At 59.4% G+C, this 461,373-nt stretch carries 394 protein-coding genes, 3 tRNA genes, 3 pseudogenes and 1 riboswitch (2 of these 401 cut by a window edge); of the genes and pseudogenes, 218 read left to right on the top strand and 182 right to left on the bottom strand.

Annotated features, from left to right (window positions below; translation table 11 throughout):
• Window positions 1–663 carry the start of a methyl-accepting chemotaxis protein gene (locus ATU_RS17300; protein ID WP_010973280.1) on the bottom strand. The gene continues 1,647 nt to the left of window position 1, outside the view, so only the first 663 of its 2,310 coding nucleotides appear in the window; its start codon is at window positions 661–663; its stop codon lies beyond the left edge, outside the window.
• A gap of 246 nt (window positions 664–909) precedes the next feature.
• On the opposite strand from ATU_RS17300, the gene ruvC reads away from it, so the two are divergent.
• From ruvC to ATU_RS17180, 24 genes are all read left to right on the top strand, one after another.
• Entirely contained in the window at window positions 910–1,422 is a 513-nt protein-coding gene (gene ruvC / locus ATU_RS17295) for a crossover junction endodeoxyribonuclease RuvC (protein ID WP_004445748.1), read from the top strand.
• 27 nt (window positions 1,423–1,449) lie between these two features.
• Window positions 1,450–2,067, top strand: a complete 618-nt coding sequence (gene ruvA, locus ATU_RS17290; protein WP_010973279.1) for a Holliday junction branch migration protein RuvA — start codon at window positions 1,450–1,452, stop codon at window positions 2,065–2,067.
• Between the two features lie 86 nt (window positions 2,068–2,153).
• Window positions 2,154–3,194 (top strand): Holliday junction branch migration DNA helicase RuvB, encoded by a 1,041-nt coding sequence (gene ruvB / locus ATU_RS17285; protein WP_006314740.1) that lies wholly within the window; start codon window positions 2,154–2,156, stop codon window positions 3,192–3,194.
• 52 nt (window positions 3,195–3,246) lie between these two features.
• Window positions 3,247–3,465: a hypervirulence associated TUDOR domain-containing protein gene (locus ATU_RS17280; protein WP_010973278.1), complete on the top strand. Its 219-nt coding sequence runs from the start codon at window positions 3,247–3,249 to the stop codon at window positions 3,463–3,465.
• A gap of 35 nt (window positions 3,466–3,500) precedes the next feature.
• Complete coding sequence (locus ATU_RS17275) at window positions 3,501–4,079, top strand: DinB family protein (RefSeq protein WP_010973277.1); 579 nt, start codon at window positions 3,501–3,503, stop codon at window positions 4,077–4,079.
• Window positions 4,079–4,606, top strand: a complete 528-nt coding sequence (locus ATU_RS17270) for an NUDIX hydrolase (protein ID WP_010973276.1) — start codon at window positions 4,079–4,081, stop codon at window positions 4,604–4,606. Before ATU_RS17275 ends, ATU_RS17270 begins: the two co-directional genes overlap by 1 nt.
• Window positions 4,603–4,734 (top strand): hypothetical protein, encoded by a 132-nt coding sequence (locus ATU_RS26925; protein ID WP_266020460.1) that lies wholly within the window; start codon window positions 4,603–4,605, stop codon window positions 4,732–4,734. The genes ATU_RS17270 and ATU_RS26925 overlap by 4 nt, the downstream gene beginning before the upstream one ends.
• Entirely contained in the window at window positions 4,731–5,171 is a 441-nt protein-coding gene (gene ybgC, locus ATU_RS17260) for a tol-pal system-associated acyl-CoA thioesterase (RefSeq protein WP_010973275.1), read from the top strand. Before ATU_RS26925 ends, ybgC begins: the two co-directional genes overlap by 4 nt.
• A gap of 261 nt (window positions 5,172–5,432) precedes the next feature.
• Window positions 5,433–6,152: a protein TolQ gene (tolQ, locus tag ATU_RS17255; protein ID WP_006310274.1), complete on the top strand. Its 720-nt coding sequence runs from the start codon at window positions 5,433–5,435 to the stop codon at window positions 6,150–6,152.
• 58 nt (window positions 6,153–6,210) lie between these two features.
• Window positions 6,211–6,669, top strand: coding sequence for a protein TolR (gene tolR, locus ATU_RS17250; protein WP_006310275.1), 459 nt, complete (start codon window positions 6,211–6,213; stop codon window positions 6,667–6,669).
• A gap of 9 nt (window positions 6,670–6,678) precedes the next feature.
• Window positions 6,679–7,833, top strand: coding sequence for a hypothetical protein (locus ATU_RS17245; protein WP_010973274.1), 1,155 nt, complete (start codon window positions 6,679–6,681; stop codon window positions 7,831–7,833).
• 20 nt (window positions 7,834–7,853) lie between these two features.
• The gene (tolB, locus tag ATU_RS17240) at window positions 7,854–9,161 is read left to right on the top strand and encodes a Tol-Pal system beta propeller repeat protein TolB (protein WP_010973273.1); all 1,308 of its coding nucleotides are present in this window, start codon (window positions 7,854–7,856) and stop codon (window positions 9,159–9,161) included.
• A gap of 210 nt (window positions 9,162–9,371) precedes the next feature.
• Window positions 9,372–9,905 (top strand): peptidoglycan-associated lipoprotein Pal, encoded by a 534-nt coding sequence (gene pal, locus ATU_RS17235; RefSeq protein ID WP_006310278.1) that lies wholly within the window; start codon window positions 9,372–9,374, stop codon window positions 9,903–9,905.
• A gap of 158 nt (window positions 9,906–10,063) precedes the next feature.
• Complete coding sequence (gene ybgF, locus ATU_RS17230; RefSeq protein ID WP_035258157.1) at window positions 10,064–11,068, top strand: tol-pal system protein YbgF; 1,005 nt, start codon at window positions 10,064–10,066, stop codon at window positions 11,066–11,068.
• 24 nt (window positions 11,069–11,092) lie between these two features.
• Complete coding sequence (gene tilS / locus ATU_RS17225; RefSeq protein ID WP_010973271.1) at window positions 11,093–12,424, top strand: tRNA lysidine(34) synthetase TilS; 1,332 nt, start codon at window positions 11,093–11,095, stop codon at window positions 12,422–12,424.
• A 154-nt stretch (window positions 12,425–12,578) separates the two neighbouring features.
• Window positions 12,579–14,525: an ATP-dependent zinc metalloprotease FtsH gene (ftsH, locus tag ATU_RS17220; protein WP_006310285.1), complete on the top strand. Its 1,947-nt coding sequence runs from the start codon at window positions 12,579–12,581 to the stop codon at window positions 14,523–14,525.
• 188 nt (window positions 14,526–14,713) lie between these two features.
• Complete coding sequence (gene glmM / locus ATU_RS17215; protein ID WP_010973270.1) at window positions 14,714–16,066, top strand: phosphoglucosamine mutase; 1,353 nt, start codon at window positions 14,714–14,716, stop codon at window positions 16,064–16,066.
• Between the two features lie 188 nt (window positions 16,067–16,254).
• Entirely contained in the window at window positions 16,255–17,100 is an 846-nt protein-coding gene (locus ATU_RS17210; RefSeq protein WP_010973269.1) for an outer membrane protein, read from the top strand.
• A gap of 213 nt (window positions 17,101–17,313) precedes the next feature.
• Window positions 17,314–18,492: a phosphoserine transaminase gene (locus tag ATU_RS17205; protein WP_010973268.1), complete on the top strand. Its 1,179-nt coding sequence runs from the start codon at window positions 17,314–17,316 to the stop codon at window positions 18,490–18,492.
• A gap of 83 nt (window positions 18,493–18,575) precedes the next feature.
• Window positions 18,576–20,171, top strand: coding sequence for a phosphoglycerate dehydrogenase (gene serA, locus ATU_RS17200; protein ID WP_006310291.1), 1,596 nt, complete (start codon window positions 18,576–18,578; stop codon window positions 20,169–20,171).
• Window positions 20,172–20,396: 225 nt separating this feature from the next.
• Window positions 20,397–21,476: a Tim44 domain-containing protein gene (locus tag ATU_RS17195; RefSeq protein WP_035258159.1), complete on the top strand. Its 1,080-nt coding sequence runs from the start codon at window positions 20,397–20,399 to the stop codon at window positions 21,474–21,476.
• 438 nt (window positions 21,477–21,914) lie between these two features.
• Window positions 21,915–23,105, top strand: a complete 1,191-nt coding sequence (locus tag ATU_RS17190) for an OpgC family protein (RefSeq protein WP_010973266.1) — start codon at window positions 21,915–21,917, stop codon at window positions 23,103–23,105.
• Between the two features lie 198 nt (window positions 23,106–23,303).
• Window positions 23,304–24,500 (top strand): tRNA 2-thiouridine(34) synthase MnmA, encoded by a 1,197-nt coding sequence (gene mnmA, locus ATU_RS17185; protein WP_035258161.1) that lies wholly within the window; start codon window positions 23,304–23,306, stop codon window positions 24,498–24,500.
• 136 nt (window positions 24,501–24,636) lie between these two features.
• A tRNA-Met gene (locus tag ATU_RS17180) sits at window positions 24,637–24,713 on the top strand.
• Between the two features lie 286 nt (window positions 24,714–24,999).
• On the opposite strand, the gene ATU_RS17175 is transcribed toward ATU_RS17180, so the two are convergent.
• Together ATU_RS17175 and ATU_RS17170 are read right to left on the bottom strand one after the other, a co-directional pair.
• Window positions 25,000–25,692: a glutathione S-transferase family protein gene (locus ATU_RS17175; protein WP_010973264.1), complete on the bottom strand. Its 693-nt coding sequence runs from the start codon at window positions 25,690–25,692 to the stop codon at window positions 25,000–25,002.
• Between the two features lie 223 nt (window positions 25,693–25,915).
• A tRNA-Gly gene (locus ATU_RS17170) sits at window positions 25,916–25,990 on the bottom strand.
• A 253-nt stretch (window positions 25,991–26,243) separates the two neighbouring features.
• Between ATU_RS17170 and ATU_RS17165 the strand changes: the two genes are divergently transcribed.
• From ATU_RS17165 to pbpC, 6 genes are all read left to right on the top strand, one after another.
• A complete protein-coding gene (locus ATU_RS17165; protein WP_010973263.1) occupies window positions 26,244–26,753 on the top strand; it encodes a prolyl-tRNA synthetase associated domain-containing protein in 510 nt (169 codons plus the stop codon).
• Window positions 26,754–26,806: 53 nt separating this feature from the next.
• Window positions 26,807–27,775 (top strand): thioredoxin, encoded by a 969-nt coding sequence (gene trxA, locus ATU_RS17160; RefSeq protein WP_006310301.1) that lies wholly within the window; start codon window positions 26,807–26,809, stop codon window positions 27,773–27,775.
• A gap of 68 nt (window positions 27,776–27,843) precedes the next feature.
• The gene (locus ATU_RS17155) at window positions 27,844–28,515 is read left to right on the top strand and encodes an LON peptidase substrate-binding domain-containing protein (RefSeq protein ID WP_035258166.1); all 672 of its coding nucleotides are present in this window, start codon (window positions 27,844–27,846) and stop codon (window positions 28,513–28,515) included.
• A 10-nt stretch (window positions 28,516–28,525) separates the two neighbouring features.
• A complete protein-coding gene (locus tag ATU_RS17150; RefSeq protein ID WP_010973261.1) occupies window positions 28,526–28,714 on the top strand; it encodes a Trm112 family protein in 189 nt (62 codons plus the stop codon).
• A 118-nt stretch (window positions 28,715–28,832) separates the two neighbouring features.
• Window positions 28,833–34,289, top strand: coding sequence for an alpha-2-macroglobulin family protein (locus ATU_RS17145; RefSeq protein WP_010973260.1), 5,457 nt, complete (start codon window positions 28,833–28,835; stop codon window positions 34,287–34,289).
• On the top strand, window positions 34,286–36,364 hold the full coding sequence (gene pbpC, locus ATU_RS17140) for a penicillin-binding protein 1C (RefSeq protein ID WP_035258169.1): 2,079 nt from the start codon (window positions 34,286–34,288) through the stop codon (window positions 36,362–36,364). Before ATU_RS17145 ends, pbpC begins: the two co-directional genes overlap by 4 nt.
• A gap of 125 nt (window positions 36,365–36,489) precedes the next feature.
• Here the strand turns inward: pbpC and ATU_RS17135 are convergent, their stop codons facing one another.
• From ATU_RS17135 to ATU_RS17045, 19 genes are all read right to left on the bottom strand, one after another.
• Window positions 36,490–37,461: a FecR family protein gene (locus ATU_RS17135; RefSeq protein WP_010973258.1), complete on the bottom strand. Its 972-nt coding sequence runs from the start codon at window positions 37,459–37,461 to the stop codon at window positions 36,490–36,492.
• Window positions 37,462–37,508: 47 nt separating this feature from the next.
• Window positions 37,509–38,051 carry an RNA polymerase sigma factor gene (locus tag ATU_RS17130; protein ID WP_010973257.1) on the bottom strand — a complete coding sequence of 181 codons (543 nt, stop codon included), beginning with the start codon at window positions 38,049–38,051 and terminating at the stop codon, window positions 37,509–37,511.
• 351 nt (window positions 38,052–38,402) lie between these two features.
• Window positions 38,403–39,206, bottom strand: a complete 804-nt coding sequence (locus ATU_RS17125) for an ABC transporter ATP-binding protein (protein WP_010973256.1) — start codon at window positions 39,204–39,206, stop codon at window positions 38,403–38,405.
• Window positions 39,199–40,173 carry a FecCD family ABC transporter permease gene (locus tag ATU_RS17120; RefSeq protein ID WP_010973255.1) on the bottom strand — a complete coding sequence of 325 codons (975 nt, stop codon included), beginning with the start codon at window positions 40,171–40,173 and terminating at the stop codon, window positions 39,199–39,201. Before ATU_RS17120 ends, ATU_RS17125 begins: the two co-directional genes overlap by 8 nt.
• A complete protein-coding gene (locus tag ATU_RS17115; RefSeq protein ID WP_010973254.1) occupies window positions 40,170–41,219 on the bottom strand; it encodes a FecCD family ABC transporter permease in 1,050 nt (349 codons plus the stop codon). Before ATU_RS17115 ends, ATU_RS17120 begins: the two co-directional genes overlap by 4 nt.
• Window positions 41,216–42,136: an iron-siderophore ABC transporter substrate-binding protein gene (locus ATU_RS17110; RefSeq protein WP_010973253.1), complete on the bottom strand. Its 921-nt coding sequence runs from the start codon at window positions 42,134–42,136 to the stop codon at window positions 41,216–41,218. Before ATU_RS17110 ends, ATU_RS17115 begins: the two co-directional genes overlap by 4 nt.
• 53 nt (window positions 42,137–42,189) lie before the next feature.
• A complete protein-coding gene (locus ATU_RS17105) occupies window positions 42,190–44,628 on the bottom strand; it encodes a TonB-dependent receptor (RefSeq protein WP_010973252.1) in 2,439 nt (812 codons plus the stop codon).
• Between the two features lie 133 nt (window positions 44,629–44,761).
• Window positions 44,762–45,643: a ferric iron reductase gene (locus tag ATU_RS17100; protein WP_162180344.1), complete on the bottom strand. Its 882-nt coding sequence runs from the start codon at window positions 45,641–45,643 to the stop codon at window positions 44,762–44,764.
• A 39-nt stretch (window positions 45,644–45,682) separates the two neighbouring features.
• Complete coding sequence (locus ATU_RS17095) at window positions 45,683–46,429, bottom strand: thioesterase II family protein (protein WP_010973250.1); 747 nt, start codon at window positions 46,427–46,429, stop codon at window positions 45,683–45,685.
• A gap of 14 nt (window positions 46,430–46,443) precedes the next feature.
• A complete protein-coding gene (locus ATU_RS17090; RefSeq protein ID WP_010973249.1) occupies window positions 46,444–48,111 on the bottom strand; it encodes a condensation domain-containing protein in 1,668 nt (555 codons plus the stop codon).
• 4 nt (window positions 48,112–48,115) lie between these two features.
• The gene (locus ATU_RS17085) at window positions 48,116–55,807 is read right to left on the bottom strand and encodes a non-ribosomal peptide synthetase (RefSeq protein ID WP_010973248.1); all 7,692 of its coding nucleotides are present in this window, start codon (window positions 55,805–55,807) and stop codon (window positions 48,116–48,118) included.
• Between the two features lie 11 nt (window positions 55,808–55,818).
• On the bottom strand, window positions 55,819–63,018 hold the full coding sequence (locus ATU_RS17080; protein ID WP_010973247.1) for a non-ribosomal peptide synthetase: 7,200 nt from the start codon (window positions 63,016–63,018) through the stop codon (window positions 55,819–55,821).
• The gene (locus tag ATU_RS17075; RefSeq protein ID WP_010973246.1) at window positions 63,015–67,448 is read right to left on the bottom strand and encodes a type I polyketide synthase; all 4,434 of its coding nucleotides are present in this window, start codon (window positions 67,446–67,448) and stop codon (window positions 63,015–63,017) included. Before ATU_RS17075 ends, ATU_RS17080 begins: the two co-directional genes overlap by 4 nt.
• A gap of 37 nt (window positions 67,449–67,485) precedes the next feature.
• Window positions 67,486–68,049 carry a siderophore biosynthesis protein gene (locus tag ATU_RS17070; RefSeq protein WP_010973245.1) on the bottom strand — a complete coding sequence of 188 codons (564 nt, stop codon included), beginning with the start codon at window positions 68,047–68,049 and terminating at the stop codon, window positions 67,486–67,488.
• Window positions 68,046–68,564, bottom strand: a complete 519-nt coding sequence (locus tag ATU_RS17065) for a siderophore biosynthesis protein (protein ID WP_010973244.1) — start codon at window positions 68,562–68,564, stop codon at window positions 68,046–68,048. Before ATU_RS17065 ends, ATU_RS17070 begins: the two co-directional genes overlap by 4 nt.
• Before the next feature lie 10 nt (window positions 68,565–68,574).
• Entirely contained in the window at window positions 68,575–68,814 is a 240-nt protein-coding gene (locus ATU_RS17060) for an MbtH family protein (protein ID WP_010973243.1), read from the bottom strand.
• A gap of 14 nt (window positions 68,815–68,828) precedes the next feature.
• Entirely contained in the window at window positions 68,829–70,304 is a 1,476-nt protein-coding gene (locus tag ATU_RS17055; protein ID WP_010973242.1) for an aminotransferase class III-fold pyridoxal phosphate-dependent enzyme, read from the bottom strand.
• Window positions 70,301–71,197 (bottom strand): class I SAM-dependent DNA methyltransferase, encoded by an 897-nt coding sequence (locus ATU_RS17050; protein ID WP_010973241.1) that lies wholly within the window; start codon window positions 71,195–71,197, stop codon window positions 70,301–70,303. Before ATU_RS17050 ends, ATU_RS17055 begins: the two co-directional genes overlap by 4 nt.
• Entirely contained in the window at window positions 71,194–75,756 is a 4,563-nt protein-coding gene (locus ATU_RS17045; protein WP_010973240.1) for a non-ribosomal peptide synthetase, read from the bottom strand. The genes ATU_RS17050 and ATU_RS17045 overlap by 4 nt, the downstream gene beginning before the upstream one ends.
• 321 nt (window positions 75,757–76,077) lie before the next feature.
• Here ATU_RS17045 and ATU_RS17040 point away from each other — a divergent pair, with 321 nt between their 5' ends.
• From ATU_RS17040 to ATU_RS17015, 6 genes are all read left to right on the top strand, one after another.
• The gene (locus tag ATU_RS17040; protein ID WP_010973238.1) at window positions 76,078–78,330 is read left to right on the top strand and encodes an AMP-binding protein; all 2,253 of its coding nucleotides are present in this window, start codon (window positions 76,078–76,080) and stop codon (window positions 78,328–78,330) included.
• 41 nt (window positions 78,331–78,371) lie between these two features.
• The gene (locus ATU_RS17035; protein ID WP_010973237.1) at window positions 78,372–82,934 is read left to right on the top strand and encodes a type I polyketide synthase; all 4,563 of its coding nucleotides are present in this window, start codon (window positions 78,372–78,374) and stop codon (window positions 82,932–82,934) included.
• A gap of 39 nt (window positions 82,935–82,973) precedes the next feature.
• Entirely contained in the window at window positions 82,974–84,041 is a 1,068-nt protein-coding gene (locus tag ATU_RS17030; protein ID WP_010973236.1) for an LLM class flavin-dependent oxidoreductase, read from the top strand.
• Between the two features lie 10 nt (window positions 84,042–84,051).
• On the top strand, window positions 84,052–87,438 hold the full coding sequence (locus ATU_RS17025; RefSeq protein ID WP_010973235.1) for a non-ribosomal peptide synthetase: 3,387 nt from the start codon (window positions 84,052–84,054) through the stop codon (window positions 87,436–87,438).
• Between the two features lie 31 nt (window positions 87,439–87,469).
• Window positions 87,470–88,831 carry an MATE family efflux transporter gene (locus ATU_RS17020; RefSeq protein WP_010973234.1) on the top strand — a complete coding sequence of 454 codons (1,362 nt, stop codon included), beginning with the start codon at window positions 87,470–87,472 and terminating at the stop codon, window positions 88,829–88,831.
• 114 nt (window positions 88,832–88,945) lie between these two features.
• Window positions 88,946–89,467, top strand: coding sequence for an Rrf2 family transcriptional regulator (locus ATU_RS17015; protein WP_010973233.1), 522 nt, complete (start codon window positions 88,946–88,948; stop codon window positions 89,465–89,467).
• A 31-nt stretch (window positions 89,468–89,498) separates the two neighbouring features.
• On the opposite strand, the gene ATU_RS17010 is transcribed toward ATU_RS17015, so the two are convergent.
• A complete protein-coding gene (locus ATU_RS17010) occupies window positions 89,499–89,966 on the bottom strand; it encodes an aspartate 1-decarboxylase (RefSeq protein WP_010973232.1) in 468 nt (155 codons plus the stop codon).
• A gap of 54 nt (window positions 89,967–90,020) precedes the next feature.
• Complete coding sequence (locus tag ATU_RS17005; protein ID WP_010973231.1) at window positions 90,021–90,479, bottom strand: Rrf2 family transcriptional regulator; 459 nt, start codon at window positions 90,477–90,479, stop codon at window positions 90,021–90,023.
• 261 nt (window positions 90,480–90,740) lie between these two features.
• On the opposite strand from ATU_RS17005, the gene ATU_RS17000 reads away from it, so the two are divergent.
• Entirely contained in the window at window positions 90,741–91,487 is a 747-nt protein-coding gene (locus ATU_RS17000; RefSeq protein WP_010973229.1) for an SDR family NAD(P)-dependent oxidoreductase, read from the top strand.
• Window positions 91,488–91,759: 272 nt separating this feature from the next.
• Here ATU_RS17000 and ATU_RS16995 read toward each other — a convergent pair whose 3' ends face one another.
• Window positions 91,760–92,731, bottom strand: a complete 972-nt coding sequence (locus ATU_RS16995; RefSeq protein WP_010973228.1) for an alpha/beta fold hydrolase — start codon at window positions 92,729–92,731, stop codon at window positions 91,760–91,762.
• Window positions 92,732–92,905: 174 nt separating this feature from the next.
• Between ATU_RS16995 and ATU_RS16990 the strand changes: the two genes are divergently transcribed.
• Window positions 92,906–93,328, top strand: coding sequence for an Rrf2 family transcriptional regulator (locus ATU_RS16990; RefSeq protein WP_006314131.1), 423 nt, complete (start codon window positions 92,906–92,908; stop codon window positions 93,326–93,328).
• Window positions 93,329–93,554: 226 nt separating this feature from the next.
• Here ATU_RS16990 and ATU_RS16985 read toward each other — a convergent pair whose 3' ends face one another.
• Complete coding sequence (locus ATU_RS16985) at window positions 93,555–95,165, bottom strand: DUF6892 domain-containing protein (RefSeq protein ID WP_010973227.1); 1,611 nt, start codon at window positions 95,163–95,165, stop codon at window positions 93,555–93,557.
• Window positions 95,166–95,716: 551 nt separating this feature from the next.
• Here ATU_RS16985 and ATU_RS16980 point away from each other — a divergent pair.
• Both ATU_RS16980 and ATU_RS16975 read left to right on the top strand, forming a co-directional pair.
• Window positions 95,717–96,439, top strand: a complete 723-nt coding sequence (locus tag ATU_RS16980) for a DUF6892 domain-containing protein (protein WP_051883816.1) — start codon at window positions 95,717–95,719, stop codon at window positions 96,437–96,439.
• A gap of 2 nt (window positions 96,440–96,441) precedes the next feature.
• Complete coding sequence (locus tag ATU_RS16975) at window positions 96,442–96,606, top strand: hypothetical protein (RefSeq protein WP_155276039.1); 165 nt, start codon at window positions 96,442–96,444, stop codon at window positions 96,604–96,606.
• A 341-nt stretch (window positions 96,607–96,947) separates the two neighbouring features.
• Here the strand turns inward: ATU_RS16975 and ATU_RS16970 are convergent, their stop codons facing one another.
• From ATU_RS16970 to ATU_RS16955, 4 genes are all read right to left on the bottom strand, one after another.
• Entirely contained in the window at window positions 96,948–98,033 is a 1,086-nt protein-coding gene (locus tag ATU_RS16970) for a MerR family transcriptional regulator (RefSeq protein ID WP_010973225.1), read from the bottom strand.
• Window positions 98,034–98,295: 262 nt separating this feature from the next.
• Window positions 98,296–98,544 (bottom strand): cupin domain-containing protein, encoded by a 249-nt coding sequence (locus ATU_RS16965; protein WP_010973224.1) that lies wholly within the window; start codon window positions 98,542–98,544, stop codon window positions 98,296–98,298.
• Window positions 98,545–98,812: 268 nt separating this feature from the next.
• Complete coding sequence (locus tag ATU_RS16960) at window positions 98,813–99,199, bottom strand: GNAT family N-acetyltransferase (RefSeq protein WP_010973223.1); 387 nt, start codon at window positions 99,197–99,199, stop codon at window positions 98,813–98,815.
• 180 nt (window positions 99,200–99,379) lie between these two features.
• A complete protein-coding gene (locus ATU_RS16955) occupies window positions 99,380–99,946 on the bottom strand; it encodes a peroxiredoxin (RefSeq protein WP_010973222.1) in 567 nt (188 codons plus the stop codon).
• A 216-nt stretch (window positions 99,947–100,162) separates the two neighbouring features.
• On the opposite strand from ATU_RS16955, the gene ATU_RS16950 reads away from it, so the two are divergent.
• Window positions 100,163–100,798, top strand: coding sequence for a hypothetical protein (locus ATU_RS16950; RefSeq protein WP_035257608.1), 636 nt, complete (start codon window positions 100,163–100,165; stop codon window positions 100,796–100,798).
• 837 nt (window positions 100,799–101,635) lie between these two features.
• On the opposite strand, the gene ATU_RS16945 is transcribed toward ATU_RS16950, so the two are convergent.
• The 4 genes and pseudogenes from ATU_RS16945 to ATU_RS16930 all read right to left on the bottom strand — a co-directional run bounded on the left by ATU_RS16945 (window position 101,636) and on the right by ATU_RS16930 (window position 104,856).
• Window positions 101,636–102,478 (bottom strand): acyl-CoA thioester hydrolase/BAAT C-terminal domain-containing protein, encoded by an 843-nt coding sequence (locus tag ATU_RS16945; RefSeq protein WP_010973219.1) that lies wholly within the window; start codon window positions 102,476–102,478, stop codon window positions 101,636–101,638.
• A 137-nt stretch (window positions 102,479–102,615) separates the two neighbouring features.
• Entirely contained in the window at window positions 102,616–103,482 is an 867-nt protein-coding gene (locus ATU_RS16940; protein WP_010973218.1) for a dienelactone hydrolase family protein, read from the bottom strand.
• Window positions 103,483–103,552: 70 nt separating this feature from the next.
• On the bottom strand, window positions 103,553–104,128 hold the full coding sequence (locus ATU_RS16935; protein ID WP_010973217.1) for a GNAT family N-acetyltransferase: 576 nt from the start codon (window positions 104,126–104,128) through the stop codon (window positions 103,553–103,555).
• Window positions 104,129–104,283: 155 nt separating this feature from the next.
• Window positions 104,284–104,856: pseudogene (locus ATU_RS16930) on the bottom strand (nucleotidyltransferase family protein).
• Window positions 104,857–105,755: 899 nt separating this feature from the next.
• Between ATU_RS16930 and ATU_RS16925 the strand changes: the two are divergent.
• Entirely contained in the window at window positions 105,756–106,049 is a 294-nt protein-coding gene (locus ATU_RS16925; RefSeq protein ID WP_035257612.1) for a hypothetical protein, read from the top strand.
• Between the two features lie 1,205 nt (window positions 106,050–107,254).
• Here ATU_RS16925 and ATU_RS16920 read toward each other — a convergent pair.
• Entirely contained in the window at window positions 107,255–108,190 is a 936-nt protein-coding gene (locus ATU_RS16920; RefSeq protein ID WP_010973211.1) for a hypothetical protein, read from the bottom strand.
• Between the two features lie 129 nt (window positions 108,191–108,319).
• On the opposite strand from ATU_RS16920, the gene tssI reads away from it, so the two are divergent.
• The 7 genes from tssI (at window position 108,320) to ATU_RS16885 (ending at window position 116,239) form a co-directional block, all read left to right on the top strand.
• Window positions 108,320–110,584, top strand: coding sequence for a type VI secretion system tip protein TssI/VgrG (gene tssI / locus ATU_RS16915; protein ID WP_010973210.1), 2,265 nt, complete (start codon window positions 108,320–108,322; stop codon window positions 110,582–110,584).
• Between the two features lie 13 nt (window positions 110,585–110,597).
• On the top strand, window positions 110,598–111,707 hold the full coding sequence (locus ATU_RS16910) for a DUF2169 family type VI secretion system accessory protein (RefSeq protein ID WP_010973209.1): 1,110 nt from the start codon (window positions 110,598–110,600) through the stop codon (window positions 111,705–111,707).
• Window positions 111,704–113,284, top strand: coding sequence for a polymorphic toxin type 15 domain-containing protein (locus ATU_RS16905; RefSeq protein ID WP_010973208.1), 1,581 nt, complete (start codon window positions 111,704–111,706; stop codon window positions 113,282–113,284). The genes ATU_RS16910 and ATU_RS16905 overlap by 4 nt, the downstream gene beginning before the upstream one ends.
• A gap of 2 nt (window positions 113,285–113,286) precedes the next feature.
• Entirely contained in the window at window positions 113,287–114,018 is a 732-nt protein-coding gene (locus ATU_RS16900; protein WP_010973207.1) for a GAD-like domain-containing protein, read from the top strand.
• Window positions 114,019–114,102: 84 nt separating this feature from the next.
• A complete protein-coding gene (locus ATU_RS26640; protein ID WP_197541449.1) occupies window positions 114,103–115,146 on the top strand; it encodes a hypothetical protein in 1,044 nt (347 codons plus the stop codon).
• Window positions 115,147–115,404: 258 nt separating this feature from the next.
• The gene (gene rpsU / locus ATU_RS16890) at window positions 115,405–115,635 is read left to right on the top strand and encodes a 30S ribosomal protein S21 (RefSeq protein WP_010973205.1); all 231 of its coding nucleotides are present in this window, start codon (window positions 115,405–115,407) and stop codon (window positions 115,633–115,635) included.
• A 238-nt stretch (window positions 115,636–115,873) separates the two neighbouring features.
• Window positions 115,874–116,239 carry a hypothetical protein gene (locus tag ATU_RS16885; protein WP_035258555.1) on the top strand — a complete coding sequence of 122 codons (366 nt, stop codon included), beginning with the start codon at window positions 115,874–115,876 and terminating at the stop codon, window positions 116,237–116,239.
• 733 nt (window positions 116,240–116,972) lie between these two features.
• Here ATU_RS16885 and ATU_RS16880 read toward each other — a convergent pair.
• The gene (locus ATU_RS16880; RefSeq protein ID WP_006310345.1) at window positions 116,973–118,136 is read right to left on the bottom strand and encodes a M20 aminoacylase family protein; all 1,164 of its coding nucleotides are present in this window, start codon (window positions 118,134–118,136) and stop codon (window positions 116,973–116,975) included.
• 163 nt (window positions 118,137–118,299) lie between these two features.
• On the opposite strand from ATU_RS16880, the gene ATU_RS16875 reads away from it, so the two are divergent.
• Both ATU_RS16875 and ATU_RS16870 read left to right on the top strand, forming a co-directional pair.
• Window positions 118,300–119,418, top strand: a complete 1,119-nt coding sequence (locus ATU_RS16875; RefSeq protein WP_035214607.1) for a D-alanyl-D-alanine carboxypeptidase family protein — start codon at window positions 118,300–118,302, stop codon at window positions 119,416–119,418.
• A 187-nt stretch (window positions 119,419–119,605) separates the two neighbouring features.
• Window positions 119,606–120,730, top strand: a complete 1,125-nt coding sequence (locus ATU_RS16870) for a CobW family GTP-binding protein (RefSeq protein WP_010973202.1) — start codon at window positions 119,606–119,608, stop codon at window positions 120,728–120,730.
• Window positions 120,731–120,953: 223 nt separating this feature from the next.
• Here ATU_RS16870 and ATU_RS16865 read toward each other — a convergent pair whose 3' ends face one another.
• The 5 genes from ATU_RS16865 to ATU_RS16845 form a co-directional block, all read right to left on the bottom strand.
• Entirely contained in the window at window positions 120,954–121,190 is a 237-nt protein-coding gene (locus ATU_RS16865; RefSeq protein ID WP_010973201.1) for a sulfurtransferase TusA family protein, read from the bottom strand.
• Window positions 121,187–122,485, bottom strand: a complete 1,299-nt coding sequence (locus tag ATU_RS16860) for a L,D-transpeptidase family protein (protein WP_035257276.1) — start codon at window positions 122,483–122,485, stop codon at window positions 121,187–121,189. The genes ATU_RS16865 and ATU_RS16860 overlap by 4 nt, the downstream gene beginning before the upstream one ends.
• A 293-nt stretch (window positions 122,486–122,778) precedes the next feature.
• On the bottom strand, window positions 122,779–123,732 hold the full coding sequence (locus tag ATU_RS16855) for an acetyl-CoA carboxylase carboxyltransferase subunit alpha (RefSeq protein WP_006310357.1): 954 nt from the start codon (window positions 123,730–123,732) through the stop codon (window positions 122,779–122,781).
• Between the two features lie 63 nt (window positions 123,733–123,795).
• Window positions 123,796–124,791: a site-specific tyrosine recombinase XerD gene (locus tag ATU_RS16850; RefSeq protein ID WP_010973199.1), complete on the bottom strand. Its 996-nt coding sequence runs from the start codon at window positions 124,789–124,791 to the stop codon at window positions 123,796–123,798.
• On the bottom strand, window positions 124,788–124,961 hold the full coding sequence (locus tag ATU_RS16845; protein ID WP_006310359.1) for a hypothetical protein: 174 nt from the start codon (window positions 124,959–124,961) through the stop codon (window positions 124,788–124,790). The genes ATU_RS16850 and ATU_RS16845 overlap by 4 nt, the downstream gene beginning before the upstream one ends.
• A 187-nt stretch (window positions 124,962–125,148) precedes the next feature.
• Between ATU_RS16845 and ATU_RS16840 the strand changes: the two genes are divergently transcribed.
• Together ATU_RS16840 and aroB are read left to right on the top strand one after the other, a co-directional pair.
• Window positions 125,149–125,730, top strand: a complete 582-nt coding sequence (locus tag ATU_RS16840; protein ID WP_006310360.1) for a shikimate kinase — start codon at window positions 125,149–125,151, stop codon at window positions 125,728–125,730.
• Between the two features lie 5 nt (window positions 125,731–125,735).
• Complete coding sequence (aroB, locus tag ATU_RS16835; protein ID WP_010973197.1) at window positions 125,736–126,869, top strand: 3-dehydroquinate synthase; 1,134 nt, start codon at window positions 125,736–125,738, stop codon at window positions 126,867–126,869.
• A gap of 19 nt (window positions 126,870–126,888) precedes the next feature.
• Here the strand turns inward: aroB and ATU_RS16830 are convergent, their stop codons facing one another.
• Window positions 126,889–127,170: a BolA family protein gene (locus ATU_RS16830; protein ID WP_010973196.1), complete on the bottom strand. Its 282-nt coding sequence runs from the start codon at window positions 127,168–127,170 to the stop codon at window positions 126,889–126,891.
• 114 nt (window positions 127,171–127,284) lie between these two features.
• Between ATU_RS16830 and ATU_RS16825 the strand changes: the two genes are divergently transcribed.
• The 4 genes from ATU_RS16825 to ATU_RS16810 all read left to right on the top strand — a co-directional run bounded on the left by ATU_RS16825 (window position 127,285) and on the right by ATU_RS16810 (window position 132,009).
• Window positions 127,285–127,920 (top strand): J domain-containing protein, encoded by a 636-nt coding sequence (locus ATU_RS16825; RefSeq protein WP_010973195.1) that lies wholly within the window; start codon window positions 127,285–127,287, stop codon window positions 127,918–127,920.
• Window positions 127,921–127,988: 68 nt separating this feature from the next.
• Window positions 127,989–128,978 (top strand): cobaltochelatase subunit CobS, encoded by a 990-nt coding sequence (gene cobS, locus ATU_RS16820; RefSeq protein WP_003523293.1) that lies wholly within the window; start codon window positions 127,989–127,991, stop codon window positions 128,976–128,978.
• Window positions 128,979–129,089: 111 nt separating this feature from the next.
• Window positions 129,090–130,994 (top strand): cobaltochelatase subunit CobT, encoded by a 1,905-nt coding sequence (gene cobT / locus ATU_RS16815; protein WP_010973194.1) that lies wholly within the window; start codon window positions 129,090–129,092, stop codon window positions 130,992–130,994.
• Window positions 130,984–132,009, top strand: coding sequence for an esterase-like activity of phytase family protein (locus tag ATU_RS16810; RefSeq protein ID WP_010973193.1), 1,026 nt, complete (start codon window positions 130,984–130,986; stop codon window positions 132,007–132,009). The genes cobT and ATU_RS16810 overlap by 11 nt, the downstream gene beginning before the upstream one ends.
• A gap of 3 nt (window positions 132,010–132,012) precedes the next feature.
• On the opposite strand, the gene ATU_RS16805 is transcribed toward ATU_RS16810, so the two are convergent.
• From ATU_RS16805 to rpmB, 3 genes are all read right to left on the bottom strand, one after another.
• Complete coding sequence (locus tag ATU_RS16805) at window positions 132,013–132,348, bottom strand: pentapeptide repeat-containing protein (protein WP_010973192.1); 336 nt, start codon at window positions 132,346–132,348, stop codon at window positions 132,013–132,015.
• 111 nt (window positions 132,349–132,459) lie between these two features.
• Window positions 132,460–133,098 (bottom strand): queuosine precursor transporter, encoded by a 639-nt coding sequence (locus tag ATU_RS16800; protein ID WP_010973191.1) that lies wholly within the window; start codon window positions 133,096–133,098, stop codon window positions 132,460–132,462.
• A gap of 165 nt (window positions 133,099–133,263) precedes the next feature.
• Window positions 133,264–133,554: a 50S ribosomal protein L28 gene (gene rpmB / locus ATU_RS16795; protein WP_003509888.1), complete on the bottom strand. Its 291-nt coding sequence runs from the start codon at window positions 133,552–133,554 to the stop codon at window positions 133,264–133,266.
• 252 nt (window positions 133,555–133,806) lie between these two features.
• Here rpmB and ATU_RS16790 point away from each other — a divergent pair, with 252 nt between their 5' ends.
• Complete coding sequence (locus ATU_RS16790; protein ID WP_010973190.1) at window positions 133,807–134,580, top strand: DUF3108 domain-containing protein; 774 nt, start codon at window positions 133,807–133,809, stop codon at window positions 134,578–134,580.
• Between the two features lie 108 nt (window positions 134,581–134,688).
• Here the strand turns inward: ATU_RS16790 and ATU_RS16785 are convergent, their stop codons facing one another.
• Together ATU_RS16785 and gloB are read right to left on the bottom strand one after the other, a co-directional pair.
• Complete coding sequence (locus ATU_RS16785; protein ID WP_006310369.1) at window positions 134,689–135,129, bottom strand: cupin domain-containing protein; 441 nt, start codon at window positions 135,127–135,129, stop codon at window positions 134,689–134,691.
• Complete coding sequence (gloB, locus tag ATU_RS16780; protein WP_010973188.1) at window positions 135,129–135,899, bottom strand: hydroxyacylglutathione hydrolase; 771 nt, start codon at window positions 135,897–135,899, stop codon at window positions 135,129–135,131. Before gloB ends, ATU_RS16785 begins: the two co-directional genes overlap by 1 nt.
• 119 nt (window positions 135,900–136,018) lie before the next feature.
• Here gloB and ATU_RS16775 point away from each other — a divergent pair, with 119 nt between their 5' ends.
• The 3 genes from ATU_RS16775 (at window position 136,019) to ATU_RS16765 (ending at window position 138,900) form a co-directional block, all read left to right on the top strand.
• Window positions 136,019–136,780: a class I SAM-dependent methyltransferase gene (locus ATU_RS16775; protein WP_010973187.1), complete on the top strand. Its 762-nt coding sequence runs from the start codon at window positions 136,019–136,021 to the stop codon at window positions 136,778–136,780.
• 84 nt (window positions 136,781–136,864) lie between these two features.
• On the top strand, window positions 136,865–137,971 hold the full coding sequence (gene hisC, locus ATU_RS16770) for a histidinol-phosphate transaminase (protein ID WP_010973186.1): 1,107 nt from the start codon (window positions 136,865–136,867) through the stop codon (window positions 137,969–137,971).
• Window positions 137,971–138,900, top strand: coding sequence for a prephenate/arogenate dehydrogenase family protein (locus ATU_RS16765; RefSeq protein WP_010973185.1), 930 nt, complete (start codon window positions 137,971–137,973; stop codon window positions 138,898–138,900). Before hisC ends, ATU_RS16765 begins: the two co-directional genes overlap by 1 nt.
• 171 nt (window positions 138,901–139,071) lie before the next feature.
• On the opposite strand, the gene ATU_RS16760 is transcribed toward ATU_RS16765, so the two are convergent.
• Window positions 139,072–140,073, bottom strand: a complete 1,002-nt coding sequence (locus ATU_RS16760) for a DUF2125 domain-containing protein (RefSeq protein ID WP_010973184.1) — start codon at window positions 140,071–140,073, stop codon at window positions 139,072–139,074.
• 49 nt (window positions 140,074–140,122) lie between these two features.
• On the opposite strand from ATU_RS16760, the gene ATU_RS16755 reads away from it, so the two are divergent.
• On the top strand, window positions 140,123–140,674 hold the full coding sequence (locus tag ATU_RS16755) for a gamma-glutamylcyclotransferase (RefSeq protein WP_010973183.1): 552 nt from the start codon (window positions 140,123–140,125) through the stop codon (window positions 140,672–140,674).
• On the opposite strand, the gene ATU_RS16750 is transcribed toward ATU_RS16755, so the two are convergent.
• From ATU_RS16750 to ftsE, 4 genes are all read right to left on the bottom strand, one after another.
• On the bottom strand, window positions 140,647–141,444 hold the full coding sequence (locus ATU_RS16750; protein ID WP_010973182.1) for a lysophospholipid acyltransferase family protein: 798 nt from the start codon (window positions 141,442–141,444) through the stop codon (window positions 140,647–140,649). The genes ATU_RS16755 and ATU_RS16750 overlap by 28 nt on opposite strands.
• Before the next feature lie 114 nt (window positions 141,445–141,558).
• On the bottom strand, window positions 141,559–142,275 hold the full coding sequence (locus ATU_RS16745) for a YdcF family protein (RefSeq protein WP_006310379.1): 717 nt from the start codon (window positions 142,273–142,275) through the stop codon (window positions 141,559–141,561).
• A 128-nt stretch (window positions 142,276–142,403) separates the two neighbouring features.
• The gene (locus ATU_RS16740) at window positions 142,404–143,411 is read right to left on the bottom strand and encodes a cell division protein FtsX (protein ID WP_010973180.1); all 1,008 of its coding nucleotides are present in this window, start codon (window positions 143,409–143,411) and stop codon (window positions 142,404–142,406) included.
• Window positions 143,404–144,063 (bottom strand): cell division ATP-binding protein FtsE, encoded by a 660-nt coding sequence (gene ftsE / locus ATU_RS16735; RefSeq protein WP_006310381.1) that lies wholly within the window; start codon window positions 144,061–144,063, stop codon window positions 143,404–143,406. Before ftsE ends, ATU_RS16740 begins: the two co-directional genes overlap by 8 nt.
• A gap of 201 nt (window positions 144,064–144,264) precedes the next feature.
• Between ftsE and ATU_RS16730 the strand changes: the two genes are divergently transcribed.
• The 3 genes from ATU_RS16730 to ATU_RS16720 all read left to right on the top strand — a co-directional run bounded on the left by ATU_RS16730 (window position 144,265) and on the right by ATU_RS16720 (window position 146,051).
• Window positions 144,265–144,936 (top strand): hypothetical protein, encoded by a 672-nt coding sequence (locus ATU_RS16730; RefSeq protein WP_010973179.1) that lies wholly within the window; start codon window positions 144,265–144,267, stop codon window positions 144,934–144,936.
• Between the two features lie 70 nt (window positions 144,937–145,006).
• Window positions 145,007–145,549, top strand: a complete 543-nt coding sequence (hpt, locus tag ATU_RS16725) for a hypoxanthine phosphoribosyltransferase (protein ID WP_003497442.1) — start codon at window positions 145,007–145,009, stop codon at window positions 145,547–145,549.
• Between the two features lie 142 nt (window positions 145,550–145,691).
• The gene (locus tag ATU_RS16720) at window positions 145,692–146,051 is read left to right on the top strand and encodes a response regulator (RefSeq protein ID WP_010973178.1); all 360 of its coding nucleotides are present in this window, start codon (window positions 145,692–145,694) and stop codon (window positions 146,049–146,051) included.
• Between the two features lie 508 nt (window positions 146,052–146,559).
• Here the strand turns inward: ATU_RS16720 and ATU_RS16715 are convergent.
• The 4 genes from ATU_RS16715 to argH all read right to left on the bottom strand — a co-directional run bounded on the left by ATU_RS16715 (window position 146,560) and on the right by argH (window position 152,415).
• Window positions 146,560–149,268, bottom strand: a complete 2,709-nt coding sequence (locus ATU_RS16715; RefSeq protein ID WP_010973176.1) for a TIGR02302 family protein — start codon at window positions 149,266–149,268, stop codon at window positions 146,560–146,562.
• A 166-nt stretch (window positions 149,269–149,434) separates the two neighbouring features.
• Window positions 149,435–150,703, bottom strand: a complete 1,269-nt coding sequence (lysA, locus tag ATU_RS16710) for a diaminopimelate decarboxylase (RefSeq protein WP_006316154.1) — start codon at window positions 150,701–150,703, stop codon at window positions 149,435–149,437.
• Window positions 150,704–150,716: 13 nt separating this feature from the next.
• Window positions 150,717–150,920: an LPS translocon maturation chaperone LptM gene (lptM, locus tag ATU_RS16705; RefSeq protein WP_003509930.1), complete on the bottom strand. Its 204-nt coding sequence runs from the start codon at window positions 150,918–150,920 to the stop codon at window positions 150,717–150,719.
• 94 nt (window positions 150,921–151,014) lie between these two features.
• Complete coding sequence (gene argH / locus ATU_RS16700; protein ID WP_006316155.1) at window positions 151,015–152,415, bottom strand: argininosuccinate lyase; 1,401 nt, start codon at window positions 152,413–152,415, stop codon at window positions 151,015–151,017.
• A gap of 22 nt (window positions 152,416–152,437) precedes the next feature.
• Here argH and tlpA point away from each other — a divergent pair, with 22 nt between their 5' ends.
• The gene (tlpA, locus tag ATU_RS16695; protein ID WP_010973174.1) at window positions 152,438–153,106 is read left to right on the top strand and encodes a thiol:disulfide interchange protein TlpA; all 669 of its coding nucleotides are present in this window, start codon (window positions 152,438–152,440) and stop codon (window positions 153,104–153,106) included.
• Window positions 153,107–153,152: 46 nt separating this feature from the next.
• Here the strand turns inward: tlpA and ATU_RS16690 are convergent, their stop codons facing one another.
• The 7 genes from ATU_RS16690 to ATU_RS16660 all read right to left on the bottom strand — a co-directional run bounded on the left by ATU_RS16690 (window position 153,153) and on the right by ATU_RS16660 (window position 158,467).
• Entirely contained in the window at window positions 153,153–154,034 is an 882-nt protein-coding gene (locus tag ATU_RS16690) for a 3-hydroxybutyryl-CoA dehydrogenase (protein ID WP_006316158.1), read from the bottom strand.
• A gap of 114 nt (window positions 154,035–154,148) precedes the next feature.
• Window positions 154,149–155,078 (bottom strand): electron transfer flavoprotein subunit alpha/FixB family protein, encoded by a 930-nt coding sequence (locus ATU_RS16685; protein ID WP_010973173.1) that lies wholly within the window; start codon window positions 155,076–155,078, stop codon window positions 154,149–154,151.
• Between the two features lie 25 nt (window positions 155,079–155,103).
• Window positions 155,104–155,850, bottom strand: coding sequence for an electron transfer flavoprotein subunit beta/FixA family protein (locus ATU_RS16680; protein WP_010973172.1), 747 nt, complete (start codon window positions 155,848–155,850; stop codon window positions 155,104–155,106).
• A gap of 182 nt (window positions 155,851–156,032) precedes the next feature.
• On the bottom strand, window positions 156,033–156,806 hold the full coding sequence (locus tag ATU_RS16675) for a rhomboid family intramembrane serine protease (protein ID WP_010973171.1): 774 nt from the start codon (window positions 156,804–156,806) through the stop codon (window positions 156,033–156,035).
• 32 nt (window positions 156,807–156,838) lie between these two features.
• A complete protein-coding gene (locus ATU_RS16670) occupies window positions 156,839–157,417 on the bottom strand; it encodes a cob(I)yrinic acid a,c-diamide adenosyltransferase (protein ID WP_010973170.1) in 579 nt (192 codons plus the stop codon).
• 1 nt (window position 157,418) lies between these two features.
• Complete coding sequence (locus ATU_RS16665) at window positions 157,419–157,616, bottom strand: twin transmembrane helix small protein (protein WP_006315578.1); 198 nt, start codon at window positions 157,614–157,616, stop codon at window positions 157,419–157,421.
• Between the two features lie 17 nt (window positions 157,617–157,633).
• Window positions 157,634–158,467, bottom strand: a complete 834-nt coding sequence (locus tag ATU_RS16660) for an SDR family oxidoreductase (protein WP_006315579.1) — start codon at window positions 158,465–158,467, stop codon at window positions 157,634–157,636.
• A gap of 176 nt (window positions 158,468–158,643) precedes the next feature.
• Between ATU_RS16660 and ATU_RS16655 the strand changes: the two genes are divergently transcribed.
• A complete protein-coding gene (locus tag ATU_RS16655) occupies window positions 158,644–159,561 on the top strand; it encodes a YihY/virulence factor BrkB family protein (RefSeq protein WP_010973169.1) in 918 nt (305 codons plus the stop codon).
• Here the strand turns inward: ATU_RS16655 and gluQRS are convergent.
• Window positions 159,529–160,428: a tRNA glutamyl-Q(34) synthetase GluQRS gene (gluQRS, locus tag ATU_RS16650; protein WP_010973168.1), complete on the bottom strand. Its 900-nt coding sequence runs from the start codon at window positions 160,426–160,428 to the stop codon at window positions 159,529–159,531. The two genes, ATU_RS16655 and gluQRS, sit on opposite strands and share 33 nt — an antisense overlap.
• 39 nt (window positions 160,429–160,467) lie before the next feature.
• Between gluQRS and ATU_RS16645 the strand changes: the two genes are divergently transcribed.
• A complete protein-coding gene (locus ATU_RS16645; RefSeq protein ID WP_162180328.1) occupies window positions 160,468–161,124 on the top strand; it encodes a DNA-3-methyladenine glycosylase family protein in 657 nt (218 codons plus the stop codon).
• A gap of 9 nt (window positions 161,125–161,133) precedes the next feature.
• Here ATU_RS16645 and ATU_RS16640 read toward each other — a convergent pair whose 3' ends face one another.
• On the bottom strand, window positions 161,134–162,552 hold the full coding sequence (locus ATU_RS16640; protein ID WP_010973166.1) for a helix-turn-helix domain-containing protein: 1,419 nt from the start codon (window positions 162,550–162,552) through the stop codon (window positions 161,134–161,136).
• 118 nt (window positions 162,553–162,670) lie between these two features.
• Between ATU_RS16640 and ATU_RS16635 the strand changes: the two genes are divergently transcribed.
• From ATU_RS16635 to ATU_RS16595, 9 genes are all read left to right on the top strand, one after another.
• Window positions 162,671–164,203, top strand: a complete 1,533-nt coding sequence (locus ATU_RS16635) for an acyl-CoA carboxylase subunit beta (protein WP_010973165.1) — start codon at window positions 162,671–162,673, stop codon at window positions 164,201–164,203.
• A 103-nt stretch (window positions 164,204–164,306) separates the two neighbouring features.
• Entirely contained in the window at window positions 164,307–165,203 is an 897-nt protein-coding gene (gene yghU / locus ATU_RS16630; protein ID WP_010973164.1) for a glutathione-dependent disulfide-bond oxidoreductase, read from the top strand.
• 125 nt (window positions 165,204–165,328) lie between these two features.
• Window positions 165,329–165,706: a hypothetical protein gene (locus ATU_RS16625; RefSeq protein ID WP_010973163.1), complete on the top strand. Its 378-nt coding sequence runs from the start codon at window positions 165,329–165,331 to the stop codon at window positions 165,704–165,706.
• 34 nt (window positions 165,707–165,740) lie between these two features.
• Window positions 165,741–166,301 (top strand): RNA 2'-phosphotransferase, encoded by a 561-nt coding sequence (locus ATU_RS16620; protein ID WP_006315587.1) that lies wholly within the window; start codon window positions 165,741–165,743, stop codon window positions 166,299–166,301.
• Between the two features lie 35 nt (window positions 166,302–166,336).
• Complete coding sequence (locus ATU_RS16615; RefSeq protein WP_046033658.1) at window positions 166,337–166,738, top strand: hypothetical protein; 402 nt, start codon at window positions 166,337–166,339, stop codon at window positions 166,736–166,738.
• A 4-nt stretch (window positions 166,739–166,742) separates the two neighbouring features.
• Window positions 166,743–168,746, top strand: a complete 2,004-nt coding sequence (locus ATU_RS16610) for an acetyl-CoA carboxylase biotin carboxylase subunit (protein WP_010973161.1) — start codon at window positions 166,743–166,745, stop codon at window positions 168,744–168,746.
• A 126-nt stretch (window positions 168,747–168,872) separates the two neighbouring features.
• Window positions 168,873–171,014, top strand: coding sequence for a methylmalonyl-CoA mutase (gene scpA, locus ATU_RS16605; RefSeq protein WP_010973160.1), 2,142 nt, complete (start codon window positions 168,873–168,875; stop codon window positions 171,012–171,014).
• A gap of 13 nt (window positions 171,015–171,027) precedes the next feature.
• Window positions 171,028–171,444 (top strand): methylmalonyl-CoA epimerase, encoded by a 417-nt coding sequence (gene mce, locus ATU_RS16600; RefSeq protein ID WP_010973159.1) that lies wholly within the window; start codon window positions 171,028–171,030, stop codon window positions 171,442–171,444.
• 167 nt (window positions 171,445–171,611) lie between these two features.
• Window positions 171,612–173,159: a glycerol-3-phosphate dehydrogenase gene (locus ATU_RS16595; RefSeq protein ID WP_010973158.1), complete on the top strand. Its 1,548-nt coding sequence runs from the start codon at window positions 171,612–171,614 to the stop codon at window positions 173,157–173,159.
• Window positions 173,160–173,178: 19 nt separating this feature from the next.
• On the opposite strand, the gene ATU_RS16590 is transcribed toward ATU_RS16595, so the two are convergent.
• Window positions 173,179–174,411 carry an ROK family transcriptional regulator gene (locus tag ATU_RS16590; protein ID WP_035257290.1) on the bottom strand — a complete coding sequence of 411 codons (1,233 nt, stop codon included), beginning with the start codon at window positions 174,409–174,411 and terminating at the stop codon, window positions 173,179–173,181.
• 244 nt (window positions 174,412–174,655) lie between these two features.
• On the opposite strand from ATU_RS16590, the gene xylF reads away from it, so the two are divergent.
• The 3 genes from xylF (at window position 174,656) to ATU_RS16575 (ending at window position 177,891) form a co-directional block, all read left to right on the top strand.
• A complete protein-coding gene (gene xylF / locus ATU_RS16585; RefSeq protein ID WP_010973156.1) occupies window positions 174,656–175,696 on the top strand; it encodes a D-xylose ABC transporter substrate-binding protein in 1,041 nt (346 codons plus the stop codon).
• Window positions 175,697–175,776: 80 nt separating this feature from the next.
• A complete protein-coding gene (locus tag ATU_RS16580; RefSeq protein WP_006315596.1) occupies window positions 175,777–177,090 on the top strand; it encodes a sugar ABC transporter permease in 1,314 nt (437 codons plus the stop codon).
• A gap of 18 nt (window positions 177,091–177,108) precedes the next feature.
• On the top strand, window positions 177,109–177,891 hold the full coding sequence (locus tag ATU_RS16575; protein WP_006315597.1) for an ATP-binding cassette domain-containing protein: 783 nt from the start codon (window positions 177,109–177,111) through the stop codon (window positions 177,889–177,891).
• A gap of 202 nt (window positions 177,892–178,093) precedes the next feature.
• Here the strand turns inward: ATU_RS16575 and ATU_RS16570 are convergent, their stop codons facing one another.
• The 7 genes from ATU_RS16570 to ATU_RS16540 all read right to left on the bottom strand — a co-directional run bounded on the left by ATU_RS16570 (window position 178,094) and on the right by ATU_RS16540 (window position 184,470).
• A complete protein-coding gene (locus tag ATU_RS16570; protein ID WP_035257293.1) occupies window positions 178,094–178,327 on the bottom strand; it encodes a hypothetical protein in 234 nt (77 codons plus the stop codon).
• Between the two features lie 94 nt (window positions 178,328–178,421).
• Window positions 178,422–178,859, bottom strand: a complete 438-nt coding sequence (locus ATU_RS16565; protein WP_010973154.1) for a helix-turn-helix domain-containing protein — start codon at window positions 178,857–178,859, stop codon at window positions 178,422–178,424.
• A gap of 126 nt (window positions 178,860–178,985) precedes the next feature.
• Window positions 178,986–180,137, bottom strand: coding sequence for a hypothetical protein (locus tag ATU_RS16560; protein ID WP_010973153.1), 1,152 nt, complete (start codon window positions 180,135–180,137; stop codon window positions 178,986–178,988).
• Window positions 180,134–180,847 carry a TfuA-like protein gene (locus ATU_RS16555; RefSeq protein WP_010973152.1) on the bottom strand — a complete coding sequence of 238 codons (714 nt, stop codon included), beginning with the start codon at window positions 180,845–180,847 and terminating at the stop codon, window positions 180,134–180,136. Before ATU_RS16555 ends, ATU_RS16560 begins: the two co-directional genes overlap by 4 nt.
• Window positions 180,847–182,043 (bottom strand): YcaO-like family protein, encoded by a 1,197-nt coding sequence (locus ATU_RS16550; protein WP_010973151.1) that lies wholly within the window; start codon window positions 182,041–182,043, stop codon window positions 180,847–180,849. Before ATU_RS16550 ends, ATU_RS16555 begins: the two co-directional genes overlap by 1 nt.
• 37 nt (window positions 182,044–182,080) lie before the next feature.
• Entirely contained in the window at window positions 182,081–182,509 is a 429-nt protein-coding gene (locus ATU_RS16545) for a hypothetical protein (protein ID WP_010973150.1), read from the bottom strand.
• 8 nt (window positions 182,510–182,517) lie between these two features.
• Window positions 182,518–184,470 carry a BTAD domain-containing putative transcriptional regulator gene (locus ATU_RS16540; protein WP_035257302.1) on the bottom strand — a complete coding sequence of 651 codons (1,953 nt, stop codon included), beginning with the start codon at window positions 184,468–184,470 and terminating at the stop codon, window positions 182,518–182,520.
• A 172-nt stretch (window positions 184,471–184,642) separates the two neighbouring features.
• On the opposite strand from ATU_RS16540, the gene ATU_RS16535 reads away from it, so the two are divergent.
• The 3 genes from ATU_RS16535 (at window position 184,643) to ATU_RS16525 (ending at window position 187,000) form a co-directional block, all read left to right on the top strand.
• Window positions 184,643–185,134, top strand: a complete 492-nt coding sequence (locus ATU_RS16535; RefSeq protein ID WP_010973148.1) for a hypothetical protein — start codon at window positions 184,643–184,645, stop codon at window positions 185,132–185,134.
• 69 nt (window positions 185,135–185,203) lie between these two features.
• Window positions 185,204–185,626, top strand: coding sequence for a hypothetical protein (locus ATU_RS16530; protein ID WP_010973147.1), 423 nt, complete (start codon window positions 185,204–185,206; stop codon window positions 185,624–185,626).
• A gap of 459 nt (window positions 185,627–186,085) precedes the next feature.
• Window positions 186,086–187,000 (top strand): TIM barrel protein, encoded by a 915-nt coding sequence (locus ATU_RS16525; RefSeq protein ID WP_035257308.1) that lies wholly within the window; start codon window positions 186,086–186,088, stop codon window positions 186,998–187,000.
• A 77-nt stretch (window positions 187,001–187,077) separates the two neighbouring features.
• Here ATU_RS16525 and eglC read toward each other — a convergent pair whose 3' ends face one another.
• Complete coding sequence (gene eglC / locus ATU_RS16520; RefSeq protein ID WP_010973145.1) at window positions 187,078–188,475, bottom strand: endo-1,3-1,4-beta-glycanase EglC; 1,398 nt, start codon at window positions 188,473–188,475, stop codon at window positions 187,078–187,080.
• A 271-nt stretch (window positions 188,476–188,746) separates the two neighbouring features.
• Between eglC and greA the strand changes: the two genes are divergently transcribed.
• Window positions 188,747–189,229 carry a transcription elongation factor GreA gene (greA, locus tag ATU_RS16515; protein ID WP_010973144.1) on the top strand — a complete coding sequence of 161 codons (483 nt, stop codon included), beginning with the start codon at window positions 188,747–188,749 and terminating at the stop codon, window positions 189,227–189,229.
• Between the two features lie 54 nt (window positions 189,230–189,283).
• Here greA and ATU_RS16510 read toward each other — a convergent pair.
• Both ATU_RS16510 and ATU_RS16505 read right to left on the bottom strand, forming a co-directional pair.
• A pseudogene (locus ATU_RS16510) lies at window positions 189,284–189,766 on the bottom strand (O-antigen ligase domain-containing protein); the annotation flags it as partial.
• A complete protein-coding gene (locus ATU_RS16505) occupies window positions 189,685–190,113 on the bottom strand; it encodes a hypothetical protein (RefSeq protein WP_236762347.1) in 429 nt (142 codons plus the stop codon). The pseudogene ATU_RS16510 and the gene ATU_RS16505, both read right to left, overlap by 82 nt.
• Before the next feature lie 411 nt (window positions 190,114–190,524).
• Here ATU_RS16505 and ATU_RS16500 point away from each other — a divergent pair, with 411 nt between their 5' ends.
• Window positions 190,525–191,673, top strand: a complete 1,149-nt coding sequence (locus ATU_RS16500) for a glycosyltransferase family 4 protein (RefSeq protein ID WP_010973141.1) — start codon at window positions 190,525–190,527, stop codon at window positions 191,671–191,673.
• Window positions 191,674–191,725: 52 nt separating this feature from the next.
• A complete protein-coding gene (locus ATU_RS16495; protein WP_010973140.1) occupies window positions 191,726–192,820 on the top strand; it encodes a glycosyltransferase family 4 protein in 1,095 nt (364 codons plus the stop codon).
• 54 nt (window positions 192,821–192,874) lie between these two features.
• Here the strand turns inward: ATU_RS16495 and ATU_RS16490 are convergent, their stop codons facing one another.
• The 7 genes from ATU_RS16490 to ATU_RS16460 form a co-directional block, all read right to left on the bottom strand.
• Window positions 192,875–194,089, bottom strand: coding sequence for a glycosyltransferase family 4 protein (locus ATU_RS16490; RefSeq protein WP_010973139.1), 1,215 nt, complete (start codon window positions 194,087–194,089; stop codon window positions 192,875–192,877).
• A gap of 16 nt (window positions 194,090–194,105) precedes the next feature.
• Window positions 194,106–195,629, bottom strand: coding sequence for an O-antigen ligase family protein (locus tag ATU_RS16485; RefSeq protein WP_035257312.1), 1,524 nt, complete (start codon window positions 195,627–195,629; stop codon window positions 194,106–194,108).
• A 78-nt stretch (window positions 195,630–195,707) separates the two neighbouring features.
• Entirely contained in the window at window positions 195,708–196,385 is a 678-nt protein-coding gene (locus ATU_RS16480) for a hypothetical protein (protein WP_162180329.1), read from the bottom strand.
• Window positions 196,378–198,627: a polysaccharide biosynthesis tyrosine autokinase gene (locus tag ATU_RS16475; RefSeq protein WP_006315642.1), complete on the bottom strand. Its 2,250-nt coding sequence runs from the start codon at window positions 198,625–198,627 to the stop codon at window positions 196,378–196,380. The genes ATU_RS16480 and ATU_RS16475 overlap by 8 nt, the downstream gene beginning before the upstream one ends.
• A 131-nt stretch (window positions 198,628–198,758) precedes the next feature.
• Window positions 198,759–199,685, bottom strand: a complete 927-nt coding sequence (locus ATU_RS16470; RefSeq protein ID WP_010973136.1) for a hypothetical protein — start codon at window positions 199,683–199,685, stop codon at window positions 198,759–198,761.
• 181 nt (window positions 199,686–199,866) lie between these two features.
• Window positions 199,867–200,367: an acyltransferase family protein gene (locus ATU_RS16465; RefSeq protein ID WP_010973135.1), complete on the bottom strand. Its 501-nt coding sequence runs from the start codon at window positions 200,365–200,367 to the stop codon at window positions 199,867–199,869.
• 143 nt (window positions 200,368–200,510) lie between these two features.
• Window positions 200,511–201,839 (bottom strand): hypothetical protein, encoded by a 1,329-nt coding sequence (locus tag ATU_RS16460; RefSeq protein ID WP_010973134.1) that lies wholly within the window; start codon window positions 201,837–201,839, stop codon window positions 200,511–200,513.
• 495 nt (window positions 201,840–202,334) lie between these two features.
• Here ATU_RS16460 and ATU_RS16455 point away from each other — a divergent pair, with 495 nt between their 5' ends.
• The 5 genes from ATU_RS16455 (at window position 202,335) to ATU_RS16435 (ending at window position 208,564) form a co-directional block, all read left to right on the top strand.
• Complete coding sequence (locus tag ATU_RS16455) at window positions 202,335–203,570, top strand: glycosyltransferase family 4 protein (protein WP_010973133.1); 1,236 nt, start codon at window positions 202,335–202,337, stop codon at window positions 203,568–203,570.
• 161 nt (window positions 203,571–203,731) lie between these two features.
• The gene (locus tag ATU_RS16450) at window positions 203,732–205,210 is read left to right on the top strand and encodes a lipopolysaccharide biosynthesis protein (protein WP_010973132.1); all 1,479 of its coding nucleotides are present in this window, start codon (window positions 203,732–203,734) and stop codon (window positions 205,208–205,210) included.
• On the top strand, window positions 205,203–206,540 hold the full coding sequence (locus ATU_RS16445) for a polysaccharide pyruvyl transferase family protein (RefSeq protein WP_010973131.1): 1,338 nt from the start codon (window positions 205,203–205,205) through the stop codon (window positions 206,538–206,540). Before ATU_RS16450 ends, ATU_RS16445 begins: the two co-directional genes overlap by 8 nt.
• Complete coding sequence (locus ATU_RS16440) at window positions 206,537–207,763, top strand: glycosyltransferase family 4 protein (RefSeq protein ID WP_010973130.1); 1,227 nt, start codon at window positions 206,537–206,539, stop codon at window positions 207,761–207,763. The genes ATU_RS16445 and ATU_RS16440 overlap by 4 nt, the downstream gene beginning before the upstream one ends.
• Before the next feature lie 144 nt (window positions 207,764–207,907).
• Window positions 207,908–208,564, top strand: coding sequence for a DUF2161 domain-containing phosphodiesterase (locus tag ATU_RS16435; RefSeq protein ID WP_010973129.1), 657 nt, complete (start codon window positions 207,908–207,910; stop codon window positions 208,562–208,564).
• Window positions 208,565–208,633: 69 nt separating this feature from the next.
• Here ATU_RS16435 and ATU_RS16430 read toward each other — a convergent pair whose 3' ends face one another.
• Window positions 208,634–210,652 carry a hypothetical protein gene (locus tag ATU_RS16430; RefSeq protein WP_010973128.1) on the bottom strand — a complete coding sequence of 673 codons (2,019 nt, stop codon included), beginning with the start codon at window positions 210,650–210,652 and terminating at the stop codon, window positions 208,634–208,636.
• 228 nt (window positions 210,653–210,880) lie between these two features.
• On the opposite strand from ATU_RS16430, the gene ATU_RS16425 reads away from it, so the two are divergent.
• On the top strand, window positions 210,881–211,210 hold the full coding sequence (locus ATU_RS16425; protein WP_010973127.1) for a hypothetical protein: 330 nt from the start codon (window positions 210,881–210,883) through the stop codon (window positions 211,208–211,210).
• 70 nt (window positions 211,211–211,280) lie between these two features.
• Here ATU_RS16425 and ATU_RS16420 read toward each other — a convergent pair whose 3' ends face one another.
• Window positions 211,281–212,534 carry an arsenic transporter gene (locus ATU_RS16420; RefSeq protein ID WP_006315676.1) on the bottom strand — a complete coding sequence of 418 codons (1,254 nt, stop codon included), beginning with the start codon at window positions 212,532–212,534 and terminating at the stop codon, window positions 211,281–211,283.
• Between the two features lie 326 nt (window positions 212,535–212,860).
• Here ATU_RS16420 and ATU_RS16415 point away from each other — a divergent pair, with 326 nt between their 5' ends.
• Window positions 212,861–214,555 carry a dihydroxyacetone kinase family protein gene (locus ATU_RS16415; protein WP_010973126.1) on the top strand — a complete coding sequence of 565 codons (1,695 nt, stop codon included), beginning with the start codon at window positions 212,861–212,863 and terminating at the stop codon, window positions 214,553–214,555.
• Window positions 214,556–214,569: 14 nt separating this feature from the next.
• Here the strand turns inward: ATU_RS16415 and ATU_RS16410 are convergent, their stop codons facing one another.
• From ATU_RS16410 to ATU_RS16400, 3 genes are all read right to left on the bottom strand, one after another.
• Window positions 214,570–215,361: a metallophosphoesterase family protein gene (locus tag ATU_RS16410; RefSeq protein ID WP_006315679.1), complete on the bottom strand. Its 792-nt coding sequence runs from the start codon at window positions 215,359–215,361 to the stop codon at window positions 214,570–214,572.
• A 119-nt stretch (window positions 215,362–215,480) separates the two neighbouring features.
• On the bottom strand, window positions 215,481–216,083 hold the full coding sequence (locus tag ATU_RS16405; RefSeq protein ID WP_006315681.1) for a transglutaminase-like cysteine peptidase: 603 nt from the start codon (window positions 216,081–216,083) through the stop codon (window positions 215,481–215,483).
• A 146-nt stretch (window positions 216,084–216,229) separates the two neighbouring features.
• Complete coding sequence (locus tag ATU_RS16400; protein WP_006315682.1) at window positions 216,230–216,619, bottom strand: hypothetical protein; 390 nt, start codon at window positions 216,617–216,619, stop codon at window positions 216,230–216,232.
• 233 nt (window positions 216,620–216,852) lie between these two features.
• Here ATU_RS16400 and ATU_RS16395 point away from each other — a divergent pair, with 233 nt between their 5' ends.
• Window positions 216,853–217,410: an HNH endonuclease gene (locus ATU_RS16395; protein WP_006315684.1), complete on the top strand. Its 558-nt coding sequence runs from the start codon at window positions 216,853–216,855 to the stop codon at window positions 217,408–217,410.
• A gap of 30 nt (window positions 217,411–217,440) precedes the next feature.
• Here ATU_RS16395 and ATU_RS16390 read toward each other — a convergent pair whose 3' ends face one another.
• The 5 genes from ATU_RS16390 to ATU_RS16370 form a co-directional block, all read right to left on the bottom strand.
• Window positions 217,441–217,956, bottom strand: a complete 516-nt coding sequence (locus tag ATU_RS16390) for a disulfide bond formation protein B (protein ID WP_006315687.1) — start codon at window positions 217,954–217,956, stop codon at window positions 217,441–217,443.
• Window positions 217,957–218,304: 348 nt separating this feature from the next.
• Window positions 218,305–219,846, bottom strand: coding sequence for a sugar ABC transporter ATP-binding protein (locus tag ATU_RS16385; RefSeq protein WP_010973123.1), 1,542 nt, complete (start codon window positions 219,844–219,846; stop codon window positions 218,305–218,307).
• A gap of 4 nt (window positions 219,847–219,850) precedes the next feature.
• On the bottom strand, window positions 219,851–220,828 hold the full coding sequence (locus ATU_RS16380) for an ABC transporter permease (RefSeq protein ID WP_010973122.1): 978 nt from the start codon (window positions 220,826–220,828) through the stop codon (window positions 219,851–219,853).
• Window positions 220,829–220,838: 10 nt separating this feature from the next.
• On the bottom strand, window positions 220,839–221,879 hold the full coding sequence (locus ATU_RS16375) for an ABC transporter permease (protein WP_010973121.1): 1,041 nt from the start codon (window positions 221,877–221,879) through the stop codon (window positions 220,839–220,841).
• A gap of 139 nt (window positions 221,880–222,018) precedes the next feature.
• Complete coding sequence (locus ATU_RS16370; RefSeq protein ID WP_010973120.1) at window positions 222,019–223,059, bottom strand: sugar ABC transporter substrate-binding protein; 1,041 nt, start codon at window positions 223,057–223,059, stop codon at window positions 222,019–222,021.
• A 151-nt stretch (window positions 223,060–223,210) separates the two neighbouring features.
• On the opposite strand from ATU_RS16370, the gene ATU_RS16365 reads away from it, so the two are divergent.
• From ATU_RS16365 to ATU_RS16340, 6 genes are read left to right on the top strand one after another with little or no spacing between them, the layout of a single operon-like run.
• Complete coding sequence (locus tag ATU_RS16365; RefSeq protein ID WP_010973119.1) at window positions 223,211–223,960, top strand: GntR family transcriptional regulator; 750 nt, start codon at window positions 223,211–223,213, stop codon at window positions 223,958–223,960.
• A gap of 22 nt (window positions 223,961–223,982) precedes the next feature.
• Complete coding sequence (locus ATU_RS16360) at window positions 223,983–224,723, top strand: SDR family NAD(P)-dependent oxidoreductase (RefSeq protein WP_010973118.1); 741 nt, start codon at window positions 223,983–223,985, stop codon at window positions 224,721–224,723.
• 17 nt (window positions 224,724–224,740) lie between these two features.
• Window positions 224,741–226,213 carry a mannitol dehydrogenase family protein gene (locus ATU_RS16355; protein WP_010973117.1) on the top strand — a complete coding sequence of 491 codons (1,473 nt, stop codon included), beginning with the start codon at window positions 224,741–224,743 and terminating at the stop codon, window positions 226,211–226,213.
• Window positions 226,214–226,216: 3 nt separating this feature from the next.
• Window positions 226,217–227,410 carry a mannonate dehydratase gene (uxuA, locus tag ATU_RS16350; RefSeq protein ID WP_010973116.1) on the top strand — a complete coding sequence of 398 codons (1,194 nt, stop codon included), beginning with the start codon at window positions 226,217–226,219 and terminating at the stop codon, window positions 227,408–227,410.
• Complete coding sequence (locus tag ATU_RS16345; RefSeq protein ID WP_010973115.1) at window positions 227,407–228,396, top strand: aldo/keto reductase; 990 nt, start codon at window positions 227,407–227,409, stop codon at window positions 228,394–228,396. Before uxuA ends, ATU_RS16345 begins: the two co-directional genes overlap by 4 nt.
• A 25-nt stretch (window positions 228,397–228,421) precedes the next feature.
• Window positions 228,422–229,264, top strand: a complete 843-nt coding sequence (locus ATU_RS16340; protein ID WP_010973114.1) for an amidohydrolase family protein — start codon at window positions 228,422–228,424, stop codon at window positions 229,262–229,264.
• 61 nt (window positions 229,265–229,325) lie between these two features.
• On the opposite strand, the gene ATU_RS16335 is transcribed toward ATU_RS16340, so the two are convergent.
• Window positions 229,326–229,410: transfer RNA gene (locus tag ATU_RS16335), tRNA-Leu, on the bottom strand.
• A 357-nt stretch (window positions 229,411–229,767) separates the two neighbouring features.
• On the opposite strand from ATU_RS16335, the gene uppQ reads away from it, so the two are divergent.
• On the top strand, window positions 229,768–230,430 hold the full coding sequence (uppQ, locus tag ATU_RS16330; RefSeq protein ID WP_010973113.1) for a polysaccharide biosynthesis GNAT family N-acetyltransferase UppQ: 663 nt from the start codon (window positions 229,768–229,770) through the stop codon (window positions 230,428–230,430).
• Between the two features lie 52 nt (window positions 230,431–230,482).
• Here the strand turns inward: uppQ and ATU_RS16325 are convergent, their stop codons facing one another.
• From ATU_RS16325 to secA, 5 genes are all read right to left on the bottom strand, one after another.
• The gene (locus tag ATU_RS16325; RefSeq protein ID WP_010973112.1) at window positions 230,483–231,754 is read right to left on the bottom strand and encodes a GNAT family N-acetyltransferase; all 1,272 of its coding nucleotides are present in this window, start codon (window positions 231,752–231,754) and stop codon (window positions 230,483–230,485) included.
• 8 nt (window positions 231,755–231,762) lie between these two features.
• The gene (gene uppV, locus ATU_RS16320) at window positions 231,763–233,178 is read right to left on the bottom strand and encodes a Wzx-type polysaccharide biosynthesis protein UppV (RefSeq protein WP_010973111.1); all 1,416 of its coding nucleotides are present in this window, start codon (window positions 233,176–233,178) and stop codon (window positions 231,763–231,765) included.
• 56 nt (window positions 233,179–233,234) lie between these two features.
• On the bottom strand, window positions 233,235–234,437 hold the full coding sequence (gene mdoC / locus ATU_RS16315) for a glucans biosynthesis protein MdoC (RefSeq protein WP_010973110.1): 1,203 nt from the start codon (window positions 234,435–234,437) through the stop codon (window positions 233,235–233,237).
• 81 nt (window positions 234,438–234,518) lie between these two features.
• Entirely contained in the window at window positions 234,519–235,412 is an 894-nt protein-coding gene (locus ATU_RS16310; protein WP_010973109.1) for a DMT family transporter, read from the bottom strand.
• 147 nt (window positions 235,413–235,559) lie between these two features.
• Window positions 235,560–238,268 carry a preprotein translocase subunit SecA gene (gene secA, locus ATU_RS16305; RefSeq protein ID WP_010973108.1) on the bottom strand — a complete coding sequence of 903 codons (2,709 nt, stop codon included), beginning with the start codon at window positions 238,266–238,268 and terminating at the stop codon, window positions 235,560–235,562.
• A 242-nt stretch (window positions 238,269–238,510) separates the two neighbouring features.
• Between secA and ATU_RS16300 the strand changes: the two genes are divergently transcribed.
• The 6 genes from ATU_RS16300 to ATU_RS16275 all read left to right on the top strand — a co-directional run bounded on the left by ATU_RS16300 (window position 238,511) and on the right by ATU_RS16275 (window position 242,690).
• A complete protein-coding gene (locus ATU_RS16300; RefSeq protein ID WP_010973107.1) occupies window positions 238,511–239,377 on the top strand; it encodes a peptidylprolyl isomerase in 867 nt (288 codons plus the stop codon).
• 92 nt (window positions 239,378–239,469) lie between these two features.
• Window positions 239,470–240,711 (top strand): bifunctional glutamate N-acetyltransferase/amino-acid acetyltransferase ArgJ, encoded by a 1,242-nt coding sequence (gene argJ / locus ATU_RS16295; RefSeq protein WP_010973106.1) that lies wholly within the window; start codon window positions 239,470–239,472, stop codon window positions 240,709–240,711.
• An 18-nt stretch (window positions 240,712–240,729) separates the two neighbouring features.
• Complete coding sequence (locus tag ATU_RS16290) at window positions 240,730–241,506, top strand: GNAT family N-acetyltransferase (RefSeq protein WP_010973105.1); 777 nt, start codon at window positions 240,730–240,732, stop codon at window positions 241,504–241,506.
• Window positions 241,503–241,916, top strand: a complete 414-nt coding sequence (gene mutT, locus ATU_RS16285) for an 8-oxo-dGTP diphosphatase MutT (protein WP_006315742.1) — start codon at window positions 241,503–241,505, stop codon at window positions 241,914–241,916. Before ATU_RS16290 ends, mutT begins: the two co-directional genes overlap by 4 nt.
• Before the next feature lie 172 nt (window positions 241,917–242,088).
• Entirely contained in the window at window positions 242,089–242,403 is a 315-nt protein-coding gene (locus tag ATU_RS16280; RefSeq protein ID WP_006315743.1) for a hypothetical protein, read from the top strand.
• A gap of 95 nt (window positions 242,404–242,498) precedes the next feature.
• Window positions 242,499–242,690, top strand: coding sequence for a Flp family type IVb pilin (locus tag ATU_RS16275; protein WP_006315744.1), 192 nt, complete (start codon window positions 242,499–242,501; stop codon window positions 242,688–242,690).
• Window positions 242,691–242,707: 17 nt separating this feature from the next.
• Here the strand turns inward: ATU_RS16275 and ATU_RS16270 are convergent, their stop codons facing one another.
• Window positions 242,708–243,589: a methyltransferase domain-containing protein gene (locus ATU_RS16270; RefSeq protein WP_010973103.1), complete on the bottom strand. Its 882-nt coding sequence runs from the start codon at window positions 243,587–243,589 to the stop codon at window positions 242,708–242,710.
• Between the two features lie 142 nt (window positions 243,590–243,731).
• Here ATU_RS16270 and ATU_RS16265 point away from each other — a divergent pair, with 142 nt between their 5' ends.
• The 4 genes from ATU_RS16265 to ATU_RS16250 are packed head-to-tail and all read left to right on the top strand — an operon-like array spanning window position 243,732 to window position 246,148.
• The gene (locus ATU_RS16265; RefSeq protein ID WP_010973102.1) at window positions 243,732–244,523 is read left to right on the top strand and encodes a ComF family protein; all 792 of its coding nucleotides are present in this window, start codon (window positions 243,732–243,734) and stop codon (window positions 244,521–244,523) included.
• Window positions 244,524–244,583: 60 nt separating this feature from the next.
• Entirely contained in the window at window positions 244,584–244,838 is a 255-nt protein-coding gene (gene grxC, locus ATU_RS16260) for a glutaredoxin 3 (RefSeq protein WP_006315748.1), read from the top strand.
• A gap of 24 nt (window positions 244,839–244,862) precedes the next feature.
• A complete protein-coding gene (locus tag ATU_RS16255) occupies window positions 244,863–245,723 on the top strand; it encodes a carbon-nitrogen hydrolase family protein (RefSeq protein WP_010973100.1) in 861 nt (286 codons plus the stop codon).
• Window positions 245,720–246,148 (top strand): DUF1178 family protein, encoded by a 429-nt coding sequence (locus ATU_RS16250; RefSeq protein ID WP_006315750.1) that lies wholly within the window; start codon window positions 245,720–245,722, stop codon window positions 246,146–246,148. Before ATU_RS16255 ends, ATU_RS16250 begins: the two co-directional genes overlap by 4 nt.
• A gap of 85 nt (window positions 246,149–246,233) precedes the next feature.
• On the opposite strand, the gene ubiG is transcribed toward ATU_RS16250, so the two are convergent.
• Window positions 246,234–246,986 (bottom strand): bifunctional 2-polyprenyl-6-hydroxyphenol methylase/3-demethylubiquinol 3-O-methyltransferase UbiG, encoded by a 753-nt coding sequence (gene ubiG, locus ATU_RS16245; RefSeq protein WP_006315751.1) that lies wholly within the window; start codon window positions 246,984–246,986, stop codon window positions 246,234–246,236.
• 258 nt (window positions 246,987–247,244) lie between these two features.
• Between ubiG and ATU_RS16240 the strand changes: the two genes are divergently transcribed.
• Window positions 247,245–248,063 carry an SH3 domain-containing protein gene (locus ATU_RS16240; protein WP_035216456.1) on the top strand — a complete coding sequence of 273 codons (819 nt, stop codon included), beginning with the start codon at window positions 247,245–247,247 and terminating at the stop codon, window positions 248,061–248,063.
• A gap of 69 nt (window positions 248,064–248,132) precedes the next feature.
• Here ATU_RS16240 and ATU_RS16235 read toward each other — a convergent pair whose 3' ends face one another.
• A complete protein-coding gene (locus tag ATU_RS16235; RefSeq protein WP_035257319.1) occupies window positions 248,133–248,390 on the bottom strand; it encodes a DUF2934 domain-containing protein in 258 nt (85 codons plus the stop codon).
• A gap of 261 nt (window positions 248,391–248,651) precedes the next feature.
• Between ATU_RS16235 and ATU_RS16230 the strand changes: the two genes are divergently transcribed.
• The 5 genes from ATU_RS16230 to ATU_RS16210 all read left to right on the top strand — a co-directional run bounded on the left by ATU_RS16230 (window position 248,652) and on the right by ATU_RS16210 (window position 253,716).
• Complete coding sequence (locus ATU_RS16230) at window positions 248,652–249,743, top strand: enoyl-CoA hydratase/isomerase family protein (protein WP_407061427.1); 1,092 nt, start codon at window positions 248,652–248,654, stop codon at window positions 249,741–249,743.
• Between the two features lie 169 nt (window positions 249,744–249,912).
• Complete coding sequence (gene cysP, locus ATU_RS16225) at window positions 249,913–250,899, top strand: thiosulfate ABC transporter substrate-binding protein CysP (RefSeq protein ID WP_010973096.1); 987 nt, start codon at window positions 249,913–249,915, stop codon at window positions 250,897–250,899.
• Window positions 250,900–250,960: 61 nt separating this feature from the next.
• On the top strand, window positions 250,961–251,794 hold the full coding sequence (cysT, locus tag ATU_RS16220; RefSeq protein WP_010973095.1) for a sulfate ABC transporter permease subunit CysT: 834 nt from the start codon (window positions 250,961–250,963) through the stop codon (window positions 251,792–251,794).
• A 3-nt stretch (window positions 251,795–251,797) separates the two neighbouring features.
• Window positions 251,798–252,685 (top strand): sulfate ABC transporter permease subunit CysW, encoded by an 888-nt coding sequence (gene cysW, locus ATU_RS16215; RefSeq protein WP_010973094.1) that lies wholly within the window; start codon window positions 251,798–251,800, stop codon window positions 252,683–252,685.
• Window positions 252,686–252,690: 5 nt separating this feature from the next.
• Window positions 252,691–253,716: a sulfate/molybdate ABC transporter ATP-binding protein gene (locus ATU_RS16210; protein WP_010973093.1), complete on the top strand. Its 1,026-nt coding sequence runs from the start codon at window positions 252,691–252,693 to the stop codon at window positions 253,714–253,716.
• Window positions 253,717–253,731: 15 nt separating this feature from the next.
• Here ATU_RS16210 and ATU_RS16205 read toward each other — a convergent pair.
• Both ATU_RS16205 and ATU_RS16200 read right to left on the bottom strand, forming a co-directional pair.
• A pseudogene (locus tag ATU_RS16205) lies at window positions 253,732–254,828 on the bottom strand (DNA alkylation repair protein).
• A gap of 243 nt (window positions 254,829–255,071) precedes the next feature.
• Window positions 255,072–256,508 carry an NAD-dependent succinate-semialdehyde dehydrogenase gene (locus ATU_RS16200; RefSeq protein WP_006315769.1) on the bottom strand — a complete coding sequence of 479 codons (1,437 nt, stop codon included), beginning with the start codon at window positions 256,506–256,508 and terminating at the stop codon, window positions 255,072–255,074.
• Between the two features lie 597 nt (window positions 256,509–257,105).
• Between ATU_RS16200 and ATU_RS16195 the strand changes: the two genes are divergently transcribed.
• The 4 genes from ATU_RS16195 (at window position 257,106) to ATU_RS16180 (ending at window position 261,567) form a co-directional block, all read left to right on the top strand.
• The gene (locus tag ATU_RS16195; RefSeq protein WP_006315770.1) at window positions 257,106–257,612 is read left to right on the top strand and encodes a putative pterin-binding protein; all 507 of its coding nucleotides are present in this window, start codon (window positions 257,106–257,108) and stop codon (window positions 257,610–257,612) included.
• Window positions 257,613–257,633: 21 nt separating this feature from the next.
• Window positions 257,634–259,556 carry a putative bifunctional diguanylate cyclase/phosphodiesterase gene (locus tag ATU_RS16190; protein WP_230058160.1) on the top strand — a complete coding sequence of 641 codons (1,923 nt, stop codon included), beginning with the start codon at window positions 257,634–257,636 and terminating at the stop codon, window positions 259,554–259,556.
• A gap of 161 nt (window positions 259,557–259,717) precedes the next feature.
• Complete coding sequence (locus ATU_RS16185; protein ID WP_010973090.1) at window positions 259,718–260,413, top strand: FkbM family methyltransferase; 696 nt, start codon at window positions 259,718–259,720, stop codon at window positions 260,411–260,413.
• A gap of 317 nt (window positions 260,414–260,730) precedes the next feature.
• The gene (locus ATU_RS16180; protein ID WP_010973089.1) at window positions 260,731–261,567 is read left to right on the top strand and encodes an alpha/beta fold hydrolase; all 837 of its coding nucleotides are present in this window, start codon (window positions 260,731–260,733) and stop codon (window positions 261,565–261,567) included.
• A gap of 52 nt (window positions 261,568–261,619) precedes the next feature.
• Here the strand turns inward: ATU_RS16180 and ATU_RS16175 are convergent, their stop codons facing one another.
• From ATU_RS16175 to ATU_RS16145, 7 genes are all read right to left on the bottom strand, one after another.
• Window positions 261,620–263,002 (bottom strand): FGGY-family carbohydrate kinase, encoded by a 1,383-nt coding sequence (locus ATU_RS16175; RefSeq protein ID WP_010973088.1) that lies wholly within the window; start codon window positions 263,000–263,002, stop codon window positions 261,620–261,622.
• On the bottom strand, window positions 262,999–263,322 hold the full coding sequence (gene rhaM / locus ATU_RS16170) for an L-rhamnose mutarotase (RefSeq protein WP_010973087.1): 324 nt from the start codon (window positions 263,320–263,322) through the stop codon (window positions 262,999–263,001). The genes ATU_RS16175 and rhaM overlap by 4 nt, the downstream gene beginning before the upstream one ends.
• Window positions 263,323–263,325: 3 nt before the next feature.
• Window positions 263,326–264,336 carry an ABC transporter permease gene (locus tag ATU_RS16165; RefSeq protein ID WP_010973086.1) on the bottom strand — a complete coding sequence of 337 codons (1,011 nt, stop codon included), beginning with the start codon at window positions 264,334–264,336 and terminating at the stop codon, window positions 263,326–263,328.
• Window positions 264,333–265,334: an ABC transporter permease gene (locus tag ATU_RS16160; protein ID WP_010973085.1), complete on the bottom strand. Its 1,002-nt coding sequence runs from the start codon at window positions 265,332–265,334 to the stop codon at window positions 264,333–264,335. The genes ATU_RS16165 and ATU_RS16160 overlap by 4 nt, the downstream gene beginning before the upstream one ends.
• Window positions 265,335–265,348: 14 nt before the next feature.
• A complete protein-coding gene (locus ATU_RS16155) occupies window positions 265,349–266,884 on the bottom strand; it encodes a sugar ABC transporter ATP-binding protein (RefSeq protein ID WP_046033648.1) in 1,536 nt (511 codons plus the stop codon).
• Between the two features lie 223 nt (window positions 266,885–267,107).
• Window positions 267,108–268,118, bottom strand: coding sequence for a rhamnose ABC transporter substrate-binding protein (gene rhaS / locus ATU_RS16150; RefSeq protein ID WP_010973083.1), 1,011 nt, complete (start codon window positions 268,116–268,118; stop codon window positions 267,108–267,110).
• A gap of 47 nt (window positions 268,119–268,165) precedes the next feature.
• Window positions 268,166–268,996 (bottom strand): DeoR/GlpR family DNA-binding transcription regulator, encoded by an 831-nt coding sequence (locus ATU_RS16145; protein ID WP_010973082.1) that lies wholly within the window; start codon window positions 268,994–268,996, stop codon window positions 268,166–268,168.
• Between the two features lie 200 nt (window positions 268,997–269,196).
• On the opposite strand from ATU_RS16145, the gene ATU_RS16140 reads away from it, so the two are divergent.
• Both ATU_RS16140 and rhaI read left to right on the top strand, forming a co-directional pair.
• On the top strand, window positions 269,197–271,293 hold the full coding sequence (locus ATU_RS16140) for a bifunctional rhamnulose-1-phosphate aldolase/short-chain dehydrogenase (protein WP_010973081.1): 2,097 nt from the start codon (window positions 269,197–269,199) through the stop codon (window positions 271,291–271,293).
• Window positions 271,294–271,343: 50 nt separating this feature from the next.
• A complete protein-coding gene (rhaI, locus tag ATU_RS16135) occupies window positions 271,344–272,636 on the top strand; it encodes an L-rhamnose catabolism isomerase (protein ID WP_010973080.1) in 1,293 nt (430 codons plus the stop codon).
• 34 nt (window positions 272,637–272,670) lie between these two features.
• On the opposite strand, the gene panB is transcribed toward rhaI, so the two are convergent.
• The 8 genes from panB to ATU_RS16095 all read right to left on the bottom strand — a co-directional run bounded on the left by panB (window position 272,671) and on the right by ATU_RS16095 (window position 281,554).
• Window positions 272,671–273,510: a 3-methyl-2-oxobutanoate hydroxymethyltransferase gene (gene panB / locus ATU_RS16130; protein WP_010973079.1), complete on the bottom strand. Its 840-nt coding sequence runs from the start codon at window positions 273,508–273,510 to the stop codon at window positions 272,671–272,673.
• The gene (gene panC, locus ATU_RS16125) at window positions 273,507–274,385 is read right to left on the bottom strand and encodes a pantoate--beta-alanine ligase (protein WP_010973078.1); all 879 of its coding nucleotides are present in this window, start codon (window positions 274,383–274,385) and stop codon (window positions 273,507–273,509) included. The genes panB and panC overlap by 4 nt, the downstream gene beginning before the upstream one ends.
• Before the next feature lie 140 nt (window positions 274,386–274,525).
• Window positions 274,526–275,302 carry an enoyl-CoA hydratase-related protein gene (locus ATU_RS16120; RefSeq protein ID WP_010973077.1) on the bottom strand — a complete coding sequence of 259 codons (777 nt, stop codon included), beginning with the start codon at window positions 275,300–275,302 and terminating at the stop codon, window positions 274,526–274,528.
• Window positions 275,292–276,218, bottom strand: a complete 927-nt coding sequence (locus ATU_RS16115) for a hydroxymethylglutaryl-CoA lyase (RefSeq protein ID WP_010973076.1) — start codon at window positions 276,216–276,218, stop codon at window positions 275,292–275,294. Before ATU_RS16115 ends, ATU_RS16120 begins: the two co-directional genes overlap by 11 nt.
• 1 nt (window position 276,219) lies before the next feature.
• Complete coding sequence (locus ATU_RS16110) at window positions 276,220–278,211, bottom strand: acetyl/propionyl/methylcrotonyl-CoA carboxylase subunit alpha (RefSeq protein ID WP_010973075.1); 1,992 nt, start codon at window positions 278,209–278,211, stop codon at window positions 276,220–276,222.
• Window positions 278,212–278,218: 7 nt separating this feature from the next.
• Window positions 278,219–279,820, bottom strand: a complete 1,602-nt coding sequence (locus tag ATU_RS16105) for a carboxyl transferase domain-containing protein (protein ID WP_010973074.1) — start codon at window positions 279,818–279,820, stop codon at window positions 278,219–278,221.
• Between the two features lie 8 nt (window positions 279,821–279,828).
• Window positions 279,829–281,001: an isovaleryl-CoA dehydrogenase gene (locus ATU_RS16100; protein WP_010973073.1), complete on the bottom strand. Its 1,173-nt coding sequence runs from the start codon at window positions 280,999–281,001 to the stop codon at window positions 279,829–279,831.
• 79 nt (window positions 281,002–281,080) lie between these two features.
• On the bottom strand, window positions 281,081–281,554 hold the full coding sequence (locus ATU_RS16095; RefSeq protein WP_010973072.1) for an Lrp/AsnC family transcriptional regulator: 474 nt from the start codon (window positions 281,552–281,554) through the stop codon (window positions 281,081–281,083).
• A gap of 183 nt (window positions 281,555–281,737) precedes the next feature.
• Here ATU_RS16095 and ATU_RS16090 point away from each other — a divergent pair, with 183 nt between their 5' ends.
• From ATU_RS16090 to gpmI, 6 genes are all read left to right on the top strand, one after another.
• A complete protein-coding gene (locus ATU_RS16090) occupies window positions 281,738–282,901 on the top strand; it encodes an acetyl-CoA C-acyltransferase (RefSeq protein WP_162180331.1) in 1,164 nt (387 codons plus the stop codon).
• Window positions 282,902–282,912: 11 nt separating this feature from the next.
• Window positions 282,913–284,040 carry an acyl-CoA dehydrogenase family protein gene (locus ATU_RS16085; RefSeq protein ID WP_010973070.1) on the top strand — a complete coding sequence of 376 codons (1,128 nt, stop codon included), beginning with the start codon at window positions 282,913–282,915 and terminating at the stop codon, window positions 284,038–284,040.
• Window positions 284,041–284,084: 44 nt separating this feature from the next.
• Window positions 284,085–285,323 carry a 3-methyl-2-oxobutanoate dehydrogenase (2-methylpropanoyl-transferring) subunit alpha gene (locus ATU_RS16080; protein WP_010973069.1) on the top strand — a complete coding sequence of 413 codons (1,239 nt, stop codon included), beginning with the start codon at window positions 284,085–284,087 and terminating at the stop codon, window positions 285,321–285,323.
• Window positions 285,324–285,326: 3 nt separating this feature from the next.
• Entirely contained in the window at window positions 285,327–286,340 is a 1,014-nt protein-coding gene (locus ATU_RS16075; RefSeq protein WP_006315045.1) for an alpha-ketoacid dehydrogenase subunit beta, read from the top strand.
• A gap of 2 nt (window positions 286,341–286,342) precedes the next feature.
• A complete protein-coding gene (locus ATU_RS16070) occupies window positions 286,343–287,620 on the top strand; it encodes a dihydrolipoamide acetyltransferase family protein (RefSeq protein WP_010973068.1) in 1,278 nt (425 codons plus the stop codon).
• Window positions 287,621–287,981: 361 nt separating this feature from the next.
• The gene (gene gpmI / locus ATU_RS16065; RefSeq protein ID WP_010973066.1) at window positions 287,982–289,499 is read left to right on the top strand and encodes a 2,3-bisphosphoglycerate-independent phosphoglycerate mutase; all 1,518 of its coding nucleotides are present in this window, start codon (window positions 287,982–287,984) and stop codon (window positions 289,497–289,499) included.
• A 74-nt stretch (window positions 289,500–289,573) separates the two neighbouring features.
• On the opposite strand, the gene ATU_RS16060 is transcribed toward gpmI, so the two are convergent.
• The 7 genes from ATU_RS16060 to ATU_RS16030 all read right to left on the bottom strand — a co-directional run bounded on the left by ATU_RS16060 (window position 289,574) and on the right by ATU_RS16030 (window position 294,461).
• A complete protein-coding gene (locus tag ATU_RS16060) occupies window positions 289,574–290,011 on the bottom strand; it encodes a YeeE/YedE family protein (protein ID WP_010973065.1) in 438 nt (145 codons plus the stop codon).
• A complete protein-coding gene (locus ATU_RS16055; RefSeq protein ID WP_035257334.1) occupies window positions 290,008–290,415 on the bottom strand; it encodes a YeeE/YedE family protein in 408 nt (135 codons plus the stop codon). The genes ATU_RS16060 and ATU_RS16055 overlap by 4 nt, the downstream gene beginning before the upstream one ends.
• Window positions 290,412–290,765 carry a sulfite-sensing transcriptional repressor BigR gene (gene bigR / locus ATU_RS16050; protein ID WP_010973063.1) on the bottom strand — a complete coding sequence of 118 codons (354 nt, stop codon included), beginning with the start codon at window positions 290,763–290,765 and terminating at the stop codon, window positions 290,412–290,414. The genes ATU_RS16055 and bigR overlap by 4 nt, the downstream gene beginning before the upstream one ends.
• On the bottom strand, window positions 290,759–292,054 hold the full coding sequence (blh, locus tag ATU_RS16045; RefSeq protein WP_010973062.1) for a bifunctional sulfur transferase/dioxygenase Blh: 1,296 nt from the start codon (window positions 292,052–292,054) through the stop codon (window positions 290,759–290,761). The genes bigR and blh overlap by 7 nt, the downstream gene beginning before the upstream one ends.
• A 262-nt stretch (window positions 292,055–292,316) precedes the next feature.
• The gene (locus ATU_RS16040) at window positions 292,317–292,802 is read right to left on the bottom strand and encodes a hypothetical protein (RefSeq protein ID WP_006315053.1); all 486 of its coding nucleotides are present in this window, start codon (window positions 292,800–292,802) and stop codon (window positions 292,317–292,319) included.
• Between the two features lie 13 nt (window positions 292,803–292,815).
• On the bottom strand, window positions 292,816–293,607 hold the full coding sequence (locus ATU_RS16035; RefSeq protein ID WP_010973061.1) for an SDR family NAD(P)-dependent oxidoreductase: 792 nt from the start codon (window positions 293,605–293,607) through the stop codon (window positions 292,816–292,818).
• A 26-nt stretch (window positions 293,608–293,633) separates the two neighbouring features.
• Window positions 293,634–294,461 (bottom strand): alpha/beta fold hydrolase, encoded by an 828-nt coding sequence (locus tag ATU_RS16030; protein WP_010973060.1) that lies wholly within the window; start codon window positions 294,459–294,461, stop codon window positions 293,634–293,636.
• Between the two features lie 128 nt (window positions 294,462–294,589).
• On the opposite strand from ATU_RS16030, the gene ATU_RS16025 reads away from it, so the two are divergent.
• Both ATU_RS16025 and ATU_RS16020 read left to right on the top strand, forming a co-directional pair.
• Window positions 294,590–295,573 carry a GlxA family transcriptional regulator gene (locus ATU_RS16025; protein ID WP_006315056.1) on the top strand — a complete coding sequence of 328 codons (984 nt, stop codon included), beginning with the start codon at window positions 294,590–294,592 and terminating at the stop codon, window positions 295,571–295,573.
• A 94-nt stretch (window positions 295,574–295,667) separates the two neighbouring features.
• A complete protein-coding gene (locus ATU_RS16020; RefSeq protein ID WP_010973059.1) occupies window positions 295,668–296,396 on the top strand; it encodes a FadR/GntR family transcriptional regulator in 729 nt (242 codons plus the stop codon).
• Between the two features lie 27 nt (window positions 296,397–296,423).
• On the opposite strand, the gene ATU_RS16015 is transcribed toward ATU_RS16020, so the two are convergent.
• Complete coding sequence (locus ATU_RS16015) at window positions 296,424–297,056, bottom strand: LysE family translocator (RefSeq protein ID WP_010973058.1); 633 nt, start codon at window positions 297,054–297,056, stop codon at window positions 296,424–296,426.
• A gap of 303 nt (window positions 297,057–297,359) precedes the next feature.
• Here ATU_RS16015 and ATU_RS16010 point away from each other — a divergent pair, with 303 nt between their 5' ends.
• The 4 genes from ATU_RS16010 to ATU_RS15995 are packed head-to-tail and all read left to right on the top strand — an operon-like array spanning window position 297,360 to window position 300,868.
• The gene (locus ATU_RS16010) at window positions 297,360–298,382 is read left to right on the top strand and encodes an ABC transporter permease (protein ID WP_006315059.1); all 1,023 of its coding nucleotides are present in this window, start codon (window positions 297,360–297,362) and stop codon (window positions 298,380–298,382) included.
• Window positions 298,382–299,269, top strand: coding sequence for an ABC transporter permease (locus tag ATU_RS16005; RefSeq protein ID WP_006315060.1), 888 nt, complete (start codon window positions 298,382–298,384; stop codon window positions 299,267–299,269). The genes ATU_RS16010 and ATU_RS16005 overlap by 1 nt, the downstream gene beginning before the upstream one ends.
• A gap of 4 nt (window positions 299,270–299,273) precedes the next feature.
• Window positions 299,274–300,110, top strand: coding sequence for an ABC transporter ATP-binding protein (locus ATU_RS16000; RefSeq protein WP_010973057.1), 837 nt, complete (start codon window positions 299,274–299,276; stop codon window positions 300,108–300,110).
• The gene (locus tag ATU_RS15995; protein ID WP_010973056.1) at window positions 300,110–300,868 is read left to right on the top strand and encodes an ABC transporter ATP-binding protein; all 759 of its coding nucleotides are present in this window, start codon (window positions 300,110–300,112) and stop codon (window positions 300,866–300,868) included. The genes ATU_RS16000 and ATU_RS15995 overlap by 1 nt, the downstream gene beginning before the upstream one ends.
• A gap of 217 nt (window positions 300,869–301,085) precedes the next feature.
• Here the strand turns inward: ATU_RS15995 and ATU_RS15990 are convergent, their stop codons facing one another.
• From ATU_RS15990 to ATU_RS15980, 3 genes are all read right to left on the bottom strand, one after another.
• Window positions 301,086–302,684, bottom strand: coding sequence for an ABC transporter substrate-binding protein (locus ATU_RS15990; protein WP_010973055.1), 1,599 nt, complete (start codon window positions 302,682–302,684; stop codon window positions 301,086–301,088).
• An 81-nt stretch (window positions 302,685–302,765) separates the two neighbouring features.
• Window positions 302,766–303,395 carry an SGNH/GDSL hydrolase family protein gene (locus ATU_RS15985; protein ID WP_010973054.1) on the bottom strand — a complete coding sequence of 210 codons (630 nt, stop codon included), beginning with the start codon at window positions 303,393–303,395 and terminating at the stop codon, window positions 302,766–302,768.
• Window positions 303,396–303,401: 6 nt separating this feature from the next.
• Window positions 303,402–304,550, bottom strand: a complete 1,149-nt coding sequence (locus ATU_RS15980; RefSeq protein WP_010973053.1) for a mandelate racemase family protein — start codon at window positions 304,548–304,550, stop codon at window positions 303,402–303,404.
• A 424-nt stretch (window positions 304,551–304,974) separates the two neighbouring features.
• On the opposite strand from ATU_RS15980, the gene ATU_RS15975 reads away from it, so the two are divergent.
• Window positions 304,975–306,003, top strand: a complete 1,029-nt coding sequence (locus ATU_RS15975; protein WP_010973052.1) for an LLM class flavin-dependent oxidoreductase — start codon at window positions 304,975–304,977, stop codon at window positions 306,001–306,003.
• 86 nt (window positions 306,004–306,089) lie between these two features.
• Here the strand turns inward: ATU_RS15975 and ATU_RS15970 are convergent, their stop codons facing one another.
• The gene (locus ATU_RS15970; RefSeq protein WP_010973051.1) at window positions 306,090–307,397 is read right to left on the bottom strand and encodes an NtaA/DmoA family FMN-dependent monooxygenase; all 1,308 of its coding nucleotides are present in this window, start codon (window positions 307,395–307,397) and stop codon (window positions 306,090–306,092) included.
• A gap of 347 nt (window positions 307,398–307,744) precedes the next feature.
• Here ATU_RS15970 and ATU_RS15965 point away from each other — a divergent pair, with 347 nt between their 5' ends.
• The 8 genes from ATU_RS15965 to ATU_RS15930 all read left to right on the top strand — a co-directional run bounded on the left by ATU_RS15965 (window position 307,745) and on the right by ATU_RS15930 (window position 317,493).
• Window positions 307,745–308,797: an ABC transporter substrate-binding protein gene (locus ATU_RS15965; RefSeq protein ID WP_010973050.1), complete on the top strand. Its 1,053-nt coding sequence runs from the start codon at window positions 307,745–307,747 to the stop codon at window positions 308,795–308,797.
• Window positions 308,798–308,804: 7 nt separating this feature from the next.
• Window positions 308,805–309,698 (top strand): NmrA family NAD(P)-binding protein, encoded by an 894-nt coding sequence (locus tag ATU_RS15960; RefSeq protein WP_010973049.1) that lies wholly within the window; start codon window positions 308,805–308,807, stop codon window positions 309,696–309,698.
• Window positions 309,689–310,858 carry an LLM class flavin-dependent oxidoreductase gene (locus tag ATU_RS15955; protein WP_010973048.1) on the top strand — a complete coding sequence of 390 codons (1,170 nt, stop codon included), beginning with the start codon at window positions 309,689–309,691 and terminating at the stop codon, window positions 310,856–310,858. Before ATU_RS15960 ends, ATU_RS15955 begins: the two co-directional genes overlap by 10 nt.
• Window positions 310,859–310,951: 93 nt before the next feature.
• A complete protein-coding gene (locus ATU_RS15950; RefSeq protein ID WP_010973047.1) occupies window positions 310,952–312,151 on the top strand; it encodes a M20 aminoacylase family protein in 1,200 nt (399 codons plus the stop codon).
• A gap of 34 nt (window positions 312,152–312,185) precedes the next feature.
• On the top strand, window positions 312,186–313,775 hold the full coding sequence (locus ATU_RS15945; RefSeq protein ID WP_035257341.1) for an ABC transporter substrate-binding protein: 1,590 nt from the start codon (window positions 312,186–312,188) through the stop codon (window positions 313,773–313,775).
• Window positions 313,776–314,099: 324 nt separating this feature from the next.
• A complete protein-coding gene (locus tag ATU_RS15940; RefSeq protein WP_006315076.1) occupies window positions 314,100–314,450 on the top strand; it encodes a DUF3088 domain-containing protein in 351 nt (116 codons plus the stop codon).
• 39 nt (window positions 314,451–314,489) lie between these two features.
• The gene (locus tag ATU_RS15935; RefSeq protein ID WP_010973044.1) at window positions 314,490–316,085 is read left to right on the top strand and encodes an ABC transporter substrate-binding protein; all 1,596 of its coding nucleotides are present in this window, start codon (window positions 314,490–314,492) and stop codon (window positions 316,083–316,085) included.
• A gap of 55 nt (window positions 316,086–316,140) precedes the next feature.
• The gene (locus tag ATU_RS15930; RefSeq protein WP_010973043.1) at window positions 316,141–317,493 is read left to right on the top strand and encodes an LLM class flavin-dependent oxidoreductase; all 1,353 of its coding nucleotides are present in this window, start codon (window positions 316,141–316,143) and stop codon (window positions 317,491–317,493) included.
• A 16-nt stretch (window positions 317,494–317,509) separates the two neighbouring features.
• Here ATU_RS15930 and ATU_RS15925 read toward each other — a convergent pair whose 3' ends face one another.
• The 7 genes from ATU_RS15925 to ATU_RS15895 form a co-directional block, all read right to left on the bottom strand.
• Window positions 317,510–318,481 (bottom strand): LysR substrate-binding domain-containing protein, encoded by a 972-nt coding sequence (locus ATU_RS15925; protein WP_010973042.1) that lies wholly within the window; start codon window positions 318,479–318,481, stop codon window positions 317,510–317,512.
• A gap of 19 nt (window positions 318,482–318,500) precedes the next feature.
• Window positions 318,501–319,739 carry an acyl-CoA dehydrogenase family protein gene (locus ATU_RS15920; protein ID WP_010973041.1) on the bottom strand — a complete coding sequence of 413 codons (1,239 nt, stop codon included), beginning with the start codon at window positions 319,737–319,739 and terminating at the stop codon, window positions 318,501–318,503.
• 67 nt (window positions 319,740–319,806) lie between these two features.
• The gene (locus ATU_RS15915; protein ID WP_010973040.1) at window positions 319,807–320,862 is read right to left on the bottom strand and encodes an aldo/keto reductase; all 1,056 of its coding nucleotides are present in this window, start codon (window positions 320,860–320,862) and stop codon (window positions 319,807–319,809) included.
• Window positions 320,863–320,880: 18 nt separating this feature from the next.
• A complete protein-coding gene (locus ATU_RS15910) occupies window positions 320,881–321,816 on the bottom strand; it encodes an ABC transporter ATP-binding protein (protein WP_010973039.1) in 936 nt (311 codons plus the stop codon).
• Window positions 321,794–322,792 (bottom strand): ABC transporter ATP-binding protein, encoded by a 999-nt coding sequence (locus ATU_RS15905; protein ID WP_010973038.1) that lies wholly within the window; start codon window positions 322,790–322,792, stop codon window positions 321,794–321,796. The genes ATU_RS15910 and ATU_RS15905 overlap by 23 nt, the downstream gene beginning before the upstream one ends.
• A complete protein-coding gene (locus ATU_RS15900) occupies window positions 322,789–323,784 on the bottom strand; it encodes an ABC transporter permease (RefSeq protein WP_006315087.1) in 996 nt (331 codons plus the stop codon). Before ATU_RS15900 ends, ATU_RS15905 begins: the two co-directional genes overlap by 4 nt.
• Window positions 323,781–324,770, bottom strand: a complete 990-nt coding sequence (locus tag ATU_RS15895) for an ABC transporter permease (RefSeq protein WP_010973037.1) — start codon at window positions 324,768–324,770, stop codon at window positions 323,781–323,783. Before ATU_RS15895 ends, ATU_RS15900 begins: the two co-directional genes overlap by 4 nt.
• A 269-nt stretch (window positions 324,771–325,039) precedes the next feature.
• On the opposite strand from ATU_RS15895, the gene ATU_RS15890 reads away from it, so the two are divergent.
• From ATU_RS15890 to ATU_RS15880, 3 genes are all read left to right on the top strand, one after another.
• Entirely contained in the window at window positions 325,040–326,647 is a 1,608-nt protein-coding gene (locus tag ATU_RS15890; RefSeq protein ID WP_010973036.1) for an ABC transporter substrate-binding protein, read from the top strand.
• Window positions 326,648–326,716: 69 nt separating this feature from the next.
• Window positions 326,717–327,748 carry an ABC transporter substrate-binding protein gene (locus tag ATU_RS15885; RefSeq protein WP_010973035.1) on the top strand — a complete coding sequence of 344 codons (1,032 nt, stop codon included), beginning with the start codon at window positions 326,717–326,719 and terminating at the stop codon, window positions 327,746–327,748.
• Window positions 327,745–328,923, top strand: a complete 1,179-nt coding sequence (locus tag ATU_RS15880; RefSeq protein ID WP_010973034.1) for an acyl-CoA dehydrogenase family protein — start codon at window positions 327,745–327,747, stop codon at window positions 328,921–328,923. Before ATU_RS15885 ends, ATU_RS15880 begins: the two co-directional genes overlap by 4 nt.
• Before the next feature lie 57 nt (window positions 328,924–328,980).
• On the opposite strand, the gene ATU_RS15875 is transcribed toward ATU_RS15880, so the two are convergent.
• Window positions 328,981–330,051 carry an LLM class flavin-dependent oxidoreductase gene (locus ATU_RS15875; protein ID WP_010973033.1) on the bottom strand — a complete coding sequence of 357 codons (1,071 nt, stop codon included), beginning with the start codon at window positions 330,049–330,051 and terminating at the stop codon, window positions 328,981–328,983.
• 386 nt (window positions 330,052–330,437) lie between these two features.
• Here ATU_RS15875 and ATU_RS15870 point away from each other — a divergent pair, with 386 nt between their 5' ends.
• The 5 genes from ATU_RS15870 to ATU_RS15850 all read left to right on the top strand — a co-directional run bounded on the left by ATU_RS15870 (window position 330,438) and on the right by ATU_RS15850 (window position 334,420).
• Complete coding sequence (locus ATU_RS15870; protein ID WP_010973031.1) at window positions 330,438–331,055, top strand: alpha/beta hydrolase; 618 nt, start codon at window positions 330,438–330,440, stop codon at window positions 331,053–331,055.
• Between the two features lie 139 nt (window positions 331,056–331,194).
• Window positions 331,195–331,392 (top strand): hypothetical protein, encoded by a 198-nt coding sequence (locus tag ATU_RS15865; protein ID WP_035257347.1) that lies wholly within the window; start codon window positions 331,195–331,197, stop codon window positions 331,390–331,392.
• A gap of 162 nt (window positions 331,393–331,554) precedes the next feature.
• Window positions 331,555–332,724 (top strand): FMNH2-dependent alkanesulfonate monooxygenase, encoded by a 1,170-nt coding sequence (gene ssuD / locus ATU_RS15860; protein WP_010973029.1) that lies wholly within the window; start codon window positions 331,555–331,557, stop codon window positions 332,722–332,724.
• Between the two features lie 154 nt (window positions 332,725–332,878).
• A complete protein-coding gene (locus ATU_RS15855) occupies window positions 332,879–333,424 on the top strand; it encodes a flavin reductase family protein (RefSeq protein WP_010973028.1) in 546 nt (181 codons plus the stop codon).
• Between the two features lie 51 nt (window positions 333,425–333,475).
• Window positions 333,476–334,420: an acyl-CoA dehydrogenase family protein gene (locus ATU_RS15850; protein ID WP_010973027.1), complete on the top strand. Its 945-nt coding sequence runs from the start codon at window positions 333,476–333,478 to the stop codon at window positions 334,418–334,420.
• A gap of 27 nt (window positions 334,421–334,447) precedes the next feature.
• Here the strand turns inward: ATU_RS15850 and ATU_RS15845 are convergent, their stop codons facing one another.
• The gene (locus ATU_RS15845; RefSeq protein WP_010973026.1) at window positions 334,448–334,897 is read right to left on the bottom strand and encodes an RrF2 family transcriptional regulator; all 450 of its coding nucleotides are present in this window, start codon (window positions 334,895–334,897) and stop codon (window positions 334,448–334,450) included.
• A gap of 302 nt (window positions 334,898–335,199) precedes the next feature.
• On the opposite strand from ATU_RS15845, the gene ATU_RS15840 reads away from it, so the two are divergent.
• From ATU_RS15840 to ATU_RS15810, 7 genes are all read left to right on the top strand, one after another.
• Entirely contained in the window at window positions 335,200–336,201 is a 1,002-nt protein-coding gene (locus ATU_RS15840; protein WP_006315100.1) for an LLM class flavin-dependent oxidoreductase, read from the top strand.
• A gap of 23 nt (window positions 336,202–336,224) precedes the next feature.
• Window positions 336,225–337,565, top strand: a complete 1,341-nt coding sequence (locus ATU_RS15835) for an LLM class flavin-dependent oxidoreductase (RefSeq protein WP_010973025.1) — start codon at window positions 336,225–336,227, stop codon at window positions 337,563–337,565.
• Between the two features lie 83 nt (window positions 337,566–337,648).
• Window positions 337,649–338,836, top strand: coding sequence for a M20 aminoacylase family protein (locus ATU_RS15830; RefSeq protein ID WP_010973024.1), 1,188 nt, complete (start codon window positions 337,649–337,651; stop codon window positions 338,834–338,836).
• A 23-nt stretch (window positions 338,837–338,859) separates the two neighbouring features.
• Window positions 338,860–339,405 carry a GNAT family N-acetyltransferase gene (locus tag ATU_RS15825; protein WP_010973023.1) on the top strand — a complete coding sequence of 182 codons (546 nt, stop codon included), beginning with the start codon at window positions 338,860–338,862 and terminating at the stop codon, window positions 339,403–339,405.
• A gap of 13 nt (window positions 339,406–339,418) precedes the next feature.
• Window positions 339,419–341,230, top strand: a complete 1,812-nt coding sequence (locus ATU_RS26920) for an amino acid ABC transporter permease/ATP-binding protein (RefSeq protein ID WP_006315104.1) — start codon at window positions 339,419–339,421, stop codon at window positions 341,228–341,230.
• Between the two features lie 25 nt (window positions 341,231–341,255).
• Window positions 341,256–342,194 carry an ABC transporter substrate-binding protein gene (locus tag ATU_RS15815; protein WP_010973022.1) on the top strand — a complete coding sequence of 313 codons (939 nt, stop codon included), beginning with the start codon at window positions 341,256–341,258 and terminating at the stop codon, window positions 342,192–342,194.
• A gap of 139 nt (window positions 342,195–342,333) precedes the next feature.
• On the top strand, window positions 342,334–343,269 hold the full coding sequence (locus tag ATU_RS15810) for an ABC transporter substrate-binding protein (RefSeq protein ID WP_010973021.1): 936 nt from the start codon (window positions 342,334–342,336) through the stop codon (window positions 343,267–343,269).
• A 90-nt stretch (window positions 343,270–343,359) separates the two neighbouring features.
• Here the strand turns inward: ATU_RS15810 and ATU_RS15805 are convergent, their stop codons facing one another.
• Window positions 343,360–344,685, bottom strand: coding sequence for an NAD(P)/FAD-dependent oxidoreductase (locus tag ATU_RS15805; RefSeq protein ID WP_010973020.1), 1,326 nt, complete (start codon window positions 344,683–344,685; stop codon window positions 343,360–343,362).
• Window positions 344,686–344,915: 230 nt separating this feature from the next.
• On the opposite strand from ATU_RS15805, the gene ATU_RS15800 reads away from it, so the two are divergent.
• Complete coding sequence (locus tag ATU_RS15800; RefSeq protein WP_004445447.1) at window positions 344,916–345,392, top strand: Lrp/AsnC family transcriptional regulator; 477 nt, start codon at window positions 344,916–344,918, stop codon at window positions 345,390–345,392.
• A 186-nt stretch (window positions 345,393–345,578) separates the two neighbouring features.
• Here the strand turns inward: ATU_RS15800 and ATU_RS15795 are convergent, their stop codons facing one another.
• The 7 genes from ATU_RS15795 to ATU_RS15765 form a co-directional block, all read right to left on the bottom strand.
• The gene (locus ATU_RS15795) at window positions 345,579–347,234 is read right to left on the bottom strand and encodes an ABC transporter ATP-binding protein (RefSeq protein WP_010973019.1); all 1,656 of its coding nucleotides are present in this window, start codon (window positions 347,232–347,234) and stop codon (window positions 345,579–345,581) included.
• Complete coding sequence (locus tag ATU_RS15790; protein WP_010973018.1) at window positions 347,234–348,085, bottom strand: ABC transporter permease; 852 nt, start codon at window positions 348,083–348,085, stop codon at window positions 347,234–347,236. Before ATU_RS15790 ends, ATU_RS15795 begins: the two co-directional genes overlap by 1 nt.
• Entirely contained in the window at window positions 348,085–349,035 is a 951-nt protein-coding gene (locus ATU_RS15785) for an ABC transporter permease (protein WP_010973017.1), read from the bottom strand. The genes ATU_RS15790 and ATU_RS15785 overlap by 1 nt, the downstream gene beginning before the upstream one ends.
• A 92-nt stretch (window positions 349,036–349,127) precedes the next feature.
• A complete protein-coding gene (locus ATU_RS15780) occupies window positions 349,128–350,738 on the bottom strand; it encodes an ABC transporter substrate-binding protein (protein ID WP_010973016.1) in 1,611 nt (536 codons plus the stop codon).
• A 93-nt stretch (window positions 350,739–350,831) separates the two neighbouring features.
• A complete protein-coding gene (locus ATU_RS15775) occupies window positions 350,832–351,545 on the bottom strand; it encodes an HAD-IA family hydrolase (protein ID WP_035257353.1) in 714 nt (237 codons plus the stop codon).
• 256 nt (window positions 351,546–351,801) lie between these two features.
• Complete coding sequence (locus ATU_RS15770; protein WP_010973014.1) at window positions 351,802–353,175, bottom strand: aspartate aminotransferase family protein; 1,374 nt, start codon at window positions 353,173–353,175, stop codon at window positions 351,802–351,804.
• Window positions 353,176–353,189: 14 nt separating this feature from the next.
• Window positions 353,190–354,026 carry a GNAT family N-acetyltransferase gene (locus ATU_RS15765; RefSeq protein ID WP_010973013.1) on the bottom strand — a complete coding sequence of 279 codons (837 nt, stop codon included), beginning with the start codon at window positions 354,024–354,026 and terminating at the stop codon, window positions 353,190–353,192.
• A 323-nt stretch (window positions 354,027–354,349) separates the two neighbouring features.
• Between ATU_RS15765 and ATU_RS15760 the strand changes: the two genes are divergently transcribed.
• A complete protein-coding gene (locus tag ATU_RS15760; protein WP_010973012.1) occupies window positions 354,350–355,018 on the top strand; it encodes a haloacid dehalogenase type II in 669 nt (222 codons plus the stop codon).
• A 15-nt stretch (window positions 355,019–355,033) separates the two neighbouring features.
• Window positions 355,034–356,308, top strand: a complete 1,275-nt coding sequence (locus ATU_RS15755) for an NAD(P)/FAD-dependent oxidoreductase (RefSeq protein WP_010973011.1) — start codon at window positions 355,034–355,036, stop codon at window positions 356,306–356,308.
• 90 nt (window positions 356,309–356,398) lie between these two features.
• Here ATU_RS15755 and ATU_RS15750 read toward each other — a convergent pair whose 3' ends face one another.
• The 6 genes from ATU_RS15750 to argE all read right to left on the bottom strand — a co-directional run bounded on the left by ATU_RS15750 (window position 356,399) and on the right by argE (window position 363,037).
• Entirely contained in the window at window positions 356,399–357,856 is a 1,458-nt protein-coding gene (locus ATU_RS15750; protein WP_010973010.1) for an NAD-dependent succinate-semialdehyde dehydrogenase, read from the bottom strand.
• Between the two features lie 15 nt (window positions 357,857–357,871).
• Complete coding sequence (locus ATU_RS15745) at window positions 357,872–358,915, bottom strand: tartrate dehydrogenase (protein WP_010973009.1); 1,044 nt, start codon at window positions 358,913–358,915, stop codon at window positions 357,872–357,874.
• Window positions 358,916–358,928: 13 nt separating this feature from the next.
• Window positions 358,929–360,392: an aldehyde dehydrogenase family protein gene (locus tag ATU_RS15740; protein ID WP_010973008.1), complete on the bottom strand. Its 1,464-nt coding sequence runs from the start codon at window positions 360,390–360,392 to the stop codon at window positions 358,929–358,931.
• Window positions 360,393–360,581: 189 nt separating this feature from the next.
• Window positions 360,582–360,938, bottom strand: a complete 357-nt coding sequence (locus ATU_RS15735) for a cupin domain-containing protein (protein ID WP_010973007.1) — start codon at window positions 360,936–360,938, stop codon at window positions 360,582–360,584.
• 28 nt (window positions 360,939–360,966) lie between these two features.
• Window positions 360,967–361,890: a 2-hydroxyacid dehydrogenase gene (locus tag ATU_RS15730; protein WP_010973006.1), complete on the bottom strand. Its 924-nt coding sequence runs from the start codon at window positions 361,888–361,890 to the stop codon at window positions 360,967–360,969.
• A gap of 22 nt (window positions 361,891–361,912) precedes the next feature.
• Complete coding sequence (gene argE / locus ATU_RS15725) at window positions 361,913–363,037, bottom strand: acetylornithine deacetylase (RefSeq protein WP_010973005.1); 1,125 nt, start codon at window positions 363,035–363,037, stop codon at window positions 361,913–361,915.
• Window positions 363,038–363,239: 202 nt separating this feature from the next.
• Between argE and ATU_RS15720 the strand changes: the two genes are divergently transcribed.
• From ATU_RS15720 to ATU_RS15700, 5 genes are all read left to right on the top strand, one after another.
• A complete protein-coding gene (locus ATU_RS15720; protein ID WP_010973004.1) occupies window positions 363,240–364,115 on the top strand; it encodes a GNAT family N-acetyltransferase in 876 nt (291 codons plus the stop codon).
• Window positions 364,116–364,165: 50 nt separating this feature from the next.
• A riboswitch (cobalamin riboswitch) is annotated at window positions 364,166–364,400 on the top strand.
• 158 nt (window positions 364,401–364,558) lie between these two features.
• A complete protein-coding gene (locus tag ATU_RS15715; protein ID WP_010973003.1) occupies window positions 364,559–365,590 on the top strand; it encodes an ABC transporter substrate-binding protein in 1,032 nt (343 codons plus the stop codon).
• Window positions 365,587–366,615 carry a FecCD family ABC transporter permease gene (locus ATU_RS15710; protein WP_035257361.1) on the top strand — a complete coding sequence of 343 codons (1,029 nt, stop codon included), beginning with the start codon at window positions 365,587–365,589 and terminating at the stop codon, window positions 366,613–366,615. The genes ATU_RS15715 and ATU_RS15710 overlap by 4 nt, the downstream gene beginning before the upstream one ends.
• The gene (locus ATU_RS15705) at window positions 366,612–367,412 is read left to right on the top strand and encodes an ABC transporter ATP-binding protein (protein WP_010973001.1); all 801 of its coding nucleotides are present in this window, start codon (window positions 366,612–366,614) and stop codon (window positions 367,410–367,412) included. Before ATU_RS15710 ends, ATU_RS15705 begins: the two co-directional genes overlap by 4 nt.
• A complete protein-coding gene (locus ATU_RS15700; protein WP_010973000.1) occupies window positions 367,409–367,849 on the top strand; it encodes a pseudoazurin in 441 nt (146 codons plus the stop codon). Before ATU_RS15705 ends, ATU_RS15700 begins: the two co-directional genes overlap by 4 nt.
• A 176-nt stretch (window positions 367,850–368,025) precedes the next feature.
• On the opposite strand, the gene ATU_RS15695 is transcribed toward ATU_RS15700, so the two are convergent.
• Window positions 368,026–368,850, bottom strand: coding sequence for a class I SAM-dependent methyltransferase (locus tag ATU_RS15695; protein WP_010972999.1), 825 nt, complete (start codon window positions 368,848–368,850; stop codon window positions 368,026–368,028).
• Window positions 368,851–368,963: 113 nt separating this feature from the next.
• On the opposite strand from ATU_RS15695, the gene ATU_RS15690 reads away from it, so the two are divergent.
• From ATU_RS15690 to ATU_RS15595, 20 genes are all read left to right on the top strand, one after another.
• Window positions 368,964–370,097 carry an ABC transporter substrate-binding protein gene (locus ATU_RS15690; protein ID WP_010972998.1) on the top strand — a complete coding sequence of 378 codons (1,134 nt, stop codon included), beginning with the start codon at window positions 368,964–368,966 and terminating at the stop codon, window positions 370,095–370,097.
• Between the two features lie 96 nt (window positions 370,098–370,193).
• On the top strand, window positions 370,194–371,333 hold the full coding sequence (locus ATU_RS15685; protein WP_010972997.1) for an ABC transporter substrate-binding protein: 1,140 nt from the start codon (window positions 370,194–370,196) through the stop codon (window positions 371,331–371,333).
• Entirely contained in the window at window positions 371,330–372,397 is a 1,068-nt protein-coding gene (locus ATU_RS15680; RefSeq protein WP_010972996.1) for a FecCD family ABC transporter permease, read from the top strand. The genes ATU_RS15685 and ATU_RS15680 overlap by 4 nt, the downstream gene beginning before the upstream one ends.
• Window positions 372,391–373,143 carry an ABC transporter ATP-binding protein gene (locus ATU_RS15675; protein ID WP_010972995.1) on the top strand — a complete coding sequence of 251 codons (753 nt, stop codon included), beginning with the start codon at window positions 372,391–372,393 and terminating at the stop codon, window positions 373,141–373,143. Before ATU_RS15680 ends, ATU_RS15675 begins: the two co-directional genes overlap by 7 nt.
• A 211-nt stretch (window positions 373,144–373,354) precedes the next feature.
• The gene (locus ATU_RS15670; RefSeq protein WP_010972994.1) at window positions 373,355–373,855 is read left to right on the top strand and encodes an RNA polymerase sigma factor; all 501 of its coding nucleotides are present in this window, start codon (window positions 373,355–373,357) and stop codon (window positions 373,853–373,855) included.
• A 111-nt stretch (window positions 373,856–373,966) separates the two neighbouring features.
• The gene (locus tag ATU_RS15665; RefSeq protein WP_010972993.1) at window positions 373,967–374,962 is read left to right on the top strand and encodes a FecR family protein; all 996 of its coding nucleotides are present in this window, start codon (window positions 373,967–373,969) and stop codon (window positions 374,960–374,962) included.
• Window positions 374,963–375,111: 149 nt separating this feature from the next.
• Window positions 375,112–377,883 carry a TonB-dependent hemoglobin/transferrin/lactoferrin family receptor gene (locus tag ATU_RS15660; protein ID WP_010972992.1) on the top strand — a complete coding sequence of 924 codons (2,772 nt, stop codon included), beginning with the start codon at window positions 375,112–375,114 and terminating at the stop codon, window positions 377,881–377,883.
• 103 nt (window positions 377,884–377,986) lie between these two features.
• Window positions 377,987–378,742 (top strand): hypothetical protein, encoded by a 756-nt coding sequence (locus ATU_RS15655; protein ID WP_010972991.1) that lies wholly within the window; start codon window positions 377,987–377,989, stop codon window positions 378,740–378,742.
• Between the two features lie 14 nt (window positions 378,743–378,756).
• Complete coding sequence (locus ATU_RS15650) at window positions 378,757–380,604, top strand: type I secretion system permease/ATPase (RefSeq protein WP_010972990.1); 1,848 nt, start codon at window positions 378,757–378,759, stop codon at window positions 380,602–380,604.
• Window positions 380,591–381,904 carry an HlyD family type I secretion periplasmic adaptor subunit gene (locus ATU_RS15645; RefSeq protein WP_010972989.1) on the top strand — a complete coding sequence of 438 codons (1,314 nt, stop codon included), beginning with the start codon at window positions 380,591–380,593 and terminating at the stop codon, window positions 381,902–381,904. Before ATU_RS15650 ends, ATU_RS15645 begins: the two co-directional genes overlap by 14 nt.
• Before the next feature lie 208 nt (window positions 381,905–382,112).
• On the top strand, window positions 382,113–383,018 hold the full coding sequence (locus ATU_RS15640) for a LysR family transcriptional regulator (RefSeq protein ID WP_010972988.1): 906 nt from the start codon (window positions 382,113–382,115) through the stop codon (window positions 383,016–383,018).
• A gap of 180 nt (window positions 383,019–383,198) precedes the next feature.
• On the top strand, window positions 383,199–384,143 hold the full coding sequence (locus ATU_RS15635) for an ABC transporter permease (protein WP_010972987.1): 945 nt from the start codon (window positions 383,199–383,201) through the stop codon (window positions 384,141–384,143).
• Complete coding sequence (locus ATU_RS15630; RefSeq protein WP_010972986.1) at window positions 384,140–384,958, top strand: ABC transporter permease; 819 nt, start codon at window positions 384,140–384,142, stop codon at window positions 384,956–384,958. The genes ATU_RS15635 and ATU_RS15630 overlap by 4 nt, the downstream gene beginning before the upstream one ends.
• Entirely contained in the window at window positions 384,955–386,589 is a 1,635-nt protein-coding gene (locus ATU_RS15625; RefSeq protein WP_010972985.1) for an ABC transporter ATP-binding protein, read from the top strand. The genes ATU_RS15630 and ATU_RS15625 overlap by 4 nt, the downstream gene beginning before the upstream one ends.
• A 13-nt stretch (window positions 386,590–386,602) precedes the next feature.
• Complete coding sequence (locus ATU_RS15620; RefSeq protein WP_006315167.1) at window positions 386,603–387,445, top strand: serine hydrolase; 843 nt, start codon at window positions 386,603–386,605, stop codon at window positions 387,443–387,445.
• Window positions 387,446–387,474: 29 nt separating this feature from the next.
• Window positions 387,475–389,019 carry an ABC transporter substrate-binding protein gene (locus tag ATU_RS15615; protein WP_035257545.1) on the top strand — a complete coding sequence of 515 codons (1,545 nt, stop codon included), beginning with the start codon at window positions 387,475–387,477 and terminating at the stop codon, window positions 389,017–389,019.
• 127 nt (window positions 389,020–389,146) lie between these two features.
• Window positions 389,147–390,589 (top strand): M20 family metallopeptidase, encoded by a 1,443-nt coding sequence (locus tag ATU_RS15610; RefSeq protein ID WP_010972982.1) that lies wholly within the window; start codon window positions 389,147–389,149, stop codon window positions 390,587–390,589.
• Between the two features lie 517 nt (window positions 390,590–391,106).
• The gene (locus ATU_RS15605) at window positions 391,107–392,036 is read left to right on the top strand and encodes a sugar ABC transporter substrate-binding protein (protein ID WP_010972981.1); all 930 of its coding nucleotides are present in this window, start codon (window positions 391,107–391,109) and stop codon (window positions 392,034–392,036) included.
• A 233-nt stretch (window positions 392,037–392,269) separates the two neighbouring features.
• Window positions 392,270–393,811 (top strand): sugar ABC transporter ATP-binding protein, encoded by a 1,542-nt coding sequence (locus ATU_RS15600; protein WP_010972980.1) that lies wholly within the window; start codon window positions 392,270–392,272, stop codon window positions 393,809–393,811.
• 32 nt (window positions 393,812–393,843) lie between these two features.
• A complete protein-coding gene (locus ATU_RS15595) occupies window positions 393,844–394,872 on the top strand; it encodes an ABC transporter permease (RefSeq protein WP_010972979.1) in 1,029 nt (342 codons plus the stop codon).
• Between the two features lie 82 nt (window positions 394,873–394,954).
• Here the strand turns inward: ATU_RS15595 and ATU_RS15590 are convergent, their stop codons facing one another.
• The gene (locus ATU_RS15590; RefSeq protein ID WP_010972978.1) at window positions 394,955–395,710 is read right to left on the bottom strand and encodes a gamma-glutamyl-gamma-aminobutyrate hydrolase family protein; all 756 of its coding nucleotides are present in this window, start codon (window positions 395,708–395,710) and stop codon (window positions 394,955–394,957) included.
• Window positions 395,711–396,014: 304 nt separating this feature from the next.
• Here ATU_RS15590 and ATU_RS15585 point away from each other — a divergent pair, with 304 nt between their 5' ends.
• Window positions 396,015–397,112: a TRAP transporter substrate-binding protein gene (locus ATU_RS15585; RefSeq protein ID WP_006315175.1), complete on the top strand. Its 1,098-nt coding sequence runs from the start codon at window positions 396,015–396,017 to the stop codon at window positions 397,110–397,112.
• Window positions 397,113–397,500: 388 nt separating this feature from the next.
• Here the strand turns inward: ATU_RS15585 and ATU_RS15580 are convergent, their stop codons facing one another.
• Window positions 397,501–398,970, bottom strand: a complete 1,470-nt coding sequence (locus tag ATU_RS15580; protein ID WP_006315176.1) for a TRAP transporter large permease — start codon at window positions 398,968–398,970, stop codon at window positions 397,501–397,503.
• A 32-nt stretch (window positions 398,971–399,002) separates the two neighbouring features.
• Window positions 399,003–399,542 (bottom strand): TRAP transporter small permease subunit, encoded by a 540-nt coding sequence (locus tag ATU_RS15575; RefSeq protein ID WP_006315177.1) that lies wholly within the window; start codon window positions 399,540–399,542, stop codon window positions 399,003–399,005.
• Window positions 399,543–399,957: 415 nt separating this feature from the next.
• Between ATU_RS15575 and ATU_RS15570 the strand changes: the two genes are divergently transcribed.
• Window positions 399,958–400,182, top strand: coding sequence for an aa3-type cytochrome c oxidase subunit IV (locus ATU_RS15570; RefSeq protein WP_035216233.1), 225 nt, complete (start codon window positions 399,958–399,960; stop codon window positions 400,180–400,182).
• A 69-nt stretch (window positions 400,183–400,251) separates the two neighbouring features.
• On the top strand, window positions 400,252–400,785 hold the full coding sequence (locus ATU_RS15565; RefSeq protein ID WP_169539088.1) for a hypothetical protein: 534 nt from the start codon (window positions 400,252–400,254) through the stop codon (window positions 400,783–400,785).
• Window positions 400,786–400,800: 15 nt separating this feature from the next.
• Here ATU_RS15565 and ATU_RS15560 read toward each other — a convergent pair whose 3' ends face one another.
• Entirely contained in the window at window positions 400,801–402,054 is a 1,254-nt protein-coding gene (locus ATU_RS15560; RefSeq protein WP_010972975.1) for an NAD(P)/FAD-dependent oxidoreductase, read from the bottom strand.
• Between the two features lie 314 nt (window positions 402,055–402,368).
• On the opposite strand from ATU_RS15560, the gene ATU_RS15555 reads away from it, so the two are divergent.
• Window positions 402,369–404,105: a methyl-accepting chemotaxis protein gene (locus ATU_RS15555; protein ID WP_010972974.1), complete on the top strand. Its 1,737-nt coding sequence runs from the start codon at window positions 402,369–402,371 to the stop codon at window positions 404,103–404,105.
• A gap of 78 nt (window positions 404,106–404,183) precedes the next feature.
• Here ATU_RS15555 and ATU_RS15550 read toward each other — a convergent pair whose 3' ends face one another.
• The 8 genes from ATU_RS15550 to ATU_RS15515 form a co-directional block, all read right to left on the bottom strand.
• Window positions 404,184–405,494, bottom strand: a complete 1,311-nt coding sequence (locus ATU_RS15550) for an LLM class flavin-dependent oxidoreductase (protein WP_010972973.1) — start codon at window positions 405,492–405,494, stop codon at window positions 404,184–404,186.
• A 26-nt stretch (window positions 405,495–405,520) separates the two neighbouring features.
• Window positions 405,521–406,867, bottom strand: coding sequence for an MmgE/PrpD family protein (locus ATU_RS15545; protein WP_010972972.1), 1,347 nt, complete (start codon window positions 406,865–406,867; stop codon window positions 405,521–405,523).
• 4 nt (window positions 406,868–406,871) lie between these two features.
• Window positions 406,872–407,687, bottom strand: coding sequence for an amino acid ABC transporter ATP-binding protein (locus ATU_RS15540; protein ID WP_010972971.1), 816 nt, complete (start codon window positions 407,685–407,687; stop codon window positions 406,872–406,874).
• Window positions 407,688–407,699: 12 nt separating this feature from the next.
• Entirely contained in the window at window positions 407,700–408,482 is a 783-nt protein-coding gene (locus ATU_RS15535) for an amino acid ABC transporter permease (protein WP_010972970.1), read from the bottom strand.
• Window positions 408,479–409,222 carry an amino acid ABC transporter permease gene (locus ATU_RS15530; protein WP_035257378.1) on the bottom strand — a complete coding sequence of 248 codons (744 nt, stop codon included), beginning with the start codon at window positions 409,220–409,222 and terminating at the stop codon, window positions 408,479–408,481. The genes ATU_RS15535 and ATU_RS15530 overlap by 4 nt, the downstream gene beginning before the upstream one ends.
• A gap of 184 nt (window positions 409,223–409,406) precedes the next feature.
• On the bottom strand, window positions 409,407–410,246 hold the full coding sequence (locus tag ATU_RS15525) for a transporter substrate-binding domain-containing protein (RefSeq protein ID WP_010972968.1): 840 nt from the start codon (window positions 410,244–410,246) through the stop codon (window positions 409,407–409,409).
• 254 nt (window positions 410,247–410,500) lie between these two features.
• Window positions 410,501–412,789: an NADP-dependent malic enzyme gene (locus ATU_RS15520; protein ID WP_010972967.1), complete on the bottom strand. Its 2,289-nt coding sequence runs from the start codon at window positions 412,787–412,789 to the stop codon at window positions 410,501–410,503.
• 160 nt (window positions 412,790–412,949) lie between these two features.
• Window positions 412,950–413,924 (bottom strand): LysR family transcriptional regulator, encoded by a 975-nt coding sequence (locus ATU_RS15515; RefSeq protein ID WP_035257382.1) that lies wholly within the window; start codon window positions 413,922–413,924, stop codon window positions 412,950–412,952.
• A 326-nt stretch (window positions 413,925–414,250) separates the two neighbouring features.
• On the opposite strand from ATU_RS15515, the gene ATU_RS15510 reads away from it, so the two are divergent.
• The 11 genes from ATU_RS15510 to queE all read left to right on the top strand — a co-directional run bounded on the left by ATU_RS15510 (window position 414,251) and on the right by queE (window position 426,942).
• Complete coding sequence (locus ATU_RS15510; RefSeq protein WP_046033636.1) at window positions 414,251–416,680, top strand: glucose/quinate/shikimate family membrane-bound PQQ-dependent dehydrogenase; 2,430 nt, start codon at window positions 414,251–414,253, stop codon at window positions 416,678–416,680.
• Window positions 416,681–416,960: 280 nt separating this feature from the next.
• Window positions 416,961–418,391 (top strand): mannose-1-phosphate guanylyltransferase/mannose-6-phosphate isomerase, encoded by a 1,431-nt coding sequence (locus tag ATU_RS15505; RefSeq protein ID WP_010972964.1) that lies wholly within the window; start codon window positions 416,961–416,963, stop codon window positions 418,389–418,391.
• Between the two features lie 304 nt (window positions 418,392–418,695).
• Window positions 418,696–419,928: an ABC transporter substrate-binding protein gene (locus ATU_RS15500; RefSeq protein WP_010972963.1), complete on the top strand. Its 1,233-nt coding sequence runs from the start codon at window positions 418,696–418,698 to the stop codon at window positions 419,926–419,928.
• A gap of 143 nt (window positions 419,929–420,071) precedes the next feature.
• Complete coding sequence (locus ATU_RS15495) at window positions 420,072–420,974, top strand: carbohydrate ABC transporter permease (protein WP_010972962.1); 903 nt, start codon at window positions 420,072–420,074, stop codon at window positions 420,972–420,974.
• Window positions 420,967–421,908 (top strand): carbohydrate ABC transporter permease, encoded by a 942-nt coding sequence (locus ATU_RS15490; protein WP_010972961.1) that lies wholly within the window; start codon window positions 420,967–420,969, stop codon window positions 421,906–421,908. The genes ATU_RS15495 and ATU_RS15490 overlap by 8 nt, the downstream gene beginning before the upstream one ends.
• A 5-nt stretch (window positions 421,909–421,913) precedes the next feature.
• Complete coding sequence (locus ATU_RS15485; RefSeq protein WP_006315197.1) at window positions 421,914–423,002, top strand: ABC transporter ATP-binding protein; 1,089 nt, start codon at window positions 421,914–421,916, stop codon at window positions 423,000–423,002.
• Window positions 423,003–423,058: 56 nt separating this feature from the next.
• Window positions 423,059–423,823, top strand: coding sequence for a sugar phosphate isomerase/epimerase family protein (locus tag ATU_RS15480; RefSeq protein WP_010972960.1), 765 nt, complete (start codon window positions 423,059–423,061; stop codon window positions 423,821–423,823).
• A 23-nt stretch (window positions 423,824–423,846) separates the two neighbouring features.
• Window positions 423,847–424,980, top strand: a complete 1,134-nt coding sequence (locus ATU_RS15475; RefSeq protein ID WP_010972959.1) for a Gfo/Idh/MocA family protein — start codon at window positions 423,847–423,849, stop codon at window positions 424,978–424,980.
• Between the two features lie 143 nt (window positions 424,981–425,123).
• Window positions 425,124–425,834 carry a 7-cyano-7-deazaguanine synthase QueC gene (gene queC, locus ATU_RS15470; protein ID WP_010972958.1) on the top strand — a complete coding sequence of 237 codons (711 nt, stop codon included), beginning with the start codon at window positions 425,124–425,126 and terminating at the stop codon, window positions 425,832–425,834.
• Window positions 425,834–426,190 (top strand): 6-carboxytetrahydropterin synthase QueD, encoded by a 357-nt coding sequence (gene queD, locus ATU_RS15465; RefSeq protein ID WP_006315201.1) that lies wholly within the window; start codon window positions 425,834–425,836, stop codon window positions 426,188–426,190. Before queC ends, queD begins: the two co-directional genes overlap by 1 nt.
• On the top strand, window positions 426,187–426,942 hold the full coding sequence (gene queE / locus ATU_RS15460) for a 7-carboxy-7-deazaguanine synthase QueE (RefSeq protein WP_006315202.1): 756 nt from the start codon (window positions 426,187–426,189) through the stop codon (window positions 426,940–426,942). The genes queD and queE overlap by 4 nt, the downstream gene beginning before the upstream one ends.
• Window positions 426,943–426,975: 33 nt before the next feature.
• Here queE and ATU_RS15455 read toward each other — a convergent pair whose 3' ends face one another.
• The 6 genes from ATU_RS15455 to ATU_RS15430 all read right to left on the bottom strand — a co-directional run bounded on the left by ATU_RS15455 (window position 426,976) and on the right by ATU_RS15430 (window position 433,047).
• Window positions 426,976–428,025 (bottom strand): Gfo/Idh/MocA family protein, encoded by a 1,050-nt coding sequence (locus tag ATU_RS15455; RefSeq protein ID WP_006315203.1) that lies wholly within the window; start codon window positions 428,023–428,025, stop codon window positions 426,976–426,978.
• 6 nt (window positions 428,026–428,031) lie between these two features.
• A complete protein-coding gene (locus ATU_RS15450; RefSeq protein WP_010972957.1) occupies window positions 428,032–428,817 on the bottom strand; it encodes a ThuA domain-containing protein in 786 nt (261 codons plus the stop codon).
• 57 nt (window positions 428,818–428,874) lie between these two features.
• Entirely contained in the window at window positions 428,875–429,903 is a 1,029-nt protein-coding gene (locus tag ATU_RS15445; RefSeq protein ID WP_010972956.1) for an ABC transporter ATP-binding protein, read from the bottom strand.
• A 10-nt stretch (window positions 429,904–429,913) separates the two neighbouring features.
• Window positions 429,914–430,747 (bottom strand): carbohydrate ABC transporter permease, encoded by an 834-nt coding sequence (locus tag ATU_RS15440; protein ID WP_006315206.1) that lies wholly within the window; start codon window positions 430,745–430,747, stop codon window positions 429,914–429,916.
• On the bottom strand, window positions 430,744–431,718 hold the full coding sequence (locus tag ATU_RS15435; protein WP_006315207.1) for a carbohydrate ABC transporter permease: 975 nt from the start codon (window positions 431,716–431,718) through the stop codon (window positions 430,744–430,746). The genes ATU_RS15440 and ATU_RS15435 overlap by 4 nt, the downstream gene beginning before the upstream one ends.
• A gap of 63 nt (window positions 431,719–431,781) precedes the next feature.
• Window positions 431,782–433,047, bottom strand: coding sequence for an ABC transporter substrate-binding protein (locus ATU_RS15430; RefSeq protein ID WP_010972955.1), 1,266 nt, complete (start codon window positions 433,045–433,047; stop codon window positions 431,782–431,784).
• A 268-nt stretch (window positions 433,048–433,315) separates the two neighbouring features.
• Here ATU_RS15430 and ATU_RS15425 point away from each other — a divergent pair, with 268 nt between their 5' ends.
• From ATU_RS15425 to ATU_RS26575, 3 genes are all read left to right on the top strand, one after another.
• Entirely contained in the window at window positions 433,316–434,329 is a 1,014-nt protein-coding gene (locus tag ATU_RS15425; protein ID WP_010972954.1) for a substrate-binding domain-containing protein, read from the top strand.
• A gap of 174 nt (window positions 434,330–434,503) precedes the next feature.
• On the top strand, window positions 434,504–434,701 hold the full coding sequence (locus ATU_RS15420) for a hypothetical protein (RefSeq protein ID WP_010972953.1): 198 nt from the start codon (window positions 434,504–434,506) through the stop codon (window positions 434,699–434,701).
• A 223-nt stretch (window positions 434,702–434,924) separates the two neighbouring features.
• The gene (locus tag ATU_RS26575; protein ID WP_006315212.1) at window positions 434,925–435,083 is read left to right on the top strand and encodes a hypothetical protein; all 159 of its coding nucleotides are present in this window, start codon (window positions 434,925–434,927) and stop codon (window positions 435,081–435,083) included.
• 41 nt (window positions 435,084–435,124) lie between these two features.
• On the opposite strand, the gene ATU_RS15415 is transcribed toward ATU_RS26575, so the two are convergent.
• Window positions 435,125–435,706, bottom strand: coding sequence for a DNA-3-methyladenine glycosylase (locus ATU_RS15415; RefSeq protein ID WP_010972952.1), 582 nt, complete (start codon window positions 435,704–435,706; stop codon window positions 435,125–435,127).
• A gap of 96 nt (window positions 435,707–435,802) precedes the next feature.
• On the opposite strand from ATU_RS15415, the gene ATU_RS15410 reads away from it, so the two are divergent.
• The 4 genes from ATU_RS15410 (at window position 435,803) to ATU_RS15395 (ending at window position 438,999) form a co-directional block, all read left to right on the top strand.
• The gene (locus ATU_RS15410) at window positions 435,803–436,186 is read left to right on the top strand and encodes a hypothetical protein (protein WP_006315214.1); all 384 of its coding nucleotides are present in this window, start codon (window positions 435,803–435,805) and stop codon (window positions 436,184–436,186) included.
• Window positions 436,183–436,968: an SDR family oxidoreductase gene (locus ATU_RS15405; protein ID WP_010972950.1), complete on the top strand. Its 786-nt coding sequence runs from the start codon at window positions 436,183–436,185 to the stop codon at window positions 436,966–436,968. The genes ATU_RS15410 and ATU_RS15405 overlap by 4 nt, the downstream gene beginning before the upstream one ends.
• A 170-nt stretch (window positions 436,969–437,138) precedes the next feature.
• On the top strand, window positions 437,139–438,194 hold the full coding sequence (locus tag ATU_RS15400; RefSeq protein WP_035257389.1) for a L,D-transpeptidase family protein: 1,056 nt from the start codon (window positions 437,139–437,141) through the stop codon (window positions 438,192–438,194).
• Between the two features lie 19 nt (window positions 438,195–438,213).
• Window positions 438,214–438,999, top strand: coding sequence for a L,D-transpeptidase (locus ATU_RS15395; protein WP_010972948.1), 786 nt, complete (start codon window positions 438,214–438,216; stop codon window positions 438,997–438,999).
• Window positions 439,000–439,137: 138 nt separating this feature from the next.
• Here ATU_RS15395 and ATU_RS15390 read toward each other — a convergent pair whose 3' ends face one another.
• Window positions 439,138–440,955: a methyl-accepting chemotaxis protein gene (locus ATU_RS15390; RefSeq protein ID WP_006315218.1), complete on the bottom strand. Its 1,818-nt coding sequence runs from the start codon at window positions 440,953–440,955 to the stop codon at window positions 439,138–439,140.
• A gap of 144 nt (window positions 440,956–441,099) precedes the next feature.
• On the bottom strand, window positions 441,100–442,434 hold the full coding sequence (aptA, locus tag ATU_RS15385) for an omega-aminotransferase AptA (protein WP_006315222.1): 1,335 nt from the start codon (window positions 442,432–442,434) through the stop codon (window positions 441,100–441,102).
• 146 nt (window positions 442,435–442,580) lie between these two features.
• Here aptA and ATU_RS15380 point away from each other — a divergent pair, with 146 nt between their 5' ends.
• From ATU_RS15380 to ATU_RS15360, 4 genes are all read left to right on the top strand, one after another.
• Window positions 442,581–443,129 (top strand): cupin domain-containing protein, encoded by a 549-nt coding sequence (locus tag ATU_RS15380; RefSeq protein ID WP_010972947.1) that lies wholly within the window; start codon window positions 442,581–442,583, stop codon window positions 443,127–443,129.
• Window positions 443,130–443,748: 619 nt separating this feature from the next.
• The gene (locus ATU_RS15370; RefSeq protein ID WP_006315226.1) at window positions 443,749–444,429 is read left to right on the top strand and encodes a sugar transferase; all 681 of its coding nucleotides are present in this window, start codon (window positions 443,749–443,751) and stop codon (window positions 444,427–444,429) included.
• 193 nt (window positions 444,430–444,622) lie between these two features.
• A complete protein-coding gene (locus ATU_RS15365) occupies window positions 444,623–445,879 on the top strand; it encodes a polysaccharide biosynthesis/export family protein (RefSeq protein WP_010972945.1) in 1,257 nt (418 codons plus the stop codon).
• A 7-nt stretch (window positions 445,880–445,886) separates the two neighbouring features.
• On the top strand, window positions 445,887–447,155 hold the full coding sequence (locus tag ATU_RS15360; protein WP_010972944.1) for an O-antigen ligase family protein: 1,269 nt from the start codon (window positions 445,887–445,889) through the stop codon (window positions 447,153–447,155).
• On the opposite strand, the gene ATU_RS15355 is transcribed toward ATU_RS15360, so the two are convergent.
• From ATU_RS15355 to ATU_RS15335, 5 genes are all read right to left on the bottom strand, one after another.
• Window positions 447,152–447,646: a hypothetical protein gene (locus ATU_RS15355; protein WP_006315230.1), complete on the bottom strand. Its 495-nt coding sequence runs from the start codon at window positions 447,644–447,646 to the stop codon at window positions 447,152–447,154. The genes ATU_RS15360 and ATU_RS15355 overlap by 4 nt on opposite strands.
• A gap of 83 nt (window positions 447,647–447,729) precedes the next feature.
• Window positions 447,730–449,088: an HlyD family type I secretion periplasmic adaptor subunit gene (locus tag ATU_RS15350; RefSeq protein ID WP_006315231.1), complete on the bottom strand. Its 1,359-nt coding sequence runs from the start codon at window positions 449,086–449,088 to the stop codon at window positions 447,730–447,732.
• A gap of 8 nt (window positions 449,089–449,096) precedes the next feature.
• Window positions 449,097–451,304 carry a type I secretion system permease/ATPase gene (locus ATU_RS15345; protein ID WP_006315232.1) on the bottom strand — a complete coding sequence of 736 codons (2,208 nt, stop codon included), beginning with the start codon at window positions 451,302–451,304 and terminating at the stop codon, window positions 449,097–449,099.
• A gap of 68 nt (window positions 451,305–451,372) precedes the next feature.
• The gene (locus ATU_RS15340) at window positions 451,373–453,394 is read right to left on the bottom strand and encodes a hypothetical protein (RefSeq protein WP_010972942.1); all 2,022 of its coding nucleotides are present in this window, start codon (window positions 453,392–453,394) and stop codon (window positions 451,373–451,375) included.
• Window positions 453,395–453,542: 148 nt separating this feature from the next.
• Window positions 453,543–454,508: a fibrinogen-binding protein gene (locus tag ATU_RS15335; protein WP_006315234.1), complete on the bottom strand. Its 966-nt coding sequence runs from the start codon at window positions 454,506–454,508 to the stop codon at window positions 453,543–453,545.
• Window positions 454,509–455,409: 901 nt separating this feature from the next.
• Here ATU_RS15335 and ATU_RS15330 point away from each other — a divergent pair.
• Entirely contained in the window at window positions 455,410–456,180 is a 771-nt protein-coding gene (locus tag ATU_RS15330) for a helix-turn-helix transcriptional regulator (RefSeq protein ID WP_010972940.1), read from the top strand.
• Between the two features lie 59 nt (window positions 456,181–456,239).
• On the opposite strand, the gene ATU_RS15325 is transcribed toward ATU_RS15330, so the two are convergent.
• Window positions 456,240–456,590, bottom strand: a complete 351-nt coding sequence (locus tag ATU_RS15325; RefSeq protein ID WP_010972939.1) for a hypothetical protein — start codon at window positions 456,588–456,590, stop codon at window positions 456,240–456,242.
• Between the two features lie 394 nt (window positions 456,591–456,984).
• On the opposite strand from ATU_RS15325, the gene ATU_RS15320 reads away from it, so the two are divergent.
• The 4 genes in view from ATU_RS15320 to ATU_RS15305 are tightly spaced (at most 14 nt apart) and all read left to right on the top strand, a layout consistent with a single transcriptional unit that may run on beyond the window.
• A complete protein-coding gene (locus ATU_RS15320; RefSeq protein WP_010972938.1) occupies window positions 456,985–458,007 on the top strand; it encodes a UDP-glucuronic acid decarboxylase family protein in 1,023 nt (340 codons plus the stop codon).
• A 1-nt stretch (window position 458,008) separates the two neighbouring features.
• Window positions 458,009–458,992 carry a UDP-glucose 4-epimerase GalE gene (galE, locus tag ATU_RS15315; protein WP_010972937.1) on the top strand — a complete coding sequence of 328 codons (984 nt, stop codon included), beginning with the start codon at window positions 458,009–458,011 and terminating at the stop codon, window positions 458,990–458,992.
• Entirely contained in the window at window positions 458,989–460,926 is a 1,938-nt protein-coding gene (locus ATU_RS15310) for a glycosyltransferase family 2 protein (protein ID WP_010972936.1), read from the top strand. The genes galE and ATU_RS15310 overlap by 4 nt, the downstream gene beginning before the upstream one ends.
• Before the next feature lie 14 nt (window positions 460,927–460,940).
• On the top strand, window positions 460,941–461,373 hold the 5' portion of the coding sequence (locus ATU_RS15305; RefSeq protein ID WP_010972935.1) for a DUF995 domain-containing protein. Its footprint extends 71 nt past the window's final position; the window shows 433 of its 504 coding nt (coding positions 1–433); its start codon is at window positions 460,941–460,943; its stop codon lies off the right edge, out of view.

Raw genomic sequence — 461,373 nt, 5'->3', positions numbered from 1 at the left:
CCCGGCCTCCTTTGTCGCAGCATCGATCCGCAGCCCGGAGAAGCTGGTCTGCGCGACATCGTTGACCGCTTTTTCGGCATTCGCCGCGCCGCGCGCGAAGGCTGCGCCAAGGCCGCTTTCCGTCCAGACGCCAGAGGTTACGGTTTCTCCGAAAGCCGGTCCTTTGAGATAGGAATAATAGACCGCACCGGCGGGATCGATGAAGAGCACGTCGTTGAACGGCGTTCCCTTGAGATAACCGGCGATATCCGTCTGAGTCTTTTCATGGGTGGAATAATAAAAGCCACTGGGGCTTTCCGGCTTGATCAGCTTTTCCCTGTCGCCGAAGGGGTTTTCCTTGATGAAGACGCGCTGCAATTCCGCCTTCGCGTCACCGGAGTTCTTCTGCACCGTGGCCCAGCCGCTGCGCATGGAGACGACAGCCATCTGCAGGGATTCGATCTTGGCAATGGAATCCGCCTGCGTCTTCAGCTGCTCCAGGCGCTCCTGAAGCATGTCACCGCGGAAAACGAGAATGCTCTCCATGGATTTCGACGCCTGCTCCTCGAGAACGCCGCTGCTGCTCTGATAGCCGAGAAGCGTCAGAGCCCCGGTCGAGATCGCCATCAACGCCAGGAAAATGACGAGGACCTTGGTGGATATGGAATGAAAACGGTTTAGCATGGCCGATGCAGCCCTCAATGCCGGATCAGTTCCCACGCCATGCATGAATGGCGCCATCGGACGGCTGATGTGGCGAAACTATTGTGCTGCGGATCATCATGTCCGCAGCTCCCCTTTTTGATTTTGTGGAGAACAATGCGGTAGGCGGTTTAAGCAGAGGTAAATGCTGCACTGCAAATTTGAGCAATGTTGTCGTTTTGTTCACTTATCGCTGGCAGGGTCGCAGCCGGAAAGATAAGGTAACTCATGCAAAAGACGATTCGAATCATCGGCATCGACCCAGGACTGCGGCGCACCGGTTGGGGCGTCATCGACACCCTCGGCAACAGCCTGCGGTTTGTCGCCTCCGGCACGGTGACGTCGGATGGCGATATGGACCTCGCCTCCCGGCTCTGCCAGCTGCATGACGGGCTGGCGGAAATCGTGCACAGCCATCAGCCCGATGAAGCAGCCGTGGAGCAGACCTTCGTGAACAAGGATGCTGTCGCCACGCTGAAACTCGGCCAGGCACGCGGCATCGCCATGCTGGTTCCGGCGCGGGCGGGATTGCCGGTCTTTGAATATGCACCAAATGCGGTCAAAAAGGCCGTCATCGGCGTCGGGCACGGCGAAAAGCAGCAGATTCACATGATGCTGAAAATCCTGATGCCGAAGGCCGAATTCAAGGGTAACGATGCGGCGGACGCGCTCGCCATCGCCATCTGCCACGCCCATAATCGCGGCGGTGACAGGATGCGGCGGCTCCTGGCGGCCGGTTAATTTCATTTTTAGTGAGCGGGCGGCATCATGATCGGAAAACTCAAAGGCAGCATCGAGGAAATCGGCGCGGATTACGTGCTGGTGGATGTGCATGGCGTCTGTTACGTCGCCTATTGTTCGGCGCGCACCTTGTCGAAAATCGGCTCCGTCGGGGAAGCGGTTGTCCTGTTCATCGAAACCTATGTGCGTGAAGACCAGCTGAAGCTGTTCGGCTTTGTCTCGGCGCTGGAGCGGGAATGGTTCAATCTGCTGCAAAGCGTGCAGGGCGTCGGCTCGAAAGTGGCACTTGCCGTTCTTTCCACGCTGTCGCCTTCCGAACTTGCCAATGCAATAGCGCTGCAAGACAAAACCATGATCTCACGCGCGCCGGGTATTGGTCCCAAGGTGGCCGTTCGCCTCGTGACCGAGTTGCGCAACAAGGCGCCAGCCTTTGCGGGAGACGCTTCCGCTTCCATCGGGCTCAAGCAGGAGCTTGGAGAGGGTGTTGCCTCCGCGCCGGTCGCGGATGCTGTCTCAGCGCTCACCAATCTCGGCTATTCTCGCGACCAGGCTGCCAATGCGGTTGCCGCCGCGCTGAAAAATGGCGGGGAGGGCGGCGACAGCGCCAAGCTCATCCGGCTCGGCTTGAAGGAGCTTTCGCGGTAGATTTCGTGACACGCGTTGTCGCGATAGTCATGATATAGCGGCTGCGGTCACCTAATTAACTCAAGCAGAATAATGGAATGCCCTGAATGAGCGATGCGGACAGACTGATTACGCCGGAAAAGCGCGGTGAGGATATCGACACCACGTTGCGTCCGCAGTCGCTGGATGATTTTACCGGCCAGGCGGAAGCCCGCGCCAATCTCAAAGTCTTCATCGAGGCTGCCAAGAACCGTGGCGAAGCGCTGGATCATGTGCTGTTCGTAGGGCCGCCCGGCCTTGGCAAGACGACGCTGGCGCAGATCATGGCTAAGGAACTTGGCGTCAACTTCAAGTCCACGTCCGGGCCGGTCATCGCGAAGGCGGGCGATCTCGCAGCCCTCCTCACCAATCTCGAGGAGCGCGACGTTCTCTTCATCGATGAAATCCACCGCCTCAACCCGGCGGTGGAGGAAATCCTCTATCCTGCCATGGAGGATTTCCAGCTCGATCTGATCATCGGTGAGGGCCCGGCGGCGCGTTCGGTGAAGATCGATCTCTCCAAATTCACGCTTGTGGCCGCCACCACCCGTCTCGGCCTGCTGACGACGCCCCTGCGCGACCGTTTCGGCATTCCCGTCCGGCTGGCGTTCTACACCGTCGACGAACTGGAGCTGATCGTTCGGCGCGGGGCACGGCTGATGGGGCTCAATATGACCGATGGCGGGGCGCGAGAAATCGCCAGGCGCGCACGCGGCACGCCGCGCATTGCCGGGCGGCTTTTGCGCCGGGTGCGGGATTTTGCCGAAGTGGCACGGGCTGAGGCTGTCACCCGCGAGATCGCCGACGAGGCTTTGACGCGGCTTCTGGTCGACAATATGGGCCTCGACCAGCTGGACATGCGGTATCTCACCATGATCGCCGTCAATTTCGGTGGTGGTCCCGTCGGCATCGAAACCATCGCTGCCGGTCTTTCGGAGCCGCGCGATGCCATCGAGGACATTATCGAACCCTATATGATCCAGCAGGGTTTCATCCAGCGCACGCCGCGCGGACGGATTCTTACCGCCACGGCGTGGAAACATCTCGGCCTGCAGCCGCCGAAAGATCTGGAAGCGGCGCAGTTCCGGCTGACGCTGGAGGATGATTGAGGGAACAAGCCTGGCACCTCCGCATTTGATTGTCTTTGATCAGGAGATGATGATGTCCGGATATCGCAAAGGTACGAAGGTTCGCTGGAAATGGGCCAACGGTACCGGCGAGGGAAAAATCGTCGAGACCTTTACCGACGATGTCGCAAAAACGATTTCCGGTTCCAGGATAAAGCGCAAGGCCAGCAAGGACGAGCCCGCCTACCTCATCGAGCAGGATGATGGTGGGAAGGTTCTGAAAAGCAAATCCGAGCTTGAACACGCCGATTGAAAGCCGCCGTTATCAGACGTCATAAAGGGACGCCGATGCCTTACGATACGCTGCGGGTCTTCCGCAAACACGCTCGCAACAACCGGCTGGCCAATCTTCGGCTGCACAGGGCTTGCCTTCAGCTTTCGCAGGAGGCCTTCGTTGCTCGCCGCGTCAGTTTCTTCCCGACCATCAGGGCAACGCTGAACCACATCTATACCGTCGACCGCTTTTATATCGATGCCCTGCAGGGCGGCACACTCGGGTATGCCGCCTTTGCCGAGGAACAGCCTTTCGCCAGCATGGCGGCGCTGCACGGCGCCCAGACGGAACTTGACGAGGTGCTGATAGCCTTTGTTGATGGGCTCGATGAAGACGGTCTCTCTGCGCTCGTCAATATTCACCGCGGCGAGCGCATCCAGCTGGATCGCCGCGATGATATCCTCTCCCATCTCTTCCAGCATCAGACACATCATCGCGGGCAAGTGCATGCGATGTTATCAGGCACTGCGGTAAAACCGCCGCAACTGGATGAATTCATTGTGGGAGATGATGCGCAGGCGAGAAAAGACGAGATGGATGCGTTAGGGTGGAAGGAAGACGATTTGATGTTTCCAGCCCGCAGGCCAGCATAATGACGCATGATAGCAAAACGCAGGACACCCGCATCCGCATGAAATTCAAGCCGAAGCGCATCTTCCAGATGCGTGTTGCGGGGCTTGCTTTCCGTGATGGCCATGTGCTGGTGCACCGGGCGTCGCATGAAAAATTCTGGACCTTTCCGGGCGGCCGCGCCGAAATGGGCGAGCGCTCCGAAGAAACGCTGGCGCGTGAAATGGTCGAGGAACTCGGTGTTGAGGCCAAGGTCGGGCGGCTCCTCTGGGCGGTGGAGAATTTCTTCCATTATGAAGGCAAGGACTGGCACGAACTCGGCTTTTATTACCTGATGGACCTGCCGCAGACGCTGGCCTTTCATCAAAGCGATATCATTCACCGCGTTCGGGACGGCGATAACGAGCTTGAGTTCCGCTGGGTCGCGGCAACCCGGCAGGCATTGACGGAGCTCGATATTCCGCCCTATTTCATCGCCGACGAAATAGAACACCTGCCGCAGACCACAAGACATCTCGTCTGGCACGACGGCGATCTGGACGATAAATGATTTCTGCGCCCGAACGCCACACGATCCGGCTGGACCGGAAACCGCAGCTTTTCAGCATGCGGATAGGGGTGGTGGCTCAGCAGCGCGGCCATTTCGATGCGGCCGATATTCTCAAGGAGACATTATGAGCGAGCTTGTGGTGCCGCTTTCGGGCGAACTCATCGACCATGGCCACCGCCTGACTCAGCGGGTCTATTATGAGGACACGGATTTTTCCGGTCTCGTTTATCACGCCCGTTATCTGCATTTTCTCGAGCGCGGCCGGACAGATTACCTGCGTTGCCTCGGCTGCGAACAGAGCGCGCTTCTGACCGCCGACGAGGAAGGTCTGGTCTTCGTCGTTCATCGCATGGAGATCGATTTCAAGACGCCGGCGCGGATGGATGACGTGTTGACCATCACCACCGTGACCGAGAAGGCGGGCGGCGCCAAAATGGTGCTCAATCAGGAAGTCCGGCGCGGCGAAACGCTGCTTGTCGCCGCCAAGGTCATCATCGCCGTCATCAATGCCAAGGGCCGGCCAAGGCGGCTTCCAGAGACCGTTGCGGAAAAATTCCTGAAGTAATTGCCGGCCCCATCCAGTAAATCCACCCGGCGTGGCCCGGCTGTAACACTCCTTTAACCATAATGGTGTCTTACTTTAGCAACTGGCATTTGTGCGGCGCACGCCTTCCTTTCACCAAATTTATTGGCAAGTAAGGCTTACTGGCAAGTATCGGGGTATGGCAAAGGGGTTAACGGCTACGGCCGTACGACTTCGAGCGTTAACACGCGTTTGAATCGCCCGGTCCCGTACCGGGCGTTTGGATTCGGGGATTGGATATTTATGGAACAGGCAGGTTTGGCAGCGGCGACGCACGATGTAAGTCTCTGGGCGCTGTTTATGCAGGCGGGCTTCATCGTGAAGTTCGTGATGATCGGACTTATCGCCGCCTCGGTCTGGACGTGGGCGATCGTCTTCGACAAATACGTAAGCTTCGGCAAGGCAAAGCGCCAGTTCGATCAGTTCGAACAGGTCTTCTGGTCGGGTCAGTCGCTCGAGGAACTTTACCGCACGCTGGCAGAACGCCAGAATGTCGGTCTTGCGGCAATTTTCGTTTCCGCCATGCGGGAATGGAAGAAATCATTCGAACGCGGTGCGCGTTCTCCCATCGGTCTGCAGATGCGTATCGACCGGGCAATGGACGTGACGATCGCCCGTGAAGGCGAACAATATGAGGCTCGCCTCGGTTCACTCGCGACCATCGGTTCGGCTGGTCCGTTCATCGGTCTTTTCGGCACGGTCGTCGGTATCATGACCTCGTTCCAGGCGATTGCCGGTTCAAAGTCCACCAACCTTGCGGTGGTGGCGCCTGGTATCGCCGAAGCGCTTCTGGCAACGGCCATCGGCCTTGTCGCGGCTATTCCGGCGGTTATTGCCTACAACAAGTTCACGGCCGACGCGCACAAGCTTTCCGCCCGCATGGAGGGTTTCGCCGACGAGTTCTCCGCGATCCTGTCGCGCCAGATCGATGAAAAACTTCAGACGCGGCAAGCCGCCCAATAAGCGGTCACGATGGAATGCCGGGCAGTAATTTGCCGCAAGGCAAAATGGAGTAGATGATATGGGTATGTCAGCAGGTGGCAGCGGCGGTTCCGGTGGACGCCGTGGTGGGCGCGGCGGACGGCGCAGAGGCGGCGCGATCAGCGAGATCAACGTGACGCCGCTCGTCGACGTCATGCTCGTGCTGCTCATCATCTTCATGGTGGCAGCGCCGATGATGACGGTCGGCGTGCCGATCGACCTGCCGCAGACCTCTGCCAACGCTTTGAACTCGGACACGCAGCCGATCACGATTTCCGTCAATGCCAATGGCCAGATCCATTTGCAGGAAACCGAAATCCAGGCGGCTGAAGTGGCCGACAAGCTGCAGGCGATCGCCACCACGGGATATAACGAACGCATCTTCGTGCGGGCGGATTCCGTTGCCGCTTACGGCGTGGTTGCGGACGTGATGGCGCGTATCCAGGCGGCAGGCTTCAAGAACATTGGCCTCGTAACCCAGCAGAAACAGGACAATTGACGTAAAACGATGAAGGGCAGCCTTACCACATCCGCGATCGTGCATGCGTCGCTTCTGGCTTTCGCCCTCGTTTCCCTGGGCTCGCCGGAACCGCTTGACGTGTCGCAGGCTGAGGCTCTGCCGGTGGAGCTGGTGCCAATCGAAGAATTAAGCCAGATCCAGCAGGGCGACAAAAACGCGCCGAAAGCGGAAAAGTCGGCCCCCGTTCCGACGACGCGTCCGGACATCATCCCGAACGCCCAGAATATCGGCAACAATGTAGCCGACATCGAAGCGCCTCCGACCCCGACCACCAAGCCCAACGACAATATTGCTGCAGCCGCTCCGCCCAAGCAGGAGAAGCCGCAGCCGGTCGTCGATACCAAGGCGAACGAGGTGAAGGAAATCGTCAAGGAAGAAACCTCGGCCCCCAAGCCACAGGAAATGGCCGCCTTGCCGCAGACCAAGCCTGAAATAGCGCCGCAGCCGAAGCCGGAACCGCCGCCGCAGGAAACCAAGGCGGAAGAGCCGCCGCCGGCAACGCAGGAGCCGGCCGAAATTCCCGTGCCGCAGAACGTTCCGCGCCCGAATTCCCGCCCCGAACCACCGAAGCAGGCCGAGACCAAGCCAGCCGAGCAGAAGCCAGCCGAAAAACCGGCTGAAAAGAAGCCGGACCAGGCAAAGTCCACCGACAAGCCTTCCGACAAGAAGCCGGGCGAGAAGAAGCAGGAAACTGCGAAATCCGCTTCGTCCAAGGAAAGCGATTTCAACGCCGACGATGTTGCTGCGCTGTTGAACAAGCAAGCCCCTTCCGGTGGCGGGGCGAAGCGATCGACACAGACGGCGTCGCTCGGTGGGAAAAAATCGACCGGTGGCTCGACGCTCAGCCAGACGGAAATGGATGCGCTTCGCGGCGCGATCCAGAAGAACTGGCAGATCATTCCCGGCATGGCGGATGCCGCTGACGTGCGCGTCCGCGTCACCATGAAGCTTGACCGTGATGGAACCATCATCGGTCGGCCCGAGATTGAAGCAACGGGCGGTTCCGAGGGAACGCGCCGTGCTCTTTCCGGCGGAGCTTATCGTGCCATCATGCGTTCTGCTCCGTTCACGAACCTTCCTGCCGACAAATATGATGCATGGAACGAAGTCGTTGTGAACTTCGATCCCAGTGAATTGCTATGAATGCTGAAAGGCCTGGCAACATGAAGATATTTTCGCCGATCCGGCTGGTGCTCGCTATCGCGGCCCTCATGTCGGTTTTCTCCGCACCGGCTTTTGCGCGGGTGGAAATCAACATCAACAAGGGTAACGTCGAGCCCTTGCCCATCGCCATCACCGACTTCATGTCGAGCGATGGCATCGGTGCGCAGGTATCGGCCGTCATCGCCGCCGACCTGCAGCGTTCCGGCCTTTTTGCGCCGGTCAACAAGAACGCCTTCATTGAAAAGATCAGCAATCCGGATCAGCAGCCGCGTTTCGAGGACTGGAAGGTCATCAACGCACAGGCGCTCGTCACCGGCCGAGTGACGCGTGAGAGCGACGGTCGTCTGCGTGCCGAATTCCGCCTGTGGGATACTTTCGCCGGCCAGCAGTTGTCTGGACAGCAATTCTTCACCCAGCCGGAAAACTGGCGTCGTGTCGCCCATATCATCGCCGATGCCATCTATGAGCGCGTCACCGGTGAAAAGGGCTACTTCGACACCCGCGTCGTTTTCGTTTCCGAAAGCGGTCCAAAGACGGCCCGCAAGCGCCAGCTGTCGATCATGGATCAGGACGGTTTCAACGTCCGCAACCTCACCAATTCGAACGACATCGTGCTGACGCCGCGTTTTTCGCCAAACCGTCAGGAAGTCACCTACATGTCCTTCGAAGGCCAGCAGCCGCGCGTTTACCTGCTGCAGCTGGAAACCGGACAGCGTGAAGTGGTGGGTAATTTCCCCGGCATGACGTTCTCACCGCGCTTTTCGCCTGATGGTCAGAAGGTCATCATGAGCCTTCAGCAAGATGGCAACGCCAATATCTACACCATGGACCTTCGCTCGCGCACCACGACGCGCCTGACGAATACGGCGGCGATCGATACCGCGCCTTCCTATTCGCCGGACGGTCAGCGTGTCGCCTTTGAAAGCGACCGCGGTGGCCGCCAACAAATCTACGTCATGAATGCCGACGGCTCCGGCCAGCAGCGTGTCTCCTTCGGTGATGGTTCCTATTCCACGCCGGTATGGTCTCCGCGTGGCGATCTTATTGCCTTCACCAAGCAGTCTGGCGGCAAGTTCTCGATTGGCGTGATGAAGACCGACGGTTCGGGTGAGCGCATCCTGACCAGCGGCTTCCACAATGAAGGCCCCACCTGGGCACCGAACGGCCGCGTGCTGATGTTCTTCCGCCAGAACGCCGGAGCCGGTGGTCCGCAGCTCTATTCGATCGACCTGACGGGCTACAACGAACAGCTCATCAAGACGCCGACCTTCGCTTCGGATCCGGCCTGGTCGCCGCTTCTGGACTGATATGACTGCCATGACGGCGCCGGCATGAACCGGCGCCGTCATGTTTTACTTGATACCACAGGGACGTGCGCCTCTTTCTTGCCGCAAAGTGTTGTGAGGGAGCAAAAAAGCGGGACATTTCCTTTCTGTTAACCATAAGCGTTTGTCGGCTATTAACCGCGATCAGTTAGTGTCCAGCAACGTTATTGAAATCCTAAGGAGAGACCGGCGATGAGCCGTACAAACATTTCGGCACTCAGCCCCATGCAGAAACTGGCCCGTAACCCGGCTGTCATCGCCATGACGCTCGCGCTTGCTCTCGCAGGCTGCGCGAACAAGAAGAACATGCCGAACAGCGCCGGTGAACTCGGCCTTGGTGGCGCTGGCTCCGCAACGCCGGGCTCCCAGCAGGACTTCACGGTCAATGTCGGCGACCGCATCTTCTTCGACACCGACTCCACTTCGATCCGCGCCGACGCCCAGCAGACCCTGCAGCGCCAGGCCCAGTGGCTGTCCCGTTACCCGAACTACGCTATCACCGTCGAAGGCCATGCCGACGAACGCGGTACGCGTGAATACAACCTGGCGCTCGGCGCCCGTCGTGCCGCCGCAACCCGTGACTTCCTGGCTTCCCAGGGCGTTCCGGCCAGCCGCATGAAGACGATCTCCTACGGCAAGGAAAAGCCGGTCGCAGTTTGCGACGACATTTCCTGCTGGTCCCAGAACCGCCGCGCTGTGACGGTTCTCGGTGGCGCGGGCATGTAATTGCCTGACGTGATTGTGAACGAGAATGAAAGGCGGTCTTCGGGCCGCCTTTCGTTTTTTTCATAGTTTGGCCGAAGTTAAGTTGCTTTTTCGGTTGATATGGAAAAAATCCGGCTTGCGCCATTCCGGTGCAAATCAGTTAAGGCAGGACGAATGAGATGAAGAAACTTGTCGTGGCGGGAATGCTGGGGCTTGCAGCCTGCACCGGCTTGAGCGGCACAGCCGTTTCGGGTCCGCTGTTCGGTGCGGGGGGTAGCTTCGGCACGATCAACTCTCAGCAGCCCCCGATTGTGCGGGTTCAGGCCAATGAAGCCTATAAGGTTCAGCAGCTTGAGGAACAGATCCGGCAGCTCAACGGCCGTATCGAAGAAATGAGCTTCCAGCTTCTGCAGATGCAGGAAACGATCCGCAAGGCGCAGGAAGACAACGAGTTCCGCTTCCAGGAACTGGAAGGCGGCAAGGGTGCAAGCCCGACTGCTGCACCGAAAAAGAAGGCGGAAGCCAGTCCGGTCAATCCGGCCACGCCGCCGACCGACGACGTTGCAACGATCATCGAAACGCCACCCCAGGGTGGCGCTTCCGTTTCTCCGCCCCCGTCCTCCAGCGCTTCGACAGCTGCGCCGGGAGAAACGACGCTTGGCTCCATCGAGCTTGATTCCAAGGGCATGCCTGTGGGCGGCACGCTGAACCAGGGCGCCAACAATTCCTCCGGCAGCCTTCCGGGCGTCACCACCGGTAACGGCACCCGCAAGACCGATCCTGTCAACACGGCGGCGCTGACCAGCGAGGGCGATATCTATCAGGCCGCTTATGGCCATGTGCTTTCCGGCGACTACAAGCTGGCAGAACAGGGTTTCCAGCAGTATCTGCAGGGTTATCCCAAGGGCACGAAGGCCGCGGATGCGAGTTTTTGGTTGGGTGAAGCGCAGTACTCCCAGGGCAAGTTCAATGAGGCGGCGAAGACCTTCCTCAACGGTCATCAGACCTATGGTAAATCTCCGAAGGCGCCGGAAATGCTGATGAAGCTCGGTATGTCGCTCGCTGCTCTCGACAATACCGAAACCGCCTGTGCCACGCTGCGCGAGGTGCCGAAGCGTTATCCCAATGCCTCGAAGACCGTGCTGAGCAAGGTTGCCAGCGAACAGAAGCGGTTGAGCTGCTGATTTTTCCTGCGTCGCGGGTGTTCCATGCCGGTTGATGCCCGCACTCCCAATGAAAAGACAGTTGCGCCGCTTGCCGCGGCGAGTGCTTTTGTCGAAAGCCTCCGGAAACCCACCCATATTCTCGTTGCAATCTCAGGCGGCAGCGACTCCACCGGCCTGTTGCTGGCATTACAAGAAGCAAAAGCGGCTGATGACGACGGTTTGAGACTTTCCGCCGTCACGGTTGATCATGCGCTGAGACCAGAATCCGCCGATGAGGCACGTAAGGTTGCGATGCTCTGCGCCGAACTCGGAATTCCCCACACCACACGCCGATGGGATGGGCCCAAACCGGCCTCCGGCCTTTCCGAGGCGTCCCGGCTTGCGCGTTATCGCCTGATTGCCGATGTTGCCCGTGAGATAGGCGCCGATCTTGTTGTGAGCGGACATACGATTGGCGACCAGCGCGAAACCGTGGCGATGCGCGCCGCCCGCAGCGGCGGCAGTGACAATCTCGGCCTTTCCGGCATGGCGGATGCGGTCTTATACGATGCACATCTCTGGATCATGCGGCCATTCCTTGCCTGTGAGAGACAGGTAATCCGCGATTACGTGTCGTCACGCTCGCGGCATTGGCTGGATGATCCGAGCAATGAAAATATCAGATATGAGCGTGTCCGTGTACGCCAGACGCTGCCTCACTCTCCGATCGCGCTTGATGACAGCACTGCCGTCAGAAGGCAGATGCTCTCTGAAAGAACAGCCGTTTTCCTGCGCGAACGTGCGCAGGTTTTTCATGCCGCCCTTGCCAGATTGGCCGACGACGACGTCAATCCCGATCTTCCCGAGTTTCGGCATGGGCTGGCGGCATTGATCGCCGCACTCGGTGGTAGATCCTATTTCCCGGCGGCAAGCAGCATGGAGCGTGTTCTGCGCTTCCTCAAGACAGGTGAAACCGGGCGGATGACGGTTGGCCGGGTTTTGCTCGACCGCCGGCGGGACGGGCTTTATATTTTCCGCGAGCAGCGAAACCTGCCGGAGCTTCAGATCGAATCCTCCGGGCAGGCCGTTTGGGATGATCGTTTCCTGGTTAAAAACGGATCGGACTTTCCAATTAACGTTGCGGCGGGGAGGGTGGGTACCGCTGCCCAGGCCGCAGCGCTTTTTCCGTCCGCGCCCTCCGGGGTGGTGAAACCGGCAATGGCGGGTCTGCCGCAAATTGCCGCAGCGGCCGAAGGATGGGTTTCCACGCCTGAGGTTGCCATCACGCCCAGGCTTGCCCCTTTCGATCTTTTCCTGCCGCGTTTCGACCTTGAGTTGGCGAATGCAATCGCCAATTTATTCGGCCGGCCGGCCTACCCACAGCCCCCGGTTTAAATCCGGCCTCTTTTTCGTGAATTGCCATGGAATAGTTTTTACACCAAAACGCATCAGATAATGCGCTTTGCCTTGGCAACAGCATATGTCGTCCTTATGTTAGGGGCACATAATGGCGGGCAGCAGATATGTCCGTGTGAGTTCGGGGAGTTCAATGAACCCAAATTTCAGAAATTTCGCCTTGTGGGCCGTGATCGCCCTGTTGCTGATCGCGCTGTTCAGCATGTTCCAGACGTCGCCGACGCAAACGGGTTCACGGGAGATTCCGTATTCCCAGTTTATTCGTGACGTGGATTCCGGGCGAGTTCGCGACGTGACCGTCACCGGTAACCGGGTTCTCGGAACCTATACCGAAAACGGCACGGCCTTTCAGACCTATTCCCCCGTCATTGACGACAGCCTGATGGAGCGCTTGCAGAGCAAGAACGTCACCATCGTGGCGCGTCCGGAAAGCGACGGCTCCTCGGGTTTCCTGAGCTATCTCGGCACGCTTCTGCCTATGTTCCTCATCCTCGGCGTCTGGCTGTTCTTCATGCGGCAGATGCAGGGCGGTTCGCGTGGTGCGATGGGCTTTGGCAAATCAAAGGCCAAGCTTCTGACGGAAGCCCACGGCCGCGTGACGTTTGACGACGTCGCAGGCGTGGACGAAGCCAAGCAGGATCTCGAGGAAATCGTGGAATTCCTGCGCGATCCGCAGAAGTTCCAGCGTCTTGGCGGTAAGATTCCGCGCGGCGTGCTGCTGGTCGGGCCTCCGGGCACCGGTAAGACGCTTCTCGCCCGCTCCGTCGCCGGCGAAGCCAACGTGCCGTTCTTCACGATTTCCGGTTCGGACTTCGTTGAAATGTTCGTCGGCGTCGGTGCAAGCCGCGTGCGTGACATGTTCGAGCAAGCCAAGAAGAACGCACCCTGTATCATCTTCATCGACGAAATCGACGCCGTCGGCCGCCATCGTGGCGCCGGTCTTGGTGGCGGTAACGACGAACGCGAACAGACGCTGAACCAGCTGTTGGTCGAGATGGATGGCTTTGAGGCGAATGAAGGCATCATCCTCATCGCCGCTACCAACCGTCCTGATGTTCTTGACCCCGCGCTTCTGCGTCCCGGCCGTTTCGACCGTCAGGTCGTCGTGCCGAACCCGGATATTGTCGGCCGCGAGCGCATCCTCAAGGTTCACGTTCGCAACGTGCCGCTGGCGCCGAATGTCGATCTCAAGATTCTGGCCCGCGGTACGCCCGGCTTTTCGGGTGCGGATCTGATGAACCTCGTCAACGAAGCCGCCCTCATGGCCGCCCGCCGCAACAAGCGCGTGGTCACCATGCAGGAGTTCGAAGACGCCAAGGACAAGATCATGATGGGTGCGGAACGCCGCTCCTCCGCCATGACCGAAGCCGAAAAGAAGCTGACCGCCTATCATGAGGCCGGTCATGCGATTACTGCGCTGAAGGTTGCCGTGGCCGATCCGCTGCACAAGGCGACGATCATTCCGCGCGGCCGTGCACTCGGCATGGTGATGCAGCTGCCGGAAGGCGACCGCTATTCCATGAGCTACAAGTGGATGGTATCGCGCCTTGTGATCATGATGGGTGGACGCGTTGCCGAGGAATTGACCTTCGGCAAGGAGAACATCACGTCTGGCGCGTCTTCTGACATCGAGCAAGCCACCAAGCTTGCCCGCGCCATGGTTACGCAATGGGGCTTCTCCGACGCTCTCGGTCAGGTGGCTTATGGTGAAAACCAGCAGGAAGTGTTCCTTGGTCATTCCGTCTCGCAGTCGAAGAACGTCTCCGAGGCAACGGCCCAGACGATCGATACCGAAGTCCGCCGTCTGATCGACGAGGCTTACACCGAAGCACGGCGTATCCTCACGGACAACCACGATGGCTTTGTCGCAATTGCAGAGGGTCTTCTCGAATATGAGACCCTGACGGGTGAAGAGATCAAGGCGTTGCTGAGGGGCGAAAAGCCCGCTCGTGATCTGGGTGACGATTCGCCCGGCAGCCGTGGTTCGGCTGTGCCGAAAGCTGGCGCCAAGAAGGACGGCCCGAGTGAAGCCAAGGGCGATGGCGAGGCCGAAGGCGGCATGGAGCCGCAGCCGCATTGATCGCCTGCGCGAACGAATGATTGTAAAAGGCCATCCGGGTTTCCGGGTGGCCTTTTCATTTTGGTAACAACATATAAGCCATTTTTGCGCTAATTTACGTGCTGTTTATCGTGGTTTGTGGCATCTAGCCAAAACGCTTCCGGCTATTTTTATCGTTCGCCGGAATGCCCGAGAGATTTGGAGTTCAAATGGCACGCCGTTATTTCGGAACCGATGGTATCCGCGGACAATCGAACGTCTTTCCCATGACACCTGACCTAGCGATGCGCGTAGGTATCGCCGTCGGAACGATTTTCCGCCGCGGCCATCATCGCCATCGTGTCGTGATCGGCAAGGATACGCGCCTTTCCGGTTATATGCTGGAAAACGCGCTGGTTGCCGGTTTCACTGCAGCCGGTCTCGATGTCTTCCTGCTCGGCCCTATCCCAACGCCGGCCGTTGCCATGCTCACCCGCTCGCTGCGCGCGGATATCGGTGTGATGATCTCCGCCTCGCACAACCCATTCTCCGATAACGGGATTAAGCTTTTCGGTCCCGATGGCTATAAGCTCTCCGATGAGCTGGAGCTGGAGATCGAGGATCTTCTCGACAAGGATATTTATGCCCAGCTGGCCAAGCCGGCCGAAATCGGCCGCGCCAAGCGTGTCGATGGCGACATCTACCGGTATATCGAATTCGTCAAACGCACCCTGCCGCGCGATGTGACGCTGAGCGGGTTGAGGATCGCCATCGACTGCGCCAATGGTGCCGCCTACAAGGTGGCACCCGCAGCACTCTGGGAACTGGGTGCTGAAGTCGTCACCATCGGCAATGAGCCGAATGGCATCAATATCAATCTCGAATGTGGCTCCACCCATCCTGAAGCACTGCAGAAAAAGCTGCATGAGGTCCGCGCCGATATCGGCATCGCGCTCGATGGCGATGCGGACCGCGTCATCATCGTTGATGAGCGCGGCGAGATCGTCGATGGCGACCAGTTGATGGCTGTCATCGCCGATAGCTGGGCCGCCGACAACACATTGCGCGGCGGTGGCATCGTGGCGACCGTCATGTCCAATCTCGGTCTGGAACGTTTCCTCGGCGATAAGGGCCTCACCCTTGCCCGCACCAAGGTTGGCGACCGCTATGTCGTCGAGCATATGCGCAACCACAATTTCAACGTCGGCGGTGAGCAGTCCGGCCATATCGTGCTTTCGGATTACGGTACGACGGGAGATGGTCTGGTGGCGGCCTTGCAGGTTCTCGCCAAGGTCAAGCGCTCCGGCCTCACGGTCAGCGAAGTGTGTCGCAAGTTCGAGCCCGTGCCGCAGCTTCTGAAGAATGTGCGTATTTCCGGCGGTAAACCGCTGGAAAATCCCATCGTGCTGCAGGCGATTGCCGATGCGGAAAGCGCGCTGGCCAATAATGGCCGCCTCGTCATCCGCCCTTCCGGCACGGAGCCGCTGATCCGCGTCATGGCGGAGGGCGACGATAGCGCAAAGGTGGAAAAGATCGTCAACGATCTCGTCGGCGTCATCTCCAGTGCCCGCTCGGCCGCGTGAGTTGCCGTGACAGTAACGAAAGACAAAAGCCGGCCGTCGAGCCGGCTTTTTCTTTGAGTATTTGCTAATAAATATAGTGAATCATCGTGGTTAATCGGGACTTAACCATTTTACGTCAATCTCCATGACTGAACAGTTCACTGGCATCTGCTGCCGAAAACGCACGTGCCTCTTCTGGAGTGGAAGTCATGAAAAACGCCCTGGCCGGATTTCTGGCCGTCCTGCTGACCGGCACCAGTGCTATTGCTGCCGATCTTTATCAAGCCGAGCCAGCACCTGCCTATGTCGATGCACCCGAAGTGACCGTCACCCAGGCGAGTGGCTGGTACCTGCGCGGCGACGTCGGTTATTCCTTCAACAAGCTGCGCGGCGCCCATTATTATCAGGGTGGTCCGGGTGGATATCTGCAGGACTTCGATACCGCGACGATCAAGGACAGCTATGTCATCGGCGGTGGTGTCGGTTATCAGTTCAACAACTATTTCCGCAGTGACGTGACCCTCGACTATATGGGTAAATCGGATTTCCGCGGCTCCACGAGCGGCTTCTGCGGTTCTGTTCCCGGTCGCTGCGTCTCGGCTGATCTTAGCTCGCTGAGCGCTTATACGTTGATGGCCAACGCCTATGTTGATCTCGGCACCTATGGCAGTATCACGCCTTATGTTGGTGGTGGTATTGGTGGCTCCTACGTGAAATGGGATAAGCTGCGCAACACATCGTGCAGCGTTAATGGGCTCGGCTGCGACCCGACCACCGAGCACGGCGGCAAGGGCAAGTGGCGCTTCGCTTACGCCCTGATGGCCGGTGCCTCCATCGACGTCACCTGTAACCTGAAGGCCGATATCGGCTATCGTTTCCGCCACATCAACAAGGGCGACATGTTCGCTTATGAGAATGGCGGCGGTCCGGGCCGTGACAAGGGCCTTTATTCGCACGAAGTGCGTGTCGGTGGCCGTTATGTCTTCAATGGCTGCGATACTGCACAATACATGCCGCCTGCCGATATTCCGCTGCAGCCTGCCGTTTATAAATAAACGTCACGCCCAGCTGGTAGTTTCAAACCGTCCGCATCCTCCGGGTGCGGGCGGTTTTCGTTTTGGCGGCATTAATCGCGTCGCATGACGCATATGGACTAAAATTTCCATACGTAGCGACATATTCCGCTTGACGGAGGCCGGCGACAGGAATAGCAACGGCGGCAGGACACCTCTCCCTAACGAGAGGCGCCTATCTGAAAGGGTAGTCAAATGACAGATATAATGAAGCCGGACCTCCGTCCGGGCAATACGCATTTCTCTTCTGGTCCCTGCTCGAAGCGTCCCGGTTGGTCGCTAGATGCTCTCTCCGATGCGCCGCTCGGCCGCTCGCATCGCGCCAAGGTTGGCAAAGCCAAGCTGAAGCAGGCCATCGATCTCACCCGTGAAATTCTCAATGTTCCCGCTGATTATCGCATCGGCATCGTTCCCGCATCCGACACCGGCGCCGTTGAAATGGCGCTCTGGTCGCTGCTCGGTGAACGCGGCGTCGATATGCTCGCCTGGGAAAGCTTCGGTGCCGGCTGGGTCACCGACGTCGTCAAGCAGCTGAAACTGAAGGACGTCCGCAAGTTCGAGGCCGATTATGGCCTGCTGCCGAACCTCGCCGAGGTCGATTTTGACCGTGACGTGGTTTTCACCTGGAACGGCACGACGTCTGGCGTTCGCGTTGCCAATGCCGATTTCATTCCTGCTGACCGCAAGGGCCTGACCATCTGCGACGCCACCTCGGCGGCCTTCGCACAGGATATGGACTTTACGAAACTCGACGTCGTCACCTTCTCCTGGCAGAAGGTTCTGGGCGGTGAGGGTGGCCACGGCGTCATCATTCTGTCGCCGCGTGCCGTTGAGCGCCTGCTGAGCTATTCGCCGGCCTGGCCGCTGCCGAAAATCTTCCGCATGGTCTCCGGCGGCAAGCTGATCGAAGGCATCTTCACCGGCGAAACGATCAATACGCCCTCCATGCTCTGCGTTGAGGACTATATCGACGCCCTGCTGTGGGCGAAGAACCTCGGTGGTCTCAAAGCGCTGATCGGCCGTGCCGATGCCAATGCCAAGGTCATCTACGACTTCATCGAGAAGAACAACTGGATCGCCAATCTGGCCGTCAAGCCGGAAACCCGCTCCAACACCTCCGTCTGCCTGAAGATCGTCGATCCCGAGGTGCAGGCGCTGGACGCAGCCGCGCAGGCCGATTTCGCCAAGGGCATCGTTGCCCTGCTCGAAAAGGAAAATGTCGCCCTCGATATCGGCGCTTACCGTGACGCCCCGTCCGGTCTGCGCATCTGGGCCGGCGCCACCATCGAGACGGCCGATATGGAAGCTGTCATGCCTTGGCTTGCCTGGGCTTACCAGACGCAGAAGGCAGCACTTTCCAAGGCTGCCGCCTGATTTTGATACCGGCCCTGCGCTGATGCAGGGCCGCATATTCCCCGCTTTCAAAACTGCACCGCTTTTCAAGGAGCCCGTAAACCATGGCACCTCGCGTACTCGTATCCGACGAACTGTCGGAAACCGCCGTCCAGATTTTCCGTGATCGTGGCGTCGAAGTCGATTTCCAGCCGAAGCTTGGCAAGGACAAGGACAAACTTGCCGAAATCATCGGCAATTATGATGGTCTGGCCATTCGTTCCGCCACCAAGGCGACCGAAAAGCTGATCGAGGCTGCGACCAATCTGAAGGTCATCGGCCGCGCCGGCATCGGCGTCGACAATGTCGATATTCCGGCTGCCTCGCGTCGCGGCATCATCGTCATGAACACGCCGTTCGGCAACTCCATCACCACTGCCGAACATGCCATCGCCCTGATGTTTGCCGTCGCGCGCCAGCTTCCGGCCGCCGATAGCTCCACGCAGGCCGGCAAGTGGGAAAAGTCGAAATTCATGGGTGTCGAAATCACCGGCAAGACGCTCGGCGTCATCGGTGCCGGCAATATCGGCGGCATCGTCTGCTCGCGCGCTCTTGGCCTCAAGATGCACGTTCTAGCCTACGATCCCTTCCTGTCGCCGGAGCGCGCGCAGGAAATGGGCGTCACCAAGGTTGAGCTGGACGAGCTGCTGGCGCAGGCCGATTTCATCACCCTGCACGTGCCGATGACCGACAAGACCCGCGGCATTCTCAATGCTGAAAATCTGGCCAAGACCAAGAAGGGCGTGCGCATCGTCAACTGCGCCCGTGGTGGTCTGGTGGATGAAGCAGCCCTTGCCGAAGCCATCAAGTCTGGCCATGTCGCCGGCGCCGGTTTCGACGTGTTCGAAGTCGAACCCGCCACCGAAAGCCCGCTTTTCGGTCTGCCAAACGTCGTCTGCACGCCGCATCTTGGCGCTTCGACCACGGAAGCGCAGGAAAATGTTGCCCTGCAGGTTGCCGAGCAGATGTCGGATTACCTCGTCAAGGGTGCCGTTTCCAACGCCATCAACATGCCGTCGATCACGGCTGAAGAAGCGCCGCGCCTGAAGCCCTTCATCCGTCTCGCGGATGTTCTCGGCTCTTTCGTCGGTCAGGTGCAGGAAAGCGCCACCAAGGAAATCGAAATCCTTTATGATGGCGCAACCGCCAACATGAACACCAAGGCATTGACCAGCGCGTTGCTTGCCGGCCTCATCCGCAGCCAGGTTGCCGATGTGAACATGGTTTCCGCACCAGTCATGATCAAGGAAAAGGGTATCATCCTCTCCGAAGTCAAGCGTGACAAGACCGGCGTTTATGACGGCTACATCAAGCTGACGGTGAAGACGGAAAACCAGATCCGCTCGGTTGCCGGCACGGTGTTCTCGGATGGCAAGCCGCGCTTCATCCAGATCAAGAACATCAACATGGATGCCGATGTCGGATCGCACATGATCTACATCACCAACACCGACGTTCCCGGCATGATCGGCTTCATGGGCACCACGCTCGGCGAGGCTGGCGTCAACATCGCCAACTTCCAGCTTGGCCGTGAAAAAGAAGCCGGCGACGCCATCGCGCTTCTTTATGTCGATGGTCCGGTTTCCGAAGAGGTACTCGACAAGCTGCGCGCCAACTCGGCGATCCGCCAGGTCAAGCCGCTGACGTTTAACGTCGACTGATCTTATCGTTCCTCCCAAGGGGACAATAAGGCCCGGTGCAGGGGAAACCCTGTGCCGGGTTTTTTGGTTTTCCGGCCACCAGATTGATAACGAAACAAGCCGGTATCGCGCTTCGGTTGCATATCACAAAAAATTTAAGCCGGGTGGTCTAAAAATGATGATCATGAGTTGCTATATCGCCTGCTGAGATGCTGCTCATGGGAGGGCGGCCAACAGGAGATAGTGATGTTTGCTGCCTTTCGGCGCTTCAAGGGTTTGTTCGCAGTCGCCGCGCTTGGTATCGCGGTATCTTTCGTGGCGGTTGACATGGCAGAGGCACGCCGCGCCAGCGGCGGTTTCGGCAGCCGCGGCACGCGGACCTATTCGGCTCCGCCTTCGACAAGCACTGCGCCCGGCCAGACCGCGCCGATCAACCGCAGCATGACCCCCAATACCAACCAGGCAGCGCCCAATGCTGCCCAGCCGGCTCGTCCGGGTGCGCAGGCAGCGCCCCAGCAGAGCCGTGGCCTCTTCGGCGGCATGATGGGTGGTCTGATGGGCGGCCTGTTGATGGGCGGCCTGTTCGGCATGCTGATGGGCGGCGGTTTTGGCGGCATGGCCGGTTTCTTCGGCATGTTGTTGCAGGGGTTGCTTATCGGCGGTCTCATCATGCTCGCCATGCGTTTCTTCGCATCGCGTCGTCAGGGCCAGCCTGCTTATGGCTCGGCCGGTGGGTCGCAGCGCACGGATCATTCCGGCTCGTCCTTTAATGGGGGTTCGCAGGCCGGTCCTTCCGCATCCTCGTTCAAGATTCCGAAGATCGGCGCGCTTGCCGGTGCTGCGGGTGGTGCAACTGCTGCGGCGGCCGCCACAGCCAAGCCGGCACCGCACGCCAATGCCGTATCGGAAGGCGATGAAATCGGTATCACCCAGGGTGACCTCGAAACCTTCCAGAAGATGCTGCAAGACGTTCAGTCGGCTTATGGTGCCGAGGACTACGGCACGTTGCGCAAGCTGACGACGCCGGAAGCCATGTCCTATCTGGCCGAGGAACTGAGCGACAATGCCACCAGCGGTGTGAAAAACGACGTCCGCGACGTGACGCTGCTGCAGGGCGATGTTGCAGAAGCCTGGCACGAAGAGGGCCAGGATTACGCGACTGTGGCCATGCGTTACTCCGCCATCGACATCATGCGTGATCGCACCTCTGGCAAGGTTATCGAGGGTGACGAGCACAAGCCTTCCGAAGCGGTGGAAATGTGGACCTTCGTTCGCCGCCCCGGCAACGACAACTGGCAGGTCGCCGCCATTCAGGCCGCCGCCTGAGAAATCGTCGTCGCTCTTTTAAAAATATTCGGCCCGGATCTTCATAGCTCCGGGCCTCTTTTATTTCCGCCCGGATTACCGTCTCGGATCGGCGAAAAACGACGGCAAAATTTTACCGACGACATCTCGGCATCTGCCTGCTGCAATTTTTTGCTTCGCATTGCTATGCAAGGCTTTACACTCTCAAAGCCGAGGCATATCAACCGCGCATGGCTGCTTCGCTCCACGGAATCGCCTTTTTTCATTCATCTGTCATTCAGTCCAGGCGTCCTAACCACGGATCGTACACGTCAATGTGACTTTTTGCTCCGGTTCCAAACCGCTCTGGAAAGGGAACCTCAGCCGCAAAACAGCGTTGACAATCCAATTCCCGGCGCCTCGCAGGCCGGGCTGGGTGGCCGGGCAATGCGCGGTCCGCGAGAACGGAGAGCTATCGATATGAAACGCTTCGACCTGATCGACGGGATGCGTGGTTACTTCCTCGTCTTCATGCTGATCAACCATCTGGTGTTTGCCGGCGGCTTCTGGCTGGTGGAAATCAATCACCGGCAGTTTGCCTTTGTCGAGGATGCGCAGGGCTTCGTGTTCCTGTCCGGTCTGCTGATCGGCATGGTTTATGCGCGCAAGATGATGAAGTACGGTTACGATGCCGGCAAGCAGATGATCTGGAACCGGGCGATGGAGCTTTATCGTTATGCGATGGGCCTTGTGATCGCCGTGCTGTTCTTCCGCATGGTCATCCCCCATGCGCCTTACATCTGGTACAACTGGCTTGGCATGACGTCGTTTGACGATCCGCTGCGTCTCGCGGCGATTGCGACATTCCTCTTCCAGCCGACCTTCATGGATATTCTGCCGCAATATATCGTCTACATGCTGTTTGCGCCTGTTCTTGTTAAGCTCTGCCTTGATGGCAAGTGGGCCTATGTCATGGCCGGCTCCCTGCTGGTGTGGATGGCCGGTCAGCTTGGTCTGCAGCAGATCGTCACGACGCCGCTCAACGAACTCGTCAAGGGGGCCGACGAACAGGGCATCCGCGTCAGCTTCAACCTGCTCGGCTGGCAGCTGGTGTTTTATTCGGCACTGGTCATGGGCGCGATGACGGCGCAGAACCGCATTCCGTGGAAGAAGATTTTCTCGCCTGAGCATACCTGGCTGCCGAAGGCTGCCCTTCTGATCTGCCTGTTCTTCATGCCGCTGCGCATCGCAACGGCCTGGGGGCTGATGCCGGAATTCATGATGGGCAAGTTCTCGACCATGGAAATCCGTGCCGATTTCGGCCCGGTCTACCTCATCAACTTCCTTGCCGTTGGTGTCGGCCTGACCTGGCTGGTGATTGCCGGTCCGCAGCACCATCGCCCGATCGTGCGCTCCATCGCCGAAGGCGTGATCTGGGTGCTGTCGCTGAAGTTCCTGCAGTTGCTCGGCCGTCATTCGTTGCAGGTCTATGTCTGGCATGTTGCTATCGTCTATGCCGTCTATTATCTCGATGGCCGCACGGCAGAGCTGTCTCAGCTCAACAAGACCCTGATCGCTTTCACCGCTATCGGACTGTTGGCCTTGCCCGCTCTGTGGCGGGAGCGCGACAAGTGGTTTGGCACCAGTGGCCAGAAGACCGCAGGCGCATAAATACCTGCCGCGATCGGAATCTGAAGACTTTACGGGGCGGTTTTCCGCCCCGTACTTGCGTGTGCGGCCATTCCTTTCTATATGCACCCCTTAAATCCGCAGGCAGGCTGGCCCGAATGAAGGTCACGATCACGCGCGGCGGATGACCGACAGGCGGCGGGGCCTTTACCCCCGTTATGACTGACGATGGGAAAAAACGTGAATACGCTCGATTTTGACAAGAGGCCGGAAGATACCCGGATCGTTGTCGCCATGTCCGGTGGCGTCGATTCTTCCGTGGTGGCCGGTATCCTCAAGCGCGAGGGCTATGATGTCCTCGGCATTACGCTCCAGCTTTACGATCATGGCGCTGCCGTTCACCGCGCCGGCTCCTGTTGCGCCGGTCAGGATATCGATGATGCGCGCCGGGTCTGCGAAACGCTCGGCATTCCGCATTATGTGCTGGACTACGAAGCGCGGTTCCGCGAAACCGTCATCAACCCCTTTGCTGAAGCCTACGCGATGGGCGAAACGCCGATCCCCTGCGTCGCCTGCAACCAGACGGTAAAATTTGCCGATCTGCTCGCCACCGCGCAGGAACTGGGTGCCGATGCACTGGCGACCGGCCATTATATCCGCTCGCGCCCCAATCCTGTTTCCGGACAGCCGGGTCGGCGTGCGCTTTACCGCCCGATCGACAGCGATCGTGACCAGAGCTGGTTCCTGTTCGCGACCACCCAGGAACAGATCGATTACCTGCGGTTTCCGCTCGGCGGCCTCTCCAAGGCCGAAACGCGGGCGCTGGCGGAAGAGATGGGGCTTGTGGTGGCCAAGAAGGCTGACAGCCAGGACATCTGTTTCGTGCCGCAGGGCAAATATACCGATATCATCAACAAGCTGAAGCCGAATGCGGCTCTGGCGGGCGATATCGTGCATCTCGACGGCCGTGTGCTCGGCCGCCACGACGGTATCGTGCATTATACGATCGGCCAGCGCCGCGGCATCGGCGTCGCAACGGGAGAACCGCTTTACGTCGTGCATCTCGACGCACGAGGCCGTCGGGTCATTGTTGGCCCGCGTGAGGCGCTGGAAACCCGCCGCGTCTATCTGCGCGACATGAACTGGCTGGGTGATGGTGCGCTCGCGGCTGATGCCGGGCAGGGTTTTACCTGTTTCGCCAAGGTGCGCTCAACCCGCCCGCCGACGGAAGCGGTGCTGCATGCGGATGAAAATGGCATCTATGTGGATCTGATGACCGGTGAGGCCGGTGTTGCCCCCGGCCAGGCCTGCGTGCTTTATTCCGCGCCGGGTCCGGATGCCCGCGTTTACGGCGGCGGCTTCATCGACCGTTCGGAACGCTCAGTGGATGCCGAGGCATCGCTGAAGGCGCTTCTGGAAAAGCCGGTTGCCGCCTGAAACAATTCGCTTTTTGCAGCGATGCGGAAAGCGAATTTTTTGCGCATCTTGCGCTTGACACTTTGGGGAGCGGCACCTTATAAGCCGCTCATCCTGATGGAGCGAGCCAGTCACATGACTGTCACGTTTCCTCTGTGGCGGGGTAGCTCAGGTGGTTAGAGCAGCGGAATCATAATCCGCGTGTCGGGGGTTCAAGTCCCTCTCCCGCTACCATTTCTCACATAAATATACATCAAATCGACCGACAGCGTAGCGTTTGTGCGTCCCATCACAATGATGGCTGACGCGTATCTGCTGCACGGTATCTGAGGGCTGCCCAAAAAAAGGGAAACCCGCTCACTGTAAAATACAGCCAGCGGGTCTCAACCTTTACCCCCTCCCACAAGGGCGGCTGCACAAAAGCACGTAAAATAAAATATGGCAAGATCATGGCGAGTATATTCTTGCGATGATCGTCGCCTCTGGCTGATTTTAGATCAGAAGTTGAGCAGTGCCTGGGTCAGTTCTTTGAGGCCGCGGTGAAGACCGCCAGTTGGGCGTCAAACGCGCGCTTGAAAGCTGGACGGGCCTTGCCTCGCTCGACATAGGCCAAAAGGTTCCCGTAGTCTTTTAATATGCCTGACGATTCCAGTCGGCGTAAGACGCAGATCATCAGAATATCTGCAGCGCTGAAAGAGCCTTCGAGCCATTCCCGGTCGCCAAGCCATGCGGACAACTCGTCAAGGCGTTTCAGGAGCTGTTCCTTGGTTCGGGCGAGGCGGGCTTCGTGCCACGGCTCGTTGCGCTCAAAGAGCCAGACCGTAGTGAAGTTGAGGATGGATGGTTCGATCGTGTTCAATGCAGCGAACATCCAGGCAACGGTCCGGGCTCGTCGCAACTGGTCCTCCGGCAGCAGGCCACTATGATGTTGCGCGATATGCATCACGATCGCGCCCGACTCGAACAGAATGAGGTCGCCCTGCTCATAGGAGGGTATCTGGCCGAAAGGCTGATAAGCGAGGTGCGAGGCTTCCTTCATCGCTTCGAACGACAGGCGTCGGACATGATAGGGCTGGCCCACTTCCTCGAGCGCCCATCGCACCGGCATATCACGCGCGAGACCGCGGCCGCCATCGGGAGAGCGTTCAAAAACGGTGATCGTCGGGTTCGGCTTCATCTCTATAGAAGCGGGGACTGTTTCGATATTTGACATCCTGTGTCTCCATACGAGGTCCGTATTTCCAGGAGCAACCTCCGCCTTGCGGGGCGTTCAGTCAACGGTGCCGCTGCACAGGCAGTCAGTGTAAATATCGAGAGGGTGATGGAGAGTGGTCTTCGGCAGCATGGAATGAGAACGCCGATCGCTAACCGAACCACGACAAAAATCGCGGAGTTTGAATGACAATCGTCTAAATATCGATTTTCTTGGAGAAATTTGGAGCGGGCGAAGGGATTTGAACCCTCGACCCCAACCTTGGCAAGGTTGTGCTCTACCCCTGAGCTACACCCGCTCAAATCCACCGGTCCGGGGTAGTTCGCTGAACCGTGGGCCACCAAGCGGCGACGGGCGCTATATCGCTCAATCGATTTTGGAATGCAACAGAGAAATGACAAAAACGCGAAAATTTCTTTGAGAAATGCGACAAGCGGCGGAAATGATTGAGAATTTTTCACTTCGCCGGTTTTTCCTGCGTTGCCAAGCGCTGGCCGCCCCCTTAATCAGGAAAGAACGACAACGGAATCGGCGGAGGCGGGCGGCAGGATATGACGGAAAATTCCCGGAAGACGGCAACGGAGCTGTTCGAGTTTCTCGACGGTCTTGGCATTTCGCACACCACGAAACAGCACGAGCCAGTGTTCACCGTCGCAGAATCCCAGTCGCTGCGCGATCTCATTCCCGGCGGTCATACAAAGAACCTCTTTGTGAAGGACAAGAAGGACCAGTATTTTGTTCTGACCGTTGAGGAAAATGCCGTCGTGGACCTGAAAAGCGTCCACAAGACCATCGGTGCAGCAAGCCGCGTTTCTTTCGGCAGGCCGGAAAAAATGCTGGAATATCTGGGCGTCGTGCCGGGCTCCGTCACCGTGTTCGGGGCCATCAATGACACGGCCAGACAGGTCACTTTCGTGCTCGACAGCGATCTCCTGGAAAACGAACTGGTCAATGGCCATCCGCTTTCCAACGACCAGACGACAACGATCGCGTCCAAGGATCTTATTCGCTTTCTCGAGGCAACCGGACATGCACCGCTTGTCTTGAAAGTCAGCGAGTGAGATACGATCTTTGCTTCAACTGAGACATGCGACAGAGATTACGGGAGACCGGCATGAGCGACACGAATAACCCCTACGGCGGTTCTTATGGCGGGCAGATGACCGCAAGCGCGCATCATAATGGCGAGCTGAACGGCGCGGCCTCCGGCCACATCAAGGATACGACGACGGCGGGTTTTTCCAAGGACGTTCTCGAGGAATCGCGCCGCCAGCCGGTTCTGGTGGATTTCTGGGCGCCCTGGTGCGGCCCGTGCAAGCAACTGACGCCGGTGCTCGAAAAGGTCATCAACGAGGCGAATGGCCGCGTTAAGCTCGTGAAGATGAATATTGACGATCATCCGTCCATTCCCGGCCAGCTCGGCATCCAGTCCATTCCCGCCATCGTCGCTTTTGCCGATGGCCGGCCGGTGGATGGCTTTATGGGTGCCGTTCCGGAAAGCCAGATCAGGCAGTTCATCGACAAGATCGCCGGCCCGGATGCCGGTGATCCGAAAGCCGAGATCGAGGCTGCTCTCTCCGAGGCGAAGCAGCTTCTGGCCGATGGCGATTTTAATGGCGCGGCGCAGCTCTTCGGCGCCGTCATGCAGGCCGATCCGGAAAACCCCGCGGCGATTGCCGGTATCGCCGAATGCATGATCGCCGCCGGTCAATATGAGCGGGCCAGCGAATTGCTTTCCTCCCTTCCTGCCGAACTCAATGACGATGCGGGCATTCAGCTCGTCTCGAAAAAGATCGCGCAATATGAAGAAGCCCGTAAAATCGGTGATCCGGTCGCACTCGAGCGAGACCTCGCGCAAAATCCTGATCATCACGAGGCGCGGGTGAAGCTCGCCAAGGTGCTGAATGCGCAGGGGCGGCGTGATGAAGCGGCAGACCATCTGCTTTACGTCATGCGCAAGGACCGGACCTTCGATGATGACGGCGCGCGCCGCCAGCTTCTGGAGTTTTTCGAGTCCTGGGGTTTCAAGGATCCGGCAAGTATTGCCGGCCGCCGGAAGCTTTCGGCGATACTGTTTTCGTAATGCGGGCATATCCCGGCCCTGGCGGCTGAGCCGCCGGCCGGGCAGCAATGAACAGGGGGCTTGATCCCATGCATGTCGGAAATGCGAGATACGTGAAGAACGACGACCTGCCGAAAACCGTGCCGGTCTTTCCATTGCCGGGCGCACTGCTTCTGCCGGAAGGGCATCTTCCGCTGAATATTTTCGAGCCGCGATATCTCGCCATGATCGACACGGCGCTCGCGAGCCACCGTCTCATCGGTATGGTGCAGCCGGCCCTTCATGTCATCGAGGCGGGGATCGAAGGCGGGCCTTTGAGCGCCGTCGGTTGCCTCGGCCGCATCACTTCCTTTTCCGAGACGGGTGATGGCCGTTACGTCATCTCGCTCACCGGTGTCTGCCGCTTCCGCCTGCTGGAGGAGGTTGCCGGCAGCGAGCCCTATCGCAGCTTCCGGCATGCGCCGTTCATCGCTGATCTTTCCGGCGAATATGATGAAGAAGCGGTGGATCGCGAAAACCTGCTCAGGGTATTCCGCGCATTTCTGGATGCCAACCAGCTGGAGGCGGATTGGGAAAGCGTGGAAAGGGCGGGCAATCGTGTTCTCGTCAATTCCCTTTCGATGATGTCTCCTTTCGGTCCGGCCGAAAAACAGGCGCTGCTGGAAGCGCCCGACCTGAAGACGCGGGCGGAAACATTGATCGCCATCACCGAGATCGTTCTTGCCCAAGGCTCGGGCGAGGGCGGCACCGTGCTGCAATAGGACCTCCGCTATGGACGACAGGATGAGTAATGTCGATCCGAAGCTGCTGGAGCTTTTGGTCTGCCCTTTGACGAAGGGCAGGCTTTCCTATGATCGGACCCACAACGAGCTCATCTCCGAAAGCGCGAGGCTCGCCTATCCGATCCGTGACGGCGTGCCGATCATGCTGATTTCAGAAGCGCGCAAAATAGAAGAATAGTCTCCCTTCTTCCGCTCTCCACAGATTGTCATGTCGCGAATTGACGAAGATGCGTTGACAACCATGCGTGGATTTGACCAGAGTCCCGCCCGACATGTCTGTTGCGGGGAGAATACTGATGTCGTTGCGCGCTCTTGTCCGGGTCTCGTTGGTTGCGGTCTCTACCGCCTTCATTTTTCTTCCAGCCACGGCAGCAGAACCTTCGCGGAAGGTGGTAACCACCCAGAACGGCGATTATTTCGGCTTTGATCTCCGGACGGAGCAGAATGTCTCGCTGGAACAATGCGGCGAGATTTGTGTGGGCGACGCAGCCTGCAAGGCCTTCACCTACAATCCCAAGGTGAAATGGTGCTTTCTCAAATCCGATTTCAATCAGCTGAACGCCTTCCCCGGCGCTGTCGCCGGCAAGATCGTGGAAGTGGCGACGGAGGCCGATATCGGCGCACCGCAGCGCCTGTCCTTCGTCACTGACAGCCTGCAGCAGGAAGCGCGCCGGCTGAAATCCGGCCTTGCGGCAAATGACGGTGAGACCGGACAGGGTGTCGAAGCGCTGGTCGAAACGGCGCGGCAGCAAGTGGCTTCCGGCAATATTCCTGACGCGGTCGCGACCTACAAGGCGGCCCTTGCAATCACGCCTGAAGACGGTGCGCTCTGGGCGGAATTGTCGGAAAAGGCAGCGCAGGTCACCGACAATTATTCGATTGCCGGGCAGGCGGCGTCTGCCGCCATCAATGCCTATCAGCTGAGCCGCACGGTCAGCGCCCGCACCGAGGCCCTGAACCGGCTGGCAAAGGCTTTTGAGAGAACCCAAAATTATCGCGCGGCACTCAATGCCTATAAGGAGAGCCTCGCGCTCACCGACGATGCACAGACAAAAGCGGCCTATGCCGATCTACGCACCCGCCAGGGCTTCCGTGTCATCAACAACACGGTGGATACGGATAGTGTCAGCCCGCGCGCCTGCGTGCAGTTTTCCGAACCGCTGGTGAAGAACGGCGTCGATTATTCCTCCTTCATCACGCTCGATGGTGCCGCCCCCAAGGCCATTGAAGCGAAGGGCAGCGAGATATGTGTCGAAGGCCTGACCCATGGCCAGCGTTACAAGATTGCGTTTCGCGCCGGCCTGCCGTCTTCCGTGGAAGAGCCACTGGAAAAGCAGGTCAATCTCGATATTTACGTGCGCGACCGCGCCGCGACTGTGCGCTTCACGGGCGAGAATTTCGTTCTCCCGGGTACTGCTCGCCGTGGTATCCCGATCGTCTCTGTTAATGCCGACAAGGCCGATCTGAAGCTCTATCGCGTCGGCGACCGCAACATCACCTCACTTCTTTCCAACTCGCAGTTCCTGACGCAGATGGACGGCTATAATGCCGACCGTATCGAAAACGAGATCGGCGAACTCGTCTGGCAGGGTTCGATCGAGATCAAGCCCGACCTCAACAAGGATGTGGTGACGAGTTTTCCGGTGGATGAGGCCCTACCAGAGCGCAAACCCGGCATCTATGTGCTGACTGCCGTGCCTCCGGGCGTAGCACCTGAAACATGGGATTCGCGCGCCACGCAATGGTTCCTGGTCTCCGATACCGGCATTACGACCTATGCCGGCACCGACGGGCTCAACGTCTTTGTCCGTGCACTCGGCAGTGCCAAGCCGCTTGCGGATGTGGATTTGCAGCTGCTCGCCAAGAATAACGAGGTGCTGGGCACGGCAAAGACCGACGCGGATGGCCGCGCGGTGTTCTCGGCCGGCCTGATGCGCGGCACCGCTGCGCAGGCGCCTGCAATCCTGACCGCGCGCAATGGCGACAAGGATTACGTCTTCCTCGACATGACCCGCGCCGGCTTCGATCTTTCAGATCGTGGCGTGACGGGACGTGCGGCACCCGGTGCCATCGATGTGTTTAGCTGGACGGAACGCGGTATCTACCGTGCCGGCGAGACCGTACATGCCGCAGCGCTTGCCCGTGATGTCGATGGCAAGGCAATCGAGGATCTGCCGCTTACCTTCATCTTCTCGCGTCCCGATGGCGTGGAAGACCGGCGCTTCGTCAGCGACGGCAAGGCGCTCGGCGGCCATGCGGTCGATCTGCCGTTGCAGGCAAATGCCATGCGCGGCACCTGGACTCTGCGCATCCATACCGATCCGAAGACGGCTGCCATCAGCGAAAAGAGTTTCCTCGTAGACGATTTCGTGCCTGACCGCACCGAGTTCGACCTTTCGAGCAAGGCAAAACAGATCGATCCGGGCGCGGAAACGGCAATCGACGTCGATGGCCGTTATCTCTATGGCGCCCCGGCCGCCGGCTTGACGCTGGAAGGCGAGATCGCAATCAAACCGACGCGTACGACCACGGATTTCGAAGGTTATTTCTTCGGTCTGGCGGATGAGGAAAGCGAAGAGGAAAACCGCACGACGCTTGCCGATCTGCCGGTGCTGGACGAAGAAGGCAAAGCAAGTTTCAACGTTGATCTGACAGATCTGCCCTCCACCACCCAGCTTCTTTCCGCCAACATCACCGTGCGTATGCAAGAGGCGGGTGGACGTGCCGTCGAGCGCTCGTTGACGTTGCCCATCAAGGCGGAAGCACCTGTCATCGGCATCAAGCCGCAATTCTCCGGCGATCTCGCTCAGAATTCCGTTGGTCGTTTCCACATCATTGGCGTCAGCGCCGATGGCGCGAAGCAGGCGATGAACGGTCTCACCTGGAAGCTCATCAAGGTCGAGCGGAATTATCAATGGTATCGTCAGGGCAATTCCTGGCGTTACGAGCCGGTGGAATACACCAAGCAGCAGGAGACCGGCACCCTGTCCGTCGATGCCAATGGCGGCGAGATTTCCGTGCCCGTCACCTGGGGCCGTTACCGGCTGGAAGTGGAAGGTGCCGGCAATGGCGCGCCGGTTTCCAGCGTCGAATTTGATGCCGGTTTCTACGTCGAGGCAAGCTCGACGGAAACGCCGGATGCGCTGGAAATCGCGCTGGACAAACAGAGCTACAAGATTGGCGATACGGCCAAACTCAAGGTGTCCTCGCGTTTTGCCGGTGAGTTGATGGTGACATCAGGTTCGGAGAAGCTGATTTCCGTTCAGAATGCCGAGATCGGCGCGGATGGCGGCGAGATCGGTATTCCGGTCACCGAGGAATGGGGTGCAGGTGCTTACGTCACGGCGACGCTGTTCCGTCCGGGCGATGCGCAGGAAAGCCGCATGCCGATGCGCGCCATCGGCATCAAATGGCTTGCCGTCGATCCGGCCGAGCGCAAGCTTGCCGTCACCCTCGGCGCGCCACAGAAGACGCTGCCGCGCCAGCCGCTTGAAATTCCCATCACCGTTGCGGGCGCTGGCGTCGGCGAAAAAGCCTATGCCATCGTCGCGGCCGTGGATGTCGGCATATTGAACCTCACCCGCTACGAGCCGCCGAAGCCGGATGAATGGTATTTCGGCCAGCGCCGGCTGGGGCTCGAAATCCGCGACCTCTATGGCCGCCTGATCGACGGTTCGCTTGGCGCCACCGGCCGGTTGCGCACCGGCGGCGATGGCGCAGGGGCGGCCCTTCAGGGTAGCCCGCCCACCGAAAAGCTGGTGGCCTTCTTTGCCGGTCCGGTCGAACTCGATCGGGACGGCAAGGCGACAATCAGCTTTGATATTCCGCAGTTTAACGGCACGGCGCGCATCATGGCAGTGGCCTGGACGAAGACGGGTGTTGGTCACGCGGTCTCGGATGCCATCATCCGTGATCCCGTTGTGGTCATCGCCAGCGCGCCGAAATTCCTCGCACCCGGCGATGTCTCGCAATTGCGCCTCGATATCGCCAACACCGATGGCGAGGCCGGCGATTACCGGCTGGATGTGACAAGTAACACGGCCTTGACGGTCGATCAGGGCGAGATGTCGCAGACATTGGCGCTTCAAAAGGGCGGCAAGTCGTCGCTGACAGTGCCTCTGACGGGTGAACAGCCCGGCAATGGAGCGATCACCATCAAGGTCTCCAACGCATCTGGTGTCTCGCTGGAGCAGGTGCTGAATGTTCCGGTGCGCCCGGCCGTTCTGCCGGTCACGACGCGGCGCGAAATCAAAATTGCGCCCAATAGCAGTCTGACCATCAATGGCGATCTGTTGGCCGACAGCATGCTGCTGGGGTCTTCCGTCGCGGTCAACGTCACGCGCTCGCCGGCCTTCGATATTCCGGCGCTGGTGATGATGCTGGATAAATATCCTTACGGCTGCGCCGAACAGACGACGAGCCGGGCGTTGCCGCTGCTCTACGTCTCGGAACTGACCAAGGACAGCGGCATGGCCGAAGATCCTGATACTCGCAAGCGGGTGCAGGAAGCGATCTACCGCGTGCTGTCCTTCCAGTCGAGTTCGGGCAGCTTCGGCCTCTGGTCGCCGGGTTACGGCGATCTGTGGCTCGATGCCTATATCACCGACTTCCTGACCCGCGCCCGCGAACAGAGCTACGATGTTCCCGAAGCGGCCATGGTGCAGGCGCTGAACAACCTGCAAAACGGTCTTTCCTATGACAGCAATGTCAAGGATCGCGGCAACGAGATTGCCTATTCGCTTTATGTGCTGGCGCGCAACCGTAAGGCGGCCATCAACGATCTGCGTTATTATGCGGACACGGCGCTCGCCGATTTCCCGACGCCGCTTGCCAAGGCGCAGGTTGCCGCAGCCCTCTCTCTTTATGGTGATCAGGCCCGGTCGAAGAGCGTGTTTGGGGCTTCGCTCGACATGGCAAGCCGTGCCACCAACGTCAGCCTCGCGCGGGCAGATTATGGCTCTGCGCTGCGCGATGGTGCAGCGACGCTGGCGCTGGCGGCCGAAAGCCGCCCGGTTCCGGCCGTCGTGCCGCAGCTTGCCGGTGCCGTGGCGAAGGAATGGGAAAAGAAGCCCTATACCAGCACTCAGGAACAGGCTTGGATGCTGCTCGCCGCCCGCGCCGTCAAGGGCGAGGACAAGGATATCCGCCTCGATGTAAACGGCGATTTGCAGACCGGCGGTTTCGGCAAGCGAATGAGCGGTGACGAGTTGCTGGCCGCACCCTTGAAGATCGCCAATGCCTCGGCCGATCCGGTCACGGCTGTTGTCACCACAGTGGCACCACCGGCGCAGCCGCTTGCCGCCGGTGGCGAGGGCTTCACCATCACGCGCACCTATTATTCCATGGATGGCGAGGAGGTGAACCCAAGCGAGGTCACGCAGAACGAGCGTTACGTTGTGGTGCTGAATGTGGTGCCGCAGAATAACTGGCAGTCGCGCATTCTGGTGACGGATCTCTTGCCCTCCGGTTTCGAAATCGACAATCCGAGCCTCGTCAATTCCGCCGAACTGTCGAATTTCGACTGGTTGCCGGAAACGGAAGCCGCGCATACCGAATTCCGCTACGACCGTTTCGTCGCGGCCTTCGATCGCTCGGCCGGTGACAGTTCGGAGATCGCGCTCGCATATGTTGTCCGTGCTGTCACGCCGGGCACCTATGATCACCCGGCAGCCTCGGTTGAGGATATGTACCGGCCGCAATTTGCCGCCCGGACGGCAACCGGCCGCATGGAGGTGCGTTCGGCAACCCCATGAGGCGGAAAAAGGCTGTCATCGCCGGCATCATGACGGCCGCGTTGCTTATCGGCGGCGCGGCCTTCGGTCTTGACGCGCTGGACAAGGCCTATCCGCCGCCGCTGGAGGCTGCGCGAGAGCGATCCTTCGAGGTGCTGGACCGCGATGGAAAACTGTTGCGCGCCTTCGCGACACCGGATGGCCGCTGGCGGCTGAAAACCACGGCTGCGGAGGTCGATCCGCAATTCCTGCGCATGCTGGTCGCTTATGAGGATCAGCGCTTTTACGATCACCACGGCGTTGACCCCTGGGCATTGCTGCGCTCCGCCTGGCAACTGGCCAGCAACGGCCGGATCGTCTCCGGCGCCTCGACGTTGTCCATGCAGGTGGCGCGGCTGATCGAGCCGCGCGCCGACCGATCTTTCTCGGCCAAATTCCTGCAGGCTGCGCGCGCGCTCCAGATCGAGAGACGGCTGGATAAGGCCGAGATTCTCGACCTTTATCTGAATATCGCCCCCTATGGCGGCAATCTCGAAGGCGTCAGAGCCGCAAGCCTCGCCTGGTTCGGCAAGGAACCGGGCCGGCTTGATACGGCGGAGGCAGCCCTTATGGTAGCGCTACCGCAATTGCCGGAAAAACGGCGCCCGGACCGTTTTCCGGAGGCGGCGAAGCAGGCACGCGAGCGAGTACTGCAACGGCTTGCCGTGGAGCGCGTGGTGGGTGAAGGAGAGGCGGAGCGGGCGGCATTGGCTGCGGTGCCTGTCAACCGGCGAGACTTGCCGTCCTATGCGCCACATATGGCGGTTGCCGCCCGCGCGAAATTTCAAAATGCCGGAGAGGTGCGTTCGACACTGAGATTGCCGATCCAGCGGGAACTGGAAGGTGTCGCGCGCCATGCGGCGGAAAAGCTTGGTGACAAGGTTTCCGTCGCCATCGTCATGGCTGATGCGCAGACCGGCGATATCCTCGCGGAGGTCGGTTCGGCGGATTATCTCGATACGGCACGGCGCGGTTTCGTGGAGATGAGCCGGGCGGTGCGCTCGCCGGGCTCCACCCTCAAGCCATTCATCTATGGCCTTGCCTTCGAAGATGGTCTTGTCGGGCAGGAAACCATCATCGAGGATCGTCCGGCTGATTTTTCCGGTTACCGGCCACGCAATTTCGACATGCATTATCAGGGTGATGTCAGTATCCGCCAGGCACTGCAACTGTCCCTCAACGTGCCTGCGGTCAAGCTGCTTGATGCCGTCAGCCCCTCGGCGCTGATGGTGCGGTTCCGGCGGGCGGGCGTAAAACTGGTGCTTCCGGCCAATGAGGCACCTGGGCTTGCCATTGCGCTCGGCGGTGCCGGCATTTCCCTGGTTGATCTGGTGCAGCTTTATGCCGGGCTTGCCGGCAGCGGGGATCCCATGCGGCTGGGTGATGGTGTCCGCACTGTCCCCGAACGACTGGAGGGTGATCGGCTGTTTTCCCATGCCGCGATCTGGAACGTCACCGACATACTCTCCGGTGTCCTTCCGCCGCTCGGCATGAAACAGCGCGGCATCGCCTACAAAACCGGCACCAGCTATGGTTATCGCGACGCCTGGTCGGTGGGCTATGACGGGCGGCATGTTATCGGCATCTGGGTCGGCCGCGCCGATAATGGTGCGGTGCCGGGCATTGCCGGTTATGCGACGGCTGCTCCCATCCTGTTCGAGGCTTTCGCAAAATCCGGCGTGGCCGTGACGCCGATGCCTGGCCCACCCTCCGGTGTAGCGCGCGTTGCCGTAACCGACCTTCCCGCCAACCAGCGGCGCTTTACCACGACTGCAAACGGCCTGCTTTCGGCCTCAAGACGGGAAAGCGCCCCACGCATCGTCTACCCGCCGGAGGGCGCGCGGGTGGAACTTTCCAGCCAGTCCGGCATTTCGCCGCTGGTGCTGAAGCTGCAGGGCGGGCGCGCGCCTTTCCGCTGGCTCGCCAACGGCTTGCCTTTGCCGGATGCCTCTCATCGCCGCAATAGCGAATGGCGACCGGAGGGGCAGGGGTTTTCGACGCTCACGGTGATTGACGCCGATGGCCGTGCCTCGAGTGTGCGGATTTTTGTCGAGTAAGGTCTGCCACCGAAACGCCAATGCTTGGCTGACGGATACGCTGGAAAACAGGAACCAGTTCGGCATACCACCTGCTTGGAAGAAAACGATGAGGCCCGGCTAGTCTATCTCCCGTTCTGCCGAAGTCAGGACGTGACGACGATGATGGGACCAATCTTGTATGTCTGGATGTTGAGGGCCGTGCGCAGGAAATTCAGCGCGCTTTCTGTATCGGTCACGAAAAGTGTGCCGCTGACGACCCGCCGTGCGGTCGCTTCGTTTCCTATGACAATGCGCCCGTGAAAATGCCGCTGTATTTCCTCGATCACGTAGGAGAGGGGCATGTTGTCCACGGTAAGCTGGCCCCGGCGCCAAGCCAGCGCCGTGTTGGCATCCGTTTTCCGGATCGTGCTTTTCCCTGTCTCGTTCAAGTGAAGCACTTCTTCGCCTTCCCCGACTTTCACCGGAAGGGCTCCCGGCTCCTTGAAATCGACGCGCACGGAATGTTCCGTCACGGCAATGCGTGTGTCCGTGGCGCTCTGGCGCACATCGAAGGCCGTGCCGAGAGCTGTGACCAGGGTGTCGTCCGCGCTGACGGAGAAAGGCCGCTTCGCATCCGGGCTTACCTGAAAGAATGCCTGCCCTCGCAGGAGCCGGACGGTCCGTCGCTCGCTGGTGAAATCGAGCGCGATTGCAGATGACGCGTTCAATTGAACCCGGGAGCCATCCTCCAGTGTCACTTCAGGCATCTCATCGGTGTCGGACATGATATCCGCACTCATGCGCATCGGGCCATCCAGAGCAATAAACAGTGTTCCGGCGGCGGCGATCGCGACGACCGAGGAGATGATCGCGTTGCGGCCGCGCGATGAGGATGAAACCGGCGCTTCACGAAGCCCGGCATCAGACCTTATCGCAGTTCTCGCTTCACCGAGAATGCGCTTCGCCGCCGTGTAGGCCCGACAGTTCTCCGGATCCAGTTCCATCCAGCGACGAAACTCCGCCAACTCCGTTTCGGGCTGGTCCGGGTCGCGGTTGCGAAACACCCAGTCGGCTGCCTCTCTGTTTCGTTTGCGCTGATCACGCGTCAGACGTCTACGTTGCACGGAACGCTCCAATTATGCTCTTCCATGTGTAGACGAATGAGCTGTGTTGATTAGGATGTTTACTCCATTTCAAAAAGCCGGTCGAGGCAATGGCTGAGCGCGCGCCGGAGGTGCCGGTCGACCATATTGCGTGAAATTTTAAGCTTGGACGCGATCTGGTCCGGCGAAAGATGATGAAGCCTGTGCAGGACGAAGGCCGTGCGCCGTTTTTCTGGCAGGTCGGCGATTGCCTGTTTCAGCACCGTCAGCCGCGCCTCGACAGCCAATCCCTGATCGGGTGCGTTATCCGCCGCAAACACTGCCCTGGCATCTTCATCCGAACCGGAAAAAAGTCTGGATTCTAACTGCTCCCGTCTGATCCGGTCGATCCGCATATTCGAAGCGGCGCGGCACAGGAACGCCTTTATGGATCGTTTGCCGGACAGCGCATCGGGCTGCAAGGCGAGTTTGACGTAGAGATCGTGCACGATTTCCCGCGCGGCCCCGTCTGAGCGACTGCGTCCCCCCACGGCCTTGATGATGTCGCCGTAATGCTCGACGATCGCCCTGTTCAACAGGTCGGTTCCGTCATTTTCATTGAGGCTGGCCGTCGACGTCCGCATTGCTTTCCTGAACCTCCGCAATCTGCAAGGTGTGACAACTGAAGGCGGACACAGAGCACAAACCGGGTGCTCTCCTTAAGGTTTGTCCGAAGCAGGTCATCAGCCGGCATCGAAGTTCTCATCTTCATCGCCGGTGGGCCAATTTCTAGTCACGGGTAAAAAGCGATGCAAGTGCAATGATTTAAGGTCGGAGCCGTAAAAAATCTCCTTGACGTTTAAAAGAGGACAATTTTTATCATGTTTATGTTTGGATTCATTGCATCTTTTGGCCTGCGGGCGAATGCGCGCAAAGGCGGGAGATAAAACTATCTTTTACGAAAAACCCAGGGAATGTTGCGTGGCAGCCACAGGTCACTTGCCTTGGGTCTGTGATGGAATGGGCACGCACATCGGTGTTCCCGAAATCGGATCCGGCATGATGACGGCGTTGACGCCAAAGACATCAAGGACATTTTTCGCCGTGATGACGGCACCTGGGGCGCCAGCGTCGAATATCCTGCCGTCCCTGACAAGAACGATTTCGTCGGCGTAACGGGCCGCCTGGTTGAGATCGTGGAGGACCGCGACGATGGTGCGGCCCTGATCATGCACAAGCTGCCTGATGAGATCGAGTATTTCAATCTGGTGGGCGAGATCGAGGAAAGTCGTCGGTTCATCCAGAAGAAGGATGTCCGTTTCCTGGGCCAGCGTCATCGCGATCCAGGCGCGCTGCCGCTGGCCGCCGGAGAGAGCCTCTACCGGACGGTCCGAAAGCGATGTCATATCGGTCAGGTCGAGAGCATAGGTGCACGCATCTTCGTCACGGCTGGACCAGCGCTCGAACAGTCTGCGATGGGGATAACGCCCTTGCCGGACCAGTTCGGTGACCGACAATCCCTCTGGAGCCTGCGGCCCCTGCGTGAGGACGCCGATGTGTTTTGCTCGTTCCCGCGATGGAATTTTCCGCGTCGATGCGCCGTCCAGAAATATCTCGCCTTTCATGGGGCTGAGAAGTCCGGCGAGTGCACGCAATATCGTGGATTTGCCGCATCCGTTTTTTCCGACGAGAACCGTGAAATGCCCGGATGGAATTTTCAGGTTCAGGTCTTCGACAATGACGGCGCCGTTATATCCAAGGGACAGATTGCGTGTCGCGAGGCGATAAGCTTCATGCATGCCGGCGGCCCTTCAGAAGATAGGCAAAAAACGGAGCCCCCAGCAGGGCTGTTACGATGCCGGCCGGCAGCTGCGCCGGTGCGATGACCGTGCGGCCGATAATATCGGCGACCAACAGCAAAAGGCTGCCTGTCAGAGCGGCAACCGGAATGAGGGCCCGATGGGCAGGGCCAACGATTCGCCGCGCAACATGCGGGGCGATGAGGCCAACAAACCCCACCAGTCCCACCATCGCGACGGTGGCGCCCGATATCAGCGTACAGAGCAATATCAGGAATGCACGCACGAGATTGACCTTCTGTCCAAGTCCGGTCGCCACATCGTCACCGAAACGGATGAGGTCCAGCTGCCGGCAGGAGAACCAGGTGAGAGCCAGCGGAACGGAAAGCCAGAGCAGAAGGCTTTTGACCTTGGTCCAGTCAGCGCCGTAGACGCTGCCCGAAAGCCAGATCATTGCCCGCTGCACATCCATGACATTGCCAAATGCGGTCAGAAAGCTGGTTCCCGCGCCGGCCATGGCGCTGAGGCCTATACCGACGAGGATGATCCGAAGAGAGGACGTGCCACGTTTCCAGGCGAGCGCGTAGACGGTCGCCGCCATTGTGACGGCCCCCGCAAAGCCCGCCCAAGGCAGGATGGTTGGCGAAACATCTGCAAAAAGGATGATAACCACGCTTGCGACGAGCGCCGCCCCTGCATTGATACCCAGAACGCCGGGCTCTGCCAGCGGATTGCGCATGACGGTCTGCGAGATTGTACCCGCAACGGCAAGGCCTGTGCCGGCGAGCAGAGCCAGCATTGCTCGTGAAAGCCGGAATTCGATAACGATCATGTGCAGATCGGCCGGCGCACTGCCGACGAGTGCATTGGCGACATCACGCCAGGCAATCGACTGGTCACCCCAGATCATGGCGGCAATGACGGCCAGAAGGTTGAGAATGATCAGAACAGTTATTGCGCGTGTCACGGCCTGCCTGCCCCCGCGCGATAACGCGCCAGCCAAAGGAAAAATGGCGCTCCGATCAGGGCCATCGTGACGCCGACAGGAAAACTCTGGTTGGCGAGGATGATCCGTCCGGCGAGATCGGCGATAACAACCATGATCGCACCGATGACGGCGCTGAAGGGAATGATCCACCGGTAATCCACGCTGATGGCGAGGCGAACGATATGCGGCACAACGAGGCCGACGAAGCCGACAGGCCCGACAAGTGCAACGGCGCTGCCGGAGAGGAGAATGACGATCACGACCGACAGGCTGCGCCAAAGGGCTGGGTTCTGGCCGAGCGCCGTGGCGACATCCGTGCCAAGGCTGAGTGTCGTCAGATGACGGGCGAGCAGCAGTGAGCCGAGCAAGCCTGCAAGCCAATATGGCACGACGGCGAAGACGTGTTCCATCGTCCGGCCGCTTAAGGAACCGACGGTCCACAAGCGCACGGCATCGAGTGTCGTCTGGTCGAAGATCAGAATTGCCGTGGTCAGGGATGTGAGGAATGTCGCGACCACGGCTCCGGCCAGCACCATGATCAGCGGGGTCGCGCCCACACGGCCGATAGAACCGATGAAGAAAACGCAGAACGCAGCGAAAGCCGCGCCGCCAAAGGCATACCAGACCAGCGCGTCGCCCGAAACGCCCGTGATCGACAGGCTGGCGACGACTGCAAAAGCCGCGCCGGCATTGATGCCGAGGAGCCCCGGCGAAGCCAGAGGGTTTTTTGTCACGGCTTGCATGATTGCGCCTGAAACGGCCAGGCCCGCACCCGCGATCATGGCCGCCGCGACGCGGGGCAAGCGTAGCAACGTCACGACGAGATGGTCACGCGAGCCGTCAAAGCGGAAGATTGCAGAGAGCACGGTCGACGGTGAAAGGGGCGCCGGGCCAGCCATTATTGCCAGCATTGCGGAAACCAGCAGGCCAGCGATGGCGAGCAGAAGCAGGACCGAGCAGAAAAATTCCGCCGGGCGAGGATGTATCGGTCTTTCCGCCTTCGATAGTCCGCGAAACGATGTCACGGCTTGCCCAGCAGATATTGCTCGATGTCATCGAGAACTTTGTTGGCGGAGCCGATGCCGTTGAAGCTCATCCATGTTTCGCGCTTTACCCGGTGGGCGTTCCCGGATGCGACTGCCGGCAACATTTGCCAGAAGGGGTTGCTGGTCGTGCGGTCGGCAAGCGCATCGTCCATGGTCGTATCGTATCTGCCGGCAACGACGTAAAGCAGGATGTCCCCGTCGAGGAGGGCGAGGTCCTCCCATTCGGGCCGTTTGAAGACCGTGTTGTCGTTAGTCGTTTCGTAGGTGCTGCGTTTTACGCCGGCGTCACGAAGAACCGCATAGGGCGCATAGGCGGCCGGACCGTCGAGATAGACATGAAAACCGCTGGGTGTCACCCGCAATACCGATACCGTATGGGAAGCAGTCTTCTCTCTGATGGCGGAAACACGTTTTTCGTAACCGGCCAGCATCTGCGCGGCCTCATCACTTTTTCCCGAAAGGAGCGCCAATGTGCGGAAATGGTCTTTCCAGCTCTTTGCATCGATGAGCGCGGTCGGCGCAATCTTGGCGAAGTTCTGGTAGGACTGGCCGTGCAGGGCTGCGTCCCCGACAATCAGGTCCGGCTTCAGGGCCACTATGCGCTCGAGACTGGGCTGCCGGGCCTCGCCAATATCGGAGACCGTCGCCTTGTCGGCCTTCTCCTTCAGTTCATGGTCCTGAACGGACATAAGCGGTGCGCCGACCAAAGGCAGGCCGAGTTCAAGCGCCATTCCCAGATTATAGAAGGGATCGAGCACGACGATCCTGCGGGGCGTGTCCGGCACGCAGATCGGTGCGCCATATACGCCTGTCGTGAGGGAACGGCCCGAACATTGCGCCGAGGCGCCGGAGGCAAAAAGTCCCATCAGCAAGATGAGAAACGACCGCAGGATCATTCATTACTCCAGAAATGGAAGCCTGCGCGGCATGGAGCCGCGCAGGAAATGGATCAGAATTTGACCTTCATGTTCAGACCGACGCTGCGGCGCTCGCCGAGCGTGGCGGCAATATCATTGTCGTTGTAGACAAAATATTTCTCGTCCAGCAGGTTCTGCGCGAAGGCGTTGATTTCCCACCTTTCGGTCTTGTAGCCCGCCTGCAGGTTCACGATCCAACGGCTCTTGAGATAGTCGTGCGGCAGGCTGCCAAGACGGGCCAGGTAGCTCGAGGTATATTTGGCGTCGGCGCCGACATAGACACCGTTATCGAAGGTGTAGCGGGCACCGAGACCCAGCGACCACTTCGGCGCTTCCGGGAATGGCAGGCCGGACAGATTGCCAAGGTTCAAATCGTTGAAGTCCTTGAATTCGGTATGGACGTAGCCGAGCGATGCGAAGGTTTCGAGGTTGTCAGTGACCTTGAACGACGGCTCGAACTCGAAGCCCCATGCTTCCGAAGACGCGGCGTTGATGATGCGCCGGCTCAGCAGATCCGTTGGATCGAACTGCATCAAAACCTGCTGGTCCGAGTATTTCGTGAGGAAAACGTTTGAATTGATGGTCAGGCGTTCGTCCATGAACGAACCTTTGTAGAAAATCTCGTAGGTCGATGCCTCTTCGGGTTTGTAGTTATAGGCTGTACGCTGATACGCATCGTAACTCGCGCCACCCGTCCGGAAGCCCTGGGAATAGGTAATCCCCACCGTCTGTGTATCCGTCAGCTCTTTCGAAAGGCCGATTTTGGGCACGAAATTGACCTCACTGAAGGAGGCGGCATAGTCCGTCACCACGGTCGTCCTGCCTCCAAGAGGCTGGGTGCGCACCAGATTTTGGGTTATATCCTGATCCGTATAGTCCAGCCGGCCGCCGACGGTGATTTTCCATGTCGGAACGAACTCGTATGTCGCCTCTCCGAACAGGGCGGCATTGAACGATTTCTGCGTATTGTGCTGAACCTGGTTACGCTTGACAGTAGCGGTCAGCGGAATGGTACGATCGTAGAAATTCTTCTCATCTTCATAAGAAAAATAGACGCCGCCGACCCAGTCCCACTTCTCACCTTCGTAGTTGAGACGCACTTCCTGAGAGGCGATCCATTCCTTGTAGTAGCCGTGATAGGTATCAATTTCGCCCGGAGTTCCATAATTGACCGAGAGACGATCGGCATCGGAATAGCTGAAGGCCGAAAGTGACGTCAGCTTCAGCTCGTCTGAAAAGTCATGCGTTACCTCCAGTCCGACGTTATGGACGTCAGTCGGGCGATATTCGATGTAGACCGGAAGCTGATAGTCGCCGCGTTTCTCATCGAAGCTGAAGGGGATGGAGCCTTTGGGGCCGCCAATATCGCGAACGGCGGGGTTGTCATGTGAAAACGAGTAGCTGAGAAGCGCGCGCGTCTCCGGCATTTCCGCCGGTTCAAACAGAACCTTGCCCCGGACCTGGTAATAAAAGTCGTGTGTGAACTCGTTATAGTTCTCATAACGCTCGAAGGTGGGGTAATTGATATCGTTCTTGCTACGCTGAATCTCGCCAGACATGCGAATGGCGATCTGATCGTCCACCAGCGGCGTATTGAACATGAAACCGGTACCGTAGAGATTGCCGGTGGCGATTGTGGTCGAAAGCTCCGCTTCCTTTTCGAAGGTGGGATCCTTGGTCTTTATATAAATCGCACCGGCCATGGCAGCGCGCCCCGACAGGGTGGACTGCGGGCCGCGATAGACCTCGACCTGCTCGACGTCAAACAGCCCGCGTGCCCCGCGACGCGCGCCACGCACCGTTTGCTGAACGCCGTCAATGTAAAGTGTGGCAAGAGGCGCGCCACCGGGAACAAGGCCCTCGGAGCTGACGCCACGAATGATGAAACCGGCATCCGCCCAGTCGCCATCCATGACGTTCGCCATGCGGCGGAAGCTGTCGCGGAAACTCCTTATCTGTCCGTCGGAGATCTGTTCCGCGTTGACGATACCGATGCTCGAGGATGTGCTGGCAAGTGTCGTGGCGTTGCGTGAGCCGTAAATCGTGATGGCCTGCAGCTGGGTTGTACCGTCGGCAGCGACGGCTGCGGCATTGGCAGGTGCCGCCGCAAGGCTGAGGGCGATCTGGTTTTGGCCGGCAAACCGCGACTGGACACCAGTTCCTGCAAGCACCGCGGCGAGCGCCTGAGAGGGTGTGAGATTGCCGCTGGCGCCGCGAGACGTTTTGCCATTGGCAATGGATCCGTCAAAGAGAATCTGCAGGCCGGTTTGCGTGGCAAGCTGATTGAGCGCGGAGGTCAGCGGCCCGGCAGCAATGGAAATCTGCCGAGGCGCGGTGCTGGCCTGAGCGACGGTCTGGGCTGTGGCCGGCACATTCAACGCCAGAGCAGAAACCGAAGTTGTGAGCAGCAGCGCTACCCATCCCGCCAGTCCGGTTCTAGCCGTTCTGCCGTTAATTCCCTTGCATTCCATTGAAGCCCCCGCTCCCGCGCACTTGATAAGCGTTTCAGACAAAAGGCGGCAATATCCGCCCACTCATGCTGAAGACGATCAAAGGCGGCGCTATGGGACTCCCGAGTAAAAAAAATTATTGAAAATAATAATCTTATTTTAGGCAAAAATGGGCGCGCATTTCCTGGAGAAGAATGTTGTCACGCTCTTCATTTGACTTCAGGACGCAGGTGGGGCACTTTTCCGCACCCTCTACGGTATAATACCTGCAGCATCCACCGCGCGCGCGAAACGTGTAGGTGAAGGGTTCTTTTAAGGCGCTGTCATGCAGGGTGAGGTCGAAATAACCCAGCTGGCGGTTGTTCAGCGGCGATCCCTGTACCTTGACGATCGCCATGGCCGAGGCCATCGCATCGGTAAGACAGCCGAAACGTCTTCCGACATCGAGAAATCTGCCGGCTATCGCGTCTCCCACCAGCCGCCATTGCGCATTTTTCGAAAACCCGGTCCTTGTTGCCAATGCTTCCACCAGCGGATGGAAATGTTGCTCAACGCCGATGCGGAACCTTTCACAAAGGCCCGCATGGTCCGTGACCGTCGAAAACGGCCCGGCATCCCGATCCGTAAAGATCTGCGGCGACAACAGCCGGACGTGTGCCCGCCGCACCGTCATCGGTTCCCCGTCATGCTCGCCATGATGGGTATAGAACTGCAATGAAACGGCTTCGGGCGACATATCCGGCACCACGCCGCGGCCCACCAGCAGCGGAACCGTGGCCATGAAAAAAATGTAGCAATAGTCGCTCATCAGGAATGCGGCGCGGCTCTTGAGATCGACGCCGGGATCGAAGGATCCCTCATAGTCCAGGAATTCTTCCAGCGCCGAGGGGCTGGAGAACAGCGCGGCGGACGTTGTCCAGCCGGCAAGCATCGGGCCGGCGCTGCAAGGCACCTCCGGCCACATGGACTGCTGGAGGGCAGTCGCTTCCGTCAGACTATCGGCGGCGGAGACGCCGGCTGTCTCATGATCTCTCATTGTCTGCCGCATCCATCAGTTTGGCGTCGCAAATCAGGCTCATGCAGTTCTGGTTGAAACAGCGCAAGCCTGCACCTGATCGGTTTGCCATAATTGGCCCAGTTTTCCAATGAAGTGTGCGAAGGCCTGTGGCGGGAGCATATGCGACCCTTCGATCCCATGCATCGTGATGTCTTGTCCGATACAGTTTTCCCATGCACCTGCCGCCTTCCAGCTGACGAGATGGTCGGCATCGGCAACGAAGACATGGACTGGGAATGTAACCGGCAGATGCGGGGGGGTGAATTCATAGGTTTCGCAAATGCGAAAATCATTGCGCAGAACCGGCTCGAACAGGGCCATGGCCTCCCTGTCGCGCAATATTTCATCCGGCGTGCCGCCGATCTCGACCAGCGATTGTTGAAAATCCTCGCTCGTCATGCTGTGGATAGGCTCACGTCCTTCAAGGACGCGATCGGGCGCGTTGGAGCCGAGAATGTAGAAGGCGTCGGGGAGCGGCAGGCGCCGGAGTGACAGGTGCCGTAACAGCTCATAGGCCACAACTGCACCCATGGAATAACCGAACAGGGCATAAGGAGCCTGCAGCAGCCCGATGATTTCGTTTGTGACGTGGTCGGCAAGGCTCTGGATATCGCGCGGCAGCGGCTTGGTGAAATGCGCCTCGCGACCCGGCAAGGCGACCGGTACGACGTCAAAGATGCTCTCAGAATTCTGTACCCATGACCGGAACAGGCTCGGGCCGGCGCCAGCCGGCGGAAGGCAGATCAACCGGGGACGAAGTGTCATCGGGGCTCCTCTCATCATATTTCAATCGCATTGTGCTCGTCGACGGGTGCGGCGGTTGCCTTCAGCGCATCGATGAAAGCCGCAAATGCCGCAAGGACCGGACGGTCGAACAGGACTTTTACGGGAAAATTGATCGCAAATTCTCTCCGCACCCGGTTGACGACCCTGGCCGCCAGAAGCGAGTGGCCGCCGAGGTCGAAGAAATTATCGGTGTTGCGCTGGGCGTCAACTTTCAGAACCTCTGCCCAGATACGGGCAATCCTTTTTTCCGTTTCCGTCCAGGCGGTAGCGGGAAGGGGCTGATCACTAGGTGTTTCCGTCCCCGAAGGCAGCGCGGGCTTGGCGAGATTGGCCGTCCTTGCGTCCTCAGCGGAAACGTGTGGAACCATTGCAATGCCGCCGGCCATCTCGCCGATTGTCGCGCCAAGCTCATGTAGAAATGCCTCCGTCTCCTGCTCGGCAATGCGCCGTCTATCGTAGTGGGCAGAAATCGAAATCTTCGCGGCGTCGGCAACGGCAAACAGGGTGAGGGGATAGTGGGTCCATTCATCAACCTCGACGCCGGTCACGGCGAATGTCGCCTCCGCCGTAATATCCCGCGGCACCGGATAGTTTTCAAAGACCAGCAGGCAGTCGAAAAGATCGCCCCGCCCGGCCTGTATTTCGCGTAGCGGAAGATAGTCGTGCTCGGCACAGGCGGACTGGCGTTGCTGCAACCTTTGCAACCACGGGGCAAGAGAGCCATTTTCAACGTCGATGCAGACCGGCAGCGTGTTGATGAACAGGCCGACCATGTTTTCCACACCCTGGAGTTCGGGAGGTCGCCCGGCTGTCGTCGCACCGAAGACGACATGTCTGCTGCCGGTCTTGCGGGCGATGACGATGGCAAGCGCGGCCTGTAGCAGGATATTGGGGGTAATCCCCATGTCTCTGCACAGTTTTGCTGCCTGCGTGGAAACTGCGGGATCGCAGGTGAGGTGATGACTGGAGAAATCGGCCTCGCCGCCGGTGGCGTCGCGGGTCATCCTGCACGGCATCTCGATCTTCGTCGTGTAATCCGTCCAGAACGCACGCGTCGCCTCACGTTTCCTGCTTTTCAGCCAGGCAATATAATCCGCATAGGGCCGTGGTGCGGCCAGTGGCGGACGGGTTGAACCGCATCGTCTCTGATAGGTCCGGAAGGCGTCTTCGACAATGCGGCCCGCCGACCATCCGTCGAGAATGATATGGTGGTACTGAAGCACGAGACGCGAATTTTCGCCGCCGTAATCGATCCATTGCAGGCGGATCAGGGGAGCCGTCTTCAGATCGAAAGCCTGCCGCCGGTTGGTGGACAGAAGCGCGCCGAGGCGTTTTTGCCGCTCTTCCGCGTCGATACCTGACCAATCCAGTTGCGACCAGGCAAGGCCGGCATCGCTGTGGACCACCTGAAACGGTTCGTCCCTTTCTTCCCAGTGGAAGGTGGTGCGCAGAACCGCGTGGCGCGACACCATCTCGCTCCAGCAATCATGCATGATTTGCGGATCGACGGCGCCCCGCAGTTGAAGGACGATCTGCGGCACGTAGACGCCTTCGTCGGGGGTGGCGATGGAGTGGAACAGCAATCCTTCCTGCATGGGTGACAGCGGATAGATGTTTTCGATAGCCGAGCGGCGGCGGCTTTCAAGCGGGCGATTGTCCATTGTGTCAGAAGCTCTTTAGCAGATTGTCGAGTTCGTCCTGACCGAGATCCATCAGCGGGAAATCAGAAGGGCTGAAACCCGCACCTGAACCGGTGAGGCAATGCTGGATCAGCGTTTCAAGATTGTCCCGGAAATGGTCCGCCAGCGTCCTGATAGTGTCTTCGGAATGCAGTTGCGCCCCATAGACCCACTGCAATTGCAACTCACCGCGCACGACCATGGCGTTGATCTCGAGGATCGTATCACGCGGGTTGGCGGCACCGTACATCGGGCCGGATGTGATGCCTGAAGGCGCAAACAGGCTATCTATTGCGAACATGGCATCCATCTGGCCGAGATAGTTGAAGCGGAGCTGCGGTTTGCCATAGTCCAAATGCTCAGCCTTGTTGCGGAGATATTTCAGAACACCGAAACCGACGCCGTTATTGGGAATTCGCCGCAACGTATCCTTGACGTCGAGAAGCAGGCGGTCTGGTGTTGCGTCATCCGGCGTATCGAACAACACGGGATAAAGCGCGGTCAGCCATCCCACCGTTTCGGAAACGTCGATATCCTCGAACAGGTTCAGTCTGCCGTGGCTTTCCATTTCTAGCCGCAGGCGTGGCTGGCCGCTCCACTGCCGCAGCGTCAGATAAAGGGCTGCGACCAGAACCTCGTTCGAGGCGATGCTGAAGCATTCCGGTACATCCCGAAGCAGTTGCCTCGTCGTCTCGGCATCGATCGTCTGTCGGTACGTCACCGCATCCGATTGAGTATTGCTTCCACTCTCGTTGTCGAGCGGCAGCGCCCGGACGTCTTCCTCGCAGACGCCGCGCCAATATTCCTCCTCGCCGTCAAAAAGCGCCGACCGTGAAAGCCGGCTGTTCCAGCTGCCAGCCGCGACTGCGCCGGACCGAATGGTGCTGGCCTCCAGATAATGCCGCTCGATATCCGCAACGATCATTCGCCAGGACACGCCATCGACGATGAGGTGATGGGCTGCGAGGATAAGGCGGCCGGAGCCATCAGGCAATGTCGCCAGGATCGCGCCGAAGAGAGGCCCGGCACCAAGATCGAAACCGGCATGAAGCTTTCTGGCAAAATCTGTGACGTCGTTCTCATCTGTGGCGGCCAGTTGCTGCATCGGCGGCATTGCCGAAAGAGGGGCGAATTTCTGTTGCCATTGCCCATTTTTGCGCAAGAATCGGGCGCGCAGCGACTGATGCTCCTCGAGTAGCCTTGAAATCGCCTTTTCGAGCCGGTCGGGATCGAGAGATCGGGTAAGCTTCAGGATCAATCCCTGGTTCCAGTGGGCAAGATCGGGCAGGTCCTGATCCAGCAGCCAGTGCTGTATCGCCCCGAGCGTAGCTTCATCATCGGCATGACCGGTCCCGACTGTCACAGTGCTTTCCACGTGTGTCACTTCCGCGAGCGATGCGAGCGTGGGATGCAGGAAGACGTCGCGCGGGGTCATCTTCAACCCCTTCTGGCGGGCCTGTGAAACCAGCTGGATGGCAAGGATGGAATCGCCGCCAAGCGAGAAGAAATTGTCGTTTCGCCGGATGTCTCCACAGCCGAGCAAGCCTTGCCATATCTGCGCCAGCACGTCCTCCTGGTCATTGAGCAGACTTGCGGTTTCCGTGGCGCGTTCGCCATAGGCTGCGGGATCCGGCAATGCGGATCGGTCCAGCTTGCCGTTCGGCAGGCGCGGAAGCGCATCGAGCCTGGTTGCAAGGACGGGAATGAAGTGCTCGGGCAAGCGTTGCCTGAGGGTTGCGACAAGTTTGGTGATCTCCAGTGCGGGATCGCCGGCAATCCACATCGCCAGCCGCGGATGATTGGCGGCGTCGCGCCAGAGCCCGGCAACCGCCTCATGTACCCCTTCCTGCTGCAGCAATACGGCCTCAATTTCACCCGGCTCGATGCGAAAACCGTTCAGCTTCAGCTGCCGGTCGGCGCGTCCCATGTAATCGAGACCGCCATCATCGCGCCTGCGCACGATATCACCGGTCTGGTACATGACGCGGTGCTGGCTGCAGTCGGCAAAGGGATTGGGCAGAAAACGCTCGGCGGTCTGGCCGGGCCGGTTCCAGTAGCCGCGCGCCAATCCGCTGCCGGACAGGAACAGTTCGCCGGGCACCCCAACCGGCACCTCGTTCATCTCGCCGTCGAGCACATAGGCGCGGGTATTGGCAATCGGCACGCCGATGCCGAACCATTCGCCCGATGGAGGCACCGGGGCCACCGTCGAATAGGTGGTGTCCTCCGAGGGACCGTAGAGGTTATAGAGGCATTCCACCTGGTCGTTGGCGTAAATCCGCGCGACAAGTTCACGCGGCAGCGGCTCTCCCGCCAGACACACTGTTTTCACGTTCTGCGGCAGAGGGCCGAGTTTGAGCAGTTCCGACATCGGCGTCGGAACGGTGTTCACCAGCGTTACTTCACCTGCAAATGGCGCGCTTGGGAAAGCGAAGAGATCATCGACCATGAAGATGCGCCCGCCCGCTGCAAGCGTCGCAAATATTTCGAAGATCGAAAGATCAAAGCAGATCGAGGTGGAAGCGAGCACGCCGGACAGCTGATCCTTCGTAAAGGCGTGCATGCACCATTGCATGAAAGCAACGGCGTTGCGATGTTCGATGGCCACGCCCTTCGGCCTGCCCGTCGAACCTGATGTGTAGATGAGGTAGGCAAGATCGGCTCCTGACGTCACCGGCGTGGGAACGGCTCCACCTGCCAGATTTTCCACCATACCGGGCGTCATGCAGCGGAAATTCTGTCCGATCGTTGAAATATCATTCTCGGTCGTGACCAGAATGAGCGCGAGATCGGCGTCCGCGGCGATGAATTCTATGCGGTCTGCGGGGTAACGCGGGTCGAGCGGCACATAGGCCGCGCCGGTGCGAAGCACTGCCAATATGGCAACCACCAGCTCCACGCTCCTTTCGAGGCGGATGCCGACTCGCTTTCCCCTGCCTATGCCGGCTGCGACGAGCCCGCTTGCAAGCCGGTCGGCTCTCCAGTCAAGTTCGGCATAGGACAGGCTCCGGTCCTGATCGGTAACGGCTATCGCCTGTGGGCTGGTCTCGGCACTTGCTGTCACAAAGTCGTGCAGGCAGCGCCGCTGCGGCTGAAATTCCGCATCCGTCTCGTTCCATTGCCGCAGCCTTTTCTGATGGTTGCCCGATACCAGTGACTGCCTGTCGAGTGGCAGTTCAGGTCGCTCAACGATTTTTTCGAGCAGGGCGACGAGGGCTTCGCCAAGCGATTCCATAGTTGCCCGGCGGAAAAGATCGCTGCGATATTCGAGGCGGCACGACAGTTCCTCTGCCGTTTCATGGATGAACAATGTCAGGTCCACGCGCGACGACGTGTCGGGAAGCGCCAGTCGGTCCCACTCCATGCCGGCGAGCGAGATGGCGCCGCGCCGGGTTTCGACGGTCGAGACGAGCATGGCTTGGAACAGCGGGTTGTGGCTCCATGTCCGCGGAAGCGACAGCGCATCCACCACTTTCTCAAACGGTGCGGTCTGGTTGGCGAAAGCGCTTAATGCCGTGTCGCGGGCTGCCTTCAGTGCTTCGTTGAAGTTTTCGCCGCCCTGCGTCTGCAACCGGATCGCCAGCGTATTGGCGAACATGCCGATAACGTTTTCCAGATCGGGATGGAACCGCTCGGAGACCGGTGTGCCGATGACGATATCGCGCATGCCGCTCACGCGCTGGAGCAGCGTCGAGAACGCTGTCAGCATTCCCATAAAAAGGGTAGCGCCTTGCTGGTCGCAGAGTTGGCGCAATCTTGCGAGCAAATCCGCATTGAGCGAGAAGCGGATGCTCTCGCCGGAGAAGCCCTGTATGGCGGGCCGCACAAAATCGGTAGGCAATTCCAGCAGTGGCGGAGCGCCGGCAAGCGTCCTGCGCCAGTAATCAACCTCATTCGTCGTGTCCTGTTCCCGTTGCCAGATTGCAAAATCCGAATATTGCAGCGGTAGCGCCCCGTTTGGCGGTGCTTCTTTCTTCGAGAGGGACGCGTAAAACGTCGCAACGTCGTTCAGCAGAATTTCGGCTGAAAGGGCGTCACCGATAATGTGGTGCAATAGGAAAAGCAGGACATGATCCTGCGGACCGGTGCGGAAGGCGTGAATGCGCAGGAGGGGTGCAACGGCAAGATCGAATGGCCGGCGCGCGCAATCGAGCAGGGCAGCCTCGAGTTCCCGGTCGCCGATCTCTTCCGGCACGATCTTGAATATCATCTCCGGGTCGGTCTCGACGAAGGGCTTGCCATCGACGGAGACGAAGCGGCTGCGCAGCGTATCCTGTCTTTGTGCCGTCAGTTCCAGCGCATGCGAGAGGATTTCGAAATCGAGCGCTCCCCTGATCTTCAGGGCAAACGGGATGTTGTAGAGCGGGCTGTCCGGTTCCAGCTGCGCAAGCGCCCATTGTCTGTTTTGTGCATGGGACAGCGGTGTTGGGCCAGTATGCTCGCGCTTGGACAGCGCGGACGAAACCGCTTCCGGCCTGCGTTCGGTCATGGCCACCAGAGCATCGACAGCACCGGCAAAATCCGCAAGCCGGGGTCTCTCAAAAAAGGTGCGCAGCGGCAGGTCGATGGCGAATGACGCCCGCAAACGCGCAAGCATCCGCGTCGCCAGCAGCGAATGGCCGCCCACCGTGAAGAAATTGTCGTCACGGCCGATCTTTTCCGCGCCGAGCAACTCACGCCATATGGCGGCGACAATTTGTTCGGTCCCTTCGAGCGGAGCGGTGTAGGCGGTTGACGATACGATCTGTTTTGGTCGCTCAAGCCGCTTGCGATCGATCTTGCCATTGGCGTTTAACGGAAAGCGGTCCATCCAGACATAGGCGGCGGGAAGCATGTAGGAGGGAAGCTGTGAGGCGAGCGCTGCGCGGAGTGCGTCCTCGTCCACTGGGCTTGTTCCGCGGCGGCAATAGGCGACGAGGGTGCCAGACCCTTCCTCGTCCTGAAAAAGCGCAACCACGGCCTGCTCGATGGATGGCTGTGCGGCAAGGATCGCCTCGATCTCGCTAAGTTCGATGCGGAATCCTCGAAGCTTGACCTGAAAATCGGCGCGACCAACATAAAGAAGGTGCCCGGCGGCGGAACGCCGCATCAGGTCACCGGTTCGGTAGAGTCTCGATCTCTCGCCTCCGCCGTTCGAGCCCGCGGCCGGCCCTTCGACGAATGCACGCGACGTCAGGTCGTCCCGGTTGAAATAGCCGGGGCTCAGACCTTCGCCGCCGATATACAGCTCTCCGACAACGCCTGCCGGCACCGGCATCAGCGCGTCGTCGAGCAGATGAAGCTGCGTATTGGCGATCGGCTCGCCGACCGGCAGGGCGGGAAGCTCCAGATGTTCCGCGCATATGCGGGTGCATGTGGACCAGATGGTTGTTTCGGTCGGGCCGTAGAGGTTCCACAATTCGCCTCCGGCTGCCAGCAGGCGGCGGGCAAGGCCGGGCTCGAGCGCTTCGCCGCCGCAAAGCATCCTGAAACCCGCCGGAGCCTTCCAGTCCGCATCGGCCATCAGCCGCCATGTCGCAGGTGTCGCCTGCATCATCGTCGCGCTGTGGTTCCGGATAAGCTCTGAAAGCGCCATATCGTCATAGATGTCATCGGCTTCGGCAATAATCAGCAGGCCGCCGACCATAAGCGGCATCAGCAGCTCCAGCGTGGCGATATCAAAAGCCGGTGTGGTGACGGCAAGGAAACGATCTTCAGCCGACATGCCCGGCCGCCGCGCCATGCTGGTGAGAAGGTTGACCAGGCTTTTCTGTCTGATCGGGACGCCTTTCGGCCTGCCCGTCGAGCCTGAGGTATAGATGATATAGGCCAGGTCGTCGGGTAGCGTCTCGCGATGCGGGTTACCGAAGGAGCCGGTTGCACGCAGCAGGGGTTCAATCGCCATGCAGCCGCATGGATATGCCGTATCCTCACCCTCGCTGATGAGAATGATGTCTGGCTTGCAGTCCTCGAGAATGAGTGCGCGCCGCTCCGCCGGGTGTCCGGGGTCGAGAGGCACGTAATGGCCGCCCAGTTTGAGCACCGCGAGGATGGCGATGACGAGGTTTTCGGAACGCGGCAGGCAGATGGCGATGCGGGGATGAGGTTTGCTGTTGCCGATGCGATCACGCAAACCGGATGCCACCCGGTTGGCGGCTTCGTTGAGATCGCCGTGGGAATATTGCCGGTCGCCGCAGCGCACGGCCACGGACGAGCCGCGCACCTGTGCCGTCTCTTCCAGCAGCGATGCGAAATCTCTCAATGGAAAGGCAATGGTTGTCCGGTTCGCAGTCGCTATAGCCGCATGCTCCGTCTTGTCCAGCAGGTCGATTTCGGCGATGCGGCCGCCGGGGTTCGATACGAGCCCGCCGAGCAGTCTCAGGAAATAGGCAGAGAAGCGCGACACCGTTTCAGGCAGGAAGAGTTCCGTGTTGAACTCGAAAACCCCACTGAAACCTTCGTTTCCCCGTCCCTCGTGCATGTCGAGGCTGAGATCGAAACGCGAGGCGCCGGAATCGAGCGCGATCGGCGTGACCTTGATGTCGCCGAGATCGAAAGCTGCACCGGACGCATTGTGAAGCACGAAAGTCGATTGGAACAGGGCGTTATGGCCGATGTCACGCTCGACATTCAGTGCATCCACCACCTGCTCAAAGGGAACATCCTGGTTGGACAGCGCCTCAAGGGTCGTATCCCGAACCCTGTCGAGGAGCGTATCGAAGGTGTCATTTGGCTGTAGACGCGTCCGCAAGACGAGATTGTTGACGAACAACCCGATGAGATTGCGGGTCTGCGCCCGGTTCCGGTTCGATGCCGTCGTGCCGATGCAGATATCGTCCGATCTCGAAAGGCGGGCGAGCAGAATTTGATAGGCCGCCAGCAGCACCATGAATGTCGTCAGTTTCCGGCTTTTCGCCAGATCCTTGACGGCGCTGGAGAGGGCCGGCCCAAGGCGGAATTTGTGCCGGGCGCCTTGGAACGACTGCGTCACCGGCCGGGCGAAATCGAACGGGAGTTGAAGCAGCAGCGGTGCGTCACGAAGCTGTTCGCGCCAGTAGTCGATCTGGCCTGAAAGCGCCGCGGTGCCGTTGCGTTGCCATTCGGCATAATCGCGATACTGGATATCGAGTGCCGGCAGCTGGCCGATGGCTGGAGCTTCTGCTGCGCTATAAAGCCTGTAGACCTCATCGATCAGGATCTGCAACGAGGCGTAGTCGGAAATGATATGATGGATCACCATGACGAGAGTATGCTCGTCAGGTGCGACGGAGAACAGGCCGACGCGAAACAGCGGACCCTGCGAGAGATTGAACGGTTCCTGCGCGAAGCGGCCGATGGCGACATCGCGTGCGGCTTCGTCATCGCCCGGTTCATGAAAACTGAAGTCTGCCGTTGTTTGCGAAACGATGACCTGAAACGGCTCGCCGTCCTGAACCTCGAAAACTGTCCGCAGGCTTTCATGGCGCTGCACCACGATATCGAAGCAGATCCTAAGCCTGTCGCGGTCGAGCGGGCCTTCCAGCCTGATGGCCACGGGTATCGAATATGCGCCTGTGCCGGGCTGCATCTGCTCGACGAACCAGATACGTTCCTGGGCATGGCTCAGGCGGAAGTTCTTCTTTTCGGATGCCTGCTGTCCAGCCATCAGGCGCTGCAGAAGCTGCCGCTTTTCCTCCGGGGTCAGTCGGGAAATATCCATTGTGTTCACGTCTACTGGTCCTTTTGGCCGGAGAGCAGCTGCTCCAGCATCTTATCCACGTCATCATCGGAAAGGTCATTCACGGATGTCGGCGCAACGATCGGGGAGATACCGGTTTCCGCTTCGTCCGGCAGGGACGGTGAAAGTGAGCCGAGCAATTCCGACTGGGCTTTGACGGTGGTGGCGCCAAAGAGCTGGGCAAGCGTCAGGTGAACCGAAAATTCCTGCCTGATGCGCGACAGCAGCTGCATGATCGTCAGTGAATCGCCGCCGGCTTCGAAGAAATTGTCCTCCACGCCAGCGCTGTCGCTGGACAGGAGTTCGTGCCAGATCGCCAGAAGTGCGCTCTCGTTTTCGGTTGCCGGGGCAACGGTTTGGCGTGCCCTTCCGCCCGGCGCGGGCAGGGCCTGGCGGTCAACCTTGCCATTGGCGCTGAGAGGCAGTCGCTCCATGATCACGAATTCGCGCGGAACCATATAAGCGGGGAGTTTTCCGGCAAGAAAGGCGCGCAGCCGCTCCGAGAGGGTTTCACCCCGCATTTGCGCGGATGCCTGCCACTGTGTGCTCCAGGCGGGATCGATGGACCCGCCAGCCAGCACATAAAGCGGCTCCTCGTCTTCTTCGGTTGCCAGTGCCGATGCGATGGCGGTCAGATCGACGCCGCCCGCTGCGCAGAGGCCGATATCGAGACGCGGCGCATGCAGCATCATGGTCTGCGCCATATGACCGGCTTCCAGCAGGCAGAAGTCTCTGGACTTTTGCCCGTAGCTGCGCGCCATGGCTGCCGCGTGCCCGGTGAAAAGCACAAGGAAAGCGCATTGCCCGATAATATCGTCGCTCTTGCCGGCGATTGCCGCGATCTGTTCCTGCGAAGTGGCCGCCAGAAACTCCAGCCGATGTTCGGCGGGATGATGACGATACCAGCCGCCAGACAATCCTTCGACCCGGCCGTCTTGGACCAGAATATAAGTCTGAACCGGGTAAAGTCCCCCCGCAGACGGATAGAGGGTCTTTTTCAGCGGCGTTCCTGATATGTCGAAGGCCCGCACGCTGGCCAGGAGATGGCCGATTTTCTGAAGCTCCGTCGGAGCGTTCAAAAACCGGCGATGACTTTGCCGGGTGATCGCTTCGTGGAACAGGCCGTCCGGCGTGGGTAAATCCACGGTCCTTCCGGCATCGCCCAACCCGCCATTGCCTGACCGGCCGGCCTTCGCTTCCAGTTTGCCGATGAGGCTGCCTTTGGTATCCGGAACGATATAGGCGATGAGGGCAGGTGGCTGACCCATTGTCGTCACCACCGCTTCGGCGACATTTTCATTTTGCAGCAGCGCGGTCTCGATTTCTCCGAGCTCGATCCTGAAGCCGTTGACCTTCACCTGGAAATCTTCGCGCCCCAGAAACTCCAGCAATCCCTCCGGCCGCAGTCGTCCGAGATCGCCGGTTTCGTAAAGCAGAAGCGCGCCGTTTCCAGCTTCTTCTTCGTCCGCGAAACTGTCGGGGATGAAGCGTTCGGCGGTCAGTTGCGGCCGTCCCCAGTAACCGCGCGCAACACCGATGCCGCCGATAAACAGCCGGCCCGTGACCCATGGCGGGCAGGGACGCCCCTGATCGTCGAGGACATACCAACGCTGGTTCGCTAGAGGTTGGCCATAGGGGATGCTCGTCCAGTCCCGCAGCGCTTCTCCGATCGGGTGGAAAATCGACCAGATGGAGGCTTCGGTGGCTCCGCCAAGGCTGATCAGGTCAGCATCTGGCAATTGTGCTTTCAAGGCGGGAGGCAGGCTGACGGGAATCCAGTCTCCGCTCATCATGATCATGCGCAGGGGTGGCTTTTCCCGGAGCGCCGGCAGTTCGGCCAGCAGCAATTGCGCAAGGGCCGGCACCGAGTTCCAGACCGTCACCCGATGTTGCAGCAAAAGCTTCATCCAGCGGGCATTGTCCGACACTTCCTCGCGCACGGGAATGACGATGGCGCCGCCAACCGCAAGCGGACCGAATATATCGTAGACCGAAAGATCGAAACTCAGAGACGAGAGCGCGAAAACCCGGTCCTCGGCGGAGACGGCAAAGCGGCGATTGATGTCGAGGATCGTATTCAGCGCACCGCGATGGTCGATCATCACGCCTTTCGGTTTGCCGGTCGAGCCCGAGGTGAAGATGATGTAGGCGAGGTCCGATGGTGTGGTCGACGAGGGCGAAGGTCTTGCTCCGCCTTCTTCGGGAACCGCAATCACCCTTACCCGCTGCGGCCAGTCGCCGCCTTCGGCGATGACGAGATCGGCCGCCGTGTCTTCCACAAGCTCGAAACGCCGTTCCGCAGGCAGTTCGGGGTCAACAGGCACATAGGCTGCACCGCTTGCCAGAATGCCGAGGCAGGCGATCACCTGGTCTGCGCCCTTCGGCAGAGAAACGGCAACCCGGTCGTTCGGGCCGGCACCGGCCTTCTGCAGGCTTGCCGCCAGCGCCAGCGCGCGTTCGGCCACCTGTCCGTAGGTCAATTCGATACCCCCTGCGCAGACGGCGATCTTCTCAGGGCTTTCCGCAGCTCTCTCGAAAAACGCTTCATGCAGGAGCCGCGTGTCGTCAGGAAGCGCGATTTTCGCCCTGTTGTTGAGCGTCTCGAACGCCTGGCAATCAACGATATCAGGCTCGGTCTGCCATGCTGCATCGTCGTTCGCCAGTGCCCGCAGCAAGGTCTCATAGGCGGCAAACATCATGTCCAGCATGGATGGCGGGAAGAGTTCCTCGACCGCATCCCAGTTATAGACCAGCTCACCCTGGTCTTCGGAAACCTGATGGTCGAGATAGACCTGCGGTGTCTGGCTGACGCTATCCACTAGTCGCGTATCGAGACGCGGAGCGCTGTCGTCTCTCGATGCCTGACCCAGAACGCTGGTGAAAACCACGGGCATCAGGGCGCCGCCTGAGCGCCCGTTCTGTTTCGCCAGTTCGCGAAGCACGGAAACGCCGCTGAAAAGCCTGTGTTCCAGATCTTCCATCAGGCGCAGCTGAACCTGACGGGCGCGCGTGGTTAAGTCGGCGCGGGCCGAAAAATCGAGCCCCAGCAGGAGCGATGCCGTGAAGTCGCCGACGATCTTTTCCACATCCTGATGAACCGGTTCGCGATTGAAGACGGTGAGATTGAGGGTGAAATCCTGACGCCTGCTCCAGCGCGCCAGAACCTCCGCAAAGATCGTCATGATCGCGGCTGTCGGGGTCAGGCCGGCGCTCTGGGCCACATCCTTGAAACGCGACCAGTCTGTCGCGGCAAGCCGGCCCCGGCGACGCGTGAACCGCGGATGCTCTATCTGCGATGGATTGCATGCCAGCGGCAGATCCGGTGAGGCTGGCAGGGTAGCCATACGGGCAGACCAGTGCTCCCGTGCCCGCTCATAGGCCGCACTGTTATGCGCGGATTTTTCGAACAGAACGTAATCCCGGAATGTCAGTCCGATTTCGGGAAGCGCGCGTTTCTGCATGAGGGCGGCGAGCTCGGTGCCCATCAGTTTCAGCGACCAGGCGTCGCCGATGAGCACATCGAAACTGACGAACAGCCTCGTCGTCTTCCCATCGAGCCGGGCGGCTTCGATGTGAAACAGCGGCCAGTGATCTGCCTTGAAAATATTGTGCGACAGCCTGTTTCTGATGTCCGTCAAGCGGCTGGCGCGATCGACTGCATCACGCAGATCCGCCACCGGCAATGTATAGTGGGGAACGTCCGCCAGCACACGCTGCCGCCCATCGGTATCGACGATGGCGCGCAGCATGTCGTGGCGTGCGACAAGGGCGTTTATGGCGTTTTCGAGCGCATCGATATCGAGGTCGTCGATATCGAATTCCCGATAGCCATGGGAACCGACGCTGCCGAGTTCGAAGCCCTTGTTGCGACCGATCCAGTAGGCGTGCTGGATATCCGTCAGCGGAAACGGCTCATGGCGATCTTCAGGATCATGGACCACCGCGAGGCCGTCAATGTTAAGGGCTTCCTCAGCCTCATTCTCAAGCCGGTTTGCCAGTCCAGCGATTGTCGGTGTCTCGAAAATTGCCTTCAGCGGCAGTGAAACCCCGAAATCGGCCTTGATGCGGGCAATGATCCTGATGGCGAGAAGAGAATGCCCACCCATCTCGAAGAAGCTGCGCTCGACGTCGATCAGGCTCGTCTGAAGGACGTCCTGCCATATGGCTGCAAGCCGTTCCTCGATATGGTTTCGGGGTGCGGTGCCGCTACCGTCGGGCCCCTTGATTTCCAGTGCGCGCAGGGCGCTCCGGTCGATCTTGCCGTTCGGCAGATGTGGCATTGCCGGCAGGATGGTCCACAAGGCCGGAACGAGGTGGGAGGGCAGCTGCCTTGCAAGTGCGGCGCGGATGTCGTCCACCGTCAGTTGTCGGCCGGCATCCAGCGAAATATAGGCGGCCAGCTGGCGTTCCGGGCTTGCTTCATCGCCGATGACTGCGATGACCGCCTCGTTGACACCATCGATATCCTCGAGCTGGTGCTCGATCTCGCCGATCTCGATCCGCAGGCCCCTGATCTTGACCTGATTGTCGAGACGTCCATGGAATTCCAGCGCGCCATCGGCGCGGCGCCTGACCCGGTCGCCAGTGCGGTAGAGATAGGAGGATGACCGGCCGGAGAAAGCGTCCGGCACGAAACGCTCCGCCGTCTGGCTGGGGCGCCGCAGATATCCGCGCGTGACGCCGGCTCCGCCGAGATAAAGTTCGCCGGCAAGGCCGTCAGGCCGCAGACGCCCGGCCCGGTCGAGGACATAAGCTTGCGTTCCCGGCAGGGGAGCACCGATGGAAACCGTTTTCTCCCCGCTGACGGCGCGAACCATCGCGCCCGTGGAGTAAGTGGTATCTTCCGAAGGCCCGTAGAGATTGTGTATGCGCGCCTGCGGCGCCTTCTTCGCCAGCTCTTCGAGCAGGACCGGCGGCAGGGGCTCTCCGGCAAGATTGACAGCGCTAACGGATGTCGGAAGCGCGTCGTGGCGCAGATATTCGCGCAGCAGACTCGGAACGGTGTTGATGAGGCTGACTTCTACGACATGCTGCAAACGCGGCAAATCGAAGAGTGTGTTGGCCAGCACCACCTGGCCGCCGCAGGAGAGCGTGCCGAAAATCTCGAATATGGAGAGATCGAAGCAGACCGAGGTCGATGCCAGGACGCTCGCAAGCTCGTCACTGGTGAAGTTGTTGGCCGTCCATTGCATACGGGCGGCGGCATTCCCATGCGTGATCGCCACGCCCTTCGGTCGACCCGTCGACCCTGATGTATAGATGATGTAGGCAAGATCGGCCGGATCGCAGGCGTGAGCGGCGGAAAAGACCGCATCGGGCAGTTTACCGACCTCAAGGAGCATCAGATCGACCGTGGCATCGAATGCCAGCCGGTCGCTATCCGTCAACACGACCCTGATGGCCGCATCCTGCGCAATGAAGGCAAGCCTTTCGGACGGGTAGTCCGGATCGAGCGGCACATAGGCAGCGCCGGCTTTTAATACGCCAAACAGGGCAGCGATGAGATCCGGTGTACGCTGCATGCAGACGCCGACGATGGAGCCCCGGCCAAACCCGCTGGCGGCGAGCGCGGCGGCAATCGCATCGCTTCGCTGATCGAGCTCCCGATAGGTGAGCTTGCCATGTTCGCTGGCCACTGCGGATTTTTCCGGCGTGCGTGTCGCCTGCGCCGTCAGCATCTCGTGCAGGCACAGCCCGCTCTGTGTCAGCGCCTGGCCGGCGGACCGGCGGATTTGCTCCTGCTGCTCGTCGTCGCAAAGAAGAGAAAATTCCGACAGCCTGCGGGCGGGGTCCTCAGCGATCGTGCGCAATACATCTTCGAAACGCCGCCAGATCGTGGCGACCGTCTCTTCATTGAAAAGATCGGTTGCATATTCGATCTTGCCGCCGATATCGGGGTCATTGTCCTCGAGGTTGAAACGGATTTCGTTTTTTGCGGCACCGTCTGGCAGACGCAGGGTCTCGATGGCAAGACCGTCGAGTTCGGGCAACCTTGCCAGATTGTGCTGGAGGTCGAATTTGGCCTGAAACAGCGGCGTCATCTCGGACAGGGAGCGCTTCGGATTGAGAGCCTCGACGATCCGCTCATAAGGCACGTCCTGGTTTGCCAGGCCGGTGCGGACGGTCTCACTGACGCGCTGCAGCAGGCCGGAGAAATCCGGATTGCCCGCAAGATCGGTGCGCAGCACCAGCGTATTGACCAGGGGGCCGATCATCGCCTGGGTTTCCGGCCTGTCGCGGTTTGCGACTTCGCTGCCCACCACGATGTCGTCGCTGTCGCAATAGAGATGCAGCACCAGTTTGAAAGCGGAGAGCAGCAGGACGTAAAGGCTGACATTGTGCGCCCGTGCCAGCGCCCTCAGCTCTCCTGAAAGTGCCGGATCGACGGAGACTGCAAACTGCGCGCCGAGGAAACTTGCGATAGCCGGGCGCGGACGGTCGAATGGCAGGTCCAGAACCGGCAGATCCGTGCCGAGCGCCTTTTTCCAGTATGCGAGCTGGTTTTCGAGCACCGGGCCGCGCAGCATCTTTCCCTGCCAGATCGCCCAGTCGGCATATTGAACGCGAATGTCAGGCAGATGGTGTGATTGTCCTGTCCTGTCCTTGTAGAAGCCCGCGAGATCACGGGCGAGAACAGTCATGGACCAGCGGTCGCCGGCGATGTGGTGCAGCCCGACCGCCAGCAGATGATCTTCGGCGGAAAGACGAACCAGCATTACACGCAATTGCGGATGGCTGAGGTCATAGGGCACGGAGAGCCGCTGCAGGACGTGTTGACGGGCCGTGGCTTCGGCATCGCTGTCCTGTCCAAGGTCGAGGAATTCGATTTCCGCGTCGCCAGCCGCCAGAATATCCAGTTCCGGAAAGCCGTCTGCGCCGGGAACGAAGCGCGTTCGCAGCGGCTCATGCCGTTTTACGACATTCGCCAGCGCCTCTTCCAGCGCCGCCCTGTCGAGTTTCCCGCGAAACCGAAGGATGCTGCGCATGTTGTAAGCCGTGTTTTCAGGTTCAAGCTGCTGCATGAACCACAGGCGCTGCTGTGCAAAGGACAGGGGTCGTTCAACATCGCCTTCCTCACGTCCCGGAATGACGGTATCGAGAGCCGACTGATATCCCCGCTCGGCAAGACGCTGCTCTATGAGGCGACGGCGCTCGGGCGAAAGGTTCGCGAGTTTGGCGTAGAATTCGTTCATCGTGCTTCTGCTCCTCCAAGCGCGCTCTGGACTTCACTGTCGGAAAGGCCTTCGATTTCCATCAACAGCGCTGCCATCTCGTCCAGATCGCCTTCATCATGCATATGGGCGGTAATCATGCTGGCCACGCGGGCGACTGTCGGGTTTTCGAAGAGGAGTTCACGCATTTCGATCTTGACCGGGAATGTTTCCCGGAGCTTGGCGACAACACGGATGGCCAGAAGCGAGTGGCCGCCCAGCTCATAAAACCCGTCATCGACGCCGATCCCGCTCACGCCGATCATTTCTTCGAAAATGCCTGCCACCGTGGTTTCGGTGTGGGTGCGCGGGGCGATGAAGGGTGTGGACATCGCCGGCCTTGCACGACCCGAAACCGGTACTTTCGACAGCTGCGCCTTCTTGCCCGCCGTTGGTGCCACGGTGATGTCGCTGCGCGAAAGCATCGTTGTGCCGGTAATGCCGTTCTCGATGATCTTTCTCGTCAGGTCCCAGGCATCATCGGAGGCAACCGCATAGGCGTTGGTATCGAGTGAGGAGCGTTTACCGGCGGCCAGCACATCGATGAGCGGATAACCAATGGCGAACCAGGGCATTCTTGCGCTGCGCGACTGGGCGGCCACAAGCAGCTCCACCGCCTGATATCCCGATGTATAGGCGGCGAGCCCGACGCCGCCGATGACGGTTGCAAGCGATGACTGGATGCAGCAGAAACCTGCCCGCCTTTGCTCCATCGCCTCTATCAGCGCCCGCAGGGGCGCGATGCGGACCGCTTCATTGTAGCTGAGATGCGTCTCGTCCATCATCGAAAGCGGCGCTGCCGCCTGCCGGTTCGCCTGCGGCATGCTCAGAAAAATTCCGTCGATCCGGCCGTGCATCGACACCACCTCATCGAGTGCCGCGCCAAGGGCAGCCGGATCATTGCAGTCGATCTGGCGTGTATCGATAGCTGCGTCTGACTGAATCGCGGTTTCCGCATCCTCGACCGGTTGCAGAACCGACAGGCGTGTGCCGGATATTTTCGCCAGATGATCCAGCCAGACGGTGCCGACACCTTCGGCGATATTGCCGATCACGACATAGACGCCGTTCTTTTTCAGCCGGGCCGACGCCTGTGGTTCAGGCAGATCGAGCGGCGCAAAGCCATGCGACCACCGATGTGGGCCCCTTATGGCAACCACCGCGCCGGTTCCGTTAAATTCCGCCAGAAGGCGATCTGCGATCGCCTGATCCGCCATGTCCTGCGCGACCATGATATCGATGTGCCTGCAGGTCAGGTCTTCATATTCCTGACCGGCAACCTTCAGAATGCCCGGCAGCTGGGACTGCAGGTCGTCGAGGCTCTCCAGCCCGGTAACATCCGCTGCTCCATTGGTCACCAGCGTCAGCTTGCCCTTATGCCCCTGTGCGGTGAGAGCCCGCACCAGATTGAGCAGGGCCTCAATTTCGTCCCGCCGGCCAGGCTTCAGGGGCCACAGATAAAGGATGTCCTGCGGCAGGGCCCCGCGCTCGCTCAGGGTCTCGAGCAGCTGGGCAAAGTCCGCCGCGGTATGTCCGGCAAGGCTGAAGCAGCGGAAATCGCACTCGTCAAACCTGTCACCCGCAATGGCGCGATAGACCTGAGCGCCGGCGCCTTCCAGCCGTGCGGCGAGGGATTTGCCGATGCGTCCTTCATCGAGGATCAGTACACGGCGGTTTCTGCAATCCGCCGGGGTTGCGGGTGAAAGGCGCTGCCATGTCGGACGATAGATTCTGGCGCTGTCGACGGGGGTGGTGATAGGCGCCTGATTTTCTGCCGTCTCAGCGGAAATCCAGTAGCGCTGCCCCTGAAACGGATAGGTGGCGAGCGGCACGCGAGCGCCTTCGGGCGATACGGCCTGCCAGTCGAGCTGCCCGCCGGTCCGCCAGTAATCGCCGAGCGCTGCAAGATACTGGCTCGTCTCGTTTTCCGGTCTGGAACGGCCAAGGCAGGGTATGATCCGGTCGGCCGCGATAGCGTGTTCGCGGATGAGGCCTGACAGTGCCGAGCCCGGTCCTGCCTCGATGAAGACGGCGTTGTCGATGCCGAAAAGGGTTCGCATCCCCTCGTCGAAACGCACGGTCTGTTCCAGATGTGCGGCCCAGTAGTTCGGATCCGTCGCCTGCGAAGGGCTCAGCCAGGTTCCCGTCACGTTGGAAATCATCGCAATGGATGGCGGGGAAAGCCTGACATGTCGCAATTCTTCCAGATAGCGCGCTGCGGCCTGCGCCATCATCGGCGAATGGAACGCATGTCCGGTCTTAAGCCGTCGGGTCGCGTAGCGGGCCTGTTTGAGTTCCGTTTCGAGCCTTGTTATGGCGTCCATGCTGCCTGAAACGACGCTGAGGCCCGGCGCATTGCTGGCCGCAAGGGCAATGTCTGCGCCAAGCCACCGGTCTATCGGTGCATCGGGATGGACCACAGCAAGCATTGCGCCCGGGGCGGCCTGTTGCATCAACCGGCCGCGCGCCACCACAAGCGAAAGTGCCGTATCGAGATCGAAGACGCCCGCCAGGCAGGCGGCCACATATTCGCCGATGCTGTGGCCATGGAGCGCCTGCGGTATCACACCCTGCGCCATCCAAGCCTTTGCAAGGGCATATTCCACGGCAAACAGCGCCGGCTGGGCAAATTCCGTATTCTGGATATCCTCATGTCCGGCAAAGAGATCAGCGCGGAAATCGCGTTGCATGATCTTCGAAAGACGATCCGCGCAGGCATCGAAAGGCGCGCGGAAAAGCTCCAGCCGCTCGTAGAGATCCTTGCCCATTCCGGCATATTGGCTTCCCTGTCCGGGAAACAGGAAAACCGGTGACGGCGTGCTGCCGACAATGGATGGTTTTTGCGCAGCAAGACGGTGCAGTTCCGCCGCGGCTGACGCCACATCATCGGCAACCAGCGACTGGCGATGGCTGAAAGCCTTCCGGCCATGACGAAGCGTGAAGGCAATATCCTCCAGCGCAAGTTCCGGATTTGCCTCGAATGCCTTCGCATGCGCCGCAAGCAGTGCCGAGAGCGCCGTTGCATTGCGCGCTGAAAATACCAGAAGCTGCGGCAATGCCGGTTGCGCCTTGGCGCACGCGCTTGCGCCAGCCGGTGCCTCTTCCAGCACCACATGCGCATTCGTTCCGCCGATACCGAGAGAACTAATGCCGGCTCTCCGGGGGCTTTCCAAGGCTGTCCAGTCCCGCAGTACGGTATTCACCGCAAAGGGGCTCGCCGGGAAGTCGATCTTCGCGTTTGCCTGTCTGAAATGAAGGCTTGCGGGAATTCTGCCGTGCTTGAGGCAAAGCACGGTCTTGATGAAGCCCGCAATGCCTGCGGCCGTATCGAGGTGGCCGATATTGGTTTTCACCGAACCGATGGCGCAATATCCGCTGCGCGGCGTGGTCTTGCGAAAAGCCTGCGTCAGCGCCGCTATCTCGATGGGGTCTCCCAGCGATGTTCCCGTGCCATGCGCCTCGATATAACCGATGGAATCGGCCGATATTCCTGCAGCCGCATGGGCCTCGCTGATGACCAAGGCCTGGCTGTCCACCTGCGGGGCGGTAAAGCTCGCCTTCAGCGCGCCGTCATTGTTGATGGCCGAACCGATGATGACGGCGTCGATCGTATCGCCGTCTGCAAGCGCATCTTCAAGACGCTTGAGCACGACAACGCCGACGCCGCTGCCTGGAACGGTTCCGGCGGCATCGGTATCAAACGCCCGGCAATGCCCGTCAGGAGACAATATTCCGCCTTCGCGCGCCACATATCCATGCGAACGGGAAACGGTGACGCCGCCCGCGAGCGCAATATCGCATTCGCCTGCAATGAGGCTTTGCGCGGCGACATGCACGGCAACCAGCGACGAGGAGCAGGCTGTCTGCACTGTCATGGCCGGACCGCGCAGATTGAGCTTGTAAGCCGTGCGCGTCGCCAAAAAATCCTTGTCGTTGGCCACGAACAGTTCAAACGGGCTGATCGACTGACGCACCGCGGCATTGGCGTGCAGGTTCAGAAGATAGGTATTGAAGCCGCTCGAGGCATAGACGCCGATGGAACCGTCGAAGGTGTCGCCCTGATATCCGGCGCGCTCCAGCGCCGCCCAGGCGCATTCGAGAAACAGGCGCTGCTGCGGGTCGAGAATCTCCGCCTCGCTGGGGCTGTAACCGAAAAATTCGGCGTCGAACTGGTCAGCCCCCTCCAGCGGTGCCGAAGCCCGCACGAAATCCGGATCCGCAAGCTGCTCGGGCGGAACACCCAGCGCGATGAGTTCCTCGTCGGTCCATTGCTTGACCGACTCCCGGCCGTGAACCAGATTATCCCAGAAGCTCTCGATGTCAGAGGCTCCCGGAAAGCGGCCTGCCATACCGATGACGGCGACCCGAAAGGCGTTCCGATCCTGGTTTGAAGCGCTGGTATAGTCGGACATGGGCAGTTCTCGCTGGATTAGAAATTGAACACGCACGTTACTTGTGGAACGGGCAGCCTTTTTTGGGGGGATCGATCATGCCGAGGCGACCGCGTTCAAAGCGCTGGAGCGTATCGATCGCCTTCCGGTCGCCGTATCGCAGGCTGCCGGCATCGGAGCCGACGAAACGTGAGCAGACGCCGACATGCCCTTCCGCCAGATACTTGTAGGCTGCAACGAATTCCGCATGGGCGTCATGGAGTTCGACCGGCAGCGTGGCGAACACGTCCTTCATTTCACGCCAGACCTGGATGAGGACGGCATGATCGAAAGACATCAGCCCGCTGAAATCGTCTGACTCCACTGAAGGCGGCGTCATGGAGACGCGGATGGTATTTTCGTAATCCGCCTTGCTGAAGCTGGCGGCGAGGTCCATGGAGCTGGCTGATGTGCGCAGAAGCACCGCGGCGGCCCGCAATTCCCTGTTTGCTTCGGCAAAGTTGCCCTCATGCACCTGCATGTTGAAACGACGCAGGCACAGAACCAGCCCCTGCACGTTCATGAAAAACGCCCAGTGGAATTCGCGCCAGATCCGGGATGGCGACGGGAGAGCAATAGTCATCTTGCACACTCCACGCCGAAGCACCTTGCAAGAAGCCTTGCATGAACCTCGAAACCGTCAAACTGGGCTTTCGCGGCCTTCTCCGACAGGTGGGGCGCCCGGCAGAAAAGATCTGTAACGGACAGCGCGACCTGCAGGAAGCTGCGCAGCAGAACATGGGCGGGCTCAGCGGTGGTAATGCGGTTCACGCGGAAATACCGGTCATAGTCATTCGCGTGAAAAGACGTCAGCGGAAGGCCGCTGACATCCACGATGCCGGGATCGGACATCGGCTTTTCCATGTTGCCGAGGAGTGCGGCGATGCGCGCGCGGCATTCGGGATAATGCAGCGTGAACGCCTCGAGGGCCTCGCAGAGAATGTATTGCAGACGGGCCTTGTCGTGTTCTTCCGGCGCCATTACCGGTGCCAGCGCCTCCGGCAGGAGCAGATCGAGAACGGCATCCTGCGCAAGCCAGTCCCTGTCCGGTCCGGCATCCGCGCGGGGCGCCGGGCTTGGCCATGGTTGGTCGTCCATGGGTTACGTCCTATTCTTGCGCGCTGGTGATGTTTGCTGCTTCGCCGTCCATCAACCGCCGCAAGCTCAAGGGGCGCATGTCGGTCCACTCCACCTCGATATGATCGAGGCACGCCTGCTTCGATCCGGAAAAGCCGCTCAATCGCCACCCCGCCGGGACGGCCTTGTAGACCGGCCATATCGAGTATCGCTCTTCGTCGCTGATCACGACGTTGTAGTGCAGGTCTTCAGCCGGTGTCTGGGAACTCATGGTGGTCACTCCGATCAATGTCTGTCGAGAAGACGGTGGTCCGCCAGAGCCGTCAGGCTTTGCAGAACAGCGTCGTGAACAAAGGCGATGTCGTCATCGCTATGGGCGGTGGAAAGAAAACCGCCACGATCCCCGGCACGAAGGTGAACGCCGGAGGTCAGAAGAAGGAAGGAAAGCATGGTCACAGCCTGCGGCGAGATGCGGCTGCGGGCAGCGGATATGGCGAAGAACGAACCGAAGCTCATGAACGCCACGGGCAACCCGGCACCCTTCAGCGCACCGTTCAGCCGTTCCACGAATGCCTGGGTCCTGGCGTTGAGGCCCTCTTGCAAGGTTGGGCCGTCTTCCAGCAATCGCGTCGCGACCGCCTTTGCGGCTGCGAGCGCCAGCGGATGGCGGCAATAGGTTCCGGCAAAAAATGTCGGAGCCACCTTCGGGAAGGAGCTGTCGCCGTAAGCCCAGGCTCCGCCGTCGACGAAATCCATGAACCGCCCCTTGCCGGCGATGAGCGACAGCGGCAATCCGCCGCCGGCGATCTTGCCATAGGTGGCAATGTCGGCATCGATGCCGAAATGGGACTGCGCGCCGCCGGGTGCGACGCGGAAGCCAGTGATCATCTCGTCGAATATCAGCGCGCTTCCGGTCTTTTCGGTCACGCTTCGCAACTCATGCAGAAATTCGCGGGGCTGCAGTTCCGGGTTCCGGCTCTGAACGGGTTCGACAAGCACGCCGGCAAGGCTGTCGCCGTGACGCCTGATGTAATCGATGGAGCGGGGATTGCCGTATTCCAGCAGCACGATATCGCGGGCGGAGGAGGGTGCCACGCCTGAAAAACCGGGAACTGCTTTCGTCAGGACCATGCGTTTCAGAAGCGGTTTCAGCGCCACGAGCCATGCCGGATGAGACCGCAGCAACGCGCCCCTGCGGATATATTCCAGTTTGGTCGCCTTGTGCAGGGCCGGGTCGGAATGGCCATGATACGAGCCTGTAAACAGGACGATCTTGTCGCGCCCCGTTGCGGCACGGGCGATCCGCATGGCCGTCTGTACGGCTTCGGTTCCGGTGTTGCTGAATGTGACGCGGTCTTTTCCGGTGATACAGCAAAACAGTTCCGCGGTCTCGCCGGCCAGATCGGATTGCGGCCCGAGCGCAAAACCTTTGGTCAGCTGCGCTTCGATTGCCGTGCGGATGAAGGACGGATTATGGCCGAAGAGATTGGTGCCGAGGCCCATGAGAATATCGACATATCTGTTGTTGTCGACGTCCTGCAAATAAGCCCCTTCGGCATGGGTAGCGACAATGGGATACAGCGCCTCCTTGGTCTGCATCGTGAAGGGAAGGCCGATCGAGCTTTTGTCCGAAAGGAAATCGCGGTTATAGGCGGCGGCGCGCTTCGAACCCGGCGTCTTGAGGTTGAAGCCGGTAACGATGGCGGTGACAGGGTCAGTTGCAGGGTGGGTAGCCGTGCCGGAATTATTGTGAATATTCATTCGACGGCCTCCTTTGTGACTTCCTGTCCCGCGCGGTCGCCGGCAATCTTCGTGCAGAGGAAGTAGACTGCTCGTTCATCGGTCACCGGACCGCCATCGGTGCTTCGCATTTTCACCGAAAAGCCCGAGGCCCGGAGAAGCTCTGTCACGGTATCCAGATCGTGCCCCCACACAGGGTTGGTAACCGAATGGCGCTCCCAGTTATTTCCGGGAATGCCGAAGCGGGCGATGAGAGCAAGCCGCCGGCGATTGGAAAGCAGCCGGGCCGCAAGCCTGTATGCCGCCTCCGCCAGCGAGAAACGCGCCGCTTTCGGCCTCGTATGGATTTCCACCGTGAACGAACCCTCGTTCGATTGTGAATTATAGCGGGGCGTGATCAGCCAGGCGTAATCGTCGGTGAGTTCGCCCTCGGCCGGCACATCGCGCCAGTAGCGTGCCATCTGGCCGGGATGATTGATGTCGAAAGCGAAAATTCCCTCATCCTTCAGGCAGCGGCGGACGCTGGAAAAGACCTTCCGCAGGTCTTCGGTATTCTGGATGTGGTTCAGCGATGCGCTGGTGCAGACCACGCCGTCAAAGGGCTGTTCAAAGGTGAAATCCCGTGCGTCACCCAGAACAAATTCAAGGTCCGGTGCGTTGCCTCGGGCGTGGTTTATCATGTCCTGCGAACCATCCAGCCCGGTGACGGCATATCCGCGGTCAGCCATCAGCTTTGCAAGATGTCCCGTTCCGCAGCAGAGATCGAGAACCGAAGCACCGTTCGGCAGCTGCGAAAGAACCGCCCGCGCCAGGGGTGCGATCTTCTGTTCGCTATAGCGCGGGCCAAGCGTGTGGTTGTAGAGCCAGGCCCAATGGTCGTAATTGCTGGCTTCGCTTGATATAACTGTGCTCATCGTTCACCCTGCTTTCGCGCGTCATCGGACGCCGCGTTCAGAAAGTTGGCCTTGGCAAATGCGCGCAGATATGTTCGCAAAAGCTCGAATGTCAGGGCCGGTTCGCGGAATGGCGCGTCCGACAATGCCGCCTGCGTGAGGTGGCAATCGAAGTTGCGCGTCTGTTTCTCATCGCTCTTGCCAGCGGCGGAAGGGGAGCGCAGCAGTCCCAGCAGCGGATAGAGCGGGTGGTCGGGCGTTCCGCGGGCCACATCGCCCAGCATGTCCTGCCATTCCCGCTGCGAAACCCGTTTCAGTTCGATCCCCTCAAGTTCGCAGGCCTCAAACAGGCGGGCGCTTGAAACGGGGGAGGAATGAATGAGGTGGAAAACCTGTCCTGCCGAAGCCGGTTTGCCGGAGAGATGGACAATCGCCCGGGCCACATGGTCGACCGGCAGCATATCGAGCAGCCTTTCGCCTTCCGGCGCTGTCCCGGTGTAAAGATAGGCCTGCACCAGACGGCACAATATGTCCGAGCCGTTGAAGGCACCGGTAACGCTGTCACCCGAAATGGCGCCCGGCCGATAAATCGTCACCGGCAATCCCCGCCTGCCGGCTTCGTTGACGAGATGTTCCGCGACCCATTTGCTCCGGTTGTAACCGCCAGCGGGCGGGACAAACCCTTCTACGCTTTCCAGTTCGCAGACGGGCCGGGGATCGCCGCCGGAACCGCGGCGCGGCGTGAGCGCACTGAGTGTCGAGATGTAATGAACGTGCCGGCCCTCTCCGGCGCAGGCGAGTTGGAGAATTTCGCGGATTCCAAGCACATTGGTCTCGCGCAGCCGCTCGTATCGATGCAGGTGGTGGACTTCCGCGCCATTGTGAAAAATACAATCGGCATTCCGGACGATATTGTCGTAGTCCGCGGCGGCAAGCCCGAGGCCCGGTTTGGAAAGCTCGCCCGTCACTATCGTCACGCGTTCCGTCAGCACGGACTGCGGCAGGTCATATTGCCGGAAGGCCTGACGCAGGCGGCTCATTCCATCGTCGCCGCGCACGAGGCAGGTGACTTTTCTCTCGGGGTCGCGAAGCAGCTCGTGGAGCAGATAGGTTCCGAGAAAGCCGGTCGCGCCGGTCAGGAAAACGTGGTCGGTGCCGCTTGTGGCTTTTGCCGTCGCGCTTGGGCGAATTGCGTCGTCCAGTTTTATATCGCGCTTCAGCAGCAGGGTTTCATCGTCGCTGCCGCCGGTATCTCTTGTCCGCAGGCGGTTCGCCAGCGCTTCCACCGTGGAGGCGTTGAAAAGATCGATAACGCCGATATCGAGCCCGAATTTGTCCTTTGCGACGGCGCAGAAACGGGTCGCCAGCAGCGAGTGGCCGCCAAGCGTGAAGAAATCGTCGGTTGCAGCAACCTGATCGATGTTCAGAACATGCCCGAACGCGCCGGCTATCCGGCCTTCCATCTCGCCTTCAGGCGCCCGGCCATCGGGGTCCGTTTCGGCGCGGGGAGCGGGGAGCTTTAAGGGATCGATCTTGCCATTCATGGTGAGCGGCAGCGCCTCGAGCCAGTCGAACGTATCGGGCACAAGGAATTTCGGCAGGCGGTTCGCCAGCCATGCGCGGATTTCCGATGGCGTCGGTCTGGTTGCCGCGTCCTGATCTATTTGAGGAACGGCATAGGCGGCGAGCCTTTTGCCGCCGCGTCCGTCGTCACGCACCGCCACCGTCGCCGAAACGATGGCCGGGTGGGCAAGCAGGCGGGCCTCTATTTCCCCGGGCTCGATCCGGTATCCACGGATCTTGACCTGGCTATCGAGCCGTCCCGAAACATGGATCCGGCCATCGGCCAGCAAGACGGCGCGATCGCCCGTGCGGTAGAGCACGCCAGCGCGCCCATCTGTGGCAAATGGATCGGGAACGAAACGTTCCGCAGTCAGTGCCGCCCGGTCGTGATAACCGCGGGCAATGCCGCAGCCGCCGATATGAAGTTCTCCCGGCACGCCGAAGGGCAACAGCTCGAGGTTATCATCCAGCACATAGAGCTGCTTGTTTGCCGCGGGCCTCAGCACCGGCAGGCCGGCACGCCCGCCGCCCATGTCGACCATGCTGGCATTGACGGTGGTTTCGGTCGGACCGTAGGCATTGATGAAACGACGGGTCTTTCCCCATCTTTCGATGAGTTCGGGCATGGGAACCTCTCCCCCGACCAGAACGGTGCGCAGCGACAGCAGGTCGTCAACCGGCAGGGAGAGCAGGGCCGATGGCGTCATGGTCAGGTGCGTCACATGTCGCGCGCGCAGAATGTCGGCCAGTTCGGCGCCGGGAAGGGTCGCATATCGGGGCAGAAGGAGGAGTCTGGCGCCGGCGCCGAGGCTCATCACCAGTTCGGGAATGGAGGCATCAAAACTGAAGCTGAAGAACTGCAGCACACAATCGTCAGCCGTGACGTCGCAGGCGCGGATCTTGTCCCGCGTCAGATTGATTAGCCCGCTATGATCGACAAGGACGCCTTTTGCCTTGCCCGTCGAGCCAGACGTGTAGATCACATAAGCCAGCTGCGACGAATGGGTGACCGTTTCAAGATTGTCGGCGCTTTCGTCGTCAGGGAAGTCCTCATCCAGATTGAGCCGGTTGGCTGTCTTTGGAAGATCGATCGAACTGTGGCTGACGACAAGCCGGGCACCCGCATCCGACAGCATGGCGCCGATGCGCTCTGCAGGGTACTCCGGATCGAGCGGCAGGTAGGCACCGCCTGCTTTCCAGACCGCAAGCCAGGCCACGATCATGTCGAAGCTGCGCGGCAACGAGATTGCGACGACGGTTTCCGCGCTAACGCCCTTACGGCGCAGCAGGCGCGCCAGCCGGTTTGCGCGCGCGTTAAGCTCGCCATATGTCATGATGTCATCGGCATCCGCCTGCGGCATGATGAGCGCCGCGGCCTGCGGCGCGCGTGCCACATGTGCTTCGAACAGTTCATGAAAATATTGTGGGCCCGCGTGTTCCTGCGCCGTGCTGTTGAAGTCGCAAATCCGCTGCCGTTGCTCTTCCTGCGTCAACAGCGCAAGGGTTGCGACTGGCAGGCAGGGGTCGGCGGCGATGGATTTCAGCAGTTGCTGGAAATGGCTGGCGAACAGGCCGATCGTCTCGGCGCGGAACAGCGCGGTCTTGTATTCGATCGTGCCGGAAAGCCCGGCCTCCGTCTCGCGCAGATCGAGGCACAGGTCCAGCCTCGAGACCTTGTCCTGGCGTGCAAGCCGGCGCATTTCGAGGCCGGGAAGCCTGATGCGCTCGCGTGGCGCGGCGTCGAGCTGGAATTTTATCTGGAACAGCGGGTGGCTGTCGGGATCGCGTTGCACACCGACCATATCGACAATGCGCTCGAACGGCATGTCCTGATGGCTGATGACCTGCCGCAGGGTGGCATGTGTTTCCCGCAGGGCCTTCTCAAAATTCCCGAAGGGATCAACGAGCGATCTGACGGGAAGAGGATTGACGAACAGCCCGACCAGATCTTCCGTCTCAATATGGGGACGGCTGGCGACGGGCGTGCCGATCACCAGATCGGTCTGCCCGGTATAGCGGTGGATCAGCAGGTTGAAGGCGGTAAAAAGTGCCGTGAACAGCGTCGTTCCGTGTGCGGCGGCAATCTTGCGCAGCGCATCGGCGGTCTCTTTTTCGATCGTGAAGTCATGCAGTTCACCCGCATGGCCGTGGCCCGCGGTGCGCGCCATGTCCGTCACCAGCTGCGTGGTCTGTCGAGGCTGCGAAAGGTGCTGCTTCCAGAAGGCGTCGAGCGTTCCTGCGATTTCCGTCGCCAGACGCTCGCGCTGCCATGCGGCAAAGTCGCCATATTGTATCGGCAACTCAGCTTCCGGGGTCGCGTTACCGGATACTTCTGCGCTGTAAAACGCACCGAGATCTTTCAGCAGGATTTCAGTGGACCAGCCGTCGGCGCAGATGTGGTGCAGCGTGAAAACGAGGACATGGTGGCCATCGTCGCACTTGGCGACGAGCAGGCGAATGGGTGGTTCGGCGGCAAGATCGAAGGGCCTGCTCGTTTCCGCATGAATGACGTCTTCCATCGCGGCAGCTGCCGGCGAAATCTCTACGACGGAAAACGGTGCGTCACAGGCAGCGGATATGGTCTGTTTCGGTACGCCCTTGTCGCTGTATATGCGGGCGCGAAGCACCGTGTGGCGGCTCATGACGCCGGCGAGTGCCACCTTCAGCGCATCGAGATCGAGGGCGCCACGAACCTCAAGCGCAATGCAGATATGGTGCAATGCCGAGCCCGGATAGATCTGGTCGATCAGCCACAGTCTTTCCTGTGCGAATGACAGCGGTGGGCAAGTCTCATTGCGGGGCGGAATATCATTCTGGCCGGGCGTGGCGGCATCCGCATGCGCCATGTTGAGAAATGCCAGAATGTCGGTTTTTCTGGTCCGGATTTCGCTCATCACCGCGTCGTTCAGGTGACCATCGGGGTCTGAACATTTCAGGCTCCCGGCATCGATCCAGACGCGGATATTGTTCTGATGAAGCCGGGTTATGAGGGTCTCTACTGGCTCGATGTAATTCATAAGCCGCCCCTTGGCTTTGTCAGCTTCACGCGATCCGAAGAATGAATGGTGAGCCCTTCCGGGTTAGTGTCGGGCAGCGTCGTCCGTATCGCTAAAACAACTATCAATTGCATATTCGGCTGCCTGAAACCGGTCTTCAATTTCAATTTCTTATTCTTGACTAAGCGATTCAAGAATTATATGCAAGAGGTAATTGTTGTCATCGAGACGCAGCGGGCAGCGATGCATGCCGCTGGCGATCGAGTGTGAGCAATCAGAACGGTGAGCATCCTATGGTTGCTCGTCGTGAATAGTGATGGCCGGACGTCAGGAGTTTTTCAGATGCAGATCATACCGATGTTCGCTCGAAAGCCATCTGGAGAACGCGATTTTATAACTATAATACATAGGCTTGAGGATGTAGCGGCAGAACGGCCGGCAGACGAGGCGTTCCGTTTTTATCCCGATGACCCGGGAGCGATCGGTGAAAGCCGTAGTGACGGCTGGACATGGGGCGAATTGAACGCTCGCGTTAAGATTGTTTCCAATGAGGTTTCCAAGACGGGTCTCGTCGGGCAGGGCGGCCGGGTTCTCATCGTTTATCCGCCTGGTCTCGCCTTCATCGCAGCCTTCCTTGGATGCCTGCATGCCGGTGCCGTACCGGTGCCTGTCCCGGCGCCGCGGCGAAATGAAGGAATACACCGTTGGTTGCATATTGCGAAAGACGCCGGCATCTCGGGAATCGTTTGCGCTGAGGAATTGAAGGAGCTACTCGAGCCGCTCCAGAGGGCCGTCGGCCACGGATTTTGCCTTGCGCCTTCAGGCGCCGATCCGAATATTCCGCTGCGCGATCTTGCGCCTTCCTCAAGCGCGCCTGCGGTTCTCGACGGAAACCGGATTGCATTTCTGCAATATACGTCCGGTTCGACCAGTGATCCGAAAGGCGTCATGGTCACCCATGCCAATCTGATGGCCAACCTGCGGCAGATCAGCCTTGCGTTTCACTATGGTCCCGAGGATCGGTCCGCGACGTGGTTACCCCATTATCACGATATGGGGCTGATCGACGGCATTCTGTCACCGATCTTCAACGGATTTCCGGTGTCGATCATGGCGCCTGCCAGCTTTCTGCGGCGTCCCCTGCGATTCCTTGAACTGGCGACGCAAAACCGGGCGACCATCATCGGCGGGCCGAATTTCGCCTATGAACATTGCGCCGACCGCTACAGTGCGGAAGGGGCAGCACAGCTTGATCTCTCCGCGGTCCGAATCGCCTATAATGGGGCGGAGCCCGTGCGCCCGCACACGCTGAGACGCTTCAGCGCCCTGTTTGCTGATCACGGCTTCCGGCACGACGCTTTCTATTGCTGCTATGGCCAGGCCGAAGCCACGCTTTTCCTGACTGGAAACGCTCCATCCGATCCGCCGCAATTGCGGTGCTTCGAGCGCGAAACGCTGGCGAAACAGGGAACGGCGCTGCCGCTTCCGGCTGGAGCGGACGAGCATGATGCAATCGAACTGGCGGCCTGCGGACGTCCCGGAGCGGATATCGAGATCGTTGTCATGGAACCCGAGGAAAACCGGCTGCTCGATGATGGGCAGGTCGGCGAATTGTGGATCCGGGGTCCGAATATCACGCCCGGTTACTGGGCAAGGGCAAAAGCAAGCGCGGAAAGCTTCGACCAGAAAATTGCCGGTGAAGGTGGGTGGCGCCGAACGGGCGATCTCGGCTTTCGCCATGAAGGGCAATATTTCATTACCGGCCGTCTCAAGGACCTCATCATCATCAGGGGGCAGAACCATCATCCCGAGGACATAGAGCAGACCGCCTTCTCCTCGCATTCAGCACTTGCGCAGGGGCGAGCGGGCGCTTTCGCGCTTGACGTGGACGGGGAGGAGCAGGTCGGTCTCGTTTGTGAGCTTACGCGTGATGGTTTGCGCAATCTGGATGCCGAAGCCGTGCTGCAAGCCATTCGTGGTTCCATTTCCCGTGTTCACAAGCTCAAGCTTGCCACCATCGTCCTCATCCGCCCCAGCAGCCTGCCGCGCACGCCGAGCGGCAAGGTGCGGCGTTTTGCCTGCCGCCAGGATCTGCTGAATGGCAATCTCAAGGTGGTCGAGCGTTGGGAGGCCGCCCCGCAGGCGAATTTCACGCCCGTTGCCGAGCCGGGTGCGGTTGCGGACTGGGCGCAACAATTGGCGCAGGTTGACCGATCCCGATATCCGGCCCTGCTTCGGCAGTGGATCAGGGAGGAAGTCTCATGGCTTTCCCGTCTTCCTGCCGGAACTCTGCCCGCTGCGAATGCCGGTTTTTTTGATCTCGGACTGGATTCCGTGGCGCTTGTCGGCCTTGCCGGAACGCTGGAGCGCGAACTGGGTGTCAGAACGCAGCCGACGCTGTTTTTCGAGCATTCGACGATCGATGCGCTGGTGGAACATCTCTGCGGCAATCTCCTCACCGCCGATGTAACGGCGCAGTTGGATGAGACGCCGATACAAAATTCCCGTCCGGACGAACCGCAGGAAGAAACCGACCTCTCGTCCGAACTGGCTGCCCTGTCGTCACTTCTGCAGGCCGGAACAGGCCGGAAATAATCTCACGCTTTTCATGCAATCGATGATCGGAGCCATCGCCGATGAACGTAAAACAACAGGCCGGGGCCGGCAGTCAGCCCGATCAGGCGACATTGCTCGGAATATTGCGGGACGCGCGGGAGCGTCTGGAGATTTTCCAGACACGTCAGGATGAGCGCGTCGCGATCATCGGCCTTGCAGGCCGTTTTCCCGGTGCCGATGACATTGATGCTTTTTGGCAGTTGCTTGCCGATGGCGGCTCGGGATTGACGGCGGTCACGGATGCCGATCTTGAAAGCGCCGGTGTCGACCCGCAATTGGCGGGACAGCCCGACTATGTCAGGGTCTGGGGCGGGTTCAGCGACCCGACCGCTTTCGATGCTGGGTTTTTCGGTTATGCCCCAAGGGAAGCGCAGTTGCTCGATCCGCAGCAACGGGTGTTTCTCGAATGCGCCTGGAACGCGCTGGAACATGCCGGTTACGGAAGCGGGAAGAGCCGGGGCCGCACGGGCGTTTATGCGGGCGGTTCGCTGAATTATCACTTCACCCATATCCATTCCGACCCCACCCTGCGCGACAGCGTGGCGCCGCTGCAGGCAGGGCTCGGCAATGTTTCCGGTATGATCGCATCGCGCGTCGCTTACCATCTCGATCTTGATGGCCCGAGTGTGGGCGTCCAGGCAACCTGCGCCACCGGGCTGGTGTCGGTGCATCTCGCCGTCCAGGCATTGCTGTCGGGTGAATGCGAGATGGCGGTGGCCGGCGCGGTTTCCGTCGGCCAGCCAAAACCTGCCGGCTATCTTTATGAGGCGGGTGGCATCGGTGCTCCCGACGGTCAATGCCGGCCATTCGATGCGGCTGCGAACGGCACCATATTCACCAATGGCGTCGGCGCCGTGATCCTGAAGCGCCTCGGCGATGCGAAGGCGGCTGGCGATACGGTCTATGCCGTCATTGCCGGGTCGGCGATCGGTAATGACGGCAGCTCCAAGGTCGGGTTGACGGCTCCAAGCGTCAAAGGTCAGGCTTCGGTTCTCAAGAAGGCACTGGCCAATGCGGGCATCGCGCCTTCGGCGGTGGATTATGTGGAGGCGCACGCGACCGCGACCGCTATTGGCGATCCGATCGAACTGACCGCACTGAACCGTATCTACGGGCCGTCACTTCGTGCCGAAGGCCGGATTTGCCTCATCGGTTCGCTCAAGGGAAATGTCGGGCATATGGATGCCGCGGCCGGCATTGGCGGGCTCATCAAGACCGTCCTTGCGCTGAGACATGAATGCCTGCCCGCAAGCGGCAACTTCACGACGCCCAGCAGCGCCTGCGATTTTGAAAGCGGTCCCTTCCGGGTGGCCGCAGGCAAGTCCGACTGGAAAGCCGATGCCGACAGGCCGCGCCGTGCCGCCATCAGCGCTTTCGGCATGGGGGGCAGCAATGCCCATGTGATCATTGAGGAGGCACCCGCACGACAGCAATCGGCGCAAGGCGAGGCGGGCGCGCTGCTGCTGCCGCTCTCGGCGCGTTCGGCCGCATCGCTCGCCGCAATGCAATCGTCCCTTTCGGATGCGCTCGCGAAAATCGGAGAAAATGAAGGGGTATCCGTTGCCGATGTCGCCCTTACGCTGCAGACAGGGCGCGAGACCTTCAACCACCGTTCCATCACGGTCGCGACGACGCTATCCGATGCATCCGAGAAACTGAAAGCCGCATCCGGACCCGGTTTCGCAACTGGCCAGATCCCGCAGCATGACCCAAGTCTGATATTCATGTTTCCGGGCCAGGGCAGCCAGCATGTGGGAATGGCCCGGTCGCTTTATGAGCGTGAGGAGCACTTCCGGGCCGCGCTGGATGAATGCCTGTCACTGATACCAGACGATCTTGGAATCCGCCCACTGCTTCTTGCAGAGGCAGATGCCTCCGATACCGGGCTGGACCGCACCGACCGCGCCCAGCCCGCTTTGTTCGCCGTTGAATATGCGCTGGCCAGAATGTGGATGCAGAAGGGTTTGCAGCCGCGGGCGATGATCGGCCACAGCGTCGGTGAATATGTCGCGGCCTGCCTGGCCGGGGTTTTCTCCCTCAAAGATGCCATGTTCCTCGTGCTGGCACGGGGGCGGTTAATGCAGGGTTGCGCGCCCGGCGGAATGTTGGCGGTGATGTTGCCCGAGGCTGATCTGCGCGCCAAGCTGGGTGACGGGCTGGAAATAGCTGCGGTGAACGGGCCGGGCAGCTGTGTTGTCGCTGGCGACACGGAGGTTTTGCATCGTTTTGCCGAACGTCTGGAAAAGGACGGGGTCGGGTGCCGGCTGCTCAGGACATCGCATGCGTTTCACAGCGCGGCGATGGAGCCGATTCTCGAGGAGTTTGCGGGCCTGTTCTACGGCATCGCTCTCTCTGCGCCGGCAATCGATGTGATGTCGAATCTTTCCGGAAACTGGCTGCGGGCCGACGAGGCCTGCGATCCACAATACTGGACCCAACATCTTCGCAGGGCGGTAAATTTCAGCGACGGCATAAGACATAGTCTCGAGCTTGCAGCTCCTATCCTGCTTGAGGTCGGGCCCGGCTCCACGCTTTCAAGGCTGGCGCGCCAGCAGGCGAATGATGATTGCCGCATCGTCACGTCGTTGCCGGATGCGGCCGGTGCGGCAGGCGCTGCCGACCATGCGCTGCTGGCCTTCGGACAGCTGTGGCTGGCGGGTATCGATATCAGCTGGGAGGCGCTTCACGACGGATCGCCGCGTCGCCGTGTTGGCTTGCCGGGCTATCATTTCGAGCGTCAGTCATACTGGATCGCGCCGCCCGCAAGCCGGCAGGAAGTAGCCGCTCCTGCAACCCACAGACCGATGGCCGAATGGTTCCATCAGCCGGTGTGGAAGACACGGCCGTTGAAAAACGGGTCAGCGTCAAGCGCTCGAGGCCGCTGGCTTGTTTTCGGTGCGGAGGCTCTTTTCGATATTCCGGACGGGATCGATGCGGTTGTGGTTCGTGAGGGTGCGACATTCAGCGCTTCCGAGAAAGCCTATACGATTGATCCGGCGAAAGCGGAGCATCTTGTTGCCGTGTTCGATGATCTCGCCGAAAAGAACTGGACGCCGGATCAGATCATTAGCGGTTTTGGATTGGCGGAAACGGACCTGCCGGATGCCGCGTGGAATTTCGCGGTTGCTCTTGCCGGAACGCTTGCGGGCGGCAAGCTGCGCCCGGATGTGACATTCATCGGCCGCTCCATGCATGGGATTTTCGCCGCCGACAGCGTCGAGCCCGCAAGAGCCCGGATCAAAGGGCTGGCGCGCATGCTGGGTCAGGAACTGCCGGGATTGTCCTGCCGCAGTATCGATCTTCAGGGGTTGCCGGACGCAAATGCCGCAAAGTATCTTCGGAACATCATCTCGTCACCGTTTGTCGAAGGAGAGCAGATTTATGCTCTCCGCGACGGTATTTTGCTCTCGCTCTCCCATGAGCGTGTCGAACTCAGCGAGGCGGCAGATGGCGCTGTCGCAAAGCGCGGCGAAACCTATCTCGTCATAGGCGAACTTCTGGGAGGACTGGGGCTTGTCTATGCCCGCGCCCTCATCAAAGCCGGGGCGAAAGTCATTCTGGCGGGTCGCGCGGGAATTCCGCTGGTGCCGGACTGGGAGCGCTGGCTTGCATCCCACAGCCCCCGCCATCCGGTCAGCCTTTTCATCCAGACGCTCAGGTCGCTCGGAACGCCCGGAAAGGACTATCTTCTCTTTTCTGGCGATGTCAGCGATGCGTCATGGCTTCGGTCCGCGCTGGAGGAGGGTGAGAAAAACCTTGGTCGGGTGAAAGGTGTTTTCCACACAGCCGCCATGGGCGACCAATATTTCGGCCTGCTCAGCAGTGAAAATTTCGACACGAAAAGCCTTCAGACCGTAAAGTCCGGCGCCATCGATGCCCTTGATCGTGTCGTTGGAACGCGCAGCGATATTTTCGTGCTCGTCCAGTCGTCGCTGTCATCGATCGTTGGTGGCACCGGTCTTGGCCGATACGCTGCGGAAAATTCCTATCTGGATGCTTTCGTTTCCGCAAAACGGCGCGCGTCCGGTCCGGTCTGGAAATCCGTCAATTGGGATGCCTGCGCCTCGGTCCACGCGACGGAGGCTGACCATGCGACCCACAGGGAAATAAACCCGGAGGAGGTCTGGCAGGTCACGGCGCAGGTCCTTTCGGAGGCTTCACCGGCGTCAATTGTGGTCACGCCCTATGATCTCGAAAACCGCCCGGCAGCGGATGTTCAGGATGCCCACGGCGCTGTGGCGACCAGCCAGAAATCATCCCGCAGCGGGGTATCGGCCGCCTATGCCGCGCCGCAGGGGCCGCTTGAAGAAGACGTCGTCGCCATCATGGCGGAGCTTCTCGGGATAAACGGTATCGGCGTTACCGATAATTTCTTCGAACTCGGCGGTCACTCGTTGCTCGCCATCCAGGTCGTCGCGCGGCTTCGAAAACGCTTTGACGTTGAAATTCCGATGCGTGCCCTGCTTTTCGACGCACCGACGGCCGCCGGCCTCGCCAGGGTCATTCAGGAGGGTCTCGACGCCCGCAACCAGGAGGCGGATATGCTCGCCTCGATGCTTGACGACGTCGAGGCCGGTCGTTGACCACGCCGATAACGCTCACACACAATCGGGATCATTCTGATGAAATTCAGCCTTTTTTATTTTGACGGTGACGGATCGCGTCCGGGTCAGGAAAACTACCGTCTGCTGATGGATAGCGCGCAATTTGCGGACAAAAACGACCTCGAGGCCCTGTGGGTGCCGGAACGGCATTTCCACGCATTTGGCGGTCTTTACCCCAATCCTTCGATCGTCAGTGCCGCGCTGGCCATGGTCACGCGCAAGGTGCAGCTGCGAGCCGGCAGCGTTGTTGCCGCCCTGCATCATCCCGCCCGCGTTGCGGAGGAGTGGGCGGTCGTCGATAATCTTTCCGGCGGCAGGGCAGGCATCGCGATTGCGGCCGGCTGGACAAAAGACGAGTTCGTCTTTTCGAAGGAGCCGCACGGCAACCGCCGTAGCACCATGTGGCGCTCCTATGAACAGATCACCCGGCTGCTTGCCGGTGAAGCGGTCTCGTTCGAGGATGCGGACGGCAATATCGTCGAGGCGAAAACCCTGCCACGGCCCGTGCAGTCGCGCATCCCCTTCTGGGTTGCGTGCCAGTCCACGGAAACCTTCATCGAAGCAGGCCGCCGCGGCCTCAACGTACTGACGGCTTTGCTCGGCGAGACGACGGAGTCGCTTGCGCCCAAGATTGCGGCCTACCGCAAATCGCGGGAAAAACATGGGCACGATCCGGCGGCCGGGACGGTCAGTATGATGGTCCACACCTTCCTGGGTGACGATACCGGCAAGGTCAAATCCAATGTTTCCAAGCCGTTCGGAGATTATCTCCGCACGCACTATCACCTGCTCGAAGGCCTTGGGCGGAGCATGGGTGTCGACATAACGCTTGATAATTTCAGCGACGATGATCTCGACAGCCTGATCGAATTCGGCATTGAGGGTTTCATGAAAGGCAGGTCCCTCATCGGTACACCCGAAAGCTGCCAGTCAACGGTGGATACATTGGCGGAGATGGGGGTCGATGAAATCGCCTGCCTGATCGATTTCGTCCAGGATTACGACCTCGTTATGGGCAGCCTGCCATTCCTGCTGAAACTCGTGGAAGCAAACCGGCCGCCAATGCGCGTTGCCAGAGCGGTCTGAAGGATTTGCGATGATGTCGAATGCCGAGACGATCGCTCTATTGCGTAACCGCATCGCAAATCTTGACCCGGAACAGCGGGCCCGGCTGCGCTCGCAGATAGAGGCGCGCGGCATGTCCTGGCACGATGTCGCACCGGAGGGCGACGATGGTGCCGACGGGGCCGGGCGATTGCCGCTGACATCATCGCAGATGCATTTCTGGCTGCAGCAGAAGATTTTCCCTGAGAGCTCGGCCTATATCATTCCATTCCGGTGGCATATCGACGGCGCGCTGGACCACGACGCGATCCTCCGCACGCTTCGGATTATCGTCGCGCGACACGAGCCGCTGCGAACGGCTTTTCCGCTTGAAGAGGGAAGGCCCTGGCAGCAGGTTCACGGTGATATGGAGCCCGAACTTGTGGTTTCCGATTGCCGGTCCATGTCTGCTGCCGATTGCGACGAGACCATAGGCCGGATCGCCCGCACAGCTTTCGATCTGTCCAAAGCGCCGCTGATGCGCACGCATCTTCTGCAGCTTGGACAAAACGAGCATGTTCTCGTGTTCGTTTTTCATCACACGGTTGCCGACGGATGGTCCCGCGGCATTCTGATGCGCGAATTCTCGTTGTGTTACGCCGCGATCGCAAACGGTCAGGAACCGGTCCTCGATCCCTTGCCGCGATCTTATGGCGGCTTTGTCCGCGCCAGGCAGAAATGGTCCGGCACGAAGGACTACGAACGGCAAAAACAATATTGGGTCAACCGGCTGCAAAATCTCGAGCCGCAGGAGTTTCCCGCCGATTATCCCCGCCATGAAACGACTGATATGGCCTGCGAGACGCTGGTGAAGGAGATTTCGCAGGAACTGATGGCGCAGGTGTCGGCTCTGGCCGCCAAACTCGGCACCACGACCTTTGTGGTGTTTGCTGCCGTTTTCCAGCTTTTGCACCACCGTTATACTGGCCGCCGGGATCTAGCGGTGTGCGTGCCGGTTGCCGGGCGGGGTGATCCCGATATGGCAGGTTTGATCGGCCTGTTTACCAATACCATTGTGTTGCGCAACGATCTCAGCCCCGCCATGTCATTTAGGGACTGGGCGAGACGTATACAGGAAGACTTCGCCAATGCTCTGGAGCATCAGGACTATCCCTTTGCGGAGTTGATGGATGTGCTGGGCAGTAACCGCGAAGGGGTGGAAAATTCACCGTTCCAGATTTCCTTTCAGGTCCAGACGCAGGGCTACAGGCAGCAGAATGCGCAGGGCTTCGATCTGGGCAATGCCAGCCTGCGGGTAAGGCAGGAAGCGATACCGGTTGCGGAAGCAAAGCTCGATATGAGCTGGATGATCATGGAGCGTGCGTCGGGTGCGCTCGTCACCGTCGAATACCGGTCCGGCCGGTTCGAGGCGGTGCGCATGGAGCGGCAGCTGGAGCATTTCGAAAACCTGCTGCGCTCGGTCGTTGCTTCCCCCGACGCGCTTCTTCCGACCTTCGACTATATCTCTGCCGGGGAGCGCGAAGCCCTTCTTTCATCGGGCGCGCTCGTTGCGAGGCCTCTCCCGGTCAAGGGCGTGCACGACCTGATAAGCAGCGCGGCGCGTCTCCATCCCGAAAAGATTGCCATCGAACGCGTCGACCGGAGCTGGACTTATAGTCAGCTCGAAGAGGCGTCGAATAATCTCGCACGGGCGCTTCTGACGCTGGAGAGGCCGGTGAAACCGGGAATGCGGGTCGCGGTTTCGTTGCCGGGGCAGGCGAGCGGCATCATATCTTTCCTTGCGATCATAAAGGCTGGCGGGGTCTATGTGCCGATCGATCCGCGCCATCCGGCAGACAGGATCGGTTACGTGCTGGAGGATGCCGCAACGGTTCTGGTGCTGACTGATGATGCTGGGCTTTTCCCTGGCATTACCTGCATCGATCCTGTTCATTATCTTGAGAACCAGCCGGATGCCGTGCTTCCGGCGATGCCTGATAACAGTGACATCTATATCCTCTACACCAGCGGCAGCACCGGGCGACCCAAGGGGGTGCCGATTACGCACCGGGGTCTGCTCAATCAATTCCAGTCAATGGCGCGCCAGCCCGGCATAAGGGCCGGAGACCGGATGCTTTCAGTAACGACGCCGGCATTCGACATTTCCGTTCTGGAAATGCTCTGGCCATTGAGCGTTGGCGCCACGGCCGTCATACGTGAACCGGACCTTCTGCTTCAACCTGAGAAGCTGGGAAGGACGCTGGACGAACATGATATTTCGCATTTCCAGGCGACTCCCGCCACCTGGCGAATGCTGCTGGACAGCGGCTGGCAAGGGAAAAAATCCCTGACCGGCCTTTGCGGCGGCGAGGCTCTCGATGCGCAGCTTGCCGGGCGGCTCATTGATAGGATCGGTTCTCTCTGGAATGTCTACGGTCCGACCGAAACGACGATCTGGGCAGGCGCATTGCTGGTGGAGGAGGCCCATTCCAGAAGCGGCAAAGTGCCGATCGGCGGCCGTCTGGACAACACCTCATTTCTGGTGCTCGATGCCTATATGGATCCCGTTCCGGAAGGCGTGCCTGGCGAGTTGCACATTGGCGGCATAAGCCTGAGCCGCGGCTATTGGGAGCGACCGGCGCTTGCGGCCGAAAAATTCGTTCCCGATCCCTATGACCGGACATCCACGCCGGGTTCGCGCCTCTACAAAACGGGTGATCTCGTCGTGCGCAGGCCGGACGGCAATCTGGAATTCGTCGGACGGACCGACTTCCAGATCAAGCTGCGCGGCTATCGTATCGAGGTCGGAGAAATCGAGAGCCTGCTTCAGGAAGAGAACGGGGTCGATCAGGTTCTGGTTCTGCTTGACGCGAACAAGCAGCAACTGCTGGCCTATGTTCTACTTGAGGACCGTTCCGGCAAGGTCGATAAGGGTGCCACGGGTATCAGGCTCAGCAGGGCGCTTTCGGCCCGGTTGCCGCGTTACATGGTACCTTCGCATTTCATCCTTCTGGAAGAGTTTCCGATGAATGCGAATGGCAAAGTGGATCGCAAACGTCTGCCGCTGCCGGATCGCTCGGAACGGGCGGCTTCCGAAATCACCTCTCCGGCAAACAATGTCGAACAGACCCTCCACGCCCTCTGGCAGAAGATGCTGAAGCGTGCGGATATTGGCGTCAACGACAATTTTTTCGAGCTGGGAGGCGATTCCCTCCTGATCGTCGCCATGCCTGCCAGGGTGCGTGATGCCCTTGGCATCGAGCTGGAAGTCACGGATTTCTTCCGTTTTCCGACATTGGAAACACTGGCCGGCCACATAATCGATCTGCAGCACGGCAAGACTGCGGCGCCAGAGAGTGCGCGTGGGCGAGGCGACACCAGGGGCAAGGGGCGTGAACGGCAATTGCAGCGGCGCATCAGGTCAGGCAATTTCGCCTGACCTGCCTATAAAGTCTGTCAGGATCACCGCCATGGAACAGGGCGCCGCAACCGCCGATAAAGAAGACTTCAATGCGCGTGGCAAGCCCACCCTGTTCCAGTTGAGCTTTCCGCTCCTGCTTCATTCGCTGCTGAGCTTCTTCGTCAATCTGGCCGATACCGCAATCATAAGCGCCTATTCGGCAGAAGCAGCGGCAGCCGTTGCCGTCGCCAAACAGGTGATGATGATCGCTTTCGAATTGTCCGGGCTGGTCGGCATCGGCGCGGTCATCGTCATTTCCCGGCACCTTGGCCGAGGAGAAGTGGAGGCGGCACGGCAGGTGGTGGCGGTGGCGCTCCTGACCAACACGCTTGTTGGTCTGGCACTTGGCCTGTCTTTGATGGTTGCCGGTCCCTTGGTGCTTGAACAGCTCGCGGGATCGACCTCCCTGAATGATGAGGCTGGCCTCTACCTGAACATCGTCGCGGTCGGTATGGTCTTCAACGGCTTCATAGCCGCCGGGCTTGCCTGTCTACGCGCATTCGGCCACAGCAGGTTGATCCTGGCATTCGGGGTGGGCGTGTCGGCTTTTTACCTTCTCGCCGAATGGGTTCTCATTCTGGGGGTCGGGCCTTTGCCGGGCATGGGTGTGAAAGGTGCTGCACTTGGCACCTTCAGTATTCGCGTTATGACGACCGCCATTCTGACGCCGGTTCTCATGTGGAAACTGGGATTGCGTTTCTCATTTTCCGATACGGTCGCGCGGTTTGCGACTGCGCGCCGGATGATCGCAATCGCCTTGCCGAGTGTGACCGATTACATTGCCTACAGTTTTTACCAGATCATTCTTTTGGGGCTGGTTGCCAGATTCGGCGTCGAGGCCGTCCTGGGCCGCACCTATACGATGCTGGCCATGGCATTTCTGATCGTTGTCGTCATGGCAATCAGCCAGAGCAACGAGGTCCTGATCGGTTACCGTTTCGGTGAACGGCGGCTTGAGGCGGCGACCAGCCAGGCGCTCCGGTCCGCAAGCCTTGCCGCTGCCGCGACGACGTCCATCGCTACACTGATCTGGCTCGCCTCGGTTCCTTATATCAGGTTGTTCACCGACAATCCCGCCGTGATAGAATTATGCGGCAGCCTGCTATTTCTGACGATATTCATTCAGCCGGGATTTGCATTCAATACGATCCTCTTTCAATCGCTGCGGGCGGTGGGCGATGTCCGCTGGCCGGTTTTCGTCAGCCTGACCGTGACATGGGGTCTTGGCCTTTCCACGGCCTGGTTCTTCTGCCTGTTCCTCAATCTCGGGGTGACGGGTGTATGGTTGTCGCTGATCATAGAGGAGACCGTAAAGGGCAGTCTGTTCCTGCACCGCTGGCTCTCACGCGGGGTTAGGCACGAGGCGGGCTGATGTGTCCATCATACAGGATGGCCGGCATGGAACAATTGAATGACGCGATGTAACACGATAGTCTCAGCACCGGGTCGGCGATCCCTGCACTCGCCATGAGGACGTTCACAAGCAATGCATCTGAAACGGCAGACTGAAATCGCCTTTGGCATCCTTGCGGTATGCGCGCGGCAGGAGGGCGAAATCATATCGGTGCAAAAGGTCGCGCAGGAAATCGGTGCGACGAAAGACCATACCTATCAGGTTGTCGCGCTGCTCGCGCGAAACGGTCTGCTGCAAAGCGAGCGGGGTCCGGGCGGCGGGCTGAAACTGGCAAGGGACCCGCGATCAGTGAAACTGGCCGAGGTGCTGCGGCTGGTACAACCCGAATTGCTTGGGGAGGGCGCAGACGTACTTTCATCGCCTCAATCGGAAACAGAAGCATTCCTCGGCCGCATCGTCTCGACGACCTCGTCTTTTTTTGCCCGTCTTCTCGACCGCTTCACGGTTGCCGATCTGATCGCTCCTGAAAGCAACCTGCGTGTCAGCTGTCTTGATTGTGGCCTGTTGGCTTCAAGCCAGCAGGCCACGGTCTCCCTGACGGGCGATGTCCGGCCGGAACCTCTGGTCGCCTGGCGGTCTGGCACCCGTAGCTAGGCATCCTCATTGACGGAACACCGGCGCCTTTTCAGGCAATGGCGCGATCTGCAGCGCTACCGTCGTCCACATCGGAGTTTTCTGCGCGCGGCAGGGTTTCGATAAAGAAATCGAAAGGGCGGCGCGCCGTTTCCTTGACGCGATAACGCAGAACGTCCTTCACATCGTTTTTCGGCGTAAACGTCAGCACCATCGGAGCGGTGTCATAAAGCGCCGTTTCCTCAACGTAAGACGACGAGCATATGATGACCTGATCGCCACGCTGGCAGGTACGCGCCGCAGCGCCGTTCAGGATGCAGCATTTCGATCCGGCTTCGCCGAAAATCACATAGGTCGAAATTCTGGCGCCGCTCTGCTTGTTCCAGATGTCGACAAATTCCAGCGGTCTGATCCCGGCGAGGTCACAATGCTCGGGATCCAGCGTGATGGATCCGTGATAATCGAGATCGGCTCCCGTTACGGTGATGCCGTGCAGCTCGGCTCTGACGATGCGTATCAAATGCGACTCTCCTCAACATGATTTCAAATTGTCGCATTCGACCGGCTGACAGCCTCAGTCTCTCCCGGGGACTGGTACTGGTGGCACCAATCGCCGGCTGCGACACTGTGAATTGCCGATCTTTGTCGGAACGACATCGGCAATCTTGCAGGAGTCCGCAAGTTCGATGAAATAGTCGGAGGTTGCTTCCGCCAGCATGTGGAAAACGCCCGTCGTGCCGGAAGGATTGGCATTGCGCGTGCGCGGTCGCCGGACGAGAACCGGCTGCGTTGCCCGCAGGATCATGCCTACGGAAAGACTTTCCGGGTCGACATTGAGAACGACCCCGCCGGTCCGCCCCCGCCTGCTCTGCAACAGACCGTTTCTGACGAGAATGGCAACCACCCTCGCGGCATGATCTTTGGTGACCCCAAGCCGATGAGCGAGCTTCCCGGTCGTATGGGCTTCCTCCGCCTCATGGACAAAGTTGGTCAGAATACCGATTGCGATCTCAGATTCTCTGGTCAGATACATCAGATGTTCTCCTCACACCAAGAAACGGAACGTGCAAATTCCCTCTCGTAGTTTAGACGAGCAGCATCCGTCCTTTGGGACTTCTTCATATAAAAATATTGCGACGGACAGCGACGTCGTAAAGTCGGTTTCCTCCGTCGCGCCGCCATTGGCCTCATCCTGCTGGCCACATCCTTCGCGACGCAAAACCACGCTCGCGATGTTCCCTCACCGTATGCTCCTGAAGCAGTGGTCCACCAGTAAACCTTAAAGGAAACCCCCATGAAAAGACTGGAAGGCAAGGTTGCGATCGTTACCGGGGCTGGCCGCGGAATCGGCCGCGCCACCGCCAAACTCCTCGCCACGGAGGGCGCAAAAGTCGCGGTGCTCTCGCTCACGCCCGCGAATGTTGACGCGGTCGTAGCCGACATAGAAGCTGCGGGCGGTACGGCGTTGGGCATTGCGATCGATGTCAGCGATGCCGACGCGATCAAGCCAGCGATCGACACGGTTGTGGCGACCTGGGGCGGCATCGATATCCTTGTGAACAACGCCTTTGACCCCTCAGTGGTGCAATCGTCTGTTCTCGATCTATCGGTCGAACAACTGCAGCGCAATTTCGATACGGGTCCGATCGCCTTTTTACGGATGATGCAGGCCGCCTATCCTCATCTGAAAACAAGCGGCGAGGGACGTATCATCAATTTCGGTTCGATGGCGGGCGTTACGGGTATGGTGCCATATGCGCCGTACAACATGGCAAAGGAGGCAATCCGTGCCCTGACACGGGTTGCAGCCCGTGAATGGGGTGCTGACAAGATTACCGTCAACAACGTCCTGCCGATTGCCGATACCTGGGGTGCGGCGGCTGCCAATATTCCAGCTCCGGCCAACGCGCTTGCCCGGCATGGCTCTCCCGAAGACGACATCGCTCCCGTGGTGCTGTTCCTTGCCAGCAAAGATGCACAGTTCATCACTGGGTATAGCCTGACGCCTGACGGTGGGATGATCATTGATGCAGGGCGTTAGGTTTCTTTTCCGGAGGTCCACTCTCGTGGAGGTCAGCGAGTAGTCGCTGACCTCCAACGCAACCTCATTAGGACGGCCCTTCCGGCGGCTTGTCCTGGAAATGAGTCGAGGGACTAACTTGCCCGCAGTTCCCAGCGCCGCCCGTGGTTCAAGTCAGCGATAAGCCTCGATCATCGATTTCGTAACGTCTTGCGCGAAACAGATCGTCGTCATGACATCAGTTGGCCCATTGCGGACATCTTATTACCGTCATAGAGCACCAACTTGGTCCCTTAGGCGCTTTCCACAAACCTCAAAATCGCCGTCGAGACCTCTTTTGGCCTCTCTTGCTGAAGCCAATGGCCCGCCCCAGGAATGGTATGCAATCCGCGGAGATCGGGAACAAGCGTCGGCATTTCCGCAATGATCTGATCCATTCCCGGCATGCTGAGACCAGTGTCCCTTTCGCCGATCATAAACAGCGCAGGAACCGTGATCTTCAGGCCAGCGGCGAGACGCTGCAGTTCCCAGTTCCGATCGAGGTTTCGGTAGTAGTTCAAACCGCCTCGGAAGCCTGATGCCTGGAAGTCCCGGACCATGCGGTCGAAGTCGGGGGCGGGCAACCAATCTGGCAGCGCAGCGGGCTCCGGCAGGCTTTCTAACAGCCCCATGGACCGCGAGACCATGCCGAAAGGATTGGGGGTACTGTCACCGGGCAAGCGGGGACCGGCTTCGCCGCTTGCCGCGAAGATCAGCTTGCGTAACGTCAGGGCGACATCCCGGCCGAACTCGGCTTCGGCTCCATCAGGGTCTTGAAAATAAAGCGTGTAGAACAAGCTTTTGTCATCCTGAGGGAATATCCGCGAAGGAGGCATAGGCGGCAGACCCATCATCGGCACGCTCAAGGCAACGACGGCACGGAACCTGTCAGGCCGCATGAGTGCAGCCTGCCACGCCACTGTTGCGCCCCAGTCATGCCCGACCACGACCGCTTGCTGTTCGCCGAGAGCATCGAGAAGTGCCACAAGGTCGCCTACCGTGTGGAAAACGGTGTATTGGTCTGGACGCTCCGGAGCTTCTGTCTTCCCATACCCTCTCATGTCGGGCGCAACGACACGGTAGCCTGCGCGCGCGAATGCCTCGATCTGGTGTCGCCAAGCATATTTGGTTTCAGGAAAGCCGTGGCAGAGCAAGACCAGCGGACCTTGTCCAGCCTCAATGAGGCTTATGCTGATCGTAGCTGTCGAAATGATAGTGTCTTTCATAGGAGCCTCATGACTTAATGCCCGTTTGACGGAACCGTAGACAACGAGTTGCGGTGCCAGGGCGATGAAGGTTCTACGAAGCATACTGACTTGCCTCGTTTTTCGTAACAATATATGTTACGCATTGATTGTGGCGGTCAAGATACCGTAACAAAAATTGTTGCAGAAAGATTGATGATGAAGACCGATGGTCGTCTTGCAAGGATGCTACACGTGCTGGTCCACATGGGGCTGCTAGGAGGCAGGGAGACATCTGAGCGGATTGCGCAGATGCTGAACACAAACCCAGTGGTCGTTCGCCGCACTCTCGGAGCCCTCCGCGAGAGCGGCATCGTAGTATCGGAAGGTGGCCGCGGAGGCGGGTGGAAGCTGATCCGTTCGCTTGATCAGATCACTGTGCTTGATGTTCAGCGTGCTTTGGTCGAAGGTCAAATGCTCCCCGCACCATTGTCGAAAGACCATCCAAATTGCCCCGTCGAACGCGCTTCGAACGCCGTCCTCGAACGTGCGCATTGCTTGGCTGAAGCTGCGTTGAGAACGGCCTACTCGGAAACAACGCTAGCACAGATCGCTGAAACAGCCGTCGCGACGAAGTAAGTAGCGCGGGTCATGACCGCTGTTGGGGCATTGACGTCATGACGGCATCCGGCTCAAAGCAGCCGAAGTTGCTATACAACGCGCGCCAGAATGAGTGCCGCAATTTTTAAATATTCAGAATACTGCGCGCGTCCACCACGTGGGTTCAAAGCGCAACTGGTTCAGCATCACGATAGCAATGTCATCGTTGGTCGAGTGCTCTTACTTCGAGATCCTGCTCAACAGGCTACTCCTCGGTCGAAACCTTGATGTCGCGCGCAGCAAGCGCCTTCAGCAGCTTTGGGGTGGGCTTGCTGTTTTCCAGTCCACTGATCAATTTCAGGTTTGGCAAAAGCTCCAGATCAATAATCGCCTTGTTGCTGACGGGAATGGCTTTATCGCCACTACCGGGGTCCCAGAATGGGTAGAGGTGATAGATAAACTCGGACCCACCGTCCAATCCGCTGGATTGGCGCAGCGTTTCGACCTTGGCCAGCAGCTCGTCCGATATGGGCAGATTTTTGAAGTAGGTCTCGACCTCCGGGATGATCTCGTAGCCGTCAATCTCAACCGAAATTTCCCGCTTCTCATATTCCTTCGCAAACAGGTGGATATCGAATTGCGGCTTGAGCACTTTCTGCCGGTACATAAGCTCTTCGATGACCAACAGCTTCAAGCCAATGTCCTTGAACCGATTTTCGGATGGCTTGTGCGGGGGGTAAAGTTTCGGACGGCTTGAATAGTTTCCGGCCTCTTTGAGAAGCGCGCTAATGCGCTCAGCATAAGGGGCAGGGAGCTTCGTTTCGATAACCTTGAACGCCTTGCGGGTTGTTGCAGAAACGGCAAGCCGCTGCACCGCCTTGTCGCGACGTTTTCTATTCCAGGCGTCGAAATCACTCTGGATCAAGTTGAGGGTTGCGCGATGCGCCTGAAGGGTTTTTTCGTCGCGTTCGCGGTAGGTTTGTGCTGACGTGCCGAGATGACTTTCATATTTATTTTCCCGCAGCAGACGTTCGTAATTGGCGATGGTCGATTGCAGGAGAGCTTCAGCCTCTTGTTGCGAATATGTCTGGATATCCAGAGGCGTAAAAACGACCTGCTCCAGAAACTGTTCGAGTTGTTGTTCCATCCAGGAAGATGGGTCGCTGAGAGCATGTTGCAGAATTGCGGCCGATTGGGCGTGCGCCGGCTTGCCTTTGTCGGAGTGGAACCCGAACATATCGTAAGCAAGGTCCACAAGCAGAGGGGCTTCGTGCTGGCCTTTTTCCAGGATGTAGAACCGGATCAGGTCACCAGCTTCGCGGATTGCATCTGGATGCAGCATCAAGTGGTCGGGCAGGAGAAAACTCTTATGCCCCGGGAACGCCCGGTAGATCTTGGGAACGAGCATGGCTGCTTCGATTCTGAGCGTTTCGTCGTGGTTGCTATAAGGCTTATGCCAATAATAAAGGTCGAGCATCGATGTAACGATATCAGCCCAGGTTCCCGTTTTTGTCCTGCTGAATTTTTCACTGACGACACTATTAGGTCGTTCGATCGCGCGTCGCAGAAGGTCGAGATGTTGGGCGTGCCGCTCATTGAGAATGCGCCACGCTTCTTCTTTGCCGCCATGGCTGGCGACAGTTGTCGTGCCTGAAAATGCAAGAATGAAATTATAAGCTTTCACACCGGTTAGAGCCAAAGCGTCACTCTCACCGAGGAAACTTTTGATCGTCGCAAAGTAGATATCGTAGAGTCGTTCTACGTTGCCACGATCTTCGCTGATCAGTGATTTCCAGTTTTCCTGGGCGGTTTTTAGGGATCGATAATCGTCTGGCTCATAAGAATCGAGAAAATCCAGGCTTTCTTCAAACGTCATATCTGCTCACAATCGATTTCGAACTGATTTGAAAGACATGGCACTGCATCAGGCAGTTCCCCACACAATAAGCGGTCCTATTGGACGCAAACCTACCCCGAAGCGCTTTGAGCCATCAAGAGTAAAGAAGTTGCGAGATCAACGATAGGTCGAGTGTCGGCCAGCGACACCGCATCAGCCTCATGCCTGGATGACGACGTTTCCTTTTGCATACCTTGAACCTCCTCGCCCTATCCTTCCGTTAGACGCGGCCGCTAGTGATCGCGTCGTAGAAGCCTTGGCGAGCCTGCGGAATCACATGGGGTAACCAACCGCTAACCCGCGTAGTGCGAACGATCCACGATCACCATGACTCGCACCGTCTGGTTCGCTTCCTGATCGAGAGCAACCCGCACCATGTCAGCTTTTGGCGCTTCAGGCCCATGACGGCCGTCGGCCCATTCCGGACACCGATCTCGCGCTGAGTCAGTGTAGGCTACTTTCGGTAAACCTGCTATTGAAGCAGGTCAGCGCGGTAAAACGGCTCAATTTCATGGAGATATAGCACATTTATGCTGAAACGACGTGATTTCGTGGCCGCGGGAGGTATTCTCGCAACTCTTGGATGGTCGCGGATGGCTACTGGATCACGCTACCCTGCGCCTGGAGATATCTCGGGTGCGCCGTTCGGTGATCCTAATCTGAAGCTTGCGATCCTATCCAGCCTGATTGACAAACAAATGATCGATCTCGGAACTCCACAACAGCTTGCCGAGCATGTTCTTGGGCGGCCCGTCGATCTTGAGAACGAAGGCTACAAGCCCATTCCCGCAGTTCGAGCCTACCTGGATCGCTACCCTCTCTCGACCGACCTACTGAATCAGATCGACGAGCTTGTTCTGGATGGAGGCAGTTCCATCTATCGATATGTCTGGTTCTTCTGGGATGGAGAGGACGGTATCTTTGACATCAACAGCCTTGCCGGGATCAAGCACTGCCCGAACATCAAGAGTCTTGATTTAACGTCGATGATCGGGACTGTGGACCTTCGTGACCTCCTGCCGCCATTCAAGATCGAGACCATCAATGCAGGGATCGCGTTAGAGAACATCCCGGCTCTGCTCGACATGCCCGGTCTACGAAGCGTCCGTGTCCTCGACGACCAGCTTTACGCAGATGTTACGACGCCGGGGCATCCCAATCGACAGGTAATGGAAGTGTTGAAGGCCAGGGGAATCTCTGTCTGGGTCCATTGGGTATCCAGTTACGATGAGAACCGCGCCGTATACCAATAACTGTGATCGTCGGTGCGCTTTCGAAAATTGACGCCGCCAAACGGACCATCAACAAGGGCATCGAAAGCGACCTCAACAAAAGATTTGGGTTGATGCCTTCTATTTGTGCTGAGCGCGATGATGACTTCTTGGTTTTGGCGGTCATCAATGAACCAGAAATCGATTGACGAATAGAAGCGGCCGCTCGTGATCGCGTCGTAGAAGCCTTGGCGAGCCTGCGGAATCACGTACGGTAACCAGCCGCTATCCCGCGTAGTGCGAACGATCTACGATCACCATGACTCGCACCGTGTGGTTCGCTTCCTGATCGAGAGCAACCCGCACCATGTTAGCTTTTGGCGCATTGCCGCCAAGGCTGCATTTGGCCCATTGGGGACGTACGCCGTCGCAGAACTCGGCCGCGAAACTCTGAGTTTTGCGACCGAGTTCTGCGACAGAAATTCCCTTTTTGATTTCAGCTGCGGCAAATCTGTTGTGAAAGTTCGCATTTCTGCGACGGGGTTCGCCGTTACAGAGCTGGACGCAAATAGAGGTGGCTGACTTTGCCCCGATACGTGACTGCGAAACCCCATTCTATTTTCGCATTTTCAAACCCGACCTCATAAATATCGAGGCCTTGCTGAACGCCTTTAAACGACAGGGCTTTTAAGGAGCCAGCTTTCTCCAGCTCGCTTTGGATAAAGTCTTTTTGCTCGATTGCGAGCGCCGCCAATGCTGGTGCCATACCGTCAAGGTCGGGTTCCCCCCGCGCATGCTCCTCAATCAGGCGGCGCAGGATGTCTTCACTCCCTGGCATTGACTTCTGATCTCGGATTCGCTGCTGAATCTCAACCTCGATACGGAGTATCGGGTCTACGGCAACCTTTCGGGCGTGATCCTCGAACCCGTTCTGATGGTGAACAAGACCATCGATCCTGCCATCGTGGTCGCGGCAGAACTTTATTTGAACCGGCAGAACCTTCATAAAAAATTCGGTTTCGGCCTCTGGAAATATGTCGATGTCGGACTGACCTACAATCCTGTAGGCAAGTTGGCCGCCGTGATTGGTGACAATTGAAAGCGTTCCGTCGGCAGTCGCGTAGGCACCCGAAAAGGTGTCGAGGAGGTCCGCATTGATCGGAACCTCCTCTCTCGGACGCATCTGTTCGTATCGACGCCAGGCTGCGGTATCCTTAGAAGTCTCAGTCATATGAGTTTCCCTTGCCAGATTGGTAAGATCATCAATCGACGGTGTGCCTCCGGATCGAATCTTCGATTGCAGACTTTCGATCACCTGCAACCCTCGTATGGCACGGTCCTTCGAGTTTGCTAAAGCTTCGCGCTGCAATGAAAGTGCTTGCTCCAAATCAGCGACCTGTCCTTCCAGAAGCTTTGCTATATCGCGCAGGCTAAGGCCGAGGGTTTTGAGGGCCAAAATTTCATTCAGGCGAACGATCTCGGTGCTGCCGTATAGTCGCCATTGCTTGGAGGTACGGCGCGGGGAGATCAGGCCATATTGCTCGTAGAGCCGAAGTGCTCGAATGCTAACACCGACCTGCTCTGCACATTCCAACGCGGTCAGTAAAACTTGACCTCTATTTCGGCGATCGTGCATCAAAAACTCCTTCGGGAATTTTCAATACGGTATGACGCTAGGTCCGGCTCAAGCGGAAAATTGAGCTGTCGCGAAAATCCCAATTAAAGCGACACTCGTTTTCCTGACTTTTACGACGTCGCAGAATAGGTAGTTTTGCGGCAATCGCAATGTCCGCAATTGGCGCAAAGCAGCCGATCAAGCATGAAGGCTCTCGGCCAAAAAGCTGCCGTAGTTGCGTCCGATGGAAAAGACCGCAATGGATGTTGGAAGCAGCGGGTAGCTACTCTAAGTCTTCTTGAGCAAATTCATCGGTAACATGAATATCGGTCATCTCTAGACGGCCCGGACCCATGTTTACATATTTGTGCGGTAAGTTGGCCGGTCCAAACACGATCTGACCCTCTCTAACGTCCAACTGCTGCTCGCCAATGGTAAAAAACGCTCGTCCTTGCCGCACTATAAATACTTCATCATAAGGATGTTTGTGTAGTTTGGGGCCGCGGCCGATTTCGTCCGTGGTGTAAAACATGACCGAGACGTTTGCGCCAAATGTGCTCCCTTCAAATTCGCCTTGCCATACGCTCTCTTTTTCGGCCCATTGAGCGCGTTGGAGGAGGACTGCTTTTTTTGCATTGAAATTCCTCTCTTAGTCAGGCCAGCCGTTCGAGCCCAGACTAAACATCAAACGTGCAGCAGTGCAAATGTCGGTAATTGATCGACGGTGACGCTGTACGATCTGGGCGTATGACTACTGTTGGCGCATTGCTGACAACCCGACAGAGAGCGACCGATTTAAATCACTTGAGCTTGATGAGTCCTGCCTTGGTCGGCCGAAATCCGCAACTCTGATAGAATGAACTCAGATGCGGTTCGAAGTCGACATGTAACCAATTCGCTCCGCGCTCTCGCGCTACATTTGTGGCGTCTACCACCATGCGGGCAGCGATACCTCTTCGTCGCATCCGGGGAATAACGCAGGTGTCCAGGATGAAGGCGTGGACACCTCCGTCCCACGCCACATTCACGAAGCCGACGAGGCGATCATCTTCATAAGCCGCAATATGGGCAAGGCTGCGTGACAATATGCCGGAAAAGTCTTTTGGCCCTTCGCTGCCCCAGGCTTCTAACCAAAGCACATTCAGCTCGTCTTGGCGCGGGAACGGATCAATCCGAAGCGTCACCATGTTGCCGCTCTCCAGTTATTGTGCACGCGACGTTTTCGAAGATAGTCATGGTCAGGCAGTTTTGTACACCGCCTCGATCGGGAAGACTATTTCGTCGGAATTCGCTGCGTCGAAGGGTTGCTTGTCCCAACAGACACTGCTTCCTGCCATGAGGGTTGCTGCCGCAATTGGCCAAGACACTCATCCGTGTGCTTTGGAATGGCAGTTTGTTTTTAACCAGACGATCACTGCATCCGCGTTTTTATCAGGCGGGTCTACAGGGTAAAAAACATGCTTGATCCTGCCATCTTCGATGACCATCGTCAGCCTTTTGAGCAAGGTGAGCCCACCCGCTTCAAACATTGGCAGGCTAAGGGACTTCGCCAGAGAAAGTGAATGATCGGAAAGCAATGGAAACGGCAAATGGAGCCGTTCTGCAGCCTCTCTCTGATATTCGCTCGTCTGCGTCGAAAGGCCAAAAAGATTGCTGGCCCCTAATCCCCTCAGCTCAGCGAAATGGTCGCGAAAAGCGCAAGATTGAGGTGTGCAGCCTCTAGCCCCGGGTATTTCCTCCCATCCGTCAATCGCATTGCCACCCGGCGGGCTGGTGCGTGGGTAGGCATATACGACGGACAGACCCGGTCCTCTAAGGTCGACAGTCGTGCCGTCGGTTGCTGCCAATGTAACATCTGGCATTTCCATCCCTGGCAAATGCTTCGCTGCACCGTCGTCATGTGGGATCAATGATGTCACGAAATTGTTTCCCATAGCCACGCCAATGTCCTCTCGGTCGCCAACGCGAGGAAACTAAACGAATTTCACGCCGCTGCAATAACCGGACTGTCCGGCCTGCCTAGCCGTCAACCGCTTCAGGGAGAAGCAACAGCTACGGGCGGTCTGTTCCTGAAACAGGTGCGATGACAAAGTATACCATCAACCGCTATCTTGCCGAATCAACGAAGAGTTTTCGTACCGGAGAACTGCATGGGACATTTCAGACTTGTTTATCAGAAATATCCTCTCGACCTTTCAGTCGAAGAGCCACGCGTCACCTTGCGGGCCTCAAGTGGCTCTTGGCCGGGTCAGGAGCTGGGGGACTACGTCGTGCTGGATTTAGAAGTGAAATCTCCGAAATTTTTCTTCGATCCCAACAATGATCCCGAGGATGACGTCTCTCAGTGGTTGAATCCGGGTCTGGATACACAGTGGCTCAAAATTCCGTTGAAGCACTTTAAGAACCGTGATTTTCGAAGCCTCGAGGAAATTTTGATAGATTTCCAGGGCGAGGGAACTCCAAACGCTTTGACTAGGGAAGATTGGTGGGAAGCCCCCGGTCTCATCACCATTTACAGCGACGAGTTCTTCTCTAGCGCGGAAATCTCCATCCGTCACGATGGTGGCGGCACGTTTTCGGTTCGGCTTTCTGGCACAACCCAGTTCGACACCGCCTTTGACATAGCCTTCAGTGCTCCTCTGACCGTCAAGCTGGTCGGCTATCGCAACTCGGCGACCACAGACGATCTTTTGGGCTGGTTCGACCGCTTTTTGAGAAAAGACGACTTCACTTTCACACCGCTGCAACGAGGTGAAGACCTCTATCTCGATGGTGCGGTCAAGTAACTTTTAGAAGGTCCACGGCATTTTCGCTGCAAGAGGGCGAGGTAGGTTCGGCCTGAAGCAGCCTTTGAGATTATTGACGACGGAAGCTCTTTCGCTCCGCAGTCCTCAAGCAACCATCTCGCGCAGATCACGGATCAGACCGCCAGGACCGTCCTCGGCTTCCGCGCCAACACCAATCTTCGTTAGCCAGCACCACATGCTCACCCGATGAAAAAGGGTGTAGAGCCAGAGTGCCCTTTCAGCATCCGGGTGGTCGACCGAACCGTAGCCTCACGAGATCAGGCTCTAGTTGCTGGACCAGCCGCGAAACCGTTTCAGTGTCTAATTCGAAAGCTATCCGCCGCGTCGGTGCCATTCCTGGAAGGCGTTTCCGGTCATAATGATGAGATCAAATCGCTTGTCTGAGCGGAATGACTGAGCCGTCCTCTCGATCCATTCCACATGAGAACCATAGGGCTTTGCCCTCGCGACGTCCAACATGGCGTGTGCCGGTCAACACCTGTCGAGATCGTAAAGCGCCGCGAGAGCCGGATGTTCGCAATGCAGGCCGGGCATGGGGAGCGTCGTCGGCTTTCATTTTGTGGCTTTTCGTCGAGCGGTCACGGACGGCCAGCTTAGTCTTATCGCAACATTATTCCTGGCATTTGGGGCCTTTTACTGGCTTGTGTCGTATTCCTTGCCTGACCTTTTGCTAGCAAGATCGATTGCCGGATTTGGACTGGGTGTGGTTGTTGCGGGAGTTTTCCGACGGCGCTTTCTGGAAAATCCCGTAGTTCCCCGCGTTCGATAAACACGCATTGTCCTTTTGAAGGACGTGTACATTGCCGGCTGACGCCCTCACAGCAATTCCCTAATCGCTCGCCATGCGTTCTGCCCGAGCTTCGCATCCGCTTCGTCGCTTCCGCCATGGGCATGGAGTTTTGATCGTTGTGTCGTCTCGCCGGGCAGGAGAATGCGATGCCCAGCATCTTTATCGAAGATCAGCGTAGCCTGCCTTCCGTGCGCCTGCCTCGACTGGAGTATCTGCCTCGCAAAATATCCTGATGGCCAAAGCGCGTCGTCTCCACCAGCCACAAGGATCAAGTCGGCAGGGGACGATTCGACCGGAATTCTGGCTCGTTCGTTTAGCTGAACATCGTTTGAGAGGCATTTTTCGAAAAACGACCGATAGGAAACAAGGCCATCCCGGTAGTCTTTCTGCCAGTTGATATCGGCCGGAACGAAGTCTAGTGGGCTACGCTTGAAAGACCAGGATGATCGTTCAGGCCACGATATGCCGTCCACTCCCGCTCCAATGTTGCCCAAGACCACGGAACTTGGACTGATTGCGATGACCACGTTAATGCGATGATCAATGGTTGATGCTAGCAGAGCAGCTTCTGCGCCCTTCGAGGTTCCCACAAAGACTGTTCGATCACACCCTCTCGAAATCAAAAGATCGGTTGCGTCAACGAAAGTTTCGAGAGGTATTTCGCATATCCCCGGCGGTTGATTGGCTCCGCCAAACCACTGCAACGCTAAGGCTCGTGCTCCGGTATTCGCGAATAATCCTGCCCGCGTCGTGTCGACCCTGCCGCTCGACCCGCCAAGAACGATCACTCCCGTCTTGCCTGAGTTGGTACCTTGAAGCAAAGCGCCTCTCACCTTGCCTTCCAGTTGCTCGACGTCGTAGGCGACCATTTTCTGTCTCTTCGTAAGCGGTCTGTGAATGATGAGCGCTACAATCACATGTACGACGCGCCTCTAAGGTTTTGCATCATCAGACTGGGCCGTCCACCTTATGTAGACCCCTTGTCACCGTAGCGAGGACCAGCAGGCTAGTTTCGTAGCTCCTGTCGCAGGAAGCTATCGACGTCCTTGTTCGCTTGCGCCGTGGCGGAGGCGCTGTATTCGAGCCGATGACCGAAGTAGACCGTGCCCGGCTTTGCCGCGGGGACATCGAAGTCATGGAAAGCCCCAGGGTAAACAATGAGCCGAATCTCTGAACCTTTTTCACTCAAGTTGGCCAGCCTCTGTCTGCATTTGGCAGGAGGCCCCCAATCGTCCAGTTCGCCTGCCATTATGAGCGTCGGCACCGTTGCCTCGCCATCAGTCGCAGAACAGGTCGGATAGTACGCTATCGCAGCTTTAAACTTTTTGTCCTGGAGCTGCTCAACGCCACCTGATTTTGTCGCCGTCAATGCAGTTACGCCGCCGGCCGAAAAACCCATCAAGGCCACCCTGCTTGCATCGACGAATGGTTCCTTCGACAAGAAATCCAGCGCGCCGTAAGCATCGTAGACGCGGTCGGATATCGTAAAGACAACGTCCCTCTCTGTAGTCGCGCATGTCGATTTCATTTGTCGCGTTGCGAAGCTGTCGACAACGAGGACCACGTAACCCTGCGAAACCAACCGCCCAGAAACATCATCCTTGAGCCTTGGCCCCAAGCCTCCGCATCCATGTAAAATAACGATAGCCGGAAATGGTCCGTCGCCTTTTGGACGGCTAAGAAACCCTACCAAAGGGACGCCCTGGTACGGCGGCAGCGTTTCCCCCCTTTGCCTCGCAAGCTTCTCGCGGAATGCGCTGGGTTTGCCGGCATCACTGGTAAATCGGACCTCGTTGGCAGCAGATGGAAGGGCGATACTTGTCGTGACGACGGTAACGATGGCGAGCAGGGCCGCGAATGACTTACAGATCATGACGTTCTCCTCCGAGGCTGTGACAAGCTAGCAGAGAAAACGAAATCGACAACGGACGCTACCGGTGGTTTTACGTCACGACGTCTGCCGGTCCTTCGCTGTCGCTGCGCTTCCAGATAAATGACCACCCATCGATTTTTCGGCCGCTCGCTTTCATCGATAAGGCCTGTTCAATCAATTGACCTCGGACAAGGCCCATCTTTTCCAAAACGCGGCAGCTTGCGTTGTGGTCTGCTGCGCACACTGTGCGGACTTCGGATAATGTTGATTGCTCGCGGACCCATTGCATGACCGCCGAGCCAGTCTCGGCTGCGAAGCCATGCCCCCAGAACGCAGGTCCCAATCCGTAATGTATCTCTGCCGTCTCATCATCCGGTATGAACATGAGGAAGATGCCGATCGGTCTGTTGGCACGCCGGTCGATAATGGTCCAGACAAAACGGCTGGTCTTGCCCCAGGTGGTTTCGCCCCACGCACTGATGAGTTTTTCGGTTGTCGATTGCCACGTATGAGGACCCCGTGGCAAAAATTCTGAGGCTTGGACGTTCCCGGCGTATTCAACGAACAGTATCCCGGCATCCTTGGCACGTGCAGCCCGCAGCAAGAGACGCGTTGTTAAAATTCTCGTCGGCGGCGACTTCATCATAACTAACGATCTCTCCGATGGTCGCATTGTCGGGTGTGGGCATGATCCAGTTATCGCACAGACGTCCTGCAAACAAATGTTCAGCGTGTTGACGATGTTGTTGGGAATGATTGAATAGTAAGTAAATCGGCTTGAGCGCGGCCGACCTTTCGCCTTTACCAAGGAATGATTTGAAGGTTTGGCCAGATGGCAGTCCAACGTTCGACCTTCGCTGTGTAAACTGCCTCGGATATTTGCCGCTTGTTGGGGCGAACGATGCCGCTCATCAGGTCGTTGAGGCCAAAAGGTGCATTGATGAGGACTCGACCTCGCTCACGCTTTAAACCGATTGCTGTTGCCGTCGTCGGGAAACTTCCAATTGCATCTATGGAAGAGCTACAGGGCGCTATCTGATGGCCAAATTTTTTCTCGTACCAGATGTGGACCCGAGCCTCATTTTTTATGTCGATTTGGACGGGTAGCCCAGCGAGTGTTGAGCGGATTCACGCTGCGTGTTTTGCTTCGCCGGTTTCCGTGAGATCATGAGGATCGAAGTAAATTGAATCGACATCAATTATGACATGCATGAGCGGCAGGCCGAACCTGTGGTTCCACACCGTTTGCGCGATAATACCCGCCGCGATCCAACTGTCCGGCAAAGCCAAGGTATCCCAAGCGTCGATGATCGGAGCTAACAGAAGACTGGCCAAGGCAATTGATTCCAGTTCTCTTTGAAATTGCAGAGTCATTGATTGTTGCCTTTTGCTCGCTGCGATCATCATCGCATGCAACTGATCGAATGTCCTCAGAGGCTTCCCGATCCTAATCGAGTTTGGCCGATTTTTGATGGGAAATCGCCTACGCGTTTATCCTGAGGGGAGGGTAGGGGGCAGGTACCTCGTGATATCAGGGTGTCAATCGGCTCGGAATGTTGACCCCTTATCGGCGTCCAATATTCCCCCCTGTAGGCGATCAGCGCATTGTCGGGCATTGTAAGGCACAAATTGCTACGCTGGACGATTGGCAATATCCCACTTCAGAACGCTCGTCCGTGGCGAGCAAAGGCACGATTGGGCGAGATTTACCGAGAGAAGTTGACTACTGATGGCAGGAGCCTGAATAGAAAGAGTTTGTAGTTAGTTAGGGAAGGTAAAATGACGTCGAACGGTTCCGCTTGCAACCGCCGGTCATCCCGGTGACCATAGCCCTATGGAAATTCGACTGGCCCGACAGGAGTTCAACATTCGTGAATACAGTGAAGACTAATGCTGGGGATACAGAGACTTCTACTGCCGTGGAAACGGCGGTAACCACGGCAGTGGATACGACCAAGGTAAAGTGAAGGGGAGCGCTTGACCATTGGGATACCAAAAAGATTTCGATCACGTTCCCTCCGTCCCCCCGCGAGGTCTATTGGATCGGGACATTCATCGATTCCCTTGAGCCAGAGTTCACTGGGTATCACCAAGGTATCATCCTGTCCGGGGCGAAGACGCTGCACGACGCAAGTGAACATGTGGTATTTGTTCCAATCACGAGCAATGTGCCTGCGAACTGTACTCGAGGGAAATTACCTCCATACATCCACAAACTTGAGCGCAGCCCGGCGGGTGACGGCCGGAACGCCTGGGCTATCTGTAACCACGTGATGACGGTGCGGCTCAGCCGCTTGGAGCGCTTTCACGGAAGTGACCAGAGCGGCAACTATAGACTTAAAGTCCCGAAGATTTCGACATCGGATTTCAGTGCAGTTCTGGACTGTGTCGCCAACGGGATCGTGGTCTTGCGTGACCGCTTCAAAACTCACCAAGAGCATGCGTTCGCGGAACTGCGCGAGAAGCACGCCACCGAAATGAAGCAAATCAAGGCCGAGCACGTAACAGAAACGCAGGCGGCGATCGAAGCTTACTTGGAGGAGTTGACCAGACCGTCTGCTGCTTAACCTTGACAGGTGCGAGCCGGCATTCTATCTATCGTATGTGGCTGCGGCCCAACAACTCGAAAGAGTTTACTGACTATTCTGGCAGCAATGCCAGAAAGACGTACCATCTGAGGGTGGACAAAAGGCGGCTTATGCCGCCTTTTTATGTTTGGACATGACACTGAGGGTGTACCTGACATAAGAAGTCGCTCACTTCTGTCTGACTCTGACACATTGAATGAGTTCCACGATGACGCACGTTTTGTTTGGGCATCGCCGTGGAAGCGGTATTTCTGAAGTCCGGATAGTAGAACTGGATGACTTTCTCGAAGGCGGTTGGTGTTCTGGTCTTCGAGGATCGCAATCTGCGATCTCAAATCCGCTAACTCGCCCTTCAATTCAACGACATCTGCCGCCACACGCATTACTCCTGAACATCTTCAGGAGATAGCACCAGACCTCATCGGAATCTTGTGGCACTTGCTACATATTGCCGGATTTTTTGCGTCTACTGGAAAACCTGGATGTCGCCGGGATTTCGTTTCAAAAACTATGACAAGAATTGTTTGACGATATTGTAGTTGACGTTTGCCACGTATCGATGCCCCTCTTGCGGTTGACTGTTACCCAGCGCCTTGATCTCGTCGAGACGTGTGACGACCGCATATTTGGGGGAATGTTTTTTGTCACGAGTTGCAGGTTGGGCATTGATCTCCCGAGAATCGCAGTCAAAAAGATAATACTGACATCGATATGTACTAACGGGATGCCGGGTTGGTATTGCCAAGGTGATATCCTGAAGTTTTCCCCCGATCTGTAGATATGCTGGAACGATGTAGATTGGGAACACCTTGTTTTCCCGGAGGCCAGGAGTAATTCATGCTCGGTTTCAGTTAATAGCCTGCGGAACAACAGGATAGTTTGATCCCTTGCCGACAACCCAAATAGACTGGTTACGTTTTCGTATCCAGCAGCCAGATCGTTGACGTTGAATGACATATCAACCCCATTAGTGTTACTTGTTCAGCTCAAGTATGGTGGTCTCTAGCGGAAGCTGCAATTCCCAAAATACACCCGACGAACAGCCTCAGGACTCGTTGGTTCGGAAATTCCCTTATGTCTCCCGCTTTGCGCTGGTCGAAGTCGCGATCGGCTACCTTGGAATTTTTCGTCAATGTTGTCTGATGTACATTATTGGTCACTGCAGATGGCCATCTGGCTTCTGTCTAATGTCGCTCTGGCGGCACAAAAACGAGCACGTTAAAGCCTTCGTCAACATTGAAGGTCCGTAGGTCGAGTAGTTTGTTTGCGTGTTCGGAGCTGAACCAGCACGCGGTGTTCTCATCATGAATTGCCGTCACGCTCTCCCGTACGCTCTCCTTAATCGTGTCGATGATGTCGACCAAGGTCTTGCCTCGCCTGTTGAGATGCCTGAGTTTTTTACGCGCGGGGCTACCCGCGTCGGAAACGGCAATGGATATCCTGTCTGTTGAGTAGCTTTTGACCCGAACGCGCAGGCGCTTCGGCCGCTCGGCATCAAAGCGATCGTTGATAGCTCTGATACGTGCCTCAATGTCCGCATCGCTGTAATGCGCTTCCGGCATGACATCGTCTACAGGCGCAAGCCCGTCGCCAAATTGCGTGCGCGCAACCTCGGCAGCGTGATGGGCATAGGCGAGATGCGTAACCGGCAATGCCCTCAGCCAGGTGCGTCGCTGAGTGATCGCCATCGATTTTGCCGCCTCCTCGCCTAGCTTGGCGATGGAGAAGTTTTCTCTTTTTTGCCCCTCATTGGTCATCAAAGTTGCCTGCCAGACATCGCCATCGGCCGTCTCGACACGCCTGACACCTGAAATGCCGCTTCGGTTGTTTTTGCGCAGAAGCACGGCCTGCTCGTGGTTGGTAGCGGGCGGAATGGCAAGAATGATGGCGTCGCGGTACGCGCGTGCCTGACGGTAGGTTTCGTCGCCGGAACCGTAGATGCTGTCCTTGAACAGCCTGACAATCCTGTGGCCACGCCGCCGGATACTGACCCACCATCCGGCCCCGTGGTGAGCCCCGGCGGCTTTTTCGCGGCGCAGGCCGTAGGTATCGGCTTCGTGTTTTGTGTGTCTCGGATTTCTTTCGATCGTCACTCGATGCCCCGGCTTGTCAGATTTCATCCATGGATATTTGGCGTATCCAGGTTGTAGAATTCATGTTGAATCCTTGGTTTCGCCACAATGTTTGATTGCATTCTGTCGAGATTTTGACAGCTGATTGATTTTTTAGCTCTGCTATCGAGGTTCCTGATGAATGACCAGCCCTCTTCCTCTGACTTCATCCAAGCGAGCCGCGTTCTGAAGGTGTCTTCGCCACTCGGCGAGGATCAGCTTCTGCCGGAGCGCCTGTCCGTCGAGGAGGGCGTATCGCAGCTCTTCGACATTCGCCTGACCGTGCGAGCCAAGAAGGAAGCGGTGAAGCCCGAGGAGCTGATCGGACGGCTGGTCGATGTCTCGATCGAGATAAGTCAGGGCGATGGTGATGGCGGCGGTGTTCGCCGCCCCTTCAACGGCCTGGTGACGGAATTGCATGAAGGGCCGCCGATTACCCGCGGCATGCGCTCCTATGCGCTGACCATCCGGCCGCAGATGTGGCTGCTGTCGCGCCGCTCCGATTGCCGCATCTGGATGGACAAGACGGCGGTCGAGATTGTCGAGACGCTGTTTTCCGAACACGGCATTCCCGCCCCCGATACATCGGGCATCATTTCGCCACCGCCTGCGCAGCACTACAGCGTTCAGTTTAACGAGACGGATCTCGATTATCTCACTCGCCGTTTCGAAGAGGACGGCCTGTTTTACTGGTTCAGCCACGAGGACGGGTCCCACAAGCTGCATGTGGCCGATAGCGCCAGCGGCTGGCTCGGACCATCACCGGCCGCACAGGGCGAGGGAACGGTGCGCCTGGCGCAGGGCTCGTCGGACCGTAACCACATCAACGACTGGGCGCGACGGTTCTCCTATGTCTCCGGCCAGCGCGCGGGTGCGGACTGGAATTTCGAGACGCCGGGCATGGTGCCGGGCACAATGACGCCATCGCTGGTGCAGATGCCGGATGCGACGAAGCGCGAGCTTTACGAATATCCAGCCCGCATCAAGACGGTGGAAGAGGCCGAGCGGGCGCAGAAACTCAGAACCCAGTCCATCGAGGCCGATCATGACCGGGTGTTCGGTTCGTCGACCACGCGCATTCTGGAAGCCGGCCGCCGCTTTACGCCTTTCGAGGTTGCCCATCCCGAGCATGCCTACGAGGAGCATGTGATCGTGAGGGCAAGCCACAGTATCGTTGATCTCTCCTATGAGACAAACAGCAACGAACCGGAGTACCGCAATCACTTCGAGGCAATTCCGGCCCGCGTGCCGCTGACGCCGCACCGGTCAACCAAACGTCCACGCATCGAGGGCACGCAGGTGGCAATCGTCGCCGGCCCCGAAGGCGAGGAAATCCATCCGGATCAATATGGCCGCATCAAGCTGTGGTTCCCGTGGGACCGCAAGGCGAAGAAGGATGGCACGGATACGTGCTGGGTGCGTGTCAGCCAGGCATGGGGTGGCGGCACATGGGGTGCGCAGGTAATCCCGCGCATCGGCATGGAGGTGATGGTTGCCTTTGTCGATGGCGACCCGGACAAGCCGCTGGTTATCGGCGTGGTCAACAATCCCGCCAATTCCGTGCCTTACGACCTGCCGGCCAACAAGACGCGTATGGTGCTGCGCTCCAACAGTCACAAGGGCGACGGTTTCAACGAAATCACCTTCGAAGATGAAGCCGGCAAGGAGAACCAGTTCTTTCATGCCCAGAAGGACCAGACGACGCGGGTCTTGAACGACCGCACCAAACGCATCGATCGGCACGAGGTCGCCTCGGTCGGTGGAAATCGGGCCGTCGAGGTTTCCGGCAACCAGAAACACGAGATCGGTGGTTCGGTGAACACCGTTGTCGGCGGCACTGGCCCGATGGCGATGATGGCGATGGCAGGCGTGCAGGCGCTTTCAGGACAGACCGCTGGCCTGCTTTCGCAGGCAGCCCAGATCGCCGGCAGCGGTGGTCCTGGTGTCGCGGCCTTTGCCACCACGCTCGCCTCATCCGCACTCGGCTTTCTTGGTGCGGGCGGACTTTCCTCGCGCGAGGGCGTTGTCTCCGGTCCAAGCCCGCGGGCGGATGCGGGTACGGCACTTGCCGGCTCCGGCTCGGGCGTCGGTTCCGATGCCTCGGGCCTCTTTCCGCTGCCGGGCATCATGAACACGATCGTCAGTACGTTCAAATCCGATAGCGTCGGTGTGGCGCGGGCTGAACAGATCGGAGTGAGTAAGGTGACCAATGTCGGCCAGACATCGCTGGAAAGCGTCGGAAAGTTCAAGAAGATTGCCGTCGGTGAAGAGTTTGTCATCGAATGCGGTGATTCCAAATTCATCATGAAGGCGAATGGCGAGGTCATCATTCTTGGCAAGACCTTCAACTTCGTGGCGACGGATCATTTTCAGCTTCGCGGCAAGCCGATCGATCTGAACTGAAGGAGGCCGGGTCTTGGAACTTCAGAACCGCCTGCCGTTTCCCGCGATGGCTTTCCGTCAGTTCGATGCCGAAGGAGGGCGCGATTGTATCGTCTCCGTGCGCGCTACCTTCACGCATGTGCAGGACGGAACAATGGAGATCGCTCGTGAGCAGGAGAGCTTTCAATGGGAAGACGCTTACGAGGGTGATCCGCATCAAACAGTCCTCCTGCGGCAGAGCGATCTGACCCCTGACAAGCCCGGCACGGATATCAGCTTCCTGGGAGATGCATGGTCACCGTCGCAGGAGCCACAGAAATCCTGGCGCGCCTCCATTCGTGTCGGTGATGTTTCCAAGGAGATCGATGTATGCGGTCAACGATTCTGGAAACCCGTCATCAAGGAAAAGTGGGCAGGGTTCTACGCAAGGGAGCCGAAGCGGGTCATCAGCGATTGGGTGCTGAACGATCCCGAGCCGGCCCGTCAGGTCGCTGTCTGCTGGACGAATGCCTTTGGCGGCACCATTCCAGGCACAGGTGATACCGAAACCGACACCCCTGCGGATGTGGAGCGTCGCAATCTTCTGGGGTGCGGTATCGTTAATCTCGACATGCCCGCAGACACGCCTCCCGTACGCGCGCCTCAGATCACGTCGCCCGGCGAACGACTGGACTGGAAGGACGCGCCGGAGCCACAGGGATTTGGCCTGGTATCGCCTTGGTGGCGTTCCCGTCAGCAATATACCGGAACCTATGACGATGCATGGGTTGCGGAACGGCATCCGCTTTTGCCTCGTGATTTCGATCCACGCTTCTGGCAGGCCGCCCATCCTGATCTCGTCGCGACGCCTCACCTCAAGGGTGACGAGAAATACGAGCTCGTTAACCTGAGTTCTGAGCATCCGGTCGCGAAAGGCTCGCTGCCCGGCCTCACCCTCGGTGTCCATTGCTCTCGCGAGGATCGCGACGAATGGCATGTGCTGAAACTAGATGGCGTGCAATTCGACTGGCGCGATGACGGACGAGTGCTTCTGACCTGGCGCGTCAGCTTTCCGCTTCCCGATGCTGGTGAAACAACGCTTACCCTGACCAGGGTTCGCTTGAAGGCTCCTGAAACCGAAGCGGCTGCAAGGGAGACAGCATGAGTATCCCTCGCGACAACTATATCGGTGAACCACAATACCCCGATACATGGACGACGAAGACGCCACGCGAGGGGTTACGTGACATTGATGAGGCGCGTATCGTCTCTTTGGCACCTGATGTATGCCTGACACCGGTCGGCTCGTCGGTGGTGCCTATTCCCTATCCTGTCGTGGATTTTTGTGGCCACGATAAAAATTACACGCCTTCCGTTCGGTTTACGGGTAAGAAGGCGATGGTCATGCGTTCGTGCACAACACATGTCCATGGCGATGCACCCGGTGTCCGAAAAGGTGTGAAATCTGGAACGGTGGAGAGCGTATGCGAACCGATCGGCCATGCCGACCAGGTGCGTGCAGAGGGTTCGCACGTCATCCGCCACCTCGACCGTTTTCATATGAACAGCAAGAATACCGAGGGTGAGGCGATCTTTGTCCGCAGCACGCAGACATATAACTCTCCCAAGGACGATGATCCGGTGCGAGGATCGCTTCGTGCAATTGAAGTCGCCGATGCTTCAGAAGAGCAAAACCGTTCATCTGACGCTGCTCCTTCCGGTGGCGCTGCTCTAGGTTTTCTCGTCACGCCAGGATTTGCTCCACTCGTTCAAGGTGCGGGTGGAGCCGCGGCTGGAGGAGCAAGTACCGCTGCCGGTGCAGCAACTTCCGGTGCTGGAGGGGCTGCCGCCGCCGCGGGAGGTGTCAGTTTGGGAACGATATTGGCGGGGATCGGAATATTCGCCGCCGGTGTGCTTATTCCGACCAACAAAATGAATTTTTCCGATACCGTCCCACAGGATGATTTTGAACAGAAATTGCTTTTAGATGCGCAACGCAGAATGAACGAACTTCCATTCTGGGACAGTGGTGCTGACATCCGAACTGAGACGTTTGCAAAAATTCAGGAGCACAGAAAGAAAAATAAACCTACGCAGGACCCGGAGCCTACGCCTGTCCCTGTGCCGCCACCTGGATCAAATGTTCGTATAGACGAAGATGAGAACCGTAGATGTCGGTTATTGATAATATGCTTTATGCCCACCAAAAGTACGATCGATATTGATGAGTTCAAGCGACAAATGGAATTGCAGGAACAAGGGCTCAACAATATGAGTCCACAGCAGATGCTGGCCAATCAAGCAAAATATCTAGCAAATCCGGCGGGCATGCGGGCTTTGTCGGAGCCACTGCAGGCGAAAGCGCGCCAAGAATATAGAAACGACCCGCGTATCCAGAAAAAGTACGTTGATCAGTACGGTCCAATCCAGGGTCCGATAAAATTGGGAGAATATCTGGATTCGGCGGCGGCATTGCATAATCCAGACATGATCGCGGGTGGGAAATATAATTCTGTGGTCGATCAGACCTTGCCAATTGAAAATCGGATAGGTGGCCTTTCCGAGAATAGTTCTATGGGAAGTCAATGGATCAATCCAAATCGAAACGGACATACTCGCGCCAGCCGACTAACAGAGCATGCTAAGAGACAAGCGGCGAACAACTGCCCCAGTGTGCAAGTCGATCTTCGACTTTGCCCCAGCAACCCCAGTCGCCCCGGTGAGCCATTAACAGGAACATGACAATGGTAGAACAGCCGAACTACAACGTATTTGAAACCAAGTGGATTGAGGAACTCCTCAATGCATACGAAATCGACCACATAGTGAAGCCTAGTGCGCAAATAGTAGAGCGCTACAAGGATCGTTTGCCTGAAATTCTGGTAAAATTCTGGATCGAAAAAGGTTGGTGCAGTTGGTCAAAAGGCCAGTATTGGATATGCGATCCTTCTATATTTCAGCCGGTTATCGACTATGTGTTTCTCGGTGATTCCGAGCTTGATCCAACGCGCATGGTTGCCTTCGGATACAATGCGTTCGGTAACGTCGATATTTGGTACGGCGATGCGACGATACGGTTAAATCTGCCGAACGGCATGGTCCGAGTGGAGCCCCGCGGGTATGACGAAGGTCAAAAGCGCCAATGGACCGACGAAGTGATGATTGGTCTTAAATTGTCATTCAACGTCTCTCCATATGTGGCTCCATGGGAAGACGAAAAATACCAAAACATGATGCCCTTGGCTCTTGAAAGGATTGGGCAACTTGAACCCGGTGAGATTTATGGTTTCGCCCCTGCACTCAGTATTGGTGGCCGGAATAATGTCGAACATCTGCAAAAGGTGAAAGTACCGGAACATTTACTTTTGCTGGCTTCACTCGATTCGCCCACGCTTTATGATTATTCACCGCCAAGCGACGGGGACGGCAGCTTGGGCGCAGTCACTCCACGCAGGAAAATCGGTTCGGCGAGGTAAGGCATGCGCGTACGGCTCACTTCCGCTTGTGCGCTCAGCAAGAATACATTCTGCGCTGCATTCAGTGAAAGTGAATACGATGACATGTATTCGTTCATTCTTGTCTTTGAGGGAGATTTCGAACAACCTTGGACACGGTTTGACGTTCCCCGTATTATCGACAGTACTACGGGCAGGTTAGGGGCGGACGGCAAACCCGTTGTTTATGTCAAAAGCGATGAAGGCGATGTGTATTCTCTTTCTGCCGGCGAAGAGCCTCGACATGAGAAAATCGAAGGATCGGGTGTTTATAGTGAGGACGCGGAGGGGCTCGGCTACACCAACCGTATTGTCGCTATAAACGAAACCCTGTTCGTAACGGGATACCATTCACAATTGTACCGGCGAACTGGTTCCGCGTGGGAATGGTTCCATAGGGAAAAGCTGCCGAGGCCTGAGGCAGGGTACGAGTATCTTATATTTGGAGATTTGGCCGGGTCATCGCAAAATGACATCTATATGAACGTAACCTACAGCCCGGCAAGCACAACGAGAAAACTCACTGAGGAGGAGGAGGAGCGGGCTGCCGAACTCTTCGATCTTGGAAGAGTTGATGAAGCTCTTGCTATCCATCACGCAGCCGAGGGCGAAAGCAGGGTTCTGGAGGGTAGATTATATCACTGGAATGGAACGGATTGGCGTGTTGTTGCTACACCGCGTTCGGGAAAATTCTACGCCGAACCCGCAACGCTTTCGGACATTCTTGTAGAGGATAGCGAAAGAGTGTGGGCCGTTGGAAACAATGGTGTCATTCTTTTCGGCAACGCACGTGATGGTTTTCAGGACGTATCTTTCAAGGGGAACGATGAGGATTTGCGGTCCGTTACACGATTTAAGGATCGGATGGTCATTGCATCGGACTATGCGCTTCATTGGTTTGACGGCCACGTTCTTTCGCCGCTGAAGCCCGTCCTCGATCCAAGGATCAACAAAAGTGTTCCAACTCCGGTCAAGGTTCAGGCGATTGACGACGTTCTCTACTACTTCGATTCAAAGCACGGCATTCACACGTTCGATGGCACCGCATGGAACGAGATAGAGGTTCCTACGGAGTTGTTGGAACGGAATTTCAAAGGCCTCACGAGATGAGCCACGCCTGTGCGATGATCAATTGCGATCCGGCAAGCTTGGCCCGGAGCCTTCATTTTGCGATATTGTCCCCGCTCCATCGTATCCCACAATCGGAAAACAGGCTCTTGGCTGTTAGTTCATGACGGGCGACCGCCTTGGTTGAAGATCAGAAAGGGCGGATCAAAAAAAGGCCGTTACTAATAGATCGTTGACCTTGGATTCGACGCCAAATTGCGTATGGTGGCGCACCGTTTTTTACGACCTCAAGAGGCCCATATGCAGGTTTTAGTACGCGATAACAACGTCGATCAGGCACTGCGCATTCTCAAGAAGAAGCTCCAGCGCGAGGGCGTTTTCCGCGAAATGCGGCTTCGTGAGGCTTTTGAGAAGCCATCGATCAAGAAGGCGCGGGAAAAAGCAGAAGCAATCGGGCGTCAAAGGAAGCTCGCCCGTAAGCAGATGCAGCGTGAAGGGCTTCTTCCTACGAAGCCCAGAAAAGACAAATGACCACAATTGGCTTGGCGGTGGCCATTCGATCATCCTTTCGAGCCATCACTTCTTATTGACGAAACAACGTCAATATCGCCCTGCATCCGCGATCTGCAAAACACTGATGGCGAGTTGCTGCTGCGTCTGCAGCCGGGCCTAAACGAGACGTCAACGTGTGATCTTGGTTGAAGGTACAAAGTTGGAGTTTGGCGACGGTCGCGTGAGTGCTGCCTCGCCTTGGCGGCGCTGGCCATCCATGGCAAACGCGTTCCTCGTTGATATCAACAAACAGCCGGGCGTACGTCCGCACCGACCGGCGCTTTTGTCCGCGTGCCTCAGGACACTGCATTCCTGCTCCGACGTCGAGGAATTCCACGAGCTTGCGATCGCGGTCCGCGAACAACAGCGAGTGATCGGTCGCGAGATAAAAGGACGCGCGGTGGGCAGCACCCTTTTGCTGAAGGGGCTCGAAGCGGACGTTGCTGTTTTGCTGGACACTTCCACGTTCAGTGCCCAGGACCCTCTGCGTGGCATTGACACGTGGGGCCCGAAAAATAGTGGTTTGCTCGGAAACAAACTTGTTGCGGCCGAAGAAATGACTTCCCGGATTGGCCCGGCTTAAAGCCTCGAGCGATGGCGATAGGGACTACGAGTAACGGTTATCGCTGGTGCCTGCGTCAATGTCTTGGCCGGTTAAGCCGAAATTCTCCCATAGGGACGTCAATCTTCCACGCGTCGTTAGGCACGACAATAAATTCGTCTTCATTCCGGTCTAGTCTGCAACCTGCGAAATCATCGGAGTTCCAGAATTGGCAATGGAATTTTGATGTTTGGTGACTGGGGACAAACCTATCGGTGCATTTACAGCTGACCAAGTGAAATAGCGACGAACCTATGGAGCGCAATCAATTAATTAGTTGTTTTAAAAACATAATTCTCAGGAAAATGGTGTCCACGAGAGGATTCGAACCTCCGACCCCAGGATTCATACCGCTTCGGCTTTCGCCGCCGCCCATCTCAATCGGATAAGGGCGTTCGTGGTCTGGACTGTCCCTTCACCGTGGACCTTGCGGCCTTTAGGTGCTGCCCATCCAGTCTCTACACCTTCACCGGATTTCTCCGGAGCTTGGCTCGGGATTGGCATACTGGAAGACCAGCGAAGCTTTCCCCGACTTTGAGCAGATCGATTGCGTCGTTTCCGGGCGCAACCCCCAATTTACCTTAGGAATCCTGTGCTCTATCCTGCTGAGCTACGTGGACACTGAATTGCTCTTTAACCTGACCATGCCTGCGGATCAACCGCGTTCTTCATCGCGGTCGATCTCTTCCTCGGCTTTCTGCGTGTTAACAGGCGGTCAGTTCGCCAGACGCTGTTCGGCCAGCTTCACCCAGTAGGAAATACCATAGGCGATGGCCTCGTCGTTGAAGTCGTAGCTGGGGTTGTGGAGCCCGGCCGAATCACCATTGCCGATGAAGATGAAGCAGCCCGGCCTTTCCTTCAGCATGAAGGAGAAATCCTCGCCTGCCATGGAAGGATCGACATCGGGATCGACATTAGGCTCTCCCACCACATCGCGGGCGACGCGGACGGCGTAGTCAGTCTCGGCCGAATGGTTGAAAGTGACAGGGCAATAGCGCTCATAAACGACCTCGGCTTCCGCACCATTGGCAAGCGCTATGCCTTCCGCCATCTGCTTGATGCGCTCCTGCGCGAGATCGCGCACCGTTTCATCGAGACTGCGCACCGTGCCGGCGATCAGCGCTTCGTTGGGGATGATGTTGTGGCTGGAGCCGGCGTGGAAGCGGGTGACGGAGACCACCACCGACCGGATCGGATCGGCATTGCGCGAAGCGATCATCTGCAGGTTGCCGACGATCTGTGCGCCGATGGTGATCGGGTCGATGGTGCGGTGCGGTTGTGCCGCATGGCCGCCACGGCCCTTGACCGTGATGGAGAATTTGTCAGGTGCCGCCATGATGCCGCCCTTGCGGACGGCGAAGGCACCAAGCGGAATGCCGGGCATATTGTGCATGCCATAGACTTCGTCGATGCCGAAACGCTCCATCAGGCCATCCTCGACCATTGCGAGCGCACCAGCACCACCTTCTTCGGCGGGCTGGAAGATGACAGCGATCGAACCGGCGAAATTGCGGGTCTCGGTGAGATATTTGGCCGCGCCGAGCAGCATGGCGGTGTGGCCGTCATGGCCGCAGGCATGCATGGCACCGGCCGTTTTTGACGCCCAGGGTTTGCCGGTTTCCTCAAGAATGGGCAGTGCGTCCATGTCCGCGCGGAAGCCGATGGTGCGATTGCCGGGAACATTGCCCCTGATGATGCCGACCACGCCGGTGCGGCCAAGACCGGTCACGATTTCGTCAACACCGAAGGATTTCAGCTTCTCCGCAACGAAGGCTGCGGTGTTGTCGACGTCATACAAGATTTCGGGATTTTCATGCAGGTGATGCCGCCATTCGCTGACTTCCTGCTGAAGTTCGGCGGCTCTGTTCAAAATCGGCATTCGCTCATTCCTGGGTTCATCGGTGCGGCATGTGGTAAAAGCCATCCTCCGTGGTGGATAGTGCGCCGCATAATTGACGTAATCAATGTACTTTGCCATTGCTAGGACATATATGGTGAATATTGCCATTCCCCGACTGAAGACGGGAATTCGAGGACTAGCCTTGCCAAATACAGTGAAATCGCCCAACGCCGCCCGCCGGCTTTCCGCAGCCATTGCCATCGTCACCGCAGGCGTCGTCGCCGTAGCGCCCGTGGCCAATGCCAATCCAAAAATGGTGGTGGATGTCAAAACCGGCAAGGTGATTTCCCATCAGGAAGCCTTCCGCAAATGGTATCCCGCTTCGCTGACCAAGCTGATGACCGCCTATATCGCCTTTTCGCAGATGAAGGCCGGCAAGATCAGCCCGCAGACGGAAGTGGTGATGAGCAAGAAGGCCGCCGACCAGCCAGCCTCCAAGATGTATTTCAAGCCCGGCCAGAAGCTGACCATGGACAGCGCGCTGAAGCTGCTGCTGATCAAATCCGCCAATGACATCGCCGTGGCCATCGCCGAAACCATCGGCGGCACCAGCGACAATTTCGTCGCGCAGATGAATGCGCAGGCGCAGCGTCTGGGCATGAGCTCCACGCATTACGTGAACCCCAACGGCCTGCCGGGCAAGGGGCAATATACGACGGCGCGTGACCTTGCATTGCTGGCATTGATCATCAAGCGGGAATTCCCGGAATATGCCCATTATTTCTCGCTGGAAGGTGTCACCACCGGCAAGAAGAATTATGCCAACTTCAACATGCTTGTCGGCCGCTTCGAAGGTGCCGATGGCATGAAGACCGGCTTCATCTGCGCCTCTGGTTTCAATCAGGTGGCGTCGGCCGTGCGCAACGGTCGCTCCGTCATTACCGTGGTGCTGGGTGCCGATAGCCTAGCCGGGCGCACCGACCAGTCGGCCGATCTTTTGCAGATGGGGCTGACCGCGCCTTCCGGTCAGGGCGTTTCGCTCGCTTCGCTGGCGCCCTATGGCGATACCGCCGAGGTCAACGATATCAGCGCTGAAATCTGCAACCCGAAGGCCGCCAAGGTGCGCAGCGAGGGTCGTGACGAGGCGGGCCGGATGGTCATCCATTCGCCCTATGTGACGGAAATGACCCGCCCGCCGGAATATTCCTTCGCCGGCCTCATTCCCGGCAGCGAGACGGTCGCGGTCAACGCGCCCAAGGGTGCGGCCGGCAAGGGCCAGCTGGCCAATGTGCCAATCCCGATCCCGCGCCCGACATTCTGATCAGCGGAAACGGGCCTCGAGCCCGATGCCGCAATGCGTTTATGTATTCGCAGCGTGATCATGTTATGATATTACAATGTCGCTCGTGGCTTCCAGCCACGGGCGATTTCTTTTCGTTCCGTGCGGCTCCCGGTCTTGTCTAGCATTATGTCATGCCGGGGGGCAGCCATCACCATACAGGCAAGGCATGTCTCGCGATCGCATCCCGGTTTCCATTATCACCGGCTTTCTTGGCGCCGGAAAATCGACGCTGCTCAACCGTCTTCTCAAAGATCCGGAGATGAGCGATGCTGCGATTATCATCAATGAATTCGGCGATGTCAGTATCGACCACATGCTGGTTGAAAGCGCTGGCGAAGGCATCATTGAGTTGGCCGAAGGGTGCCTCTGCTGCACTGTCAGGGGTGAACTGGTGGATACGCTGGCTGAACTGATTGATGGTATCCAGACCGGCAAGCTGAAGCCGGTCAAACGGGTTGTGATCGAGACGACCGGTCTTGCCGATCCCGCCCCCGTCATGCAGTCGGTCATGGGCAATCCTGTCATCGCGCAGAATTTCGTGCTGAACGGCATGATCACGGTGGTGGATGCCGTCAATGGCCTGTCCACACTCGACAATCACGAGGAAGCGGTGAAGCAGGCGGCCGTGGCCGACCGGCTGGTGATGACCAAGCGGACGCTCGCCGATGCTTCTGCGATTGCCGCCCTGACGGCGCGTCTTGAGGCGCTAAACCCGCGTGCGACAATCGAGGATGGCGACAAGGCCGACTGGAGTGCTGCCGGGCTTCTCGACAATGGCCTTTATGATGTCTCCAGCAAAAATGCCGATGTCGGCCGCTGGCTGGGCGAAGAGTCCGGCCATGGTCATCATGATCATGATCATGACCACGATCACGCGCACGGCCATCACCACCATCATGATGTGAACCGGCATGACGCGTCGATCCGGTCCTTCTCGATCATTCACGATCAGCCGATCGATCCGATGGCGATCGATATGTTCGTGGATCTGCTGCGCTCGGCCCATGGCGAAAAGCTCTTGCGCATGAAGGCCATCGTCAAGCTGTCGGATAATCCGGGGCGGCCTTTGGTACTGCATGGGGTGCAAAACATTTTCCACACGCCCGAGCGCCTGGCGGCCTGGCCGGACCCGACCGATCAGCGCACGCGCATGGTACTGATCACGAAGGATTTGCCGGAGGCTTTCGTGAAAGACCTGTTTGCTGCCTTCACCGGCACACCGGGTATTGACCGGCCGGACAGGCAGGCGATGACGGATAATCCGCTGGCGGTTTCGGGGTTGCGGTTTTAGGGCGTGCCATGATGGGCGAGGTCGGTGGATGTGGTTACCCCCCCTTCTGCCCTGCCGGGCATCTCCCCCACAAGGGGGGAGATAGACTCGTGGCTGGCTCTCGAGCATTTCGACATTTGAGAATAAAGCAGCGATGGTGCGTCTTGCCGATCTCCCCCCTTGAGGGGGAGATGCCCGGCAGGGCAGAGGGGGGTAAGCGCGCCCGACACCGTCAAATGTCGGCTTACCCGCCCTTCAAAATCCGAAACCGATGACCCTTGTCCACCACGACGGTTTCGACCAGCCGATGCCCATCCTCATTGCACATATGGGTGATATCGATCACCGCCAGTGGATCGGTCGTCTCGACGGTCAGGATATCGCCGGCCTTGAGGGTGGCGAGCTTCTTGCGGCTTCTCAAAACCGGAAGGGGGCATTTAAGCCCCCTCAAATCATAAACGATATCGGCCGTGTCGCTCATTCCTTGGCCCAGAACTTCCAGAACGGCTTCTTTTCCGGCGCTTCCGGTGCCGGGGCAGGTGAATAGGCGAGCGGGTTCATCGCCGGGACCGGTATACCCTGGGCGGTAGCGCCGGTCTGGCCTGCTGTTGCGGGCGCTGCCGTTGCAACCATGGTCGGGGCTGCGGGTGCCGGGTTCGATTGCGGCGTCGTGGCGGGCTGGGCCGCCGAAGGACGCGGGCCGCGCAGGGCGGAGGCGGTTGCGGTCGTCGCGGGTGAGGATGACGTGACCTGCTGCGCCTTCTTTTCCATCAGCGCGGCATATTCCGTTTCTTTCATCAGTTTGCCGGCCTTCAGCGCCGAGCCGGTCGGTGCATAGGCGGGTTCGCGGCCCTTGCGCTTTTCGGCAACCAGCGCCTTGCGCTCGGCCTCGCTCGGGTCGTACCAGGCCATGCCGTCATATTTCTTCATCGCCGTTGCATAAGCGAGATCGTAGGTCTTTTCGTAGCTCGAAAGCGCGCTTGCCAGTGCCGGCGGCGTGCTCATCGCCGGGCATTGGCCGGAGCCATTGAAGCTGCCGCCTTCCGTCTGCTGGTTGAAGACATATTTCTTCTCGCAGACATTCACGTCCGGCGGGCGTTTGGTGACTTCGAAATTATCGTAGCCCACCTTCAGCATCTTCCAGAATTCGAGATGCTCGCTCTTGCGGTGGCGGGCCATGTTTTCCGCCGTCATGCGGAAGGGGAAGGCCTGCAGCTGCACGGTTTTCTGACCGCCCTTGAAGGCGTCCCGTGCAAAACCATAAATTTCAAGAATCTGCGCATCCGTCATCGAATAGCAGCCTGACGACGAGCAGGCGCCATGGATCATCAGATTGGTGCCGTTGCGACCATTGGCGGCATCATAACGGTTCGGAAAACCGGTATTGATGGCGAGATAATATTTGGAATTCGGGTTCAGGTGCGCGGGCGTCAGGTTGTAGAAACCTTCCGGCGCCTGCCGGTCGCCTTCCTTCACCTTGGGGCCGAGTTTGCCAGACCATGCGCAAATCTCGTATCCGGCGATCTTTTCGAAGCGATTGTCGCGCCTTGCCTTCCAGATCTCCAGAGCACCTTCTTCCTTGAAGATGCGGATCATGATCGGCGAGTTGCGATCCATGCCCTTCTTGTCGATCTCGGCCAGAATGGACGGAGACAAGGGGTAATCGACCTTGTTCTTGACGTGAGAAACGTCGCGTTCGACGGTTTCAAGCGTATCGTTGCAGCCGGTGAGAATAAGCGCGGTGCAGGCGAGAAGGGCAAAATGTGTCAAACGCATGATCTGATCCGAAAGACGATGGCACGAAACGGTGGCAGTTCTATACCGTTCCGCGTGCAATTTAAATACGGTATTAACCGTTTACATCTTCTTAACTCAAATCGGATCCGCCCCCGCGGCCGCCGATACATCTGTTGATGTGACCGGACTATGGCCGAGTTGGGGCGATCTTGCCGGAAATTAAGGCCGAACTCATATCACCTGGCCGTTCTTCGGACCGCCAAGTGATATAACTTTTTCTTTGAACGCATTTTCCGGACGTAAAACCGCGACGCACTTTTACTGGAAATGCTCTAGAGGTTCCGGCCGATATCCAGGAACTTCTGGCGGCGTTCAGCGCGCAGCTGTGTGCCGGAACGCTGGGAAAGATCGGCCAGAGCCTTGGCGATAACATCGCCGGTCGCGCTGATAACGGTTTCCGGTGCGCGGTGCGCGCCGCCGATGGGTTCCGGAATGATGCCATCGATGACACCGAGCGATTTCAGATCTTCCGAGGTGATCTTCATGTTGGTCGCGGCTTCCTTGGCACGGGTCGAATCGCGCCAGAGAATGGATGCGGCACCTTCCGGCGAAATCACCGAATAGACCGAATGTTCGAGCATATAAACGCGGTTGCCGGTGGCAATGGCGATCGCGCCGCCCGAGCCGCCTTCGCCGATGACGACGGAGACGATCGGCACCTTGACGTTGAGGCACATTTCCGTCGAGCGGGCGATGGCTTCGGCCTGGCCGCGCTCTTCCGCGCCAACGCCGGGATAAGCGCCGGCGGTATCGATGAGGGTGACGACCGGCAGCGAGAAACGATCGGCCAGTTCGAGCACGCGGATCGCCTTGCGGTAACCTTCCGGACGCGCACTGCCGAAATTGTGCTTCAGGCGGCTTTTGGTGTCGTTACCCTTTTCCTGGCCGATGATGGCGACGGGCTGGCCGTTGAAGCGGGCAAGGCCGGCCTGAATGGCGGCGTCTTCGGAAAATTTGCGGTCGCCGGCCAGCGGTGTGAAATCCGTGAACAGGGACTTGGCATAATCGACGAAATGCGGGCGCTGCGGATGACGCGCAACCTGCGTTTTCTGCCAAGCATTCAGCTTGGAATAGATATCCTGCATCGCATCGTTGACGCGCGATTCCAGGCGGTTGATCTCCTCCGAGGTGTCTATGCTCTCGTCTTCATCGGCAAGCTTCTTCAGCTCGATGATCTTGCCTTCAAGGTCCGAGATAGGTTTTTCGAAGTCGAGATAATTGTGCATGAGATCCGTTTCCGATCGTTTTGCGCAAGGTTTGAGCCGGATTATCCGGCGGTTCCGGTCGCTCTAATCAAGGTTTTTGCCCTGTTTGGCAAGGGGGTGATGTGTTTGTACCAGCTCTTGCAAGCGTTCTTCCAGCACATGTGTATAGATTTGTGTCGTGGAAATGTCGGAATGGCCGAGCAGTTCCTGGACCGCGCGCAGATCCGCACCGTTCTGCAAGAGGTGGCTGGCAAAGGCGTGGCGCAGGACGTGCGGCGACACCGCCGACGCTGTCAGGCCTGCGCGGATGGCAATATCCTTCAGGTCGCGGGCGAAGACCTGGCGGGGCAGGTGACCTTCCTTACTGTTCGAGGGAAACAGCCACGGGCTCTCAGCTGTGTCCGTTTTTTTCTGGGAAGCAGCGGCCTTGCTTTTTTCCTGCGAGAGCGCCTTTCGGCCGGCCTCGTATTTTTCCATCGCCTCAATCGCGGCGCGTGAAAGAAGCACCATACGGTCCTTGTTGCCCTTGCCGCGGATCATTAGGAAGCGGCCTTCCTGGCGCAGCACCTTGACGGGCAGCGAGACGAGTTCGCTGACGCGCATGCCGGTGGCATAAAGCAGTTCGAGCAGCAGATGCATGCGGATGCGGGCAAGCTGGCCCGGGCCTTCGGTTGCCGCTTCCTGCGCCGCGAGACCAAGAAGCCGGTTCACATCGGCAACGCTCATGGTTTTCGGCAGGGCAAGGCCTTTCCTGGGTGCATCGATGATGCCGGTCGGGTCGTCGCCGCGCAGCCCTTCCGAATAAAGAAAGCGGTAAAACTGCCGCATGGAGGAGAGACGCCGCGCCTGCGAGGTGGCGGCGAAGCCCTGAGCGGCAAGGTGGGTCAGATAAGCGGAAAGGTCAGGCGTTTGCGCCTCCGTCAGGGACTGGCCGCGACGGCCGAGAAATTCGCGCAGGTCGGCAAGGTCGTGCTCATAAGAAGAGAGCGTGTTGGCGGCAGCACCCCGCTCGGCGCTCATCATTTCCAGAAAACTTTCAAGCCGCGCGCCGTCGCGCCCTGCCATCGGTTGTCCGCTCATGGGGTGCGCCTTGCCGGTTCGGTGGCGGGCGGGTTCAGCCGCTCCGAGGGGATGCGCACGGTCACTTCGCGGTCGCGTGGCTGCACGAACATGACGAGCAGCACCATGCCGCCATAGATCAGCCCCGCGATGGTCGCCAGTATCATCGTGAAGCGGAAGAGGGTTGGCATGGCGGCTCCGTGGGGTGGCAGTCGAAATCTATATGCGGTGCGGCGAAAGCGGCGACAAGATCAAAATGCCCGCTCCACCCCGCGCTGCATGCGGCGTTGATTGTGATTCACCACCATTCAGTCAGCAATTTGGCTTGACGCTTCGTAAACATTTGCAGATATCCATGCCAAACGGGCTTTCAAATCTATGAATGAAACGAATTTATCCGTCCCGGCCACACTCGGGGAGCAAGCACGGGCAAAGCTCGGACGGCGCAACATCGTCTTCGTGGGGCTGATGGGGGCTGGAAAGTCGGCGGTGGGCCGCATGGTCGCCCAGCAGCTCAAGGTGCCTTTCATTGATACGGATGTCGAAATCGAGCGCGTATCGCGCATGACGATATCGGAGCTTTTCGCCACCTATGGCGAGGAGGAATTCCGGGCGCTGGAAACGCGGGTCATCAAGCGGTTGATGCGCGGCGGTCCCAAGGTCGTCTCCACGGGCGGCGGCGCATTTATCAACGACACTACCCGAGGCCATATCAGGCGCGGCGGCATTTCGCTGTGGCTGAAGGCCGATCTCGAGGTTCTGTGGGAGAGGGTCAACAAGCGCGACCACCGCCCGCTTCTCAAGACTGAAAACCCCAAGGCAACGCTCGCTGCCCTGATGGAGAAACGTTATCCGATCTATGCGGAGGCGGACGTCACCATCGAATCCCGTGATGTCCGCAAGGAGATCATCGCGACCGAAGTGCTGACGGCTTTAGCCGGCCTTAAACAGAAAGACTGACCACCATGACGCCTTCCGAAATCCACGCCGATGAACGTCTTGTCCATGTGCCGCTCGGCGAGCGCGCCTATGACATTCTGATCGGGCCGGGACTGATCGGCAGGGCGGGCGGCGAAATCTCGGCGCGGCTGAAGGGCAGACGCGCGGCGATCATCACCGACGAGCATGTCGCGCCGCTTTACCTCGAAGGCCTGATGGACGGTTTGCAGACGGATGGCATTGAGGCCGTTTCTCTGACGCTGCCGGCCGGAGAGAAGACCAAGAGCTTCGAGCATCTCGTCACCGTCTGCGATGCGGTTCTCTCCGCACGGGTGGAGCGCAACGATGCGGTGATCGCACTCGGCGGTGGCGTCATCGGCGATCTCGCCGGTTTCGCCGCAGGCATCGTGCGCCGCGGCGTGCGCTTCGTGCAGATACCGACCTCGCTTCTGTCCCAGGTCGACTCCTCCGTCGGCGGCAAGACCGGCATCAACACCCGCCACGGCAAGAACCTTGTCGGCGTTTTCCATCAGCCTGATCTGGTGTTGGCGGATACGGCGGTGCTCGATACGCTGAGCCCGCGGGAATTCCGCGCCGGTTATGCTGAAGTGGTCAAATACGGTTTGATCGACAAGCCGGATTTCTTCTTCTGGCTGGAAAAGAACTGGGATGACATCCGCACTGGCGGCCCGGCCCGCATCGAGGCGATCGCCACGAGCTGCCAGGCCAAGGCCGATGTGGTGGTGGCCGACGAGAAGGAAAACGGCGTGCGCGCCCTTCTGAACCTCGGCCACACCTTCGGTCACGCGCTGGAGGCGGCGACGAATTACGACAGCAAGCGGCTGGTGCACGGCGAAGGTGTCGCCATCGGCATGGTGCTGGCGCACCAGTTCTCCGCCCGCCTCAACCTCGCCAGCCCCGATGATGCCGCGCGTGTCGAGGCGCATCTGAAGGCCGTCGGTCTGCCGACCACGATGAAGGATATTCCCGGCGAATTGCCGCCGGTCGAAACCTTGATGGCGGCGATTGCGCAGGACAAGAAGGTCAAGGGTGGCAAGCTCACCTTCATCCTTACCCACGGCATCGGCCAGTCCTTCGTGGCCGACGATGTGGCGTCGTCGGAGGTGCAGTCCTTCCTGTCGGAGAAGCATCCTGGCTAAGGCTTAGGGCGCGCGTTGCCTAGAACCGCGTCGGCTCCCCCGGTGCTGCCGCCTCGATCGCCAGCGCATGCAGCCCAGCGTCTAATTCCGGCTTCAAAAGCGCGTTGATGGCCCGGTGACGCTCGATGCGAGACTTGCCGGAAAAGCTTTCAGACACTATCTGAACACGCATATGCGTCTCGCCCGTGCCTGTCATATCCGGCTGGTGGCCAGCATGCATCCGGCTTTCATCGACAACCCTCAGGCGTTCCGGCGAAAAGCTCTGCCGAAGCTTTGTTTCTATGCGTTCTCGCAGGGACATGCAGAGGGCTCCATTTCTGTTTTCGGTCTTTAAAAGGGGCTACCTAAAAGCCTGTAACATTCCGCTTTGTCAATTCTTGTTGTGCGGCTTTTCGCACCCCATAATCAGGGCATCATGAAATTGGATTCGAAATATTTCGATCGTATCCGCACGCGCCGGAAAAGGGAGCGGGAACCTGAGGTTCAGGCCCCGACCTGCCAGTGGGACGGATGCGACAAGCCGGGTATTCACCGGGCACCCGTCGGCCGCAATGCCGAGGGGCAATTCTTCCTGTTCTGTTTTGAGCATGTGAAGGAATACAACAAGGGCTATAATTACTTTTCCGGCCTCTCCGACAGCGAGATCGCCCGTTACCAGAAAGAGGCGATCACCGGCCATCGCCCCACCTGGACAGTGGGTGTCAACAAGACGGCGCGTGACGCCCCGCTGCATTCCACGCTGCGTTCGGGCACCGCCAGCGCAAATGCCCGTATCCGCGATCCTTTCGGTTTCACCGGTGGTTTTGCTGATGGCGCAAGGGCTGGTGGACAGCGCATGCAGCGAGACCGCAAACTGAAGACGCTCGAGGCAAAAGCGTTCGATACGCTCGGCCTTTCGTCCAGCGCAAAGCAGGAAGAGATAAAAAGGCGCTATAAGGAGCTTGTCAAAAAGCACCATCCTGATGCTAATGGTGGCGATCGTGGTTCGGAAGAGCGTTTTCGGGCTGTTGTTCAAGCATATCAATTGTTAAAGCAGTCAGGTTTCTGCTAAGCCAACTTACGTGTTTACCGCCTGATTGATGATGTGGCCGGGTGGCTGCCGCCCGCCTTGGAGACGTGATGAGCAAAATCGACCTTGATATTTCCAACCTGCCCGACACGACAGTGTCCGTGCGGGAGGTTTTCGGCATTGATACGGATCTGCGGGTTCCCGCCTATTCCCAGGGCGACGCCTATGTGCCGGACCTCGATCCCGACTATCTTTTTGACCGCGATACGACGCTTGCGATCCTTGCCGGTTTTGCTCACAACCGACGCGTCATGGTTTCCGGTTTCCACGGTACGGGTAAATCCACCCATATCGAGCAGGTCGCCGCCCGCCTCAACTGGCCCTGCGTGCGCGTCAACCTCGACAGCCATGTCAGCCGTATCGACCTCGTCGGCAAGGACGCCATCGTTCTGAAGGACGGCAAGCAGGTCACCGAATTCAAGGACGGCATCCTACCCTGGGCCTACCAGCATAATGTCGCGCTCGTTTTCGACGAATATGATGCCGGCCGCCCGGACGTGATGTTCGTCATCCAGCGCGTGCTGGAATCCTCCGGCCGCCTGACGCTGCTCGACCAGAGCCGCGTCATCCGTCCTCACCCCGCTTTCCGCATCTTTGCGACCGCCAACACGGTCGGCCTCGGCGATACGACGGGCCTTTACCACGGCACGCAGCAGATCAACCAGGCGCAGATGGACCGCTGGTCCATCGTCACCACGCTGAACTATCTGCCGCATGAGCAGGAAGTGAACATCATTGCCGCCAAGGTGAAGAGCTTCGACAATCCGAAGGGTCGCGAAACCGTCTCCAAGATGGTGCGCGTGGCCGATCTCACCCGTTCGGCCTTCATCAATGGCGATCTTTCCACCGTCATGAGCCCGCGTACCGTCATCACCTGGGCGGAAAATGCGGAAATCTTCGGCGATCTCGCTTTTGCCTTCCGTGTGACCTTCCTCAACAAGTGTGATGAGCTTGAGCGCACGCTGGTGGCCGAGCAATATCAGCGGGCCTTCGGTGTCGAGCTGAAGGAAAGCGCTGCGAACATCGTTCTCAGCGCCTGATCATCCCCGGTTTGTCCGGAGAAGATCACCGATGACTTGAAGACGCCGGCCGGCCGCGCATCCTGAAGAGGATGGGCGTGCCGCAGGCGCCGACAAATGACAGGAAAGACTATGGCAGGGCGCGGCGACAATTCCAGAGCGAAACCGGGTACGGCGGTCGATACGGAACCGTTGCGTCAGGCGATTGCCGGCTGCGTGCGATCCGTTGCCGGCGATGCCGAGGTCGAGGTCGTTTTCGCCAATGAGCGGCCGGGCCTTGCCGGCGAGCGCATGCGCCTGCCGGAAATCTCCAAGAAACCCACCGCACAGGAGATCGCCATTACGCGCGGCCTCGGCGATTCCATGGCGCTGCGTCTTGCCTGCCATGATGCGGATACCCATGCGGTGATGTCGCCGCACGGCGCCGAGGCGCAGCTGGTTTTCGATGCCGTCGAACAGGCGCGGGTGGAATCAATCGGCGCGCTGCGCATGCCGGGCATGGCGTCCAACATTCAGGCCATGAACACGGAGAAATATGCCAAGGCGAATTTCTCCGGTATCAACAATAAGGATGACGCACCGCTCGCCGAGGCTGTGGCGCTTCTGGTGCGCGAGAAACTGACCGGCGAAAAACCACCGGCGAGCGCTGGCAAGGTTCTCGACCTCTGGCGCGACTTCATCGAAGAGAAGGCCGCAGGCGACCTCAACGATCTCTCGCGCGTTATCACGGACCAGAAGGCGTTTTCGCGGCTGGTGCGCAAGATGCTGACCTCCATGCAGATGGCGGAAGATTTCGGCGACGAGGATAACGAGCCGGACAGTCAGGAAGCGGAGTCCAACGAGGACCAGCCGCGCACCAACGAGACCGAAGAAGAGCAGGTCGAGGAAGAGGCCGGCTCCGACGCGACGCCCGCCGATGAAAACGAAGCCTCGCAGGAGGAAATGGAAGAAGGCGAGATGGACGGCGCCGAGATGTCGGACGAGGAAATGTCCGACGATCTCGACGAGGATTCCGAAACGCCCGGCGAAACCCGTCGCCCCAACAGCCCCTTCGACGATTTCAACGAAAAGGTCGACTACCGCATCTTTACCGAGGAATTCGACGAGGAAATCCGCGCCGAGGAACTGTGTGACGAGGCCGAGCTTGACCGGCTGCGCGCCTTCCTCGACAAGCAGCTCGCGCATCTTCAGGGTGCCGTCGGGCGGCTGGCGAACCGGCTGCAGCGCCGCCTGATGGCGCAGCAGAACCGCTCCTGGGATTTCGATCTGGAAGAGGGTTATCTCGATCCGGCCCGTCTCGTCAGGCTCATCATCGACCCGATGCAGCCGCTCTCCTTCAAGAAAGAACGCGACACCAAGTTCCGCGATACCGTCGTTTCTCTGGTCATCGACAATTCCGGTTCGATGCGCGGCCGTCCGATCACCGTTGCGGCCACCTGTGCCGATATTCTGGCGCGCACGCTGGAGCGGTCGGGCGTTAAGGTGGAAATCCTCGGCTTCACCACCAAGGCGTGGAAAGGCGGGCAGTCTCGCGAACAGTGGCTGGCGAATGGCAAGCCCGCTTCGCCGGGTCGTCTCAATGATCTTCGCCATATCATCTACAAGTCGGCGGATGCGCCGTGGCGGCGCGCGCGGCGCAATCTCGGCCTGATGATGCGTGAGGGGCTGCTCAAGGAAAACATCGACGGCGAAGCACTGATGTGGGCGCATAACCGCCTGATCGGCCGCCCGGAGCAGCGCAAGATCATGATGATGATCTCCGACGGAGCGCCGGTCGATGATTCGACCCTGTCGGTCAATCCCGGCAACTATCTGGAACGGCATCTGCGCGCGGTCATCGAGCAGATCGAGACGCGCTCACCGGTGGAACTGCTGGCAATCGGTATCGGCCATGACGTGACGCGGTATTATCGCCGTGCTGTCACCATCGTCGATGCGGACGAGCTGGCCGGCGCGATGACCGAGCAGCTCGCTGCCCTCTTCGAGGATACGAGCGGTACTTCCGGTTCGTCCCGCAGGATCCGCCGTGCCGGATAAGCGGGGTCGGGCTTCCTCCGCCTGCAAGTCTTTTGCGCTGGCCGCCGTTCTTGCGGCGGCTTCGCTGTTTCCCGTTCCCATTGGCGCATCGACCATCGATGTGCCGGTCAGTGTTCGTCTGCTGTCGAGCTTCGAGGTCGGCACCAGCGCAAAACGTTTCGGCAAACTGGAATTTGTTGGCGGCATGGTGATGAGCGCGCCTGAAAAGCTGTTCGGGGCGATATCCTCCATCCGTTTCCGCCCCGATGGAGAGGAATTTATCGCGGTGCTGGATACCGGCCACTGGCTGACGGGCAGGATCACGCGTGATGCGGTTGGCGCGCTGTCCGGGCTTGCCGATGGCCGCATCACCGCCATGCTTGATATGAGCGGTCGTGAACCGCCCCGCAAAATGGAAATGGATGCGGAAGGGCTGGCGCTGCGCGACGGCAAGGTGTTCGTCAGTTACGAGCAACGCCACAGGATCGACATCTATCCCGATCCGGGCTTCGCCACCTCAAAGCCTCTCGATCGCCTGCCGTATCTCATACCCAGTAACGAGCTGCGCCATAATGGCGGCATGGAGGCCCTGGCGGTTTCGCCAGCCGATTCGCCGCTCGCCGGCGCTCTGGTCGTGGTGGCTGAAAAGAGCATCGATGCGGACGGCAATCTTCTCGCGGCAATATTGGAAGGCCCGCTGAAGGGCACATTCGCCGTTACCCATCATCCATCATTCGATGTGACTGACGGTGCTTTCCTGCCGAACGGCGATCTGCTGCTTCTCGAGCGGCGCTTCAACTTCGCCGAAGGTGTTGGCATGCGCATTCGCCGCATCCATGGGGGCGACATCAAGCCGGGTGCCGTGGTGGATGGTGAAATCCTCATGGAAGCGGGCATGGCCTACCAGATCGACAATATGGAAGGGATGGATGTGGTGAAAGGGCCGGATGGCTCGACGCGCCTCATCATCGTTTCTGATGACAACCACTCATTTCTCCAGCGCAATCTGATGCTGGAATTCAAGCTGGTGGAGTGAATATCAGGCCTGCTCCTGTGCCGCCTTGTAGGCAGCCAGCAGATCCTCGACCGGAATGCTGTCGATCTTCATGCCGGCCATTCGGCACGCTGTTATTTGCGCGCCGGACAGGTTTGAATTGCTCAGCTTCAGTCCGGTAAAATTGACGTCATCGATTGACCAGCCGGACATGTTGCTGTCCGTAAACGACGCACCGGAAAAGTTGATATTGCTGAAGCGTGTGCCGGCCAGATTGACATTGTTGAAGTCCGTCCCCGACAGATTGACGTTATCGAAGCTGGAGCCCGAAAGCGTGGAGCTCGTCGCATCCACAATGTCGATAACGTCCTTGATCTGCATGTTGGTCTGCCTCCGCGCTGTTACACAGGCGGCAGACTGCAATGCCGACTGTGGGTTTGCAAGCGCGATTTGATCACGCGTCCCGGCGTCAAATCCGGTTGCCTGAAAATGTCAGCTCGGTTTGACGGTGCCTGGCATCGGCTTCAGCGTGTTCATCAGAGCGCCGTAAGGCAGCAGCATGACGAGGCCGACGAGGACCTTCACTGAGAGATCACCCAGCGCCCAGGAAATCCACCGGGGGGCTTCCAGAGCGAATACGCCGAGCAGCGGCGCGCTTTCGATGGCGAAGGCATCATTGGGGCCGACAAAGGAGAAGCTCGCGGCAAAGGCGATGGAGAAGAACAGCGCCGTATCCAGCACCGAACCCAGCATGGAGCCGGCAAGCGGCGCATGCCACCAGCGCTGGCGGCGCAGGCGGTTGAACACCGAAATATCGAGCAGCTGGCCGATCAGATAGGCGGTGCCGGAGGCGACGGCGATGCGGGGGATAGATGTCCAGAAGGACAACGTGACGCCGACGATGAAGCCGGCAAGCACCACGCGGCGCGCGACCGAGGGGCCGAACTGGCGATTCGTCAGGTCGGTGACGAGGAAGGCGACAGGATAGGTGAAGGCGCCCCAGGTCAGAAGATCACCGAGGTTGATACCAAACAGTGAGCCCGACAGCGGATATTGCACCAGAATATTGGAGGCGACGACGACGAGTGTCATCAGCAGGACGTAGATAATCGTAAAGCGCAGATAGGGCATTTTTTTATCCTGGGTGATGCCACCAGTTGGAGCCAAACATCGGAGCGAAACGTCTGACACGATTTCCGCAAAACCCGATGCAATTAAAATCTGAAACAAACAAAAGGCTTGAGCGGCGAAAAGCCATTCAAGCCTTCTGAATATCAGATGATGTCAAAGCCGCTATTAAGCAGCTTCAGCAGTCTTCTTGGCGATCTGGCGGCGCAGGAGACGAGCGCGCATGCTCAGTTCGTTTTCGCCGGACTTCAGAAGGAAGGCATCGAGGCCACCACGGTGTTCAACGGAGCGCAGAGCGGCTGCGGAAACACGCAGGCGGAAACGCTGGCCGAGAGCATCGGAGATCAACGTGACCTGGCAGAGATTCGGAAGGAACCGGCGCTTGGTCTTGTTGTTGGCGTGGCTGACGTTGTTGCCCGTCTGGACGCCCTTGCCGGTCAATTCGCATACACGGGACATGGGTACACCTATTTCGTTTCGTCTGTTTCACCACTGGCTCGCCACCGGCAAAACCGGGGTGGCAATCCAACTGGCCATGATTGGAAAGTTGCGGTTCTATAGTCAGACGGGACTTAACAGTCAAGCCGCTCGCGATCAAATCAAAGGAAATTCCGGCGTTTTCAACCGTCGTCCGCTTTTTTATTGCCACAAGTCAGCGTATATGATCGCCCGATAAGGCCGCTTCCGCGCCTCTTTTAAGGTGATATCGAAATGATTGCCAGAGGAAAAAGCATTTTCATGGCCGCTACTATGGCGTTTGCGGGCGTTTCCCCCTCGCTCGCCGCCGAAGCACGCCACACAAGCGAATACAGCATCAATCTCGGCATTTTGCCGATTGCGCGGGCAAGTTTTTCGACTCGCATGGACGGACCGAATTATTCGATCTCCGGCTCCTTCAGCGCCGCCGGCCTTGCCAGCATTCTAAAGGACATTTCCGGCAAGACCACGGTCTCCGGCGCCAAGCGCGGCCACCGGCTGCAGGCCAACGAATACTCGCTGATCTACAAGGACGGCAAGCGGGTGCGCACCTATGATGTCGTTTATCGCAACGGCAATGTCACATCGACGACGGTAAAACCCGAACCCAAGGCCCGGCCGGACAACTGGGTTGATGTGAAAGACCGCGACCTGCGCTCGGTTCTCGACCCGATTTCCGGCCTCATCATTCCCGCAGGCGGACGCATCTGCCCGACTCGCCTGCCGATTTATGATGGTGAGTCGCGACTCGACCTCGTTCTGAGCCCTAGCGGTACGAAGCCTTTCAAGACGAACGGCTTCAGTGGTGACGCCATCGTCTGCAAGGCGCGTTACGTTCCGAAGTCGGGTTACAGGCAGGGACGAAAGGATATCGAATATCTCAAATCGATCTCGATGGAGATCTGGTTCGCCAAGTCGAACAATATGGACGTCTATGCGCCCGTTTATGCGATCATTCCGACGCGGGTGGGGCAGGTTTACATTACCGCTACGAAATACGGCGGCTGACGAAGGCTTATTTGCTGGGTGAGTGACGCCCGGCGGCGTAGCATATTTCTTCTCCCCGACTGGGGAGAAGAAACAAGGGGCACACGCTCGCTTCACCGGCTCTGAGGTTCAGGGCGCATCCCCCGGCGACCAGCCGGGTTCCGCCATCACGAAGCTCGAAAAGGCAAAGCCCGGCGAGACGGTGCAGCCGACGAGCGTGAAATCGCCGAGGCTTTCCGCCGATTGCCAGCAATTGGCCGGCACGATCACCTGTGGGCGCTCGCCCTCCAGAATCGCGGGGCCAAGCGTAAAGGTCTGCACCTCTCGGCCGTCCTGCGAAAGATGCAGCGCGATCGGCGCACCGGCATAATAGTGCCAGACCTCCACCGCATCGGTGACCCGGTGCCAGTGCGAGCGCACGCCCTTTTCCAGCAGATAATAAATCGCCGTCGAATGCCCACGTTCGCCGCCGGCCTTGTCGCGGAACGTCTGGTGGTAGAACCCGCCCTCTGGATGCGGCTCCAGCCCAAGCTCGCGAATGATCGCCTGCGCCGACATATCCGTTCCCATCAGAAATTATCCTTGCGCGTGCGGATTTCCGCGAAGACATCGGCATCGGCAGCGCCTTCAAGGCCGAGATGTCTGCGGATACCGGCATCCGCCACCCGCATATAGGGATTGGTCTGTTTTTCGAGCCCGATGGTGGTGGGAATGGTGAATTCATTGGCCTGCCGCGCGGTCTCGACACGTGCCGCGCGCTCGCGCAGCACAGCATTGTCTGGATCGACGGTCAGCGCAAAACGGGCATTCGAAAGCGTGTATTCGTGGCCGAAATAGACCCGCGTGTCATCCGGCAGGGCCATCAGCTTCTGGAAGGAGTGCCACATATCCGCCGCCGGCCGTTCGAACAGCCGACCGCAGCCCATGGCAAACAGCGTATCGGCGGCAAACAGCAGCCCGTCATCCGGCAGGTAATAACAGATATGCCCTGCCGTATGGCCGGGTGTGGCAATCACCTGCACGCGGCGGCCGGCAAATTCGAATTCGTCGCCATCGGCCTGCGAACGGTCGAGGCCCGGTATCGCAATCGCCTCGTCGTAGGGGCCGTGCACCTCGCAACGGAACTTGTCCTTCAGCACCAGATTGGCTTCCACATGGTCCTGATGGTGGTGGGTGGTGAAGATATGTGTGAGCTTCCAGCCATGGCCATCAAGGGCGCGCAGGATAGGGCCTTCTTCCGGCGCGTCTATGGCGGCCGTCGCCCCGCTTTCGGGATCGTGCAACAAAACCCCGAAATTGTCGCTGCGGCAAAGAAAGACGTCTATTTCCAAAGGTTTCATCGTATCCTCTCCATTTGCCGGCCAAAACCGGCGCATTCGCCTGCCTGACTTTCCCAACTGGCTTTCAATGTAAGGGCAGACGCCTTGAAGTCCAACCGCCTGATGCTACATTCTCGCCCATGAATACCGATATCGTCGATCTGCGCGAATTCTATCATTCTCCGCTTGGCCGCTCGGCCGAGCAGGCGATCACCATGGCGCTTTCGACGCTTTGGCCGCCCTTGCCGGAAGAACGGCTAGTCGGCCTCGGTTATGCCGTGCCGTTTCTGGAACGGTTCCGCCACGATACCGAGCGCACCTTCGCCTTCATGCCGGCGGGGCAGGGTGCCGTGAACTGGCCAGCGGGCGAGCTTTCCTCCACCGCGCTGGTGTTCGATGAGGAATTGCCGCTGCCCGATTCGTCGATAGACCGGGTGTTGATGGTGCATGCGCTGGAATTTGCCGAAAATCCGCGTGAGAGTTTGAAGGAACTGTGGCGGGTGCTGGCGCCCGGTGGCCGTCTGGTGATCGTGGTGCCCAACCGCCGCGGTGTGTGGGCGCGCATGGAACATACGCCGTTCGGTTCCGGCCGGCCCTATTCGCGAGGACAGCTGACGGCCCTTCTGCGCGAAACCAATTTCACGCCGGGCGCCAGCGCCGAGGCGCTGTTCTTTCCACCCACCACAAGCCGGCCGGTGCTGAAATTCCGCCGTTATCTCGAACGTACCGGCCGCAGGCTCTGGCCACTGTTTTCCGGTGTCATCGTGGTGGAAGCCCAGAAGCGTCTCTATCAGGGATTGCCCGTTACCCAACGTGCTTCGCGCCGCGTTTTCGTGCCCGTGCTCGCGCCGCAGGGGGTGCCCACCACCCGCACGACGGCAAGGCAGGGAAAGCCGCGCTGACCCTCGACAAAGCGGCCATTCCGGTCTAATGCCTCCGGCATTGCTTTTGCCGGGTTCTCCGGCGTTTTTCCAAAGGTCGATCAAATGAGTGCAGAGCTTAACCAACCTGTTCCGCGTCCGGGTATTCTGGATATCGCCGCTTATGTTCCCGGCAAGGAACATGTGGATGGCGTCGCGAAGGTCTATAAGCTCTCCTCCAATGAAACGCCGCTTGGGCCGAGCCCGAAGGCGATAGAGGCTTTCAGTGCTGCCGCCAGCCACCTGGAAATCTATCCAGACGGTCAGGCGATCGCATTGCGTCAGGCGATTGCCGACGTGCATGGCCTCAACATCGCAAACATCCTGTGCGGCAACGGTTCGGACGAGCTTCTCGGTCTGCTTTGCCACGTCTATCTGGGTGCCGGTGATGAAGCGATCATCACCGAACATGGTTTCCTCGTCTACAAGATCCAGATCATGGGTGCGGGTGCGACCCCGGTGACGGTGAAGGAAAAGGATTGCGTTGTCGATGTGGATGCGATCCTCGCCGCTGTGACGCCGAAGACCAAGATGGTTTTTCTCGCCAATCCGGGCAACCCCACCGGCACCTATGTTCCCGTCGCGGAAATCCGCCGCCTGCAGGCCGGACTGCCGAAACATGTCGTGCTGGTGCTGGACGCCGCTTACGCCGAATATGTGCGCAAGAATGATTACGAAGCCGGACTGGAACTGGTCTCCGGTAACCGCAACGTGGTGATGACCCGGACCTTCTCCAAGGTTTACGGTCTGGCGGCACTGCGTGTGGGCTGGATGTATGCCCCGGTGGATATCATCGATGCGCTGAACCGCGTGCGCGGCCCGTTCAACATGAGCGCGCCGGCCATTGCGGCGGGTGCCGCTGCGATCCGCGATCAGGCATTCGTTCAAAAGGCTGTGGCACATAATGCCCTGTGGATGGAAAAGCTGGTCACGACCTTTACCGGTCTCGGCCTCACCGTCACACCATCCGTTGCCAACTTCATCCTCATCCATTTCCCGGATCAGGACGGCAAACGCGCGACGGATGCGGATGAGTTCCTGAGCCGCCGTGGTTATATTCTGCGTGCGGTGCGGGGTTATGGTTTCCCGAATGCATTGAGAATGACCGTCGGTTCTGAAGAGGCCAATCTCGGCGTCATCGCTGCTCTCACCGAGTTCATGGGGCAGGCGTGATGGGCGATATCATGTTTGAACGCATCGCGCTGATCGGCATCGGCCTGATCGGCTCGTCGATTGCCCGTGATGTCAGGGAACTCGGGCTTGCGCGCCATGTCGTGATTTCCACCCGCAGCGAAGATACGCTGAAACGGGCGGAAGAACTGGCGCTCGGCACGGATTATACCGTTTCGGCGGCGGAGGCGGTGAAGGATGCCGATCTCGTCATTGTTTCGGTGCCGGTCGGTGCCTCGGAGAGCGTAGCGCAACAGATTGCGCCATATCTGAAGCCGAGTGCCATCGTCACCGATGTCGGCTCCACCAAGGCCTCTGTCATCGCGCAGATGGCCCCGCATATGCCTGAAAACGTGCATTTCATTCCCGGCCATCCGCTGGCAGGTACGGAAAAATCCGGCCCGGATGCCGGTTTTGCCGGCCTTTTCCGCGAGCGCTGGTGCATCTTCACGCCGCTGCCGGGCACGGACGCCGCGGCGCTGGAAAGGCTCAAGGATTTCTGGCGGGCGCTTGGGTCGCGCGTGGATGAAATGGATGCCGAACACCACGACAAGGTTCTGGCGATCGTTTCGCATCTGCCGCACATCATCGCCTACAATATCGTCGGCACCGCGGATGATCTAGAGACGGTGACCGAATCGGAAGTCATCAAATATTCCGCTTCCGGTTTCCGTGACTTCACGCGTCTGGCTGCTTCAGATCCCACCATGTGGCGCGACGTCTGCCTGCACAACAAGGATGCCATCCTTGAGATGCTGGCGCGGTTTTCCGAAGACCTCGCCTCGCTGCAAAGGGCGATCCGCTGGGGGGAGGGCGACAAGCTTTTCGAACTCTTCTCCCGCACGCGCTCCATCCGCCGCTCCATCATCGAGGCCGGTCAGGACGTCGATACGCCTGACTTCGGGCGTCACGCGCTGGATCAGAAGAAGTAAATCGCCGCAGGCGACAGTCTTGGCCGGATTTGATCCGGCCATCAGACCGCTGGCAAAGTGTCAAAGCCCTGCTCCTTGGGCTTGTCCCAAGGATCTAAACACATCAACACAAACAATCGGTTGCAGATCCTCGGGACAAGCCCGAGGATGACGTCGAATAGGGGGTAACCCTCAGATCGGCGGAATCTTGCCGAGCGGGATGAAGCCGCTGACAGTGGCGCGGCCACGATCCACCACGAGGTCGACGGATGCGCGGTCACCGCCGCCGGCGAGCGCGCCGAGCAGCTTGCGGGCGGTATCGATAGTGGATTGCAGCTGCGGAAACGCCTGTTTGGCATTGTCCGACCAGGAGCCGAGCTTTTCGATTTCCAGCTTGAACTGGCCGGAGAGATAACCCTCATTATCGAAGGAGAAGGGGCCGCTGATGCGCATGGTGCGGCCCTCGCCAATATCGGCCACCAAACGGCGAAGCTCGCCGCTTGTGCCATAAAGGCCGGATTTGTCGCTGCCATCCACCATGCCCGCTTTGCCCGCGAGCGTGACATCCAAGATGGCGTCGAGGTGGGGAAGAACCTGCGGCCAGTCCTTGATGACGGTTGCCGAATCGGTGAGCGTGATAGCGCCGTCGAGATCGGCGCCGTTCTGGCGCAGATGCATTTCCGTCTTGACGGCATCGAAGTCGATGGTCTGGCCGGTGACGGAAGAAACCGCCTGCGCCTTCAGCCCGTCGATGACGAGCGAGCTGCGGTCAATGCCCTTCAGCTTGGTGACGATGCTGGACTGCATGTTCTTCCAGGCGGCCGAAATCGTCAGGCCGTGGGCCGATCGGATTTCCGCTGGCGAATCGAGTTCCCAGACGACGTGGCCGGGATTATAGACCTGCGCCGCCGAGCGAAGTTCGCCGAAGGAAGCGGAAACGCCGTTTTGGCTGTCGTCCACCGTCACCTTGGAGCAGAAAAGGCCGATGCGGAAGGGATAACCCTTGAAGGCGATATCGCCACATTCGCCGCTGACGCTGCGGGCCTGCGAGGGGGAGATGACGTTCAGCACCGTCTGTTTCAGCCGTTCTGCGGCGTAAAACCACCCGGCGGTGTAAAGTCCGATAACCACCACGATGGCGACGGCGAGCCAGAGGAATTTTTTGGCCGTGCCGGATTGGCTTGACGCTGCCATATTGATCTCCGATGAACAGACTTCAGATATTTTTGATTTGGCTTGGGATATGGACGATTTTTGGGTCTTTGGCTACGGTTCGTTGATGTGGAACCCCGGCTTCGCTTTCGAGGAGAGGCAGCAGGCCCGGCTGCACGGTTATCGGCGCTCGCTCTGCATCAGCTCCAACTTTTATAGAGGCACGGAGGAGAAACCCGGCCTCGTTCTCGGCCTGGAGCGCGGCGGCTCCTGCCTTGGCGTCGCTTTCCGCGTGCGCGGCAAGGACCACGATCCCGTCATGGCCTATCTGCGCGAGCGCGAACTGGTGACGAATGTCTACAAGGAGCGGGTGGTTTCCATTGCGCTCGCCAATGGCCGGCGCGGCAGCGCGGTGACCTATGTGGCCGATCCCGCCCATGAGCAATATATCGGCGGTCTCGGCGTTGCCGAATCAGCTGTCATCATCGCGGCCGCGACCGGTCGCTCCGGGCCGAACACGGATTATTTGTTCAACACCGTGCAGCATCTGCAGGAAATGGGCATTCGCGACTCGCTGCTGGAAAGCATCGCCGCAAGTGTTGGTACGCTTTCGGCTCAGTCGGCCGTTGTTTCCTTGCCCTGAAGTTCGGCAATCCGCTTCACGGCGGTCGGTGGCAGCGGCAAATGCGGGTTGTTGCGCGCGGTTTCCAGAAGCAGTTCGTCGCTCGCCTTTTCCGTCACTTCGATCAAACGCTTGAAAAACACGTCGGGATCAAGCCCCGGCTCGATGGCCGGCAGGATACGCACCTTGAAATGGCCGGGGTAACGCATGGTGGACCGGCGTGGCCAGAAGAGGCCGGGATGCATGGCGACGGGAATGACCGGCACCTGAAGGTCCCGGTAAAGCCTTGCGATGCCGTAACGATATTCGGGCTCCGCGCCAGGCGGGCGCCGTGTGCCTTCGGGATAGATGATGAGTTCGCGGCCTGCCGCCATTTCCTCTTTCGCCCGCTCCATCACTTTCAGCATGACCTTGCCACGCGCGGCGCGGTTGACCGGGATCATGCGCTGTTTCATGGCGTACCAGCCGAACAGCGGAATCCACAGGAGTTCACGCTTCAGAATATAGACGGGGTCCGGCAGATTGGGCAGCAGCGCATAGGTGTCCCAGAAGGACTGATGTTTGGGCGCAAAGATGCAGCCGGTTTCGGGGATGTTTTCGAGGCCTTCGATCTCGAAGGTGGTGCCGACGATGGTCTTCATCAGCCAATGATTGGACCGGGCCCAGTTCTTCGGGATTTCATAGGCGATCTTACGGGGCAAAATGAAATAGATCGGCGTCAGCACGATCATGCGAACGATCAGATTGAGGTAAAACAGCGTATTGAAAAGAAAAGAGCGCAGCTTGAGCATCAACAGCCTTCCCGGGATGCAGCCGTTCCGAAACTTTAAGCGTCTCGGTGCCGGATGCCGATGCCAGACGCCTACACGAAAACAAGGGGCGGCAGCAAGCGTGTTTCTGGACGCTTACGACGAAGCCGCGGTAACTTTCGGCGGGGCGTGATCGGTGACGGCCTTGCGCAGACCGTCGCCCTTGCCGAAGCCGGTGAGGTCGCGTCCGGCTGCCGCCACGAACTTCAGATATTCGTAAAGCAGTGTCCGCACCACATCCGGCTCCACGAACCAGTTGGTGCGGACGAGATCGGCGCTGATGACGGGATAGGCGATGAATTCCGTCTGTGGGCTGGCATTGCGCAATTCATGCAGGCTGCGGTGCATGTGATAATTATTGGTGACGACGACAATGGAAGAATAGTTGTGATCACGTATCCAGCTTGCCGCCTCATTGGCGTTGCCGATTGTGTCTATCGCCTTGTAGCCCATGTCCACGCAGCAGGTGAACATGTCGGAAGACCCTTGAGTCATCTTGCGGATCTGCGAGCGGGTGGTGGCCGGGTTGACGCCTGATATCAAAAGCCTCTTGCCCACGCCGTCCCTGAGCAGGCCGACGGCCTGCTCAATGCGCTGATAACCGCCGGTGAGCACGATGATGGCATCGCCTCTTGCTCCCTCCGGCGGGCGCATGGAGGCAACGGAATCGGCAAACCACAAAAAACCGCCGGAAAATGCGCCGAGTGCAATGACGCAAACCAGGATGAGGCCGCGGATAAAACGGCGCAGACGGCCACGCCGCGACAACAGGCCCTTTCGGGCCGGCCGCGCCGTCGTCTGATCCTGGTCCATCCGACTCACAAACATTCCTCCTGAATACTCGCCGATTAAGGCAAGGAACAGGCATTTTTGTCCACCGTCCGCAGGTTACATCCGGCGTGTGACGGTTTCAGTTTTCCGGCGAAAATCCGACCGTGATTTCACGATGCGAGGCCGTCGCTTTTCGACGGATCCGACCGGACGCGGTCAATATCATCGATGGTGCGGATGACCGTCATGCGCGCCGTGATGGTGGTGAGAAGCGCGATTATGATCATCGTCAGGGCAATGCCGAGATAACCGCCGAGACCGACCGAAAACGAACCAAAAAGCGCGCTCGCCTGATCGCTCTGCGGCGTGGCGACCGTGCTCGACTGCCAGAAACCAGCGACGAGAAACACGGCGGCCGCCAGTGCGCTGCCGGCCGCCGCGCCCTTGAGGCTGATCTTCAAGAAGTGCTTCTGGAATTCACGCGCCACGAAGCTGCTTTCCGCACCGACGAAGTGCAGCACCTCGACGATATGCCGGTTGCCGGAAAGCGCGCCGCGCGTGGCGAAGACCACCGTCAGCACCATCGCCGTGAAGACGAGGATGAGCACGCCGACGCCGATCATGACCGTGGTTCTGGCCATGGAAACCAGCCTGTCGACCCAGGTGCGGTGGTCGTCCAGAAAGGCCTGCGGGATTTCCGTCTTCAGCATGTCCCGCATGGCCTGGAAATCGGGCGGGTTGCTTTCATCGATGGTGATGACGACGAGGCGCGGTATGGGAAGTTCGGAAAGATCAAGGCCGCTGCCGAGCCATGGCTCCAGCAGGCGCGATGTCGCCGCATCGTCGAGGATCGTGCCATCGCGGGTGCCGACGAAAGTCAGCGCCAGATTGCGCGCCTTGTTCAGCGCCGCTTCCATGTTCAGCCCGTCCTCGGGCTTGATCTGGATGGTGATCTCGCGGGAAATCTGGCTCTGCCATGTGGCGGCAGTGGCGCGCACCATGGAGACGGCGCCGAGCGTCAGGCAGGCGAGAAATGCCATGATCGCGATCACCACCATCAGCGCATTGCCCTGAATGTTGGAGGGCGGCAGGATGGGCGCCATGGGGCGGATGCGCATGGGCGGGCGTTTCGGCTGGGCCGCTTCGGGTTTCAAGGGCTTGCGGGTGATCTCATTCATATATGTCGAGCCGCCCTTCGGTCAGGATCATCCGGCGCGCGTCGATCTGGTCCATGAGCGCAAAATCATGGGTGGCGATGACGACAGCCGTACCCAGCCGGTTGAGTTCAAGGAAGAGGTTGAGAAGGCGTTTGGCCATCGGCGGATCGACGTTACCGGTCGGCTCGTCGGCCAGCAGGATTTCCGGCTGGTCCATCAGGGCGCGGGCAATGGCGGCGCGCTGCTTTTCGCCGCCGGAAAGAATGGCCGGCAGCACATTGATGCGCTCGCCAAGCCCAACCCATTTCAGAAGCTCGATCACGTCGTTGCGATAGGCGCTTTCTTCCTTGCCGCGCACGCGCAGCGGCAGGGCGACGTTTTCATAGGTCGTCAGATGATCCAGCAGCCGGAAATCCTGAAACACGATGCCGACACGGCGGCGCAGCATCGGCAGCTCGCTGCGCGGAATGCGTGATACATCGCGGTTGAACATGCGGATATGGCCGCGGGTGGGCTGTAGCGACATTAAAAGCATGCGCAGGAGCGAGGTCTTGCCCGCACCCGAAGGGCCGGTCAGAAACTGGAACGAACCCTTGGGGATATCGAAGGTCATGTCCCTCAGGATCTCGGGTCCCATGCCGTAACGCAACCCGACATTTTCGAAATGGATCAACGGACTTCCAGTCTCTTCGTTTCGTGGTGGTTCGCAAACCGCTGGCGCTCGGGGCCCGGATGTCGCGGTTTAACCCGGTTCCGGTGGCCTGTGCGAGCCGTTTTTGCGAAGCATTAACCAATTAAATTTAAAACTTGGCAGGATTCGTTGCAATGCCCAGTTTTGCGGGCCGGAAAACCTCACCCAAGGAATTCTATGGCTATGTTCCGTTCATCTCGCCGGCAAGCGGCATTCGATTTTGATCTCCTGATGCCGGAAACACCGGCGCGCCGAACGGCGCGGGCGGCAAACCCCGACCGCGATGTGGTAGACGCGGAATTTGTCACCATCAAGGAAAACCGTGTCCGCCAGCCGGGAAATGACAATCGCGGCGCTGCACGTCGGCAAATGGTAAAACCGTCCGTCACCATCGGTGCGCTTGGCCTCGCCTTCATTGGCTGGCTGGATCGCAGATTGTCGCGCCTTTCTGCCGATGCCTATTCGGCGCTGGTGGCGGGGCTTGCGATTTTTGTTTTCGTCTGCTCCGGTGGCCTGTCTGTCGTGGTGCCGGAAACGTCGGCGGTCGCCGCCTCGGTCAACCCGCTCGCCATTTCCCATGTCACCATCACGCCGCAGGAAGCGGGCGGCATGGATATATTGCTCATCAATGGCATCGTGGAAAACAATGGCGGCAACCTGGAAGAGGTGCCGGCCCTTCGCGCCGATCTTTTCGCCGCCAAGGGGCAGCTGGTGGCAAGCATGGTCATCGAGCCGCCGGTCAAGGAGATGCAGCCCGGTTTTAGCCACGGTTTTTCAGCAAAACTGCGCCATCCCGGTGGAAAAACGCCCGAGATCAAGCTTTCCTTTGTTGAGGCGGGTGCGTCCGCACGCTGACTGTGCTAACGCGTGGTCTTCGTATTTTTACTGAAAGGTAAAATCGGCAAGGCGCAGCACAGGAGTAAGAATGCCCGTCGTCCGTGGAAAAAACATCGAGCCGCTCTACACCGCCGAGCAGATCGCCGAGCGCAATCGCGATATGGCCAAGCACATTGCCGGTGGCCCGACCAAGGATTTGCTGGTCATTGCCGTACTCAAGGGATCGTTCATTTTCGCGGCCGATCTTATCCGCGCGCTGCATGATAGCGGCCTTGCTCCCGAAGTCGAATTCATCACGCTTTCGAGTTACGGCGCCGGCACGGTTTCCCAAGGGGTGCGGATCGTCAAGGATATCGACAGCGATGTGAAGGACCGCGATGTCCTGCTGATCGACGACATTCTCGAATCCGGCCGAACGCTGCGTTTCGCCAAGGAACTGCTTTACGAGCGCGGCGCGCGCAACGTCACCATTGCCGTGCTGCTCGACAAGAAGGTCAAGCGCAAGGAAGATCTGGAGGCCGACTATGTCGGTTTCGAATGTCCTGACTATTTCGTCGTCGGTTACGGCATGGATGTGGCTTATGCCTTCCGCGAACTGCCTTTTGTCGGCGTCGTGACCGGCGACGCCTGAGCATACCTGCCGTGCCGGAACGACACAGGGCGGAGACGCCTCATTAACCATTCACCCAGCCAAAAGCTGGGTGTTTACCTCTTGAAAAGAGGAGCCTGCGATGTTGCTCACGGCTGGAAATGATGCCCAGGAGCAATAAATAATGGCGAAAATTCTGATTACCGAAGACGAGGATGCATTGCGGGCTTTCGTCGCCCGCGCGCTGCGTCTCGACGGTCACGAGACCCATGAGGCGGCTGACGGCGAGCAGGGGCTGGAGAAGCTTCAGCAAACCAGTTTCGATCTTCTTCTTTCGGATATCCGCATGCCGGTCATGGATGGCATCGAGCTGGCGCACCGCGCCGCCGAAAGCTTCCCGGCGATGCGTATTTTGCTGATGACGGGTTATGCCGAGCAGCGCGAACGCGCCGATGATCTGGCGACGAAGATTGTGGACGTGGTTTCCAAGCCCTTTGCGCTGCCGGATATTCGCAAGGCTGTGGCGCGGGCGCTGGCGGCCTGAGCGATAGGATTGCAGAGATTAAAGGGCGGCCGGCGGGCCGCTTTTTTGTTGAGGAGTTGTCAGCTCGCTCCTCCGTCATGCTCGGGCCTGTCCCGAGCATCTGCGACGTGTCGATTTATGAGAGGTTGGCGGATCCTCGGCACAAGGGCACTGTCCGGTTTAAGTTTCTGGACAAGGCACAAGACTCTCATTCTAATGGGCTTTCCGGATTTTCGCCTTAACCGGACACCAAAGAAGAGCGGCGTCGTCCGATGGGAAGGAAAGTCGTGCCAATTGCGCCGACGTCATCCTCGGGCCTGTCCCGAGGATCTGCCAACGTATTGATTTTATTCGACGTGGTTAGATCCTCGGCACAAGGCCGAGGATGACGTTGAGTGAATGTTCACCCTTCATCGCCGACTTCAAGGGGACTGCATTCTGCCCGGAAATTTAAACCGGATAGCAGTGGCACAAGGCCGAGGATGACGCTGAGGGGATGGTTACCCTTCAGTAGAAATCTTTCCAATCCTCACCGTATATCCAGCAACCGTTCCAGATAACGCCGTTCTACTTCACCCGGCGGATTGTTGCCGAGCTTTTCCCTGATAGCCTCGAGAATTTCACGGGCGCGCTGCACGTCGATCTCGTCAGGCACCTTCACCTGATCGCCGAAATCCGGACCGGTGGTACTGCGCGGCCGGCCGAGTGGGTCACGGCCGTTTTGTCCGCCCTGACCGGCCATGCCTTCCTGGCCTTGCCCAGGCTGCTGGCCCTGCTGGCGCATCGCCTGCATGATCTGGCCCATCATGTCCTGTGCGCCCTGTCGCAGCGCGTTCAGCGCATTGCCCTGGCCTTCAACCGCCTGTTCGCCCTGACCCTTGCCCAGCGCTTCGCCGGCGCCCTGCATTTCCTGCTGCGCCTTGCCGAAGTTTTCGCCCGGTTCCATGCCGAGATCGCGCAGGCCCTGCTGCAACTCACCGAGCTGCTTGCCGAGGGCATCCTGCTGTGCCCGCAGGTTTTTCAGCGCGTCGCGCAATTGTTCCGCGGTCATCTGGTCGCTCGGCTGTTGTCCGCCCTGCTGACCATTCTGGCCTTGTTGACCCGGTTGACCTTGCTGGCCTTCCTGTGGCGGCTGGCCATTCTCGCCCATCTGCTGCTCGTCTTCGCCTTCGCCGCCCTGCTGTGGGTCGCCGCGCTGCATGCGGTCTCGAAGTGCTTGGTCGAGCTTGAAAGTCTCGTCCATCAACTTCTGCTGCTGCTGAAGAATTTCGCCCAGCTTGTCGATCTGCTGGCGCATCTTGCTGCTCTGTTGCTGTCCCTGCTGGCCTTGCCGCTGCGGGCGGCCAGCCTGCAGATTGTTCATCATGCGCTGTAGCTGCGAGAGCATTTCCTGCGCCGCGTCACGATTGCCGGAACGGGCAAGGTTCTCGATCTGGTTCATCATGTTTTCCAGATCGCGCTGGCGCAGCACGTTCTGGGCTTGGTTGTTCATGTTGGCTTGGGGCGCGTTCTGCATGCGCTGCGCAAGCTCGCTCATGAACTGCTGCATCGCTTCGCGCAGCTCCTGCATCAGCTTGGCAACTTCCTCATCAGAAGCATTGCGCTGCAGTGCCTCGGAAAGCGCGGTCTGCGCATCGCGAAGGCGTCTTTCGGCCTGCGAAAGGTCGCCATCTTCAATGCCGAGCGCGATTTCCCAGAGATAATCGGCCGTGTTCTTCAGCATCTCATCATTATAAGCGAGACGCATCCGCGTCTGCGCCGATTGCAGCAGGAGATAATGCGTGGTGTTGGGAATGGTCTCTTCCGGGCGCAGGCCCACCGCCTCATTATAGGCGATCGCCTTCGGCATCTGGCGTGTGTCGAGCGAGAAGATTTGCCGTTGCTCGGCGATCGCAGCCGCCAGCGGTTCGGAGAAGTTGCGGCCCGGCAGCACCATTTCATGCGCGGGGCTGCGGCCGGTCTGGCCTGCACCATCAGTTGCGACAAGTGTGATGCGTACACGTTTGCCCGCCATCGGATGTTCGGTCAGGTTACGGCTGGTCAGGCCCTTGATCTCGCGATTGTTCTGACGCGGCAGATCGAGCTTGAATTCCGGCGGCGGGTAAAGTGCTGTCGCGCCTTCCGCCACGCCGATGGGCTCGATGATGGCGTGCGCTTCCTTCAGGCCGTAATCGTCCTTGGCAGTGAAGCCGATTTCCAGCGCGCCGTTAACGGCGCGGCGCGGCATCTTGTCGAAGGCGATGCTGGGCGGCTGGTCGGGAATGACGTTAAATAGCCATTGTTCGCCATTGGCGGTGATCATGCCGCTTTCGGTAACATCCATGGCGAAGGTGCGCGGCGCGACGGGCTGATCCGCAGAACGGGTCGGCGTCTGGACAGCGATATCGCCGCTTGCACTGTCCGCGCGTGCAGCTTCGGGCGCAAGCTTCTGCAACGCGCCGGCCATTTCGGGTTCAAAAGTCACTTCCTCACCGCCATTGCCACCGGTCATGCGGATCGTCAGCTTGGAGGATTGCGGCACGGAAACCGCGTCACGGTTTGTCGCATCACGTCCGGTCAGGAAAATCGGCGCGCGGCCGGTATAGGCGGGCGGGGTGACCCAGGCATCGAGACGGATATCTGGGTTGAGCGGACCAACGGCCGGTCGGCTGCGGAAAGCATCGGCAACCGTGCCCGCGCCGTTCGAATAGGAAAAACCGAAAGCGGTGACCAGAAGCAGTGCCGGAATGGCGCGCAGCGCCAGACGGTCATAACGGGCGATATCGGGTTTCGGCAGGCCGGCATTGAGCGCGGCAATGCGCTCCGCCATGCGGATCTGGTGTTCTTTCCAGAGGGCGCGGGAAAACGGCGTGTCGAAAGCGGGTTCATCGTCCTGCACGCCGACCGGCTGGTGCGCCAGACCGTTACGATCTTCAAGAAGACGCGAGGCTTCATGATCCGTCGGCCATTTCAGCCGCAGGATCGGCAAAAGCGTGGCGATGAAACTGAAAACCAGAACGAAAACGATGCCGAGCCGCAGGAAATCCGGCATATGCCGGTAAAGGCCAAACCATGACAGTGCCAGAAATATGGCGGCGATGGAGAGAGGCCAGAGCGTTTTCGGCGCGATCTTCTCCGAGAGCAGCACGATTTTCGCGAAGAAGCGCTTGGCCGCAACCCGACGGGCAAGGTCCGGCCGCTGCGCGAATGCGCCGGTCGGGCGCTTTCTGCCTGTGCTGTCCTTACCGGCTGTGGTCATCAATCCGTTCTCCCGGTTCTGGCCACGTCGAACGCCATTCCCGGAACGGCGAGCTGTTCATATCACAGGGGCAAGGATAACATTGTTTGTGGCGAAGACGAGGGCACCTAGGCCCTCACCCCCATTTTTTAGGCAGCTTCGCTTGATTGTGATCGATTGCGCAGCGTCAATCGAGCCAGGCGGGCACGGAATCGAGGGCGATCAGTTCCTCATAGGTACCGCGCGGGCGGATGACGTGGAACCTGTCGCCCTTGACGAGCACTTCCGGCACCAGCAGACGCGAATTATAGGTGCCGGCCTGCACCGCGCCATAGGCGCCGGCTGAACTGACGGCGATGAGATCACCCGGCTGCGGTGCCGCCATCTCGCGGTCGAGCGCCAGATAATCGCCGGTTTCGCAGACCGGACCAACGATATCGGCCTTGATGCGCGGCGCGTTCTCTGAAGGCTGCACCACCGGGCGGATGCCGTGATAGGCTTCGTAGAGCGTCGGGCGAATAAGGTCGTTCATGGCGCCATCGACGATCACGAAGGTTTTGTCGCCGCCATCTTTCACATAGATCACTTCCGTCACCAGAATGCCGGCATTGCCGACAATCAGGCGGCCGGGCTCGGTGACGATCTTGCAGTTGAGGCTCTTCAGCTCGTTCTTGACGATATGAGCATAGGCATCCGGCAGCGGCGGCGGATTGTTGTCGTCGCGGTAGGGAATGCCGAGGCCGCCGCCAATATCGACGTGGCTGATCGCATGGCCATCGGTACGCAGCACTTCCACCAGTTCGCGCAGCAGCCGGAAGGCATCTTCGAAAGGCTGCAATTCGGTGATCTGGCTGCCGATATGCATGTCGATGCCGGTGACTTCGATGCCGGGCAGGGTGGCGGCATGGGCATAGACCGCACGCGCCCGCTCATAGGAAATGCCGAACTTGTTTTCTTTTTTTCCGGTGGAAATCTTGGCGTGGGTGCGCGCATCCACATCCGGATTGATGCGGAAGGAGACATGCGCCCGCTTGCCGGCCTTGACGGCGCGCAGGTTGAGGACTTCCAGTTCCGGTTCGGATTCGATGTTGAAGCAATAGATGCCGGCTTCCAGCGCGTAATCCATTTCCGCCACGGTCTTGCCGACACCGGAGAACATGATGCGGCTTGCGGGCACGCCGGCAGCCAGTGCACGGCGCAATTCGCCGCCGGAGACCACGTCGATGCCGGCACCGAGTTTCGCCAGCGTCTTCAGCACCGCCTGGTTGGAATTGGCCTTCATGGCGTAACAGACCATGGCGTCCACATCCGCGAAAGCGCCTGAGAACACCTTGTAGTGGCGCTCCAGCGTTGCTGTGGAATAGACGTAGAAGGGCGTGCCGACCGCCTTGGCGATCTCGGGCACGGGCACGTTTTCGGCGTGCAGCACGCCGTCGATATAGCCAAAATGGTTCACGGCTTTTTACCCGTCAGAGAAGCTTGTCGAGGATGAACGGCCGTTCCGCTGTCGCCGGCTTCGGCTCGCTGCCATCGGCGGCGCGTTTGTTGCGCATTTCGACCGGCGTGCTCGGCGGGTCGATGTCGCCCTTACGCCCGCAGGCACTGAGAGCAAGGCTGACGGCGAGCGTCATGCCGATGGGAACGATGAGTTTGCGCGCGGTTTTTGAAAGCATGAGCCTGTCCAAAGGAAATATGTGCCTCTCTGATAACGAAAAACAGGGCGCTTGTGCACCCTGTTTCTTGTGATCGCAGCGTAACGTGAATTTATCAGTTGCGTCCACGCCACCAGGCGATCTGCTTCCTGACTTCCGAAGGAGCGGTGCCGCCAAAGCTTGTGCGGCTGGCGACCGATGCCTCGACCGAGAGAACGTCGAAAATACCGTTGGTGATGTCGGGGTGGATGGCCTGCAATTCCTCCAGCGAAAGATCGGCCAGATCGCAGCCCTTTTTCTCCGCCAGCGCCACGGCATTGCCGGTCACATGGTGGGCATCGCGGAACGGCAGGCCCGCCTCGCGCACCAGCCAGTCGGCGAGATCGGTGGCTGTGGAATAACCCGAACCGGCGGCCGCACGCATACGGTCCTTGCGCACCTCGAGGTCGCGTATCATGCCGGTCATGGCGGCAATCGCCAATTCCAGGCTTTCGGCGGAGTCGAAAACCTGTTCCTTGTCTTCCTGCATGTCCTTGGAATAGGCAAGCGGCAGGCCCTTCATGACAGTCAGCAGCGCCACCAGCGAGCCGTTGATGCGACCAGTCTTGGCGCGCACCAGTTCGGCGGCGTCAGGGTTCTTTTTCTGCGGCATAATCGAAGAGCCGGTGGAAAAGGCATCCGAGAGGCGGATGAAACCGAATTGCGGCGTCGACCAGATGACGATTTCTTCGGCGAGACGCGACAGATGCGTGGCGCAGATCGAAGCGATCGACAGGAATTCCAGCGCGAAATCGCGGTCGGAGACGGTGTCGATAGAGTTGCGGGTCGGCTCGCGGAAACCGAGCGCCTTGGCTGTCATATGGCGGTCGATGGGGTAGCCGGTGCCGGCCAGCGCGGCTGCGCCGATCGGGCTTTCGTCCAGATGCTCGATGGCGTGCCGCACACGGGCACGGTCACGGCCGAACATTTCCACATAGGCCATGCAATGGTGGCCGAAGGTGACGGGCTGCGCCGTCTGCAGATGGGTGAAGCCGGGCATCACGGTATCGGCATTTTCCTCGGCGCGGTCGAGGAAGGCGGCGATGAGGGCTGTCAACATGCCCTCGGTCTTCTGCAATTCTTCCTTAACCCACAGGCGGAAATCGAGCGCCACCTGGTCGTTGCGCGAGCGCGCGGTGTGCAGGCGGCCGGCCGCCGTGCCGATGAGGGTTGCAAGGCGCGCCTCGATGTTCATGTGAATATCTTCGAGCTTGCGCGAGAATTCGAAGGTGCCGGCTTCGATCTCTGACAGGATCGTGTTCAGGCCGTGAACGATCTTCTCTTTATCTTCCTGCGAAATAATGCCTTTTTCCGCCAGCATGGTGGCGTGCGCTATAGAGCCGCGGATGTCCTGGGCATAAAGCTTCTTGTCGAAGCCGATGGAGGCATTTATCTCTTCCATGATGGCTGATGGCCCGGAAGCAAAACGTCCGCCCCACATCTGGTTGGAGGATTTCTGATCTGTGCCGTCAGCCATGTTTAGTGCCCTGGAGTATTCGATGACAGAAAAAACGCCGTTCAGGCTTCCTTCCGCCAAGTTGGTTGCAATTGCTGCCGTTGCCGGTGTGCTCGCCGGTGCTGGCGCGGTCGGGTTCAGGCATATTGGGTCTGAGAGCCCGGTTCAAGGGGCTGCGGTGGCAGAGGGCGGTTTATGTGAGGGTGCTGCAAACCGCATCGCCTCGCTGAAGCCGTTTCTGAAGGGGCAAGTGGCTGCCATGTCGGCGGCGGACAAGCCGCGTGTCATCCCGCTGTCCTTCGAGGGGCCCGAGGCCAAGGACATGACGCTTGCCGATCTCAAGGGCAAGGCGATTCTTCTCAATCTCTGGGCCACATGGTGTGTACCCTGCCGGGAAGAAATGCCGGCTCTGAACGCGCTGGAGAAGGAAAAGGGCGGTGACAAGTTCGAGGTTGTGGCCGTCAATATCGATGTCGGCGCGGATGAAAAGCCGAAAGCCTTCATGGATGAATACAAGATCGACGCGCTGAAGCATTACCGCGACAGTTCCATGGGCGTCTTCAACGTCCTGAAAAAGGAAGGCCTCGCTTTCGGCCTGCCGGCCACCCTGCTGCTGGATGAAAACGGCTGCCTGCTGGGCGCCATGAACGGGCCGGCCGCCTGGGACAGCGAAGATGCGAAGGCGTTGGTGACGGCCGCAACCGCTAAGTAAGCCGGCTTTCGGGAGAGACTTTTCTCTCCCTCGCTGCGGCTGATCTTTAACGCGTCGGAACTGGCGTTTCGCCGCGGTAATCGTAGAAGCCACGGCCGGATTTACGGCCGAGCCAGCCGGCCTCGACATATTTGACCAGTAGTGGGCAGGGGCGATATTTGCTGTCGGAGAGACCGTCATGCAGCACCTGCATGATCGACAAACAGGTATCGAGACCGATGAAATCGGCAAGTTGCAGCGGACCCATCGGGTGGTTCGCGCCGAGCCGCATGGCGGTATCGATGGCTTCCACCGAACCGACGCCCTCATACAGCGTGTAGATCGCCTCGTTGATCATCGGCAGCAGGATGCGGTTGACGATGAAGGCCGGGAAATCCTCGGCGACGGTGATCGCCTTTTCAAGCGTCCGCACATAGGCTTTCGCCGCGTCGAAGGTTTTTTCGTTGGTGGCGATGCCGCGCACCAGCTCGACCAGTTTCATGACGGGCACCGGGTTCATGAAATGGATGCCCATGAACTGTTCGGGGCGGTCAGTGGCGGAAGCAAGTCGGGTGATGGAAAGTGAAGACGTATTGGTGGCGAGCAGCGCCTCGGGTTTCAGGACCGGGCAGACCTGCGCATAAATCTTGCGCTTGATCTCTTCGTTTTCCGTGGCTGCCTCGATGACGATATCCATCGGCGCCAGATCATTGACGTCGGTCGATCCACTGATGAGCGCCAGCGCCTGCTTGCGGGCATCATCGGAAAGCTTGTTGTTGGTCACCTGGCGGGCGAGATTGCCGTTGATCGTGGCAAGGCCGGCCTCGATGCCTTCTTTCGAAAGATCGTAGATATGGACCCGGTAGCCGGCAATGGCGGAAACATGCGCAATGCCACATCCCATCTGACCGGCTCCGATGACACCGATGTTTTTAAAGGGGGCGGTCATATGCGGTTCTCCCATGTGATGCATCTGCAAATTCGCTGGCGATGTTACGCATATCGCCGAAAAAGAGAAGGCGGCGCGTTCAAAAAACGCGCCGCCTTCATCATGTATTTAAAATCAAAGAGCTTTTTGAAGTTCCGGCAGTGCCTCGAACAGGTCTGCGACGAGACCGTAATCGGCAACCTGGAAAATCGGCGCTTCTTCATCCTTGTTGATGGCGACGATGACCTTCGAATCCTTCATGCCGGCCAGATGCTGGATGGCGCCGGAAATACCGGCAGCGATGTAAAGCTGCGGCGCAACCACCTTGCCGGTCTGGCCCACCTGCCAGTCGTTCGGCGCGTAACCGGCATCGACGGCCGCGCGGCTGGCACCAACGGCGGCACCAAGCTTGTCGGCGACGGGAAGGATGACTTCCTTGAACTTTTCCGACGAGCCAAGCGCGCGGCCACCGGAGATGATGATCTTCGCAGAGGTCAGTTCCGGACGATCGGAAGAAGCCAGCGCATCGGAAACGAAGCTGGAGACACCGGGATTTTCAGCAGTAGCGATTGTCTCGACCGATGCCGAACCACCTTCGGCGGCGGCCGCAAAGGCGGTCGGACGCACGGTGATGACCTTCTTGGCGTCGCTTGCCTGCACCGTCTGGATGGCGTTGCCGGCATAGATCGGCCGTTTGAAAGTGTCAGGCGATACGACCTCGATGATTTCCGAGACCTGCGCCACGTCGAGAAGCGCTGCCACACGCGGCAGCACGTTCTTGGCGGATGCCGTCGCGGGGGCGATGATGACGTCATAGGCGGGGCTGAGCGAAACGACCAGCGCCGCCAGCGGCTCGGCAAGCGCGTTGGCATAGGAGGCGTCGTCGGCGAGCAGCACCTTGGAGACGCCCGTCAGCTTCGCGGCTGCGTCGGCGGCAGCTTTCGCGCCAGAACCCGCGACCAGCACATGCACGTCGCCGCCGATCTGCGTTGCCGCCGTCAGCGTCTTTGCCGTCAGGTCGGAAAGGGTTGCGTTGTCGTGTTCTGCCAGAAGAAGAATGGCCATAAGAATATCTCCCTTTTCCGAAACCTTAGAGGACGCCGTCGGCTTTGAGCTTTTCGACCAGTTCGGCAACCGAGCCGACCTTGATGCCGGCCTTGCGGCCCGCGGGCTCCTCGGTCTTCAGCACCTTCAGGCGCGGCGAGACATCGACGCCGAAATCGGCCGGAGCCTTTTTGTCGAGCGGCTTCTTTTTTGCCTTCATGATGTTCGGCAGCGAGGCGTAACGCGGCTCGTTCAGACGAAGATCGGTGGTGACGACGGCTGGCAGTTTCAGCTCGACAGTCTGCAGGCCGCCATCGACTTCACGGGTGACCGCGACCTTGCCGTCAGCCGGTACGACCTTGGAGGCAAACGTGCCCTGGCCCCAGCCGAGCAGGGCTGCCAGCATCTGGCCGGTCTGGTTCGAATCGTCATCGATCGCCTGCTTGCCGACGATGACGAGACCGGGCTGCTCAGCCTCGGCCACGCCCTTCAGGAGCTTGGCGACGGCGAGCGGCTCGACGGTTTCGTCGGTCTCGATCAGGATGGCGCGGTCGGCGCCCATGGCAAGCGCGGTGCGCAGCGTTTCTTCCGCCTTGGCCGGGCCGATGGAGACGACCACGACCTCTTCGGCTTTGCCGGCTTCCTTCAGGCGAAGGGCCTCTTCCACCGAGATTTCGTCGAACGGGTTCATCGACATCTTCACATTGGCAAGCTCAACGCCAGAACCATCCGACTTCACGCGGATTTTCACGTTGTAGTCGACGACTCGTTTAACGGGGACAAGGATTTTCATCGGCGGCTTTCCTCAAACTCCTGTCCGCGGGGCGGGTAAACCGCGCGGACCTCCAAAAACAGGTGGCGACATGGATAAGCATTTTTCCCGCAAATACAACGGAGCAATCTTCATTATCACATGCACGTAAGGCATATATTACGTTGACGTTAACGTAAATACTGTATCTCTGACGAGAGGTCTCATCTACCCCCGTCATAGCCCCGTTCGATTTGCGACAACCCTGCCGTTTGCGACGTATTCTTGAACTGCGCCGCCCTCGGCGCAACAATGGTGCGGTCAAACAGGGGAACATCCGGCCTGCGCATGAAAATCACCATGATCGCGCCCGCCAGGATGCCACCCACATGCGCGCCCCAGGAAACGTTTTGCTCCAGCCCCAGCGCCAGCATCAGGAACTGCTGACCGATCCACAGCGCCAACGGAATGAAGGCGGGCAGGGGAAGTGGAATGCGCATCAGGACCAGCACCCAGACACGTACCCTTGGATGCAGCAGGAAATAGGCCGCAACCACACCGGAAACCGCACCCGATGCACCGATCAGCGGCCCTTCCGAAGTGGGGGCGACAAAGCCGTGAAACAGGGCGCCGGCAATCGCGCAGACGAGGTAGAAGATCAGGAACCGGAAGTGACCGAGCGCATCCTCGACATTGTCGCCGAAGACCCAGAGAAACAGCATGTTGCCGGCCAGATGCCAGAAATCGAGATGCAGGAACGCATAGGTGACGACGGTGAGATCATCAGGCACCACCTGCAGGGCCGGTTCCAGATAGGCGTAATCGAATACCACGGCAGGGATGAAACCGAGGCCGAGCGCTGCGGCATTGGCCTGCACGTCGCTGGCAAGCACGCCGGTAAACAGCCAGACCAGTACATTGATCACGATCAGGCCGATGGTCACATATTGCAGCCGGATATGTTTGAGGAAATTCGCATCGTGCAGCGGTATGAACATCGAACGCCCTTCGTTTGCGCCATGGACAGGCTTTAACGGTTCTTGCCGGGAACCCACAATATGTCGGCCCTACCTGCCTCATTGGTGAAGCGGGCGGCGACGAACAGGAAATCGGACAGGCGATTGGCATATTTCAGGGCCGCCGGACTGACGATCTCGTTGTCAGTAACGGAAAGTTCAACCATCAACCTCTCCGCTCGCCGGCAGACGGTGCGCGCCATGTGCAGATTGGCCGCTGCCGCGCTGCCGCCCGGCAGCACGAAGGAGGTAAGCGGTTCAAGGGCGGCATTGAGTTCGTCGATTTCGTTTTCCAGCCGCATGACCTGGCTTTCAACGATGCGCAACGGCTCATAGGAAAGCGGCTCGCCATTATCAGGCGTGGCGAGATCGGCGCCGAGATCGAAAAGATCGTTCTGGATGCGGAACAGCATGGCATCCAATGTCTCCAGCCCGCTCGTATGAAGCCGCGCGATGCCGATGGCCGAATTGGTTTCGTCGACCGTGCCATAGGCCTCGACGCGAAGATCGTGCTTCAGGCGGCGTGGGCCGGAAACCAGCGCCGTCGTGCCTTTGTCGCCGGTGCGGGTGTAGATCTTGTTCAGCTTCACCATGTCAGCGGCCACCGCCGGTGAGCCAGAGCGTCAGCATGATCAGCACGATGGCGATGGCCTGCAACAGCAGACGCAGCTGCATCAGCTTGTTGGAGCGGTTGGCGTCCTGTCCCTTCAGCATGTTGAAGAGGCCGCGTATCAGCACGATGACGACAAGGCCCATGGCGATAAGGGCCAGAACAGTGGTGAAGCCGGACATTTAGGGGTTACTCCTCCTCAATCGAATCTGCGCAGCAGACGATAGAACAGTCCGGCAGGCAAGAGCCGTTTCAGTAACAGCCCCTGTTTGGCTGGAACCGTGACGGGATAATGCGGTTTCGGTCTGGCGGCGGTCAGGGCATGTTTCAGTACGGCATAAACGGCCTCGGGGCCGAGTTTGTGGCGGTTGACGGGGCCTGACCCATCCATGCGCGCCAGTTGGCGTTTATATTCCGCCGCATGGGCCGAATTTTCCAGATCGATCTTGTCCTTGACGTGGGCAAGCGCCGTTGCCGTGAATTTCGAGGTAATCGGACCGGGTTCGATCAGGCTCACATGAATGCCGCTGCCCTGAAGCTCCATGCGCAGCGTGACGCCCAGGCCCTCGATGGCGAATTTCGAGGCGGTATAGGCGCCGCGATAGCGATAGGGCACGAGGCCGAGAATGGAGGAGCAATGCACGATACGGCCCGAACCACGCTTGCGCATGAAGGGAATGACCCGTCGAGTCAGATCGTGCCAACCGAAGACATTGGTTTCGAACTGGGCTCTCAGCGCTTCGACAGGCAGGTCTTCCACCGCGCCCGGCTGGCCATAGGCGCCGTTGTTGAAGAGCGCGTCGATGCGGCCGCCGGTCCGGGCTGCAACGGTGTCCACCAGCGCGGCGATGGTTTCCGGCTTGGTGTAATCCATGATCAGGGTTTCGATGCCCTGATTTTCGAGCGCGGCCATGTCGACGATGCGGCGCACGGTGGCAAAAACCCGCCAGCCGTCCCGCTGAAGCGCGCCGGCGCAATAGGCGCCGATGCCAGAGGAACATCCGGTGATGATGATGACCGGTTTTTCAGACATGTTCCGCTCCGCCAATGGTCTTTGCGCCAAGTCGCGCCCAGGTTTACAAAATTAAATTGCGCGAAATCCTTTTCGGCAATGGAACCGAAAGCCCGGCCTACGCGCTGTACAAAGCGAAGCTGACTTCCCATATTCGGGGCGAAGTTACAAATGAAATGCCGATGAATGGAGGTGACATGGTTGCCGCAGTGCGCTTGGCAGGCAAGGTTGCCTTCGATGCCTATTCCCATTTCGCCGAGGATGACGGCTGGGCGATGGCGAGCCATATGGCGCTGTCCATCCTGCTGGCGCTGTTTCCGTTTCTGATCTTCGGCACGGCACTCGCCGGTTTTCTGGGTGCCGACCAGTTTTCCGAAACGGCGGTGCATCTGATTTTCGACACATGGCCAGAGGCTATTGCCGGGCCGCTAGCGGCGCAGGTGCAGCAGGTGCTGACCATTCCGCGCGGCGGGCTGCTGACGATTTCGGTGCTGGCCGCCGCCTACTTCGCCTCCAACGGTGTCGAAGCGCTGCGCATTTCGCTCAACCGCGCCTATCGTGTTACCGAGACGCGCTGGTGGTATGTTACCCGCCTGCTCAGCCTGCTTTACGTGCTGATTGCCGTGGTGGTCTTTACCGGCATCAGCATCGTCCTCGTCGCTGTGCCGGTCGCCACCTCCTTTGCCGAAGCGCGATTTCCGTGGCTGACGGATTTACTGAACACCGTCTCCAGCCTCGGCCTCTATGGCACGATCGTGGTGCTGACGGCGGGGCTGGTGGCAGCACATCTGTGGCTGCCCGCCGGCAAGCGTCGCATCTGGGATGTCTGGCCCGGCATCCTGCTGACGATGATCTTCTGGGTCATCGGTGCGGCGATCTTCGCTTATTATCTCTCCACCTTCGCCAATTATGCCGCCACCTATGCCGGTCTCGCCTCTGTCATGGTGGTTCTGGTCTTCCTTTATATGGTCGGCGTCATCTTCATGCTCGGCGCGGAGGTGAACGCGGCGCTGATGAAATACAAGGTCCGCCAGATCATCCGCCGCAATATCGGCAGCAACGGCCCGCGCCGCGAGCGGGCGCTAGATGAGACCGACAAGCCTGCGGATATCTGAGGGCCCGGCACCTTCTGCACGAAGGGTGGAGAGCCCCGTGCTTCCTTCGCTTTTCGAAAGTTTGCGGCCGTCCGCACCGAGGAGCAGCCGGTGATGGTGATAGGTCGGTTGCGGCAGGTCCAGCAGATGCTGAAGCAGCCGGTGAATGGCGGTTGCGTGGAACAGATCCATGCCGCGCACCACATGGGTGATGCCCTGCAGCGCATCATCCACCACAACGGAAAGATGATAGCTCGAAGGCGCGTCGGAACGCGACAGCACCACGTCGCCCCAGAGCCCGGGAAGTGCCTCGATGCGTCCCGTCTCGCCATCGCCGCTCTCCTGCCAGAACAGGGAGCTGCCAACGGCGCGGATCGCCTTTTCCATGTCGAGCCGCCATGCGTGGTGCCGACCGGAGGCAAGCAGCGCTGCCCGTTCCGCGTCGGGCCTTTCGCGGTCCATGGATGGATAGAGCGGCGCGCCATCCGGATCGCGAGGCCAGAGCCCGCCATCGGCCTCGAAGGCCCTGACGATGGTTTTTGTTTCACCCCGGCTGAGAAAAGCCGGATAGGCAAGGCCCGCATCGATCAACCTGTCCAGCGACACGCGGTAGGCGTCGAAATGGTCCGATTGCCGCCGCACCGGTTTTTCCCAGTCGAGACCCAACCAGTCGAGATCATCATAGATCGCCTGCTCCAGTTCCGGCGTGCAGCGGGTCTGGTCGATATCCTCAATGCGCAGCAGGAAGCGGCCGCCATTGTCCTGCGCCATATCATGGTTCAGGAAGGCGGAAAGCGCGTGCCCGAGATGCAGCGGGCCATTCGGGCTTGGTGCAAAACGATAAACCGGTTTTTGACGGAGAGGCGAAGGCATGGTTTCTTCTGCCATGTTTTAAAGTGCCCCGCCAGCCGGCTGGCGGCCTAGGGAATGACCGATATGAAAATCATCACCGGGATGGATGACATCAGCGAAGGGCTGGACCATCTCGCCCGCCTCGATCCTGCGCTCAGCCCCGTCATCGAAAAAGCAGGCCCGCTGGAATTGCGCATTCATGAGCCCGGCTTTGCAGGCCTTGCCCATATCGTCGTGTCGCAGATGGTATCGCGCGCCAGTGCCAATGCCATATGGGCGCGTATCCTTGCCGGCACCGGCGGCAAGGTGACGGCGGAAAACTACTTGGCCGTATCGGAGGAATTGCGCGCCACCTTCGGCCTTTCGCGTGCCAAGGCCACGACGCTGGAAGGTCTGGCGCGGGCCGTCACGGAAGGGCAGGTCGATCTTGACGGCGTGGTGCGCAAGGAGGCGGGTGCTGCCTTTTCCGAGCTGGTGGCGCTTCGTGGTATCGGGCCATGGACGGCGGAGGTCTATCTGATGTTCTGCGGCGGGCACCCGGATATCTTTCCGGTAGGGGATGTGGCGTTGAGATCGGCGGTGGCGCACGCGCTTGATCTGGAGGTGAGGCCGGACGCGAAATGGCTGGCGGAGCGGGCGACGCTCTGGTCGCCATGGCGTTCCGTCGCCGCCCGACTTTTCTGGGGCTATTATGCCAATATCATGCGGCGCGCCATGGTGCCTTTGCCCTGAGCGGGCTGCCTAAAAATCTGCGATCTGGTAGGGCAATGCCCCGCGCGACAGATGATCGAAATGCAGCTTCCGTTTCAACGGCGGCACGGCGCGCTGTACGCAGTCCACCCTCTCGCAGACCCGGCAGGATATGCCGATCGGTTTGAAGGATGCGGCATTGCCGAGATCGAGCGTATCCGCATAAACGAAATTCTGCGCGTGGGAAATTTCGCAGCCAAGTGCGATGGCGTAACGCGGTCTCTCCGTATTGAAACCGGCGCCGGCTTTCTCGATCTGGGTGGCAATGGAAAGATAGCGCACGCCGTCGGGCGTTTCCGCCAGCTGCCGCACGATCCTGTCGGAGCTTTCGAAAGCCTGATGGATATTCCACAGCGGACAGGCCGCGCCGAAACGGGCAAATTGCAGCCGTGTGGCACTGTGGCGTTTGGTGATGTTGCCGGCCCGGTCGATCTTGGCGAAAAAGATCGGCACGCCTTTCATGCCCGGGCGTTGCAGCGTGCTCAGCCGGTGGGCCACCTGTTCGAGGCTCGCGCCGAACCTTACGGCCAGAAGTTCGAGATCGTGGCGCAGTTCCTGAGCCGCCCGATGAAATTGGCCATAGGGCAGGATGAGGGCGGCGGCGAAATAATTGTGCAGCCCGATACGACAGATTTCCGCCGCTTCCGCATTGCGGAACCCGGCGCCGGCAAGCACCCTGTCCACCGTCGCGCCGGCATGAAGCTGGGCGATCTGCAACGCAAGCTGAAAACAGCGGGTCGGCGCCGCCATGTAGGAACTGAGAGCGAGCGTCTTGCCGGCGGGATCGAAATGCCGGATCAGTCCACCCGCCGCTTCGGTTCGGGTGATATGGATGCCGTAAAGGCTGCGCAGATGCGCCGCCAGAATGCCGTAGGTCTCGCCGCCTTCGATCTCCAGTTCCTGCGCCAGCTCCTCGGCCAGAAGATCGATCTCAGCGACGTAGTTGTCGACGAAGTGGAAGAAATCGCGCACTTCCTCATAGGGGGTTCTTTCCACTTGCGCGGTTCCGCGGCCCAGACGGTCATCCAGCTGCACCAGCTGCTCGCTGTTTTGTCGGTAAGCCTGATGAGCGCGCAGCAGCGCATGGGCAAAACCCGGCGCGTTCTGGGCGATCAGCTTCAATTCCTGAAGCCCCGGCTCATAATTCATGAATAGCGGGTCTTTCAGCGCCTCGCGCACGGCGGAAACCAGCCGGTCGTTTTCGCCGGTCGCCAGTTCCGCCATGTCGAGCTGGAATTTTTCCACCAGCGTCACCAGAACGCTGGCCGAAACCGGGCGCTGGTTGTTTTCGATCTGGTTCAGATAGCTCGCCGAGATGCCCAGCCGTTCGGCAAATTGCGCCTGCGTGGCGCGGGCGTTTTCGCGCAGACCACGCACCTTGCGGCCAATGAAGAGTTTTTCCGTCGCCATGTTGCAACTTTGCAAAATTAAATATTGCAAATATTTATGGCACGCATACGCACACGATCAAGGCTTCTAGGCGAATGTTTTCTAAGCTATTGATTTTGAGGAAACGCACGGAGGAAACATGCCCGGCATTCTGGAGCAATTGGAAACGCGGCGACAAGAGGCCCGGCTCGGCGGTGGCGTCAAGCGTATCGAGGCGCAGCATGCCAAGGGTAAGCTGACGGCGCGCGAGCGCATCGATGTGCTCCTGGATGAAGGCTCCTTTGAAGAATACGACATGTACGTCACCCACCGGGCGGTGGATTTCGGCATGGCGGAACAAAAGGTGGCGGGCGACGGTGTCGTTACCGGCTGGGGTACCATCAATGGCCGGCAGGTCTATGTGTTTTCCCAGGATTTCACCGTGCTCGGCGGTTCGCTGTCTGAAACCCATGCCCAGAAAATCTGCAAGATCATGGATATGGCGGTGCGCAACGGCGCGCCGGTGATCGGGCTGAATGACAGCGGCGGCGCGCGTATTCAAGAGGGGGTCGCCTCGCTCGGCGGTTATGCCGATGTCTTCAAGCGCAATGTTGTCGCCTCCGGCGTCGTGCCGCAGATATCGGTGATCATGGGGCCTTGTGCCGGCGGTGCGGTCTATTCGCCTGCCATGACCGATTTCATCTTCATGGTGCGCGACACCTCTTACATGTTCGTGACCGGGCCGGATGTGGTGAAGACGGTCACCAACGAAATCGTCACCGCGGAAGAGTTGGGCGGAGCCTCCACCCACACGAAAAAATCCTCGGTTGCCGATGGCGCCTATGAAAACGACATCGAGACGCTGGAACATGTGCGGCTGCTGTTCGATTTCCTGCCGCTCAACAATCGCGAAAAGCCGCCGGTCCGGCCGTTCCATGACGATCCGGCGCGGCTGGAAGCGCGGCTCGACACGCTGATCCCTGATAGTTCCAACAAGCCCTATGACATGAAGGAACTGATCCACGCGCTGGCCGACGAGGGTGATTTCTTTGAGTTGCAAGAGGCTTTTGCCCGCAACATCATCACCGGCTTCATCCGTCTCGAGGGCCAGACGGTGGGGGTTGTCGCCAACCAGCCGATGGTGCTGGCTGGCTGCCTTGATATCGACAGTTCGCGCAAGGCCGCCCGTTTCGTGCGCTTCTGCGATGCCTTCAACATTCCGCTGCTGACGCTGGTGGATGTGCCGGGTTTCCTGCCGGGAACGGCGCAGGAATATGGCGGCGTTATCAAGCACGGCGCGAAACTTCTCTTCGCCTATTCGGAAGCGACGGTGCCGATGGTGACGCTGATTACCCGCAAGGCCTATGGCGGTGCTTATGACGTGATGGCCTCGAAACATATCGGTGCGGATGTCAATTACGCCTGGCCAACAGCGGAAATCGCCGTCATGGGGGCGAAGGGGGCAGCGGAAATCCTTTATCGTTCCGAGCTTGCCGATCCCGAGAAGATTGCTGCGCGTACAAAAGAATATGAGGAGCGTTTCGCCAATCCTTTCGTGGCGGCAGAGCGCGGTTTCATCGATGAGGTGATCATGCCGCATTCCTCGCGTCGCCGCATCGCCCGTGCGTTCGCGTCGCTGCGTAACAAGAGTGTCGAAACCCGCTGGAAGAAACACGATACTATTCCGCTCTGATCCCGCTGCGGGGCTGGAAAAATGCTTCGGCCACCTTACTATATTGATGTTCAGGCGCCCGGATGTCCGGATGTCCTCCCGAAACGAACAAGGACACATTTTCATGGCCGAAAATTCCTCCGCCGATAATTTCCCCGCCGGATATGAACCGCCTAAGGTCTGGACCTGGGACAAGGGCAATGGCGGCCAGTTCGCCAATATCAACCGCCCGATCGCCGGCCCCACCCATGACAAGGAACTGCCCGTTGGCAAACATCCGCTGCAGCTTTATTCGCTGGCGACGCCGAATGGCCAGAAGGTCTCCATCATGCTGGAAGAATTGCTGGCCGCCGGCCACAAGGGCGCAGACTATGATGCGTGGCTGATCAAGATCGGCGAAGGCGACCAGTTCGGCTCCGGTTTTGTCGGCGTCAATCCGAACTCCAAAATCCCGGCACTGATGGATCACTCGACGCCTGAGCCGACGAGGGTTTTCGAGAGCGGCTCGATCCTCGTTTATCTCGCGGAAAAATTCGGCGCTTTCCTGCCGAAAGAGGGCAATGCCCGCACGCAGGCGCTGAACTGGCTGTTCTGGCAGATGGGCTCCGCGCCGTTCCTCGGTGGCGGTTTCGGCCATTTTTACGCCTATGCGCCGATCAAGATCAAATATGCGATCGACCGTTACGCCATGGAAGTCAAACGCCAGCTTGATGTGCTGGATCGGCATCTCGCCGAAAACCGCTATCTGGCCGGTGATCAGTATACGATCGCCGACATGGCCGTCTGGCCGTGGTATGGCAAGATCGCGCTCGGCCAGGCCTATGGCGATGCCGGTGCTTTCCTGGAAGCAGATGGCTATAAGAACCTCATGCGCTGGACGCTTGAAATCGGCGAACGCCCGGCGGTCAAGCGTGGCGTGATCGTCAACAAAACCTCGGGCGATCCGTCCGAACAACTGCATGAACGCCACGATGCTTCTGACTTCGACACGAAGACACAGGACAAGATCGGTAAGGCATAACGACAAGACTAGAGCGCTTCTGGTTTTAATGGGACCATGGAAGCGCTCTAATCATTTGAACGACGCATTGTCCGCAGGTAAAGGCGAAGCCGCTTTTAATGGAAATACTTCTCGAAGGATAAAACATGGCGAACCTGCCCGAAATGACCAAACACAAGGGGTTTCCCTCCGGCATGCCGAGCACGGGCATCCAGTTCACCATCCGCCGGGCCAACCCCAAAGGGGTAACGCCCGTCAAGATGATACCCCGCAGGGCACGCGACGACTCCAAGGAACATCGCATCGATGCCGCCTTCCTGCATTCGCTCTGGCACCATTTCGGTCCGGAACCGTTCGAGCGCGGCAATCTGGACGCTGCCCGCTTAAGCCTGCTGTTCGGCCGTGAGGTCGTGGCGGCCGAAAAGAATTTCGATCCGCTTTCCTATCAGGCGATGCTTGTCATCGACGAGCGCGTCGCCCGGCAGAACTTCCCGGAATCCTTCGAGAATTTTTTCGAGATTTGAAGGGTGGCCATCCACCAGCGGGGAATGAAATTCGATGTCGACGGCGACCAGTAAGTTCCTGAGTTATGTTCTGCGCCATGCGCCTGAAAGTATTGGCCTTGTCCTGGATTCTCAGGGTTGGGCGGATGTCGCAGACCTGCTGGCAAAAGCCAATGCGAGTGGCACGCCGCTCGATGAGGCAGGCTTGCGTGCAGTCGTCGCAGAAAGTGACAAGAAGCGCTTCACGCTGTCGGAAGATGGTCGCCGCATCCGGGCCGCGCAGGGGCATTCGGTGAAGGTCGATCTTGGCCAGCCGCCAGTCGAGCCGCCGCCGCAATTGTTTCACGGTACGGCGACCCGTTTCCTCGAACCCATCCTGCGGGAAGGCCTGCGCCCGGGGGAAAGACAACAAGTTCATCTTTCCGCTGACCGGACGACCGCGCTTGCTGTCGGGCAACGGCATGGAAAGCCTGTGGTCCTGATTGTCGATGCCGGTCAGATGTTTGCGGATGGTTGCCGTTTCTACCTGGCCGATAACGGCGTTTGGCTGACGGATGCCGTGCCATTTTCGTATCTGACCGTGTCTGCGGATTCCTCAGCGGAAAACGACAGGTGACGGCGTGAAGTTTGATAATGGGGGAGGGAGGCGAAATGGGTGTCGGCATATTTCAGATCGATATGGATTGGCTGCATCGCTGGCTGCGGCACCGGCGTGGCCCTGGCTCCGGTAAGACATCCGGCAACCGTAATCTGAAACCCAGGCTGACACCGGCGGCCGCGCAGCAAGATCATCGACAGATGCTGTGCTTCATGACGCTCAATGCAGCGGTTGGTGTTTTGATCGGTATCTGCGTTGGTGCGGCACTGATATTTCTCGATATTGGCGGTTTGGGTGCGCGGATCGGCCGTGCCGCAAGTCCTTTCGTGCCCGTGCTGCTGGTCGTCGTGCCCATCGCGTCCCTGTTCGGCGCGGCGGCCGCTGCGTCGGCGATCTTGCTGATGCCCTATGAGAAGAAGTTCCGCGACGATGACGACGATGCGAGGGGAGAATAACCGCATGATCAAGAAAATCCTCATCGCCAATCGCGGCGAGATCGCCTGCCGGGTGATCAAGACGGCGAAGAAGATGGGCATCGCCACCGTTGCGGTCTATTCGGATGCGGATGCCAATGCGCTGCATGTGAAAATGGCGGATGAAGCTGTTCATATCGGTCCAGCGCCCTCGTCGCAGTCCTATATAGTCATCGATAAAATCCTTGAGGCGATTCAGAAGACCGGGGCGGATGCGGTCCATCCCGGTTATGGTTTCCTGTCTGAAAATGCCGCCTTCGCTCAGGCGCTAGAGAAGGCAGGCGTTGTATTCATCGGCCCGCCCGTTGGTGCGATCGAGGCGATGGGTGACAAGATCACCTCGAAGAAACTGGCCGCAAAAGCCGGCGTTTCCACCGTGCCCGGCCATATGGGGCTGATCGAGGATGCGGATGAGGCGGTGAAGATCGCGTCGCAGATCGGTTATCCCGTCATGATCAAGGCCTCTGCCGGCGGCGGCGGTAAGGGCATGCGCATCGCCTTCAACGAAGCCGAGGCGCGGGAAGGCTTCCAGTCCTCGAAGAACGAGGCGAAATCCTCCTTTGGCGATGACCGTATCTTCATCGAAAAATTCGTCACCCAGCCGCGCCATATTGAAATTCAGGTGTTGGGCGACAAGCACGGCACCATTCTTTATCTCGGTGAGCGCGAATGCTCGATCCAGCGCCGCAACCAGAAGGTCATAGAAGAAGCGCCGTCGCCCTTTCTGGATGAGGCGACGCGGCACGCCATGGGCGAGCAGGCCGTGGCGCTGGCGAGAGCGGTTGGTTACCATTCGGCTGGCACGGTGGAATTCATCGTTGATGGCGAGCGCAATTTCTATTTCCTCGAAATGAACACCCGCCTGCAGGTGGAACATCCGGTGACGGAGCTTGTCACCGGCATTGATCTGGTCGAGCAGATGATCCGTGTGGCATCGGGCGAAAAACTCTCTCTCGCGCAGGGGGATGTGAAGCTGAACGGCTGGGCGATCGAAAGCCGGCTTTATGCCGAAGACCCCTATCGCAACTTCCTGCCCTCCATTGGCCGGCTGACGCGTTATCGCCCACCGGGAGAGGGTGCACAGGACAGTGGCACCGTCATCCGCAATGATACCGGCGTTTTCGAAGGCGGCGAAATCTCGATGTATTACGATCCGATGATCGCCAAGCTGTGCAGCTGGGGCAAGGATCGGGAGACCGCCATCGATGCCATGGGAGAGGCGCTGGATCGTTTCGAGGTTGAGGGTATTGGCCACAATTTGCCGTTCCTGTCCGCCGTCATGCAACATGAACGTTTTCGCTCCGGCCGGCTGACGACAGGCTTTATCGCGGAAGAATTTCCGGAAGGCTTTTCCGGGATCGAGCCGGACGAGACCGCTGCACGCAAGCTTTCCGCAATTGCCGCCATAGTCAATCAACGCTTGCAGAGCCGCGCGGTTGAAATTTCCGGCACCATCGGCAATCACCGTCGCATCGTCGGCCATGACTGGGTGGTTTCGTTTGGCGCATTCCGCCACGGGATCAGCGTTGAAACCGTTGCGGATGGCACGGCGGTCCGTTTTGAAGACGGAATGGCCTTGACCATTGATACCGGCTGGCGTCCCGGCCAGAGCCTTGGCCTCTTCACGGTGGCGGGCGAGGTCATCGCCGCCAAGGTCGATCTTGCCGGCGCAGCGGTTCGCCTGCGCTGGCGCGGCATGGATATTCTTGCCCGGGTGCGCAGCCCGCGCGTGGCGGAACTGGCACTGCTGATGCCGGAAAAACTGCCGCCGGATACCTCGAAACTGCTGCTCTGCCCGATGCCGGGCGTCATTACCGGCATTTCGGTGGGTGAGGGTGAGGAGGTGGAGGCCGGCCAGGCGCTGGCGACGGTGGAGGCCATGAAGATGGAAAACATCCTGCGCGCGGAAAAACGTGGTCGTGTTGTAAGAGTGGCGGCAAAACCGGGCGACAGCCTTGCAGTGGATGAGGTCATCCTCGAATTCGAGTGACGGCGGCCGCCGTTTCTTCGGAACGCATGCGGGCCGCAGCGGTTTACGGGCAGTGGGTGGATCGTTCGATTTTCGTCATGATCGCCCGCCATAATGCTGAAATGGAATGCAGAAGGGGAGAGATGCATGTCGGGTGAAAAAACGGTGCGGGACTGGCTGCAGCTTGCCGAACAGGAGCTGAAGCGTTCACCGGAAACGCTCGTCTGGCACACACCTGAAGGTATCGAGGTCAAGCCGCTCTACACCGCTGATGATCTGCAAGACGTTTCGCATCTGAACAGCCTGCCGGGCTTTGCGCCTTTCACGCGCGGCCCGCGCGCCACCATGTATGCGGGGCGGCCCTGGACCATCCGCCAATATGCCGGTTTTTCCACCGCCGAAGCCTCCAACGCCTTTTACCGCAAAGCGCTCGCCGCCGGCCAGCAGGGCGTTTCCGTCGCCTTCGATCTCGCCACCCATCGCGGTTATGACAGCGACCATCCGCGCGTGGAGGGCGATGTCGGCAAGGCGGGTGTGGCGATCGACAGCGTCGAGGACATGAAAATCCTGTTCGACGGCATCCCCCTCGAAAAAGTCTCGGTATCGATGACCATGAATGGCGCCGTCATTCCAGTGCTCGCCAATTTCATCGTAGCGGGGGAGGAGCAGGGCGTTCCGCGCGCTGCGCTTTCCGGCACCATTCAGAACGATATCCTGAAAGAGTTCATGGTCCGCAACACCTATATCTATCCGCCCGAACCCTCGATGCGGATCATCGCCGACATCATCGAATATACGGCAAAAGAGATGCCGAAATTCAACTCCATTTCTATTTCCGGCTATCACATGCAGGAAGCCGGCGCGACGCTGGTGCAGGAGCTTGCCTTCACCCTGGCCGATGGCCGGGAATATGTGCGGGCGGCCCTCGCCAAGGGGCTGAATGTCGATGATTTCGCCGGTCGCCTATCGTTCTTTTTCGCCATCGGCATGAATTTCTTCATGGAGGCGGCGAAGCTGCGCGCCGCGCGCCTGCTGTGGTCGCGCATCATGGAGGAGTTCAAGCCGCAGAAGGCGTCGTCGCTGATGTTGCGCACCCATTGTCAGACCTCCGGCGTCTCGTTGCAGGAGCAGGACCCCTATAACAACATCGTCCGTACCGCCTTCGAGGCTATGTCCGCCGTGCTTGGCGGCACGCAGTCGCTGCACACCAATTCCTTCGATGAGGCGATTGCCCTGCCAACGGAGTTTTCCGCCCGCATCGCCCGCAATACCCAGCTGATCCTCCAGCATGAAACCGGCGTCACGAAGGTCGTCGATCCTTTGGCAGGTTCCTATTATGTCGAAAGCCTGACCGATGAGCTGGCTGAAAAGGCCTGGGCGCTGATCGAGGAAGTCGAGACGCTTGGCGGCATGACCAAGGCGGTGGCGGACGGCCTGCCGAAACGGCTGATCGAGGAAGCGGCGACACGCCGGCAGGCGGCTGTGGACAAGGGCGAGGAGGTGATCGTCGGCGTCAACCGTTACCGGTTGGAAACGGAAGAGGATATCGATGTTCTCGATATCGATAATGCCGCCGTACGCGCCGCACAGATCCGCCGCATCGAGGAGACGCGCCGCCGCCGCGACGGCAAGGAAGCGACCGCCGCTTTGGAGGCGCTTTCCGAAATCGCCCGCAGCGGCAAGGGCAATATTCTCGAAGCCGCCGTCGTCGCTTCCCGTGCCCGCGCCACTGTAGGCGAGATTTCCGACGCGCTGCGTGTGGCCTTCGGCGACCACGCCGCCGTGCCGGAAGTGGTGAGCGATATCTATGGCGAGGCCTATAAGGATGAACCGGAGCTTGCCACGCTCTCCGCCCGGCTCTCCGGCGTAGCGGAAAGGATCGGGAAGAAGCCGCGCATCATGGTCGCCAAGCTTGGGCAGGACGGGCACGATCGTGGCGCGAAGGTCATTGCCTCCGCCTTCGGCGATATCGGGTTCGATGTGCTGGCCGGGCCGCTGTTCCAGACGCCGGCAGAGGCGGCCGAGCTCGCCGTTCAGAACAAGGTGCATGTGGTCGGCATGTCGTCGCTCGCGGCGGGTCACAAGACGCTTGCGCCGCAGCTGGTCGAGGCGCTGAAACAGAAGGGTGCGGACGATATCATCGTCGTTGTCGGTGGCGTTATTCCGCGTCAGGATTATCAGTTCCTGCTCGACCACGGTGTCGCGGCCATTTTCGGCCCCGGCACCAATGTCATGGACGCGGCCAACAAGGTGCTCGACCTGCTCGAGGGCATCAGGCGAAATGCGTGAGGGGTTGGCAAGCATGTTCGGAAGATTGAACCACGTCGCCCTTGCCGTGCCTGATCTCGATGCCGCCGTTTCGCGATACAGGGCGCTCGGCGCACAGGTTTCCGAGCCGCAAGCGTTGCCGGAACACGGCGTGACGGTGGTGTTCATTGCGGCTGACAATACCAAGATCGAACTGCTTCATCCGCTCGGGGAGAATTCGCCGATTGCCGCTTTTCTCGAGCGGAATCCGGGCGGCGGCACGCATCATCTCTGCTTCGAGGTGCCGGATATTCTGGTAGCGCGCGATGATCTCCTCAAAAAAGGCGTCCGTATTCTGGGCGATGGCGAACCGAAGATCGGTGCGCATGGCAATCCAGTCCTTTTCCTGCATCCGAAGGATATGGGCGGCGTGCTTTACGAACTTGAGCAGGTTTCGCAGACACACGGCTGAAACATAAATCTCCTAGGAGACTGACCCTGTGGGGCACCGCTCACGGCGGCGCTTTCACTTGCGCCTTTCTGGTTCGTTTATTTTCTTTTGACATTCGTTTTGTTTTCGCTTTTATGTAATTGTCTTTCCATAAAGGGGTTTTTCCCTTGCATTGTCGCGGAGGCTTCATGTCCGGCGAAAACAACATTTTCGATCTTTTTGTCATCGGTGGCGGCATCAATGGCTGCGGCATTGCCCGCGATGCGGTGGGCAGGGGGTATTCCGTGGCGCTTGCGGAAAAGGGCGATTTTGCCTCTGGCACCTCGTCAGCGGCCACCAAGCTCATCCATGGCGGCTTGCGTTACCTCGAACATTATGAATTCCGCCTCGTACGCGAGGCGCTGATGGAACGGGAAATCCTCTGGGCCATGGCGCCGCATGTCATCTGGCCCATGCGTTTCATCCTGCCCGTGCAGAAGGGCGGCGTGCGTCCATCATGGATGGTCCGGCTCGGCCTGTTTCTTTATGACAATCTCGGCGGCCGCAAGCTCTTGCCGCCGACGCGGACGCTCGATCTTCGCAAGGACCCGGCTGGCAAACCGCTGAAGCCTGTTTTCGCCAAGGCTTTCGAATATTCCGACGGCTGGGTGGATGATGCCCGTTTCGTGGTTCTCAATGCACGCGATGCGGCGGATCGTGGCGCGACGATCATGAACCGCACACGGGTTGTTTCGGCGCGGCGCGAAGGCAGGCTGTGGCTCATCGAGACGCTGGACGAAAAAACCGGCCGGCCGGCCATGCACAAGGCCCGCATGCTGGTCAATGCCGCCGGCCCGTGGGTGGACAATGTGCTGTCAGGTGTGTTCGGCCGCAATGACGTGCACAATGTCCGCCTCGTGCAGGGTAGCCACATCATCGTGCGCAGGAAGTTTTCCGATCCGCGCGCCTATTTCTTCCAGAATCCGGACAACCGCATCATCTTCGCCATTCCCTATGAGCAGGATTTTACGCTGATCGGCACCACGGACCGCGACTATAAGGGCGATCCGGCCAAGGTGCGCATTTCCGAGGAGGAAATCTCCTATCTCTGCAATGCGGCGAGCGACTATTTCAGCGAGCCGGTGCGTCCCGAGGATATCGTCTGGACCTATTCCGGCGTGCGGCCGCTCTTTGACGATGGCGCTTCGAAAGCGCAGGAAGCAACCCGCGATTACGTGCTGAAGGTGGAGCAAGCCGAAGGCGAAGCGCCGCTCCTCAATATTTTCGGCGGCAAGCTCACCACCTACCGGCGGCTGGCGGAACACGCGCTGGAAAAGATCGGCGCGGCGATCGGCGAAAAAGGCAAGCCATGGACAGCGGGCTCCCACCTGCCGGGCGGCGATTTCGGCGTTCAACGATTTGACGCGCAGGTGAAGACGCTTCTCTCGCGTTATCCCTTCCTGGACGAACGCCATGCCTACCGGCTCGTCAAAAACTACGGCACGAAAGCAGCGAACCTGCTCGGCGCTGCCACCGATATTTCCGGCCTCGGCCGGCATTTCGGCGGCACCGTCTACGAATGTGAAGTGCGCTGGCTGGTGGAGAATGAATGGGCCTTTTCGGCCGAGGATATTCTCTGGCGCCGCACGAAACAGGGCCTGCGTTTGAGCAAGGACGAAGCTGCCGCTCTCGACGAATTCGTGGCTGTGCTGACAGGTATCAGGGAAAAGCCGGAAGCCATGGCGCAGAGGGCCTGAACATCGGCCGCCCGCCCTCTCAGGCTCCCGAATTCCGCACGGGCTTCTGAGCGCCCTCGGCGCTCAGAATATAGTCATCAGCGGCGGAAAGCGCGTGTTCCATATGGCCCTCGAACACCAGTTCCGGCTCATTGGCGGCGATGGTGATTTTGGGCATGCCGCCGAAACGGACGGCCTGCGATTGGGCAAGCCCGTCGCGCAGGCCGCTTTCCAGAAGATCGAAATAACGTGTGCCGGGTCCGGTGATGAAGACCGGCATATGGCCATGCAGGCTGAACAGGCGCGAAAGGCCGTTGCCGAGCGCAAGGCCGGCGGTGCGGAAGGCGAAGCGGGCCATGCGCGCGCCGGCGCGGGCTGAAGCGGCGATCTTGTCCACCTCTGCGACAGGTACGAATTTTGCCGGCTCCGCCTGCGGCGGTGCTTCAAAAGCCGAGCGTAGGATGGCGTAGAAGCCCGAATAGGCCTCGATACAGCCTCTGGTGCCGCAACGGCACAAAGCGCCATCGGCGAGGTGCAGCATATGGCCGAAATTGGGGGCGCTGACCTCGATTGTGCCGGCTCCGGAGCGGGCAATGCCGAGACCGATGCTGTGGCCGAGCGACAGGGTGACGAGGGCTTCCGGTTTTGGGCCGTCTTTTGCCTGCTCTCGCATCCAGATGGCTTTTGCGGCCAGCAGCGTTTCGTTGTTCAGCGTCACGCGGATGCGACCGCCCTGCGAAATCAATTGCTGGAAATCTATCTTTTCGGTGCCGAGCACCGGAGACCAGACGAGCACCGCCGCTGCCGCGTCCACAAGCCCCTTGCTGCTGATCGACACCTGAAGAATATCGTGCCGGTCGATACGCGAGCGGTCTGCAAGCCTTGCGAGGCCTGAGAGGATCGAGCCGCCGAACGAGCCTTTTTCAGCCGTAATCCTCTGCTCGGTGAAACGGTCCACCAGCTTGCCGGCATAATCGACCAGTGAATATTGCACGCTGTCGGACGAGATGATGATGATCGCGACGTGGCAGAAGGCGCCGTTAGGTGCAAAGAGGATGCGCGGCCGTCCGCGGCCGGCAGCGGCGATCTGTTCCTTACGCAGGATGAGGCCAGTCCGTTCCAGATCGGTGGTGATGACGGAGACGGTGGCAGAGGCGAGACCGGTGAAGGACGACATGTCCGTGTGGGACAGGCTGCCATAAAGGCGCAATGCTGCCATCACCGACAGGCTGTTTTTCTGGCGCACCAGTTCCGTGCTTGCAATGGCGGACATGGGCTGGGGCATGCTCCCTGAACGGCCTTTTTTCCTGTCGTGCTTATCCCCTCTGATGGCGCATGCCACGAGCAAGATCAAGGCACCCGGATGCTGCCCGCAGCCGTTGTTGACAGCATGAGGAATCTCTGACATTAATTTTCTCGACTGTCGAGAAAATTGTGAAACCACAGAGACCGACAGCTTTTTCCGGGCGTTTTCCCTGCATGGAGGTGCGGGGCTTCGCCCCTACCGGGAGGACATCATGAATTCATTTGCCAAGCTTTTGGCGGGTACGGCTGTACTCGTTTCCCTGCACACCGCTGCCATCGCGGCTGATCTCGTCGTTGGCGTTTCCTGGTCAAATTTCCAGGAAGAACGCTGGAAGACGGATGAGGCGGCCATCAAGGCAGCGCTCGACAAGGCCGGTGCGAAGTATATTTCTGCCGATGCGCAGTCGTCCGCCGCAAAGCAGCTGACCGACGTGGAATCACTGATTTCCCAGGGCGCCAACGCGCTGATCATCCTGGCGCAGGACAGCGATGCGATTGGCCCGGCCGTTGAAAAGGCCGTTGCCGAGGGTATTCCGGTTGTCGGTTATGACCGCCTGATCGAAAACAAGAACGCCTTCTACATCACCTTCGACAACAAGGAAGTCGGTCGCCTGCAGGCCGCCGAAGTCTTCAAGGTCAAGCCGGAAGGCAATTACGTCTTCATCAAGGGTTCGTCTTCCGATCCGAATGCGGACTTTCTTTTTGCCGGCCAGCAGGAAGTGCTGAAGGCCGCCATGTCGTCGGGCAAGATCAAGAATGTCGGCGAAGCCTATACCGATGGCTGGAAGCCGGAAAATGCCCAGAAGAACATGGAGCAGTTCCTGACCAAGAACAACAACAAGGTCGATGCGGTCGTCGCCTCGAACGATGGCACGGCCGGTGGTGCAATCGCCGCTCTCGCCGCGCAGGGCATGGCGGGTTCGGTTCCGGTCTCCGGTCAGGACGCTGACTTCGCCGCGCTCAATCGCGTTGCGCTCGGCACGCAGACGGTATCCGTCTGGAAGGACAGCCGCGAACTCGGCAAGGAAGCGGCCGGCATCGCGCTTGCATTGGCCGGCGGCAAGAAGATGACCGAGATCAAGGGCGTCACCGCCTTTGATGGCGGGCCGAAGAAGGTCACGATGCAGTCGGTCTTCCTCAAGCCGATCGCCATCACCAAGGACAATCTCGGCACTGTCATCGACGCCGGCTGGATCAAGAAGGAAACGGCCTGCCAGGGTGTGAAGGCCGGATCAGTCAAGGCCTGCAACTGAGACCGTTAGGTTGATGTTTGGGCGCCGCGTCACGAACAGGTGGCGCGGCGCCTTTCAGATGTAAGGAGGACCGGCAGTCCATGGCCGACATGACACAATCCAATTCCACGACGTCCCCCAAGACGGAAAAGACCGGCTCGATTTCGCGTTTCATCAGTGCCACGGAGCTCGATACGCGGCTGCTTGGCATGGTCGGCGCGCTTCTTCTGATCTGGATCGGTTTCCATATTCTTTCGGGTGGACTGTTCCTGACGCCGAGAAACCTCTGGAACCTCTCCGTCCAGACCGCTTCGGTCGCGGTGATGGCGACGGGCATGGTGCTTGTTATCGTTACCCGCAACATCGATCTGTCGGTCGGGTCGATCCTCGGCTTTTCCGGCATGATCATGGGTGTCATGCAGGCGGAAATCCTGCCGCAAATCCTCGGCTTCGAACATTGGGCGACATGGATCGTCACGCTTCTGGTCGGTATTCTCGTCGGCGGCGCAATCGGCATGCTGCAGGGCTCGATCATCGCCTTCCTCAACGTGCCGTCCTTCATCGTAACACTTGGTGGCCTGCTCGTCTGGCGCGGCGGCACCTGGTTCGTCACCAGCGGCCGCACCGTGGCACCGATGGATTCCACCTTCCGCCTGATGGGCGGCGGCACCAGCGGCTCGATCGGCGCGACATGGAGCTGGATCGCAGCGATCGTCGCCTGCGTCGCTATTGTCGCGGCGATCCTCAATTCCCGTCACCAGCGCCGCCGTTTCGGCTTTCCGCTGCGGCCCGTCTGGGCGGAATATTTCCTGGTGGCGCTTGGCTGCTTCGTCGTCGTCGGTTTCGTGGCTGTCGTCAACAGCTATCCCTGGCCGATCAACATTGCCCGCAACTATGCCGATGCCAATGGCATAGCCTGGCCGGATGGCGGCCTGTTCATTCCGCACGGCATTGCCATTCCTGTGCTGATGGCGCTCGCAGTCGGTGCCGTCATGACCTTCATCGCGACGAGGCTGCGCTTCGGACGTTATGTTTTCGCCATCGGCGGCAACCCGGAAGCGGCGGAACTGGCCGGCATCAAGACCCGCTGGGTCACGGTGAAGATATTCACGCTGATGGGCGTTCTGTGCGCCATCGCCGCGGCAATTTCCACTGCCCGCCTCAACGCTGCCACCAATGCCCAGGGTGAACTCGACGAACTTTATACGATCGCGGCCGCGGTCATCGGCGGCACCTCGCTTGCCGGCGGCGTCGGCACCATAGCGGGCGCGATGCTCGGCGCGCTCGTCATGCAATCGCTGCAATCCGGCATGGTGCTGGTGGGCATCGATACGCCCTTCCAGCGCATCGTCGTCGGTGTGGTCCTGGTCGTCGCCGTCTGGCTCGACACCATCTACCGCGCCCGCGCCAAGTAAGAACCGAGGAGAACTCCAATGACGGACCAAGTCACGCCCCTCGTGGAAATGCGCAATATTTCCATTTCCTTCGGCGGTATCCATGCGGTGGAAAACGCCTCAGTCGATCTTTTCCCCGGCGAGGTGGTAGCCCTTCTCGGCCATAACGGCGCGGGCAAATCGACGCTCATCAAGATATTGTCCGGCGCATATAGGCGCGATGGGGGCGAAATCCTCATCAATGGCGAGGATGCGGATATCCGCAATCCCCGCGACGCCAAGAAATACGGCATCGAAACCATCTACCAGACGCTGGCGGTGGCCGATAATGTCGATGCGGCGGCCAATCTTTATCTCGGCCGCGAGCTGAAGACGAAATGGGGCACGCTTGACGATGTCGCCATGGAAGCCTCGGCTCGCGAGGTGATGGGACGCCTCAACCCCAATTTCCGGCGATTCAAGGAGCCGGTGAAGGCGCTCTCAGGCGGTCAGCGCCAGTCGGTCGCCATTGCCCGCGCTATTCTGTTCGACGCCCGTATCCTCATCATGGATGAGCCGACGGCAGCGCTCGGGCCGCAGGAAACGGCGCAGGTGGGGGATCTCGTCAAGGAACTGAAACGGCAGGGCATCGGCATCTTCCTCATCAGCCACGATATCCATGACGTCTTCGATCTTGCCGACCGGGTGTTCGTCATGAAAAACGGCAAGGTGGTCGGTCATGCGCGAACCGAAGATGTCACCAAAGACGAGGTTCTCGGTATGATCATTCTGGGCAAGGTACCGGCAGGCGCGGTGGCGGGTCCGGGCGCGGTCGTCTCCTGATGACGGGATTTGGCAGTCTTTACTTCCGATATAAATCGAGGCCCGGTAAAAACCGGGCCTCGACAAACGCTAGGAACAAAAGTTCTTGGGGTTGATTATAAAATATATGCGTCCGGTGTGTTTCAGCCCAGCCGGAACCGCAGACGAAAAATGTCTGCGGCTCTGCGCAATTGCAGACGCGGTCGTTTAAAATGCGGTCGTTTTAATGTAGTTCGGCGTGTGCGAAACCGCTGCCGTTCATCTCTGCGCCGGCCTGTGGCAAACCGTGCTGATTGATGTCCTGGGCCAGCGATAACAATGCCATTTCCAGAAAATAGGTCGACATGCCCAGTTCCAGAGATTTGGAGCGCTGGCAGAGATAGGAAACCATCCGCCCGAGCGCCAGAATCTCGTCCGCATTGTCCTCTTCAACTACTGCTGTGGTAGACGCCACCATGGTTCCCTCTCGACAGTCGACAGTATGAAAACGCGTTGATCCCGCGTTATTCATTTTCGACCACATCGAGCGTCACGCGAGCGTCACACCTGCGTCAATCGTCGCTTTTGTCCGTCGGCGTGCCGGCATTTTCAGCCGTTTCGCTTGCGGCGAGCGATGTCACGAGGGCAACGATGCTTCTGCGCACGGCCACACTCTTGATGCGCGAAAAGGCCTGATTGAGCGAAAACCCTTCATTCGAGGCCACGAAGGTCTGCATGGCATTGATCGTGCCAAGCGCCGGGTTGGCGGCTCCGCCATCGGGCGTGGCATTGGCGAACAGGGAGCTGACCTCGACACCGAGGATCGACGCAATGGCCTGCAGACGGGACGCGCCGACGCGGTTGGCGCCCTTTTCATACTTCTGGACCTGCTGGAAAGTGATGCCCAATCGCCCGGCCAGCGCACTCTGGCTCATGCCAAGCGATTTGCGGCGCATTCTGATCTGCGTGCCCACATGGACATCGATCGGGCTGGGTAGTTTGGCTTGCATTACAAAATCCTCCTGTTGAGGTTATTAAATTCGATGATCGTCAATTAATATTGTTGAAGGTATACATTCAATACAATTTCCACGGGTATTGTGAACCTTTATTGACAAAGCGCCAGGGTTTTCCATTCATAATCTTGTGTCTGAATCGCGATCGACGATCTTTATTGCACAGCGCAACGCGCCGTTGCGGCTTGAAAGGTGGCTCCATCCGGCTACGCCAATAGGCTGAAAGCCCAGCCCGTCCCAGATTTTCCGGTTCACCGTATCGAACTCCTCAAGCGTTTCAGTATCGCAGAAATGCGGAATCCAGACGAATGGCCGTTTCTGACCGGAACGTGTGACATTTTCAAGAACGACATTGTTGTAAAGTCTGGGCAGGCATTTATTGGTATCGATAGCAGGCGCAACCGGAATGGGGTTGCGTTCAATCGCAAAACCCTGCCGTGCAAGCGAGAGGGCCGAGGCGTCCAGTTTTCGTTTCAGCTCGGTTGCAACACGGACATTACATCCACCATGCGCGACAGGATCGGCGACGAGCAGGAGCGGACGGCCACCGTATTCGAGACCGGTAACGGAAACGAACTGATCAACGTGGAAACCGCACTGGTGCATCTTTCCCTCGAGTGCTGCGGGGTCGACCGGTATCGCCAGAAGATCGAAAGGGACATTGCCGAGGTCTTGCGGCCGATATCCGAAACTGTGCACGCTTCTGCCGTCGAGAGCCTCAATTTTCCGTCGCCGATATGCGGAGACGGCCGTCGTCCTTCCGATCCCGCTGTTTTCAACAAGGCTGGAATGGCCCACCAGCCGAAAATCCGCGCCAATAAGCTGGTTGCCGCCAGCCAGGGTTACATCCGAATGCGTGACTGCCGCTCCGAGATGCTCGGCCAGACCGGGGCCGACCCCATTTTCCGCCGCCAGGACAAGTTCCGGTGCAGTTCCCCGTCCGCGATCGCTTGCCCGCACATGGAACATGTCCTGTATCCACGGATGCGGGATGACGTTGTCGTTTCCAGAGAGGGGCACAAGTTCGGAGATGCAGCGGATTGGCAGGCTGGAGAGCCAGTTTCGTGCCGAGGCAAGAGAGGCGCTATCGATCACAAGAATGGCAATGATATCAGAAGGCAGGGCCGAGAGCAGGTTACCGATTGGGACGAGCGGCGAAACGGTGTCCTCTACCCCGCTTCTAGCAAAAAAAGCGGCCGGCAATGCCAGCGCGACCGTGCGGATCAAACCGCCGCAATCGGGCACCAGTGGCGGGGAACCGGCGATGGTCAAGACGCTTCTTCTCCCGCTACCCGCCGTGCAGCCAATTGCTGGAAAAACAGGGTGTTCTGCAGTTTCCACGATTGCGGCACCGGGGATGGCAACGGCTCCCCCTTGAGCGCCGCCAGAAGTCTGGCTGCATCGTTTCGTTTGGTGGATACCGCGTTGGCGGCGAGCAGATTTGCCGTTGGGGGGCCGAGACCCGCTTCAGCGGCGACGGCGCGCCAGGTCCTGCGGGTAAAATGCAGGGTGCGCGCGGCAGAGGCGAGCGCGTCGTATTCTTCGGGGGTGATGGCATCACCGCAGGCGGCGAGCGTGGCCTCGGCATCGACCAAAGCGATCGTCAGCGGGCGATAGCCGAGTTCGCCGGGCGCGTGGCTCACCGCCACGTCAGCATCGGAAACACGGTGGCTGTCGCGATAGGCTTCGAAGATATCGCCTATGCCGATCATGCCGAAGGCTTCACATTCCGCCGCCCTCAGCGCCCCCATGCTGGCGGCGCCGAAAACCGCGATACCGCTCGACAATGCAAACAGGATTTCCTTGTGCCATACGGCGGCGCAATCGCCGTAGAGACCGTCGATCAGCCCGATCGTCCGCGCACCTTGCCGCACCGCATCGAAAATATCACCGCAGGCCGCCGGTCCGCGACGATCGAGGCCGGAGAGATGTTCATCTGCAATGCCGTGGATGGACGGTCCTGCAAAAACCACCGGCTGCATCAGGTACCTCCAAGATTTAAAAGGTGATCGAGCGTGCGTGGCGAGATGTGTTGCAGGCCGCCGCCGGCCGGGGCGAGGCCGCTGGCCAGAATCCTGACAACATGCAGGCCAGAGACCTCCGTTTCCAGCGGAAAGACATGGATATCCTCGATACCGCGGGCGAAAAGGTGCTCCGCCAGCTGGCGCCATGGCGGCAGAGATAGATCGCTTTCTGGAAAATTGAGATCGGCTGGCATCTGCCGCAACGGCTGCGCACGGGAGGCCGTGGGGCCCGATGTTGACAGGTCGCGTTGATAGCGCAGCGGGGAGAGGTCGTCCCTAGCGCCGCTGATATCGGTCAGCCGCGACTGGATCGCCTCCAGCAGCGCGGCCATGGCGGCGGCGTGGGTGTTCGGGCGGCAGGCCGCACCCGCGGCGCTGCGGGTGGCCGGACCGTCCTCAGCCTGAAGCGAGCGGGGCAGGCTCGCCATCACCACCGGCACGCCAAGCGCATTTGTCAGATCGAAGAAGGAGGGCGGCAGGCCGATATTCGAAAGATGTTGAATGAGATCATCGAGGAGCGAGTCCATTCCTGCCGAAAGGAGAAACGGTTGCGGCGTTATGGCGCGCGTTTCGAACGTATCGACGAGAAAGCTGGCGTCGTTTTCAATGAGTTCGAGCAGGGCATGGAGAACCGCATGATCCTGCTCGAACCCGGCAGCGAGCCCTTGCGAGCTCATGCGGAAGGCCTGCCGGTCCCATGGGAACTCCGCACGGAAGTCCATGCCGATGAGTTCGTAAGGGGCAAAGACCTCCTGTTGTTGGCGAATGGAGGTTCCCTTCACCCAGGCGCGTTCCTTGCGCAGATCGAGAGCGTCCGGATCGATCCGGCCAACGGTTTCGAAGGGAATGAGCGGAACGCCTTTGTTCCGCATCTCCTCGATGGAGCCGAAAGCGGTGACATGCCTGCGGGTTTCTTCGGCAACCGCGCCTTCGATCGCTTCCATGATCGCCGATAGCCGGGCCTGGTCGGCAAAAAGCCCCTTGCCCTGCGAGACGGAGAGACCGCGCGAATTGGGCCGGGCCGCGAACCAGACCGGGATACCGATAATATCGAGGCCGGTCACATCGCCGACGCGTGTAATCCCGAACCGCCGAAGCAGTCCGGGATCGAAAAATGAGGCGTCTGCTTGCCCTGATGCCGTGGTCGCTGACATTGGAGCATTGGCGCCGGTCAAGACAAGAGGGCCGTCATCAGCGCGCCGTGTTGCTGTCGTCGGCAAGGATGGCGTCGAATAGTTCGCCGGTGACGGAACCCGCCGGGCCGACAGCCTTCAGAGCCGCTTCGATCGGTGCCTGCACCATGCGGTTGAAGTCCCAGCCGGCATCGACCACTTCGCCGATGAAGGCGAAATCGGCTTCGGAAACCACGGCGCCGCCGGCGACGAGGGCTTCGATGCCCTGAATCTGCACCTGATCCAGTTCCGTTTCCGGCTCGCCGTCCTGGCGAACGAGCATAGACTTTGCGGCGGCAGCCACGCGGGCGTAACCGTCCACGCCTGGATGGCTGGCTTCATAAGCGGCAATCGTTTCATGCGATACGGACGCAACCCGAAGCGGCGCCGTGCGAATGAAAAGAACGCCAAAACCCTTTTTTCCGACAATGAAGAAATGCGAGGACATAATATCTCCTATTTGATCCCGGCTAATCGAAGTGCGTGATAGAATCGTTCATTCGCTATCGGGTCTCGGTCCGGAGACAGGCTGCTGATCTCCCTTGCCGTCATACCCGGATAGTTTTCCTGAAGCCTGCTGCCGCTTTCGCGGGCGGCGAGCAAATCGCCATGCAGGGCGTGGCTTGCGGTCAGAACGCGCAGCGCCGGTTCGTCATTTTCCATCCGCCCGCACAGTTCCACCGCCGTGCCGTAATCCTGACGTTTGAAGGCGATGCTGGCACCGGCCCACCAATAGATGTCCGGGGCCAGCGGATTGAGGTTGATGGCCTGCTGAAACTTGTCCCAGGCAATTTCCGCATCGCCAAAATGGGCGAGCGCATCGGCGTGCTGCAGGAGAAGATCGGCGGAGTTGGGCGCCAGCGCCTCCGCCTCGAAGAATTTTTCGGCGGATATGTCGAAATCCCGCTGGTAAAGCGCCACGACGGCGCACATCCAGTGCCCGACGCCAAGTGCCGGATCGATCTCGACGGAGGCATCGGCCTCCGCCTTGGCGCGATGCAGCAGGTGGGGGTCATTGCCCCCCAGCATCAGCCATTCCAGCTGCAGGCTCTGCGCCACCCGGGCGCGGGCGACCGCCAGGCTGTGGTCGAGATCGACCGCCTTGCGGAACAGGGAGCGTGCTCTCCTTAGAAGCGGCAGGTCGCATTTGCCGCGCAGAAGCTGCTGCCCCTCCAGCAATTGCCGGTAGGCTTCGCCGCTGTGGTTACGGTCGGGCTCCACCTGCAGCCGCTCGATTTCGCGGGCAAGTGCTGCCGCCACCTGTTTGGAGAGCAGCCGGAAGGCGGCGTGGATATGCCGCTCTGTCAGCACCGCCTCCAGCGACCAGACGATTTCGCCGCTCGCATCCTCGATCAGCGCAACGGACATGCGGCTGTCGTCGAAGACCGTGGAGATGATGCGGTAATCCGCCCGCAGCATGGCGTAACTGTCGTCTACCCGGTCATGGGCCAGCGCAAAGGTGCTGTGCGGCGAAAGCACGGTGAAGGTGCGGTATCGGACGAGGCTGTTGGCAACATCCTCGACAAAGGCATGTATGACCGTTGGGACCGGCTGCCCGTCGACCCGGGCCGGGCGAACGAATGCGACACGCGGTTTTGCCAGTACTTGTCGGCGGCTGCCCTCTTCCGGCTCCACCGGGCCCGCTATCGTCGCGGCGAGGCTCTGTATCCGCCGTTTCAGAGCCACGGTTTCCGCTTCAGGCGAGCGGTCCTCCTGGCGAAGCTGTTCCATCAAAAGCTGATACATGCCTTCGCAGGCGCTGATGTTGCCCACGCGTGCATAGGCTGCCATGGCGGCGCGGTAAGTTTCCTCACGCTCCGGTTCGATCTTGCAGGCGCATTCGGCCAGTCTGGCGATGTCGTTGGAACTCGCACGCCCAAACCGCGTCAATTCTTCCAGAAGCTGGGTGTAGCTCGAAAAGAACAGGTCCTTGAGGCGGCGGCGTTCCGAAAGCAGCCACAGGTAGAGATGATCCTGTCCGGCCTCCAGCCCCTCCAGCAGATCACCGCCGAATTCGAGCAGGGCATTGAGCCGCCGCATCGGGTCTTCGGCTCTTGCGCCAGCCAGGAAGATGGCAAGATCGGTGCGCTGCGCCAGTGCTCCTGCCTTTAGATCGTTCCCTTCGGTCAGAAGGATGGCATCATCCTCACTGGGAAGTTTCTGCAGGCGCAGGATGAGCTGCCGCAAATTGCCAAGCGCCCGTTTCTGCTCGACATTTTCCCACAGCAGCGATGCGGCGTACTGGCGGGAAAGCGACTGGTTCGGCGCAAGGATGAGGGCAGCGGTGAGGGCAAAGCCCTTGGACGGAAAAAATGCGTCCCGCACCGCTTCACAGCGCGGGGTGCCAAATAGCCGGATCGGTATCAGTTCAGCGTTCCCAGCCACGTTCGTCCCCTCATGAAACATCATCTAACAATGTGCTCGGGAAATTGAAAGTCATCATAGCGTTCCATTTGACGTTGGTGTGACGCGGCCTGTCTATTGTCGGAAACAGAAGAATGAATGACGGGCGGAAAACAGCGGATATGCGGCGGGCAGGCATCGGGAATTTTCGACAGTGATCGCGTTTAACGGAAGCTACATGGCGTTTGAGCCGCGTACCGAACCTTATCAGCGTGCCGACGATGTCGGTTATGCGGTCAGTGAATTCATGTGGTTCAAGGGCCGGCCTTTTTATCCGGTTTCGGCGCTTGTTCATGCGAAGGTCGCCCATGCCAGACTATCGGTGGAAAAAGGCGACGAGGAAGACGAGGATAATCTCGATATTCTCTTTCGCATGCCGCTGGTGGCAGGCGGGCATTTTTTCGAGATCGTGCTGCGGTCGAATGAAGGGACGTCTTACGGCGGCTGGGTGTGGGGAGAAGAACTGGAAATCCTGAATGAATTCGTCAACGGCTATCGCGTTCTGGCGGGGAAGTTCGACGACAGGCTCATCCGGTTTGAATATTCCAGGCGGTTTCAGCGTTATCGGACGCTCGAGCCGCTACCGGTGGAAAAGTCCGTCTTCCTGATCCAGCGTGAGGCAAAACCTTACGCAGGCGGGCGTGGCCTGTCGGAAAAGCTGGCTCCATGATCGTGGGGACGCTTTGCCGCAAGGGGCGCAAGGCGTGGAGAAAGAGGGGCGATTGACGCGGCGGGGGTCGTGCATATCGCAGCATGCCCGGTAAAGCGCGGCATTACCGGATGTCACCTGAATTTTTTTATTTTTATTGTGTGGAACATTATGATGCCCAATAGAGGTAATGTGCGTAACAGGGGGATATCACCGCAACTTGTGGCGGTGGGCTGTGCTTCCGGCGACAGTGCGCTTTCCGATGCGGAGAGCGTTGAGGATGTGTCGCGTCCACTTCCGCGCAACGACAGGCTTTACGTTGTCAGTGAGCCGATTTCCCAGACGCCGCCACCTTCCACTTTGGATGATCGGCTCGAGGAGGCTGCGCCGGGCAGGCTCGAGATACGAAATACGGTTGTCGATGCCGATATTAGGGTCGCAAAATGGGCGTGGGCGATATTGGCCATCGCACATTGCTGGCTGATCTATTTCATGGTCCATAATCTCGGTTGATGGCTTTCGCCCGAAGACCGCTGTCTTCAGTCCGCTGATCGCTCAGGGCAACCGCCGCCACACCGGGCGGGCGCCTGGTTATCCCAGATTTACAGCGTTCGCGGCCACAGGTGCCGCTTCATGAACCGGGCACCGGTTTCAGCCTTTCCCAACAGTCTCTTGCGCGCTCTTTCCCGATGACGCCGCGTGTCTATTCGCGGAGATCCCGCTCATCACGCCCGGAAATGTCATAAAGCTGTAAATGAAGAAACTTAATTGAATGATCGGTTTCAACGCAAACCGACCACCATGTTCCCGTCGCTTTCCACCGAGCGGCGACGACCGTGGACTTTTCTGACGACATCGCGTCGGTCGGCATAGACGACGTCAAATCGACCGGCCGGACCTGTTTCCATGCGGCACGACGCGTTGCGCTGTCGCACGGCCCCGTATGACCTTTTTAGCCCTGGAGATGACGACGTGAGCAATCTTATAGGTACCGGCTTCAATGCCGGCTCGGACGACGGCGAACTGACCACACTCGAAAGCGATCTGCACGCGCTTGCCGATATCGGCTGCGATACCGTTGAGATTGCGGTGACAAGCCTCGACCTGATCGCCGGCGGCCGCATCATCGAGGAGCGCGCCGAGCGTTTCGTGGCGCTGGCAAAGCAGTTTGGCTTCCGCTACACCGTGCATGGTCTGGTGTCGTCCAATTTCATGGATCCGGTGACATGTCGTTACCAGATCGATGCCGCCAAGGCGCTCGCCGTTCTCTGCGATCGTATCGGTGCGGGTATCCTCGTTCAGCATAGCGGCGCGCTGCGTGCCGACCAGATTGCCGAACGGGCCGATGCCGATGCCCGTGAGCGGGAAGCGCTTTTCGAACTGGCGGAATTCTGCAAGCCCTATGGCGTGCGTATTGCACTTGAAAACATCTTCTCCACCGAACCCGGCCAATATCGCCAGACGCCCACCGAGGTGGCTGCTACGGTGAAGGCTCTCGGTCACGACAATGTCGTGGCGCTGATCGATTTCAGCCATGCCTATCTCGAATCCACCTATCGTGGCCTCGACTTCCGTGCCGAGCTTCGCGCCATGGCGCCGGTTGCCGGTCACCTGCATGTGCATGATTCCTTCGGCCGCCCGCAGGGCTTTTATGAGCCCTATTTCCCGCAGGAGAGCACGGCGTTGGGCATCGGCGACCTGCATATGCCGCTCGGCTGGGGCGATATAGACTGGCAAGACATTTTCTCCGAACTCACTTTCCTGCCGGATACCGTGCTGATGATGGAAATCGGCCGCCGTTACCGTGCCGAGCAGCCGGCAAGCCTCGAAACGGCGCGGCATCTGATGTCGCTGAATGCCACACGCACCCAGCTCGCGGCCGAGTGATGCACTCTCACAGGGCCTAGTCGCGACGGGTTGATATGTGAACACCGGCAGTCAAGTACGATTGCCGGTGTTTTAAGTCATGCCGCCCAGTCGGAGAGCGAATAGGCCCTGATGTAATCGATCATCATCTGTGAGCCGTCGCTGAAGTCGCTGGCCGATGGTGTTCCTGCCATTCCGCCGACGGCCAGGTTGACGACCATATACATGGGGTCATGCATATCGTCAGGCGTCTCCGTCTGGGCGACGGCGACATCGTCGAAATACCAGGTGATATGTTCAGCATCCCATAAGACACCGTAGGTGTGAAACCCCTCCGTATTCGGCACGCTGACATTGTTGATGACCGATGTCTGCTCGCCGGTGGCATTGGAATGGGTAGACATGATGAGCGTGTTGGGATTCTGGCCGCGCATCTCGATGACATCGAGTTCCGGCGGCCAGGATCCGTCCTCCGGCAGGAGCCAGAAGGCCGGCCAGGCACCCCGGTCGGTCGGCATATCGGCGCGAATTTCAAAATAACCATAGGTCTGGCTGAAGGAGGAATAGGTGTTCAGCATGCCGGACGTATAGTCGTAACCCTCGACTTCATCGGCGATCGACTGCGCGGTTTCCGCGGCGGTGATTGTCAGGACGCCGTTTTGAACGCTGAACGGATTGACCTCCGTCGTGCCGGCATAAGCGGGGTTGATGTACCATTGCGCCTCGCCATTAGCCGTCAGCGAACTTCCCTTTTCCGGCGCCCACCAATATTTGGCATCCCAGATACCCTGACCGCCGCTGCGCAGCGACAGCGCGTCGAATTCATCGGCAAAGGTCTGGGTAAATGACGATCTGTCGAGGCTGAGTTCGAACTGATCGGCCTGAAGATCGTCCACGGTGGTCCCGGCAAGAACGACGGCTTCGCCATTCGAAAAATTAAGCCAGAGGTCGTTGCCCTGCTGTGTGGCGTTATTGACAAGCTGATCGAAAGACGTGACGCCGTAACCATTGAGGCGGATCGTGTCATTGGCGCTGAAATCCATGATGAGATCCGTGCCGTTACCGCTCGTGAAAACGAAGGTGTCTGCACCGCCGCCGCCGATCAGCACATCGTTGCCGGCCCCGCCGTCGATCGTTTGGCTGCCCGATCCGCCGGTGATGATATTGTCGAGCGAATTGCCGAAGGCATAACGCCCGTCGCCCGTTACCCGCAGGTTTTCGAAATTCTCGGGCAGGGTATAGCTCATCCAGGTATCGATGGTGTCGATGCCTTCACCGGCGTTTTCGACGGCGCGATTGATGCTGGAATAGAGATAATAAATATCGTCGCCGGTGCCGCCCGCCATCGTCACGTTTACGGAACTGTCGCCCCACATGGAATCATTGCCGGTAGTGCCGCCAAGCAGGGGTCCGGAACCCGTGGCGGAGAAAAATCCGGTGGAACTGCCGCTGTAATAGAGTGTGTCTCCAAGCGCATTCACTACTGTGCGGGCCATGAACCGTCTCCTGTCCGTTCGCGTTGGTGTCCTCACTCCTCCCTGCTTCACACCCTAACAGGGCAAAAAGCCTCTCGTTAGGCCGAATTATGAGGGGTATGTTTCCTATTGGTTGCATCGCGCTGTTGAACGGGCGCGTTGTCATCAGCCGGTTCCGCCTGTTACATGTCCGTTTTTGAACCAACGGCGTGGTCTTGCCGTGCCCCTGTGGGCGATGGCAAGATTGGATCGGAAGATGCCCGCGCGGCATCTCGGCAGTGGAGTGTCAAAATTGAGCGTAGCCTTTACCAAGGAAGACAGTGCGGAAACCGCAGCCGAAACCGTTCTGCCGGATCGGGTGATCTCGCCTCATCTCAATCTGGTGACGCAGGCCGGGCTGAAGGCGCTGGAACAGCAATTGCAGCTGGCGAGGCAAGCCTGCGAGGCGGCCAATGCCATCGAAGACATCAATGAAAGACGGCGCCTCTCGGCCAGTCCCCTGCGGGACATGCGATATTTCGCGGAGCGGGTGCGCACGGCGCAACTGATGCCTGATCCGCAGGCGGATGGCGTCGTCGCCTTCGGTAGCCTGGTGACCTTCAGTCGTGATGATGGTCGAACGCAACGGTTCCGGATCGTCGGCGAGGATGAGGCCGATCCTGCTGCGGGCACGATGTCCTATGTCTCACCGGTCGCAAGGGTGCTGATGGGGAAAACGATCGGGGACGTGGTCAGCCTGGCCGGCAGGGAGATCGAAATCATCGACGTTGCCTGACGCCTGTGCCGGAATGAGCATAAGACGCCCACAAACCTGAGAGTCTTTCCGCCGTTATCTGCCATCGGACAATAAGGCATCCAGACCCGGATTACCTATGATGCCTTTTTCCTCTCGGTCACGATCGTCATAGACCGTTCCCAGCATCCGCATCATCGTGTTTTTCAGGAAAAGCCTGAAGTCCAGATCGATGGCGGCATAGGCGAGGGCAAGTCCCACATGGGCCATGAAGACGGGATTGAAATTCAGCTCCTCGAACTGATAGCCGATGATGATCCCGATTGCCGAATAGACGAAAAAGCCGACCTTGCGTTTCCGGAAAATTGCATAAAACAGCGCAAAGGCGCTCATCACGCAAAATCCCAGGCCGGAAGCGTAGGCAGTGGCCATGAAGCCGTTATGGGGGGTGCCGATCTTTGCGATACGTACAAGCTCTTCATATCGAGCGGTAAATCCTATGCCCAAAGGATGCTGGAACATGCCCTGAAAACCGCCAGTGATCGTCTCCCACCGCTCATGCAGGTTGTTGCTGCTATTGCCATATAGCCCGCCATGCCGCCGGGCAGCGTTGCGAGATAGAGCGTCAGCGTTGCTCCCTTGCCGGTGCGCAGGGTGACTGGATCCGCATAGGCCTTCGGCCCGGCATCGGCGTTCGTCTCCCACTCCGCCCAGCGGTATAGTACCACCTTCGCATCGTGCAGATCGCCGAGCATCATGGCAAATTGCTGAAACGGTCCCGCTTCGGCATGAGCGATGCTGTCGCCGTTCACGAAGATCGTGGCGTCCGACCGGCCGTCAGCAGGACGCGCAAGGGAGAAAGTGCCGAGGCCGAAGCCGGTGATGCCGATGCTCTGCGGGCGGATACCGAGCGTTACACCGATCATGCCATCACCTCTTCCGTTCGCGCCATATATATGCATAAGTTGTCTTTGAGCGGTGTCATCGTTCGTTCTCCTGGTCTGGCCGCAGGATAAGCCGGTCTCGAAGGGCGGGGAAAAGACACAGGCAGCGAAACGCCGAACAGTAAAGAAACTGATCGCAGCTGAGTGTTATCGGGTTTTGGCGTAAATATAAAAATAGAATATTTGACTTTTATATTTGTTGTATTGAATTTTATTATGAATAAAGGTCTGAATGCGGGTGTTTTTATCTAGCGACGTGCAATTTCGTGCGGTTTCCGTTGAAAATATTTTCGCCGCTCCCCGCCGGGTGATTTCTTGTTACGGGGTGGCCTCTCATTCCCGCAATCCAGGGCAGAGTCACCGCGCGCGGCTGCATTCGGCAGGGGAAATGCGATGACGTCGGCTCTTTTTGTCAGCCATACCGGAGAGAAGGGCGGTGCCGAGCTTTTCCTGGCGGACCTCGTCAAGGCTGGACCGCATTCCTGGCGTGCCTGTTTTCTCAGTGGCGGTGCCACCGCGGAAGATCTGGCGGAGGCGGGGCGGCCGCCGGTGATGTTGTCGGCCGGAGAGAAGATGCTGTCGATCCGCCGTAACTCGTCCTTCGGCGCGCTGGCGCGCGGAGCGGCTGATGTGATGGCGGTTGCCTGGCAATTGAGCCGGGAAGCGAAACATTTTGATGTGATCTGCGCCAATTCGCAAAAGGCGCTTTTTGTCTGTGCTCTGGCGGCGAAGCTTAGCCGTCGGCCGCTCGTGTGGATATTGCATGACATCGTCACCGATACGGCTTTCAGCGCCACCAACCGCCGGGCTTCGCTGGCATTTGCGCGCATTTTTGCCAGGCTGGTGGCGGTCAATTCTGAGGAAACGGGCCGGGCGTTTATCGAGGCCGGCGGCGAGGCGGATAAGGTTCGCATCGTTTACAACGGCTTCGACCCTGCAAAAGCAAAACTTCACGACGCTGGCATGGCTGCCCGGCTGCGAGCGGAGCTTGGCCTTGGTCCGCAGCCGCTTGTCGGCCTGTTTGGCCGTTTGAGCGAATGGAAGGGGCAGCATGTGTTTCTGGATGCTCTTGCCGCGATGGAGGGTGTGCAGGCCGTCATCGTCGGTGGTGCCCTTTTCGGACAGGAAGCCTACGAGGCGCGCATTCGCGAACAGGCGTCGCGTCTGGGGCTGGATGGCCGCGTCCGCTTCCTTGGTTTCCGTTCGGATGTGCCGGAACTAATGGCGTCGATGGATGTGGTTGCCCATACCTCGATCGTTGCCGAACCCTTCGGCCGGGTGGTTGTCGAGGCGATGATGTGCGGGCGGCCCGTCGTCGCCACGCGTGGCGGCGGGGTTACTGAAATCATTCGTGACGGAGAAACGGGTCTTCTCGTGCCGCCGGGGGATGCATCGGCGCTGGCGGCGGCACTTGGTACGATCCTGTCTGATCCTGCTCTGGCGCAAAGGCTGGGACAAAGCGGGCGGGAGGATGTGAGTGACCGTTTCTCGTTGCAAGAGACGTGCCGATCCGTCTCCGCATTGCTGACAGAGGCCGCGTAGTCTCGCCCCTGATTGAGAGAAGTAGCCAATGCCGGCAGGCGGAAGGGCCAGAATGCGCATTCTCGTAAACATGCCGAGCCAATATGGCGGCAAGGCCTCCGGTGTGGCGCGCGTGACCTTCAGCCTGCTGGAGCGGCTGCTTGAGCAGACGGGCGACGACTATATTCTGCGCTCGCCATGGACAAGGGAGCAGCTGCCGGAAAGCCTGCGTGACAGCCGGCTGGAGCTTATGGAGACGCCGCGGCCGCGCATCATGGTTTTTGACGTGCTGCGTCAGGCCGCCATGCTGCCTGTGCTGTGCCGCCGGCATGGCATCGATGTGCTGTTTAATGTCGATCCATTTGGAAGTCCTCTGGGCGGCAAACGGCGCCTCACCCTCGTTCATGATCTCTATTTCAAGACCATTCCGGAGCAGATTGGCTGGCGGGCGACCCTGACGACCGATTTCATCTTCAGGCTGATGATGGCCGGCTCGAACCGGGTCGTCTGCGTGTCCGAGGCGACGCGGAAAGATCTGGCGCGCTTTTATCCCGCTGCTGCTACCAAAAGCCTCACCATTCATTCCGACAGCACTTTGAGTGTCGATCCCGATCCTGTCGATACGGCCTCCCCCATTGCCGGTCGCTACATATTGGCGGTCGGAAACGCGACGTCGAACAAGAATTTCGCTCTCCTCGGCAAAGCCTTTGCCATGATCGGCAAAAAATGGCCGGACCTGCATATCGTGCATGTAGGTCGTGACGAGGCGGAGGAAATCGCTGGCATGCTGGTTGATCCGGACCTGAAGGACCGGCTGATCCGGCTTTCGGGCATAGACGACCGCCAACTGGCCGAACTTTACCGCCACGCCGCCTGCCTTTGCGTCCCTTCCACCTATGAAGGGTTCTGCCTGCCGGTGCTGGAGGCGCAGCAACTTGGATGCCCGGTCGTGTGCTCCAATCGCTCCGCCACACCGGAGATCGCCGGCGAGGGGGCGCTGACGTTCGATCCAACCGACGCCCAAAGCCTTGTTGCGGCCCTCGAACGACTTTTGGAAAATCCCGAACTGGCAGGGAAGCTTCGCCAGGCGGGTTATGAAAACCGCAAATTATATTCGTGGCAGAAAGCGGCCGAAAGCTATGCACGGCTTTTTCAGACTGAGGCCTGACGATTGGGATTCCGGTTGGAGAGGAAGAGGCAGCTTCCTGGCCCAGCACCCGGCCTATGGTTGAGTGCTACTGCGCACATCCGAATAGAGCTTTTCGTAAGCTGCGACGACTACTTCGGGCGCGACGCCCTGACGAATTCGTTCCCGCGTTTCAGGCGTTTCGGTGAGCATGGCAGGATTGCGCATCGCTTCCGCCATGCGTGCGGCGAGTTCGGCGGCATTGCCCGGTGCGAAAAGACGTTCCTGTCTTTCCGGGCCGATCTGTTCGGCAACACCGGCGAGATTGGCGCCGATGACGGGCACGCCGCGCAGAATGGCTTCGGCGACGGTGCGGCCGAAGGCTTCCGGCCACAAAGGCGGGACAATAAGGCAGTCGATGCCGGCGAAGAAATTGTTAGCCTCGACATAACCCGGAAACTCGACCGGGAGGCCGGCTGTTTTTTGCTGATAAGCTTCGATACCATCGGGCGCCCGGCCCGCCATGACCAGTCGCCAGCCTTGTGAAGGCAGGAACCGTAAAGCCTCGATCAACAGGTCCGCTCCTTTCGCCGCCTCGATACGTCCCAGATAACCGAAGACCAGCGGCGCTACTGGCGCGCCTGGCGCGCGGGCAGTGCACGGTTTTGGCGCGTCCGGCGGTGAAATCGCGTTCCAGATCACGGTACGGCGGCTCTCAGGTACATGGGTGAAAAACCCGGCCCGCACATGGCGCTCGACGATATCGCGACCAACGCCGGCGACGGCGTCGACCGAACATTGGCAACGCCGGTGGAGATAGGAAAAGGCACGGCATTTTTTGCTGCTGCCATCACAGATATGCCCGTCATGAAACAGCGAACCATTGGTGCACATGCTGGTGAAATCATGCAGCGAGTGGACGAGGGGAATGCCGCGCTTGCGGATCATCGGCCAGATCAACGGTGTCAGTTCCGACAGCGAATGGGTATTGACCACATCCGGCTGCAACTCATCGATGACGCGCGCAAGCCGGCGAACGAGGCGTGGGTCCAGTTGCACGGCGATTTTGTAATATTTTCGTTTCCATTCCGGTTGCTGGCGCCAGTCGCCGATAAAGAACGGTGTGGTATGCCCGAGGCGATGAATGGCAAAACCATCGCGTTGTTCCGGCATCTGTTGTTCACGGGAGATGGCGGCTACCGCGACGGTGTGACCTTTATCGGCAAGCCCACGCGCAAGGTCTTCCACGAATATTTCCGCACCGCCCACCCGGTCCGGAGAAAACAGCGAGGTTATCTGCAATATCCGCATGCTCAAATTCCTGCGCTCATTCTGAAATCACGACGGCTGAAGATTGCCTCTGCCTTTTGCGCGCGTCGCGCTCCACCCCGGGCGGGTTCAGGCAAAGTGTGATGACGGGGGCGAGAAAAACCGCGTAAGCCATGGCGAAGCCGGGGATCTGCAGCGAAAAATCAAGGATCGAATGCAGCAGGACAAGCAGCAGCGCCGCAAGGCCGAGATGAGATGCGTAACGATAATTCCTGCGCTTGCGGGTCCCGCGAATGAAAATTGTGAGTTGGACCAGCACGAAAAAAGCCACGTAGAACGGAAAAGCGGCGCCCAGCGTCAAAAGGCCCTCGGCGTAGACATTGTGGGCATGGGTGACGACGGCGTCCACGCCACATCGCGCGGCATGATAGGGGGCATAGATTTCGGCGAAGCTCGAAAGACCTGATCCCAGCGGCCAATTGTCGGTGATGGCGCGCGCGATGCCGGGCATGTAGCAGAAGCGCATGTCGTCTTCCAAACGCGTTTCCATGCGTATTGCCACCCGATTGGCGAAAAGCGCGAACAGGGCGATGGCAACAGCGATCACGAGCGCGGCGCGACGTCTCGACCCGCGCTGCTTGCGCCGGCTGGAGGCGCCGTTGCGACCGGTTTTCGGAGCAGAATTGAAAACGGTCAAAAGGATCAGGAAAATCAGTGCGGCGAGGCTGGAAGCTATGCCCGCACGCGATCCCGTCAGCATCAAAGCGATGAAGGAGAAGCCGGCGAGTACACCGATAAAGACCGACTTGCGTATCAGTTTTTTCTGATCGGCCGGCACGGTCAGGCGATTGGCGACGAGTGCTTTCACCATTGCCCAGTCTGGCGCCAGAAGGCTTTTGTGCAGCAGCGTGGCGAGGGTAAGAAGGATGAGGCCGAAGAAGGTCGCGGCGGTATTGCGGTTGACGAAGAGACCGGTCAGGCTCCCGAGATAGAAGCGTTTCTGGATGAAGCCGAGCGCGTCGGGAAAAAGCGCGAATTGCACGATTGAAAACAGCGCCAGCCAGCCGCCGGCGATTGCGAACCATCGCAGGGTTTGGGCGGCGCGTTCATCGGTGTTGAAAATCACCAGGCCGGTCATGAAGGCGCCGAAGGGCAGGGCTGCGCTCATGAGGCCGAGCCAGTCATCCGCGGGTGTGAGCGAGATGGTTGCGGCTGGCGCAATCTGCGTGAACATGGCGGCGGTTGACCAGGCCGGGTTGGGACGCGCCATTGCCGGCATGGACGATGTTTGCAGCAGCATCTGCACGATGAGCGCGCCCAACAGAAAGCAGGCGGCAAGAAGCACCTTGCCCGCACCGGCCTTGGGCGGTCCGAACATAAGGATCGCCGGTACCAGCAGCAGATAGATGGCAGCCGTGACAACGATGCGGCTTTCGATGTCCGTGGCACCCTGATTGAGCAGCGCCAGCAGAAAAATTGCCCAGAATGAGACGATCGCGACCGACCGGGCATAGTTCTGAAATGCCATCGATTGCGGCTGCGAGGAAAAGACAGGTTCTGATCTGGCTTCGTTGAGCGACATTCTGGCGGCTTTACCGGTACATTTGGTGGTGGCTGAACCCCAAAGAGGGGCGGAGCTTTGCCCTTTCACCGTGTGGGATCATGGCAGCGTCGCCGGGCGTTTCGTGCCGCTCGGCGGCGGCTTCGGGCAGACAGCGGCGAGGGTCCATCGCAGGATTTCCCCTTCCTTGCCGCAGACGACGGCCGTGTCCGCATCGCGCGCCGCTACGGCCTGGGGCAATGCATCCCTCTGAAATTTTTGCCACATCACGAAACGTCCGCGGATGAGATTGGCATCGGCGGGTCCATAAAGCTGAGAAAAATTCATCAGTACGGCGACTTCCATGGGCGAGGCGTTGCGCAGGGAGCGGACCATGGCAAGACGCAGCCAGACATCGCCATTTGCGGGCAGGCAAAAAAGTGAATGGCGAATAAAGGTCTCGGCAAAATCGACCCGCGCCATGCCGGAAGCAGATGCTGGATCGGCACCATTTGCATCGAGATCGGCGAGGATGAGCCGCAGCCCGGCCTTGACGATATCCGACCGGCAGATTTTTTCTGTGACGACAGAGCTGAGTTTAGGGACCGTTGCGGCAAGGAGAGCCGGTGCGAGGCCGTTATTGTCATCGGCGATTTTCGCCATTGCGACAATGTCGGAGAAGCGCCGGCTTTGCGAAAATGCCTCAGCCGCGACGGACAGCACAAAAACGGAAATGACGAGCACTGGCACGACCGCGAGGACTTTCCGCAGGCGCATCACGCCGTCACGCCTAGTCATGGTAATATCGCGTGTAGCGCGAATGATAATATTCGCTGGAACCATAGGCACGATAGAGCTTCAGCTTTTCGGTGTCCACCTTGTTGAGGATGACGCCGAGACATTTCTTGCGGATGTGGACCTCGTTCTCCACGGTGTTGCGTACCGCCCTGCGTGCGGTTTTGCCCCATTCCGTGACGAAGATGAAACCGTCAATCCGTCCCGCCATCGCACGGGCATCCACCACCGGCCCGAGCGGCGGCAGGTCGACGATGATGTAGTCGAAAGCGCTGCTCGCTTCGGCCAGCAGCTTGTGCATTTGCGCCGAAGTCAAAAGTTCGGAGGAATGAGGCACGCGCTGTTTGACCACCGTGGGCAGGAAAGCAAGGTAGGTCTTTTCGTCGCGAAGCAGCACATCCTGCACGCTGCGACCTTCCAGCAAGACTTCGAGCAGGCCTTCTGCGGCGTGACGCGCCATGGCGCGCGTGGCGCCGGGATTGCGGATATCCGCATCCAGCAACAGAACCCGCGCACCCTGTCCGGCCAGCAACTGGGCGAGATTGATCGAGATCGTCGATTTTCCTTCGCTCGGCAAGGACGAGACAACGCCGACAATCCGCGCGCCGGTCTTGGCGGGAATGCCGAGATCAATGGCCAGTCTGGTGCTGCGCAGCGTTTCCGCAAAGGAGGAAAGCGGATGATCGACCGCATATCGGGCGACGCTGGTGGGGCGCGTCAGGCCGGGATGGCCGTTTTCCTGAGCCTCTGTCGTGGGCTGGTTCGGGATGAGCGGGGTGTTGCCGAGGAACTCCAGCCCGAGCACATCGCGAACCTGGTCGCCGGTGCGGAAAAACCGATCGCGGAATTCGCGGAAAATCGCGATGCCGCCGCCGGCCGCTGCGCCCATGACCATAAACAGAACCAGAATCATTGGCTTGTTTGGTTTGCTTGGCATGTAGGGCGGCATCGCCTTGGAAATCACACGCGCTTCCGTCACGGGGAAGGATTGCTGCTGCATCGCTTCCTGATAACGCTGCAGGAAGGTCTGATACATGTTCTTGTAGGTTTCAGCCTCGCGCTGTAATTCGCGCATCTGAACCTGTGTTTCGCTGGCGGAATTGCTGATATCGGTTGCTTTGGCGACGCTCTCGGCAAGCGATTTTTCCTTCGCCTCCGAAACCTCGAGATCACTTTTGTAACTCTGTGCAATGCGGCTGATTTCCTGGAACATCAACCGCCGGTATTCCTGCATTTCATTGCGCAGTCGCACGGCCTGAATATGGCTGCTGCCGAGCCGTCTGGTGATCTCCGTCTCTAGCTTCGAGGATTCCAGGTATTTCTTGCGCAGATCGTTTGCGACGGAACTGTCGAGAATATCGGTAACGACAGCATCGACATCGTCGGTTGCGAGAATGTGCTCGATACGCTGCACCCGCGCCCGCGCCTTTGCCGTTTCCGACTGGGCCAGAATAAGGGCGCTGTTGGATTCGGCCAGCTGCTGATCGGAAAGCAGGCCATTATTACCGGTCGTGATCAGATTATGTTCGGCCCGGAATTTCTGCACGGCAAGATCGGTATCGAGTGCCCGCTGGCGCAACTCGGCAATACGGTCGGACAGCCAGTCGCTGGCCCGCCGCGTCGCTTCATATTTGGAATTCAGCTTATCCAGCAGATAGGCCGATGCCACCGCATTGACGATCTGCGCGGCTAGAACCGGCGATGTCGAGTTATAGGTGAGTTCCAGCGCGTAGGTGCGGCCGATGCGCTTGACGCTGAGGTCGTTGAGCAGGCGATCCGACAGGGATCGCTTCAGCGTTCCATCGTCGATGACAGCTTCTTTTTTCGTCGGCGAGAACCATTGCGATACGTTGACGAGCGAGCGGATCGTGCCGAAAATCGAGCTCAGAAGCGAGGCGCGTGTTGCCCTGAATTCCTGGTTTTCCGTGAGTTTGAGACTGTCGACGACGGCAAGCCCGATGGTTTCCGATTGCAGCACCTCGACCTGGCTGAGAATGGAGGCCTCGTCCTCCACAACGCCGCCGATCGTCGAAAGCTGTTCGACAATCTGGCTGTTGTTGCGGTCGATCAACAGGGTGGCCGTGGCCGAATAGATCGGAACGGCTGTTGCGGCAAAAGCGAGGCCGATTGCCCCGGCCACCGCGATTGCGGCAAGCACGACGCGCCACTGCCGGCGGATAATCGCAAGCGCGGCATCGATGTCGATAAACTCGGCCGTGAGACCGCTTTTATCATAATCGGACATTGTGAGGGGATCGTGCCTTTGCAACAACTGTCAGCCTCGCTCATTTCGGCGGGCGCAGGGCCCACCAAGTCACGGTTGCATCACAGAACGGGTGGCAGCCTTCCCTTTTCGGAAAGGCAACTAAGCCAAACTCAAACGGGACTTGTGCTGACCGGCGTGGTGGTATTGCCGGTCGAGAAGAAGTTATTGATTGTAGTGAAATTATTGGTCGTGGTGGATGGGGATGTGCCACCACCGCTGGTCGTTCCACCAACGCTACCGCCGCCACCTACTGGGGCGGCGCCACCACCCGCCTGGGCGGTGCCACCTTCTGTACCCGCGGTTCCCGAACCGCCGATGCTGTTGGCGCTGGCCGGTGAGGAACCGGCGCCGCCGATCGGCGATGCCGCTGCAGGCGCTGCGGCCGCTGCCGCCGGGCCGGCTGCCGTTCCCTGGATATTCTCGCTGAAGGCAATGAGGAGATCGGAAGGCACGCCGGGGCCTTTTGTCTGCAGCTGGATGGCGGCTGCAAGGATCGTGTTGCCGTTGCGCATCGCGGTTGCATGCGCCAGCGCCAGGCCTTCGCCGACAACTTCGGAGAAGTCCTTGTTACCGACCTTCTGGGCCAGTGCGACGACGGTGGGCAGCTGGCCGGAATCACTGAGGATCAGGGCGGAAAGCTGTTCGGAGAACTGTGCCGCGCTGGTGGAGACGGCGATGATCGGAAAACCGCTCGTCACTTTTCCGGTGACGTCTGCCGTTGCCGCATCCGTGCTGGACGCGATGGTGACGAGATCCTTGACGATTGCCTGCGTCGGAGACTGCTTGAACAGTTCCGCAGCGCTGATGGAAACGCCGTCCGGATTGGTGGTGTTGACGCGGGCCAGAAATGCAGCGGTTGATTCATCGGCTGCCGTGACGGGTGCGCCTGTAGCAGCGCTCTCCACCGCAGGTGTCTGCTGCGGGGCGGCGGGCGGAAGGGTTTCCACGGTCTGTGCGTTGGCGACTGAGGAAAAAACACCAAGGCTTGCGACGAACATCGCACCAACGAGCATCGAGCCGTTATGAATGCGGGGCATCCAACTCTCCAAATCTTTAAAATACGACTTTAAATACATCCAATGCTGAATATGGTTATCCAACATCTAAAATTTCTTTTTAAATCGCACAGCGCAAGCAAAGGATCAAGCGCTAAAATAAGACCGAGGCGGAAACCCTCAGCTATTGTTAACGGCCCGCCCCGCGCCTGTCTTGCGTTCTTCAGGACACGGCGACTTTTCGTGGTGATGTTATCAGTCTGTCACGAAGCCAGAGATTGGCCGGTGTTTCGACGAAGACGTGGAATGCGTGGGCGATGGCCACCGTGCTGATGACGATGACGAGATAGACGAGGTTGCTCCATTCCGGCGGGAAGGCTTTCGCGCCGATAATGGTTGGGACGGCGGCCATGGCAAGTCGCACGGTCAGCACAAACCAATAAAGCGGAACGATGCGGAGAAACCGGCGCAGCAGAAAGGCGGAACGGCCGCCGGCAGCGGCGAAATAAGGCCGCGAAGCATAAACGATGACAAAGCCGCAAATGACGAAAAACAGGTCGACGCCGCCACCCAGCCGCAATGCGCGGAGCGGGAAAAGCGTAAATTCCCAATTCACATCGGCGTGCAACGCGACAATCATGACCGCCGCCACGGCGCGCATTACCTGAAGAACATCAAGACGCTGCGCCCCGGTTGCGGGCGCTTTCGTAAAGTTTTTCATCATCGTCAATCTATAAAAATAAAGATATATTTGGTAATATATTGGACCCGCTTTCGCGGAGCCGAAGTTCATTATTCAGTTGAGCTAACACGCCACAGGGGGGCGCGATACACACAATTTGCGATGCGGCATTTCCTCCGCACCATTCAGAAAACTTCCAGAACCGTGAGCTGATCGCTGACAGAAAGCCGGTATTGTCCACCCTCCGGTGCAATCGTCTGCTGGCTCACCGAACCGTCATCAAGGAAGCGGTGTGCGACAACGCGGCTATGCTGGCCGGCCACCGAAAATGCTGCAACCCGTTCCGCAGGCGGGTTTTCGATCCGGGCGGGCCATTGCCAGCCTGAAACGGCAAGCCAGACCGGCACGAGCAAAGCGCCATCCTGCCTCGTGAGGGGCATGGACAGTCTTTGGGCGTCGGCATCGAGAAAGGCAACCTCTCGTTCCACAGATGTGGTCTGGCGGTTTGCCTTGCAGAGCGAAAGAAGGCCACGAACGGCCTCATAAGCGGGGGTGCGGCTCAGGTCATGACGCAGGAGGCCGAAGGAGGATTCCGGGTTCGTCGCATCGGCGGCGAAGCTTGAAACCAGTTCATAAATATAAGACCGACGGATGCCGCTGATGAAACTCCAGAGCAGCATGCGCGGCATATACCGCGCCTTGATGCCTTCGGTAACGGGAAAATGGAGGGTCTTCGTCTGCAGCGAGGTATGGTAGCCCATTTCCGTGGCCAGCACCGGTTTGCCGGCCGCTATATGCGCCGAGGCGGCGATGGATTTGGAGAGTGCACCCGGACCGGTAGTTTCGGGATGTTCCATCCCGGCATAGGGATGAATATTGCCATAGTCGCAGGCATCCTTCAGATCCAATGCCAGTGCTCTGTGCGTCAAGACATAGCTTGGTGCTGCGACGGGCACTGCGCTGAGTTGCGGATTCGAATGGACGGCGTTGTAAAGGGCCGCCTGATGCTTTGCCGAAATGCGCGGGGCATTTTGCGGATCCTTCGTCAGGTTCGGTTCATTGCTGCCCTCGAAAATATCGATCCCTCCGTCACACCACGCGTAAAAATCCGCGAGCCTGTCGAGCGGCGTCGAGACATAGGGGTTGAGATTGTCGTAACAGATGATGGTGAGGCGAATATTCGATGCCACGATCCGGCGCAGCCTCTGGAAGACCGGACTGTTGCGTTTGTCTTTCGGCGTAATAAGGCCGTCATCCCGAAGATGCTGCACGCCCAGTGCTTCGAACTCCGGCATGATCCGTTCGAACTGTTCCGTATAGACCCCGTTGGGGCGGGTGAAGTGGCCGCATACGCCAACACTGTTCAGAAAGGCGTCGGTGGTGGCGGATGCAACCGTCTGGGCCCTCGCGGAAACGGCCCGCAGACCCGAGGCGGCGACCAATGCAAGGGGGGCGGCTGAAAGCAGGTTGCGCCGTGTCAGGCTGCCCAGGTCGATCGGCTGTTTTCCATTCATAGGCGTCTCCCGGCTGGCACGGAAAAAATACGGGGCAGGCATCATCCGATCGACATAGCCGTCTCAATGGCAATGACGCCACCTCACATGTCGATATCAGAATGTGCTTGATGTTTCTGGGGTCTGCAGACGCTCCAAAATCCATGTCTTTGAAATAAAATAAATATTATCGATCAGAATAGCATTATCGACGATGATGAAGCCTATTGCTTCCCTTCGCCGACATTTAAAACTGTTAAAAACGGTAACACGGGAGAGGTTCTTTTCGCAACACCGCACGACTTTTACCGCGCCGCGAAAAAAATCACTTGAAATGCCGCCGGTTCCCGTGCTTTTTGAAAAGTAGATTTTGGTAATTCATATTTTCAAACATTAGATCCGCTCCGGTTCCTGTATTTTTTACGGATATCTCACTGGTCTCCAGCATTACGGGGAGACAAACGAGCCGGGATGGACGCCATACATTTTCGATGAAGGAAAATAGAGCGTATCCGCATGAGAATTCTCCATCTTAGCAGCCTTTATCCGCCGCATATCGTTGGTGGATGCGAACGCTCGGTCGAACATCTCGCCGAGGAACTCGTTTCCATGGGCCACACGGTCGGCGCCGCCTGTATCGAGCGGCAGGCCGAGCCGAAAACGGTGCGCAATGGCGTCACCGTTTACCGCATGTTCCATAACAATGATTTCTGGCTTGAGGACTGGCCGCAATATTCGCCGCAGCAGCGGCGTATGCAGAAGCTCAAGCAGCAGTGGAATTTCGACGTCGAAAAGCAGTTCGAGGCCGTTCTCGACGATTTCAAGCCTGATGTTCTCAATACCCATTCGCTGCTGGATGTGACGACGCTGGTGTGGCGGGCGGCGCAAAAGCGCGGTATTCCGATTGTTCATACAATCTGCGAATATGATCTTCTCTGCGGCAATGCCGCCATGTTCAAGGGCGGCAAGCCCTGCGAGCATATCCATCTCGGCTGTCAGGTGGTGAATTTCTCCAAGAAATTCACGCAGCGTTCCATCAGCGCGGTGGCAAGCGTGGGCACCGAAATCCTCAAGACGCATGTCAATCATGGGCTTTTCCATCACATTCCGGAAAGCCTGCGCCGCGTCATCTTTTATTCCTGCACGGTGCCCGGCGGCGACCCTGTCGCACGCCGGCAGATCGACCGGACGGGCCGGCCGCTGACCTTCGGTTACATCGGCCGTATCAACACCGAAAAAGGCGTCGGCAACATGGTCGATGCCTTCAAGGAAATCGGCCACGGCAACTGGCGCTGTCTGGTCGCCGGCCACGCCATGGATGATTCCATCGAGCGTTTCACGGCTCAGGCCGGCGATCTGCCGATCGAATTCGTCGGCTGGGCAAAGCCGAAGGAGTTTTTCGAAGAGATCGATGTGCTCATCGTCCCGTCCTTCTGGGCCGAGCCTTCGCCGCGCACCATCTACGAGGCCTATGCCATGGGCGTGCCGGTCATCGGTGCGGCTTCGGGCGGTATTCCCGAACTGATCGGCGAGACGAACCATGACTGGCTGTTCGAACCGGGCAACGTTGCCGAGCTCGCGGGCCGTATCCGCCGGGTTTTGACGCTGTCGCGCGAGGAGCTGCCGACGGAGGCCGATTTCGGAAACATCGTTGAGGAATCGACCTCGCGGCGCGTCGGCGAAAATTACGTGAAACTTTATGAGGACGTGCTGGCGAAAAGCAGGGAAGGCCGAACCTTACGCGCATCCTAGACCGGCAACGGACCCGGTCCATTGCAAGCGTTTCTTCCAAGGAGAAAGCACATGGTAGAAGGCAATATCGGCGCAGTCCGTTTCCCAACGCCGGACTTCGGTCGTGTTTCTGCCGCTGAAGTCGTCGCCCTGCCACAACCGGCCTTTCAGGCGGTGGGTTGATGGCGGAGCAACATTCGATAGGCAGCGCTGCCCTAACTGGCGTTTTCTGGTCCATCGTCCAGAACTGGGGCGGCAAGCTTTTCACCTCCATCCTCTTCATCGTCCTTGCTCGTTTCCTCAGCCCCACCGATTATGGCATGGTCGCAACCGCCGGGCTGGTGCTGATGCTGATCCAGATGATATCTGAATTTGGCTTCGGTGATGCGATCGTGCAGAAGCGCGATCTGGAGCCTAGTGACATCAACCTGCCATTTTACGCCTCCGTCACGGTTGCGACGCTGCTAGCCATAACCGTATGCGTGTTTTCATCGGAGCTGGAACGCTGGTTCGAGGTCGAGGGGCTGGCGCCGATCATCGTGGCGATCTGCATATTGCTGCCGCTGAACACGGCTTCGCTGTTTCAGGAAGTGAACTATCGCCGCGCACTCGCTTTCAAGCCGCTGGCGATCCGAACCTTCATTTCGAACATCGTTGGTGGCGGCGTGGCGATTGCTTTCGCAATCATGGGCCTGGGTGTGTGGAGCCTAGTGGTTCAGACCTATGTCGCAACCATCGTCACGCTGATCTGGCTCTGGCGAAAACCACATTGGCTGCCAAGCACCACGCTCAATCTCCGCAGCTTTATCCAACTGTTTCGCTTCGGCTCATCGGCGTTGAGCTTACGCAGCGTCGAGTTTGCTTCGACCCGACTGATCGATTTTATCATTCTAGGACGTTACGGCGTGGCGGCTTTCGGGCTCTACACCGTAGGCAGCCGGCTTTATCAAATTCTTATGCAGTTGCTTCAGTCGGCTCTGTATGATGTCTCGCTTACAGTGCTTTCCCGCATATCGCATGAGCGTGAGCGCATGGCGGAACTTTACAAACAGTTGATTGGGATATCAGCCATTGTCTCCACCCCTGCATTCGTGCTCTTCGCCGCGTTAGCGCCAGAGATTTGCCGCGTCCTCTTCGGACTGGCGTGGCAGGGGGCGGATGAGATTGCGCGACCGCTGCTGGTGCTTGGGGCCTTGCAATGCGTGCAGTTTCAAAACGGTCCGTTTCTTTCCGCGCGGGGCAGCCCGAATAAGGTGTTGATAGCCGGCACAGTCAAGTCGGTTTCGACGATCCTCATGATCCTCCTCATCCCGACACACAGTATCGGCGAACTCGTCGTGATCTATGTCCTGGGGCAACTCGCCTCCACGCCCTTCACGTTTTTTTATGTCTCTCGGGAACTGAATGTTCCGCTTCGTCGAATAATTCTCCTGCTTCTGCCGAGTTTCGTCTCAAATGGTGTCAGTTTTTTCGTGGTGGAGTTGATGCGCCCCGAAGTCGCGAGCTTTGGCCTCGGCGATTTTATGGCGGGCCTGGTGCTCGGATTCATCTTCGTCGTTACATATTTTTCGCTCATGGCGCTTGTGGCGCGCAGGCAGGCTCAGGCGGCCCTTCTGTTCGTGACCAGCAAGATGCTCCCACGGAAGGAAGCGAATGCGTAAGCTTATAAAAAAGATACTTCCAGCTCCACTGCATCGCGAATGGGTGAGGTTCAACGAAGGCCGCAACGAAGAGATTGCAATTCGCCGTTTCTTTGATGCTTTGCAGCAGCGGAAACGCGATATAAAAATTGAAAGCGGTGGGGAACACCTAAATCGGATATTGATCGTAGCCTGCGATCCTTTTTCCGTTTTCGGCTCTATTGGTGATGATGCCATGATTACCGCGACTGTCCAACATGCGCGCGAAAGGAACCCCGATGTTGATATCGATGTCCTTCTGGAGGGCGCTCATGCTTCGGAACTTGTGCGGCAGAGAGGATTCAATCCCGTCGATATCTTTGGAGACGTCGATTTTATCGCAGCGCTTTGCAATCAGTTCGAGGCAAGGCGGTATGATTGCGTCGTCGTGATTGGGGCCGACGTGATGGATGGCTATTATCATCCATTGGTTACGGCAAAACTTTTGGCAAGTGCCGACTTGGCAGCCGCCGCCGGTATAAAAAATGTCATCCTCGGTTTCAGTTTCAATGAAACGCCACATCCTTCTTTAGCGCTGTTTTACAGCGCGCTTCATCCAGGTGTGTCGATCAATGTGCGTGACCCGGTTTCATTCGGTCGCCTGAAATTGTTTGCAAAAACGAATGCTGCGCTGGTTGCCGATTCGGCCTTTAGTCTGATTGCATCTGAGGCCGATGCGGATACCAGGTCCTGGATCGCGCGAAAGCGCGCTGAAGGATACAGGGTGATGGGTTTTAACCTGCATCCCATGCTGTTCAAGAATGCGGATCGCAGTCAGATTGAAACGATCATCAAGCGCGGTGCGGAGGCGCTTCGGTACGTGGCTGACGCGCGGCCGGTTTGCTGGCTGCTTATTCCACATGATTACCGGGACGGTTTTGGCGATCAGTCTTGTCTTCAGGCGATTGCGGACCTGGTGCTCCCTTCACTTGAGGATAGGGTTAGATATCTGGAAGGAGAGTGGCCGGCGACTGTTCTCAAGGGGGTCACAGGACAGCTTGATGGAATTGTCAGCGGTAGAATGCATCTTGCTATAGCAGGACTTGGCAAAGGTGTTCCTGTCATATGCATTGCTTACCAAGGAAAATTCGAAGGACTATATCAGCATTTTTCTCTGTCTTCCTCAGACCTGCTGTCACCCTCGACTTTTTATACGGATGAGGGCCTCAGGAATGCTTTGATGGAATTCGTTGACAAGGTGGACGAGCGTCGCGAACAGGTACGAACGAAATTGCCGGACGTCCTCCGTATGTCGAAAAGCAATTTTCAGGTATTCGAGACCTTTTCAAAAACTACTCGATCAGTCACATGAAAATTGCTTTCGTCTCAGCCATTCCGGCGGTTCCCGCGTCCGAAGGCAATCGTAGCCGTATTCTGCAGCTGACACGCGCTGTTCGTAGCCTCGGTCACGAGGTTCATTTCGTCTATATCGATACGCCGATGGTGTTCGATTTTGATTCCGCTGCCCATGAGGCGGAGTTCGGGCCCCAATACGTGCATTTCGTCTCCCGTCAGCGGGGCGGTCTTAAATCTCGCCTTGATCAAGATATGAGCCTCGAATTTGGATTTACCGCCTTTCGGGCGGTGCGAAAGGTCCACCGGCTTCTCGGCCGCGATAGCGGTTTCTACAATTATCTCGATGAGTTCTATTACCCGGAAATCGGCCGGCAGGTTCGGGATATTCAGCGACGGCTTGGCATTGATGCCGTTATTGTCGAATATGCCTTTCATTCGCGGGCATTTCTGGGTTTGCCGGATGAGGTGCTGCGTATTCTCGATACCCATGATTCCTTCGCGGACCGACATAAGGCCTTCATCAACACCGCCAACAAATACGGCTATTGGTTTTCGGTTCCGCCGAAGATGGAATGCAAGGCTTTCCGCCGTGCGGATGTGGTGATCGCTATCCAGGAAGAGGAGGAGCGGGCGTTCAGGCAGCGGCTGGGCAAAGAGCCACCGGCTGTTGCAACCGTCAGCCATATTCTCGATCTTGACGGAAGAGTGGAAGACCTCAGTTCGAGTGACTTCCTGTTTCTTGGTTCCAGCAATGACGCCAACATCATTTCCCTGACGGGCTTCCTTGACAACGTGCTGCCGATCGTCAGGGCGACAAGGCCGGATATTCGCCTGGTGGTGGCTGGCAGCATATGCGGCAAGATCGGGGATAGGGAGGGTGTTGTCAAACTCGGCCGTGTCGATCATCTGAAGGACGCCTTCACCCGTGCGCCTCTTTCGATCAATCCCATCACGCTTGGAACGGGCATCAACATAAAATTGCTCGACGCTCTCGCCGCAGGGGTTCCCACGATCAGCACCCGGACAGGCGCGAGGGGACTTTCGGACCGATACCAGCGCGGCGTGGTCATTGTCGGCGATGACGACCATCAGGCTTTCGCCGATGCGATCCTGCAGCTGGCCGCGAGCCGGGATCAACGGCAGGAACTGGGAAACAAGGCCTTCGAGGACGCTATTGAGTGGAATCGCCGGCAGATGGCGGTCCTTGATGATATTCTGACCGGCGGAAAGCCCGGATAACGTATAAGTTTTCCCGTTGGACGTCGTCCCCGCCCGAGGGGACTGATAATCGGTGGTGATGCCATGCCGGGTGCGCCGAGGGTTGTTCTCGGTGGGCAGATCGATGTATTCAGGGGCCGGATCGTCACTTGAACCCGCTGGTATATGGAAACGTCGCTTTATCTGCCCGTCAAAGGCTTTCTCGAAAAGGCTGGTTACACCGTCAAGGGTGAAGTTGGTGGTTGCGACCTCGTTGGCCTCAGCGACGACGACCCGTCTGTTGTCGTGATCTGCGAGCTGAAACTGAGCTTTAATCTGGAACTTATCCTGCAGGCCGTCGATCGCGCGGCCATCGCAGACGAGGTCTGGATCGCGGCGCGGGTTTCGGCCAAGGGCAGGGGCCGTGAGGCCGACAAACGCTACCGGGATCTTTGCCGCAGGCTCGGGATCGGCATGCTCGGTATTTCCGATACCGGCGATGTCAGCATTCTCGTCGGCTCCGTGACCCCCATGCCGCGCACCAATCCGAAACGGCGCTCCCGGCTCATGCGCGAACACCAGAGGCGGCGCGGCGATCCGGCGGTGGGCGGCAGCACACGCGCACCGATCATGACCGCCTACCGCCAGCAGGCTCTCGGCTGTGCGGTCGCGCTGGTGTCTGGCCCCCTGCGCGTGCGTCAGATCCGGTCCAGCGTACCGGACGCGGGCAAAATTCTGCTTGCGAATGTCTATGGCTGGTTCGAACGGCTTGATCGGGGAGTCTATGGCCTGACCGAGGCGGGGCAGGAAGCCCTGCAGAGATGGCCGCAACCGGCAACCTGACGCGAAACTGCGCGTTCCATAAACCGGAAGGCCTTTGCGGCCCTCCGGGTCTTGTCGGACGGCGGCGGCTTATTCCGCCGTTGCCTGAATGTCGACCTTGTCGAGCAGAAGCATCGGATTGTCGGAGGCGGCAACGAGATCCAGAAGGCCGAGGCCGTTTGCACCTGTTGACTTGACCGTAACCGTCAGCGTTCCCGGGGTGCTGATGAAGCGGCCGAGCGCCTCCACCGCATTTTGCAGCTTCGGCTGTTCAGCCGCGACCTGCTGCAGCAGGGCACTTGCCACCAGTGTCAGGGTGGCGCGAACCTCTGCTTCGGTCATGTCGTTCTGCAGGGCATAGAGCTTGACCGCCTTGGCCATCAAACCCTCGTCCTTGATCGTGAGTTTCACTTCGCGACCGGCCAGCCCGAAGAGCGCGGCCTGAGCCCGACCAATGTCGAAGGAGAAGAACTCTTCCGTAAATCCGCTCGCAAGACCGGAGAAATTGACGCTGCCAATATCCTTGCCGCTGAAGAAGATTTCGCGGATCATCAGGTTGTTGTTCGGTTCGTCCCAACCCGCGGAGAGGCCATAAGACAGGGCGAGCGACTCGATCCCCAGCTTGCGCGCCTCAACGAAAACCTCCTCCGACGAGTCTGCCGGTATGGGGAGGGTAAGATCGTCCTGCCGGATTTTGATATCCGTCGGGATGCCGTTGAAGGGCTTCGTCAGTCCCATCTCGAAGTTCTTGAGCGTGAACTTGATGCGCTCCGGCGTGCCTTTCGTTTCCTCGTCCGTCTCTTCGTCCGATTTTTCTGGCGCAGCCACATCAACATTGATGCCGCCGACGCGGACCGTCCCCAGTTCCGGTATCAGACGGTTGAACGGGAAGGTCTCGATTTCCGTATCGTCGAGCCCGGCGAGCTCAGAAATTGCCTCGATCGTCGAAGTCCAGTCAAAACCCTTGAGGCTTGCCTCATCGAATTTGATCGTGTCGTCGCCATTTCCGACCGACATGCCATTCAGACCGAAATCGAGCTTGCGGCCGTCCATCTGCATGTCGATACGATCGATGGTAGCCTTGACCCTCTTGCCGGCCGCGCCTTCGCCTTCGTCGGGCGCATCCATCTTGAACCCGATCATCTGCATGTTGCTCTTGCCGACGATATCGAGAATAGAGATGATCTTCCTGAAATAGGCCTTGCGTTCTTCCGGGGACAGCTCCTCGGGCTTCTTGTCCGCGGAAAGGGCTTTCAAGGTTTCCAGAAGCGGTTCGGCTGGCAAGCGGGCGGTAAAGCCGTCGCTGCGGATTTCGTCGTAGCTGAAACGGCCATCACCTTCCGAGAACGAAATCGTGCTGACGGACAGCGGACCGTAGACAGGTTTTGCATCCTTGTCTTCCGGACCGGCTTTGTCGGTATAGAGCCGGGCGAGATAAGCGACGTCGATATCCTGACCGGCGACGGCACCCGTCGACACGACCATATGCTTCTTTTCCATCGCGCCGCTGTTGTTCGGCAGATCCATCTGGATGTCGAAGTTGGCATTGTCGATGGAATAACGAGCGATCCGGCCGCCGGCGATATCAGAGAAAGCCACGTTCTTGTAAACGGTCTTCTGCTCGCTGGTCGTGATGGACTGTGTAAGGGTCAGTTCCGGCGTGGAGATGCGCGATGCCGCGAAGCGCTCGATGCGCTTTGCCAGAGAATTGGCATTGCCATCGGCGGCTACCGCGGGTTTTTCAAAGGTGGCATTTTCGACGCGCGCATGCGCCATCGAGACTTTCCCGGCGGGCATGTCGATATTGATGTCATTCATGTCCAGCGCGCCGTCCAGGAACGGCAATTTCGGACGTCCGTCGATGGCCGCAATCTTGATGTTTTTACCGTCTTCAAGCGGCAATGTCAGATCGCGAACATGGATTTTCCCGAGGAAATCGACTTCCACGGAACCGGCCGTGGCACCGCTGCGGGCAACGAGTTCGTTGACCTTGGCCTGGTAGAAGCTTTTGCCTCCCACGACACCTGCTGCAGCAACAGCAATGATCGCAACCGCCGCCCATAGAGCCTTGCGCCGGCCCTTGCCGGTCTGGGTAGTTGTCTGTTCCAAGAATTCGTCCTCTGTGACGCCAAATGAGCTATGCGCCTTTTAAGCACGCAAAAGTTGCTTCGCAAGCCGCTGTTAAGGGAAAACCGGCGCGTATTTCGCGTAAATTCTAACGGACCGTCGCGCCCCATGACACAGCCCCCAATAATCAAGAATTATTTTTTGCAGTCGGCAACTGACCGCGCATGAGGCCGTTTTCTCAGCGTTGTCCAACTCAAGAGGCCCATCCTCATGAAAAAGCTGATCATTGCAGGCGCTGCGATACTCCTCGCGGCGGGAACCGCCGTCGCCCAACAGCCGCCACCGCCGCCGCCCGGTCCTGCGGATGGCATGGCCCGCCCAGATGCACCGCCTCCACCGCCGCCCCATCCCGGTCCGAAGGATGCCGGTCCCGGTGAAGACGGACCACGCGGACATATGCCGCCGCCGCCTCCCTCGAAAGGCGCGCATTTCCGCCTTGAGCAGGGCGACATCAAGATCGATGTCAAATGTGCCGATGACGAGCCGATGAAGGCGTGCTCGGACATCCTCATGCAGCTGATCGACAAGATCAACGAATAATCCGATAGGACAACGGAAGCGGCGCGACGGCGCCGCTTCACGTCACTCTCAATACGTCCTCATGCGCGTGTCAGAGAAGCAAAGTTGCAAGCGACGCCAGCAAAGCCGGTGTCATGACAAGGGCGCCCAGTTTGAGGAAGTCAAGCGCGCTCACATGCAGGCCTTCGCGCCGGAGCGCGGACAGCCACAGGATGGTTGCAAGCGACCCCGTGACCGACAGGTTCGGTCCGAGATCGACGCCGATCAGGATAGCGGCGGTGACATTGTCCGGCACCTGTGCAGCCTGAACGGCACTTGCGGCGAAGAGGCCAGCCGGCAGATTGTTGACGAGGTTGGAAAAAAGCGCGACTGCCACGCCGCCGATCCCGATGGCCTGTGCCTCGGAATGCATACTCAGCGCCTTCAACTGCTCGGCGACGACGGCGGTGATGCCCGTGTGGCTGACGGCTTCGACGATGACGAACAGGCCCGCAACGAGCGGCAGCACCCCCCAGCTCACATCCTTGATGATCTCCACCGGGTTCTGCCGCACGATGGCAAGAACGAGGATGGTCGTGATCACGCCGGCGAGGAAGGTCGGAAGGCCGAGATCCATGTGGAATGCAGAGGCAGACAGCAGCACGGCGGCGGTTGCCAGCAGGCCGACGCCCGCCAGTTTTGCCGGCAGGCTGAGGGTCGGGCGTTCCACCCGATCCGCGACGGTGTCTTCCGCCAGAACACGCCGCTGCGACCAGTAAAGCGCGAGAAAGGTGACAATGATTGCCGCAATCGACGGAAGCAGGAAGGTGTCCAGCCAGCGGGACAACGGCGGCATCTCGCCGCCCGCGAAAATGACGAGGTTGGCCGGATTGGAGATCGGCAGCACGAAACTCGCCGCATTGGCAATGAAGGCGCAGATATAAAGGTAAGGAAGCGGATCCTTGACCCTGGCAGCGCGGCATGCCGCATAAACGGCAGGCGTCAGGACAACGGCGGTTGCGTCGTTGGAGAGAAGCGCGGTCACGATGACGCCGATCAGGTAGATCAGCACGAACAGGCGCCGCGACGATCCTCTGGCGTAGGAGATCGCAACGGCGGCGACCCAGTCGAACAGGCCCTCGCGCCGGGCAAGCTCTGACAGCAGCATCATGCCGGTCAGGAACAGGTAGACGTCGAGACCCTTGATCACCCCCGACCAGACTTCCGCAGGCGTCAGAATGCCCAGGGCGAGGATCAGCAGCGCTCCGGCGACTGCCCATACGGCCTCGGGCCACCGGAACGGCCTGATAACTACCCCTGCCGCAGTCGCGACCGCAATGGCCGACGTATAATACGCAGCGCTCATGTGTTTCCTTGATGCTGGTTGTTGAGGTTGATCAGGTGGCGGGTTGCGTCCTGTTATTTCAGTATTGTTCTTCGCGACCGGGAGGCCTGTCGAGAAGAAGGGAGATCACCGGCGTCCTATACAATGTTGGAGGCTGGCTGACCAGAAGTCTGCAGACAATTACACACTGGTACTGTTCCGCGCTTGAGGCTTCTCCATGCATGTCCAGCGGTTGCAATCGGCAGGGAGATCGTGCTTGTTCACTGTTTAAACGGCATCTGCGTTTTCCAGCTTGAGCAAATGCCGGTACCGCCCGCCAGCTGACGCACTGCATCGAGGAGTAAGGCATGAAGAAGCTCATCAACGATCCATCCACCGTTGTCCGGGACATGCTGGAGGGCATCGTGGCGCTCAGCCCCGAAACCATTCTGCTTCAGGATGAGAACGTGGTCATAAGGTCCGGCCTGCCTGAAGCGGAAAAGCGCAAGGTTGCAGTGCTTTCGGGCGGTGGCAGCGGACATGAGCCGGCCCACGCCGGTTATGTCGGCACGGGCATGTTGACGGTTGCGGTGGCGGGCGATGTCTTCACTTCGCCGAGCACCGACGCGGTTCTCGCCGGCATCAGGGCCGCGGCCGGCCCTGCCGGTGCGCTGGTCATCGTCAAGAACTATACCGGCGACCGGCTGAATTTCGGCTTGGCGGCGGAGCTGGCGAGGGCCGAAGGAATCCCTGTCGAGATCGTTGTCGTCGCCGACGACGTTGCCTTGAAGGATACGGTTCCCGCCGAGCGCCGCCGCGGGATTGCGGGGACGGTGCTCGTGCACAAGCTCGCGGGGGCCGCAGCGGAAAAGGGCCTTCCTCTTCAAGAGGTGGCCCGCATCGCCCGGGACGCTGCCGCCAAGCTATCTTCCATGGGTGTCTCGCTGGGATCCTGCACGCTGCCGGCTGTCGGCAAGCCGGGCTTCGTGCTTGGCGAGACCGAAATCGAAGTCGGGCTCGGTATCCATGGCGAGCAGGGCGTGCAGCGGATGCCCATTGCCTCGGCTGACGCGCTCGTGCAGCTGGTGATCGAAACGATCGAAGCCGACGGCAAGCTCGCCGGCGGCAATCGCGTCGCTCTGCTGGTCAACGGCCTGGGGGCAACGCCGCCGATGGAACTCGCCATCGTCGCACGGTCGGCAGTCGCGCGGCTGGAGGCGAAAGGCATCGTCGTGGAACGTGCCTGGGCCGGCACCTTCCTTTCAGCCCTCGATATGCCCGGGTTTTCGTTGTCGGTCATGCAGGTTGACGACGCAGCGCTCAGCCTCATCGACGCGCCAACCGAGGCTGGCGCATGGCCGCGCGGCGGTGCGGTGAACCGCAAGCGGGTTCTGCCTTCGGCAAACGCCGAAAAGACCGTGGTTGCGACAAACAAGATGACGGCGGCCGGCGAGCGGCTTCGTTCGGGCGCGGAACGGTCCGCGAGAGCCCTGATCGCTGCGGAGCCCAGGCTGACGCAACTCGATAGCGTTGCAGGTGACGGCGACCTCGGCGCCAGCATGGTGCGTGGCGGCGAGGCGATCCTTGCGCTGCCGAAAGAGAGTTTCGGCGACGTCTCCGATGGATTGATGGCGATGGCCAATGCGATGCGCAAGGCCATCGGCGGAAGCTCGGGGCCGTTCTATGCGACAGGCCTCATGCGCGCTTCGCGACAGCTGGCAGGGATCGATGAGCCAGCGGCCCAGCAGATGGCGGAAGCATTCGTGGCGGCTGTTGCGGCGGTCTCGGAACTTGGCGGTGCGAAACCGGGCGATCGCACGATGATCGATGCGCTTTATCCGGCAGCGAAAACCTTCAGGGACAAGCTTGTGACAGGCGCTTCGGCAGAAGAAGCCTGGCAATCCGCGGTGGCGGCGGGCGAGGTGGGCGCAGAGGCGACAGCGTCCATGAAGCCACGGCTCGGGCGCGCAAGTTACCTCGGTGAGCGGGCCGTCGGCCATCCCGATGGGGGCGCGGTCGCCGTTGGCATCTGGCTCAAAGCTATCGAGGCTGCGATCTCGTGAAAGTCTGACCGGGCTCAGCCGATCAGGTGCAGGCCTGCATCCGAGAGCCTGAGAATGGTGAGCCTGCCCGTGGTATAAGCGCCGGTGTCGATGCCGATGCGCTGCGGGCCGGTCTCCGGTTGCTCCACTGGCGTGTGCCCGTGAACGACGAGGAGGTCGAGTCCGGCTCCCTGCGAAAGGAAAGGCTCACGGATCCAGAGCATGTCCTCATCGGTCTGCGCATCCAGCGGCAATCCCGGTCTGAAGCCAGCATGCACGAAGATATAGGAGCCAATGCGGGCATAGACGGGCAGGCTGGATAAAAGCTGGCGGTGGGGCTGCGGGATTGCGCCGAGCAGCGCGTCCCTGAATGGCTGCTGCCTGAGACGGCCCTTGTGCATGAAATAGTCGATATCGACCCCGTAAGACAGAAGCGTCTGGCGGCCGCCAAAATCCAGCCAGTGCATGTTTTCCTGCGGATTTTCGAGAAAGTCGTGGAAGAGCTGCTCATGGTTGCCGCAAAGGGCGATACGGCGAAGCGGCGCGGGCGGCGCTTGCAGCAGATGTTCGAGAACGCCGCGGGAATCGCGCCCGCGATCGACATAATCACCCAGCAGGACGACCAGCGCGGGGGAGGGGTCGGGCTCCAGATCGGCAAGGATTTTCCGCTCCGCCTGCAAGAGCAGGTCGAGGCTGCCGTGCACGTCGCCAATGGCGTAAATGGGGAAGGTGGGCGGCTTGTCGCCAAGGTCTATTCTGCGCCGCCTCCGGTCGTCGCGGGGGGCTGGTTGCTTACGACCGCGAATCCAGTTGAATACCTTGGGCATAGCTGCCGATACTGTCTCTCCCGCACAAGGTCAAGAGCGTTGAAAACGGCTGTCTCATCCTGCGCCTAGGCTACGTCGTAGCCTCCTTGAATGAAGCCTACAAGCATGGATCCGGCGGTCTAGAGTTTCAGCCATATACGCGGGTTCTCGTGCGACTGGATCTTGATCCATTTCAGATCGACCGCTTTCCAAGGTTTGACGACATTGGTGCGGTTATCGAGCACGAGATCGCCCTGGCTGGTGCTGACGACCAGGACGGCATGGCCGATGCCATCCGTCGTGCGCGCCGTTGCGATGCGCAACGCGCCCGAGGGCCAGCCGGCGCGCAGGAGGCGCTGCCGCTTGGTCACCGCGAAATCATCGCAGTCGCCGCTTGCCGGGTTCAGCTTCCAGTCGTCTTCGCCGTCCTGCTCGCTGGCGTAAATGATCGATGTGTTGATCTCGGCGTTGACGCGCTGGAGTTCCATGCGCTTCTGTTTTGTCAGCTCCACCATGTCGCCATCGCCGATCCGGACACATTGGTCGGCGGCGCTGTCGCAGAATTTCGCAAAGGCAATGGGCGCGATGGTCGGGCGGCTTGTCGGCATGAACTGGCCGGGTCGAGCGCCGCCCGGCTTCTGGGCGAGGCCAAGCGGTACGGCCGATGCCGTTGTCGCAATGCTTGCCGCCACGCCGGCAGCGACGGCAAAAATCTTTGCCAGACGGATTTTTTTCTTCGCCATGTCCTTGCCCCTGCACAATTGTCTTCTCTTGTGCCTGGCATCATAGCGGCCCATTCTTGCAGGCCGTTTAAGTCGATGGATTGCATTTTAACGAAATCCGATTTTCTCACGGCGGGCTGAAAACAGCGATAAGAAGGAGCCGGCGCTCACTTGCAGCGCGTTCGGCCCTCGCTGTCGACGATACAGGTCTGTTGCGGGACGGCCTGCCTCAGGTCGCGCCGTGTCTCGGGTGGGGCACCGCCCGCCGGCGGCCGGTCGTAATTTCGCTCAACCTCGAAATTGCGTCCGCCGATGGCTCCCTGTGCACCGCCGCGCCCATCCGGCGTCACTTCGAAATTCTGGTATTGTTGGGCATGAGAACCCACCGCCAGGCCGATCACGACGGCGAGCGTCCCCGCCGCCAGGCTGCCCCGCAATATCGCCGCTTGCCGCATGCGCAACATCATGAGCGTTTCCTCCAAAGAAGGAATGATGGCCGCCGCCGCCGCACATTTGCCACGGCGGGCGCGCATTGGTTTCTCGTTGAAGGTCATCATACCACCGATATTGCGTCCGCCGTGAGAAGGATTTGTGTCTGGCCGAATCGCCGTCCTGCCGCATGGACCAGAGATGCACATGGCGACGGCGTCGCCCGGTCTTCAGGAATGCGAAAACGGCCTTTCCCGGGCTTAAAAATTAAGCTCTTTGCCGCTGCATTTATAGGCTTCACAATCCTGTAACAACGGACCTAATATACAGGTGCAGATGCCGAATCGATCAGGAGAAGCCCTTGACGATTGCAGTTTCACCACAGGCCCTGCCGGCGCTCGTTCTGAACGCAGACTACAGGCCACTGAGTTACTACCCCTTGTCGTTATGGTCCTGGCAGGACGCGATCAAGGCTGTCTTTCTAGACCGTGTGAACATCATTGCAGAATATGATCACGCGGTGTCGTCCCCCAGCTTTTCCATGCGGCTGCCGAGTGTCGTCAGCCTCAAGACCTATGTGCAGCCCATCCGCAACCCTGCCTTCACACGCTTCAACGTTTTCCTTCGGGACAAGTTCGAATGCCAGTATTGCGGTACGCGGGACGAATTGACCTTCGACCATGTCATTCCCCGCGCGCATGGCGGTGAAACGACGTGGCACAATGTCGTGGCGGCGTGCTCTCCCTGCAACCTTAGAAAAGGCAGCAAGCTTCCCAAGCAGGCGGGCATGTTCCCGGCGCAGAAGCCCTTCCAGCCAACGGTTCAGGATCTGCACAATAACGGACGGTTGTTCCCGCCCAACTATCTGCACGAAAGCTGGATGGACTATCTTTACTGGGATACCGAACTGCAGCCCTGATCCTTCAGGACTGCGACGCGGTTTTTCCGCTTACCGGCTTTTACGGCTCGCGCCAAAAAAGGCGACTGCCGCAAGTGCGATGCTTGCGATGACATTCCAGCCCGCAAAGGAAAGGCCGAGCACCCGCAATGCGGCGTCGTTGCAGGAGGGTGCCTTGATGGCGTTCAAATTGCCCAGGAGATCGCCGGCATTGGTGGTGATGGAAGGAGCCCCGGTCGCGCAGGTGATCGGGCCTGCCCAGAAACCCCATTCCACGCCGGCATGATAGACGCCAAGCCCGGCGCCGATCAGCATCGCCACGCCGATCAGGGCAAGAAGTAGGCGGGTGATCTGGGTCGGCAGTTTGAAGATGCTGGTCGCAATGGCCAATATGCCCAGCGGAATCGCGTAATAATAGGGATCGCGCTGCAACAGGCAGAGCGCGCAGGGCGTATAACCGCCAATATGCTGGAAACCGAGGGCGGAGCCGACGGTGAAGATCATTCCCGCCGTGACGCCGAGAGCGGCGAGCGTGCGGCTATTGTCGGCGGTGGTCGCATTGGCCATGTTGTTTTCCTCAAACTTCGCAAAGAAGCAGATATCCCGGACGGGCTTTCAAAAAGGCGGGCGTGATGGCGAAATTAAGTCGCCGGTTCCACGGTGTAACGGGATTCGTCTAATCCAGTCCGCTGCGTCTGGCAAATGAAAGCCCGGCAATGTTGGCGGGATGAACAAGCAAAGTTTCGTGAGTGCGCCGACGGCAAAATCGCACTCCAGGCCAGACATGCGCCTTCACGGCACCGCAGTCGCCGGGAAAAAGTCATGGCCGCTTTCGCCGCTCGAAGGCAGTCTCACCTTGCAATGATGAGACATGCCATCAGCATTCGGGCAGGCGGAAGCTCGGAGTGGTGAGACCTATGCCTGGTGGAGGCGGGCTTCGCTCTCTTCAGAGTGATGGATGAGAGTCATGATGTCGTGGCTCATATCGGCATAGACGCCATTGTTTTCCACGATGCCTTTCACTCTGTATTGGTCCATCACGACGATGCGATCGGCCAGCGCCACCATTTCCGGCATGTCGCTGGTAATGACGAGAATGGCGGTGCCGTTATCTGCCAGCTCGCGCAGCAGATCATGCAGATAGGCCTTGGTCTTGATGTCGATGCCGACGGAGGGTTCGTCGACGATCAGCAGTTTGACATCGGCGGCGAGCCATTTGGCGACACTGATTTTTTGCTGGTTGCCGCCGGACAGATTGCCGACCGTCTGGCTGAGGCTTGGTGTCTTCACCTCCAGCTTTTTCAGGAAAGGCGTTACCGCCGCCCGGATGCGCCCATCCGAAAGCACGCCGAACGTATTCGAGAGTTTGCGCCAGATGGGAACGCCCGCATTGGCAAGAACCGAGTGCTGGAGAATGAGGCCATCGCCCTTGCGGTCTTCGCTGACATAACCCACGCCGTAGTCGTGGATCGCTTCGGCAACGGAGCGGATGCGGGCGGGCCGGCCCGAAACACGCACGTTGCCAGAGGTGACCGCGAATTTGCCCATGATCGATTTTGCAAGTTCGGTGCGCCCGGCGCCGACCAGCCCGTAAAGGCCGACGATCTCGCCCTTGCGCACGGACAGACTGACATCGCCATGACCGATCGCGGTCGATACGCCCTCAAGTTCCAGCACCATCGGATTGTGTTCGACCGCGCGTTTGCGCCAGCCGCCGCCGCTTTCGGCGCGTCCGATCATCAGGCGCACGAGATCCTGACGTCCGAGACCTTCCATCGACCGACTTTCACAGGCGTTTTCGCCGTCCCGCAGAACCGTGACCCGGTCGCAGATATCCAGAACCTCTTCCAGCTTGTGGCTGACGAAGACAAGGCTTGCGCCGTCATCGCGCAGGCGCCGTAGAATGCGGAAGAGATTGTCCGTTTCGCTCGGCGTCAAGGATGTCGTCGGCTCGTCGAGGAGCAGCACACGGCTTTGCAGGGAAAGCGCCTTGGCGATTTCCACGAGCTGCATCTGCGCGACGGAAAGCTCCGATACTGGCGTTGCCGGATCGATTTCCAGATTGAGCGCCTCAAGCCAGCGGCGCGCATCGCGGTTCAGCGCGGCGTAGTCGATGGGTTTGAGATAATGCGCCCCGAGCTTTTCCATGTGGATATTCTCGGCAATCGAAAAGCGCGGAATGAGGTTGCGTTCCTGATGGACGACACCAATGCCGCGGGCAATCGCCTCGCGCGGATTGCTGAAACGCACGGCCTGCCCATCAACAAGGATCTGGCCGCTGCTTTGGTGATGGACACCCGTGACGACCTTGATCAGGGTCGATTTGCCGGCACCGTTTTCCCCAAGCAGGGCGTGGATCGAGCCGGGTTGCAGCGAAAGATTGACGCCCTTGAGCGCCCGAACGCCTGGAAATACTTTTTCGACGTTTCGTGCCTGAAAAACGGGTTGCTTGTCCATGATGTCAGGCCTTCCCTGTCTTTTTGCCGAGATGCGTTTCGCGCAGGCGGTTGATGCCGACGGCGGCGAGGATCATCGCGCCCAGCACCACCTGCACGAGGAACGGATCGATGGAGAACAGCACCAGCGCCTGCGTGATGATGGCCACGATGACGACGCCGAGCAGGGTGGCCCCGACGCTGACATGGCCGCCCGCCAGTACCGCGCCGCCGATGACGGGGGCGGCAAAGGAGAGGATGAGCCAGTCGTCACCGATGGAAGGCTGGCCGATCTGCAGGCGGGAGACGAGCAGGATGCCTGCAACCGATGCCAGAAAGCCGGAAATGCCATGCGCCACGATCACCGTCATGCGCACCGAAATGCCGGAAAGCTCCGCCGCATGGCTGTTGCCGCCGATGGCAAGGATGAAGCGGCCTATCGGCTGGCGTCGCAGCATGAACCACAGGGCGAATGCGACGATGATGGTCGGGGCAGCAAGCCATGGCACGGGCCCGACAATGAGGGCCGAACCGAAGTCTTTCACCGATTCGGGTATGCCATAGAAAGGCTCCGCCCGGGTGATGCCGAGGTTGATGCCCTTGTAGATCGACAGTGTCGCCAGCGTGATGACGAAGGCGGATATGCCGGTGATGGCGATCAGCAGGCCGTTGAGCATGCCGCAGACAATGCCGATCAGCATTGCGGCAATGGCAGCCACCGGTGCCGGAAGGCCCCAGACCTGCATCAGGCCCGCAAAGGAAATTGCCGCAAGGCCGCCGATAGCACCCACGGAGAGGTTCATCTGGCCGATGGCGATGATGATCATCTGCGAAAAGGCGATGAGCGCATTGACCGAGATGGCGAGAAGCAAAATCTGGATGTTGAAGGAAGACAGGAAGTTGGGGCTGAAGCCACGGATCACTACGATTGCCATCACCGTGACCAGCAGGGGGCCGAACCAGTCGGTTCTGGCAAGGCGTAGAAGGGTGTTGTCGGTTATCATCGTCCAGTCCTCAAGCCAGATTGCGCCGGGCGAGATAGCTTCCCCGCGCCTTGTCCATCAAAACCGCCAGCAACAGCAGCAGGCCGAGAAATGTCTGGACCCAGAATTCACCGAGCTGGAGAAGCAGCAGGCCGCTGGTCAGCATGGTGACCAGAAGTGCGCCGAGGCATGTGCCAAGCACCGAAACCTTGCCGCCTTGCAACAGCGTGCCACCGAGAACGGGGCCAAGAAAGGCGGGCAAAAGCCAGTCCTGCCCGAGCTGGCCGGCCATGGAAGGAATGGCCGCGCCGGTGCGCGTCACCAGCATCAGGGCTGCGAGCGCGGCAAGCAGGCCCGACAGCACGTGACAGGCGATGAAGATGCGGTCGACGCGAATGCCTGATAGTTCCGCTGCTTCCGGTCGCGCACCTGACGCCAGCATTTCGCGGCCGAGAACCGTGCGCCGGTAGAGAAAGGAAAGTGCAAGGGCGGTTACGAGCGTGACGAGAAGCAGTGGCGAGAAATAGGTCGCAAGCTTCATCTTTCCGAAGGCGGCGAAGATCGGCGGCAGGCCGCGATAGGCCTCGGCCCGCGTCAGGAAGATCATCACCCCGAAAAAGATGCTCATGGTGGCGAGTGTGATGATGAAGCTGTGTAATCCCGTACGGATGACGGTCCAGCCGTTGATGAAGCCGAGCGCTGCGCCTGTGGCGAGGCCGCCGATGAGCGCGAGCGGCCAGGGCACGCCAAGCACCTCGATGAGATAACCGCAGGCCATGGCCGCCGAAACGCCGATCGCGCCAACGGCGAGATTGAGGCCGCCGGTCACGATCACCGCCATCATCGACAGGCCGATCATGATGTTGATCGCAGCACTTCGGCCGAGCGTGAACAGGTTGAAAGGCGAAAGGAAGCCGCCGGCCGCCACGCCGAAACTAACGGCGAAGACGACGATCAGCAGAATGAGCCCGAATTCATTGGTCAGGAAAAAACGGCCCTGCGAAAGGCTGGACCCCATTCGTTCCTCGGCATCCTGCACGCCTTTTGTGAGCAAACTATCGTTCACGGTCATGAAACTGTTCCGGTATTGGTTCGGCCTGAGGCACCTCTCCGGGTGCCCTCGACGTGATGCTACTGCCGGAAGACGTTTTTCCGGCGGAGCTGGTTGCCGGGCGTGGTCGTCAGCCGCCCGGCAACCGCAAAAGGCTTGCTTATTTGCAGCTCAGATACGTCGCATCGAAGTTTGCGAGCAGCTTTTTGGTCTCGGCGCGCATGGCATCAACGTAGTTGTCGACCTTGCTGGCGTCGACATAGGCGGTGCCGGAATCGATGAACTTGGTCGTCAGCGCGTTGGATTTGAACGGTGCATCGGCCTTCACCTTGCAGCCGGACTGCAATTTGCTCAAAGCGAAGGAGCCGACATAACCCTGGCCGTAGGGGTTCTGCAGCATCGTACCGTCAACGAAACCATCCTTGATCGCCTTCAGCACCACTTCATCGTGGTCGATGCCGACCATGTGGATGCGCTTGTCGCCGATCTTGCGCAGCGCGTTGGAAGCAACGACCGCCGGAACCCATGCCGTGGTGACGATGCCGTCCACTTCCGAGGCGTGGGCGGCAAGGTAGGCATTGATCTTTTCTTCGGCCGGCTCCGGCGCGTCGATATCGGCGATGACCTGAACGACCTCGGCGCCTGCTTCATCAGCCGCCTTCTTCACGGCATCGATACGAAGCTGGGTGTTGGGGTCGACAAGGAAGCCGGTGAAATGGGCGATGCGTTTTTTGCCACTTCCCATCGCCTTGATCAGTTCCTTGGTGCCGAGATAGGCCGAATTGCCGGTATCCGTGCCGAGGCAGAAGGCAGCAGGTGAGGGGTCTTTGAAGCAGCCAGCGCCGGCAATCACGTTCGCGCCGTTGCCGGTCAGTTCCTCGGCCGTGGAGACCGCGCCAACGGGATCGCCGGGGAAAATCAGGAAGCCGTTATACCCTTGGCTCAGAAGGCTTTCGAGAAGCTGGTTCTGCTGTGCCAGTTCCCATTTCTGCGGAACCTTGTAATCCGCGCCCGCCAAGCCGAAATCCTTAGCAGCGTCCTTTCCAGCCTGTTCCCAGGCGGCGAAATAGGGATGCGGACCACCCGGAACGAGAGCGATCTTGCTTTGATCCGCCGCCTGCGCAACACCGCAGGCTCCAGCGCCGATGATTGCGGCAGCGACGAGGCTGCGCATGAAATACGTCATGTTTTTTTCCTCCATGAAACGGCCTGCATCCACAAAAAGCGACTGGAACCCTCCCTTAATCGCTCTTTCTCCCAACAGCCGACTTGCGTAAGCACTATGGACACTAGTATACTTGTATCCAAGTAGCAATGAGATTTTCACGGCGGCCTTTTGAAGGGGAGCGTTCATGACGAAAAACACCAATGCCGGTTTCATTGGGCGCGGCGGTCATCAAGAGGTCGCCGGCTCCGGAATCGAAAGCGTGGAGCTTGTGGTCAATCGTTATGGCCCGGTCGCCGATCAGGTGCATGCGGCGCTGCGTCAGGCGATTGTCGAGGTCCGCCTGGCGCCCGGCGCGCCGATCAGCGAAAATTCGATCTGCCGTCAGTTTTCCGTTTCGCGCACGCCGGTACGCGCCGCGATCCAGCGCCTCTCGGAAGAGGGTCTTGTGGACGTGTATCCGCAACTCGGCAGCTTCGTTGCGCCGATCAGGCTCGGTGAAATTCAGGACAGCCATTTTATCCGCCGTTCGCTCGAAGTGGCGCTGCTGCGCGAGGTTGCGCCGAAATGGACGAAGGAGATGAGCCGCACGATGCGCGATGTCATCGCCGAACAGGAAAGAGTGATCGCCGCCAATGACGCCAACGGCTTTTTCCATGCTGACGAGGCGTTTCACCGGCTGCTCGGCACATTTTCCGGCCGCGAGGGCGTCTGGCAGGCAATCCTCGCCGCCAAGGTGACGCTTTCGCGGTTCCATCGTTATTGGGCGAAACCCGAGCGCCTGCCCGCCGTGATCGAGGAGCATCTGGCCGTTGTCGACGCCCTCGACCGGGGCGATGCCAACGCTGCGGAAAAGGCACTGGTGACGCATCTGGACATGGTTTTCGTGATCTACGAACAGCTGCCCGAGGAAGAGCGCAAGCATTTGTCCATTTGATAATGGACGTGGAGGAGACAGAATGGAACTGAAACACAAGACCGCGCTCGTAACGGGCGCGTGCGGCGGCATCGGCCGCGCCGTGGTTGCGGCGCTGGTGGCGCAAGGGGCGAGGGTGATCGCCTTCGATCGCGATATCGAGGCTGTAACAGCGCTCGCGAAGGGGTTCGGCAGTGCCTGCGATCCAGTCGCCGTCGATCTCGGTGATGCGGCGGCGCTACAGGCCGTCATGAGGGATATAGCCGGCCGTTTCAAGGTCATCGACATTCTCGTCAACAATGCCGGTGTGCTGTCTCCGCACAAGCTGGCCGCGACCACGCTCGAAGAATGGCACAGGCTGATGGCCGTCAATCTCGATGCCGCGCTGCTGCTGACGCAGGCCGTCGTTCCCGCCATGAAGGAAAACCGCTGGGGGCGACTGATCAACATCTCCTCCTACGCCTGGAAATCCGGCGGACTGACGGCGGGTACGGCCTATTCGGTCTCGAAATCGGCACTGGTCGGCCTCACCTACTCCTCCGCCCGTGAACTCGCCTCCTTCGGCATCACTGCCAATGCGGTCGCGCCGGCCTATGTGGTTTCGCCGATGATCATGGAGCAATTGTCGGAGGAAGATCGTCAGCGCCAGCTTGCAGCCATTCCCGTCGGCCGTTTCTGCCAGCCGGAAGAGGTCGCGCATGCGGTGCGTTTCCTTGCCTCGCCGCTGTCCGGCTTCATGACCGGCACTGTCGTTGACATGAATGGTGGCCTGCAATTCGGCTGAGATACGGAGATAATAACGTGACCAATCGACTTTCTTCCCTTGCACTCTCCCATCTGCCGCAAGACGTGCTTTTGCCCACCTATGACCGTGAAGCGGTGACACCGGGCATCGTCCATCTCGGCGTCGGCGCTTTTCACCGTGCCCATCAGGCCGTGTTCATCGATGATTGCCTGGCGCGCGGCGAAACCGGCTGGGGTATCGTCGCGGCCTCGCTGCGCAGCCCGGACACCCGCGATGCGATTGCGCCGCAGGACAATCTCTACACTTTCTGCTTGCGCGACGGTGAAAACGAGACGTTGCGGATCGTCGGTTCCATCCTCGAGACCATCGTTGCGCCGGAAGATCCGGAGCGGCTGCTGCGGGCCATGACCGATCCGCGGGTCAGGATCGTCACTTTGACGGTGACGGAAAAGGGCTACCTCGCCGATTTGTCGGCGGGCACGCTTCTTCGTGATCATCCCGATGTCGTTCATGATCTGGCGCATCCGCAAAAGCCGCGCTCCGCGCTCGGTTTTCTGCTGGAAGCGACAAGGCGCCGGCGGGTCGCCGGGGCTGTGCCGCTGACTTTGCTCTCCTGCGACAATCTTCCGTCCAACGGTCGCATCCTGCGCCGTCTTCTGGTGGAGATGGCTGGTCTCACCGATAAGGATCTCGCTGAGTTCATCACGGAAAACCTCTCGTGCCCCTGCGTCATGGTGGACCGCATCGTGCCCGCCACTACCGCCACCGACCGCGAACGGGTGACGGTACGTCTCGGCTGCGAGGATGCCTGGCCGGTGATTGCGGAACCTTATTTCCGTTGGGTGATCGAGGATCGCTTTCCGCACGGTCGCCCCGGCATCGAGCTGTCGGGTGCCGAAATCGTAGACGATGTCGAGCCCTATGAGCATATGAAGCTCAGAATGCTGAATGGCGCTCACACTGCCATGGCAGCGATCGGCCAATGCAGCGGGCTTGAGACGATCGCCGATATCTATGCCGATCCGCGGGTGCGTGGTTACATCGATCGTTACTGGCGGGAGGTGGGTTCAACATTGAGCCCTGCCGTCAGCGGCCCGGATTATGTCACCGGTCTGCGTCAGCGTTTTGCCAACCCCGCACTTCGCCACCGCGCCGCCCAGATAGCTTCGGACGCTTCCCAGAAAGTGCCGCAACGCATTCTCGCGCCACTTGCGGAGCTGCGTGCCGCAGGCGCGCCGGATGCGGCGGCTCTTTTTGCCGTCGCCCTGTGGATACGGTCCTGCGCGACGCTGAACGAGCGGGGAGAAGCAATTGTCATGGCCGATCCCGCCTTTGCGGAGTGGGCTGTGCCGACCGGTAACGGCGAGGAGCCGGATGCGGTGATCGACCGGTTTTTAACATTCCGTCGCGTTTTCGGTCCTGAATGGCTGGCGGACGAGGCGTTCGTTACGGCGCTTCGGGCGGCCTATCGCGACATCGTCCAATACGGCGCGCTCGGCGCCATCGAACGGCATTTTTCGGAGGAGTAGACTATGAAGGAAACCTGGCGCTGGTTCGGTGAATCGGACCCCATCACCTTGGAGCATGTGCGGCAGACGGGTGCGAGCGGCGTTGTCACGGCACTGCACCAGATCCCCGACGGCACGGCGTGGCCTGCCGAAGAGATCGCCAAACGCAAGGCGATGATCGAAGCGGCCGGTCTGGAATGGAGTGTCTGCGAATCCATTCCGATGGAACAGTCCATCAAGCGCGGCGACGCCGATGCGCCGAAAGCGATTGCGCGCTGGAAAGATACGCTCTCCCGTCTCGGTCGCGCGGGCGTTCCCGTCGTCTGCTACAATTTCATGCCTGTCGTGGACTGGACGCGTACGAACCTGCGCTGGCAGGCGCGCAATACCGGATTGGCGCTGCGCTTCGAAATGGCGGATTTTGTCGCTTATGACGTGTTCATCCTGAAGCGTATCCGCGCTGCTGAAAATTACGATCCTGCGCTGGTGGCGCGAGCCGAAGAGCGTTTTGCGCAAATGAGCGAAGATGAACAGTCGCTTCTCGAGCGCAACATTATCGCGGGCCTGCCGGGCGGCGCGCTGGTGCAGACGCGCCAGTCCATCGCCGCGCTGATTGCTTCGTTCGACGGCATCGACAGCGCGACCATGCAGGGCAATCTGCTGGCATTTCTGAAAGAGGTCGTGCCGGTGGCGGAAGAGGTGGGCGTGCATCTCGGCATCCATCCTGATGATCCGCCATTCTCGCTGTTCGGCTTGCCGCGCGTGGTCTCGACACCTGCCGATATCCGCGCCATCCTGTCGGCCGTTGAAAGCCCGAACAATGGTATCACCCTTTGCACCGGCTCCTACGGCGCCCGTAGCGACAACGATCTCGTCGCGATGGCAAAGGAATTCGCATCCCGCGTCAATTTCGCCCACCTGCGAAATGTCACCGTCGAGGCGGATGGTTCTTTCTTCGAGGACGATCATCTGGATGGCGGAGCGGACATGATCGGCGTCATCGAGGCATTGTTGCGCGAGGAGCGGTCCACCGCCAAGGCTGGCCGCCGCACTAATATTCCAATGCGGCCTGACCACGGCCATCTGCTGGGTGATGACATCACCAAAAAGACCAATCCCGGATATTCCTACATCGGCCGCATGAAGGGTCTCGGCGAACTTCGCGGTGTCATCCGCACCATCGAGCGCCAGCTCCGCCGCGAGGAGGCTGCCGCATGAAGACCCGCAAACTTGGCCGCACGGCGCTGGAACTCAGCGAACTTTCCTTCGGCGCAGCCGGTATCGGTAATCTCTATCGCAGCGTCAGCCGCGAAGATGCGATGGCGACGCTGCAAACCGCATGGGACGCCGGTATCCGCTACTTCGATACCGCGCCCTATTACGGGCAGGGCCTTTCCGAACGCCGCGTCGGGGATTTTCTCCAGGAGAAACCACGCGACGAATTCGTGCTTTCCACCAAGGTCGGGCGGATCCTGAAACCGGCTGAAGCGGGCGTGACGCCGGATTACGGTTTTGTCGACGCACTGCCTTTCATTGTGGAATACGACTACAGCTATGACGGCATCATGCGCTCGCATGAGCTGAGCCTTGCCCGGCTTGGTCTCGGTTCGGTGGATATTCTCTATGTCCACGATCTGGAGGCGACCACGCTTGGAGAGGAAGCCTATCGCCATCATTTCGGAATATTCACCGAAAGCGGCATCGAGGCGCTGCATGAGTTGAAGGCTAAAGGCGAGATCGGCGCATTCGGCCTTGGCGTGAATGAGGTTCCGGCCTGCCTGAACCTCATGGAGATCGACGAAATCGACTGCATCCTTCTGGCGGGCCGTTATACGCTGCTTGACCGTTCGGCTGCAGCGCGGCTGCTCGGGCGTTGTGCGGAGACCGGCACCTCGCTCGTGATCGGCGGTGTCTTCAACTCGGGCATTCTTGCAACCGGCGCAAAGCCGGGCGCCACCTTCAATTACAATGAAGCTGTGCCTGAAGTCATGGAGCGGGTGTGCGCCATGGAGGCTCACGCCGCCGGCCATGGCGTCGCGCTCGCGGCCGCTGCTTTGCATTTTCCGCTGCAAAACACCGATGTCGCCAGCGTGCTGATCGGCACGGCGAAACCGGACAGTCTCCGGCGCAATCTGTCCATTTTCGAAACGGCCGTGCCGGGCGCCGCCTGGGCGGGTTTTGACACGCTCGCGCTTGAAGATTGACCGACACGGCAAGGAGGAGGACGCCATGGACCTGATTGATACCCACCAGCATCTGATCTTGCGGGGCAAACTCGGTTATGCCTGGACGCGCGGCGAGCCGAGCCTTGCGGGAAGCTTCACCCGGGCGGATTATGCAGCTCTTGTCGAGGGCAGCGGTGTCATCGGCACGATTTTCATGGAAACCGGGGTCGATGACGGTGATTATCGGGCGGAAGCCCGGCTTGTCGCTGGCATGGTAGGGGAAGGCACCTTGCCGATGTTCGGCCAGATCGCCAGCTGCCGGCCGGAAACGGACCAGGGCTTCGACGCCTGGCTGGAGGAGTGCCGCCACCTCAAAGTTGTCGGGTTCCGGCGTATCCTCCAGGTCATGCCCGACGATACCAGCCGTGCGGAAAACTATCGGCGAAACGTGCGCAAGATCGGCAAGGCCGGATGGCCGGTCGATCTGTGTTTTCATTCGCGCCAGCTCGCCATTGCCGCCGAACTTGTCCGGGCCTGCCCCGACGTTCGCTTCATGCTCGACCATTGCGGCACGCCTGACATCGCCGGAAACGATTTCCCCGCCTGGAGCGAGCGCATGGCCGATCTGGCCAGCCTGCCAAATCTCTTCGTCAAGCTTTCCGGTGTCACCGCCTATTGTGCGCCGGGGCAAGTGACGCTGGAAAGCGTGAGGCCTTATGTGGAAACCGTATTGAAGCTATTCGGCCCGGCAAGAATGGTCTGGGGCGGCGACTGGCCGGTGGTCGATCTAGGCTCGGGCCTGCCGGAGTGGATCGCCATGACGAGAGAGTTTCTGTCGACGCTTTCTCCGGATGAGCAGGCATCGATCGGCCATGGCAATGCCAGACGATTTTATCTGGCGACATAGGATGATCCTTGACCGGATATGGTCCCGTTCCTGCCGATAATATCGTGCAAATCATCAGAGGTGGTGCGGGTGGTCGGGGTCGAACCGACACTCCTTTCGGAACCGGATTTTGAGTCCGGCGCGTCTACCAATTCCACCACACCCGCATTTCGCTGCCGATTGTGTTTCAGGGCACTGAGGCAATGACACGGCGTCTATCACGGGCGAGACCGTGCTTGCAAGCCCAAAAGCGGGAAATTTGCCTTGCAAAACGGTATGTCAGCGCGCTAGGCGGCGGGGGGTAAAATCACAGGGCGTGCCTAAAACATTTGGCAGCCTTGCCGCGGCGCGGATGGTTCAATCGGCAGCACCTGTTTCAAAACGATACACCTATGATTGAATTATTTTGAGAATTTTAGACATCTCTAATAAATTAGTATATACGCAATTGCTAATTGAAATTATAATGGCGGCGTGGAACTTCCACGCGGGGCGGGAATGGCCAAACTCATAGGGAGGAAATTATGAGGGCTCTTTCTCGCAATTTGTTACTGTCTGCCTGTCTGATCTTGCCGGTCAACGCCCATGCGCTGGATATCGGGATCGGTGGGGAGAATGGGGTTAATGCCAGTGTGGGCGGCAACGGCAGCGGCGGGCTCGGGGTCGATGCCTCCGTTGGCGGCAGCGGCGGTGTCAACGCCAGTGCGGATGTCGGCGGCAGGAGCGGCGGCGGATTGGGTGCAGATGTCAACGCTTCGGTCGGTGGCAGCAATGGGGTCAACGCCAACGTCAACACATCCGTCGGTGGTGCCGGCGGTGTCAATGCCGCCGCCAAGGCTTCCGTCGGCGGCTCTGGAGGCATCAACGCCAATGTCGGTGCGAATGTGGGTGGATCGAGCGGTCTCGGCCTCGATGTCGGGCTCGGAATTGGTGGTTCAGGTTCGCCTGGCAATCCAGGTAACCCTGGGAATCCGGGAAATCCAGGCAATCCGAACAATCCAAATAATCCCGGTAGCAATCCGGGGCAACTTTCCCCTGGCGCCGTGCGTAATGCCATACAGGCCTATAACGACATGTCACGGGTCGAGCAGATCAAGCTCGCCCGCCGGTGTGTCGATATTCTGGGTGGCGGATACGATGCTGCCCTGACGCAATTGTGCAAGATGATCCGGACGGCCTCGCGCTGAAGCCGGCCTCATTTGCCGAACATATCCGAAGGGCGCCCCGGCGTCCTTCGGATCAGTTGCCCTTGCGTCCGAAGGACAGGATTTTCTGCCGCAGGCTGCGGGCGAGGTTGCGGGTATTCCGGTACATGTCCACCTGCGTGGAAACCTGCCGCACGTCGCGGTCGCTGTTCTGGGTCAGGCCGACGACCAGCGTCCCCATTTCCTGCCGTTCCTGCCAGAAGCGGCTCATGATCGGATGATCGGGCACGGCGCAGCTGTCGCTGCGCAGAATATTGGCGTCGTCCAGATGCCAGTCGGTGAGTTTCTGCATCAGTAGCTTGCCGGGTGAATATTGCGAATAGGTTTCGTCGAAGGCGGTTTTCCACGTATAGGCTTCGCCGGCCGTGATGAAGACCACCATGGATGCGATGGCGCTGCCATTGAGATCGATGGTGTGGATACGGACTGCATCGGCTTCGGCGAGGTTGGTGATGGCCTCGCGGGCGAAAGCGGCGCGATACCGGTCGTTGACCAGCGCGGTGCGTTTGCGGCCCTTCCAGCCACTCGCCTCCAGCGCCAGAAATTCCTCCATTCGGTAGCGCACATCCTTCGGCTGGCGGGTCACGCTGTAGGAGAGGGATCCAAGTTTTTCGAGCTGGCGCCACTGCCTGCTCATTTCGCGCAGATGGTGTGGTGCAAGGGTGTTGCGCAGATAGGCCTTGCCATCAAGGAGGCTTTCCAGCATCGGCCGGTGATAATTGCCCGTCGTCGTCACCGGCAGGTTGCGGCTAAGCGCGATGGCCCTGAACATGCGCGCAAACGGCCCTTCCAGCCGCACATCCGGCAGGACAAGAACATTCGGCAGACGCATGTTCCGGTCGGAAAGGGCATCGAAAAGATTGTCGAGGGTTTCAGCTGCCCCTTCGGTATCGACCAGCGGCGTGCCGAGCGGCCCAAATGGGTTGGCCCAGACGCGAATGATGGACGGACCAATGGAAAAACCCGGCTTTTCCACGGTAAAGGGCATCAGGAAGCGCATACGGCTTCTAGCGCCGTTCTCGTCGCGAATGAGGGCGAAGCGCACGGACTTGTCTTCGATACGTGGCATGGCGGGCGCAAGAAGCCGCCCGGTGAAGAAGACATTCGCCTCCATGACACGATTGGAAAGGAAGTCGAGTTCTTCCTGCATGTCGTAACCGAGTTGACCCGGATAGATGCAGAATTCCCGGCCGTCGCGTCCCACGCGCCGGCTGCTGTCTGCCGCGGGACGGTCACGCTCCGCAGACGCCAACAGCGCCGCGATGCGCGGGTCCTGAAAATCCGGATTCTTTGGATCGCTGGACATGCTTGTTGTTATACCGCCTTCCCAGTGTCTTGACCTGCCCGGGGATCGTTGAAAGCAAAAAGCACGATCCCGAGTGTGCGGCGAATGGCAATATGCAATAGCACAGCTTCCATGCACATGGCTATTGCCACCGCTGCCGCGGCCCCTGCCAGACCATAGACCGGAATGAGCGCCATGTTGAGTGCAATGTTGCAACCAAAGATAATAATATAAAGCACAACGCAAAGTTTTTGTTTGCCGGCCATATTCAGCAGCGTTTCTCCCGGGCCGATCATCGCTTTGGCGAGGAAACCGGCAAACAGGAAGAACATTAGCTGGTAACCCTGGACGAAGCCCGGGCCGAAAAGTGACAGCAGGAACGGACCTGCCAGAAGCACCACGCTACCGACGGCGAGCGATGGCCAGAAAGCCCAGCGTGCGGCCTGACCGGCAAAACCCGCAAGCCCCTGACGATCATTGGCCGACATCAGGGCGGCAAGACGTGGCGCGGCAGCCGCCTGCACGGAGAAAAACACGAATTGCATCAGCACGATGGTTTTCGCCGCCGCAAAATAGATGCCAACCTGATCGGGAGGCAGGTAAAGCCCGACAATCACCACGTCGGAATTGGTCATCAGGAAACCGATGCCATCGATCAGGAACATCGGGAAGGCGAACCTTATCCAGTGACGGAAATGAACCTTGCGGGCCGTGCTGCGGAAATGCCGGTTGAGCCGGCGGTTCATGAAGGCGAAGTGAAAGAGCGTGGTGACGTAGGTGGCCAGAAGGGCCATGAGCATGGCGGTGGTCGCGGTTTTTTCCGCGCCGAAATGGACCGCCGCCATCATGAACAGCAGGATCAGCACCGGGCGGACGATATAGGTGGGGCTGAGGGCGGAGACGGCCCAGCCATTGGCGCGCGCGGTGCCGTTCAACACATCGCCCAACGCCACCATCGGCAGGGTGAAAAGCGCCAGCGCAACCGGGATGAGATAATAGGAAGCGATGCGCTCGCCGAAGAAATACAGGAAAACAAACCCGAAAATTGCGAGCGCGCTGGCTGCAAGCATCGCGAAGACGCGTGCCGTCGACGTCAGCCCCATGATCTTGTCATGGGCTTCCTCTAGACGGTAGCCAGGTAAAAAGCGGATCACGGTCGTATGAAAACCGAGACAGGAAAGGTTGCCGAACAGGATCACCAGAACCCAGACAAAGGCGAAGAGGCCATATTCGAATTCGCCCATCAGGCGGGCAAGGATGATCTGGGAAATGAAGGCGATGCCGGCGCTGACGATGCGCACTGCAAAGGCAACGAGCGCCATGCGTTGAGCGCGCGAAACCTCATCTCTTCCGGAAAGAAGGACGGCAACTTTCGCCGCCAGCGGCGCAAGCTTTGCGCGCAGGCTTGCGGGTAAGGCTTTTTCCGCCGAGTTGAGGATAGCCATGATCCACACGCCATCATTTCCAGTTGAATAGGCAGTTCGACTGTAAGCGCTTATCCTTAACGAAGGGTTTGGGAGGCGCCGGCCTGTGTGCCGATATCATCCACCCCGCGCGGCCTGCGGACGCCGTTGAAGAGGAAAAGTGCGAGCGGGCTCCGGCGTATCGCCTGATGCAGCATATAGGCCGTTGCCGTCGTGGCTGCGACGATGATCGCGAATTCCAGGATCGGCGGCAGCGCAATCAGGATGAAGAGGATTCCAAAGGTGTAAATCAGCGGATGATGAAACAGGTAAATGGTGAAGGACGCATCCGTCATGCGTCTCGCAAGCGGGCTTGGCCTGTCGAAATAGCGGCAGGCGAGGTCGATCAACAGACGGCTCGCTGCCACCGCAGCAATTGCGGAAACAAGGACCAAAAGGGCCGAAGTCGAAAAAGGATGTTGCAGGCGCAATGCCACCGCCGCACCAATAGCGCCCGCAGCGATGACAACGGTGGGAAAACCCGTCTGACGGAATTGGTGAAAAAGAGCGCGATTACGCTGCAACAGGGCGCCAAGCAGGAAGAAGGGCAGGTAGCGCGCATAGGGGTCGGAAGCACGCTCATAAAGAAGGAAAAGCCTGCTTCCACTGCTTGCCGCAAGCAGACCGGAACCATAGACCATCAACTCCCACAGAACCGGGAGGGTGCACAGTGCCGCGAAAACCAGGGTAGCGTGCCGCTGCTGCAAGCTGTTGAACCAGTTTCTGACATGGGTAAATGGCGGGTGTGCTGCCAGAAACAGAAGAGCTGCCAGCAGGACCGAATAGGCAATGAGGGCCGGCAGGAACCACAGATGCATGATCCACTGTTCGCTCGGGCGCAGCAAGCCGGGTAGGCTCTCAAGCAAACGGTCAGTGGGAATATCGCCTTTGGCGACGCTGGCCAGTTGCAGCAGGAACAGCTGTAATGGCCCGAGCAGAACCACGGCCACGATGAAGGGAACGCCGAGGCGCAGGAAACGCTGCCTCAGCCAGCGCATCTTGCCCTTCTTGCCGATGACCATGGTGGAAAAATACCCCGCCACCAGGAAGAATGTCGGCATGCGGAAGGTGACGAGCGCAGCACCCAATCCGCTCAAAAGCGGGCTGGTCTCGAAATCCTTGATGTCCCAGGGCAGAACGTGGCTGTAGAGTAGGGAGGCGTGGTAGGGAATGCCGAGCATCATCAGGAGAGCCCTTAGAGGGTCCCAGTAATGCTCATAGTCTGACTTGCCCGGTTGCATTTTTCCCCCGCGCCGAAAACGCGATCCCGCGTGCGCCGTGACGACCAACACGACTATTGGTGGAAAACGCTAATAAACCCTTCACGCGCCCGAAGGGGTAGGTGGCGCCTTTTTCTTGGGCAGAAGGTCGAGCACCAGCGCGCAGCCGAAAATGATGATGCCGGCGCCGAAAAGCTGGGGAAGCGACAGGGGTTCATCGAGCACCAGGGCGCCGACAAGCACCGCCACGACGGTGACGGCAAATTCCACGCTGATCGCCTTCGTTGCGCCGATTGAGGAGACCAGCTTGAAATAGGTGATATAGGTCAGGCCGCTCATGACGACCGCCTGTATCAGAAGATAACCGTAGTCAACGAGATCAGGTGTTCCGGGCAAGGGCACCGCGAAAAGAAGCGGCAGGGTCATCAGGCCACCTGTCAGGAAGGAACCGATGGTGATTTCCCAGGATCCAACTCCTTTGAGGTGCAGGCTCGCAAAATTACTGCCATAGGCCGCACAGATGCAGGCGGCGACAGCGGCAGCACAGCCGATGATAAAGCCTGAAGTGACGGGAACAGCGGGAAAGCCGACAAGCAGAACGATACCGGCAAAGCCGATGACGAGACCCGCAATGCCCTGCCGCGTCAGGCGTTCCAGACCCCACATCTGCGAGATGAGCATTGAGAAAAGCGGAATGGTCGCCACCAATATGGCTGCCATCGCGGTGCCGATCTGTGGCGTCGCATAGGAAAGGCCGATCAGTTGCCCGGCGACCGTCGTTGCGCCGACGATTGCGAAAGCGCGCCAGCTGGCGGAAAATGCCAGCTTCCGGCGGGCCGCCCGCGCAATGAGATAAAGGGCGACAGCGGTTATGAGCGAGCGAAGCGTGACCGCGCCAATCCAGCCGAAGGCGGCGACGACATGCAGAAGCAGCAGGAAAGACACGCCCCACGTAATCGCGAGAAAAATATAGGCGGCAAGATCGCGAGGGGCCATGAAAGCAGTTTCCGCAAGATGATCCGGCTCCCATATGGAAAGTGCCGATACCAGTCAACACCCCGACCAGCAGCAATGATCCGGCGCAAACAAAATCGCCCGTAACGCGGGTTACGGGCGATTGATCTCTGGCATAAATCCCTGGCTTTAGGCCTGCTCGTAAACGCCGTGGCAGTGCTTGTATTTCTTGCCCGAGCCGCAGGGGCACATTTCATTGCGCCCAATACGGCCCCAGGTGGCGGGGTTGTTGGGATCGCGTTCCTCGGCCGGGACGAAAGCGGCAGGCACGCCCTGCGCCATCTCGTCTTCGCCGGTGACGGGGTCGAGGTGATGGGCGGTCATCTCAGGCAGTTCCGGCTGCTGCGGTTCCTGCTGCACCAGTTCCACGCGCATCAGCTGAGCGGTGACGGCCTCGCGCAGATTGGTGAGCAGCGACTGAAACAGTTCGAAGGCTTCCGCCTTGTATTCCTGCAGCGGATCGCGCTGGGCGTAACCGCGGAAACCGACGACAGAGCGCAGATGGTCGAGATTGACGATATGTTCGCGCCACAGATGGTCGATCGTCTGAAGAATGACCGAGCGTTCCACATAGGTCATGATCTCGGGGCCGAAACGTTCGGCGCGCTCGGCGGCGTATGTGTCGGCCGCTTCGGTGACGCGCTGGAGAATATCGTCCTCGGCGATGCCTTCTTCCTTCGCCCATTCCTCCACCGGCAGGTCGAGGTTCAGGAACTGGGCGATACCAGCTTTCAGGCCGGCGATATCCCACTGCTCGGCATAGGCATTTTCAGGAATATGCTTGGTGACGAGCGCTTCGATGACCTCGTGGCGCATGTCGGCGGCGGTTTCACCGATATTGTCGGCTTCCATCAGCTCGAGGCGCTGATCGAAGATGACCTTGCGCTGGTCGTTCAAGACGTCGTCGTATTTCAGAAGGTTCTTGCGGGTCTCGAAGTTGCGGGCTTCGACCTTCTTCTGGGCGCGTTCCAGCGCCTTGTTGATCCACGGATGGACGATGGCTTCGCCGTCCTTCAGGCCGAGCTTTTGCAGCATCGAGTCCATGCGCTCGGAGCCGAAGATGCGCATCAGGTCGTCCTGAAGCGACAGGTAGAATTTCGAGCGGCCGGGGTCGCCCTGACGGCCGGAACGGCCGCGCAGCTGGTTGTCGATACGGCGGCTTTCGTGGCGTTCGGTAGCGATGACGTAGAGACCGCCGGCGGCGAGCGCCTTTTCCTTCAGCACCTTGATCTCGGCGCGGATAGCCGCTTCCTTGGCATCAAGCTCCGGACCCGGCTCCATGCCTTCCAGCTCGCGCTCGAGGCGCATGTCGACGTTGCCGCCGAGCTGGATGTCGGTACCACGGCCGGCCATGTTGGTGGCGATGGTGACGGCGCCGGGAACGCCGGCCTGCGAAACGATATAGGCTTCCTGCTCGTGGTAACGGGCGTTTAGCACCTGGAAATCGGTAAAGCCGGACTGGCGCAGCATATGGGCCAGAAGCTCGGATTTTTCGATCGAGGTCGTGCCGACCAGAACCGGCTGGCCGCGCTCATGCGCCGCCTTGATCTCGGTGATGATCGCCAGGAACTTCTCTTCGCCGGTGCGGTAAACCTCGTCGTCCTCGTCGATACGCTGGATCGGCAGGTTGGTCGGTACTTCGATGACGTCGAGGCCGTAGATGTTGCCGAATTCTTCCGCTTCCGTCGATGCCGTGCCGGTCATGCCGGCCAGCTTTTCATACATGCGGAAATAGTTCTGGAAGGTGACGGAGGACAGCGTCTGGTTTTCCGGCTGGATCTGCACCTTTTCCTTGGCTTCCAGAGCCTGGTGCTGACCTTCGGAATAACGGCGGCCCGGCATCATGCGGCCGGTGAATTCGTCGATGATGACGATTTCATCGTTGCGGACGATGTAGTCCTTGTCGCGGGTGAAGAGCTTGTGGGCCTTCAGCGCATTGTTGATGTGGTGAACGATGGCGACATTTTCGATGTCGTAAAGCGATTCGCCCTTCAGCAGACCCGCCTGACGCAGCAGGTTCTCGAGCTTCTCGGTGCCATCTTCGGAGAAGTTGGCCGAGCGTTGCTTCTCATCGATCTCGTAGTCTTCCGGGGACAGAAGCGGAATAAAGGCGTCGATGGTGTTGTAGAGGTCGGAACGGTCGTCCAGCGGGCCGGAGATGATAAGCGGCGTGCGCGCTTCATCGACGAGGATCGAGTCGACTTCGTCGACGATCGCGTAGTTGTGGCCGCGCTGCACCATCTGGGCGCGATCATATTTCATGTTATCGCGCAGATAATCGAAGCCGAGTTCGTTATTCGTCGCGTAGGTGATGTCGCAGGCATAAGCCTCGCGGCGCTGGTCGTCGTCCAAACCGTGGACGATCACGCCGGTCGTCAGCCCGAGGAAGCCGTAGAGCTTGCTCATCGTGGCGGCGTCGCGCTTGGCGAGATAGTCGTTGACGGTGACGACATGCACGCCCTTGCCGGCGAGTGCGTTGAGGTAGACCGCAAGGGTCGCCACCAGCGTCTTGCCTTCACCGGTCTTCATTTCGGCAATGGCGCCGCCATGCAGAATCATGGCGCCGGTCAGCTGCACGTCGAACGGGCGCATGTGCAGAACGCGGCGCGATGCCTCGCGAGCGACGGCGAAAGCCGGGATCAGCAGATCGTCCAGCGTCTTGCCGTCGGCAAGCTGTTGGCGGAATTCCGCGGTCTTGGCCGCCAGCGCTTCGTCGGAGAGCGCCTTGGTGGCCTCTTCCAGCGCATTGATGGCTGCGATCTTGCTTTTATAGGAGCGGACGCGGCGTTCATTTGCCGAACCGAACAACTTGCGGGCTATTCCGCCGAGACTGACCATCTTACTGGCCCTTTCTGAAATTCCGTTTTGCCGGGCGCTTTTCTCCGTCACGCTGTTTTCAGCACAAATGACGGACTTCGCCCTTCAACGTATCTGGACGCGAGGTTGCGTGACAGATAAGAGGGGGGGCAAATGATGTCAACGGTTCTGCCCGTTACAGAATGGCCACAATCCGGTGTTTGGAAGTTTTTTCAGAGCCGGAAACCATGTCTGGAGCCGGCATTGTCCCCGAAAGGTTCAAAATGTTGCGCTATAATAAAATTGCGGCTGCGGTGATTGTGGCCACGCTCGGCCTTCAGCTTCCGGCTTTTGCACAGGAAGACAAGGTCGTTGCCAAGGTCGGCGATCTGGAAATCCACCAGTCCGAACTCGATCTGGCCATGGGCAACCTCGATCCGCAGCTCGCGCAGCTTCCCGACGAGCAGAAGAAGGTCGCAGCCTTGTCCGGCGCGATCGACGTCAAGCTTCTCGTGAAGAATGCAGACGCCGAAGGTCTGGAAAAGACTGAAGATTTCAAGAAGCGCATGGAATTCATCAAGGATCGTGAGCTGCACAACGCTTATTTCCGCAAGCATGTGGTCGACGCCGTCACCAATGACGAAGTGAAGGCCCGCTACGACAAGGAAGTCGCAGCCCTGCCGCAGGAAGAAGAAATCAAGGCTGCACACATCCTCGTCGCCAGCGAAGACGAAGCCAAGGACATCATCAAGCAACTCGATTCGGGCAAGGATTTCGCCGCACTCGCCAAGGAAAAGTCGACCGATTCCAACAAGGATGACGGCGGTGATCTCGGCTGGTTCGGCAAGGGCCGCATGGTGCCGGAATTCGAAGAAGCCGCTTTCGGCCTCGAAAAGGGCGCCTACACCAAGACCCCGGTGAAAACGCAGTTCGGCTTCCATGTCATCAAGCTGGAAGACAAGCGCATCGCCCCGCCGCCGGCTTTCGAGCAGGTCGAGCCTCAGGTTCGTCAGCTTGTCATGCGCGACAAATACGTTGCCCTCATCGAGAAGGCAAAGGCTGACCAGAAGATCGAAATCATGGATGAGACGCTGAAGAAGGGCTACGACCAAGCCACGAAGGAACAGCAAGCTCAGCCGCCGCAGCAGTAATAAATACCAATGTTACGGGGCGGCTTCGAGGCCGCCCCGTTTCATCTCAGGCTTTCCCAGACCCTCCCTTTCCAGAGTTTCAGGCGCTTCCCATGTCCGTTGCCGTTTCCCCGCTCGCTCCCAAATCCTATCCCGATATGCCCGCGCTGCGCGGCGTTCGCATGGCGACGGCTGCCGCCGGCATCAAATACAAGAACCGCACCGACGTTCTCTTGATGGTGTTCGACAAGCCGGCAAGTGTGGCTGGCGTCTTCACCAAATCGAAATGCCCCTCGGCCCCGGTTGATTTCTGCCGCGCCAATCTCGGCAGCGGCGCGGCGCGTGCCGTGGTGGTCAATTCCGGCAATGCCAATGCGTTTACGGGCGTCAAGGGCAAGGCTGCGACCGAACTGACGGCGAAGTCCGCCGCCGCTGCCGTCGGCTGCTCCGAAGGCGAAATATTCCTGGCATCAACAGGCGTGATCGGCGAGCCGCTGGACGCTTCGAAATTTGCAGGCGTTCTCGGTGATATGAACGTCAGGGCGGAAGCCGATTTCTGGCAGGAAGCCGCCAAGGCGATCATGACGACCGACACCTATCCCAAGGTTTCGACCCGCACCGCCGAGATCGGCGGCGTGATCGTCACGATCAATGGTATTTCCAAAGGTGCCGGCATGATCGCGCCTGATATGGCGACGATGCTCTCCTTCGTCGTGACGGATGCCGACATCGAACCCGCCGCGCTGCAATCCCTGTTGTCCGCCGGTGTCGGCCCGACCTTCAATTCCGTGACGGTCGATAGCGACACGTCCACGTCGGACACGCTGATGCTGTTCGCCACGGGTGCGGCGGCTGAGGACGGTCAGGTAAAGGTGACGAGCGCCGATGACGAGCGCCTGTCCTCCTTCCGCGCCGCGCTCAACGATCTCCTGAAGGATTTGGCGCTGCAGGTGGTTCGCGACGGCGAAGGCGCGCGCAAGATGGTGGAAGTCACCGTGACAGGTGCGGAAAACGATGCCGCTGCCAAGAAAATTGCCCTTTCCATCGCCAATTCGCCGCTGGTGAAAACTGCCGTTGCAGGTGAAGACGCCAATTGGGGCCGCGTCGTCATGGCTGTCGGTAAATCAGGCGAAATGGCTGACCGTGACCGCCTCGCCATCTGGTTTGGCGGCGTGCGCGTGGCCGTGAACGGTGAACGCGATCCGGATTATTCGGAAGCGGAGACCACCGCCGTGATGCGGCTGGAAGATATTACGGTGAAGGTGGATATCGGCCTCGGCCAAGGCACGGCCACGGTCTGGACCTGCGATCTGACCAAAGAATATGTTGCGATCAACGGCGACTACCGGAGCTGACCGTTGGAATCGAAGAAAATGCAGGACAACAAGGCCGTCAATCTGCCGCTGGTTCGCCGTCTGGAAGCCGTCAGCTTCCGGGCATGGCCTGCCTCGTCGGTGATTTATGATGGCAGCTGGCAGATCCGTCTCACGGGTTCGCATCCCTCCAAACGTATCAACTGCGTGGTGCCGCTCGATCCCTCCGATTACGGCAACTGCGCGGTGCGGCTGGAAAAGGCGCGCAAGCGTTTCGAGGATTTCGGCCGGCCGCTGGTGGTGCGCGAAACGACGCTGATGCCGCCGCAACTCGTGGATTTTCTGATTGGCGATGGCTGGTCCGTCTTCGAAGAGGTGCTGGTTATGACGGCCGATCTCTCCAGCATGGAACTGCCGGAAACGCTGGTCAGCCTTCCCAGCCATGATATCGGTCGTTTTGTCGAAGCGAGCATCAAGGTGAGCGATGGCGATCCGGCGCTGCGCCCGGCAATCGCGGAAATCGTCAGTTCCATCAAGCCGACGCTCGGCCTCTTTATCAACGAGGAAGTGGAGGGCAACCCGCTCGCCACCATGATTTGCGTGCAGGATAACGATCTTGCCGGCGTCATCTCGCTCGATGTCGAAAAATCGCAGCGTAAAAAGGGACTGGGCACGCAGGTTCTGTCGTCGGCACTGCGCTGGGCCAGAATCAGCGGCGCCAAAACCGCCTGGCTGCAGGTGGTTTCCACCAATGCACCAGCGATCGCGCTTTATGAAAAATTCGGCTTCTCCGAGGCTTATCGTTATCGCTACTGGCAAAAGGGCACCGGCGAATGAGTGAGGCGGGCAAAAAAATCCTGCTGGTCGCCGCCTGTGCGCTTCTCGATCAGGATGGGCGCATTCTCCTGGCGCAGCGGCCGGAAGGCAAGTCGCTTGCTGGGCTGTGGGAATTTCCCGGCGGCAAGGTGGAGCAGGGCGAAACACCGGAAGAAACCCTTGTCCGTGAACTGGACGAGGAACTCGGCGTCAAAACCAAGGTCGCCTGTCTCGCACCGCTGACATTTGCCAGCCATACCTACGAGACCTTTCATCTTCTGATGCCGCTTTACGTGTGCCGCCGTTATGAAGGCATCGCCCATGGCCGGGAAGGACAGGCGCTGAAATGGGTCAAGCCCCAGGCGCTGCGCGATTATCCCATGCCGCCGGCCGATGAGCCGCTCATCCCCTTCCTTCAGGATTTGCTGTAAGAATCGAGGGGCCTCTGAGGCCCTCCTGCCTTATCCCGTCACAGCTTCGTGAAAACGCCCTTCGTGCACGGTTTTGCCGTGCCAAAACGGGGCTTTGTTAAGAGATCGTTCAGCACCCTCTGGCAGATTGTTAAGCTAAAGAAGCGGTAAACTGCGCGAGACGAGGTTGGTCATGAACGAGGATTTCTGGAAGACGGTGGAAGGTCGTCATTCGTATTCCAACAAATCCCGTCGCACCGGCGTACTCAATGTGGCGCTGTTGTTCGGCACGGCGGTCATCGCGCTCTCGCTGATCATCACTCCCATGCTTGCCGGAAAATCTCCCACGCGCGTGGCGCAGTTCCCCGACAATTACGACATGATCAGCACCGGCTCCATCAAGAAGACCGATGTGGGCAAGACCTATTCCATCCGCCGCAGTGTCACCCAGCCGATGCCGGAGATGCCCTGCGTGGTCACGGGTTACAGCAACGAGGGCGGTTGCTGATCATTTACCATCAACGGTAACGGATTCCTCATGTCGCCGACCTAGGATGGTGCTGAATTTCAACAGGGCGTGTGCCGGTTGTCGAAACGCACCGGATGGTGGATGGGGAATATCCTGTGCTGCATTTTTTTATCAATTTTTGCAAAAATGAAAACGGCGCGACAGCGATTGAATACGGCCTGATCGCAGGGATAATTTCCGCAGCGCTCATCGCCGGCCTCGGCAACATCAGCAGCGGTATCAATGCCGTGTTTCAGTTCATCGTCGACGCTTTTCCCAAGGGTTGAAAGCTCGCGCCGATCATTCAGGACAGTTTTACTTCTGTTGTCTTCAAGGCGTCAGCAAGGCGCATCTTGGCGGAGCCGGGTTTCAGGGGCTTTTGCTGGCTCTCATGCGGCGCCCAGCCTGATACATAGATGATGGAAAATGTCGCCCTTATCCGCCCGTCGGGATCCGAATAGCGCTCGGCATAGAGTTCCGCCGCCCGCAGGAAAAAGGCGCGGTTGAGCGGCTTTCGGCTTCTGCTTGCCAGCGGGTTGGCCATGCCCATGGCGCGCAGGTCGCGCATCAGCGGGAAAATCGAATCATAACGCACCGTGTAGGTCTCCGCGTCGGTGACGGGAAGAGCAAAACCGGCGCGTTGCAGGAGCGCACCGACATCGCGCACGTCGGCGAAGGGAATGACGCGCGGGCTGGCACCTCCGGTCAGCTCCGCTTCTGCTGTCAGCAAGACATCGCGCAGCTCATGCAGGGTGCCGCTGCCGGGAATGGCGCCGAGAAACAGACCATCGGGCTTCAATGCGCGCCGTATCTGGATCAGCGCACCGGGGGTGTCGTTGGTGAGATGCAGGGCAAGCGGTGAAACGATGAGATTGGCGGAGGCTTCCGCGAGCGGCAGATGCTCCATCGACGCCGTTTCGGGAATGTTTCCGTCCGTCGCGAATGCGCTTTCGGTTTCGATGCGGCGAATGTTGTCCACTTTTCCCGTCTCGGCCAGCCGGCGGGCCGTCACGCCCGTTCCGCCGTGCAGTTCGATGGCCGTCTCGAACTTGCGCTCGACGATGGCAAGCCTGTCGGCCAGCTCTTCGGCTGCCATGTCGAGAAGAAACAGGGCCTTGTCATCACGCCGGGTCCACGCACGGCGGCGGTTTTGTTCGATCAGGGCCTGGTCAAAGAGAATATCCATCGTCTTGCCTGCTCGGCCTTCAACGCCTTCTGGGTCGGCGGGCCTTATCGTTGCTGTCATGCCGCTTCGGGCATTATTTCCGGTGTCGCGCCGGAGCGTATCGCTCTCGCAAAGGCACCCGTTCGGCGCTAAAGTCAACCTCATGAGTGCTGGTGACGATCTGTTTTCGGGATTGCTGTCGAAGTCCGCCGTCGTGCCTTCCGCGGCACGCGCGGTGGCGCGTTCGTTCTTCCGCCTCGTCTATCCGCCGACCTGCGCCGGCTGCAATCGCATGACCGGTGGCGAAGGCGCCTTATGCCCCGATTGCTGGAGGGATGTCGCCTTTATCGATCGCCCTTTCTGCGAGGTTCTGGGCATTCCCTTCGCGCGGGACCATGGAGAAGGTGTTGTCAGCGGGCGGGCAATCGCCGATCCGCCACCTTTCGATCGCCTGCGTAGCGTCGCCAGCCATGAGGGCACGGCCCGCAAGCTGGTTCACCGGTTGAAATATCAGGATCGCACCGATCTCGCCCGGTTGATCGCGCTGTGGATGTTGCGGGCAAGTGACGGGACGGTTGACGCCTGCGATTGCATCGTGCCGGTTCCGCTGCATCGCCGCCGCTTCCTGCACCGCCGTTTCAACCAGTCCGCCGAGTTGGCCCGGCATCTTGCCCGGGCCGCCGGCAAACCTTTGCTCGCCGGCACGCTGCTGCGCGTGAAGCCGACCGAGCGGCAGGTGGGGCTTTCCGCGCTTGCCCGTCGGGATAATGTGCGGGGTGCGTTTTCCCTCGCGCCCGGCCGGGAGGCCGATATTTTCGGCAAGCGCGTGGTGCTGGTGGATGACGTCTATACGACAGGCGCGACGGTGGGGGCGGCAAGCCGCGCCCTGCGCAAGGCGGGTGCCGTGGATGTGACAGTTTTGACCTTTGCAATGGCCATTTCCGGCCCTATATGAAGCCTGAACGACGTGACTTTATCGTGCGTTTTGCCGCACGTTTGCGAGGCTCTGAATAACATGGCACCGGTAACGATCTATACACGGGATTTTTGTGGTTATTGCGCGCGCGCCAAGGCGCTGCTGGACATGAAGGGCGTCGATTACGCCGAATATAACGCCACCACGACGCCGGAATACCGGCAGGAAATGATCGAGAAATCCGGCGGCACGACCTTCCCGCAAATCTTCATCAACGGCCAGCATGTAGGCGGTTGTGACGATCTGCATGCGCTGGAACGTGCCGGCAAGCTGGATGCCATGCTGGCTGGCTGATCGGCAGGGTTTATGGAGGACGTGATGAGTTTCAAGGCTGCCGCCATCCAGATGCGCTCCGGCGTCGACCCGGTAAGGAACGCCGCCGATATGGAACGGCTGGTGCGCGCCGCCGCGGCGGAAGGGGCTGTGTATGTACAGACCCCGGAAATGACGGGCGCAATCCAGAAGGACAGGCAGGCGCTTCGTGCCCAGCTGCGTGATGACGATGGCGATATCATCGTAGCGACCGCCGCACGGCTGGCACGCGAGCTTGGCATTCACGTCCATATCGGCTCCACGGCCATTGCCCGCCCGGATGGCAAGATCGCCAATCGCGGTTTTCTCTTCGCGCCGGATGGTTCGCGCATCTGCAGCTACGACAAGATCCATATGTTCGATGTCGATCTCGATAATGGCGAAAGCTGGCGTGAAAGTGCCGCTTACCAACCCGGTGAAGTGGCACGTATCGCCGAACTACCGTTGGCAAAATTCGGCTTTGCGATTTGTTATGACGTCCGTTTCCCTCAGCTTTTCCGGGCAGAAGCGCTGGCTGGTGCGGAGGTTCTGACGGTTCCGGCGGCCTTCACACGCCAGACGGGGGAAGCCCACTGGGAAATCCTGTTGCGTGCCCGTGCTATCGAAAACGGTGCTTTTGTAATCGCCGCCGCACAGGCCGGCGTTCACGAGGACGGTCGCGAGACATTCGGCCATTCCATCATCATCGACCCCTGGGGTAAGGTGCTGGCCTTGGCGGGCGGTGCGGGGGAAGAGATTATCTTTGCCGAGATCGACACGTCGCTGGTTGCGGCTGCGCGCGGCAAAATTCCCAATCTGCGCAATGCCCGTGAGTTCGGGCTGGACACCGTCATTCCCCTGAAACCTGCCGGAGGTGAGGCGGCGTGATCCGTTATGCGCTGGCCTGTGAAAAGGGCCATGAGTTTGAAGGCTGGTTTGCCGGTAGCGACGATTTCGACAATCAGTTGCAGCGCGGCTTGCTGTCTTGTCCGGTCTGCAATTCCGTTGAGGTCTCCAAGCTCCTGATGGCGCCTTCCGTCTCCACCGCCCGCAAGAGGGACGAACGCCAGACGCTCGCGATGGATTCCGCCAGGAAAGAGGCGCTTGCGAAAATCCGGGAAGCCGTTGCCAATATCCGCGCGAATGCGGAGGACGTCGGCGACAAGTTTCCCGAGGAAGCCCGCAAGATCCATTATGGCGAGGCGGATGAACGCGGCATTATCGGCAATGCCTCGGTGCAGGAAGCCAAGGCCCTGCTGGACGAGGGCATAGAGATCGCGCCGCTGCCGGTGCTGCCCGACGACGTGAATTGAGTTTCTTCAGCTCGATATTGCCGCACCTAATCGCCTTCACGAGATGGCCGGCCTGAGAGCGGCCCGTAAAAGCAGGTAGGTTGTTTCACGCGGCCGCCGGGCGTTTCGCCATCATCATATAGTTGACTTCCATGTCCGGCGAGAGGTTCCAGCGATCCTGGAGCACGTTATAGAAGACGCCGGTGCGGTGAATGATATCCATACCGCTCGCCACGATCGGCCGCTCGAGTTCTTCCGGGCGGACCAGCTTTTCATACTGGTGCGTGCCGCGCGGCAGCCAGCGCAGCACGTTTTCGGCGGCGAAGATTGCCAGCGCCCTGGCCTTCAGCGTGCGGTTTATGGTGGCGGCGAACATCAGCCCGCCGGGGCGCACCATTTTCGCGCAGGTGGTGACGAACAAATCGACATTGGCCACATGCTCCACCACCTCCATGTTGAGGATGACGTCGAAGCTTTCGCCGGCTTCCTGCAACTGTTCCGCGGTCACGGCGCGGTAATCAACGCTGACGCCGCTTTCCCGTGCATGGGTTGAGGCGATGCCGATATTCTTCTCCGAGGGATCGGCGCCCACCACGGTGGCACCCATGCGTGCCACGGGTTCGGACAGAAGGCCGCCGCCGCAGCCGATATCCAGCACGCGCAGCCCTTCCAGCGGGCGATGCGCCTTCGGGTTGCGGCCGAAATTCTCGCAGACGCGGTTGCGAATATATTCGAGCCGAACCGGATTGAATTTGTGCAACGGGCGGAACTTGCCTGTCGGGCTCCACCATTCCGCAGCCATCGCGGAGAAGCGATCCACCTCGCTCTGATCGACGGTCGTCTGTGCGGTCTCGCTCATGGGTCTGCTCCATATTGCTCTTGCATTGAAGTCGGATGATTGATCCCCGAAGTCAAGACCGGCGGTCTATTCCGCAGGTAAATTGTCGGGGGGCGCATTGCCGCAGATGGAACTGACACGGCACCTTGTTTGTTTCATGCTGCGTTCATGGAGGAACGCGTATTTTCCGATCGTGGCAGTATGCGGAACGCATGCTCGTCCATCGAATATGATGGATGCCGACAAGGGCAAAGCGGGCCTTTGCTTGAGGAGAAAGAAGTGAAGAGAAAACTATTTGGCGCACTAGCGCTGGTGGCGATGCTCGCTGCGCCGGCACTTGCAGAAGCTGCGACGCGCGGTTTCGCCACCGCAAATGTGAATATGCGCTCCGGCCCGAGCACGGCTTATCCGGCCGTAGTGGTGATCCCGGTTGGCGCACCATTGACGGTGCACGGCTGCCTGTCCGATACGCCGTGGTGCGACGTCTCTTTTGTCAATGGCCGTGGTTGGGTCGCCGGTCGTTATATCCAGACGACGTTCCGGCAAAACCGGGTCTACGTCGAGCCGCGTTATTATCGCGATCTCGGTGTTCCCGTGATCACCTTTGAAGCCGGCCGTTATTGGGACCGTTATTATCGCGACCGCGACTTTTACCGCGAGCGCGACCGCTGGCGTCGTCCGCCGCCATCAGGCGGTTACTGGAACGCGCCACCTCCGAGTGCCGGCTGGGATCGCCCGCGTCCGCGTGATGATTGGCGCGATGGCCGCCGGGATGACGGGCGCCGTGATGAATGGCGCGATCCGCGTCAGGGTGGCCCGAATGATGGTCGCTGGGAACGTCGTTACGGCGACTGGAACCAAGGTGACCGAAATCAGGACAGGCCACGTCGCGACGACGACCGCCGTCGTTGGGAAGATGAAAACCGCGATCGAAATCGTGATCGAGACAGCAATCGAGACGGCAATCGTGATCGCCCGCAGAATCAGTATGATGGTCAGCGTGGCCAGTTGGAAGGCCAGCCACGCCCGCCTGCACCAGCCCCGGATGCTCCTCTGCAGGGGTGCATAATCGGTAGTCCAGGTTGCGCCCAGCGCTAACAGACAAAGCCCGGCGAGATTTCGTCGGGCTTTTTCATTTGGGGCTTTGTTCGATGTATTCGTGCGGTGTTATTTCGTGGCAGTAGCCTTGCGGGCACGGCTCTTGGGTTTTGCCGGTGCTTCCGCGTCCAGTGCGGCAACGTCAACAATCGCCGTGGGAGCGGCTTTTTTGCGCGTTGCCGGTTTTGTCGCTTCCGATGTCTTCAGCAGCGAAAATTCATGCCTGGCCTGTTCCCAATGCTGCGCATCGCGGCCATGGGGATGGCCTTCCTTTTCCCAGAGTGTATATGCCCGTTTACTGATCCATTCGTTTTCCGAAACCTGCATGCTCGTCTCCCGTTGCTGTTTACAGCGCCTTTGAGAAGGCGACATTCTGCTTGGTCCGGCACACGCTCGACAGCAATCGATGCCGGCATTTCCAGAACCTATTACATGCCATGATCTTTCAGGCGTCAAGCAAACATGCTGCATTGCGAAAGAGGATTTCCGGCATTTTCTCTCCTGCAAAGCGGTTTTGGCGAAAGACGTTCCCGCAGGACAAGATCAATGTTGCGTGATCGCGCCAAGGCCGCCAAGATGGGTGGATGCATGGCGGCGGAGGAGGCGGTCTTGGAACTGGCAAGGGAAGTGGAAACTGAGGTCGTCGTCGAGACAAAAGGAGCGGGCGGCATCATCGGCCTCAATCGCCCGAAGGCCATCAACAGCCTGACGCTGCCGATGGTGCGCGCCCTGTTTCAGGCACTTCAGCGCTTCGAGGACGATCCCGCCATTTCCTGCGTGGTGTTGAGAGGAGAGGGCGAAAGAGGGCTCTGCGCTGGCGGTGATGTCCGTATCATCCATGATCTCGGCAAGGCAGGCGACCCGCAAGTGCTGGATTTCTGGCAGGAGGAGTTTCCGCTCAACTATCGCATCGCCCGTTTCGGCAAACCCTATGTGGCCTTGATGGACGGCATCGTCATGGGCGGCGGTGTCGGTATTTCCGCCCATGGCAGCCACCGCATCGTCACGGAGCGCACGCGGCTCGCCATGCCTGAAACGGGCATCGGTTATTTCCCCGATGTCGGCGGGTCCTGGCTTTTACCGAGGGCACCCGGCGAATGCGGCACCTGGCTGGGGTTGACGGGCAACGCCGTCACCGCTGCAGATGCGATTTATGCCGGTTTTGCCGACTATTGCGTGCCATCAGGACGTCTCGACGCACTGGTGCAGGCTCTGTCGAAAGCTACCGATATCGAAGGTGTCGATGCGGCGATAGCGTCCTACGCCACTGACGGGGGCGAAGGCCTGCTGGCCGCAAATCGGGATATCATTGACGCGACATTCCGTTTCGACACGGTCGAGGAAATCTTCGCCGCACTTTCGGCGCGTGACGATGCTTTTTCACGCGAGACCCTCGAGATACTGCGTAAACGCTCTCCCACCAGTCTGAAACTGACCCTGAAGTTACTGCGCCTCGGCCGGGAAAGCGCGAGCCTGATCGAATGCCTGGAGCGCGAATTCGCCGCAGGCACGGAGATATTGCGGCAGCACGATTTTTACGAGGGCGTGCGTGCGGCCCTGGTCGATAAGGATCGCAATCCCCGCTGGCGGCCTGCACGGCTGGAAGAGGTGAGTGAAGAAGACCTTGCACCTTATTTTGCCGCGCATTCCGGCAATCTGTTTCCCGAGCATCGTCTTTAGCCTGACGCAAAAGAAATCCGTCTTCCCGCTCCATATGAAATCATCGCCTTTAGAAATTCAATTCTTTGGGCGAAATTTCCAATCCGCGCTTGCGCAAAGCACGACTATTTCTCGTCGCTGTTGCCGCCGCCGGTTATGTTGAGCACCATTCGAATTGCCGGGGGTATTCATGAAACGTCTTCTCATTATCGGTACTGCCATTGCCGCTCTTTTTGCAGGTGCGGCGCAGGCGCAGTCTCCGACCACCATTCTCAACGCGTCCTATGATGTCGCCCGTGAAGTTTTTGCGGCCGAGAACGAGGCGTTCATCAAGCTGCATCCGGGCATCACGGTCGATCAGTCGCATGCCGGCACTTCCAAGCAGGCGCGCGCCATCGTTGAGGGGCTGGAAGCCGATGTCGTCACCTTTAACCAGGTGACGGATGTCGATTTTCTGGTGAAGCAGAAGTTCGTGTCCGCCGACTGGAAAAAGGATTTCCCGAACGACGCCTCGCCGTTCTATTCCTTCCCGTCCTTCCTCGTGCGCGCCGGCAACCCCAAGGGTATCAAGGACTGGGACGATCTTGCCCGCGACGATGTGAAGGTGGTTTTCCCCAATCCGAAGACCTCGGGTAACGCCCGTTACACTTATCTCGCCGCCACGGCTTACGCCAAGGAGAAGTTCAACGGCGACGAGAAGAAGGTTCAGGAATTCGTCAAGAAAATCTTCGACAACACGCCAGTGTTCGATACCGGAGGCCGCGCAGCCACCACCACTTTCGTGGAGCGTGAAATCGGCGACGTGCTGATCACCTTCGAAGCCGAAACCCGCGGCATTGCCAAGCAATATGGCGCCGAGAAGGTGGAAGGCGTTGTGCCCTCGGTCAGCCTGCTCGCCGAATTCCCTGTCGCCGTGGTGGACAAGGTGGTCGACAAGCGCGGATCGCGTGAGCTGGCGAAGAGCTATCTCGACTTCCTCTATACCGAGGAAGGCCAGCGCATCGCCGCAGAATTCGGTCACCGCGTTCATGATGAAAAGGTCGTCGGCGAGTTCAAGGACAAGTTCCCGGCCATTCGCCTCGTCAACGTCAATGATGCCTTCGGCGGCTGGGAGAAAATCCAGAAAGAGCATTTTGCATCAGGCGCGACGCTTGATACGCTTTACGGCAGCCGTTAATCACAACGATAGAGAACGGTCAAAAGACCCGGCGGGAAACTGCCGGGTCGCTTTATGATTGATGGGGGCGGGTTTGAAGCGGAATGTTCTGCCGGGGCTGAAATTGTCCCTTGGCGTTACCCTCACTTACGTCGCCATCATCGTGCTCCTGCCGCTCTCGGCGCTGGTGTTCAAGGCCGCAAGCCTTGGACCTGCCGAATATTGGTCGATCATCTCTTCGCCACGCGCCGTCGCCAGTTACCGTGTCACGGTGCTCTGCGCGCTGGCTGCGACATTGTTCAACGTCGTTTTCGGGGTGGCGCTCGCCTGGGTGCTGACGCGTTATCGCTTTCCGGGCTGGCGCATCGTCGATGCCATTGTCGATTTGCCTTTTGCGCTACCCACTGCCGTGGCCGGCATTGCGCTGACGACGCTGTTTGCGGGAAATGGCTGGTTCGGTTCTCTGCTGGCGCCGCTCGGCATCAAGGTGGCCTATACGCCTGTTGGCATTATGGTGGCGATGGCCTTTACCAGCCTGCCCTTTATCGTGCGCACCGTGCAACCGGTGCTGGAAGACCTCGATCCGGCGCTGGAGGAAGCGGCGCAGTCGCTTGGCGGCTCCGACCTTGAAGTCTTCCGCAAGATCATCCTGCCGCTGCTGACGCCGGCGCTGCTCGCCGGTCTTTCGCTCTCCTTCGCCCGTAGCCTCGGTGAATTCGGGGCGATCATCTTCATCGCCGGTAACCAGCCGTTCTCGACGGAGATTACTGCACTGCTGATCTTTATCCGTTTGGAGGAATACGATTATCAGGCCGCCGCCGCCATCGCCTCCGTGCTGTTGATAACCGCCTTTGTGATGTTGGCCGTGACAAATTACCTGCAGGCGCGGGCGCTGCGTTATACGGTGAGGAGCTGAGGCATGAGCACCGTTTCCCGACACCGTAAACCGCCGCGCGTTGGTGACGCGCCTCTCGTTCGCCGCAGCCTGATCGCCTTCGTGCTCGTCATTGGCGCTCTCTTGGTTGTCGCACCGCTTATCATCATCGGTGTTGAGGCGTTTTCGCAGGGGTGGAAGGTCTATTCCTCCACCATCACCCATCCCGATACCCGTCACGCCATCATGTTGACGGTTCTGACGGCGCTGATCGCCGTGCCGGTCAATACAGCCTTCGGGGTTGCGGCCGCATGGGCCATCACCAAATTCGATTTTCCCGGCCGGCGCTTCCTGCTGGTGCTGATCGAGATACCCTTCTCCATTTCGCCGATCGTTGCGGGTGTCGCCTATCTCTTCGTGTATGGTTTGCAGGGGCTGTTCGGACCGTTCCTTGACGCGCATGACATCAAGATATTGTTTGCGCTGCCCGGCATCGTTATCGCCTCGATGTTCGTCACAGCACCTTTCGTGGCACGCGAGCTGATCCCGCTGATGCAGGCGCAGGGCCGCGATCTCGAGGAGGCTGCGACCTCACTCGGCGCGTCCGGCTGGCGCACCTTCTTTTCGGTGACGCTGCCGAATATCAAGTGGGCGCTGCTTTATGGCGTGGTGCTGTGCAACGCCCGCGTGATGGGCGAGTTCGGCGCGGTATCGGTCGTATCGGGCAATATCCGCGGACAGACCAATACGCTGCCTCTGCATATCGAACTGCTTTACCACGACTACCAGACGGCTGGCGCCTTCGCCTCGGCCTCCATCCTCGCTTTGCTTGCCGTCGTTACCATCATCGCCAAGGTGGCGCTGGAACGGCGCGGTGCCGGGCGCGGTGCCAAAAAGACCAACGGCGATGCCGCCATCGCCACGGAGACCTGATTCCCATGAAAATCCGCCTCGAAAATGTGGTGAAGACCTTCGATACCTTCCGCGCCGTGCGCGATGTTTCGCTGGATATCGAAAGCGGCGAGCTTCTGGCGCTGCTCGGCCCTTCCGGCTCCGGCAAGACCACGATTTTGCGCATGGTCGCGGGTCTGGAATATAGCGATGGCGGCCGCATCTTTTTCGGGGATGAGGATGCCACCAATATTCCGGTACGGGACCGCGGCGTCGGTTTCGTGTTCCAGCATTATGCGTTGTTCCCGCATATGACGCTGCATGAAAACATCGCCTTCGGCATGAAGGTTTCGAAGGTCAAGCGCGACAAAGCGGCGATTGATGCCCGGGTCAAGGAACTTCTGAACCTCGTCAAACTCGATGGTTTGGGTGACCGTTTCCCGGCGCAGATTTCCGGCGGGCAGCGGCAACGCGTGGCGCTGGCCCGCGCCCTTTCGGTCGATCCCAAGGTGCTGCTGCTGGACGAACCGTTCGGGGCACTGGACGCCAATGTGCGTCGCGACCTGCGGCGCTGGCTGCGGGAAATTCACGATTCGCTTGGTATCACCACGATTTTCGTGACCCATGACCAGGAAGAGGCGCTTGATCTGGCTGACCGCGTGGTCATTCTCAATCAGGGCGGGATCGTGCAGCAGGGCACGCCGAAAGAGGTGTGCCGCCAGCCCAACAGTTCTTTCGTCATGCGTTTCCTTGGCGATGCCAACCGGGTGTCCGGCGTGGCGCGCGGCGGCAAGGTCTATGTCGGCGAAAACGAGCTGCCCTTCTCCTATACCCAAGGCGACGGCGCCGTCGATATCTATGCCCGCCCCGGCGATCTTGAATGGGAAGATCTACATGAGGGGATTCCGGCTTCGGTGGAGCGTGTCCTCGACCGCGCTGGCGAGCGCCGGGTGATCGCCAGCACCGATGGTGGCGATATCCTGGAATTCGATGTGCCGCCGGAAAACGATGTTACGGCCGGAGATCGCGGTTCGGTCATCATCCGCCGGGCGAAGATTTTTCCGGTGGCATAGGGGCGACAGCCAGCTTCAGATCAGAAGCTCGAAAGCGCTTTCCGCCACAAGCCTGCCATTGATCATCAGCTCGACCTTGTGGATACCGGCATAGTGCTTGCGTGTGGTGAAGTCGCGCATGGCGCGGCTGATCGACAGCGCGCAGGTTTCGCCGGGCTGAAGTTCAACTTCTTTCCATTTGAAAACCTTGGCGGAGGCATCGCCACTCTTCTTCACGTAATGCACGGCGTAATCGATCACCAGCTTCTGCGGGCGCGTTGCCGTTGAGGTGAAAGAGGCGGAAATCCGCACCGGATTGCCGAGAGTGACCGTCTCAGGCGAGACTTGAAACGCCGCAAGCGTAATCTGCGCTTCCTCATGGGCGCCGAGATGGGCAAGAGCTGCGGCATCACCCTTTTTGATGAGGGTGCGCAGAGCCTGCCGCACGATCCAGCGCGTATGCGCGTTGTCCTTCGGCCATGTGTCCACCAGCGCCAGCACGAAAGCGGGATTATCCTTGGTGATATCGTTCAGGTGATTGGCGACGGATTTGCGCACATATAGCGCTTTGTCGGCTTTCATGGCGTCGAGGATCGCGGTGACGGGGGAGGGATCATCGATCAGCGGTTTCAGCTGGAATGACCAGGGCAGGCGGGGCCGGCAACCTTCGCTCGCCAGCCGCCGCACATGCTCGTTTCCGTGCAGCGACCATGTTTCCATCACCGCAAGCGTGGCGCCTAAGTCCTTTTGCAGGAAATGCCGGATGGCAAATTCCGACGAACCGAAGCGGGTGAAATAGGACAAGGCCTGCATGGAAAGATCGAAATCATCGAGGCCATAGAGTGCCACATATTCCGGCAGCGAAATGGAGGCGAAACCGTTGCCTATACCGGGGCTGCGGCGGTCAGGATTTCGATGTTGCGGGCATAGTCGCCGGGAAGCGTTGCATGCAGGCTCGTCGCCACCTGCCTCATGCGCTGCATGATGCCGAGCGCCTCCAGATTCGTCGTGGCGTGTGCCATGAAGGCGGAAACGTCGAAGGACGGATGAACGGCCTTGGTCTGATCGGCGATATGCTGCAGTTTTTCGCGGTTGAAGATTTCCTTCAATGCCGGTGCCGCGGTGTCGCTCATGTTGCCCTCAAAGTTCACTTTTTGTTCTTTTAAGAGAAGATGAGATTGGGGGCAAGATAGGTCTGTGCAACTTTCAGAGAGCGCTGTCAGACTGAGTGGTTGCGGCTCGCTTCTTCTCCCCGTCGGGGAGAAGGTCGCGGCAGCGGGATGAGGGGGCAAGGGTAGAGAAATACTGTGAGCTAGCCCCCTCATCTGCCATTCGGGCATCTTCTCCCCGGCGGGGAGAAGAAGTTTCTGTAAAAATCAACTCATCTGGCTGACGAATTTGGTCTCCAGATAGGCCTGAACCGCTTCCGAACCGCCTTCCGTGCCATAACCGGAATCCTTGATGCCGCCGAAGGGGACTTCGGGAAGCGCAAGGCCGTTATGGTTGATGGTCAGCATGCCGGCCTCGACCTGTTGGCCGAGCGCATGCGCGGTTTTGACCGAGCCGGTGAAGGCATAGGATGCAAGGCCGAAGGGCAGGCGATTTGCTTCGGTAATGGCATCATCGAAGCTCGAAAAGCGGTTGATGATCGCAACCGGGCCGAACGGCTCGTCATTCATGATCTTGGCGGTCACCGGCACATTGGCGAGAACCGTGGGCTCGAAGAAATTGCCCTTGTTGCCGATGCGGCGGCCGCCGGTCTTCAGTTCCGCGCCATGGGAAACGGCGTCGTTGATGAGACCTTCCAGGGCGGGAATGCGGCGCTCATTGGCGAGCGGACCCATGATGACGCCCTCTTCGAGACCGTTGCCGACCTTGATGGCTTTCGTTGCTTCCACGAAACCCTCGAGAAAGCGGTCCGCCACGCCATCCTGCACGAGGAAGCGGGTGGGGGCGACGCAGACCTGGCCGGCATTGCGGAACTTGGCAAGCGAGGTCACCTCGATCGCCTTCTCGATATCGGCATCATCGAAGATCATCACTGGTGCGTGGCCGCCCAGTTCCATCGTGGCGCGCTTCATGTGCTTGCCGGCCAAGGCCGCCAGATGTTTGCCAATGGGCGTGGAGCCGGTGAAGGAAATCTTGCGGATGACCGGATGCGGGATCAGATATTCCGAAATCTCCGACGGAACGCCGTAGACGAGGCCGATGACACCTGCCGGCACGCCCGCATCCACGAAGGCGCGGATGAGTTCGGCCGGCGATGCCGGGGTTTCCTCAGGTGCCTTGACGATGATGGAGCAGCCGGTGGCAAGCGCCGCGGAGAGCTTACGGACGATCTGGTTGAGCGGGAAATTCCACGGCGTGAACGCCGCCACGGGGCCGACCGGCACCTTGATGGCAAGCTGCGACACACCGGTGGCGCGCGCGGGGATGACCTGGCCATAGGTGCGGCGCGCTTCCTCCGCGAACCAGTCGATGGTGTCGGCGGCGCCCATGATTTCGGTAGCGGACTGCGCCAGTGGCTTACCCTGCTCGCGGGTCATGATGTAGGCGATCTTGTCCTTGCGCTCACGCAGGATGTCGGCGGCCTTGCGCATGATCTTCGAACGCTCATAGGGCGAGGTGTCGCGCCACAGCTTGAAACCGCGCTCGGCGGCGGCAAGCGCCAGATCGAGGTCTTCCTTCTCGGCATGGGCAATCGCGCCGATGATCTCGTCGGTTGCCGGATCGGACACGGCGATCGTCTTGCCGGAAACGGCGTCTCGCCATTCGCCATCAATGAGAAGTTTGATGTCGGGATAGGTGTGCATAGGGACTACCTTCATGATGTGGCCGATACAGCGAGTGCCGTCCGGCCCGGAGACGTGAACAGAATTTTCCTGACCGGACGATATCCGGCGTCGCGGCTTGCGCTGCGCGGAACAGATGTCTGGATATTTCCGGCATCCGAGATGGCCAGAAACGGAAGTGACAGTCTTTATATTAAGTTCCGGGCGGTGCGTTTCAACCGTGCGCGTCGGCAATTGTCACGATTTTTCTGTGACGGGGACCTGTCTGCGTCATTCCGGTTCGGTATCTGGAAGGACGATGAGTGGCAGGCCGGTCCGCGCGAATCAGAAGGTTCTGTCCAAGGGTGGAACAGCTTCCGTCACAATTCGGCCTTTGTCACACCGGACGGATTGCCTCTGGCGTCTGCGGATTGCCTCATAACAGGGCGTCGAGCGTAAAAAACTATAATAAGACGGAAAAATTATCCAAAGGGTTTACTCAAAACCTAGAGAAAATACGGATAAAATCTCAGTGAGGATATAACATCAGTTCCTGATATATATTGTGAGTGTCGGTGCCTTTAACCTTCAAAGGTTGGCGAAAACCCTCGAGCTGAACGTTATAGATGGAGAAAAAATATGAGTGTCGGCCGGGTACTTCTCAGTGCGTTCTTGTCGCTTATGTGGCTTTCCTGCGCGCAGGCCGGGACAATTGCCAAACCGCAGGGCAAACCGATATTAACCATATCCGGAAACATCACCAACACGAATGCCGAGGGTGCGGCGCAGTTTGACCGCGACATGCTGGAAGCGCTCGGCATGGAGACGGTGGAGACGACGACGCCCTGGCATGATGGCCGTGTTCGCTTCGATGGTGTTTCGCTGGCAAAGCTGATGGATATCGTCGGCGCGAAGGGCACAAGCGTCACGGCGGTCGCTCTCAACGATTATGTCAGTACGATACCGATTGAAGATTTTAAGAAATTTAACGTTATTCTGGCGATCAAGCTGGATGGCAATTACATGACAGTTCGCGAAAAAGGCCCGTTGTTCGTCATCTATCCCTATGACAGCGACCCGGAGCTGCAGAAGCAGACGTATTATTCGCGGTCCGCATGGCAAGTTGCCAAACTGATAGTGGAATAAAGGTGCCGTTTGCGAAAACTTGTGGCGGTGATCATCTGTTGCTTCGTCCTGGCAACGGGCTATATCGCTTTCGTCATTGCCGAGCGGCAGACCGCTCTGCAGAAATTCGCCCGCTACAATGATTCCTGGGCGGTCAGCCAGACGGTGGCGGAATATCTGCGCCTGCAGAACAAGCTGGCCGTCTTCGCACTCAACCCCGGCAAGATAGACCGGGACGAGTTGCAGCTGCGTCTGGACATCATGCTGAGCCGGCTTGAGCTTCTGAAGCAGGGCAATCTCGGGGCCTTCATCAATGAGAAACAGCAGTGGCGGGATCTGGTAACCCGCCTCGATGCCATTCTTGCGCACCTGGAGCAGGAGGTGAACACCCTTGATCCCGCCGAGGTTCCGGATCTGCTAGCGGCGATGAGCGCGCTCGATGCGCCGATGACGACGCTCGCCTCCTCTTCCGTCGCTTATGATGTCAACCTCATCGATACCGCCCATGAGGATGTTCGCAAGCTGCATATCGTCTATACCGCGCTGGCCGGTGGCCTGATTCTATGCGGTATTGCTCTCGTCATATTGCTGCTGCGCCAGAACGATCTCCTGAACCGCGCGCAGAAAAGCATGCGTGGCCTGACGGATGACCTGCGCGCCGCCACGCTGGAATTGCAGGCGAAGAATGTCCGGCTCGAGCACGATGCCTATCATGACGCATTGACGGGGCTGCCGAACCGTTCACTGTTCCGGCAGGAGCTGATCGAGAGGTTGCGCCGATCCTTCGGCGGCACCGGAACGACGGCCATCCTCCTGCTCGATCTCGACGGGTTCAAGGACGTGAACGATACGCTCGGCCATGATGCGGGCGATGCGCTGCTTCAGGCCGTGGCGCAGCGCCTTTCGGCTATCGGCGGCGATTATGACATGGTCTGCCGCCTGGGCGGTGATGAATTTGCCGTCGTCTCCGACGATCTGAACGAGGATGCCGCCCGCCGCCTTTCCACCAAGCTCATCGACCAGATCAGCCGCACCTATCAGCTGGGTGAGCAAGAGGTCAAAATCGGCACCTGCATCGGCATCGCCATCTCGCATGGTGCCGTCGATGCCGATGAATTGTTCAAGCGCGCCGATCTGGCTCTTTATGAGGCGAAAGCCATCGGCCCGGGCCGGGCAAGCGTGTTCAAGGTCCGCATGCAGAAGCAGCTGACCGAGAAGAAATCCTTCGAGGCCGATCTGCAGACGGCACTGCAGAACGACGAAATGGAAGTCTATTACCAGCCGCAGGTGGCGACGCAAACCCGCAAGCTCTGCGGTTTCGAAGCGCTGCTCCGCTGGAAACATCCGGTCAGGGGCGATGTGCCGCCCAGCGTGTTCATTCCCGTCGCGGAAAGGACCGGCCTTATCCATTCGCTTGGAAAATGGGTGATGGAGACCGCCTGCCGCGAGGCGATGGGGTGGGACGAGGATATGAAGGTGGCGGTCAATCTTTCGCCGGTTCAGTTCCACAGCACCAACCTCATCCAGAACGTCATGGGCGCGCTTGAGAAAAGCGGGTTGGAACCGAGCCGTCTCGAGCTTGAGATTACCGAATCGATCCTGCTTAACAAGAGCGACCAGACGATCAACACCCTGTCGCGGCTGAAGGCCGTCGGTATCAAGATCGCCATGGACGATTTCGGCACGGGTTATTCATCGCTCGCCAATCTGCGCGGCGTGCCCTTCGACAAGATCAAGATCGACCGATCCTTCCTGCGCGATATCACCAGTGACCGTGACGCCTTGGCGATCGTGGAATTCGTGGTCGGCGTTGGCCGCAGTTTGCGCATGACGACGATTGCGGAAGGTATCGAGACGGAAGAGCAATATGAATGTGTCAGACGCCTGGGATGTGATCAGGTGCAGGGATATCTGATCAGCCGGCCCTTGCCAGCCAAGGAACTGGTGGCTTGGAGTTCGGTCTGAAACGGGCCTGTTTCGCGACCTTGCAAGCGTGTCGAATTCTTAACCGATATATCATTGCCTGCTAAAACCGATATCGGTCGCCGCGCCGATGTTGTAGAGCAGTCCCGGTCGATGTGGATCATTCGGACGAAGCGACCGGGTTTTGCGAAAAGGCTTGAGACATGGAAATACTGGACGTGCATGGAGTTGCCCTGCCTCTTTCTTCCGATGAGGTTTCGCCCGTCATATGGCAGGCGCTGACCGACGGTAGCTACGAGGCGAAGGAGGCCCGCAGCGTCCTGAAAGCCATCAAGCCCGGCGACCGCGTGTTGGAGCTGGGATCCGGTATTGGCATCATCACCTCGATCATCGCCGGCATCGAGGATGTTTCCGTCTGGGCCTTCGAGGCCAACCCTGCAACGGCCGCGCTGGCGGAGCGGGTGATCAAGGCCAATTGCCGCGGCAATGTGGTGTTTTCGCAGGGGCTCCTCACCGCAGACGAGCCTCGCTCCTATCCCTTTTATGTTCGCAAGGATCTCTGGATGTCGTCCATGGACGAGAACCAGGGTCCATATGAAAAACGCATCGAAATCTCCTCGGCGAATATCGATGAATTTGTGGCCGAGCAGGGCATTACCGCGCTCGTCATGGATATCGAGGGCGCGGAGCGCGATCTGCTTGGCAAGGCCGAACTTGCCGGTGTCGAGCGGATATTCGTCGAGCTGCACGACCATCTCTATGGTCTCGCCGGCGTTCGCGACATCATGCAGGCGCTGACCGCCAAGGGTTATGCCTATGATCCGCGCGGCTCGCGAGGTCCTTGCGTGCTGTTTTCCAGGGATGATAGCCCGAGGGAATACGATCCCGACGTGGATTGAAAGCCTGTCACCTCACGCCGAGGGTGACGTTAGAGAGTTTGTTTCAAACTGGGGGCAGGGCGCGGAGCATTCTGCCCTCAATCAGTTTTCCTTCCGCTTGCGCCATCCGGTGCAACTTTTGAGGCTGCGTGAAGTTTAGTGCCCATGCCATAATCCGGCAGGCAGCGGGCGGCTCCATTATTATTGCTAAAAGCGCAACTCATTCCGAATTATTATTGTAATTGTTGGGACCGCTTTCCTGCGTCATTATCCCTCCATCAAACCGGCGCACAAGAAGCTGCACTGTAGATGCCAACGCAACCGAAGGAGAAACGATCATGGGCTTTGTTAAGACGACAGACGGAACCGAAATCTTTTACAAGGACTGGGGCCCGAAGGATGCCCAGCCGATCATGTTCCACCACGGCTGGCCGCTCTCGTCCGATGATTGGGATGCGCAGATGCTGTTTTTCCTCTCTAAAGGTTTTCGTGTTGTCGCCCATGACCGCCGTGGTCACGGCCGCTCCGCCCAGGTTGCCGATGGTCACGATATGGACCACTACGCCGCCGACGCCTTCGCCGTCGTTGAGGCGCTCGATCTGAAGAATGTCGTCCATATCGGCCATTCCACCGGTGGCGGCGAAGTCGCCCGTTATGTCGCCAAGCATGGCGAACCCGCCGGCCGCGTTGCCAAGGCGGTTCTCGTTTCCGCGGTACCGCCGCTGATGCTCAAGACCGAGGCCAATCCGGAAGGCCTGCCGATGGAAGTCTTTGACGGCTTCCGCTCAGCCCTTGCCGCAAACCGAGCCCAGTTCTTCCGCGACGTGCCGTCCGGCCCGTTCTACGGCTTCAACCGCGATGGCGCGTCCGTGCAGGAAGGCGTGATCCAGAACTGGTGGCGTCAGGGCATGATGGGCGGCGCGAAGGCTCATTATGACGGCGTCAAGGCCTTCTCCGAAACCGACCAGACTGAAGACCTGAAGAATATCAGCGTTCCAACGCTCGTTCTCCACGGTGAAGACGACCAGATCGTTCCGATTGCCGACTCGGCTCACAAATCGGTCAAGCTGCTGAAGAACGGCACGCTGAAGACTTATCCCGGGTTCTCGCACGGCATGCTGACAGTCAATGCCGATGTGCTGAATGCGGATCTGCTGGCCTTCATCAAGGGCTGATCCTCTGCAGAATCGAAATGCGGCCGATTGTTCGGCCGCATTTTTATGCGGATCAGGTCAGATGGTTTTGCCAGGCGGTGCGATAAGACGTAAGGCCCGCAATATCCTCCGCCGTGAAATGACGCTCGCGACCGGCAACCGGCTTGATCCCGGTGAGGAGCGCTGCACCCGCACTGGTTCCCGTCGAACCCTCCATGGCAATGACGTCGGTTGCGGCGAAAGCGGCGAGTGCCTTCAAATACAGTGCGTTTCCGGCGAATGGACCCTCAACGACAATCGGCCCTCTCCGCTCAACGAGCGAAAGGCAGAATTCCGTCATCAGGGCGAGATAAAGCGAGGCGGCCGCATGTCGCTCCGCCCCCGTTGCATCGCTATCGGCGATCCAGCGTGATGCGCTTTGCGGAAAGGGGCCGGAGCCGCTGACCACGCTTGGCAGCAGCATCATCCCTTTTTCGATAACCCCGCCGAGGGCGGCTTCAATGTCGTGGGGCGTCGCAGCTCCGAATTGCTGCGCCAGCATCTCATATTCCCTGCCGCCCATGAAGCGGGAGGAGGGAACGGGTCGCCCGAGAGCATCGACATTCAAAAGCGTATCGCGGGCGGGATCCAGTGCATCCGCCTTGCCGCCAATGGCGAAATTCACCACCCAGGTGCCGGTGGAGACGACGGAAAAATCGCCCTCCCGGCGCAATAGATGCGGCAGGAGCGATGCGTTGGAATCGTGGATGCCGCAATAGACCGGCATATCGGGTGAGAGCCCGGTTTCCTGCGCCAGTGATGGGCGGATCGTGCCCAGCACATCGAAAGCGGAGCGGACAGGTGCCATCAGGTGCTCGATGCCAAGACGCCCGACCAGCGAGGAGAAGCTTTTCCGGCGTGGGTTCCACAGATCGGTATGGCACCCGAGCGACGTCGTTTCGGTTGCCTGCACCCCAGTCAGCCGTCCCGCCCAATATTGCGGATAGGTGACGATGCTGCGCACCCTGGCGAAATCGTCCGGAAAGTTGGTTTTCTGGAAATGGATCTGCGCACCGAGGTTCAGTCCGGCGGGAAGTTGCGGTGAGCCGGTTTCGGCAAAATCGGGTCTGATGCCGCGATAGGCCTGCTGAACCGGTTCGGCGTAGATATGCTCGTAATCGAGCACCGGCATGGCAAGGTCGCCGGTTCCATCGAGAAGCGCTGCCGAAGCGCCATGGGTGGTGATGGAAATCGCATCGAAACCCGGCTCGTGGCCAAACCGTTGAAGCGCGGCAAGAATGAAGTTCCAGAGCATCTCCACATCGTAATGCGGGTAGGGGCCATCGCGAAGAACCGGGTTCGTCCGCTTCTCGGCAGCAATCTCCTCGCCGCTGCCGGTGTCGATGACGACGACCTTGGCGTTGGTCTTGCCGATATCGATGACCGCGACGCGGCCAAGGTTAATGCTGTTGCTCATGGCAGATGGAACACCGTCACCAGGTCTTTTGCGACGGGCGAATTGTCGGGATTGCTCTCCATGATATCAGCCATATGCGCCCACCATTTTTTCATCACGGGATGTTCGGGCAAAGCCGCCATGCCATGGACCTTCGGCCGGGTCAGCACGCCGAAAAGAATGCTAGTTTCGGGGTCGAGATGGATGGAGTAGTCGCTCACACCCGCCTCATGCAGCAGCGCCACCAGCTCCGGCCAGATCTCGTCATGGCGTTTTTTATATTCCACCTCTTTGCCGGCGAAGAGTTTCATCCTGAAGGCATGTTTTTCGAGTTCTGGCATAGCTCAGCCTCTCATGGCCCGAAGGCGACGGACGACGATGGGGATGGCGATGGTGATGATCAGCAGCAGGCCGACGAAGATCGACATGACGATGCCGGGCACGTTCAGAAGCCCCAGCCCGAAAGTGACGAGCCCCATCACGAAGGCGGCGATGACGACGCCCGCGATGGTGCCGGAACCGCCGAGAATGGAAACGCCGCCTAGCACTACCATCGTCACGACCTCCAGCTCCCAACCCTGGGCAATCGACGGCCGCGTCGAGCCGAGACGGGACGTGAGGCAGACGGCGGCGATGCCGCTCATCAGGCCGGTGAGCAGGAAGAGGATGAACTTCACGCGCTCGACGGGAATGCCGGAAAAGCGGGCGGCGAAGGGATTGGTGCCGATGACATAGACCTGCCGGCCGAAATTGGTGGCATGCAGCAGAATGGCGAAGAGGACGGCCATGACGATGAACAGCACGAATTCGAAGGAGATCACCCAGAACACGTAGCCCTGACCGAAATAGGCGAAATCCGCCGGATATTTGCCATAGGCCTGATCCCCCAGCACCATATAGGAAATACCGCGAAACAGGCTCATGGTGCCGATGGTGACGACGATGGAGGGTAGTTTCAGCCCCGCGACCAGAAAGCCGTTGAAGGCGCCGCAGAAAAGCCCGGTGCCGATGCCGATGGCGACGAGGCCAGGCGTGCCGACCCCCATCTGCACCGCCGCACCCATGGCGGTGGAGGCCAGTGCAATGATGGCGGCAACCGACAGGTCGATTTCACCGGCAATGATCAGAAGCGCCATGGCAAAGGCGATGATCGCCTTTTCGGTGAAGTTGAAGGTCGCGTCGGAGAGATTCCAGGCATTGAGGAAATAGGGCGAGGCGAGCGAATTGGCGATGAAGATGAGGATCGCGACGCCAAGCAGCAACACTTCCCAGCTGGCCATGATACGGCTGAGCGGCGTGCCGAGTTTGTCGGGAATGACGCGCGGTGCCTGTGATGGTTGGGAATTCGTGCTCATGCAGATGCTTCCTTCCCATGGTCTGCCGCGGCCCGGTCACGCAGGATGATACGGCCTTTTCTGGCTTCGGCGCGGGCGTTGAAGACAACGGCGAGCACGATGACCACGCCTGATATCGCCATCTGCGCGAAGGGCGAGATGCCGATGACGGGCAGCGCGTTCTTGATGACGCCGAGGAACAGCGCGCCGAGCACCGCACCGGCCACCGAGCCGATACCGCCGGCAATCGAAATGCCGCCGATTACATTGGCCGCCACGCTGTCCAGCTCGAAACCGGCGGCGATATCTACATAGGCGACGGCGTAACGCGACACCCAGAGATAGCTGGCGAGGCCAGCCAGAGCGCCTGAGAGCACGAAGGCGAAGAAGCGCGTGCGGCCGACATCGATGCCCGCATAGACCGCCGCACCCGGGTTGCCGCCGGACGCATAGGCTGAGCGGCCGAAAGAGGTACGGGTGAGCACCAGCCAGGCTCCCGCGATGATGAGAATGGCGACCCAAGACAGAACCGGCATGCCAAGGATCATCGTGCGCGGCACGTTGAGGAAGGTCGGCGAAAACTGATGCGCATTCACCCAACCGCCGCCCGAGAGCACGAAAGCCATGCCGCGATAGATGGTGAGCGTGCCGAGCGTCACGACAATGGGCGGAATGCCGAGCCACCAGACGAGGATACCGTTGAGCGAGCCCAGAAACGCGCCGATGCCGACCGCCATGACGATGAGCAGCGGCAGGGGTACGCCCGGAAAGGCGGCATTGGTCATCGCCACCGCCATGCCGGTAAAGGCGAGATTGGCGGCGACTGAGAGGTCGATGGATTTGGTGAGAATGACCGCCATCTGGCCAAGCGCCAGGATGATGAGGATGGACGTGTCATTGAAGATATTGACGAGATTGCCGGGCCGGCCGAAGCCGGGCGCGCGCAGGGCAAAGCCGGCAATCATGATGATGATGATACCCGCCAGCAGCCATTCGCGATTTTTGAGTAGACGTTGCATGTTTGTGGCCCCTCTCAGGCATTGCCGGTGGCAGCGCGCACCAGCTTTTCCGGAGAAAATTCGGCGCGTTCGAACTGGCCCGCCATCAGGCCTTCGCGCATGACGATGGCGCGGTCGGACATGCCGAGGATTTCGGGAAGTTCGGATGAAATCATGATGATCGACAGGCCCTCTGCCGCAAGCTCGCTGATGAAACCATGCACGGCGGCCTTGGAGCCGATATCGATGCCCTTGGTCGGCTCATCGAGAATGATGACCTTCGGCTTCGTGGCCAGCCACTTGCCGATCACCACCTTCTGCTGGTTGCCGCCCGAAAGCGTGCCAACGGGCACCGAAAGCGCGGCAGCGCGCAGATCGAGCCGCGCGGCATATTTGCGCGCTAGCGCGAATTCATTGGCGGCAGTGAGAAACCCCTTGCGCGACGTGCGGGTGAGGGATGGCAGCGACATGTTCTGATAGATCGGCATATCGAGTGCCAGCCCGTGGCGGCCACGCTCTTCCGGCACGTATACGATCCCGGCGCGGATCGCATCTTCCGGCGAGCGGATGGTGAGCGGCTGGCCATCCAGCGTCACCTCTCCCGAAGCCGGGCGGGTGATGCCGAACAGCGATTGGCAAAGTTCGGAGCGCCCGGCGCCGATCAGCCCGTAAAGGCCGAGAATTTCACCCTTGCGAAGATCGAGGGAAATATCGCGGAATTCGGTCTGGTGCGAATAATCACGCACCGAAAGAACCGTTGGACCAAGGGTGACCGCCTGCTTCGGGAAGGCATTCGTCACGTCGCGGCCAACCATCAGCCGCACGATTTCATCTTGCGGGGTGGTGGCAAGCGTGCCGGCGCCAACCATTTTTCCGTCACGGAATACGGCATAATTCTCGGCGATTTCATACACTTCATCGAACTTGTGGCTGATGAAGAGGATCGCCTTGCCCTGCCGCTTCAGGTTCTCGACGATGCGGAAGAGATCGTCGATCTCCTTGCGGGAAAGCGCGGCTGTCGGTTCGTCCATGATGACGATGCGCGCCTCGACTGACAACGCACGGGCGATGGCCACCAGATGGCGCTGGGCGATCGAAAGATCTTTCAACCGGATGGTAGGATCGATGGTGCTTTCGAGCTGTTCCAGCAGAATTCTGGCCCGCTCGTTGATGGTCTTCCAGTCAATCAGGCCGAAACGACCCTTCGGCGCATGGCCGAGGAAGATGTTCTCACCGACCGAAAGCTCGTCGAACAGCACGGTTTCCTGATGAATGGCGGTGACGCCGGCATCGATGGCATCCTGTGCGCTGTGGAAGTGGACGGCCTTGCCATCCAGCAGGATTTCGCCCTCGTTCGGGCGGTAGATGCCGGTAAGGATTTTGACGAGCGTGGATTTACCCGCACCGTTCTCGCCGATCAGCGCCGTGACCTTGCCGGGGTATAGTGCGATATCGACGCCATCAAGCGCTTTGACGCCGGGGAATATCTGGCTGATGCCGCGCATTTCCAGAACGGGCGTGGGGCTGGAAGCCTCGGTCATTTTTATTGTTTGGGTTTCAGCACGCATCATTCCGTCTTACCGGTGAGTTTTGAGTGAAGTGATCGGGGCCACCCCCCTCTGCCCTGCCGGGCATCTCCCCCACAAGGAGGGAGATCGGCCAGAAGAAAACGCTCGCTCACTCGCAACGTTAGAGATGGCCGAGAGGCCGCCGCATATCGATCTCCACCCTTGTGGGGGAGATGCCCGGCAGGGCAGAGGGGGGTAGCCTCCGCACCGCCGGATATTATCAAGATCAGAAAATCTTCGAGAACTGATCGATATTCTTCGCGTCGTAGATAAACGGATCGGCCATGGCCGCTTCGCTGTTTTCGCCAACCTTGATCTTGCCCATGCGGCCTGCCTCAATTTCTGAGCCCGGCTTGCCATCCGCTTCGCCCTTCACGAGGCGATAGGCGATCTGGGTGGCGGAGTAACCGAGGTCGATCGGGTTCCAGATGGCGAATTCCTTGGTCGCGCCAGACTTGATGGCGCCGGCCATTTCGGACGGCAGGCCAAGGCCCGTCACGAAGACCTGGCCGATCTTGCCCGCATCCTTCACGGCCTGCGACGCGGCGAGCACGCCCACCGTGGTCGGTGCGACGATGACCTTCACATTCGGCTGCGAGGAAAGCAGCCCCTGCGCTTCGCGATAGCTCTTGTCGGCCAGGTCGTCACCGTAAACCGTGGTGACGAGGTTGAGGCCGGGGAAGTCCTTCAGCTGTTTTTTCATCTCGCCGATCCAGACATTCTGGTTCGTGGAGGTGGTGGTGGCGGAAAGAATGGCGAAATCGCCCTTGCCGCCTTCAAGATGGGCTGCCGCGAGCTGCAGGCACATCTTGCCGATCAGCGCGTTGGAGGACGGGTTAAGCTGGAGAATGCGGCCTTCAGGCGCGACGCCGGAATCCCAGGAAATGACCTTGATGCCGCGCTGGGCGGCTTTCTTCAGCGCCGGAACAACGGCGTCCGGGTCGTTGGCGGAAATGGCGATGGCATCGACGCCCTGTGCGATCAGCGAATTGATGACTTCGATCTGGCCTTCCGCCGTGGTGCTGGTCGGGCCGGTATAGATGATCTCGACACCGCCGAGGTCCTTGGCAGCTTCCTGCGCGCCCTTGTTGGCGGCCTCGAAAAAGCCGTTGCCGAGCGACTTGACGACCAGTGCGATCTTGACGTCTGCAGCCTCGGCAATGCTGCCAAGTCCTGCGACAGAAAGAGCCGCGCTGAGTGCCAAGACGCTGGTCAATGTTCTGCGTGTAAGTTTCATGTCCCTTTTCCTCCCGTTTTGAACCTTGTTTTTCCCTCCAGCGCTCCTCAAGCGACTGAAGAAGAATTCTCCTCATCCGGCGGACCGGCTGTTTTTCCCGCCGCCACCGCGCCGGCGATCAGCAATTCCACGCCGGCATTTTCCACCATCCTCGCCGCTTCGTCCGAAATCCCGTCATCGGTGATGATGGTCGTGACGTTTTCGAGCGGGCATAAAATCAGGCTGGATCGTTTTCTGAATTTCGAGGAATCGACCATGACGATCAGCTCCTCGGCCTGCCGCATCAGCTTCTGTTCGCTCTGGATGACCAGTGCGTCGGATTCCATGATGCCAAGCGCGCCCACGCCCTGCGCGCCGAGAAAAATCCGTCGCGCATAAAAATTGCGGATCGCGTCGTTTTCGAAAGGCGACAGGATAAGGCTCTGATCGCGATAGATCGCGCCGCCCGGCACATTGACGTTGCATTTGGAATGTTTGACCAGATGTTCGGCGATGGCGAAAGAATTGGTCATCACCTGCAGCCGTCGCGCCGCCATGTAATGCACCATCTGGAATGTCGTCGTGCCGCCATTCAGGATGATCGCGTCACCATCATTGCAGAGATCAACCGCCTTGCGCGCAATTGCGCGTTTCTTGTCGATATTGACTGATTCGGAGACGCGGAACGGCCGGGCTGCGAGATTGCCGAGCTGCGGCGGATGAACCGCTTCCGCTCCGCCGCGCACGCGCCGCAACTTTCCCTGCACATGCAAAGACGCAATGTCTCTGCGGATCGTCGCTTCCGACGCATCCGTCAGTTCGGCAATATCCTGCACCGTCACGACAGCTTTTTCCTGCGTGGCGCTCAAGATGATGCGATGGCGTTCGCGTTCGTGCATGGGGTCCTCCTGCTTGTGATTATTCGCAATCTCTTTACGTTGTCAATCAAGAACGATCAAATTAATCAATATCGCGCTGCAACATGAAAATTTATGATCGTTTTTGATTGACATTCTGCTTTTGGATGCGCGATACCTGCCATCAAAGGAGGCGGGCCGATATCGGCTCCGCGAATGCAGACAGATATTGGGAGGAAGACATGACGGGAACACCCCGCCTTCTCGAAAGCCGTTGGGACGACGCCTACGCACAGACGCTCGATGAGCCCGGCAAGCTGCTTTATCGCTCCAATCTGCTGGGTGCCGACAAGCGCATCACCAATTACGGCGGCGGCAACACATCCGCAAAGGTGCTCGAGATCGATCCGCTGACCGGCGAAAAGGTGCGGGTGATGTGGGTGAAGGGCTCCGGCGGCGATGTCGGCACCATCAAGCTCGATGGGTTTGCCACCCTTTATCTCGAAAAGCTGGAAGCGCTGAAGGGCATCTACAAGGGTGTTGAAGATGAGGACCGCATGGTCGGCTTTTTGCCGCACTGCACCTTCAACCTCAACCCGCGCGCGGCCTCCATCGATACGCCGCTCCATGGTTTCGTGCCTTTCGATCATGTCGATCACATGCATCCGGATGCGATCATCGCGATTGCCGCCTCCAAAAACTCCAAAGAACTGACACAGCAAATCTTTGGCGATGACATCGGCTGGCTGCCCTGGCGTCGTCCGGGTTTCCAGCTCGGTCTCGATCTGGAGGCTTTCGTCAAGGCCAATCCCACGGCAAAGGGCGTGGTGCTGGAAAGCCATGGTCTCTTCACCTGGGATGATGATGCCAAGGCTTGCTATGAACTGACGCTCGCCATCATCAACAAGGCGATCGAATGGTTTGCCGCTGAGACCGAGGGTAAGACGATCTTCGGTGGTGCCTTGGCCAAAAGCCTGCCGGTGGCCGAACGCCGTGCCATCGCTGCCCGGCTGATGCCGGAAATCCGTGGCCGCATCGGCCGCGAGGAGCGCAAGCTCGGTCATTTCGACGATCAGGACGCGGTGCTTGAATTCGTCAATTCGAAGGACCTGAAGCCGCTTGGGAACCTCGGCACATCCTGCCCCGACCATTTTCTGCGCACGAAAATCCGGCCTCTGATTCTCGATCTCGATACCGCGAAACCCGATGTGGATGCGCTGACGGCGGGTCTGGACAAAGCGCTTGAGGCTTACCGCGCCGACTACAGCCGCTATTACGAGGCATGCCGCCACGATAACTCGCCAAAGATGCGTGATCCGAACCCGGTGATTTTCCTGATCCCAGGCGTTGGCATGTTGTCCTTTGCCAAGGATAAGGCGACGGCACGCATCGCTGGCGAGTTTTATGTCAACGCCATCAACGTTATGCGTGGTGCATCCACCGTGTCCGAATATCAGGGCCTGCCTGAGCAGGAAGCCTTCGATATCGAATATTGGCTGCTGGAAGAGGCAAAGCTGCAGCGCATGCCGAAGCCGAAAAGCCTTGCCGGCCGCGTCGCCTTCGTCACCGGCGGTGCCGGCGGCATCGGCCGGGCAACCGCGGAACGGCTGGCGGATGAGGGCGCCTGCGTTGTGCTGGCGGATATTGACGAGGCGGCGCTGGAAGCTGCCAAGGGTGATTTCGTCAAGCGCTACAGCGGCGATGCGGTGCGCACCGTCAAGCTGGATGTGACGCAGGAAGATGACGTCATTTCCGCCTTTGCGGAAGCGAGCGTCGAATTCGGCGGTGTGGATATTCTGGTCTCCAATGCCGGCATTGCTTCCTCCGCACCCGTGGAAGACACGACGCTTGCCATGTGGAACAAGAATATCGACATTCTCGCGACAGGCTATTTCCTCGTCTCGCGAGAAGCATTCCGGCTGCTGCGGCGCCAGAATCTCGGCGGCAACATCGTCTTCGTCGCTTCCAAGAATGGCCTTGCTTCTTCGCCCAATGCATCGGCCTATTGCACGGCCAAGGCTGCGGAAATTCATCTCGCCCGTTGCCTTGCGCTCGAAGGGGCAGAGGCCGGCATTCGCGTGAACACCGTCAATCCGGATGCCGTGTTGCGCGGTTCGAAAATCTGGAATGGCGAATGGCGTGAGCAGCGTGCGGCGTCGTCCAAGATCGAGGTGACCGATCTGGAGGAACATTACCGCAAGCGTTCGATGCTGAAGCTAAATGTGTTTCCGGAAGATATCGCCGAGGCGATCTACTTCCTGGCGTCCGACGCTTCGGCCAAGTCGACCGGCAACATCATCAATGTCGATGCCGGTAATGCACAGAGTTTTACGCGATAACAGGGGACCGTGACAGGCGGGTGTGCCGCCGTGATGCCCGGGAGGAAGAGATGACCGAGATGAAAATCGCCGCCGATGTGATCGCGGCTGAAAACGAAAAGCGCGCCGGTGCACAGAAAGACGATTATCAGGCGCTGGGCAACCAGCTGGCGCGCCGCAACATCGACATCGATGCTGTTACGGCCAAGGTGGCGGAATTTTTCGTTGCCGTGCCCTCCTGGGGCGTCGGTACGGGCGGCACGCGCTTCGCCCGCTTTCCGGGCACGGGTGAGCCGCGGGGCATTTTCGACAAGCTGGACGATTGCGCCGTTATCAACCAGCTGACGCGAGCTACGCCAAACGTCTCCCTGCATATTCCGTGGGACAAGCAAGACCCGAAGCGGCTGAAGGCGCATGCCGATGCGCTGGGTCTCGGTTTCGACGCCATGAATTCCAACACCTTTTCGGATGCGCCGGGCCAGGGCCACTCCTACAAATACGGCTCGCTCAGCCACACCGATGCCGCGACGCGGCAACAGGCTGTCGAGCACAACATTGAATGTATCGAAATCGGCAACGCCATCGGCTCGAAGGCGCTGACGGTGTGGGTGGGTGACGGTTCCAATTTCCCCGGGCAGAGCAATTTCACCAGAAGTTTCGAGCGTTATCTCGCCGCCATGGCCGATATCTACAAGGCGCTGCCGGATGACTGGCGCATCTTTTCCGAACACAAGATGTACGAGCCGGCCTTCTATTCCACCGTCGTGCAGGACTGGGGCACCAATTACCTCATTGCCAACACGCTGGGTGAAAAGGCCTGCTGCCTCGTTGATCTCGGCCATCATGCGCCGAACACCAATATCGAGATGATCGTCGCCCGGCTTATCCAGTTCGGCAAGCTCGGCGGTTTCCATTTCAATGACAGCAAATATGGCGATGACGATCTGGATGCCGGCTCGATCGAGCCCTACCGCCTGTTTCTCGTTTTCAACGAGCTTGTGGACGCCGAATATCGCGGCGTGAAGGGTTTCCATCCCGCCCATATGATCGACCAGTCGCATAATGTGACGGACCCGATCGAAAGTCTGATCTCCAGCGCCAATGAAATCCGCCGCGCCTATGCGCAGGCGCTGCTGGTGGATCGCACGGCTCTCGATGGCTATCAGCAGGATAATGATGCTCTGATGGCGTCCGATATGCTGAAGCGGGCTTATCGTACCGATGTCGAGCCGATCCTTGCGCAGGCCCGTCAATTAGCTGGCGGCGCGATCGATCCGGTCGCGACTTACCGGGCGAGCGGCTATCGCAAGCGGGTGGCGGCGGAACGCCCGGCTTCGGTTGGCGGTAGCGGCGGGATTATATAGGAGCGTTGTTTTTTGGGGTGACGGAAATAGAGTTTCACTTCCCCGAAGGCGACGGCTTACGCACTTGAAACGTATGCTCCGGCCCCGGAAATGCACCGGAGCGCACCTCATCGGCATAAGCCGCCGCCGCTTGCGTAGCAGCCGTGCCGAGATCGGCATACCGTTTGACGAATTTCGGTTTGAAGTCTGAAAACAGGCCAAGCATGTCGTCGGACACCAGCACCTGCCCGTCACAGGCCGGCGATGCACCGATGCCGACGGTCGGGGCGGCGAGCTTCTCCGTCAACTCGCGGGCAAGTGGTTCGACGGTGCCTTCCACGACGATGGCGAAAGCGCCCGCCTGATCGACCGCAATACCATCGCGCCAGATCTTTTGCGTTTCCGCATCCGAATGGCCGAGCGAGCGGAAGCCACCGGCAGTGTGGACGAGTTGCGGCATCAGCCCGACATGGCCGAAGACGGGAATGCCACGCGCCACCAGAAAGGCGATGGTCTCGGCCATTTCTTCGCCGCCTTCCAGCTTCACGCCATCGCAGCCGGTCTCCTGCATCAGCCGCACGGCGTTGCGGAAGGCCTGTTCCTTGGATTCCTGATAGGTGCCGAAGGGAAGATCGACGATGACGCAGGCATGTTCGACGCCGCGCATGACGGCGCGGCCATGGGCGATCATCATGTCCAGCGTCACACCAACAGTCGTCTCCATGCCGTAAAGCACCATGCCGAGGGAATCCCCCACCAGCAAAAGGTCACAATGCGGATCCAGCAGCCGGGCAATCGGCGTCGTATAGGCGGTGAGGCAGACGATGCGTGCCTCGCCCTTCATCTGCCGGATGGAGGCCGTCGTCAGCCGCTTTTGTTTTGCATGGGCGCTCATTGGGCGGCCTCCTGTTCCGCGGTTTTTTCGCGGCCGATGACACGGTTGTCGAGAAGCCGCGTGCTGCCAAAGCGCACGAACAGCGCGACCAGCACAGGCCCGGCCTGCAGGGAGGCAACGGGCGCCAGCGTATCGGGATCGCGCACCGCAACGACCTCAGGCGACGCCAGCGGCTCGGCTGCAATGAACTTTTCTATGGCGGCTTCAATGGCTGCCGGGTCATCAACGCCTTCAGCATAAAGCCTCTCCGCCTCGTCCAGCGCGTGCGGTACGATCACGGCGGCAGCGCGTTGCTCGGGGCTTAGATAGACATTGCGCGACGAGCAGGCGAGCCCATCCGCCTCACGCACGGTGGCGACGGGAATAACCCGCACCGGCTGGGCAAGGTCCTCAACCATGCGGCGGACCAGCGTCACCTGCTGATAATCCTTTTCGCCGAAATAGGCCGCGTCCGGCTGGACGAGATTAAAAAGCTTGGTCACGACGGTGGTAACGCCGGCAAAATGCCCCGGCCGCACCGCGCCTTCCAGCTGGCTGCCCAGTTCAGGCACATCCACCACCGTCTGTATCGGGCGCGGATACATCTCCGTAACGTCAGGAGCGAAGAGGATGTCGACGCCGGCTTCCTGCAAAAGCGCGCTGTCACGGGCAAGATCGCGCGGGTAGCGCGCCAGATCCTCATTCGCGCCGAACTGTAGCGGATTGACGAAGATGGAAACCACCGTCGCGTCGTTTTCCGCTTTGGCTCTGGCAACCAATGTCAAATGGCCGATATGCAGAAAACCCATGGTCGGCACGAAGCCGATGGTTTTGCCGGCGCGGCGAAAGGCGGCGATCGCATCCCGCAATTCGGCAACGGTTTTTACAAGGCGCATGGGGTCTCCTCCGACTGCCCGATCGCCATCCGGCGAAAGGTGCTGGATAGAACGCGATTTGCTGAACGGGGTCAACGCGGCCGCGGGCATTATATCGATTAACAGCTGAAGCGGTGACGACTGCCCTGAAACGCGGCGGTTCAGGATCTGCCGATCCATTTGGGAGGGCGCTTTTCTGCAAAAGCCTGCCGCCCTTCGCGCGCTTCGTCGCTGCCGCTGATGGCTGCTATGGCGTCTTCCGCAAAGGCAAGCCGTTCATCCGATGGCATGTCGCGCATCGCCAGCAGGGCCGCCTTTCCCGCGGCGATGGCGCCCGGCGCGTTCTGTCGCAGCTTTGCGAGAACCTCTTCGATAAGGCCATCGAGTTCAGCCAGCGGCGCCGTGCGATTGACGAGGCCGAGACCTTTTGCCTCCGCAGCGGTGATCGGCTGGCCGAGATAGGCCATTTCCTGAAGCCCGCCCAAAGGCATTTTTGCCAGCAACTTCGCCGCCACCATGGTCGGGAAAAGCCCGACCCGCACTTCCGGCAGGCCGAATTCGGCATGATCGGCGGCATAGGCAAGATCGCAGGTGGCGACAAGGCCGAGCCCGCCGGCCAGAACCCGGCCATTGATGCGGGCAATGACGGGCTTGTCGCAGCTCTCTATCGCGCGCATCACGTTGGCAATGGGGTTCGTCCCGTTGGGCGAGAGGAACATGCCGCCGGCACTTTCCTTCAGATCGGCTCCCGAACAGAAGCTGCGGTCTCCGGCTGCCGTTATCACCACGGCACGCAGGCTGCCATCGCCGGATGCAGCGCGGATCGCATCCGTGAGTGCCTCCGTCATCGCGGCATTGAGGGCGTTGTGTACCTCCGGCCGGTTGAGCGTCAGCCATAGAACATCTTGGCGCGCCTCGTGCAGCAGTTCATCCGCCATGCAGGTCTCCCTCCTGTTTTGCAGCAAGCAGCGCTTTTCCGGCGCGCGCCGCATTCGGCCTGCCAAGATGCCGGCTGATCCACTCACCGGTCTTCGCCACCGCCATCAGGTCGATACCGGTTTCGATGCCAAGTCCTTGCAGTAGATAAACGACGTCTTCCGTTGCGACATTGCCGCTCGCCCCCGGCGCAAAGGGGCAGCCACCCAGCCCGGCAACGGAACTATCGAAAACGACGATGCCTTCCTGAAGTGAGGCGAGCACATTGGCGACACCCTGCCCATAGGTATCATGGAAATGCATGGCGATTTGGTCGCGTGGAATCCCGGTCGCTACACGTTCGATGACATCGCGAATCTGGCCGGCCGTGCCGACGCCGATCGTATCGCCGAGCGAGATTTCATAGCAGCCGAGGGCCACAAGCGCCTCAGCCATCGCTGCCACGTCATCGGGCGCGACCGCTCCGTCATAGGGACAGCCGGCAATGCAGGAGACGTAACCGCGCATGCGGATATTTCTGTCAGCGGCAGCCTCCGCGACATCGCGCAGGCGCTCGAGGCTTTCGGCGCGCGAGCAGCCGATATTGTGCCGGCTGAAGCCATCCGAGGCGGAGACGAAAACGGCGATTTCCGTCACGCCGGCCTCGATGGCCGCCTCGAAACCTTTCATATTGGGGACGAGTGCGGCATAGGCAGTTCCGGGCCACCGTTTGAGGCCCTGAAACACCTCTCTCGAATCCGCCATTTGCGGCACTTTCCTGGGAGATACGAAAGCGCCCGCCTCGACTGCTGGCAGGCCGGCTGCGGCGAGCCGCTCGATCAGTTCGATCTTGATGGCGGTGGAGACCTCGGCGCTTTCGTTCTGCAGACCGTCACGCGCGCCCACCTCAACGATCTTCACGTTGCGAGGCCAATCCATATCAGATGCCCTCCGGCTCGAAATCCACCAGCACCGCACCGGCGACGACCATGTCGCCTTCGGCGCAGTTGACGGCGGTGACGATGCCTTTCGCGGGTGCGCGGATGGTATGCTCCATCTTCATCGCTTCCATCACGACAAGTGCATCACCGGTCTCGACCGCCGCGCCACTCTGGCTGAGCACGGCGCGGATAACGCCCGGCATGGGCGCCTCCAGACCGCCCGTATGGCCAGAAGAATCTGCGATATCGACCGGGTCTGGCTGGCTGATGCGATAGTGTTCGCCGTGCAGAAAAAGTGCGTAGCTATCACTCTCTGCAAAGAAATAGCCTTTCCATGTCCGGTCGTTGATGGTCGCGCGAAAGCGGCCGTTGTCAGAGAGGTCGCCATAAGCGCGGATCGTGTGTCCGCCCATCTCCAGCGAAAAGCTGTCTGCCTCATGGGCTACGCCAAGGTCGATCGGCCGGTTCTGCATGGTGAAATGCAGCGTCTCACGCGCCGGCGCATTCAGTCGGAAGGCGTTGGCGGTATTCCAGGGACTATGAGGGTCGGCCTGCGCTTGCGGGTTGGTGCTCGCGTTTTTACGGCTGAGAAGGAAGCCGAGTGCCGCCAGTGCGATCTCATTGTCGCCCACGGCCTGCGGAGCAAAAAGGTCTGCCTCGTTGCGGGCGATGAAGCCGGTATCCAGATCGGCCGCTGCGAAAGTTTCGAGCCCCGCAAGCCGCGCCAGAAAGGTGGCATTGCTGGTGACGCCGCAAATTGCCAGCTTTTCAAGCGCCACCTTTAGACGCCGCACGGCGGCGGGTCGGTCATGATCCCAGACGATCAGCTTGGCGATCATCGGATCGTAATGCACGGTGATGGCGTCGCCGGCGCGGATGCCGCTGTCGATCCGGAGGTGAGGACCTTCATCGGGAAAGACGAGGTGGCTGATCGTGCCAATCGACGGGAGGAAATCATGCGCCGGGTCTTCGGCATAAATGCGTGCCTCGATGGCATGGCCGTTGATGCGGAGATCGGCCCAGTCTTTAGGCAGGGCTTCTCCATTCGCAACGCGCAGCTGCCATTCGACCAGATCGAGACCGGTAATATATTCCGTCACCGGATGCTCGACCTGAAGGCGCGTGTTCATTTCCATGAAATAGAAGCCGGATGGATCAAGGAGGAATTCTATCGTTCCCGCGCCGCGATAATCGATGGCACGGGCGGCGGCGGTTGCCGCGTCATACATGCGTTGCCGCAAGTCATCGGGCAGGCCGGGGGCGGGGGCTTCCTCTATCACCTTCTGGTGCCGGCGCTGGATCGAGCAGTCGCGTTCAAAAAGCGAAACACAATTGCCGTGGCCATCGGCGAAAACCTGCACTTCCACATGGCGCGGCCGCTCCAGGTATTTTTCGATCAGCATGCGGTCATTGCCGAAGGCGGCCAGTGCTTCGCGTTTGGCGCCGGCAAGCTCCGCAGCAAAGTCGTGCTTCTGCCGGACGACGCGCATGCCCTTGCCGCCGCCGCCTGCCGAGGCTTTCAGCAGCACCGGGTAACCGATCTTGTCCGCCTCGCTTGCCAGTCGTTTCTCGGCCTGTTCATCGCCGTGATAACCGGGAACGATGGGAACGCCTGCCGTTGCCATCAGCGCCTTAGCTTCGCTTTTTCCGCCCATGGCGCGGATTGCTTCTGGTGGAGGGCCGATGAAAACGAGGCCCGCAGAAGCGCAGGCTTCGGCGAAACCGGCATTTTCTGAAAGAAAACCATAGCCCGGATGGATGGCCTCTGCGCCGCTTGCCTTTGCGGCGGCAATGATCTTTTCGCCGTCGAGATAGGAGGCGCGCGCAGGTGCGGGGCCGATGGCGATGGCCTCATCGGCCAGCGCCACATGCATGGCGTCGCGGTCGGCATCCGAATAGACCGCGACGGTGCGGATGCCCATACTGGCTGCGGTGCGGATGATGCGGCAGGCGATTTCGCCACGGTTGGCGATCAGTATTTTCGAGAACATCGTCGCCTCACATCCTGAATATGCCAAAACGGGTGGGTTCAATCGGCGCATTGAGCGCGGCGGAAAGACCAAGGCCCAGCACCAAGCGGGTATCCTTCGGGTCGATGATGCCATCGTCCCAGAGTCTCGCGCTGGCATAATAGGGATGGCCTTCCCGTTCGTATTTTTCCCGGATCGGCTGTTTGAAGGCCTCTTCGCCTTCCTTCGACCAGTGGCGGCCATCGGCCTCGATACCGTCTCGCCGGATTTGCGCCAGCACGGAAGCCGCCTGCTCGCCACCCATCACGGAAATGCGGGCATTCGGCCACATCCAGAGAAAGCGCGGTGAATAGGCCCGCCCGCACATGCCGTAATTGCCGGCGCCGAAGGAGCCGCCGATGATGACGGTGAATTTCGGTACCTTGGCCGATGCAACGGCGGTGACGAGCTTGGCGCCATCCTTGGCGATGCCACCAGCCTCATAGGCCTTGCCGACCATGAAACCGGTGATGTTCTGCAGGAAAACCAGCGGAATGCCGCGCTGACAGCAGAGTTCGATGAAATGCGCGCCTTTCAGCGCCGATTCCGAAAACAGTATGCCGTTATTGGCGATGATGCCAACGGGATAACCATGAATATGGGCGAAACCGCAGACCAGCGTCGTACCGTAAAGCGCCTTGAACTCATCGAATTGCGAGCCATCCACCAGGCGGGCGATGATCTCGCGCACCTCGAAGGGTTTTCGCGTATCGGAAGGAACAATGCCATAGAGTTCGTCAGCCGGATAAAGCGGCTCCACCGGTTCGCGAATATCCAGTTCCACCTGTTTTCGGCGGTTAAGGGTGGAAACGATCCGCCGGGTTAGCGACAACGCATGGCGGTCGTCGTTGGCATAATGATCGGTGACGCCGGATTGCCGGGAATGCACATCCGCGCCGCCGAGGTCCTCCGCGCTCACCAGCTCGCCGGTCGCGGCCTTCACCAGCGGCGGGCCACCGAGAAAGATCGTGCCCTGATTTTTGACGATGACGGACTGGTCGCTCATGGCAGGCACATAGGCCCCGCCCGCTGTGCAACTGCCCATCACCACGGCGATCTGGGCGATGCCTGCCGCCGACATATTGGCCTGATTATAGAAGATGCGGCCGAAATGATCGCGGTCGGGAAAAACCTCGTCCTGATTTGGCAGGTTAGCACCGCCGGAATCGACGAGGTAAATGCAGGGGAGGCGGTTCTCGGTGGCGATCTCCTGCGCGCGCAGATGTTTCTTCACCGTCAGCGGATAATAGGTGCCGCCCTTCACCGTCGCATCATTGGCGACGATGACGCATTCGCGGCCCGCGACCCGGCCGATACCGGTAACGATGCCAGCGGCGGGAACGGGTTCGTCATAGACCTCGTAAGCCGCAAATTGCGAAAATTCGAGGAACGGACTGCCGGGATCGAGAAGCGCCTCGATGCGATCACGCGCCAGCAATTTGCCGCGGGAAAGATGCCGCTCGCGAGCCTTGTCGCCGCCGCCTTTCGAGATTTTTTCGACATGCCCTCTCAAATCCTCCACCAGACCGGACATGAAAGCAGCATTGGCGGTGAAGGCGGGATCGCGGTTCAGGCTGGAAGTTAGCTTCATCGCATTCCTCACCCGTTGCCCTTGACCAGTTCGCGGCCGATCAGCATCCGGCGGATTTCGCTGGTGCCTGCGCCGATCTCATAAAGCTTGGCGTCGCGCAGCAGCCGTCCGGCCGGGCTTTCATTGACATAACCGGAGCCGCCGAGAAGCTGGATCGCATCCAGCGCCACCTGTGTCGCCCGCTCGGCGGCAAACAAAATCGCGCCCGCCGCATCCTGTCTTGTGATACGGCCATTGTCGCAGGCGCGGGCCACGGCATAGACATAGGCGCGGGATGCATTCATGGCCGAATAGATATCGGCAAGCTTTCCCTGCACCAGCTGGAACTCGCCGATAGCCTTGCCGAATTGCTTGCGCTCGCGGACATAGGGCAGCACCAGATCGATGGCCGCCTGCATGATGCCAACAGGGCCGGCGGCCAGCACGGCGCGTTCGTAATCCAGCCCGCTCATCAGCACCGTCACGCCGTCATTCAAACGCCCGAGGATGTTTTCCTCCGGCACCTCGCAATCCTCGAACACCAGTTCCGATGTGGGCGAGCCGCGCATGCCGAGCTTGTCGAGTTTCTGGGCCGGGCGGAAACCCTTGAAGCCCTTTTCGATCAGGAAGGCGGTGATGCCGCGCGCACCGGCGGACATGTCCGTCTTGGCATAAACCACCAGCGTATCGGCTTCATGGCCATTGGTGATCCACATCTTCGCGCCGTTCAGTACGTAACGGTCACCCTTGCGTTCCGCCTTCAGCCGCATCGATACGACGTCGGAACCGGCTTCCGTCTCGCTCATGGCGAGTGAACCGACATGGTCACCGGAGACGAGTTTCGGCAGATATCTGTGCTTCTGCTCATCGGTTCCCCAGCGGTGAATCTGGTTGATGCAGAGGTTGGAATGAGCGCCATAGGAAAGGCCGATGGAAGCGGAAGCCCGGCTTATTTCCTCCATCGCCACGCAATGGGCGAGATAACCCATATCGGCACCGCCAAACTCTTCCGAAACGGTGATGCCGTGCAGGCCAAGCTCACCCATTTGCGGCCAGAGCTGACGCGGGAAGCGGTCGTTGCGATCAATCTCGGTGGCGAGCGGCGCAATTTTATCATCTGCGAATGCACTGGCGCTGTCGCGCAATGCTGCGATTTCCGGGCCGAGATCGGCATCGAAAATGGCGGCGAGGTTCAAACTCATCGCGTCTCCTCCTCCGGACGGTCTTGCCGCCGTCCCGTATGTCAGCTGTCGGCACCTCCTCCGCGCCGGCAACCCTTGATTATTGCGCGTCACCCCCGGTGAAGGCGGCGGAACGGCGCACGAATGTCTTGATGGCGAAATTGGACTGGATGCGCGACACGCCGGGCACCGTGGTCAGGAAATCCAGAAGCTCCTGATAATGCGGCAAATCCCGAACCATGGCGTGGATCAGGTAATCGGAACTGCCACTGGTCTGGTAACCGCCCACCACTTCGGGAATGGAAGCGACATGATGTTCGAAGGTCGTCAACGCTTCCTTGATCTGTCGTTCCAGCGTGACGGAAATGAAAACACCCATATTGCCGAGCAGCCGGTTCTCATCGAACACCGCGGTATAACCGCGAATGATGCCTTCATCTTCCAGCTTGCGCACGCGGCGCAGCGTCGGCGTGAAGGAGAGGCCGATGCGGGCGGCGAGATCGCGCCAGCTTACCCGCCCGTCATCACCGAGCACATGCAGAATCTTGCGGTCGAAACTGTCGAGCTCAATCATGGATCATTTGCTCTATGATATGACTAATTGTTGGATCAAACATATCGACAATCAAAAAACTGTCAATCAAAATAGCTTTGAAATGAATTCGAGTTGGTGATAGCGTTCATGGCAGTCGCGGTCTGGAGGAGATCGCGATGGTGGTCGTTTTCTCAAGCGAGAGGATGGCCAAGGGAGGTGAATTTGGCTGTGCATGACCCTGTCGTGATCGTCGGGGCCGCCCGTACTGCTATGGGTGGGTTCCAGGGCGAATTCAAATCGGTGGCCGCGCCCGATCTCGGGGCCGCGGCGATCCGTGCGGCCGTCGAACGGGCGGCTATTCCGGTTTCTGACATTGATGATGTGCTGATGGGCTGTGTGCTCACGGCCGGGCAGGGGCAGGCTCCGGCCAGACAGGCGGCCATTGCCGCCGGTGTCCCGAATTCCGTGGGCGCAACGACCATCAACAAGATGTGTGGCTCGGGCATGAAGGCGATCATGCTGGGGCATGACCAGATCGCGGCGGGAAGCTCTTCCATCGTGCTTGCGGGCGGCATGGAAAGCATGAGCAATGCGCCTTATCTGCTGGATCGCGCCCGGAACGGCTATCGTCTCGGCCATGGCAAGGTCATCGACCATATGTTTCTCGATGGTCTCGAAGATGCCTATGACAAGGGCCGGTTGATGGGCACTTTCGCGGAAGATTGCGCTGAAGCCTACCAGTTCACCCGCGCAATGCAGGATGACTATGCGCTGACCTCGCTTGAACGGGCGCGACGCGCCATAGCGGAAGGCGCATTCCAAGCGGAAATCGCGCCTGTTGGTGATGTTGCCGTGGACGAGCAGCCGGGCAAGGCAAAGCCGGAAAAAATTCCGCAGCTGAAGCCCGCCTTTCGCGATGGCGGAACGGTGACGGCGGCGAATTCCAGTTCCATTTCTGATGGTGCGGCCGCTCTTGTTCTCATGCGCAGATCGGAAGCAGAACGACGGGGCCGTTCACCGCTGGCAACCATTATCGGTCAGGCCTCGCATGCCGATGCACCTGCCGGATATCCGACCGCGCCCATCGGCGCGATTAAAAAGCTGTTCGAAAAAAACGGCTGGGCCGCGAAGGACGTCGATCTGTTCGAAATCAACGAGGCCTTTGCGGTCGTGGCCATGGCAGCGATGCGCGATCTCGATCTGCCGCATGAGAAGGTGAATGTGCATGGCGGCGCCTGCGCGCTTGGCCACCCGATCGGCGCTTCCGGCGCGAGGATCGTCGTCACCTTGCTGGCGGCCCTTCAACGCCACGGGCTGAAACGGGGCGTGGCCGCCGTCTGTATCGGCGGCGGTGAAGCAACCGCGCTCGGTATCGAGCGGCATTGAGGGAGGCGGCGATGATCCTGAACGAAGCCCAGCAGCAGATCAGGGACATGGCCCGCGATTTCGCCCGCGAGCGGCTTTCCCCCGGCGCTGCCGCGCGTGACCGGGAAAGCCGGTTCCCAAAGGACGAATTGAAGGAAATGGGCGAGCTCGGTTTCCTCGGCATGCTCGTCTCCGAGGATTATGGCGGATCGGAAACCGGTGCCGTGGCCTATGCTTTAGCGCTGGAGGAGATCGCCGCCGGTGATGGCGCCTGTTCCACTATCATGAGCGTGCATAATTCGGTCGGCTGCGTGCCGATCCTCAAATTCGGGACCGAGGAGCAAAAGCAGCGATTCCTGCCGAAGCTGGCTGCCGGCGAATGGATCGGCGGTTTTGCGCTGACCGAACCGCAGGCCGGTTCCGATGCCTCCAACCTCAAGACCCGGGCGCGGCGCGACGGCGATCGCTATGTTCTCGACGGCGCGAAGCAGTTCATCACATCGGGCAAGAACGGCGATGTCATCATCGTTTTTGCCGTCACAGATGCGGCGGCGGGCAAAAAGGGTATCACCGCCTTCATCGTGCCGACGGATACGCCGGGTTACGAGGTCATCAGGGTCGAAGAAAAACTCGGCCTGCATTCCTCCGATACCTGCCAGATCGCCTTCACCGAGATGGCGGTTCCAGTCGACTTGCGGCTGGGCGAAGAGGGGCAGGGTTACCGTATCGCGCTTGCCAATCTGGAAGGCGGCCGCATCGGCATCGCCGCACAGGCCGTCGGCATGGCACAGGCGGCCTTCGAGGCGGCTCGGGACTACGCCCGCGAACGCAAGGCTTTCGGGCAGGCGATCATCGAGCATCAGGCTGTGGCGTTTCGTCTGGCGGATATGGCGACGCGGATTACGGCGGCGCGGCAGCTGGTGCTGCATGCGGCGGCGCTGAAGGAAGCGGGTGAGCCCTGTCTTTCGGAGGCGTCGATGGCCAAACTCTTTGCGTCGGAAATGGCCGAACGCGTCTGCTCGGACGCCATCCAGATTCACGGCGGTTATGGCTACATGGCGGATTATCCGGTGGAGCGGATCTATCGCGATGTGCGCATCTGCCAGATTTACGAGGGGACAAGCGATGTCCAGCGCATGGTGATCGCTCGGAACCTGTGAGGATTGTTTCGTGGTCTGGAGGAGACCACGACGGGAGGAGTAGAATGGATATATCAGAAACGCCACATCTCAGCCTGCATGTTCCGGAACCCGCGGTGCGGCCCGGCGGGGAGCCGGATTTCTCCAATGTGAAGATACCCAAGGCCGGCACCGTGCCGCGCCCGGAGGTGGATGCAGCGCCTGAAAGCATGCGTGATCTGGCCTATTCGATCATCCGCGTTCTCAATCATCAGGGCGAGGCTGTCGGGCCATGGGCAGGGCTGCTCTCGGACGAGGATTTGCTGGTGGGCCTCAAAAACATGATGCGGCTTCGGGCTTTCGATGCCCGCATGCTGATGGCGCAGCGGCAGGGCAAGACCTCGTTTTATATGCAGCATCTGGGGGAGGAGGCGGTCAGTTGCGCCTTCCGCAAGGCGCTTTCCAAAGGCGACATGAATTTCCCGACCTACCGGCAGGCGGGGCTGCTGATCGCCGACGATTATCCACTCGTCACCATGATGAACCAGATCTATTCCAACGAACTCGATCCGCTGCACGGGCGGCAATTACCGGTTCTCTATTCCTCGAAGGAGCACGGCTTCTTCACCGTGTCAGGCAATCTTGCCACGCAATATGTGCAGGCGGTCGGCTGGGCGATGGCGTCTGCCATCAAGGGTGATACGAAGATCGCGGCCGCCTGGATCGGTGACGGTTCGACGGCGGAGTCGGATTTCCATTCGGCGCTGGTCTTCGCCTCCACCTACAAGGCCCCGGTCATCCTCAATATCGTCAATAATCAATGGGCCATTTCCACCTTTCAGGGCATTGCACGCGGCGGTTCCGGCACCTTTGCGGCGCGCGGGCTGGGCTTCGGCATTCCTGCACTTCGCGTCGATGGCAATGATTATCTCGCTGTTTATGCCGTGGCGCGCTGGGCGGTGGAGCGGGCACGCCGCAATCTCGGCCCGACACTGATCGAATATGTCACCTATCGTGTCGGCGCTCATTCCACCTCGGATGATCCAAGTGCCTATCGGCCCAAGACCGAATCCGAAGCATGGCCGCTGGGCGACCCGGTTCTGCGGCTCAAGAAGCATCTGATCCTCCGAGGCGTCTGGTCGGAGGAACGGCACCGGCAGGCAGAGGCCGAAATCGCCGATGAGGTTCTGGAGGCACAGCGCGAGGCGGAAAGCCACGGCACGCTGCACGAAGGCAAAAAACCGCCGAAAAAGGATATTTTCGAAGGCGTTTACGCCGAGATGCCGCCGCATCTCGCCCGCCAGCGTCAGAAGGCAGGATGGTAGGACATGGCAAGAATGACGATGATCGAAGCCGTCCGCAGCGCCATGGATGTATCCATGGAGCGAAGCGACGATGTCGTGGTGTTTGGCGAAGACGTAGGTTACTTCGGCGGCGTTTTCCGCGCCACGCAGGGGCTGCAGGGAAAATACGGCAAGACCCGCTGTTTCGATGCGCCGATCAGCGAATCCGGCATTGTCGGCACGGCGATCGGCATGGCCGCTTATGGCTTGCGGCCCTGCGTCGAAATCCAGTTCGCCGATTACATGTACCCCGCCTATGACCAGATCACTCAGGAGGCGGCGCGTATCCGTTATCGCTCCAATGGCGATTTCACCTGCCCGATCGTTCTTCGCATGCCGACCGGCGGCGGCATTTTTGGCGGGCAGACGCATAGCCAGAGCCCGGAGGCGCTTTTCACCCATGTCTGCGGACTGAAAGTGGTCGTTCCCTCCAATCCCTATGATGCCAAGGGCCTGCTGATCGCCTCCATCGAAGACCCTGACCCCGTTATGTTTCTGGAGCCTAAGCGGCTTTATAACGGGCCTTTCGACGGTCATCACGACCGGCCGGTGACGCCGTGGTCGAAACACGAAATGGGTGAGGTGCCGGAAGGTCATTACACCATCCCCATCGGCAAGGCCGAAATCCGTCGCCCCGGAAACGATGTCACCGTCATCGCATACGGCACCATGGTGCATGTGGCATTGGCGGCGGCGGAGGAGACGGGCGTGGATGCCGAAATCATCGATCTGCGCAGCCTGCTGCCGCTTGATCTCGACACCATCGTGAAGTCTGTCTCCAAGACCGGCCGCTGTGTGATGGTGCATGAGGCGACGCTGACTTCAGGCTTCGGCGCCGAAGTCGTGTCGCTGGTGCAGGAACATTGCTTTTACCATCTCGAGGCTCCCGTCGTCCGGGTCGCCGGCTGGGATACGCCTTATCCCCATGCGCAGGAATGGGACTATTTTCCGGGACCCGCCCGCGTCGGGCGTGCCCTCGTAGACGTCATGGAGGCCTGATTATGGCGGAATTTGTTATCACGATGCCCGATGTCGGTGAAGGCGTGGCGGAAGCCGAGCTGGTGGAATGGAACGTCAAGCCGGGCGATATCGTCCATGAGGACATGGTGCTGGCCGCTGTCATGACGGACAAGGCGACGGTGGAAATCCCCTCGCCGGTGGCGGGGATCATCACATGGCTCGCCGTGACTGTCGGAAACACGGTGCCAGTGAAAGCACCGCTCGTCCGTATCGAAACCGATGTCGCTGCCGCTGCACCCAATGGCAGCGCGCCGGAGGCGGAGGCGCCAAGCCGGATGACGGAAGAGGAAGCGCCTGCCGACATGACGGAAGCGCCGCCACCAGTCGAAACCCAGCCGGCGGCTCGCCAGACCGAGGAGGCGCCGTCTGCGCCCGTAGCCGAGCCGCATCATAAACCGCTGGCATCCCCCGCCGTCCGCCAGCGTGCCGACGATCTCGATATCGATCTCATCAAGGTCAAGGGAACGGGGCCCGACGGGCATATCACCCATGCCGATCTCGATGGGTTTTTAACGGTACGGGCACGGCCGGAACGTCCCGAGCCGATGACGCCGCACGATAGCGCGGTCGAGGAAGTGAAGGTAACAGGGCTGCGGCGCAAGATTGCCGAGAAGATGGTGCTCTCCGTCTCGCGCATTCCCCACATCACCTATGTCGAGGAAATCGACGTGACGGAGTTGGAGGATTTGCGCGCGACGATGAACGGTAACCGTCGTTCCGGGCAGCCGAAACTGACGATCCTGCCGTTTCTGATGCGTGCGCTTGTGAAAGCCGTAGCGGATCATCCCGGCATGAACGCGATTTTCGATGACGAAAAAGGCGTCGTCAGTCATTACGAAGCGGTCCATATCGGCATTGCTACGCAGACGCCCGCGGGCCTGACTGTTCCGGTCGTTCGCCACGCGGAAACGCTCGGCCTCTGGGACTGTGCGGAAGAAGTCGCGCGCGTCGCGGAAGCCGCCCGCACCGGCACGGCGCATCGGGAAGAGCTGATGGGTTCCACCATTACCATCAGTTCGCTTGGAGCCTTGGGCGGTGTGGTTTCGACGCCCATCATCAATCATCCGGAGGTGGCGATCATCGGCGTCAACAAGATCATGACGCGGCCGGTCTGGGACGGGAACCGGTTTGTGCCGCGCAAGATGATGAACCTGTCTTCGAGTTTCGACCATCGTGTGGTCGATGGCTGGGATGCCGCGGTCTTCATTCAGGCCGTCAAAGCGCTGTTGGAAAAGCCGGCACTGATTTTCATCGAGTGAGGGGCCGTTTTTGATCGGTGCGTTTTACGCCCTCATCCCTGTGCCTGTCACAGGGATCCAGCCAGCCCAAGTCCTTGGGCTGAAAAGAGTCCTCTCGCCGCGCAGACGCGCTTCGGCTGGATTCCTGTGACGAGCACAGGAATGAAGGAGGACGCGTGGTTTGACTGCATTTTTACCCAGTGTTTTCGACCTTCATGGAACTGTTTCGCTGCCGGTATAGGCTTGCGTTCGTCATCTTCGGGTATAGAAGAGAAGAACGAGAAGCATGTTTTCTCACCATGATCATAGTGGCGGACGCGGGCGCTCCGGTGCCCGGCGGTCCGCTGTCCGCCGGCAACCGAATGAAGAAGAAGGTCCTCCCATGCGCACTCCCAAACCCGTTGTCCTGACTATTCTCGATGGCTGGGGGCTGAACGAGGACACATCCAGCAATGCGCCGGTTCTGGCGAATACGCCGACCATGGACCGGCTTTTCGCCACCTGCCCGAATGCAACGCTGACCACCTTCGGCCCGAATGTCGGCCTGCCCACCGGGCAGATGGGCAATTCCGAAGTCGGTCACACCAATATCGGCGCCGGCCGCATCGTCGCCATGGATCTCGGCCAGATCGATCTGGCGATCGAGGATGGCAGCTTTTTCCGCAATGCGGCGATGCTTGATTTCGCCGCCACGGTGAAGGCCGCAGGCGGTGTGGCGCATCTGATGTGCGTCGTTTCCGATGGCGGCGTGCATGGTCATATCCTGCACGGCCAGGCGGCGGTGAAGCTGATGGTCAGCCACGGTCTGAAGGTCGTGGTGCATGCCATCACCGATGGCCGCGATGTCGCGCCGCAATCGGCGGAAGATTTCGTGGCGGCGCTTGTGGCAAGCCTGCCGCAGGGCGCGAGTATCGGCACAGTGATCGGCCGTTATTATGCGATGGATCGCGACAATCGCTGGGAGCGCGTCGAGAAAGCCTATGACGCCATGGTTCTCGGTAAGGGCGAACACGCGCGGGATGCGGTGAGTGCCGTGGCCCAGAGCTACGCGAACAAAGTCACGGATGAATTCATCCTGCCGACGGTGATCGATGGCTACGAAGGCTTCAAGGCTGGCGACGGCCTGTTCTGCCTGAATTTCCGCGCTGACCGTGCCCGTGAAATCCTGCTCGCCATCGGCGCGGATGATTTCGACGGTTTTGCGCGCGAAAAGCCCGTGCTTTCGGCGCTGCTGGGCATGGTGGAATATTCGACGCGGCACAGTGATTTCATGACGACGGCTTACCCGAAGCGCGATATCGTCAACACGCTCGGCGCCTGGGTGGCAAAGCAGGGTCTGACGCAGTTTCGCCTGGCTGAAACGGAAAAATACCCGCATGTCACCTTCTTCCTGAATGGCGGCAAGGAAGAGCCGGAAGTGGGCGAGGACCGCTTCATGCCGAAATCCCCGAAGGTCGCGACATACGATCTGCAGCCGGAAATGAGCGCTGCCGAGGTCACGGAGAAATTCGTCGAGGTGATCGGCAAGGGTTATGACCTGATCGTCACCAACTACGCCAATCCTGACATGGTCGGCCATACCGGTGATCTGCAGGCGGCCATCAAGGCGTGCGAAGCCGTGGATCGCGGGCTTGGTGCCGTCGTTGCTGCTCTCGAAAAGGTGGGCGGCGCGATGCTCGTCATTGCCGACCACGGCAATTGCGAAACCATGGTCGACCCCGTCACAGGTGGCCCGCATACGGCTCACACCACCAATCCGGTGCCGGTGATCCTGTTTGGCGGCCCGGAAGGCGCAAAAGTACATGATGGCATTCTCGCCGATGTCGCGCCGACGCTGCTGCAACTGATGAACGTGCCGTTGCCCCCGGAAATGACGGGCAAGAGCCTGATCGATCTGTAATTGAGCGTGGTCGCGCGGGTGTTTTTCGCCCGCGCGACTATCTGCTTTTCGTCCATCATGAATGAGTACTGGCGTTAGGGCTCTTTGGCGTAGAACCGGTCGTGAACGAACATGCCGGCAATCATGGCGCAGACGAAGAGGATGACCGGCGCAAGCCCGAGGGCGAAAGCCGAGAGTGCCGGGCCGGGACAGAAACCGGCAAGCCCCCAGCCAAGGCCGAAAATCGTCGAGCCAAGGATGAGCGGCCGGTCGATGCGGGTTTTCGTGGGAAGGCTGAAATCTTCCGCAAGGATGGGCCTGACAAGCAAACGGCTGAGCAGGACGCCCGGCACGGCCACAACGACCGCGCCGCCGAGAACGAAGATCAGGCTCGGATCCCAATGGCTGCTCGCTACATCAAGAAAACCCGAAACGCGTGCCGGATCGATCATGCCGGAAAGCGAGAGGCCGAAGCCGAACAGCGCTCCGGCAATGAGTGCCAGCGCAAGACGTGCCGCTGCCGGATTTTTCATGACAGCACTCCCACTATCGTCGCGGCACAAATGCCTGAAATCAGGAAAGTGGCAGTGGCGGCGATGGAGCGGCGGGAAAATCGCGCCAGCCCCATGATGCCGTGACCGGAGGTGCAGCCGGAGCCCATGCGCGTGCCGAACCCTACAAGCAGGCCGGCAATGATAATGAGCGGCCACGGCGTTACCACCGTGACGGCGGGAAACCGACCGAAGACGGCGGCATAAAGATAAGGCCCGGCCAGCAGGCCCGACAGGAAGGCCAGATCTGCAAAACGTCGCTCGCCACTGAGCGCCTTGCCCATGATGCCGCTGATACCGGCGATGCGGCCGTTAAAGACAAACAGCAGAATGCTGGCGAGACCAAGCAGCATGCCACCGAAGAGAGAGGGCCAATAGGGCGTCACAGATTTTCCTCCGGCGCGCAGAAAATGGCGTAGAGAGCCTCAATCAGCCGCGCCGCCTTGTCTTCCGCCAGCCGGTAGAAGATTTGTTTGGCTTCACGCCGTGTGTCGACGATACCCGCTTCCCGCAGCACGCCGAGTTGCTGGGAGAGCGTCGGCTGGCGAATATCGAGCTTGGCTTCCAGCTCGCCGACGGAAAACTCTCCCTGCGCCAGCGTGCAGGCGAGCATCAGCCGGGCAGGGTGAGCCAGCGTCTTTAAAAGTATCGCGACCTCAGTGGCGCGTTTTTCCATGGCGGGAAGGGGTATCTCGCCGATATCTAGGGGTTTTTCCAGCGGGGTTTCCGTCACCATGTGCTGCCCTCCAGCACGTCGAGCGGAAACTTCAGATAGTGCTTGCCATTCGCCTCCGGCTCCGGCAGGCGGCCGCCGCGAATATTGACCTGCAGGGCATGGAGAATGAGCTTCGGCATTGGCAAGGTGCGATCCCGCGCTTCCCTCAGACGAACGAAATCCTCTTCCGTCATGCCGGCCAGATGCGGATTGCTGCGTGTCTGTTCGCCCACTGTGCTTTCCCATTTCGGGGCGCGGCCGCCGGGCTGATAATCATGGCCGGTGAAAAGCCGTGTGTCGTCGGGAAGGGCGAGGATATCCTGAATCGACGCCCAGAGCTGTTTGGCGCTGCCGCCCGGAAAATCGGCGCGCGCCGTGCCGGAATCCGGCATGAACAGCGTATCGTGCACGAAAGCCGCGTTGCCCACCACATAGGTCACGGAAGCCAGCGTATGGCCGGGCGAAAACAACACGCGGGCTTCCAGCGAACCGATGCTGAACCGGTCGCCGGCCTCGAACAGCTGGTCCCATTGCGAACCATCGGTCTTGAAATCAGACCAATTGTATTTTTCCTGCCAGAGCTTCTGTACGCCGGTGACTTTGGCGCCGATGGCCGTCTTTGCGCCGGTCTTCTGCTTCAGATAATCGGCGGCGGAAAAATGGTCGGCATGCGGATGGGTATCGAGTATCCATTCCACCGAAAGCCCATGACGCTTCACATAGTCCAGAATGGCGTCAGCATTCATCGTTCCGGTCGCGCCGGATTTTTCGTCGAAATCATAAACCGGGTCGATGATGGCACAGCCGCCGGTCGCGGGGTCGGAAACGACATATTGCACACTCCAGGTGCGGGGGTCGAAAAACGCCTTGATGTGCGGCACCGCTGCCGACTGGCGCTCCAGCCAGCGCGTGGCGGCGCAAAGATCAAAACCATGCGTCTTGCCGAAATCCTCAATGTCGCTCCGCTGAATACGCCCGTCGAGCGCTTCACCGAGAACATAAAGCGTCAATGCCCGGGTGCCGCCTTTGCAATGGGCGAAAACGGGACCTTCGGCCTCGGCCATCTTCTGCTGGAAGGCGCGGATATCGGCTTCGGTGATGGTGGGACCACTGACCGGGATGAAACCATAATCCATGCCGGCGGCACCGGCGGCGCTTTTTTCCTGCGTATTGCCCGGCTGACCGGGCTCCTCGCCATCGGGCCGGGCATTGATGATGCTCTTAAAGCCCTGGGCGGAGAGCGATGGGAAGTCGGCAATCATGGGCTGGCCCGCAATCGTCAGACGTTCGTTGATCCTTACGGCCTTCATCGCCTTCTCCTGTTTGCTAAATTAGTATATATTATCATATAATGTATAATGTTTATTTGCAAGGGCTGAAAATTGCCGTCGTGCCCAATGCCTTCTGCGATCCTTTCAGGAGGATTCGAAAGGAGATTCTAGAGGCGGGATTTCTTCTTTTTGTGACGGGTGAACGGAGATCCGGCTGCATTTGGCGCGCAAAACACGCTGTGCCCGAAATTACTCGGGCACAGGGCGTCTTCTCCGGAAGCCGGTTAGATTTCGACGTGCCTCACGTGGCAAGCCTGCGGCGCGTCGCCTTCCAGCCAAGACAGATCGCAGCCAGAAGCAGGACCGTCTGAGCCACGACAAATGGCGGCTCGTTGCCGTTCGGCGCCAGATTGTTGAGGGTTTCGACCTTGAGGAAGGACTGAACGATCAACACGAACATATTGAGATAAAGGCTGATCGTGGCGGCGATCGTGTAGATGAAGCGCGATCTGCCATTGAGGCCATATCCGTAAAGCGCAACGAGCGCGATTGCCAGAAAGAGGGTCGAGATGATGCCGACGCCGAGTGCGGGCGTGAAATTCCCGATGGGAAATAAAAAGCCGGTAAGCGTGGTGGCAAGCGTGGTGACGAGAAAAACCGCCGTCATGCGCGGCATCCACCGCCCCACCGCATAAGCGGGCAGGGCGATCAGTCCGGTGGCGATGCCGATGAGGCTCAAGGCCACATGCAATGTCGTGAATTGGGGAATGGTCAGTCCAAGGATCATGATACGTCTCCCACTATTCGGTTCTGCCTGCACGATACCGGCTGGCGGCAAGTGCATGCGACAGATTGGGCCTCAACGCTGCGCGTGCTGCAAGGAAATTTTCAAGGTCGACCGTATCCGGCAGGGAAGGAATGGTCAGCGCCTCACCGAGATCGAGACCGGCAAGGGCCGCGTCCACCATGTCGTGCACGTCCATGACCATGGCGGCCGGGATGGCATCGAGCCGTTCCTCTTCCCATATCGCGGTGCGGGTGATGCCGGGCAGCACGGCTTGAACCCGCACGCCGGACGGCGAAAGCTGCGCCTGCAGTGCTTCGGTGAAGGCGAGCACGAAGGCCTTTGTGGCCGGATAGACGGCGGTGAATGCCGCCGGCATCAGCGCCGTGACCGAAGTCATGTTGATGATCGTGCCTTTGCCTGCGGCGGCAAGGCGGGGCGCGATGGCTGCCGCCAGCCGGGTGACGGCAAGAATGTTGAGATTGATCATCGTCGTCACATAGGCCGGGTCCAGTGCCGTGATCGCGCCTTCCCCGGCTATGCCGGCATTGTTGACGAGGCCGGTGATACGCTGGTCTTCGCGCAGCCGGACCTCGACCTTTTCGAGGTCTTCCGCGCTGGAAAGATCGGCGCTGAGAACCTCGACGGCAATGCCGTGGTCCTTTTCCAGCTGCGCTGCCAGTGCCTTCAGCTTCTCGGCACGCCGCGCCACGAGGATAAGATCGTGGCCGCGTCCTGCGAGGCGTTCGGCATATACGGCGCCGATACCATCGGATGCGCCGGTGATGAGAAAGGTATTCTGTGTCATGTCCGTGTCTCCGGTGTCTGGTGGTTTCAGGCGTTGATGAAGGTGAGGAGGTCGGCGTTGAACCGGTCCTGATGGGTCTGCGTCAGGCCATGGTCGGCGCCCTCGTAGATTTTGAGGGTCGCATGTTTGACGATCTTGACCGTGGAAAGTGCTGAAGCGCCGACCGGCACGATCTGGTCGTCATCGCCATGCAGCACCAGCGTTGGTTTGTCGAAGGCCTTCAGGTCCTGGTGGAAATCGCTTTCCGAGAAGGCGCGGATACTGTCGAGCTGGCCCTTGAGGCCGCCCATCATGCCCTGCCGCCAGAATTCCTCGCGAATGCCTTCCGAAATCACGGCGCCTTCGCGGTTGTAGCCGTAGAAGGGAATGGTCAGGTCCTTGAAGAACTGGCTGCGATTATCATAGGTGCTCTTGCGGATGCCATCGAAGACATCGATCGGCATGCCGATGGTATTGCTTTCCGTCTTCAGCATCAGCGGCGGCACCGCGCCGATGAGGGCGATCTTCGCGACGCGGGCCGTGCCGTGGCGGCCGATATAACGGGTCACCTCGCCGCCGCCGGTGGAATGACCGACTAGAATGATGTCGTGGAGATCGAGCTGTTCGATCAACTCGGCGAGATCGTCGGCATATTGATCCATGGTATTGTTGTGCCAGACCTGATCCGAGCGGCCGTGGCTGCGGCGGTCATGGGCGATGGTGCGGAAACCGTTATTGGCGAAGAACACCATCTGCGCATCCCAGGTGTCGGCGCTGAGCGGCCAGCCATGGGAGAAGATGATGGGCTGGCCGTCTTTCGGACCCCAGTCCTTGTAGAAGATGTGCGTTCCGTCTCTGGTGGTGATCGTTGTCATGGCTCTCTCTCCTGTTGCAGGCAGCTTGCTTGCGTCCCGTGGGAATAGAGATACTCTTGATGCAGCCGGGGCTGGATTGGCACTTCTGACAGAAAGCGAGCCAAAACTGACAAAACAGGGGTAGGGGCATGGCGGGTGTAACGGGAAGCACGCTGGAAGTCGGTCTGGTCCTCTACCGGGACTGTCAGATCGCCATGGTACATGGCATCACCGATCTTTTTGCCATCGCATCGGTATTTTCACAGGATCGTGGCGGGCCGAAATTGCGGGTCAGTCACTGGAGCATGGGGGAGAGCGGTGAATTCTCCCGCTGTCATGATACCGATCCAGGTGTGGGCCATCCCGACATCTTTGTCGTACCCGGAAGGCTGACCGGGCCGGCAGAAATCGAGGAGGCCGAGCCTTACGCCCGCTGGCTGCTCGACCGACACGCGCAAGGCGCGACGCTGGCAGCCAGTTGCGGCGGCTCCTTCATGATCGCCGCGACCGGGCTTCTGGCCGCCCGCCCGGCCACGACCCACTGGCTGTTTGCCGAACGGTTTCGTGAGCGTTTTCCCGATGTACGGCTGGAAATAGACAAGATCGTCATCGAGGACGGTGATATCATCACCGCCGGCGGGCTGATGGCGTGGACCGATCTTGGCCTGCGCATCGTTGACCGGCTGCTCGGCCCTTCGGTCATGATCGAGACCGGCAAATTCCTGCTGATCGATCCTTCCGGGCGGGAGCAGCGCCATTATAGCAGCTTCGCCCCGAGGCTGACACATGGCGACGAGCCGATCCTGAAGGTGCAGCACTGGCTGCAGGCGCGTGCCGGGCGGGCAACGAGCGTGACCGACATGGCCGGTCACGCCGGGCTGGAGGAGCGGACCTTCCTGCGTCGCTTCAAGGCGGCGACCGGTATGAAGCCCATCGAATATGTCCAGCATCTGCGGGTCGGCAAGGCGCGGGAGTTGCTGGAATTCACCCGCCGTTCGGTCGATCAGATCGCCTGGTCGGTTGGTTATGAGGATGCTGCCGCCTTTCGCCGCGTGTTTCACCGCATTCTCGGGCTTTCGCCGGGTGAATATAGAAGCCGCTTTTCCAGCAACTCAGCCATGGCGGCCGCCTGAACCTCCCTGCGGTTGCGCCGACGCTGACGCCGGCCCTTGCAATGTAGCGGGTGTTTGCTAACATGCCAGACAGGTTTAAAACAGGTGGGCCGGAATGGACATTGAGAGCAGCACCAAGCAAGTATCGCTTGCGGCGAAAATCAGTTCGGCCTTGCGGCGGGATCTGGCGGAAGGCGTGTTCCGCCCCGGTGACCGGCTTCCGAGCGAAAGCGAGTTGACGCGGGAATATTCTGTCAGCCGCACGGTTGTGCGTGAGGCCATCGCCATTCTTCGTGCCGATGGCCTGGTTGAAGCCCGCAAGGGGGCAGGCGTTTTTGCCATTGAGGCAAAACCGGCGAAGGAAGTGCCTTTCAACGATCTGGCGGTGGGACGGATTTCCTCCGTCATCGAGCTGTTGGAATTGCGCACCGTCTTTGAGGTCGAATCCGCCGGCCTTGCGGCCTCGCGCCGTTCCGCCGTGCAGGTGGAAGCGATTGTCGATGCACATCGGCGTGTGGGAGACTGCCTTGGCGCGGGCTTGCCGACGCGCGACGCGGATTTCGAGTTCCATCTGGCGATTGCACAGGCGACCCAGAACCGGCGTTTCCCAGAATTTCTCCAGCTTATCCGCTCCGGTATCATTCCCCGTGGCGAATTGCAGGGTGCGGCGCCGGGGTCGCGTCCCAAGGACTATAATCTGCATCTCCAGGAGGAGCATGCGAAGATCGTCGATGCCATTATCGAAGGGGACGCCGATGCCGCGCGCCAATATATGGCGGCGCATCTGCGCGGCAGCCTTGAGCGTTACAAGGTGCTTCTGCGTTCCCGTACCATGGCTGAGTGAGGCGGAAATAGCATAAACAACAATGGCTTATGCGCTGGCTCGTCGGTAAAGGGCAAGGGACGCGGCAAGCGTCAGCAGTGCGCCGCCGCAGATGCGGTCGAGCCACAGGGCGCCGGACTTGCGCAACACCCTGACCGCCTGCGCGCCGAGCAGCGCGTATCCGAACATCACGATAAAATCGATGCCGGCGAAGACCAGCGCAAGAACGGCATATTGCTGGATTTGCGGCGCGGCGGGATCGATGAATTGCGGCAGGAAGGCCGAAAAGAACAGATATCCCTTGGGGTTGGTCACGGCGACGAGAAAGCTTTTCAGAAAGATCGAGCGCGCCGATGCTGCGCCGTTTTCCTCCGTGGAGCCAAGAGCGCCAAGCATTCCTCTTGAACGCAAAAGCATGATGCCGAGGAAAACCAGATAACAAACACCCACCCATTTGACGACGCCGAACCAGAATTCCGAGGCGGCCAGGAGGGCTCCCAATCCCAGCGCAACCGCGCCAATCAGAACGACATCCGAAAGGACGGCGCCAGCCATGCCGATCATAGCGCGACGCACGCCGAATTTCGAGCCATTGGCGAGTGCCAGCAAGACGGTAGGGCCGGGCGTTGCAATGCCGATAAAGGCGACCACGGCAAAGGCCAGAAGCGTCACGTCGATCATATTTTCCTCCCCCGAGGTGGCAGACATTGTCGGCGATATCGCCGCAAGCTTCCATGTCCGCCTCTTGTGAAGCAGGAGAATACAGGCTTTTGCATTGGCGGCAATGCGGGCGATTTTTCTGAAAGAAGAGTGCCGGAACCGCCGCCCGAAACAACGCCGCGCACGCATTTCGCTGCCCTTGGCATATCGATTTCGGCGGCGCATGCTTGACAGCTTTCGACACCTGTGACAACTTGTGAATAGTTGTCAGACAGGATTGCGCTTTTATCCTTGCGCCGGTCGGTTTCTGGCAAGGGAGGAATCATGTCAAAAAGACGCCTTTCGCTTTATGGCCTCTCCGGCCAGATCGGAAGTATTGCGGTTACGCTGCTTGGATTGCTGTTGCTGACCTTTTTTATCGGCCGCCTGATGCCCGCCGATCCCGTGCGGGCGATCGTCGGCGAAGATGCGACGCGCGAAACCTATGAACAGGTCTATCATGCGCTCGGCTTCGACCGGCCGCTGTGGCAGCAGTTCATCTATTATCTCGGTGATGTCTTCACCGGCGATTTCGGAACTTCGATCCGAACCGGCCGCCCGGTGATCGAAGATATCATCCGGGTCATGCCAGCAACCATGGAACTTGCGACCTTCGCCATCCTGATCGGCGCCGGTCTCGGCATTCCCATGGGCGTTTATGCCGCCGTCAACAAAGACCGCTGGCAGGATCATCTGGTGCGCGTGCTCAGCCTGTTCGGCCATTCCATGCCGATCTTCTGGACAGGCATGATTGCGCTGATCGTTTTTTACGCCCATCTCGGCCTTGTCGGCGGCGGTGGCCGCATGGACCAGTTCTATATCGGTTTGGTGGAGGAGCGGACGGGCTTCCTGCTGATCGACAGTCTGCTTGCGGGCGATATGGAGGTGTTTTGGTCGGCGATCAACCACCTCATCCTTCCCGCCGCCCTGCTCGGTTATTCCTCCTCGGCCTATATCACCCGCATGACGCGCAGCTTCATGCTGGACCAGCTGGGCCAGGAATATGTGACGACAGCGCGTGTCAAAGGCCTGTCGCAGCGGCAGACGGTGTGGCTGCATGCTTTCGGCAATATCCGCGTGCAGCTGGTCACCATCATCGCCCTTGCCTATGGCTCGCTGCTGGAAGGCGCGGTGCTCATTGAGACCGTCTTCGCCTGGCCGGGTTTCGGGCAATATCTGACCAGCAATCTTATCATTGGCGACATGAATGCCGTGATGACCTGCGTGCTTATCGTCGGCGTCATCTTTATCGGGCTCAATCTCCTGTCCGACATTCTCTACCGCTTTTTCGATCCGAGGACCCGCTGATGACGGCCCGTGCAGAAACCTCTTCCCGTCTTCCCGTGCCTTTGAACGCGCTGAAGAATATCATCCTCTTCCTGCTGAAAAGCCCGACATCGGCCTTCGGCCTGGCTGTCCTGCTTCTCCTCGTCATCGCCGCGATTTTCGCGCCCTGGCTTGCGACGCATGACCCCTACGCGCAGGATCTCGCCAACACGCTGCAGGCCCCGGGCAACGGCCATGTTTTCGGCACGGATGAGCTGGGACGCGATATTTACAGTCGTCTTCTCTGGGGCGCGCGCATCACGCTCACCATCATCTCGCTGGTCTCGATCATCGTCGGCCCCGTCGGTCTTCTGGTCGGCACGGCATCCGGTTATCTCGGCGGCAAGTTCGATACGGTAATGATGCGCATCACGGATATCTTCCTGTCCTTCCCCAGCCTCATCCTGTCGCTCGCATTCGTCGCTGCACTCGGCCCGAGCCTCAACAATGCGATCATCGCCATTGCGCTCACCTCCTGGCCGCCGATCGCGCGTCTTGCGCGTGCCGAAGCCATGACTTTCCGCAAGGCGGATTACATTGCTGCCGCAAGGCTTCAGGGGGCGTCACCTCTGCGCATCATCGTCAAATCGATCATGCCCATGTGCCTGCCGTCTGTTCTCATCCGCCTTACGCTGAATATGGCGACCGTCATCCTCACCGCCGCCGGCCTCGGTTTTCTCGGTCTCGGTGCACAGCCGCCGCTGCCGGAATGGGGAGCGATGATCGCGACTGGACGGCGCTACATGCTGGACAGCTGGTGGCTGGTGACCTTTCCCGGTGTCGCTATCCTCTCTGTCAGCCTCGCCTTCAACCTTCTGGGCGATGGGTTGCGGGATGCGCTCGATCCGAAGCAGATGAACCGGAGATAAGACCATGGAAAAACCAATCCTTGACGTCGAAAATCTCCGCATCCGTTACGGCGGCTCGGCCACCGAGGCGGTGCGCGGTATCTCCTTCACGCTCGGCCGGGAACGTCTCGGCATCGTTGGTGAAAGCGGCTCTGGCAAATCCACCGTGGGCCGCGCTCTGCTGCGGCTACTGCCATCGGCGACGATCACCGCCGACAGGCTTGATTTCGAAGGGATTGATCTTCTCGCCCTCAGCGAAAAAGAGATGCTGAAGGTGCGTGGCCGGCGCATGTCGATGATCCTTCAGGATCCGAAATTCTCCCTTAACCCCATTCGCCGGGTCGGTGATCAGGTGACCGAGACCTATCTGCGCCACTTCAAGGCGTCGAAATCGCAAGCTCGTGAAAAGGCGTTGGCTATGCTCGATGCGGTGAAAATCCGCGATGCGGAGCGCGTCTACGAGCAATATCCGCATGAAATTTCCGGCGGCATGGGCCAACGCGTCATGATCGCCATGATGCTGCTTGCCGATCCCGATCTCGTCATTGCCGACGAGCCGACCTCGGCGCTTGACGTGACGGTACGGCTGCAGGTGCTGAATATTCTCGATGGCCTGGTGCGCGATCGCGGCATCGGCCTCATCATGATCAGCCACGACCTCAATCTCGTGCGCAATTTCTGTGACCGGGTTCTCATCATGTATGCCGGCCGCGTGGTGGAAACGCTTGCCGCCCGCGATCTCGATCAGGCGCAACATCCCTATACGCGCGGCCTGCTCGCGGCGCAGCCGCGCATTGGAGGCTCGCGCTCACCGCTTGCGGTGCTGGATCGCCGTCCCGAATGGCTGGAGGAGAAAGTATAATGGCCGTTTCCGTTGAAACCCGCGATCTCTCCATCACCTTCGGCAGCGGCCATACGGCACTAAAAGTGCTTCCTTCGGTATCCTTCCGCGTCGAACCGGGCGAATGTTTCGGGCTGGTCGGTGAAAGCGGATCGGGCAAATCCACCGTGCTTCGTTGCGTCTCCATGCTCAACGATTTCTGGACGGGCGACATCCTCATCGACGGCAGGTCGGTGCGCGACATACCGCTGATCGAGCGGTGCCGCATGCTGCAGATGGTGTTTCAGGATCCCTATGGTTCGCTGCATCCCCGCCAGTCGGTGCGCACCGTGCTTTCGGAATCGCTTGCGATCCATAAGCTCGGTGACCGCGAAGAGCGTATGCGCAAGGTCATCACGGATGTCGGCCTGCCGGTCTCCTTCCTGGACCGCTTCCCGCATCAGCTTTCCGGTGGCCAGCGGCAGCGCGTGGCGATTGCGCGCGCACTGATACTCGAACCCTCGCTGCTCCTGCTTGATGAGCCGACCTCCGCGCTCGATGTCTCGGTGCAGGCGGAAATCCTCAACCTGTTGCAGCGCCTGCGTGAAGAGCGCGGCTTCACCTATATCATGGTGACCCATGATCTCGCCGTGGTCGACCACATGTGCGACCGGTTCGCGGTGATGCTGCGTGGCGAAATCACCGAAATCCTGCCGCGCGAGGCCATCGCCGGCAATGGTGCGACGCATCCCTATGCGCGCGAATTGATCGGCGCTTCGCTGGAATATGAAGGCGCATGACGGCTCCAAAACGTGATCGTCCTCCTCCGGGGCGTCACGGATAATAAAATCCTCCTTCCTTGCCCGGCCTCCCTGCCGGGCATTTTTTTTGACTGGTTACGGCGGAGTGCGGAGGATGCGCTTTGGCCAAGCATTTCGGCCTTGCGGGGCTTTGTCGCCAACAAAAAAGGCGCGGGGGTTAGCCGCGCCTTATCTTATTCGCAGACAGGATGGCGGGTTACCGCTCCTTGCTCACTTCTTCGAACCGCGACAGCCAGGGGCTGACGATCATGCCCTTGACGTCGCTGCGGAAGGCGGCGGTGTCGACAACTTCGGAGAAGGGCTGAATGGACATGACGATCTCGTCCATATAGCCCTGCAGGTCCTCATAGAGCTTCGTCTGTTTGGCAACGTCACGCTCGACAAGGGCTTCCTCGATCATCTTGTTCAGCTTTTCATCGAAGAAGCTGGTGCGCCAGCTCTGGTAATTGGTGAGCTTGGCGTCGTCGGCATTGTTGGGATTATAGGCTATAGAGCGCAGGTTGTTGTCGGGATGCGGCTGCTGGCCGCCGCCGCCGCGGCCGAGCAACAGTTCGAAGTTGCGCTCGCGCATCGCGCCGTAAATCTGGTCGCCGGAACCGCTGATCAGTTCGGCCTGAATGCCAGCCTGGGCGAGCGTATTCTGGATCGCCGTTGCCGCCTTCATGAACGGGTCTTCAGAAAGCACACGCAGCGTCGTCTTGAAGCCGTTCGGATAACCCGCCTCCGTCAGAAGCGCCTTGGCTTTTTCGATGTCGAGCTTGTAGCCCTGATCCGGCAGCGCGCCCATGACCCCGGTGCTGAGGGAGCGCTGATGCAGCTTGCCGTAATAGGGCATGACCGCCTTGTCGAGACCGTCATAATCGATCAGGTAACGCAGCGCCTCGCGCACCTTCTTGTTGGCGAATTTCTCATTCTTCATCGAAACGCTGAGGTAATAAAATCCGGAACCGGGTGTAGATTCGATGGTCACGGCCTTGTCGGCCTCAAGCGATTTCAGGTCCGGGGCCTGCAGGGAATAGGCAACGTCGATATCGCCCTTTTCCAGCATCAGACGCTGCGATTGCGATTCCGGCAGATGGCGCATCAGGATGCGTTTCATCTTGGCCTTTTCGCCCCAATAATCATCGTTGCGGGTAAGGATGATATATTCGTTGGACTTCCACTGCGTCAGCTTGAAGGGGCCGGAGCCAGCGGAATTCAGCGTCAGCCATGCGCCGCCCAGATCGCCGTCCTTCTCGTTCTCAAGCGCGGTCTTGCTGTCGATTATGGAGCCGGGACCGTTCTGCGCGAGGATCATCAGCAGCAGGTTCGGGTCATCTGGTTTGGGGATATTCAGCACGAAGGTCTGGTCGTTTTCGGCAACGAACAGCTTGTCGGCCTCTTCCAGCTTGAAACCACGGGTTTTCAGGAAGGACGACTGCGCGAGGTTGCGGGCGAGCAGCCGCTTCAGGCTCCAGGCCACGTCCTTTGCCGTCACCACATTGCCGGAGGCGAATCTTGCATCGGCGCGCAGATAGAAACGGATCGATTTCCGGTCTTCGGCAATTTCCCAGCGTTCGGCAAGGCGTGGCTGAACGCTGCGATCTTCAGGGGAAAGCACGACCAGCGTGTCATAGACGTTGTTCAGAACCTGCACGGTCTCGCGGCCGGTGATGGCGGCGGGGTCGAGGGTCAGGATGTTGCTCATGGTCGTGGCGACGATGAGCTGGTCCTTCGGCGTTTCGGCAAAGCTGCTGAGCGGCATGGCGCCGATCAGCAGGGCGCCAAGCGCTGCGGTTGCAAGAAAATGTTTCATCTTTCCTCCCAATATGGCCGGTTCATACGGCCTTTCCACGTTTTGATCCACGCGCCCGGTTCCTCCGCAGGCGGCGCATGATCAGCCAAGAATGTCTCTGACCGGCGCGGCAAGCGCCCGGCCGATCGCCGCCGTTGCCGACGCATCCAGATGCACGCCATCCACCGGCGAGGCACTGGCGACCGATCCGGCATCGAAGAAGTGATGCCCCAGTTCGGCAGCGAGTTTGCGGTAAAGCGGCGCAAGCCGCATGGACTGTTCGATATCGCGGCCGCCCGCCGGTTCGCCGCCGGGGCCGGCGACGCAGGGCGGCGGCGCGACGATCAGCAGTTTCGGCACGGCCTCGCGCGGTTTGTAGATGAAGGTCTCGACAATCTGCGCCAGCCTGCGCATGCCGGAGACGGCGGCTTCGGCGCGCCCGCCATGCACCGGCTTGATATCGTTGGTGCCGAGCATGATGATGACGAGATCGAGCGGCATATGGCAGGAGAGCGCGACTTCGAGCGCCCGCGCGCCGTTGCGGCAGGCGGGGCCGGCATGGTCGTCGTAACAGGTGGTGCGCCCGCCGAGACCTTCGGGGTGAACCTTCGCCTTTCCGGCAAGCTCAGCCTCGAGCACATCCGGCCAGCGGTGCTCGACAGGGTGCCTCAGACCCGTGGCCGGGTCGGCTCCCCAGGTGAGGCTGTCTCCAAAGGCGAGCACCGTTTTCATGACCCGTTATCTCACCCGGTTGTTGTCGATGAAGGTAAAATCGATGTCCTCGCCAAGGCCCGGCCGATCAGGGACATGCACGAAGCCGTCGCGATCCATCGGGTCCGACAGCGACTTCAGATAGTCGTGGCCGTCATCATATTCGAGGAACGGATGTAAGAGGCCGCGCTCATACCAGCGGCAATTCTTTGTCGCGGCGACGACATGCAGGTTCATCGCCGTATTGCCGTGCACCTCGCATTCCATGCCGAAGGCTTCGGCCAGATGCATGGTCTTCAGCGCCGGCGTGATGCCGCCGACATCATTAACGCCGGTGCGCAGAATATCGCAGGCGCCGGCCTTGATCCATTCGGCGCGGTGCCAATGTTTGCCGGCTGCACTTTCCGGGCCGACGACGGGGATATCCAGATTGTCGGAGAGCCATTTGTAGGAGGAGAGCGACTGTTCATCCATCGGCTCCTCGATCCAGTCGAAGCCGAGCTTTTCAAGGCCACGGCCCAGCGCCAGGGCATCGGTGCGGGAATACCAGTGGAAGGCGTCGATCATCAGACGAATATCGGGACCAACTGCTTCGCGCACAGCCGCGCAGGCCTTGAGGTCCATCTTCACATCCGGCGCCCAGCTGACGGGCGGCATCCAGGTGTGCAGCTTGATGCCCTTGTAACCACGCTTTACCAGCGTTTCGGCAAAGCGGCCGTAGTCTTCAGGTGTCGCAAGCCCACCTTCCAGCTCGTCACCACACATGATGGAGCCATAGGCTAGCACCTTGTCGCGGTAACCGCCGATCAACTTGTATACAGGTTGTCCGAGCGAACGGCCGGCAAGATCCCACAGCGCGCAATCCACCACCGCCAATGTGCGGTCCGTCAGCTGTGCGGCCGAACCGCGCTGCCAGTGGGCAAGATCCTGCCACAGGCGTTCGCGGTCACGGTGGTCCTCGCCGATCAGAACCTTCTTGACGAATTTTTCGATGACATGCGGGCGAACGATCTCCGGCGCGGTGAAGGAGTGACCTTCCTGCCCATCTTCCGTCCGGACGGTCAGCATGGCCTGTTCCACCTGATGCGCCGGCCCCGGATGTGCATGACCTGCGCTGTCCGAGTGCCGACGGGTCGTCGTGCGGAAAACACGGACCTCGACGTCGGTAATGATCATAATTCCTCCCTCATGCAGATGTCTCGGCGTTTTGATTGCCGCTATGTCATACATGTATGCGTTATTTGTCAACATGTACGATAATCTGTATTACATGTTTGGATGAGAAATCAAGTTTATTTGCGCGGAACGCGACAGAGACGTCTCTGGTGGGATAGTGCGTTCTTGATCGGGCGAGGGGCAGTGTCACCTCAAAAGCGGAAGGCAAGAGCAACGCCTGTCATCGCAGGGTAATCCATAATTTTAGTGGATTATTGAATCGCGCAATGATCTTTCAACAATCGCCGTGACTATAAAAGACCATGCCGTGCCAGCCGTGCCGGCCATCGTGCATTCTGAAGACGTTTGCGCGGCACGGGAGGACAGCCGCACCTGCGCTGCCTGAGCCCCATCTTCCATCAACACCTGGTCCCGGATACACACCATGCCCCTTTCCCATATTTCCCATTTCGCCTTTCTGGTTCCCGGCAATTATCACGATGATGACCCGGAACGGGGACTGGAGGAGACCCTGCAGCTTTTCGAAGCCGGGGAGGGGCTGGGTTATCACAGCGCCTGGGTTCGCCAGCGCCATCTGGAACGCGGCGTTTCCTCGGCTGCCACTTTTCTTGCCGCAGCGTCGCAACGCACTAAGCGGATCGGCCTTGGCACTGCCGTCATTCAGCTGGGTTATGAAAATCCATTCAGGCTGGCCGAGGACCTCGCCACGGTTGATGTCCTGTCACACGGGCGGTTGAATGTCGGCGTTTCGGTGGGTGCGCCGCCCTTCGCTCACCTGATCTCTGACTATGTCGATACTGCTTCCGATGCGGATTACAGCCACGCCCGTGCCGAAAAGCTGGCAAGGGCCTTGAGATCGGAACCATTGTCTGGCGATACGGAGGCGGGCAATGCGGCAGGCGCGCAGGTGCCACGCCTTCGGCCCTTTGCCAGGGGTTTGACCGACAGGCTGTGGTATGGCGGCGGATCGCAGAATTCCGCCCGCTGGGCGGGTAAGGCAGGGTTCAATCTTCTGACCGGCAATATCGTCAGTGGTGAAAATACCGATGATTTTCTGACGGCGCAGGCGGCTCTTGTTGCGCGCTTCCGGCAGGAATGGGCGCATGAGCGCCAGCCGCGTATTGCGCTTGGCCGCGTGATCCTTCCGACCGATAGCGCAAGCCCCGCAACACGCCGCCGTTATGCGGAATTCGTTGCTGAGCGCGACAAGCGCACGCATGCGCCACATGGCGCGCGCCGCACGCTTTTCCTGCCTGACATCGTCGGTACGACGGATGAAATTCTGGAGACGCTGTGGCGTGATCCCGTGCTGCCGCATGTCTCGGAATTCCGTCTGGAATTGCCCTATGAGTTCCAGCCGGATGATTATCGTCAGATCGTGACGGATTTCGCTTCCGTTTTACCGGAGCTTTCGGGTGGAAGGCCGGTTTTGAAAGTGGCGACGGGTCAATAATATGTCCCTGACATCATCCACTCCCGCGCGCAGCGGGAATGGCGCGAGATGGACCTGTGGCGCTTTAATTGCGCCACATCTTTCGTTCAATCGGGATAAGGCAGACCATAACGATCGCGGACCGTTGCGCCTTCATATTGACGCGGGTAAACGCCGCGATCCTGCAGCACCGGCACGACCTTCTCGACAAATTCCTCGATATCGTCGGGCGCTCGCGGTGGCTGCAGGGTGTAGCCATCCACCGTGCCATCCTGCCAGAGATCGATGATACCATCAGCCACCTCTTCCGGCGTGCCAAGCAGCAGCCGGTGGTGCCCCTCCGAACGGCGCACGGCCTCGCGGGCGGTGAGCTTTTCATGGGTCAGCAGCTCGGAAAGGCCGAGCCCCATGCCAACAGCCCATTGCCGGTTCTGGTCGGGGACGAAGCGCTTGCCTTCGAGTTTCGCGTCGGGGTCAAAATCGCGCGGATCGATGCCGTTCTCTTTGGCGAAACGCGCCAAGAGGCCGTCTTCCGAACCGGTTCCACTGTAGAGTTCATGCTTGCGCAGCGCTTCTTCGCGGGTCTCGCCGAGAATGACGACGAGGCCGGGAACAATGCGGATGCCGGAGGGATCGCGGCCGAAAGAGACGGCGCGGTCACGCACTTTTTTGCCGAAGGCCTGGCCGGCGGGACGGGAGAGAATGTTGCAATAGATGATCTCGCCATGGCGTGCGGCCAGATCAATGCCGCCTTCGGACGCGCCGGCCTGCGCAATGACGGGATGTCCCTGCGGCCCGCGCGGAACGTTGAGCGGGCCTTTCACCTGGAAATATTGCCCTTCGTGATCGATTGTCTCGGCCGTCGCCGCATCCCAGAAGCGGTCTTCCGGCACATCGCCTTCCCGGCGCGGATCCCAGCTCGACCAGAGCTTTTTCGCCACATCGAGAAATTCGGTGGCCTTGGCGTAACGTTCGTTGCGCGGCGGCAGCGGGTCGTTGCCAAAATTGGCCGCCACATTGGGGTTGAAGGAGGAGACGATGTTGACGATCAGCCGGCCGCCGGTGACGACATCAATGGACTGCGTCCGTCGCGCAAAATTATAGGGCGAATTATAGGTGGAGGACACCGTCGCAACAAAGCCGATATCCGGCACCTGTGCTGCAAGCGATGTCGAGAGGATCAGTGGATCGATGGTGTGAAACGGGCGGCTGGCCGGATCGGTGAGCAGTGCCGGGTGATCGGACAGGAAAACAGCGTCGAACCGGCCCTTGTGGGCCAGTTCCGTCAGCCGCCGGTAATAGCCGATATCATTGATATCGTGCCGGTCTCCGCTCCTGTATTTCCAGGCATTGGGAAGATATCCCGTCGTGTTGATGCCGACATTCAGATTGAGCCGGCGTTTGGTCTTGCTCATGCTTCTACTTTTCTTTCGGTCCGCGTGGGCTGTCCGGCCTGCGGCCGGTGCGATTATCCGAAAACCTAACAGCCGGGGTTGGGGTCGCGAGTTAAAAATCCTTGCTGTTCGGAGAAGAAAAACTTTCAGCCGACGTGCAGCTGAATGGAGGATGCGATCAAACAAGTGGGCGACGATCCGACCAGAAATCCCGAAATTCTCGAAAGGATATTCCGTCGTCGCGCTCAGGCGAGGTCATGACGGAAACGAATTTCTCCAATGGCGCCTTAAATAGTACACTTTATCTATAGAAAATACCCCATGGCGTGTAGCGTGCCGTCCAGATCGCAATTTCGAGGACGAACACTATGGCCGATGCCGCCCTTCGCCAGGTAACCCAACCCGTAACCCTGTGGTACACACGTTGCCCGGCGCCCACGCCGCTTTCCATCGCGGTGCAACTTGGCTGGATAGAGGAGCGTTTCGCCGGCCATGGTATTTCCGTTTCCTCCATTCGGGATTCCGCCGATCCGGCCGTCAGGCAAAGCCATTTCGATCACCGGCTGGACTGGTCTTTCCGCCAGGGCGGCAATATTCCCCCCATCTGGGCGAAATCCGGTGGCCGGCAGACGCGGCTGGTGGGGCTGACGAGGACAGATGAGTTTCAGGCGGTCATCGCGCTGCCCGCAAGTGGCATAAGCAAGGGCCGCGATCTCAAGGGGCGGCGCATCGGCCTGCCGAAGCGGCCGAATGAAACCATCGACTTCCAGCGCGCCACATCACTCAAGGGCATCGTGTCGGCGCTCACCGTCTCGGACCTCTCCGTTGCGGATGTCGAGCTTGTCGATCTGACCGCAAGAGAGCCGGTGCTGCTTGGCCCGGACGATGAGCGGTTCCACGGTCTGCGCCGGCGGCTTCCCTATGGCGAGGAAATTGCAGCATTGCACCGGGGCCAGATCGATGCGTTTTTCGTCAAGGGTGCGGAAGGCGTGACCGTCGCCAATCTTATCGGTGCGCAGGTCGTCGTGTCGACGGGGTTTCATCCCGATCCGAAAATCCGCATTAATAATGGCACGCCGCGTCCCTTGACGGTGGACGCCACCTTTGCCGATGAACGGCCCGATCTGGTGGCGGAACTCGTGGCGACGGTCCAGCGGGTTGCCCAATGGGCTGAGGATAATCCGGCGGAAGCGGTGCGTTTCATCGCGCGTGAAATCGGCGTCAGCGAGGAGGCGGTTCTGGCCGCCAATGGCGCGGATGTGCATCGCAATCTGCGGCTCGACCTCGATGCGGACGAGCTGGAGGCGCTCAGCCATTTCAAGGATTTCCTGCTGCAATGGAAATTCATCCCCGACGATTTCGACGTGCGGGACTGGGCCGACCCTCGCGCTATTGCTGCACAAAACAACACCGAAAAGTGAGGGCGCCATGACAGCCGCTATTCTCGTAACGGGCGCAACCGGCAAGCTCGGCCAGCGTGTCGTCAATCGTCTTTTGCAGAAACAGGCAAAGGTTCGGGTACTGACCCGCAGGCGCGAGGATGCGCTGAAACTCTGGGGCGACAGCGTCGATATTGCTGAGGGAAATTTCTCCGACCCGGCGAGCCTGAAAGGGGCCTCACGCGATGTAGACAGGGTCTTCCTGCTTTCCCCCATCGGCAAAACGCTGGCAGCGGATCAGAATGCGGTGGTTGACGCGGCTCTCTCCGCCGGCGTGTCGCAGATCGTGAAACTATCCGGCTCCGACTGGACCCTTAAAAATGCGGCACGCTCGATCTCGGGTACCGCCCATGCGGCGGTCGAAAAGCATCTGGCGGAAACCGGCATAGCCCATACGGTGCTGCGGCCGAATGCCTGGATGCAGGTGGCGCTGGAACCCGTTGTCGCCGCTTTGCGCAACGGCGAGGATGTGCCTGCCCGTTTCGGGAATGCGGCCGTCTCTTTCATCGATGCCGATGATATCGCCGATGTCGCGGTAGAGGCGCTGTCTGCCAGCGCGCCGCCTGCCGGCACTCTGGTGCTGACCGGCCACGAAGCCCTGGCGGCTCTGGGAATCGCCCGCATCGCGGCCCGCATCCTGCATCGGCCGGTCGGAGTTTCGCATCAGTCTGCCTCGACCTTTCCGGCGCATATCGGTGGGTTCGAACAGAAGGCCATCGCCGAATTCGGGCAGCTGATTGGCGAAGGTCTCGCGGCATCCACCACAGATATTGTCGAACAGATTATCGGCCACCCACCCCGCAGCGTGGAGAATTATCTGCGTGCCCGGCTCGCCGTCGCCCAGCAGGGCGATCATTCCGAAGGAGAAAAGACATGGCGCTGACCGTTGCTTTGCCTGATGGGCTTGAGCTGAGAGGCCCCGCCGATTTCGCGGAAAGCCCGCTCAGCCGGGCAGCAAGACAGCCGCTGATGCTGGGCCTTTTCCTCAATCTGCAGGACATCAACTTCTCCAGCCTGCCGACCAGCAATAGCTGGACCTTCGACTACAATGCGGAACTGGTGAAGCGTGCGGAGGAGTTGGGTTTTGAAATCGCCTTCAGCCGCACGCAATGGCTGCCCAAGGGCGGGTATGACGGGGAATCCTCGCTCGACAGTTTCATCGCGCTGGGCGCCATGGCGGCGGTCACGAAGAGCATTCTGCTGATCTCCACCATCCATGTGCTCTACGGTCCCCTGCATCCGCTTCATCTCGCCAAATATGGTGCGACGCTGGATCATATCGCCAAAGGGCGTTGGGGCATCAACATTGTCACCGGCCACCGCGCCATCGAGCACGAAATGTTCGGCTGGCAGCGGATCGATCATGACAAGCGTTACGACATGGCGGGGGAATTGTTCGATGTGCTTCACCGCCTGTGGGGCGAGACCGAGAATTTTTCCTATGAGGGCAAGCTAAACCCGTGGGCGATCAACAATGGCTGGATCACGCCGAAGCCCGCCTTCGGCCGCCCGCCGCTGGTGACGGCGACCGGTTCACCCGCCGGTATCGATTTTGCCGCCCGCCATTCCGATCTGGTTTTCGTCACCTCGCCCGGCGGCGCGCATATCGACAGCGCGCTCGAAACGCTTCCCGATCATATCACCACCATCAAGAACCGCGCCAAGGCCTATGGCCGGCAGGTGAAGACGCTCATCAACCCGATCATCGTCAGCCGCGATACGGAGAAGGAAGCGATCGCTTATGCCGATGCCATCGAGGCCGGAAAGCCGCAGCCCGGCACGCGCGCTTTCGCCACCAATAATTACGACAGCGACGCCCATGCCTGGCGTGGCCGCGGTGATGCGCGCCACAAGCAGGGACGCAATCTCGGCGGCAATATCGAAATCATCGGCTCGCCGGAACAGGTGGTCGAGCAACTTGTCGGCCTGAAGAAGGCCGGAATCGATGGCGTGCAGCTGAATTTCTACGATTTCCGCGAAGATCTAGAATATTTCGCGCAGCGCATTCTGCCCTTGATGAAGGAGGCGGGCCTGAGGCTCTGACGTCTCTCATCGCCCCACCTTTCCAGTTCCAAAGCCCGCACTTCGCAATCGCCGAGATTGCGAGAACGATATTTTTTGCCCTGAGGAGATACCGTGAATATTGCCGTCGACCCCGTCAAAACACCCGCCCCGAAAGTCATAGACCGGATCGGGACCTATGTTCCCGAACTCGTCTCCATTCGCCACGATCTGCACCAGCATCCGGAAATCGGTTTCGAAGAGGTGCGCACCTCCGGCATCGTCGCGGAAAAGCTCACCTCCTGGGGCATCGAGGTGCATCGCGGTTATGGCAAGACCGGCGTGGTCGGCGTGTTGCGCGGCCGGCATGCGGGCAATCGCTCCATCGGGTTGCGAGCCGATATGGATGCACTGCCGATGCCCGAAGAAACCGGATTGCCCTATACATCCGTCTATCCCGGCAAGTTTCATGGCTGCGGGCATGATGTGCACACCACAATTTTACTCGGCACCGCACGTTATCTCGCGGAAACCCGTGATTTTGCCGGCACGGTGGTCTTCATTTTTCAGCCAGCCGAGGAAGGTCTGGGCGGCGCACGCGCCATGATCGCCGACGGGCTCTTCAAGGATTTCCCGGTCGATGAAATTTATGGGCTGCACAATTCCACCCATGCCGCGCCCAATTATCTGAAGGTTTCACCCGGCACCATTCTGGCAGGCGCGGATTTCTTCGATATTCGCCTGAAGGGCAGGGGTGCCCATGCCGCGCACCCGGATGTCTCGCGGGATCCGGTGCCGGCGACGGGTGAACTCATCCAGGCCTTGCAGACCATCGTCAGCCGCAACGTCTCACCGACCGACCCCGCCGTGCTGTCGATCACCCGCATCGAGGCGGGATCGGCCTATAATGTCATTCCCGAGACGGCCTCGATTGCAGGCACTGTGCGGGCCTTCTCCGACAGCGTGCGTGAAACGATCCGCGGCCGAATCCGTACGATCTCGGATCACATTGCCGCCGCCCATGGTCTCACCGCCGAGGTGGATATTCGCGATATATTCTCGGTTCTGACCAATGATGACGCGTCGGTGGAGATCGTGGCCAGCGTGGCGCGCGAGGTCCTGGGAGATGAGCGCGTTTCCACCGAGCCCGGCCGCTTCATGGGCAGCGAGGATTTCGCCGATCTCCTGAAACATGCACCCGGTGCGTTTTTCACCCTCGGTCATTCCGGCACCGTGCCGGCTCATAATCCCGGTTTCATTGTCGACGACGCCATTCTGCCGGTCGGCGCCACCTTGTTTGCCCGGCTGGTGGAAACCCGGCTGAGACCTGCCTGAAAATTTAATAACAAGCCTGCAAGAGGAAACATCCATGGATATTACAAGACGTAAGACATTGCTTCTGAGTGCTGCCCTTGCCGGGGCCATGCTGTTGCCGTCAATGCCTGCTCTGGCGACGGAGACGCCGAAAAAGGGTGGGATCGTCACTCTTGCAGGTCTTGGCGAGCCAACGACGCTGGTACCGCTTTCCGATTCCAACACCCGCACCCGTGCTATTTCCACGAAAATCCTCGAAGGGCTGGTCCGGTTCGACAGCGAGTTCAAGCCGCATCCCGTGCTTGCCGAAAGCTGGGAAACGTCCGCCGACGGGCTGCGCTACACCTTCAAGCTGCGCAAGGGTGTCAAATGGCATGACGGCAAGGATTTTACCGCGCAGGATGTGAAATTTTCGCTGCTGGCCTTCAAGAAGGTCGGGCCGCGCGGGCGTATTACCTTCGCCAATCTTGCCGATATCGAAACGCCCAATCCGCTGACTGCCGTCGTGGTGCTTTCCAAACCCGCGCCCTATCTTCTGCGGGCGCTGACCGGCGGCGAAACGCCCATTCTGCCGGCCCATGCCTATGCCTCTGAGAATTACAATGAGAGCCCGAACGGCAACGCGCCTGTCGGCACAGGCCCCTTCGTGTTTGAGGAATGGAAGCGCGGCAGCTACGTGAAGCTGAAGAAGAACCCGGATTATTGGCAGGCCGATCTGCCCTATCTCGACGGTTTCGTCGCGCGCTTTGTTGCGGACGCGGCTTCCACCACTATTTCTGTGGAAACGGGGGAGGCTGATTACACTGCCGATGTCTCCTACAGCGATCTGGAGCGCCTGCGGCAGAATCCGAAACTGGCGGTGGAGGTCTATACCGACGCCTATCTCAACAATGCCGCGATATTCGAGTTCAATCTGGAGAACGCGATCCTTGCGAAGAAGGAGGTTCGCCACGCGCTGGCCCATGCCATTGACCGCAATTTCATCAATGACGCGATCTTCTTCGGGACGGCCAAACCAGCCGGTTCAAACATTCCGGCGGTCTTCTCCACCTATAATGACGAGAAGCCCTTCACCTATCCCTTTGATCTGGCCAAGGCGAACGAATTGTTGGACAAGGCGGGGTATCCTAAGGGCGCGGATGGCACTCGCTTTTCGCTGCGGCTCGCCTTTCTGCCGTCCGACGTCTTCCGCAAAACCTCCGAATATCTCCGCTCATCCTTCGGCAAACTGGGCGTGAAGGTGGATATCGTCGAAGGCGATCTCGCCACCTTCATCAAGCGCGTCTATACGGAGCGCGGTTTTGACCTGACGGTGAATGGTATCAGCCGGTTGTTCGATCCGACGGCGGGCGTGCAGCGCCTCTATTGGTCCGACGGCATCAAGAACCCCGCGCCTTATGTCAACGCTGCCCACTACAACAATCCGACGGTCGACGACCTTTTCCGGGCCGCCGCTATCGAGGTGGATGAAACGAAACGAGCCGGGCAGTTCCATGAGATCCAGAAAGTTGTCGGCGATGACCTGCCGAATTTCTCGATCGTTGCTTTGCCGACCGTCATTCTTCGCAACACCAGCCTGAAGTCCCTCGTCACGACCATCGACATTGCCTATGGCGATTTGTCGACGGCCTGGAAAAGCGAGTGAATATTGGCGCATCGGATGCATCCGCACACCTCCACCCCGATCGAGAGGTCCGCGAGAACCAAATGAACCGGCAGTTTTGCCGGTTTTTTTATCGCGGAAACGGCTCCCAGCTGCGTTTGCACCTTCGCGCGCCAAGTTCGTTTTCGAGAAAAACATTGCTTGTGAAACAAGTCGTTCAGAACAGCGGTGCCGATTGACCGAATTCTAAAAAAATCAATTTCATCAATAATTTAGCGCGAAGGAAATCTTTGTTTCAAAGCAAGAATTGCTTTCTGGACCCGCGCTTTGGCCGTCTGCACTGTGAGCTGGAAATCTCACCCTCACATGATGGATGCCATGGCCAAGGACACGCTTTTTTTGATCTCCCCCGGTTTCGAAGACCCAAAGCACCCCGGTGTCCGCTTCGTCTGCCCGCATTGTAACCAGATCGAAGGACTGCTGGCCGCCTTTCCGGACCTTGCCGCCGGGATCGATATCCACCGTGTCGGTTTTCAGCGCCCGCGAGAAGCGGTCATTGCCGTCGCGGGCGAGGAAAACCAGTCGCTGCCGCTGTTTGTTTTTGCCGGCGATGCGCCCGCCGATGCGGCAAGCCACGGCGACACGCACTTCATTCAGGACACGAAACGAATTTTGCAAATCCTCGCCGAACGCCACGGGTTCCCGCAGCTCCATTGAGCTGCCGCACCTGCGCATCGGATTTTTTCGGAGACAGACATGACTTTTTCCAGACGCCAGTTTCACAAAATTGCACTTGCCGCCGGGGCTTTCGTGGCGCTTCCCGGCGGTTCTTTCGCTGCTGCCGAAGAGCCCGTTTCGGGCGGCACGCTCAAGATCGTCTATTTTCCGGAGCCGACGCAGCTCGTGGCGATCAATACCAGCGCGGGTGGCCCGCAGTTTATCGGCTCGAAGATCTATGACGGGCTTTTGACATACGATTACGAGCTTTCGCCAAAGCCGAGCCTCGCCAAAGAATGGAGCGTTTCCGCCGACGGGCTGGAATATGTCTTCCATCTGCAGCCGAATGCGAAATTCCATGACGGCAAACCGGTGACATCGGCGGATGTGGAGTTTTCCATCCTGCGTCTGAAAGAGGCCCATCCGCGCGGCCGGGCGACTTTCGCGAATGTCGAAAGCATCGATACGTCCAATCCGCTGGTCGCGAAGGTGAAGCTTTCCAAGCCGGCGCCGGGATTGATCACCGCGCTCGCCTCATCGGAATCGCCTGTTGTGCCAAAGCACATCTTCGAGACCTTCAAGCCGACCGATAATCCGAAGCCCGCCCAGATCATCGGTAGCGGTCCCTTCGTTTTGAAGGAGTGGGTGCCGGGCAGCCATATCCTGCTGGAAAAAAATGCGAATTATTGGGACGCGCCGCGCCCCTATCTCGACCGCGTCATCATCCGCCTTATCAACGATGCCGGCGCACGCGCCGCAGCGCTGGAAACCGGGGAGGGCGACATTGGCCCCAACCCGGTAGCGCTTGCGGATCTGGAGCGGCTGAAATCCATCCCGACGCTGAAGGTGGATGACCGCATTTATGCCTATGCCGGCCAGCAGAACCAGCTCGTCATCAACCTTGAGAACGACTATCTCAAGGAGTTGAAGGTGAGGCAGGCCATCGCCCACGCGATCGACGTTCCGGCGTTGATCGATACCGTACTTTATGGGTACGCCGTGCCATCACCCACGCCGATCAGCCCCGGCCTTGCGAAGTTCCACAATCCGGATATCGGTTTTGCCAAGTTCGACGTCGCGCTGGCGGAAAAACTGCTGGATGAGGCGGGTTTTCCGCGCAAGGATGGCGGTAAGCGCTTCAAGCTCAGGGTCACCACCAACCCGTTCAATCCACAGACCTATTCGGATTTCATCGCGCAGGCGCTTTCGAAGATCGGCATCGAAGCGGATATCCAGAAGTTCGATTTCGGTACCTATGTGAAGGTCGTCTATACCGACCGCGCCTGGGATCTTTCAGTCGAATCCCTCTCCAACACCTTCGATCCGACAGCCGGAGTGCAGCGCGTCTACTGGAGCAAGAACTTCAAGATCGGTCTGCCGTTCTCGAATGCCAGCCACTACGCCAATCCGGAAGTGGACCGGTTGCTGGAAGCCGCGGCGGTGGAGCCGGATATCGAAAAACGTGCCGCCTTCTTCAAGGAGTTTCAGGCCGTCGTCGCGAAGGACCTTCCCGTCATCAATCTTGTCTCACCAATCCAGCCGGTCGTCGGCAGCGTCCGCATCAAGGATTACGCGACAGGGGCGGAGGGGCTCAGCGGCAATCTCGCCAAAGCCTGGGTGACGAAGGAGGCGTAAGCGCCTCTCCACCTCTCGTCTAAAGCCGCGTCAAAGTTGAAAAGGGTTAATCGCCATGAGCAGAAAATCCGAGAAGCTGGTCCTCAATGCGTTCATCTATCCGGGTGGACATCATGAAGCAGCCTGGCGCCACCCGGAGTCGGAGCCACTGCGCGTCACCGATATAAAGCTCTACCAGGATATCGCCCGCAAGGCCGAGGCGGCAAAGCTCGATGCCATCTTTTTTGCCGATGCGCCGGTGCTGGACGCCAATATCCGCTATGCCGCCCGCCACCGGCTGGAGCCGATAACCATGCTGGCTGCTCTCGCTGCCGTCACCGAAAAGATCGGCTTCATTGCGACGGCCTCCACCACCTATTACGAGCCGTACAATCTCGCACGGCTGCTCGCCTCGGTCGATCATATCAGCGGCGGCCGGGTGGGCTGGAATATCGTGACGACCTCAGCCGATGCGGCGGCTGGCAACTTCAATCTCCAACAGCATCCGCCGCATGCCGACCGTTACCGTCAGGCGACCGAGTTTGTGGAGGTGGTGACGAAGCTCTGGGACAGTTGGGAAGACGATGCCATCGTCGCCGACAGGGAGAGCGGTCTTTTTGCCGATACCGACCGCATTCACCCGGCCAGTCACGATGGCGAATTTTACCGGGTGCGGGGTGCTCTCAACCTGCCGCGCTCGCCGCAAGGACGCCCGGTCTATGTGCAAGCTGGCTCCTCTGAGGACGGGCGTGGCTTTGCCGCCCGTTATGCCGAGGCAATCTTTACCGCGCATCAAACTCTGGAGAGTGCGCGGTCTTTTTATTCCGATATCAAGAGGCGCGTGGCGGCCACGGGGCGCAATCCCGCCCATGTGAAAATCCTGCCGGGCATCAGTCCCTTCATCGCCTCCACCGAAGAGGAGGCGCGAAAGCTCGAGGCGAGTTTCAACGATCTCATCCAGCCGGCATTTTCGCTAGGCCAACTGCAGCGCATCACCGGCATCGATCTCTCATCGGCCGATCTCGATCAGCCCTTGCCAAAGGAGGCTGTGGAAGCGACGCGTGCGCAGGCGGATAGCAGCCGTCATCAGCTGGTCCTCGATGTCATCGACCGGGAGAACCCCACGATCCGGCAATTGTTACACCGGCTTGCCGGCGGGCGTGGCCACAAGGTGATTTCCGGAACGCCCGAGCAGGTGGCGGACTGGATAGAGACCTGGTTCCGTGAAGGCGCCGCCGACGGCTTCAACATCATGCCGCCATGGCTGAATGGCGGGTTCGATATCTTCGTGGATGAGGTGGTGCCGATCCTCAAACAGCGCGGTCTGTTCCGTGAGGATTATGAGGGCGACACGCTGCGTGATCATTACGGCCTGCCCCGGCCGGAAAACATCCATGCGACCAGGGAGTTGCAGAGAGAACGCGCCTGATGTGGGACGGGCGTGTTCAGGCGGCGGCCTCGAGAGAGCGTATATCCTCGCGCAACAAGGCGAGTAGAGATGCGATTTCCGGCAGCCGCCGCCTGTCAGGACTGGTCAGCAGATGGTAACGGCTGGCGGTCGGCTGTGGTGTGCCGAAAGCTGCGATCAGACGACCGGATTTGAGTTCATCGGAAATCAGCGAATGGCGGGCAAGACCTATGCCGTGGCCGGATAAGATCGCCTCTATCAAAGCGGTCTGGCGCGAAAAGCGCGGTCCTGTTGCCGAAAGTCGCAACGGAATGCGGCAGGCGCGAAGCCAGTTTGCCCACTCGAAAGCGGCATCCCCACCATTGCCGCGTAACATCGCAAAAGAGATATCGCGAAGTCGTTCGGGTTCGCCACAAAGCTGGTGACGGGCTGCAAAATCCGGCGTGCAGACGGCACTGACGGTGTCGGCAAAAAGCGGCTCGTGAATGAAACCGGGGATTTGTCCGTGGGTCGCGACGATCGCGCAATCGGCATCGAACTGCGTGAGGTCGATGGCATCGCCCTCGAGGGATTCGATCCAGATATCCACGTCTCCAAGGGCTGGAACGATGCGTCCCAACCTTGGCGCCAGCCACCGGGCCGCAAAACAGCCTTCCGCCAGAACCTTCACCTGCCGCCTGCTGCCGGAGGCCATGAGATCGGAAAGACTGCCGATCATGGTCTCGAAAGCATCCGCAAGGCCGGGATAAAGCGTGCTGCCGGCGTCGGTCAGCACGAGCTCGCCGCGCTGGCGGCTGAAAAGCGGTTGCCCGAGATGGGTTTCCAGAATGCGGACCTGCTGGCCGATTGCGGCAGTCGAGACATGCAGTTCTTCCGCCGCCCGCGAGAAGCTGGCGTGACGCGCGGCCACCACAAATGCGCGCAGGGCGGTCAGCGGCGGCAGCCGGGAAAGCGTCGGCAGGCGAAAAGCTGCCCGCGTGACCGAAGGAGGGATGAATTCCGTTCTCATGGCCGTTTTCCCCTCATGGCTAAAATACCCGACCTTCCCTGAGATGCGTCGTGGTGCCGTTGAGATAATAATCGCCGATCACCCGCGCCTTGTGGGCCAGTGGATTATGGTTGTAGACCGTGCGGATGTTGCGCCAGTGGCGGTCGAAATTCCGCTCGCTTGACGTCGCCGAGCCGCCGCCCAGTTCGTAAAGGTTGGTGGCGACCGTCAGCGAAAGCTGCGAGGCGATGATCTGGGTTCGCGCGGTGGCGAGCGAGCCTTCCAGCAGGGCTGCCTCGATCACCTCTTCATCGCCGGTGGCGAAGGTAGCCGCAGTGCGGTCAAGCGTCCGGGCGGCCTCGCGGATCAGGGTTTTGACGGCGAAAGCGCCGGCGCTGATTTCGCCGAGCATCTTCTGCACGAAGGGGTCCTGATTGGCGGTTTCCGCGCTGCTGTGAAGGGTGGTGCGCGCCTGGCGCAGAACATACTCCACGCCGTCATTCAGCGCGCCTTGAACGGCACCGGCGGCAGAGGCGGCGAGATGCAACTGCCGCATGGCGGAGCTGTGGCGGCCGATCTGGCTGCCGAGCTTGCGGGTTGTCAATTCATGCGGCAGCACCTCGACATTTTCGAGTAACACGCCGCCGCTTGCCGTCATGCGCTGGCCCATGCTGTCCCAGTCGTCGAGGATGGTGATGCCGGTGCGATCGAGCGGAATGAGCACGCCGATTGGCTGCTCGTCGTCACCGATCGCGCTGAAAGTGCCGAAATCGGCAAAGGCGGTGCCGGTCGCATACCATTTTCGGCCGTTCAGCCGGTAGCGGTCGCCATCGGCGCTCAGCCGTGTGGTGATTTCGCCCGGGCGCTTGGTGCCCTGTTCGGTGCTGGCGCCCGCAAAGAGTTTGCCGGCAAGCACCTGTTCGAGATGCCGCCGGTCTTCCAGCTCGATGGGGGCGAGGGCGAGGTTTTCGGTGAAATTAAAATGGCTGCGCAGCGCGTGCGGAATATTGCTGTCGGCTTCGCCGAGGATCATCAGAACCTCAATATAGTCCGCAATCGAGCCGCCCGGTCCGCCCTTGGCTTCGGGAACGCGCAGCGTACCGATCTTTGCTTCCTTGATAAGCGCGAAGATGTCGAAGGGCAGTTCGCGCTGGCGCTCGCGGAGGGCGGCATCCCTGGCCGCGATAACCGCAATGTCCTTTGCCCGGGCCAGAATCTCGTCCCGGCTCGGCACGCCGGAATGATCGGTGGTGGTTGTCTGTGGTTTCGGAGTGGACATTGCGGTTTTCCCGTGAGCAGATGTGAGGGCCTGCGGCACGGTCGCGCCGCAGGCTTTTTGTGAGTAATCAGGCGACGGCGCGCGGCTTGAGGGCCGGGCGGGGTGCGGGCTCGACATTGCGCGGTACGCGGCCTTCGACGGGATGGCTTGGATCGTTGAAGCCGGGCGTGGACGGATGGCCTGTCGTGACAAGGCTGTCGACCAGCGCTTCATCTTCCGCATCGATCTTCACATCGAGGGCGCGGACATAACTGTTCCAGTGCTCTTCGGTGCGCGGGCCGGTGATGGCGGCGGTGACGAACTTGTTGTTCAGCACCCACGCGAGCGCGAAATCCGCCGCCGAAACGCCCTTCGAAGCGGCATGGGCCGCGACCTTCTGGGCGATCTCAACCGATTCCGGACGCCATTCCGTTTCCAGAACACGCTTGTCGCCCCGCCCGACGCGGGTATCGGCACCCGGCTGTTCGCCCGGCTGGTATTTGCCGGTCAGCACACCGCGTGCGAGCGGTGAATAGGACACCACGCCAAGGCCATAATGATTAGCTGCCGGCAGCTGCTCGGCTTCGGCCGTGCGGTTGACGATATTGTAGAGAGGCTGGCTGGCGACAGGCCGGTCAATGCCAAGCTGGTCGGCAAGATGCGAGATTTCGGCAATGCGCCAGCCACGGAAGTTCGACACGCCGAAATAGCGCAGCTTGCCGGCGCGGATGAGATCGGCAATGGCGCGCACCGGCTCTTCCAGCGGCGCGTCGAAGACGGCGCGGTGGAAATAGAGGATGTCGATGTAGTCGGTGTTGAGACGGCGAAGCGAATTCTCGACGGTCTCGATCACCCATTTGCGCGAATGCCCACCGAGATTAGGACCCTTGGTATGGGAGTTGACGAATTTCGTCGCCAGCACCCAGTGATCGCGACTGGCCTTGATGCCGCGGCCGACGACTTCTTCCGACTTGCCGTCATGATAGACGTCGGCGGTGTCGATGAAGTTGATGCCCTGTTCGCGCGCCTTGTCGATGATGCGGTAAGCCACGTCATCCGGCGTCGGGCCTCCGAACATCATGGTGCCGAGGCTCAGCGGCGAAACTTTCAGCGCGCTACGTCCGAGATAGCGATAGTCGACCATTATGGTTGCTCCTTGAAGTTATTGGGCATGGTGGCAAGCCACGGCGTGGTTCTTGCCGAAAAGGGCGTAATCCGGCGCTTTTTCGCGACAGAGATCGGTGGCGAGCGGGCAGCGGGTGTGAAACCGGCAGCCGGCTGGCGGATCATGCGGGCTTGGCAGATCACCGGAAATCGGTGCCGCCTGTTTGCGGCGGGCGGGATCCGGAACGGCGGCGAGCAGCGCGCGGGTGTAAGGGTGCTTCGGCGAGGCCCAGAGCTCTGCGGTCGGCGCGCTTTCCACGATCTTGCCGAGATACATAACCAGCACGCGGTCGGAGAAATAACGTACCACGGAAAGGTCGTGGGAGACGAAGAGATAGGAGAGCGACAGCCGCTTCTTCATCTCCACCAGCAGGTTGAGGATCTGTGCCTGTATCGAAAGGTCGAGCGCCGAGACAGGCTCGTCGCACACCACCAGTTCCGGTTCCAGAACCAGCGCGCGGGCAATGCCGATGCGCTGGCGCTGGCCGCCGGAAAATTCATGCGGATAACGGTCGAGCGCGTCCGGCGGCAGGCCCACCTGCGCGACGATGGCTTCGACGATTTCGCGCTGGCGCGCCCTGTCGCCGATGCCGTGCACCTTGAGCGGCGCGGTGAGGATGGTGCGAACCGTCTGGCGTGGATTGAGCGAAGCGAAGGGATCCTGAAAGATCATCTGGATGCGGCGGCGGATACCGCGCAGCTGCGACGACGTCATCGCCGTGACATCAGCGCCCTTGAAGGTGATCCTGCCGGAAGAGGGTTCGACCAGCCGCATCAGTGACTTGCCGAGCGAGGATTTGCCGCAGCCGGATTCGCCCACCAGCGCCACCGTCTCGCCCGCCTCAATGTCGAGCGAGACATCATCGACGGCGCGCACGGTGCCGCGTCCGCCCGTATAATGGGTGGAGAGACTATGCACTGACAAGAGCGTCATCGGATATCTCCTGTGATGTCGGGAATACGAAGGGACAGGCGGCGTAGCGGCCTTCCGAAATCGGCCTCAGTGGCGGCACGAACTGCCCGCAGAAACCACGGGCGCTCGGACAGCGTGGCCGGAAGGCGCAGCCGCGCTCGCCGGTGGCGGAGACGATGGAGCCCGGAATTTCGATCAGCGGCCCGTCACGATAATGCTGGCCGTCTTCCGCGCGTGGCGAAGCGGCAAGCAGCCCGCGCGTATAGGGATGGTAGGGGTTGGAGAACACCGGTTCCGGCAAACCCTCTTCCACCTTGCGGCCGGCATACATGACCATCACCCGGTCCGCCCATTGCGCCACGATGCCGAGATCGTGGGTGATGAGGATCACCGCCATATTGAGATCGCGGCGCAGATTGTCGAGCAATTGCAGGATCTGCGCCTGTATCGTCACGTCGAGCGCCGTCGTCGCTTCGTCTGCGATCAGCAGTTTCGGATTGCAGGCGACGCCGATGGCGATCATCACGCGTTGGCGCATGCCGCCGGAAAGCTGGTGCGGATAATCATCCACCCGTCGGGCAGCATCGGGAATATTGACAAGGTCGAGAAGCTCGATGGCCCGTTTGCGCGCCTGACGCCGGTCGATTTTTTCATGGATGCGCAGGACTTCGATAATCTGTTCGCCGACCGTCAGAACCGGGTTCAGCGAGGTCATCGGCTCCTGGAAGATCATGCCGATATCGCGGCCGCGAATGCCGCGCCATTGCCGTTCGGAAAGCGGCAGCAGGTCGCGGCCCTCGAGCTGAACTCGCCCACCGGTCTTGGCGTGTGAGGGCAGCAGGCCAATGAGGCCGAGCGCCGTCAGGGATTTTCCAGAGCCGCTCTCGCCGACGATGGCCAGCATTTCGCCGGGGCTGACATCGAAACTGACGCCTTTGACCGGCTGGGCCGAGCCGAAGCTGACGGAGAGATCATGAACTTCGATCAGTTTGCTCATCGGCGTTCCTCCGAGAAACGGGGGTTGAGCGCATCGTTGAGGCCATCGCTGATGAGGTTCAGCGAAATGACGGTGAAAACGATGGCGAGGCCGGGAAGCGCGGTCAAGTACCAGGCGGTGCGGATGACGTCGCGTCCCGAACCGATCATAGAACCCCAGGAAACGCGGTTGGGATCGCCAAGTCCCATGAAGGACAGCGCCGCCTCCATGAGGATCGCACCCGCCACCATGACGGAGGAGGTGACGATGATCGGCGGCAGCGCATTGGGCAGGATTTCCTGAAAGACGATGCGCGCATGGCCGTAACCGAGGCTGCGGGCGGCGAGCACATAGTCCTTTTCGCGGATGGCGCGGAATTCGGCGCGGGTGAGGCGGGCCACCAGCGGCCATGTGATGATGCCGATTGCAGAGGTGACCGTAGTGACCGACGGTTGGGCGATGGCGACGAGTACAACAAGCAGCACGAAATTCGGCAATGTCTGGAATATTTCGATCAGCTTGACGAGAATATCGTCGATAACGCCGCCGAAATAACCGGCGAAAGCGCCGATCGAGATGCCGATCGTCAACCCGATCAGCGTGGCGACGACACCGACGGTGAGCGAAATGCGCGCGCCGTGGACGATGCCGGCCAGAACATCCCGGCCCATGGAATCGGTGCCGAGCGGATAGGCGGCATTCTGGCCGGGCCAAAGGAACGGGCGGGCCACCATTTCCAGGGGATCGCCGGGGTAGATCAAGGGGGCGATCAGCGCGGCGATGAGGACGGTGGCGAGAAACAGCAGCCCGACGATGGCGTTGGGGTTGGTCAGGAAAATTTTCAATTCCCGCCGCAGACCGCGCCGGGGCACGGAGACGGAGCGGGCCGAAAGCGCATCCGGCGCGTGGATATAGGGCCAGACTTTTTCTTCCGGTTTCTTCGGTTTGGGATTGGTCTCTTCAGCGCCGAGTTCGGCCGTGTTGAGGACCGCTGATGTATGGGAGGAATTCATCGGCTTTCTCCGATGCGGGGATCGAGCCATGCCTGCAACAGGTCCACGGCTGCATTGACAATGATGACGACGAGGGACGAGAGAAGCAGAATGCCGAGCAGCACGCTGAAATCGCGGGCCATGACGGCTTCGAAAGCAAGACGGCCAAGGCCCGGCCAGCTGAAGACGGTTTCAACCACGACAGCGCCGCCCAGCAGGCCGCCAATGTGCATGCCAGCCATGGTGGTTATCGGGATCAGCGCGTTGCGCAGAATATGGCGTGTGATGAGCCGGAACGGCGAAACGCCCTTGGCGCGTGCCGTGCGCACATAGTCCTGAGATTTCACTTCCAGCATTGCCGCGCGGGTGAGGCGGGCATAAATCGCCAGAAAATAAAGCGCCAGCGAAAGGGCGGGGAGAACGATGTAGCGCAACCTGTCGAGAAAGGCGGCGAAACCGGTGAGGCTGCTGCCGATGGTGCTGTCGCCGCCCGAAGGAAGCCAGCCGAGCTTCACCGAAAAGGTGAGGATAAGCATCAGGCCGATCCAGAAACCCGGCACGGAATAAAAGATCAGCGAGCCGATTGAAATGATCCGGTCCGGCAGCTTGCCGGAAAAAAGCGCCATGATGGAGCCGAGGAACACGCCGACGAAGATTGCGATGCCAAGGGCGGCGCCCATCAGCGCCAGAGTACCTGGCAGCCGCTGGCCGATGAGGTCTGCGACCGGCATGCCGTAGCGCGGCGAAAAACCGAGGCTGAACTGCGCGAGATTGCCGAGATAGTTCATGAGCTGATGCACGATCGGCAGGTCCAGTCCGAAGCGGGAGCGCATTTCGGCCATGGTCTCGACGGTTGCCGAACCGGCTTCCGCCGCCAGCACATCGGCGGCATCGCCCGGTGCCAGCTGCAGCAGGAAGAAGTTCAGGATGACGATACCGAGAACCGTCGGGACGGCCTGAATGGCCACCCGTCTCGCCTGCGATAATATTCTTTTCGAATTCGACATCGGCTCCAGTCCGCAATCTAGAAAACATAAATCAGCCCGCAAAGGCACGGACATTAGTTGACTAATTTTATGGAATTTGTCAAAGAGTAATAGAATTATTTTCTGAAATTTACCAAAATATGCGCATTAAAAGAAAGATAATTCCCATTAATGAGAATGGTTGGTTCCTCATGCCAATCCCACTCTCGTCTGCGGAACAAACTTCTCTCAAAGCGCAGCCGTTCAGTTTCGCCGGGTTTTCGCCGGTTCAATCAACGAGAGGGTATCGCATGACTATTTTCAACCAGACGACGCGGCGCGGATTTCTGCTGGCGTCGGTGGCGCTTGGCGTGGTGTCGTTGCCGGGGCTGAAGCTCAACGCGGCAGAGCCTGCAAGCGGCGGCACGGCCACCTTGCTGATCTCATCGGAACCGCCGGTGCTGACGACGATCGCACATACGGCCTATAACTCCGTCTATATATCGCCCAAGGTTACCGAGGGTCTGCTGACCTATGATTTTGATCTTAATCCCAAGCCGCTCTTGGCTAAATCCTGGGACGTGAGCGCGGATGGACTGCGTTATACCTTCAATCTGCGGCCCGGTGTGAAATGGCACGACGGCAAGCCGTTCACCTCCGCCGATGTGGCTTTCTCCATCAGCACCATCAAGGAAGTGCATCCGCGTGGTCGCAATACATTCCTGAACCTTACCGCGGTCGAGACGCCCAATGAGCTGACGGCGGTTCTGGTTCTTTCCAAACCCGCGCCATACCTAATCACCGCACTTGCCGCCGCCGAAACGCCCATCGTACCCAAGCACCTTTATGAGGGCACGAAAGTCACCGAAAATCCGGTCAACCTCGCACCCATCGGCACCGGCCCGTTCAAGTTCAAGGAGTGGGTGCGCGGCAGCCATATCGTTTTTGAGCGTAATGCGGATTATTGGGATGCGCCGCGCCCCTATCTCGACAGGCTGATCGTCCGCTTCATTCCGGATGCATCGGCCCGCGCCATCGCCATCGAAACCGGAGAGATCGATCTCGCCCCCAGCACGCCGGTCGCCTATAGCGATCTTGACCGCTTGAAGGAATTGCCGAGCCTCGGCTTCGACACCAATGGCTATCAATATACCAATTCGATCAGCCGCGTGGAATTCAACCTCGAAAAGGATGTCTTTAAAGACGTGCGTGTCCGCCGCGCTTTCGCGCATGTGATCGACCGCAACGTCATCTTCAACACGGTCAATTTCGGTTATGGCGCGACGATCGCGGGTCCGATCAATCCGAAGCTGACGAAATGGTTCGTGAATGATCTGAAAACCTATCCGATCGACCTGAAGGCGGCGGAAGCGCTGCTGGATGAGGCCGGATACAAGCGCGGTGCCGATGGCATCCGTTTCAAGCTCAATCTCGATTACGTGCCAAGCACCGAGGCCTATCCGCGCGGTGCGGACTACATCCGTCAGGCGCTGGCAAAGGTCGGCGTGGATGTGACGGTGCGCACGCAGGATTTCGCCACATATACCAAACGTATCTACACGGATCGCGATTTCGACTTTGCTTATGAGGGCATGAGCAATCTCTTCGATCCGACCGTCGGCGTGCAGCGGCTTTACTGGTCAAAGAACTTCAAGAAGGGTGTGCCTTTCTCCAATGGTGCAGCCTACAGCAATCCGAAGGTGGATGCGCTGCTTGAAGCCGCCGCCATCGAGATCGATCCGGACAAGCGCGTGGCGCAATGGAAGGAAATCCAGCAGATCCTCGTTGAGGACGTGCCGGCGATCGACATCGTCGCAGCACCTGAAATCACCATCTTCAACAAGCGCATCGCCGATCACACCATCGGCGCCGAAGGTGTCGCGGGAAGCCTCGCCTTCGCGCATATCGCCGCATCCTGATTGTCTCGCCAGACCCGGCTCCCCTTTTTGCGGGAGCCGGTATTTTTCCCTTTCATCGAGGCCAAAGCCATGAGCACGACACTTTCTGAAATCTGGTACACACGCTGCCCGGTGCCCACGCCCGTGGGGCTAGCGGCGCAGCTCGGTTATCTCGGGCAGACCTTCGAGGAGGTCGGCATCGCGCTGAAATCCATCATCGATTCGCCTGACCGTTCGGTTCGCCAAAGCCATTTCAACCACACGCTGGAATGGTCCTTCCGCCATGGCGGCAATGTGCCGCCCATCCGCGCCCGTTCGGAAGGGCGCAATACGCGTCTTGTCGGCATTACCTGGACGGATGAATTTCAGGCGATCATCACCCTGCCGGAGAGCGGCATCCGCTCGCTTGCCGATCTTGTCGGCCGTCGTTTCGGTGTGCCACGGCGACCGGAAGGCATTGTCGATTTCATGCGGGCGACGGCGCTGAAGGGCATTGTCTCCGCGCTTTCATTGCAAGGGCTGGGGGTTGAGGATGTCGAACTGACTGACATCGTCATTGCGGATTCGGTGCTGGCCTCGCAGGAGGGGCCGTCGCTTTTCGGCCTGAAGCGCCGGCAGTCCTTTGGTGAGGAGATCATCGCGCTGCTGCGGGGCGAGGTCGATGCGATTTTCGTCAAGGGAACGGCAGGTATTGCTGCTGCCAATCTGATAGGGGCCGTGCAGGTGGTGGAATTCGGCTTTCACCCCGATCCGAAAATCCGCATCAACTCCGGCTCTCCCCGGGTGCTGACGGTTGATGGGCGTCTTGCAGACGAGCGTCCCGATCTGGTGGAGCGGCTGGTTGGCGCTATTCGCAAAGCCTCGCTCTGGGCGGAGCAGCATCCGGAAGAGACGCGCCGTTTCATCGCGCGGGAGGCCGGCGCCACGGAAGAACAGGTTCTGGCCGCCAACGGGCCGGAGGTTCACCGCCATCTTGGCCTCGGCCTTGATGCGGAGCTCGTGGCCGCTGTCGGCCATTACAAGGATTTCCTGCATCAATGGGGTTTCCTTGAAAACGACTTCGATCTTGCTGCGTGGACCGACACCCGTTTCGTGACGGCAAGTGAGAGGGCGGTGGCATGAGTGGGGCTTTATCCACCGTTCCGCGCCCGCCGGAGCAGCAATCCAGCCCCGTTGCCATCGCAGCCGCGCTGGCCGAAGATTTCAGCCAGACGGCGGCTGACCACGACAAAAGCGGGGAATTCGCCGCCGGCAATTTCGAAGCGCTTTTCAAGTCGGGTCTGCTCGGCCTGGTGACGGCTGTGAAGGATGGAGGCTGGGGCGAGGGCATGGAAACGGCGCATGCCGTCATTACGGCCATTGCCAAGGGCGATCCGTCCACCGCGCTCATTCTGGCCATGCACTACAGCGTTCACGCCGCGATCCGGCGCGGCAAATGGCCGGCTGCTCTCTCGGCAAAGGTATTGGTCGCCAATAATAGGGAGCCGGCGCTTCTGAACAATGCGCAGGCGGAGCCGGGTGTCGGTTCACCCGCCCATGGCGGCCTGCCGGAAACGACGGCGCGGATCGAAGGCGATGTCTGGGTGGTCAATGGCCGCAAGAGCTTCGTCACCGGCCTGCCGGGGCTGAAATGGGCGATCGTGCTTGCGGTGACGACGGAAGAGACGCCGCGTCTCATTCAGCTTCTGGTTCCACTCGATGCTGCTGGCATCGCCCAGGAAAAGGCATGGGAGGCGACCGGCATGTATGCCACCGCCAGCCATGATCTTGTGCTGGAGGATGTAAGAGTGCCGCTTGCAGACATCGTTGCCGAACAGCCAGCGGATGAGCCGCTGCGGCGCGATGAGGCCGATGGCTATAATTTTTTCGCGCTTCTGGCGTCCGTTTATCATGGTGTAGCACTTTCGGCGCGGGATGATCTGCTGCGCCATCTGACGGGCCATGCACCAGTAAGCCTCGGTGCGCCGCTCTCCTCCATTCCGCGTATTCAGGAAGGTCTTGGCCAGATCGAGGTGCTTCTCGCAGCAAACCGGCGCCTGCTTCTTTCCGTTGCCCGTGATATCGATGCGGGAGAGCGGGTGGGAACGGATGCGCTGGCCGTTCGCCATGTGGTGATCGACAATGCGGTGACGGTGACCGATCTGGCGCTGGAGCTTGGTGGCAATCGCGGCCTGCGGCGGGACTACAATCTCGAACGCCATCACCGCGATGCCATCACGGCAAGGGCGCATGCGCCGCAAAGCCACATGATCCGCACGATTCTCGGCCGTCAAAGCATCAAGGCGGCGGATGGCTGATTGGCGAAGGCACCGGGCGGCCTTGCTTCGACAAGACCGCCCGGCATCGTCCCCGCTTCAATCCCGCAGCAGCGGCAGCAACCTGTCGCCCTGCCGTTCGATTTCCTTCAGATAGGGCGTGTCGGAAAGGATGAAATGGGTGATGCCAAGCGCGCGGTATTTGCGCAGCGAGGCGGCGACATCCTCCGCCGAACCCACCAGCCATGTGGTTGCGGCACCGCCGCCGCCGAATTTGCCGGGCGCGGTATAAAGATTGTCGTCCAGCACGTCACTCCGATGGTGCAAATCCAGCAGCCGGCGCTGGCCGACCGCCAAGCCTTGCAGATGGTCGTTCCATCGCACGCCATTATTAGCGGCCATTTCAGCGACTTTCGCCTCGGCGTCGCGCCACGCTTCGGCCGTCGTTTCTCGCACCAGCGTGGTGATCCGCAGGCCGAATTGCAGCGGGGGCAGGTCGCGGCCAAGCGTCTGGCTGAAATGTTTGAGCCTTTCTATCCGCTCGCGCACGTCGGCAAGCGGTTCGCCCCAGAACAATTGCACGTCGGCCTCGGTTGCGGCGACCTGCTCAGCCGCTTCGGAAGCACCGCCGAAGTAAAGCCTGGGATGCGGGCGGTCGGCGCGTGCGGCGATACGTGGTAGGACAGTGGAATTCTTCACCCGGAAATGCTCACCGTCAAAGGTGACATTTTCCTCTGTCCAGAGCCGCCGTACTAGCCGCATGAACTCTTTCGTTCGGGCATAACGCTGCGCCTGATCACCTTCTTCGTCGCCATAGGCTGCAAGCTCGTCTCGACCCGAGACGACATTGATCCGCACGCGGCCACCGGAAAGCTGGTCGAGCGTGGCGGCGGCCGAGGCGAGGTTGGCCGGTTTCCAGTAACCGGGACGGATGGCGATCAGCGGCTCGAATGTCGTGGTCCGCGCCGCAAGGGCTGCTGCGACCGTGAAGGTGTCGGGCCGGCCCCAGCCGGTGCCGAGCAGCGCGCCCTTCCAGCCATGATTTTCCAGCGCCTTTGCATGGCTGGTCAATGTATCGAGGCTGTTATGGTTGTCGCTGACTGCATCGCCGCGATGACCGGGTTTGACGTCATTGGGAATATACCAGAGAAATTCACTCGTGCTGCTCACATCATCCGCCTGAATTGTCGGTTTGTCGCGCGGAGGAGGGGCCCGCCGCTGTAACGTCCGGTTTGGGAGGCGAAAACCTCCGAGGACACGAGAATGGCAAAGCCGCGCCTGCGGGGCCAAGCAGCGGCGTTTCTTTTGGCATGCGGCGGGGGAAAAGCTTTGCTCAGACTTTGCCGATATTGCACATATTTTCCATGTAAAAAATTGAGATAAAAGATTCCGTTTTTTCGGTGATCCTAAAGCCCACGGGAACCCATTTTCTACGCTGCTGTCATTACGTGGTTTGATTTTTCCCCGTGCTTAGAAAGGTGAGCAAGGCAATAGTCGACGGGAATCGTAGGATTCTCCATTCTTGAGGCACACCGCCCGCAAACCACGGAGTAGGCATGTGTACCACCTTGATTGTCCCCGGTCTGAACGGTTCGGATGAGGGGCATTGGCAGCGGCACTGGTTGCTGGATGATCCTCAGGCCCGGCTGGTCGATCAGGACAATTGGCAATGCCCGGTTCTCGAAGACTGGATTGACCGTCTTGAATCAGCGCTATCCGCAGTTGAAAGCGCCTATATCGTTGCCCATAGCCTCGGTTGCCCACTCGTGGCGAATATGGCGTCGCGAGCTTCGGCTGCCAAAATCAGGGGCGCGCTTCTGGTCGCTCCCGCCCATCTCGATCGGGTGGAGGCAATGCATCCTTGTATCGTCCGGTTCGGCGCGTTTCCGCAGCAGCCGCTTGCTTTTCCCAGTCTCGTGGTGGGGAGCATGAATGACCCCTATATGGACCCTGAAGAACTGGCGCAAACCGCCACCAGCTGGGGAAGCGACCTCGTCAATCTTGGCTCCGTCGGGCACATCAACATCGCCGCCGGTTTTGGTCGGTGGCCCCAAGGTTATGCGCTTTTCGACCGTCTGAAATCGACCGCTGAAAAGACCGCGACCGGATCGAGACTGCACGGGTTGCCAAGGATACATGGTGCGCATCTTCAGAGCGACGCCAGCGTGCTCTGAAACGGAATTTTTCCCGCGGCCACATCCTTGGTCGACGTTTGCCGGCGACGCCTCAATTATAGAATAGTAATTTTATGGAAAATATTGACGATTTTTGCCAGTCGCCGGAGGATAGGGGAATTGAGCAAAGGAGGCGCACATGCCGCAGGGACTTCATGCGTTTACTTTCGATCTGTTCGGCCTGACCCGGCGTCAGCCCCGTGAAGACGAGCCGCTTTATCTTCACCCGCTGGATAACTCCGGGCGCATCCGGCAGGGGAAAAGCGATCTCGAACTGGAGCGGGAAGAGATCTGCGAAATGAACTTCGCGATGCTGGGCCTTTACCCGGTCTTCTGAGCACAAGCGTTCCTTTGCCTTTGGGAGCGCCATTCATCCGAGAGAGAAACTCTCCGCGATGGATGGAAATTGGAACAAAATTTCTTAAACGCGCCGGGGAACTGGTTACCCTTTCATCATGACGTCGCATCGCCCGAGGGGCGGATTGCAAAGGACCTGCCGATGAGCAAGCACGATAAACCACTCGATTTCCTGTGGTTCATACCCACTTCCGGCGATGGCAGCTATCTCGGCTCCGATGATCTGTCGCGTCCCGCCGATCCCGGATATTTCCGGGAAATTGCCCAGGCCGCCGACAGGCTTGGTTATTCCGGCGTGCTCATTCCCACCGGCGTTGCCTGCGAAGAATCCTTCATTCTGGCGGCCAATCTCGCTGCCTATACCGAAAAGCTGAAGTTCCTTGTCGCTATTCGTCCGGGCGTTGCTTCCCCCGCTTATTACGCGCGTCTGGCCTCCACGCTCGATCGTGTGTCCCATGGGCGGTTGCTGCTCAACATCGTTGTTGGCGGCAGCGCGCAGGAACTGGCCGGTGACGGCATCTTCCTGCCGCATGACGAGCGTTACGACCATGCCGACGAATTCTTTCAGGTGTTCAATTCCCTGATCGAAACCGGCAAGGGAGATCTCGACGGCAAATACATCAAGGCGCAGGGTGCCAGGCTCGGCCTGCCGCCGGTGCAGGAACCGCGCCCGCCGCTTTATTTCGGCGGCTCTTCCGATGCCGGCATCGAGTTTTCGGCTGGGATCACCGACAAATATCTGACCTGGGGCGAGCCGCCGGCACAGGTGGCGGAAAAAATCGTCAAGGTTCGCGCTGCCGCTGCCAAAAATGGGCGGGAGGTGACCTTCGGCATTCGCCTGCACTTCATCGTGCGCGAAACCGATGAGGAAGCATGGGCCGATGCCGATAGGCTGATTTCTAAGCTTTCCGATGAGACCATCGCTTCTGCCCAGGAGGTCTTCTCCAAGGCATCGGACTCCGTCGGGCAGGCAAGAATGCAGGCGCTGCACAATGGGCGGCGCGACAAGCTGGAGGTCTCTCCCAACCTGTGGGCGGGTATCGGTCTTGTGCGGTCTGGCGCGGGTACCGCGCTGGTCGGATCACCGAAGACGGTGGCGGCACGGCTCAGGGAATATCAGGCGCTCGGTATCGATACCGTCATCGCTTCCGGTTATCCGCATCTCGAAGAAGCCTATCGCCTGTCCGAGCTGCTGTTTCCGGAAATCGGCATTGACGGGCCGCGAAACCAGATTCGATCGTCGTTCGGCGCAAAACAGGTTTTCGGCGGTGGCGGCCATGGCGGCAACGTCAAGCTGGTGTCCGGATCCTGATCCATCCATCGAGGGTTTGCAGCGATACCAACGCAACGGCGGCATATAAAACATTATTTCTATAGAATATTATGATTATGGAAAACGATGTCTATTTCAGCCCCCGCCACCGCTGCTAGCTATTGAACAATTCAGCTGTTTCAGGAGCCACGCGATGACATTGCAATATGCGGCCAAGGATCAACAATTCATCAATCTGCGCGACCCGGTCGCCGGCAGGGCGGCGGATGCCGACAGCCTCAAGGCGGCGCTGCGGACACTCGGCGGCGGCGTCAGCGTGATTACCGCAGGCGAAGGGGATGAGCGAACGGGCGCGACCGTGACATCGGCCACCGCTTTGTCGGTCGATCCGCCGCGAATCCTTGTTGCGCTCAACCGCTCCTCATCCACATGGCCGGTGGTGCAGAGTTTCGGTCATTTCGCCGTCAACATCATCGGCACGAACCATCAGTTCGTCGCCAACCAGTTTGCCGGTATCGGCGGCCTGAAGGGCCCGGACCGGTATCGCGGTGCGGAATGGACAAGGCTGGCAAGCGGGGCCCCCATCCTCGAAGATGCCGTGGCGGCGATCGATTGTACCATCGAAGAGACGATCGAGCGTCACAGCCACGTCATCGTCATCGGCAAGGTGGAGGCGATCCGTGTCGGCTCCGGCCATTCGCTGCTCTACCAGAACGGGCGTTATCATTCACTGGACTGAGCGTCTGTCGTTTCGGCGCTTTCATTTTGTCATTGTTTGAGGGAGTTGAGCATGGGATCCGTCACGTCTCTTGGCGAAAGACTTCGTTTCGTTCCTCCACGCCTCGGCGCGGATATCGATGTGCTGACCGTCGCCCGGACGATCGCCGAAAAATGCGCTATCGAAAATCCGGGGCAAATCCATGCCCGGATTGCCCGCTCCGGCCTCCTCGCTCTCTCCGTTCCAACTGATATGGGCGGGGCGGATATCACCAATGATGTTCTCTCGCAGGCGCTTTCGATCATTGCTGCAGCCAATGCCGGGGCGGCGCATGATCTCGTCGAGCATTTCACCGCGCTTGAATTCATCCGCAATGCGGGCAGCGATGAGCAGCGCAGGGCCCTTTTCGCCCGCCTCGATCTTGGTGAGACCTTCGCCCTGGCGACATCTGATGGCGGGTTGGATCAGGCAATCCCGGTGACCACCGACGACTATGCCCTGCGGCTTCCCGATGACATTGCGCTGTTGGCAAGGGCCAATGCGGACTGGATCGTCGTTCCAGCCGTCAACACATCCGGGCAGCCCCTGCTTGTCGTTCTGCGCAACCGACCGAATATCTCATGGGAGGGCCTGCTGCGCGCCAATCAGGTGGTGTTCCTCGCCCAGGGTGCGGAAAATCTCGCCGCTTCCGTTTCCACCCTTTTGAAGGCTGCGGTGGCTCTGGGGCAAAAACAGCGTGAGCTTTCGGGATTGCTGATCGACAGGCTAGCCGATGATGGCGCGGCGAAACCGGTCATTGGGGAAATATTCCTCGCGATCGAACTGCTGAAGGCGCAGATATCAAGTCTGGCGACCCATATCGACGCGGCGCAGGTGGGAGCGGAAAACGTCACATGTCGTTCGGTCCGCAACAATGCCATCACGCTGGAAATCCTGATGGCGCGCCTTGGTCTTATCGAGGGCGTCAGCGAATCCGGGCTCATCGCATCGCTGGTGGATGATCTGCGCCGTCAATAAAGATGACGCTGCCGTCTCTGCGAAATCCTATTCGCCGGCTGGGATGGACCGCTGGTCCTGCCCATCCTTTGCGACGAATTGCGCGAGCGTCATATTGTCCAGAATGGTTGCGATGGCATCACGCACGTCCGTCATCGAAACCCTGACCTGACAGGTCTCGGGATCATCGCAGTCATCACAGGCTTCAAAGGCCGTGCGGCTTGCGCAGCGAATGGGCGCGAGCGGGCCATCCAGCGTGCGGATGACCTGTCCGATCATGATTTCGGAGGGCAGCTTCGAGAGCGAATAACCGCCATTCGGGCCCTTCTTGGAGCGCAGAATGCCGCTGTTGCGCAGTTCCAGAAGAATGGTGTCCAGGAATTTTTTCGGGATGTTGTTACGGGTCGCAATCTCGGTCACGAAGGCAGTCTCGCCTTGGGGCAACCGCGCCAGATCGACAAGCGCCTTCAATCCGTATTTGCCTTTTTTGGTCAACATCGCCTGATCCGAAAAGAGAACCGGCATATTCACAATGCCGGATCGTAATGTTCCTAAGTTACTTAGTAGTTTTTAGCGAATTCCGGTGCAAGCCCGTTTCAGTGCGTTCTCCGGTGAAAGCGCCCTGTAGCAGTCCTTTGAGGCAAGGTTTTCAGCGTTTTCGAGCGCCCCGATCAAGGCAGACTTCGAAAACCTGACTGAAAACAATATTTTCTCTGTTCTCCTCGCAGCATGGAACAAACATCCTTTATTAGAATATAAAATCGGTAGACAAACTATGCATCAAGACACACGAGGTGACGATGTATACGCTCAGTTTGCTCGACAAGAGCCCGGTGCCGACAGGTGAGGATGCGGTAAGCGCGTTCCGCGATACGATCAATCTCGCCAAGCGCGCCGAGGAACTGGGATATCGCCGGTTCTGGGTGGCCGAACATCACAATTCGCCTGAACTTGCCGGTTCTGCGCCCGAGGCGCTGGTGGCGTGGATTCTGGCGAAGACCTCCCGCATTCGCGTCGGTTCGGGTGGCGTGATGCTGCAGCATTACAGCCCCTACAAGGTTGCCGAGGTTTTTAATGTCCTCTCCTCGCTGGCGCCCGGCCGGGTCGATCTTGGCGTCGGCAAGACACCGGGCGGCCTGCCGCTTGCAACCTCCGCCTTGCAGCAGGCCTATGATCTCGCCCGGAAGCCGGATTTCGAGACGGCTTTTGGTGAGCTCACGACATTTCTCGCCGGCAGCGCACCGCAGGACCAAGCTCAGGCCGGACTACAGGCGACACCCGTGCCGCCGATTGCGGCGGAACGTTTTCTGCTCGGTGCCAGCCCGGAAAGCGCAAGGCTTGCAGCGTCCAAAGGATGGAATTTCGTTTTTGCCGGCCATCTCAACGGCGATCCGGAGGTTCTGCGCCGCAGCCTCTTGGCTTTCCGTGAGACAAGCGGCGGAAGCGCGCCGATCCTTGCCCTCTCGGCTTTTGCCGCGAGCGATCCCGCCCATGCGGCAAGACAGGTCGAAGGCCAGCGCATCTACCGCGTATTCCTGAGCGATGGCAGGGCCTTCAATCTCGGCCGCCGCGAACAGGCGGAAGAGTTCGCCCGCCAGTCCGGTGACAGCGATTATCGCATCGAAGAGCGCAAGCCCAATGTCCTGCATGGTGGGCCGGACGATATTCACCGGGCGCTGCGCGCGCTTTCCGAAGAACATGGCATCGAGGAATTCATCATCGAGCCGCCGCATGTCGGGGCCGATCAGCGGCTTGCTTCGATCGAGCTCTTGGCCACGCATCGCCTTTCCCGGGCAGCGTAATTTTGTCCTCAGGAGAAAATGACATGACGAAAAAGAAAATCCGTTTCGGCATCATGCTTCAGGGTCCCGGCGGGCACATGAACGCCTGGCGGCACCCCAAGAGCCCGGTGGATGCCAGCGTCAATTTCGACTTCTTCAAGAAGACCGCGCTGAAAGCCGAAGCGGCCGGCATCGCTTTCGCCTTTGTGGCGGATGGCCTCTATATCAACGACAAGTCCATTCCGCATTTCCTCAACCGGTTCGAGCCGCTGACCATCCTTTCGGCGCTCGCCGCGGTCACTTCGAAGATCGGTCTTGCGGGTACGGTCTCCACCTCCTACAGCGATCCTTTCACGATTGCCCGACAATTCGCCTCGCTCGACCTTCTGAGCGGCGGCCGTGCCGGATGGAATGCGGTGACGACGCCGCTTGAAGGCACGGCGAAAAACTACAGTCGCAACCACCCCGAACACGCACTGCGTTACGAAATCGCCGACGAATATCTAGAGGTCGTCAAGGGCCTGTGGGACAGCTGGGACGACGGTGCCTTCGTTCGCAACCGTGAAACCGGGCAATTCTTCGACCGAGACAAACTCCACACGCTCGGCCACAAGGGCCGTTTCTTCCAGGTGGAAGGCCCGCTCAACATCCAGCGGTCGCCGCAGGGGCAGCCGGTGGTATTCCAGGCCGGCTCCTCCGACGCCGGCATCGGCCTTGCCGGCAAACATGCGGATGCCGTCTTCACCAATTCCGCCTCGCTGGAGGAAAACCAGACCTTCCTGAAGCGGGTGAAACAGAGCGCCGTTGCGCAGGGCAGATCAACGGCGGACGTCAAGATTTTCCCGGGCATCGGCCCCATCGTCGCTGAGACGCAGGAGGAGGCGGAGGCGAAATACGACGTCATCTGCAACCTCATCACGATAGAGGATGCGCTCGCCTATCTCGGACGCTTCTTCGATCATCACGATTTCAGCGTCTACCCGCTGGATGAGCCTTTCCCCGAGCTCGGCGAGATCGGCAAAAACAGCTTCCGCTCGACGACCGACCGCATCAAACGGCGGGCGAAGGAAAAGAACCAGACGCTCAGGGAAGCGGCGCTGGAGGCCGCAACGCCGCGCGAAGGTTTCATCGGCACGCCGGACAAGGTGGCGGACGAGATCATCCGCTGGGTGGAGCATGATGCGGCCGACGGCTTCATTCTCGGCTTCCCGGTGATTGCCGAAGGGCTGGATGATTTCATACGCCTCGTCATCCCGGTGCTGCAGCGGCGCGGTTATTTCGATCCGCATCTTGAAGGGGCGACGCTGCGCGACCATCTCGGCCTGCCTTTCAAGGAAAGTGTCTATTCCGGCAGCGAAAGCAGCGCGAACAAGGCCATCGCATAAGGTTGCGGCCGGGCGGTGGTGATCGCCGCCCGGCACAGATTTCAAGACGCGGGGCGAAAACGCGCTGCGCAGGAGACAGAACCATGAATGTCCGCATAGACGGCGCGCGTCCGCAGGACGACGCCGAACGGGGGATCCTTGCCTTTATCGAGGAAAGCATCGCCATCCGGCACGATCTTCATCGGCACCCGGAGCTGTCGCTCAAGGAGACGCGCACGGCGGCGCTCATCGCCCGTTATCTCCTGTCTTTCGGATATGAGGTGACGGAAGGTGTTGGCGGCCATGGCGTCGTCGCCACGCTCAAACGCGGCCACGGCGAAAAACGTCTCGGCATCCGCGCCGATATCGATGCGCTGCCGATCCATGAGGAGACGGGCCTTGCTTATGCCAGCGAAACATCTGGCATCATGCATGCCTGCGGTCACGATGGCCACACGACGGTCCTGCTTGCCGCCGCCCGATATCTTGCCGAAACCTCGAATTTTTCCGGCACGCTGACGCTGATCTTCCAGCCTGCGGAGGAAATCGGCGCTGGTGCGAGAGCAATGATAAAGGACCGGCTGTTCGAGCGTTTTCCCGTCGATGCCGTCTTCGGCCTGCACAATTGGCCGGGTGTGGAAACCGGTCAGTTCGGCTTCGTCGAAGGCCCGGCCATGGCCTCCGTCGACAAGGCAAGCGTGCGGATCATCGGCAAGGGTGGGCACGGCGCAGCACCACATGAGACGGTCGATCCGGTTCTCGCCTCGGCCAGCTTCATCACCGCCCTGCAAAGCATCGTCTCGCGCAATATCGATCCGCGCGAGATGGCGGTGCTGACGGTCGGTTCCATCCATGGCGGAACGGCCTCCAACGTCATTCCCGAAAGCGTGGAGCTGCAAATCACCGCGCGTGCCTTCTCAACCGCGGTGCGTGACCGGCTGGAGGAGCGGCTTCCGGCGCTGGCCAAAGCGCAGGCGGAAAGTTTTGGTGCAACGGCTGACGTCTCTTATTCCCGTGGTTTCCCGCCAGTCATCAATCACGCACCGGAGACGGCTTTCGCCCGCGATGTCGCCAGACGGCATTTTCCTGCTGCACAGATCGCCGACGCCTTTCAGCCGAGGACGGCGAGCGAGGATTTTGCCTTTATGCTGCAGGAGCGGCCCGGCTCCTATCTCTTCGTCGGCAATGGCGAAAGCGCGCCGCTGCACAGCCCCCATTATGATTTCAACGATGCGATCATCCCACCGGCAGCGCGTTTCTGGGTGCGCCTGGCCGAAGCCTACCTCTCCTGACGCAAAAAATTGAGGACAAGGACATGAGCGACAGTTTTTTCTACACATCGGTCAAAGATCCGCTCGCAACCCCGCTTCTGGAGGAGTTGCTGTTCGAATATGACAGCCGTTACGGCACCTTTTTCAACGCTGAAGGGGCGAGAGCTGAGCTGAACAAATATCCGCCGGAGGCCTTCAGCCCGCCTTCGGGCAATTTCCTGCTGCTGCTGCGGGACGGCAAGCCGATCGCCGGTGGTGCCTTCATGCGCCACGACGATGAGACCGCCGAGTTCAAGCGGGTCTGGACCCATTCCGCTCATCGCCGGCAGGGGCTTGCAAAAATCGTGCTGCGCGAACTGGAAGAGCAGGCGGTCCGGCAGGGTTATGCCCGCGTCTATCTGACCACGGGTTTCCGTCAGCCGGAGGCGGTCGGCCTTTATCTCACCAATGGTTACCGCGCGCTCTTCGATACGGCGGCCGACCCCGAGACGATCAGGTCGCTGCCTTTCGAAAAATGGCTTTCCAATACGGTTCTGGACGGAGCGCCGATACCGGTGGCCCAGCCGCAATCTTCCCCGGTCCACCCCTGAAAGGTCCGTTCCGATGACAATAGCCTCTGATTTTCCGCATGTTGCATTGAACGAACCGAAGGCCGCTCCAGTCGAGAGCGGGCTGGCCAAAAGCGGTTATTCGCATTTCCGCATCGTCCCGGCCCGGTATCCGCTGCGGACGGTGGGCACGGTTTTCTCCGTTCTCGTTATCGCGGCCGTCCTGCATTCCGTTTTCGGCAATCCACGCTGGGGCTGGGACGTTTTTGCCGAATGGTTCTTCGCCGAACCCGTGCTGGTCGGCCTTGGGCGAACGCTGCTGCTCACCGCGCTCGGCGCCCTTTTCGGTTTCGTGCTGGGAACACTGTTGGCGCTTGCCCGCGTTTCCCGCTCGCCATTGCTGGTTGCCGTTTCCTGGACCTATATCTGGATTTTCCGGTCGATCCCGCTGATCGTGCTTCTGCTGATCCTCAACAATCTCGGTTATCTCTATGAGACCGTGACGATCGGCGTGCCCTATACCGGCATCAATTTCATCAGCTGGAACACCACGCAGTTGATGACGCCCTTTGCAGCCGCCATTCTGGGGCTTACACTCAATCAGGCCGCTTTCGCTTCCGAGATCGTGCGCGGTGGTATTCTCTCCGTCGACCAGGGCCAGCTTGAGGCCGCAGCGGCTCTCGGCCTGCCACGTCGGCGGCAGGCCTCCCGTATCATTCTGCCGCAGGCGATGCGCTCGATTCTGCCGACCGCTTTCAACGATATTATCGGCCTCGCGAAGGGCACGTCCCAGGTCTATATCCTCGCGCTGCCGGAACTGTTCTACACGATCCAGATCATCTATCGTCGCAATCTGGAAGTGATCCCGCTCTTGATGGTCGCGACCGTCTGGTATCTGGTGATCCTGACCGCGCTTTCCATCGTCCAGCATCATATCGAACGACACTTCTCGCGCGGCGCGCTGCGCAATCCGCCGCCCTCGCTGTTTGCCACGATCTTCCGCACCTTCCTGCCGCGCAAATCAACGCCTGGAGCGGTGGAAACGGTCACGGCCAAGTCCGAGCGTAAGGCACCGGCTCGCGCGGCTAGCTTCCAGCTCGGCAATCGCGGCGGTTCGGTCAATATCCACGGAGTTTCGAAATCCTTCGGATCGCTGAAGGTGCTTGACGATATAAGCCTCTCCATTCCGGCGGGAAGCGTCACCACCATTCTCGGCCAGTCCGGCTCCGGCAAGTCGACATTGCTGCGCTCCATCAATCATCTCGAGCGCGTGGATGACGGTTTCATCGCCATCGATGGCGAGCTGGTTGGTTATCGCCAGAAGGGCGACACGCTTTACGAATTGAAGGAGCGCGAAATCCTCAAGCGCCGCGCCGAAGTCGGCATGGTGTTCCAGAGCTTCAATCTCTTCCCGCATCTGACCGCGCTTGAAAACATTATCGAAGCGCCCGTCGCGGTTCGCGGCATCTCGAAAGAACAGGCGGAGGTCGAAGCGCGTGATCTTCTGGCCCGCGTCGGGCTTGCCGATAAGGCAGCGGCTTATCCCCGCCAGCTTTCCGGCGGGCAGCAGCAGCGCGTGGCGATTGCCCGCGCCTTGGCCCTGCGACCGAAGGTGCTGCTCTTTGACGAACCGACATCGGCGCTCGATCCTGAACTGGTCAACGAGGTGCTTGATGTCATCAAGGAACTGTCTCGCTCCGGCGTTACCCTCATCATCGTCACCCATGAAATTGGTTTTGCCCGCGAAGTCTCCGACAGGGTCGTCTTCATGGAACAGGGTCGCATCCTCGAAACGGGCACGCCGGACAAGGTCTTCAACAGCCCGGACCATCCGCGCACCGCTGAATTCCTCGCAAAAGTTCTCTAATCAAAACAATAAAGGAAACACTCACATGGCATTTTCATCGAAATTATTGTCCCTGCTCGCGGCTGGCCTTTTCACCGCCACCGCTTCCCTTGTGCCGGCCGCGCATGCGCAGGAGGTGGACCTGTCGCCGGAGCAGAAGGGCCGGGTGCGCGCCGAAAAGGTGGAGGAGGCGATCAAGCTTCTGCCCGCCGGCCATAAGTTCACTGCCGATGGAAAGCTGACGGTCGCGACCGTACCCTTCCGCCTGCCGCTGGTTGATTATGCCAGCGACACGAAAACACCTATTGGCGTTGAGCCGGATATTGCCCAGCTGGTCGCCGACAGTCTCGGGCTTGAGTTGCAGCTAGTTCCGATTGCCTGGGCGGACTGGCCGCTTGGCCTGTCATCCGGCAAATATGATGCCGTTACCTCCAACATCACCGTGACGGAAGAACGCAAGCAGAAGTTCGATTTTTCCAGCTATCGTAATGATTTGCTCGGTTTTTACGTGGGCAATAACAGCAAGGTTACCGCAATCGGCAAGCCCGAGGATGTTGCCGGGCTGAAGGTCATCGTCGGCGCCGCCACCAATCAGGAGCAGATCCTGCTGAAATGGATCAAGGAGAACAAGGCGAAGAGGCTGGCCGATACCGAGGTGCAATATTACGACGATCAGGCCGTGCTGGACGTTGCCCTGCAATCCGGCCGCGCGGACGCCTATCTCGGCCCGAACGCCACTTCGGCCTTCCAGGCGGCAAGCCAGAAGAAGACCAAGCTCGTCGGCACCTTCTCCGGCGGCTGGCCGGAAGCGGCGGAAATCGCCGTCGCCTCGAAAAAGGATGCCGGCATTGCCGAAGCCATCACGGCGGCACTGAATGCCCAGATCAAGAACGGCAATTACGGCAAGGTTCTCGCCCGCTGGAACCTCGGCTCCGAAGCCATCACCCAATCCCGTACCAACCCGCCCGGCTTGCCGAAGAGCTGAGCGGGCAGTGCCCAAAGCTGAACTGCCAAATGCTGAACTGCCAAATGCTGAGTTGAAGGTGGGACATCACTCAGCCGGTGGCGCGGGCATCCTCCCGCCCGCGCTACTTTCGTCCCGCAATCCTAATCGGGAAACCACAATGACCTTCATCTCTCGTTTCGCCACGGTTACGCTTGGCGCTTTCCTGTCCGTTGCCGGTTTCGGACCCGCTTCCGCCAGCGATGTCTTCGATCTGTCGCCGGATCAGCCCGGCCGCATCAGGGTTGAAAAAGACCCCGGCGCGATTGCTGCCGTTCCGAAGGATTTCAAGTTCGTGACGCCGGGCAAATTGACCGTTGCCGTTTCTCCCGGCGGTCCGCCGCTGGCCACTTATGCAACAGATGCAAAGACGGTAGTCGGCGCCGATCCCGATTATGCGCTTGCGGTGGCCGACAGCCTTGGTCTCGAACTCGAACTGGTGGCAGTGGCATGGGCGGACTGGCCGCTCGGGCTTGCCTCGGGAAAATACGATGCCGTCATCTCCAATGTTGGCGTGACCGAACAGCGCAAGGAGAAGTTCGATTTCTCGACCTATCGCCAGGGCCTGCACGGCTTTTTCGTCAAGTCCGACAGCGGCATCACCGAAATCAAGGAACCGAAGGACACGGCGGGGCTGAGGATCATCGTGGGTGCCGGCACCAACCAGGAGCGTATTCTGCTGAAATGGAGCGATGAGAATGTCGCCGCCGGATTGAAGCCGATCGAGCTGCAATATTACGATGACGAAGCCACCCGGTTTGTCGCGCTTTCAGCGGGGCGGGCGGATGTCATCGTCCAGCCGCATGCGCAGCTGGTTTTCATCGCGGCGCGCGACAAGACCATCAAGCGTGTCGGAACGCTCTCCGCCGGCTGGCCGGAACGTTCCGATGTCGCCATCACCACGCGTAAGGGTTCGGGACTGGCCGATGCTCTGACGCTCGCCACCAACGATCTGATCAAGAGCGGCGCTTACGCGAAGATACTGGACCGCTGGCAGCTTGCGGAAGAGGCCTTGCCGGAATCGCGGACAAATCCACCCGGTCTGCCGAAGAGCTGATCGGTCGAAAAAATGCGGCGGACGACAACACCCGCAGGTCATGCCGTGCGGGTGTTGTTTTATTCATCAGTGGCACCCAGCGCAGGGAAATTAGAAATCCGCTACCTTGCCCCAAGACGAGTCACGGAAACGGCTGGGGTGATAGGGGGCGGGATCAACGATCGGGTTTGAACCCGTCACGATATCGGCGAGCAGGTGGCCAGCACCGGGACCGATGCCGAAACCGTGGCCGCTGAAGCCGGCGGCCAGGATGAAACCCGGCAACTCGCTTGTTTCGCCGATGGCGGGCACACCATCCGGCGTGCTATCGATGAAGCCGGCCCAGGCGGCGGATATCTGGGTTTTGCGCAGTGCGGGCAGAAGTTCCAGCGCCCGTTTGTGGGTCTCGCGGATGGCTGCGGCATTCGGTCTTGGATCAAGAATACGGACCCGCTCCATCGGCGTAGGTGCATCTAGCCGCCAGCGTTTCAGCGTCTCGTGACCGCCGCGAATCCCCTCCAGTCCGCCGGGCCGCAGGCTACGCCAGCGCTTGAGGAACATCGGAACGAATTCGCGTGCAAAGCGCATTTGCTGCGCGGTTGGGTCGATGCGACCGAGGCCGCTGATGGCGAGATTATAGCCACCATTGTACCGCTTCGTGACCGAAACGGCGGCGGTATGCAGCGCATCCGGCAGGCCTTCCGCGCCCGGCGTGACGGACAGAATGGAAGAGCGAACCGAAGCCTGCGGAAAACGAATGCCGAGCTGGCGGCAAAAGGAGGAGGCCCAGGCCCCGCCGGACATGATGGCAGTCTTGGTGCGGATGGTGCCTTTTTCGGTGACAACGGCGCTGACCCGGCCGCCTTCCGTTTCCAACCCGCGCGCAGCGCAATTCTGATGTACCGTGCCGCCTAGTTTGATGATGGCCCGCGCGACGGCGGGCGCTGCCATGGACGGATCGGCGGTGCCGTCTGTTGGTGAAAAGACACCGCCTTTCCAGCGTTTGCCGGTGGCGCTGCCGCGTTCGCTGGCCTCATTGGCACTCAGCATATGCGTCGTCACGCCCGCGGTGATGGCAAAGTCGCGCCAGCGCGCCCAGCGGTCAATCTCCGCTTCGTTATCGCTCAGGTAAAACAGCCCGCAACGACGAAAACCGGTGTTCTCGCCGGTGACGGCAGCGAATTCTTCCCAGAGCGCAAGGCTCTGGGTCGATATCGGCAATTCGCGGGCGTCGCGGTTCTGCTGGCGGCACCAGCCCCAGTTGCGGCTGGACTGTTCCGCCCCGATCAGGCCTTTTTCGACAAGCGCCACCTTGAGGCCGCTCCTGGCGAGATAATAGGCGGCGAAGACACCGACGATACCGCCGCCGATAATGACGGCGTCTGCGGATTTCGGCAATTCCGGTGAGGTCGTGATCTGTTGCAGCGGCGCTGGCATGGTCGGCTCCTTATCTCTCTCCTAATTTATCGTGGTTTGCGGGTAAACGCTGCCAGACTGTGGTGATTGCCGGCATCTCCTGCTGTTCGGAAACCTGTCTGCAACTCTTTATGCTGGATGAAAAAAATATCCCCGCGTCGACAGCGTGCGCCTATGTGTTAAGATTTCCACTGCCGCGTCAGAATTTTATGCCGCGCTCAGAAAAAATCAAAAAGGGGTTCCCGCACGTGATGAAACTCGATCGGATCGATATCAAGATTCTCTACGAACTTCAGAAAAACGGTCGCATCACCAATGTCGAGCTGGCGGAACTGGTCAACCTGTCACCCAGCCCCTGCCTGATGCGCGTCAAGAAGCTTCAGTCCGAGGGGTATATCGAGGGATATTCGGCGCAGATCAACATCAACAAGCTTGGCCAGACGCTGACCGTCTTCACGGAGATCACGCTCAAAAACCACCGTCAAATCGATTTCGCCCGTTTCCTCGGTGTTGTCGAAAAGATCGACCAGGTGGTGGAATGCCACCTTGTTTCCGGCGGTTATGATTATCTGTTGAAATTCGTGACGTCAGGCATCGTCGAATACCAGTCGATCATGGAGCGGCTGACGGATATGGATGTCGGAATCGACAAATATTTCAGCTTCGTGGTGCTGAAATCGCCGATCATAAAATCGCATATGCCACTGACCAGCCTGTTTCCGCTTTGAGGTGGAAGGGGGTGCCTCAAGCGCCCACAAAGCCGATGGTTTTGGAAAGGCGTTGCATTCAGACGCCGTCAACCCAGACTTGATCCGGGGTCCAGTGCGATCAAGTCCTTGCTCGCAAAAGAGTCTTTTCACGGCGCAGATGCGGCTGGATGCCGGCTCAAGGCCGGCATGACGGAGGAGAGTTTCTCACCGCTTAGAAAACGCCCTAACCAGCTCCGCATCCTGCTGGAGATTGTCGAGCCATGTTGGGTCGAGCTTCGGCACCGAGGAGAATAACAGCTTCGAATAGGGATGGGTCGGCGACTTGATCGCGTCCGTTTCCAGATGCTCCACCTTCTGCCCGCCATACATCACGACGATTTCGTCGCAAATGCTTTCCACCACTGAAAGATCGTGGCTGATGAAGATGTAGGAGAGGTTCAGCTCTCGCTGGAGTTCGCCGAGCAGGTCGATGATCGCGGCTGCGACGACGGTATCCAGCGCCGAAGTGATTTCATCGCAGATGATGAGCGATGGTTCGGCTGCGAGCGCGCGGGCGAAGTTGACGCGCTGCTTCTGTCCGCCTGACAGGCCGGAAGGATGGCGGTGACGAACCGAGCGTGGCAGTTTCACCATATCCAGCAGCTGGTCGATCCGGGCGTCGCGCGCCTTGCCCTTCAAGCTGTGATAAAAGGCCAGCGGCCGGCCGAGAATATCCTCGATGGATTTCGCCGGGTTGAGCGCCGTATCGGCATATTGGAAAACGATCTGCATACGGCGCAACTGATCGCTGGTGCGTCGGCGGGCATCGGCATCCAGCTGCCGACCTTCGAAGATGACATGACCGCTGGCGGCGGGGAGAATGCCGGCAATGGCACGCGCCAGCGTCGATTTTCCGCAACCGGATTCGCCGATGATACCGAGATTGCGTCCGGGATAGACCGCAAGGCTGACGGAATCGACTGCACGCACCAGCGGCATATGGTCGTCGCCTTTCGTTCCATACCCGGCGATCAGCTTCTCAATATCCAGCAGCGGTTTTGCGCCATTCTGTTTAAGCGGAGCTACAGTTCTAACCTTGTCGTTAAAAGCGGTCAGCAACTCCCGTGTATAAGGATGCTGGGCATTCTCAAGAATATCCGTGGTCGTGCCGGTTTCCTGTATCTCGCCACCTTTCAGCACCACGATCCGGTCGGCAATCTGGGCGACGACGGCGAGGTCGTGCGAGACATAGACGCCGCCGATACCGCCCTTGCGCATCGCTGATTTGAAGGCGCGCAGAACCTCGATCTGTGTCGTCACGTCGAGTGCCGTGGTCGGCTCGTCGAAGATGACCAGTTCCGGATTGCCGATCAACGCCATGGCGGCGGAGAGACGTTGAAGCTGGCCGCCGGAAACCTGGTGCGGATAACGCTCGCCGATGGTTTCGGGATTGGGCAGCGACAATGCCTTGAACAGTTCCACCGCTCTTCGGCGCGCCTCCTGCGGCGGCATCAGATCGTGGATGCGGGTGACCTCTATGACCTGATCGATGATCTTTTGCGCCGGGTTGAAAGCGGCCGCTGCACTCTGCGGGACGTAGGAGATTTTCGTGCCGCGGATCTTGGCCCGCTCCATTTCGGAAAGCTGCACCATGTCGCGACCCGCCACCGTGACGCTGCCGCCGGAAATACGGCAGCCTGGGCGCGCATATCCCATCAATGTCAGCGCAATGGTGGTCTTGCCGGAACCGCTTTCGCCGATCAGTGCGACAATCTCACCCTCGGCAATATCGATGTCGACACCCCTGATGATTTGGATGCGGCGGCCGGAATCGGTGGTCGCCTCGACTTTAAGTCCACGGATTTCAACGAGATTGGTCATTATTCGCTCCTGTCGCGGATTTTCTGCGGCAGATTGTCGATCAACAGATTGACGCTGATCGTCAGGCTGGCAATCGCCAGCGACGGGAAGATCACGGCCGGTGCGGCAAAGGGCAGGCCGCCGATGTTTTCACGCACCAGCGCACCCCAGTCTGCATTCGGCGGTTGCAGGCCAAGGCCGAGGAAGGAGAGGCCCGACAAAAGCAGCACGATGAAGACGAAGCGCACGCCGAGATCGGCAAGCACCGGACGGATGATGTTGGGCAGGATTTCCGAGCTGATGAGGTAAAGAAGGCTTTCCCCGCGTACGCGTGCGACAGTGACGAAATCCATGGTGTTGACATTCACTGCCAGCGCCCGGGCGAAACGATAGGCACCTGGCGTATAGATGACCGAGAGGGTAACGATCAGCACCGGAATGGACGAACCGACGGCGGCGACGACCACGAGGCCGAACAGCTTGCTTGGAATGGAATTCACCGCATCGAGAAACCGGCTGAGCATGGCATCGAACCAGCCGCCGACGACGGCCGCGCACATGCCGAGCACAACGCCGGATACGCAGGCGATGGTGACGGCCGCCAGCGAAATGCCGACCGTGAAGCGTGCACCCATGAGAATCCGGGAGAAGACGTCGCGGCCGAGATAATCCGAACCAAGCCAGAGATCGGAGGTCATCGGTCCGAAATAATCGAGATCGACGATGTCTCCCACCGGATACGGAATGAGATAGGGCGCGAAGATCGCGACCATCGCCCAGATAAAAATGACGAGAAAGGCGAAAATGCCGACTGCGTTGATCTTGTAGCCCAAACGCGAAGTTCCTGAATATGTCTTGAGATGATCGGCCATCAGCGCAGCCTCGGATTGGACATGATGGCGATGATGTCAGCTGTCGTGATGAGGAGCAGATAACCGACGCAGAAAATCATCGCGCAGCTCTGGATCAGCGGCAGGTCGCGGGTCGCGACGCCATCGACCATCAGCTTGGCGATGCCAGGATAATTGAAGATCGTCTCGACGATGATGACGCCGCCGACGAGATAAGAAAGCGACAACGCCACAGCATTGACGATGGGGCCGAGTGCATTGGGCAGCGCATGGCGCAGCACGATGCGCATGCGCGGCGCGCCCTTCAGAAGCGCCATTTCCACATAGGGCGTATCGAGTGTTTCGATGACGGCGGCGCGGCTCATGCGGATCATCTGTGCCGAGACGACGAAGGTGAGTGTGATGACCGGCATGGCGTAAATACGCAGCACATCGAAGACGGAGTGAATCTCGCTCACCAGCGACAGGGCCGGTAGCCATTTCAGGTAAACGGCGAAAAGCAGAACGGCGAGCGTCGCGATCATGAATTCCGGCACCGAGATGACACCGATGGTCAGGACCGTGACGGCACGATCATACAGCGTTCCGCGCAGCATGGCGGAGCTGATGCCGAGTGTCAGCGCCAGCGGCACGGCGATGACGGTGGTGATGCCGGCAAGTTTCATGGAATTGATGAAACGTGGACCAATAAGGTCGGCAATCGCCATATTGTTGGCATAGGATGTGCCGAGCTCGCCGTGAAGCAGGCCGAAAAGCCAGCGCACGAAGCGTAAAAGGGCGGGGTCATCGAGATGCATGGCGGTGCGCAGACCGGCCACGGCCTCCGGCGTTGCCGACTGACCAAGCAGGATCGTCGCCGTGTCGCCGGGCAGCAGGCTGGTGGCGGAAAAGACGATAAACGACACGATCAGCAGCGTCGTCAGCATGACGACCAGCCGCCTGGCGATAAGAGACAATATTCGGCTGTTCATTCAAGATGCTCCTGCGACCGGCCCTTATTGTGGAGGCTTCCCGCATCGGCGGAAAGGTCGCCGGGCACTTGAATGCCCGGCTCCATGGTCTATCAGGCTTCGAGCCAGACGTATTCCGCAAAGGCGTAACCCATCATGCCACCAAGCGGATTTGCTTCCAAACCCTTTAGCTTGGAGGAGATCGCGTCGACATTCGAAATATAGGCCGGAATGATGGTGCCAGCTTCATCGGCAATCATTCTTTCCATTTCGAAGTAGATCTGCTTGCGCTTTTCCAGGTCGAGCAGACCACGTGCTTCAAGCATCATCTTGTCGAATTTCGGCGACTTGTACTGGCTTTCGTTCCACGGCGCGTCGGAGGCATAAAGCAGCGAGAACAGAATATCCGGCGTCGGGCGCGGGTTGATGTTGCCGAAGTGTATCGGTGCCTTCAGCCAGTAATTGCTCCAGTAGCCATCCGATGGCACCCGTTGTACGTCGAGCTTGACGCCGATTTGTGCGGCTGAAGCCTGCATGATCATTGCCATGTCGATGGATGATCCTGCCGCATCCGATGCGATGACCGGAATGGACTGACCGATGACGCCGGCTTTTTCGAAATGAAACTTTGCCTTGTCCAGATCGAAGGCTTTCGGTTTGAGGTCCGGGTTGTAATAGGGGCTCATCGGCGGAACGGGCTGATCGTTGCCAACTTCACCGAGGCCGCGCAGCGCCGCCTTGATGATCTGCTCGCGATTGATCAGCGATTTCATGCCAGCAACGAAGTCGGTTTTGTTGCCGGGTGCCTGATCAAGCCGAATGTTGAGGTTGGTATAATTTCCGGACGTCGTCTTGGACATGACGACGCCGTCCTGTTTGTCGAGCAGGCGAAGTGCACGCGGATTGATGGCGGCAGCAAGCTGGATATCGCCGGAAAGAAGGGCGTTGACGCGTGCATTGTCGTCGGAAATCGCCATGAACTCAAAACTGTCGAGGTGCGGACCGCCGGACTTCCAGTAATTTGCATTCTTTGCCATGACGGAGCGAACGCCGGGCTCGAATTTCTCGAGCTTGAACGCACCGGTGCCATTGCCTTTGGAGAAGTCCGTGGCGCCATCGGCAACGATCATGAAGTGATGCAGCGCGAGGATGGATGGCAGGTCGGCGTTCGGGTTCGCCAGCGTAATTTCGACGGTGTTTTTGTCGACCGCTTTGAAACCGGTCATTTGAGCCGCGATCTTGGCGACCTTGGAACCGACAGCGGGATCGAGGTGACGCTTAAGCGAATAGACCACGTCATCGGCCGTCAAAGACTTGCCGTCATGGAAGGTGACGCCGGAACGCAATTTGACCGTCCACGTTTTGGCATCCTTCGTTTCGATGGATTCGGCGAGCTCCATCTGTGGTGTGCCGGAAACGTCGAGAAAGGTAAGCCGGCTATAAAGGGCGCAGCAACGGACATAATCTGTCGAAAGCGAGGCCTTTGCGGGGTCGAGCGTATCGGCGGTGGAGGAGGACCATCCGGCCGCCTTTAACGAGCCACCGGAAACCGGTGTCGCCGCCACGGCCTTCGAGGCGCGACCGAGGATGGCCGATCCGGCAGAAAGGGCGACGCCACCCGCCAGCATCATGTGAAGCAGCTCTCGCCGCGTCGCGCCGCGACGGATAGCCTGTTCAACGGCGGCGTCGTCAGAGCGGGTCCAATTTGTAATCCTGTCACTCATGGTCTTCCCCTTTTGTATGATTTGTTGAAATGCGTCGGCAGAAATGTCCGGCATGCCGCATCCCAGTTCGCGGCGCACCATGGGAGGAGCGCTTCAGCCGCCCGTTTGCCTGACGGCCGCGGCAAGGTCGGCCATCGAGGTGAAGTGAAAATCCGGTTCGGTGAAGTTTTCCGGCTCGATCGTGCCGCCATATCCCTTCTGGGTGTGGCGGCGCTCGATCCAGCAATTGGTCATTCCGAGCTGCCGGGAAATGCCGATATCGTGGTACTGGCTTTGCGCGACGTGCAGAATGTCGTCCTTCGATGCACCCTCGCTTTCCACGAAGGCAAACACCTTTTCGAAGAAGGCCGGGTCCGGCTTTTCCGTGCCGGTATCATCGGCGGTGAAGGCGGCATGAAAGGGATTGCCAAGCTCTTTCGAGAAATATTCGAAAGCCCAGCGCTGGGCGTTGGTCATGGCGATCAGGCGGTGAGTCTTTGCAAGTTCGGCCATGGCGGCGCGGCTGTCCGCAAAGCCTTTCCAGCTTTTTGCCGCATCACGCAGGCGCTCGCCGAGCGCGCGTTCCCCCGGCAGGCCAAGTTCAGGAGCGATGATCAGGTAAACGCGGACGAGATCGTCCGGAAACAGATCAGTCGCATCGGAATAACGGGCCGCGCGGTAGAGCGCGAGTGCTTTTTCACCGTCGACCTCCACGCCGTGTTCCGTGCCGATCTCAGCAAGCGTCGCTTTCAGACCACCTTCGAAATCGATGAGTGTTCCCACCACGTCGAAGCTCATATATTTGAAGTCGCTCAGGTTTTTGGGCAATGTCGGTCTCCGCTTCGCCGCTTTGGCCTCTTGGGGGAGCCTGCGGCAGATTATTCTGTTCCCGGACGGGATCCTTGTCCCGTTCCCACTTGTGACTACGCCCTTTTTTATGGCGTTTAGTGCCGTTTGCATTGATAGTTTGGCACTTCCAGCACGTTGGATACGCCGAAATGGATCGGCTGTTCGGCAGAATATTGCGAATATATGGTGCGTTGCGACATTTCGAGAGGGTGCCGCAACGCCGCCCGTTTTTTTCTCAGGCCATGGCCGCCCGCACGGCCGGGTCCTCGAGCGTCTGATCGAGCGTCTTCAGCGTCCGCTCGACGATGGCGTCGATTTCGCCATCGGTGCAGCAGAGCGGCGGCGCATAACCGAGGATGCCGTTCGCGAAGGCGCGTACGATGAGGCCGTTTTCCCAGGCGCGGTCGAAAACTTTTCGCGCGGGGGCGGCTGCGGCCGGCAAGGGCGTTTTCTTGTCCTTGTCGGTCACGAGTTCAATGGCGGCGAGCATGCCCCGGCCGCGCACATCACCCACCAGCGGGTGGTTTCTCAATCCTTCAAGGCCGGCCATCAGCCGTTGACCGGCGCGACGGCCGTTCTCCAGCAGTCCGCCTTCATAAAGTTTCAGCACTTCCAGACCGACAGCGGCGCTGACGGGGTGGGCGGAATAGGTATATCCGTGCCCGATGGCGGCCTCGCCCGCGAAGTCGGCTATTGTATCATAAACATGGTCGGCCATGAAGACGGCGCCCATCGGCACATAACCTGACGTGAGGCCTTTTGCGGCCGTGATGAAATCAGGCACGATGTCCTCGTCGGCGCAGGCAAAGAGCGGTCCCGTGCGGCCGAAGCCGGTGATGACTTCATCGGCGACGAAGAGAATGCCATAGGAACTGCAGAGCTCGCGCATGGCCTTGATCCAGCCCGGCGGTGGCACCAGAACGCCGCCCGATCCCTGGATGGGTTCGGCATAAAAGGCGGCCACGCGGTCCGGGCCGATGGCCTCGATCTTGTCCTTCAGAATTTGCAGGGAGGATGCGATGATGGCGGCCGGATCGCTGCCGGCGGGATTGCGATAGGCATAATGCGACGGAATTTTGTGCTGCCAGTCATAGGGCACGCCGAAACCCGCGTGGAAAGCGGGTAGCGCAGTGAGGCCGGAGCCGGCGGTGGTGGAGCCGTGATACCCCTGTTCGATGGAAATGAACTGGTCGCGCTGCGGCTGGCCTTTCGCATGCCAGTAATACCGGATGAACCGGATGGTGCTGTCCACGGCATCGGAACCGCCAAGCGTGAAATAGACGTGGTTGAGATCACCCGGCGCGCGGTCGGCAAGTTCCGAGGCCAGCCGGATCGCCGGTTCGCTGCCAATGTCGAAATAAGCGGTGGCATAGGGCAATTCACGCATCTGCTTTGCCGCCGCTTCAACGATGCTGTCGTGCCCGTAACCGGCATTGACGCACCAGAGGCCGGCAAAACCATCGATCAGCTGATGGCCGGTCATATCGGTGACGGTGGCGCCGCTTGCAGATTTCAGCACCCGCACGCCGAGCTTTTCATGGCCGCGGAAGGAGGAGACAGGGTGCACCAGATGGGCGCGGTCCAGTTCGATCAGTGAATTGCTTAACATGGGTCTCTCCCGATTCAGCCGAGTGCCTGGCTGGTCAATGCGAATGTCTTGAATTTTGTGTCGGCTGCGATCTCGGCTTTCGGCCGGCGCATGGCGATGCCGCCGCCGACATGGGCAAGGCCGCGTTCTGCAAGCCAGGGGGCAAGGCCTGCATCCACTGTCGTATCCACGCGCAGGAATTCACCGGCGCGTTCGGACATTACGAAAGCAATCAAATCTTTTGCAATTTCAATGTTTTCCGCAACGACCGGGCCAATGACTTCACCACGTCCGAAGGCGCGCAGGGCCGCAAAACCCTTGATGACGCCCTGTTCCTGCACGAGTGCGAAACGGGCGCGTTCTGCAAGCACGGCAAAGAGATTGCCTCGATCTGCGCCGAAGGCCTGGGCATCAAGCACGGCAAGTTCGGCTGGCTCGACCTTATCTGCCCATGCAACGCCGACCGGCCGGTCGGTGGCGAGCGGGACGGCCTGATATTGAAGCACCTGGCCGCAGGCGACAAAGCCCATTTTTTCGTAAAGCGGCAAGCCATCGGACGTCGCCGTCAAACGGCATTCCCGATTTTCTGCTGCTGCCATCGCCGCCTGCATCAACTGACGACCAACGCCGCGGCCTCGCATGGCCTCATCAACGATCACCATATTCACCGTGGCGCAACTGTCGCCAAGAAGGCTCGCCATGGCGGTCCCGACGACGCGCCCGTTATCGAGCGCGACGAAACCCTTGCTGATGGAAAGGGCCAGCGCCCAGTCGTCCTTGCGGTGCGGCCACCCTGCCTGGCGGGATAATTCAACCGCTGCGTCGAGATGGTCAGGTTGAAATGCCTGGATATCGATGAGGTTGGCCTGCATGCTGGAACTCCGTTTGTTCTTGTCATTCATTGATAGACTGATGCGGGAAGAAGATTGTCCCGACAAATGGGAAGGTTCGATATGTTTCGCTGTTGCTTTTATCCGCCGCCGCATCTTATGCCGCCGCTTGTCGGCATCGGGCGGTGGACCCGGGGCGGGCCATGGCTTTCGGTTAGCCTCAACGCAACTCTCTGCCAAACTGGCAGTCGCATACGCAACAATCTGCTTCCGTGAGCAGCAATTGCGGTGCGCCGATCGGACAAAGGCCTCTATGATCTCATTATTGCAGCCACCACCAATCCCCAAGCAAGGATGACGACGAGATGACCATCTTCCGCCCCAAATACATCACTTTCGATTGCCACGGCACGCTCATTCATTTCCAGATGGCAGAGGCTGCCCGCGATCTCTACGGTGATCGTCTGGGAGAAGCGGAGATGGAGGAATTCATCAAGAATTTTTCCGCCTATCGTCTGGATGAGGTCATGCATGACTGGAAGCCTTACGCAGACGTCGTTCACAATGCTCTGTCGCGCACCTGCAAGCGCAATGGTGTTGCTTTCAAGGACGAGGATGCGGCAATGGTCTACGAGCGGGTTCCGACCTGGGGGCCGCATGCGGACGTTCCGGCAGGTCTGTCAAAGGTCGCCAAGGAGATCCCGCTGGTTATTCTGTCCAACGCCATGAACGCGCAGATCATGTCGAATGTCGCAAAACTCGGCGCACCGTTCCATGCCGTCTATACGGCCGAACAGGCACAGGCCTACAAACCGCATTTCAAGGCTTTCGAATATCTGTTCGACATGCTCGGTTGCGGCCCGGAGGAAATCCTGCACGTGTCGTCCTCCTTCCGTTACGATCTGATGTCGGCGCATGATCTTGGCATCAAGAACAAGGTCTGGGTCAACCGCGGCCATGAGCCGGCAAACCCCTATTATGGTTACACGGAGATTTCGGATATTTCCGGTCTTGCGGGCGTTGTCGGACTGTAAGAAAGGGACTGGATCATGAAGCTCGTCTCCTATTGGCACGACACGGCGCCCCTGTTTGCGGGGGCGGCGCAAGGTCCTGTCGAAGGCCACTATGATGTGGCCGTCATCGGTGGCGGCTTCACGGGTCTCGGTGCCGCGCGCCAGCTTGCGAAAGCCGGTGCGCGTGTCGTCGTTCTGGAAGGGCAGCGTGTCGGCTGGGGTGCCTCTGGCCGTAATGGCGGCCATCTCAATAATGGCCTTGCCCATTCCTATCTTTCCGCCAAGGCCGAACTCGGCAAGGAACGCGCCATCGCTCTATACCAGGCGCTGGATGCTTGCATCGATACGCTGGAAAGCCTTATTGCCGAGGAGAAGATCGACTGCAATTTCCGCCGGGCGGGCAAGCTTAAAATGGCGTCGAAACCACAGCATTTCGAAGGACTTGCCAGGAATTTCGAAGCAGTTCACGCCGAGGTGGATCCCGATACGGCGCTTTTGTCCGAGGCAGATCTGAAGGCGGAAATCGGCTCGCCTTTTTACGGCGCGATGCTCTCTAAGAAAAGCGCCATGATGCATATGGGCCGTTATGTCGCCGGCCTTGCCGAAGCCGCCAGCCGGCATGGCGCGGTGATTTTCGAAAACGCTGCGGTGACGAAGCATACCCAGAACGGCAAGCTCCATGATCTGGAAACCACACGCGGCAAGGTGACGGCCGATAATGTGCTGGTGGCAACCGGCGCCTATACGCCGTCCGGATTCAGCTATTTCCGCCGCCGCATCATCGCCGTTGGCAGCTTCATCATCGCCACGCGGCCGCTGACGGACGCCGAGATCAAGGCATCGGTTCCGGGCAACCGTACCTATGTCAACTCCATGAATATCGGCAATTATTTCCGTCTTGCGCCGGACAATCGCTTGATCTTCGGCGGCCGTGCCCGTTTTTCCGCGACCTCGGACCAGCGTTCCGACGCCAAGAGCGGCGAGATTCTGAAGGATGCCCTGCACCGCATCTTCCCGCAGCTTGCGCATGTGCCGATCGATTATTGCTGGGGCGGGCTGGTGGATATGACCAAGGACCGTTACCCGCGCGCCGGTTTCCATGACGGCGTCTGGTACGCCATGGGTTATTCCGGCCACGGCGCGCAGCTTTCCACCCATCTCGGCATGATCATGGCCGACACCATCATGGGACGGCCGGATACCAACCCTCTGAAGGGGCTGGACTGGCCGGCAGTGCCGGGCCATTTTGGCAAGCCCTGGTTCCTGCCTCTGGTGGGCCTTTATTACAAGATGCTCGACAAGTATCAGTAATTCAAAGCGGCCTCCGGGCCGTTTTTGTTGCGTCGGCACAAAAAGAAGGGCCGCAGAGCGGCCCTTTAGGCGGGGAGAAAGAAACAGGGGTCAGGCAAGTCCGCCGATGTGGAACGTCTTCGTTTCCAGATATTCTTCGATGCCGACCTGCGCTCCTTCGCGGCCTAGACCGGATTGCTTGACGCCGCCGAAGGGAGCGACCTCGGTGGAGATCGCACCGGTGTTGAGGCCGACCATGCCGAATTCCAGCGCTTCACCGACGCGCCAGGCGCGCTTGAGGCTCTCGGTGTAGAAATAGGCGGCAAGGCCGAAGGGCGTGCCATTGGCGATGGCGAGCGCCTCCTCCTCCGTCTCGAAGCGGAAGAGCGGCGCAACCGGTCCGAAGGTTTCTTCGCTAGCCAGCTGCATTGCCGTCGTCGCGCCCGTTAGCACCACGGGTGCGGTATATTGCGGGCCTTCCGGCAGATCGCGCGGCCTGGTGATGATCGTTGCACCCTTGGCAACGGCGTCGTCGATATGGGCGCGGATTTTCGCAATGGCCGGTTTGTTGATCATCGGGCCGATGGAGACGCCTGCTTCCGTTCCAGGGCCGACCCGCATGGCGTCGACGCGATCCGCCAGCTTTTTCGCGAAGGCGTCGTAAACGCTCGACTGCACGAGAATACGGTTGGCGCAGACGCAGGTCTGGCCGCCATTGCGGAATTTCGAAACGATTGCGCCTTCGATGGCGAGATCGAGATCGGCATCATCAAAAACGATGAAGGGCGCATTGCCGCCGAGTTCCAGCGACAGCCGCTTGACGCTGTCGGCAGCACCCCGCATCAGAAGCGAGCCGACGCGGGTGGAGCCTGTGAAGGAAATTTTCCGCACCGTCTCGTTGGCCATGATTTCATTGCCGATTTCAGTCGGCATGCCGGTGACGATGTTGATGACGCCGGCGGGAATACCCGCCCGTTCGGCAAGCACGCCAAGCGCCAGCGCCGAATAGGGCGTGAATTCCGAAGGCTTGATGACGACGGTGCAGCCGGTGGCGAGCGCCGGCGCGACCTTGCGGGTAATCATCGCATTCGGGAAGTTCCACGGCGTGATGATGCCGCAGACGCCGACCGGCTCCTTCAGCACCACGATCCGCCGGTCCGGCGTCGGTGAGGGGATGGTGCCGCCGCCGATGCGCCGGGCCTCTTCCGCAAACCATTTGACGAAGGACGCACCGTAGCGGATTTCGCCCTTGGCTTCGTCAAGCGGCTTGCCCTGTTCGATGGTCAGGATCAGGCGGAGATCATCGATGTTCTCGATCATCAGCGCAAACCATTTTTCGAGAAGGGCGGCGCGCTCCGCATGGGTCTTTTTCTTCCATGGACCGAAGGCGGCGTTAGCCGCCTCGATTGCCGCGCGGGTTTCCGCGCCGCCCATATCAGGCACGGTGCCGATAACCGCCTGTGTCGCCGGATCGATGACATCCACCACCTTGCCAGATGCCGCCGCTTTCCATGCGCCGCCGATCAAACCGGTCTGGCGAAAGAGTTCCTTGTCCTTCAAGCCCTGCATCATAATTCTCCGAAATTAGGCGAGTGCCGCGAGAACCGCGGCGGTGATGGTGTCAGTCTTGTCCTTGCCCGGCACGGTGCCGATGCCGCGGCCGGTCGCCGTTTCCAGGGCCGCCATGATTTTCGCGGCTGCATCCTTTTCGCCGAGATGCTCGAACATCATCGCGCCGGACCAGATGGCGGCGATCGGGTTGGCGATGCCGAGATGGGCGATGTCAGGTGCCGAGCCGTGCACCGGCTCGAACATCGAGGGGGCGCTGCGGTCGGGATTGATATTGGCGGAAGCGGCAAAACCGAGGCCGCCCTGAATGGCGGCGCCGAGATCGGTCAGAATATCGCCGAAGAGGTTGGAAGCGACGACGACATCGAGGCTTTCCGGCGCCATCACCATACGTGCCGCCATGGCGTCGATGTGATAGCTTGAGACCTCCACGTCAGGATATTCCGCCGCGAGCTTGTGGGTCACTTCGTCCCAGAACACCATCGAATATTTCTGGGCATTGGATTTGGTGATGGAGGCGAGCTTGCCGCGACGTTTTTGCGCCTGTTCGAAACCGAAGCGCAAGATTCGCTCCACGCCCTTGCGGGTGAAGATCGAGGTTTCGACGGCCACCTCGTCCTCCGTGCCTTGATGCACGCGGCCGCCGGCGCCGGAATATTCGCCTTCCGTGTTTTCGCGGATGCAGAGAATATCGAAGCCGTCGGCCTTCAAGGGCCCTTGTACGCCTGATAGTAGCCGGTGCGGGCGGATATTGGCATATTGCACGAAAGCCTTGCGGATCGGCAGCAGCAGACCGTGCAGCGACACCGAGTCAGGCACCTCCGCCGGCCACCCGACCGCGCCGAGCATGATGGCGTCGAATCCGCGCAGCGTTTCGATGCCGTCCTTCGGCATCATCGCCCCGGTTTCCTTGTAGAAGGCGCAGGACCAGGGGAATTCGGTTCCTTCGAGCACAAAACCGGAGGTTTTGGCGACGGCATTGAGGACCTGCCACGCCGCGTCCGTCACGCTTTGGCCGATGCCGTCCCCGGGGATGAGTGCGATGCGATGCGTTTTCAAGAGAATTCCCCTGTTACAGTCCGATGAGGACGCTTTTGCTCTTGCGGTTGGCGAGATAGGCGTCCCGTCCAAGATCCTTGCCGATGCCGGAACGCTTGTAACCGCCGGTCGGCAGGATGTGGTCGCGCGAACGTCCATAGCGATTGACCCAGATCGTTCCCGCCTGGATAGCGCGCGACAGGCGCAGGACACGCGAGACGTCCCGGCTGAAAAGACCCGCCGCCAGACCGTATGTCGGATGATCGGCAAGCGCCAGAGCCTCTTCTTCCGTGCGGAAGGTCTGTAGTGTCAGCACCGGCCCGAAGATTTCCTCGGTGACGGCGGGCGAGGTCTGGTCGACATTGGCGATCAGCGTCGGCTGGTAGAAATAACCGGGACCATCCATGATTGCGCCACCCGTCAGGCATTCGCCGCCATGGGCGACGGCTGCCTGCACGATACCGTCTATACGCTGGCGCTGCACTTCGGAGATGATCGGCGAATATTGGGTGGCCTCGTCCCAAGTAGGGCCGGGCTTTACCGTCTTCATGCGGGCGATGATCGCGGCGGAAAGGGCGTCGGCCGCACTTTCCTCAACGATGATGCGCGAGCCGGCGACACAGGCCTGTCCCGCATTTGAGAGAATATTGCCGGCGATCGCCGCTGCCGCCTTTTCGATATCGGCATCGGCAAAGACCAGTTGCGGGCTTTTGCCACCCAATTCCAGCGTCATGGGCTTGATGCCGGTGCGGGCGACATTGGCCATGATGGCGGCGCCCGCCGCGGTAGAGCCGGTAAAACTGACCTTGGAAATCTCGGGATGGCCGGTGATGGCGTTGCCCGTCACGGGACCGTCGCCGAGCACGACGTTGATGAGGCCGGCGGGCAGGCCGGCCTTGATGGCCAGTTCAGCCATGAAAATGCTGGAAAAAGGCGTCATTTCCGATGGTTTCAGCACCACGGCATTACCGGCCGCGAGCGCCGGGCCGAGTTTCCAGCCGGCCATCGAGACGGGGAAATTCCACGGTGTAATCGCGCCGACTACGCCATAGGGTTCGGTCATGATCATGCCGAGGCTGGCATCGTCGGTTGGCACGAGATCGCCGCCTTCCTTGTCGGCGAATTCGGCGAAGAAACGGATCTGTTCGGCGGTCACGGCGATGTCGCCGGCGATCAGCTGGCCGACGGGCCGCGTAGAGGACAGGGCCTCGATTTTCGCCAGCGTCTCGGCTTCCTGCTCGATCAGGTCTGCCCAGCGCTGCAGGATTTTCGTGCGTTCGCGCGGGCGCACGCCACCCCAGTTGCTGCTTTTCAGGGCGGCCTTGGCGGTCTGCACCGCTTCATCGACCAGCGCGGCATTCGCCCTGGGGCAGCCGGCATATTCGACGCCGTCCGAGGGGCGATGCATGTCGATGCCGTTTTGAGCCGGGATCAACCGGCCGCCGATGAAATGGCCGATCGGCAAGGTCAGGCTGTCTGGATCGAAGCTGAGCGTCATGGGAAACCCTCTGTGGACATGCCTCAAACCTAGTCCCTGATGGCAAGCAGCATCGACCGACTGCGGCGGCGGCGGTGAACGAAAATCCTGTTTTGCCGCCGGCGGACAGTGCAATCTTCGGTGCGTGTGTCCGCCGGCATTTTCCCGACACAAACCTTCAAGGGCGATGCCGAAATGCAGGATATCGGCTCATCCGTTCACGGTGACGTAGATCTTGCGCACGGTCTCGATGGTCTTCCACACACCGACGAAACCCGGCTTCATGACGAAGCTGTCGCCCGCCGTGTAACGAACCGGTTCGCCGCCTTCGGGGGTGATTTCGATCACGCCTGAAACGATGTGGCAAAACTCGAAGGTCTCACCTTTGATAGAGCGGTTTGCACCGGGCGTTGCTTCAAAAATGCCCGTTTTTACGGTGCCGTCACGGGCCTCGTCCAGCGCCCAGGTCTTGTAGGAGGGATCACCTTCGACGAGGCGTTCCGGCATGGTCTTGGTTTTCTTGGGCTCGAAGGTGGGATTGTTATCGATGGTCTTGAGAAGCGACATGGGGTATCCTTTCCTGGAACGGGGTAGTTTAATATCCGCGGTTGCGATCGACGAGGCCGAGCGGCTCGAGACCGGACTGGTATCGTTTGATGTTTTCGACAACGGTGCGCGCTGCCGAATGCGGCTGGGTGACGCTGGCGACATGCGGTGTCAGCAGAATTTTCGGATGTGCCCAGAAACGATGGTCTTCCGGCAGCGGTTCGGGCTCGGTGACGTCGAGCACCGCGCCGGAAAGCCTGCCGCTATCCAGCGCGTCGATGAGGGCATCGTGATCGAGCTGCCTGCCGCGTCCGGCGTGAACCAGCCCCGCGCCCTCGGGAAGCATCCCCAGACGTTCGCTGTTCAAAAGACCCGTGGTTTCCTCCGTCAGCGGCAGCAGGCAGACGAGAATATCGCTCGTCGTGAGGGTCTTCGCCAATCCGGCCTCGCCATGATGGCAGGTCACGCCATCGATCTCGCGCGGTGAGCGGCTCCAGCCGGACAGCGGAAAACCGAAGGGTTTCAGCCGTTCCAGCGCCGCAACGCCCAGCATGCCAAGGCCGAGAACGCCCACCCGGCATTCTTCCGCCTGGCGCTGGGGCACGGCCTTCCACAGTCCTTGGCGCTGCTGGCCCAAATAGGCGGGCAAATTGCGGTGAAGCGCCAGCACGCCGAGGCTGACATATTCCTGCATCATGCGGGTGATGCCCTCATCCACCATGCGCACGACCTTCACATGGGGAGGGACTGCGTCGATGTGAAACTGGTCGACACCGGCGCCGATCGAGAACAGGATTTCGAGATTGCGGTAGCGGCCTATATCCTCGGGCACCGTCCAGCTGATGAGGTATCGAACAGCATCCGGATTGACGCTCGCGGCATCCATCGAAAAGGGCAGGTCCGGCAGGTCGCGGGCCAGGGCCTGCCGGAAAATCTCGCCGCGCTTGGCGTCGGAATTGAAGAAAAACGTCATCTGAAATCCGTGTTCCGAAGGTTCAAGCCGTGCAGCGGTTTGCCAGTGTTTCCAGCATGGACTGGCAGGCCGAAAGTTCGCCGGTGGTGATATATTCATCCGGCTTGTGAGCGCGGCCGATATCACCCGGGCCGCAGATGATGGCGTCAACGCCCGCCGCCTGGAAAAGCCCAGCCTCCGTGCCATAGCTGACGGCGGGAATGCAGGGCGCGCCGGTCAAGTCTTCCAGAAGCTTTGCAAGCGGCGCATCGCCGGCAAGGGACAATGCGGGATAGTCGCTCATCGGCGTCCATTCGATATCGATGCCCTCAGCGGCAAGCGCCTCCACGCCATCGCGCACCGGCTGAAGCAGCGCGAGTGGCGAAACGCCGGCAATCGCTCGCGCTTCCAGCTCGATGGCGCAATGATCGGGGATGATGTTGAGCGCCTGCCCGCCCCTTACCGTGCCGATCTGCAGGGAGGAATAGGGCGGCTCGAAGGTCGTTTCGAAGGGCCCCTGTGTCAGCTCCTGTGCTGTCGCGACCGCCTCTGCCATGATACCGGTCATCAGGTGGATGGCGTTGACGCCCTGATCGGGCCGCGACGAATGGCCAGATCGACCGCGAATGGTGATGCGCGCGGCGGCCTTGCCCTTGTGAGCGCGCACGGCGCGCAGATTACTTGGCTCGCCGATGATCGCGCCCGCCGGCGGAGCGCATAGTTCCGGCAATCGGGCGATCATGTGCGGCACACCGCGGCAACCCGCCTCTTCGTCATAGGAAAAGGCAATATGCACGGGCCGCTTCAGCGCCATGCGCGAAAATGCCGGTGCTGCGGCGAGAACCGTGGCCAGAAAACCCTTCATGTCGGTGGTTCCGCGCCCGTAAAGACGCTCGCCTTTGGCTCTCAGCATGAAGGGATCGGAGGACCATTCCGGCTCACCGGCGGGCACCACATCCATATGGCCGGAGAGGATATATCCGGCGACATCAGCCGGGCCGAAGCTCGCGAAAAGATTGGCGCGGTCGCCTTCAGGGCCGGCAAGCATGGACACTTTCGCACCGTGGCTTTCCAGATAATCCGCGATCCATCCGGCGATATCGCCATTGGCGGTTCCGACGATCGATGGGAAGCCGACAAGACGCTCCAGAATTTCGATTGCGTTCATGGCTGTCTCCGTCGTTTCAACGGCGAGAGCTTAAAGTGGCTGATGGCGTTTATCTGCTGAAATGCGGGTGATTTCGGTAGATTGTTGTGTCCTTCCAGTGCTTTCGGAAAATTCGTGCTGGCAAGGCTGGTTATCTTCGGATGTCGTGGGCTGGGCTGCCGGGATCAAGGTTCCGCGCCGGAGGAAATGAGAGCCGTTTGCTATGGAGCTGCTCAAAGTCGATAGTTTCGAGTTGCGAACCGTGGATATCGCCGATGTCGAGGCCGATCATCTGCACGCGCTTTCCATGGCGGTGGGGTGGCAATATCACGCGAATGAATGGTGTTTTCTGCGGCAGTGCGGCGTCGGCCTCGCTGCCCTCGATGAGATTGATCGCGTCGTCGCAACCGCGATGCTGTTTGCCTATGATGAGGGTTTCGCAACGCTCGGCATGGTCATCGTTTCCCCACGCCTGCAGGGGCAGGGCGTTGCGCCATGGCTGGTGCGGCGGCTTTTGGCGAAGTTCCCTGTCATATCGCTCCGGATCAATGCCACGGACGAGTCGAGGCGGTTGTTTGCCCGGTTGGGGTTCACCGGAGAAACGGAAAAAGTGCATCTCTTTCGGGGAAAGGTGCAACGTCCGGCCGAGATGCCGCCTGGCCGAAAACAGAAAATCGAGTTGCTGTCAGAAGACCACCTTATCGACGTGGCTGACATGGACCGCGCAGCTTTTGGCATTTCGCGCCGCCGCGTCCTGTTGCGCCTTCTCAAGGAAAAGACGGGTTATGGCCTGTTCGAGGCCGGCCGGCTTGTCGCTTTTGCCTTTCGCCGGGCGGCGGGGCGGGGCCACATCATCGGTCCGGTCGTTGCCGTGGAGGAAATGGATGCGATCATGCTTGTCAGCCGGCATTTTGCCGATCTGGAAGACCAGCTTGCCCGTCTCGATGCCGTGCGCGACAGCGGCGCCTTTTCCGATTTTCTCGCGCAATCAGGTTTGGTAGTGATCGAAACGCTGACGACCATGTCAAAAGACGAGCCGCAGCCGATGGGGTCCGGCACGGCGAGAATTTTTGCGCTGGCGGGCCCTTCCCTGTTCTGACTTTGTGCTGAGCTGCGACACGATCGCAATTGACGCTCCGCCTCTTGCCCCTTATGTGAGAAAGCGACGGTTCCTACAGCCGAAAGGCGAAGGGATTAATAGGGAACATGGTGCGGGCGATCTTTTTCGTCCAATGCCTTGGCTGCCCCCGCAACTGTAAGCGGATTGTTGTTCATCCCAGTGACGCTTGAAGGCGTCATGCCACTGTTTTTTTCGGAATGCGGGAAGGCAGATGAGGGACGCAAATCCGTGAGCCAGGAGACCTGCCGTCAAAATGGAAACCATCGTTACGGGCGGGGAAGCCCGGAGGAGGAATTTGTAATGTTATTTCATAACATTTCGTTTGCGTCCTATAACCGTTCTCCGTACAAGACGTCCCGCTGTTGCTGCGCGTTCTGACGCCTGCTGCTCTGGAATAAGTTTTACTTTCGACTGGAGAACACATGTTTCATTCTAGACGCCTGCCGGTTCATGCCGGCTTTCTGGCCGCCGTGCTTTGGGCTTTGCCCTTTGTCGGTGCAAATGCCGCCGAAACCACCTATCCCCTGACGATCAACAGCTGCGGTCAGGAGATCACTTTCAAGCAGGCACCCGCCCGCACCGTATCCGTTGGCCAGAGCACGACTGAGGTTCTTTACCTGCTCGGCGTTGCCGACAGGGTCGTCGGCACGGCGCTGTGGATCGGTCCGGTTCTGAAAGGTTATGAGGAGGCCAATGCCAAGGTCGAACGGCTGGCCGATAATGATCCTAGCTTCGAGACGGTTGTCGGCAAGAGGCCGGAGCTCATCACGACGCAGTTCCAGTGGCAGATCGGTCCCGAGGGTGTTGTCGGCACGCCGGCGCAATTCGCCGAACTCGGCATTCCCGTCTATACCTCACCTGCCGATTGCGTCGGCAAGGACAATTCCGGCGGCGGGGATGGTGTGCGCAATACCGGCTTCACCATGGAGCTGATCTATCAGGAAATCCGCGACCTCGCCAAAATCTTCAACGTGCAGGGGCGCGGTGAAGAGGTCGTTGCCGACCTGAAGAAGCGCGAGGAAGCTGCACGGGCCAAGATAGCCTCCGCGAATGGCAAGCTTTCCGCCGTCTTCTGGTTCTCCAGCGCCGAACTGGATATCGACCCCTATGTCGCCGGCCGCAACGGCGCTCCCGGTTACATCATGTCCGCGCTGGGCTTAAAGAATGTCATTGAAAGCGATGAGGAATGGCCAACCGTCGGCTGGGAGACGATCGCCAAGGCCAATCCGACCGTGATCGTAGCAGGCAAGATGGATCGCCGCCGCTTCCCGGCGGACGATATCGCCGTCAAGCGCAAGTTCCTGGAAACCGATCCCGTGGCGAGCATCATGCCCGCCGTCAAGCAAGGCCGTGTGTTCGACATGGATGCGCAGGCGATGAACCCGACCATTCGCACCATCGAAGGTATTGAAACGCTGGCCGAGGCGATTTCGGCCGCTGGCCTCGCCAAGTGAACCGTTTCTCCACCCATCTTGGCAGGGCGGGGCTGGCATTTGCAGCACTCGCCCTGCTGCTTGTCGCGCTGATGGCCGGGGCGGCCATCGGCGAGACCGCCATTCCTTTCGATGTCGTCGCAAAGACGATTGCCAACCGCGTTTTCCATGCGGGTTATCCGCTTGAGCCGCTGGATGAGGGTATTGTCTGGAGTTACCGCCTCAGCCGCGCGGTCGTTGCCGCCTGCTGCGGGGCGTCGCTGGCGCTTGCCGGGGCGGTGCTGCAATCGCTTTTGCGCAATCCCCTTGCCGATCCCTATATTCTCGGCATCTCCGCGGGTGCCTCCACCGGTGCCGTCGCCGTGGCGCTTCTGGGTTTCGGCGCAGGGTTTCTGACAATGCCGGCCGGTGCGCTCATTGGCGCATTCGTGGCTTTTTCGCTGGTCAGCCTTCTGGCCGTGCGGGCGGGGCATGGTAACAGCGCCATCATTCTGGCGGGCGTTGCGGGTTCGCAATTGTTCAACGCCATGACCTCCTTCATCGTCACCAAATCCGCCAATGCCGAACAGGCGCGCGGCATCATGTTCTGGCTGCTCGGCAATCTTTCCGGCGTGCGCTGGCCGGATGTCTGGCTGGCCTTGCCGGTCAGCCTTGCGGGCCTTGCCGTCTGCCTCTGGTATGCCCGGGCGCTCGATGCCTTCGCTTTCGGTGGTCAGGCGGCAGCCTCGCTTGGTATTCCGGTGCGCTGGGTCTATGCGGTGCTGATCTCCGTTTCCGCAATCATGACGGCTGCGATGGTGTCGCTGGTCGGTTCCATCGGTTTTGTCGGGCTCGTCATTCCGCATGCCGCGCGCATCTTCGTTGGTGTCCGCCATGGCATATTGCTACCGGTGACGGCGCTGACCGGCGCGGTTTTCATGATCATCGCGGATATTCTCTCGCGCATCGTCATTCCGGGCCAGGTGCTGCCGATTGGGGTCATCACTGCGCTCGTCGGCGCACCCGCCTTCGCCTTCATCCTGGGGCAAAAGAGAGGTCGGTCATGAAATTATTCGCCCACGACCTGCATTTCCATGCCGGCAATATCGATATCGTCCGAGGCGTCTCGTTTGATGTTGGTTCCGGGGAGTTTCTCGGCATCATCGGCCCGAACGGGTCCGGCAAGAGCACACTTCTGTCCATGCTCGCCGGTATCCGCAAACCGCGCCGGGGTCACGTCACGCTTGGCGAGGAGCCGCTTGGCTCATTGGGGCGGCGCGACCTTGCCCGCCGGCTCGCCTTCGTGGAGCAGCAGGCCGAAACCACCGAGCGCATTACCGCGCGGCAGGCGGTGGAGCTTGGGCGCACGCCCTATCTCGGCCCGCTTTCTGCCTGGTCGCAGAATGACGATGCCGTCGTTGATGCAGCACTTGCCAATGTCGACATGGCTGACAAGGCGGAGCGCAGCTGGCACCACCTTTCCGGCGGTGAACGGCAGCGCCTGCATATTGCCCGAGCCTTGGCGCAGGAGCCGCACATCCTGCTGCTGGACGAACCGACCAATCATCTGGATATCGGCCACCAGATCGGCTTGCTCGATCTGGTGCGCCGGCAGGGGCTGACGGTCGTGGCGGCGCTGCATGATCTCAATCATGCCGCCATGTTCTGTGACCGCGTCGCCATCCTGCATCGCGGCGAGATGATCGCGGTCGGGCCGCCGCGTGAGGTCCTGACGGCGGCAACGATCGCCGACGTTTTCGGAGTGAAATGTGCGGTCACCACGGATGAGGGCGGTTTTTCCCATATTCGTTTTCTGCCGGCCCATGGGCGGGCTGATCCAGCAAGGAAAGTACTGGCACGATGATGACATTGCCGACGCTCGTAAGCGCCGCTGCAAAGGCCAGACGGTTTTATGCCGCTGCCGCAATTGCCGTGGTAGTCGCAGGGTTTCCCCTTCATGCTTCGGCCGAGACAATGGTGTTCGAGCCCGATTTCCTGGAGATCGGGCCTGGCGACCGCGTGCGCTTCGTGCCGACCCACAAGAGCCACAATGCCGCGACCATCGACGGCATGGTTCCCGAAGGTGTCGAAGGGTTCAAAAGCCGGATCAATGACGAGTTCGAGACCGGGTTCGAAAAACCGGGCTTTTACGGCATCAAATGCTCGCCGCATTACGGCATGGGCATGGTCATGCTGATCAAGGTGGGAGAGGCGGCCTTGCCGCAAAGCTACAGGGAAGTCGAAGTGCCCGGTCGTGCCAAGACCCGGCTTGATGATCTTTTCGAGCAGGCGGGAAAATGAGTATTCTGCGGAAGTCTTGATTGGCGTTCTGGATTGTCCGGGAGGTTGCTTCCGTCATGCTCGGGCCTGTCCCGAGCATCTGCAACGCGTTGATTTTGCGATACGTGATTGGATCCTCGGGACAGGCCCGAGGATGACGTCGTGTATGCGGATAGTGAAGGGGACTGCGGCTTTCCTCAGCCCTTGACAGAAGTATCCGGCTTCACCGCACAGACCGCATAACGGTGCTGCAGCCCGCGCAGGATGCCCTTCAGCAGGCTGAAGTTTTTCGCCTGGGCGCGGTGAATGGCCCGAAGTTCCTGATCGACTGAGACAGGCTCGAAACCGGTCGCACCCAGCATCGTCGCGACATCGCCGGCCCTCGCACCTTTCGAAAAATAAACCCGCGAGAGGATGCTGTTGAATGTGTTTTCGGGGTCCGCCGGCTTGTGCGGCTGGTCGGCTTTGACGAGGCCGATGCTCTCCAGGCTGACGGCGAGTTTCTTCACCAGTCTTTCGCGCCAGCCGGTATTCACGAAATCGCCGTCGACGATCAGCAGTTTCCCGCCGGGTTTCAGAACACGGAACCATTCGGCAAAACTTGCCTGCGGGTCCACCAGCGTCCAGACCAGATGGCGGGTGATGATGACGTCAGCGCTTTCGTCCGGCTCCATCGTATTTTCGGCGTCGCCGACGAAAAATCGGATATTGCGCCCACGGCTTTTGGCCTTTTCCCGGGCAAGCCCCAGCATCGTCTCGGACCAGTCCATGCCCGTCACCTGAAAGCCGAGATCGTCCATCAGGTGCGAGATGACACCGGTTCCGCTGGCGAGATCGAGCGCCTTGCGGCCCTCACCGCGGCCCAGATGTTTCAGGATAAGCGCGTGCCAGGCCGCGCGCTCGTCTTCGGAGAAAATTTCGTGCCCGGGTGAAAGGTCGAAAGTCGCGGCGCGGCCGGACCAATAGGCCTTTATCTCGTCTCTCAGGCTGTCGTTTTTGCCATATTGCATAGTGTCTATCATCGGTCTTCAGCTCACATACCGGTCAGTTAAGAATGGCTCTAAAACATAAAACTTGACTAGTACAGTCAGAAAATAATACAGCCGCGCCAGTCAACACTGGAGAGCAATATCCGATGCGCATCTCAGCCAAATCCGCGGCACTTGCCCTTGGCCTTCTCGTATCCGCCGCATGGCCTGCAATGGCCGAAAAGGTCACCGTCAAGGATGTGACCGGCCGCGACGTGGAAGTCAATGTGCCCGTTTCGCATGTGATCCTCGGCGAAGGCCGTCAGATCTATTTCCTGGCGGCGCTCGACAAGGAAAACCCGTTCCAGCACGTTGTCGGCTGGCGCGATGACCTGGCGAAAGCCGACCCGGAAACCTATGCGGCCTATCTCGCAAAATATCCTGATATCGCCAAGCTGCCGACTTTCGGCGGCATGAAGGACGGCACCTTCGATATCGAGCAGGCCATTTCGCTGAAGCCAGACGTTATCCTGATGAATATCGATGCGAAGACCGCCACGCAGGAAGCCGGTTACATCGAGAAGCTCGAAAAAGTCGGCATCCCGCTCGTTTACGTCGACTTCCGCGAAAAGCCGATGGAAAATACCGAACCAAGCATGCGCCTGATGGGCAAGCTGACCGGCAAGGAAAAAATCGCCGAAGACTTCATCAAGTTCCGCGCCGATTCCATTGCCAAGGTCACCGATACACTTGAAAAGGCCAATCCGAAGAAGCCCGTCGTGTTCGTCGAACGCGCCGGCGGTTATTCCGACGATTGCTGCATGTCCTTCGGCAACGAGAATTTTGGCAAGATGGTCGAACTTGCCGGCGGCATCAACATGGCCAAGGACATCATTCCCGGCACGTTCGGCAACGTCAATCCGGAACAGATCATCGCTTCCAACCCGGAACAGATCATCATCACGGGTGGCAACTGGAACGGTTATGTTCCTGGCGGCAACTGGGTCGGTGTCGGTTATGGCGCGGATCTGAAGGAAGCCCACCGCAAGCTCGAAAACCTCACCAAGCGTCCGGCATTCACCGGAGTACAGGCGGTCAAGGACGGCAATGTCCACGCCATCTGGCACCAGTTCTACAACAACCCGTATCAGTTCGTGGCCATTCAGGAAATTGCCAAGTGGCTGCACCCGGATCTGTTCAAAGACCTTGACCCCGAGGCGACCTTCAAGGAATTGCATGCCCGCTTCCTGCCGCTCGACTACAAGTCCGGCTACTTCGTGTCGCTGAAGGATGCGAAATAAGACAGGGACGGTGAAGGGGAGCGCCGTCCGATCGATGGATGAAGCCGCAGCCCTGCGGCTTCATCGTTTTGTTTAGGAACTCAGTGAGGATTTCTCATGCGGCCCAACGCTCTCAGGCATCTTGCGGTACTGGCTTTCTCCCTTCTCGCCGCGGCGGCGCAGGCCGGGGAGATTACCGACGTCACCGGGCGCAAGGTCGAGCTGGACCTGCCTGCCAAGCGCGTCATCGTTGGCGAAGCCCGCCAGGTCCATGTCATCGCGGCACTCAGGGGCGATCACACCTTCGATACCATCGTCGGCTGGCGTGACGATCTCCTCAAGAAGGACCCGGACAGCTACGCTGCCTATGTCGAGCGTTTCCCTGAGATCGAAAAACTGCCGCGTTTCGGTTATGTGCCGCAGGGCGATTTCAGCCTGGAAACGGCCATCACCCTGTCGCCTGATGTGATTACCCTCAATCTGGAAGCGGAAAAATCCGCGAAGGAAAGCGGTTTCGAAGACAAGGCCGCGGCTGCCGGTATCAAGGTCATCTATCTCGATTTCCGCATCGATCCCGAAAAGAACAGCGAAGCTTCCATCGAAATCCTCGGCAAGCTCTTCGGCGCCGAAGAGCGCGCCAAGGAATTCATCGCCTATCGAAGGGCTGAAATCGCCCGCGTGACCGACCGCCTTGCCGGCGTCAAGGATCTGAAACGCCCGAAGGTCTTCATCGAGCGTGCACCCGGCATTTCCGGCGAGGACAATTGCTGCCGCACCTTCGGCCCGGTCAATTTCGGCGCGATGGTCGATCTCGCCGGTGGCCACAATATTGCCGACGGCATCATCAAGACGACCTTCGGTGATCTCAATCCCGAGCAGCTGGTGATTGCCGACCCTGATTATGTCATCGTCACCGGCTCCAACTGGGCGGCGGAATCCGACATCAACCAATTCGTTCCCGTCGGACGCGGCGCCGATATGGCCCTTTCCCGCGAAAGGCTTGCCAATCTGATGAAGCGCACGCCGTTTCCGGAACTGAATGCCGTGAAGCGTGGCAATGTCCATGCCGTCTGGCACCAGTTCTACGGCGCGCCTTACGAGTTCTTCCCGATCCAGCAATTTGCCAAGTGGTTCCACCCCGATCTCTTCGCCGATCTCGATCCGGAAAAGAATTTTGAGGAATTCCACCGGAAATTCCTCCCCGTCACCTATAAGCCGGGCTATTTCGCCTCGCTCGAAAAAGGTTTGAACCAATGACTTCGCTGAATGAAAGCGCCGATGGCGTCAGCGGGCGCGATCAATATCGCGCCCTTGCCGCACGCAGGATCCTTATCCTCGTCGGCCTTTTCCTTGCCCTGTGTTTCAGCATGGCCGCAGACATGGCGCTCGGCCCGGCACGTTATACGCTGTCGGAAGTTCTGGCGACCATTGCCGATCCGGCGGCCGTCGGAAACCAGCTTCGGGTGGTGATCTGGGATATCCGCATGCCGATCGCGCTGATGGCGGTTACCGTTGGTGCCTCACTTTCGGTTGCGGGCGCGCAGATGCAGACCATCCTGTCCAACCCGCTTGCCAGCCCCTTTACGCTCGGTATTTCGGCGGCTGCAAGCTTCGGCGCGGCGCTGGCGCTTGTCGGCGGCGTGGCGATCTTTCCGGGGGCGGTGCATTACATGGTGCCGATCAACGCCTTCATCATGGCGATGATTGCGGCGCTCTTCATCCATTTTGCCTCGACGATGCGCGGCGTGACGGTCGAAACCATCGTGCTCCTCGGCATCGCGCTGGTTTTCACCTTTAATGCGGCGCTGTCGCTGCTCGAATATCTGGCTTCCGAACAGGCGCTTGCCGCTGTGGTTTTCTGGACCATGGGCAGTCTGACCAAGGCGACCTGGGACAAGGTCTATATCACCGCCGCCATTCTCGTCGTCACCGTACCGCTGTTCATGCGCCAAGCCTGGGCACTGACGGCACTCAGGCTTGGCGACGACAAGGCGGCCAGCATGGGCATCAATGTGCGCCGGCTGCGGCTGACGACCATGCTGACGGTCAGCCTTCTCGCCGCCATTCCGGTTTCCTTCGTTGGCACCATCGGCTTTGTCGGTCTGGTCGGGCCGCATATCGCCCGCATGGTGGTGGGTGAAGACCAGCGTTTCTTCCTGCCCGGCTCGATCATCTGCGGCGCGCTGCTTCTGTCGGCAACCTCGGTCATCAGCAAGATCCTCATTCCCGGTGCGATCCTGCCGATCGGCGTCATCACGGCGCTTGTTGGCGTACCTTTCTTCTTCGCGCTTATTTTCGGCAACAGGAGACGCGCATGGTAATGCTCGCACTGAAGGATGTCGGGGCCGCCTATGGCCGCACCACCGTTCTCTCCAAGGTCGGCATCGATACGCTGGAAAGCGGCAGCGTTACGGCCGTGATCGGCCCCAACGCCGCCGGCAAGTCGACGCTTTTCAAGCGTATCGCCAGCCTCATTTCCGGCCCCGGCCTAGTTGAGTTGTCCGACACGGCCCGCGGCAAGCGCGCCATCTGCTACATGCCGCAGGATACCGGCGCCAACGCCGTGCTGACGGTTTATGAGTCCGTGCTTCTTTCGGCCAAGCAGGGCGGCGGCTGGCGCGTTCATGACAATGAGTTGTTCGAGATCGACGCCATTCTCAAGGCGCTGAAAATCCACGACCTCGCCTTTCGCGGCCTCGGCGAACTGTCCGGCGGCCAGCGGCAGCTTGTGTCGCTGGCGCAGGCGCTCGCCCGCAAACCGGAAGTGCTGCTGATGGACGAGCCGACCTCCGCACTCGATCTTCACCGGCAGATCGAGGTTTTGGGGTTCGTCTCCGATCTCGCGCAGAAAACCGGCATGATCGTGTTGATCGCCCTGCATGACCTCAACCATGCGCTTCGTTATTGCGAAAATACGATGGTGATTGCGCGCGGTGAAATGGTGGTGAGCGGCAGTACCGAAGCGGTGATCACCCCCGCCATGCTGCGCGATATCTATCGCATCGATGCCCGCATCGAGCCCTGTTCGCAGGGCAGGCCGATGGTTATCGTCGACGGCGCTATCTGAGAGAGCAAGACCCGGCCGCATCTGTGGCCGGGTTCCCGTCGCCGGCACGTCGTCAAGCATAGACCGCTACCGGCATAATTCTTGATAATAATTGTCATGAAATATCTGTTCGATGCCGCTTTTGGATGTTAGAGCTATGAACGGCAAAACTGCGCGGCCAATCAGGCCCCGGTGGGTTTCGTCGATCCCTCGAATTTCTCTCGGTTGAGACATGGGCATACGGGAAGATGACAAGCGTTATAACGCTTACGTCGCGCATAGGGTCGACCTGATCAAATACGCCACCCTTATTCTGGGGTCACGCGCGGATGCGGAGGACGTGGTTCAGGAAGCCTTCCTGAAATTCGTTCCCGAAGGCTCCGGCAATCCCACCAATCTCAAATCCTATCTTTTCCGCATCGTTCGCAATCTTGCCCTTGATAATCGCCGACGCAGCCGGCAGGACCTTCGGGAACGGCCGGACGATACGCCTTTCTGGGGCATGCCGCAGGATAATGGCACCCCGGAGGAACATGCGCTTTTCTGCGATGAAGTCCGGCAGATGCAGACTATTTTGGCCGGCCTGCCGGTTCAGGCACGGGTGGCATTGGAAATGCACAGATTCGGCGGTTACAATATGGAAGAGATCGCGCGTCATCTCGGCGTGTCGGTGGCCGGCGCCCACCGTCTCATAAAGGGCAGCATTGTCGCGATTACCAGAGAAATGAAGTAAAATAGCCTTATTGTCCTGTCTTGTGAAAAAAATCCCGTCGTCAAACGTCTTTATAGCAATTGAGAGAGACGACCCTTCCCGTCTGCCCCGCAAAGGAACTGGCCCGGTTCAATGACTGTTGATCCCGATAACAAGATTGAGTTGCCGACCGGGAAGGCGGAAGAGGCGGCCGACTGGCTGCTGCGGCTGCAGGGGGGCGCGACGGAACCGCGATTGAAGGCGGAGTTCGAGCGATGGCTGGCTGCCTCGCAGGAAAATCGCCTTGCCTGGGAACGGACATGCAAGATTTGGCGGAACCTCGGCCTGGTCGAACCGGAATTCAAGAACCTTTGGGAAGATGCTGCCCATCTGCCGGGCAAGGCTGCAATAAATCCAACGCGGCGGCGCTGGTCCGTCAGACATTATGCGGGTGCCGCCGTGGCGGCGGCATCGCTCTGTCTTGTGGTGCTGTTCATCCCGACATTTTCTGTTCGCCTTGAAGCGGATTATCAGACCAGCACGGCCGAAATGCGCACCATCACCCTCGAAGACGGCAGCACGGTGGAGCTTGCCGCGGCAAGTGCGCTTTCTGCGGATTTCAGGGATGGCCGCCGCACCGTGAAGGTGCTGAAGGGCGAAGCCTTTTTCGATGTCGTGCCGGATAAAGCCCGCCCCTTTGTCGTGGAGGCAAAGAACGTCACCGTTCAGGTGCTGGGGACGGCATTTGATGTCGACTTGACGGATGGGGTGACGCAGGTCGCACTTGCCCATGGTTCCGTGGAAGCCTCCTTCCGCAACGCGCCGCCAACGCGGCTTGTGCCGGGCGAGATGCTGGTCGTCGACGCCGCCGGTGCGATCCGCAAAGAGAATGTCCCGGTCGAAGATATTGGCGGCTGGCGCAAGGGCGAACTCTATGTGGTCGACGCAACGATAGGCTCGGTGGTGGAGCAGATCCAGCGTTACCATCCCGCATGGCTGACCATGGCCGACAAGCGGCTGGCCGAGCAGAAGGTGACGGGATTTTACGATCTGCGAGACCCTGACCGGGCGCTGGAAGCCCTTGTGGAACCCTATAGCGGCAAGGTGCATGCGATTGGCGGATCGGCCCGCATTATCACCCGCTTCTGAAACGGTCAGAAGCAAAAAATATTATTTACTTTCAGTCGTTTATAAAATTTCTTCCAAAAGCCTGAAAAAAATCGCCGTGGCAATCGTCTTTTTGTTGAGTAATCCGGTCAAGATATGTCCGGAGCGAAAGACAGGAAGACAGAAGCATTATGCGCCTCCAGATATGCAGGACCGGTTCAGGGGAAAAAACCGCAGGGCAGACCCGCAGGGCCGTGTTGCTGGCGACAACAGCGATCGCCATTTCATTCGCACCGCCTGTTCTTGCCCAGACTGGAGCGGATGCCGCAAATTCCAGGCAACCGGGCGGTGAGCAGGGGGCGACGCGCCCATTCAATATTCCCGCCCAGTCACTTTCGTCAGTCGTGAGTGCTTTCGGTCGGCAATCCGACCTTCAGGTCACGCTTGCCACGCCGGCGGCCGGTAATGTGCGCACCAATGCCGTCGCCGGCAGTTTTACGGTGCGGGAGGCCCTGTCGCGACTTCTGGCCGGCACGGGTGTCAATTTCCGCATTGCCGGGAATGGCAGAACGGTGATCATCGGCACGGGGGAATCCACCGTCGATTTTTCCGAGGCGGCGGGTACCACGGTTCTCGAAACCATCACCGTGACCGGTAAGAGCGGGCGCAACTCCCTTGCCGGCGCCGGTTATCAGGGAACGCCTGACTGGGTTTACGACACGCCCGCCAGCGTCAGCGTGGTCAGCCGCGAGGCGATCCAGTCGGCCGGCGTGCGCAACACGCGCGATGTCTTCAACCGGGTCTCCGGGGTTTATGCCGGCGAGGGCAATGGCAGCTTCCCGACCGTTTCGCCCAATGTGCGCGGCTTGCAGGAAAGTGGCCGCGTGGTCGTCTCCATCGATGGTGCGCGGCAGAACGCGCAACGGGGCTACAGCACCGGCGGCGCTTCTATTTATTCCGCCAATAACGGTCAAGCCTATGTAGACGCGGCCTTTATTCGCGCCGTCGAAGTCGAAAAAATGACCAGTGCCACTTCCGGCAATGCCGGTTCACTGGGCGGCAAGGTCGAGTTCCGCACCGTCAGCGCCGCCGATCTGATACCCGAAGGTGCAAATAAAGGTGCAGAGGTAAATGTCTCCCGCGGCAGCAATGGTTACGATTTCCAGGGTTCCGTTCTGGCCGCGGTTCGCGAACCGGACGGCCCTCTCTCTTTCGTCGCAGGTTATAGCCGCACGATCATGGATGAATACAAGATTGGAACAAAAGGCGAGGCCCTGAGCACCGCGTTAACGATGAAAGACCTTCTGGGCCGTGACGGCTGGTCGACCTTTTTCAAGAGTGAAGGCGACTTCGGGGATGTGCAGACGTCGCTTTCGTGGATGCACCAGCAGAATGATTTCGTGCAGGGTGCTTCCACGGTGGTCGATCGGGAAGGCGTGCGAAATGACAGCATCGTCGCGAAGCTGGACTGGGACCCGGAAAGCGAACTCATCGACTTCAAGTCGTCGTTGTGGCTGAACGATAATATGACGCATGAATTGCGGGCGGCGCGCACTTATGCGGTAGAGACGAATCTTGACATGGGCCTGCGCAGTTTCGGCGGCAGTCTGGAAAATACCAGTCGTTTTGACACCAGGGCTGGTGCGCTCAGCTTGAACTACGGAGCCGAAGCCTTTCGGGACATTGCGACATCCGTTGCGACGAGTGCCACAATTGCGCAAAATCCCTCCTTTGCAAGCAGCTACACGTCTTTCAGCCCTGCAGGGCGGCGCGATGTGGCCAGTCTGTTTTTAAACGGTGAACTGGAGCCGGCCGATTGGATCACTCTGAGTGGCGGGGTGCGTTACGACTGGTCGCGCCTGAAAGGATCTGCGACCTATTATAGTTTCAAGGAATCGATAGTAACGACAAGTGTGCCTTGCGATCTTGTTCGCAATCACTATACGGCCCTGGAATACTTCAATCAGGTCTTTCTGCCTGCAAATCTCCCCGTATGGGCATCCCGCTATAACGTTTTTCTCGCCAGCATCTGGCCGCGGACATCGGCCAATTGCATGCCGGGCACCGGTATAACCACCAAGACACCGGTCACCGAATACCCGTCGCATGAGGTCGATATCGACCGGACTTACAGCGCCTGGTTGCCCTCCGCCACCATCGAATTCAAACCCGTCGACTGGTTCCGCCCCTATGTGAGCTATTCCCAGAGCCTGCGCCCGCCGACAATTCTCGAGACATTTTTCGCCGGTGCGCGCCCGGGGGATAGCGCCGGATACGAATACGCTCCGAACCAGTCTCTACGCGCCGAAAAAGCGACGACCTACGAAATTGGCGCGAATATGAGTTTCGACGGCGTGCTGCTGGACGATGATACCCTGCGCATCAAAATGGCCGCCTTTCGCCGGGAGGTGAAGGACTACATCGCTCTCGGTTATCTCGTCACGGATCAGGTCTTCGACCGCACCTATACCAGCTTCGTCAATCTGGATGGCACGACCTATATGCGCGGGCTGGAATTGGAGGGCAATTATGATGCCCGCAGTTTCTGGATTGGCGGTTCGGCGACGGTTCTGAAAACGGAATGGCCTGAAAAGACACAGGTTTTTTCCAACAGCACGACCACCACGTCAGGTGAAATCGTGGCCTGGCCCGGCGATGTCGCGCCCAAGATGAAACTGACGCTCGATGGCGGCATGCGTTTCTTCGATGAAAAATTCTCGCTGGGCGCAAGGCTCAACCACGTCACGCCGACCCAGTCGCGCACGCTGGATACGGAGGGCAATCTGCGCGAGATAACCGATCCTTATACGACGGTGGACCTCTACGGTTCCTATGCCTTCAACGACAAGGCCACGCTTCGTTTCGCCGTCAACAACCTGACGGACCGCAAATATATCCCGGCCGCAAGCGCCTACACGGCGCCGGGCCGCACCTTTATCGCGACGATGAACGTGAAGTTCTGAAACGCGGAAGAATTCTCCGGGCTGGGTTGCAGCCCGTCCCGGAGATGAAACGCCTTCGCTACAGGACGAAGGTACCTCTATAGGCCAGTAAAGGAGTACACCTATGGCTACCACAATTCAACTGACGCAGTCTTCCTCCGACCTGATCGGTTACCTCAACGGTTGGACGAGCGGTTTCGGTTCGACCTATGGTGCGTTCTACGACGCTCAGACCAGCTCTCTCGCCACCACCACCATCGATCCGAACACGACCTATGAGGCGTGGGGCGATGGCAGCTCCGGCGGCAAGGGCATCGTCATGAGCGGCGCTCTGCAATACTCCCAGGGCAACCTGACGGGTTCGGTCGACAGCATCGTTCTGGGCACCGGCTACAGCCAGTCCACCAGCGGCATCGCGGTCAGCCAGCAGGAACTGCTGATCGACCCTGACAGCGCCTATTCGCTGGCCGGTGCCCGCGATCTTCTCGATCTCGCCGTCTACCAGCTTGCCCGTTTCGGCTCGCTGGCCGGCTTCTATGATTATTTCGCGGCCACCGGCACGGTGATCGAGGATACGGCTGCCTCCAACACCCTGACCGGCTTTGCCGGCGCGGATACCTTCGTATTCTCCGGCGGCAACGATGTCGTGCAGGCCGGACCGACCGGAACCTACGGCTATCAGGACGGCACGGATACGCTTGATGTCTCGGCCTGGGGCGCAACTTCGGTGGACGATTTGTTGTGGTATAATGATAACGGAAATGCCGTTATCCTTTCCGCAACAGACACGTCCGTCTCCATCACGCTGAATGGCGTCGATGCAAATGTACTCGACGCATCGGACTTCATTTTCGCCAGCGCATTGGCGCTTGCCGCGTAAAGGAAAAACAGGCTGTGGGCTTTCAAAACCACCAGCAGACACCGCCGCAGTCCCTCACTGCGGCGGTTGTTTCGCCCCTTAAAAGCACGTTTCTCGGCGTCGCGCTCGTCAGCGGCGTGGTCAATATACTGGCGCTGACGTCGCCTCTGTTCATGCTGCAGGTCTATGACCGGGTGCTGGCCAGCGGCAGCCTGCCGACACTGGTTGGGCTCGCACTGCTTGCGCTTGGCCTTTACGGTTTCCAGTGCCTGCTTGATATCATTCGCGCACGTGTTTTGATCCGCATCGGCGAAGATTTCGACATGCGTTATTCCGGGAGAGTGCACGACGCGGTGGTGCGCCTGCCGCTCGTCAACCGCATGCCGGGCGACGGGCTGCAGCCGCTGCGTGATCTCGACAATGTGCGCGGTTTTCTTTCCGGCACCGGACCGACGGCCTTTTTCGATCTGCCGTGGATGCCGCTTTATCTCGGCCTATGTTTTCTGTTTCATGTCTGGATCGGCGTGACCGCGCTCGCCGGCGCTGTACTGCTGGTATCGCTCACGATCCTCACGAACATCTTTTCACAAAAGCCGATCCGCGACACCATGGTGGAAAACATGGCCCGCAACCGGCAGCTGGAAGCTTCGCGCCGCAATGCCGAGGTCGTGCAGGCGATGGGGCTTGGCCGCCGGCTCGGCAAACGCTGGCAGAGTTCTAACGAGGCCTATCTCGCGGCCAACCGCAAGGCAGGTGACGTGGCCGGTGGTCTCGGCAATCTCGCAAAATCGCTGCGGGTCGTGTTGCAATCGGCGATTCTGGCGGTTGGCGCCTGGCTGGTCATCAGGCAGGAAGCCTCGGGCGGCGTGATGATCGCCAGCTCGATCATGATGGGCCGGGCATTGGCGCCCGTCGATCTCGCCATTTCCAACTGGAAGTCCTTCGTGGCCGCCCGGCAGAGCTGGGCGCGGCTGAGAGAGCTGTTTGCGCAGATGCCGGCCAATGCCGCCGCCATGGCCCTGCCAAAGCCTGAAAAGGAACTGCGGGTCGAGAATGTCACCATCGTTCCGCCGGGAGAAAGAAAACCCACCGTCACCGGGCTTGGTTTTGTCGTAACCGCCGGAAACGCGCTCGGTATCATCGGTCCTTCCGGCTCGGGCAAATCCACGCTCGCGCGCATTCTCACCGGCGCCTGGATGCCCGCCGCCGGCAAGGTGCGGCTGGATGGCGCGAGCTTCGATCAATGGGATCGCGAAACACTTGGCCGCCATATCGGTTATCTGCCGCAAGGGGTGGAGCTGTTCGATGGCACGATCGGCGAGAATATCTCCCGTTTCGACGACAATCCGGATCCGGAGGCCATCATTGCAGCGGCCAGGGCGGCCGGTGCACATGAACTGATCCTGCGCTTTGAAAAAGGTTATGACAGCGATATCGGCGAGGCGGGTTCTACACTTTCGGCCGGACAACGCCAGCGTATAGGTCTTGCCCGGGCGCTTTACGGCGATCCCTTTATCGTGGTGCTGGACGAGCCGAACGCCAATCTCGATGCCGAAGGCGAGGCGGCTGTGGTCAAGGCCATTACATCGGTCAAAGCGCGGGGCGGCATTGCCGTTGTCGTTGCCCACCGGCCGAGCGCGATTGGCGCCGTCGATTACATTTTGATGATGGAAGACGGGCGAATGAAGGCTTTCGGTCCTCGTGACGAGGTGCTGTCGAAGGTGCTCCGCGTTCCGCAGGCGCAGGCGGCCAAGGGATTTGCCGCATCCGCCCAGACCGTCTCGCCGCTACGTGTCGTTGCCAATGTCCAACCCAAACCCGCGCTGGTGGACGATGTTCAGGATGAGGAGAGCCAGGAAGGAGATGCGGATGCCAAACATTGATCAGCGAACCCAAGTCTCCCGCTCCATCCGCAAACATCTTCTTGCCGGTCTTGCCGCAGGCGCAGCATTACTGGCTGGTGTCGGCGGCTGGGCCGCGACGACCAATCTTGCCGGAGCGGTGGTCGCTTCCGGTCACCTGGTGGTGGATTCCTATACGAAGAAGGTGCAGCATCCTAAGGGTGGTGTCGTCGGCGAAATCCTGGTGAATGAGGGAGAGAGGGTGAAGGCGGGTGACGTGGTCATGCGTCTTGACGCGACCCAGACCCGCGCCAATCTCGCCATCGTCACCAAGCGTCTGGATGAGCTTGGCGCGCGCATGGCAAGGCTGGAAGCGGAGCGCGACGACCTTGCCGAACTCATCTTTCCACAGGCTCTGATAGCGCGCAGGGACGATCCCGATGTCGCCTCCGCCATGCGCAGCGAAACGAAACTTTTCGAATTCCGCAAATCCTACCGTGAGGGCCGCAAGGCGCAGCTTGCCGAACGCATCACTCAGTTCGAGCATGAAATCGAAGGGCTGAAGGCGCAGGAAGTCGCTTATGATAACGGCCTTGCGGTACTGGAAGCGGAAATCACGTCGCAGAAATCCCTGCGTGAACAGGGCGTCGTGTCCGTGCAGCGGCTGAACAGCCTGCAGACACAGGCCGCGACCTTTGGCGGCGAGCGTGGTGAAAAAATTGCCTATCAGGCGCAGACGGCGGGGCGCATCACCGAAACGAAGCTTCAGATCCTGCAGATCGATCAGGAGTTGCGCACCGAGGTCGGCCGGGAACTGCGCGAGATACAGGCTCAGATGGGCGAGTTCGTCGAGCGCAAGGTCGCCGCCGAAGATGAGTTGAAGCGCATCGATATCGTCGCGCCGCAATCCGGCATGGTGCATGAAATGGCCGTGCATACGGTCGGCGGCGTGGTGACGCCCGCCGATCCGATCATGCTGATCGTGCCTGATGGAGACGAGCTGGCGCTGGAGGTGCAGATCGTGCCGAAGGATATCGACCAGCTGCAGGTGGGGCAAAAGGCCATGCTGCGCATGACCGCCTTCAACCAGCGGGTCACGCCGGAACTGGAGGGTCATGTCAGCCGCATCGCGGCTGACATCACCACCGATCAGCGCACCGGTCTTTCCTATTATCTGGCGCGGATTTCCGTACCGGTCTCCGAGCGGGAAAAGCTGAACAATGCGCCGCTGGTGCCGGGCATGCCTGCCGAGGCCTTCATCCAGACCAGTGAAAGGACGGCGCTGTCCTATATCGCCAAACCACTGACCGATCAGATCAGCCGGGCCTTCCGCGAGGAGTAGCGACCTTTTTTGCCCGTCCGATGCCGTCATAGCAATATGGCGGTGACGTATCGGGCGATGTAGGCATCGCCACGCATGACACGGTCTAGGACGTGAAATTGTCGGCGGCTATCGAGCTTGGGATAAAAAACCGGTGACACGAAGCACTATCGGCGGCAAAAGGTTTGAACCGATACCCGCTCGTTTTTCATCCATTGGTGCTGGCCTTATGAACATCAAGCAGCTCGAAGTCCTGCGAACGCTTCTTTCCACCGGCTCGACCATCGCCACCGCCAAGGCCATGGGGCTGAGCCAATCCGGTATCAGCCGGCTCTTGGCGCAGCTGGAGGCGGATCTGTCGCTGACGCTGTTTGCCCGTGACAAGGGGAGGCTCATTCCGACGCCGGAGGCTGCACTTCTTGCCCGTGATGCGGAAAATGTGCTGCTGGCAGTTGATCGTATGTCCGGCCACGCCGAAGATTTGCGCAATGGTGCGGCGGGTCCCGAAATCGTCCGCATCGGCCTGCCGAGCAGCATGTGGGAAAATTTCGCGCCAGCCATGCTGATTGATTACGTCCGGGATTTTCCTGGCGTGCGCATCGAGACTTTTTTCGAAACGACGACGGCCATCAACAAGCTTGTGGGGGAACGGGTGATCGATCTGGGTTTCCTGCGGATGGAAGGCGAGATCGGACCGGGCATCGATGTCGAGCGCGTTGCCACCGGCAAAAGCGTCTGCGTGGTCCGGGAAGATCATCCGCTGGCCGACCTTCAAGAGATCACCGTCAAAGACCTTCGCAACATTCCGCTGATCCTCATTGGTCGCCAGCGGCCGAACCGTATGGCGCTCGATCAAGTGTTCAAGAAGGCTGGCGTCAAGCCGATGGTGAAGATCGAGACCCATACCAACAGTTCCGCATGCGCTTATGTCGCCCACGGGCTAGGGGTAACGATCATCAGCAGTTTTTATGCGAATCTCTACCGGCATCTTCCCGTCGTTGCCCGACCATTCGTCCCGCAGGCGACGCAGGAATTCGGTCTAGCTCGCGCCTCCGGTGCACCGTTGTCCATCGCTGCGCAGGCGCTTAGCAATGCGTTGAAGCGGGAAATTCAGCTTTCGCAAAAAATCGACTGAAAACGGGATTTTGGGCGGGAAATCTCATTGTCGTCATCAGGATGAAACACGCCGTCATTCTGCATAGCTATATGACGTTTATGCATAATATTGCGCGATATTTCTCGATCCGTCATAGTCACCAGCAACGAAACCGATAGAGGCGGGATGTCATTCCCGGCCATCAATCGTGGGGAACCGATGATAAGATTCATACTGAGCCGTCTGTTGATGGCGCTGCCGACGATCGCATTCGTGTCGATCACGGTCTTTGCGCTCATCCGCTTCATTCCGGGTGATCCGGCCGCCCTGATGCTGGGCGATATGGCGCAACCGGAACAGATCGAGGCGATGAGGACTGAACTCGGCCTCGACAAGTCCATGCTGCAACAATTCGTCATCTGGGCGGGCAATGTGGTGCAGGGGGATTTCGGCCGGTCCATCGTCAACGACGAGGCGGTGTTGCCGCTGGTCGTCTCGCGCTTTCTCGTCAGCGCCGAGATCGTCGTGGTTGCCGTGCTGCTCGCCAGCCTGATTGCGGTACCGGCGGGTGTGATCGCTGCCTGGAAACAGAACAGCCTGACCGATCTTGCGCTGGTGGGAACGGCGACCCTGCTCCTGTCCATCCCGACATTCTGGCTGGGCCTTCTGTTGCTGCTGTTCTTCGGCCTCAAGCTTGGCTGGTTGCCGGTGCTGGGATATGTGTCGATCAGCGACAATCTCGTTGGCGGCATGCTGTATCTCGTCCTGCCTGTGATGACGCTTGTCATCCACGAAATGGGCGTTCTGATCCGCATGGCGCGTGCCTCCACGCTGGAAGTGCTGCGGCTGGATTACATCACTCACGCCCGCGCAAAAGGCCTTTCGGAAAGCGCAGTGCTCTGGCGGCACGCCTTCAAGAACGCCTTTGGCCCGACATGGACGATGATCGGCCTCATCCTCGGCAATCTTCTCGGCGGCATCGCCGTCATCGAGACGGTGTTCACCATTCCGGGGCTGGGACGGCTGATGGTCGACAGTATTTTCGCCCGCGACTATCCCGTGATCCAGGGCTGCCTGCTGTTCGTTTCCCTGTCTTACGTGCTGGTCAACCTCTTCGTCGACCTGCTTTATCCCCTCTTCGATCCGCGCGTGGTTGCCGAATGAAAAAGTTCACACTCAACGGGCTTATCGGCGGCATTCTCATCGCCCTCCTGCTCATCACCGCCATTACCGGCCTGTTCTGGACGCCCTATGATCCGATGAAGCTCGGTTTCGCCTCGCGTCTGGCTGCCCCAGGTGCGGGCCATCTTCTCGGCACCGACGAGTTCGGGCGAGATGTTCTCAGCCGCCTGATGGTCGGCGCGCGCGCCAGCGTCTGGATCGGTTTCCTGACGGTGAGCTTCGCGACGATCTGCGGCACTCTGATAGGTCTTGTCAGCGGTTATGCACGCGGCTGGGTGGATGGCGTCATCATGGCGATCAACAACGCGCTTCTCGCCTTTCCGGGAATTCTGCTGGCGCTTGGTCTTCTCGCGGTGTTCGGCGCCAACCAGTACGGCATCATCTTTGCGCTTGGCATCGCCTACACGCCGTCCATGGCCCGCGTGGTGCGCGGGGCAGTGCTGTCGCTGCGGGAGCGCGAGTTCATCGAGGCATCGCTGGTAATGGGCAATGGCGAGATTTACACCATGTTCCGCCACATCCTGCCCAACTGCATAGCGCCGATCACGGTGCTTGCCACCTCCATGTTCGGCTGGGCCATCCTCTCGGAAAGCGCGCTCTCCTTCCTCGGCCTTGGCGTGCCGCCGCCGGCCCCCACCTGGGGCAACATGCTGGCCGCCGGCCGGCCTTTCATTCAGCAGGCCGTCTGGCTCGGGCTGTTCCCCGGTCTCTGCATCGCGCTGACGCTGCTCGGCATCAATCTTCTGGGCGATGCCCTTCGTGACAGGCTTGACCCGCGCATGAGAGGTCTCAAATGACTGATAATACACTTCTCACCGTGCGCGGCCTTTCGCTGGAGGTCGCAGGCAGCGGCCACCGGGTAGTCAAGGACGTCTCCTTCGATATTGCGCCTGGCGAAATCTTCGGCATCGTCGGCGAAAGCGGATCGGGAAAGACGCTCGCCACCCGCGCGCTCATCTCGCTTCTGCCCCCGGCAATCGCCGTTACCGGCGGATCGGTCATCTACAAGGGACAGGACGTAATGTCCCTGCCAGCAAGGGAGCTTCGCCGCCTGCGCGGCGCGGAGATCGGCGTCGTATTCCAGGAGCCGATGACATCTCTCAATCCATCAATGACGATTGGCCGGCAGCTGGAAGAAGGCCTGATCCTTCACACCAAATTGTCGCCGGAAGAGCGTCGTGAAAAAATTCTCGAGATGCTGAGACGGGTCGGCATCCGCGATCCCGAAGGCGCGCTTGCTGCCTATCCGCATGAGTTTTCCGGCGGTATGCGCCAGCGCATCATGCTGGCTTCGGTCATGCTTTTGAAACCGGCCTTGCTGATCGCCGACGAGCCGACCACGGCGCTCGATGCCGTCATCCAGCGTGACGTCATGGAACTGATGGTCGAACTGACACGCGCCGAAGGGACGGCCGTTCTCCTCATCAGCCACGATCTGCCGATGGTGGCGCGTTATACAAGTCGCATCGTTGTTATGGAGAAGGGCGCGATTGTCGAGCAGGGCCGCACCGAAGACCTGCTCGACGCGCCGCGGCACCCCTATACGAAAAAGCTGCTTTCCTCCCTGCCATTCCGCGGCGAGCCGCGCAGTATCGACACCTCCAAGGCGCCGATGGTTTCGGCCCGCGGTATCGTTGTCGATTATGCCGGCCGCAAATCCTTGCTGAAGAAAGCCAAACCGAAGCGGGCGCTGCATGGCGTCAGTATCGACATTCATGAGGGCGAGGTCGTGGCGCTGGTCGGCGGTTCCGGCTCCGGCAAGACGACGCTGGGGCGCACCATCGCCGGTCTCGTCAAAGAAAGCGAAGGGCATATCCGCTTTCAGGGCCGGGAGCGCAACGAGGACTGGAATGACTATCGCCTGAATTGCCAGATGGTGTTTCAGGACCCCTATTCCTCGCTCGATCCGCGCATGACCATTCAGGCTCTGGTGGAAGAGGCGCTGCGCCTCGTGCCCGGTCTCGATCAGGCGGCCAAGCGCAAGCGGGCGCTGGAAACGCTGGAAGAGGTAGGACTTGGCGTGGACTATGCTGGCCGGTACCCGCACGAACTTTCCGGCGGCCAGCGCCAGCGCGTGGCGATTGCCCGCGCCATTGCCCGCCGCCCACGTTTCCTGATCGCCGACGAACCGGTTTCGGCGCTCGATGTGACGGTGCGGGCGCAGGTGCTCGATCTCTTTTCCGATCTGCAGAAACGCTACGGCTTTTCCTGCCTGTTCATCAGCCACGACCTCGGTGTGGTCGAACAGGTGGCCGACCGTGTCGTCGTCATGCAGGACGGCCGCATCATCGAAGAGGGCGACCGCGATACGATTTTCGACAGCCCGAGGGAGGCCTATACGCGCCGGCTTCTCTCGGCCATTCCCGCCCTGGACCAGAATGAAAAAGGCGGCGTGACACTCAAATGGCGTCTCGAAGATGAAGCTTAACAGGAAGATGACAATGACCGTGGCTGAACAACTGAATGCTATCTGTGATGTACAGCCTTTCGTGACGCGCTTCATGGTGCGCAATCTCCTGACCGGCGAAGAGATCGGTCGGGGAGAAAACGAGGAGACGCCATCGGGCAGCACTCGCAAGACGTCGATCATGATGGCCGTGCTCAAGGCTGCCAGCGAAGGGCGGATAGATCTCGACCAGCCCGTCACCTATGAAAAGCGGCTGGCGGAAGAGGTTGCCAGCGGCATGTTCCGCTATATGACGCCGGGCATCGTCATTTCGCTCCGCGATGCGATCGCCGGTATGATGGTGCTGAGCGACAATGTCTGCACCAAGATGGTGCTGGAGAGGCTGACGCTGGAAGAGGTGGACGGCTATTGCAAATCGCTTGGCATGGCCAACACCCACCACCGTTTCCTCATTCCGCCGCTGGCGCTGGCAGCTGACCATCCGTTGAAGACCGTCACCACCACCTCGGCGGCGGACCAGGTGCTGTTGCTTCAGACCATTCTTGATGCGCAGTCGTCGCCGGAAGCGCAGGCGAAACTCGGTTGCAGCCCGCAATTGTGTGAGTGGGCCATGCAGACGCTGAAAAACCAGATTTTGCGGTACGGAATTCGCTCCCGCCTGCCTTTCGAGGCCATGGTGGCCAGCAAGAGCGGTCGTGGCAAACGCGGGCGTATGGATGCCGGCATCGTCTACAGAAACGGCGCGCCGTCCTTCATCATCACCACCTATACCGACGAAGTACCGCAGGTAATGCCCGATGGCACGCCGGGATACACCATCGCGCTCGAAACGATCGGCCGGCTGGCGCAAGCCTGCTGGGACGGCTTTAAGCAATGACAATCAACGACAACAAAGAGGGTAGAACAGTGAAAAAACTTCTTCTTGCAGGCGTTGCCCTGCTCGTGACCGCCAATTTTGCCGCAGCACGCGACATCACCATCGCGCAAAGCTCCGATCTGCGTAGCAGCAATCCGGGCGTAAACCGCGACGGCAATACGGACGGGGTGATCCTGCACATCGTCGAAGGCCTCGTTGGTTATAACAATGCCGGTGAGGTGAAGCCGCTTCTCGCCGAAAGCGTCGAGGTTGCACCTGACGGCCTCGCCTATACGTTCAAGCTGCGCAAGGATGTGAAATTCCACAATGGCAAGCCGCTCACTGCAGAGGATGTCGTCTGGAACTGGACACGTTACCTGAAGCCGGAAACCAAATGGGCCTGCCTCAACGATTTCGCGGAGGGTGGGGCAGCACACGTTACCGCCGTCAAGGCCACGGATGCATCGACGGTTCAGATCACCCTTGAAAAACCCTCCGGTGTTTTCCTCGGCCTCATGTCGCGGCCCGAATGCGGTTATACCGGCATGATCTCGCCGGAATCAGTCGCCGCTGACGGCAGCTTCGTCAAACCCATCGGCACCGGCCCGTTCCAGTGGGATGAGTGGAAGAAGGGCGAGTATATCCGTCTTGCCAAATTTGCCGATTATATTTCGCCGGCAAATGACGGCAAGCCTGATGGCATGGTCGGCTCCAAGCGGCCGCTCGCTGACGGCATCAAGTTCATGGTCATTCCGGATGCTTCCACCGTGAAGGCCGGGCTGGAATCCGGCGTGCTCGATACGGCTGAGATTTCTCCCGATCTCATTCCGGAGTTCAAGACCAATGACAAGATGCAGCTCATCGTGTCTCGTAACAACGGCAAGAACCTGTTCTACATCCAGACCCGCGACAAGGTGCTGAGCAATCCCGGCGTGCGCCGCGCCATGGCGATGGCGCTTGATCTCGACGAGCTGGTCGCTGCCGCATCGAACGGCACGGGCGAGGCCAATGGCTCGATGGTCTCGCAGGACTCGGTCTATTATGACGAGACCCAGAAGAGGCGCCCGGCCTATGATGTCGAGGCCGCGAAGAAGGAACTTGAGGCAGCCGGTTACAAGGGCGAGCCGATCTCCATCATCGCCAACAAGCGTGGCAACGTGCCGAGCTTCCCGGCCGCCGTCATGGCGCAGGCCATGATGCAGCAGGCGGGTCTCAATGTGCAGATCGAGGTGCTGGATTACGCCACGCAGGTGGACCGCCGCCGTTCCGGCAATTATCAGGTGATCTCGCAGTCGGTCGCCCCGCGTCTCGACCCGGCCCTGATGTATGCCTTCTACGTCGGCAACAAGGACAAGAACGCCTCCCTGATGTGGGATGATCCGAAGGCGATCGAGCTGATGAAGGCCGCTTATGTCGAGGCCGATCAGGCGAAGCGCCAGAGGGTTTTCGATGAGTTCCACGAGCTGATGCTGAAGGAAATGCCGGGCATCTTCCTCTACGACATGGTTGATGTCTGGGGCGCGACGAAAAAGCTCAAGGGCCAGCCGGTGTGGCAGTCGAACGCCCGTCTCTGGGAAGTCTCTGTCGACAACTGATCCACTAGCGCCCGCGCCGGAGGCGGACCCCGGCGCGGGCATTTCCATCATAGACCGTAATGATTTGGCGGCCCATCCGCCGAAGCGTTTGCGCGTGCCCTTGAGGGCAGGAATGCGAGGACAAGCCATGAACCGTGACGCCGTGATGTCGATTGCCGCCGAAATCGAGGCAATGAAGCCCGATTTCACCACCTTGAGCGACAGCATCTGGGACTTTGCCGAACTCAAATTCGAGGAGAGGCAATCCGCCAGGGTTCTGGCAAACGCGCTTGAGGAAAACGGCTTTGTGGTCCGCCGCGGTGTAGCCGGCATGGACACGGCCTTCATCGGCGAATTTGGTCAGGGCAACCCGATTATTGCCTTCCTTGGCGAATTTGACGCGCTTGCCGGCATGAGCCAGGTGGCCGGTGTGGCCGAGGCAAAACCGCTTGAACCCGATGCCACTGGTCATGGCTGCGGCCATAATCTACTCGGCGTCGGGTCGCTGATGGGGGCCATTGCTCTCGCCCGGCATCTGAAAGGCAATAACCTTCCCGGCACGGTGCGTTATTATGGTTGCCCCGGTGAAGAGGGCGGTTCCGGCAAGACCTTCATGGTGCGGGCCGGCCTGTTCGATGATGCCGATGCGGCTTTGACCTGGCATCCGGCACCCTTCAACGGTGTGCGTTCCACCAATAATCTTGCCGTGCTGGAATATTTCTACCGTTTCAAGGGTGTTGCGGCCCACGCCTCCAACGCCGCCCATCTCGGTCGCTCGGCGCTCGATGCTGTCGAACTCATGAATGTCGGCGTTAATTTCCTGCGCGAACACATGCCGCAGGATTGCCGGGTGCATTATGCAATCACCGATACCGGCGGCAAGGCGGCGAATGTGGTGCAGGCGAAGGCCGAAGTGCTTTACCTGATCCGCGCCCCGGAAATACGTCAGGCGCTCGATCTTGCCGCGCGGGTGGACAAGGTGGCGCGTGGTGCTGCCATGATGACCGAAACGGAGGTGGAGATCGTCTTCGATACCGCCTCCACCAATCTCCTGCCCAACATCACGCTGGAAACGGCGATGCATGAAAACATGGTGACGCTTGGCCCTGTCGCCTTCGACGAAGCGGATATCGCTTTCGCAAAGAGCATTCAGGACACCTTTACTGACGAGGCGATCAAAAGCAGCATTCGGCTCTACCAGATAAAGGGCGATGTTTTTTCCAACCGGAAGATCGATGGTTCGACGCCCCTGCATCTCGGCCTGCGCGATTTCGAGGGCCAGTCCCATTTCCGGGCGGGTTCCACCGATGTCGGTGATGTCAGTTGGGTGACGCCGACGGCACAATGCTGGACGCCCGCCTGGGCGATTGGCACCAATCCGCATACCTGGCAGGTGGTGGCACAGGGTAAGGCCCCTGCCGCACACAAGGCCATGGCACATGCCGCCAAGGCAATGGCATCGACAGGTCTTGCGCTGATGACCTCGCCGGAACTGCTCGCCAATGCCAAAAAGGAGTGGCAGGAAAAGACCGAAGGCAGCAGATATGTCTGCCCGATTCCCCCCGATGTCATGCCCGGTTCCCACCTGTAAGACGCTGTGCGCCCATCACGCCCGCTCGTCAACAGATCCGTTTGCCGCGAGATTTTTACCGGCGGCGTGGTGAATCGCATAGACGTTCCAGCTGAAGAGACAGGATGTTCCGGCGGCCCTCTGACGAGAGGGCTGACGGATTCTGGCGTGGAATAAATCTTCCATCATAGTAGACCTCATCCCGTGCTTTGAACCGGGAGTTCGCAATTTCAACGGCTTATGGCTCTCCGCCTCAAGGGCGAGAATGAGGCCGATGGAGTTTTGATATTGCCGTTGGCAATCCGGTCTGGAACGCGGCTCTTCTGGAATTTCCCTTTATCACTGCCTTGTGTGCCGCTTTGTAGTGGGGCTGCGAAGAAAGCATTGACGTTCGAACCAAAAATGGAATAAATATATCGAACAGACAGAAAATCGGTTTCATTATTCCGTTTTCTGAAACTGAGGAGGTTGCGGCGGGCTTTCGGGTTCGCCTCCGGTTGGGAGAGGCGGCACCGGACGCCATGGAGGAGAAAACGCAATGAAGAAATTTATCATTGGCGCAGCCATGTCTGTGCTTCTCGGCACAGCAGCACATGCGGAGACGGTCGGTGTCTCGATGGCGCTGTTCGACGACAACTTCCTGACCGTGCTGCGCAACGGCATGCTGGATTATTCCAAGGAACTGAAGGGTGTGACCCTGCAGGTCGAGGACGCTCAGAACGACGTTGCCAAGCAGCAGAGCCAGATCCAGAATTTCATCGCCTCCAAGGTCGATGCGATCATCGTCAATCCCGTTGATACGGATGCGACGGCGGCCATGTCGAAGCTTGCTGCCGACGCCAAGATCCCGCTGGTTTACGTCAACCGCCAGCCGGTGAACGTCGATAGCCTGCCGGACGGCCAGGCATTCGTCGCCTCCGACGAGACGGTTGCCGGCACGCTTGAAGCGAAAGAAGTTTGCCGTCTTCTCGGTGGCAAGGGCAACGCGGTCATCATGATGGGTGAGCTTTCCAACCAGGCGGCGCGTATGCGCACACAGTCTGCGAAGGATGTTTTGAAGACCGACGAGTGCAAGGGCATTTCCGTGGTTGAAGAGCAGACCGCGAACTGGCAGCGCACGCAGGGTTCCGACCTTGTAACCAACTGGCTCTCCAGCGGCATCGAATTCAACGCCGTCATTGCCAACAACGATGAAATGGCGATTGGCGCGATCCAGGCCCTGAAGGCTGCCGGCAAGGACATGAAGAGCTATGTGGTCGCCGGTGTCGACGCCACGCAGGATGCTCTCGCGGCCATGCAGGCCGGCGATCTGGATGTGACGGTGTTCCAGGACGCTGCAGGGCAGGGCAAGGGTGCGCTCGATGCCGCGCTGAAGCTCGTCAAGGGCGACAAGATCGAGAAGAAGGTCTACATTCCCTTCCAGCTCGTCACGCCTGAAAACGTCAAGGACTACGTGGCCAAGAACTAACGTCCGCGTTCCGGCATCTACGCCCGTTTTTTATATGACGGGCGGATGCCGGTTCTCGACGGCGCTGGAGTAATTGCTTCGGCGCCTACGCGGGCCAGGATTGAATTTCAGTGAATTCAAACTATTACAGCGCCCTTTTTGTCGTGACCGACATGGCGCTGTAAGCCTCCCCGGAGGCGAGGCGCCTTATGGCGAGCCTGTCGCCGGTATTTTTGTCTATTGTGGAGGATGAGATGGTCGTCAGTCCATCGACAATGGCCGCCGTGCGCGCCAGCGGAGCCGTGCCGAATGCGGAATTTCTTCTCGCGGCGGATGGCATACGCAAGGAATTTCCAGGCGTTGTGGCGCTCGACGATGTGCAGTTCCACCTCAAGCGCGGTACCGTGCATGCGCTGATGGGTGAGAATGGCGCCGGCAAATCGACGCTTATGAAGATTCTCGCCGGCATCTACCAGCCGGATAACGGAGAAATCCGCCTGAAGGGCGCGCCGATACGTCTCGATTCCCCGCTCGACGCGCTGGAAAACGGCATTGCCATGATCCATCAGGAACTGAACCTGATGGCTTATATGACGGTAGCCGAAAATATCTGGATTCGCCGCGAGCCGAAAAACCGGCTGGGCTTCATCGATCATGGCGAAATGTATCGCCGCACGGAAACGCTGCTGGAACGGTTGGGCATCGATCTCGATCCGGAAACGCGTGTCGGCGAGCTTTCCGTCGCCAGCCGTCAGATGGTCGAAATCGCCAAGGCGGTTTCCTACAATTCAGACGTTCTCATCATGGATGAGCCGACATCGGCTTTGACGGAGCGCGAGGTCGAGCATCTCTTCCGCATCATCCGCGATCTGAGGGAACGAGGTATCGGCATCGTTTACATCACTCACAAGATGAACGAGCTGTTCGAGATCGCCGACGAGTTCTCCGTTTTCCGCGACGGCAAATATATCGGCACCCACGCGTCCACCGATGTGACGCGTGACGACATCATCCGCATGATGGTAGGCCGAGAAATCACCCAGATGTTCCCGAAGGAAGAGGTTCCGATCGGTGACGTAGTGCTGTCGGTCAAGAACCTGAATCTGGACGGTGTCTTCCATGACGTCTCTTTCGATGTCCGCGCCGGTGAAATTCTCGGCGTCGCGGGCCTCGTCGGCTCCGGACGCTCCAATGTGGCGGAAACGGTATTTGGCGTGACGCCCGCTTCCTCGGGTACGATTTCGATCGACGGCAAGCCGGTTTCGATCGACAGCCCGACAACGGCTATCAGTCACCGCATGGCGTTCCTGACGGAGGACCGCAAGGATACCGGGTGCCTGCTCATCCTCAATATTCTCGAGAATATGCAGATCGCGGTGCTGCAGGACAAATATGTCGCCAACGGCTTCGTGCAGGAAAACGCGCTGTCGGAAGCCTGCGAAGAAATGTGCCGCAAGCTCCGCGTCAAGACGCCGCATCTTTACGAGCGCATCGAGAACCTGTCAGGCGGCAACCAGCAGAAGGTACTGATCGGACGCTGGATGCTGACCAAGCCGCGCATTCTCATTCTCGATGAACCGACGCGCGGCATTGATGTCGGGGCCAAGGCGGAAATTCACAAGCTGGTTTGCGAGATGGCGCGCCAGGGCGTCGCCGTCATTATGATTTCCTCCGAAATGCCGGAGGTTCTGGGTATGAGCGACCGTGTCATGGTCATGCATGAAGGTCGGGTGACGGGTTTCCTTGCTAGAAGTGAAGCCACGCAGGTGAAGGTGATGGATCTCGCATCGCGGTGAGGCGCGCCGGGATTTCTCGAGGAGGAACGATTATGACTACGAACGCCGCCAACGCACAGTTGGACGCAAAATCCGGACGCAAGCCGCACCGGCGCATCCCGCCCGAGGCCAATATCTTTTTCGTGCTGATCGGCATTGCGCTAGTTTATGAAATTCTCGGCTGGATTTTCATCGGCCAGAGCTTTTTGCTTAACCAGCAGCGCCTGACGATCATGATCCTGCAGGTATCGGTGATCGGCATAATCGCCGTTGGCGTGACCCAGGTCATCATCACCGGCGGTATCGATCTTTCCTCCGGCTCCGTCGTCGGCCTGACGGCGATGTTGGCCGCCAGCGTGGGGCAATCATCCACATGGCCGCGGGCGCTTTATCCGGGGCTGACTGATCTGCCCTTCTTCATTCCGCTGGCTGTCGGCATTCTGGCTGGCGCATTGGCCGGCTTTATCAACGGGCAACTTATAGCGCGCACGAAAATCCCGCCCTTCATCGCAACCCTCGGTATGATGGTGACGGCGCGTGGCCTTTCCAAATGGTACACCAAGGGCCAGCCGATTTCCGGTCTGACTGACGGTTTCACCTTCATCGGTACAGGTGTCTGGCCGGTCGTGGTGTTCCTCGTCGTCGCCATCATTTTCCACGTCGCGCTGCGTTATACGCGTTATGGCAAGTTCACCTACGCCATCGGCGCCAACCAGCAGGCGGCCCGCGTTTCCGGTATCAATATCGAAGCGCATCTGATCAAGGTCTATGCCATTGCCGGTCTGCTGGCCGGTCTCGCCGGCGTCGTCACCGCCGCCCGTGCACAGACAGCGCAGGCCGGCATGGGTGTGATGTATGAACTTGACGCCATCGCTGCGGCCGTCATCGGAGGCACATCGCTCGCCGGCGGCGCTGGCCGGATTACCGGAACTGTCATCGGCACCATCATTCTTGGCGTCATGACTTCAGGCTTCACGTTCCTCAGGGTCGACGCCTATTACCAGGAGATCGTCAAGGGCCTGATCATCGTGGCCGCCGTTGTTGCCGACGTTTACCGCCAGAAGAAACGCGCAAAGCGCTGAACACTCCTCCTCCCGGACTTGGGGCAAGCTTTCAGAGCTTGCCCCTTTTTTATGGGCGAATGAATGAGGGGATCGGCAAAGATCAGGCCTTGCTGTTACGGTACGCGTGAACAGCCTTGCCGAATGCCTCGAACAGCGCGCGCGATGGCGCATCCGTCTCGGCCCAATATTCCGGATGCCACTGCACGCCGACGGCAAAGCCCTTGGCGTCGATGACGGAGACGGCCTCGATGGTGCCATCCGCGGCGGTCGCTTCCACCTGCAAGCGCGGTGCTGTCTCGGCAATCGCCTGTCGGTGCAGCGAATTGATCTGGATTTCGCCCGACATGCCGAGATGTTGCGCAATGCAGGAGCCCTCGCGCACATGCACCGGCTGGCGGATGGCGAAGGCGACGTCACGGTCGTCATGTTCAGGCTTGCGGTGATCCCACGTTCCGGGCTGTTCCTGAATTTCGGAAGCCAGCGTGCCGCCCAGCGCCACATTCAGTTCCTGAATACCGCGACAGATGGCAAGCATCGGAATGCCGCGTTCCAGCGCCCGACGTATCAGTGGCAGGCTGGTGGCGTCGCGGGCAGGGTCGAAGGGACCATCGCTTTCCTGCGCCTCTTTGCCGTAGAGGGAAGGGTGCACATTGGTGGCGGAACCGGACACGAGCAGGCCATCCACCCGGTCGAGAATGGCGTCCACCTCGTTACCATCCTCGAAGGCCGGGACGATGAAGGACATGACGCCCGCCACCTTCAAAGCGGCGGAAAGATACTGGTTCTGCGCGGCGTGCCAGTCGGCTCCGGCAAAATGCCTGATGTCGGCGGGAACGGCGATGATGGGTTTTGGCATGGTGGCTCCGGGACGAATCTTCGAAATTTGTGCGACTGCCGGTGGGCCAAGTCAAGCGTGTGTTTTGCGTTCTATCGGTCATATATGCATCTAAAGTATAAGGCGTCGCTCGGATATTTCAGTTGCAAATAAAATACGGAGGAGAAGTCGAGAAAATTCTCGAAACCGCCGGTTTTTCCGCGATTAATTCTTGGAACGGGTGCTTGTCAGCCGGGCTGGAACCGTGCTTACTTCGCTACGATGCCTGAACAGCGACGAGGGGAATTCAAAGCTGCGGGCAGCGTTCATATCTGGGAGGATATAGATGGATCGCCGTTCCTTTATGAAAAAAGGCGCGCTTGCGGGGGCTGCTGCGACAGCCTTGGCCGCGCCTGCCATTGCACAGCAAAATACCAAGATAAACTGGCGCCTGACGTCGTCGTTTCCGAAATCACTCGACACTATCTATGGCGGTGCAGAGGATATTGCCAAGCACGTCGCGGCAGCAACCGACGGCAATTTCACCATTCAGCCCTTTGCCGCTGGTGAAATCGTGCCCGGCCTGCAGGCGGCCGATGCCGTGTCATCCGGCACCGTCGAAATGTGCCACACCTGCTCCTATTATTACGTCGGCAAGGATCCGACCTTCGCCATCGGCACGGCGATACCCTTCGGCCTTAATGCCCGCCTGACCAATTCCTGGTTCTATGAAGGCAACGGCAACAAGCTGCTCAACGAGTTTTACGCCAAGCACAATCTCTACGGGATGATCTCAGGCAATACCGGTGCCCAGATGGGCGGCTGGTTCCGCAAGGAAATCAATACCGTCGACGATTTCAAGGGCGTGAAGATGCGCATTGCCGGTCTCGCCGGCAAGGTGGTGGAGAAGCTTGGTGTCGTGCCACAGCAGATCGCCGGCGGCGATATCTATCCGGCGCTTGAAAAAGGCACCATCGATGCGGCTGAATGGGTCGGCCCTTATGACGACCACAAGCTCGGCTTCCAGAAGGTCGCGAAGTATTATTATTATCCGGCCTTCTGGGAAGGCGGCCCGGTCATCCATTCCTTCGTCAATCTGGACAAGTGGAACAGCCTGCCGAAGAACTACCAGATGGTGTTGCAGGATGCCTGCGCTTTTGCCAACACCAGCATGATGGCGAAATACGACGCAAAAAACCCGATCGCCATCAAGCAACTGGTGTCGGAGGGCGCGGTGCTCCGGCCCTTCAGCCAGGAAATCCTCGAAGCCTGCTACAAGGCTGCGCTGGAAGTTTACGCCAACATCTCGGCATCCAACCCGGACTTCAAGAAGATCTACGAGGACCAGGTCGCGTTCAAGCGCGAGGGCTATCTCTGGATGCAGCTTGCGGAATACACTTTCGATACGTTCATGATGATCCAGCAGCGTAACGGCAAGCTCTGATTATTCGGTAACGGCGGCGGACCGGGCAAAGACCTCGGAGACTTCGGTCTCCGGGGTTTTTGTTGTGTGCCTATGCCTTCACGCGCCCGACAAGAAAGGATGATTTACGATCATTTCTGTTGTGCGCAAAAGCAGTAGGTTCCGATACCAGCCGGAGTGTCGGCGAGGATTGGCCACGCCGACCTCGGCAAAGGCCTTACTCTCAACTGTGGAGGTGATGCGATGTGGAAACCACTGAGCATTGCGTTTGTCATTAGGAAAAACCGGACAGGCTGGTCAGTGACTGTCCGGCTTCATTTCAAACGATAAACAAACGGAAGGCAGGGCTGGAACCCTGTCTTCCACTCCGCAACTATAAGCGTTTCGCCCAGCCCTTACAAGACGCCACTTACGGCCCGACCTTCGGCGGTTCGCCGAGATTAGGCATGCCCGGCAACCCGCCCGGCTGGCCGAAATTGGGCATGGTGTTGCCGCCCTGATTGCCGAAGGCGGGAATCTCGATCTTGATGGAGTTCAGATCGACGTCGGGTGCCTTGTCGAGCCAATAGGTGACGGATTCCGGCCAGAAGATCACGATGGCGACGAGGATGAGCTGCATGCCTAGCCATGGGATGGCGCCCATGTAGATATCCGATGTCTTGACCGAGCGCGGTGCGATGGAGCGCAGGTAGAACAGCGCAAATCCGAAAGGAGGATGCATGAAGCTCGTCTGCATGTTGATGCAGATCAGCACGCCGAACCAGATCAGATCGATGCCGAGCGACTGGGCGATCGGCGCCAGCATCGGAATGACGATGAAGGCGATCTCGAAGAAATCGAGGAAGAAGGCGAGGAAGAAGATGAAGATGTTGACGAAGATCAGGAAGCCGATCGGGCCGCCCGGAATGCCCGACAACATGTGTTCGATCCACAGTGAACCATCCATGCCCTGGAAGACAAGGGAGAAGCAGGTGGCGCCGACCAGAATGAACACCACCATCGATGTGATGTGCATGGTGGAATGCATGCCCTGCTTGACAAGGTCCCAGCTGAGACGACGGTGTGCCGCGGCCAACACCATGGCGCCGACGACACCGAGCGCACCCGCTTCGGTGGGTGTTGCCAGCCCGAGGAAGATGGTGCCGAGCACCAGGAAGATCAGCACGATGGAGGGGATCATGCCCGCCAGCACGCGGAATACCAGCGCCCGGTTGAGCTCGCCGCGCGCTTCCGGCGGCAGCGCCGGCAGGTCCTTCGGCCGCACGATCGACATCAGCAGGATGAACAGCATGAAGATCGTCACCTGCAGGATCGAGGGGCCGATCGCGCCGAGATACATGTCGCCCACGGATTTGCCGAGCTGGTCGGCGAGAACGATGAGGACGAGGGAGGGTGGAATGACCTGGGTGATCGTTCCCGATGCGGCGATGACGCCGGTGGCAAGCCGCGGATTATAACCGTATTTCAGCATGATCGGCAGCGAGATGACGCCCATGGTGATGACGGAAGCCGCAACCGTGCCGGTGATGGCGCCAAGGATCGCGCCGACGATGATGACGGCATAGGCGAGGCCGCCGGGAATAGCGCCGAACAGCTTGCCGGTTCCCTCAAGCAGGTCCTCCGCAAGGCCACATCGCTCCAGGATCGCGCCCATGAAGGTGAAGAAGGGAATGGCGAGCAGCAGGTCATTCGAGATGATGCCGAAGATGCGCAGCGGCAGGGCCTGAAGAAAGGCCGGCGAAAAATGCTCGGTGAAAATGCCGATGACGCCGAAAACGAGGCCGACGGTGGCAAGAGAGAAGGCAACCGGGAATCCGTAAAGCATGAAGATGATCATGCCGAGGAACATCAGTGGTGGAAGAATACCATATTCAAACATGGGAAATATCCTGAAGGTTCAGATCGGCGCGATCATTGCAGGGGCTTTTCGTATTTCGTATCCAGCGCATAAAGCCCGTTGAGGGCGCCGACGCGCTTGATGAGTTCGGAAAATCCCTGAAGAACCAGCAGGGCGAAACCGGCGAAGATGACGAGTTTCACGGGCCAGCGGATGAGACCGCCGGCATTCGAGGACATTTCACCCTGATGCCAGGACAGCGTGAACATGGGCCAGGACAGCCAGGCGAGGTAAAAGCAGGCGGGTATCAGAAACAGCACGATGCCGATGATGTCCACCCACAGGCGGCTGCGCGGAGAGATGGCACCATAGATGATGTCGACCCGCACATGTTCATTCATGCGCAGCGTGTAGGATGCGCCGATCAGCACGATGAAGGCGAACATATACCACTGGATTTCCAGCCAGCCGTTTGAACTATAGTTCAGGGCGTAACGGACCATGGCATTGCCGGCGCTGACGAGGCAGCAGATGAGCACGAGATAACCGGCAACCTTGCCCAGAGCTTCGCTCACAAGGTCTATCAGCGCGCTTAGTTTTAAAAGCGATTTCATTACTTTCCCCTCTTCCCTTTTGCGGGCCCTTTGCGGGTTTATGGCGGAGAGCAAAGTCCGGTATCCCCACGGCGGCCGCGCCTCCACGCGCATCCGTTGCCACAGGTTCCAGAGTTCCTCCCCACAGAATCCCGTGTATGGTCAGGCGGTTCGAAAAGCAACCAAAACCGCCATGAAACGGCGCGGCGAAGCCCGCTTTTCAACCGTTTGCGAAAGAATGTTGCCCTATGGCATACTTTGCCCGGCGGAGCAGTCATGGTGCATGTCGTTGCCGCTCTTTCGCGCAGAACGCATTGCGCTTTTCGGCGACTTCATGTTACGTCTGGCTTCGGAGAATCCGGCATGGACCTGCGATCGTCCGCGGGTAAATCGTCTCGTGCGACAGGCATGGCGGATGGAGCAAAGGGGAAGCGGAATGAGCGAACATCACACGGGTCCGGTCGAAGTTGGTGCCGAGATGAACTACGCCGAGCATGAAAAGACCTATAACGGTTTTCTGGCCATGACGAAGTATGGCACCATGCTGCTATGCGTGCTGATGCTGGCCATGGTCGCAGGTTTCTTCACATCCGCGGGCTTCCTTGGCGGTCTGATTGTCTTCGTCGCGCTTTCGGCTGCGGGTTTCGTTCTGCTGCGCTGAGCAATTTCGTTCATGAGCGGTTCCCGGTCCGGGAACCGGGCGATGCCGGATAACCGGAAAGGCCAAGCCATGAAGCGTCTGGTATATTGCCTGTTCCTGCTGGTGGCGATTGCCCATCCTGTCTGGTCGCGCGATCTTTCGCCTGCCGAGCAGGATGGTCTTCGCACGCAGATCGAGCGGTTCAGTACGGCTTTGAATGCGCAGGATTTTGGAACTGTCAGCAAGACGGTGCCGCCGAAAGTCTTTGAATTCATCGCAAGCGAGGCCGGTATCACCGTGGAGCAATTGCGCGGCGCCTTGACGGCGCAGATGCAGATGGCGCTCGCGGCGGTCAAGATCACCGAATTCACCATGGATACGCAGGCGATCAGCCTCGCGAAAACACCTGACGGAACGCCCTATGCGCTTGTTCCGACGAAAACGGTCATGGAAACCGGTGGCCAGACGATCGAGGCGAAATCCCATACGCTGGCACTGATGGATGGTGCGCAGTGGTATCTACTGAGGGTGAGCGACCAGCAGCAGGTCACTATCCTGCGCAAAGTCTATCCGTCCTTCGCCGAGGTGACGTTTCCGGACGATTCCATGCAGCAGGTGAAATAGGCGAGGCCTGTTCGTTCAGGAAAAGCGCCCCGGCCGGAACGGGTCGACCGAGATTGCCGTCTCCTTGCCGCTGGCCAACTGCGTCACCAGCCGGGCCGTGGCTGCCGATTGTGTCAGCCCCAGATGGCCATGGCCGAAGGCATAGATCACGGAAGGCGTGGCGCGGGCCGTGCCGATGACGGGCAGACAGTCCGGCATGGACGGGCGGAACCCCATCCATTGCTGCCCACCTTCCAGCTTCAGTCCGGGCAGGAAACGCCCGGCCTTCTTCAGCATCGCTTCGGCGCGGCGGAAATTCGGTTTCAGTTCGAGCCCGCCGAGTTCGACGGCACCGCCGACGCGGATGCCCGTCGACAGCGGGGTGACGACGAAGCCATGATCATTGAAATAAAGCTGGCGGGTCAGGTCGAAGGCTCCAGCGGGCAGGGTGGTGTTGTAACCGCGTTCGGTCTCCAGCGGCACGATGTTGCCAAGCGTTTCGGCAAGCTTTTTCGACCAGGCGCCGCCGGCAATCACCACTTTGTCGGCGTCGATCTTGTCGCCGTTTTCGAGCGTCACGATCGTGCTTTCGCCGACGGCATCGATGCGCTCGGCTTCACCCTTGCGCAGGCTGGCGCCACGGGCAACCACCAGATCGAAAATGGCGCGTGTGAAATCATAGGGGTCGGAGACCTGCAGGCCATCGGCAGAGAATATCGCGTGGCGGAACTGCGGTGCGAGACCCGGCTGCAACGCATCGATTTCATTGCGGCCGACACGCTCAAAGGCGAAGCCGGCGCTTTGTTTTTCTTCCCAGTCCCTGCGAGCGGCGTTGAGGTTTGCCTCGCTGTCATAGAGATCGAGCGTTCCGGTTTTTGAAACGAGGTGCGATAGTTCCGGCATGGCGGCAACATGGGCCATTTCCACGGCTGCCAGTCGGTTGATTTCCGTAAGCGACTTCAGCCCGTGACGGAAGTTCCGCTCGGCGCTGGCGCGCCAGAAACGCCATAACCAGGGCGCAATCTTGGGCGCATAGGCCGGCGGCACGCTGAGCGGGCCCAGCGGATCGAACAGCCAGCGGGGCGCTTTTTTCATGATGCCCGGCGCTGGGATGGGAATGATCTCGGGAAAGGCCAGAATGCCGGCATTGCCGGAACTCGCGCCGCGGGCAACCTCGCCCCGCTCCAGAAGCACGACGTCGCGCCCGGCATTCTGCAGATAAAGCGCCGCCATGGAACCGATGATGCCGGTGCCGATCACCAGCACATCGCATTTCAGGGTCTTGGTCATCGGCGCTCCTGCAAACTAGTCTTTCACCCCGCCATAACAATGAATGCCGTTTGGATGAAAGGCCGCATCGCGTCGTTGACGCAGAAATATCAGCACTGTGGCAAATAAGCGGTTCGAAATAGACAAGGCGAATATTTCGGCGGCAAAGCATGTCGGCAGTTAATCGACGCTTCGGATTGATAGTTATAAGTCATCATTAATCGCTATTTAACCGTACCCGGCTAGTTTCGCGTGCAGGCAGGCTGACCGTTTTCATCTTTATATTTCAGGGGTGAAGCGGTCCGCATATTGGTTACTGTTGGGGTTTCAAGCATATGTCTCACTTTTCCAAATTTGGTCTGGACGCTTCTGCAGTGCTGGACGCGCTCAGCCGTTCACAGGCCATCATCGAGTTCGACCTGACCGGAAAAATTTTGAAAGCGAACGATAATTTCTGCAAGGCTGTCGGCTATCAGCCGTCTGAAATCGTCGGGCGCACCCACAGCATATTCCTGTCTTCCGAAGACGCCGCCTCGCCGGAATACAAGGCATTCTGGGCAAAGCTGTCGCGCGGCGAATATGATCAGGGTCAGTATCGGCGCCAGGCCAAAAATGGCGATGAAATCTGGATCGAAGCCTCCTACAATCCAGTGTTCCGTTTCGGCAAACCTTACAAGGTGGTCAAGATCGCAACCGATATCACCGTGATCAAGCGCAAGAGCGCCGAAGATGACGGCAAACTCGCCGCGCTCTCCCGGGCGCAGGCCATGATCGAATTTACGCCAGACGGAAAAATCCTCGGCGCCAACGAAAATTTCCTCACGACGCTTGATTACACGGCGGAAGAAATCATCGGCAAACATCATTCGATCTTCTGTGAGCCGGCCTATGCCCAATCCCAGGACTACCGGGATTTCTGGAAGGAACTTGGCAGAGGTCATTTCTCGACCGGGCAGTTCATGCGGCTTGGCAAGGATAACAAGCGGGTCTTTATTCAGGCTTCCTATAATCCGATCATTGATGACCGGGGTCGCGTCTTCAAGGTGGTGAAATTTGCTTTTGATGTGACGGACAGGGTGCATGCGGTCGAGGAACTTGGGGCTGCGCTCGAGCGGCTGTCTCAATGCAATATCCGAGTCACGCTGGACAAACCCTTCGTCGGCGAATTCGAAAGGCTGCGGCAGGATTTCAACAAATCCATCGCCGAATTCCAGAAGACGCTGGAGAATGTTCTCGGCCAGACTGGTGACCTGACCCGCAGCAGCCAGGAAGTCAGCGAAGCCTCCGTCAATCTCGCCGAACGGTCGCGTGAGCAGGCGGTGGCGCTTGAGGAAACCTCGGCGGCGCTCGAAGAAATCACCGCGACCGTTCGCTCATCGACGGAAAATATGAAAGAGACGCGCAAACTCGTGCAGAGCGCGCGGGCCTCCACCGTTGCTTCCACCGAAGTCGTGGAGCGCACGGTCGATGCCATGCAGCGTATCGAAACGGCATCGCGGGAAATCAGTCAGATCATTGGCGTGATCGATGAAATTGCCTTCCAGACCAACCTACTGGCACTGAACGCCGGTGTGGAAGCCGCGCGGGCGGGCGATGCTGGCAAGGGCTTTGCGGTGGTGGCGCAGGAAGTGCGTGAACTTGCACAACGTTCCGCAAGTGCCGCCAAGGAAATCAAGGCGCTGATCAACAATTCCGGCACCGAGGTTCTTGAGGGCGTCAGGCTGGTCGGCGAGACCGGTGAGGCGCTGAAGCAGATCGATTCACTGGTCCGGCATATTGACGGCAATGTTGACACGATCTCCAAAGCGGCGGACGAGCAGGCCGCCGGTATCAGCGAGATCAACAAAGCCGTTAACCGGTTGGACCGGATGACGCAGGAAAATGCGGCGATGAGCGCCCGCACCACGGTCATCAGCACGACGCTGGCACAGGGCGCCGATGCGCTGGCTCAGCTTGTCAGCCTGTTCAAGCTGAACCGCCGCACGGCTCAGCGCGACGACGGATCGTCCATGCGCCCCGATACTTCAAACACCGTCCGGCGCGATCAGACCTCCGCAAGGGCGGCCGCATAAAGGAAGCGGCCCCGGGGCCGCTTTTCATGAACAGGATTTGGTGGATGCGGATACCTTTGATCGGGCATCCGCATGCCGTTATGCCCGCACGGCCGGTCGCGCGATACCGAGGTGGTCACGCAGCGTCGAACCCTCATAATCCTTGCGGAACAGGCCGCGCTCCTGCAGGAGTGGCACAACCTCGCGATTGAATTCCTCCAGCCCGCCGGGGAAGAAGGGCGGCATGACGTTGAAACCGTCAGCCGCACCGTTTTCGAACCATTGCTGCATCCGGTCCGCCACCTCTTTCGCCGTTCCCATGACAATGTGGTGACCACGGCCCGCGGCAACGCGCAGTGCCAGTTCCCGGATTGTCAGCTTTTCGCGGCGTGCGAGCTCCGTCAGGAGTTCAGCGCGGCTGCGCAGCTGGTCGGAGATCGGCAGGTCTGGCAGCGGGCCGTCGAGATCGTAATCGGCAAGGCTGTGGCCGATACGTTCTTCAAGCAGCGGCATGGCGTTTTTGATGTCGGTCCAGCGGTTCAGTTCCTTCAGCTTTTCGCCGGCCTCTTCGAAGCTCCGGCCGATGATCGGCATAAAGCCCGGCATCACGGCGACGCTTGCCGGATCGCGACCGAATTTAGCCACCCGCGCCTTGAGGCTGGTATAGAAGGCCTGCGCTTCGGAAATTGCCTGCTGGGCAGTGAAGACGATATCGGCGGTGCGGGCGGCGAGGTCCTGTCCCGGTCCCGAAGAGCCCGCCTGAATGAGAACGGGGTGCCCCTGCGGCGAGCGCGGAATGTTGAGTGGGCCTTTGACCGTGAAATATTTGCCTTCGTGGTCGAGGATATGGACCTTTTCCGGATCGACATAACGCCCAGCCTGCTTGTCCTTGACAAAGGCATCGTCGTCCCAGCTGTCCCACAGGCCGCGCACGACGTTTACATATTCTTCCGCCACGGCATAACGCTCGTCATGCTCGGGATGGCTCTTGGAAAAATTCGCCGCCGTGCGGGCATAGGAGGTGGTGACGATGTTCCACGCCGCGCGGCCGTGGCTCAGATGGTCGATGGACGCGAAGGCGCGGGCGGTGTGATAGGGCTCGCCATAGGTGGTGGAGGCGGTGGCGGCCAGACCGATCTTGTCGGTCACCATGGCCAGCGCTGCCAGCAACGTCAGCGGCTCGAAACGGGCGATCATCGACGGATGGGCGTCGACACCGCTGGTCAGGCCATCGGCGAGGAAGACCATGTCGAATTTTGCGGCTTCCGCCATTTTCGTGACGCGGGTGAGCAGATCGAAGTTCTCGCTGCCGGCCTCCGCATCGGGGTGACGCCAGCCGGAAACGTGGTGCCCGGCGCCCTGCAGGAAAAGGCCGAGATGCATCTGTCTTTTGCGGGTCGTATTGGTCATGGGGTCATGCCTTCATGTCGGTCGAGTTATATTGCGGTTGCCAGAAGCGTTTCGAGCTTCCTTAGGTCGGCTGCGGTCTTCATGCTCCGCACCAGCGCCGGAATCCCGGCGAATTTTTCATTGCCGCCGGTGGCGTCGGCGAATTTCTCCGTTGGATCGTCAATGCCAGGAAGACCGTCTATGCGGCGCGAGAGAACCGAGCCGTCCTTTTTCGTCACATCGATGACCACGAAACGGGTGGTCGGATCGGGGGAGAGGCGGCGGGCGGTCTCATCGTGCCGGCGCGAGACCCTTGCTGAAAGTGCGAGCAGATCGGCACGCGCCGGGCGTTCGTCGAAATGGCCGATGCCGATTGCTCCGTCGGTCAGCGCGGCAGCAAAGACATATTCGGGGCTGAAGCGCGCATCGATGCCGGTTGCGGGTGTGGCTGAGCCGACGAGGGCAGCGTCGCCACCCGGGGGGAAGGTGATAACGACTGTTTCAATCTCGTTCGGTGTCAGATCATGGGCGCTGCGCAGCGCAAGCGCGCCGACGGCGACGGGGTGGGCGGCAGTGCAGCAGGGAAAGGCCTTGAGCGTCAATCCGGGCGAGACGATCTGCCAGGGTGCGCCCCAGCCGGAGAGAACGCGTTTTGGCTGCTCGGCGCCGAAGGCGAAAGCGGAATAAAAGCCGATGGGGTTTTCCAGAAAATCCGGAGCGCCCTGAAAACCTGATCGTGCCAGTCGCGCGGCGGTAAGGCCGGCGCGTGTGGCAAGCCCTGCATGCAGCGGCTTGGCATCGAAGCCGAACTGCAGGCGAAGCCCGGCCGATTGCGTGGCGGCAAGGCCGAGTGCCGTGGCCGTGGTCTGCGGATCGAATTTCAGGAGATGGGCAATGGCTGCCGCAGCGCCGATGGGGCCGAGTGTGGCGGTGGCGTGGAAGCCATTTTCGTAGTGCTTGGTGCCGAGCGACAGGCCAATCCGCGCCATGGTCTCCAGCCCGACGATATAGGCGGCGATGAAGGCATCCGCTGTAGAGTTTTCCTCGACCGCAACAGCCAAAAGGGCTGGAATGATGGCGACAGTGGGGTGGCCACGCACGCTGCCATGGACGTCGTCATAATCAAGCACATGCCCGGCGTGGCCGTTTATGAGGGCGGCGGTAAAGGCATCGGTGCGCAGATCGTGGCCGATGATTCCGGCCGTGCCTTGCGTTCCTGACGTGAAGGTATCGATCAGGATTTTCGCGCTTCTGTCGGCAGCGCCACCCAGCTGGCAGGCGAAAAAATCGATCAGAGCCGTGCGGGCGATTGTGACCGCCTCTTCATCGCGTAACGGATCGGAAGCGGCGATGGCTTCGGCAAGATGGAGGGTTAGTTTTTCGTCGGCGGCCATGGCGTCAGATCCCTTCGCCGTCGGTCACCCGCGCCACCTGCCCGCCAAGACCCTTGACGAAGGCGTTGATGCGCGGGTTGGTCGACCTGTAGAAGATATGTTCCGGCGTGCCCTGATCGACGATCAGGCCGTTTTCGGTAAAGACGATCTTATCGCTGATTTCTTCGGCAAAGCGCATTTCGTGGGTGACGAGAATGCTGGTCATGCCGTCATTGACGAGATCGCGGATGACGGCGAGCACTTCGCCCACGGTTTCCGGGTCGAGCGCCGAGGTGACTTCGTCGAACAGCACCAGCTCCGGCCGCATGGCGAGCGCACGGGCAATGGCCACGCGCTGCTGCTGGCCACCGGAAAGCTGGCCGGGATAGGCATCGACCTTCTGGGAAAGACGGACCTTCTCCAGCAATTCGCGGGCATGACGCTCGGCTTCCGCCTTCGGCGTGCCGAGAATTTTGATCGGCGCGATGGTGATGTTTTCCATGACCGTCAGATGCGGGAAGAGATTGAACTGCTGGAACACGATGCCGATGCGCTTGCGCAGCGCGATGCGCTCTGCCTCGGTTTTCAACTGGTCTACCCGGGTGCCGCCGACGGTGATCTTGCCGGATTGCGGAATGAGCAGGCCGTTGATGCAGCGCAGGATCGTGGATTTTCCCGAGCCGGAAGGGCCGATGATGGAGACGGCGTCGCCCTTGTTGACCGTGAGGTCGATGCCTTTCAGGACCTGATTGTCACCGAAGGAGAGATGAATCCCTTCCAGTTCGACAAGCGCTTTGGTGACAGGGGCTTGGGCGGCGTTTTGTGGTGCGGGTGCGGACATGGCGTGTTCCAATCAGCGGGAAGCGAAGCGCCGCTCGAGGCGCTGCGTGAAACGGGAGACGGGATAGCAGAACAGGAAGAACGCCATCAGCACGGTGAGATAGACCACGACAGTGAAATCGTTGCGCTGCACGGCGGTGCTGGCATCTGTGGCGGCGTGCAAAAGCTCATGCACGCCAACCAGCGAGGCAAGCGCCGTGCCCATGGTGATCGAGGAATAGAGGTTCATCCATGGCGGCAGCGAGCGTTTCACGCATTGCGGTAGGATGATCCAGCGCAGTGTCTGGTTACGGGAAAAGCCCAGTCCTTGCGCCGCTTCCCATTGGGCGGTCGGGATGGACTGGATGGCGCCGCGAGTGATTTCGGCAATATGGGCGCTCGCCGGAATGGCAAGACCGACGACGGCCTTGATCCAGTCCGGGAAGGGAATGTAGTTGCCGAAGGCGACGATCTCGAAAGGAAAGATGTAGGTCGCGGCAAATATCAGCACCAGATGCGGGGCGTTGCGGAAGATTTGCACGTAGGTGAGCGCCGGTGCGCGCACGATGCGGTAAGGCGCAAGCTCCATGATGCCGAGCACGACACCGATGAAGGTACCGATGGCGATCGCCAGAATGCTGATCAGCACATTCATGGCGAAACCCTTCGCCAGATAGGGCAGCCATTGCAGCAGCACCTGACCGAGCGAGGGGTCGAGGATCAGCCACAGAACGACTGATATCACCACGCCGAGCAGCAGAATGGTGCCGAAGGGAAGCTTCTTTGCCACCCGCGTTTGAGAAACCACCGCGCTCATTGGCCGAACCCCGGAACCGCAAGGCGTCGTTCAAGCCAGAGACCGGCCCTTGCGACGATGAAATTGATGACGCTGAAGAAGATGAGGATGACGAGCATCAACTCGACCACATTGTCGCGCTGCGTCCAGATCAGGATCGAGGCATAGGTGATTTCACCCACCGCAATCGCCGAACCGACCGTTGTGAGCTTCACCAGGTTGACGAGATTGTTGATGATCGAGGGGAGCGCCGTGCGGATTGCCAGCGGAAACTCGACGTAACGCAAAATCTCCAGCGAACTGAAACCGATGGCGCGCGCCGCCTCGATGGTGGTGGTCGGCACCGCCTCGATACCGCCACGCAACGCTTCCGCATGGAAGGCGGCAACGTGCAGGCAGGTGATGGCAACAACCCAGAAAAAAGGTGTCAGCGGATTGTTCTGCGCACCGCCCAGCGCATTGGAAATCAGCATGTTGAGCACGAGGAAACCGCACATCAGCTGTACCAGCGTCGGCGTGTTGCGTGTCAGTTCGACATAGGCGCGCACGGGACCGGCGAGCCAGACTTTGCCTGACGTGAGCATGGCCGCGAAAATGAAGCCGAAAACGAGGCTGAGCGGCAAGGTAACGGCGACGAGGATGAGCGTCATCTTCATGCCATCAAGCCAGATCTGAACCTCGTAACCGCTGTTCAGAAAATCATAGTTGAGGCCGAGATGCGCGGCGAGTTCAATGAAGCGCGCTGTAAACGAATCCTGCATCGGAAATCCATGCTGTTATTGCGGGTGCTGCCGGACGGGCGTCGCCAGAATGGCCTGCCTTGTTATAAAGCAGAAAAGAACGGCAGGCGAAACCGGCCGTTCTTGAGGGTTGGCGCAAAACGCCTCCGTGACAGGGGCTCTCCGTCACGCGAAGGTGAGGGGACGAACCAGATTGCCCCACGCCTTATTGCGCGGCGGAAAGCTTCTTCTTCTGCTCTTCCATGTAGCCGATGCTCGGCAGGCGGTTGGCCTTGGCGAATTCGATCATCTTGCCGGAGGCGTGCAAGTCCTTGACGATCTTGTCGAGCGCGGCCTGTGTGTCGGCTTCACCCTTGCGCAGCCAGATGACGGAATCCGACGGGATGAGATCGGTGGGGATGAGGATGCCGTAATCCTTCCACTCGTCGGCGCGGTCCTGAAGCATCAGGCTCAGCGTGCCGTTGACGTGAACGGAAACATCGCAATTGCCGCCCTTCAGCGCCAAGAGCGATTCCGGCTGGCTCGGCAGCGCCTTGACCTGTGCGCCGTACTGCTCGATGAGCGGCTGGGTGTAGTTCGAGCCCTGCGAAACGCAGGCGATCTTGCCCTTCAGGTCCGACCAGTCCTTGATGCCCGAATCCTTGCGGCCGATGGCGGCGCCACCCTGACGGTCATAGGGGGTCGGCACGTAATCAAGCGTTTTGGCGCGTTCTTCGGTGTATTGCATGTTGGCGATGAGAATATCGACCTTGCCCTGCTGCAGGAACTGCACGCGGTTGGGCGGGGTCACGGTTTCGGTGACCAGGTCTACGCCGAGACCGGCGGCCAGTGCCTTGGCAACATCGATGTTGAGGCCCTTTTGCTCCTGCGTCTTCGGATCGATGAAGCCGAAAGGTGCACCAGACAGGATGACGCCGACGGTGAGCTTGCCGCGACCCTTGATGCGGTCAAGCGTTGCATCCGCGTGCGCCGCAGTGGCCATCGAAGCGATGACGACGGTTCCGGCAATGAGTTTTGCGGCAAATCTGGAGAAAGAGAGGGCCATGGGTATTTCCTTTTGAGTGTGAGTGGAAACTACATGAGGCACCCGCCGAGAGCGAGAATTGGCATTGCGCAAAAAATAGTATGAATAAAATCGCGTTCCAATAAAGCTTCTTATGCGAAAAAATATTCTACTAATGGGAAATCGTAGAATCTTGTTCTTTGGTTTCGCTGCCTGCTGACCGGTTCGCCAGATATGAGGCGATCGATTGCCGCTTGTTTCTTCTCCCCGGCGGGGAGAAGAAATACATGGCGACGTCATCGGCCGGCGTTATAGGCTGCGATGGCCGCCATGTTGACGATATCGCTGTCCTTGGCACCCATGGAGGTGATCTGCACCGATTTGTCGAGGCCGACGAGAAGCGGACCGATGACGGTCGCGCCGCCCAGTTCCTGCAGCATCTTGGTGGAGATGGAGGCGGAATGGATGGCGGGCATGACCAGCACGTTGGCCGCACCGGAAAGGCGGGCAAAGGGATACTGGCTCTGCATGCGCTGATGGTTCAGCGCCACATCCGCCGACATCTCGCCGTCCACCTCGAAATTGACATTGCGCTTGTCGAGGATTTTCACCGCTTCGCGCACCTTGTCGGAGCGTTCACCGACCGGCTGGCCGAAGGTGGAATAGGCAAGCATGGCGACGCGTGGCTCATAACCGAAACGGCGGGCGAGGTGGGCCGCCTCTTCCGCGATATCGGCAAGGTCTTCCGCATTCGGCATGTCGTGCACGGCGGTATCAGCGACGAAGACGGTGCGATTTCGGGAGACAACAAGCGAAACGCCGATGACGCGATGGCCAGGCTTGGTGTTGATACAGCGGCGGATATCCTCCAGCGCGGTGGAATAATTGCGGGTAACGCCGGTCACCACGGCATCCGCATCGCCCATCGCCACCATGCAGGCGGCGAAATGGTTGCGGTCGTTATGGATGAGACGCTGCACGTCGCGCAGCAGGAAACCGCCGCGCTGCAGACGCGCATAGAGATAATCGACATAGGCATCGACGCGGCTGGAGAGACGGGCATTGGTGATTTCGATATTGGCGCGGTCGAGATCGATGCCCGCGCGTTCTGCATTGGCCTTAATGATATCGTCACGGCCGAGCAGGATGGCTGTGCCGAGACCCTGCGCCGTGAACGAAATCGCCGCGCGCATGACCTGCTCTTCTTCCGCTTCGGCAAAGACCACGCGCTTGGGCGAACGGCGCACACGCTCGTAAAGGCGCTGCGTCGTAGAGGCCATCGGGTCGCGGCGGGCGGAAAGCTCGCGGGCATAGGCGTCGAGATCGGGTATTTCGCGCTGGGCGACGCCGGTTTCGATGGCGGCTTTGGCCACGGCCACCGGAATGGCCGAGATCAGGCGCGGATCGAAGGGAACCGGAATGATGTATTGCGACCCGAAGCGCGGGCGGTTGCCCTGATAGGCGGCGGCCACGTCGTCAGGCACATCTTCGCGGGCAAGATCGGCCAGCGCCTGTGCGGCGGCAATCTTCATCGCGTCGTTGATCTGGCGGGCACGCACGTCGAGCGCGCCGCGGAAGATATAGGGGAAACCGAGGACGTTGTTGACCTGGTTCGGGTAGTCAGAACGCCCGGTCGCCATGATCGCGTCGTCGCGGATGCGCGAGACTTCTTCCGGCGTGATTTCCGGATCCGGGTTGGCCATGGCGAAAATGATCGGCTTCGGCGCCATAGAGCGGATCATCTCTTCAGTGAAAGCGCCCTTCTGCGACAGGCCGAACACCACATCCGCACCGTTCATCGCCTCCGTCAGCGTCCGTCTGTCGGTCTTCACCGCATGGGCGGATTTCCACTGGTTCATGCCTTCGGTGCGGCCCTGATAGATCACGCCCTTGGTATCGCAGAGCGTGATGTTTTCCGGGTTGAAACCCATGGCCTTGATGAGGTCCATGCAGGCAATCGCGGCAGCGCCTGCGCCATTGCAGACGAGCTTTGTCGTCTTGAAGTCGCGGCCGGTAAGTTCGATGGCGTTGATGAGGCCGGCGGCGGCGATGATGGCGGTGCCGTGCTGGTCGTCATGGAAGACGGGAATGTCCATCAGCTCGCGCAGGCGGCTTTCGATGATGAAACATTCCGGCGCCTTGATGTCTTCGAGATTGATACCGCCGAAGGAGGGGCCAAGGTAGCGCACGCAATTTATGAATTCATCGGCGTCCTCGGTATCGACCTCGAGATCGATGGAATCGACATCGGCGAAACGCTTGAAGAGGACCGACTTGCCTTCCATGACCGGCTTGGAGGCGAGCGCGCCGAGATTGCCGAGCCCGAGGATGGCGGTGCCGTTCGAGATGACGGCCACCATGTTGCCGCGGGTGGTATAATCGTAAGCGGTCGCCGGATTTTCGGCGATGGCTTTCACCGGCACAGCAACACCGGGCGAATAGGCAAGCGACAGATCCCGCTGCGTTGCCATCGGCTTGGTCGGGGTGATTTCCAGTTTGCCCGGCCTGCCCTGCGCGTGGAAATCCAGGGCTTCCTGATCCGTAACCGATGTTCTTGTGCTGGCGGTTTTCGTCGTGTCGGACATGGGCTGAGCGTGCTTTCCTGTCGTTATCAGTATAAAAATATTCGTTGTTGTTATGGTATTTTTTGCACGCCTGCCAAGCCTTGAATGTTGTTCAGTGCAGCAAATTTAAGCGTGATGAAATTTACGGCCGATTCAATCGATTAAGTCCGTATGTTTGTTGTCAAAGGCTTGGCTGGTAAGCCTGGCGGGCCATATTCACGAAGGCATCGACGTGGAGGGCAAGCGGGCCGCGTCTGACTACCAGCACGCAGTCCGACCATGCGTCGGCGCTGTCGAGCGGTACGCCGGTAATACCGCGGGTGGAACGCACGGTGTTTTCCGGCAGGATGGAAATGCCCGCACCCGCTTCCACTAAGGCAAGGATGGTATTGATGTTGGCGATACGCATGCCGATTTGCGGTTCGCAACCGGCATCCTCGAAAAGCGTGAGCGCGCTGCTGCTGAGGCCGAGGCCGATCTCATCGATCGGCAGCAGCAGTTTTTCCTGCACGATATCGCCAACCGATATTCTGCGGCTGGAGGCCAGCGGATGACTGTCCGACAGGGCAACGCACAGTTTCGAGCGGTCGAAAGGCATGGCCCTCAGGGTCTGTGGCAGCCGGGGAAGGGGCGCGCGGATGAAGGCGACATCGGTCTTGCGCGTTTCCACCTGCTCGATCAGCTGTTCCATCGTCATGCCGGGCAATAGTTCCAGCGTCACATCCCTGTGCTCATCACCATAGCGGGTGATCAGCGCCGGCAGCTTCCGTTCGGCCATCACACTGGTGCCGTAACCGATGCGCAGCGTGCCGAGTTCACCGCGCCGGATCTGCTGCGCCTTTTCAAGCGCGCCTTTGGTGCGGGCAAGGATTTCCTCCGCCTCGATGAGCATGGATTGCCCCGCCGCGGTGAGTTCCACACCCCGATTAATGCGGTGAAAGAGCTTGAAGCCCAGATTCTCTTCCAGCTGCCGTATGCGCTGGGTAACGGCTGGCTGGGCGATGCCGAGCTGGACGGCAGCGGCCCGGAAGTTTCTGGCTTTGGCGGCCTCCACAAATATGGTGAGCTGGCGAGTATCCATTGTCGAAGAGGTCTTTGTGTTATCGGGCGCGGCGTGATATAAGCCTAGCTTATCAAAATTGCCCGTCTTGCGCATTGTCATCTTGTCGCGGGCGACGTTATACCGCAGCCAGCGTCCGGAACGTCTTTCCCACCCTTGCAGGTGAGGGCGATCAGGGCCGGGGAGGATTTGTTCAAGCATATGTCCCGTCGTCCATTCGGCCGGCGATAACCTGCAGCGAATGGGTCAAAAATGACGGTCACTACCGAAGCCTTCCCCACTATCGTTCCCCGTTCAGCCGCGCCGCCACCGGCGTATCTTCGCCCGGCCTTATCGGCGGCGAACTGTCCGGGCTTTGCCGGACACTGAACGATCATCGGGCTTCAGCCTTTCGGGCGGCTCTTCTAAACGGACATTCATTCATGGGTAATCCAGCAACTTCATTGTCGCTCCCGGCCAGATTATGGCTGTTGGCGCTCGGCGCGGTCATCATCGCTGCGGGCCTGTTCTTTGCCATTGGCGGCTGGCAGCTCGTCGCCCTCGGTGGCAGCCCCTATTTCATCATCGCAGGTCTTTCGCTCATCGTTTCGGGCCTGCTGATCCTGCTGCGCAAGCCGGCAGGCGCGCTTCTTTTCGGTCTTGTTTTCATCCTCACCGGCGTCTGGGCTGTATGGGAAGCGGGCCTTCATTTCTGGCCGCTGATTTCCCGTCTGCTGGCCATCGGGGTTGGCGCAACCGTCGTTGCCCTGTCATACCCGCTGCTGCGCCGTGCAGCCGGCAAAACGCCGGCATATGGCTCTTCTTTCGCGGTAGCCGCTGTTCTCGCCATCGCTTCCGGGGCCGGTTTTGCCGGCATGTTCGTGGCGCATCCGACCGTTGCCTTCAATGGCGAGCCGGCGGCGCTGACGCCGGTCAAGCCGGAAACGGAGCAGAAGAACTGGGAACATTACGGCAATACGTCCGGCGGCAGCCGTTTCGTGGCGCTTGATGAAATTACCCGAGACAACATCAAGAACCTCGAAGTCGCCTGGACCTACCACACCGGCGATACCCCGATCAGCCCCGGCGCCAACGGTGCGGAAGACCAGCAGACGCCGCTGCAGGTAGGTGACACCGTGTTCCTGTGCACGCCGCACAACAATGTCATCGCTCTCGATGCCGATACCGGAACCGAGAAGTGGAAGGCGGAAATCAATTCGAAATCCTCCGTCTGGATGCGTTGCCGCGGCCTTGCCTATTTCGATGCCAAGGCGCCGCTGAAGCAACCGACTGCGCCGGGCTCCACGCCCGTCACGGCCGCGGTTGTGGCCGAAGGCGCACTTTGCCAGCGCCGTATTCTGATGAACACCATCAATGCGGAACTCATCGCGCTTGATGCGGACACGGGCGCGTTTTGCCCTGACTTCGGCACAAATGGCCGCGTCGATCTGAAGATCGGTATGGGAGATGCACCGGACCCGCAATATGTCCTGACCTCGGCACCCACGCTGGCCGGCACGACCGTCGTTGTCGGCGGCCGTATCGCCGATAACGTGCAGGTGGACATGCCCGGCGGTGTGATGCGCGGTTTCGACGTGGTCACGGGCGAGCTTCGCTGGGCTTTTGACCCCGGCAATCCCGATATCACCAAGCTGCCGCCTCCGGGCCAGACTTACACACGTTCCACGCCGAACGTCTGGGCATCCATGTCCTACGATCCGGACCTGAACACGGTCTTCATGCCCGTCGGCAGCCCTTCGGTCGATCTTTATGGCGCGACACGCACGCCGCTCGACCATAAATATGGTGCCTCCATGCTGGCGCTCGATGCCACGACCGGCCGCGAAAAGTGGGTATACCAGACGGTTCATAACGACCTCTGGGACTTCGACGTGCCGATGCAGCCGAGCTTCGTCGATTTCCCGAAGGCTGACGGAACCAGCGTTCCGGCGCTGGTCTTCGGCACCAAGGCGGGGCAGCTCTACGTGCTCGACCGCGCGACGGGACAGCCGCTGACCAAGGTGGAAGAGGTTTCCGTCAAGGCTGCCAATATTCCCAATGAGCCCTACGCCCCCACGCAGCCGCGTTCCGTCGGCATGCCGCAGATCGGTGCGCAGACGCTGACGGAAGCCGATATGTGGGGTGCGACCCCGTTCGACCAGCTTTTGTGCCGCATCGCCTTCAAGGGCATGCGTTATGAGGGGCTGTATACGGCGCCCGGCACGGACCTCTCGCTCGCCTTCCCGGGTTCGCTCGGCGGCATGAACTGGGGCGGTCTGTCGACCGATCCGACCACCAACACTATCTTCGTCAACGATATGCGCCTCGGTCTCTGGATCGAGATGAAGGAAGCCGCCCCCACCAAGGCCGTTGCCAGCGGTGGCGAAAGCGTCAATACCGGCATGGGCGTCGTTCCGATGAAGGGCACGCCCTATGCGGTGAACAAGAACCGCTTCCTGTCGGCTCTCGGCATCCCATGCCAGGCTCCGCCCTATGGCACCATGACCGCGATCGACATGAAGACGCAGCAGATCAAGTGGCAGGTGCCGGTCGGCACCGTCGAGGATACGGGTCCGCTCGGTATCAAGATGGGTCTGCCGATCCCGATCGGCATGCCGACGCTCGGCGGCACGCTCGCCACCCAGGGCGGCCTCGTCTTCATCGCCGGTACGCAGGATTATTATCTGCGCGCCTTCGATACGGCGACCGGCAAGGAAGTCTGGAAGGCCCGCCTTCCGGTCGGCAGCCAGGGCGGACCGATGAGCTACAAGTCTCCGAAGACGGGCAAGCAATATGTCGTCATCTCGGCCGGCGGTGCCCGCCAGTCTCCCGATCGCGGCGACTACGTCATCGCTTATGCATTGCCCAACTGATCCTTTTGGTTCAACACTTTGAAAAAGAAACCCCGGGAGATGATTCCGGGGTTTTTCTTTGTTTGGGTTCAGGATAACCGGCACTTTCGTGCGGAACCTCGCCATCATCCTCGCGTTAGGAAAACAGGCCCGCCGGCAACACACCGCCATTCACCAAGCTTTCACAAGGCGAATTTATGAGCTTGAACTTGTCCGCCCGTGAACCGATGATGGCGGTATTTGGAAATATCTATATTGTCCGGCGCGCCGGGAAATTTTTTAGAGTTGGAAAGGTTTTGTTGTGAACGAACAATCTCGAAAGATCACGCCGGTTCTTCTTGCTGGCGGTGCCGGTTCGCGGCTCTGGCCGGTGTCGCGCGATCAGTTGCCCAAGCAGTTCCAGCCGCTGGTCGGCAATCTTTCGACCTATCAGCAGACGTTGAAGCGGGTCGGCGACAAGAGCCTTTATTCAGAGCCGCTGGTCATCACCAACGAGGATTTCCGCTTTTTTGCCCGCCGTCAGGCCGAAGAGATCGATCTGCCGGCGACCGTGGTGTTGGAACCCGCCCGCCGCGACAGCGCCGCCGCCATGGCCGCCGCCGCCGTGCTGGCCGAACGCCGTGAACCCGGATGTCTTGTGCTGGCTCTTGCCGCCGACCATGTGGTGCTGGATGTCGACAAGTTCTCCGAGGCCGTGAAGCTTGGTGCGAAAGCCGCCGATCAGGGCAATATCGTCGTTTTCGGCCTGGTGCCGACCGAGCCGCGCACCTCCTACGGTTATATCAAGCCGGGTGACGCGATCGACGGGGAAAAAGACCTCAGCACCGTCGATGCCTTCGTGGAAAAGCCTGATGTGACGACGGCCATCTCCTATCTGGAAAAAGGTTATCTCTGGAACTCCGGCAACTTCCTGTTCCGTTCCGATGTGATGATCGCGGAGCTTAAGGCCTTCGCGCCGGAAATCCTGGCTGCGGTGACGCAGGCGGTCGAACAATATGAAAGCGACCTTGGTTTCGTGCGCCTGCATCAGGCAAGCTTCGAGGCTTCGCCTAAGAATTCCATCGACTACGCTGTGATCGAGAAGACCAAGCGTATGGCGGTGGTGCACGGCCATTTCCGCTGGTCCGATATAGGCAGCTGGGACGCGATCTGGGAAATTGCCGACAAGCACGACAATGACAACGCGCTCGAGGGCGATGGCGTCTTCATCGATTCCGAGGGTTGCCTGATCCATTCCACGCAATTGCTGACGACGGTGGTGGGCGCGAAGGATCTGGTGGTGGTGGCGACCAAGGATGCGGTTCTGGTGGTGCCGAAAAACCGGGTGCAGGATGTAAAGGGGCTGGTCGACACGCTGAAGGGCGGAGACCATGCGCCGCAGACCCAGACCCACAAGCGCGTCTATCGCCCATGGGGTTACATCGAGCACATGTATGTCGATCAGCGTTACAGGGTCGGCCACATCACGGTTGATCCCGGCCATCGCATTTCTTTCCAGAAACACTATCACCGCTCTGAACACTGGATTGTCGTCAAGGGCACAGCGACGGTGACGATCGGCGAAGAGACCCGTCTGCTGACGGAAAACCAGTCGGTTTACATCCCGATCGGTCAGCCACACCGGCTGGCCAATGAGGGGCAAATTCCGCTCGAACTTGTGGAAATCCAGACAGGCGCCTATCTCGGCGAGGACGATGTCATCCGCATCGAGGATGATTACAAACGTCAATAGTAGATAGTGTTTCGAGGTAGCACGACAGAGGCGAGGCGGAAGGCGTTCCGGCTCGTCTTTGTGTTTTAAGGGCGAGCAGCCGCTACCCAAATAGGGGTGCGGCAGCCGCGCCCCTTGCAGAAATTGCAGGAATGGAAGGGACCCGCCGACAGGACGCAGCATGCCGCCCGTGGCAGATTTGCGCGGTTTCCAGTCGCAAGGGATGTCCAAAATAGCCACATCGAGATTCGTATTCTAGGCGGTTGCCTAATCAAAAATCTTCGCATAGGTTCCTACTGCAACGTTTCAGTGAGGGAGGAGACTCATGCGAATGCGTGTTATTTCTGCGGCCTTTTTGGCCAGTGTGATGATTCCGGCGGGTATGGCCGGGGCCACCGATCTTGAGGTGACCCATTGGTGGACATCGGGCGGCGAAGCCGCAGCGGTGGCCGAGCTGGCCAAGGCTTTCGATGCGACCGGCAATAAATGGGTGGACGGCGCGATTGCCGGTTCGGGCGGCACGGCCCGGCCGATCATGATCAGCCGTATCACTGGCGGTGACCCGATGGGCGCCACCCAGTTCAACCACGGCCGGCAGGCGGAAGAGCTGGTGCAGGCCGGCCTGATGCGCGATCTGTCCGACGTTGCCGCAAAGGGCAACTGGAAAGAGGTCATCAAACCGGCAAGCCTGCTCGACAGCTGCACCATCGACGGCAAAATCTATTGTGCGCCGGTGAATATCCATTCCTGGCAGTGGCTCTGGCTTTCCAACGCCGCCTTTAAGAAGGCGGGTGTCGAGGTTCCGAAGAACTGGACGGAATTTGTCGCAGCCGCACCGGCGCTCAAAAAGGCCGGCATCCAGCCGCTGGCGCTTGGCGGGCAAGCCTGGCAGGCCAACGGCCTGTTCGACACGCTGACGCTTTCGATCGGCGGCAAGGACCTCTATCAGAAGGTCTATGGCGACAAGGATGCCGAGGCGGCAGCCGGTCCCGATATGGCGAAGATTTTCGCGGCGGCCGTCGAGGCGCGCGATATGGCCAAGGGCACCAATGTTCAAGACTGGAACCAGGCCACCAACATGGTCATCACAGGTAAGGCGGGCGGCCAGATCATGGGTGACTGGGCGCAGGGCGAATTCCAGCTGGCCAACCAGAAGGCCGGCACGGATTATTCCTGCCTGCCGGGTCTCGGCCTCAATGACTATATCACCACCGGTGGCGACGCCTTTTATTTCCCTGTTCTGAAAGACGAAGCGAAGACCAAGGCGCAGGATGTGCTGGCCGAAACCATCGTCGATCCGAAGACTCAGGTTGCTTTCAACCTGAAAAAGGGCTCGTTGCCGATCCGTGGCGACGTGGACCTCAATGCAGCCAATGACTGCATGAAGAAGGGTCTGGCAATTCTGGCCAAGGGCAATGCGCTGACCAGCACCGACCAGCTGATTTCCGCAGATACGCAGAAACAGAAGGAAGACCTGATGGCCGAATTCTTCGCCGGTTCGATGTCGGCGGCAGATGGGCAGAAGCGCTTCGCGGACCTTATCGGTTCTGCTGACTGATTGTGATCTCTCCGGGTTGGGGAGCGGTTTACCGTTCCCCATTCCAACGTCCGGTCCGTGCAATATTCACCAGCTAGGGCAGGGGTTTCATGCGGTGAGGTTTTTGCCTGACCGTTGACTGTAACGTTACAGGAGGAGGTAACATGGCAAGTCAAACGCGCTCCAGGCGTCCCAATCAGCTTTTCCGCAATCTCAATTCCAAGATTGCCTCCATTCCCATGATCTTGACCGCGATGGTGATCTTCCTCGGCGGCACGGTCTGGACGGTGATTTATTCCTTCACCAATTCCAAGCTTCTGCCGCGGGCGAGCTTCATCGGTTTTGACCAGTATGAGCGACTGTGGGCGGCGCCACGCTGGATCGTCTCCATCCAGAATCTGGCGATCTACGGTATCTTGTCGCTGATCTTCAGCCTCGTCATCGGCTTTGTGCTGGCGGCGCTGATGGACCAGAAAATCCGTTTCGAAAACACCTTCCGCACCATTTTCCTTTATCCCTTCGCTTTGTCGTTCATCGTTACCGGCCTTGTCTGGCAATGGTTGTTGAACCCGGAATTCGGCATCCAGTCCGTGGTCCGTTCGATGGGCTGGGAAAGCTTCACCTTCGATCCGCTCTATAATCCGCAGATCGTCATCTACGGTATCCTGATCGCGGCGCTCTGGCAGGGCACGGGGCTCGTCATGTGCTTGATGCTGGCCGGTCTTCGCGGCATCGACGAGGATATCTGGAAGGCGACGCGCGTCGACGGCATTCCGATGTGGAAGACCTATATCCTCATCATCATTCCGATGATGCGGCCGGTCTTCATCACCACCCTCGTCATCATCGCGAGCGGCATCGTCAAGGTCTACGATCTTGTCGTCGCGCAGACCAGCGGCGGGCCGGGCATCGCGTCCGAAGTGCCGGCGAAATATGTCTATGACTACATGTTTCAGGCGCAGAACCTGGGGCAGGGCTTTGCTGCCTCGACCATGATGCTTCTGACCGTCGCGATCATCGTCATTCCATGGGCCTACCTCGAATTTGGAGGCAAGAAGCGTGGCTAATATCAGCACATTAAATACGGTCGTCGTCGCCACCGATGCGGTTGCCAAAGACCTTTCCGGCCCGCGCGGCAGGAAGCCGAGGAAAACCTTTTCCCGCCGCAACATCATTCTTTACGGCACGCTGTTCGTGGCTGCCGCCTATTACCTGCTGCCGCTTTACGTGATGGTTGTCACCTCGCTGAAGGGCATGCCGGAAATCCGGCTCGGCAACATTTTCGCACCGCCGGTGGAGATCACCTTCGAGCCCTGGGTAAAGGCCTGGGCAAATGCCTGCACCGGTCTGAACTGCGACGGACTTTCGCGCGGCTTCTGGAACTCGGTGCGCATTCTCGTGCCTTCCGTCGTCATTTCCATCGTCGTCGCTTCCGTCAGCGGCTACGCCATGGCCAACTGGAAGTTCAAGGGATCGGAACTGTTCTTCTCGATCCTGATCATCGGTGCCTTCATTCCTTATCAGGTGATGATCTATCCAATTGTCATCGTGCTGCGTGAAATGGGCATTTATGGCACGCTGACCGGCCTTGTCATCGTGCACACCATCTTCGGCATGCCGATCCTGACGCTGCTGTTCCGCAATTACTTCGCCTCTCTGCCGGAGGAACTGTTCAAGGCGGCGCGCATCGATGGCGCCAATTTCTGGCAGATCTATTTCCGCATCATGTTGCCCATGTCACTGCCGATCTTTGTTGTGGCAATGATCCTGCAGGTGACCGGCATCTGGAACGACTTCCTGTTCGGTGTGGTGTTCACCCGGCCGGAATATTACCCGATGACGGTGCAGCTCAATAATATCGTCAACTCGGTGCAGGGCGTGAAGGAATACAACGTCAACATGGCCGCCACGCTTCTGACCGGGGCAGTGCCGCTGATCGTTTATTTCGTCTCCGGCAGGCTTTTCGTCCGCGGCATTGCCGCAGGCGCAGTAAAAGGTTGAGCTATATGAACAAAAGCGTTTCCATCCGCGATCTTTCCCTGTCCTTCGGTGCCGTCACCGTGCTGAAAGACCTCAATCTCGATATTTACGACGGCGAATTTCTCGTGCTGCTCGGCTCTTCCGGCTGCGGCAAGTCGACCCTTCTCAATTGTATCGCCGGCCTTCTGGAGCCGACCGACGGGCAAATCTTCATCAAGGATCGCAACGTCACCTGGGAGGAGCCGAAGGACCGCGGCATCGGCATGGTGTTCCAGTCCTATGCGCTTTATCCGCAGATGACGGTGGAGAAGAACCTGTCGTTCGGCCTTCAGGTCGCAAAGATCCCAAAGGACGAAATCGAACGGCGTGTGAAAAGGGCGGCCGGCATCCTGCAGATCGAGCCGCTGCTGAAGCGCAAGCCGGCCGAACTTTCCGGCGGCCAGCGCCAGCGCGTGGCGATCGGCCGGGCGCTGGTGCGCGATGTGGATGTGTTCCTGTTTGACGAACCGCTCTCCAACCTCGACGCTAAACTGCGTTCGGAACTGCGCGTCGAAATCAAGCGGCTGCACCAGTCGCTGAAGAACACCATGATCTATGTAACGCACGACCAGATCGAGGCGCTGACGCTGGCGGATCGCATCGCCATCATGAAAAGCGGCGTCATCCAGCAATTGGCGGACCCGGTCACCATCTATAACAAGCCGCGGAACCTCTTCGTCGCCGGTTTCATCGGCTCGCCGTCGATGAATTTCCTGCGCGGTGAATTGATCGAGAAAGACGGCAAGGTGGTCTTCACCACCAATGGCGTCAGTTTTTCGTTGGATGGCTATCAGCCGGAAACGCCGCTTGCCGCCGGTCGCGCCGTCGTTCTCGGCGTGCGTCCCGAACATGTGCGTGTCGATGCCGATATCCTCAGTGGCGAGGTGCATGAGGCTGTCGTCGATATCGAGGAGCCGATGGGTGCTGACAATCTGATCTGGCTGAAACATGCCGGCCACACAATGTCGGTGCGCGTCGGCGGCCACAGGCGGTTTTCGCCCGGCACAAAGGTTCGCCTCGGCCTCGACCTGACCATGGCCTCGTTGTTCGACGCTGAGAGCGAGGAGCGGCTTTAGACGCTGCAACTATTCCCCCACACAATCCCAAGACCCAAATCTCTATGGAGGAGACAATGACAGAACTCGGTTTCCAGCTTTACAGCGCCCGCAATTTCCAGCCTTTTTCCGATATTCTGAAGAAGCTTTCGGCGGCCGGCTACAAGCAGGTCGAAGGTTATGGCGCGATGTACGCCTCTCTTGATGACGCCGGGCTGAAGGGCCTGCGCGCGGAACTCGACGCCAATGGCCTGACCATGCCGACCGGCCATTTCGGCCTTGATCTTCTTGAAGGCGACCCGAAAAAGGCGCTCAATATTGCCAAGGTTCTGGGCGTTGAAGCGATCTATTGCCCTTATCTGATGCCTGACCAGCGCCCGGCGGATGCCGCAGGCTGGTTCGCTTTCGGCAAGCGCCTGCAGCAAGCCGGAAAACCCTTCGTAGATGCCGGCCTGACCTTCGGCTGGCACAACCACGATTTCGAGTTCAAGGCGCTTGCCGACGGTTCCACCCCGCAGGAGCAGATTTTTGCCGGCGGGCCGGACCTGAAATGGGAAGCGGATATCGCCTGGATTATCCGCGGCAAAGCCGATCCGCTTGCCTGGATCGAAAGCTATGGCAAGCGCATCACCGCCGTGCATGTGAAGGATATCGCACCATCGGGCGAGAATGCGGATGAGGATGGCTGGGCCGATGTTGGCCATGGCACGGTGGACTGGAAGGGCCTTGTGGCGGCGCTGAAGGCGAAATCCGCCACGAAACATTTCGTGGTCGAGCACGACAATCCCAAGGACATAGATCGACTGATCACCCGCTCGATCGCTTCCTTCAAAACCTACTAAGTCTCACATTTCGGAGTTTCATCATGACCAGGGATCTTGGCGTCGGCATCATCGGATGCGGCAATATCTCGTCTGCATATTTCTCGCTGGCACCGCTCTTCAAGGGCATCAAGGTGCTGGCCTGCGCCGACCTCAACCGCAATGCGGCGGAGCTGAGGGCGGAAGAGTTTGGCGTTACCGCGCAGTCCATCGAGGAACTGCTCGCCAACAAGGACATCGACGTGGTGGTGAACCTTACTGTTCCTGCCGCGCATTTTCCGGTGTCGAAAGCAGCCCTCGAGGCGGGAAAGCACGTCTATTCGGAAAAACCTTTGGTGCTTTCGCTGGAGGAAGGCGAGGAGCTGCGTCGCATCGCCCGCGAGAAAAAGCTGTCCGTCGGCTGCGCGCCGGATACGTTCCTCGGCGGCGCGCATCAGCTTGCCCGACAATATATCGATGACGGCAAGGTCGGGCGGATCACGTCAGGCACCTGCCATGTGATGAGCCCCGGCATGGAGATGTGGCACCCCAATCCCGGCTTCTTCTTCCTGAAGGGCGGTGGGCCGATCCTCGATCTTGGCCCCTATTACGTTGCCAATCTCATCAACCTCATCGGGCCGGTCAAACGCGTCGGTGCTTTGACCTCGATGGCAAACCCCACCCGCACGGTCACCAGCCAGCCGATGAATGGCGAAATCATTCCGGTGGAAACACCGACCAATATCCATGCGCTGCTGGAATTCGTGAATGGCGCGACGATCACGCTTTCGGCCAGCTGGGATGTGTGGTCGCACCGCCATGCCAATATGGAACTCTATGGCACCGAAGGCTCGATCTACGTGCCGGACCCGAACTTCTTCGGCGGGGTGGTGGAGGCCAGCGGTCGTGACAAGAATATCCAGCCGCTGGAAGACTGGGCGCATCCCTTCGGCATCGCCAATCAGGAAAGCCCGAACGGCCCGCGCGCCAATTACCGCACGGCCGGCCTTGCCGATATGGCGATTGCGATTTTGGAGGGCCGCGATACCCGCTGCTCGCTGGAGCGCTCGCTGCACGGCATCGATGTGATGACCTCGATCCTGAAGTCAGGTGAAGAAGGCCGTTTCATTGAGATGAACACGACCTGCACGCAGCCGGCAGCCCTTGGCATCGAGGAGGCGCAGGCGCTGCTGCGCTGAGGCTTGGATGATCCGGAAAGCGGCGGAGGGGACTTCGCCGCTTTCGTGTTTTTACCGCAACCCTTCACAATCCCTTCCTTTTGGTTTAAAGCCGCGCCGTATCCGGTCGCAGCCCACCCGGTCAAAACAAGGGATCCCAACTTATGAAAACCATCGTGATCTGCTCCGGCGGATTGGACTCCGTTTCGCTTGCCCATAAAATCGCGGCGGAACATGAACTTCTCGCTCTCGTCTCCTTCGATTATGGCCAGCGCCACAAGAAGGAACTGGATTTCGCCGCCGACTGCGCAAAACGTCTCGGCGTGCCGCATCATCTCATCGATATCGGAACCATCGGCGCGCACCTCACCGGTTCGGCGCTGACGGACGATATCGACGTGCCTGATGGCCATTATGCGGAAGAGACCATGCGCTCCACCGTGGTGCCAAACCGCAACGCCATCATGCTGACCATCGCGTTTGGCCTTGCCGCCGCCCAGCAGGCGGATGCGGTGGCGATCGCCGTGCATGGCGGCGACCATTTCATCTATCCCGATTGCAGGCCGGGCTTCATCGGCAGCTTTAATGCCATGCAGGCCCATGCGCTGGAAGGTTACGCCGACGTTACCCTGTTTGCGCCCTACGTCACCGTCTCCAAAGCGGCGATTGTGACTGACGCGGTGAAATACGGCACGCCATTTGGCGAAACCTGGTCCTGTTACAAGGGAGGCTTGCGCCATTGCGGCCGTTGCGGCACCTGCGTGGAGCGGCGCGAGGCCTTCCATCTGGCGGGAGTCACCGATCCCACGGAATACGAAGACCCGGATTTCTGGGTGGCGGCCACGCAGGCCTATGCGGCGCAGGAGGTGCACTGATGTTTCGCATCACCAAGGAGTTTCACTTCTCCGCCTCGCATCAGCTGAAAAGCCTGCCGTCAGATCACCAGTGCAACCGCCTGCACGGGCACAATTACATCGTCGAAGTGGAACTATCAGGCGAAGAGCTGAACGAGCATGGTTTCGTGCGCGATTATCACGAGCTGGCGCCGCTGAAGCGCTACATAGACGATCATTTCGACCATCGCCACCTGAACGACGTTCTCGGCCATGACCAGGTGACGGCGGAATGTCTGGCAAAGCATTTCTACGACTGGTGCAAGACCAGCCTGCCGGAAACCAGCGCCGTTCGAGTGAGTGAAACCACCAAGACCTGGGCGGAATACCGGCCATGACGGAGGCTGCACGGAATATTGCTGCGAGGGAAACCACGGTCCGCATCAGCGAAATCTTCGGCCCGACCATTCAGGGCGAGGGGCCGCTGATCGGCCTGCCAACCGTCTTTGTGCGTACCGGTGGCTGCGATTACCGCTGCTCCTGGTGCGATACGCTGCATGCGGTCGACAGTGAGTACCGCGACACGTGGAAACCGATGTCCGTCGAGGCGATATGGCAGGAGGTGCTAGGGCTTTCCGGCGGCATGCCGTTGACGGTGTCACTGTCAGGCGGCAATCCCGCCATCCAGCCGCTCGGCACTTTGATCGCGAAGGGGCAAGGCGAAGGGTATCGTTTCGCACTGGAAACGCAGGGCAGTATCGCGAAAGACTGGTTTGCCGATCTAGATCATCTGGTGCTGAGCCCGAAACCGCCATCGAGCGGTATGGAAACGGACTGGCAGGCATTCGAAGACTGTCTCGCCGCCGCCGGCGATGGTCCGCAGGTGGCTCTGAAGGTCGTAATCTTCGATGATGCGGACTATGCCTATGCCAAGGCGGCATCCGCGCGTTTTCCGCATCTGCCGGTCTATCTCCAGCCGGGCAATCACACTCCGCCGCCGCCGGATGATGACGATGCGCGGGTGGATATCGATGGGGTCATGGACCGAATGTTGTGGCTGGTGGAGAAGATCAGTGAAGACCGCTGGTTTTCAGCGCGCGTGTTGCCGCAGCTGCATGTGCTGTTGTGGGGGAATAAGCGTGGGGTGTGAAAGCGGCGGCCCGCGCCGCCGCTTTCCTGCAACTCAAGCCGAAACGGCCACCTCGCGCCTCTCCCTATCCGCGATGATCGAAAGATCGAGCACCTTCTGCAGATTGGCTGCGTGGCGGAAGTCCGGGTCGGCGGGGCCGCCTTCCATGACCGCCTTGGCGAATTTTTCGTAATTCGTCGGCACCGGACCGACATCGATCGTCTTCCAGATCGCCTTTTCCACATCGTCGCCAATGCAGGCCCGCAGGCTGGAATAGTCAGGCGTGTGGATGACTTCCAGAGCACCCTTGTCGCCATGGATGCGCAGGCGCAGTTCGTTGAGGTGGCCCGTTGCCCAGCGGCTGGCGTGGATGACGCCCATGGCGCCGTTTTCCAGCTCGGCGGTCATGGTGAAGCTGTCATTGGCGTCGAGGTCGTAGACGCCAATTTTATTCCCTTCGTATTTGTCGAAGGTCTTCAGCCGCGTGAAGATGCGCTCCACATCGCTGCCCGCGCCATAAGAGGCGAAGTCGAGAATGTGGATGCCGACATCACCCAGCACGCCGTTGGAGCCATGCTTGGTGGAAAGCCGCCACAGCCACTTGCTCTCCGTCATCCAGTCGCCCCAGGCCTTGGAAACCAGCCAGCTCTGGAGATAGGAGGCTTCCAGATGGCGAACTTTGCCGATTTTTCCAGCCAGCACCATCTCGCGCGCCGCCTGCAAGGGGGCGACATTGCGATAGGTGAGGTTGACCATGGCAACGAGACCCGCTTTTTCGGCGGCATCGGCCATTTCGGCGGCCTTGGCGTAGTTTTCCGCCAGCGGCTTTTCGCAGAAGACGTGTTTGCCGGCCGCCAGCAACTTCAGGCTGGTCGGGTGGTGGATGGCATCCGGCGTGACATTCGCCGCCGCGTCGAATTCGCCCCAGGCAATGGCGTCATCCAGTGAGGTGAAGGAGAGCGGGATGTTGTGGCGGAGCGCAAAGCCGCGCACCACCACATCGTCCACATCCACCGCCGCGACGAGTTCGACGCCGGGGATTTGCGCAAAATAAGTGGCATGGTTGTTGGCCATGCCGCCAGTTCCGAGAATGAGAAGTCTCATGGCTTTTTACCTGTAACCTGCTTCGCCGGCCTGATGCAGCTTGGGGCCGCGTTCCTCGATCGGCTCCAGCGCCTTGTCGACGGGAACATTGGGGGCGTCATGAATGCTTTTCAGCGCGCCGGCGGGATTATAGGCCCATTTCACCGAATTGCTGATGACCTTCTGGACATTGGCGTCGTGATAGGTCGGATAGGTTTCGTGGCCGGGGCGGAAATAGAAGATGTTGCCGGCACCACGACGCCAGGTGAGGCCCGAACGAAAGACCTCGCCGCCTTGGAACCACGAGATGAATACGGTTTCCAGCGGCTCCGGCACGGAGAACTGCTCGCCATACATCTCCTCGTTTTCCAGCTCGAAATGCTCGGGCAGGCCGGCGGCAATAGGGTGGCGCGGATTGATCGTCCACAGACGCTCGCGTTCGCCCGCCTCACGCCATTTCAGCGCGCAGGGCGTGCCCATCAGGCGTTTGAACGGCTTGGAGAAGTGGCCGGAATGCAGGACGATAAGGCCCATGCCTTCCCAGACGCGCTTGGCGACGCGCTCGACGATCTCGTCCTGCACCGCGCCGTGGTCCTTGTGGCCCCACCAGACAAGAACGTCGGTCTTGTCGAGACGATCCTGCGAAAGGCCGTGCTCCGGCTCCTGCAGTGTAGCGGTGGTGGCATTGATCTCAGGGTTCTGGTTCAGCGCGTCGGCAATAGTGTTGTGCATGCCGTTCGGATAGATCGAACGCACCGTCTCATTGATGTGTTCGTGGATATTTTCGCCCCATACAACGGTGTTGATGGTCATTGTCATGCTCCTCGGTGAAAGCCGGGACCTTGGGTGATCCCGGCGGAAGTTGAAGTTTCAGGCCGCTCCGCGCACGGGATTGCGAGCCAGCGCCTGGCCTTGTGCGTCGAAACGGTGAATCTGCGCCGCATCGGCTACGAGCGTGATGCGCTCGCCAGCCTTGCGGTCGGTCACGCCTTCTTCACGAACGACAATGGGTTCGCCGGCGCCGATCTCGACATAGATGAAGCTGTCCGATCCGAGCATTTCCGAATGCACAATCTCGCCGCTCCAGCCGTTCTCGCCGGTGGTGACGGTGATGTGCTCGGGGCGGATGCCGATGGTCGCTGCCCCTTCCGCCTCGGCATATTTGCCAGCAAGGAAGTTCATCTTCGGCGAGCCGATGAAGCCGGCGACGAAGGTGTTGACTGGGCTTTCGTAGAGCTCCAGCGGCGTGCCGATCTGCTCGACGCGACCGTCGCGCAGCACGCAGATGCGGTCGGCGAGCGTCATCGCCTCCACCTGGTCGTGGGTGACGTAGATCATCGTCGTGTCATGCATCTCGCGGTGCAGCTTGGCGATTTCCAGACGGGTGGCAACGCGCAGCGCCGCATCGAGGTTGGAGAGCGGTTCGTCGAACAGGAAGACCTTCGGATCGCGCACGATGGCACGGCCGATGGCGACGCGCTGGCGCTGGCCGCCGGAAAGCTGCTTCGGTAGCCGTTCCAGATAGGGCGTGAGCTGCAGCATCTCGGCTGCTGCTTCGACACGCTTCCTGCGTTGCTCCTTGTCGGCGCCCGATAGTTTCATGCCGAAAGCCATGTTCTCGAACACGGTCATATGCGGATAGAGCGCATAGGATTGGAAGACCATGGCGACGCCGCGTTTGGCGGGCGGCAGGCGGTTGACCGTCTCGCCGTCGAAAGAGAGCGTGCCGCCGGTGATTTCCTCCAGCCCGCAGATGAGGCGCAACAGCGTGGACTTGCCGCACCCGGAGGGACCGACGAAGACCATGAATTCGCCGGAGCGGATGTCCATGTCGATGCCCTTGATGACATCGAAGGCGCCGAAGGATTTGCGAAGATCGCGCAATTGAATGGTAGTCATGAGTTTTCTCCTAGCCTTTGACGCCGCCGGCGGTGAGGCCGGAGATGATGCGTCGCTGGAAGATCAGAACGAGGACGACGAGCGGGGCGGTGACGATGACGGAGGCCGCCATGATCGTTCCCCAGGGGATTTCGAACTGCGAGCCGCCCGAGAGAAGCGCGATGGCGACCGGCACCGTGCGCTGCTCGTTCGATGAGGTGAACGTGAGCGCGAAGAGGAACTCGTTCCACGCTGCGATGAAGGCGAGGAGCCCTGTGGTGACGAGCGCCGGCCACATCAGCGGCATGAAGACCTGGGTGATGATGACCCAGGGCGTTGCACCATCAACGATGGCCGCTTCCTCGATCTCGATCGGCAGATCGCGCATGAAAGTTGTCAGCACCCAGACCGTGAAGGGCAGGGTGAAGATCATGTAGGAAAAGATCAGCGCGAGCGGCGTGTTGAAGATGCCGGCCCAGCGGATCAGTTCGAACAGGCCGGCGAGAACGGCGATCTGCGGAAACATCGAGACCGACAGGATGGTGAGCAGAAGCAGCGAGCGGCCCCGAAATCGGACACGGGCCAGAGCATATGATGCGGTAACCGCCAGAAACAGCGACAGCACGACAACCGAGGAGGCCACCAGCAGCGAATTGCCGAGATTGCGCAGGAAAGTGCCGTTGCCGATGACGAAGCTGTAATTGGTCAGCGAGAAGTCACGCGGCCAATAATTGACCTGGAACAGCGCCGAGCCGGATTTCAGGCTGGTCAGGATCGCGTAGTAGAACGGGAATACCGAAATTACCATGATGATGGCGACCAGCGCATAAAAGGCGGTGGTTTTCAGGATGCCTGGCAGAGTCATCGTGCGCCTCCATCGGTATTGACGCGCCCAAGCCACATGTAGATGACCGTGATCGAAGCGATGATGAGGAACAGCATGGTCGAGGCCGCCGCGCCGTAAGCAAACTTGTCGAAATCGAACAGGTTCTCGCGCGCCAGCACCGACATAGTGCGGGTCTGTGCATTGTTCGGCGTCAGGATGTAGATGAGATCGAAAACGCGCATCGCATCCAGCATCCGGAAGATGACAGCGACCATCAGTGCGGGACGGATCATCGGCAGGGTGACGCGAAAGAACACCTTGACGGGGTGGATGCCGTCCACCTTGGCCGCCTCATACATGTCCTTCGGCACCATCTGCAGGCCGGCGAGAATGAGCAGCGCCATGAACGGCGTCGTCTTCCAGATATCCACAATCAGGACGGCGACCATGGCGGTATCCGGATTGGCGGTCCAGGCGATCTTGTTGGAGATCAGTCCGAGATTGAGGAAAAGATCGTTCAAGATACCGAACTGGTCGTTCAGCATCCACGCCCACATCTGCGCCGAGACGATAGTGGGAATGGCCCATGGCACAAGGATGGCGGCGCGCACGAAGCCGCGCCCTTTAAATTCGGCATTCAGCACCAGCGCGACGATGAGGCCGAGCACGGTTTCGAAGCTGACCGAGAGAATGGTGAATTTCAGCGTGTTGAGAACCGCGCCCCACCAGGCGGGATCGGCGAGCAGGCCGCGATAGATGGTGCGACCGCTGCTCAGCGTGATCCAGGTAAGGTAGTTCTTTAGGCCGACGAACTGCGCACCGTCGAGATTGGTCAGCGATGCGTCGGTGAAGCTGAACCAGACGGTGCGCACCAGCGGCCAGCCAGCCACCAGAGCCAGCACCAGAAATGTGGGGGCAAGAAACAGCCAGGCGGATTTCAGTCGTTCCGACTGCAGGTCGGAGCCGGTGCTGGCGGCCGCGACCGGTCTTTGAAGGGCGATGTCGTTCATGGGATATCTCGCGGTTGGGGCGCGGGAAACGATCAGGCGAGACCGCTTCCCGCGCGGGCCGGGTTACCAGCCGTTGCCTTTGAGATCGGTCAGTTCAACCTCGAGAAGTTCGAGATTTTCCGCCGCCGTACCATTGCCGGAGAGCGTGTTGTGCACGGCGCCCCAGAACTTGGCCGAAACCTCGTTATATTTCACCTTGGCCGAGGCGGAAGGACGCGGAACGGCGGTCTCGAAGATCGGCTTCCACGTCGGCATGAAGGGCTGTGCGGCCGCGACATCCTTGTCGTCGTAAAGCGAAGCGATCGTCGGCATGTTGGACAGCTGGATCGCGCGCAGCTTCTGGGTATCCTTTGATGCCAGGAATTTTACCAGCTGGATAGCCGCTTCCTGATCGTCGGAATATTTCGAAACAGCAAGGTTCCAGCCGCCGAGTGTGGAAGCGGGGGCTGCGCCTTCTTCACCTGCCGGCAGCGGCGTGACGCCGAACTTGTCCTTGATCGCGCTGTCGGCACCATTTCCAAGCGCATAGGCATAGGGCCAGTTGCGCATGAAGACGGAATTGCCGGTCTGCCAGACACCGCGTGCTTCCTCTTCCTTGTAAGCGAGAACGCCCTGCGGTGCGATGGTGCCGACCCAGCCTTTGGCGGTTTCGATTGCAGCTGCCGCCTTCTCGTTATTGATGGAGATATCGCCGTTGGTTTCAACGATATGGCCACCGCCCGCGGATGCGATCCATTCCAGAGCGTTGCAGGTCAGACCTTCATAGGCGCTGCCCTGAAAAACGAAGCCCCAGAGGTCCTTCTGGCCGGCCGCGCGTTCCTTGTCCTGAACCTCCTTGGCGGTCTCGCTCAGTTCCTTCCAGGTTTTCGGCGGCTGCTTGCCATATTTTTCCAGAAGGTCCTTGCGGTAAAACAGCGCCGGCGCGTCGGTGAACATCGGCATGGCGACGAGCTTGCCGTCCACCGTCTGTGAGGCGACGATAGAAGGGAAATGATCCCCGATGACATCCTTGGTCGCTGCGGTCAAATCCACGAATTGTTCGGCTAGCTGCGGGGCCCAGATCACGTCCGTCTGGTAAACGTCGACATCCTTGTTGCCGGCGGCAAGCCACAGCCGGTACTGGCTGAACTGTTCGCTGGAAGAAGACGGCATGGTGACGAGATTGACCTTGTGACCGGTCTCTTTCTCGAAAGCGGCGATGCGTTCGCGGAAAAACGCGACGTTCTTGCCGGTCGAATTTGCGGCAATGGAAAGTTCGGCCGCCTCAGCCGAAATGGCGGCGGAAAACGCGACTCCGCACAGGAACAAAGTCTTCATGGAAATATTCATTGTCAAACTCCTCCGTTGACGCTCCCGATTGTCCTCAAAATTGAAAGCGCTTTTGACTGAAGGAAGGCTCGCAAAAGCTGAACAATCTGTCAATACTCTTTCTAACTGAGCGAAAATTGGGTGTTTTTGTCTGCAATTTTTCGGTGTTTGCCTTTCGAAGTGATCAACTGTACGGTTTCAGGTGGAGGAAAATTGAAATCGTTTTCAATTTTTGTCGGCTTGAAAAATCCGTGGCGGCGACGCATGCAGGGGCAAATTGGCAAAAAACATGAAGCTCAAGGAATTCGCAGCAAAGGTCGGGCTCTCGCCCACCACCGTCAGCCGGGCGCTTGGCGGCTATCCCGAGGTGCGCGAAGAAACGCGCCAGCGGGTGATGGAGGCTGCGCTGAAATATGGCTATCGGCCAAATGCAAACGCGGTGCGGTTGGCAACGGGCAGGGCTGGCGCCATCGGCGTCGTCATGGGCCGTTCGGGCGGCGGGCATTTCTTTTCTGAATTCATGGGCGGCATGGCCACGCGGCTTGAAAACGAGGAGACCGATATCCTCGTCAGCGTCACAGTTGATAATAATCTTGACGAGGAATTGGCGATCTTCAGCCGGCTGGCGGCGAGCGGCCGGGTCGATGGCATCATTGTGCATTCGCCAAGACCGGAGGATGAGCGCATTGCGCTACTCAACCGGCTGGGTGTGCCCTTCATCGTGCATGGTCGCTCAAAGACGGCTTTTGAACATGCCTGGCTCGATATCGACAATCACGATGTGACCTATCGTCCGACGATCCATTTTCTGGAGCGCGGCCATCGCCGTATCGCCCTTATCAACGGTCCTGTCGGCCGCACCTTCGTGCAGGATCGTGAACAGGGTTTTCGCGAGGCGCTGGCGACCCATGGGATCACGCCTGATCCGCGTTTCATGATGAGCGAGCATTTCAGCGAAGATGCCGCTTTCCGTTTCGCTCGCTCGCTGCTGGAGCAGACCCCGCGCCCGACGGCCTTTGTCGCCGGTGCGATGATGACAGCCCAGGGCGTTTATCGCGCGGCAACCCAGCTGGGACTGGTGATTGGCAAGGATGTCTCCGTCATCGCCCATGACGACGTGTTTCCCTATCTCACTCCGGAAAGCATGATGCCGCCGCTTTCCACCACCCGCTCGTCGATGCGTATGGCCGGCATGCGCGTCACGGACCTGCTTTTGCAGATCGTCGGTGGCCGACCTGTCCGCGAAGTTCAGGAATTGTGGCCGGTCGAGCTGATCTTGCGGGAATCGGTCGGTCTGGCCTAAGCCCGTTGCCCTAGCTCACTGATTCCACTCCATTTTGTGAACGTCATTTGATAGCGTTCGCCTTTCATCGTCTATTCGTTAAGCCGGTCTCGTGTATAATCGGAGCAGTCACGGGTTTAATGGAACAGGTCCCGTGCCGGCGCGTTGAGGGGATGCATTGAAGGAGGATGACGGATGTTTGAATTTTTAAAGCCGCAACAGCAGACTGTGATCGACGACGTCGAGGCGACCGGCACTTATGCCGATGCGCTTCTCAACGTTCCAAGCCCGGAACTCACCCGTTCGACCGCTCGCGAGCATGGTCATGAAGCCCATTCCCGCGATTATTGCGAAAACCGCGATATTTCCCGCAGTGCGCTCGGTTTCGTCTGATCTGCCGCAAAAACCTTCCTGAAAAACGGAACGTACCTGCCGTCCCCGCGTTTTCCTATACGATCCGCAGGGCGGCGCAACCTATACCGAAAGGACCTTACCGGCATTCGACCGATGGGCGAATTGGGTGTTGCGCCGCCTAAATGGTGACGGCGTAAGCGCGTTGTCCCGAGAGATTTAGCGGCGCCGCAATGGACAGGGGCGCTCATGTTAGGAGCCCGCAATGTCGACCGTTCCCGTTGAACCCTATCCCGAGCCGCCGATGCCTGTGCCGCCGCAGCCGGATATTCCACCGGTGAAAGAGCCGGAACCCGACCGTTTGCCGGATGAACTGCCGACGCCCAACCCCGATGAAAATGACGGGCCGCCGAGAGTCCTTTAGAAGTCCGGCGCAGCCGTTCTTTCCCTAGCGCTGGTGTGGCCCTAGCGCTGGTCTGGCTCGAACTTCTTGCTGACGAAAGCTGAGCCTTCCAGCCCGAAACGCCAGGGATAATCCACTGCACGGCTGATACCGATGCGCCTGCCGGTGCTGATCGCGGCGGCTTCCTTTGGCAGACGCAGCAGAAATGGTGGTGCGTTGAGCGGTGCTCCATCCATCTCTCCGGTAATCGCCATCGCCTGGCACAACTTGCCCGGGCCCGAGCAGAGAAGTTTGAGCTTATCGGTTCCCCGGCGCAGTTTCATCATATCTATACCGGTCAGCGGCTCGATGGCGCGCAGAAGCACGGCGGAGCCGGGGGCACAGACGAAGTTGGCGCACCAGTGGATGCCGTAGGACCGGTAGACATAGAGATGGCCGGCAGGGCCGAACATTGCCCTGTTGCGTGGGGTCTGCCCATTGAAGGCGTGGGATGCCGGATCGTCGGGATGGTAGGCTTCGGTTTCAACAATAATGCCGCCGGCTTTGCCGACGCGAAATTCCGCACCGATGAGTGCGCGGGCCACATCCAGTGCGTCGCGCTGGAAGAAACTCTGCGGCACTTCCGGGCTAAAGGACTGATTCATCGGGAACCCCTTCCGCTCTGCCATCGTTGTGAATTCAGGTTTCAGTATTACCGCATCGGATGGCTAGCCGATGTTTCTCAAATCGGAGGGCATGTCATGCAACTTTCCACGACCTATGTAAAACGCAATAACGGCGTCATATCCGTCGAGTTCGTCGGCAGCGACGGCGACCAGGTCTCCGTCCGTCTCGCAGATGGACTGGAAGGGATCGATGATGCGGAGGCCATCAAGCGCGCCAGTGCGGTTATGGTGCAGCTGACGGCTTTCGGCACCCGGCATGGCGCTGATGCATCGTCGCAGTTTTCCGCGCTTGGAACGGCGCAGGATGATGGTCCGCATGGTCAGGCAAGCGCCCGCACCGCAAAGGATAGTGCTATTCTGGAGGAGGAATTGGACGAGGGGCTGGAAGATAGCTTTCCAGCCAGCGATCCGGTCTCAGCCACCGTCACCTCGATAGCGTCCAGAAAAGGCGGGCTGTGACATTGGCTTATCGCAAAGTTGCTCTCGTCACCGGTGCAGGTTCCGGTATCGGTCGCGCCGCCGCCCTCCATCTGGCCGCGGCAGGCTTTTCGGTTGGCCTGCTCGGGCGCACCGAATCCGAATTGCAGACCGTGGCTGCTGAGATAGAGGCCGCATCCGGCTCTTCGAGACTTCTTCTCGCCGATGTCTCGGATGAGGCGGCCATGCGTCATGCGGTAGCAACGCTTGTGGACGATTTCGGTCGGCTGGATGTCGTGGTGGCGAATGCCGGGGTGAACGGAGTCTGGGCGCCCATCGATGAGTTGAAGCCTTCCGACTGGGACGACACGATCCGCATCAACCTGCGCGGCACCTATCTCACCGTCCACGCCAGCGTGCCGCATCTGAAAGCGGCCGGCGGCGGGTCCATCGTTATCGTGTCGTCCATCAACGGCACCCGCACGTTTACCTCGCCCGGTGCGACCGCCTATTCCGTGACAAAGGCGGGACAGCTTGCCATGGCCCAGCAACTGGCGCTGGAGCTTGGCCGCCACCGGATCCGCGTCAATGCGGTGTGCCCGGGCGAGATCGAAACGGCAATCAATGAGAACACCGACATCCGCGGGAGGGAAAGGACCGAAGTGCCGGTTCGTTTTCCGGCGGGCGACATTCCGGTGACGGGCGGTGTCGCCGGGACGAGCGAGGATGTCGCCGAACTCATCGGTTTTCTCGCCTCGGATGCATCGCGTCACATTACCGGCACACCGGTATGGATCGACGGCGGTCAGGGCCTTCTCCGATAATCCACCCTCAGCCAGCCGCCTCGGCATCACGGGCTTGTGTGCCTATGATTAACGAAAGGGTAACGTCTGTTCACGACACTTTGTCCATGGCGAGGTTGCCGTGTTGTGGCCACCTTCGGTAGTTAAGCGTCTGCCGTAAAGGCGGGCAAATCAGGCGGGTAAAACGATCCATGGGCATGCAGGCATTGCTGGATTTCGCGGTTGCGGGGTTGCGGCAAAAGATTAGCGCAGGGGTAAGAATGGCTGCGGTCGTCGCGATCGGCGGCAGCCTTGTTGCATGTACGTCTATGGGCCTCGATAGCGTCAAGAAGGACCCGCCGAAGCTGTCGTCCAAGATGATGGCGCAGATGTCGGCCAAGAGCATGCGTCCCGAAAGCCCGGTTCTCGTTCGCATTTTCAAGCAGGAGAGCGAGCTAGAGGTCTGGAAGGTCGACAAGACGGGAAATTACGCCCTGCTCAAGGCATATCCTATGTGCCGGTGGTCGGGAAAGCTCGGCCCCAAGATGAAGACGGGCGACCGGCAGGCGCCTGAAGGTTTTTATCATGTCTCTGCCGGCATGCTCAATCCGAACTCGCAATATTACGTTTCCTTCAATCTCGGTTATCCCAACCGGCTGGAATCAGCACTTGGTTACACCGGTGAGGCGCTGATGGTGCATGGCGCCTGCTCGTCTTCCGGCTGCTACGCCATGACCGACCAGCAGGTTGGCGAGATCTACGCCATCGTCGCGCGGGCGTTGCAGGGCGGGCAGGATCGCTTTCAGGTCCAGGCCTATCCCTTCCGCATGAGCGCCCGCAACATGGTGGCGCACCGAGACGATCCCAACATGCCGTTCTGGAAGACGCTGAAGGAAGGTTACGATTATTTCGAGGTGACGCGCCGCCAGCCCAAGGTTTCCGTCTGCGGTCGCCGTTATGTCTTCAACAGTGAATTTGACGGCGGCGAGCCCACTGACCCGCTGGCTGCCTGCCCACCCGCCGTCAATCAGCCCGACCCGGCAGTGGCGTCGAAACTGGCTGAAGAGCAACAAAAACTTGCCGCGGCGATGAGCGAGGGAACTTCCGCCCCGCTCAGCGCGTATGTAGACGGCGGCATGCATCCGAGCTTCCGGGCCCTCCTGAAATCCAGCGGCGCCAAGGTCATGGCATCGCAGGTTTCCGGCACGAAGTACCCTATCAGCCGTCCTGAGGCGGCGCTGGCAGACCCCTTTGCCAGTGTGAGATGATGTAAATGAGGTTTTTCAATTGAACGAGACGACAACGACCCGGCGGGGTTTCCTGCTTGGAGCAGGTGGATTGGCGCTTGCCGGCCTTGCAGGCTGCAACACCACGGCGCGTGAGGCCACGAAGCCTGCTGCACCTGCCGATGACCCGATGTATGCGCTGATGTACGGCCCCAAGCCGGACGAGCAGTTCCCGTTGCCGGAAATTCCCTATAAGCGCATTCCGCGCCAGTTCCTGCGGCAGATGGTGCCGAACCCGACCGGCGAGCGTCCGGGTGTCATCGTGGTCGATACGGCCAATCATTTCCTCTATCTGACCTATGAAGACGGTCAGGCCATGCGTTATGGCGTCGGTCTCGGTCGTGCCGGTTTCGAATGGGCCGGTCGCGGCGTGATCCAGTACAAGCGGCAATGGCCGCGCTGGACCCCGCCCGACGAAATGATCGCCCGCCAGCCGGAACTGGAACCCTATAGCGGCCGCAATGGCGGCATGGAGCCGGGCCTCAAGAACCCGCTCGGCGCGCGTGCGCTCTATATCTTCAAGGACGGCAAGGACACGATCTATCGTCTGCACGGCTCGCCGGAATGGTGGACCATCGGCAAGTCGGTATCGTCAGGCTGCGTACGCCTGTTGAACCAGGATATCGTCGACCTCTATAGCCGTGTACCTGACGGTACGCCGATCGTGGTGACGGCGCTCGGCCCGGCACAGCAGGGCGTGCCGATCGGGCAGGCGGGCGTTCCGGTGGCGCAATATGGCAATGGCGTGATCGGCGACGGCCTGTCGCAACCGGTGCAAAGCTATTGATCACGCGGTGGCGCGTGAATGCGTGACAGGTCGCGACACATAAAAATACCCCGGACGATGTCCGGGGTATTTTTATGTGAAGGTCCGGAAATCTACCGGTCCGATCTTTCAAAAAAGGCCTGGCTTTTGATGTTTCGGCTACGCCACACGGCGCATCCGCCCGCGGCTTTCATCTTCGGTTTCAAGGCGAAACCGGGAAACCAGCGCGCGCAGCTTGGCCGTTTCGCTGGCGAGCATTGCCGAGGCGTCGGTCGATTGCTGTACCATTGCGGCGTTCTGCTGTGTGCTTTGATCCATGGAATTCACCGCTGCATTGATTTCGGCAAGACCCGTGGATTGTTCGGATGCCGAGGTGGCGATGGCATTCATGTGTCGGTCTATGCCGGCGATCCGCTCGCTGATGTCCTTGAGCGCCGCTCCCGTATCGAGCACGAGTTTGACCCCGCCTTCGACTTCCGAACTGGACTGGCGGATGTGCCCTCTAATTTCACTGGCTGCCTTGGCAGAGCGCTGGGCGAGATCCCTGACCTCCTGCGCCACCACGGCAAAACCCTTGCCCGCCTCACCCGCCCGCGCTGCCTCCACACCGGCATTCAGTGCCAGAAGATTGGTCTGGAAGGCGATTTCATCAATAACGCTGATGATGCCAGCAATCTGTTTTGAGGCATCTTCTATCCGGCGCATCGCCTCTTCAGCGTGACTGACGACCTCGACCGAACGCAATGCGCGCTGATTGGCGTCGGTGGCGGCCAGTCGCGCTTCGGTGGCGCGTGTATTTGCGTTGGCCACGTTGACCGTGATTTCCTCAAGCGCAGCTGCCGTCTGCTCAAGCGAGGCTGCCTGATTTTCGGTACGGCGGGACAGTTCGCCTGCACCCGACGCAATCTCCTGGCTGTTACTGTCGATTGTTCCAATACCTGCCGAGATGGAAACCAGGGTCTCCGCGAGCTGCCTCACTGAGCTGTTGAAGTCATGGCGTAGCGCTTCGAAATCTGGAGAAAAGGGTTGGTCTAGCTGGAAGGCGAGGTCTCCGGACGCCAGGCGCTTCAGCCCTGCCGCAAGTCCTGATGTTGCGGCCCGCAGTCTTTCCGCGGCGTCGGCTTCCGCTTCGCGCCTTGCGGCTTCCTGATCCGCCTGTGCCCGTTGACGGGCGTCTTCAGCCTGTGCTTCCAGCGCTTTATTTGCGATGGCCGCCTGCCGGAAAATCTCCACGGCACGGGACATCAACCCGATCTCGTCTTTGCGACCGGTGCCGGAGGGAACCTGCGTCGTGTCGCCGCCAGCAAGCGTTTCCATGTTCTTCGACAGGTGCAGCAAAGGCGTAATGACCGATTTACGGGTGAGGAGGAAGAGACCCACACAGAAAAGCGTTGAGAGCAGCAACAGTCCTCTCAAAAGAAGATCGATACTGCTTTTCGCCTTTTCACTTTCGGCCAGAGTTGCACTTGAAAGAGCATCGATCTGTTCGCTGGCTTTTTCCATCGTCGTTTCGAGAGCGCTGAATTGCCGCACGAAGTCCGGCACCAGCTTGACCGCAGCATCTGGATCGGTGTTTGCAAGAGAAACAACCTTTTTCGCGATGTCGATATAAGACAGCAGCGGTTTCTCTACGCCCTCGATAACCTCTTTGGCCGCCGTCCCCTCGGACAAAACTTCGTTGTCCTTCAGCGCCCCGAGGAAGATCGCTTCATGTTCCGCAAGGTCTGTCTTTACGGCCTCGTAGGAGATGCCGACTTTGTCGTTTGCCGACAATATTGCCGCCAACACATCCGACCGCAACGCGTCATGCATCATGTCGGCGCGCATGTGGTTGTGAAGGATTTCGGCGGAACGCGATACCTCGGCGCTGTTGGTATTGAGCGTGTCCGCGGCCCATATGCCGATGCCCACTGCGCTTCCCGATAAAGAAAATATCGCGGCACTTACAAATATGATCTTTTTGTTAATCGATGCCATGTGGACGTTCCCGCTTGGATGGTTATACTGCGGAAAGATAGTTTATCATCTTTAATAAATAGTCTATTTCTCTTGTTTTTTGATTGATGTCAAAAAAAGGCTGCAAATTCTATTGCAGCCTTTTCTTTATTAGGTTTGCCTATTCTAAACGGCGCGGTTCAGCGCGTCGCCCAGAATGGATACGATATCGTCGAAATGGGATTTCTCGGCGATCAGCGGCGGCGACAGGGCGATGATGTCGCCGGTGACGCGGATGAGCAGGCCGCGCTCGAAGCAATCCACAAAGACATCATAGGCGCGTGCGCCGACAGCACCTTCCCGCGACTGCAGTTCAATGCCGGCAATGAAACCGATGGTACGGATGTCGATGACATTCGCCGCGCTCTTCAGCGAATGGATGGCGTCGTGCCAGGCATCCTGCAATTCGGCGGCGCGGGTAAATAGACCCTCATCGCGGTAGATATCAAGGGTCGCAATGCCGGCGGCGCAGGCGACCGGGTGGCCGGAATAGGTATAGCCGTGGAACAGTTCGATCTGGTTTTCCGGGCCGTGCATCAAGGCATCATGTACCTTGCGGCTGGTGAAGACGGCACCCATGGGGATGGCGCCATTGGTCAGGCCCTTGGCCGTGGTGACGATATCAGGCGTAACGCCGAAATAGTTGCTGGCGAAGGAAGAGCCCATGCGACCGAAACCGGTGATGACCTCATCGAAGATCAGCAGGATGCCGTGCTTGTCACAAATGGCACGCAGGCGCTCCAGATAACCCTTCGGCGGCACCAGAACGCCGGTGGAGCCGGCCACGGGTTCCACGATGCAGGCGGCGATGGTTTCCGCGCCATGCAGCGCGACCAGCCGCTCCAGATCGTCGGCAAGCTCCGCGCCGTGCTCGGGCTGACCCTTCACGAAGCTGTTTCTGGCAAGATCATGGGTATGGCGCAGATGATCGGCGGGAATCTGCGGGAAAACCCGACGGTTGTTGACGAGGCCGCCGACGGAGATGCCGCCGAAACCGACGCCGTGATAACCGCGCTCACGACCGATGAGGCGGCTGCGGGTGCCCTGACCGATGGCGCGCTGATAGGCGATGGCGATCTTCAGCGCCGTATCGACCGATTCCGAACCGGACCCGGTGTAGAACACACGGTCGAGCTTGCCGCCTTCCGGCCCGGGCGCGATTTCCGCCAGCCGTTCGGCAAATTCAAACGCGACTGGATGGCCCATCTGGAAGGATGGTGCGTAATCCAAGGTCGAAAGCTGATGCTTGACGGCGGAGGCAATCTGCTGGCGGCCATGGCCGGCATTGACGCACCAAAGTCCTGCCGTGCCGTCGAGAACCTGGCGGCCGTCATTGCTGGTGTAATACATGCCCTCGGCACTCGTCAGCAGCCGGGGATTGGCCTTGAACTGGCGGTTGGCGGTAAAGGGCATCCAGTAGCTATCGAGTGAGGTGGAATTGGATCGGCTCGGGTTGTCCATAACGGTTCTCCTGTTCGTTGCCGCCGATTGAAAGCTATTTTAGCCATCGAACAAGCCCTTTTCTTCCCGTGGCCAAGCTATTGAAAATATTATAGGCGTGAAGACATGTTTTCGATATTTCGAACAAGGGCAACGGAGGCTTACGCATGTCGGTGGATTTAGGCGGACGTTTGCGCCATTTGCGTCTGCGTCACAATATTTCCCAGCGCGAACTGGCACGGCGTGCCGGAGTCACCAATTCAACGATTTCGCTGATTGAGAGCAACACGTCGAACCCATCCGTCGGCGCGCTGAAACGCATTCTCGACGGCATACCGATCGGTCTTGCCGAGTTTTTCGCTTTCGAGCCGGAAACCAGCCGGAAGGCCTTTTACAGGGCGGATGAACTGGTTGAAATCGGCAAGGGGCCGATTTCTTTCCGGCAGGTGGGCGAGAATGTCTTCGGCCGCAGCCTGCAAATCCTGAAGGAATGTTACCAGCCGGGCGCCGATACCGGCAAGGTGCCGCTGGTTCATGATGGCGAAGAAGGCGGCATCATCCTCTCAGGGCGTCTGGAAGTGACTGTCGACGAGGGGAGGCGGGTGCTTGGGCCCGGTGATGCCTATTATTTCGAAAGCCGCAGGCCGCACCGCTTCCGCTGTGTCGGTCCGGTTCCCTGCGAGGTGATCAGTGCCTGCACGCCGCCGACCTTCTGATTCCCGCCGTATCCGGTGGTTTATGGCACCGCTGATAGGGTAAAATCCTGCCGGGCCAAGAAAAAACGCCACGAGCTACGGCAATTTTGCGCGGCTGCTATGACGGGAATGCGGTTCCTTGCCACGCTTTTGCCGTCTTTGCGCCCTTGTTGCGATTTTTCCATCGCTTTTTATTGGCGCAGCGACAATGGCGGGTAAAAAAATCCCGGCTGATATGTCAAATTTTATATGCATTGCCACAATCTTGCTGCGATGCAAAAAACTTTAATAGTCTTTTCGCTAGATGCCTGTTCTTGGCGTTTCTGTCTCATCTCCGCAAGTCATAAGAAACACATAAGAAAAGACTGCCGGAGATCCAAAAACCAATACATGGTGCGGCGTCACCCATGCTCTCAACACATGGCCGTCGGCACATTTGTTGCTTTTTTATGCAACCGTTAATATTGCCCAGGCGTTGATCGGCCGCTCGCGCAAGAAATCGCATAGACGGTCATGGGCAATGTGCCTTACAAAAAATCCATTAGCATCAAATTCCGAACACAGACTTGTTATCTCTTTTAGACGGAAAGACACGCCTCCGGGCACCGACCAATCGCAAAACATAAATGGAGTTCTCTCTATGAAGTCCGCGACCCAATCGGCTGAACAGACACTCAGCAGTTCCGAAGACTTCGATGTCAGTTTCCCTATCGGGGGCATCGCAAAACGCAGCTTCGATATGACATCGGCTGCGCTTGCGCTGCTCATCTTCAGCCCGATTTTCCTGTTGATCGCCGTCCTGGTGAAACTCTCCGATCCCGGTCCGATCTTTTATGGTCACCGGCGTGTGGGACATAATGGCCGCTACTTCCATTGCCTGAAATTCAGGACGATGGCGATGAACGGTGACGAGATGCTGCGGCAATATCTTGCCGCCAATCCGGAAGCCGCCGAGGAATGGCGTGCGACCCGCAAGCTCAAGAACGATCCGCGCGTTACCGCTGTTGGTGCCGTGCTGCGCAAGCTCTCCCTCGACGAGTTGCCGCAGCTTCTCAACATCATCCGTGGTGAAATGAGCGTGGTTGGCCCGCGCCCCGTCGTTGACGAGGAGCTGAGCTATTACGAAAACGCTGCCGCTTATTATCTCAGCACCCGTCCTGGCCTGACCGGCCTGTGGCAGATCAGCGGCCGTAACGATGTCTCGTATAAAACCCGCGTGGCTTTTGACACGCAATACGTCCAGAACTGGTCGATGCGTCAGGATGTGTTCATCATCGTCAAGACCATTCCCGCCGTGTGCATGTCACGCGGAAGCTACTGAAAACCGATATTGAGTTCGGCTTTATCGATCTTCTTTTCGACACGCACCCGACCGGGATCCCAAGTCCGGTCTTCGGGTGCGTCATTGGTGCTAATCATACCGGCCGCTTTTTGCGGCGCTGCGCGACCGGCCTTGTCCGGTTGCGCGACGGCCTGATCGCCCGCGCGGCGATCCGCTAACAGGGAGTTTCCCGATGAACGGCCTTTTTGCCGCCCACCGCCCGTTTGTGGCTCTCGTCCTTACCGCTTCCGTTGCCCTTGCCGCGCCTCTCTCCGCAATGGCGGCGGAAGGCGCCCAATATAAGCTCGGCACCGCAGACAAGCTGCGCATCCGCGTTGCCGAATGGCAGCCGGCCGATGGCAGCATCCGCAACTGGGACGTCATCAACGGCGATTACTCGGTCGGTCCATCGGGCACCCTGTCCTTGCCTTTCATCGGCCAGCTCGAGGTTGCCGGCAAGACGCCCTCTGAAGTCAGCGATCAGATTGGTGCGCAGCTTCAGAGCAAGTTCGCCCTTCGCAACCTGCCGTCGGCCTCCGTCGAGATCGCCCAGTTCCGGCCGATCTTCCTGAGCGGCGATGTCCAGACACCGGGTGAATATCCCTATGCCGCCAATCTCACCGTGCTGAAAGCCGTCAGCCTTGCGGGTGGTCTGCGCCGTTCCGATGCCGGTCAGCGTTTTGCCCGTGACTTCATCAATGCTCGTGGTGACGCCGCCGTCTACGACAACCAGCGGGCAAGGTTGCTCGCCCGCCAGGCGCGGTTGATCGCCGAGGTCAAGGGTGATGAAGCGATCACCAAGACACCGGAAATGGAAAAGATCACCGAGATCGATACGCTTCTGGCCAGCGAAAGCGCGCTGATGAAATCGCGCACCGACCGTTACACCCTGCAGCTCAAGGCACTGACGGACCTGCATGCGCTTCTGGAAAGCGAAGTGGAATCGCTCAAGAAAAAATCGGAAACCCAGAACCGCCAGCTCCAGCTCGCCAATGAGGACCGCGACCGTGTCAACCGGCTGAACGAGCAGGGGCTTGCACTGTCGCAGCGGCGTATTTCCGCGGAAGAGCGGGCGGCCGAGGTGGAATCCACCCTGCTCGATATCGACACGCAGTCGCTGCGCGCCAAGCAGGATATCAACAAGGCGACCCAGGACGAGATCAACCTGCGCAACGACTGGGTGGCCCAGCGCTCCAAGGAATTGCAGGATACCGAGGCGGAACTCGACAAGCTCAATCTGCAGCTGACCACCAGCCGCGAATTGATGTCGGAAGCTCTGGCGCAATCGGCCGAGGCGATCCGGTTCGATCCCTCGGGCAAATCCGCGACCATCAGCTACGTCGTGGTGCGCGACGAGAATGGCAAGCCGAAGGAGCAGAAGGTTGATGAAAACACACTTCTCCAGCCCGGCGATGTCATCAAGGTCTCGTCTGAAATCCTGATGCAGTGAGGTTTCAATGCGGATCGCCAAATCGGCGCTGATCGATCCCCAACGCAACGAGGTATACGGAATGGCGGCCATCGCGCTGTCATTCTTCGTTTTCGCCTATTCATCGCGCTTCGGAATGGTTTCGGTTCTGGCCTATTATGGCTTGTGGCTACCTCTTGTCGTGGTGGATTACCGGCGCGTGCTCGGCAATTATCCGCGCTATCTCTGGATATTCGGTTTTGGCATTTTGACCGTGCTCTCCAGCTTCTGGTCGGAAGCCGCCTCGGTGACCATGCGCGCCTCGATCCAGTATATGACGCATATCGTCTGCGCGCTGATCGCCATGCGGGTGATCTCCATCCGCACACTGACGCGCGGCGCATTGATCGGCACCACTCTCGTTCTGCTCTATTCGCTGCTGTTCGGCATCTATCTCTTCGATGCGCTTGACGGTACCTATAGTTTCGTTGGTGCTTTTTCGTCCAAGAACCAGCTCGGCTTTTACGCCTCGCTCGGCGTCATCTTTGCCGCTTCCTCGGTGCTGGTCCTGAAACAGAGGGGAATCTGGCTGCCGATCGCTGGCGTTACCGGGCTGTTATCGGCCTATAGTCTCGTGGCATCGCAATCGGCCACATCCGCCATCACCACGGCAGCGGTGGTCGCCCTTATCATCGGTTTCATTCCAATCGGCATGCTGTCGCCGGCCAATCGCAAGATGACGTTCTTTGCGCTTGGCGGCCTTGGCGCACTGTTGGTGGTCGCTTCCCTGCAGTTTGGCCTGCTCGATGCCATTCTCGGCATCTTCGGCAAGGATTCGACGCTGACCGGCCGCACCTATCTCTGGCAGCAGGGCATCGAAGCGGCAAAACAGACGCCCGTCTTCGGTGTCGGTTATCAGGGGTTCTGGGTGGTGGGTTTTGCCGATGCCGAACGGCTGTGGAACGATTTCTTCATTGCCGGCCGAAGCGGCTTCCATTTCCACAATACCTATATCGAAACGGTGGTGGAAAATGGCTTTGTCGGCATGCTCCTGCTTGCCATGGTGCTCTACGGAACGCTGCTCGGCCATCTGCGCTCGGTGCTGATGCGAAAGAGCGATCCACAGGGCGTCATCCTGTTTTCGATCTGCGCGCTATTTGTCGTACGGTCCTTCGTGGAGATCGACATCATCTTCCCTTACCAGATCGGCTCGTTCCTGCTTTATTTCGCGGCCGGGAAACTGTGCCTGCCGGTGAAGATGGCGCAGGATGGGGAGACTCACCCGGCTATCGGCATGCGGTTGCAGACGAGGGCCTAGAGATAATCGGCTGAAACATGCGGGCTGGCGTGGATGAAACTCCACATGTCCTTGCTCACCGCGACGATATCGGCGATCGATTTTTCAAGGTGCTCGATTTCCTTCTCGTCCATGCGTTCGACCTTGCCGTAACGCACCTGACTGTCATCCTCCACCAGCCGCATCAGTTGCGTGCTGGCGATTTCGCCTTTTTCATCGAAAGAGTAGATGCAGTGATTATATTTGTTGCGCGTCCTCGCTTCTTTCTTCAGCCGCGCCATGATGGAGAGGATGGTCTTGCGGTCCTTCGCATCGGTGGAGGGAAGCTTCGCCAGGCGCTCGATCAGATCCATACGCGCCCGCGTGGTGTTGAGCGTCAGGAACACGACGATGGCCGCTTCCTTTTCCACTTTCATGAGATGGACGATCAGATAGATCATCAGGCTCTCCGTGTTGGTCCACACGTAATTAAGCCTGCCGACCAGCAGCAATACATCTGACATCACCGCCATGCCGCTTCTCCCACCCATCGGAACTATACTGGCATCATATGCCGACCGGCGCGCGATTGACAGTGTATACCACTGTTATTTCTTCATCTTTCCTTGAAAGCGCGCGACATGCTGTCGGCGATGGGCTTGGTCAGATATTCGAAGAAAGTCCGCTCCGAGGTCTGGATCAGAACGTCGGCCGGCATGCCGGGCACGGGGTGGAAATTATGCACCTTGGCGATCTCCTCATCGGAAATCTGCACGCGCACGATATAGACGTCCTTGACCTGTAGACCGGCATTTTCCTCGATACTGTCGGCGGAAACGTAAAACACCTTGCCGTTCAGAACCGGTGTGGTGCGGCGGTTCAGCGCCGAAAGGCGGATTGCGGCGGTCTGACCCTCATGCAGCTGGTCAATGGAGGTTCTGAGCACCTGTGCTTCCAGGATCAGGGGAACATGGGCAGGCAGGATTTCCATGATCGGCTTGCCTGTCGTGATGACCCCGCCCGGCGTATGGTAATAGGCGCGTATCACGGTGCCGTTGACGGGGGAGCGGATGACGGTGCGTTCCAGCACTTCGGCCGCGCCACGCACCTGTTCGCGCACGCTATCGAGATCGGATTCCGCGATTTCCAGCGCGTCCAGTGCCGCCTGCTTGTTGGCGTTGACGGCAATAACCGCTTCCTGCTTGAACTTGGCGATTTCCGCCTCGCTCTGGTTCATTTCCCCGGTCAGCCGGGCAATATCGCCCATGGCGTCGGCAATGGCGCGTTCGAGCGCCAGCATGTCGGTCTTGCGGATGACGCCATCCTTGGCGAGCCTTTCCTTGGAATCCCGTTCCTGGGTCAAAAGCGCCAGTTGCCGGTCGAAGGACTGTTTTTGACCGTCATAGCCCGCAAAGCGGAACTCCAGTGACTTGATGTTCTTGTTGATCAGGTTCAGTTGCTCGTCCAGTTTGACGAGCTTGCTGTGGAACACGACGTTCTGGCTCTGGATGATGGATTTGATATCGGGATCGCTCGCTTCCTTCATCACGATATCGGGCACCTTGAAGCTCTTTTCGCCCTGGGCTTCGGCGCGCAGGCGCGTGACGATGGTTTCGAGGCGAAGGCGCCTCAACTGAAACATGCGTTCATTGGCAAGCGCCGTCGTCTTGTCGAGGGTCAGAAGAACGTCGCCAACCTTGACCGTATCGCCTTCGCTGACCATCATTTCCTTGATGATGCCGCCTTCCAGATGCTGGACCACCTTGTTGTTGCCGGTGGCGACGAAGCTGCCCTGGGCGATGATGGCAGAGGAGAGCGGCGCGGTTCCGGCCCAATATCCGAAGCCGCCGAACGAGGCGAGCAGCACCGCAAGACCGATCGAGCTGTGCAGCCGTATCGAGCGAGGCACTTCGCTGTACCATTCCAGCTGGCCCTGGGGTTTGACGTCGGTGACGGCGTTTTTCTTCGTGAACATGATGATCCTCAACCCTCGATCTGCGGCGACTGGGCCGCCGGGCGGCCATTGCCGGAAAGCGCCTTCAGCACGTCCATCCTTTCGCCGAACATGGCGACCGATCCGTCCTTCAGCACCATGATCTTGTCGACGCATTGCAGCAACGCCGGCCGCTGGGTGATGGTGACTGTCGTGATGCCCTGTTTCTTGGCGTGCAGCAGTGCCCTTGCCAGCGCCTGTTCGCCAGCCGTGTCGAGGTTGGAGTTGGGCTCGTCCAGCACCACGAATTTGGGATCACCAAAGAAGGCACGTGCAAGCGCGATGCGCTGTTTCTGGCCACCGGACAACGGTGCGCCATCGGCGGCGACCACGGTTTCGTAACCCTGCGGGAAACCGGCGATCAGTTCGTGGACATCGGCCAGCACCGCAGCTTCGTAAATCTGACGGTCTTCGACATCGTCGCGCATGCGGCAGATATTGGCCTTGATGGTGCCGGGGAAAAGCTGCACGTCCTGCGGCAGATAACCGATGCTTTCACCGAATTGCCGCTGGTCCCAGTTGCGCAGATCCATGAGATCGAGACGGACATTACCTGAGGTGGGCAGAATAGAGCCCACCAGCATCTTGCCGAGTGTCGTCTTGCCGGAGCCGGAATTGCCGATGATGGCGAGCGATTCCCCCTTTTTCAGAGAAAAGGAAATGCCGTTCAAAATCACCTTTTTCTGCGGCGGGGGCACGAAAAGGATGCGCTCCACGTCGAGACGCCCTTCCGGATTGGGCAGGCGCAGGCGCGGGAAGTTGAGCGGCGAATTGATGAGAAGCTGCTTGATGCGGCCATAGGAGGCAGCGGATTTGTTGAACTGGTGCCAGCCTTCGATCGCGCCTTCGATGGGGGCGAGGGCTCGGCCTGAAATGATGGAGGCTGCGATGACCATGCCGCCCGTCAATTCGCCTGATAGCGATAGATGCGCACCCCAGCCTAGAAGCGCTATCTGGGTGACCATGCGCGCCGCCTTGGAAACGCCCGAGAACATGATGTTGCGGTCCTGCGCCGCTACATGGGATTTCAGGGAACCGGCGGTTTCGCGACCCCACATCTTCACGGCTTCAGGGATCATGGCGAGCGCATTGATGATCTGCGAATTGCGCGACATGGAATCGAGGTGGAAATTGGCGCGGCTGAGATAACCCGAGGCTTCGGAGAATTGCCGTGCAGTGAAGCGCTGGTTCAGCCAGGCAATGCCGAAAAGCACCACACAGCAAACCATGATGATGATGCCGAGATGCGGGTGAACAAGATAGACCACTACAATAAAAAGCGGCATCAGCGGTGCGTCGAGAAAGGCGATCAGTGTTCCCGATGTCAGGAACGAACGCAGCTGCTGAAGGTCCTGTAATGTCTGATAATCCTTGCCGCTGCCGTGGAGCGAGGCGCGGGCGGCGGCGGAGAGGATCGGCGCCCCGAGTTGCACCTCGAGTTCGACGGCGGTGCGCATCAGGATGAAGCGGCGGATGGCATCCATGAAGGCCTGCAGCAGAACGGCGCCGAGAACGGCGACCGTCAGCATGACAAGGGTATCCATGGAGCGGCTGGTCAGAACACGGTCGGAAATCTGGAACAGATAAAGCGGTATGGCGAGCAGCAGGATGTTGATGGCGACGGTGAACAACATCACCACCACCATGTTTCGTCTGACTGCAGCGATACCCTTGGCGAGGCTCGCGGCGAAATTGATCGGTTCGCTGCGCTTATGGAAGCCGCTATGACTTCCGCCGCCCCCGCCACCACCACCGCCACGATCCTCCGGATCCTTGCCATTGCCGCCGCCGCCGGTAACGGGCCTGCGCTCATTTTCGCGGATCGGCCCGTCATTATTGTCGATGGTCTTGACGAAAGGCAGATCGGGTGCAGCTTTCAATTCCGCATTGTCTGTCTTCGCTGCCGGTTCCGGGGTTGGCTCGGGTTGCCGGCCCGGTCGGGTCTCGGGCTCCATCGGTGGAACATCCCGCATTTGCGGGGGCTGAATGCTTGCCTGAGAGGGCTGTGGCGTAGTTGCGGCAATGGGCGCGACGGCCTTTGGCGTTTCATCCACGCCGGTCAATTGGCGCAGGTTCTCGACGGCTTCATTGATGGCTGAAATACAGGCGTCCGTCAGTTTGCTATCTTCTGCCTCTTGATCCAGCGGCAAGTCGAGTGAGCGTCCATCGGCAATGATTTTTCTTGAAATATGATCCATTTATATCGGTCCCCTCGATGATCTTGCGGTATCTGCGGTTCACCTGAAGGCCTTGCCGCCGGCAAGACCTATGCAGTGACCGCTTGCATGACGTCGGATGAATGGGCGTTCGACCACGACATGTCGTGGCCTGCATTGATGACGCTGTCGGATTCGTTTTCGATGGTTGCGGGGTCGTCGTGCAGAAAGGCGATGACCTCATTGGCGAGCTGGCTTGGATGGGCGGGCTGCGACATATCGTTTTCGATGATGCCGCCCTGTATCAGGATGGCATCGGAATAAACGCCGCCGGCGACATAGGTGGTAGGGCCAAAATTGTCGTAATCGATGATCTGCGCCAGATTGATCACCGCATTGCTGCCGGTATCGATATGAACGGTGGCGTTATCGTTGTTTTCCAGAACCTTGGACGCGGCCTGCGTCACGTCATCGGAATCGCCAAGCACGCTCACCTGTTTGATGATGCTGACGTCATAAAGATTGCCGGTGATGAAAAGGACGTTCAATCCCTGATAGCCGGCAAAGTTGACATCATGGGCCAGCGCGTCCGGCATGTTCGGGTCACGCTCGTTGATCGCGTTCACCGTCTGATGCATATAGTCCGGCATGGTCTCGAAACGGTCGTTGCCGCCGACATTGTGGATGGTGGCGTCGTTCCAGAGCAGATTGTTGCCGGATTGAATGGTAGCGCCATCAGGCGCACCGGAATTGGCGCGTGCCCAGTCATTGTCGTAAAGCACGGCGATCTGGGTGATGACGTTCATGTCCAGCACATTGCCGCCGACGATGACAAGATCGTATTGCATGCCGATGCCGAGGAAGTTGGCGATGTTGAGGGCGGCATTCCCCCCCGTCAACAGGCTGACGCTCGCGCCCGACGTGGTGATCGTCATCGTGTCGTTGTCGCTGACGAACTGATACTGCTCGATCCAGTGGACGAAGGAGACATCGCCTTCCAATACGCTGACACGCCAGGCTGTCGGGAATACCGGCGGTTCACCCGTCTCATGGCTGTCCGCTACGGTATTTTCCGCACCCGGAAAGACGCTTCGCTGGAAGCTGGCGATGTTGTAGGCGGCTGTCTCGGCCTGATTGTCGGAGCGTGTAAAGACGGACGAAATCTCGTCCCGGTCGCTGTAGATATAGGATTGGGTGATGGCGTCGATCTGGTGGTAGTCACCCATGACCGCGGTCACAGAGGTCATGACGCCGGTGTTGACCAGCGTGGCGATGTTGGCGACGACATTGGCGCCTGCGGCCACATCAAGGCTGTTGCCGGCGGGGCTGTCCTCATGCAGCGGCACATCGCTTTTTTCCGGCTCTTCCTGTGGCTTGGCGATACCGCGATCGGGCATGTAGTCGTCAAGAACAGGCTTTTCGCTGGCTGCCACGCCATTGATGTAAAGGCCGTTGATATCGTGACTGGCCAGAACGAAATCCTGGTCGGCATCGGTGCCAAGCGAGGTGACGTCGTTTTCACGGGCGTGCTCGATGTAATCATGGGCGGATTTGGCGAGCGCCTGCAGGGCGTCGTAACTGTCGGTGCGCTGGAAACCGGAAAAAGGGGTAAAGACGGACGCCTCATTGTAGAACTCGACGGTGCGTTGGGTCACGAAACTCGTGTCGCGGGCCACATTGGGGCCATCCGTCATGTTCAGATAATCGTCATCCTGGAGTATGTTGACCTGTGAGACATGGGCAATAACCGAACCGGGGCCGGTGTGGACTACCAGCTCACGCTCGTTCTCGAAGGAAAGACGACCTGGAAAGCGGAAATTAGCGGCGGAAATATCGACAGGTATGGCATTTGCAAACTGCTGCATGTCGTATTCGACAGGGCGCACAAAATTCGGCCGGACATAGTCAAAATCATAATAGCCGGCGCGGTATTTGACGCCGGGATCGTAATCCTCGAGCGGAACGTCGTAGTTCTTGTCGAGAAGCTTTGCCGCTTCATCGTCCGGCAGACGGTCCGGATTGGAATGCGCCGGGCCTTCGCTATAGTTTGTTCTCAGGCGCGCTTCCTCGATCACCGTGTCGAACAGGCCGATGAAATGCGCGATCATGTCAGAAATTCTGTCGATAGGCATTTGAGGTCCCTCCCTGAACATCGCGGCAGGACCTTGGAGTGGCGGGCACGCATCTCAGAGGCGGTGCTTCATTTCGCCAAGCCCGGTCTTTTAACCGCGAACTGCACCGGCGGGTGCCGGTGCAGCTCTTTTCGTAGAGAGGTGATTATCAGGAGTGATCTTCACCGACATCCGACACATGCGAGTTACCGCCTGTGATCGTGACGTCAACGGCATTGGAGAGCATGTTGGCGCCCTGCACCAGTTCCAGATGGAAGCCGGAATTTGCAAGGATTGCCGATGCATCCGCAGTGCTGGTACCTGCTGCGTCGTCGCCGGCCTTGAGGTCCCATCCCTTGCCGTCCATGCCTTCGGCACCAAAGGCGTCGCCTGCATTGGCGCTCAGGTGGTTTTCAGCGCCACCGTTCTGCATCTGGACGTCATAGGCTGAATCCTGGTCCGCCAGGTGATTGGCCTGCACGAGGCTGAAGCCCGTGTCGTTGCCATCGCCGTTGAGCGAGGAGTTGAGGATGTTGTCAACGTCGAGGGTGAAGGAGAAGTCGTCACCCAGGTTGAAGGTGAGATCCCCGCCGGCGATGCCGAGGTTGCCGACATCCTTGACGCCTGCGATGTTGCCGAAGTCGTCATCCGACTTGTAAAAACTGTCGGCGGAATTAAAGCTGTCGGTGGTCGTTGATACTTTGGTGGAGGTGTCATTGTCGGAATAGGTGAAGGTCTTGTTGTCCGAATCCGAAACAGTCTTCACATTGGTATCATTGTCGCTATACGACTTGCTTTCGTAGCTCCAGTCGTAGTCGGTCTTGATGTCCGTATTGGTTTCGGTGCTCGTCTTGGTCGTGGTGTCGTTGTCGCTGTACGACTTGCTGTCATAGCTCCAGTCATAATCGTTGTCGCGATTGTCACCATTGCCAACCGCAACGTCCACCTTGGCGTCGATATCGACATCCGTGTTGGTGCTGTTGTCGCTGTTGTCGTTGTTGCGGTTTTCGCCGTTTGCGGTGCCGACATTACTGTCTTCAACCTTGGCGTCATTGGTCGAGGTGTTGGCAAAACCCTCGGAAAGCGCGCCGATCTTGGTGATGTCGTCGCCAGCAGGCTGTGGATTGTAACCCATTTCGATTTCCTCCGAAAAAGCTCGGAGCAGCTTTCGAAATCCCTCTCATCTAAAACGGGATTTTTATCGCGCTTGCCCCGGGTTGCACATGGATTGATGTTTTGCAGATGCACTCGGTACGCATCATCTGCGGCTCGGTATCGGCCCGTGACCGGGCTCTCGTTGTTCAGCCCTTGTGCACCACTCGGTAAACAGGCGCACAAATCCGTTCCTCGCTCCAACGGGGAGCGCGGTGGCTTCGTCTTTTTTTGCTTGCATGTTTCTTGAAAAGGGACCGGCGTTTTTAAACACACGTCAAAGCCGGCAATGTCTTTTCATCGGTCGCCGTTGAGCGACGGTCAGACTGTGCCGCAGAAAAATTACGCTTCCTAGATATCAATTCGGGCTAAACACATCGGCGCTTACGCCAAATATATATGTCGCTTGGGCGGCGACGGGGGCTGTTCACCCTGGTAGAACGCAAAAAAAAGCCCGCTTCTGCTGGGCAGGACGGCTGTTTTTCAAAAGATGGTTTATTCCGCCCCGAAAGCGCCCTTATCCCGAAAAGAAACAGCTTCGACGTTGCTCGTCGATGAGCTATGCAAAGGGAAAACAACCAGAAGTTATATTTTGCCGGATTGCAAAACCGCAGCGAAAGCTTTTCCGACGGGCTTGTTTTTGCAGCGGCTCCAGACTGAATGATTCTGTCCGGCCGTAACCTATTTTGTATGTCAATTGTAAAAAATAACCCGTTTGGGCCATTTATTTACACAGCTTTTCGTATTAGCTTACGTTAATTAACGGGTGATTAATGATAGTTGACATGGCCTGAAGCGGGAAGCGCCCCTAAGTATCCGGGGGAACTCCCGATGAACTGCTTAGCCAAAAGAATGTAATGCGTAAGCGCTTTAGGGAGGCGTCAATGTTCATGGGAACGTCAGATTATGCAGCAAAACAAAAAAATGCCGTTGCTCCTATAAATGGAACTTTATTGATTATAGCGGATCCGGATCTGTTTTCCGAGTGCCTCATGGAGGCGCTGGGCAAAAAGTTCCCCACGTTTGCGGTGGTCAGCATAAAGTCATCTGCGGAGATCGACGATGATTACGGTAACAGTGTCCGTCTGGTCTTGCCTTACCGGATGTCGGGTGAGCGGCTTCACACCGTTCTCTCGGAAGTTCGGGAAAAGCATCCCGATGCGCCGATCGCACTTGTCGTCGAAACCATCGATAAATTCGAAGAACCGCTGAAGCGCCTGGTGGGAATGCGTATCATCGATGGCGTGCTGCCACTCAATCTGCGGCTCGATGTCTTTATGGCCGCCGTTGATCTGCTTATGAAGGGGGGAGAGCATTTTCCCGCAGCTCTTCTCGGCAAACTCACGCCTTATTCGCCGTCCGTCAGCGGCAAAAGCGTTCAAAACAACGCCGTGATCGCCAACCGTGCCGATGCCCTTGCTGCAAGCAGGAGCGAGGTGGCGGCGCTGACGACACGCGAAGTGCAGATCCTCGACCTTTTGTGCAAGGGCACGCAGAACAAGATCATCGCTGATCGGCTGCATCTGTCCGAGAACACGGTCAAGGTTCACGTTCGCAACATCTATAAAAAAATGAACGTGCGCAACCGCACGGAGGCGGCATCGCGTTTCTTCCACAAGGATGAAGACGCGACCTTCTCCGGCTGGACGAACTGAGCGTCAGGTCGGCCTTGGCCGACCTGACGCCAGTTGGTTCCAAGATTTCTTCCTGAGGCTCAGGGCCTCAGGAAGCAGCGGGATTTCTGCCCGAATCCGCTCGGTGAGCAGATATAGGGAGAAGAACCGGAATAGGCGTGCCGTGACACGGCGGGCGTATCCGAATCATCGGCAACAAGCGTAACGGCGGCATTGCCCGTTTTTTGATAACCGTAGGACGCCTTCGCCGGAGCGACCCGGCTCTTGATCGTGGTGGCATCGGAAGACGCGGTCTTGATGAGAACGGCGTCTTCGACAACGGAGCATGAAGCCGTCGCGAAGGTGAAAGTTACAAGTGCTGCGGCAACAAGCGCGAAGCGACAATGGCGGGCCGCTTTGCCGCTATGGGAATAAGGCATTTCATTCGTCATGTGTGTCCCCTGAAATCGACTGTCTGTCGCATCTCGCCGGGCGGTTTTGTACCCGGTGGACCGAGCCTTACAAAACCAGGATAAGCCCGACTGGTTGAGCGAAGCTTGCGCTAATGCTCAATAAGAAAGGCATAATGGAGGCGTAGTTAAAAAGTATTAAATACGGGGGTTATTTTGAGTAATTTTGGGTAATCAATTGTAATATTTCGACAAAATGAAGTTGACCTGTTTTTTGTCGCGCTTATCATGAAAGTTGAAGTTTATCGAATCGAAATATTAAAACCTCCAGAAGAAGTAAAAACCGGAGGATGATATTCAAGATACCGCGCAATCGGGAGTTTGATCCAGTTTAGTTGAATCAGCCGCGCTGATTCCTCATGGGGAGGTTTGTGTAATGCGTAATTTCGTTCCCAACGATCAAGACAACGGTGCCACCATCTACTCTGAATGGAGGCCCGGGCAACGGGTTCTCGTGAATGGTGGCGCCGGTTTCCTCGGTTCCCATCTCTGTGAGCGCCTGCTGAGTTGCGGTCACGAGGTGATCTGTCTCGACAATCTGTCGACCGGTCGCACCGCGAATGTGGAGCATTTACGGGATAACAAGCGGTTTCTGCTGGTCGAGCACGATGTGCGCAAGCCCTATGACATCGATGTCTCGTTGATCTTCAACTTTGCCTCGCCGGCGTCGCCGCCAGACTATCAGCGCGATCCCGTCGGCACGCTTCTCACCAATGTGCTCGGCGCGGTCAACGTGCTGGAGGTGGCGCGCAGATGCGGTGCAACCGTAGTGCAGTCTTCGACATCGGAAGTTTACGGCGATCCCCATGTCAATCCGCAGCCGGAAAGCTATTTCGGCAATGTAAATACAATCGGGCCGCGAGCTTGTTACGATGAGGGCAAACGCAGCGCCGAAACGCTATTTTTTGATTATCACCGTTGCTACGACGTCGATATCAAGGTGGGGCGTATCTTCAACACCTATGGGCCGCGCATGCGTCCCGATGACGGACGCGTGGTTTCGAACTTCATCGTCCAGGCGCTGAAGGGCGACGACATCACCATTTATGGCGATGGCAGCCAGACCCGTTCCTTCTGTTATGTCGATGATCTGATCGATGGTTTCCTGCGCTTCTCGGCCAAACCGAAGGATTGCACCGGACCGATCAATCTCGGCAATCCCGCAGAAATTCCGGTGCGGCAGCTGGCCGATATCGTCATTCGCATGACGGGTTCGCGTTCGCGTATCATCCATCTGCCCGCTGCGATCGACGATCCGCAGCAGCGTCGCCCCGATATTTCGCGGGCAAACGAGCTGCTGAGATGGCAGCCGCGTGTACCGCTCGAAATTGGCCTGGAAAAAACCATCGTCTATTTCGATGCACTGCTCGCCGGCAGGAAAGTGGCGGAGGCCGTATGAGATGGCCCGCACAATCCTCGTCACGGGCGGGGCCGGATTTATAGGCAGCCACATCTGCAAGGCGCTGGCACAATCCGGCTTCAAGCCCATTGCTTACGATAATCTCTCGACCGGTCACGCGGATTCCGTTCGCTGGGGGCCCTTGATCGAAGGTGACATTCTCGATGGCGTCCTGCTGAAAGCCACACTTCGGGAATTCTCTCCGGCCTTCGTCATCCATTGTGCGGCCAACGCCTATGTCGGCGAATCCGTCGAGGATCCGCGCAAATATTATCGCAACAATGTCGGCGGCAGCCTGTCGCTGCTGGATGCCTGTCTCGACCAGAATATTGGCGGGCTGGTGTTTTCTTCCAGCTGCGCCACCTATGGCGTGCCGCAGCAATTGCCGATCCGTGAGGAAACGGCACAGATGCCGGTCAATCCTTACGGGCGCACCAAGCTGATCTTCGAAATGGCGCTGGAGGATTATGCCGCCGCCTATGGTCTGCGTTTCGTGGCACTGCGTTATTTCAATGCGGCCGGTGCCGACCCGGACGGCGAGCTTTACGAACGCCATGAACCGGAGACCCATCTGATCCCCCGGGCGCTGATGGCCGCCGCTGCAAGGCTGCCGCAACTCGATGTCTTCGGCGCGGATTATGACACCAGCGACGGCACCTGCATTCGCGACTATATCCATGTCAGTGATCTCGCCGATGCCCATCTGGCCGCCGTCAACTACCTTTCGGATGGCGGCGAGACGCTGCGTGTCAATCTCGGCTCGGGTCACGGTACGTCAGTCGGCGATATCATCCGGGCGATCCACCGGGTGACCGGACAGGAAGTGCCAGTGCATTTCGGCGCAAGACGTGCCGGCGATCCGCCCGCGCTCTTTGCTGACATCAGGCGCGCGGAAGAGACGCTGGGCTTCACCCCGAAGCGTTCGGATATCGACACCATCATCCGCACGGCCGGTCCCGGCTTCGGACTGGAGGCGCGGTCATGAAGACGCACTCGACGCCATCAGTGCCATCGGCCCGGGCGATTGCTGCGACCGGCGATCTGCGGATGCAGCCGGTTTTCCGCGGCTGGAACCGCATGGCCTATCGTCTCGGCATCGGCGGCTGGCTGGTGACCCTCGCCTGGTTCTGGATCTGGTGGCTCGACCGCGATCGCATCATCGACTGGCCATATTACACGGTCGTCACGATAACGCTCGCCTGGATCACGCTTCTGCCGTCCTATTTCATCTTCATCTTCTTGAATGCGAAGGTCGTCGATCCGCAGTCGCCACTGCCGCGGGGCAGGGTGGCGATGGTCGTCACCAAGGCGCCGTCGGAACCCTTTGCCGTGGTAGAAAAGACGCTGCTGGCCATGCTGGAGCAGAAGGGGCTGGAATTCGATGTCTGGCTGGCCGACGAGGCCCCGGATGCACACACACTGAAATGGTGTGGAGCGCACGGCGTTTTCGTCTCCACCCGGCAGGGCGTCGCCGACTATCATCGCAAGACCTGGCCGCGTCGCACCCGCTGCAAGGAGGGTAATCTCGCCTATTTCTACGATCACTATGGTTACGAGCGTTATGATTTCGTCGCCCAGTTCGATGCCGATCATGTGCCTGAACCGGATTATCTGCGCGAGATCATACGTCCCTTTGCCGATCCGGCTGTGGGGTATGTCTCGGCCCCGAGCATCTGCGATGCGAATGCCGATCAGAGCTGGGCCGCGCGTGGCAGGCTATATGCCGAGGCAAGCCTGCATGGCGCACTGCAGCTGGGCTACAATAATGGCTGGGCGCCGCTTTGCATCGGTTCGCATTATGCCGTGCGCACGAAGGCTCTGCGGGAGGTTGGCGGCCTTGGGCCGGAGCTTGCCGAAGATCATTCCACCACGCTTCTGATGAATGCCGGTGGCTGGCGCGGCATCCATGCCGTGAACGCCATCGCCCATGGCGACGGGCCGGTGACTTTTGCCGACCTCATCGTGCAGGAATTCCAGTGGTCGCGCAGTCTGATGACCATTCTGCTGCAATATTCGCGGCATTACGTGCCGAAGCTGCCCCCGCGGCTGAAGTTCCAGTTCCTGTTTTCGCAGCTCTGGTATCCGTTGTTCTCCGGCTTCATGGCACTGATGTTCGTGCTTCCGGCGGTTGCGCTGGTACAAGGCCATGTACTGGTCAACGCTTCCTATCCGGCGTTTCTGATGCATTTCCTGCCGGTTTCACTGATCATGATCGTGTTTGCCTTTTTCTGGCGGGCCACGGGCGCATTCCGTCCGCACAATGCGAAGCTTTTCAGCTGGGAAGCCATGGTGTTCCTGTTCCTGCGCTGGCCCTGGTCGCTGATGGGTGTGCTGGCGGCGATACGGGACACGGTCCGTGGCGATTTCGTCGATTTCCGCATTACGCCCAAGGGCACGCAGGCAAAACCGCCGCTGCCGTTGCGGGTTGTCGCGCCTTACATGGTGCTCGCAGCGCTCAGCCTTCTCGCCATGGTTCTGGCGCCGCGGGAAAACGGGGCGGAAGGTTTCTTCATCTTCGCCGCCATCAATGTGGCGATCTATGCGGGCCTGTCGGTGTTTCTGCTGATCCGCCACGCAATGGAAAACGGTTTGCCAAAGCTGCCGGCCCTGCGTGGCGGAGCAAGCGCTGCGGCCTGTTCCTTGCTGCTGGTGGCCGGAAGTGCCGCTGAACTCAGCTCCCATGCGATCGGCGGGCTGGAAGCCCTGTCGCACGGGCAACCCTATGTCAGTTTTACCGAAACGCGGTTCACGGTCGCGGGTGCGGGCGTGGAAGGCGCGAGGTCGATACGCCTGAAACTGCGCATTGCCCTTCCGGTATTGCGTGGACCGCAGGACATGCAGGCGGAGCCTGTCGTTGTACCGCCGCCAGCGGTGGCAACTGGAGAAATATTGCTGGCCGACAATAGGGTCGGGCAATGAAGGAGGAGGCTGTGATGAGAACAACAATAAGCAAATGCGGATTCTCCGCTTTCGTACTGTGTCTTGCAATGGTTGCGCCAAGCGCCGTCCATGCTGCAGGCGGCACGAAGACGCCGAAACCGCTCAGAACCAGTGAAGTCGTGGAGATGTACTTCGACAAGACCTGGAAATGGGATACGGGCGGCGGACGCTTCATCGCCGACGGCCGTAAATTCATCGCCGCAACGGAAGAAAAAGGCAAGAAGTCCGTCGGTGAAGGCCGCTGGACCGTCGATGCCAACGGCACACTGTGCATGCGCGCCACCTGGAAAGCCGAGGCGGGAAGCGGCAAGGCCGATACCTGCTTCGACCACGGCCGCATCGGCAAGGTGCTCTACCAGCGTAAGCAGGGTGGGCAATGGTACGTGTTCAGGCACAACCCGCCACGCCCTGGCGATGAATTCCTCA

The organism is Agrobacterium fabrum str. C58 (assembly GCF_000092025.1).
GTDB lineage: Bacteria > Pseudomonadota > Alphaproteobacteria > Rhizobiales > Rhizobiaceae > Agrobacterium > Agrobacterium fabrum.
The sequence above is the reverse complement of the archived record's forward strand: the minus strand, read 5'-3'. Positions and strand labels throughout refer to the sequence as shown.

Excerpts from the sequence above, each read along its gene's own strand:
- ATU_RS15895 (WP_010973037.1), bottom strand. The coding sequence starts at position 324,770 with ATGTCGAATTCGAAAAGAATATTATCGCAGGCGAGACGGGTGGCCATT.
- aptA (WP_006315222.1), bottom strand. The coding sequence starts at position 442,434 with ATGGACAACCCGAGCCGATCCAATTCCACCTCACTCGATAGCTACTGG.
- ATU_RS15940 (WP_006315076.1), top strand. The coding sequence starts at position 314,100 with ATGATGGATGCCATGGCCAAGGACACGCTTTTTTTGATCTCCCCCGGT.
- ATU_RS15835 (WP_010973025.1), top strand. The coding sequence starts at position 336,225 with ATGACGAAAAAGAAAATCCGTTTCGGCATCATGCTTCAGGGTCCCGGC.
- hisC (WP_010973186.1), top strand. The coding sequence starts at position 136,865 with ATGAGTGCAGAGCTTAACCAACCTGTTCCGCGTCCGGGTATTCTGGAT.
- ATU_RS16540 (WP_035257302.1), bottom strand. The coding sequence starts at position 184,470 with ATGATGTTTCATGAGGGGACGAACGTGGCTGGGAACGCTGAACTGATA.
- ATU_RS15930 (WP_010973043.1), top strand. The coding sequence starts at position 316,141 with ATGAGCAGAAAATCCGAGAAGCTGGTCCTCAATGCGTTCATCTATCCG.
- ATU_RS16645 (WP_162180328.1), top strand. The coding sequence starts at position 160,468 with ATGACCGATATGAAAATCATCACCGGGATGGATGACATCAGCGAAGGG.
- ATU_RS16465 (WP_010973135.1), bottom strand. The coding sequence starts at position 200,367 with ATGATGAAAAACTTTACGAAAGCGCCCGCAACCGGGGCGCAGCGTCTT.
- ATU_RS17095 (WP_010973250.1), bottom strand. The coding sequence starts at position 46,429 with ATGACACTTCGTCCCCGGTTGATCTGCCTTCCGCCGGCTGGCGCCGGC.
- ATU_RS15740 (WP_010973008.1), bottom strand. The coding sequence starts at position 360,392 with ATGACGCTCAGCTTCGATCCAGACAGCCTGACCTTGCCGATCGGCCAT.
- cysW (WP_010973094.1), top strand. The coding sequence starts at position 251,798 with ATGAGCACCGTTTCCCGACACCGTAAACCGCCGCGCGTTGGTGACGCG.
- glmM (WP_010973270.1), top strand. The coding sequence starts at position 14,714 with ATGGCACGCCGTTATTTCGGAACCGATGGTATCCGCGGACAATCGAAC.
- xylF (WP_010973156.1), top strand. The coding sequence starts at position 174,656 with ATGAATTCATTTGCCAAGCTTTTGGCGGGTACGGCTGTACTCGTTTCC.
- hpt (WP_003497442.1), top strand. The coding sequence starts at position 145,007 with ATGCCCGTCGTCCGTGGAAAAAACATCGAGCCGCTCTACACCGCCGAG.
- ATU_RS16340 (WP_010973114.1), top strand. The coding sequence starts at position 228,422 with ATGGACCTGATTGATACCCACCAGCATCTGATCTTGCGGGGCAAACTC.
- ATU_RS17175 (WP_010973264.1), bottom strand. The coding sequence starts at position 25,692 with ATGTCAAATATCGAAACAGTCCCCGCTTCTATAGAGATGAAGCCGAAC.
- ATU_RS16265 (WP_010973102.1), top strand. The coding sequence starts at position 243,732 with ATGAGTGCTGGTGACGATCTGTTTTCGGGATTGCTGTCGAAGTCCGCC.
- ATU_RS15620 (WP_006315167.1), top strand. The coding sequence starts at position 386,603 with ATGACCGTGGCTGAACAACTGAATGCTATCTGTGATGTACAGCCTTTC.
- rhaM (WP_010973087.1), bottom strand. The coding sequence starts at position 263,322 with ATGCCAGAACTCGAAAAACATGCCTTCAGGATGAAACTCTTCGCCGGC.
- ATU_RS17195 (WP_035258159.1), top strand. The coding sequence starts at position 20,397 with ATGTTTGCTGCCTTTCGGCGCTTCAAGGGTTTGTTCGCAGTCGCCGCG.
- ATU_RS17080 (WP_010973247.1), bottom strand. The coding sequence starts at position 63,018 with ATGAACGAATTCTACGCCAAACTCGCGAACCTTTCGCCCGAGCGCCGT.
- ATU_RS15485 (WP_006315197.1), top strand. The coding sequence starts at position 421,914 with ATGAACAAAAGCGTTTCCATCCGCGATCTTTCCCTGTCCTTCGGTGCC.
- ATU_RS16035 (WP_010973061.1), bottom strand. The coding sequence starts at position 293,607 with ATGACACAGAATACCTTTCTCATCACCGGCGCATCCGATGGTATCGGC.
- ATU_RS17105 (WP_010973252.1), bottom strand. The coding sequence starts at position 44,628 with ATGGAATGCAAGGGAATTAACGGCAGAACGGCTAGAACCGGACTGGCG.
- ATU_RS16610 (WP_010973161.1), top strand. The coding sequence starts at position 166,743 with ATGATCAAGAAAATCCTCATCGCCAATCGCGGCGAGATCGCCTGCCGG.
- ATU_RS16390 (WP_006315687.1), bottom strand. The coding sequence starts at position 217,956 with ATGGCCAATGCGACCACCGCCGACAATAGCCGCACGCTCGCCGCTCTC.
- ATU_RS16110 (WP_010973075.1), bottom strand. The coding sequence starts at position 278,211 with ATGTTCTCGAAAATACTGATCGCCAACCGTGGCGAAATCGCCTGCCGC.
- ATU_RS16880 (WP_006310345.1), bottom strand. The coding sequence starts at position 118,136 with ATGCCGATTTTGAACAGAGCCGCCGAACTTCAGCAGGAAGTCAGCGAA.
- ATU_RS16410 (WP_006315679.1), bottom strand. The coding sequence starts at position 215,361 with ATGCCCAAGGTATTCAACTGGATTCGCGGTCGTAAGCAACCAGCCCCC.
- ATU_RS15760 (WP_010973012.1), top strand. The coding sequence starts at position 354,350 with ATGACCATCTTCCGCCCCAAATACATCACTTTCGATTGCCACGGCACG.
- ATU_RS16765 (WP_010973185.1), top strand. The coding sequence starts at position 137,971 with ATGGGCGATATCATGTTTGAACGCATCGCGCTGATCGGCATCGGCCTG.
- ATU_RS15365 (WP_010972945.1), top strand. The coding sequence starts at position 444,623 with ATGAACGGCCTTTTTGCCGCCCACCGCCCGTTTGTGGCTCTCGTCCTT.
- ATU_RS16505 (WP_236762347.1), bottom strand. The coding sequence starts at position 190,113 with ATGATCGGTGTAACGCTCGGTATCCGCCCGCAGAGCATCGGCATCACC.
- ATU_RS16625 (WP_010973163.1), top strand. The coding sequence starts at position 165,329 with ATGGCGAACCTGCCCGAAATGACCAAACACAAGGGGTTTCCCTCCGGC.
- ATU_RS15495 (WP_010972962.1), top strand. The coding sequence starts at position 420,072 with ATGGCAAGTCAAACGCGCTCCAGGCGTCCCAATCAGCTTTTCCGCAAT.
- ATU_RS15525 (WP_010972968.1), bottom strand. The coding sequence starts at position 410,246 with ATGGCCCTCTCTTTCTCCAGATTTGCCGCAAAACTCATTGCCGGAACC.
- ATU_RS17155 (WP_035258166.1), top strand. The coding sequence starts at position 27,844 with ATGCATGTCGGAAATGCGAGATACGTGAAGAACGACGACCTGCCGAAA.
- ATU_RS17020 (WP_010973234.1), top strand. The coding sequence starts at position 87,470 with ATGGAACAGGGCGCCGCAACCGCCGATAAAGAAGACTTCAATGCGCGT.
- ATU_RS15970 (WP_010973051.1), bottom strand. The coding sequence starts at position 307,397 with ATGAGCAAGACCAAACGCCGGCTCAATCTGAATGTCGGCATCAACACG.
- cysP (WP_010973096.1), top strand. The coding sequence starts at position 249,913 with ATGAAACGTCTTCTCATTATCGGTACTGCCATTGCCGCTCTTTTTGCA.
- ATU_RS16685 (WP_010973173.1), bottom strand. The coding sequence starts at position 155,078 with ATGGCCATTCTTCTTCTGGCAGAACACGACAACGCAACCCTTTCCGAC.
- ATU_RS26925 (WP_266020460.1), top strand. The coding sequence starts at position 4,603 with ATGATTTCTGCGCCCGAACGCCACACGATCCGGCTGGACCGGAAACCG.
- ATU_RS15815 (WP_010973022.1), top strand. The coding sequence starts at position 341,256 with ATGGCATTTTCATCGAAATTATTGTCCCTGCTCGCGGCTGGCCTTTTC.
- ATU_RS15925 (WP_010973042.1), bottom strand. The coding sequence starts at position 318,481 with ATGAGAACGGAATTCATCCCTCCTTCGGTCACGCGGGCAGCTTTTCGC.
- argE (WP_010973005.1), bottom strand. The coding sequence starts at position 363,037 with ATGAACGCAATCGAAATTCTGGAGCGTCTTGTCGGCTTCCCATCGATC.
- ATU_RS16255 (WP_010973100.1), top strand. The coding sequence starts at position 244,863 with ATGAGTTTCAAGGCTGCCGCCATCCAGATGCGCTCCGGCGTCGACCCG.
- ybgC (WP_010973275.1), top strand. The coding sequence starts at position 4,731 with ATGAGCGAGCTTGTGGTGCCGCTTTCGGGCGAACTCATCGACCATGGC.
- ATU_RS15570 (WP_035216233.1), top strand. The coding sequence starts at position 399,958 with ATGAGCGAACATCACACGGGTCCGGTCGAAGTTGGTGCCGAGATGAAC.
- rpmB (WP_003509888.1), bottom strand. The coding sequence starts at position 133,554 with ATGTCCCGTGTATGCGAATTGACCGGCAAGGGCGTCCAGACGGGCAAC.
- ATU_RS17280 (WP_010973278.1), top strand. The coding sequence starts at position 3,247 with ATGTCCGGATATCGCAAAGGTACGAAGGTTCGCTGGAAATGGGCCAAC.
- ATU_RS15590 (WP_010972978.1), bottom strand. The coding sequence starts at position 395,710 with ATGCCAAAACCCATCATCGCCGTTCCCGCCGACATCAGGCATTTTGCC.
- ATU_RS16140 (WP_010973081.1), top strand. The coding sequence starts at position 269,197 with ATGACGGGAACACCCCGCCTTCTCGAAAGCCGTTGGGACGACGCCTAC.
- ATU_RS16980 (WP_051883816.1), top strand. The coding sequence starts at position 95,717 with ATGCTGAAACGACGTGATTTCGTGGCCGCGGGAGGTATTCTCGCAACT.
- ATU_RS15810 (WP_010973021.1), top strand. The coding sequence starts at position 342,334 with ATGACCTTCATCTCTCGTTTCGCCACGGTTACGCTTGGCGCTTTCCTG.
- ATU_RS16660 (WP_006315579.1), bottom strand. The coding sequence starts at position 158,467 with ATGTCTGAAAAACCGGTCATCATCATCACCGGATGTTCCTCTGGCATC.
- ATU_RS16985 (WP_010973227.1), bottom strand. The coding sequence starts at position 95,165 with ATGACGTTTGAAGAAAGCCTGGATTTTCTCGATTCTTATGAGCCAGAC.
- ATU_RS16010 (WP_006315059.1), top strand. The coding sequence starts at position 297,360 with ATGTCAAAAAGACGCCTTTCGCTTTATGGCCTCTCCGGCCAGATCGGA.
- queE (WP_006315202.1), top strand. The coding sequence starts at position 426,187 with ATGACGGAGGCTGCACGGAATATTGCTGCGAGGGAAACCACGGTCCGC.
- ubiG (WP_006315751.1), bottom strand. The coding sequence starts at position 246,986 with ATGAGCGAGACCGCACAGACGACCGTCGATCAGAGCGAGGTGGATCGC.
- ATU_RS16670 (WP_010973170.1), bottom strand. The coding sequence starts at position 157,417 with ATGGTGAAGCTGAACAAGATCTACACCCGCACCGGCGACAAAGGCACG.
- secA (WP_010973108.1), bottom strand. The coding sequence starts at position 238,268 with ATGGTCAGTCTCGGCGGAATAGCCCGCAAGTTGTTCGGTTCGGCAAAT.
- panB (WP_010973079.1), bottom strand. The coding sequence starts at position 273,510 with ATGAGCGCCCATGCAAAACAAAAGCGGCTGACGACGGCCTCCATCCGG.
- ATU_RS16945 (WP_010973219.1), bottom strand. The coding sequence starts at position 102,478 with ATGGTCGCCTACGACGTCGAGCAACTGGAAGGCAAGGTGAGAGGCGCT.
- ATU_RS16380 (WP_010973122.1), bottom strand. The coding sequence starts at position 220,828 with ATGATAACCGACAACACCCTTCTACGCCTTGCCAGAACCGACTGGTTC.
- ATU_RS16990 (WP_006314131.1), top strand. The coding sequence starts at position 92,906 with ATGATGAAGACCGATGGTCGTCTTGCAAGGATGCTACACGTGCTGGTC.
- ATU_RS16440 (WP_010973130.1), top strand. The coding sequence starts at position 206,537 with ATGAAAATTGCTTTCGTCTCAGCCATTCCGGCGGTTCCCGCGTCCGAA.
- mdoC (WP_010973110.1), bottom strand. The coding sequence starts at position 234,437 with ATGCAACCGGGCAAGTCAGACTATGAGCATTACTGGGACCCTCTAAGG.
- ATU_RS15735 (WP_010973007.1), bottom strand. The coding sequence starts at position 360,938 with ATGTCGCTTCTCAAGACCATCGATAACAATCCCACCTTCGAGCCCAAG.
- yghU (WP_010973164.1), top strand. The coding sequence starts at position 164,307 with ATGGCCGAAAATTCCTCCGCCGATAATTTCCCCGCCGGATATGAACCG.
- ATU_RS16595 (WP_010973158.1), top strand. The coding sequence starts at position 171,612 with ATGTCCGGCGAAAACAACATTTTCGATCTTTTTGTCATCGGTGGCGGC.
- gpmI (WP_010973066.1), top strand. The coding sequence starts at position 287,982 with ATGCGCACTCCCAAACCCGTTGTCCTGACTATTCTCGATGGCTGGGGG.
- gluQRS (WP_010973168.1), bottom strand. The coding sequence starts at position 160,428 with ATGGCAGAAGAAACCATGCCTTCGCCTCTCCGTCAAAAACCGGTTTAT.
- ATU_RS15575 (WP_006315177.1), bottom strand. The coding sequence starts at position 399,542 with ATGAAATCGCTTTTAAAACTAAGCGCGCTGATAGACCTTGTGAGCGAA.
- ATU_RS16095 (WP_010973072.1), bottom strand. The coding sequence starts at position 281,554 with ATGATTGAGCTCGACAGTTTCGACCGCAAGATTCTGCATGTGCTCGGT.
- queC (WP_010972958.1), top strand. The coding sequence starts at position 425,124 with ATGAAAACCATCGTGATCTGCTCCGGCGGATTGGACTCCGTTTCGCTT.
- ATU_RS15535 (WP_010972970.1), bottom strand. The coding sequence starts at position 408,482 with ATGAGCGCGGTGGTTTCTCAAACGCGGGTGGCAAAGAAGCTTCCCTTC.
- ATU_RS15445 (WP_010972956.1), bottom strand. The coding sequence starts at position 429,903 with ATGACTACCATTCAATTGCGCGATCTTCGCAAATCCTTCGGCGCCTTC.
- ATU_RS15640 (WP_010972988.1), top strand. The coding sequence starts at position 382,113 with ATGAACATCAAGCAGCTCGAAGTCCTGCGAACGCTTCTTTCCACCGGC.
- ATU_RS15580 (WP_006315176.1), bottom strand. The coding sequence starts at position 398,970 with ATGTTTGAATATGGTATTCTTCCACCACTGATGTTCCTCGGCATGATC.
- ATU_RS15425 (WP_010972954.1), top strand. The coding sequence starts at position 433,316 with ATGAAGCTCAAGGAATTCGCAGCAAAGGTCGGGCTCTCGCCCACCACC.
- ATU_RS16325 (WP_010973112.1), bottom strand. The coding sequence starts at position 231,754 with ATGTCCAGCGATCCAAAGAATCCGGATTTTCAGGACCCGCGCATCGCG.
- ATU_RS15630 (WP_010972986.1), top strand. The coding sequence starts at position 384,140 with ATGAAAAAGTTCACACTCAACGGGCTTATCGGCGGCATTCTCATCGCC.
- ATU_RS15545 (WP_010972972.1), bottom strand. The coding sequence starts at position 406,867 with ATGGCCGCCGACGAAAAACTAACCCTCCATCTTGCCGAAGCCATCGCC.
- ATU_RS17050 (WP_010973241.1), bottom strand. The coding sequence starts at position 71,197 with ATGAGCACAGTTATATCAAGCGAAGCCAGCAATTACGACCATTGGGCC.
- ATU_RS15765 (WP_010973013.1), bottom strand. The coding sequence starts at position 354,026 with ATGCAGGCCAACCTCATCGATATCCAGGCATTTCAACCTGACCATCTC.
- ATU_RS17205 (WP_010973268.1), top strand. The coding sequence starts at position 17,314 with ATGACAGATATAATGAAGCCGGACCTCCGTCCGGGCAATACGCATTTC.
- ATU_RS16920 (WP_010973211.1), bottom strand. The coding sequence starts at position 108,190 with ATGAAATCTGACAAGCCGGGGCATCGAGTGACGATCGAAAGAAATCCG.
- ATU_RS16635 (WP_010973165.1), top strand. The coding sequence starts at position 162,671 with ATGCCCGGCATTCTGGAGCAATTGGAAACGCGGCGACAAGAGGCCCGG.
- ATU_RS16165 (WP_010973086.1), bottom strand. The coding sequence starts at position 264,336 with ATGAGCACGAATTCCCAACCATCACAGGCACCGCGCGTCATTCCCGAC.
- ATU_RS16620 (WP_006315587.1), top strand. The coding sequence starts at position 165,741 with ATGTCGACGGCGACCAGTAAGTTCCTGAGTTATGTTCTGCGCCATGCG.
- ATU_RS15975 (WP_010973052.1), top strand. The coding sequence starts at position 304,975 with ATGCCCCTTTCCCATATTTCCCATTTCGCCTTTCTGGTTCCCGGCAAT.
- aroB (WP_010973197.1), top strand. The coding sequence starts at position 125,736 with ATGACGCCTTCCGAAATCCACGCCGATGAACGTCTTGTCCATGTGCCG.
- ATU_RS15870 (WP_010973031.1), top strand. The coding sequence starts at position 330,438 with ATGTGTACCACCTTGATTGTCCCCGGTCTGAACGGTTCGGATGAGGGG.
- rhaS (WP_010973083.1), bottom strand. The coding sequence starts at position 268,118 with ATGAAACTTACACGCAGAACATTGACCAGCGTCTTGGCACTCAGCGCG.
- ATU_RS26920 (WP_006315104.1), top strand. The coding sequence starts at position 339,419 with ATGACAATAGCCTCTGATTTTCCGCATGTTGCATTGAACGAACCGAAG.
- galE (WP_010972937.1), top strand. The coding sequence starts at position 458,009 with ATGGCCCGCACAATCCTCGTCACGGGCGGGGCCGGATTTATAGGCAGC.
- ATU_RS15955 (WP_010973048.1), top strand. The coding sequence starts at position 309,689 with ATGGCGCTGACCGTTGCTTTGCCTGATGGGCTTGAGCTGAGAGGCCCC.
- ATU_RS16775 (WP_010973187.1), top strand. The coding sequence starts at position 136,019 with ATGAATACCGATATCGTCGATCTGCGCGAATTCTATCATTCTCCGCTT.
- ATU_RS16830 (WP_010973196.1), bottom strand. The coding sequence starts at position 127,170 with ATGTCCCTGCGAGAACGCATAGAAACAAAGCTTCGGCAGAGCTTTTCG.
- ATU_RS15390 (WP_006315218.1), bottom strand. The coding sequence starts at position 440,955 with ATGGCATCGATTAACAAAAAGATCATATTTGTAAGTGCCGCGATATTT.
- ATU_RS16590 (WP_035257290.1), bottom strand. The coding sequence starts at position 174,411 with ATGTCCGCCATTGCAAGCACGGAACTGGTGCGCCAGAAAAACAGCCTG.
- ATU_RS16230 (WP_407061427.1), top strand. The coding sequence starts at position 248,652 with ATGGCGGCGGAGGAGGCGGTCTTGGAACTGGCAAGGGAAGTGGAAACT.
- mutT (WP_006315742.1), top strand. The coding sequence starts at position 241,503 with ATGAGTGAGGCGGGCAAAAAAATCCTGCTGGTCGCCGCCTGTGCGCTT.
- ATU_RS15455 (WP_006315203.1), bottom strand. The coding sequence starts at position 428,025 with ATGAGACTTCTCATTCTCGGAACTGGCGGCATGGCCAACAACCATGCC.
- ATU_RS16730 (WP_010973179.1), top strand. The coding sequence starts at position 144,265 with ATGTTCCGTTCATCTCGCCGGCAAGCGGCATTCGATTTTGATCTCCTG.
- ATU_RS15825 (WP_010973023.1), top strand. The coding sequence starts at position 338,860 with ATGAGCGACAGTTTTTTCTACACATCGGTCAAAGATCCGCTCGCAACC.
- ATU_RS17145 (WP_010973260.1), top strand. The coding sequence starts at position 28,833 with ATGTCGTTGCGCGCTCTTGTCCGGGTCTCGTTGGTTGCGGTCTCTACC.
- ATU_RS16615 (WP_046033658.1), top strand. The coding sequence starts at position 166,337 with ATGGGTGTCGGCATATTTCAGATCGATATGGATTGGCTGCATCGCTGG.
- ATU_RS16840 (WP_006310360.1), top strand. The coding sequence starts at position 125,149 with ATGAATGAAACGAATTTATCCGTCCCGGCCACACTCGGGGAGCAAGCA.
- ATU_RS16435 (WP_010973129.1), top strand. The coding sequence starts at position 207,908 with ATGGAAACGTCGCTTTATCTGCCCGTCAAAGGCTTTCTCGAAAAGGCT.
- ATU_RS16970 (WP_010973225.1), bottom strand. The coding sequence starts at position 98,033 with ATGCACGATCGCCGAAATAGAGGTCAAGTTTTACTGACCGCGTTGGAA.
- ATU_RS15520 (WP_010972967.1), bottom strand. The coding sequence starts at position 412,789 with ATGTCCGACACGACGAAAACCGCCAGCACAAGAACATCGGTTACGGAT.
- ATU_RS16290 (WP_010973105.1), top strand. The coding sequence starts at position 240,730 with ATGCAGGACAACAAGGCCGTCAATCTGCCGCTGGTTCGCCGTCTGGAA.
- mce (WP_010973159.1), top strand. The coding sequence starts at position 171,028 with ATGTTCGGAAGATTGAACCACGTCGCCCTTGCCGTGCCTGATCTCGAT.
- cobS (WP_003523293.1), top strand. The coding sequence starts at position 127,989 with ATGAGCAAAATCGACCTTGATATTTCCAACCTGCCCGACACGACAGTG.
- ATU_RS15400 (WP_035257389.1), top strand. The coding sequence starts at position 437,139 with ATGGGCATGCAGGCATTGCTGGATTTCGCGGTTGCGGGGTTGCGGCAA.
- ATU_RS15605 (WP_010972981.1), top strand. The coding sequence starts at position 391,107 with ATGAAGAAATTTATCATTGGCGCAGCCATGTCTGTGCTTCTCGGCACA.
- rpsU (WP_010973205.1), top strand. The coding sequence starts at position 115,405 with ATGCAGGTTTTAGTACGCGATAACAACGTCGATCAGGCACTGCGCATT.
- ATU_RS15515 (WP_035257382.1), bottom strand. The coding sequence starts at position 413,924 with ATGCGCAAGACGGGCAATTTTGATAAGCTAGGCTTATATCACGCCGCG.
- ATU_RS17150 (WP_010973261.1), top strand. The coding sequence starts at position 28,526 with ATGGACGACAGGATGAGTAATGTCGATCCGAAGCTGCTGGAGCTTTTG.
- tolQ (WP_006310274.1), top strand. The coding sequence starts at position 5,433 with ATGGAACAGGCAGGTTTGGCAGCGGCGACGCACGATGTAAGTCTCTGG.
- ATU_RS16385 (WP_010973123.1), bottom strand. The coding sequence starts at position 219,846 with ATGGACAAGCAACCCGTTTTTCAGGCACGAAACGTCGAAAAAGTATTT.
- ATU_RS15665 (WP_010972993.1), top strand. The coding sequence starts at position 373,967 with ATGACTGTTGATCCCGATAACAAGATTGAGTTGCCGACCGGGAAGGCG.
- ATU_RS16365 (WP_010973119.1), top strand. The coding sequence starts at position 223,211 with ATGACGAAAAACACCAATGCCGGTTTCATTGGGCGCGGCGGTCATCAA.
- scpA (WP_010973160.1), top strand. The coding sequence starts at position 168,873 with ATGTCGGGTGAAAAAACGGTGCGGGACTGGCTGCAGCTTGCCGAACAG.
- tolR (WP_006310275.1), top strand. The coding sequence starts at position 6,211 with ATGGGTATGTCAGCAGGTGGCAGCGGCGGTTCCGGTGGACGCCGTGGT.
- ATU_RS15345 (WP_006315232.1), bottom strand. The coding sequence starts at position 451,304 with ATGGATCATATTTCAAGAAAAATCATTGCCGATGGACGCTCACTCGAC.
- gloB (WP_010973188.1), bottom strand. The coding sequence starts at position 135,899 with ATGAAACCTTTGGAAATAGACGTCTTTCTTTGCCGCAGCGACAATTTC.
- ATU_RS15900 (WP_006315087.1), bottom strand. The coding sequence starts at position 323,784 with ATGAATTCCTCCCATACATCAGCGGTCCTCAACACGGCCGAACTCGGC.
- trxA (WP_006310301.1), top strand. The coding sequence starts at position 26,807 with ATGAGCGACACGAATAACCCCTACGGCGGTTCTTATGGCGGGCAGATG.
- ATU_RS17015 (WP_010973233.1), top strand. The coding sequence starts at position 88,946 with ATGCATCTGAAACGGCAGACTGAAATCGCCTTTGGCATCCTTGCGGTA.
- ATU_RS15440 (WP_006315206.1), bottom strand. The coding sequence starts at position 430,747 with ATGACTCTGCCAGGCATCCTGAAAACCACCGCCTTTTATGCGCTGGTC.
- pal (WP_006310278.1), top strand. The coding sequence starts at position 9,372 with ATGAGCCGTACAAACATTTCGGCACTCAGCCCCATGCAGAAACTGGCC.
- ATU_RS16950 (WP_035257608.1), top strand. The coding sequence starts at position 100,163 with ATGGGACATTTCAGACTTGTTTATCAGAAATATCCTCTCGACCTTTCA.
- ATU_RS15435 (WP_006315207.1), bottom strand. The coding sequence starts at position 431,718 with ATGAACGACATCGCCCTTCAAAGACCGGTCGCGGCCGCCAGCACCGGC.
- ATU_RS15335 (WP_006315234.1), bottom strand. The coding sequence starts at position 454,508 with ATGGGTTACAATCCACAGCCTGCTGGCGACGACATCACCAAGATCGGC.
- uxuA (WP_010973116.1), top strand. The coding sequence starts at position 226,217 with ATGAAGGAAACCTGGCGCTGGTTCGGTGAATCGGACCCCATCACCTTG.
- ATU_RS16855 (WP_006310357.1), bottom strand. The coding sequence starts at position 123,732 with ATGCACAATTATCTCGACTTCGAAAAACCTATCTCGGACCTTGAAGGC.
- ATU_RS16000 (WP_010973057.1), top strand. The coding sequence starts at position 299,274 with ATGGAAAAACCAATCCTTGACGTCGAAAATCTCCGCATCCGTTACGGC.
- ATU_RS16145 (WP_010973082.1), bottom strand. The coding sequence starts at position 268,996 with ATGCACGAACGCGAACGCCATCGCATCATCTTGAGCGCCACGCAGGAA.
- ATU_RS16445 (WP_010973131.1), top strand. The coding sequence starts at position 205,203 with ATGCGTAAGCTTATAAAAAAGATACTTCCAGCTCCACTGCATCGCGAA.
- ssuD (WP_010973029.1), top strand. The coding sequence starts at position 331,555 with ATGAGCAAGCACGATAAACCACTCGATTTCCTGTGGTTCATACCCACT.
- cysT (WP_010973095.1), top strand. The coding sequence starts at position 250,961 with ATGGGGGCGGGTTTGAAGCGGAATGTTCTGCCGGGGCTGAAATTGTCC.
- ATU_RS16160 (WP_010973085.1), bottom strand. The coding sequence starts at position 265,334 with ATGCAACGTCTACTCAAAAATCGCGAATGGCTGCTGGCGGGTATCATC.
- ATU_RS16570 (WP_035257293.1), bottom strand. The coding sequence starts at position 178,327 with ATGGTGGCGTCTACCACAGCAGTAGTTGAAGAGGACAATGCGGACGAG.
- ATU_RS17055 (WP_010973242.1), bottom strand. The coding sequence starts at position 70,304 with ATGAATATTCACAATAATTCCGGCACGGCTACCCACCCTGCAACTGAC.
- ATU_RS16060 (WP_010973065.1), bottom strand. The coding sequence starts at position 290,011 with ATGAAAAATCCGGCAGCGGCACGTCTTGCGCTGGCACTCATTGCCGGA.
- ATU_RS15845 (WP_010973026.1), bottom strand. The coding sequence starts at position 334,897 with ATGTTGACCAAAAAAGGCAAATACGGATTGAAGGCGCTTGTCGATCTG.
- ATU_RS15790 (WP_010973018.1), bottom strand. The coding sequence starts at position 348,085 with ATGGCCGATCATCTCAAGACATATTCAGGAACTTCGCGTTTGGGCTAC.
- ATU_RS17035 (WP_010973237.1), top strand. The coding sequence starts at position 78,372 with ATGAACGTAAAACAACAGGCCGGGGCCGGCAGTCAGCCCGATCAGGCG.
- ATU_RS16485 (WP_035257312.1), bottom strand. The coding sequence starts at position 195,629 with ATGTCGCTCAACGAAGCCAGATCAGAACCTGTCTTTTCCTCGCAGCCG.
- ATU_RS16940 (WP_010973218.1), bottom strand. The coding sequence starts at position 103,482 with ATGATCTGTAAGTCATTCGCGGCCCTGCTCGCCATCGTTACCGTCGTC.
- ATU_RS16900 (WP_010973207.1), top strand. The coding sequence starts at position 113,287 with ATGGTAGAACAGCCGAACTACAACGTATTTGAAACCAAGTGGATTGAG.
- ATU_RS15510 (WP_046033636.1), top strand. The coding sequence starts at position 414,251 with ATGGGTAATCCAGCAACTTCATTGTCGCTCCCGGCCAGATTATGGCTG.
- ATU_RS16420 (WP_006315676.1), bottom strand. The coding sequence starts at position 212,534 with ATGAGCGCTGCGTATTATACGTCGGCCATTGCGGTCGCGACTGCGGCA.
- cobT (WP_010973194.1), top strand. The coding sequence starts at position 129,090 with ATGGCAGGGCGCGGCGACAATTCCAGAGCGAAACCGGGTACGGCGGTC.
- ATU_RS16075 (WP_006315045.1), top strand. The coding sequence starts at position 285,327 with ATGGCAAGAATGACGATGATCGAAGCCGTCCGCAGCGCCATGGATGTA.
- tilS (WP_010973271.1), top strand. The coding sequence starts at position 11,093 with ATGCCGGTTGATGCCCGCACTCCCAATGAAAAGACAGTTGCGCCGCTT.
- ATU_RS17210 (WP_010973269.1), top strand. The coding sequence starts at position 16,255 with ATGAAAAACGCCCTGGCCGGATTTCTGGCCGTCCTGCTGACCGGCACC.
- ATU_RS15330 (WP_010972940.1), top strand. The coding sequence starts at position 455,410 with ATGTTCATGGGAACGTCAGATTATGCAGCAAAACAAAAAAATGCCGTT.
- ATU_RS17065 (WP_010973244.1), bottom strand. The coding sequence starts at position 68,564 with ATGGACGACCAACCATGGCCAAGCCCGGCGCCCCGCGCGGATGCCGGA.
- ATU_RS15595 (WP_010972979.1), top strand. The coding sequence starts at position 393,844 with ATGACTACGAACGCCGCCAACGCACAGTTGGACGCAAAATCCGGACGC.
- ATU_RS17125 (WP_010973256.1), bottom strand. The coding sequence starts at position 39,206 with ATGCATGAAGCTTATCGCCTCGCGACACGCAATCTGTCCCTTGGATAT.
- pbpC (WP_035258169.1), top strand. The coding sequence starts at position 34,286 with ATGAGGCGGAAAAAGGCTGTCATCGCCGGCATCATGACGGCCGCGTTG.
- ATU_RS16235 (WP_035257319.1), bottom strand. The coding sequence starts at position 248,390 with ATGCAGGTTTCGGAAAACGAATGGATCAGTAAACGGGCATATACACTC.
- ATU_RS15980 (WP_010973053.1), bottom strand. The coding sequence starts at position 304,550 with ATGATCATTACCGACGTCGAGGTCCGTGTTTTCCGCACGACGACCCGT.
- ATU_RS15645 (WP_010972989.1), top strand. The coding sequence starts at position 380,591 with ATGCCAAACATTGATCAGCGAACCCAAGTCTCCCGCTCCATCCGCAAA.
- ATU_RS16960 (WP_010973223.1), bottom strand. The coding sequence starts at position 99,199 with ATGGTGACGCTTCGGATTGATCCGTTCCCGCGCCAAGACGAGCTGAAT.
- uppV (WP_010973111.1), bottom strand. The coding sequence starts at position 233,178 with ATGGCTATCCTCAACTCGGCGGAAAAAGCCTTACCCGCAAGCCTGCGC.
- ATU_RS17190 (WP_010973266.1), top strand. The coding sequence starts at position 21,915 with ATGAAACGCTTCGACCTGATCGACGGGATGCGTGGTTACTTCCTCGTC.
- ATU_RS16675 (WP_010973171.1), bottom strand. The coding sequence starts at position 156,806 with ATGTTCATACCGCTGCACGATGCGAATTTCCTCAAACATATCCGGCTG.
- ATU_RS15550 (WP_010972973.1), bottom strand. The coding sequence starts at position 405,494 with ATGACCAATACGACCCGCAAAAGACAGATGCATCTCGGCCTTTTCCTG.
- ATU_RS16740 (WP_010973180.1), bottom strand. The coding sequence starts at position 143,411 with ATGAATGAGATCACCCGCAAGCCCTTGAAACCCGAAGCGGCCCAGCCG.
- eglC (WP_010973145.1), bottom strand. The coding sequence starts at position 188,475 with ATGGCCCGCACAGTAGTGAATGCGCTTGGAGACACACTCTATTACAGC.
- ATU_RS26640 (WP_197541449.1), top strand. The coding sequence starts at position 114,103 with ATGTATTCGTTCATTCTTGTCTTTGAGGGAGATTTCGAACAACCTTGG.
- ATU_RS17165 (WP_010973263.1), top strand. The coding sequence starts at position 26,244 with ATGACGGAAAATTCCCGGAAGACGGCAACGGAGCTGTTCGAGTTTCTC.
- ATU_RS15635 (WP_010972987.1), top strand. The coding sequence starts at position 383,199 with ATGATAAGATTCATACTGAGCCGTCTGTTGATGGCGCTGCCGACGATC.
- ATU_RS15660 (WP_010972992.1), top strand. The coding sequence starts at position 375,112 with ATGCGCCTCCAGATATGCAGGACCGGTTCAGGGGAAAAAACCGCAGGG.
- ATU_RS16535 (WP_010973148.1), top strand. The coding sequence starts at position 184,643 with ATGGCGTTTGAGCCGCGTACCGAACCTTATCAGCGTGCCGACGATGTC.
- ATU_RS16905 (WP_010973208.1), top strand. The coding sequence starts at position 111,704 with ATGAGTATCCCTCGCGACAACTATATCGGTGAACCACAATACCCCGAT.
- ATU_RS16715 (WP_010973176.1), bottom strand. The coding sequence starts at position 149,268 with ATGACCACAGCCGGTAAGGACAGCACAGGCAGAAAGCGCCCGACCGGC.
- ATU_RS15670 (WP_010972994.1), top strand. The coding sequence starts at position 373,355 with ATGGGCATACGGGAAGATGACAAGCGTTATAACGCTTACGTCGCGCAT.
- ATU_RS15905 (WP_010973038.1), bottom strand. The coding sequence starts at position 322,792 with ATGAGCAAACTGATCGAAGTTCATGATCTCTCCGTCAGCTTCGGCTCG.
- ATU_RS17005 (WP_010973231.1), bottom strand. The coding sequence starts at position 90,479 with ATGTATCTGACCAGAGAATCTGAGATCGCAATCGGTATTCTGACCAAC.
- ATU_RS15475 (WP_010972959.1), top strand. The coding sequence starts at position 423,847 with ATGACCAGGGATCTTGGCGTCGGCATCATCGGATGCGGCAATATCTCG.
- ATU_RS16885 (WP_035258555.1), top strand. The coding sequence starts at position 115,874 with ATGGCAAACGCGTTCCTCGTTGATATCAACAAACAGCCGGGCGTACGT.
- ATU_RS15695 (WP_010972999.1), bottom strand. The coding sequence starts at position 368,850 with ATGATAGACACTATGCAATATGGCAAAAACGACAGCCTGAGAGACGAG.
- ATU_RS16555 (WP_010973152.1), bottom strand. The coding sequence starts at position 180,847 with ATGCAGCCGGTGGTTTTTGCAGGACCGTCCATCCACGGCATTGCAGAT.
- ATU_RS16300 (WP_010973107.1), top strand. The coding sequence starts at position 238,511 with ATGTTGCGCTATAATAAAATTGCGGCTGCGGTGATTGTGGCCACGCTC.
- ATU_RS16760 (WP_010973184.1), bottom strand. The coding sequence starts at position 140,073 with ATGGCAGCGTCAAGCCAATCCGGCACGGCCAAAAAATTCCTCTGGCTC.
- ATU_RS17090 (WP_010973249.1), bottom strand. The coding sequence starts at position 48,111 with ATGGACAATCGCCCGCTTGAAAGCCGCCGCCGCTCGGCTATCGAAAAC.
- ATU_RS16400 (WP_006315682.1), bottom strand. The coding sequence starts at position 216,619 with ATGATGACCTTCAACGAGAAACCAATGCGCGCCCGCCGTGGCAAATGT.
- ATU_RS16310 (WP_010973109.1), bottom strand. The coding sequence starts at position 235,412 with ATGGCCCCTCGCGATCTTGCCGCCTATATTTTTCTCGCGATTACGTGG.
- ATU_RS15420 (WP_010972953.1), top strand. The coding sequence starts at position 434,504 with ATGTTTGAATTTTTAAAGCCGCAACAGCAGACTGTGATCGACGACGTC.
- ATU_RS16370 (WP_010973120.1), bottom strand. The coding sequence starts at position 223,059 with ATGGAGGAAAAAAACATGACGTATTTCATGCGCAGCCTCGTCGCTGCC.
- ATU_RS15990 (WP_010973055.1), bottom strand. The coding sequence starts at position 302,684 with ATGAAACATTTTCTTGCAACCGCAGCGCTTGGCGCCCTGCTGATCGGC.
- ATU_RS15360 (WP_010972944.1), top strand. The coding sequence starts at position 445,887 with ATGCGGATCGCCAAATCGGCGCTGATCGATCCCCAACGCAACGAGGTA.
- ATU_RS15415 (WP_010972952.1), bottom strand. The coding sequence starts at position 435,706 with ATGAATCAGTCCTTTAGCCCGGAAGTGCCGCAGAGTTTCTTCCAGCGC.
- ATU_RS16790 (WP_010973190.1), top strand. The coding sequence starts at position 133,807 with ATGATTGCCAGAGGAAAAAGCATTTTCATGGCCGCTACTATGGCGTTT.
- ATU_RS15910 (WP_010973039.1), bottom strand. The coding sequence starts at position 321,816 with ATGACGCTCTTGTCAGTGCATAGTCTCTCCACCCATTATACGGGCGGA.
- ATU_RS17030 (WP_010973236.1), top strand. The coding sequence starts at position 82,974 with ATGAAATTCAGCCTTTTTTATTTTGACGGTGACGGATCGCGTCCGGGT.
- ATU_RS15780 (WP_010973016.1), bottom strand. The coding sequence starts at position 350,738 with ATGAGTGACAGGATTACAAATTGGACCCGCTCTGACGACGCCGCCGTT.
- ATU_RS16565 (WP_010973154.1), bottom strand. The coding sequence starts at position 178,859 with ATGCAAGCCAAACTACCCAGCCCGATCGATGTCCATGTGGGCACGCAG.
- ATU_RS16120 (WP_010973077.1), bottom strand. The coding sequence starts at position 275,302 with ATGGCGGATGAACTGCTGCACGAGGCGCGCCAAGATGTTCTATGGCTG.
- argJ (WP_010973106.1), top strand. The coding sequence starts at position 239,470 with ATGTCCGTTGCCGTTTCCCCGCTCGCTCCCAAATCCTATCCCGATATG.
- ruvA (WP_010973279.1), top strand. The coding sequence starts at position 1,450 with ATGATCGGAAAACTCAAAGGCAGCATCGAGGAAATCGGCGCGGATTAC.
- ATU_RS16965 (WP_010973224.1), bottom strand. The coding sequence starts at position 98,544 with ATGTTTTACACCACGGACGAAATCGGCCGCGGCCCCAAACTACACAAA.
- ATU_RS16955 (WP_010973222.1), bottom strand. The coding sequence starts at position 99,946 with ATGGGAAACAATTTCGTGACATCATTGATCCCACATGACGACGGTGCA.
- lptM (WP_003509930.1), bottom strand. The coding sequence starts at position 150,920 with ATGCTTTCAAAAACCGCGCGCAAACTCATCGTTCCCATCGGCATGACG.
- ATU_RS15610 (WP_010972982.1), top strand. The coding sequence starts at position 389,147 with ATGAACCGTGACGCCGTGATGTCGATTGCCGCCGAAATCGAGGCAATG.
- ATU_RS17130 (WP_010973257.1), bottom strand. The coding sequence starts at position 38,051 with ATGCGGACGTCGACGGCCAGCCTCAATGAAAATGACGGAACCGACCTG.
- ATU_RS16105 (WP_010973074.1), bottom strand. The coding sequence starts at position 279,820 with ATGAAGCTAACTTCCAGCCTGAACCGCGATCCCGCCTTCACCGCCAAT.
- ATU_RS16825 (WP_010973195.1), top strand. The coding sequence starts at position 127,285 with ATGAAATTGGATTCGAAATATTTCGATCGTATCCGCACGCGCCGGAAA.
- ATU_RS16800 (WP_010973191.1), bottom strand. The coding sequence starts at position 133,098 with ATGCCCTATCTGCGCTTTACGATTATCTACGTCCTGCTGATGACACTC.
- ATU_RS16755 (WP_010973183.1), top strand. The coding sequence starts at position 140,123 with ATGGACGATTTTTGGGTCTTTGGCTACGGTTCGTTGATGTGGAACCCC.
- ATU_RS16995 (WP_010973228.1), bottom strand. The coding sequence starts at position 92,731 with ATGAAAGACACTATCATTTCGACAGCTACGATCAGCATAAGCCTCATT.
- tlpA (WP_010973174.1), top strand. The coding sequence starts at position 152,438 with ATGACAGAAAAAACGCCGTTCAGGCTTCCTTCCGCCAAGTTGGTTGCA.
- ATU_RS17075 (WP_010973246.1), bottom strand. The coding sequence starts at position 67,448 with ATGTCCGACTATACCAGCGCTTCAAACCAGGATCGGAACGCCTTTCGG.
- ATU_RS16495 (WP_010973140.1), top strand. The coding sequence starts at position 191,726 with ATGCGCATTCTCGTAAACATGCCGAGCCAATATGGCGGCAAGGCCTCC.
- ATU_RS17040 (WP_010973238.1), top strand. The coding sequence starts at position 76,078 with ATGCAGATCATACCGATGTTCGCTCGAAAGCCATCTGGAGAACGCGAT.
- ATU_RS16550 (WP_010973151.1), bottom strand. The coding sequence starts at position 182,043 with ATGTCAGCGACCACGGCATCAGGGCAAGCAGACGCCTCATTTTTCGAT.
- ATU_RS15705 (WP_010973001.1), top strand. The coding sequence starts at position 366,612 with ATGAAATTATTCGCCCACGACCTGCATTTCCATGCCGGCAATATCGAT.
- ATU_RS16070 (WP_010973068.1), top strand. The coding sequence starts at position 286,343 with ATGGCGGAATTTGTTATCACGATGCCCGATGTCGGTGAAGGCGTGGCG.
- ATU_RS15755 (WP_010973011.1), top strand. The coding sequence starts at position 355,034 with ATGAAGCTCGTCTCCTATTGGCACGACACGGCGCCCCTGTTTGCGGGG.
- ATU_RS15680 (WP_010972996.1), top strand. The coding sequence starts at position 371,330 with ATGACTTCGCTGAATGAAAGCGCCGATGGCGTCAGCGGGCGCGATCAA.
- ATU_RS16805 (WP_010973192.1), bottom strand. The coding sequence starts at position 132,348 with ATGCAGATCAAGGACGTTATCGACATTGTGGATGCGACGAGCTCCACG.
- ATU_RS16490 (WP_010973139.1), bottom strand. The coding sequence starts at position 194,089 with ATGCGGATATTGCAGATAACCTCGCTGTTTTCTCCGGACCGGGTGGGC.
- ATU_RS16690 (WP_006316158.1), bottom strand. The coding sequence starts at position 154,034 with ATGACCGCCCCCTTTAAAAACATCGGTGTCATCGGAGCCGGTCAGATG.
- ATU_RS15500 (WP_010972963.1), top strand. The coding sequence starts at position 418,696 with ATGCGAATGCGTGTTATTTCTGCGGCCTTTTTGGCCAGTGTGATGATT.
- ATU_RS16360 (WP_010973118.1), top strand. The coding sequence starts at position 223,983 with ATGGAACTGAAACACAAGACCGCGCTCGTAACGGGCGCGTGCGGCGGC.
- ATU_RS15865 (WP_035257347.1), top strand. The coding sequence starts at position 331,195 with ATGCCGCAGGGACTTCATGCGTTTACTTTCGATCTGTTCGGCCTGACC.
- ATU_RS15915 (WP_010973040.1), bottom strand. The coding sequence starts at position 320,862 with ATGGTCGACTATCGCTATCTCGGACGTAGCGCGCTGAAAGTTTCGCCG.
- ATU_RS16425 (WP_010973127.1), top strand. The coding sequence starts at position 210,881 with ATGAAAAAGCTGATCATTGCAGGCGCTGCGATACTCCTCGCGGCGGGA.
- ATU_RS16580 (WP_006315596.1), top strand. The coding sequence starts at position 175,777 with ATGGCCGACATGACACAATCCAATTCCACGACGTCCCCCAAGACGGAA.
- ATU_RS15410 (WP_006315214.1), top strand. The coding sequence starts at position 435,803 with ATGCAACTTTCCACGACCTATGTAAAACGCAATAACGGCGTCATATCC.
- ATU_RS15600 (WP_010972980.1), top strand. The coding sequence starts at position 392,270 with ATGGTCGTCAGTCCATCGACAATGGCCGCCGTGCGCGCCAGCGGAGCC.
- ruvC (WP_004445748.1), top strand. The coding sequence starts at position 910 with ATGCAAAAGACGATTCGAATCATCGGCATCGACCCAGGACTGCGGCGC.
- ATU_RS16460 (WP_010973134.1), bottom strand. The coding sequence starts at position 201,839 with ATGAATGGAAAACAGCCGATCGACCTGGGCAGCCTGACACGGCGCAAC.
- ATU_RS15730 (WP_010973006.1), bottom strand. The coding sequence starts at position 361,890 with ATGACGTTTTTCTTCAATTCCGACGCCAAGCGCGGCGAGATTTTCCGG.
- ATU_RS16870 (WP_010973202.1), top strand. The coding sequence starts at position 119,606 with ATGTCTCGCGATCGCATCCCGGTTTCCATTATCACCGGCTTTCTTGGC.
- ATU_RS15540 (WP_010972971.1), bottom strand. The coding sequence starts at position 407,687 with ATGTCCGCACCCGCACCACAAAACGCCGCCCAAGCCCCTGTCACCAAA.
- ATU_RS15880 (WP_010973034.1), top strand. The coding sequence starts at position 327,745 with ATGAGTGGGGCTTTATCCACCGTTCCGCGCCCGCCGGAGCAGCAATCC.
- ATU_RS15965 (WP_010973050.1), top strand. The coding sequence starts at position 307,745 with ATGGCCGATGCCGCCCTTCGCCAGGTAACCCAACCCGTAACCCTGTGG.
- ybgF (WP_035258157.1), top strand. The coding sequence starts at position 10,064 with ATGAAGAAACTTGTCGTGGCGGGAATGCTGGGGCTTGCAGCCTGCACC.
- ATU_RS15480 (WP_010972960.1), top strand. The coding sequence starts at position 423,059 with ATGACAGAACTCGGTTTCCAGCTTTACAGCGCCCGCAATTTCCAGCCT.
- ATU_RS16100 (WP_010973073.1), bottom strand. The coding sequence starts at position 281,001 with ATGAGTTTGAACCTCGCCGCCATTTTCGATGCCGATCTCGGCCCGGAA.
- ATU_RS15960 (WP_010973049.1), top strand. The coding sequence starts at position 308,805 with ATGACAGCCGCTATTCTCGTAACGGGCGCAACCGGCAAGCTCGGCCAG.
- ATU_RS15355 (WP_006315230.1), bottom strand. The coding sequence starts at position 447,646 with ATGGCGGTGATGTCAGATGTATTGCTGCTGGTCGGCAGGCTTAATTAC.
- ATU_RS26575 (WP_006315212.1), top strand. The coding sequence starts at position 434,925 with ATGTCGACCGTTCCCGTTGAACCCTATCCCGAGCCGCCGATGCCTGTG.
- ATU_RS15565 (WP_169539088.1), top strand. The coding sequence starts at position 400,252 with ATGAAGCGTCTGGTATATTGCCTGTTCCTGCTGGTGGCGATTGCCCAT.
- ATU_RS15690 (WP_010972998.1), top strand. The coding sequence starts at position 368,964 with ATGCGCATCTCAGCCAAATCCGCGGCACTTGCCCTTGGCCTTCTCGTA.
- ATU_RS15560 (WP_010972975.1), bottom strand. The coding sequence starts at position 402,054 with ATGACCAAGACCCTGAAATGCGATGTGCTGGTGATCGGCACCGGCATC.
- ATU_RS17270 (WP_010973276.1), top strand. The coding sequence starts at position 4,079 with ATGACGCATGATAGCAAAACGCAGGACACCCGCATCCGCATGAAATTC.
- ATU_RS16750 (WP_010973182.1), bottom strand. The coding sequence starts at position 141,444 with ATGCTCAAGCTGCGCTCTTTTCTTTTCAATACGCTGTTTTACCTCAAT.
- ATU_RS15450 (WP_010972957.1), bottom strand. The coding sequence starts at position 428,817 with ATGACCATCAACACCGTTGTATGGGGCGAAAATATCCACGAACACATC.
- ATU_RS16280 (WP_006315743.1), top strand. The coding sequence starts at position 242,089 with ATGAACGAGGATTTCTGGAAGACGGTGGAAGGTCGTCATTCGTATTCC.
- ATU_RS15885 (WP_010973035.1), top strand. The coding sequence starts at position 326,717 with ATGAGCACGACACTTTCTGAAATCTGGTACACACGCTGCCCGGTGCCC.
- ATU_RS16720 (WP_010973178.1), top strand. The coding sequence starts at position 145,692 with ATGGCGAAAATTCTGATTACCGAAGACGAGGATGCATTGCGGGCTTTC.
- ATU_RS16040 (WP_006315053.1), bottom strand. The coding sequence starts at position 292,802 with ATGATCCTTGGACTGACCATTCCCCAATTCACGACATTGCATGTGGCC.
- ATU_RS15340 (WP_010972942.1), bottom strand. The coding sequence starts at position 453,394 with ATGCCTATCGACAGAATTTCTGACATGATCGCGCATTTCATCGGCCTG.
- ftsH (WP_006310285.1), top strand. The coding sequence starts at position 12,579 with ATGAACCCAAATTTCAGAAATTTCGCCTTGTGGGCCGTGATCGCCCTG.
- ATU_RS15685 (WP_010972997.1), top strand. The coding sequence starts at position 370,194 with ATGCGGCCCAACGCTCTCAGGCATCTTGCGGTACTGGCTTTCTCCCTT.
- ATU_RS15530 (WP_035257378.1), bottom strand. The coding sequence starts at position 409,222 with ATGCAGGATTCGTTTACAGCGCGCTTCATTGAACTCGCCGCGCATCTC.
- ATU_RS15700 (WP_010973000.1), top strand. The coding sequence starts at position 367,409 with ATGATGACATTGCCGACGCTCGTAAGCGCCGCTGCAAAGGCCAGACGG.
- ATU_RS15380 (WP_010972947.1), top strand. The coding sequence starts at position 442,581 with ATGTCGGTGGATTTAGGCGGACGTTTGCGCCATTTGCGTCTGCGTCAC.
- ATU_RS15370 (WP_006315226.1), top strand. The coding sequence starts at position 443,749 with ATGAAGTCCGCGACCCAATCGGCTGAACAGACACTCAGCAGTTCCGAA.
- ATU_RS15995 (WP_010973056.1), top strand. The coding sequence starts at position 300,110 with ATGGCCGTTTCCGTTGAAACCCGCGATCTCTCCATCACCTTCGGCAGC.
- ATU_RS16405 (WP_006315681.1), bottom strand. The coding sequence starts at position 216,083 with ATGGCGAAGAAAAAAATCCGTCTGGCAAAGATTTTTGCCGTCGCTGCC.
- ATU_RS16345 (WP_010973115.1), top strand. The coding sequence starts at position 227,407 with ATGAAGACCCGCAAACTTGGCCGCACGGCGCTGGAACTCAGCGAACTT.
- ATU_RS15935 (WP_010973044.1), top strand. The coding sequence starts at position 314,490 with ATGACTTTTTCCAGACGCCAGTTTCACAAAATTGCACTTGCCGCCGGG.
- ATU_RS15715 (WP_010973003.1), top strand. The coding sequence starts at position 364,559 with ATGTTTCATTCTAGACGCCTGCCGGTTCATGCCGGCTTTCTGGCCGCC.
- ATU_RS15350 (WP_006315231.1), bottom strand. The coding sequence starts at position 449,088 with ATGTTCACGAAGAAAAACGCCGTCACCGACGTCAAACCCCAGGGCCAG.
- ATU_RS16270 (WP_010973103.1), bottom strand. The coding sequence starts at position 243,589 with ATGGATATTCTCTTTGACCAGGCCCTGATCGAACAAAACCGCCGCCGT.
- ATU_RS16450 (WP_010973132.1), top strand. The coding sequence starts at position 203,732 with ATGGCGGAGCAACATTCGATAGGCAGCGCTGCCCTAACTGGCGTTTTC.
- ATU_RS17000 (WP_010973229.1), top strand. The coding sequence starts at position 90,741 with ATGAAAAGACTGGAAGGCAAGGTTGCGATCGTTACCGGGGCTGGCCGC.
- ATU_RS15855 (WP_010973028.1), top strand. The coding sequence starts at position 332,879 with ATGACATTGCAATATGCGGCCAAGGATCAACAATTCATCAATCTGCGC.
- ATU_RS15325 (WP_010972939.1), bottom strand. The coding sequence starts at position 456,590 with ATGACGAATGAAATGCCTTATTCCCATAGCGGCAAAGCGGCCCGCCAT.
- ATU_RS16470 (WP_010973136.1), bottom strand. The coding sequence starts at position 199,685 with ATGCCCCGCATTCATAACGGCTCGATGCTCGTTGGTGCGATGTTCGTC.
- ATU_RS16640 (WP_010973166.1), bottom strand. The coding sequence starts at position 162,552 with ATGGCGACGGAAAAACTCTTCATTGGCCGCAAGGTGCGTGGTCTGCGC.
- ATU_RS15920 (WP_010973041.1), bottom strand. The coding sequence starts at position 319,739 with ATGTCCACTCCGAAACCACAGACAACCACCACCGATCATTCCGGCGTG.
- ATU_RS15850 (WP_010973027.1), top strand. The coding sequence starts at position 333,476 with ATGGGATCCGTCACGTCTCTTGGCGAAAGACTTCGTTTCGTTCCTCCA.
- ATU_RS15625 (WP_010972985.1), top strand. The coding sequence starts at position 384,955 with ATGACTGATAATACACTTCTCACCGTGCGCGGCCTTTCGCTGGAGGTC.
- ATU_RS15310 (WP_010972936.1), top strand. The coding sequence starts at position 458,989 with ATGAAGACGCACTCGACGCCATCAGTGCCATCGGCCCGGGCGATTGCT.
- ATU_RS15585 (WP_006315175.1), top strand. The coding sequence starts at position 396,015 with ATGGATCGCCGTTCCTTTATGAAAAAAGGCGCGCTTGCGGGGGCTGCT.
- ATU_RS17100 (WP_162180344.1), bottom strand. The coding sequence starts at position 45,643 with ATGAGAGATCATGAGACAGCCGGCGTCTCCGCCGCCGATAGTCTGACG.
- ATU_RS16020 (WP_010973059.1), top strand. The coding sequence starts at position 295,668 with ATGGACATTGAGAGCAGCACCAAGCAAGTATCGCTTGCGGCGAAAATC.
- ATU_RS16475 (WP_006315642.1), bottom strand. The coding sequence starts at position 198,627 with ATGTCCGATTATGATAAAAGCGGTCTCACGGCCGAGTTTATCGACATC.
- tolB (WP_010973273.1), top strand. The coding sequence starts at position 7,854 with ATGAAGATATTTTCGCCGATCCGGCTGGTGCTCGCTATCGCGGCCCTC.
- blh (WP_010973062.1), bottom strand. The coding sequence starts at position 292,054 with ATGAAGGCCGTAAGGATCAACGAACGTCTGACGATTGCGGGCCAGCCC.
- ATU_RS15785 (WP_010973017.1), bottom strand. The coding sequence starts at position 349,035 with ATGAACAGCCGAATATTGTCTCTTATCGCCAGGCGGCTGGTCGTCATG.
- ATU_RS15795 (WP_010973019.1), bottom strand. The coding sequence starts at position 347,234 with ATGACCAATCTCGTTGAAATCCGTGGACTTAAAGTCGAGGCGACCACC.
- ATU_RS16845 (WP_006310359.1), bottom strand. The coding sequence starts at position 124,961 with ATGCCAACCCTCTTCCGCTTCACGATGATACTGGCGACCATCGCGGGG.
- ATU_RS16850 (WP_010973199.1), bottom strand. The coding sequence starts at position 124,791 with ATGAGCGGACAACCGATGGCAGGGCGCGACGGCGCGCGGCTTGAAAGT.
- ATU_RS16005 (WP_006315060.1), top strand. The coding sequence starts at position 298,382 with ATGACGGCCCGTGCAGAAACCTCTTCCCGTCTTCCCGTGCCTTTGAAC.
- ATU_RS15655 (WP_010972991.1), top strand. The coding sequence starts at position 377,987 with ATGGCTACCACAATTCAACTGACGCAGTCTTCCTCCGACCTGATCGGT.
- ATU_RS16080 (WP_010973069.1), top strand. The coding sequence starts at position 284,085 with ATGGATATATCAGAAACGCCACATCTCAGCCTGCATGTTCCGGAACCC.
- ATU_RS16680 (WP_010973172.1), bottom strand. The coding sequence starts at position 155,850 with ATGAAAATCCTTGTCCCCGTTAAACGAGTCGTCGACTACAACGTGAAA.
- ATU_RS16200 (WP_006315769.1), bottom strand. The coding sequence starts at position 256,508 with ATGCACACCTATCCCGACATCAAACTTCTCATTGATGGCGAATGGCGA.
- ATU_RS17060 (WP_010973243.1), bottom strand. The coding sequence starts at position 68,814 with ATGAGTTCCCAGACACCGGCTGAAGACCTGCACTACAACGTCGTGATC.
- ATU_RS17045 (WP_010973240.1), bottom strand. The coding sequence starts at position 75,756 with ATGAATTACATCGAGCCAGTAGAGACCCTCATAACCCGGCTTCATCAG.
- ATU_RS16375 (WP_010973121.1), bottom strand. The coding sequence starts at position 221,879 with ATGACCGTGAACGATAGTTTGCTCACAAAAGGCGTGCAGGATGCCGAG.
- ATU_RS16185 (WP_010973090.1), top strand. The coding sequence starts at position 259,718 with ATGGAAATACTGGACGTGCATGGAGTTGCCCTGCCTCTTTCTTCCGAT.
- panC (WP_010973078.1), bottom strand. The coding sequence starts at position 274,385 with ATGCGCCTTGTAAAAACCGTTGCCGAATTGCGGGATGCGATCGCCGCC.
- ATU_RS15840 (WP_006315100.1), top strand. The coding sequence starts at position 335,200 with ATGTATACGCTCAGTTTGCTCGACAAGAGCCCGGTGCCGACAGGTGAG.
- tssI (WP_010973210.1), top strand. The coding sequence starts at position 108,320 with ATGAATGACCAGCCCTCTTCCTCTGACTTCATCCAAGCGAGCCGCGTT.
- ATU_RS15555 (WP_010972974.1), top strand. The coding sequence starts at position 402,369 with ATGTCTCACTTTTCCAAATTTGGTCTGGACGCTTCTGCAGTGCTGGAC.
- ATU_RS16665 (WP_006315578.1), bottom strand. The coding sequence starts at position 157,616 with ATGTCCGGCTTCACCACTGTTCTGGCCCTTATCGCCATGGGCCTTGTC.
- ATU_RS15750 (WP_010973010.1), bottom strand. The coding sequence starts at position 357,856 with ATGCAGGGCTTGAAGGACAAGGAACTCTTTCGCCAGACCGGTTTGATC.
- ATU_RS16115 (WP_010973076.1), bottom strand. The coding sequence starts at position 276,218 with ATGGATTGGCCTCGCAACGTGAAGATCGTTGAGGTGGGCGCGCGTGAC.
- ATU_RS15830 (WP_010973024.1), top strand. The coding sequence starts at position 337,649 with ATGAATGTCCGCATAGACGGCGCGCGTCCGCAGGACGACGCCGAACGG.
- bigR (WP_010973063.1), bottom strand. The coding sequence starts at position 290,765 with ATGGTGACGGAAACCCCGCTGGAAAAACCCCTAGATATCGGCGAGATA.
- ATU_RS16500 (WP_010973141.1), top strand. The coding sequence starts at position 190,525 with ATGACGTCGGCTCTTTTTGTCAGCCATACCGGAGAGAAGGGCGGTGCC.
- grxC (WP_006315748.1), top strand. The coding sequence starts at position 244,584 with ATGGCACCGGTAACGATCTATACACGGGATTTTTGTGGTTATTGCGCG.
- ATU_RS16925 (WP_035257612.1), top strand. The coding sequence starts at position 105,756 with ATGACGGTGCGGCTCAGCCGCTTGGAGCGCTTTCACGGAAGTGACCAG.
- ATU_RS16455 (WP_010973133.1), top strand. The coding sequence starts at position 202,335 with ATGAGAATTCTCCATCTTAGCAGCCTTTATCCGCCGCATATCGTTGGT.
- ATU_RS16415 (WP_010973126.1), top strand. The coding sequence starts at position 212,861 with ATGAAGAAGCTCATCAACGATCCATCCACCGTTGTCCGGGACATGCTG.
- ATU_RS16030 (WP_010973060.1), bottom strand. The coding sequence starts at position 294,461 with ATGACAACGATCACCACCAGAGACGGAACGCACATCTTCTACAAGGAC.
- ATU_RS16180 (WP_010973089.1), top strand. The coding sequence starts at position 260,731 with ATGGGCTTTGTTAAGACGACAGACGGAACCGAAATCTTTTACAAGGAC.
- ATU_RS16155 (WP_046033648.1), bottom strand. The coding sequence starts at position 266,884 with ATGATGCGTGCTGAAACCCAAACAATAAAAATGACCGAGGCTTCCAGC.
- uppQ (WP_010973113.1), top strand. The coding sequence starts at position 229,768 with ATGAGGGCTCTTTCTCGCAATTTGTTACTGTCTGCCTGTCTGATCTTG.
- ATU_RS17070 (WP_010973245.1), bottom strand. The coding sequence starts at position 68,049 with ATGACTATTGCTCTCCCGTCGCCATCCCGGATCTGGCGCGAATTCCAC.
- ATU_RS16015 (WP_010973058.1), bottom strand. The coding sequence starts at position 297,056 with ATGATCGACGTGACGCTTCTGGCCTTTGCCGTGGTCGCCTTTATCGGC.
- ATU_RS17025 (WP_010973235.1), top strand. The coding sequence starts at position 84,052 with ATGATGTCGAATGCCGAGACGATCGCTCTATTGCGTAACCGCATCGCA.
- ATU_RS16545 (WP_010973150.1), bottom strand. The coding sequence starts at position 182,509 with ATGTCCTCGCATTTCTTCATTGTCGGAAAAAAGGGTTTTGGCGTTCTT.
- ATU_RS15985 (WP_010973054.1), bottom strand. The coding sequence starts at position 303,395 with ATGAAAACGGTGCTCGCCTTTGGAGACAGCCTCACCTGGGGAGCCGAC.
- queD (WP_006315201.1), top strand. The coding sequence starts at position 425,834 with ATGTTTCGCATCACCAAGGAGTTTCACTTCTCCGCCTCGCATCAGCTG.
- serA (WP_006310291.1), top strand. The coding sequence starts at position 18,576 with ATGGCACCTCGCGTACTCGTATCCGACGAACTGTCGGAAACCGCCGTC.
- ATU_RS17275 (WP_010973277.1), top strand. The coding sequence starts at position 3,501 with ATGCCTTACGATACGCTGCGGGTCTTCCGCAAACACGCTCGCAACAAC.
- ATU_RS16275 (WP_006315744.1), top strand. The coding sequence starts at position 242,499 with ATGGTGGATGGGGAATATCCTGTGCTGCATTTTTTTATCAATTTTTGC.
- ATU_RS15430 (WP_010972955.1), bottom strand. The coding sequence starts at position 433,047 with ATGAATATTTCCATGAAGACTTTGTTCCTGTGCGGAGTCGCGTTTTCC.
- ATU_RS16195 (WP_006315770.1), top strand. The coding sequence starts at position 257,106 with ATGAGTGTCGGCCGGGTACTTCTCAGTGCGTTCTTGTCGCTTATGTGG.
- ATU_RS16085 (WP_010973070.1), top strand. The coding sequence starts at position 282,913 with ATGATCCTGAACGAAGCCCAGCAGCAGATCAGGGACATGGCCCGCGAT.
- ATU_RS17085 (WP_010973248.1), bottom strand. The coding sequence starts at position 55,807 with ATGGATATTTCCCGACTGACCCCGGAGGAAAAGCGGCAGCTTCTGCAG.
- ATU_RS15890 (WP_010973036.1), top strand. The coding sequence starts at position 325,040 with ATGACTATTTTCAACCAGACGACGCGGCGCGGATTTCTGCTGGCGTCG.
- ATU_RS15320 (WP_010972938.1), top strand. The coding sequence starts at position 456,985 with ATGCGTAATTTCGTTCCCAACGATCAAGACAACGGTGCCACCATCTAC.
- ATU_RS17110 (WP_010973253.1), bottom strand. The coding sequence starts at position 42,136 with ATGATCCTGCGGTCGTTTCTCATCTTGCTGATGGGACTTTTTGCCTCC.
- ATU_RS17245 (WP_010973274.1), top strand. The coding sequence starts at position 6,679 with ATGAAGGGCAGCCTTACCACATCCGCGATCGTGCATGCGTCGCTTCTG.
- ATU_RS15805 (WP_010973020.1), bottom strand. The coding sequence starts at position 344,685 with ATGCCAGCGCCGCTGCAACAGATCACGACCTCACCGGAATTGCCGAAA.
- ATU_RS16860 (WP_035257276.1), bottom strand. The coding sequence starts at position 122,485 with ATGCGTTTGACACATTTTGCCCTTCTCGCCTGCACCGCGCTTATTCTC.
- ATU_RS16655 (WP_010973169.1), top strand. The coding sequence starts at position 158,644 with ATGGTTGCCGCAGTGCGCTTGGCAGGCAAGGTTGCCTTCGATGCCTAT.
- ATU_RS15720 (WP_010973004.1), top strand. The coding sequence starts at position 363,240 with ATGGAGCTGCTCAAAGTCGATAGTTTCGAGTTGCGAACCGTGGATATC.
- rhaI (WP_010973080.1), top strand. The coding sequence starts at position 271,344 with ATGACCGAGATGAAAATCGCCGCCGATGTGATCGCGGCTGAAAACGAA.
- ATU_RS16935 (WP_010973217.1), bottom strand. The coding sequence starts at position 104,128 with ATGATGAAGTCGCCGCCGACGAGAATTTTAACAACGCGTCTCTTGCTG.
- ATU_RS15945 (WP_035257341.1), top strand. The coding sequence starts at position 312,186 with ATGGATATTACAAGACGTAAGACATTGCTTCTGAGTGCTGCCCTTGCC.
- ATU_RS16175 (WP_010973088.1), bottom strand. The coding sequence starts at position 263,002 with ATGAGCAACAGCATTAACCTTGGCCGCGTCGCGGTCATCGATATCGGC.
- ATU_RS16865 (WP_010973201.1), bottom strand. The coding sequence starts at position 121,190 with ATGAGCGACACGGCCGATATCGTTTATGATTTGAGGGGGCTTAAATGC.
- ATU_RS16745 (WP_006310379.1), bottom strand. The coding sequence starts at position 142,275 with ATGGACCAGGATCAGACGACGGCGCGGCCGGCCCGAAAGGGCCTGTTG.
- ATU_RS16480 (WP_162180329.1), bottom strand. The coding sequence starts at position 196,385 with ATGACTAGGCGTGACGGCGTGATGCGCCTGCGGAAAGTCCTCGCGGTC.
- ATU_RS15675 (WP_010972995.1), top strand. The coding sequence starts at position 372,391 with ATGGTAATGCTCGCACTGAAGGATGTCGGGGCCGCCTATGGCCGCACC.
- ATU_RS16210 (WP_010973093.1), top strand. The coding sequence starts at position 252,691 with ATGAAAATCCGCCTCGAAAATGTGGTGAAGACCTTCGATACCTTCCGC.
- ruvB (WP_006314740.1), top strand. The coding sequence starts at position 2,154 with ATGAGCGATGCGGACAGACTGATTACGCCGGAAAAGCGCGGTGAGGAT.
- argH (WP_006316155.1), bottom strand. The coding sequence starts at position 152,415 with ATGGCTGACGGCACAGATCAGAAATCCTCCAACCAGATGTGGGGCGGA.
- ATU_RS16785 (WP_006310369.1), bottom strand. The coding sequence starts at position 135,129 with ATGGGAACGGATATGTCGGCGCAGGCGATCATTCGCGAGCTTGGGCTG.
- ATU_RS15770 (WP_010973014.1), bottom strand. The coding sequence starts at position 353,175 with ATGTTAAGCAATTCACTGATCGAACTGGACCGCGCCCATCTGGTGCAC.
- ATU_RS15800 (WP_004445447.1), top strand. The coding sequence starts at position 344,916 with ATGAAACTCGATCGGATCGATATCAAGATTCTCTACGAACTTCAGAAA.
- ATU_RS16025 (WP_006315056.1), top strand. The coding sequence starts at position 294,590 with ATGGCGGGTGTAACGGGAAGCACGCTGGAAGTCGGTCTGGTCCTCTAC.
- ATU_RS16575 (WP_006315597.1), top strand. The coding sequence starts at position 177,109 with ATGACGGACCAAGTCACGCCCCTCGTGGAAATGCGCAATATTTCCATT.